Source organism: Roseateles sp., from assembly GCF_965229315.1.
Lineage (GTDB): Bacteria > Pseudomonadota > Gammaproteobacteria > Burkholderiales > Burkholderiaceae_C > Pelomonas.
The window spans coordinates 478,631-926,837 of record NZ_CBDDJA010000002.1; the positions used below are offsets into that span (position 1 = coordinate 478,631).

Genomic DNA, 448,207 nt, shown 5'->3' on the forward strand with positions numbered 1-448,207 from the left:
AGTCCATCAGCGTGCGGATGGCGCGCTCGTGCGCCGGTGCGCTGCGCGCCGTGACCAGCGCCGTGCGCACCCGCATGCCGGGCACCAGCTGCAGCCGGTGCAGCGCCTGCAGCACGGGCTTGAAGGGGCCGGCCTGCAGCGGCAGGTGGGCGCGCGTGCTCTCGTGCTCGCGGAACGCGGCGAGGCCGTCGCGCTGGTAGACCTGCTCGGCCTCGTCGGAGAACAGCACGGCGTCGCCGTCGAAGGCGATGCGCAACTCGTTCGGGTGCTCGGCCGACGCCTGGCGCGACAGCGGCATCACGCGCGCGGCGGCCACGCCGGCCGCCAGCGCCTGGCGCACGTCGTCGTCGTTGGCCGACAGGAACAGCTGCGCCGACAGCGGCTTCAGGTAGCGCCACGGCGCGGCGCCGCGCGTGAACACCCCGCGCTCCACCGGCAGCCCGTAGTGCGCGGCCGAGCGGAACACGCGCATGCCCGAGATGGGGTCGTTGCGCGACAGCACCACCACCTCCACGCGCGGCGTGCCGCCGCTGTTGAAGGCGAGCAGCTTCTTCACGAGCGAGAAGGCCACGCCGGGCGGCGCGGGCTGGTCCAGCAACTGCTGCTGCAAGGCCATGTAGGCGCGGTCGTCGCCGGCCTCGAAGACCTGGTTCTCGGCCTCGAAATCGAAAAGGGCGCGCGACGAGATCGCGACGACGAGTTGACCGCTGAGGCTGGCTGGCATGGCGGCCGATGATAGGGGCGGCGCGCCGGGCCTGGAGTTCCTAGACTGGGCGCCTTCTGCTGCTGAAAGGTCGTCCCATGCGCTCCCACCTCGCTCTGCTGCCGGTCCTCGTTCTTGCGGGTTGCGCCTCGGCGCTCAAGCCCGTGCCCACGCCCACCGAGGTGCCCGCGAGCCTGCAGCCGCCCGCCGGGCAGACGCTGGTGGCGGAGATGCTGGCCAGCGGCGTGCAGATCTACGACTGCGCCGCCAAGGCCGATGGCAGCGGCACGGGCTGGGTGTTCCGCGCACCGGAGGCGGTGCTGGCGGACGCGCGCAGCCACCCGCTGGGCAAGCACTACGCCGGCCCGACCTGGGAGGCGGCGGACGGCAGCCGCGTCGTGGGCGAAGTGAAGGCGCGCGAACCCAGCCCCACGCCGGCCACCGCCATCCCGTGGCTGCTGCTGTCGGCCAAGAGCAGCAGCGACAGCGGCACGCTGGCCGGCGTGCGCAGCATCCAGCGGCTGTACACCGGCGGCGGCGTCGAGCCCGCCGAGGCGTGCACGGCGCAGAAGCTGGGCCAGTCGGCGCGCGTGGCCTACACGGCGACTTACAACTTCTACCGTTAGATAACCGCCAGGCCTGCGGCCAGGTCGCGCCGCAGGTCGTCCACGGCCTCGATGCCCACCGACAGGCGCACCAGTGCGTCCGTGATGCCCAGCCGCGCGCGGGTCTCGGGCGGGATGGAGGCATGCGTCATCAGTGCCGGCAGCGAGATCAGGCTCTCCACGCCGCCCAGGCTCTCGGCCAGCGTGAACAGCTCGACGCGCTCCAGGAAGCGCCGTGCACCGGCCAGGTCCGCCTTCAGCGCGACGCTGATCATGCCGCCGCCGCCGCGCGTCTGGCGCTTCGCCAGCGCATGCTGCGGGTGGCTGTCCAGCCCCGGGTAGAGCACGCGCTCCACCTGCGGCTGCGTGCTCAGCCATGCGGCCAGCTCGGCGGCGCTGGCGTTGTGGCGCTCCATGCGCAGCGCCAGCGTCTTCAGGCCGCGCAGCGCGAGGAAGCTGTCGAACGGCCCGGCGACCGAGCCGATGGCGTTGTGCAGGAATTCGAGCTGCTCGCGCAAGGGCGCCTGGCGTGCCTCGCCGCCCACGACGGCGATGCCGCCGATGACGTCGCTGTGGCCGTTGAGGTACTTGGTGGCCGAGTGCACGACGAGGTCGAAGCCCAGCGACAACGGCTGCTGCGCCCAGGGGCTGGCGAAGGTGTTGTCCGCCACGGCCAGCGCGCCGTGCTCGCGGGCGATGCGGGCCACGGCGGCGAGGTCGGTCAGGCGCAGCAGCGGGTTGCTGGGCGTCTCGATCCAGATCAGCTTCGTGTCCGGCCGCAGCGCGGCGCGCAGGCTGTCAGCGTCGCGGCTGTCCACGTAGGTGACGGCCAGGCCGGCGCTGTGCTTGCGCACGCGCTCGAACAGCCGGTAGCTGCCGCCGTAGAGGTCGTCGCCCGCGACGATGTGCGAGCCGGCGGGCAGCGTGTCCAGCACGGTCGCCATGGCCGCCAGGCCGGACGAGAACGCGAAGGCCTGCGCGCCGCCTTCGAGGTCGGCCACGGCGCGCTCGTAGGCCTGGCGCGTCGGGTTGTGCGTGCGGCCGTACTCGTAGCCGCTGTGCTCGCCCGGGCTCTTCTGGCGGTAGGTGGAGCTGACCGAGATGGCCGGCATGACGGCGCCGGTGATGGGGTCGGGCGACTGGCCGGCGTGGATGACGCGGGTGTCGAAGGCCAGTTCGTGGGCGGGCGTGGCGCTCATCGCGTGATCTCCTTGCGCAGGTGGTTGATGAGGTCGAAGCGCGTGACGAGGCCGTGGAAGCCCGCGTCGTCCGCGATGACGGCGACCAGGCCGCGGCGCAGCTGTTCATGCAGCTCGGCCAGCGGGGCCGTGGGCGCCAGCGTGACGACGTCCTCGCTCATCGCGCGGGCCACCGGCGCGGCGAAGCTGCTGGCATCGGCATGCAGCCGCGCGAGCAGGTCGGACTCGTCCAGCAGCCCGACGAGCCGGCCGTTCGCCAGCACCGGCAGCTGCGACACATCGGCCTGGCGCATGCGCGCGAAGGCGGTCTGCAGCGTGTCCTGCGGCGTGACGGACACGACCGAACCGCTGGCCGCCGGCCGGGAGATCAGGTCGCGCAGGTCGTTGAGACGCGGGCGCGTGAGCAGGCCCTGGTCGAACATCCAATGGTCGTTGTAGACCTTGGACAGGTAGCGGGTGCCGGTGTCGCAGACGAAGGTGACGACGCGCTTCGGCGCGGACTGCTCGCGGCAGTAGCGCAGCGCGGCGGCCAGCAGCGTGCCGGTCGACGAGCCGGCCAGGATGCCCTCGGCGCGGTACAGCTCGCGCGCCGTGGCGAAGCTGTCGGCGTCCGAGATGCTGTACGCCTTGCGCACGGCGGACAGGTCGGCGATGGGTGGCACGAAGTCTTCGCCGATGCCTTCCACCGCCCAGGAGCCGGCGTCGCCGTGGCGGCCGGTGTCCACGTAGTCCTTCAGGATGGAGCCCACGGGGTCGGCCAGCACCATGTCGATGCCGGGCCGCACGCGCTGGAAAAAGCGCCCCAGGCCGGTGAGGGTGCCGCCGGAGCCCACGCCGCAGACGATGGCGTCCACGTCGTGCCCCATCTGCTGCCAGATCTCGGGCGCGGTGGTGGTCTCGTGCGCCAGCGGGTTGGCGGGGTTGTTGAACTGGTCGGCATACCAGGCGCCGGGGATCTCGCGCACCAGGCGCGCGGCGGCGTCCTGGTAGTAGTCGGGGTGGCCCTTGCCGACGTCGGAGCGCGTCAGGTGCACCTGGGCGCCCAGCGCCCGCAGCTGCAGCACCTTCTCGGCAGACATCTTGTCGGGCACCACCAGCGCCACCTGGTAGCCCTTGGCGCGCGCCACCAGCGCCAGGCCCAGCCCGGTGTTGCCGGCCGTGGCCTCGACGACGGTGCCGCCGGGTTTGAGCAGCCCGGCGCGCTCGGCCGTCTCGATCATCGCCAGGCCGATGCGGTCCTTGATGGAGCCGCCGGGGTTCTGGGATTCGAGCTTGAGGAAGAGCTGGCAGGGGCCGGTGTCCAGGCGCTGCACCGGCAGCAGCGGCGTGTTGCCGATGAGGTCCAGCACGGCGGGCCGGGCCTCGAGCGGGAGTCGGGCGGTCATGGCGGAGCGACGCCGCGATCGGGGCGCGGCGCATGGTTCAAGACCTCGCAGGCTACGAAGCGAGGCTTCGCCTGGGAACGAAGCTTTGCGCATGAGCTTGCGCGATTTGCGTGACGCAATCCGCGTGACCGGTGCGTTTACCCTTGCTGTTGGGTGACAAGCCCTGACGCGGGCGACGAACATGCAGGCCGATACAACTGCCCGCATGTCGCGGTCGGTACCCAGGGAGTGTTCCGCATGTCATCCACCGTCATCAGCCGCCACGGCTCCATAGGCCGCCGGCTCGCACGGGTGCTGTCCTGCATCCTGGGCCTGTCGGTGTTCGCCAGCGTCGTGGCCGTGTGGCAGCTGCGCGCGCTGGGCGCCGAAGTGGACGACATGCTGGGCAACAGCCTGAAGGTGGAGCGCGCCGCGACCGACTGGTTGCGCCACACGACGGCAGGCGTGCAACGGGCGGCCGCCATCGCCAAGAGCAGCGACCCGTCGCTCGTCGAGTATTTCGCGCCGGCGTCGGCGTCCTCCATCCAGCAGACCAACGAACTGCAGAAGCAGATCGAGGCGTCGCTCGATTCGCCCGATGAGCGTGCCCTGTTCGCTCGCATCGGCGAGTTGCGCAAGACCTACCTGGCCGCCCGCGACGATGTCAACAAGGCCAAGAAGGCCGGCGACGTCGAGGGTGCAGCCCAGGTGTTCGCGCAGAGGTTCGAACCCACGTCCAAGGACTACCTGGACGCGGTGGCAAACCTGGGCCAGCGCCAGCGCGCGCAGCTGGACGCGTCCGCGCTCAAGGTGGAGGCGCTGCGTGCCCGCACCGTGTGGCTGCTGGTGGGCTGTTCCGCGCTGGCGCTGGTGGTCGGCATCGCGCTGAGCGTGGGGCTCACGCGCAGCATCACCGGCCCGTTGCGCGAGGCCGAACGGTCGGCCCGCGCGATCGCCGACATGGACCTCACCGGCGAGCCCCAGCGCCACTACGGCAACGACGAGACCGGCCAGTTGCTGCGCGCCGTCGATGCGATGCGCGCGGCCTTGCGCGGTGCGCTGCAGGAGGTGCGCAGCGTCGTCGACAACATCTCCACGGCCAGCACGCAGATCGCCAGCGGCAACAGCGACCTGAGCGCCCGCACCGAACAAGCGGCCTCCAACCTGGAAGAGACGGCCAGCGCGATGGAAGAGCTGACGAGCACCGTGCGCCACAGCGCCGACTCGGCCGCGCAGGCCAACCAGTTGACCCACTCCGCGGCCGACGTGGCCCGGCGCGGCGGCAACGTCGTGGGCCAGGTGGTCGCCACGATGACCGATATCCAGCAGTCCAGCAAGAAGATCGGCGACATCATCGGCACCATCGACGGCATCGCCTTCCAGACCAACATCCTCGCGCTGAATGCGGCGGTCGAAGCGGCGCGCGCGGGCGAGCAGGGCCGCGGCTTCGCGGTGGTGGCCGGCGAAGTGCGCACGCTGGCGCAGCGCAGCGCCGAGGCGGCGCGCGAGATCAAGGCGCTGATCGGCGCGAGCGTCGACAAGGTCGAGGCCGGCACGCGCCTGGTGGGGGACGCCGGCAACACGATGACCGAGATCGTCGACAGCGTGCAGCGCGTGACCGACATCGTCGGCGAGATCAGCACGGCCTCCAACGAGCAGAGCCAGGGCATCGGCCAGATCAACGTGGCCGTGGCCGACCTCGACAAGATGACGCAGCAGAACGCGGCGCTGGTGGAGGAGTCCACCGCGGCGGCCGAGAGCCTGAAGGAGCAGGCGAGCCGGCTGGCCAGCGTCGTCGCGACGTTCCGGCTGAACTGACCCGGTCCGCGGTTCGTGCGCAACGGGCGCAATGGCCGCAACTGCCGCGCAAGCACATGCGCTTTGCTTCGTTGTGCGGCGTGGGGCCGGTTCCTAGCATGAGCTCGCTCAGGCACAGGCCTGACGTTCATCAACACAGGGACCGCCACCGACCATGCCTCACACCCGCCGCCGCCTTGCCCAGGCCTTCATCGCCTTCGGCGCCAGCCTGTTCGCGCTGCACGCCGCACACGCCGACCAGCTCGACGACATCAGGAAGAAGGGCGAGCTTGTCGTCGGCGTGCTGGGCACCGACGAGCCCAACAGCTTCATCGATGCGAAGACGCGCGAGATCGTCGGCTACGAGGTAGACCTCGCCCGCGCCATCGCCGCCAAGCTGGGCGTGAAGCTGCAGGTCAAGCAGCTCGCCGTCGCCGCGCGCATCCCCGAGCTGCAGCAAGGCCATGTGGACCTGCTGGCTGCGTCCCTCACGCACAACAAGGAACGCGAAGCCGTCATCGACTTCTCGCTGACCACCTTCGTCACTGGCCAGCGCGTGCTGGTGAAGGCCGACAGTGGCATCCAGAACCTGGCGGCGCTTGCCGGCAGGAAGGTCGTCACCATCAAGGGCGGCACGCAGGAGCCCAACATCCGCAAGGCCGTGCCGGGCGTGGACGTCGTCACCTTCGACACCGGCCCGCAGGCCTTCCAGGCGCTGCAGCAGGGCAAGGGCGTCGCGTTCGTCAACGACGAGGTGTCGCTGCTTGACCAGCACGCCAAGCTCGGCGCGGCCAAGGCGCAGTACCGCATCCTCGACCAGAACATCAGCGTCGAACCGCTGGCCATCGGCCTCAAGAAGGGCGAGAAGCGCCTGAAGGAGCAGGTGGACGGCGCGCTGCGCGAGCTGGAGAAGAGCGGCGAGGCCGACAAGCTGTTCGTCAAGTGGTACGGCCCGGACACGCGGCTGAAGTTCCCCAGGCGCACGTTCAAGATCGACAGCGACCAGGTCGACAGCTGATCCGGGTCGTCGACTGACTTCCGACCCACCGCAGCCGCCCGCCTCACGAAGGCCGGCGGCTGCCTCGTTGCTGCCGGACCCCGCATGCCCGTCCTGTCCTTCGCCCCGCTGCTGCACGGGGACTACCTCGCCTGGCTGCTCGCCGGCCTGCGCCTGTCCCTGCTGCTCACGGGGCTGACGCTGTTCACCGCGCTGCCGCTGGCCGTGCTCCTCGCATTGCTGCGCATCGCGCCCTGGCGGCCGCTGAACCTCGTGGGCGAGTCCTTCGTGGAGGCCGTGCGCTGCGTGCCGCTGCTGGTGCACATGCTGTTCTGGTACTTCGGCATGCCGGAGCTGCTGCCACCGGACCTGAAGGCGCAGATCTACGCCGGCAACATCGAAGTCCTCAGCGCCTGGGCCGCGCTGACGTTGTACACGGCGGCCTACATGTCCGAGGACATCCGCTCCGGTGTGCGCGCCGTGCCGGCCGCGCAGCTCGACGCAGCGCGTGCACTGGGCTTCGGCTACCTGGCCGCGATGCGCCTGGTCGTGCTGCCGCAGGCGCTGCGCATCACGCTGCCACCGCTGCTGTCGCAAACGCTCAACCTCTGGAAGAACACCAGCATCGCCACCGCCATCGGCGCGGCCGAGCTGATGACGCAGGCGCAGCGCGTCGAGTCCGCGAGCTTCCGTGGCTTCGAGACCTTTGCGCTGGTGACGGCGGCCTACCTGTCGGTGTCGCTGGTGCTGACCGGCCTGGCCCAGTGGGCGCAGCAGGTCGTGTCCCCACAGGGGGCAAAACGATGACTGAGCTGGTCGACACCTACTGGCTCTACTTCCTCGTCGGCCAGTACCCGCACGGCCCGCTGGGCGGCCTGGCGCTGACGGTGATCTTGGCCACGCTGGGCCTGCTGCTCGCGCTGCCGCTGGGCATCCTGCTGGGCCTGGCCCGCTTCAGCCCCAACCGCTGGCTGCGCCTGCCAGTCACGGCCTGGGTCTGGGTGGTGCGGGGCACGCCGCTGCTGATGGTGGTGTTCTGGGCCTACTTCTTCCTGCCCACGGTCACCGGCCACAAGACCGACCAGTTCAGCACCATGCTGATCGCGCTGGTCGTCTTCGATGCGGCCTATCTGGCCGAGATCGTGAACGCCGGCCTGCGCGCGCTGCCGCGCGGCCAACTGCAGGCGGCGCTGTCGCTGGGGCTCACACGCGGCCAGGCGCTGCGCGGCGTGCTGCTGCCGCAGGCGCTGCGCCACATGCTGCCGTCGCTGATCAACCAGTTCGTCGCGACCATCAAGGCCACGTCGCTGGGCACCATCATCGGCCTGTCCGAGCTGAGCTTCATCGCCAGCCAGATCAACGCCCAGGTGCTGGTCAAGCCCGTCGAGATCTACACGACGCTGGCGCTCAGCTACTTCGTCATGTGTTTCGGGCTGGCGCGCATCGCCAAGCTCGCCGAACGCCGCCTCTCGACGTAGTGCCTTCTCCAGCGACCGTCGTGGAACCGGCTTTGCCGGGCCACTGACGGTGCCCCTTGAGGGGCCGGCGCAGCCGGTAGGGGTGGTCCTACTTGACCCAGGTGTTGAGCTGGATGATCGGCAGCAACACCGCCAGCACGATGAGCAGCACCACCGCGCCCATCGCGACGATGAGCAGCGGCTCCAGCAGCGTGGCCGCGGCCATGGAGCGGCGTTGCACCTCGACGCTCAACTGGCGCGCGGCGCGGCCCAGCATCTCGGGCAGCTGGCCGGTCTGCTCGCCCAGGCGGGCGAACATCGCGAGGATGCCGGGGAAGCGCTTCTTGCCGGCCAGGGCCGAGCCCAGCGGCGCGCCTTCGCGCACCTGCACCAGCGCGTCCAGCGCATCGGCCTGCATGGCGCGGTTGGACAGCGTCTCGGCCGCAGCCTGCAAGGCCTTCAGGATGGGCACGCCGGCACCGGCCAGCATGGCCAGCGTGCCGGCGAAGCGCGCCGCGTTGTAGCCGCGCGCCAGGCGCCCGACCAGCGGCAGGCCCAGGATGCCGGCATCGAAGCGCAGCCGGAAGGCCGGCGCCTTCAGTGCGAAGCGCAGCGCCACGCCACCGGCCGCCAGCGCGGCCAGCAGGGCCCAGCCCCAGGCGCGCACGAAATCGCTGATGGCCAGCATCGCGACCGTCAGCGCGGGCAGCGCGCGCTTGGAACTGGTGAACACGGTCGCGATCTGCGGCACCACGTAGGTGACGAGGAAGATGACGATGAACACCGAGATCAGCGAGACGATGGCCGGGTAGGCCATGGCACCGACCAGCTTGGCCTTCAGGTCCTGGCGCTCCTCCAGGTCGTCGGCGAGCTTCTCCAGCACCTGGCCCAGCGCACCGCTCTGCTCGCCGGCGGCGACCACACCGCGGTAGACGTCGTCGAACTCGCGCGGCGCGGTGGACAGCGCCTGCGCGAACGGCGAGCCGGCGTTGACCTCGGCCTTGAGCTGGCTGATGAGCTCGCGCTGCTTGGTGTCCTCGCTCTCGTCGGCCAGCGCCGTCAGCGCGCGTTCGATGGGCAGGCCCGAGCCGACGAGGCCGGCCAGCTGGCGCGTCCACACCGCCAGCGCCGTCTGGCCGAAGACGCGGCGCGTGAAGCGGCTGCCTTCCTGCGCGCCGTGCTGCTGCACGGTCTCGATGGACAGCGGCGTGAGGCCCAGCGCGCGCACCGCAGCGCGGGCCGCACGCGGGTTGTCGGCCTCGATCAGGCCACTGTTCTGGCGGCCGGCGTCGGTGAGGGCGTCGTACTTGTAGGCTGGCATGGGGCAGATTGTGCGTGCTGCGCGCCGCGCAAAAACCGGACATCACGTCGGCCCACAGGCACGGGATTGCCGCGGCGCAGCGCCTGTCAAGAATCGGCGCTCATCCACCGGCCGCTCTCAGAAAGGACCCGCCATGAGGACAATGATTGCCGCCCTGCTCGCCGCAGGGGCCAGCCTGGCTGTGGTGACGGCCGAGGCCGGGCCTGTCGTCGTCGCCAACTCGACCTACTCGATCTTCCTCGCCGACGAGGCGCCCGCGCCGATCTACTTAGAGAACACCGTGTCCGCGCAGGGCGTGTTCGACGGCAACGACCAGAGCTTCGTGAGCAACGGCCAGGCCTACACGCTCAGCGAGTCCCAGTCCGATCTGGGTGGGGGGCGCCATCTGATCCACATCGAGCTGAGTTCGGACCGCGACATGAGCCATGCCGTTGCCGGGGGCGCCGGTGGCCTGTACCTGGGACTGGGAATCGGCGGCGATGGTCTCGACCTGATGGGACTGGTCTATCTGGACCAAGCCATCCTGAGCTTCGACACGCCCCAGGATTCCTGGATCAACGACCACCTGGCCAGTGACTATCGCGACCTCTACTTCAGCGGCGCGTGGGGCGGGTCGTTCCCGTCATCGACCGCCGTGTTGGTCTTTCCCGGCGCCGAGAGCCTCGACATCCGCCGCCTGAGGCTGGACTTCTATGTGAGCGAACTCCCCGAGCCCGGCTCGCTGGCACTGGTCACGCTGGCGCTCGTGGGTGCGGGCGGCGCAGCGCGTCGCCGCCGGCAGCACCGATCCGCGCGCGCCTGATCGGTGGCGCTCACTCGCGCGTCACGCGCAGCACTTCTTCCAGTGATGTGACACCGGACGCGATGAGCCGGTCGCCGTCCTCGCGCATCGAGCGCAGGCCGGTGGACACGGCGGCGGCCGTGAGCTGGCTTTCGGGCGCGCGGTTGTGGATGAGGCTGCGCACCGCGTCGTCGGCCACCATCAACTCGTAGACGCCCGTGCGGCCCTTGTAGCCGGTGTGGCCGCAGGCTTCGCAGCCCACCGGGTGCCAGCGGCCGTGGTCGTCCTGGCGCTTGCAGACCGGGCACAGGCGCCGCACCAGCCGCTGTGCCAGCACGCCCAAGAGCGACGAAGACAGCAGGAAGGGCTCCACGCCCATGTCGGTCAGCCGCGTGACGGCGCTGGGCGCGTCGTTGGTGTGCAGCGTGGCAAGCACCAGGTGGCCTGTGAGCGAGGCCTGGATGGCGATCTGCGCGGTCTCGTAGTCGCGGATTTCGCCGATCATGATGACGTCCGGGTCCTGGCGCAGGATGGCGCGCAAGGCCTTGGCGAACGTCAGGTCGATCTTGGCGTTGACCTGGGTCTGGCCGATGCCGGGCAGCTCGTACTCGATCGGGTCCTCGACGGTCAGCACGTTGGTGGTGCTGGTGTCCACGGTCTGCAGCGATGCGTACAGCGACGTCGTCTTGCCCGAGCCGGTCGGGCCGGTCACGAGCACGATGCCGTGCGGTTGCTGCACCAGCTTCTTGAACGCGGACAGCACGTCGCCGTCCATGCCCAGGCCTTCGAGCGTGAACTTGGATTCGCTCTTGTCCAGCAGGCGCAGCACGGCGCGTTCGCCGTGGGCGCTGGGCAGCGTGGACACGCGCACGTCGATGGCGCGGCCGCCGATGCGCAGCGAGATGCGGCCGTCCTGCGGCAGCCGCTTCTCGGCGATGTCCAGCTCGGCCATGATCTTCAGGCGCGAAATCAGCGCGGCGTGCAGGCCGCGGTTGGGCTGCACCACCTCGCGCAGCGTGCCGTCGACGCGAAAGCGCACGGACGACGCGCGCTCATAGGGTTCGATGTGGATGTCGCTCGCGCCGTCCTTGGCCGCCTGCGTCAGCAGCGCGTTGAGCATGCGGATGATGGGCGCGTCGTTGGCGGCTTCCAGCAGGTCTTCCACCGCCGGCAGGTCCTGCATCATGCGCGACAGGTCCACGGCGCTCTCGACCTCGCCGATGACCACGGCCGCGCTGCTCTCGCTGCCGGCATAGGCGGCGTTGATGCGCTCGGCCAGCGACGGCCCGGCCTCGGACTCCAGCTTGTCCACGGCGTACAGGCGCTGCACCTCGGACAGCGTGGCCCAGCCGACCTCGGGCGGCGCCCACAGCGTCAGCGTGCTGCCGTCGTCCTCCAGCAGCACGGAGTTGGCCTTCGCAAAGGCGTAGGGCAGGGGGTGGCGGATCGCGGCCATGGGAGGGCTTACTGGGGCGGCTGCTGTGGTTGCTGCGGGGGCACCGGCGTCTGCAGGGACGGCTGCGGCAGCGCCTTGTCGGCCGGCGCGAACTTGGGCTCGGGCAGCACCGGCGAGCCGGTGTCGGGCAGCATCAGGTTCTTCTGCGGCTGGCTGACCTGCTGCACGGCGCGGATGCTCTCGTAGCGGTCCAGCGTGAGGCGGTTCGCGCCCTCGGCGTTGCGCATGACGACCGGGCGCAGGAACACCATCAGGTTGGTCTTCACGCGCTTGCGGTTCTTGCTGCTGAACAGGTTGCCGATCAGCGGGATCTTGGACAGGCCCGGCACGCCGTCGTCGCCGTCGGTGTACTCGTCCTTGAGCAGGCCGCCCAGCACGATGATGTCGCCGTCGTCCACGACCACGCTGGTCTCGATGGCGCTCTTGTCCAGCGTCGGGCCTGTGGTGCCGTTGCTGCCGGGCACCACGGAGGAGTTCTCCTGGTAGACCACCATGCGCACGGTGCCGCCCTCGCCGATCTGGCTCTTGACCTTCAGCGTCAGGCCCACGTCCTTGCGGTCCACCGTCGTGAAGGGGTTGACGGTGCCGCCGGTGGTGGTGGCGCCGGCGTAGGAGCCGGTCACGAAGGGCACGTTCTGGCCGATGACGATGCGGGCCTCCTCGTTGTCCAGCGCGACGAGGTTGGGCGTGGACAGCACGTTGGCGCCGCTCTGGCTCTCGAAGAAATTGGCCACCGCGCCCAGCGTGTAGATGCTGCCGAACTTCTTCAGCACGCCGATGTTCAGGCCGGTCGGCGCGGAGCCGTTGGTCAGCGCGGTCGTCACGCCCGCGGTGCCGCCGGCGACGGCGCCGGTGGCATTGATGATGTTGGACAGGCCCGTGCCGAAGTTGGTGCCGGCGCCAGTGATGGTGCCGTCGCCCTTGCTGCCGAACAGGTTCTGCCACTGCACGCCGAACTGCGCGGCCTTGGTGTTGTCGATCTTGACGATGAGCGACTCCACGTAGACCTGCGCGCGGCGCGCGTCGAGCTGCTCGATGACGGCCCGCACCTGGCGGTACAGCGGTTCGGGCGCCGTGATGATGAGCGAGTTCGTCGACGGGTCGGCCTGCACGAAGCCGCCGGTGGACGGGCCGGCCGACTGGCTCAGCGGCGACGTGGCGGCGGCCGAGTTCATGCCGCCAGTGCTGTTGCTGCTGGACGTGGCACCCGTGAGCGTCTGGTTGTTGTTGCCGCCGAGCGCGCCCGTGCCGGACAGCGACGAGTTGCTGCCGGACTGGTTGTTGCTGCCCGACGAGGCCGCACCGAACGCCGCGCGCAGCACGGTCGCGAGCTTGGTCGCGTCGGCATTCTTCAGGTAGACGACGCGGATGTTGTTGCCGCCGTCGGTGCCGGGCTGGTCGAGCTTGTCGACCATGGAGCGCACGGCCGCTAGGCGGGCAGGATTGCTGGCGCGCAGGATGAGGCCGTTGGAGCGCGGGTCCACCAGCACGTTGACCGCGCTGCTGCTCTGGCCGGGCACGGCCGCAGCCACCGTCTGGCCGCCGTCGGCCAGGCGTTGCACCAGCGGCGCCAGGTCGGCCGCGACGGCGTACTTCAGCGGCACGATCTCGATGTCGCTGGTGCCGGGCGTGTCCATCGCCGCGATGATCTTGGCGATGCGCTGCAGGTTGTCGGCGTAGTCGGTGATGACCAGGCTGTTGTTGCCCGGGTTGGCGTTGATCGTGTTGTTCGGGCTGATCAGCGGGCGCAGCACGGCCACGAGGTTGTTCGCGTTCTCGTGCTGCACGCGGAAGATCTGCGTCAGGATTTGGTCGCCGCGCGCGCTGCTCGTCTCGACGGCCACGGAGCCGGCCTGCAGCTTGGCGTCCGGCTCCGGCAGCACCTTCAGGAAGCCGGCCGTCTCGACGACGGTGAAGCCCAGGCCGCGCAGCGCGGCGAGGTAGGTGCGGTAGGCCTCGGCCACCGACACGGGTTGCTCGCTGTAGACCGTGATCGAGCCCTTCACGCGCGGGTCGATGATGAACTGCCGGTTGAGCATGACGCCCATGGCGCGTGTCACGGCCTCGATGTCCGCGTTGACGAAGTTCAGCGTGACCGGCGAGCTGGGCCTGACGGCCGGCCCCCGCGACGAGGTCGGTTGGGCGCGCTGCACGGTGGCGCTGTCGGGCTGTGCGAAGGCGCTGTTGCCCGTGGCCGCCAGCAGCGCGGTGAGCGCGGTGGCAGTCGCAACGGCGGTGCGTGGGAGATTCATGATCATCCGATCGTCAAGACGGAGCGCGCCCCTTGGCGGCGCCCGATGATGTTCAGCAGGTTGTTCAGCGCTTCTTCGCGGCCCGGCGCGGCGGTGGCCTCGCCGGTGAAGCGGCTCTTGCCGCCGCTGTTGAGCACGCCGGCGCCGGAGAGCTGCAGCGCGCCCTCCAGTGTGGACAGGCGCAAGGTGCTGAGGCCGGGGTTCGTCGCGTCAGCGGTGACGCTGAAGCGGTAGCTGCCCAGCGGCGCGACGGTGGACACGCGCGAGGACAGGTTGATGAGGTCCAGCTGCAGCTCGCCGAACTGGCGCCAGCGGCCCTGCACCGACTCCAGCCGCAGCTCGCGGGCCGACATGCGCAGCGAGCCGCCGAGCTGCAGCGTGTTCCACGGCGTGCCCAGGCCCGACAGCAGGCCGGCGGGCAGGCGCACCAGCCAGTCGGCGCGGTTGTCCACGCTGATGTCCAGCCGCCCCAGGCCGGGCTTCAGGCCCAGCAGCAGCTCGCCGTTGATGCAGCAGTCCTGCCGCGCCGCGAGCTGCAGCCCCAGGCCCTGGACCGTCATGCGCCAGTGCAGCCGGCCGGGCAGCGCGGAGGCGTCGCGGCTGCCGGCGCCGCCGGTGAGCACCAGCACGCCCGAGCCGTTCCAGACGCTGCCGCGCGTGTCGACGATGAGCAGGTGCTCGCCCGTGGCCGATGCGAGCGCGCGTGCCAGCCAGCTGGCCGGCGCGAAGGCGACGAGCGCGACGAGCACGCCCAGCAGCGCACCGGCGACGGCCCAGCGCCGCGGCGTGCGGTGGCGCACCGCGCGGCCGCCGGCCGTGGCGCCGCCCAGCACCGAGTCCGGCGGCAGTGCGGGGGCCTTCTTCTTGAACAGACGCATCACGGCGCTCCCAGGCTCAGCACCAGCGTGCCGGCATAGCCCTTGGGGCCGCGCGTGAGCTGGGCCTCGACGGGCCGCGCCCGGGCCGCCGAGCGCACTTCGCCCAGCCAGCTCTGCAGCGCCTCGGGCGCGATGCCGTTGAGCGTGACGACGGCGCGGTCGCCCGCGAGGTTGATGCGGGCCACGGGGCCGAGATGCTCGACCGAGGCCGTCAGCGCGGCCTGCGCCTGGGCCGGCGGCACGGCGGGCGCGGCGCGCAGCGTGCGGGCCTCCTGCGCCTGCGCCTGCATCTGCTGCAGTTGCAGCTCCAGCTGTTCCAGTTCGGCCGGTGCGGTCTTCAGCGTGCGCAGCGCGGGCGCGAGCAGCAGGCTCCAGGCCAGCAGCAGGCCCAGCAGCGCGGCGACCGTGGCCAGCACCAGGCGCTCGCGCTCGCCCAGCGCCTGCCATTGCGCCATCGCCTGCGCCTTGGTCTGCCTGAGCCGCACGGCGAGCCCCGCGTCGCCGGTGGCGTGGTTGAAACTGGCCATCAGGTGCGTCCCTGCATGCTGGCGCGGCTGAGGGTCAGCTTGCCTTCGCTGGAATCCAGTTGCCAGCCATCGCTGCGCAACTGGGTGCGGAAGTTGTCGATCTGTGCCTGCGCCCAGCCCTGGGCGGACACGGTGAGGCGCCCGGGCTCGAACGCCAGCGCCTCGGCGGGCGGGCGGTCGGCGGGCCAGGCGGTGGCGGCGGCTGCGAGCAGCGCTTCGAGGTCCTGCTCGCCGACGCTGCCGGCGCTGGCGCGCAGCAGGTCGAGCTGCTTTTGCATCTGCACCGGCGCGTCCAGGATGGCGCGCACCTCGGGGAAGGCGCTGGTCAGCGTCGTGGTGACGGCCTCGCGGCGAGCGGCCACCTCGCGGTGCTGGTGCCAGGCCCACAGGTTCAGGCCCAGCAGCTGCACCAGCAGCAGTGCCGCGATGCCCCAGCGCACCGGCTGCCAGGGCTTGCGCATCAGTGCCCGGTGCACGAGGCGCAGCGCACGCACGCCGCGGGCCCGGGGCGCGAGTTCGAACTGGCGCAGGTTCCAGGCGCTGTCCACCACCGACAGCGCGCGCTGGCCGGGCGTCTGCACGCTGACGGTGGTGCCCAGCCAGCGCTCGGCGGCCGTGGCGACGCCGGGCGTGGCCGTCCATTGCGCCGCATGCACGAGGCCGGGCGGGAAGAACTGGCGCGCCAGACCACCGCCCAGCGGCAGCGTCGCGACGCCTTCGGTGTGGCTCCAGCGCAGCGAGACGCCGCCGTCCTGCGCGTCGCCGTTGGCCTCGAAGAAGTGGCCGCGCGCCAGCGCGTCCGGCCAGGACAGCGGCGCGACGCGCTCGATGAAGACCTGGGCGGCTTCCAACTGGGCCAGGTGGCCTGCCAGCCAACTGCGCGACGTGACGGCCACCCAGGCCGTGTCGCCGCCCAGCGCGTCGGGCTCCAGCGCGAAGTGCAGCGTGTCGGGGTCGTCCAGCAGCGCTTCTTCCAGCTTGCCGGCCAGTGCCGCGCGCATCTGGCGGCCGGCGCGCGGCAGCTCCACGCGGCGCCAGCTGACGTCGGACTCGCCGGCGATGGCGACGACGCTGTCCGCCGCCGGCAGCGAGGCCGCGGTGGCGCGGCCCTCGGCGGTGATCTGGCGGCCGTCGGGGGTCAGCACGTAGTCGTACTCGCGCAGCACGTCGGTGCGCGGCACGTCGGCCGCCGCGGGCGCGGCTCGTCCCAGCGCGCGCAGACGCGACCGGGGGGGCAGGAACAGCAGCAGGGTGCTCATGGGGAGATTGAAGCGCGGCGCATTCTAGGAGCGGGCTGTGAAGTTACAGGCCAGGGGCGGGACATCGCGGTGAAAGTCGGTGCTCAACGCTCCACCAACTGGTTGATACGTTCACGCGCCCGCACGACCATGGTCAGCCCCTGCCGTTCGATCAGCGAGCGCTGCTCCAACTGGCGCTCCTCCAGCCGCAGCCGGCCGGTGACGAAGAAGAAGGACGACATGACAGCCACGCGGCTGGTGTCCAGCGTCACGCCGGTCGGCAGGAAGTTGGCGGCGTCGGTCACGTTCTGCAGCGGGCTGGCCTTGCGGCCCTGCACCAGCCGCTCGGCCGAAGCCAGGTCGACGCCGTCGAACAAGGCCGCGATGACCTCGCGCGGCGCCGTGTTCAGGTTGACCGGCGTGGCCTTGGGCAGCAGCACGACATAGGGCTGCAGGCGCTTGATGGTGGCGTCGTCCAGGCCCAGCCAGGCGAGCTGGTCCAGGCTGGCGGGGCGCAGCGGGCCGCTTTCGCTCTCGCTGGCGCCGGCCTCGACGGCGCTGGCGGCCCCGCTGGCCGCCGCCGGGAAGGCCGCGCGCAGGCCCGCGATGATGAGCGTGGCCGTGCCGGGCGGCGCGTTGACCTGGGTGCACAGCCGCTCCAGCACGCGCTGCTCCAGTTCCGGCACCTTGGTGCCGCTGAGCAGCGCACGCAGGTTGTAGTGGCCCTGCGCGTCCTCGATGCTGCCGGACAGGAAGGCCTCGGGCCCGTCGTCGTCGCTGGCGGCCGTGCGGTCGGCAGCCAGGAAGGTGGACAGGCGCGCCTCCGCCAGCGGCACGGCCCAGGGCTCGCCGAGGTGGTCGACGGGCTTCTGGCGGTTGGCCTGGGCGTCCTCGCGCAGGATGAGGCGGGCCCAGTCCAGCGCGCCCTGCAGGATCCAGGTGCTCTGCGCGCGGGCGCGGTCCGCGGCCTCGATCTGCACGGCGCGGTACTGCTGCCAGACCATGCCGGCGGCCAGGCTGGCGATCAGCGTGACGATGATCATCGCGGTCAGCAGCGCCGCGCCGCGCTGGTGTCGGTGCGGGTTCATTGGGCGGTGACCTCCAGCTCGCGCATCAGCGTGCCGTTGAGCCCGCTGCCGTCGGCGAACTGCATCGCGATGCGCAGCCCCGACGGCACCTGGATGGGCGTGCGGCTGCTGGTGGGGCCGGCGTCCGAATTGCCGGTGGACAGGCAGTTGCTCCAGGCGTTGCCCCAGAAGCAGTAGAACTGCCAGCCAGCGACGCCGTCGAAGGCGCGCAGCGCCGGGTTGCGCTGCGCCAACTGCTGCATGCCGCGCTGGCGCTGCAGCTCCAGGTCTTCCACGGTGCGCAGCGCCGGGCTCTCCCAGCGCCAGATGCTGCCCTCGCGCAGGCTCCAGACGACGACTTGCAGCCCGGCCGGCACCTGGCGTGTCAGCACGAGGCTGCCGCCGTCGAAGTCCAGCGGCGGCACGGGGCTGTGGCTGTCCTGCAGCGCGCGCAGGTCGGCCTCCCACTGCGCCAGCACGGTCTGCAGCCGCGCCGTCTGCGCCAGGCGCGCCTGGGCGATCTCGCGGCTGCGCACCAGCGCGTCGATGCCGCGCCAGGCCATCGCCGCCATGGTCGCCATGACGACCAGCGCCACCAGCACTTCGACGAGGGTGAAGCCGCGTACCTTCATGTGCCCAGCTTGCCCATGATGGTGGACAGGCTCAGCACCGGCTGGCCCTGGTCGTTCTCGATGGCGGCGTCGACGCGGCGGAACAGCGGGTTGGGCGTCGGGCTGACCTTGAGCTTGCCGGTGTAGGCGCGGCCGAGCTGCTCGCAGGCGAACGGGGATTCGCCGATGTCGGGGAACTGCTGGCCCAGGCGCAGCTCGGTCAGCTGGTTCTCGGCGCACCACTGCGCGGCGCTGACCTCGGCCAGGCGTTCGGCGTTGCCGGCCAGCGCACCCGCGGCCTTGATGCCGGCGCCGAGCGCGATGGCGACGATGACGAGGGCGACCAGCACCTCGATCAGCGTGAAGCCGGCGCTGTTTCGCGTCATGGCTCGACGACGTCGAAGGCGGCGAGGCCGTCGGTGCCCAGCACGAGGCGCTGGTTGCCCAGTTGCAGGCGCAGGCGCTGGGCCGGGATGATGGGCTCGGGGCCGAGGGTCAGGCCAGGGTTGGCGGCGGTGGCGTTCTCGATCTGCACGGCCACCGGGTCGCCCAGCCAGCGCGTGGGCAACTGGATGGTGCGCGGCAGGCCCTCGAAGCGGAAGTCGTCGCCGTTGTTCAGACCCTTGGGAATCCAGCGCACGGTGAGGCCCGACGCACGGCTTTCCGCACGTGCCGTCTCCAGCAACGCGGCGAGGCGCTGGGCTTCACGCTGCAATTGCAGCTCGGTGGGGTCGCGCAAGGCCAGGCTGACGGTGGCGCTGGTGATGGCGATCAGCGCCACCACCACCAACAGCTCGATCAGCGTGAAGCCGTGCGGCTTACTGCCAGGAGCCGATGTCCGCGTCACGGCCCTCGCCGCCGGCGCGGCCGTCGGCGCCAAAGCTGTAGACATCGACCTCGCCCTTCACGCCGGGGTTGGCGTACTGGTAGGGGTGGCCCCAGGGGTCGTTCGGCAGCTTCTCGAGATAAGGCTTCCAGTTCGGCGGCGGGGTGCCGGCGGTGGGCTTGTGCACCAGCGCGTCCAGGCCCTGGTCGGCGCTGGGGTAGCGCTGGTTGTCGAGCTTGTAGAGCTTGAGGGCCTGCATCAGGTTGTTGACGTCGGTGCGCGCGGCGGTGACGCGGGCGTCCTCCGCACGGTCCAGCACATTGGGCACGACGAGGGCGGCCAGCACGCCGATGATGACGAGCACGACCAGCAGTTCGATCAGCGTGAAGCCGCGGGCAAGGGGAGAACGACGCATGGCGTGGTGCGGGGGAGCGCAGAGCAGCAGTGAGCGGGCCATCATAATGGGGCGATGCTTGCTCGATTGATGGCGTTTTCGGTGTGGCTGCTGCTCGGCGGTTCGGTGGCTTACTGGAGCCTGCAACTGTTCTCGCGGCCGCTGGCGATGCCGGCATCGGTGCTGCCCGCCGGTGAATCGCGTGCCACCCAGGTCGATCTGAGCCGTCTGCTGGGCGTGACGGCACCCGATGCCGCGCCGCAGGTTGACGTGGCGCCGTCGACGCGGCTGCGCCTGGTGGGCGTGGTGGCCCCCAGGAATGCGAAGGCGGCCGAAGCCGGCGAAGGCGTCGCGCTGATCGAGGTGGACGGCGTGACGCGCACGGTTCGCGTGGGTGCGGTCGTCGACGGCGACTTGCAGTTGCTGCGCGTGGACGCCCGCAGCGCGAGCCTGGGCGTGCCGGGCCGGGTGCCCACGCAGGTGCTGGAGATCAGCCCGCCGGCCACGCCGGCGACGGGCTCGCTGCCGCCTGCCGCGCCATCGCCCATCGTGCTGGGTGGCAACCCGGCCGGCACCGTGGCGCAACAGCCCGCCGCGGCGCCGACGCCGGCACCAGGGCCGGGGACTTCGCCAGGACCGGCGCGGGCGGCTGCCGCCAACGGCGTGCCGCTGGCAGCGCCGCGGCCCATGCCGCCGCAGTACGACCCGCGCCAGGCGCCGCAGGAGCGCTGAAGCTCAGGTCAGGCTCAGGCGCCCAGCGTCGGCAGGTGGGTGCCGGCGTCGGGCCGCAGCGCCAGGCGCGCCTCGGCGACCTCGTGCAAGTCGGTCAGCAGCGCAGCCGCCGCGCGGATCATGGGCCAGGCCAGCGCGGCACCGGTGCCGTCGGCACTGTCCATGCCCAGCTCCAGCAGCGCGGACGCGTGGAACAGCGCCAGCGCTTCGTCCAGGCCGCGGTGCACGTGGCTGCGGCAGAACACGGCGTAGTCGGTGACCGGCGCGCAGATCAGCGATGCGAGCTTGAGCGCCGCGCAGGCGGCAATGCCGTCCACGATGATGAGGCTGCGCTTGCTCGCCGCCACCAGCATGGCGCCCACCATGACGGCGAGCTCGTGGCCGCCGAAGGCCGCCAGCACGTCCATCGGGTCCTTGGCTTCGCGGTGGCGTGCCTGGGCCCCGTGCAGCACGTCCAGCAGGTGGACGAGATCGTCCTGGCGCATCGTGGGGCCGGAGACGACGAAGTCGCGCACCGGCTGGTCGGACAGCCGCGACAGGATCAGCGCCGCGCATTCCGGCGAGCCCTGGCCCATGCCGGCACAGGCCAGCACGTTGCCCGGCAGGTTGTCGGCGATCTCCATGCCGACGCGCACGCCGGCATGGGCCTGTTCGAGGCTCATGGCCAGCGCGGTGCGGGCGTTGCGCGTGCCGTGGGCAACCTTGCGCGCCAGCAGCCGCGCATGCGGCGGCAGGTTCTCGGCGACGCCGCAGTCCACCACGGTCAGGTGCAGGCCCTGCAGGCGGGCGAACACGGACACCGGCAACTGGGCGTGCAGCGCCATCTGCACGAGGTCCTTGGTGGCCCGGCCCCACTGCGCGCCGACACCGTCGACGACGACACCATGGTCGGACGCGAACAGCGACAGCACGGGGTCGCGAAAGCGCGGCGTCAGGCTGTTCTGCACCAGGCCCAGGCGCACGGCCAGCGGTTCCAGTTCGCCGAGGCCGCCGGCGATGGCGGACCGGCGGTCAACGCGGTCGCGCAGCGCGGCTTCCAGCTCGGGATTGGCGGTGGGTGAAATCAGCGACTGTTGGGCAACGGTCATGGCGCAGGCGACAGGCAGACGCGCGGATTTCAACTCAACCCAGGAACAAGCGATAGGCAGGGTTACCCGTTTCGTCCTCAAACGGGTAGTTCAGGCTGGCCAGGAATTCCCGCAGCGCCGCGGCGTCGCCCCGCGGGACCTGGATGCCCACGAGGATGCGGCCGTAGTCGGCGCCCTGGTTGCGGTAGTGGAACAGGCTGATGTTCCAGTCCGGGTGCATGCTGCTCAGGAAGCGCATCAGCGCGCCCGGCCGCTCGGGGAACACGAAGCGGTACAGGCGCTCGTCGCGCGCCAGTTCACTGCGGCCGCCCACCATGTGGCGCACGTGCTGCTTGGCGAGTTCGTCCGTGGTGAGGTCCAGCGTCTCGAAGCCGGCCTTGGTGAAGGTGCGGGCGAGCCGGGCGGCCTCGTCGGACTTGGAGATCGCCACGCCGACGAAGACGTGGGCGACCTGCGCGTCGGCGATGCGGTAATTGAACTCGGTGACGCTGCGCGGGCCCAGCAGCTCGCAGAAGCGTTTGAAGCTGCCGCGTGCCTCGGGGATGGTGACGGCGAACAAGGCCTCACGGTGTTCGCCCACCTCGGCGCGCTCGGCGACGAAGCGCAGGCGGTCGAAGTTCATGTTGGCGCCGCAGGTGATGGCGATCAGCGTCTGGCCCTTGGCGCCGGTCGCCGCGACATACTGCTTGATGGCGGCGACGCCCAGCGCGCCGGCGGGCTCCAGGATGGACCGGGTGTCCTCGAAGACGTCCTTGATGGCGGCGCAGACGGCGTCGGTGTCGACGAGGATGTAGTCGTCCACCAGCTCGCGCGTGATGCGGAAGGTCTCCTCGCCGACGAGCTTGACGGCCGTGCCATCGGAAAAGAGGCCGACATCGTTGAGCGTCACGCGCTTGCCAGCCCGGACGGAGCGCACCATGGCGTCGGAGTCGGTGGTCTGCACGCCGATGATCTTGATGTCGGGGCGCAGGGCCTTGACGTAGGCCGACACGCCCGAGATCAGGCCGCCACCGCCGATGGCCACGAAGATGGCGTCGATCGGGCCGGGGTGCTGGCGCAGCAGCTCCATCGCAATGGTGCCCTGGCCGGCGATGACGTCCGGGTCGTCGAACGGGTGGACGAAGGTCAGGCGCTGGGCCTTCTCGAGTTCCAGCGCGTGGCCGTAGGCGTCGGTGAAGCTCTCGCCGAACAGCACGACCTCGCCGCCGAGCGCCTTCACGGCGTCGATCTTGACTTGCGGCGTGGTGACCGGCATCACGATGACGGCGCGGCAGCCCAGCTTCCTGGCCGACAGTGCAACGCCCTGGGCATGGTTGCCGGCCGAGGCGCAGATGACACCGGCGTCGCGCTGCCCGGGCGCCAGGTGCGCCATCTTGTTGTACGCGCCGCGCAGCTTGAAGCTGAAGACGGGCTGCTCATCCTCGCGCTTGAGAAAGACCTTGTTGCCCAGGCGCTTGGACAGCTTGCCGGCGGCGGTGAGGGCGGTCTCGCGGGCTACTTCGTAGACCCGCGCGTTCAGGATGCGCTGCAGATAGCTGCTGCCGGGCGGCAGCATCGCCGGCACCTGGGACGGCGTCGCCTTGGACGCTGTGGAACGGCGGCGCGGTGGGGCGCTCATCGGCTCTCCGTGGTCTGTGTTGCGGCGCCGCATGATAGGGGGAGACCCTGGCGCGACGGCGCCGACGGCCTTCGGCGAAAAAAAACCCGAGCTCTTGCAAGCTCGGGTTGAATCCACCATGGAGGCGGTGGAGGAGACAATCGGTGCGAAAACGTTTTCGCGTGATCAGAGTTTAGCGCCGAGTTATGCTGCGCTGCAATATATTTTGTGTGAACCCATTGGAGCGGTGACTCTAGATGACCATGGAATGCACTGTCAGTTGGCTGGGCCTGGACGGTCCGAGTGGCATGAGCTTCGTCGCCGAGACCGGCAGTGGCCACGTGCTGTGCATGGACGGCGCCCCGGATGGCGGTGGGCGCAACCTCGCGCCCAGGCCGATGGAAACCGTGCTGGCCGGCACCGGCGCCTGCACGGCCTATGACGTGGTGCTCATCCTGAAGCGTGGCCGCCATGACGTGCGCGGCTGCAAGACGACGCTGAAGGCTGAGCGCGCGACGAGCGACCCCAAGGTCTTCACGGCCATCCACTTCCACTTCGTCGTCAGCGGCAGGGGGCTCAAGCCCGAGATCGTCGAGCGCGCGGTCTCGCTGTCGCACGAGAAGTACTGCTCCGCGACGGCCATGCTGGCCAAGACCTCCGCGATCAGCACCTCCTTCGAGGTCGTCGAGGTCTGATCAGATGCGGTGGGCCACGGTCGTCATGACCTTGGCCGCCAGACGCATCAGGCCTTGCACGGCAGGCGGCAGCAGTCGCGCGCCGGCGGAGAGCGCAGCATCGGCATGCGCAGCCTCTTCCCGCTTCATCTGCTCGACGATGGCACGGGACGGTGCATCGGCGTCAGGCAACAGGTCCAGGTGCGAGCCGAGATGCGCTTCGACCTGACGCTCGGTTTCGACCACGAACCCCAGGCTCCACTTGTCGCCGGCCAGGCCGGCCAGGCTGCCGCAGGCGAACGCGCCTGCCCACCACAGTGGCGCGAGATGGCTGGTGTGCGTGCCCAGTTCGGCGACGCGATCGGCGGTCCAGGCCAGGTGGTCCAGTTCTTCCTGGGCGGCGTGCTCAAAATGATGGCGCGCCTCGTCGCTGCGGCTGAACAGCGCCTGGGACTGGTACAGCGCTTGGGCGCAGATCTCACCGACATGGTTCACGCGCATCAACGCGCCGGCCTCTCGCGCCTGAGCAGGACTCAAGGCGGGCAGCGCCATGCCGGCGGCGGGCGACGCGCGCGAGAAACGTGCGGGCGCGAAAACGGTGCGCAATCCACCATCGAGCGCATGGATGAAGCGATCAGTGCGGCTCAGCGTCGTCATGTCATGCCGATGCCATTGGGCTCATGCGTTGCTGGCATTACCCTAAGTGAAGGTTTCATGAAGCCTGCGAGTCGTTGTCGTATTGCAACGTCAATACACAATTTCATATCCGTAAATTCCCGAGGGCCCCCAAGCTCTGGTGGAATACTCCCGCTTCCTCGCAGGAGGTGGGCGCCGAACCTTCCGGGTCGCGCCTCGGATGAATACTTAGGAGTATCGAATGAAAAAAGCTCTGATTGCCTTGGCTGTTCTCGGCCTGACTGGCGGCGCAGCCGTCGCGCAATCTTCGGTCACCCTGTTCGGCGTCCTGGACGCAGACATGAAGTACACCAAGACCGGCGACGTCAAGAAGAAGGCGCTGGACTCCAGCGGCCTGAACACCAGCCGTTTCGGCGTGCGTGGCACGGAAGACCTCGGTGGTGGCCTGAAGGCTGGCTTCTGGCTGGAATCCGAAGTTGCCGTGGACACCGGTGTCGCCGGCAACGGCGGCGCGTTCTGGGGCCGCCGTGCCACGGTGAGCCTGGCTGGTGACTTCGGTGAAGTGCGCCTGGGCCGCAACAAGACCGCTTCGCGTCTGCACCTCGAAGACTTCGACCCCTTCGCCTTCACCGGCCTGGGCAGCGTCGGCGCCGTCTACAGCAACCTGGGCAGCGGCAATGGCACGTCCTACGGCCGCGCTGACAACCTGGTCTCGTACTCCCTGCCCAACAACCTGAGCGGCTTCTACGGCGGCGTGGATGTCTCGGCTGGCGAAGGCACGAACACCAACAAGGGCCAGTCGGTCCGCCTGGGCTACAAGAACGGTCCCCTGCACGTGTCGGGCACCTACGCCAGCACGTCCAATGCAGCCGACAACAGCAAGTTCAAGCTGACGTCCATCGGCGGCGCTTACGACCTCGGCGTGGCTCGCCCCTCGCTGTCGTACACCGAATCGAAGTACCTGTCGCGCAAGCAGCAGGTCCTGACGGCCGCCGTGACGGTGCCGGTGGGCCAGGGCCAGTTCGTGGCCACGTACACCGACGCCAAGGCCAACGGTGCCGCCGAGACGGCAGCAGCCGGCTACACCGCCATCGGCGATGCCAAGCTGTTCGCCCTGGGTTACGCCTACAACCTGTCGAAGCGCACCGCGCTGTACACCACGTACTCGCAGATCGACAACAAGGGCAATGCCCGCTTCCTGGTTGCCGGCTCTCCTGCCGCGACCGCAGGCGGCCAGAAGTCCAGCGGCGTCGACGTGGGCGTTCGCCACAGCTTCTGATGCTGCGCCGGGCTTCGGCCCGTCACCCGCTCAGCCAAAGCCGCCTTCGGGCGGCTTTTTTACGCCTTGTCGCCTTCGGGACAAGGGGAAATCGATGTTGGTGCCTCACAACAGCCAACGCGTGATGGCGGATGTCCTCGCTCAGAATAGGGTGGTTAACCAATTCTTAGCAGGAGACATGTTGATGAAAAAAACGACCCTGGCCCTCGCCATCCTCGCCGCCAGCAGTTCTGCTGCGTGGGCTCAATCCAGCGTGACCCTGTATGGCATCGTTGATGCCGCCGTGCGTTACACGAGCAACGCCAACGCAGGCACGTCGAAAAAGACGATGACGCCAGGTGGCATGTCGCAAAGCCGGCTGGGCATCAACGTCACCGAAGACATGGGTGGCGGGCTGAAGGCGCTCGCCAACCTGGAGCACCGCCTGAACTCCGACACCGGCACGGTCGTCGCCAACGATTTCTGGCGTCAAGCGTGGGTGGGCCTGCAGTCCAACGAATTCGGCCAAGTCCGTCTGGGTCGTCAGTACAACATCCTGTTCGACGTTTACACGTCGACGTTTGCTTCGTTCCGCTACTCGCCCTATATCGAGGCGTACAAGCCGGAAATCGGCATGTCCATGACGGCTCGCCAGGACAACATGGTCAAGTACCTGGTCCAGGTCGGCAACGTCTACGGTGAAATCCAGGTCAGCGCCGGCGAAGGCGCGACGGGTGCTGCCGCGGCGCTGCCGAACAAGACCATGGGCGGCCTGCTGCGCTACAACGATGGCAAGTTCGGCGCTGGCGCCGCCTACCTGGAGGCCACCGAGCAGACCGGCAAGAAGATCAAGGCCACCGTGCTGGGTGTGTCTTACACGGAAGGTCCTCTGTACGTGCATGCGTCCTGGGGCGAGAACAAGTTCGAGAACCCCTTCACGCTGCTGAACCAGTCCAGCGCTGCCGCTTTTGCAGCGTCGGCTGCAACGGGTGGTCTGGCGAACGTGGCCATCACGACCCGCGGCGCGTACACCAGCGGCCTGCTGGGGGCCAACGTCTTCAATACCAACTCGGCCGACATCAAGACGCGCGACATGATCATGCTCGGTGCCACCTACCAGGTGACGCCGCAACTGAACCTGGGTGCCAACGCCTGGCTGACCAAGCAGAAGCATTACGGCAGCCAGAACAACCTGGCCGCGCCTTTTGCTGCTGCACTGGCAGCTTCCACGGGCCTGAACACCAACGCCAACAGCACCAGCAAGGCCGACTTCTACGCGTTCGTGGCCGACTATGCGTTCTCCAAGCGCACGGATGCTTACTTCGAAGTGGACTTCACCAAGCTGAACGGCCAGGTCAACTTCGCCAACGGGGCAACGAAGCGCTACGGCTCGATGCTGGGCCTGCGTCATCGCTTCTGATGCATGCTGGTCGGGCGGCCTTCGAGGCGCCTGACCTCAGCCGCAAGAACGGGCCGCGAGAGCGGCCCGTTTTGCTTTTCGGGGACTTTCCTGCCACGTTCGCGACTGAGGCTTTCCCGTACACGGGCGGCTGCCGGCTTCACGCATGATCGCGCCTTCGCGCATTGCCGGGACCGGCAGTCAGACTTGAGGCTTCATGCTGGTTTTCATTCTTCGTCGCGTTGTCCAGGCCGTCGTCGTCATGCTCTCGGTGGCCTTCATCGCCTTCATGCTGTTCCAGTATGTGGGCGACCCGGTCACCAACCTGCTGGGCCAGGATGCCACCGACGAACAACGCACGGCGTTGCGCAAGGACCTGGGCCTGGACCAGCCGTTTCCGGCGCAGTTCGCGCGCTTCGTCGTCAATGCCGCGCAGGGCGAGTTCGGCATCAGCCTGCGTCAGGGACGCAAGGTGTCCGCACTCATCGTCGAGCGCTTCCCTGCCACGCTGGAGTTGGCGCTGGTGGCGGGGTTCATTGCGCTCGGGCTGGGCATCCCGCTGGGCGTCTATGCGGCGCTGCGGCGCGGCAAGGCCAGTGCTCAGGTGCTGATGGCGGGCACGCTGTTCGGTGTGAGCCTGCCCAACTTCGTCATCGGCATCGTGTTGATCTGGGTCTTCGCCGTCGAGTTGAAGTGGCTGCCCAGCTTCGGCCGTGGTGAGGTCGTCGCGTTCGGTTCGTGGACGACGGGGTTGCTGACGCGCGATGGCCTGCTCCATCTGATCCTGCCCGCGTTCACGCTGTCGGCCTTCCAGTTGACGCTGATCATGCGGCTGGTGCGCGCGGAGATGCTGGAGGTGCTGCGTGCCGACTACATCCGCTTCGCGCGCGCCCGCGGCCTGACGGACCGCAGCGTCTATTTCGGCCACGCGCTGAAGAACACGCTGGTGCCCGTCATCACCATCACCGGCCTGCAACTCGGTTCGCTGATCGCCTTCGCCATCATCACCGAGCAGGTGTTCCAGTGGCCCGGCATGGGCTTCCTCTTCATCCAGGCCGTGCAGTTCGCCGACATCCCCGTCATGGCGGCCTACCTGTGCCTGATCTCGCTGATCTTCGTCGTCATCAACCTTGGCGTGGATCTGCTCTATTTCGCCGTCGATCCGCGCCTGCGTGTTGAAGGCAAATCGCATTGACCATGGCTGCCGACGCTACCTCCAGCCCCGCCGCCCCGACCTCCGCGTTGCGCCGCTTCTTTGCCGGCGATGTGTGGCATTCCTTCCGCTCCTCGCCGGTGGCGATGCTGGCGGCTGCGATCACGGCGGTCTGCCTGGTCTGCGCGCTGTTCGCCGAGGTCGTGGCGCCGCACAACCCCTTCGACCTCGCGACGCTCGAGCTGATGGACTCGCTCAAGCCCCCGGCCTGGATCGAAGGCGGCGAGTCCAAGTACCTGCTGGGCACCGATGGCCAGGGCCGCGACATCCTGTCCGCGCTGATGTACGGCACGCGCATATCGCTGCTGGTGGGCATCGCCTCGGTGATCCTGTCCATCCTGATCGGCGTGAGCCTGGGCCTGCTGGCCGGCTTCGTCGGTGGGCGCATGGACGCGCTCATCATGCGCATCTGCGACGTGATGCTGTCCTTCCCGTCCATCCTCGTCGCGCTGATGATCAGCGGCGTCGGCCGCAGCCTGTACCCGCACGCGCCGGACATGCTGGCCTTCGTCGTGCTCGTGCTGGCCATCTCGCTGACGGGCTGGGTGCAATACGCGCGCACGGTGCGCGGCTCCACGCTGGTGGAGCGCAACAAGGAGTACGTGCAGGCCGCCCGCGTCATCGGCGTGGGCTCGCTGCGCATCATGCGTCGCCACGTGCTGCCCAACGTGCTGGGGCCGGTGCTGGTGCTGGCCACCATCCAGATCGCCTCGGCCATCATCACGGAGGCCACGCTGTCCTTCCTCGGCGTCGGCGTGCCGCCCACCAGCCCGTCGCTGGGCACGCTGATCCGCAACGGCAACGACACGCTGTTCTCCGGCGAATGGTGGATCACCGCCTGGCCCAGCCTGACGCTGGTGTTGATCACGCTGAGCGTGAACCTGCTCGGCGACTGGCTGCGCGACGCGCTCAACCCCAGGCTGCGTTGATTGCGATGACTGCCTCCCTTCTTGAAGTCAGCCACCTGCGGGTGGAATTCCCGACGCGCCACGGCACGCTGCTGGCGCTGGACGACATCTCCTTCTCCATCGCACCGGGCGAGATCCTGGGTGTCGTCGGCGAATCGGGCGCGGGCAAGTCGCTGACGGGCGCGGCCATCATCGGCCTGCTGGACCCGCCGGGCCGCATCGCCGCCGGCGAGATCCGGCTCGCGGGCCGGCGCATCGACAACCTGCCTTACGAGCAGATGCGCCGCATCCGCGGCCGCGAGATCGGCGCCGTCTTCCAGGACCCGCTGACGTCGCTGAATCCGCTCTACACCGTGGGCCGCCAGCTCGTCGAGACGATCACCACCCATCTGGACCTGACCGCGTCGCAGGCCCGCGCCCGCGCCGTCGAACTGCTGGCCTCCACCGGCATCCCGGCGCCCGAAGCGCGTGTGGATCATTTCCCGCATCAGTTCTCCGGCGGCATGCGCCAGCGCGTCGTCATCGCGCTAGCGCTCGCGGCCAACCCCAAGCTCATCGTCGCCGACGAGCCCACCACGGCGCTGGACGTGTCCATCCAGGCGCAGATCATTGCGCTGCTCAAGAAGGTCTGCAAAGAGCAGGGTGCGGCCGTCATGCTGGTCACGCACGACATGGGCGTCATCGCCGAGACCTGCGACCGCGTGGCGGTCATGTACGCCGGCCGCATCGCCGAGATCGGCCCGGTGGCCGCCGTCATCCACCGCCCGGCGCATCCCTACACCGCGGGCCTGATGGGCTCCATTCCCGCGATGGACGAGGACCGCGAGCGCCTGCTGCAGATCGATGGCGCGATGCCGCGACTGACCGCCATCCCGCCCGGCTGCGCCTTCAACCCGCGTTGCCCACGCGTCGTCGAGCGGTGCCGCAACGAGCGGCCCGAGCTGGCGGCGGTCGGTGCGACCAGCGCGGCTTGCTGGCGGCCCGTCACGCTGGAGGTCGCGCCATGAGCCAGCCCCTGGTCGAGGTGAAAGACCTTGCCAAGGTCTTCGACGTGTCGCCGCCCTGGCTGAACCGCGTCGTCGAGCGCAAGCCCAAGGCTTTCGTGCACGCGGTCGACGGTGTCAACTTCGCCATCGAGCGTGGCAAGACGCTGGCGCTGGTGGGCGAAAGCGGCTGCGGCAAGAGCACCGTCGCGCGCCTGCTGGTGGGCCTGTATGGCCCCACGCGCGGCCACGTGCGGTTCGATGGCGAAGACATCGCCAAGACGCTGGCCGGCGCCGGCGTTTCACCGTTGCGCCGGCGCATGCAGATGATCTTCCAGGACCCGTACGCCTCGCTGAACCCGCGCTGGAAGGTGCTGGACATCGTCGCCGAGCCGCTGCGCGAGCACGGCCTCGTCAAGGGCGATGCCGAAGCGAAGCGCCGTGTCGGCGAATTGCTGAGTTCCGTCGGCCTGAATCCGGCGGATGCGGAGAAGTTCCCGCACCAGTTCTCGGGCGGGCAGCGCCAGCGCATCTCCATCGCGCGTGCGCTCGCCACGGAGCCCGAGTTCCTCGTCTGCGACGAGCCCACGTCGGCACTGGACGTGTCAGTGCAGGCGCAGGTGCTCAACATCATGAAGGACCTGCAGCGCAAGCGGGGGCTGACGTATCTGTTCATCTCGCACAACCTGGCCGTCGTGCGCCACATGGCCGACCAGATCGGCGTCATGTACCTGGGCCGGCTGGTCGAGGTGGCCGACAAGGCCGAGCTGTTCGCCCGGCCGCGCCACCCCTACACGCGCATGCTGCTGGACGCCATTCCCGACATCCACATGACCGGCCGCGCCCGCACGCCGGTGCAGGGCGAGGTGCCCAACCCGCTCAACCCGCCCAGCGGCTGCAGCTTCCACCCGCGCTGCCCGCTGGCCAACGCGCGCTGCAAGGCCGAGCGACCGGCGCTGCTGGAGGCCGAGGGCGTGCGCGTGGCCTGCCACGCGGTTGAAGAGGGCAGGGCGGGCTGAGCGCCCTACGCCCGGCGCGCTACGGTTTAGGGGCGACGATGGGTGCCGAGGCGGGAGCGGACGCCGCAGCCGCAGGTTTGGCGGGCAGCGTCAGCGGCCCCTTCTGCCCGCAGCCCGTGAGCGCGGCAAGGGTGATCAGCAGGGCGGCCGTCGCTGAGACGGTGAGCCCACCTACACTGGCGGCAGTCTTCTTCATCCGCTGAGTTTATGCCGCTGTCCGACGCCGATTACCTCGCCAAGTCCCATGCCGTGCTCGCCCGCATCGAGGCGCAGGTCGATGGCTGGCTGGAGGACGACGTCGTGGACATCGACACCCACCGCACCGGTGGCCTGCTGGAGCTCAGCCTGCCCGGCCCCGGCACAGGCAGCAAGATCGTGATCAACACGCAGCCGCCGCTGCAGGAAATCTGGCTGGCCGCCCGTGCGGGCGGTTACCACTTCAAGTGGGACGGTGCACAGTGGTCGGACCGCGAAGGCCAGGAGTTCTTCGCCCGGCTGTCGCGCTGTGCGAGCGAACAGGCCGGGCAGGCGCTGACCTTCAGCGCCTGATCCGTTACCGCTTGAACAGGTCGAGGATGGACTTCTTCTCGTCGTCGGTCGCCGCACCCGGCACGTTGGGTTCGTTGGACAACTCGCGCACGCCGGTGCCGCCCGAATACTCCTCGTAGAACCATTCGCCGTTGACGTTGACCACGCCCTCCGGCGGGCTCACTTCGTCCACGGGCTTGTTCTTCAGCGCGGACATCATGTATTCGATCCACACCGGCAGGCTCAGGCCGCCGCCGGTTTCGCGGTCGCCCAGCTTGCGCGGCTGGTCGTAGCCGATCCAGACGACGGCGACCAGTTCCTTCTGGTAGCCGGCGAACCAGGCGTCCATGGAGTCGTTGGTCGTGCCGGTCTTGCCGTAGATGTCGGGGCGCTTGAGGGTGGCCTGCGCGCGGGCCGCCGTGCCGCTGCGCGTGACCTCCTGCAGCAGGCTGCTCATCAGGAAGGCGTTGCGTGGCTCGATGGCGCGGGCGCCGTCGGCCAGCGTGACGGGCTGGGCCTCGTAGAGCAGCCGTCCCTTGTTGTCGGTGATCCTGGCGATGAGCTGCGGGCTGACGCGGTAGCCGCCGTTGGCGAACACCGAGTAGCCCTGGGCCATCTGCATGGGGGTCACCGAGCCGGCGCCCAGCGCCATCGTCAGGTAGGCCGGGTGCTTGTCGGCCTCGAAGCCGAAGCGCGTGATCCAGTCCTGCGCATAGCGCACGCCGATGGAGTGCAGCACGCGGATGGACACCATGTTCTTGGACTTGGCCAGCGCCGTGCGAAGCGGCATGGGCCCTTCGAACTTGCCGTCGTAGTTCTTGGGTTCCCATGGCTGGCTGCCCGTCGTGCCGGCGTCGAAGAACAGCGGCGCGTCATTGACGATGGTGGCCGGCGTGAAGCCCTTCTCCAGCGCCGCCGAGTAGATGAAGGGCTTGAAGCTGGAGCCCGGTTGGCGCCACGCCTGCGTGACGTGGTTGAACTTGTTCTTGTTGTAGTCGAAGCCGCCCACCATCGCATGCACCTGGCCGTTGCGCGGGTCGAGGGACACGAAGGCGCCCTCGACCTCGGGCAACTGCGTGATGGTCCATTCGTTGCCGTCCTTCTGCTTCGGGGCCTTGACGACACGGATCACCGCGCCGCGGCGGATGCGGGTCTTGGGGTTGCCCTTGTCGGACAGGCCGGACGTGGCGGGCTTGAGACCGTCGCCCGTGATGGCGATGGCGTCGCCGCTCTGCAGCACGGCCGTGACCTTCTTGGGGTCGGCTTCGAGCACGACGGCGGCCAGCAGTTCGTCGTTGGCCGGGTGGTCGGCCAGGGCCTCGGCGATGCGGGCGTCCAGGGCCTTGGCGTCGGCCGGCAGGTCGGCATAGGCCTCGGGGCCGCGGTAGACCTGGCGCTTCTCATAGTCCAGGATGCCGCGGCGCAGCGCGCGGTAGGCGGTGTTCTGCTCGGCGCTGTTCAGCGTCAGGTAGACGTTCAGGCCACGGGTGTAGGCCTCGTCGCCATACTGGCTGAAGATGAGCTGGCGTGCCGCCTCGGCGACGAACTCGGCGTGCGACACCGACTCGACCACCGGCCGGATGCGCAGCTTCTCGGCCTTCGCCTCGTCGCGCTGCTCCTCGGTGATGTAGCCCGTCTCGTACATCCGCTCGATGATGTACTGCTGGCGGATCGTCGCGCGCTTAGGGTTGTTGATCGGGTTGTAGGCCGACGGCGCCTTGGGCAGGCCGGCCAGCATGGCGGCCTCGGCAACGCTGATCTTGTCCAGCGGCTTGCCGAAGTAGATCTCGCTGGCCGCCGCAAAGCCGTGCGCACGGTGGCCCAGGAAGATCTGGTTCATGTAGATCTCCAGGATCTTCTCCTTGGGCAGCGCCGATTCGATCTTCAGCGCCAGCAGGATCTCGTAGATCTTGCGCGTGAAGGTCTTTTCGGTGGACAGGTAGAAGTTGCGCGCCACCTGCATCGTGATGGTGGACGCGCCCTGGCTGCGCGACTCGCCGACGTTGGCCAGGCCCGCGCGGACGATGCCCAGGTAGTCCACGCCGCCATGCTGGTAGAAGCGGGCGTCCTCGATGGCCAGCACCGCCTCCTGCATCACCTTCGGGATAGCCTGGATGGGCAGGTAGCTGCGACGCTCCTCGCCGAACTCGCCGAGCAGCACCCCGTCGGCGGACAGCACGCGCATGGGCAGCTTGGGGCGGTAGTCGGTCAGCCCGCCGATGTCGGGCAGATTGGGGTAGGCCAGCGCCAGGGCGAGGCCCAGCAGCAGCGCCACCGCGCCGACGCCGCCTGCCAGCAGCCCCACCCCCCACAGTGCCCAGCGGGTGAATCGGGCGGGAAGTCGAGACGGCGGGGAGGTGGCGTGGGAGCCGGCGGCGGGCGAAGGACTGGACGCAGCGGATCGGGGCTTGTCGTTCATGGGCCGGCAAAGCGCGCCCGGGGCGCGTCGGAGGAAGGCAGTGGATTATAGGAAGCGGACCGCGCCGGCCATCTATATGACGCGCGGCCGCAAACAGCGTGTCAAACGACCGCTTCCCCTGCGTTTTTCATGAGCTTGCAATCCTGTTGGTTCGTGTATGTTTAGCAACGTGGCGTTACCAGCTCGGCCCGGTTTTCCGTTCGGTGTCAACGGCTTTGCTGCTAGCATTCAAGTAACTTATTAATAGTCCGATACGTAACTCGCGTGTCGGGACACAAAGGGCATGGGAATACTTGACGCGCTTTCGGGTCGCAGGCACCCGGCCTTGATTGGCCTGGATATCAGTTCCTCCAGCGTCAAGCTTGTGGAACTGAGCCAGACCAAGAGCGGCGAGTTCGTGCTGGAGCGATTCGCCAGTGAGCCGTTCGAGAAGGGCTGGATCGCCGACGGCCAGATCGAGAAGTTCGACGAGGTCGCTGATGCCGTGCGCCGCGTGGTGGCCCGCAGCGGGTCCAGGACGCGCGATGCGGCCCTTGCCATGCCCCAGTCGGCCGTCATCACGAAGAAGATCATGCTGCCCGCCGGGCTGCGCGAGGAAGAACTCGAACTGCAGGTCGAGGCCGAGGCCAACCAGTACATCCCCTTCTCGCTGGACGAGGTCAGCCTCGATTTCTGCGTGATCGGCCCCAGCCCCACGTCCGTTGGCGACGTCGAGGTGCTGATCGCCGCGTCGCGCAAGGACCGCGTGCAGGACCGCCAGGGCCTGGCCGAGGCGGCGGGGCTCAAGCCCGTCATCCTCGACATCGAATCGCATGCCTCCCGCATGGCGATGGGGCGCCTCATCGCCGCGTTGCCCAACGAGGGCAAGGACGCGCTGGTCGCGTTGTTCGAGATCGGCGCGGACACCACCAGCCTCAAGGTGCTGCGCGACGACGAACTGCTCTATGACCGCGACCAGTCCTTTGGCGGTTCGCAGCTGACTAACCTGATCTCGCGCCAGTACGGCTTCTCGTTCGAGGAGGCCGAGCAGAAGAAGCTGGCCGGCGAGCTGCCCGAGGACTACGAGGTCAGCGTGCTGAATCCGTTTGTCGACAGCCTGTCGCAGGAAATCGGCCGCGCGCTGCAGTACTTCTTCACCAGCACGCCGCACCACAAGGTGCACTACGTGATGCTGGCCGGCGGCACGGCGACGCTGCCGGGCCTCAAGGAGCGCGTGACCGACCTGACCGGCTTCGCCTGCATGGTGGTCAACCCCTTCGAGAACATGGCGATGGGCTCGGCAGTGCGTGAGGCCAAGCTGCGCCGCGAGGCACCGTCGTACCTGACCGCCTGCGGCCTGGCGATGCGGAGGTTCTTCCAGTGATCCTGATCAACCTGCTGCCTTACCGCGAAGAGCGGCGCAAGCGGCGCAAGCAGGCCTTCTTCGCCGGCCTCGGCCTGGCTGGGCTGATCGGTGCGGGCCTGGTGGTCGCCGGCTTTCTGCTGCTGCAGTTCCTGACCGGCGAGCAGCGCACGCGCAACCAGTATGTTCAGACCCAGATCACGCTGCTCGAGGCGCAGATCAAGGACATCGCGAACCTCAAGGCCGAGATCGAGTCGCTGAAGTCGCGCCAGCGCGCGGTGGAAGACCTGCAGACCGACCGCAACACGCCGGTTCAGCTGTTGAACGACCTCGCCCGCCTCGCGCCCGAAGGCATCTACCTGACGGCCATCCGCCAGGCCGACAAGGTGGTCACGGTCAGCGGCATCGCTCAGACCAACGAGCGGGTGTCCGAGTTCCTGCGCAACATCTCGCGTGGTTCGGAATGGCTGGACCATCCCGATCTCATCGAAGTCAAGCTGGCGAACGTCACGACGAACACCCGCGACCAACGCCGGCTGCTGGACTTCTCCATGACGGTCTCGATCAAGACCCCGCCGCGCGAAGGCGCGCCGGGTGCCGCCGCGCCGCAGAAGAGCTGAACGCCCATGGCCACGTCCAACCCCAAGCTAGATCTGAATGCCTGGTTCGCCGAGGTGGCCAGCCAGTTCCAGGATCTCAACTTCAAAGAGCCCGGCCAGTGGCCGCTGCTGCCCAAGCTCGCGGCCGGCTTGGCCGTCATGCTGGTCGTTGTCCTCGCGGGCTATTTCTTTTTGCTGTCCGACGAAGAAGCCAACCTGGATGCGGAGCGTGCACGCGAGCCGCAGCTGCGCCAGGACTATCACAACAAGCTGGCCCAGGCCGTCAACCTGCCCGAGCTGCGCAAGCAGAAGAGCCAGGTCGAGGAGTACGTGACCCAGCTTGAAAAGCAGCTGCCCGGCAAGGCCGAGATCGATTCGCTGCTGTCCGACATCAGCAGTGCCGGCGTCGGCCGCGGCCTGCAGTTCGAGCTGTTCCGTCCGGGCCAGGTGCTGATCAAGGACTACTACGCGGAGCTGCCGATCGCGGTCAAGGTATCGGGCCGCTATCACGACATCGGCGCGTTTGCGGCCGATGTGGCCAACCTGTCGCGCATCGTCACGCTGCACAACCTCATCGTCGCTGCGCCCACCGGCGCGCGCGATGCCAACGGGGCGCTCAGCATGGAAGCCACGGCGCGCACCTACCGCTATCTCGATTCGACCGAGGTGGCGGAGCAGCGCAAGGCCGCAGCGAAAGCGGGAGCCAAGAAATGAAGCGTCTCGCCCTGGGCCTCGGCGCCTTGCTGCTGATGCTGGCCGGCTGCACGAGTGACATCGACGAGCTGAAGCAGTGGATGGAGCAGGAGCGCAAGGACGCCAAGCCCACCGTCACGCCGCTGCTGCCGCCCAAGAAGTTCCTGCCCCAGCCTTACGAGGCCGGTGCCGGCGTGGACCCCTACAGCCCGCAGAAGCTCAGCGTGGCGATCAAGCAGGAAGCGGCCCAGCCCAACTCGCTGCTGACGGCCGAGATCAGCCGCCGCAAGGAGCCTCTGGAAGCCTATCCGCTGGACAGCATGGCGATGGTGGGCAGCCTGATGCGCGACGGTCGCCGCCATGCGCTGCTGCGCGTCGACAACCTGCTTTATCCGGTCAAGTCGGGGGACTACCTCGGCCAGAACTTCGGACGCGTCACCAAGATCAGCGAAACCGAAATCACGTTGCGAGAAGTCGTCCAGGACGCTGCGGGCGAGTGGATTGAGCGCACCAGTACCCTCCAGCTACAGGAGAAGGGACGATGAAGAGAACATTGCAGGAGAGCAGGCCGATGGCTCGTGGCTGGTTGCTGGGATTTGCACTTGTACTGCTGGCCGCTGCGCCGGCTGCCTGGTCGCAGACACAGATACGCGCAATCAACACCAGCCAGCAAGCCGGTGTCGAGGTCGTCCGCATCGAGTTGAGCGAACCGCTGGCCGCGTTGCCGACGGGGTTCACGATCCAGACGCCGCCGCGCATCGCGATCGACTTGCCGGGTGTCGTCAACGCCATCGGCCGCAACCAGGTCGACATCAACCAGGGCAACCTGCGCTCGGCCAGCGTGGCGCAGGCCGGCGACCGCTCGCGCGTCGTGTTGAACCTGCGCCAGGCCTCGGGCTACAGCGCCAAGCTGGAGGGCAGTGCGCTCGTCCTCGTGCTGGACGCCGCCCCGGCGCTGGCGCAGCCGGCCGGTGAGCCGGTGCATTTCGCGCAAAGCCTGAACGCGGCGCCGCAGCAACTGCGTGACATCGACTTCCGCCGCGGTGCGGACGGTGCCGGCCGGGTCGTCGTCAGCCTGCCCAGCAACCAGGTCGGCGTGGACATCCAGCAGCAGGGCCCGCGGCTCGTCGTCGAATTCCTGCGCTCAGGCCTGCCCGAGAACCTGCGCCGCAAGATCGACGTGACCGACTTCGGCACGCCGGTGCAGATGATCACGACGACGCAGTCGGGCGACCGCGTGCGCATGGTCGTGGAGCCCAAGGGCAACTGGGAGCACAGCGCCTACCAGAGCGACAACCAGTTCGTGCTGGAAGTCAGGCCGCAGAAGATCGACCCGGACAAGCTCACGCAGGGCCCGGGCTACGCCGGCGACAAGCTGTCGCTGAACTTCCAGAACATCGAAGTGCGCGCGTTGCTGCAGGTCATTGCCGACTTCACCAACTTCAACGTCGTGACCAGCGACACCGTGACGGGCAACGTCACGCTGCGGCTGAAGGACGTGCCCTGGGACCAGGCGCTGGACATCATCATGCAGGCCAAGGGCCTGGGCCTGAAGAAGGCGGGCAACGTGCTGTGGATCGCGCCCAAGGAAGAGCTTGCCGCCAAGGAGAAGCTCGATCTCGAGTCCAAGGCGGCCATCGCCCAGCTCGAGCCGGTGCGCTCCCAGTCCTTCCAGCTCAACTACGTCAAGGCCGAGGACATTGCCAAGGGCCTGACGGGGCAGAACCTTGGCAACAGCAGCGGCGGCGGGGCTGGCGGTGGCGGTGGGAGCGGCGGCGGGTCGGGCAGCGGCACGCGCATCCTGTCGACGCGCGGCAGCGCCATCTTCGAGCCGCGCACCAACCAGCTCTTCGTGTCGGACATCCCGAGCAAGCTCGAGGAGATCCAGGCCATGATCACCAAGATCGACATCCCGGTGCGCCAGGTGCTGATCGAGGCGCGCATCGTCGAGGCCAACGACAAGTTCGGCCGGTCGCTGGGCATCAAGCTCGGCGCCAACGACCTGCGCGGCCAGCAGGGCGGCATCCCCGGCTACAGCGTCGGCGGCGGCAACTACGTGACCATCGGCGGCAATTACAACGGCGTGGGTTCGCAGACCAACCAGGGTGCGACGGCAGACTACAACAACACCCAGTTCGTCAACCTGCCGGCCAACGTGTCGTCCGACAGCTTCGCCGGTGCCACGGCCGCCAACGTCGCGCTGGCCTTGTTCAGCGCCACGGCCAACCGCTTCCTGAACCTGGAACTGTCGGCCCTCGAATCCGACGGCAAGGGCAAGATCGTCTCCAGCCCGCGCGTCGTCACGGCCGACCAGACCAAGGCGGTCATCGAGCAGGGTGAAGAGCTGCCGTACCAGCAGTCGACCTCCAGCGGCGCCACCGCCATCGCCTTCAAGAAGGCCGTGCTGAAGCTGGAAGTGACGCCGCAGATCACGCCGGAAGGCAGCGTCATCATGACGGTGGACGTCAACAAGGACAGCCGCGGCACGCTGACGCCACAAGGCTACGCCATCAACAACAAGCACGTCGCGACGCAGGTGCTGGTCGAGAACGGCGGCACCGTCGTCATCGGCGGCATCTACACGCAGGACGAAGGCGAGACCATCAACAAGGTGCCAGTGCTGGGCGATGTGCCCTTCCTGGGCAACCTGTTCAAGAACAAGAGCCGCACGACCTCGAAGACCGAACTGCTGATCTTCCTGACGCCCAAGGTCGTCAGTGAACGGGCGGCGGTGCGCTGACGACAGTGGCCGTGCGCTCGACGCATGGCCATTCAGGAGCTTTTAGAGATGAGTATTGCAGTGAACCGAGCCGGTCAGAAGTTTGTCATCGGCCTCTCCCTGGCCCTCGCGCTAGCCGCATGCGGCGGGGGCGGCGGCAATGCAGGCACGCCCGTGATCGGGCCGGGCGCCGGATCCAGCTCGCCCACGGCGACGGATTCGGCGACGGTGAGCCTCAAACTGTCCTCGGCGACCGTGACGGCCGGCGCGCCGGCCACCGTCACGGCCACCGTCGTCAACAAGAGCGGGTCCGCAGTGCCGGGCTTGGTGGTCAAGTTCTCGACGGCTGGGGGCCTGGGTGCTTTCAGCGCCAGCTCGGCATTGACGGATGCCACCGGCACCGCCTCGGTGGTGCTGTCGCCTGCGGCATCCACCACGTCCGGTGCCGATACGGTGCGAGCAACGGTGACCTATGCGGGCAGCGACTATTCGGCTTCGGCCGGATTCCAGCTGACGGCGACCAACGTGACCATCGGCTCGTTCACATCGGATCTGCCCACGGGCACCAGCCTGTCGGCCTACGGACAGGCGAACCTGACCGTCACCCTGGCGGGCGCCTCGGCGACCTCGCCGGTCAACGTGGTGCTCACGTCGTCCTGCGTGTCCGCAGGCAAGGGCACGTTGACGCCGACCAGTGTCACCACGAGCACGGGCAGGGCGACGTTCACCTTCCGCGACCAGGGCTGCGGCGCCGTGGCGACGGCAGAGAACCTGCAGGTTTCCGTGACCGGCACCAGCCTCACCCAGTCCCTGAGCATTCCGGTCAGTTCGCCTGCTGCGGCCAGCATCGGTTTCGTGTCCGCGTCACCCAACGTCATCTATCTCAGGGGCTCCAGCCTTGTCGAGAGCTCAAGCGTGACCTTCCAGGTGAAGGACGCCGCGAACAACGGTCTGCCCAACCAGACGGTGGTGCTGCAGCCCAGCGTGCTGACGGGCGGGCTGACGCTGGACGGCCAGTCGGGTTCCGTCACCAAGACGACCGACAGCAACGGCAACGTGATCGTCCGCGTCAACTCCGGCACGGTACCCACGCCGGTGCGCATCAAGGCGACGCTGCAGGGTTCGACCATTTCCACGGTGTCCAGCGCGCTGGCCATCGCCGTGGGCTTGCCGTCGCAGCTGAATTTCTCCTTTGCCCAGCGCACCATCAACATCGAGGGTTACAACCTACAGGGGACGACGAACACGTACACGGTGATTGCTTCCGACCGCCTGGGCAACCCGGTGCCTGATGGCACGGCCATCAATTTCGTCGCCGAAGGCGGCCAGATCCAGGCCACGCAGCAGACGGCCCTGAATGCCAGCGGCATCGCGACAGCCACGGCCAACTTCGTGACCGCGTCGCCGGTGCCGGTCGATGGACGTGTCACCGTGCTGGCCTACGCGCTGGGAGAAAAGTCCTTCCTCGACACCAACGGCAACAACGTCTACGACGCCGGCGAGGTGTTCCAGGACCTGGGCAACGTCTACCTGGACCGCAAGTACGACGGTTATTACAACGCGAGCGAGGACCAGGCCATCCCGCTCGTGCCCGGCGGCGGCGGTACCTCGGCCTGCGCGGTAGCCAGTTCCGCGCTGCTGGCGGGCGACATCACCATCCCCAGCCAGCCCAACACCTGCACGGGCACCTGGGGTACCGCCCATGTCCGTCGTGCGCTGCAAACGATTTTCTCCACCTCCACCGCGCGGCCGCTGTGGGGCACGGCCCGGTCGCCCTTCGCGGGCTCGGCCAGCGGCATTTGCGCAGCGCCGCTGCAGTTGATCGACCAGTACGTGAACGACCAGCCGGCGCGTTATGCGGTGGACGGCAGCGGCCAGCCGATTGCCGGCAAGACGACGTACTACCCGCTGACGGACGGCAATGGCGTGGGCTCCAGCCTCTACGGGCTGGGGGGCAGTGGTGCGTTGACCTTCCTGGTGGCCGACGCGAATCCCGTGGCGTTCAACCCGGTGGCGGCCGGCAGCACGATCGCCGTGACTGCGACCGACGGCCTGACGGTTTCGGTGCTCGGAGGTTCGCCCGTGCCCAGCAGCAGCACGCCCACGGCGGTGACGATCGGCTACAAGTTCGACACCGCGTCGTCCGGCACGATCACGATCAACATCAGCTCGCCTGGTGGGCTCGTGACCTCGATCCCGCTGGTCGTGACGACGGCGACGTCGCCCGGGGCGTGCACCAACTGAAGATCGCGCTCGTCGGCATGCCGGGCGGTGGCAAGTCCACCGTCGGGCGGCAGCTGGGGCGCCAGATCGGCGTGCCCTTCGTTGACAGCGATCACGAGATCGAGGCGCGCATCGGCGGCAGCATCCGCGCGTTCTTCGACAGTGAGGGCGAAGAGGCGTTCCGCGCGCTGGAAAGCGAGGTCATCGCCGAGCTGATGCAGCGCCCCGGCGACTGCATCGTGGCCACCGGCGGCGGCGCGGTGCTGAAGGAGCGCAACCGCGAGTTGCTGCATGCGCAGGCGACCGTGCTGTACCTGCGCTCGACGCCGGAAGACCTGTTCCGCCGCCTGCGCCACGACACGACGCGGCCGCTGCTGCAGGTGCGGGACCCGCTGGCCAAGCTGCGCGAGCTGTATCACCAGCGCGACCCCCTGTACCGTCGCTGTGCGCACTACGTGCTGGAGAGTGCCCGGCCGTCGGTCCATGCACTCGTGAACATGGCGCTGATGCAGCTGGAGCTGGCCGGCCTGCTGGACCCGACGCGTGTCGCGGCCACGGTGGGGGCCGGGCCCGTTTGACGAAGGCTGCAGCGGCAGGCCAGGCGAGGGCGGCTCTTACACTCGGGCCATGCCCGCTACAGACTCCGTCAGCATCCAGCTTCCCGATGGCCGCGCCTACGACATCCGCATCGGCGCCGGCCTGCTGAGCGACGCGGCGAGCTGGCAAGGCCTGCCGAAAGCGGCTGCTGCCGTGATCGTCAGCAACGAGACCGTCGCGCCGCTTTACGCCGAACGGCTGCGGGGCCAGTTGCTGGCCTGCTATGCGCGTGTGGACGTGGTCGTATTGCCCGACGGCGAGCAGCACAAGAACTGGTCCAGCCTGAACCGCATCTGTGACCACCTGCTGGGCGAGGCTTTGGATCGCCGCACCGTGCTGTTCGCGCTGGGTGGCGGCGTCATCGGCGACATGACCGGTTTCGCCGCGGCCATCTACATGCGCGGCGTGCCGTTCGTGCAGGTGCCCACGACGCTGCTGGCCCAGGTGGACTCCTCGGTGGGCGGCAAGACGGCGATCAACCATCCGCTGGGCAAGAACATGCTGGGCGCGTTCTACCAGCCCGAGCGTGTGATCGCCGACCTGGACACGCTGGACAGCCTGCCCGACCGCGAGCTGCGTGCGGGCCTGGCGGAGGTGATCAAGTACGGCCCCATCGCCGATGCCGGGTTCCTGTGCTGGATCGAGGACAACCTTGACGCGCTGCTGGCGCGGGACAAGGCCGTGCTGGCCTATGCCGTGCGGCGCAGTTGCGAGATCAAGGCGGACGTCGTCGGCCAGGACGAACGCGAGCAGGGGTTGCGGGCCATCCTGAACTTCGGCCACACCCTCGGTCACGCCATCGAGGCGGGCCTGGGCTACGGCGAATGGCTGCATGGCGAGGCCGTGGCCTGCGGCATGGTGCTGGCCGCCGACCTGTCGCAGCGCATGGGCCTGATGCCGGCCCCCTTCGTCGAACGCCTTCGCGCGCTGATCGAGCGCGCCGGGCTGCCCGTGCAGCCGCCCAGGCTGGGTGCCGAGCGCTACCTGTCGCTGATGCGCGTCGACAAAAAGGCCGAGGCCGGCGCGATCCGTTTCGTGCTCATCGAGGCGCTGGGGCGGGCCGGGCTGCATGCCGTGCCTGACGAGCTGATCGTCCAGACGCTGGCCGCCCACGGAGCGGCCTGATGCCGGTCGCGACCCGTCCCGCCTATGCGGCCGACCCCGCGCGCAGCCGCGGGCGGCGGCTGCCGGAGCCCGCGGCCCCGACCCGCAGCGAGTTCCAGCGGGACCGGGACCGCATCATCCACAGCACGGCGTTCCGCCGGTTGGTCTACAAGACGCAGGTCTTCCTCAACCACGAGGGCGACCTGTTCCGGACCCGGCTGACGCACTCGCTGGAAGTGGCGCAGCTGGGCCGCTCCATCGCGCGCAGCCTGGGGCTGGACGAGGACCTCGTGGAGGCCGTCGCGCTGGCGCACGACCTGGGCCACACGCCGTTCGGACATGCGGGCCAGGACGTGCTGGACGAGTGCATGCGCGGCCACGGGGGCTTCGAGCACAACCTGCAGTCGCTGCGCGTGGTCGACCACCTGGAGCTGCGCTACCCTGAGTTCGACGGCCTCAACCTGTGCTTCGAGACCCGCGAGGGCATCCTCAAGCATTGCTCCCGGCGCAATGCTGAATTCATCGAGGCGGCCGAGCCCGGCGGGATCGCCACGCGCTTCCTGAACGGCGGCCAGCCCAGCCTGGAGGCCCAGCTCTGCAATCTTGCGGACGAGGTGGCCTACAACGCCCATGATGTGGACGACGGCGTGCGGTCGGGATTGATCGAGCTGGAGCAGTTGCTGGAGGTCGAGCTGGTGCGCGAGCATTGCCAGGCGGCGCTGGCCGCGCACCCGGGTCTGACGGGCAAGCGGCTGCTGTTCGAGACGATCCGCCGCATGCTGTCGGCCCAGGTGTACGACATCATCGATGCGACCGGCGCCGCGCTGGCCGCAGCGGCGCCGGCGGATGCGGACGCTGTGCGCTGCAGCGAGCAGCCGCTGGTGAGTTTCAGCCCCGGTATGCGCACCAGAAGCACGGCGCTCAAGCGCTTCCTGTTCGCCAACCTGTACCGGCATCCGCAGGTGCAGTCCCAGCGCCTGCGCGCCGAGCAGATCCTTCGCGAACTGTTCCAGATCTACTCGACGGATGCGACCCAGATGCCGCAAGACTTCGCCGACCGTGAGGACCGCGAACGTGCCTGCGCCGACTACATCGCCGGCATGACCGACCGCTTCGCCATCCGCGAGCATCAACGCATCACGGGCAAGACGCTATTTTGAAAATGGGGTCGGAGTCGATTATTCTGGACGCTCGCACCCGGTCGACTCCCACAAGGAACCCCTCATGGCCCGCCTCCCCCGGCTGATCCTGCCCGGTCAGCCGCACCACGTCATCCTGCGCGGCAACAACCGCCAGGCGATCTTCTACAGCGACCTGGATCGCCAGCACTTGCTGGACACGCTGGCGCAGGCCGCCACGCAGCACCGCGTCGCCATCCATGCCTATGTGCTGATGGACAACCACCTCCACCTGCTGGTCACGCCGCCGGTCGCCGACGCGCTGAGCCGCATGATGCAGTCGCTGGGACGGCGCTACGTGGGCTGGTTCAACGCCCGGCACCGGCGCACGGGCACATTGTGGGAAGGGCGCTTCCGTGCGGGGCTGATCGAGGGCGAGCGGCACCTGCTGGCCTGCATGCGCTACATCGAACTCAACCCCGTGCGAGCAGGACTTTGCCAGGAAGCCGCGCAATGGCCCTGGTCCAGCGCCGCGCACCACCTGGGCCTGGCCCGCAGCCCGCTGGTCACCGAGCACGAACTGGTTTGGTCGCTCGGCAACACACCCTTCGAACGCGAACATGCCTACCGGGAGTTCATCGCGCAGGGCGTATCGCTGCCAGAGCAACTGCAATTCACCGAAGCGGTGCTGCGGGGGCGCCCGCTGGGCAGCGAGGCCTTCCTGAAGCCGTTGTCAGACGCGCATGGGGCCGTTGTCATCAAGAGGCCGCGTGGCCGGCCCCGCAAGGTATCGGCGCCAATTGGCGCGGACTGAGTGTCAATCTAACTATGGCCCTATTTATTTAATCTACTGCTGTCGGTGTTTATTAAATAGAACCTGACCCCATTTTATTGAAGTTGCCGACATTGCTGCGCTGCAGTACGCTCCCTCCCCGTTGTGTTCCAGGAGGGCGCCATGAGCCATGCCACGCAGATTCAGTCGGAGATTCAGGACTTGGCGGAGCATGGGCTCTATCGGCCGGGCAATGAGAAGGACGCTTGCGGCCTGGGGTTCGTCGCGCACATCAAGGGCCACAGGGCGCACCACATCGTCCAGCAGGGCCTGAAGATCCTGGAGAACCTCGACCACCGCGGCGCGGTCGGCGCGGACAAGCTGATGGGCGATGGCGCCGGCATCCTCATCCAGATTCCGGACGAGTACTACCGCGAGGAGATGGCCAGGCAGGGCATCCACCTGCCGCCGCCCGGCGAGTACGGCGTCGGCATGATCTTCCTGCCCAAGGAAGCCGCCTCCCGCCTGGCCTGCGAACAGGAACTCGCCCGCGCCGTCAAGGCCGAGGGCCAGGTGCTGCTCGGCTGGCGTGACGTGCCGGTGGACCGCGACATGCCCATGTCGCCCACCGTGCGCGAGAAGGAGCCGGTGATCCGCCAGATCTTCATCGGCCGCGGCCCGGACATCATCGTGCCCGACGCGCTGGAGCGAAAGCTCTACGTCATCCGCAAGACCGCCTCCAGCGCCATCCAGGCCTTGAAGCTCACGCACAGCCGCGAGTACTACGTGCCCAGCATGAGCTGCCGCACCGTCATCTACAAGGGCCTGCTGCTGGCCGACCAGGTCGGCAAGTACTACAAGGACCTGGCCGACCCGCGCGTCGTCTCGGCCATCGCCCTCGTCCACCAGCGCTTCTCCACCAACACCTTCCCCGAGTGGCCGCTCGCCCACCCCTACCGCATGGTCTGCCACAACGGCGAGATCAACACGGTCAAGGGCAACTTCAACTGGATGCGTGCCCGCGAAGGCGTCATGAAGTCGCCGGTGCTGGGCGACGACCTGAAGAAGCTCTACCCGATCAGCTTCGAGCACCAGTCCGACACGGCGACCTTCGACAACGCCATCGAGCTGCTGACGATGAGCGGCTACCCGCTCGCCCACGCGGCCATGATGATGATCCCGGAAGCCTGGGAGCAGCACGAAGGCATGGACGAGCGCCGCCGCGCCTTCTACGAGTACCACGCCGCCATGATGGAGCCCTGGGACGGCCCCGCCGCCATGGCCTTCACGGACGGCCGCCAAGTCTGTGCCGCACTCGACAGAAACGGTCTGCGGCCCGCCCGGTATTGCATCACCGACGACGACCTCGTCGTCATGGCCTCGGAGTCCGGCGTGCTGCCCATCCCCGAGAGCAAGATCGTCAAGAAATGGCGCCTGCAGCCGGGCAAGATGTTCCTCATCGACCTGGAGCAGGGCCGCATCGTCGATGACGAGGAACTGAAGAACCAGTTCGCCAACGCGCGCCCCTACCGCCAGTGGATCGAGAACGTCCGCGTCAAGCTGGACGACATCGCTGTGCCCGACACGGCACGCCCCGGCTTCACGACGACGCTGCTGGACCGCCAGCAGGCCTTCGGCACGACGCAGGAAGACATCAAGTTCCTGCTCGCGCCCATGGCTGCCAACGGCGAGGAGGGCATCGGCTCCATGGGCAACGACTCGCCGCTGGCCGTGCTGTCGAGCAAGAACAAGCCGCTCTACAACTACTTCAAGCAGCTGTTCGCCCAGGTCACGAACCCGCCGATCGACCCGATCCGCGAGAACATCGTGATGTCGCTGAACAGCTTCATCGGTCCCAAGCCCAACCTGCTGGACATCAACGCGATCAACCCACCGATGCGGCTGGAGGTGAGCCAGCCCATCCTGGACTTCGACGACATGGCGCGCCTGCGCGGCATCGAGGGCCCCACGAACGGCAAGTTCAAGCCCAGCGAGCTGGACATCACCTACCCGCGCGACTGGGGACGCGCCGGCGTGGAAGCGCAGCTCGCCTCGCTGTGCGCCTCAGCCGTGGATGCGATCAAGACCGGCCACAACATCCTCATCATCACGGACCGCCACCTCAGTGCCGACCGCATCGCGATTCCCGCGCTGCTGGCGCTGTCCGCCGTCCACCACCACCTGGTGCGCGAGGGCCTGCGCACGACGGCCGGGCTGGTCGTGGAGACCGGCACGGCGCGGGAGGTGCATCACTTCGCCGTGCTGGCCGGCTACGGCGCGGAGGCCGTCCACCCCTACCTGGCGCTGGAGACGCTGGAGGCGATGGGCGACGAACTGCCGGCCAAGCTGACGGCCGAGCAAGCCCGCTACAACTACATCAAGGCCGTGGGCAAAGGTCTGTCCAAGATCATGTCCAAGATGGGCATCTCGACCTACATGTCCTACTGCGGCGCGCAGATCTTCGAGGCCATCGGCCTGCAGCGCGACTTCGTCGAGAAGTACTTCCGCGGCACGGCCACGCAGGTCGGCGGCATCGGCGTCTTCGAGGTCGCTGAGGAAGCCATCCGCATGCACGAGGCGGCGTTCAGTGACAACCCGCTGCTGGACGGCATGCTGGAGACCGGCGGCGAATACGCCTGGCGCACCCGCGGCGAAGAGCACATGTGGACGCCCGACGCCATCGCCAAGCTGCAGCACAGCGCGCGCAGCGGCAAGTTCGAGACCTACAAGGAATACGCGCAGCTCATCAACGACCAGAGCAAGCGCCACATGACGCTGCGTGGCCTGTTCGAGTTCAAGTTCGACCCGGCCAAGGCCGTGCCGCTGGAGGAGGTCGAGTCGGCCGCCGAGATCGTCAAGCGTTTCGCCACCGGCGCCATGTCGCTGGGCTCCATCTCCACCGAGGCCCATGCCACGCTGGCCGTCGCGATGAACCGCATCGGCGGCAAGAGCAACACGGGCGAGGGCGGTGAAGACCCGGCCCGCTACCGCAACGAGCTCAAGGGCATCAAGATCACCGATGGCACCAAGATCAGCGACGTGATCGACGGCAAGGTCATCGCCGTCGACTACGAGCTGAAGGCCAACGACAGCCTGCGTTCCAAGATCAAGCAGGTGGCCTCGGGCCGCTTCGGCGTGACGACCGAGTACCTGGTCAGCGCCGACCAGATCCAGATCAAGATGGCCCAGGGTGCCAAGCCCGGCGAGGGCGGCCAGTTGCCGGGCGGCAAGGTGTCCGAGTACATCGGCATGCTGCGCCACTCGGTGCCGGGGGTGGGCCTCATCAGCCCGCCGCCCCACCACGACATCTACTCCATCGAGGACCTGGCGCAGCTCATCCACGACCTGAAGAACGTCAACCCCAAGGCGGACGTGTCGGTCAAGCTGGTGTCCGAGGTGGGCGTGGGCACCGTCGCGACCGGCGTGGCCAAGTGCAAGGCCGACCACATCGTCATCGCCGGCCACGACGGCGGCACGGGCGCCTCGCCCTGGTCGTCCATCAAGCACTGCGGCACGCCGTGGGAGCTGGGGCTGGCCGAGGCGCAGCAGACGCTGGTGGTGAACCGCCTGCGTGGCCGCGTGCGCGTGCAGGCCGACGGCCAGATGAAGACCGGTCGGGACGTCGTCATCGGCGCGCTGCTGGGCGCCGACGAGTTCGGCTTCGCCACCGCGCCGCTGGTGGCCGAGGGCTGCATCATGATGCGCAAGTGCCACCTGAACACCTGCCCGGTGGGCGTGGCCACGCAGGACCCGGTGCTGCGCAAGAAGTTCACCGGCCGCCCCGAGCACGTCGTCAACTACTTCTTCTTCGTCGCCGAGGAAGCGCGCCAGATCATGGCCCAGCTCGGCGTGCGCAAGTTCGACGAACTGATCGGCCGCAGTGACTGGCTGGACACCAAGAAGGCCATCTCGCACTGGAAGGCCAAGGGCCTGGACTTCGCCCGCATCTTCCATCGCCCCAACGTGCCCGCTGACGTGGCCCGCATCCACAACGACGTTCAGGACCACGGCCTGGAGCGCGCGCTGGACGTGAAGCTCATCGAGAAGTGCCTGCCCGCCTTCGAGAAGGGCGAGAAGGTGCAGTTCATGCAGGAGGTGAGCAACGTGCGCCGCTCGGTCGGTGCGCGGCTGTCCGGCGAGCTGATCCGGCGCAAGCCCGAGGGGCTGCCCGACCACACCATCTTCATCCAGATGGAGGGCACGGGCGGCCAGAGCTTCGGTGCCTTCCTGGCCCAGGGCATCACGTTCTACCTGATCGGTGACGCCAACGACTACACCGGCAAGGGCCTGTCGGGTGGCCGTGTCGTCGTGCGCCCCAGCATCGACTTCCGCGGCGACGCGACCAAGAACATCATCGTCGGCAACACCGCGCTGTACGGCGCGACGCGTGGCGAGGCCTTCTTCCGCGGCGTGGCGGGCGAGCGCTTCGCGGTGCGCCTGTCGGGCGCCACCACGGTGGTGGAGGGCACGGGCGACCACGGCTGCGAGTACATGACCGGCGGCACCGTCGCCGTGCTGGGCAAGACCGGCCGCAACTTCGCGGCCGGCATGAGCGGCGGCATCGCCTATGTCTATGACGAGGACGGCCACTTCGCCAAGCGCTGCAACACCGCCATGGTGTCGCTGGACAAGCTGCTGCCCGCGCACGAACAGGAGGCGACGGTCGACAAGGCCATCTGGCACCGCACCAAGGCCGTCGACGGCGCGGACCGCGAGCCGCAGACCGACGAGGCCATCCTCAAGAAGCTGCTGGAAGACCATCACCGCTGGACCGGCAGCCAGCGCGCCCGCGACATCCTGGACCACTGGGCCGAGTCGCGCGCCAGGTTCGTCAAGGTGTTCCCGAACGAGTACCGCCGGGCGCTGGGCGAGATCAACGCCGCCAAGGCCGCCGCACAAACCATCGCTCAGGCCAAGCAGGCCGAGCCCGTGAAAGTCTGAGGAGCGCCAACGTGGGAAAAGTCACCGGCTTCATGGAATACGAGCGCCTGGAAGAGGGCTATGAGCCCGTCCCCGCTCGCGTCAAGAACTACAAGGAATTCGTCATCGGCCTGAACGTCGAGCAGGCCAGGCAGCAGGGTGCCCGCTGCATGGACTGCGGCACGCCGTTCTGCAACAGCGGCTGCCCGGTCAACAACGTCATCCCGGACTTCAACGACCTGGTCTACAAGGGCCGGCCGGAGGACTGGCAGCACGCGATTGCCGTGCTGCACAGCACCAACAACTTCCCCGAGTTCACCGGCCGCATCTGCCCCGCGCCCTGCGAGGCGGCCTGCACGCTGAACGTCAATGACGACGCGGTGGGCATCAAGTCCATCGAGCACGCCATCATCGACCGGGCCTGGGCCGAGGGCTGGGTCAGGCCGCAGCCACCGAGGAACCGCACCGGCAAGAAGATCGCCGTCGTCGGTGCCGGCCCGGCCGGCCTGGCCGCGGCGCAGCAACTGGCGCGTGTGGGCCACGGCGTCACCGTGTTCGAGAAGAATGACCGTGTCGGCGGCCTGCTGCGCTACGGCATTCCGGACTTCAAGATGGAGAAGTCCCACATCGACCGCCGTGTCGAGCAGATGCAGGCCGAGGGCGTCGAGTTCCGCACCGGCGTGCTGATCGGCGCTCTACCGGAGGGGTCCAAGGTCACGAACTGGGCCAAGGAGACGATCAGCGCCGACGAGCTGAAGGCGCAGTTCGACGCCGTAGTGCTGACCGGTGGTGCCGAGCAATCGCGCGACCTGCCGGTGCCTGGACGCGATCTTGCGGGCGTGCATTTCGCCATGGAGTTCCTGCCGCAGCAGAACAAGGTCAACGCGGGCGACAAGCTGAAGAACCAGTTGCGCGCCGACGGCAAGCACGTCATCGTCATCGGCGGCGGCGACACCGGAAGCGACTGCGTGGGCACCAGCAACCGACACGGCGCCAAGAGCGTGACCCAGTTCGAGCTGCTGCCGCAGCCGCCCGAGGTCGAGGACCGCCCGCTGACCTGGCCCTACTGGCCGATCAAGCTGCGCACTTCGAGCAGCCACGAAGAGGGCTGCGAGCGCGAGTTCGCCATCGCCACCAAGGAGTTCCTGGGCGAGAAGGGCAAGCTCACCGGCGTCAAGACCGTGCGACTGCAGTGGCAGGGCGGCAAGATGACCGAGGTCGAGGGCAGCGAGCAGGTCCTCAAGGCCGACCTCGCGCTGCTCGCCATGGGCTTCACCGCACCGGTCGCGACCGTGCTGGAAGCCTTCGGCGTCGACAAGGACGCCCGCGGCAACGGCAAGGCCACGACCGAGGGCGCAAACGCGTACAAGACCAATGTCGACAAGGTCTTCGCCGCCGGTGACATCCGCCGTGGCCAGAGCCTGGTCGTGTGGGCCATCCGCGAGGGCCGCCAGGCCGCACGCGCGGTGGATGAGTACCTGATGGGTGCGACGACGCTGCCGCGCTGACGGTTCAGCGCGAGAGAGGCCTGGGGGGGCCGGCAGGCCCGCCCAGGCAGCGTTCCGGCCGGCCCGCCGCGTATGGCAGCCAGCCCAATTGCGGCGCCGGCAGCGCAGCGTCGAAGCGCAAGCTCAGGCAATAGGCGCGCGCCGCGCCGGCCGGCTGCAGGTGCGCGTCGCCCAGCGCGTGCTCGGCCACCAGCCGGAAGGCATCCGGCGTGGCGTCCGACAGGCTGCGAGCGACCACACGCGCCACATGGCCGCCCTCGTCGGCCACCAGGTAGACGCGCAACGTGACACCGCCCGCGGGCAGTTCGGCGTCCGGCAGCGGCAGCTCCGGCGGACCGGGCGTGAACTCGGGTGGCGGTCCCGCCTCGGGCATCGGCGGTGTGGCCGGCGCGGTGGGTGCGCCTTCGGCCGCGGGGGCGAGTCGCGCTGCAGGTGCCACCGCCGCGGGCGGCAACTCGCGGACCTGCATGGCCCGCGTCGCGGCCGGCAGGCCGGCGGCCGGGGCGGGCCGGTGCAGCCCGGTGAGGAGCGGCAGGTGCAGGCCTGCGGCCAGCAGGGCGCACCCGAGCACGGCACGCCGCGCCCGGGCCGCGGCAGGCCTCACTGCTGCAGCAGGTCCCGCCACGACAGGCGGCGCGTCGTGTTGAGGGCCGGCGAGGTCGGGATGGTCGTGATGGCGGTGCTGACGTCGGACAGCCGCGTGATGCTGATGACCTTGTTGTTGGGCAGCCGCACAAGCGCCGGCCGCGTGGCGATCGCATTGCCAAGCGCCACGCTGCTGACGCCCTTGGACGAGTCCACCGCGCCGCCGGTGGCGTAGTTGAAGACGTTGGACCAGGAACTGCCGCCCACCTTGCAGAGGTCGCCCTGGGCGATGACGTTGGAGTTGACCACCAGCGTGCCCAGCGCCAGCTGCGGATCGGTGTTGACGCGCTCCCGGCTCATGGGCAGGTCGACGAACCAGCCACCGTTCACGGCCAGGTTGACGCTGTTGTTGCTGTTGGTGCGCACCGTGTCGCCCGACTGGCAGGCGCTGGAGCCGGTGGGACAGCCGGAGGTCGACAGCGTCAGCGTCTGCTGCACGAACTGGTTGGCCGTGCTGCGCGGGTTCAGCGAGGTGCCGATGCCGCTGGCGGTCATCGGGTCCTTGATGCCGTAGATGCTCTGCACGTCGGCGTTGGTGAGGTCGCTCTGGCCCAGGTAGCGGCCGGTGCCGACGAACACCATCACATAGCTGCCCACCTGGCCCAGCTCGGGCCGCGACGTGATGGGCTGTGTCACCCCGGTGGGGCCGCTGAGCGTGGCGAGTTGCAGCGCCTCGTAGCCCGGCGCGCCGACGTTGTTGTTGACGTCGAAGCGCCACAGGTTGCCGAGGTTGTCGCCACCGTAGACGCGCTGGATGGTGTTGTCGGTGACGCTGTTGTCCACCCAGGCGCGGATGTGCGCCAGCCCGGAAGGCGTGGCGGCTGAGCCGGCGGTGGTGGCGATGGTGCGGATGACCGCGCCGGTGGCCGCGTTCAGCACGTACAGGCGGCCGAGGCCGTCGGCGGTGTTGTTGTAGCCGGACGCGAAGATGACGACCCAGGTGCCGTCGGTCAGCTTGCCGATCTCGGGGCGGCCCACCGTCAGGCCCAGGTTGGCGTCGGTGAACTCCCACAGCGACTTGGGGTTGGCCGGGTCGGTGATGTCCAGCGCGAAGTAGGCATTGCCGCCGGCGCCCAGGCCGCTGACGAGGATGGTGCGCCACTGCGTGCCGATCTTGATGTCCTGCACCACCGGCGAGCCGTCCACGTAGTACTGGTGGTTGGCGGCGTACTGCTTGTCGGCCAGCCGGTACAGGTTGGGCAGCACGGCCGTCGGCACGTACGCCCAGACCTCGGCGCCGGTGCTGGCGTTGAAGGCATGCAGCATGCCGTCGTTGGCGCCCACGTAGGCCATCGGCGGGTTGTTGGCGGCCTGCTGCAGCGCGAAGCTGCCGTAGCCGTCGTCGGTGTAGGTCACCAGCGACTTGGCCACGTAGGCCACCTCGGAGTTGACGATGTCGCCCAGCAGGTGAACGCGCGGCCGGTAGAACTTGGTGGTGGTGCCCAGGTCGCCCTCGTTGCTGCGGTCGCCGGCCAGGTAGCTCACCAGCGGCTCGCCGACGGCGGCGTTCTGCGCATCGGTCGTCAGGCAGTAGGCCGCACCGGTGCACAACTGGCTCAGCGACGGCCCGCTGTTGCCGCTGCCGCTGGCCGCGGTGATCCAGTTCTTGCCGAAGTAGGCGCGCTCGCCCGTGCTCATCGCGGCCCAGCTGAAGGCTTTCAGGCCGTTGGTGGCGCCGCTGGAGCGCATGTAGAGGGTGCGCGAGGCGTTGGTGTCCAACTGACCCTGGGCGGACCAGGTGGCGGTGTCGCTGACGGCGCCGCTGTTCAGGTCGATGGTGGTGGCCTTGAGCTCGCCGGACCATTCCGCCGACTGGAAGTTGGACTGGAAGATCTGGTTGTCGCCCTGCGAGACGTTGGGGTTGCTGGTTGTCGCCGCCGCAGCAGCCGCCGCCACGCCGCCGATGGAGCGCAGCGCGCTGCTCAGGCCGTTGTAGAGCGTGGAGGGGTCCGAGGCGCTGAAGTAGGTGCCGTGGCCGTTGACCGCCGCGTGCCAGAGGTCGTCCACGGCCGTCAGCGTGTTGCTGACCGGCGTGGGCCAGTTGCAGGTGCCGCTGGTCTGCCAGCTGCAGACGCCCGAGCTGGGGTCGGCCGCCGTGACCTGCGAGATGGCGTTGAAGTCCTTGGAGCCGCCGCTGAGGTAGTCGGACGTGAACTGCATGTAGCCCGAGGCACCCAGGCCCAGCGTGAAGGTGAACATGCGCTGGAAGTTGATGCTGGGCGAGGGGTCGTCGTTGCCGCAGACGTCGGCACCCGTGCCGGGCGTGGTGGTGGACGTGCCGCCGCTCACGCACAGCTTCTGGCCGGTGGTGCCGGTGCGCAGGTCGGTGCCGTAGTAGTACGCGGCGACGTCGGCCAGCGTGTTGGCCGTGCCGTTGCCATCCATCATCGGGCGGTCCAGGCCGCTGTCCTGGTCGCCGATGGCCGTGCTGCCGTTGAGCTGCACCGGGTTGTTGCTCTCGTTCCAGAAGCCGTCGGTGGACAGCACGGTGAAGTTGCGCTGGCAGGAGTACTGCATCGGGTCGGTGACCGTCGACCCGTTGAGCGTCGTGCCGTTGAACCGGCCACCGTAGAGCCGGCCTGCCGTGGCCAGCGCGGCGCGCAACGGCGTGGAGCCGCTGGGCTTGGCGGCCGTGAGCTTGTTGAACCAGCTGCTGCGTTGCGTGGTCTCGAAGGTGTTGAGGTTGAGGAAGTCGCTGCCGGTGGCGTTGTTGATGCTGAGGTAGCCGACGCGGCGGTTGCTGCCCAGGGCACCGAAGGCCGACGCGGCCGAGGACTTCATCGACTGCATGCGCGTGTGGTAGTACGTCCACCAGTTCGCGAAGTTGGTCATCTCCTCGTCGTAGGTGCAGTTGCCGCTGGTGCCGCCCGCGATGCCCGAGCAGTCCGCACGCGAGGACGGGCGTGCGAAGACGTTGGGGTTGGCGGTGGTGCCGGGCGTGATGTCCACGCGCTGGAAGCTGCCGGGGTAGCTGGACGTCGGCGCCGAATAGCCTGAGAACGAGCCCAGCGTGGTGGGCGTGACCGTGCAGGTGGACGAGGTGTTGGCCGCCAGCGAGGCGCTGCTGGTGACGGCGCCCTTGTTGATGGTGGCGTAGAGCGTGACGGTGGCGTTGCTGGCGCTGGCGAAGAAGCCCGTGTCGACCGTGTTGGCATTGATGGCCGACACGACCGCGCTGGCCAGCGTGGAGGCGGTGGCGGTGTTGCCGGTGGGCGAGCCGGCGAAGAGGTCCACGCCTGCGACCTTGACCCACTGGATGCCGGCCACCTTGCCACTGCTGCAGCCGGTGAGCGTGACGGTGAAGCTCAGGCTCGCGTTGGTGCCGGCGCTGCCCGAAGAGAAGTATTTGGTCGGGTAGCGGGGAAAGCTGAAGGTGCCGCTGCGCACGGCCTGGCATGCGGCCACGGCGGGTTGCAGTGCGCGTGCGTTGGTGTCGGAATTGCACCACCGTACCGGTGCCGGGATGGTGTAGTTGCCGGTGCTGCCCATGCGGCAGTCGCGCAGGTCGATGCTGTTGCAGTACTCCGGCGTGTTGATGACGTAGTAGTGGGGGCCGAAGTCGCGGCTGACGGCCACGGCGTTGTCCGGCGAGCCGGTCGTGACCAGGCCGCTGCCCGAGGCGACCGTGGCGCTGTAGCGCGTGTAGGCCTTGCCGTTCACGGTGCCCGGCAGCGCGTAGTTGCCGTTGCGCAGGCAGTCGGTAAGCGCCGAGTCGAAACACCACTGCGTGTCGGGAAACTGCGTGATCAGGTTGATCGAGCTGGTGTTCTGGACGTTGTACGCGTCGTTCTTCACTGCCGTCCAGCCGTTCGTGGCCGTGCGCGTCTGCGAGGGCCAGTAGCTGCCGTCGGCCTTGACGGGCGGCGCGTAGACGACGGCCGGGTTGTAGGCGAGGCCGTTGAAGCCCGCGGCGAGGAAGGGCGGGTGGGCCGAGTAGGAGAAGGGCGGCGTACCGGTCCAGCATGCGTTGTTGACGTTGCCGCGCTGGCAGCATGCATTGCCGAAGCTGCCGCTGCTGGCGCCGGTGGCGCCGGCGCTGCGGCACAGCGCCGGGTTGGCGCCGGTGGCGCCGTCGCTGCCGTTGATGTGGTCCGGCAGGAAGTCGAAGTTCATCGAGCCGGAGTCGTCCAGCACGAACAGCAGGTTGGCCTTGACCGCATCCTGGTTGGAGATGATGAGCGGCGCCTGCGAGATGTCGGTCACGGCGGCGAAACCGTGCGCCGCGCAGAAGGACAGGGCGGCGGCCAGCAGCAGGCGGGGGAGGGGGAAGCGGAGCATCATGGGCACCTCGTCGATGGGGTCGCGCGATCCATCAGATCGCGACGATGGCCTGGATGAAACTGGTGGCGTTGCGCGGGCCCTGGACCCGCACGGTGATCCGGTAATAGACCTGGCTGGACTGGCGCAGCTTCAACGCGCTGGACTTGGAACTGTTGGACACGGCGGCCGGTACGGTGGGCGCGGCTTCGCAACCCGAGGCGTCGGGGGCGCCCGCATTCGCGCACAGGCGGTGCACCATGAACGAGACCTGGTTGCCCTGCGCATCCGCTGCCAGCGTGTTGGCCAGCCCGATGGCCGCCTGCGCGTCCCAGAACGACTGCCAGGTCTGCGTGGCGCTGGGATCGGCTCGCGTGGCGCTGTAGCTGTACAGCGGCGCGGTGTTGGTGGGGCTCTTGATGATCGTCTGGTAGAGGCTGTTGACCAGTACCGCAGGTGCGGTCGATGGGTTGGCCGCGTTGGCGTCGGGCTGGGTGGCGGTGGTCTGCTGCTCCAGCCAAGCCACCGCGCGCTCGACGCCGACGTCAGCGGCTTGCACCACGGCCTGCTGGGCCGCCAGGTTGCCGGCCACGCGGTTGCTGCCGAACACGCCGCGCATCATGCCCACAGCGGCCAGCGACAGCGCGGCCAGCACGATCAGCGCCAGCACCAGCACGAGGCCGCGCTGCGGCGCCCGCAGGCGCAGAGGGGGGTGCGGGCGGGGGGTCAGCATGACGTGAACGCCGGCTCGGTCGCGCCGGGCATGTTGCGCAGCGGGACGGTGGTCTCGAAGGTCTTGTAGCGGTAGTTGCCGGCGTCGCTGCCACTCAGCGTGATGGGGACGCTGGCCTGGCCCGACCAGATCGGCGCGGATGCCGCGACGGCGCTCGTCTCGGGCTGCCGGTTGCGCGCCACCAGCGTGAGGCTGATGCCCACGATGCGGGTGAGGCCGCACCAGGCGGTGGCGCCGCTCATGGCCGGCGTCGTCTGGTTGTAGGTACCGGCCTGGCCTGTGCGCGGCGTCGAGGTGTCCTGGGCATACATGGCGCGCAGGCTGACGACGTTGTCGGCCACCTCCGTCCAGTTCGCGGCAGCGGCGCTGGTGCAGTCCTGCGACATGTAGTCGCAGGACGTCAGCCGGCCACCGCGCACCGCGTAGGCGACGAAGCGCGGCGCGGGGCCGTAGTTGTAGACCACCCCGTTGGCGGCGGCGGCCACCGCGGTCTGCACGGTGATGGTGGTAGGCGTGGGCGACGCGGCCAGGCCGGTGAGCGTCAATGCGCAGGGGGTGGCGCGCGCCGGCGTCGTCACGATGACGCGGTCCGTCACGCGGAAGGACGACGGTGCCGTGACGGCATAGGTGGCCGAGCTGGTCTGCGCACTGATGAGCGCCCCTTCGGGCGAGCTCTGACTGGAGCCGTAGGCGATCAGCAGCACGTCGGTGTTGGCATCGCCCGCGGGTATGCCGGCCGGGTTGATGAGCAGCGGCGCCAGCAGTGCCACGGTATTGCCGTTGCCCAGCGCAAGCTGGCAGCCCAGCAGCTGCGGGCTCATCAGGCCCTGGCCGGCCTGACGCAGGTCGCGCTGCAGCAGGCTCAGCGCGATGGCGCCGGTGGTCTGCGCGTCGTCGCCGCCGGTGGTGGAGCGGCGCATGCCTTCGGACAGGCGGAACATCTGCATGACGACGATGACGGCGACCATCGCGACGACGAGCCCCACCAGCAGCTCGATCAGGCTCAGGCCGCGCAGCGGCGCAGGGGGAAGTGGGCGGCGTCGCATCATCGGATCTCGTTGACCAGCACGATCTTGTGGGCCGGGTCGGCGGCCGGCTCGCCCGGCGCCTTCCAGTAAACGGTGATGGTCACCTGGCTGCTGGAGGTCAGCCCGGTAGCGGGCGCGCTGGCGCCCGCCACGATGGCCGGCAGCGGCTGCACCTGGGCCAGCACGACCGTGGGCGGGTTGGCGACGGCGCCGGGCAGCGCGTTCGCCACGCGGGCGTTCCAGGTGTTGTACCGAGCGCCGCCGGAGCCTGAGCTCGTGAAGGCGGCGTTGAGCGTGGCGTAGTCGCGGCTGGTCAGCCACATCTGGCCCAGCAGGTCGTTGGCCAGCAGCGTCGCGTCGGCGCGGTACTTGGTCTGGCTGGAATCACGCGCGGCGCGTGCCTGCAGTCCCACCAGGCCCAGCACACCCAGCGCGAAGATCAGCAGCGCGATCAGCACTTCCAGCAGCATCACGCCGCGTTGGGGGCGGGAGTTGGGCTTCATCGTCAGCAGGCCTGCGGGTCGCCGCTGGCCATGTTGGGGTTGCACATGCGCACCTGGCCGGCCGGCGAGACGAGCAGGCGCAGGCAGGTGATGGGCCCGCCGCTGGCGGCGCAAGCACCGGCCGGCGAGGTGATGTCGATGCTGACCGTGGCGGCGGAGGTGGCCGGCGCGGCGACCGCCTGGCGGCCCAGGCCGTTGAAGACCACCGCGCTGTCCGAGCCCAGCACGCTCACGTTGCCCACCTCGTTGGCCCGCTTCATGAGGATGCTGGGCGCGGTGGTGTCGCTGGGAGCGAGGTCGCACTGGCCGGCGACCGAGTCGGTGGTCGTGTCGGCGTCCACCGCGTCGACCACCCAGTTCGTGCCGCTCGTGCTGAGCGTGCAGTTGGCATCCAGCGTGGTGGTCAGCTGGAAGCGCACCTGGGTGTTGCGGCTGGTGGCTTCGCTCTTGGCATATTGCAGCCCGGCTTGCAGTGCCTCGGCGGTCGAGCGGATGCGCACGCCGGCGATCCAGTTGCCGAAGGTGGGAATGGCCATCGCAAGCGCAATGCCGGTGATGGTCACCACGACCATCAGCTCGATGAGGCTGACGCCGCGCGACCGTCGCAGGTTCAGCACACGCCGCCCTTGTTGATGATCCAGCAACTGCTGTTGCCGGTCCAGCCCGACACGCCGGTGACCGTGCTGCTCTTGCTGCCAGACTGGTTGACGCTGTAGGCGAAGCCCGTCATGGCGCCGCTGCCGGTCGCGGTCAGCGTGTAGGCGCTGGCGGTGGCCGAGCAAGTGAACGTGAAGTACTTGCTGCTGGTGCTGTCGGTCGCGCAGGCGGTCGCGCCCGCGTAGGTACGGTTGTCCTGGAAATACTGTTCGATCTGCACCTGCCGTGTCGACAGCCCTGAGGTCGCGTCAGGGATGCGGCCGCGGGTGACGTAATCCTTGTACTGCGGCAGGGCCACGGCAGCCAGGATGGCGACGATGGCCACGACGATCATCAGTTCGATCAGCGTGAAGCCGCGTGAGGAGGTCGTGCTGGGCATGTGGGCAGGGGTTCGTGGTGTGACGGTATTTTGGTGTCGCCACCCGGGCGGTGCCTACCGCTCGTCGCAGCGCTTCGAGCCGTTGGTCGCCGCGGTCGCTCCAAGCGTGAACTGGCGCACGCTTGGCCTGCGGGGCCATCGCGCCCTCAGGCCGCTGTCGAGGCGGTGTCCACCGACTGGCGTGGGTCATCCTGGGCGCGTCCGCGAGAGGATCGGTGTTTCCCCTATCATGGCGCCCTTTCTTCCCACGCCACCGCGGTGACCCCTGCACCCCAACCTCTGATCGAACTGCGCAACGTCAGCTGCGGCTACGGTGACCGCGTGATCCTGGATGGCGTCAACCTGAAGCTCGAACGGGGCAAGGTGCTGGCGCTGATCGGCACGTCCGGTGGCGGCAAGACCACCGTGCTGCGGCTGCTGGGCCGCCAGCTGCGCCCGCTGTCGGGCCAGGTGTTGTTCGACGGGCAGGACCTGGCGCCGCTGGATCTGAAGGCGCTGTACGCCGTGCGTCGGCGCATGGGCATGCTGTTCCAGTTCGGCGCGCTGTTCACCGATTTGAGCGTGTTCGAGAACGTCGCCTTTCCCTTGCGCGAGCACACCGACCTGCCCGAGGCCATGGTGCGCGACCTGGTGCTGATGAAGCTCAACGCGGTGGGCCTGCGCGGCGCGCGCGACCTGATGCCCAGCGAAGTGTCCGGCGGCATGGCGCGGCGCGTGGCGCTGGCGCGCGCGATCGCGCTGGACCCGGACCTGGTGCTCTACGACGAGCCCTTCGCCGGCCTCGATCCCATCTCCCTGGGCGTGGCGGCGCGGCTGATCCGCGACCTGAACGACGCACTGGGCCTGACCAGCATCATCGTCTCGCACGACCTGCACGAAACCTTCGGCATCGCCGACGAGGTGGCCATGGTGGCCAATGGCCGCGTGGTGGCCCAGGGCACGCCCGACGAGCTGCGCCGCAGCGACGACCCGCTGGTGCGCCAGTTCGTCGGTGCCCAGCCGGACGGACCGGTGCGCTTTCATCAGCCCGCCAGTCCTGTCGCCGAGGATTTCGGGGTGCCGGCATGATGGCGCTGGCCACCCGCATCGGTGCCGGCGTGCGGCTCAAGCTGGCCGACGTGGGCGCGTCCACGCGCCTGTTCTTCGGGCTGCTGGCCCGTTCGCCCAAGGCGCTCGCGCGCTTCGTACTGGTGCGCGAGCAGGTCTTCTATCTGGGCAACCGGTCGCTGTCCATCATCGGCGTGTCGGGCCTGTTCGTCGGCTTCGTGCTGGCGCTGCAGGGCTACTACACGCTGCAGCGCTACGGTTCGGCCGAGGCGGTGGGCCTGCTTGTCGCGCTCAGCCTGGTGCGTGAGCTGGGGCCGGTGGTCACGGCACTGTTGTTCGCCGGCCGCGCGGGCACGTCGCTGACGGCCGAGATCGGCCTGATGAAGGCCGGCGAGCAGCTCACCGCGATGGAGATGATGGCCGTGGACCCGCTGCAGCGCGTGCTGGCACCGCGCTTCTGGGGCGGCGTCATTGCAATGCCCTTGCTGGCCGCCGTTTTCTCGGCCGTCGGCATCATGGGTGGCTGGTTGGTGGCCGTGCCGCTGATCGGCATCGATGCCGGCGCGTTCTGGTCGCAGATGCAGGGCGGGGTGGATGTGTTCGCGGATGTCGGCAACGGCGTCGTCAAGAGCCTGGTGTTCGGCGTCACGGTCACCTTCGTCGCACTGCTGCAGGGCTACACCTGCAAGCCCACGCCGGAAGGCGTGTCGGCCGCCACCACGCGCACCGTCGTGCTGTCGTCCCTGGCCGTGCTGGCGCTGGACTTCATGCTGACCGCGATGATGTTTTCGATTTAAGAGAGTCAGGGAGACCCAGGATGCAATCCTCTCGACATGACGCGTGGGTGGGGCTGTTCGTGCTGCTGGGCGGCGCGGCGGTGCTCTTCCTCGCGTTGAAGGCAGGCAATCTGCTCAGCCTCAATTTCGACGCGACCTACCAGGTGTCGGCGCGCTTCGACAACATCGGCGGCTTGAAGCCCAACGCGGCGGTCAAGAGCGCCGGCGTCGTCGTGGGCCGCGTGGATTCGATCAGCTTCGACGACAAGACCTTCCAGGCCAAGGTCGTCATCAATCTGCAGAAGGCCACGCTGTTCCCCAAGGACAGCTCGGCCAAGATCCTGACCTCGGGCCTGCTCGGCGAGCAGTACATCGGCCTGGAGCCTGGCGCCGAGGAGAAGAACCTCGCGGGCGGCGACGTCATCATGCAGACGCAGAGCGCCGTGGTGCTGGAGAACCTGATCGGCCAGTTCATCAACAGCAAGGCGTCCGACATGGGCAGTGCCGCGCCGGCCGCCGCATCGGGAGGCAAACCGTGAGCCATGTGATTCGTTGGCTGGCGACGTTGTCGCTGGCGTTGGGCCTGGCGGGTTGCCAGACCGTGCAGGGCGTCGGGACGCGCATCGACCGCGCGCTGGACAAGGTCATGGGCTCCAAGGGCCAGCGGCTGGACCCGTGGGAGTCGTGGAACCGCAAGGTCTTCGCCTTCAACGACAAGGTCGATGAGAACGTGCTCAAGCCCATCGCGACGGCCTACTCCGAGATCGTGCCTTCGCCTGTGCGCACCGGCATCGACAACTTCTTCGGCAACATCGGCGATGCCTGGTCGGCCGTGAACCTGATGCTGCAGGGCCGCTTCAAGGCCGGCGTCGAGCAGGGCATGCGCTTCGCGGTGAACTCCACGCTCGGCCTGGCCGGTGTGCTGGACATCGCGACCGAGGCGGGCCTGGAAAAGAACAGCCAGGACTTCGGCAAGACGCTGGGCAAGTGGGGCATGGGCACGGGCGCGTACATCGTCTGGCCGCTGTTCGGCCCGTCGTCGGTGCGTGACTCGCTGGCGCTGCCGGTGGACTGGCAGGCGTCGCCCGGCGTGCTCTTCGACGACGGCCGCAAGAAGGTCGGCATCACCGCGCTCAGCCTCGTCAACACGCGGGCCAATTTCCTGCGCGCCGGCGAGATGCTCGAAGGCATCGCGCTGGACAAGTACACCTTCTATCGCGACGCCTACCTGCAGCGGCGCGGCAGCTTCGACGACGAGGGTGACGACGAGGTCGAGGTGCTGGTGCCCGGCAACGGTGCGGCCGCCGGCCAGGCCGCGGCTGCACCGGCTTCGGCTGCCAGCGCGACGCCGGCCGCGACGCCTGCGTCCGCCGCGCCCGTGGCCACCGTCAAGAAACCCGCAGAACCCGCCTCCGCCGCCACGCGGTGAACCAAACCCGGGGCTGGCGCGTTGAGTGGCCGTCCCCGTTAGAGAAAGCGACACCATGACTCTGCTGACCTCCCTGCGCCGCCTGCTGGCCGTGGCCACCCTGGGGCTGGGCCTTGTGCATGCGGCCCACGCCGCTGACGCCAGCGCCCCTGACCTGCTGATCCGCCAGCTCTCGCTGGAGACCATCGAGGCCGTCAAGGCCGACAAGGACATCCAGTCCGGCAACATCTCCAAGATCATCGCCCTGGTGGATGCCAAGGTGATGCCGCACATCAACTTCACGCGCATGACCTCCTCCGCAGTGGGCCGCTTCTGGCGCCAGGCCACGCCTGACCAGCAGGCCAAGCTGCAGGCCGAGTTCAAGACGCTGCTGGTGCGCACCTATGCCGGCGCGCTGACGCAGGTGAAGGACCAGACCATCGGCATGAAGCCGCTGCGTGCGCAGCCCACCGACACCGAGGTGGTGGTGCGCACCGAGATCCGCGGCAAGGGCGATGCCATCCAGCTCGACTACCGTCTGGAAAAGGCCGGCGCCGAGTGGAAGATCTACGACGTCAACGTGCTGGGCATCTGGCTGGCGGACCAGTACCGCAACAGCTTCGCCCAGGAGATCGGCGCCAACGGCATCGACGGCCTGATCAAGAGCCTGGCCGACAAGAACGCCAAGGCTGCTGCACCGGCGGCCAAGGGCTGATCTTGAGTGCGCTGAAGCTGCCGGCCCGGCTGCGCATGGACGATGCCCGGGCAGCCTGGGCGCAGATGTCGCCCGCGCTGCGGGCCGAGGCGGCCCAGGTGCTGGTGGCGGCAGGCGGGGAAGTCCGGCTGTCTGCCGGCGCGCTGGCCGATTTCGATTCCTCGGCGCTCAGCCTGCTGCTGAGCGCGGCGCGCCAGTGCGGCGAACAGGGCCTGACGCTCAAGCTTGATGACGCCCCGCCCAAGCTGCAGGAGCTGGCCCGGGTGTACGGAGTGGCCGAGTTGCTGTGGCCTGCCGCAGTCGCACAGGGCGGCGGCGGCTGACGGGCGCGCGCTGCCGGCTTGCTGCTATTTGCCGGGTGCCGACACGCCCGTGGGCGTGGCCCTGTTGCGCAATTCCGCCGCCAGTCGCTGCTTGTCCTCCTCGCTGAGCGAGGGGCCGCAATCCTTCTTGGGCATCAGTGAGCCGATCTGCGTTTCGCGGTCGCAGCGTGCGTTGGGGGTCGCTTCGGCCGCTGCCGGTGCGGTCGCGCGGGTCGTGTCGGCACAACCGGCCAATGCAGCCAGGGCCAGGATCGGGACCAGCGAAGCACGCAGCATGAGGGCGCCGTTGGCAGGACAGAAGGGCCGCCATGTTCCAGGCGGCCCTTTGCTGCGGTGTGAACGCCGTGTCAGGCCGAGTAGCGCTTGGCGCGCAGGTTCTTCTTGATTTCCTGAAGCATGGGCCGCAGCTGCTGGCCCAGCTTCAGCGCAACGCCCGTCGTCAGGATGTCCACCGCAATGAGGTGCAGCAGCCGCGACACCATGGGGCTGTAGCGGTCGAAGTCCTCGGGGTGGTCCACCGCCAGCAGGATCTGGTTGGGCCCGAGCGCCAGTTGCGCCAGCGGCGACGCACTGGCGGTGATGATGATGATGGCGGCGCCCTTTTTGCGCGCGATCTCGGCGGCGTCCAGCAGGTCGCGGCTGCGGCCGGAGTTGCTGATGATGACGGCGCAGTCGCCCGGCTGCAGCATCGTCGCGCTCATCAGCTGCACGTGGCCGTCGCTTGTGGCCACCGTGTTGACGCCCAGCCGGAAGAACTTGTGCTGCGCGTCCTGCGCGACGATGCCGGAGTTGCCGACGCCGTAGAACTCGATGCGCCGGCCGTGGCGGGCCGATTCGGTCAGCGCGTCGATGGCGCGTTCGAACGCGTGGCCAGCGGCGTCGTTGCGGTAGTGCAGCAGCGCCGAGACGGCGTTGTCCACCACCTTGACGATGATGTCCGACGTCTTGTCGTCTTCATCGACCGCGCGGTGCACGAAGGGCACGCCTTCGTTGACGCTGCCGGCCAGCTTGAGCTTGAAGTCGGCCAGGCCGTCATAGCCCACGCTGCGGCAGAAGCGCACGACGGTGGGCTTGGACACATGCGAGCGGTCGGCCAGCTCGCTGACCGGCAGGCTGGCGAACGCGCGGGCATCGGCCAGCAACAGCTTGGCGACGCGCTGCTCAGCCGGCGGCAGCGCGGGGAGGGCGGCTTTGACGCGCTCCAGGATGCTCATGTCAGCGCCCCGCTCAACGGATGCGTTGCGCGACCCTGCGCGGCGGCCCTCATTGCTCTTCCGCCCACGAGAAGCCGTCGCGCGCGACCAGGGCGCTCGCGGCAGCAGGCCCCCAGGAGCCTGAGGTGTAAGGGCGCGGACCGCTCGGATCGGCGGCCCAGGCGTCCAGGATGGGCTCCACCCAGCGCCAGGCCTGCTCCTGCTCGTCGCTGCGCACGAACAGGTTCAGCCGGCCGGCGATGGCGTCCAGCAGCAGCCGCTCGTAGGCACCCACGCGCTGCGCGGCGAAGGCCTTGTCGAAGTCCAGGTCCAGCGACACCGGCGTCAGCTGTTCACCCTGGCCCGTGCCCTTCTGCGCCAGCAGCTGCAGCTCCAGCCCATCCTCCGGCTGCAGCTTGATGACGAGGCGGTTCGGCTGGCTGCCGCCCGGGAAGATCTTGTGCGGCACAGGGCGGAAGTTCACGACGATCTGCGCGTCGCGCGCCGCCAGCCGCTTGCCGGTGCGCAGGTAGAACGGCACGCCGGCCCAGCGCCAGTTGTTGACCTCGGTGCGCAGCGCCACGAAGGTCTCGCAATGGCTCTCGGGCGGCACCTTGACCTCGTCCAGATAGCCCGGCACGACCACGCCCTCGATGTTGCCGGCGCGGTACTGGCCACGCACCACGTCGCGGGCGACGCTGTCGGGCGTGAAGGGCTTCAACGAGCGGAGCACCTTGAGCTTCTCGTCGCGGATGGCGTCGGCGTCATTGGCCGACGGCGGCTCCATCGCGATCATCGTCAGCAGCTGCAGCGCGTGGTTCTGGATCATGTCGCGCAGCGCGCCGGTGCCGTCGTAGAACGCACCGCGCGTGCCCACGCCCAGGCGCTCGGCCAGCGTGATCTGGATGTTGGCGATGCTCTCGCGGCGCCACAGCGGCTCGAACAGCGCATTGCCGAAGCGCAGCGCCATCAGGTTCTGCACCGACGGCTTGCCCAGGTAGTGGTCGATGCGGAAGGCCTGGCTCTCGGCGAACACGCCGCGCACCGCGCGGTTGATCTCCTGGGCGCTCGCCAGGTCGTGTCCCAGCGGCTTCTCCAGCACGACGCGCACCTTGTCGTGGTTCAACCCCACCGCGCCGAGCTGCTGGCAGATCTGCGTGAAGAGGTAGGGGCTGGTGGCGAGGTACAGCACCACCGTGTCGGCGTTGCGCGCGTCCAGCCAGTCCTTCAGGCCCTGGTAGTGCTCGGGCTGCGACAAGTCCATGCGCTTGTAATGCAGCAATGAAGCGAAGCGCTCGAACTCCTCGTCGCTGGGGCGCTTGCCGGCATCGACTTCGCGGAACCGTTCTTTGAGCCATTCGCGGTAGCGCTCGTCGGACTGGTCGTCGCGCGCCACGGCGAGAATGCGACCGCCCTCGGGCAGCTTGCCGTGCCGGAAGGCCTGGAACAACGCAGGCATCAGCTTGCGCCATGTCAGGTCGCCGGTACCGCCAAAGAACACGAGATCGAAGGACATCTGCGGAGGCTCCAGGCTGGCCTCTCCCATGGGACGCCAACCGTTGTGTAACTTAGTTTCGTGAAATACTATGCAGCAGTTTCTTCGCCGGGTCAATCCAGCCAGCCCGAAAGCACGCCAACCATGAACCAGCTCGACCAGCTCAAAGCCGTCACCACCGTCGTTGCCGACACGGGCAACTTCCTGCAACTGGCGCAGTTCGCGCCGCGCGACGCGACGACCAACCCGTCGCTGATCCTGAAGGCCGTGCAGTCGCCCGACTACGCACCGCTGCTGAAGGAAACCGTCGCCGCCCATCGCGGCCGGCCGCTGGACGAGATCGTGGACCACGTGCTGGTGCGCTTCGGCCTGGAGATCCTCAAGGTCGTGCCGGGCCGCGTGTCCACCGAGGTCGACGCGCGCCTGTCCTTCGACAAGGCGGCAAGCCTGGCCCGCGCGCGCCGCATCATCTCGCTCTACGAGGCCGCTGGCATCACGCGCGACCGCGTGCTGATCAAGCTCGCCTCCACGTGGGAAGGCATCCAGGCCGCCGCCGAACTGGAGCGCGAAGGCATCCACTGCAACCTGACGCTGCTGTTCGCGTTCGCACAGGCGGTGGCCTGCGGCGAGGCCGGGGTGCAGCTGATCTCGCCGTTCGTGGGCCGTATCTACGACTGGTACAAGAAGTCCGCGGGCGCGAGCTGGGATGAAGCGTCCAGCGCGGGCGTGAACGACCCCGGCGTGAAATCCGTGACGCAGATCTACGGCTACTACAAGCAGCACGGTATCAAGACCGAGGTCATGGGTGCGAGCTTCCGCAACATCGGCCAGATCCAGGCGCTGGCCGGCTGTGACCTGCTCACCATCAGCCCCGACCTGCTGGCCCAGCTCCAGGCCACCGACGCACCGCTGGCCCGCGCGCTGGATGCAGGCAAGGCCGCGCCCATGCCGGCCCAGCACCTGGACGAAGCGGCCTTCCGCTTCGCGTTGAACGAGGATGCGATGGCCACGGAAAAGCTGGCCGAAGGCATCCGCCTGTTCGCCGTGGACGCCGGCAAGCTGGACAAGCTGATTCAAGCTGCCTGACGGCCATGACGAAGCGCTGCGACCAATCGACCGTCTGGGCTGAACTGCAAGCTCACTACGCCGCGAGCGGTCGCGGCTTCGACATCCGCACGGCGTTCGCTTCGGACGCGGGCCGCTTCGAGGCGCTGTCCTTCGAGGCGCCCGAGGTGTTTGCCGACCTGTCCAAGAACCGCATCGACACGGCCACGCTCGCGCTGCTACTGAAGCTCGCGCGCGACTGCGGGCTGGAAGCCAGGCGCGACGCGCTGCTGCGCGGCGACCCGGTGAACACCACCGAGGGGCGTGCGGTGCTGCACACGGCGCTGCGCGCGCCGGCCGGCAGCGATGCACCGTTCAATGCCGAGGTGCAGGCCTCGCTGGACGCCATGCTGGCGTTCGCCGAGGGTGTGCGCTGCGGCGAGCGAGGCGAGATCACCGATGTCGTGCACATCGGCATCGGCGGCAGCGACCTGGGACCGGCGATGGTCGTGCAGGCGCTGCAGGCTTACGGCCGCCGCGACCTGCAGCTGCATTTCGTCTCCAACGTGGACGGCCACGACATCGCGCCGGTGCTGGCGCGCCTGGATCACCGGCACACGCTGTTCGTCATCGCGTCCAAGACCTTCACGACGCAGGAGACGCTGGCCAATGCGCTGGCCGCCAGGACCTGGTTCCTGGGCGCGGGCGGCACCGACGTGGCCCGCCACTTCGTCGCCACCAGCAGCAACACGGCCGCGGCTGCGGCCTTCGGCATCGACACGGCCTTCGGCTTCTGGGACTGGGTGGGGGGCCGCTACTCGCTGTGGTCCGTCATCGGGCTGCCCATCGCGCTGGCGGTGGGGGCGGCGAGTTTCCGTGAGCTGCTGGCCGGCGCGCACGCGATGGACCTGCACTTCGCGACCACGCCACTGGAACGCAACCTGCCGGTGCTGCTGGGCCTGCTGGACGTCTGGTACCGCAACTTCCACGGCTTCACGAGCCGCAGCGTCGCGCCCTACCACCAGGGCCTGCGCCGCTTGCCGGCCTATCTGCAGCAGCTGGAGATGGAGAGCAACGGCAAGGGCGTGGACCTGGATGGCCAGGCGCTGCCCTTCGGCACCTCGCCGGTCGTCTGGGGCGAAGCCGGCACCAACGGCCAGCATGCCTATTTCCAGATGCTGCACCAGGGCACGGACGTCATCCCGGTCGAGTTCATCGCCGTGAAGCGCGCCCACTACGGCGAGGGCATCGACGAAGGCAGCGAGCTTGCCGGCAAGCTGGCCGACCAGCACCGCAAGCTGCTCGCCAACTGCCTGGCGCAGAGCCAGGCATTGATGCAGGGCAAGACGGCTGCGCAGGCGCTGACCGAGACGGCGCCCACCGCGTCCGCCACGCTGGACCGCGACGTGCTGTCCCGCCACCGCAGCTTTCCCGGCAACCGGCCCAGCACGACGCTGGTGCTGGACGCGCTGACACCGCGGTCCCTCGGCGCACTGATCGCGCTGTACGAGCACCGCGTGTTCGTCACCGGCGCGCTGTGGGGCATCAACAGCTTTGACCAATGGGGTGTGGAGCTGGGCAAGGCCTTGTGCAGCCAGTTGCTGCCGCGCCTGGACAGCGGTGACATGGCGGGGCTGGACGGCTCCACGGCCGGGCTGCTTCAGCGGTTGGTGGCGCCATGAAGATCGTCTTCGACTTCGGCGGCGTGCTGTTCCATTGGCATCCCGCCAGCTTCCTGGCGCGCGTCTGGCCGCATCGCGCCGCGACGGTGGAGGAGGGCGCAAGCGTCGCCAAGGCCTTCTTCCAGAACTACGGCGGTGACTGGGGCCTGTTCGACCAGGGCTTGATCGGTGCGGACGAGGTCATCGGGCGCATCGTGGCGCGCACCGGCTGGCCCATCGAGGATGTCGAGGCCGTGCTGCGCGCGGTGCCCGGCGAGTTGGCGCTGATTCCCGGCACGGCGGCGCTGATCACCGACCTGCGCGCTGCCGGCCACACGCTGCACTACCTGTCCAACATGCCGGAGCCGTTCGCGGACCATCTCGCCAGCGCGCACCCGCTGCACGAGTGGTTCGAGTCGGGCCTGTTCTCGGGCCGGGTCAAGCACATCAAGCCCGGTGCGGAAATCTTCCAGCTGGCCGAGCAGCAGTTCGGCGCCAGGCCCGAGGAACTGCTGTTCCTGGACGATCACCCGGCCAACGTGGATGCGGTGCTGAACCGCGGCTGGCAGGCCATCCTGTTCACGGATGCCGCGGCGGCGCGGCGCCAGCTGGTCGAGCGGGGCTTGCTGGCGGCCTAGTGCAGCGGCTGGCCGTCGGGTCCGAGTTCGTCCGGGTCCTGCGGCGGCGTGGCCGGCACGCGAAAGCTCTCGCTGGCCCAGGCGCCCAGGTCGATCTGCCGGCAGCGCTCGCTGCAGAAGGGCCGCCATTTGTTGCTGGGCGCGAAGATGCTGTCGCCGCCGCACTGCGGGCAGCGCACGATGCGCGGCTTGGGCTCGGCGCTCACAGGCACAGGGCCAGCTCGAAGCTGGTGTCTTGCGCCGCCAGCTTCAGGCGGCCTTCCTCGTCCTGGCGCATCAGGCGGATGGAGATCATCAGCCGGTGGCCCGAGATTTCGGGGATGAGGCCGAGGCTGGGGTCGATGCGCATGCGCAGCAGGTGATAGACCCGGCCCGCCGGCAGGCTCTGCTGGAACTGGCCGGCGGTGGCGGCGACCTTGTGCGGGGCGCCCGAGTCGCGCAGCAGGCCCAGCAGCACCTGCAGCGCCTCGGCCAGCGGCATCAGCGTCTGGGCCCAGGTCATCAGGTCCTTGCGGCGGCGCACCGGCAGCAGTTGCTGCCAGTTGTAGTAGGCCGGCAGGTCGAACTCGCAGGTGCCGCCGGGGATGCTGATGCGGCTGCGTATGCTCATCAGCCAGTCGTTGCTGGTCAGCGCGGCCCCGGCCTTGCCGGCCAGCGCATTCAGCCGCTGGAAGGCACCATCGATGCGGCCGATGACTTCGTCCAGCCGGGCTTCCTCGACGCCAGGGTTGCCGCGGTAGGCCTGGAACTGGGCCTTGTGCTTCTCCAGCTCCTTGAGCAGGTCGCTCTTCAGGTCGGCGCGCGAAGCGACGTCCATGATCTCGAACAGCGTGACCAGCGCGAAGTGGTGATCCAGCGCGGTCTCGCGCTCCATCAGCGCGCCTAGGCGGTCGAACAGATGTTCGAGGCGCAGCATCGTGCGGATGCTCTCGTTGAACGGGTACTCGTACAGGACCAAGGGCGCCTCGGAATGGGTCTGCGATCAGGGCGCCGTGATTGTTTCACAGCCCCAGCGTGTGGCCAGGCTCATGACCTGATTTCTGAGCGCGGTCAGCGAAATGCCATCGTTGACCAGCACGGCGTCGGCGGCGGCCCGGCGGGCCTCGCGCGTGGCCTGCGCGGCAATGGCGCCGGCGACGCGCTCCTGCGTCCAGCCGGGGCGCTGCAGCACGCGGCGGGTCTGGGTCTCGATGGCGCAGTCGACGACGAGGACGCGCGACACGCGCGGCCGCCAGCGGCCGGACTCGACCAGCAGTGGCACGTCGAAGACCACCAGGGCCGACCGCGCGGCGTCCGCCTGCGACAGCGCCTCGGCGGTGATGAGCGGATGCAGGATGGCTTCGAGACGGCGCTTGGCGGCCGCATCGGAAAACGCCAGGGCGCGCATGCGGTCGCGGTCCAGTGCACCATCGGCCGTGACGTAGCCGGGGCCGAACTGCGCCGCGATCGCCGGCATGGCGGCACCGCCCGGCAGCGTCAAGGCCCGCGAGATGGCGTCGGTGTCGACGATGCTGGCGCCGGCCTCGCGGAAAAAGCCGCTGACCGTGCTCTTGCCGCTGCCGATGCCGCCAGTCAGGCCGATGCGCATGGGCCGTGCCGCGTCAGGCCCAGCCCAGCCAGCCCAGCACGGTCTGCTGGCCGGCGAACAGGACGACCAGCCCGCCGCCGGCGAGGAAGGGCCCGAACGGCACGTAGCGGCCTTCACGCAGGCCGGCCGTCATCTTCATGAGCAGGCCCACCACGGCGCCGATGGCCGATGCGCCGAGCACGATGGGCAGGATCATCTGCCAGCCCAGCCACGCGCCCAGGGCGGCGAGCAACTTGAAGTCGCCATAACCCATGCCTTCCTTGCCGGTGGCCAGCTTGAACAGCCAGTAGACCGACCACAACGACAGGTAGCCGGCCAGCGTGCCGATCAAGGCCTGGTCCAGCGGGATGGTCCAGCCCATCAGTGCGGCGATGAGGCCGGCCCACAGCAGGGGCTGGTTGATGGCGTCGGGCAGCAGCGTCGTGTCCCAGTCGATCATCGCCAGCGCGATCAGCGCAGCGACGAACCCGCACCACAGCAGCGTGGTCGGCTGCGCGCCGAAGCGCCAGGACAGCGCCGCGAAGGCCAGGCCGGTGGCGAGCTCGACCAGCGGATAGCGCGCGGAGATGCGTGCCTTGCAGGCCGCGCATTTGCCGCCGAGCCGCAGCCAGCCGATGACGGGCAGGTTCTCGTGCCAGCGCAACACGTGGCCGCAATGCGGGCAGCGCGAGCGCGGCCTGGCGAGGCTGAAGGGCGCCAGGGCTTCGATCTTCGTGCCGTAGGCATCCACCGCCTTGGCCAGCTTGTCGGCCTCGGCCGCCGGCACGCCTGCCACGCGGGCCATGGCAGCTGCGTCGGTCAGTTGCGCGGCGGACTCATGCAGCCACTGCCGCTCCAGCATCAGCGGGATGCGATGGACGACGACATTGAGAAAGCTGCCGATGCACAGCCCGAAGAGACCGAGAACCCAGGGTGAGAGCCAGACGCTGTAGTCCACCGCCATTCAGACCACCTGGCCGAGCTTGAAGATCGGCAGGTACATCGACACGACGATGCCGCCGATGATGGTGCCCAGGATGACGATGATGAAGGGTTCCATCAGGCTGGACAGCGCCTTGACGGCCTCGTCCACCTCGTCCTCGTAGAACTCCGCGGCCTTGGCGAGCATGTGGTCCAGCGAGCCCGACTCTTCACCGATGGAGGCCATCTGCAGCACCATCGTCGGGAAGATGCCGGTGGTCTGCATGGACGTCGTCAGCGCGGCACCGGTGGAGACGTCGCGCTGGATCTGCTCGGTGGCCTCCTGGAAGACCGCGTTGCCCGAGGCGCCGCCCACGGAGTCCAGCGCTTCCACCAGCGGCACGCCGGCGGCGAACATCGTCGACAGCGTGCGCGTCCAGCGCGCGATGGCCGACTTGAACATCAGGTCGCCGAACACGGGCACCTTCAGCAGGATGCGGTCCATGCGCTTTTGCATCTTCTCGGAGCGCTTCCAGCTCTGGATGAAGAAGTAGATGCCGCCGCCGATGCTGCCGAAGATCGCCCACCAGTAGCCGACGAAGAACTTGGACAGCGCGATGATGAACAAGGTGGGTGCCGGCAGGTCGGCGCCGAAGGACTTGAACACGTCCTCGAACGCCGGCACGACGAAGATCATGATGACCGCGACGACGATGAAGGCGACCACCATCACCGCGATCGGGTAGGTCAGCGCCGACTTGATCTTGTTCTTGATCGCCACCGTCTTTTCCTGGTAGACGGCCAGACGATCCAGCAGCGCCTCCAGGATGCCGCCGGCCTCGCCGGCCTCGACGAGGTTGCAGTACAGCGCGTCGAAATACATCGGGTGCTTGCGGAAGGCGGAAGACAGGCTGGTGCCGGTCTCCACGTCCTGGCGGATGTCGTTGAGCAGCTTCGTGAGGCGCGGGTTCGTGGCACCGCGGCCGACGATGTCGAAGGACTGCAGCAGCGGCACGCCGGCCCGCATCATGGTGGCAAGCTGGCGTGTGAAGACCGCGATGTCCTTCTGCTTGATGGACTTGCCGCCGCTGACGCGGCGCTTCTTGACCTTGTTGACGAGGATGCCCTGGCGGCGCAGCGTGGCGCTGACCATGGCTTCGCCGCCCGCGCGGAGTTCACCGCGAACGATCTTGCCGTTGCGGTCCTTGCCCTCCCACTCGAAGACGAATTCCTTGATGCCTTTGGCTGCGGCAGTGGCCATGCACTCTCCTGAGGACTGACTTATTCGTTGGTGGCGGACAGGACTTCTTCGAGCGTCGTGACGCCGACGCGCACCTTGACCAGGCCCGACTGCCGCAGGTCACGCACGCCTTCCCTTTTGGCCTGCTCGGCAATGTCCATCGCCGTGCCTTCCGCCAGGATGATGCGCTGGATGGCCTCGGTGATGGGCAGCACCTGATACAGGCCGACGCGGCCGCGGTAGCCATTCGTGCAGCTGCCGCAGCCGACCGCGCGATAGGGCTTCCAGCTGCCATCGAAGTCCTCTTCGATGAAGCCGGCCTTCAGCAGCGCGTCGCGCGGGTAGTCGGCCGGCTGCTTGCAGTTTTCGCACAGCCGTCGCACGAGGCGCTGGGCGGTGATGAGCAGCACGCTGGACGCGATGTTGAACGGCGCCACGCCCATGTTGAGCAGGCGTGTCAGCGTCTTGGGTGCGTCGTTGGTGTGCAGCGTGGACATGACCATGTGGCCCGTCTGCGCCGCCTTGATCGCGATGTCGGCCGTCTCCAGGTCGCGGATCTCGCCCACCATGATGATGTCCGGATCCTGGCGCAGGAAGGACTTCAGCGCGGCTGAGAAATTCAGGCCGGCCTTGTCGTTGACGTTGACCTGGTTGATGCCGGGCAGGTTGATTTCCGCCGGGTCTTCGACGGTCGAGATGTTCACGCCCGGCTGGTTCAGGATGTTCAGGCAGGTGTAGAGCGACACCGTCTTGCCCGAGCCCGTCGGGCCGGTCACGAGCACCATGCCGTAGGGCCGGTAGATGGCGGCGAGCAGCCTTTCCTTCTCGATCTTCTCGTAGCCCAGCGCCTCGATGCCGAGCTTGGCCGACGACGAGTCCAGGATACGGATGACGATCTTCTCGCCGAACAGCGTGGGCAGCGTGCTGACGCGGAAGTCGATGGACTTGGTCCCGAACTTCAGCTTCATGCGGCCGTCCTGGGGCACGCGTTTCTCGGCGATGTCCAGCCGCGAGATGACCTTGATTCGAGAGGCGAGCTTGTCCTTGATCGCGATGGGCGGCTGCGTGATCTCGCGCAGTTCGCCGTCCACGCGAAAGCGCACCCGGTAGTGGTATTCGTAGGGTTCGAAGTGCAGGTCGGAGGCGCGCAGGTTGATCGCGTCCACGAGCATCTTCTGCAGGAAGCGCACGACGGGCGCGTCCTCGACGTCGCCGAGCTCGGCCGTCTCCTGCTGGGGCGTGGCGTCCTCTTCCGCGATGTCGAAATCGAAGTCACCGCCAGCGATGGACTCCAGCGCCTCCGCCGCGCTGGCACTGGTGCTCGCCAGCATCTTGGCCAGCTTGTCGTGCTCGACGATGACCCATTCGGGTTGCAGCTGGGTCGCGAACTTGATGCGCTCGATGACCTCGAGATCGGTCGGGTCCGCGCCGCCGACGAACAGCCGGCTGCCGCGCCGCGACAACGCGACGACCTGGTACTGCTGCGCCAGCTTCGCGTCGATGACGTTCTGCGGCATGCGCTGCGGGTCGAGGGCCGACAGGTCCAGCAGGGGCAGGGCCAGGGCGCTGGACAGCGTGTGCGCCAGATCGGAAGGCGATACCTGGCCGCTGCCGATGACCGCGTTGACGAAACTGGTCTTCTTCTCGCGCGCCTGCTTGACGAGATCCTCGGCCGCCTTGGCCGGCAGCTTGCCGGCGTGGACCAGCATGCGTGCGACCCCCGACAGGGATGACTGGTGCGGCTCGGCGAGCGGGGTTTCCACGAGCAGTTGCGTCGCTGACGACAGGGAGTGAGGTCGAACGATTGTGCCAGCCGCGATGGCGCCGGGAATCAAATGAAATCCAACGATAGCGGTAGGAACTCACCGAGATACCACGGCCCGCCAGAAATGCAAAAGCCGCGGATTCCGCGGCTTTGACTGGTCCTTGGTGCACAAGGGAATTCCTGGTCGGGGTGAGAGGATTCGAACCTCCGGCCTCTACGTCCCGAACGTAGCGCTCTACCAGGCTAAGCTACACCCCGATCTCGTTGGTTGTCAGGGCATCAGGAATGCCGCTCAACCGACTGAATTGCGAATTCTAGCAGAGATTGCGTCCACTTGTTTTGAGGCAGCAGCTTGAGGCTGTCTGCGGCGTGCCGCGCCTCGGTGCGGGCAGCCTGGCGGGTGGACTCCAGCGCGCCGGTCGCTCGCACGATGTCGACGATGTCGGCAAGCCTCTCCTGCTCACCTTCCTCGATGGCGTGGCGCAGCAGGGCGCGCTGTTCGGGCTTGGCGCGTTCCATCGCGATCAGCAGCGGCAGCGTCGTCTTGCCCTCGCGCAGGTCGTCGCCGATGTTCTTGCCCAGTTCGTGCGTATCGCCCTCGTAGTCGAGCACGTCGTCGATGAGCTGGAAGGAGGTGCCCAGGGACCTGCCATACGCGGCGCAGGCCTCTTCGACCTCGGGAGTGGCTTTGGCGAGCACGGCACCCAGCCGCGCGCTGGCCTCGAACAGCTTGGCGGTCTTGAAGCGGATGACGCGCAGATAGCTCTCGACGGTGATGTCGGGGTCGTGCATGTTCATCAGCTGCAGGACTTCGCCCTCGGCGATGACGTTGGTCGCCTCGGCCAGCACCTCCAGCACGCGCATGCGGTCCACCGACACCATCATCTGGAAGGCGCGGGAATACAGGAAGTCGCCCACCAGCACGCTGGCCGCATTGCCGAACAGCGCATTGGCGGTGGGCTTGCCACGGCGCAGCGACGACTCGTCCACGACATCGTCGTGCAGCAGCGTGGCGGTGTGGATGAACTCGACGACGGCCGCCAGCTCGAAGCGCGCCGGCTGGTCGAATCCCAGCGCATTGGCGAACAGCAGCACGAGCTTGGGGCGCATGCGCTTGCCGCCTGCGTGCACGATGTAGTGGGCAATCTGGTCAATCAGCGCCACGTCCGAGGAGAGCCTGCGGGCGATGACGGCATCGACCTGGGCCATTTCTGCTGACAGCAGGGCCAGTGCCTCGGCGACTTGGGACGGGGGCGAGGCAGTCTCGACGCGCACTCTGGACTCTCAAGCTAGGGATCGGCCCATTATAGAAACGGGCGTCGCCCTGCTTCTGAACGGCGCGGCGCGCGCGGTCGGTAAAGGCAGGCGGCGAGGCCATGGGTGGGTCGCGAGCGGCGCCGGTTGCGGTCGGCAGGCCCCTCCGGGTATACTCGCGGGCTCTTTGCATCTCGTACGTCCCTGGCGTGCGCTGTGTCGAGAGAACAAAACCCACAAAAAGGCCAGGCAAAGCAGTGGCGGCGCGCGAGCGCCACGTCACTGAAGCCCGGTGAATGCACCCCTCAAGGTGCGAAAGGAAGAACATGTACGCGGTCATCAAAACCGGCGGCAAGCAGTACAAGGTTGCTGCTGGCGACAAGCTCAAGGTCGAGTTGCTCGACGCGGAAGTCGGCGCTGAGGTCACCATCGACCAAGTGCTGGCTATTGGCAGCGGTGACGGCCTGACGGTCGGCGCGCCGCTGGTCGCTGGCGCCACGGTCAGTGCCAAGGTTGTCAGCCATGGCAAGCACGACAAGGTCCGCATCTTCAAGATGCGCCGTCGCAAGCACTACAAGAAGAGCCAAGGCCATCGCCAGAACTACACCGAGCTGGAAATCAGCGCGGTCAACGGCTGATCCAGCCGTCTTTCGCTAATTTCTAGGAGCTTTACTCATGGCACAGAAAAAAGGCGGCGGTTCCACACGGAACGGCCGCGACTCCAAGCCCAAGATGCTGGGCGTCAAGGCTTACGGCGGCGAACTGATCTCCGCAGGTTCGATCATCGTGCGTCAGCGCGGCACCAAGTTCCACGCGGGCGTCAACGTCGGCATGGGCAAGGACCACACGCTGTTTGCGCTGGTCGATGGCCACGTCAGCTTCACCGTCAAGGGTGCAAGCAACCGTTCGACGGTCGTCATCACGCCGCTGGCCGCCTAAGGTCAGCCGTCGCAGGCGAGTGCATCGCCGCCCGACGCCCCAAGCCCCGGCTCTCCCGGGGCTTTGTCATTTCTGAAGCCAGGCGCGCCGCATGACGGTGCAGCTGCGCGCAACCAGCCATTACGATGGCCGTCCCCCGCCATGAAATTCGTTGACGAAGCCACCATCGATGTCTCCGCCGGTAACGGCGGGGCCGGCTGCGCGAGCTTTCGCCGCGAGAAATTCATCCCCTTCGGCGGTCCGGACGGCGGCGACGGCGGCAAGGGCGGCAGCGTCTGGGCCGAGGCCGACCGCAACCTCAACACGCTGATCGACTACCGCTACGCGCGCCGCCACGAAGCCCGCAACGGCGAGGCCGGGCGCGGCTCGGACTGCTTCGGTGCCGCCGCGGACGACATCGTGCTGCGCATGCCGGTGGGCACCATCATCACGGACCTGGAAACCGAGTCCGTCGTCGGCGAACTGCTGGAGAACGGCCAGCGCATCCTGATCTGCAAGGGGGGCGATGGCGGCTTCGGCAACCTGCACTTCAAGACCTCCACGAATCGCGCCCCCCGCCAGAAGACGCCCGGCTGGCCCGGCGAGGCCAAGAAGGTGCGGCTGGAGCTGCGCGTGCTGGCCGACGTGGGCCTGCTGGGCCAACCCAACGCGGGCAAGTCCACGCTGATCACGGCAGTCTCCAATGCCAAGCCGAAGATCGCCGACTACCCGTTCACGACGCTGCACCCGAACCTGGGTGTCGTGCGCGTGGCGCCCGAAAAGAGCTTCGTCGTGGCCGACATCCCCGGCCTCATCGAGGGGGCCGCCGAAGGCGCCGGCCTGGGCCACCAGTTCCTGCGTCATCTGCAACGCACGCGTCTGCTGCTGCACGTGGTGGACCTGGCGCCATTCGACCCCGAGGTGGACCCGGTCAAGGAGGCCAAGGCCATCGTCGCGGAGCTGAAGAAGTACGACCCCGAGTTGCATGCCAAGCCCCGCTGGCTGGTGCTCAACAAGCTGGACATGGTGCCCGAGGAAGAGCGCGCCGCCCGCGTGAAGGACTTCGTCAAGCGCTACAAGTGGAAGGGCCCGGTCTTCGAGATTTCCGCACTGACCCGCGAGGGCTGCCAGCCGCTGATCCACGCCATCTACGACCACGTCGCCGCCCAGCAGCGCGTCGTCGTGGAGCAGGACATCCGCTTCGACGAACCCGGCGCTGCCGACCCCAAGCCCGAATGAGCCTGCTCTCCGGCGCGCGCCGCATCGTCGTCAAGGTCGGCTCCAGCCTCGTCACCAACGAGGGTCGGGGCGTTGACGCCGAAGCGATTGCGAACTGGAGCCGCCAGCTCGCTGCGCTGGCCGCCGAAGGGCGCGAGCTGGTCATGGTGTCCAGCGGCGCCATTGCCGAGGGCATGAAGCGCCTGGGCTGGGCCACGCGACCCAAGGAACTGCACGAACTGCAGGCCGCCGCCGCCGTGGGCCAGATGGGCCTGGCGCAGATGTACGAAAGCCAGCTCCGCGCGCACGGCCTGGCCAGCGCCCAGGTGCTGCTCACGCACGCCGACCTGGCCGACCGCGAGCGCTACCTGAACGCCCGCTCCACGCTGCTGACGCTGCTGGCGCACCGCGTGCTGCCGGTCATCAACGAGAACGACACGGTCGTCAACGACGAGATCAAGTTCGGCGACAACGACACGCTGGGCGCGCTGGTCGCCAACCTCGTCGAGGCCGACGCGCTCGTCATCCTGACGGACCAGCGCGGCCTGTACTCGGCCGATCCGCGCAAGGACCCGGCGGCGCGCTTCGTCGATATCGCCACCGCGGGCGACCCGGAGCTGGAGCGCATGGCCGGTGGCGCCGGCTCCAGCCTCGGCCGCGGCGGCATGCTCACCAAGATCCTGGCCGCCAAGCGCGCCGCCGGCAGCGGCGCCGGCACGATCATCGCCTGGGGCCGCGAGCCCGACGTGCTGCTGCGCCTGGCGTGCGGTGAGGCCATCGGTACCGCGCTGCATGCTGCGACGCCCAAGCTCACCGCACGCAAGCAATGGATGGTGGACCACCTGCAGCTGCGCGGCGCCGTCAAGGTCGATGCCGGCGCGGCGGCCAAGCTGCGCGACGAAGGCAAGAGCCTACTGCCCATTGGCGTCGTCGAAGTCCAGGGCGGCTTTCACCGCGGCGACGTCATCGCTGTTCAGACGACGGAGGGCGTGGAGCTGGCGCGTGGCCTGGCGAACTACTCGGCGTCGGAGGCCCGCCTCATCGCGCGCAAGCCATCGTCGGAGTTCGAAGGCGTGCTGGGCTACGCGGCCGAGCCGGAACTCATCCACCGCGACAACTTGGTGCTCCGCTGAGCACCAAGTTGAGCTGTCAGCCGCCCGATTCCCCGTCCGGAGGCGTCGCGGCCGCCTCCAGCGGCATGGCGCCGCCGCTGTCCAGCGGCATCGGCCCGCTGTGGCGCTCGCGGTGCTGTGGCCGCATGCCGGCGCGCAGGTAGCGGTTGTGGTGGTTGATGCGCGGCAGGTAGCGGGCCAGTTCGGTGAGCGCCATCTCGTAGACGCCGCGCTTGAACTCGATCACGGACTCCAGCGGCACCCAGTAGTCGTTCCAGCGCCAGGCGTCGAACTCGGGGTGGTCGGTGGCACGCAGGTTCATGTCGCAGTCGCGCCCGATGAGCTGCAGCAGGAACCAGATCTGCTTCTGGCCCCTGTAGTGGCCGCGCGCGTCTCGCCGGATGAAGTGCTCGGGCACCTCATAGCGCAGCCAGTCGCGCGTCCGGGCCACGATGCGCACATGCTCGGGAATGAGCCCCACTTCCTCGTGGAGCTCTCGAAACATCGCCTGCTCAGGCGTTTCACCGTGTTTGATGCCCCCTTGCGGGAACTGCCACGAGTGCGTCCGGATGCGTTTGCCCCAGAACACCTCGTTGCGCTGGTTGAGCAGGATGATGCCGACGTTGGGGCGGAAGCCTTCACGGTCGAGCATAATCAACCTCGAATCTCTAGTTGGTTCGATTATTGCATCGGGCCGCGATTGCGGCATTGCCCTCGCTAACCCGAAGACATTTCGAGAATTTGTCGTGAATTGGCCGGGTTTTCACCCGGCCTTCGTTTTTGCATCGCCTCCGCCCATGAAAGCCACCCAGTTCTTCGTCTCCACGCTGAAGGAAGCCCCCGCCGATGCCGAGGTCGTCAGCCACCAGCTGATGATGCGCGCCGGCATGATCAAGCGCCTGGGCGCGGGCATCTATAACTACATGCCGATGGGCCTGCGCGTCATCCGCAAGGTCGAGAAGATCATCCGCGAGGAGATGGATGCCGCCGGCGCTGTCGAGTGCCTGATGCCCGTCATCCAGCCCGCCGAGCTGTGGCAGGAGACCGGCCGCTTCGACAAGATGGGCCCCGAGCTGCTGCGCGTGAAGGACCGCCACGGTCGCGACTTCATCGTGCAGCCCACGAGCGAGGAAGTCATCACCGACATCGCCCGCCAGGAGCTGCGCAGCTACCGCCAGCTGCCGAAGAATTTCTATCACATCCAGACCAAGTTCCGCGACGAGCGCCGCCCGCGCTTCGGCCTGATGCGGGGCCGCGAGTTCACGATGAAGGACGCCTACTCCTTTGACCGTGACGTGGAAGCCGCGGGCCGCAGCTACGACAACATGTACGCGGCCTACGGCAAGATCTTCGACCGCTTCGGCCTGCAGTACCGCGCCGTGGCGGCCGACACCGGCGCCATCGGCGGCGACCGCTCGCACGAGTTCCAGGTCATCGCCGAGACTGGCGAGGACGCCATCGTCTACTGCCCCACGAGCGACTACGCGGCCAACATGGAGCTGGCCGAAGGCGTGGCACTGACCGCCACGCGCGGCGAGGCCGCGCAGGCCCTGGTCAAGACACCGACGCCGGGCAAGAGCACCTGCGCCGACGTCGCGGCCCTGCTGGGCCTGCCGTTGACGCAGACGGTCAAGTCGCTGGTGCTGGCCACCGACGAGCTCGACAAGGACGGCCACATCGTCAAGACGCAGGTCTGGCTGCTGCTGGTGCGCGGCGACCATGACCTGAACGAAGTGAAGGCCGGCAAGGTCGAGGGCCTGAAGGGCGGTTTCCGCTTCGCGACCGGTGGTGAGATCGACGCCCACTTCGGTTGCAAGCCGGGCTACCTGGGCCCCATCGGGCTGAAGGCGCCGCTGAAGATCGTCGCCGACCGGACCGTCGCCAACATGGCCGACTTCGTCTGTGGCGCCAACGAAGTGGACTTCCACTTCACCGGCGTGAACTGGGGCCGTGACCTGCCCGAGCCCGACGTCGTCGCCGACATCCGCAATGTCGTCGCGGGCGACCCGTCGCCGGACGGCAAGGGCGTGCTGGCCATCCAGCGCGGCATCGAGGTGGGCCACGTGTTCTATCTCGGCACCAAGTACTCGGCCGCGATGAACGCGACCTTTCTGGACGAGAACGGCAAGCCCAAGCTGATGGAGATGGGCTGCTACGGCATCGGCGTCACGCGCATCCTGGGCGCGGCCATCGAGCAGAACCACGACGCGCGCGGCATCATCTGGCCGGACGCGATGGCACCGTTCACGGTGGTCATCTGCCCCATCGGTGCGGACCGCAGTGCCGACGTGAAGGCTGCTGCCGACACGCTCTACGACGAGCTGAAGGCGCTGGGCGTGGACGTGCTGCTCGACGACCGCGGCGAGCGCCCCGGCGCGATGTTCGCGGACTGGGAACTGATCGGCATCCCGCACCGCGTGGTGCTGTCCGACCGCGGCCTGAAGGAAGGCCAGGTCGAGTACCAGGGCCGCCGCGACGAGGCCGCCACCAAGCTCGCCGTGGGCGATGTGCTGGCCCACCTGAAGCAAAAGCTGGCGTGACCGGCGCGCGGCTGATGCCGCCGCTGCCGTCGCGCGAGGCGGCCGTGGACCTGCTGCGCGTGCTGGCGCTGCTGCCCGTGGTGGCCGTCAACTGGGTGGGTTACAGCGCGCTCGGCGTTGGCGGGCCGATGGCGCCGCCCCAGCCCGCCGGGTCACCTTGGGCGCAGGCGGGCTTCATCGCCGTGGCTGCGCTGCTGGCCGGCAAGGGCCTCACGTTGCTGGCCTTCCTGTTCGGCTACAGCCAGGGCCTGTCGGCCCGCAGGCGGGGGGCCGAGGCGCTCGGGGTTCGCCGCCGCCGCATGGGCCGGCTGCTGCTGATCGGGCTGGTGCACGGCCTGCTCATCTACTCGGGTGACATCCTGACCCTGTACGCCGTCTGCGGCTTCCTCATGCTCGGCGGGTCGCGCCTGCGCCTGCGCCAGTTGCGGCGGCGCTTCGTCGTGCTGGCGGCCGTGCAACTGCTGCTGATGACGGGCTTGTCGGTGTGGCTCGTCGACCTGGGCCCTCAGCCTGTGCCGGAGCATGCAGCCGCCCCTGGCTCCTGGGCTGCCTGGCTGGCCGGCAACGCCTGGGACTACGTCGCCGGGCAACTCAGCGTGCTGCTGCTGGGCCTGTTCCTGCCGCTGGCCCTGATGACGGCGGGCCTCATGGCGGCACGCCTGCGCCTGTTCAGCCATCCGCGCTGGCGGCGTGACCTGAGGCGCTGGGCGCGATGCTGGTGCGTGCCCGGGCTGGTCATCAACATCGCCTGGGCAGTCGCCCTCTGGCAGGCGTTTCGCACGGGCCATGTCGGCCAGGCGCAGGGGCTCAACGCCTTCGCGAGCTTCGTTGCATTGCCGATGCTGCTGGGCATCGTGCCGGCGGTGGTGCTCGCCGTGCAGCGCGGCGCGAGGTGGGCGCGCTTCATCGCGGGCGCCGGGCGCCACACGCTCAGCCTTTACATCGGCAGCTCGCTGGTCAGCCTCGCGTTGTTCAGTTCGGCGGGTCTCGCCTGGCCGCTGGGGACGGTCGCGCTGGCGGTCGCGGCGCTGCTCTACTGGGGCGTCTGGATCGCGCTGGCGACGCGTTTGCAAGGCCGCCTGCCGCTGGAGGCCTGGTTGTCTCGATGAGGACCAAGACAAACACGGTGATGGGTGCCCTGCCGCGCCGCAGTCTGCTGGCGGGTGGGGTGGCCTGGCTGCTGCCTTGGCGTGACGCGCAGGCCGGCGCCCAGGTCGAGGAGCCGCTGGCAGATTCCATTCGCTCGGCGCTGAGCGCGTCCATTTCGCAGAGCGCGCCGCCGCGGCCCAAGTTCGAGGCCAACCAGGTCGACGCGCGCATGGCCTACCTGCGCTGGCTGGGCACGATGAGCGACCGGCTGAAGAACCGCAAGACCGAGACGCAGATCCGCATCGAGTTCCTCGAAACCGTCTGGTACGAGGCCAAGCGTGCGGGCCTGGAGCCCAGCCTGGTGCTGGGCCTCGTGCAGGTGGAGAGCGGCTTTCGCAAGTACGCCATCAGCACGGCCGGCGCGCGCGGCTACATGCAGGTCATGCCGTTCTGGGCCAAGCTGATCGGTGATGGCGATCCGTCACGGCTCTTTCACATGCAGACCAACCTGCGCTTCGGCTGCGTGATCCTGCGCCACTACCTGGACGTGGAAAAGGGCGACCTGTACCTGGCGCTGGGCCGCTACAACGGCAGCCGCGGCAAGCCGGAGTACCCCCGCGCGGTGTTCGGCGCGCGGCGGCAGTGGCTGCTGCCGGGCGAGGCCTGACGCGCCGATCTACGCGCAGAACGCCGCGGGCGCCAGGCCCGTCGAACAGCGCACGACGAGCTGCGGCTGCGGTGCGGTGACCTCGGGCTGGCGGGCGGCCAGCAGGTCCAGCATGGCGAGAGCGGCGCGGCGCCCCAGTTCGGCCACCGACAGGCTCACCGTCGTCCGCGGGGGTGACGCGTGTGCCGTCGCCAGCAGGTCGTCGAAGCCGACGATGGAGACGTCTTCGGGCACGCGCAAGCCGTGGCATTGCAGCACCTGCGTGGCGCCGGCCGCCATCTGGTCGTTGGCCGCGAAGATGGCCGTGAAGCGCGTGCCGCGCTGCAGCCACGTGCCGGCGGCTCGGGCCCCGCTGGTTTCGAGATAGTCGCCGGGCAGGATGAGTGCGGGATCGGCCGCGATGCCGGCGTCACGCAATGCCTGGCGGTAGCCGCGTTCGCGCTCCTGCGCGTCCGGGTGGCCCGCGTCGCCGGTGATGTGGGCGATGCGTGTGTGGCCGCGCTCCAGCAGGTGACGGGTTGCGGCGCGGGCGCCTTCGAAGTCGTCGGAACGCAGCGCATGCAGGCCCGGCGCCTGCAGCTGCCGGCCGGTGACGACGACGGGCAGTTCCGTGGCCAGCGACGTGAGAAAGCTGTCTTCGAGGCGGCCGGTGAGCACGATGATGCCGTCCACCTGCCGCGCGCGCAGCGTCTGCACGCAGCGCGCCTCCTCGTCGCGGTCCCAATGTCCGCTGGACACGACCAGGCCATGGCCGGCCCGGGTCAACGTCTCCTCGATGCCGCGCAGCATCAGCGCGTAGAACGGGCTTTCGAAGTACTGCGCCACCAGCCCGACCAACCGCGTGCGCCCGTCCGCCAGCGCCTGTGCGACGGCGTTGGGCACGAAGCCCAGCCGTGCCACGGCGGCCATGACGGCGGCGCGCTTGGCGGGGCTCACATGCGGCGCGTTGTTGATCGCGCGGGAGGCCGTGGCCAGCGACACGCCGCTGGCCCGCGCCACCTCGCGCAACGTGACATGGGGCGCTTCGGCCGCGGTGCTGCGGGCAGGGTGGACGGCTGCTTTCATGCGGCGATGGTAAGCGTTGTCAGCGGCTGTGCGCCGGCTTCATCGGGCTTTCTCGCCGTGCCTTGTGGCATCGAGGCGCGGCCACGTTAGGCTCGCCGCTTCCGTCCACAAGACAGCCTCTCCGGCACCACCATGTCCGCTGCCCGCCGCTTCCAACCGCTTCTCGTCGCCACGCTGCTCGCCAGCGGCTTCGCCTGGGCCCAGGGCCCCGCCGCATCGTCGCCGGCCGCTGGCAACCCGCTCTTCTCGCCCAGCCCGCTGCCGCTGCAGTACCCGCCGTTCGACCAGGTGCGCGACGAGCACTTCGGCCCGGCGCTGGACAAGGGCATGGCCGAGCAGCTCGCCGAGATCCAGGCCATCGCCGACTCGCCCGAAGCGCCCACCTTCGACAACACCATCGTCGCGTGGGAGCGCAGCGGCCGGCTGCTGGGCCGCACGACGACGCTGCTGTTCAGCCTGCTGGGCGCCGACGCCAACCCCGCCCGCCAGCAGCTGCAGACCGACTACGCCGCCCGGCTCGCCGCGCAGCGCGACGCGGTGCTGCTCAACCCCAGGCTGTTCGCCCGCGTCGAGGCGCTCTACGCGCAGCGCGACACGGCGGCGCCGAATGCCGAGGGCAAGCGCCTCATCGAGCGCTACCGCCGCGACATGGTGCGCGCCGGCGCGCGCCTGAACGACGAGCAGAAGGCGCGCATGAAGGCCATCAATGCGGAGATGGCCACGCTGGGCGCGCGCTTCAACAAGGCCGTGCTGGCCGAGGTGAACGACTCCGCGGTCGTCGTGGACACGGCCGAGGAACTGGCCGGCCTGTCGCCCGCACAGGTCGCCGCCGCTGCCGAGGCCGCGAAGAAGAAAGGCCTCGAAGGCAAGTACCTGCTGACGCTGCTGAACACCACCATCCAGCCGCAGGAGACCGACCTGCAGAACCGCGCCGTGCGCGAGCGCCTGCACAAGGCGTCCGTCGCCCGTGGCAGCCGGGGCAACGAGCAGGACACGCGCGCCATCGTCTCGCGCGTGCTGACGCTGCGCCAGGAGCGCGCCGCGCTGCTGGGCTATGCCACGCCGGCCGACTACACGCTGGAGGAGGAAACGGCCAAGTCCGCCACGGCCGTCAACGCCTTGCTGCGTCAGCTGGCGCCTGCGGCCGTGGCCTCGGCGCGCGCGGAAGCCGGCGAGCTGCAGAAGCTCATCGACGCCGACCAGGCCGCCAAGCAGCAGCCCAGCTTCGCGCTGCAGGCCTGGGACTGGAGCTACTACGCGGAGAAGCTGCGCGCGGCCAAGTACGGCTTCGACGAAAGCCAGCTCAAGCCCTACCTGGAGCTCACCAGCGTGCTGGAGCGCGGCGTGTTCTACGCAGCCCACCAGCTCTACGGCATCAGCTTCAAGCGCCGCACCGACCTGCCGGTCTACCGTGACGACGTGCGCGTCTACGACGTGTTCGACACCGACGGCAAGCCGCTCGCCATCTTCATCGCCGACCTCTATGCCCGCCCCAGCAAGCGCGGCGGTGCCTGGATGAACGCCTACGTGGGCCAGAACGCGCTGGAGGGCACGCAGCCCGTCGTGGCCAACCACCTGAACATCCCGAAGCCGCCGGCCGGCGAGCCGACGCTGCTGACGTGGGACGAGGTCATCACGCTGTTCCACGAGTTCGGCCACGCGCTGCACGGCATGTTCAACAAGGTGCCGTACCCCAGCCTCTCGCGCGTGCCGCGCGACTTCGTCGAGTACCCGTCGCAGGTCAACGAGGTCTGGGCCAACACGCCCGCCGTGCTGGCCAGTTATGCCCGCCACCACAAGACCGGCGAGCCGATGCCGCGCGAGCTGCTGGACAAGGTGTCGCGCGCGAAGCGTTTCAACCAGGGCTACATGACGGTGTCCTACCTGTCCGCCGCCCTCCTCGACCAGCGCCTGCACCAGCTCGGCGCCGGCCAGATCCCGGCCGCGGCCGACGTGATGACGTTCGAAGCCCAGGTGCTGAAGGAAGAGGGCGTGGACTTCGCGCCCGTGCCGCCGCGCTACCGCACGCCGTACTTCAGCCACATCATGGGAGGCTACTCGGCGGGCTATTACGCCTACATCTGGAGCGAGGTGCTGGACGCCGACACGGTGGAATGGCTCAAGGCCAACGGCGGCCTGAAGCGCGCCAATGGCGACCAGCTGCGTGCCAAGCTGCTGTCGCGCGGCGGTGCCGACGACGCGATGGTGCTGTTCCGCCACCTCGTGGGCCACGCGCCCGACATCCAGCCGCTGCTGGAGCGGCGCGGGCTGGTGGTGCAAAAGCCCTGAAGGCTCGCCGCGCTCCGCGTGGATGACGCGGAGCGCCGTGGCCTGTCGTCAGTTGCGGTCGGTCCGCGGCGGGAGCGGTTGCGTGTTGTTGTCGCTGCCGGCCGTGTCCATGCGAGTGGCAGTGTTCATGCTGCCGCTGTTGGTGCTTGCGGAGCCGCTCATGCCGTTGTTGGGCGGGTTGTTGCTGGGCGGGTTGTTGCTGCGGCTGTAGTCCGCCGTTGCAGGCGCCGCGCCCGGGTAGCTGCCGGTGGCGGCCGGCTGCGTGACGGTCGGCGCCGGCGTGGCGCTGGTGTCACCCTGGGTGCGGCCTTGCAGGCCCGTGGCATTCGGGTCCTTCCAGGGCGTCGAGGGCATCGCTTGGGCGGTCTGGACCGTCGTCGCCGGCTGGTTCATCGCCTGCCCGGGCGTTTCGGTCGACTGGCCCGTCATGGCCAGCGGCGTGGTGGACGTGTTCGACGAGTCGGCGCTGGTGCGGTCCGCGTGGGTGCCCATGGCGCAACCGGCGACGGTCACCATCACACCGGCTGTGGCGACAGCGACAGCGGCCGACAGGGGATTGAATCGCTTGTTCATGATGAACTCTCCAGAGTGTTGAAGGGGAAGCCGTTCGCGCCACCGTCGGGGTGGCGCGGCGGCCTTCGCCGCCTCAGGCAACCGGCAAGGGCCGTGCCCGAGACGGGGCTGTCGCCGCCGTGCCGGGCGTTGCGGGTGGCTTCATCGCTGAAGCCGCGTGCTCAGTGGGCCGCCCCGGTTCTGCAAGGCTTACCGAATCGTTCCTGCGCGTCGGCATCGCCATGGCGCCCGGCGCCCGCGATCCCACAGCGCCGTGGCGTGGCCTCCGACAGGCGCTGCCGCCAGTGCCGCATAGGCTGCTCTCACTCAAGGAGTTCGCCATGCTGGATGTTCAGTACCCACCCGCTGCCGGTGCCGCCGCGGCCAGGCAGGCCGGCCAATCCGCCGACGCCGGTCCGTGGCCACAGCCGGTGCGCTACTCGCCCGCGCTGGAGCACGTCGAGCCCGACGAAGCCGAGGCCGTCGCGGAGGTCGAGCGCAGCCTGACGAAGATCGCCGACATCACCTACCGCGACGAGGGCCGCGGCCTGCGGGCCGTGCACGCCAAGAGCCATGCGCTGCTGCACGGCGAGCTGCGCGTGCTGGAGCACCTGCCGCCCATGCTGGCGCAGGGACTGTTCGCCCAGGCCGGTGTGCATCCGGTCGTGCTGCGCATCTCCACATCGCCGGGCGACCTGCTGGACGACCGCGTCTCCACGCCCCGCGGCATCGCGATGAAGGTGCTGGACGTGCAGGGCGAACGTCTGCCGGGCTCCGAGCAGGCCACGACGCAGGACTTCCTGATGGTCAACGCGCCCGCCTTCGGTCAGCCCAACGTGCAGAAGTTCGCCGGCGCGCTCAAGCTGCTGGCGGCCACCACGGACAAGGCGGAAGGCGCGAAGAAGCTGCTGTCGGCGCTGCTGCGCGGCACCGAAAAACTGCTGGAGGCCGTAGGGGCGGAGAGCGGCACCTTGAAGAGCCTGGGCGGCGAGCCGCTGCACCACCCGCTGGGCGAGACCTACTTCAGCGCCGTGCCGTTTCGCTTCGGTGACCACGTCGCGAAGTTCTCGCTCGCGCCGCTGTCGCCGTCATTGCAGGCCTTGCATGGCGCCGACGTCGACCTGAAGGGCGAACCCGATGGCTTGCGCCTGGCCGTGGAAAGCCATTTCGCCGAGCATGGCGCCGAATGGGAGTTGCGCGTGCAGCTCTGCACCGACCTGGCGGCCATGCCCATCGAGGACGCCTCGGTGGTCTGGCCGGAGGACCTCAGCCCATATATCGCCGTGGCCCGGGTCAGCGTGCCGGCACACGCGCCGCGCCCGGCCGACGTGCGCGAGCGCGAGGAAGATGCGCTGTTCTTCAGCCCCTGGCACGGCCTGGCCGCGCACCAGCCGCTGGGTTCGGTGAACCGCGCGCGCCGCTCTGCGTACGCGGTCTCAGGCCGGGCGCGGGCCGAGCGCAACGGCGTGCCGTTCGTGGAGCCCGGCCGCAGCGGCGGCGGCTGTCCGTTCGGCCACGGCTGAGGCGCGGCCGCCACTGGTAAGCTCGCCCGCTCTCACGGGAGGCGGGTTTTGGAAGCAAGCACCACGACGGGCACACGCAGGGCGCTGTCGGATCATCTGCTGGCCTGGATGTGGCCGTTGCTGGCGCTGGCGTCGGTGGGTTTTTCGCTGGTGCTGCTGGAAGGCAAGCTCAGGGCCGAGGTGTCCTCGGACCCGCAGGTTCGCGCACTGCTCGATGGCCCGTTCGCCAGCGACATCCTGGTCATCACCGGCGTCATCGGCGAGAAGCTGGCGCTGATCTCCCTGCGTGACTACCTGCTGGCGGCACTGTCCGCGGTGCTGGCCTACGCCGCGCTGGGCTGGTACGACCGCATCGCGCTGCGGCACATGGGCGCGCAGTCCCGCGTGTCGATCCCGTTCAGCGTCCTGTGCTCCTTCGTGACGTATGCGCTGGGGCACAACATCGGCGCCTCTGTCGTGTCCGGCGGTGCGGTGCGCTTGCGGGCCTACGCGGCCCGCGGGCTGAGCAAGGGCGAGGTCGCGATGCTGATCTCGTTCTGCTCGTTCACGTTCGCGCTGGGCGCGCTGCTGTTGCTCGGCGGCGCGCTGGCCTGGGACCCGAGCCTGGCGTTGCCGCTGACGGACCGGCTGCCGCAGGGCTGGGTGTCGCTGGCGGGCATCCGGGTGCTGGCCTTCGCGATGTTGGCGCTGTGTGCGATGTACGTCGGCGCGGCCTTCCTCGGCCTGAAGCCGTTGCGGCTGGGGCGGTTCGAGCTGCGCTACCCGAAGCCAGGCATCGTGCTGCAGCAGATCGTGGCCGGCCCGTTGGAACTCGTCGCTGCCGCAGCCATCATCTATTTCGCGCTGCCGGCCGAAGGCAACCCCGGCTTCGCCACGGTGCTGGGCGCCTTCCTGATTTCCTTCTGCGTGAGCCTGCTGTCCCAGGTGCCGGGCGGCATGGGCGTCATGGAGGCGGTGTTCGTCGCGCTGATGCCGGACATGCCGGCGATGGGCGTCGTCGCCGCGCTGCTGGTGTGGCGGATCTTCTACCTGCTGGTGCCGCTGCTCGCGTCGGGGCCGATCATCCTGGCGTTCGAAGCGATGCAGTGGCTGCGACCGCGGTCAGCGCCTGCCGAAGCGTCAACGCGATAGGCCGTCGCGCTGCCGTTCAGGCGTTGGCCGTCAGCGAGCCGGGGTAGGTCAGCGAACTCGAGGTGGCCGACACCGAGAACACGACGTTGGTCGCGGCCTGGCGCTGCATCAGCGAGTTGTAGAGCGACATCACGCCGTCGGTGGACTTGGAGAGCTTGGCGGCTTGGGAGATGGCCGCGCTCTGCTGGATCGACGAGGACAGCTTCATCGCGTCCTTCGCCTGGGTGGCGATGCGGCTGGCGAAGCTGGGTTGGCTGGTGTCCGCCTTCAGGAAAGCCTGCACGGCCGCCTTGTCGGCATCCGTGCCCTTGACGGACACGCTGCCGTCGCTTTTCACGGCGAACTCGATGGGCGCGGTCAGCTTGACGCCGGCCTTCTCCATCGCTGCGCGCAGGCCGGTGCCCAGCGCCTTCTGCGAATTCTCCAGAGCCTGTGCCGCGGACGTCGCCCGTGTCGTGCCGGCAGCGCGTTGCAGCGCAGCCTGCGAAATTGTGTTGGTGGTCTTGTCAGGCACGCTCGTGCTGGCGACCTTGGCTGCCAGAGCGGTCGCAAGATCGTTTTTCGTCGCGCTGCTGCCGGACGTTTGCGTTGTCAGATAGCTGACCAGAGAGTTGTTGACGCTGGAGACCACGGCACACCCCACAGAAAATCCGTTCGAGGGTCCATCTTGCAGGGGGAGGCCAGTCGCTCAAGGATGCAGTTGGGGCCGTTTCGCCGCGCTGTTGGCGCGATCACCCGCGGGCGAGCCGCCTGCTACAGCCCCGTCCAGGGCTTGGGCTGCGCCTGGGCGACGCCAGCCAGTTCCAGCACGCGCTCCACCGTCTCGTTGACCATCTCTTCAATGGTCTCGGGGTGGTGATAAAAGGCCGGCAGCGGCGGAAAGCAGATGCCGCCCATCTCGGTCACGGCCACCATGTTGCGCAGGTGGGCGAGGTTCAGCGGCGTCTCGCGCACCATCAGGATGAGGCGGCGGCGCTCCTTGAGCGTCACGTCGGCGGCGCGGGTCAGCAGGTTGTCGCCCAGGCCGTGCGCGATGGCGGCGAGCGATTTCATGGAGCACGGCGCCACAACCATCGCGGCGGTGGCGAAGCTGCCGCTGGCGATGCACGCGCCGATGTCGCCCGGCGAGTAGGCCACGCTCGCTTCGGCCTCGAGCGCCGAGCGGTCCAGGCCCAGCTCGTGGTGGGCGTTGAGGATGCCGGCCGGTGTGGCGACGAGGTGCGTCTGCACCCCCAGTTCCCGGCAGCGGCGCAGCAGGCGCAGCGCGTAGGCCGCACCCGTCGCACCGGTGAGGCCGACCACCAGCCGTTGAATCATCAGGCGGCCAGGGCCTGGTGCAGTTCACCCGACTCGTACATCTCCATCATGATGTCCGAGCCGCCGACGAATTCGCCGTTGATGTAGAGCTGTGGGATGGTGGGCCAGTTGGCGTAGGCCTTGATGCCCTGGCGGACTTCCTCATCCTCCAGCACGTTGAACGTCTTGAGGTCGCCGGCCCCCGCGGCTTTCAGGATCTGGATGGCGCGGCCGGAAAAGCCGCACATCGGGAACTGGGCCGTGCCCTTCATGAAGAGCATGACGCGGTTGGATTTGACCAGGTCGTCGATGCGTTGCTGAACGTCGCTCATTGCAGTTCTCGGAAAAGGCAAAACGCGATTATCCGAGAGACGGCGCGGTTGAAGCTCAGTAGCTGTATGCCAGACCCAGTTGCAGCAGGGGCTTGAAGCGCAGGTCGCGCATCGCGTCCTCGAAGCCTTGCGCGCTGGTGCGGCCCAGGCGCAGGCCGGCGACGCTGCCGGACATCAGTCCGAAATCGGCACTGAAGGCCAGGCCGCTGTGCTGCACGCGGCCGGTGTAGCCGATGCCGACGTAGGACAGGTTGGCGCTGGGCTCCAGCCCGTAGCTGTCCAGCCCGTGCAGCGACAGGCTGCGCCGTCCGGCCGCGACCGCGCCGCTGCCCAGGGCCAGGCCACCGCTGCTCTGGGACAGGGAGAGCGGTCCCATCAGCATGCCGCCTGTGGCGCGCAGGCCGCCGGCAACGCTGGAGAAGCCGGAGCCGGTGAGGTAGTAGTCGCCCAGCAGGTTGGCGCTGAGCACGCGTGAGCCGCCGAGGTGGGGACGCAGGTCGCCGCCGCCGTCTGCGCTGCTCAACTGCACGCGCGCCTGCCATCGCAGGCCTGCGGCGGCGTCATCCGCCAGCGCCGGCAGGGCGAGCAGGGCGCAAAGGCTCAGGACAGCGGCATGGGCGAGGCGGATCATGAGTCGTCTCCTGCCGGTGCAGCAGCTGGCACCGGGATTTGATACTACGCTGCAATACCGGTGACGGGAATGACGAACTGCCGGCAAAACATCACGTAAACCTGGGGTGTCACCCGGTTGCGGGGCCTGGCAGTCGGCCACCGCTGGCGCGGGCGCGGCCGGCGAGGTCCAGGCGCAGCCCCGTGTCGACGAAATCGCGCAGGGCCAGGCGTTGCGCGACGGCGGCGGCCTGGTCCCAGCCGTGCTCCAGCAGCAGCCAGCCACCCGGGTTGAGGTGGCCGGGCGCGGCGTCGATGAGCGCGTGCAGGTCCGCCAGCCCGTCGCCGCCGGGGGTCAGCGCCGCCAGCGGTTCGTGGCGCAGCGCCGGCAGGTGGGGGTCGTCGCCGGCGATGTAGGGCGGGTTGCTGACGATGAGGTCGAAGCGCCGGCCCGCGAGCGGCTGGAACCAGTTGCCCTGCAGCCACTGCACCGCCAGCCCGAGGCGTTGGCCGTTGCCGTGGGCGACGGCCAGCGCGTCGGCGCTGAGGTCTACGGCCGTCACGCGGGCGCGCGGGCAGGCGGCCTTGATGGCCAGCGCGATGGCGCCGCTGCCCGTGCCCAGGTCCGCCACCGTCGGCTCACCGGACCTCGCGGCCAGCAGTTCCAGCGCCCAGTCCACGACGGTCTCGGTGTCCGGCCGCGGGATCAGCGTGGCGGGCGTGACCTGCAGCAGCAGCCCGTGGAAAGGTTGCACGCCGGTCAGGTGGGCCAGCGGCTCGCCGGCCGCCAGGCGGCGCAGCAGGTCTTCGGCTGCGACGGGCGCGTCGCCATGCGTGATGAGCCATGCTCGGTCGTGGCCGGTGAGGTGGGCCAGCAGCGCCTGCGCATCGGCCCGCTCCACGCCGAGCTGGCGGGCCAGCGCGAGCGCGCCATCCACCGTCGTGACGCCCTCTGTCGCGCTGTGCGCCGTCTCCCCCGCGGGCAGCGGTGCGGGGCTCACGCGCGGCCTTCCTCGAGCTGCGCCAGCTGCTCCGCCGCCTGCGCCGCCAGCAGGCCCTGGATCACGTCGCCCAGGTCGCCATCCATGATCTGGGCAAGCTTGTAGAGCGTCAGGTTGATGCGGTGGTCGGTCAGGCGGCCCTGCGGGAAGTTGTAGGTGCGGATGCGGTCACTGCGGTCGCCGCTGCCGATGAGGCCCTTGCGCGTGGCGGCCTCCTTGGCATCGCGCTCGATGCGCTCCTTGTCGCGCAGGCGCGCCTGCAGCACCGCCAGCGCCTTGGCCTTGTTGCGGTGCTGGCTGCGGTCGTCCTGGCATTCGGCGACCAGGCCGGTCGGGAGGTGCGTGACGCGGATGGCCGAGTCGGTCTTGTTGACGTGCTGGCCGCCGGCGCCGCTGGCGCGGAAGGTGTCGATGCGCAGGTCGGCCGGGTTGAGCGTGACTTCCTCGGCCTCGTCGGGCTCGGGCATCACCGCGACGGTGCAGGCGCTGGTGTGGATGCGGCCCTGGCTCTCGGTGGCCGGCACGCGCTGCACGCGGTGGCCGCCGCTCTCGAACTTGAGCCGGCCGTAGGCGTTGTCGCCTTCCACGCGCACCACCAGCTCCTTGTAGCCGCCCAGGTCCGAGACGTTCTCGCTCATCACCTCGGTGCGCCAGCCCTGCTGTTCGGCAAAGCGCAGGTACATGCGGGCCAGGTCGCCGGCGAACAGGGCGGACTCGTCGCCGCCCGTGCCGGCGCGGATTTCCAGGAAGGCGTTGCGCTCGTCGTCCGGGTCCTTGGGGATGAGGGCGAGCTGCAGCTCGGCGTCCAGCGCGGCGAGCGCCGCCTCGTTGGCCGCGATTTCCTCGCGGGCCATCTCGGCCATTTCCGGGTCGTCCAGCATGCTGCGCGCTGCAGCCAGATCGGCCTCGTGCTGCTGGTAGCGGTGGTAGCGCGCCACCAGCCCCGACACCTCGGCCTGCTCCTTGGTCAGCGCGCGATAGCGCTTCATGTCCGACGCGACGGCGCCGTCGGCGAGCGTGGTGTCCAGCTCGGTCAGGCGATAGCCGAGGCGGTCGAACTGCTGGCGCAGGGAATCTTTCATGGGCGTGAACGAAAAGCAGTCAGGGGAGGGCGCCGGTGGGGCGCCAGGACGACGGGCCGAGGTCGTCGCTAAGACTGCTTGTTGCGCAGGAACAGCCGCGACACCGTCTGCGCCAGGTGCAGGCGCTGCTCGCCGTCGCTGGCGTGCAGCTCGGCCAGCGTGCCGTGCAGCAGCTTCTGCGTGAGGCCCCGGGAGAGCGCATCCAACACCTCCTCCACGTCCGCGCCCTTGGCCAGCAGCTTGCGGGCGCGGCTGATCTCGGCGGCTCGCCAGTCGTCGGCCTGCGCGTGCAGGGCCTGGATGAGCGGCACGGTGTGGCGCTGGTCCAGCCAGTGCATGAAGCTCTGCACACCGGTCTCGACGATGGCCTCGGCCTGCGCGACGGCGGCCTGGCGCTTCTCGCCGGCGGTCTGCACCTGGGCGGCGAGCTCGTCCACGGTGTAGAGGTAGACGTCGGCGAGCTCGGCGACCTCGGGCTCGATGTCGCGCGGCACGGCCAGGTCCACCATGAACATCGGGCGGTGCTTGCGCAGCTTGATGGCGCGCTCGACGGCACCCAGGCCGATCAGCGGCAGGCTGGACGCGGTGCAGGAGACGACGATGTCGAACTCGTGCAGGCGGTCGGGCAGGTCGGACAGCCGCACGGCCTCGGCGCCGAAGCGCGTGGCCAGCTTCTCGCCGCGTTCCAGCGTGCGGTTGGCCACCGCCATGTGCCTGGGCGTGCGGGCCGCGAAGTGCGTGGCGGTCAGCTCGATCATCTCGCCGGCGCCGACGAACAGCACCCGGGTCTGGGCCAGGTCCTCGAACAGCTGGCCGGCCAGCCGCACGGCAGCCGCTGCCATGCTGATGGAGTGCGCGCCGATCTCGGTGGAGCTGCGCACTTCCTTGGCGACGGAAAAGCTGCGCTGGAACAGCTGGTGCAGCGTGGTGCCCAGCGCGCCGGCGTTCTCGGCCTCGCGAGCGGCCTGCTTCATCTGGCCCAGGATCTGGGGCTCGCCCAGCACCATCGAATCCAGCCCGCTGGCGACCCGGAAGGCGTGCCGTGCCGCGGCGCTGCCCTGCACCACGTAGGCGTGCTCCCGCAGCGCGCCGGCCGGCACGCCGCCGGCCTCGGCCAGCCAGGCGATGGCCGGCTGCACCTGCGCGGGCGGCGCGGCCACATAGACCTCGGTGCGGTTGCAGGTGGACAGGATGGCAGCCTCGGGCGCGCCGGGCAGTTGTTGCCGCAGCACATTGAGTGAGGGCGCCAACTGCTCCAGCGTGAACGCAAACCGCCCACGCAGATCCAGCGGGGCGGTGTGGTGGTTCAGGCCAAGCGCAAAGACCGACATAGCCGCTGATTGTAGGATTCGCCGCTTTCCCCGGCCCTGACGTTGATCAATCGCCACCGCCCACGATGAGCCCTCTGGACGCTTTCTGGCATGTTGCCAACCTGTTCGCCCCGGCCTGGGGGCTGGCCGCGCTGCTGGCGCTGGCCATCAAGGCGCTGTGGCGCCGGCAGGCCGGCGCGCTGCGCTGGCTGCGTCTGTGGGCCTGGGGCGGCCTGGGCGGTGCCGCGGCCATCGTGCTGGCGCTGGTGCTGCTGGGGCGGGACGGCAGCATGGCCGGCTATGCGTTGCTCGTCCTGGGCGTGGCGCTGCCGCAGTGGTGGCTGTTGAGCCTGAAACGCTGATTCAAGCGCCGATCACGCCGGCAGCACGGCTTCCGTCGTCAGCACCTCGCCGCGCAGCGAGTGTGCGAAGGCGGTGGTGATGCGCACGTCCACCAACTGGTTCATCAGCCGCGGCGAGCCCGCGAAGTTGACGATGCGGTTGCACTCGGTGCGGCCCATCAGCTCGGACGCGTCCTTGCGGGCGTTGCCGGTGACGAGCACCTGCTCCACGCGGCCGACCATGCCCTGCGAGATGATCAGCGCATGGGCTTCGATGGCAGCCTGCAGCGCCTGCAGGCGCTTGACCTTAACCTCGTAAGGCGTGGTGTCCTCCAGCGCGGCGGCCGGTGTGCCGGGGCGCGGGCTGAAGATGAAGCTGAACGACGCGTCGAAGCCGACGTCGTGCACCAGCTTCATCAGCTTGGCATGGTCGTCGTCGGTTTCGCCGGGGAAGCCGACGATGAAGTCGCTGGCCAGGCGCAGGTCCGGGCGGATGGCGCGCAGCTTGCGCACGATGCTCTTGAACTCCAGCGCCGTGTAGCCACGCTTCATCGCCATCAGGATGCGGTCGCTGCCGTGCTGCACGGGCAGGTGCAGGTGGTTCACGAGCTGCGGGATCTTGCCGTAGGCCTCGATGAGGCGCGGACTGAACTCGTTGGGGTGGCTGGTCGTGAAGCGCAGGCGGCGGATACCGGGGATCTCGGCGGCGTACTCCAGCAGCAGCGCCAGGTCGGCGAACTCGGCCGTGTCACCCATCCTGCCGCGGTAGGCATTGACGTTCTGGCCGAGCAGGTTGATCTCCATGACGCCCTGGTCGGCCAGGCCGGCAATCTCGGTCAGCACGTCGTCGAAAGGCCGCGAGACCTCCTCGCCGCGGGTGTAGGGCACCACGCAGTAGCTGCAGTACTTGGAGCAGCCTTCCATGATGGAGACGAACGCCGAGGCGCCCTCCACCTTGGCCGGCGGCAGGTGGTCGAACTTCTCGATCTCGGGGAAGGATATGTCCACCTGCGGGCGGCGCTGCGCGCGGCGGGCGTCCAGCATGGCGGGCAGGCGGTGCAGCGTCTGCGGGCCGAACACCACATCCACATACGGCGCGCGCTCGATGATGGCGGCGCCCTCTTGAGAAGCCACGCAGCCGCCGACACCAATCATCACCCCCTTGGCCTTCAGGTGCTTCACGCGGCCCAGGTCGCTGAACACCTTCTCCTGCGCCTTCTCGCGCACCGAGCAGGTGTTGAACAGGATGAGGTCGGCGGCCTCGGGGTCGTTCGTCGGCTCGTAGCCTTGCGCAGCGCCCAGCACGTCAGCCATCTTGTCCGAGTCGTACTCGTTCATCTGGCAGCCGAAGGTCTTGATGTAGACCTTCTTGGCGGGCTCACCCGTCTCGCGGGCGTGGTCGTCGTTGTGCTCGTTCATTGCTTTTTCCACGTCTGGTCACCGGGGCTGAACTGCCAGCTCGCTGATTCGGCCGGTGTCCTCGGCCAGGGCTTGTTGGCAAGCTCCACGGGGTTGAGCACCCAGACGTCCATCAGCAGCCCGCCGGGCTCGACCGTGTAGTGCACCGTGAGCTTCTGTCCCGTGAGGCCCGCCGGCGGTATCCACAGGTTGGTGTCGCCCTTGATACGGCTGCCGGGCGCCAGCCGCGCGGGCTGGCCGTTGAGCAAGGCGTCGGGGAACTGCGTGATGACCAGTTCACCGCGCAAGGCCTGGGCGGGGAAGATGCGGTGCGTCTGCGCGTGCGCGACAGCGCTGACCAGCGCGCTGGCGGCCAGGGCCAGCGGGAGAACACAGCGGTACATGGTATTTGTCCAGTGGCTGCGGGTTGAAAACGAAAACGACCCGAGGGGTGCTCGGGCCGTGGCGCCGGGCGGGCCGGCATGGTTGCATTCTAGCGGGCGCGTCCGCCGGACGACGAACAGCGCCGCGTCCTTCGAGGCCCCGTCGCACGCGAGATCAGAGGGTAGCCGCGGGTGCGGGTGACCGCTTCAGCGCTGTTCCCCGCTGCTGCGGCGGCGATACATGAAGCCGGCGACAGCCAGCCCACAGAGCAGCATCGCGGCGCTGCTCGGTTCCGGCACCGGCGCAAAGTTCAGCGAGCCGCCGCCCTGGCGGATGAGGAAGCCACCGGCGAACCCCTCGACCTGCGAAGGCGTATTGGAGAAGGCCGTCAGCGCCACCGCGTAGAACGGATCGGGCGAGCCGAAGAAGGCGGGTGCGTCCAGGGCCACCGTCAGCATGGCATTGGCCGACGGGCTGAACGTGCCGCCGCCGGTGGGGATCGTCAGCACGTTGCCGGAGATCAGTGTGCCGCTGGCCAGCGCCACCTCGCCGGCCGCGGTCTCGGTGGGCACGATGCCGGTGATGCCGAACGTTGCGGTGCCGTTGTAGCCGTACAGCGTATAGGTCAGGGACGTGAAGTTGCCGAAGTTGAAGGTCGTCGCCGGGTCGTTCACCGTCGTCGTGCCGGCGCCGGTGTAGGCGATGTACATCCCGAAAGTGGAGTTCAGGCCGGCGGGTGTGAGCGCCGTGCCACCCAACTGGAAGCCGGTGATCGGCAGGTAGCCCGACTGCGTGAACGTGCCGCCCGGGTCGATGCTGGCGGTCGAGTAGTTGGAGATCAAGATGTTGTCAGCCGTGATGGACGCCCCGTTCAGCCCGACCGCGGCAGGGTTGAACGTGAACTGCGGCAATGCAGCGGATGACGCGGCGCATGCCGTCGCCAGTGCCACGGCCACCGCGGTGCCGGGCAAGAACGCAAGTCTTAGCTTGCGGAGGGTGAATTGCATGGGAACTCCTTGATCTTCGCCGGCACGATGTCGACGTGCGGCGAGTACACCGTCGGGTGCGCAGCGAGTCGGTGCGTACGCCCACATAGGGCCACGCAGGGCGGATGAGAGGCGAACCAGTTGATGCGAGGTGTGCCGCAGCGGCAACCGCTGACCGTCAGAGCGCAGTCGCGGCGCTCGTGACGAGCCCAGGCTTGCAGGCAAGCGGCGCGAGTCGATGAACTGCCGGCCGGGATGCCGCTGGACGGCATCGACCCAATGAGAAAAGCCCGCAGGGCGGTGGGGAGTAGCGTTTGGCTGGCGGGATTTTCCGACACTTCAAGTTGATCTGGCTGGACCGTGGCTCGACCTGATTCGCGGATGATGGGTTGTTCCGTCTGCCAGCGGGGCCTGGTCTTGAGCTCGCGGCCATAGGTTCAGCAAAATGGTGTGCGTCTTCGATTGAAGTACGGATCGACGATTAAGTGATCGTTCTGTACTTCAAATTTGTCGACAGCCATTGCGGCTGCTATCATTGAAGCATGAATCGACGCCTATGTCGGCGATATGGACTTCAATTTGACAGGGAGGGGCGCGGTGGCTGTTGAACTGGAACTGGCGTTGGTGCGCGAAGCGCTTCAGACCCGGCTGCTCGTCGAGTTGATGAGCAACGCCATGCACAAGGAGCTTGTGCTGAAGGGCGGCATGGCCATGCGGGCTGTCCATGGCAGTGTGCGCTACACCAAAGACATCGACCTGGATGCCGATGAGCGTGCGTCCAAGGAGCGGATCCAGGGCGTCGTGCGGCGCTCCATCGAGCGAGCTGTGTCATCTGGGCTGATTGCCAATGCGCTGGTCACCGCCCCGAAGCAGACCGACACCACCTTGCGCTGGAAGATCACCGGCACCCAGCCCAACAGCACGGCACCGATGAACCTGACGGTCGAGGTTTCCCGCCGGCCCAAGTTGATCGAAGGCCATGTGGTCGAAGTGCCCCTGGACAAATCATTCAACCAGACCGGGCGCGATGTGCGAGTGCAGGTACTGGACTCGCAACACATTGCCGTGACCAAGGTCCTGGCCCTGACAGATCCGATGCGGATGGCGCCACGCGATCTGTTCGACCTGAACGTCTTGCTCGAGGCCGGTGTCGAGGATCCAGGGCCACTGCTGGCGCAGATGCCTGACGCCAAGCAGCGTCTGCCGCTGATCATGGCTGAGCTGTGGCCGAAGATCGAGGCGATGAGCTACGAGCAGTTCCGCACCGAGGTCGTGCCCTACCTACCCACCGAAGTTGGCCAGGCCATCGACAGCGAGGCATTCGACGCCATGCGTGTGGATGTCGGTGTTGCCGTGGAGCAGTGGCTGCAGACCGCTGCCGCTGCATCGCTGGAGGCCGGGTCATGAGTTCAGGCCTGATGCCCGCCAACCTTGAGCGATCTGACCTCCAGGTGGACAGACCCGTCGGCGATTGGAAGTTCAGATTGCTGGGTGGCCTTGCCACATCTGGGGCGCCGAGGATCTTCACGGCCGCCGTGTTCCACAGCCTTGTGCTTCGGTACCGCCCGGGGGCATCCACGAGCACGGCGCGACTGCTTGCCAGTTCGCTGGTGCAAGCCGGCGCGCTGCGGCGCGTTGCGTCTGGCGTCTATCTGAACCGGCGTTGTCTGCCGCCAGCCGAGCTGACCGAGATGGCCGGCCGCATTCGCGCTGGCGCCGTGATTTCGCTGCAGTCGGTGCTCGGCGAGTGCGGATTCCTGAACAATCCGTCTGCCATCGTGATGGCCGTGGTGCCGACCTCGGCAAGCAAACGGCCGAACCTGGGTGAGGTGAAGACGTCGGGCGGCGATGTCTTCAGGTTCTACGGCCTGGCTGAGCGCTTCTTCCCTAGCGCCGATGAAGATCGATGGGTGCTGTACCAGCCCGGTCGGCCATGCGACATGTTCCGGCCCGAAGCTGCGCTGCTGCAGTGGCTGTATCTGGCCGGCATGAAGCGCAGCACGGTCACGCCGCCGCCCACGGATGTGGATATGGGACAGCTCGACGAAGAGCATCTGAACACGCTCGCGCAGCGATGGCATTTGCAGCCTGAACTCAAGGCCTGGCACGATCACTCGAAGTCCGTCGGCTATGGTGAAGAGCAGCACAGGATCCAGGTTTCCGTCAGCGAAAAATCCCAGGCGGCAGCGGCTGCTGATGGGGCGGCTGCGCGCGAGCGTTTGTTGGCTAGGTTGGGGAAGCAGCGTTGAAATCTGATCCGCTTTCCTACGGGGCCAGCCATGGACTCTTCTGCCCGCGATGCGGTGCCCTGTCAGCTGTCCGACCTTTTGGTGCGTGAGCGCATCCAACTGCGGCCTGCCACGCTTGAGCGGCTGTTCGTCACGACGGAGGCCGTCTATGACTGAGGCCACGCCCAAAGCTGCGCGCAAGGCTTCGCCGTCCTGGCGCGAGGTCAAGACCCGGCTGGTCGATTGCGACCGTGCCGGCCTGCTCGGCTTGCTGCAGGTGTTGGCGCCGATCTAAATTTGACCCACCCTGCCGATTGAACTTTGACCCAGGGCTTGGGGCCGGCATCGGCTGATGCCGGCTGTGGACAACTGTAGCGTCGAGCCTCTTCAGCCCGCTTCGTCGCCCTTGTTGCGTCGCTCCGGCTCTCTGGCCTTGATGCGCTTGCGCGTGGCCGCCGTGGCCTGCGTGACGCGGTAGCTCTCGTTGCCGGTCTCCACGATGTGGCAGTGATGCGTGAGCCGGTCCAGCAGCGCCGTGGTCATCTTGGCGTCGCCGAAGACGGTGCGCCGCTACGAGAAGGACCGCCCCGGCGAGCTGCTGCACTTGGACATGAAGAAGCTGGGCTGCTTCGAGCAGCCCGGGCATCGCGTGACGGGCGACCGCACGCGCAACACGCCCCGTGCGGGCTGGCAGGCGCTGCATGTGGCCATTGATGACCACTCCCGGGTCGGCTTCAGCCAGGTTCTCAGCGACGAGACCAGCCGCAGCGCCTGCGACTTCCTGATCGCGGCGCTGCGCTACTACTGCAAGCTCGGCGTGCCGGTCCAGGCTGTCATGACCGACAACGGCTCGGCCTACAAGTCCAGGCGCTTTGCCAAGCTGTTGCGCAGGCTCGGCATCAAGCACAAACGCACGCGGCCCTATACGCCGCGTACCAACGGCAAGGCCGAGCGCTTCATCCAGACGCTTCTGCGCGAATGGGCTTATGCCTATCGGTATCCCAGCTCAGACGTGCGTGCCGCTGAGTTGCAGCCCTGGATGCAGCACTACAACTTCAGCCGCCCGCACTCCGCCGTCTCCCACAATCCTCCCGCCTCCAGACTCGGCTTCGACGGGAACAACGTCCTGAGAAACTACAGCTAGGGAGTGCAACAGTGCAACTGCGGCGGCGCCCGATCCTGCAACGGCTGAGCGCGCGGCCTACGGTATTGTCACTGCACCCCGCCTGGCGGGAGACCTGGCGTCGGCAATCCGGCAGGCCTGCCGCGCCCGCAACGACACCGAGGCCCATTGCCTGGCGCTTGTCGCCGAGTGCCTGACCGCGTCCCGGGCGCACCAGCTCGACCTGCTGGCGCACTTCCAGTGCGAAGTCCTGCGCGCAAGCGTGGCTAGTGCCGGCGAGCGGTCAGTTCGAACTGCACGAGACAACACCCCACATATTTCTTGACTCGTCTTGTCTCGTTCGCGCGGGCAAAAAAACGTGCAATGGCTGCATGCCAAACGAATCCATCCACGACTGGGCCCGCGCCGCGGTGAAGACCATGCTGCTGCGCTGCGTGCTGGCCGCTGCCGAAGAGATCCGCCTGCTGGCCCGCGGCTTCGGCAAGCGCAAGTGAGTGGGCCGAGCGATGCCCACCACAGAGCCTTTCATCATGGAACTGCAGCAACCCGTCGTGGTCATAGAAATGGCCGTGGACGGCTGCTGGCGGGTCAGGGTCGACGGCCTGGCCGGCGACGAGGACGGGGTTGAAACCGTTGAGTTCGCGGTGCTCGTCAAGGACCAGGGCCAGTCAGTGCCCGCCCTGGTCAGGCAGGCGACGTCACGCGCCATCCTGCTGCTCCAGCAAGCGCTGGTCGCCGGGAAGAAGGGGCACTGACTGCGATGGAGTTGCATTCCCGCACTCGCCCTTCAGCCCGTCGTCAGGGCCTCGGCCTCGGTCGCTGCCTTCGACCGCTCCAGCACGGTGCGGATGATTTGATCGTCGTGCCCCGTGCGATAGCTGCTCTCTGCCCTGATGCGCGCCAATCCGCGCTCGTTGGCATCAGGCGCTATGCCGACCTCTTCGACGCTGCCTTGCTGATAGCCCTGGGCCGTTTCGGCTGCCACACAGATCTCCTCGAAAACGTCGGCAATGAGACCGAGGTGCTGGTAGGCCTTCGGGCTCTCCATGTACTGGAGGGCGAGCTTTGCCATGGACGCGATGCGTGCCAGCGTGCCGTTGGACATCGCGTCGATGTCGATGACGCAGTTTTCAAGTTCCAGAACGCGGTACTTGAGGTCCGTGAGCGTAGGTGCGCGCTTGGCGCGCGGAGTTGCGGTGGTGCTCACTTGGAAGCCTCCGCGCGGGCTTCGCGCTGCAGGTAGTTGTTGAGGTCGTCGGACAGGTCCATCACGCCGGTGGACAGCAGTTGCTGTGCGGCCATCAGCCCATAGAACGTGAAGCCGCCGAGGCCGGAGCCCTCAGACGTGTCGCCATCCTGCGCACGGTCCGTATGGAACTGGCTGGCGCGCAGCACGTCGGCCAGCGCAACAAGCGCCACGCTGTGCTGCATGAGGCTTGCGGTGACGGCCGCCAGGTAAGAACCCTTGGGCAAGTGATCGCCAAGAACTGCCTCGAACCGTCGCGCGGTCTCGGCGTTCTCGGCGCCTTCCGCGCGGTCAGCGGTGAAGTCAGGCGGCGCGGGAGGCTGTGCGGGCGGGCTCGCGGTCGTGACTTTGGCCAGCTTGATCTTGGTGGCGGTGCTCACTTCGACACCCCCGTCAGCTTGATGCTGTTGAGGCGGCGCTTGTCTTCATCGACGTACTCGCAGCCGACCCTTTCTGCCTCTGCGTTGATGTCGTTCTCGAACATCTCGGCATAGAACTGGATCGCGTCGAGAACGCAGATCAGTTCGCGTGCCGAAACCTGCGCGTTCGTCTTGAGTCCGTGGATCGTGAGCTTCGTCAGCGCAAAGATCTGCGCGGCGGCGTCCTGCGCAATCTGGTCGAGATCGCGGACCTTGTCGCGAAGGGCCTGCAGTTCGGACGCCACTGCACGTTCAGTGGAGAAGTCGGGCGCGGCTGGAGCTGCGGCTTGGGTGGCGCCGGCAAGCACCGCGCGAGGCCTCGCCGGCAGGGGCGCGGGCCGGTAGCCGCCGTCGTTCAGCAGCCTTTCAGGCTCCCAACTGTCCATGTATGGCGCGCCATCCAAGAAGAGCGTCAACAGGGTGTTGCTCAGTGCCTGGCGGAAGCCGCTATTGGTCGCGAAGGAATCGAGTGCCGTATTGACTGCCTTGTCGGCATTGGCGTAGTCGCGCCGAACTCCATCATCGTCAGCAATCGCGGGATCTGGAGCGCCTTCAATCAGTGGCAATCGCTCGATGGCGGCCAACATCTTGTGGCAGGCCGCGGCACCGTTCAGGGAAACAAGCCCTGGAGCGACTGTTGCTTGAGCCTTGGCGGCAGTCCGAGTGGCTGCTTGGGCTTCAACAGCGCCCTCGAACACCGAAGAGTTGCGCGCCGTGACGACTGCGGGAGCCAAAGGATTTCGGGCGCTGGAGGTTTCCACTCGCTCGCTTTCCACTCGCTCGCGCTCTGTCTTGAAGTTGGGGGCGGCCGGTGCGTCGCTTGGTACCGTGGCGCCGTTCGGCTTGCTGAAGGCTTCGGCCGTCGTTGCAATCGGGTCCCAGTCGTTCAGGTCCGGCGCGCAGCCATCTCCGATTTGACACAGGAGGTCCGCCATTGCCCGCAGGTAGCCCTGGGCGTGCTCTGCCGTTGCGTTCTGCCAGTTCGACTGGAGCGAGCTTTCGACAGCCTGCGCCATCGGGCGATAGTCACGCGCATCAGTGCAATCAGGTGCGTCCTCCAGGTCAGCTTCACTCATGGCGTTGATCTCGGCGATCAACGTCTTGACGGCCTCTGCCCCGGCGTGCAGCGCGGATGAGGGTTCGGCTGCGGTCAGCGCGGTTGCGGTCGCTGCGCGCTTGGAAGTGGGAACAGATGCGGATGCTGTGGCGACCGCTTCTGCAGCCCGAGTGACTGTCTTGCTCATGGGAATTCCTTGCTGATGTTTGTGGAAGGCGAAGCCCTGTCAGGCGTCGGCGAAGTCCGGGCCATAGAGCCAGTGCTCCATGTCGCCAAAGCATGAAATCTCCTTCGTGGTTTCACATGAAGGCCTCGTACGACTGGTACTCGACGAGGCCTTCGCCTTTCAGGGCACAAGCCCCAACTCTTGAGCCGGCTTGGTGACGTTGCGGTGCCACCAATCGGCATGCTCGAGAGCGCGCTGAACCTCGCAGTTAGGCAGCAACGCGTTCAAGCGGATGATTCGTTCGACGACCTTCGGCGTAGCCTTGCCAGACCGGAGCCCAGCGCTGAGCTTGGTCGACTCGCGGAATCCCTTTTTGCGGGCGAGCTGCACCAGGCCGTAGAACGCCGAACTGGCGCATCGCTGCAACCCGGGCTCGACGCTAGAGGCGTAGGCCATGACGCCCAGGGCCAGCAGGTTCTTCTCGGCGTCGGTCATGCCACTCTCCGCGCGATGCCAAGCTCGACCAGCAGCGAGCCGAACGTCGAGCGGTACCAGTGCGGCTGCGTCTCGCGCGGGTTGCGGTCGCTGACGACGTTCTTGCCGAAGCGCAGGCCGGCCACCGTCACCGACTTGAACTTGCGCATCTCCTCGCACTTGGAGCTCTTGCGCTCCAACGTCTCCAGGATGCCGGCTTCCTCGAGCAGCTTGTTCACGGCCTGGGCCGACCGGCGGATGCCGTGCTCGGCCAGCAGTTCAGTGAGGGCGGCGGTTGCTTCCGAGCTGACCGCAGCGGAGCCGCTGGGCGCATCGATGGCGTAGTTCGGCAGCAGCTCGACGTGCTGCGGCGCGAACTTCTGGACCGCCTTGCGGATGAGGCCCAGGTGGGCAGAACCCTGCAGGTTCAGGGCGCGCGAGATCGTCTCGGCGATGACGATGTTGTCGTTCGCCGCGGCCGCTTGCGGGAGCTGGTACGTGCCACCGCGACGAATGGAGGGCAGCACGTCGTGCGTCACCCAGCGCTTGAAGCGCTTGGCCGACTCCAGCTTGCTGCCGAAGACCAGGGCGTACAGGCCGGACTCGTTGACGTGGTTCGCGGATTGTGAGCCGCCGGGCGAAAGGGTGTCGTGTTTCGCGACATCCTCTTCGTCGACATGGCGGGCAACGGCATCACGGGCATTCGAGTAACCCAGGGCGGCGCACACGTCACCAGCATGGAACCAGGGCTCGCCGTCGTCGACGCTCACCCGGACGGCCTGGCCGTCGAAGTTGAAGGGCAGGATGTGGCTCATTGCATCCTCACGCCGCTGGTGTCGACAACGAAGCGAGCAATGCCGTAGATCTGCTCGGTGGCGCTTTCCAACTGGCTGTTCAGCACGATGGAGAGGACGGCCTCAGTCAGCTCAAGAGCCTTCTCCTGGGCCGTGAGCTTCTCGTCGGCCAGGATGTCCATCGCGATCTGCTGGCCGACGGCGGTGCTGTCGCTATCGAGCGAGATGTGGACGCTTGGCCGGATGGTGGCGCGGCTCATTGCTGGGCCTCCAGCAGCACCTTCTGGCGTGGTTCAGGGTAGGAGTGCCAACTGCCGGTGAGATGACCAGCGGCATTCATCAGGGGCAAATCACGCATCGGTGAGCCGTCTCGGGCCAACTGCGGATGACGCCGATAGCTTCGTGAGCTAGCGTGCGCCGCGTGAGCGAGGCCGACTTCATCCCAAGCGAGTACGTCAGCGTCGGACTGAAGCCTGATCCGGAGGAGTTGTTGACGGCTGACCGAGAGCCTGACCACTTCATCCGTTGGCTGGAAGGGCGCGTGGTGCTGTTCGAGGATGACGAGTCGACTGAGATCGGCCGGTACCGGGCCTTCTACATCGATGCAGAGAGTGCCATGCATGCTCGCATGCCTCTGTTCGACGTCTTCGACAGCATGCAGGAGACCTGCGATTACCTAGAGCTGTACGAGGCAGACAGCTGGGCCTACTCGGCGGCGGCGCTGAAGGCGGCCGGGGCGGGCTATCTGCTCTTCGAGCCGAACCTTCTCATCCTTGACCGCCTGGAGATCCTGCCACCGTACCGCGGGCGGGGCTACGGCCTCCATGCGCTGATCGGGATGATGCATTGGTTCCAGGCCGGCGCCGGCCTGGTGGCCATGAAGCCGTTCCCGTTGCAGTTCGAGAGCGCCGCAGCTCGGCGGGGTCCGGAAGACCCCATGGAGCTGGCCAAGCTCCCGACCAACGAGGTTGCAGCCCGGACCAAGCTCCGCCGCTACTACGCCCAGTTGGGCTTCAAGCTGGTGGCCAAGACGCCGTTCATGGTCCGGCGAGTGGACCAGGCGCCGCCCGCTGTCCCCGTTCGCCTGCGGTAGGGCGTGCCCGTGCCTGCGCCGTAGTTCAATGGATGGAACGGCCGGCCGTACCCGGTTTTGAGGTTGACGGCCGGTGGCTGGCTGGCACGATGCAGAGCTCAAAAAAACCGCAACGAAGGATGGGGATGAGATCTGTCTGCTCACTAGCGCTGAACGCGCCGCGCGCAGTTGCCTGGCTTGCGGCCGCCCGAAGGGGATTCCGGCATGCCTTCTGACCTGGATCTGAAAGCGCTCTTCGACGGGCCGGCCCTGGCCAACCGCAACGACATGGACAAGCTGGGGCAGCGGCTCAAGGCTCTGCATGACGCCGGCCTCACGGCAACCCAGTTCGATGTGTTCCGCGTGAACTACTACTACCGCTCTGTCACCACCGTCTGGACGGTGGCGGCCACCGCGGCCGCCGCGCTGGCGAACGAGCCCGCGCGCATCTCGCTGGCCAAGCGGGCCGTGTATGGCGCACTGTTGGAGGAACTGGGCGCGCCCGAGGAGCCCTCCCGCGCCGTTGCGCCCATGGCTGCGCTGGGCAAGAGCCACCCGGCCTTGCTGCTGGACTGCCTCAACATCTTCGGCGCCGGGGCCTTCGGGCTCCCCAGACTCACGGCACAGGACATCGCTGGGCACACGTTGCTGGACGAATTCTCCCGCGACTACCGGCGCCGCCAGCGGGTGCTGTTCACCCACGAGAGCTTGGCTTGCGTGCTGGGTGCGGCCTACGCCCAGGAGACCGCTGCCGACGGCATGCTGAGGACGATCCGCGACGAGCTCTTCTCCCCGCTGCTCCCGTGCATGGTGGCCAGCCCGCTCCAAACAGCCATGCGCTACTTCGACGTGCACCTGGACGACGCCGGCCCAGGCGGTGTCGAGGCCGAGCACGGCAAGGAAGCGCTTGAGAACCTCATCGCTGAGCTCCGCGAAACGCCTGCGGCCCTGCAGAGCGCCGCCGCCGCCGCCGAGGCCTCCTTCGAGGTGCAGGGGGAGTTCTTCGACGATCTGGCCACGGCGATGGAGCGGCGGGGCTGACGGGCGACGGCACCAACCGCTGACTCGAGAAGCATCGGCGGATTGATCTATCTTGCAGGCCGACCCTTCAACCGCCCGACCGTGCGCCATCCATCGGATACAGGTAACTCGTTGGGGCACTGAAGGGCCGTGAGGGCCCGGCTTGGTCAATTGGCCTCGCAAAATTGCTGAAGCTTCAGGCCGTATGCTGGCTCGTTACGGCGCTGGCGTTCAAGCTCAATCTTGGAGAAGTTCTGGCTGTAAGTGGCGCAGGCATCCACCACAAAGAAGGAAACCGCAACGTCGCCGTCGCACAACTTCTTCTCTACGCAGATTTGCAATGCTTCGTAGAAGTCGAGCATGACGTCAATCGAGCCAGCCAATTTGGCTTCTTTGATTGCGGCGAGCATGAAACCTCGGTATGCAGCGACCGAGAAGTCGGGAGCCTTCAAGAGTTTGATCTGGGCATCTAAATACGGTTCCCAGCCAACATCCAAGGCTAGGCGGGCTTCTAGAGTGGGCGTCTTGTTGTATCGGTCGAGGAATAGGAGAGTTTCTTTGACACGGTCCTCCTTCTGCTTCTCGAGGTACTGATAGACCGCGAAGCCCCCACCAGCGGTGATCGCGACCACGCCGATCCACGCTGTAGCTATATCAGTGATGGCCTTCAGCTTTTCTAGATTCATGGCTTCTTGCACTCTGGCAGATCGAGCTTGATCTTGCAGGGATTGCTTTGTTTTTCGGTCGCCATGCGTAACTTGAGCGTCTCTGAGCTTCTGGCTTTCTGCTCACGCTCGAGCGCCTCCGTGAATGCGCGCTCTGCGCGCGCGCGCTCAAGCGCCTCCACCTGCGACTTCTCGAGCGCGCGCTTCTGCGCTTCCAATTTGGCGGCCGCCGTTTCATCGGCCTGCGCATTCGTTAGCGCGAGCGCGAGCACTAAGCACAGAGCTGTCGTCTTGATGAGCATCTGATTTTCCATGGCCTTTAAATAGGCGCGTGTTAACACCTTGACCCAAGTGACTTTAAGGGTGCGCTATTCCGATGGCTTCATCACCTTGAAGGAGATAGACGCGATCCAGTTCAGCGCGCCACAGCGCAGGGGACTCCCAAGTGCCCTGCTGTGATCCGCGCCAGCCCATGCGCCGTGCGACACCGGCCCGCTGGTGTTCCGCATCCAACGCCTGGCGTTCCGCAAATGCCCTGAGCTGTCATACAGTGGCGCTGGGCTTCGGCCTCCTGCTTTTTCCTCCCTGAGCAGGCGCCAGTGATGGCGTTCAGACCCCGGCCGCGTGCCGGGGTTCCTTTTGTGCATGCGAAACAGGGCGCCGCCGGCCTACTGGTAGTCCCCATCCACAAAACTGTGGCGACCGCGCTCGCGATGCCCGGCGGCCCCGCAGGCTTGTGCAAAATCCCCAGCCTGCCCGCTCGACAGGGCCCACCAAGGAGGAAGACCACATGAAGCATGAAGTGCCGTTCACTGGGGGCGGCTCGACGGAGATTCCCTACCTTGGTGGGTGCTCTGCAGAGATCCCGTACATCGGCGGCTGCTCCCGGGACAATCCGTTCACCGGCGGCGGCGCGCACATCCCCTATGCCGGCGGCTGCAGCCGTCAGGGCATTCCGTGGACTGGCAGTTGAGCAGAGCACGGCGGTGAACATGCAGTGGCTGACCGTCGAGGCGCACAAGGCCAAGACGAAGGCAGAGGCGAAGAGCTGCCGCAACAGGAGAAAAACAGATGCCTAAATCTGGCGTGGTTCCAACGTGTCGCTATGACCATGGACCGCTGTGGAAAGTTGAGGGGCGCGGATATCCGCGGCGGTTCCTGCTTAGCGGCGAAGAGCCGCGAGCTCACAGAGACGGCGACGGTCGGCTTTTTGACCTTGAGTTTCGAGGAATACTGGTTTCGGCCTGGGAGTGCCAATTCTGCGGATATACAGAGCTGTTTGAGGCGGACATGGAGGAAAACGATGGCCCACCTGTATGACCACCCGACCCGCAGCCGTCAGGTTGACCAGCCCAGCGGCGGCGGGGATGATGGTGACATGGACCGAATAACAGCACTCGAAACCAAGTGGGAGACCGTCGTGCCGACGCTCGCCACGAAGGGGGACGTGCAGACCGGGTTCGCCGAGCTGCGCGCCGACATGCAGGAGATGAACGCCGGCATCTCGCGTTGGATGCTTGGCACTGTGCTGACGGTCATAGGCACGATCGTGCTGGGCTTCGGCGGGCTGGCTTGGACCGTTTCGAATAAAACGCCAGCCGCTGTTTCGCCGGCGGTGACCGCGCCCGCCCAGCAGACGGCGCCGATCATCATCAACGTCCCGCCCTACCCGCCAACGGTCGCGCCGCAGGCACCCCAAAAGAAGCCATAGCTCTTCCGCCCCACCGCCACCAAGGCCTGCCCCGAGCGGGCTTTTTTGCAAGTGCGGAAAGGCGGCCCTTGACGGTCCTTTGGGCTTGGCCATAATCGCACCCAGCAACTCGACGATTCCCACCGCCCCCGAAGGGCACGATCTTCTGGCCCCAGGGCCTATGCCAGCGCCGTGCGCTCAAGCAGGTTCAACCTGCAGACAGTCGATGGATTCGTTCGCCCCTACAGCCCGCCACTCGGCGGGCTTTTGCATTTCTGGCCTCTCAGCCTTCGAGTGTTGGCGGAGTTGAACCGTCCGGGCCGCTTGCTGTGTCTCGACGCCCCTTGGCCTTCGCGGCGACCTTGAGCGCACCAAGTTTTGCGAGCAGTTCCATGCCCTTAGGACTCAGCATCGGCCGGGCGCCCGGGTCTTGCTTCTCGAGGAGACCGGACTCGTCGAGGTATTCCAGATCCGCGGGGTCAACCGCTTCCCCTTTGGAGACGGCCCACAGGGCCTGGCAGAGCGCTTCTTGCAACGGCGTCATGGAACCCTCCTTGGTGTAGCGGGATGTTAGGCGCCAAACGAAGCCCGCCCGGCACTCACGGCGGGCTTCTTCGTTTCCGCCTCCGGAACTTCACGCTGCCGGCGCGTGGGACTGGCGAGCACCCAGTCCGGCCATGTACCGCACGCACTCTGCGGAGCCGGCGCGAGTGAAAACGGCATGGCGGAAGCGCCTCCCCCAGCGGGTTGCGCAGGCCGACACGCTGAGCCAGCCCCAGCGGGGGTGAGTCCGATGGCTCGGCACCCGCCCGCACGGGCATTCGGACAACCGCCGAGCGCCAGGCTCGCGAAGCCTCGGAGCGTGAGGCCAAGGCTGCGGAACTCATCACCCAACAACGCCAGGAGGCGATAGATGCTGACCACAAAGACCGCCCTGGCTCTCCAGGCTGCTGCTGATCGCCTGCGCGGCTCTAACGGCCAGCTGCAGCGCTACGTCACCGACTTGTCCACCTCCCTTGCCGATCAAGCGGGAGATCCAGCCCTTGCCGGCAGCTGCGCTCCCGCCACCGCGGCCCTCGATCTGTCAGCCCGCCTGCTCGGACGGGTTGACGACGCTGCGGCAGAGCTTGCGGTCTACGCCGATCAGGTTCGGGCCGCCCACCAGCTCTGCGTCAGCACCTTCAACGCCTTGAGGACCAAGCCATGAGAACCGCAAAGTACGAGTGGTACCAGGCCGCTGCCGGCGGCTTCCGCTGGCGCCTGAAGGCTGCGAACGGAGAGATCGTCGCCGCTGGCGAGGACTACAAGACAAAGGCCGGCGTACTGCGCGGCATCAAGGCGCACCGCCGCGCCTCCCGCACGGCCGTTGTTGTTAAGGGCAAGCTGCCTCGCTGACCATGCGCGGCGCCATCGCCCGCTGGCTGCTACGCATGGCGCTACGGCTGGACCCCTACGACCCGTTCGCCGGGATGCTGTTCGTCGACGTCGACCGAGGCATGCGCGGACGGTGGCTGCTGATCGCCACGTTCGGAGACGGCGAGCAGGCGAGGGCGGCGCAGTCGTACCTGTTGGGGCGGCGCTATGCGGGGATTGGGCTCAACGGAGGTGGCGCTTCGATTGGGCGTTAAACCTCGTCCGCGAACCGCCCTGAATATCAGACAGGCGTCTGATATTCCGTTCGCCTCAATGACAAATGGGTTACGTCTTGCGACGTAACCCATTGATTTGTTTGGTGGCGCTTCAGGGAGCCACCACCAGAATGTTCGAAAGAGACGCCTCAGGTGAGGAGAATCAAGCACTTAGAACAACACTCCAGCGGCCTGGGTATGTCAGAAGTGTCAACCCGAAGTGTATACCCTCGCCCGGATTTCGGCGGCGCAGAGAGGCGCGTTGGAGCGTCATTTTCCAGCGACGTGGCTGCAGTCGTGGCGGACCAATGTGACGCGTTGTGCTGGTCCGGCGACGCGACAGGCTGCGTCTTGTCAAGAGTGTGGCCACACCGGCGGTGGGCCAAACGCCTGAAGATTGCATCAACCGAATTGGTGCGATTGACAACAGTTAAGAAATGGATAAATATGCGTCACTGTGATTGATGCGAAATTCTTTCGTTTGGCTGATGTGGTTGGCGTCCAAGCCGGCTACCCGTTTCGCGGCTCCGTCGAGCCGGCAGACACCGGCGACGCAATTGCGCTGCAGATGAAGGACGTCGACCCAGATAGCGGCGTTGACTGGGCCGGCGCACTCCGTACGCACCTTCCCGGTCGGAAGTCGCCGGCATGGCTGTCGCCGGGTGATCTGCTCTTCGTCGCCAAGGGCGCCCGCTTCTATGCCGTGCAGGTGGACGCGCCGCCCATGCCGGCGGTCTGCGGCCCTGCCTTTTTCCACCTGCGTGTTCACCCGGGCGCCGCTATTGAACCGGCCTTCCTGGCGTGGCAGATCAACCAGCCGCCGATCCAGCGCCTGCTGATGCAGGGTGCTGAGGGTAGCGGCCAGCTCAGCATCCGCCGCCCGGTGCTGGAGGCGTTGCCGCTGGCCGTGCCGTCGCTGGCTCAGCAGCGCCACATCGTCGCGCTCGATGCGGCAGCGCGCTCCGAGCGTGCGGCGCTGCGCCGGCTGATCGAGAACCGCGAACAACAACTACACGCGCTGGCAGAAGCCCTCGCTATGGCTTCTGCGCGCAATTCCACGCCTGCAAATTCATGAACGATCTTGCCCCCAAAGCTCCTGTCAGCCAAGACAGCATCAACGCGGCCGTCTGGGCCGCTTGCGACACCTTCCGCGGCACGGTGGACCCCAGCATCTACAAGGACTACGTCCTGACCATGCTGTTCCTGAAGTACGTTTCCGACGTCTGGCAGGACCACTACGACAGCTACAAGGCCCAGTACGGCGACCATCCCGAACTGATCGCCGAGATGCTCAAGAACGAACGCTTCGTGCTGCCGGCCAGCGCCAGCTTCTATGCCCTGCACGCACTGCGTCACACCCCTGGCAACGGCGAGCGCATCGACAAAGCTCTGCACGCCATCGAAGACGCCAACCTCGCCAAGCTGCGCGACGTGTTCCAGGACATCCACTTCAACAGCAACAAGCTGGGCGATGAGCAGCAGAAGAACGACATCCTGCGCCACTTGCTGGAAGACTTCTCCAAGCCCGAGCTGAACCTGCGCGAGGGCCGCGTCGGCAACCTCGACGTCATTGGCAACGCCTACGAATTCCTCATCAAGAACTTCGCGTCCACCAGCGGCAAGAAGGCCGGCGAGTTCTACACGCCGCCCGAGGTGTCCACGCTGATGGCGCGCCTGATGGCGCCGCAGCCGGGTGACGAAATCTGCGACCCCACCTGCGGCTCGGGCTCGCTGCTGATGAAATGCGGCCGGCTGATCCGTGATGGCGCCTGCAGCCGCAAGTACGCGCTCTATGGGCAGGAGGCCATCGGCAGCACCTGGGCGCTGGCCAAGATGAACATGTTCCTGCACGGCGAGGACAACCACCGCATCGAGTGGGGCGACACTATCCGCAACCCCAAGCTGCTGGACGGTGCCAACAGCCTCAAGCATTTCGACATAGTGGTGGCCAACCCGCCCTTCAGCCTGGAGAAATGGGGCTTCGAAGGTGCCGACGCCGACAAGTTCAGCCGCTTCCGCCGCGGCGTGCCGCCGCGCACCAAGGGCGACTATGCCTTCATCCTCCACATGGTCGAGACCATGAAGCCTGGCATCGGCCGCATGGCCGTGGTGGTGCCGCATGGCGTGCTGTTCCGCGGCGCGGCCGAGGGGCGCATCCGCCAGAAGCTGATCGAGGAGAACCTGCTCGACGTCGTGATCGGCCTGCCGGAGAAGCTGTTCTACGGCACGGGCATCCCCGCTGCCATCCTGCTGTTTGCCAAGCACAAGGCCGACGACCGGGTGCTGTTCATCGACGCCAGCCGCGACTTCGAGGCCGGCAAGAACCAGAACTTGCTGCGCGAGGCCGACCTGCAGCGCATCCAGGCCACTGTGGCCGCACGCCAGCCGGTGCAGCGCTATGCCCACCTGGCCACGCCGGCCGAACTGGCTGAGAACGACTTCAACCTCAACATCCCGCGCTATGTGGACACCTTCGAGGAAGAGGCGCCCATCGACCTGATGGCCGTGCGCCGCGAACGGCTGGAGCTGAAGGCCGAACTGGCGCGGCTGGAGGCGCAGATGGACGTGTACCTGAAGGAGCTTGGTTATGAGTGAGCCCTTGACCAGCGGCGGCGGGATCTCCCCGGGCGAGTTTCTGCTCTACGAAACAGAGGACGGCCGGGCGCGCGTGTCCTGCCGCTTCGTCGACGACTCGCTCTGGCTGACCCAAGCGCTGATGTCTGAGCTATTCCAAGTCACCGTGCCCACCATCAACGAACACCTGAAGACGCTGTACGCCGACGGCGAAATCCACCCTGAGGCAACTATTAGGAAATTCCGAATGGTTCGTCAGGAGGGGGCTCGACAGGTCAGCCGGCAGATCGATCACTACAACCTCGACGCGATCCTTGCCCTGGGCTATCGGGTGCGCTCGACCCGAGGAACACAGTTTCGACGCTGGGCCAGTGATCGCCTGAGCGAATACCTTGTCAAGGGCTTTGCGCTGGACGACGAGCGCCTAAAGAGCCCGCCGGTTGGCGACTCGGCGTTGCCCGATCGCTTCGGTGAGTTGCTCGACCGCATCCGCGACATCCGCGCCAGCGAGCGGCGCATGTACCTGCGTGTGCGCGAGATCTTCGCGATGGCGGCCGACTATGCCCCGTCGATGCCCGAGACCACGCGCTTCTTCAAGGTCATTCAGAACAAGCTGCACTTCGCGGTGCACGGGCAGACCGCGTCCGAGCTCATCGTGCGCCGCGCCGATGCCGCACAGCCCCACATGGGCCTCACCACCTGGAAGGGAGCGCAGGTCACCAAGGCCGACGTGGGCACTGCCAAGAACTACCTGCGCGACGGCGAGATCGGCGAAATGAACCGCATCGTGACCATGTGGCTGGACTTTGCTGAAGACCAGTCGCTACGCCGCAAGGAGGTGTTCCTCAAGGACTGGGCCGAGCGGCTGGACGCCTTCCTCAGCTTCAACGAACGCCAGGTGCTGGCGGGCGCGGGCAGCGTGTCGCACAAGCAAGCAGAGGCGCATGCCGAGGGTCAGTACGAGCGTTTTGCCGCGCAGCGCCGGGCTGCGTTGGAGGCGGAAGGCGAGGCCTATACGGCGCGCGTGCTAGAAGCGCCGACGGCGGACGAGGCCGGTGTGCAGGAACTGGGGCAGGTGGCTAGGCGGCTGGCGAAGAAGAAGGGGAAGAGCGATGCTGCCTGAGGGATGGCGAGCCAGCACGGTCGGTGCGGAAGCGCGTTTCCTTTCCGGCGGGACGCCCAGCAAGCAGGAGGCAGCCTTTTGGGGCGGCTCGTTCCCTTGGGTTTCAGCCCGCGACATGAAGATGTTGGACCTGAAGTCCACGGCGCTGGGGCTCACTCAAACCGGCCGGGCGGTGTCTGCCGTCGCACCCGCCAATTCGGTCCTGGTGCTGACAAGAGGCATGACTCTGCTGAAAGATCTTCCCGTGTGTTTGATCGAACGGGAGATGGGATTCAATCAAGACATCAAGGCACTGGTGCCCAAAGGCGCCGTTGATTCGCGGTTTCTTGCGTACCAGTTGCTCGCGCGCAGGAGAGAGATTCTCGATCTCGTAGACACCGCAGGTCATGGGACGGGCCGTTTGGACACGGAGCTGCTGAAAGATGTGCCCCTCTCCGTCCCGCCGCTCGAAGAACAACGCCGAATCGCCAGCACCCTCGCAGCGTGGGACGACGCGATCAACCTTACGCAATCTCTATTGGCCAACCGCATGACGCAGTGGCAGGCTTTGCTTGCTGCGTTGCTGCACCTGCCGCCTGCCAACCCCGATACGAATGGCCATGGTGACAACGGCGGCTTTCCCGCGTCGGTGCAGCCAGGCATCCCGAAACTTCCGACTACACCAAAACGGTGGCGGCGCATTTCGCTAGGGCGTCATCTGACCGAAGTACGCCGACCTGCTGCACTGAACGCGGGCGACTCCTACCGGTTGGTCACTGTCAAACGTTCGCGCGGCGGCGTTGAGCTGCGTGAGACCTTGAACGGCGATGAGATCAAAACCCCCTCGCAGTTTTATGTGCGTGAAGGTGACTTCTTGATCTCCAAGCGCCAGATCGTCCACGGCGCCTGCGGCATCGTGCCGGCGCATCTGGACGGTGCTGTGGTGTCCAACGAATACGCGGTGCTGAACAGCGACGGCGAGATCACCCTGCAGTTTCTGCGCTATCTATCCGAGTCGCGCTACTTCCAGCAGACCTGCTTCCACTCCAGCATCGGCGTGCATGTCGAGAAGATGATCTTCAAGACGGAACGCTGGTTGAAGTGGCCGTTCAACATCCCACCGCTGCCTGAGCAGCGCCGCATCGTCGATATCCTGGATCTGGCGCGGCGTGAAGTGGAACTGCTTGAGCAGCAGGTGCTGGTGCTACGGCAGGAAAAAACCGCCCTCATGGCCGACCTACTCACCGGCAAGCGCCGCGTTCGCTTGCCCGCCACCGAGGTCCCCGCATGACCCCCGCCGCCCCGCAATCCAAAGAGCAGTACAGCGCCCACATTCCCGCGCTGCACTTGCTGTGCAACCTGGGCTGGAACTTCCTGTCCACCGTGCAGGCACTGGCGATGCGCGGCGGCACGCGCGAGGTGATCCTGAAGCACCGTCTGGTGGAGGTGTTGCAGACCCGTCGCTACGACTACAAGGGGCAAAGCTACCCGCTGTCGGCCAGCGGCATCGAGCAGATCGTGCGCGAGCTGTCGACACCGAGCTTGACGGAGGGCCTGCTGCCGGCCAACGAGCGGCTGTACGCCAAGCTGGCACTGGGCATAACGGTCACCGAGTTCATGCCCGACGGCAAGAAGCACCAGCCCACGATCGCCATCGTGGACTGGGGCAACCCCGCAACCAACCGCTTCGACGTGACGGAAGAGCTGCAGGTGCTGTCGGCGCAAGGCACGCACCACCGCGCGCCCGACATCGTGGGCTACGTGAACGGCCTGCCGTTGGTGGTGATCGAAGCCAAGCGGCCCGAGGGCTCGTACGTGGCCAAGGCGATGGTGGCCGAGGGCGTGAGCCAGCACCTGCGCAACCAGCGGCCCGACGAGATACCGCAGCTGTACGCCCACGCGCAGTTGCTGCTGGCCATCAGCCAAACCGAGGGCCGCTACGGCACGACCGGCACGGCGGCCAAGTTCTGGGCGCGCTGGCGCGAGGAGGAGTTCGACGACCTGCACTGGGGCCGGCTGAAGAACGCCGCGATGCCGCTGGGCGTGCGCGAGGCCCTGTTCGACGGCAAGCCGGCAGCGCTGCGGTCCTACTTCGAGGCGCTGTGGGCCGAGCCCATGGTGGCAACCGAGCAGGACGTGCTGCTGATCGGCCTGCTGACGCCAGCACGGCTGCTGGAGTTCCTGCGCGCCTATGTGCTGTTCGATCGCAAGGTTGGCAAGATCGTGGCCCGCTACCAGCAGTTCTTCGGCATCCGCGCATTGCTGCAGCGGCTGCGCCTGCTGCGCCCCGACGGCAGCCGCGAGGGTGGCGTGATCTGGCACACCACAGGCTCGGGCAAGAGTTTCACGATGGTGTTCCTGACCAAGGCGCTGCTGCTGGTGGACGACCTTGCCGAGTGCCGCGTGGTGGTGGTGACCGACCGCGTGGATCTGGAGAGTCAGCTGGCGCGCAACTTCGTGTCAGGGGGCGCCTTCGGCTCGGCCATTGCGTCGCTGAAGGATGGCGAGAAGAGCCGAGCACTGTCGGGCCGCGACCTGGCGCGGCGCATCGGCACCGGCAACGAGCGCATCTCGTTCACGCTGGTACACAAGTTCAACGCGGCAGCCAAGTTGCCTGAGTGCCGCAACGAATCGGCCAACCTGATCGTGCTCGTGGACGAGGGCCACCGCAGCCATGGTGGCGAGACGCATGAGCGCATGAAGCAGGCGCTGCCGCGGGCGGCCTACGTGGCCTTCACCGGCACGCCGCTGCTGAAGAACGAGAAGACGGCGAGCAAGTTCGGCCCCATCGTGCACGCGTACACGATGCAGCGCGCGGTGGAGGACGAGACCGTGGCGCCGCTGCTCTACGAAGAGCGCGTGCCTGAGCTGACGATCAATGAAGAGGCAGTGAACCGCTGGTTCGACAAATTGACCGCCTCCCTGAGCGACGCGCAGCGCGCCGACCTGAAGAAGAAATTCGCCAAGAAGGGCGCCATCTACGGCGCGGCCGGCCGCATCGAGTTGATTGCCTGGGACATTGCCACGCACTTCAACCAGCACTTCAAGCAGACGGGCCTGGGCCTCAAGGGCCAGCTCGCCACGGACAGCAAGCAGGACGCCATCCGCTACAAGAAGGCGCTGGACGACACGGGGCTGGTGAGCAGTGCCATCGTGATGTCGGCACCCGACACCCGCGAAGGCAATTCGGAGGTGGACGAGGAGACGTTGCCCGAAGTGCAGAAGTGGTGGAAGCAGACCGTGATGGCCAGCGGTCTGGATGCCGAGGACTATGAGCGGCAACTCGTTGCCGACTTCGGCAGTGATGGCGACCCTGATGTGCTGATCGTCGTGGACAAGCTGCTCACCGGCTTCGATGAGCCGCGCAACGCGGTGCTCTACATCGACAAGCCCTTGAAGGGGCACAATCTGATCCAGGCCGTGGCACGCGTGAACCGACTGCACGACGCCAAGCGTTTCGGCCTGCTGGTGGACTACCGAGGCATCCTGAAGGAGCTGGACACCGCCATCCGCGCCTACCAGGATCTGGAAGCGCGCACCCAGGGCGGCTTCGACATCGCCGACCTGGACGGGCTGTACCGGCCCATGGACACCGAGTACAAGCGCCTGCCGGCACTGCACGAGCACATGTGGTCGTTCTTCAAGGCTGTGGTCAACAAGCGCGACCGCGAGCAATACCGCCAGCTGCTGACGCCGAAGTTCGTGACGGCACCGGACGGCGAGGAGTACGACGAGCGCCAGAAGCTGCGCGACGACTTTTATGCCGCCGTCACCGCCTTCGGGCTGTGTCTGCAGACGGCGCTGTCCAGCCGCAGTTTCTTCGAGGACAAGAGTTTCTCGGAGGGGCTGATCGAGCAGTACAAGGCCGACCTGCGCTTCTTCACCGAGCTGCGCCAGACCGCCCGCCGCGACGCGATGGAGGTGGTGGACTACAGCGTGTACGAGGAGCAGATCCGCCGCCTCGTGGACAAGCAGGTCATCGGCACCGAAGTGCGCGAACCCGAGGGCGTGTACCTGGTGCACCAGCTCGGCCAGCCGGAGGATCCCACGCAGTGGTCAGACGAGAAGACCCGCAACGAAACCGACCTGATCCGCACCCGCCTGCGCAAGACCATCGAGCAGGAACTGGCCGAGGATCCATATGCGCAGAAGGTGTTCGGCGAACTGCTGCGGCTGGCCATTGCCGAGGCGGAGGCGATGTTCGACCACCCACTGAAGCAGTACGCGCTGTTCAAGGATTTCGAGAGCAAGCTGGACGCGCGCCAGGCGCCGGGTACACCCGACGCGCTGGCCGACCAGCCGCATGCGCGCGCCTATTTCGGGGTGCTCCGCCTGGTGCTGGGCGAGGCTGCGGTTGCTGTGCTGGAGCCTGCTGCCCGCGATGCGTTGGTGGGCCAGGCACTGGCTATCGAACGCGTGGTGCATGACGCTGTGGCGGAGAACTCGCTGAGCCCGCAAGGCATCGAGGCGGCCATCCGCAAAGGGCTGTTGCCGCTGTTGTTCAAGACGCTGGGGTTGGACGGCGCCAAGCAGGCGGTGGACCAGATCGTGCAGATCACGCGGCTGGGGCTTGGGAAGGCGTGATGGCTGGTTCTGAGGTGAGGGCAGGGCGCTGCAGCGTCCGCTACGGTGACGAAGTGATTTCGTTTTCCGTGCGGCTGCAACGTGACCGAAAGCCATCAAAGGTGGCCATCCACGTCGAGCCCGATGGACAGGTACTTGTAGACGCACCCGAAGGCGTCGGGCGCGAAGTGGTCATCGCTGCCGTGAAAAAGCGGTCGCGATGGATCATCGATCACGTTGAAGCCGCCCGTGCGCGCACTGCGCACGTTCGCCCGCGTGAATACGTCAGCGGTGAGGCGGTGCACTATCTCGGCCGTCGATATCGGCTGCGGGTCATCGTGGACGAAGCGGTCACGCCTGCGTGCAAGCTGCGCGGCGCATGCCTGGAGGTCATCGTGCGCGAAGCGGCGCCGGCGATGGTGCAGCAGGCGCTGGACCGCTGGTTTCGGCAGCGTGCCCGAGAAGTGCTTCGTGAGCGGATGGATTCGGTGGCGATGGGGCTCCGCTGGGTGAAGACCTCGCCTCCGATGCGCCTGCAGGCGATGCGTGTGCAGTGGGGCAGTTGCTCTCCCACCGGCCGCATCACGCTGCACCCTGACCTCGTCAAGGCGCCGCGCGAGTGCATCGACTACGTGGTGCTACATGAACTGTGTCATTTGGCCAGCCACGATCACAGCCCACGGTTCTATCGGCTGCTCGACCGGCACCTGCCGGGCTGGAAGGCCATCAAACAACGTCTGGACGGCATGGCGGAGGATGTGCTTCGCGTCTGAGGGACGAGGGGAGCCGGAGCTGTCGATTCCTACGCCATCCATCCCCACTCCTTCTTGGAAGTGAGTTGAGCTGAGCTGTTCTTGAAGCGGTAGCTGTCGTTGCTGGTTTCAAGCAAAGCCGGCCATTGCCGGGCACAGAATTGCAGGTTGTCGTTACATTCTTTGTGTGCGTGCGGCCGAAGCTGGCAAACGCAGACGTTTCGTAAGCCTTCCGGGTGGGACTACCAAAACGCCCGGGTAACACCGTGCGGGTGCGCAACCCTTCCTCGCACACCATTCAAGACAGGCCGTTTCGCTCGAGCCTTTTTTGCGCCTGCAGGTTTTGCCCAACGAGTGCCAGCCAGCACCACCGCTACCAACCTCGCTTCGTACACGCCGCGCCTATCCTTTTGCCACTACAAGGATTTTTGACCATGCCTGATGTCCACCACTGGAAAACGCTCATCGCTCTTGCGCCGGACCAGGAGCTCAAGTCCGAGGGCAGCCGCATGGCCGGCTTCATGGCGGAGGAGGATGTCGACACCTATGCGGTGGTCGGCTCCGATGGTGTGAAAGCCGGCGAGGTAGTCGTGCGCGACCACACGAACGTGAAGGGCTTCAAGCGCACCATACGCGTGACGCAGTCCGACGCCGCTGGCAAGCAGCTGCTCGACACCGCATACAACGTCAGCAAGTAGGCTCTGGCCATCCTGGCACCGTGAGCGGCGGTCGACAGCTGCAGATCACAAAGGCGCAGCACGTCTTTCTCAGATCCTGCCTGGTTCATTTCCGGGGTGCTGGCGGCAAGCTCGAAATTCGCGACCTGAAGACGGGCAGGGTATCTCGCATCGGCCCCGACCGCCCGCCCTTCGTCACCGAGCGTAGCTGGGACCACCGTACTGAGTCCGGCCTGATGCATGAGGTCGAAACCGCCTTCGGCCAGGTCTCCGCCCCGATCCGAAAGGGCGAGGTCCTCACCCTGAAGCCCGAGCAGCACCAGGCGGTGACTGCGATGTACGCGCTCTGGATGCTGCGAGCGCATCGCGCCCGTGAGCCCTTCGCAGACATCAAGATAAACCGCCAGTTCGAGCAGCGCGCAGAGCACACTGCCGCCGTCGTCGACCAGATGGAGGCGCACGGCATCATCACCGTCACGCCTGATGGCTCTCTGCTGGGTCGCCAGTTGGCCGGCCCACAGCTGCAACTTGACTTCGACAGGGCACTCAACGAGCTCTCCGGCGTGACCTGGGGCGTGGTGCGTGCAGCCGATGGTGCTGGTGAGTTCAGCATTCCTGACTCCCCCGAGCGCGTGCTGTACCTGCCACTGACGCCGCGGATCGCGCTGGCCAGCGGCTGGTCGGATGGCGTGATTGACCGGACTGGCGTCTGGTCGTTCAACACGGCCGCCTTCCAGCATGCGAGGGACTTCATCGCGGCTCGGTGCCTGTCGGCATGCCCTTGCAGATCCTTTCGTGAAGCGACCGTATGACGACGAACCTGGCCATGATGGATGCACTCGAAGCCTGTCAGATGGCGGGTGACACCATCACGGTCAGCTACCCGTTCGAGGACTCTCCCACAACGCGGTTGGCCAACGTCCCAGTCATCGCGCTTGATCGTGAGCGACAGCGGTTTCAGGTCAAGCGTGTGGGGGACGACAGCGGCAAGTGGCTCGCGATCCGGCACATCCTCGACATCACCCTACAGTCAGGCGTGACGCTGAGGAGCCCCGAGGGAGAGGCGTACTGGAAGCGAATTCAAGCAGGGCGTGCCGAGAGGGCGAATTGGCGCGCCGAGCTGGCCCTCTCTGACCGAGCCCCAGACACATCGAAAGCGCCGTTCGGTGTCCATGCCGAAGTCAGAGGAAATGGCCTCAAGCAGCCTGGCCGCGCCGGCTCTGGTCGAGACGTAGAGCTTTGGATGGCTTGGCGCCGGTTCACCATCGTGGGGAGCTTCACCGTCCGTGATGCCATCTCGGCGAAGCGAGTTTGCGGGCTTGTCGGTCAGTCCTATTGGGACATGGCTCAAGCATGGTTGGCCTGCGAATTCGAGTGGCCTGACTGGTTGCGCAAGGATGCACGGGGCGGCCTGGTCAAAGCGAGCACCGTGACAGACGTATTCAGGTGGGCCCAGGCGATGTCAGAACCCAACTTGGTAGGGTTGTTGCTGGCGAAGTCGTGGGAGCGCCATCAGGTGTGCAAGACATCGGAACAGCAGATCACCGAAGCAGAGGCGCACAAGCTCGCGTCGGTAGGGCTCTGCACCGCTGCAAGCAATGCGCCGCTCGTGGTCCTGCTTGATTTCGCGCATTTCCGTGACCTGCGGACGTTGTTGAAGTGGCGTGGTTTGAAGGCCAAGGACCGACACGAAGCACTTGGCAAGGTCCTTGAGCTGGTCAGGGTTGAACCAGAGGGTATCCGAGCCGAACTGGCTGCCACGCCTGGCTTCGTTGGCAAATGGTGCCTGGTGCCGCCGTGCAACCTCACCTGGGACGAATGGCAAAACTTCAGAGACTGGCACTTCGCCATGGTCGATGCTTTCTGCAATCTGTTCGTCGATGGATAGCTGTTGATGCCTGAGGATGTGCTCCGCGCCTGAGTTTGATGGGCAGTGCGTTACTGCGCGCCCAGCTGCTTGATCTCCGCAATCAGCTGGAGCTGCTGTAGGTACTCGGAGTGCGTCTTGGCCAGCCAGCGCACCACGGCTGCGTTCTCCAACAGCGTCTTCCCGACGTAGGTCTTGATGATCTCCAACTGCAGGTTCGCCGGGCCGTAGCCCTCTTCCAGCAGCTTGGTGTCCGCCTGAACGGCAGCCAGCTCGCGCTGCAGACGTTGCAATGCCTCTGTCGGGCCGCCACGCTGGTTCTTGGCCGCTGCGGCTTCAGTGAGCTGCTCGGGAGGGGTGGTCTGAAGCATGGCGAGCGCCAGCTTGATGGAGTAGTTGTTGAGATTGATCATGGCCTGCGCCACGTCGATCTGCCGGAAGGACTTCATCTGCTTCAGCACCTTGAACATGCCGTGGCTCGCAGGCTTGTCCGCCAGCAGCGACACCGCTTCACCGCAGATGCCGTCCAGCAGCTTGAACTGCTCGCGTATCGCGCCGGGCGACACGTCCAGCACGTCGGCCAACTGCTGCACGGACACGCCGCGCTCAGCGGCGCGGACGATCATGCGGTGCTCCTGGATGACCGAAAGCCTGTTGACCCGCTTGTTGTAGGTGTAGGCCTCGTCGTCGGTCGAGATCAGGCACAGCGCCGTCTGCGCACCCTGCTCGCGCAGCGCCTCAAGGCGCATGCGGCCGTCAAGCACGATGAACGTGCCGGCGTTGTCACGGCTGTGGGCAACCACGATGGGTTCGACCAAGCCGATGGCCCGCACCGAAGTGCTGATCTGGCGGTACTTGACGGTCTCCCTGATCCCGGCGGGCAGGGGCGAGCTGTGTTGCAGCACATCGAGCGCAATCTCCTTGCAGTTGCGCTCGAACCCCAGGCGAACGGACTTCGTCGGTTTTGCGCTCATCGCCCCAGTCCTCCACGCTGTGCCATCTCGGCCAACGGCTGTGGCACGCTGAGCAGCTTCTCGGCCTTCAGCAGGGCACAGAATTCCTTGCTCGCAAACAGCTCTTTGAAGATCTGCTGTGCCAGCAGCAGCGACTTCTGCGTGTATTCGGCCTTCTTTTGGATCCGGCGATGCATCTCCACATCACGCTGGTACAGCTTGCCCAAATCTTCCGGGCTCATCTGGCGCCGCGTCTGTCCCTTTGAGAAGGAGGAGGTGCCCTTCTTGCCGCTGCGCTCGCGCTGCTCAAGGATCTTTCGGACAACCGTGATCTTGCGGCCGGTCAGCTCGCCGCTCTCGTAGGCCGCCATAAGTAGTTGCTGCGCTTCGCCACCATTCGCGCGAGAGATGCTGACGGCCAGGTGGAGAGGGATGTGGCCGGCCTCGGTTGCGGCAAGCAGCCGCTTCTCGCCGCGCTCCAGCAGGTTTGCGACGTTGTTGACCCATGAGGCGGTGCAGCCGAGCTTTGCCGCCACCTCGCCGTCGGTGTAGCCGCGCTGCTTGAGCACGCGCACGTGCTCCAACGTCTCCACGGCGCGCGGGGTGCGCCGGGCGACGTTCTCGACGATGCTCATCACGTGCCCGGTTTCTTCGTCCACGTCGACGATTAGCGCGGCGATCTCCGTCTGCCCCAGCATCCGGCACGATTCCAGCCGCCCTTGACCGCAGATCAGCGCGTACGGCGCCTCGCCTTGCCCAGGGGGAACGCGGCGCACTGTGATCGGCCGCTTGAGGCCGACCTGGTCGATGCTCTCGGTGATGGTCTTGTGAATCTTCGCGTTGCGTACACGCGGGTTGGCCACGGCGATGTCGGCAATCGGGATCATCTCGATGCGTGGTGAAGAATGGCTCATGCGGCGTCCTGCAGGGGCACGCGCCCCGCCAGTTGGTAGAAGAAATCGAGCGAGTCCGTGCGGTAGGCATCCAGCGTGAAGCCGTTGTCTTCCAGCGTGGGAAGCGTGTCCGGCGTGAAGTCGATGGCCGGAAAGACGTAGTGGTCGAACACGCGCTGGTTAGTCGGATCCATCCGCGCCACCACGGTGATGTCCGGCAACAGGCTGGCATCGAACCGGATGCGCCAACGCTGCGACCCTGCGGGCGTCGGCTTGCACCGTGCGATCACCAGCGACACGGTGAACTCGCCGTTCACGGTGAGCAGGTCGGTAGCGGGATCGCGCACCGTCCATCCTCCGGCCTGTGTGATGCTGGACGCCATCTGCTCGATCAACTCGGGGTGGTGGCGCCGCAAAGCCCGATTGATCTCCAGGTACGCGTAGTCCCTACGCGGCCGGTAGCCGATGAGGCTGTAAGCGCGTAGCAGGCAGCCGAATCTGCTCCTGTAGATCGAACTGGAGGGCGCTTCCTCGTCCTCGTCGATGACGATGCCGGACAGAGCACCGTGCCTCGCAAGGGTGCGGCGAAGCAGATCGAGCAGTTGGTCATCGTCGAGATGACGTGATCGCGCAGCGATGACGGCCTGCGCCTGGATAAATAGATGTGCCGGGACGATGACCTGGAAGGCGCTGTCGCACCGCACCCATTCGGTCGGTGGGTTGCGCACATGCCGCACCTTGAGCTTGTAAGAGGTGCGGTTGTAGACGTTGTGGCCGATGTACTTTTCATTCGTCAGGATCTGGTGGACCGTGCCCCGCGTCCATGGCACGCCTGCGTCCGACCTGATGCCGTCACGGTTCAGGACTGACGCGATGACGCGTTCCGGCATGCCCTCTTCAAGGAAGAGGCGGTAGATGCGGTGGACGACGGCGATCTCTTCAGGTGGCCCGGGGACCAGCACCACGCGGTCGGTCTGGATGCTCTTCTTCTCGCCGCGCGACAGCAGCCCTTTGACGTTTCGCTGCTCGTCGATCAGCTGGCGCCGCAAGCCAAAGCCGGCGGGTCCGCCCTGGCGGAACCCATGCTGGACGATGTTGCTGGCCCCTGCGAACACCTTGACCGACAGCTCGCGGCTGTACTCGGCCGCCATGCTGCGCTTGATGCCGATAAAAACCGTCGATGGCAGCGAACCGTCGTTGTTGAAGGGCTCGGCGCAGTAGATAACGCGGATACCGCGGCTCTTGCACGCGTGTTCATAGACAGCGGCCTCGTCCGGATCTGGGAAGCGGCCCCAGCGGCTGACGTCGTACACCAACACAGCGGTGAAGCCTGGGTTGGGTTGCTTCACGTCATGAAGCAGCGCCTGCAGCCCGCTGCGCCCCTTCAGATTCAGGCCGCTCTTGCCTGCATCCTCGTAGGTACGAACGATCTGCATGCCGTGACGGGTGGCGTACTCGGCGATCGAGGTGGCCTGGTTCTCGGTGGAGTACCGCTGGTGTTCGGTAGACATGCGAACGTACTGGGCCACCGGTGTCCCGGCGTCCCTGGAGTCGCCCTCATCGCCCAAGCCGCTTTGACCTTGCACCCGATAGCCCCCCTGGCGCGCAACGCGTCCATGTAGCGGCACATCGTCCCGGCGGGTTGTGACTTCTCTGTGACGATGCGAGGGGGAATTGACTGGCTCGATGGAGTTTTGTGCTGCTATCGCAGCCCGAGCAGGCGCTCCAACTGCTCGACCCGATCAAGCGCTCGCTCATGGCGGTCGGCCAGGATGTTCCAGGCTTGGCATAACTCCTCGTACCGCGCATCAGCCGCTGCCTTCGCAGCGAGGGCGCGTTCATACAGATGGCCCTGTTGATGGGCATCCAGCGCCTGCGAAGCGGCGGAGATGCCAGAGCCGAGTCCGCCGAGCATCAGGTCTACGCCATCGGCTGCGCTGATGAAGTTGCGTCGGTCGCCGGTCCACATGTCGAGATCTCCTTGTACCCAGATTTGTACCCGCCGTTGTACCCACCAGCTTGTACCCACAACATCACAGTAACCTCACCAGAAGGCAACAGCGCTGTATCCATAGGCATCAAGCCAGTGGGTGGTACCGCGCCTTGTGCTTCGGTTGCGTTGCAGCCCGCATCGAGCATGTTGGGCACTGCATCGAGATCGCAGCACCCTGTGGCCAAGGGCCTCTGGCGCCGCACAGGGCTATGTGATGGTGCGCATGGACAGTGTGCGCGATGCCTGCGAAATCCCCTACGCTTTCGAAGCGGTCATCGGCATCGCGTTGTCGCCGTTCTACACGGGCGCCGAAGCTGCGGAAGTCGCGCACGAAGGCATCGGCAGCGATGGAGAACGGAAACGTCAGCGTTGCAGCTTCGAGGTCGAAGGCGGTCTTCGTAAGCGGTGCAGTAGCGGGTGCGAAGTCAGCGATGACGAAGCGCCGCGCTTGCCAGCGGCCAATTACGACAAGGCCGGGAACACCCAGTTCGCTGAACTTCTGTGCTGCCGGGCTGGCCAACAGCTTGTTGGCGCGAGTCAGCGTCATGCCGGAGAAGGCTCGCGGGCAGTCCACTTTCATGGTGGGGGCAGCGATGAATCGCCGCGCGAATCGCGCGCCTTCTCCAGGTAGGCATCGATGCGGCGTTGGACAGCCTCGAATCGCTCGCCCATTTGGGCCGGCGGCGTAGGGTCCCAACGCTCGACGAAGCGGGCGAGCCGCGCTTTCACTGCATCGTGCTTCTGACGCATGGCCGGCTCGTTGCGCTCGGCCTCCGAGATCCCCGCCAGCGTGTCCCATTCTGTGCGGGTCAGGCCGAGCAGCAGGATGCGGATGAGCTTCGCCACCTCGACCGCGATCTCATCAGCGGTTCGTGCATTGCGACTGATCAGTTCCCGCCAGTGCGCCGCCTTCGGCACGCGTTCGAAGTTGGACAAGCCGAGACGCTGGAGAAGGTGTTCGGGCGACTCGGGTTCGCGCTTCTCGCGCGGCGGACCGGCCAGCGATCTCCAGAATGGCGAAAGTCCTTCTGGTTGGGCGTTGTCGGATGCATGCTTGGCTGTCATGGATGAACTCCCTTGGTGACGAGGTGAGCATCCGCTAAATTGCTTCGGTACAGACGTGCTGGATACGAGTTGCGATCGGTGAAGTTGGTGTCGCCCCGGGCCGCAGGCGCACCCAGGCCGAAAGAACTATTGGAGCCGTGGCCCCGATCAGGTTTGCAGACCTGCCTGGAAGGCTATGAAGCTGGCCCGAGTGGGGCTGAGGCAGTGAGAGCTCAGAGCTTTGTGTCGCTGGTCTTCGGCCGCTCCCCTTTGATGTTGCCAGCCCCGGAAGACATGTAGCGCATGAAGGCGCGGCCGGCATCAAGGTCCACAAGCTGACCAAAGCCCGATGCCATGATCTTGGTGCCGTTCTTGAGCTGGGGTTGGTAAAGCACGCCGAAGGCCTTCTTGCATGCCGGGTCGAGCCGGATGCTGTCGTTGTCGCCCTTGCGAATGAACGGGAAGTCGAGGCACTGACCTTCGAACAGATGAACGCCGTCGATGGCCGGGTCACCCGGTTGAGATGCGATCGAACCGCCGTTCACGATCATGAAGGCGCTCTTGATCTCCGCGGCCCCCCTGTATTTGGCGAGCATGTCAGACACCATCTTTTGATACTCATACTTTCCGCCGGCGTCGTCGCGCCAGATGCCCCAGACGCGGCCTTCGTGCACGAAGATCTTCACGAAGTTGAGGTTCGACTTCTCCTGCGGATGAAGATCGAACCTGATGCCGGCCTTCACCTTTGCGCGTGTGGTCGGACTGGTGAGTACATAGTCCGACTGCTGCAGGTTGATCGGCCGATCATTGGCGTCCTTGCTGCCGGCCGGAAATCGCTTCTTGATCTGCGCGATGGCTTCGCCTTCGCTCATGCCAATTCGGACCCCGAGAAGTTCGTAGCCGGCGATCACGCCGTTGCTGTCCTCAGGTTTGTAGATACCTGCGGCGGCAGCGGGAAGAGTGATCAATGCGACCAAGCTTGCGACGGTGGCGAGGATACGGTTCATGTTGGATGAGTGGGAACGTACGGGCGAGTTGGTCCGAACCGCAACTGCGGCTGGGAGACAAGAGAAGTAGGGCCGTCAGCGCTTGGCGATGGACGTCGGCTGCGGCGTGGCATCCTTGACGGAACCGTTCAGCAGCGGATCGGCGTCACGACGTGCAGCGGTAGCTGCCGCGGCAAGCGTTCCCGCATCACGCGATGGCTTGGCCGCCACGACGGCCGCTGGTTGTGTTGGCGCCGATGCTTCTGTCGCCGGTGCCGTACTGCCGCTTTGCGCGATCAGTAGGCAGGCAACGGCGGCGAGCTGCCGCGCTCCTCGAATTTTCATTCCTTACCTCCCCAGGATGAATGACGGATGGGTCAAAAAGTGCTCCATCCGGATCGAACGGAGGTCAATGCAACTCTTAATGATCCACAAAGAGCACCTAATGTATAGCGAATGATGTGGAGAGGGAAGTTCTTGAAATTGATGCTGTCCGGTCATGCCCAAGACCAAACCCGTCCTGACCTCGCGCGAGGTGTTCGCTCGCAATTTGCGCCGTGCAAGGCGCTTGAAGGATGTGACGCAGGAGACCTTGGCGCTCGACGCCAGCGTGCCGCGGGCGTACCTGAGCCGCGTCGAGCGAGGGAACATCAACATCTCGCTTGACAACGCGGACGCACTTGCCCGTGCGATCGGCGTCGCGCTGCACGAACTGGTCGACCCGGCAAAGTTCGCCGGTTTCGACGAGACTTGACGGGTGGTCGCTCTTGGCGACCACCTTCAATGCCTTCTGTTGCCATGGCGCTGAGCCTCTCATTCCAGGGCCATGAGGGCCGCACGACGCGCCGCGATCGTGCGTGCTAGGTCACGCGCATATCGGATCCAGGCGAATCCGTCCTCTACGCCGGTGTCTTCGTACTCGGGGATGTCGAGGATGTAGGCCGTAGCTTCCGCACTGGCTGCGAGCACATCGACCAGACGACTGTGCAGGCCGTAAGCGGCGCAGAAGTCGGCCACCATGCATGGGCTGGGGTGTTCTTCCAGCGTATCCAGCGCCACGTCCAACCGCACGCACTCCAGCCGGGCCAGTAGAGTCGCCTCGGCGCTCTCTGCGTCGATCTCGACGATGGCGAGGCAGGGGGATGTGAGCCAGCGCTTCCCATGTGGGGGCTCCTCGCCGCGCCGGAACCGAAGTCGCTCTTCGTCGTTCAGCTTTCGCCACGTCATGACTGGCTGCCCGGTCAGTGAACGAGTTCGATATCGCTGCCACACCAATGCGCGAGCATGAAGTAGGTCTCCAGCGACAGTGCGAGCTCGTCTCCGTCCACGATCCAGCCGAGCGTCCTGTCCCTGATCGTTTTCTGCATCAGGCTTCGAGTCGGTTCCGGAAGGCTCGCGATCACGATGCGGCCTTCGGCATCGAGTTGCGTCAGCGCGCGATTCATCGCTCACCTCGCCCACACGCTCCGCCGCAGCGGCCACGGTGCCGCTTGATGGGATCCAGTTCTTCGGCTTCGAAGAACCCGGACGGGTACTGGTCTCGGATGTAGCGGGTATCGGCGCTTCAAGATCAGCCCTCAGGCGAGCTGACGGAATGTGAAAGCGATCAGTCTAGAAACATGCTTTGTGGCAGCCAAGTTTTGAGGCTGATCACCACTGCCGGAAAAAGTTGTGTTTTGGCGACACGCTCTCATTTGTTGGCTTGTAACAAATTGAACATGGGGCAAGTCGTTGATTGGAAAGATATTTTCTTTAGCTCGATGGTTTATCGTATATCTCCTGTTCCATCGAGATGGTGTGGTGAGTATTAAATACACCATTGCCCCAGATCGCGCTGCCTGAGATTGCTTGGTGATTCGAGTGTGCATTCATACAGTGAAGACTCCTGAAATCAACCGGAGTCATGAATGCCCGTAATCGCTAAAAGCCAAGCCAATTGCACCCAAAGAGCTACTGACACTTTGATGTCAAAACGATTTGCGCTGCCGCATGTTCCGCAAATCTCGCTGAGAAGGCAAATTATCTCAGCGCAGTTCGAAGTGCCTGTCGCGGCACCAGCGGGTGGATACTTTCCACTTCATCAGTCGCCAGGCTGGCCTTCAGTCATCCCCTCCACCGCAGGGCGCTTGGACCCACTGCAGATCGATGCCTTCAATGAGCCCTCCCGTAGTCGACCCATCAGCCATTGCAGGCTCAACCGCACGCGCCTCAGTGAGGCTCTGGAGATTTACCTCGAAGAAATGGGTGCAGAGGACCAGAATAAGCCACGAGTGCTCGTCGACAAGCGCCGGGTGATCGATGATCTACTCGAATATCTGAAGACCCGTCAGCCTGCGGGGGCGGATATCTGGTTGGATGAGATTCAGTCGAGCGATATCTACTGGTACATCAAGAACTTGAGAGGGCGGCCTGGAAAGATTCGCTTCAAGAATGCGGTGCGCGGAAATTCAGCATCTCGTACCTTGGAGAAGAAAGGCCGCATGCTGGACCACTTCTTTGAGTTTGCCTGCCACAAGCTCCACGCTTGTTCAGATAATCCTGTGGCTGCACAGCGGGACATCTTCGAGAAACTCAAGCAGGAGGCGGTGCGTGAGGCGCGGCATTACCTTCCGTTTACCTCTGACCAGCTGCAGATCATCTTTGATCCTCACGCCTACCTGACGTATTCGAACCAGCCGGACTGGTTCTGGGCTCCGTTGCTCGCGGCGCACCTCGGCGTTCGTGCCGGCGAAGTGGTCCAGCTTTCGGTCGACGACTTCCACTTCGACCCAATGCACAAGATCTGGTTCGTGGCGATCCGGCTTCAGTTCGCGAAGAACCGGAACTCGGTCCGCACCCTTCCTTTGCATCAAGGCCTGATCGACCTGGGGCTGATTGACTACATCGAGCGGGTGCGCGCGCTGGGCGGCACGCAACTGTTTCCCCATCGGGACTACACGACCGCCACCTTGAGCCGTGACCCGTCCAAACGCGTCTCGGAGAACTTTGCCAAGCTGCTGGCCAAGTGCGGCCTTGAACACCCTGACCTGGTGTTCCATAGCTTCCGTCACATGGTCGTTTCTGCGCTGCATGACGCCGGCGTTTCCCTGGCCGAAGCCATGCAGATCTGCGGACACGAGGCGATGGAATTTCGGGTCAGAGCAGGTGAGATGACCAGGAAGCAGGCACGGAGCCTGCACCTGCCGACCTACACCCATCCAACGGCGCCGCGGCTGAACATCAGCTATCCAGCCGCAAGGCTCAAGACGGAGATCGAGCGCAGCGTGACGCTGCCGATTGACTACGCGCGGCTGCGCACTGCCGCTGGCATCGTGGCAGAGCACCTCCGGCGAACGCCTGAAGGTTTTGCTGCGGGCTGGCCGCTGCAGAACCGCCGGTACACCGAGCTTCAGCTGAGCCGGTTGGACTCTCCGCCGTACTGAGCATTGCTGCGCCAAGGCGGGGTCCCCTTCCAGAGAGGCGGACCTCGCTCGCGCGCGTGACGACACGCACCTTGACGGCGTATCTCCTGGATCAAACCTGTGTAACCAAGAATGAACCACAAGTGTCCTGCCAGGCAAGGCAAGAGCGATGTGCCACCAGCCCGCAAGCGAACCATCAGCGCGGCGAGATGCCCCCAAGCAACCCGTCCCGTCAACTTCCGAATGACCCCTGCGGAGATCGCGCAGCTGGACAACTGCGCTATTGCTGCGCACCGTAGCCGCTCAGAGTTGATCCTGCAGGGCCTGCGACGCTGCATGCGGGACGGGGTTTGGCATTCGGCGAGCATGCCGGCATCGGTATCTCGGGATTTGGTGTCACCGCCCGCCGAGGTCGTGGCGCTGTCGCAAGTGTTGCTGGGGCTGGCGATGAGCTTGGATAGCCTGTTCTCCGGTGCGCGGCGATCCTCGAAGGTGATGCAGGACGCCACCGCGACCCTCGCCGACGCGAAGGTCATGCTGGCCCGCCTGATTGAGGATCTCGGGTGCTCCTGAAGATCATCAACTTCCGGCGAAAGCAGCCCAGGAGGCGATCTGACCTTCGGCGATTGCTGCGCTATCTGTTCACGCCCCACCAATCCGTGGCGGGTGCTGGCGCCCGTCTGCTCGGTGCGCCGCAGCTTCACAAGCTGGTGCTCTCGGCAATGCCCTGGAGTGCCGCCGGGATTCGCGATGCGGCGTCGCAACTGACGCAGCAGATGGACCGCTATTGCCGCGCTGCGCGGCCAGGGCAACCTTTGCCGGACGTCTGGTACGTCCACATCATTGTTTCGTTCCCTCCTGGCGCCACAGGCGTTCTGCGCGTGCCGGTCGATCCGCACGAGCACATCACGCGCTGGCGATCTCCGGCCCAGAACGCCTATCGGATCACCCGCGATGTCTTGGAATTCTTTGGCTGGACGCAGAACCGGCCGAGCCTGTTCGTCGCCCATGGCGACAGGCGCCACGTGCATGTCCACGTGGTCGCCGTCCTGCCGGTTTTCAATGATGAAGACTGGGCGGTGCTGCGCTTGTCGCGACGGCAACTGGACGAGGTGGCCAAGATCTGCGCGGAAGCGTTCTCGATTCCTTTGGCCTCGCGAGCGGCGCACAAGCACCATCAGAAGTGGGAGGATTTGCTGGACTGGCGCTCGCGCGAAGTCGATGAAGCGGGGTTAGACCCTGGCTGACTGGCCTTGCCATCTGTGGCCGGCGAACGGCGCATTAGGTTGGTGCGACACGTTCGCGCCTTCAGGCCTACGCGTTCGCTGCGACCATCACCGGTCGTTCGGCGGTCTGTGGCCCGTATGTCAACTGCACGTTCGGGACTGGACATTCAACCATGCGCAGGCTCCGACGGATCTCGAACGACCGGTTCCGCCTGCGGCGACCGGCTTTTAAGTGCTGAGGAGGGAACGAGAAGCGCTGTTCGTTTGGTGCTTGAGTTGGCCTAGCGTGTGAATCGGACACGCCGAGGGGCTCCGGCGCCGATCTGCGCTCCGAATCGGTATGACTGGCCTGCAGGACGCAGGCCGGCCCGCTAGGGCGGAGATTCAAGGCAGGCTGACGGTCACAGTGCCTTCGGCGCCATACACCGTGCTGTATTGGTGCTGGGCAATCAGCAGAGCGTCATTCCAAGGGCTCGTGAGGCTGGTCTCGTAGTTGAAGATCAGCTCGGGCGTCTTGCCATGCCGCACGGTTCTTGCGACGGCCTCGGGTGACGGATGCCCATAGATCTTGCCGTTGCTGCTGAACAGGTATCGCGGGCTGTTCAGCGCCTTGATGAACGGAATAGACACGTTCGCCTTGCTCCCGTGGTGCGGTAGCTTGACTAGGGCGAACTTGTAGGGAGGCTGTTCTCCGACCGCGCTTAGCGAGGCTAGTAGACGCGACGGATATGCATCCGCGCCGAACAGGATTCGATGCGTCCCATACTGGAACACAAAGGCAATGCTGCTGCCGTTGGCCTCGGCCACGTCCTCGATGAAAGGGGCATCGGCAAGTGCATCGACGTCCATGGCATTTCCGCCGCCGAAGCCTTCCCGTTCCGACTCGACGATGTGTTCTGCGAGCGGGTCGGCGTAGAGTCCAGCGGCATCGCAGACGTCGATCCACTTTTTTCGAAGGCGTTTAAGCAGGCCGTCGTCAGGCGACAGCAGATGGATTGACGCGCCGCCGGGAATATCCACCGGGGCTCCAACGGAGTCGACTGAGATCGGACCGCCTCCGAAATCTTGATTCCATGGCAGGCCCTTGCCCAGGATGAGTTCGGTGAGCCGTTCGCCTTCCTTCTCGCTGAACGCCTCGCCAGGAAGATGGCGCAGGCCGTTGAACCAGAGGTCTCGCACGGGGACGCCAAAAAAATCCTTCTCAAGGAGTCCAATCATCCCGGCAATGTGGTCTCTGTCGATGTGAGTCACCACGACGAGCTCGAGCTGCCCACCCCTGGCCACGAGCGCTTCCAGTTTCTGTCTCAGGTTCTTTGAAACGCTCAACCCGCAGTCGATCAGGATGACGTGGGGTGCGTGGCTGTCACCGTACTCGATCCAGAGGCAGTCGCCGTAGTTTGCCGGTAGCGCAGTCACCTCAAGCATGCTCCCTCCTCAATCTTTCTTGGCGAAGTCCAGGTACTTCGAGACATCAATGGTGGTGAATACCTCGTCCTTCGAACAAGCCAGCGACGCGCGGGTGACGGCGGCGAGCGCCCTCTTAGCGGGTTGGTCCTTGGCGTCCACGACCGTCAAGTAATTCAATGCATCCGAAAGAACGCGTAGGCCGATGGTGAAGTAAGGAAGGCCCCGCTCTACCGCACCCAGGATGAGTTGTCGGGCTTGGACGAAACCGCTGGAGTTGGTTTCCGCATCTCGTAGCAGCGTCCAGCCAACGGCGATGCCAATGTCCGCCATCCAGTAGTTGTCCGCCAAGCAATTCGCGACCATTTCCGACCACTTCAGGTGCTCATCGCCGGCAAGCGCGTCGATGTACGCGGCGATTGCAGCTGTGAAGGGCTCCTGAATCTTGAAGTCGAAATTCGTTCCGAGTCGATTGACTACCTTGTACACAGCTTTCACCGAAGGCCAGTCACCGCTTGACAGATATTCCATCAGCGCTTCGAGTGACGGATCTTCAAGTTCCAAGCGAATGTTCCACCGCGAACCGGTGTTCAGAGAATCTGGACGTTGCGCACGCAGAACAAAAGGCGCAACTTCATCCTTCTTGGACCAAGTCTCCGGATATGAAATGAGCGTCCATTTCTCTGTGCCCCCACGTGCCAAAAGCCAAGCGCGCCCCCTCGGTGGAGATGCATCTAACGGCGTATTGGTTGGTAACTTGGCAACAAAGTCTGTCGCTGGCGCTTCCGTAAAGCGAGCGATTGGATGGCCGTGCCTCCTGCAGTTGAGCACGCCGGCCACGAACCCGCGAGGGTTCAGTAGGCTGGCGTCCAGCCGGTGTGACGTAGCGAAGGCGAGAACTTCCAACTCTGGGGGCGTTGACCTAGTAGTCGACGACATCACGACGCGAGCAATAGCGCTGTCGTCAATGAACGGTTCAGACGTCACTGAACTTGATTTGGATGTCAGAAACTGCGGAACAGAAAATAGAAGTTCCTGGCCTTCACCAATCTCAATGGTGCGTCTGGTGTGCCGCCCCCTGGGATGGACCAGCTCGACCAGATATTTTCCGGCCTCAGGCATGGGAAGCAAGGACGGTGCTTCAGCGCGACCTGGGCCGACGGATATCGGCTGCTCGCTGTATACAACTTCCCCGATCTCTCCGGCCTTGATCGCCCAGACGTTGCAAACGAGCTGGCGGGTGCGGGCAGCGTCACGCGCGCCCGCTTCGCCTGAAAACTTGATTACTGAGCCCATAGGACCCCCAATTCGACTTCCTGCATCGGACCCATTAGCGTGACGTCCCTGAACGACTGGGGCGCGTCCGCGAGCTGAGGAAAATCTGCAGTGATTCGAGCGTTGCCTATTGGGAGAATCGTGCGCCAGGGATGTTCGTCGCCATCACGTTCCCTCACCACGATGCCGTGCGTTGCGCGCAGCACCGCGCCAACGTGCTTCTCAGGCGGTGCAACGGACACATGCACGACCACGTCCGGAGGTTCATTCAAGATGTGCAGATCGAAGCCCGAACCAGAGATGCCGTCGGTTTGGCAATGGCTATCACCGCTGAAGTCGTCCATGAGGGCTGCGACGGCGAGTTGAAGGTGCTGAGGGCTGATCGCCCAATCCTGCTGCTTGTTGCGCCTGGCGCCGTACTTGGTCAGGCCCGCCAACAGGGCCTTGGTGAAGTCGCTCACCTGATCGGGGTCGCCGAAGGCCTGTTTGCCAATACGTGCGGCAAACAGAACTGGGTTTGAACCGCGGAACATCCTGGTGACGTTGACCGGCCCGAGGCCGCTGTAGCCCAGGTTGTCGGGATCGACGAGCGTGGCCGAATCTACAACCCGGCAGGCGTCGACAAAAAATATCTGGCTTGTTGCCTGACAAGCGTGCATGGCCATCCGAAACCCGTTGAAGTTGATGGCGTGCCTGAGCGGGGTTGAGGACTTGCCGTAGTCGCTCAGCAGCAGCTGGGTTTCGATGCCGTTAGCCAGACCGTGTCCGCAGAAGTAGAAGACGGCGACGTTTCTGGGATCAGAATTGGCACGGTCAAACCAGGCTTTGGCGCAAGCCTCAAACTGGTCGTAGTACGCCTGATCTATCGGCTTGGGTTGGCCCTCTTCAGGGTAAGTGGCGACGTCCACGTCCGATATCAGTGCCTCGATGGACTTGAGCGGCGCGCTGGGGTTGTTCATGGTCTTGTCGAACCATTCGAGAACCGCCTTTGCGGAGCGCTGTGGGGACGTCAGCTGCCCCATGTTCCCGGTGCGCGCTGTGACGGGGCCAGCCCCGTTCAACAGGTGGTCGTACTTCCCCACGCCGACGATGAAGACGTGCGTGCCTGGCCCTTCGCTCGTGTCGAGTCGGAACGTGGTCATCGTGCGCGAGGGCGAGCTGCGGTCCGGACGTTCCTCAGCTGGATACCGCGATTTAGCAAGGACTGGCGCATGCCGGCAAAGATGGGCGCCTTCTTCGGATCAGCGATCGTAAGAACGACGGCGAAGCTGATGCCTTCGTCCGGGTAGGGCGCGCCGGCGCGAGTCAGGGAGTCAACGACCAGTCGCCAATTGCTGGTGCCCTCCAGTCGTTTGAACGAACGGGAGTAGTGCTTGACTGGCCACCACTTGGCACCATGAAGGATCAAGTGTTTCTCGGCGATGCCATGGTGGTTAGCGCTGAGACGGCCCTTGTACTTCACCTCGCCCTCCGCATCGATCGTCTCTTGGCGTAGGTAGGCATCTAGGTTCGCGCGAGCGAATTCGGCGCCAAACTTCCTATCCATGGGCGGGGAGCAGACCACTGTCAGCGCCACCTCGCCGCGACTGAAGTCTTCCGACACCAATGAGGATGGCCACGAGAAGTCGAAGGACAGCTCCATTCCTGGTGGGAGCCTGTCTGCGAAGAGCAACGTGATCGCGTGATCGTCGGTGGCTAGCATTTCGTGATGCTGTGCGGGCAGGCCGAAACCGGCGAAGTCCTTCGCCACTCCATCGAGTTTTGAGTCGCTAAGGACCTTCGGCATCTTGGCAAAGTGGTACATCAGGCCGAGCAGCAATTCGCGAGGTTGGTGGCCCTCGATTGCGCCGCCCAAAAGCGCCAGCGTCTTTGCGACTGAAGGTGCCGCAAAACTGGTGCCATGCCAGGCCCGAGTGCTGATGCCATCGGCATCGAGCGAGATGAGCGGATTTCCACCGGCTAGGCAGCCACCAATGTGTCCGAAATCTGGCTTGACCCCCGCGGACGTGGCGGGACCACGACGTGAATACCTTGCCGGGCGAGTGGTGCCCTTCGCGTCGACCAGTTCGAGGGCTCCCACAGTCAGATTTCGTGCTGTTTCGCCAGGTACGTAAACGCGGTCGGCGCCGAGGTGTGGGTAGGTAGCAATCTGTTGAAGGGCTGGAACCGGCTCAGCCGGCCATCGATCCCGAATGTGGGGGGTGGGGAGATTCCCCGCCGACACTACGAAGATGACGTCGTGCTTGTCCGCGAGCTCGTCGAGGATGGCCGCGGCGTAGCTGTACCCGGACGGATCCGTGAGCTCCAGCGAGTTCAGGCTCATGTTGACGATGCGCAACCCATCGGGCTTGTTCGCCAGTTGGGAATCCAACTGCCGCATCAGATCGACCAAGCCACTCTCGTAGTTCGCCTGAAAAAGCGTGTCGTCGTCGGTGTACAGGTCGAAGTCGAAGAACTTGCAGGCCGCGCCCTCGAGCGGCTGGCCCGGGTTGTAGGCGCCGCCGTTGACCAACAGCCCGGCGATGAAGCTTCCGTGCTCACGCTCTTCATCGGGGTTGTTCATGAAATTCAACCGTCCGACGCACCAGTCGGCAATCGGCCCCTTGCGAGTCACCCCCACGTCCACGACGCCCACGATGGGGTAGTCAACCCCGGGCTGTGGTGCAGGAAACGACGGCGCTTTACCGATTCTCGCGCTTGGGCCCGAGGCCGTACGCGTAACGACGGGACCCAACGAATACCGACGCACCAGCGCGGAGCCGTCCAGGAACTTTAAGACGCGATCAATGGTTGCCCTTAGGACGCCGGACTCGACGATTTGCTTTGGGAATTGAACAACCGTGATGTGCACCGTCTTCCATTCCTTCCCGGTCGCCCAAACTTTGAGACCGTCTGCCGCCTGGCTCAGTTGCTGGCGAAAGCGCCGTAGTGCCGCTAGCGTCCCTCGGCGGAAGTCGTTTCCTTGAACTTCGCTCTCATCGACAAATAGCTCGATGGCCAGATAGCGACCGGTGGGGTGTGCCTTGAAGTAGGCGGCGGCGTCATCGGACGCAAAGGCTCGCTTCTCGTTCGCGGCAGGGATCGTGATGGCCTCGATGGCGCCGACCTCAGATCTTGCCGCCGACGGCGCAAGCTCGTCCTTACTATTGCGCTTGGTGACCGTCTCCTCAGCGCGATTGATAACTCGCTCGGCGTGATTGAGCGAATCCTGGCTTACTTCGAAGTAGAGCTCGCCCAGGTTGCCAGTACCGACGAGCGGGAACTGAGCGGGCTTGAAGATGGCATCCATCGGCCGATGCGACTTGGCCAGTGCCGCAGATTGGAGCTTCACTTTCACGAAACCCACAGCGCCCACTTGCGGCCCGCTGAGCGCTGCGCGCACGGATTCCACTTCCTTCAGTAGCTTCGACTTGTGCTTGCGGAAATCGACATCCCGGCCCTCGAAGAAGTCCTTCGAGCCTCCGCCTCCGCCTGACTCGGGACGCTTCATGTACTGGTCGGTCTGCAGAACCACCTGAACAGGATTGTTTGCCATGGCTGTCGACTAGTCAGTTGACGCTATTGCGGGCGATCAAGCGGCTTACCTTTGACTGAGTTGTACCCATGGCATCGGCGACATCGGCTTGGGTGATCTTCAGGTCTCGGCTTCTCAGGGCCTCTTGCGCCCAAATGCTGCGGCCCTTCTTCAGAGACAGGACGGCCGGCGACTCAGAGGTGCTGGCCGACAGCTCAAGGTATAGCTCGAGCGCGTCGACAACCGAAGTGTGCTCATTGGCGTGCAAGGTCAGATAGCGTTTGATGAAGTCGCACATCGTTTCGACGTCGGAGCCACTCAGGCCATCGGTCATCCATGCCAACACCTTGATCGCGCCGACCGCAACCGGGAACGAATCAAGATACCGTTCGGCAATCTTCTGACGGGTTCCCGCGCTAGGCAGGCCAATCTCCATTCTTGCGTCGAAGCGCCGCCAGACGGCGGGATCAAGAAGGTTCTCATGATTGGTCAGTGCGATGGTCAGCCCAGTGCCCGCCCGAGAGTCCATGGCCTGAAGAACGGCGTTCACGACTCGCTTTACTTCTCCAAGTTCTTGAGGGTCATCGCGCAGCTTCGCAATGCCGTCGAACTCATCAAGCAGCAGGATGCACCGATGGCGATTGGCGAAGTCGAAGAGCGCACGGATGTTTCGCGCCGTGGTGCCCAAGTACGAACTCGTCAGGCCGTCAAGACGAGCGAGTAAGACTGGAAGCCCAAGCTTCTGTGCGGTCCAAAGTGCCAGTCGAGTCTTGCCGGTGCCAGGGGGGCCGAAGAACAGCGTGGTCCGTGGCACCTTAACGCCAGCTTCTTGTAGGCGATCAGCATTGATCCACTGGTCTACAAGGTGTTCGACGGCTTTCGCCGGACGGTCGTCCAGGATAGGAGCCTTCAAGTTCTGAAGCCGGTCGATCGTCCAAAGTTCTGCCAGCGGCGTGCTGGTCTCTTTGTCAACGGGCACCGCAGTGTTCGGCGTAATTGGCTCGCCAGCAACCATGGCCTTTGAAAGCACGACTCGGGCAGGCGCCATCTTTCCGGCAGCGGCGCGGATGCTTTCGAAAACGGTCTCAAGCGCCAGAGCTTCCTCATCGGCGCCACCTTGGGCAAGGGCTTCGCGAAGCCGTTGTGCATGCTGAAGTACGGCTGGGTTGCGTTCGCGCGCAGCGGCGCGAACCAGAGCTAGCACAATCGGAAAATGTTCCATTTTAGGGAGCCCCTTGTCCCTCTGTTTATGCAAATTGCCGCTTTGATAAAGCATCTATTTCTCCCTGGAACTCGATCTGCGCGATGTTTTATGCAATTTTAGGGTTGTCCTATGTTCCTGCGCAACAAATTGTTGAGTTGCCTGTGGCTTCTAGGGAGATGCCCGTGAACGATGGCGAATGCTGTATATTCGTACAGTATTCTCTTTGGCGCAATGCCAAGGGAGTCGCGGGTCTTGGCAGGTCGGATGGGCGTACCGCGCATTCGCCTTTTTCATGAGGGCGGGCTGCCGCGCCTCGTCCGCACGAACTTCTCGATAAGCAGCGTCAAGTCCTTAAAGTCGGCTCTTTTAAGGCGCGCGTTGACCCTGAACGTCATGCGATCAGGGCCAGCCTCCTTGATCTCGACGATGGCACGATCATCAGTGCGCGGGCCAGGAGATATGCAGACATCTGTAGTGATGGAGCCTCCATCACCGACATGGGTGTCATCGCGGAGAAGTCGCACGATGGCCCTCTTTGCCGGGAGCGGTCCGCCAGCGTCAAGCGCCTTCGAAGCCCGATCCTGCACGCCCGCAGAATCGGATCGCCACGCCGATTGCAGCCGCCGGATGTCGTCGCAGCCGATCTCCAGCGGCGACCTGAAGACCTCGAGAACGTCCATGGGCAGCGACGCCAGCCAGATTTTCCGAGTGGCATCAGCTTGGTCGATGCCGAGGGCCTGTGCCATCTGTCGCTGGCTCGCGTACAGCTTGGCTTCCAGCAAGCGCCGGTAGAACAGACCTGCCTCGTAGGCTGATAACTTGGCCCGCTCGCGGTTCTCCGCGTGCATCCGCTCTACCAGACGCCCTTCGGTGAGTTCCTCGACGATGGCGCGCACACGGAGCCCGAGCTCCCGGCAGGCTCGCAGACGGCGATGGCCGTAGGCCAATTCGTAGTTCGGCGCGCCTGCTGCGCGGTTCGAGCCCATGGGGCGGACAAGGATGGGGATTTGGTTTTCGCCGTCATGTTGGATGCTCTCCTTCAGTTCCAAAAACTCGCTGTTGTTGAAGCTCTGCTCCTGCCTGGACGCCCAGCGGGACAGCACGATCTGTGCGGGATCAAGATGAAGTACGGGCTGGCGCTCGATGAGTGGCTGTTTCGGCGCTGATCGGCTCTTGCCGAGCTTGATCGTGGTCCTGACCTGGACGGTCGTGTCGCCCCGCTTGATCGCTGCGCGGGCGGCGCCACGCACGGCTTGTTCCAAACGCGTACCTGAGCGGCGCTGCGCGTGGCCCGCATTGGCGGCCTTGGCCAACGCGCCAACAGGTGGTGGCTCGGCGGTGCTGCAAGGGTCTGTAGCGTCGGTCATGGGTGGCTGGTAGCTTTGAGAGAGGTCAGTCTGGCAAGTCCCGGGAGATTTGTCGCGCCGAGCCAGCAATCGCAGGCAGCGCGCTGCCTGCGCTGCTGAGGTGGAGACATGCCGACGTGGTGGCGTGCCACCGTGGTGAAGTGCTGTCTTGCCGCCATGTCACCGTGTCACCATGTCATCAACTAGAGCGCTAGCTTCAGTCTCCAGTTAGTGGTGGCAGCCCCCGCTGCTTGAGCAGTTCGCTGAGCCCGGCTACCAGCAGTCGCTGCAGCGAGGTTTGTTCCCTCATGGCGAAGTCGGTAGCACGGTGCCAATCAGCTCGACTCAGGCGAACCGCGATGCCGACACGCTGGTTCTTGCCTCGTGTAGGCAGCAGGACTGCGTCTGATTGGGCGGCCGCTTCGGAGGCCGGTTTGACTGCGTACTTGCTCAAGCTGCTGCTTGCTGGATTTCCCATGCTTCTTTCCTCATGTGCTCGGACAACCAAGCCCAGTAGTCAGTGATCTCGTTGGCCGCCTTGGAGTTGCTGGAGGCGAACTCGGTGACGGCGAGCCCATCCGTCAGTGCGCGGGAGAACGCACGTCGATCGCCGATCACGACCGGTGACACGACGCCGCCTGCGCTCAATGCGGCGATGGCCTGGGCAACCTCCGGCGCCCGGGTTGGCGCACGGTTGATGACGAACGAGTGCGGCTTTCCCGTCGCGCGCGCCAGCGCCACGGATCGCGAGGTTGCCGCGAGGTCCGGCATCGTGGGCTGCGACGGGATGACGATGTGGTCGGCGGCGCGAAGCAGCGCTGCCGTTCCTGGTGCTGCATGGGGTGGGCAGTCGATGACAGCGAGATCGAAGCCTTCATCTCGTGCAGCCGCCAACACCTGCTCGATGGAACTCGGCTCCGCGCGCGCGATGAACGGTGCCGGATGCTTGCGGTCGGCCGCCCAGTTGGCCACCGTCGCTTGTTGATCGGCATCGATCAGGATGACGTTCATCGAACGGCCGGCGGCGACTGCTAGGTGAACGGCCAAGGTCGACTTGCCTGCACCGCCTTTCTGCGAGAACACGGCGATGGTCAGCACGGCAGCTCCTTTGGTGACGTGATGACATGACGACACGCCGCCATGTCATCGCCGTTGTTGGTCCAGTGGCGACGGGGCGAGGGGGGCGCGACGCGCTTTCGCGTCCTGGTGTGGATGCGCATTGCAAGAATCCTCATGCAGTGGGGCCGCTCGAGCGGGGCTGGCGAATGGCAGGACGGCAGACATCGCTCCTCGGAATCGCTGCGACCCGATCCAGCATGGCCTTGCCGATCTCGCGGCTGTTGCTGTGCCAGCCGGAGGCGAAGCTGCCATCGGGTCTTTTGACGGTCCGCTCCTGCACGATGCGGGCGGCTTCGCGCAGCCGCACGAAATCCACCGGGTAGTGCAAGCTGTTCTCCTGGTGCGCCTTCAGTCGCGCATGCAGCGACCCCTGTGCGTATGCCCCCGCGTTGACGTAGGTCTTCAGGTGCGTCGACGATTGCCCGCCGAACTGGCCGGAAGCGCTGCTCAGTCGCACATGAGCGTCTTGGGCCGCGTGTCCGACGATCAGTTCCGCGTCGCCGACAGGCGTGCCGTGCACGTGCAGCCGTGTGATGACTGTGTGCCGAAAGCTATGGAAGACTTTGTCCGGTGCAGTGATGCCGATGGCGTCCAGATGCGCGGCGAAGACCCGGCTGACGTGCTTGGACGGGTCGGCCTGCCTCGTGTCGTTGAGCTCTCGGTGCGGGAACAGCATCGTGGCGCCGAGCGCTTTCACATGGTCCACGTACTCGATCAGGCCTAGATCGATCAGCGCCTGCGGAATCGGAACGTGGCGCAGCGAGTTGCTGTTTTTGGCCCGGGCGCGTGGCGCACCGTTCGCGCCTTCGTCGTCGTTCACGCTCAGCAGATACACCCCGTGCTCGGGCGAGAAGCGGATGTCGGAGACCTGCCGCGTCACGATCTCCGCGAGACGTGCGCCAAGGTAGGCGCCGATCAGGGGTGCCCAGAAGTCATCGGCGGCGCGCATGTTTGCCAGATAGCGCATCGGCTCGAAGATCAAGGCCAACTCGGGATCAGTGAAACACTCGTAGCTGTTGGCGCGCTTGGCGCTGGCCGCCCCCTTGCGAAGTCCTTCGGTGGCACCGTGGAAGGCCGCGTCGATGGGGTTGGCAGCAACCCAGGCCTTGCCGACGGCGTAGGCATAGAAGTTCTCCAGATGGCCGATGGCCTTGATCACCGTGCGCGGGGACAAGGTCTCGAAGGCATCGCTGCCGTTGGCATCATGCGCGAAGGGTTTCGTCTTCGAAGCTGCGCCATCGCTGCTGGCCTTGGCCGGCCGGCGAGCGTATTCGGTGACGAAGTCGATCAGCTCGTGGCGAAGGACATCGTGAACGTAGATCGTCTGCGCAGGATGTCGGCGGGCGACGAGATGCGCATCAAGCAAATCCATGGTCCGTCGCTTCTCGCCAGCCGTGCCGCGCCGGTTGCCATTGAGCGTGGCGCGCGACCGCTCAAAGAGCTCGATGGATGTCTTCAGCAGTGCAGGATTTGCGGGATGGGCCGTTGCCACTGTCGGCGCTACAGGCTGCACCAGCGCTGCTGCGGCTTCTACGGGCGCCACGCCGTCCGTGACCGTGTCCAGCAGGGCCTGGCGGAGCTCAGGCCGGTCGTGCAGCAACTGGTCGAACTGGCTGCGACCGCTGTTCTCGTGGATGTTCCATCGCGTCTCGCCGATGGTGACCGTCAGCGGCGTCGGGCCGGCGCGACGTTGCTTGTCCCGTGCCGCCGCACGCACTCGTTCCAGCAGCAGATTGAACTCGAGCGCCAGGATGCGCGCCTCCTGCGGATCGGTCGTGCGCAGCGAGAAGCGGATCTCGCGCGGCGATCCGTCGGGCCGGATGCCAGCAGGAACGATCCATCGCAGGCAGTAGGTGCCGTGGCGATTCTTTGCGAGTCGGGAGGGTTTCGCGGCCAAAGGTGGATACCTGAAGTGGATACCCGGCCAAACGAAAAAGCCTCGTAAGTGCTTGACTCACGAGGCTTTCGGACAACTTGGTGGCGCTTCAGGGACTCGAACCCCGGACCTGTGGATTATGATTCCATCGCTCTAACCAACTGAGCTAAAGCGCCTGAGCCTGCCATTCTAGCGTGTGTTTCAGCGAGAATGCAAGCATGTTCAGTTTCTTCAAGAAGACACCCGCGCCAGCCCCGGTCGAGGCGCCCGCGTTGCTGCCCGAAGGCTGGGTCACGAAGCCGGCGGTGGTACCAGCGCCCACGGTCGTGGGGCCTGCGCCGGCGATCGCGCCTGCAGCCGTGGCGATTCCGTCGGCCGCGCCCGTGGTGGCGCCGGTTGCTGCACCAGCGTCCGTGGTGCAGCCGGTCGTGGTGGCGCCTGTTCGTGCGCCAGCGGCCGCCCCGGTTCCTTTGCCGGTCGTTGCCCCGCCGCCTTCCGTCCTTGAAGGCACGCCGCGCCAGAGCTGGCTGAACCGTCTGCGTGCCGGGCTGCGCAAGACGGGCAGCAGCATCGCGCAGGTCTTCACGGGCACGCAGATCGACGACACGCTCTACGAGGAACTCGAAGAGGCTTTGCTGATGGCGGACGCCGGCGTCAGGGCGACGGAGTTCCTGCTCGGCGACCTGAAGCGCCGCGTGAAGGATGCCAAGGCTGCCGACCCGCAGGCGGTGCGCGGCCTGCTGGTGGACGGGTTGACCGAGCTGTTGTCGCCGCTCGAGAAGGGCCTGGAGGTGGGGCGCCACACGCCGACCGTGATGATGGTGGTGGGCGTCAACGGTGCCGGCAAGACGACCAGCATCGGCAAGCTGACGCGGCATCTGGCGCAGGCCAACCAGCGCGTGCTGCTGGCGGCCGCAGACACGTTCCGCGCCGCGGCCCGCGAGCAATTGGGCGTGTGGGCCGACCGCGCCAAGGTGGAAATCATCAGCCAGGAGGGTGGCGACCCGGCAGCGGTGTCGTTCGATGCCGTGAGTGCGGGCCGTGCGCGGGGCGCTGATGTCGTCATCGCCGACACGGCCGGCCGGCTGCCGACGCAACTGCACCTGATGGAGGAGCTGAAGAAGATCAAGCGCGTCATCACCAAGGCGCAGGAAGGCGCGCCGCACGAGGTGCTGTTGGTGGTGGACGGCAACACCGGCCAGAACGCACTGAACCAGGTGAAGGCGTTCGACGAGGCGCTGGGCCTGACGGGCCTCATCGTCACCAAGCTCGACGGCACCGCCAAGGGCGGCGTGCTCGCAGCCATCGCGCGCGAGCGGCCCATCCCGGTGTACTTCATCGGCGTGGGCGAGAAGCTGGAAGACCTGGAAACCTTCAGCGCACGCGAGTTCGCGCGGGCCTTGCTGGAGTGATGCGCCCGGGTGGCGCATGGTGCCGAACGGGAGCCTGACGCCGTGTTGATCTGGCGCCGCCTGCTGTTCGCCGTCGCCGTGCTCGCGGGCTGCCTGAGCGGCGGTGCGGCGCTCGAATCCGCAGCGTCCACCCAGCCGCCCATGTCGTGGAGCGGGCTGGCCATCCTCGCGATCGGGGCGGCGCTCGGGCTGCCGATGGTGCTGGGCTTGCAGGTGCTGCTGGGCAACATCAGCGCGTTCCGGCTGGGCTGGCGGCTGTTTCTGTACGCGGCGGTCTATTGCGTGGCGGCCGGGCTGGCGGCGCTGGCGATGGCCGCGCCAGGCCCGGTGCTGGCGCCGCACGCCTTCACATTCCTGGTGGCCGGCGCCGGCATGCTGGTCGGGCTGGGCCTGGTGCGCGCCGCCCTCAGAAGCCGGTTTGCCGCACGGTAGTGGCAGACCGAGGGGTCACATCCCCGGCAGCATGCCCTTCATGCCGCCCAGCTTCTTCATCATCTTCATCATGCCGCCGCCGCGCATCTTCTTCATCATCTGCTGCATCTGGTCGAACTGGTTCAGCAGGCGGTTGACCTCCTGGATCTGAACGCCGGCGCCCGTGGCGATGCGGCGCTTGCGGCTGGCCTTGCTCTTGCCGTCCATCAGCAGCGCAGGGTGTGACCGCTCCTTGGCGGTCATCGCGCGCAGGATGCCTTCCATGCGTTTCATGTCGCGCTCGGCGCGGTCCATGTCGGCCTGGCCGGGCTGCTTGTTGCCCATCATGTTCTGCGGCAGCTTGTCCATCAGGCCGCCCAGGCCGCCCATCTTCTTCATCTGCGCGATCTGCTGCAGGAAGTCGTTCAGGTCGAAGCCGCTGCCGCTCTTGAGCTTGTCGGCCATGGCCTGAGCCGAGGCCATGTCGACGTTGGCCGTGACCTGCTCGACGAGAGCGACGATGTCGCCCATGCCCAGCACGCGGCCGGCATGGCGTTCGGCATCGAAGACTTCCAGGCCGTCGATCTTCTCGGACACGCCCGCGAACTTGATGGGCGCGCCGGTGATCTGGCGCACCGACAGCGCCGCGCCGCCGCGCGAGTCGCCGTCGAGCTTGGTGAGGATGACGCCCGTCAGCGGCAGCGCTTCCTTGAAGGCCTTGGCCGTGTTGATCGCGTCCTGGCCCTGCATCGCGTCGACGACGAACAGCGTCTCGACGGGGTTCAGCGTCGCGTGCAGCTCCTTGATCTCGGCCATCAGCACGTCGTCGATGGCCAGGCGCCCGGCCGTATCGACCAGCAGCACGTCGATGTAGTGGCGGCGGGCGTAGTCCAGCGCGGCCAGCGCGATGTCGCGCGGCTTCTGCTCGAGCGTGGACTCGAACCATTCAGCGCCAGCCTGGCGCGTGACGGTCTTCAGTTGTTCGATGGCCGCCGGGCGGTACACGTCGGCGGAGACGGTCAGCACCTTCTTCTTGCGCTTCTCGATCAGGTACTTGGCGAGCTTGGCGGTGGTGGTCGTCTTGCCCGCGCCCTGCAGGCCGGCCATCAGGATGACGGCGGGCGGCTGGGTGGCGAGGTTGAGGTCGGCCACGCCTTCGCCCATCGTCGCGGCCAGTTCCTTGTGCACGACGGAAACCAGCACCTGGCCCGGGTTCAGCGAGCCGACGACCTCCTGGCCCAGTGCCTTCTCCTTCACGCGGGCGATGAAGTCGCGCACCACCGGCAAGGCCACGTCGGCCTCCAGCAGGGCCATGCGCACTTCGCGCAACATGTCCTGCACGTTGCTCTCGGTGATGCGGGCCTGGCCGCGCATCGTCTTGACGAGGCGACTCAGACGGTCGGTGAGGGTGGATGCCATGGGTCGGGAGGGGGCCAGTCCGGCAGAACGGCGGAGGCCAAAAGTACACTGCGGCCATGAGTTTATCGCCCGCTCCCTTTGCAGACGCTGCGGTCGGGCCGGGCATCGCGCTGGCCGTGGCCAGCGGCCTGGCCTTGCTGGGCTACGTCTGGGTCGGGTTGCTGCGGTCGCGCGCAGGCGATGCGGACCCGTCCGTGCGCCACCCCAGGCGCTCCGTGCCGCCCATGGCGCTGGCCTGGACGGCCCAGTTCATCGCCCTGTACATCGACATCAGTGGCTATGGCCTCGCCACGCCCGGTGCGCGCTTCGGCTTCGCGCCGGCGCTGTCGATGACGACCTGGCTGGTGCTGACGGTCTATCTGATCGAAAGCCGCTTCCTGCCGCTGCGCAGCGTGCGGCGCGTGCTCGCGTGGCTGGCCGCCGCCGCCGTGCTGCTGGCCTGGAGCTTTCCCGGTGAGAGCCGTCCGACGGCGGCTTCGCCGTGGGCGCCGCTGCACTGGGTGCTGGGCCTGGCGTCCTATGGTCTTTTTGGCGTGGCCGTGCTGCATGCCGCGCTGTTGAACCGCGCCGAGTCGCAGCTGCGTCGCCGCCAGGCCACGCCGGGCGGACTGCCGCTGCTGCAGCTGGAGCGGCTGACCTTCCAGTTCGTCGCCGCCGGCGTGGGTGTGCTGTCGCTCGCCATCCTGCTGGGCTGGTGGTTCACGCCGCAGTGGCGCTGGGATCACAAGAACCTGCTCGCCGTGCTCGGCTGGCTGGTGCTGGCCGGGCTGCTGGCCGGCCGGCGCATCTACGGCTGGCGCGGGCGCCTGGCCACGCGCTGGCTCTATGCCGGTGCGGCGCTGCTGCTGCTGTCCTATGCCGGCTCGCGCTTCGTGCTGGAAGTCGTGCTGCAGCGCGCGGGCAACGGGGGGGCGGCATGAAGTACCTGTTGCTGCTCGCGCTGCTGGCAGGCCTCTTTTTCTTCCTGGGCGCCAAGCGCGGCCGGCCGCGCGAGCCCGAGGCGCAGCCCCCGCCGCCGCCCTCACCGCCAGCGACGCCCAAGACCATGCTGCGCTGCGCCCAGTGCGGCATGCACCTGCCCGCGGAGGACGCGCTGCCCGGCCGCGGCGGCGTGTTCTGCAGCCCGGAGCACCGGGCCAGCTTCGAGACGCGGCCGGGCGGCCCGGCGTGAGCGCGGCGACCGCCCGTGTCTGAAGGCGGCTGGTTCTTCGAGGCGCCGTCGGCGCCGCAGCCGGCGGAAACCAGCGCGGCCTTCGAGCGCCTGTATCGCGCCTTCCTGTCGGCCCGCGCGGCATTGGGCGTGGCGCTGCTGGCCGCACAACTGATTGCGGCTCTGCTGGCGACGCCGCCGGCGCACTCGACGATGGCGCTGAGCCTGTCCTACGCGGTCGCGGCGATCACGCTGTGGCTGATGCCGCAGTTGCGCGCGGGTGTGTCGGCACGGGGCCTGGCGCGCATCAGCAGCGTGCACTGGTGGAGCGCCATTGGCGTGGACCTGGTGCTGTTCGGCGCGCTGCACGCGCTGGACGCCAGCGGCGTGAACTACGGCGTCCTCTTCGTCATGCCGGTGCTGATGGCTGCCGTGCTGAGCCCGCGGCGGCTGGCGCTGGCCACGGCCGCCATCGCGACGCTGGGCCTGCTGGCCGCGGCCGGCTGGGCGGCGCTGCGTGGCGCCGATGCCGGGCTGAAGATGACGCAGGCCGGGCTCGTGGGCGGCGGTTTGTTCGCCGTCAGCCTGCTGGCGGGCGAGCTGAGCGCCCGGCTGGCACGGGAGGAGAAGGCCGCGCGCGGCAGCCTGGCGCTGGCCCGCCAGCAGGAGCAGTTGAACCGGTTGGTCATCGACGAGATGCAGGGGGGCGTGCTCGTCGTCGACCGGCGCGGCCGCGTGCGCGCGATGAACCCCGCCGCCCGCGCGCTGCTGGGAGCGGCCGACGGCGAGCTGAGCTGGCATCTGCGCGGCCGGCCCGACTGGCAGCCGCTGGTGCTGGCGTTGGAGCAGGCCTACGCGGGCGGCGCCAGCGCTGAAACGGATGTCATGCTGCCGCTGGAGGGGGGCGTCAGCCGCAGCCTGCGCCTGAGGCTGCGCTTCACGCGCCAGCGCGAGGGCAGCGAGGAGCTGTGCGTGCTCTTCATCGAGGACAACCGCGAACTGCTCGCGCGCACGCGCCAGGAAAAGCTGGCGGCGATGGGCCGGGTGTCTGCCGGCATCGCGCACGAGATCCGCAACCCGCTGGCGGCCATCGCACAGGCCAACGCGCTGCTGGCCGAGGACGTCAGCGGCACGCGCGGCGAGCAGTTGACGAAGATGGTCGCGTCCAATGTGCAGCGCCTCAAGCGCCTCGTTGACGACGTGACCGAGGTCGCGCCCGGCATGCAGCCCGACACCCAGGCGTTGGATGCCAGTGCGCTGGTGCAGGAGACCTGCGAGGACTGGGCGCTGGTCAACGGCATCTCGCCCGGCGCGGCCAGCCGCTTCCAGTTGCAGGTCGCAGCACCCGGCCTCACGGCCCTGTTCGACGCCGAGCACTTGCGCCGCGTGCTGGTCAACCTGCTGGACAACGCGCTGCGCCATGCGGACGCAGGCGCGGGCACCATCCGCGTGGGGCTGGCGCGTGAGGGGCAGGCGCTCGACCTCGTCGTGGGCAGTGCCGGCGCGCCGGTGCCGCCGGAGATTGAGCGCCATCTGTTCGAGCCTTTCTTCTCGACGCGCAGCCGCGGTTCGGGCCTGGGCCTCTATATTTGCCGGGAGCTGTGCGAGCGCCATGGTGCCCGCATCGACTACCGCCGCGCCGCCGATGCGGCGGCCAACGAGTTCTGCGTGCGCTTGCGCACCCCTGCCTCCGCATGACCCATCCCACCCCCGCGCGCCTGCTGGTCGTCGACGACGAACCCGACCTGCGCACGCTCTACGAGCTGACCCTGCTGCGCGAAGGCTACGAGATCGACAGCGCCGGGTCGGTGGCCGAGGCGCTGGCGCACCTGCAGGCCGGCAGCTACGGCGCCGTCATCACCGACATGAGGCTGCCCGACGGTTCGGGCCTAGCGCTGCTGCGCTGGCTGGAGCAGGCCGGGCGCACCGAGAAGGCGCTGGTCATCACGGCGTTCGGATCGGCCGAGAACGCGGTGGAGGCGCTCAAGGCCGGTGCGTACGACTACCTCACCAAGCCGGTGGATCTGCGCCAGTTCCGCCTCGTCGTCGGCTCCGCGCTGGGCCGGGTCGCGCCGGCGCCGACCCCGGTGCCTGCGACTGCGGCTGCGAAGGCGGGCACGGCACCGGCCACGGCCTTGCGCCTGGTCGGCGAGTCGCCGGCCATCCGCGCGGTGCGCTCGCTGATCGACAAGGTGGGCCGCAGCATGGCGCCGGTGCTGGTGCAGGGCGAGTCGGGCACCGGCAAGGAACTGGTCGCGCGCGCCATCCACGACCACGGCGCACGCGCCGGGCAGAGCTTCATCGCGGTCAACTGCGGTGCCATTCCCGAGAACCTGCTGGAGGCCGAGTTCTTCGGCTACCGCAAGGGAGCGTTCACCGGTGCCAACGAGGACCGCGAAGGCTTCTTCCAGGCGGCCGACGGCGGCACGCTCTTCCTGGACGAGATCGGCGACCTGCCGTTGGCGATGCAGAGCAAGCTGCTGCGCGTGATCCAGGAGCGCTCGGTGCGGCCCGTGGGCGCGACGGCGGAGACGCCGATCAACGTGCGCATCCTGAGCGCCACCCACAAGGACTTGTCGGCCGAGGTGGCCGCCGGGCGCTTCCGGCAGGACTTGTTCTACCGGCTCAACGTCATCCAGATCCGCGTGCCGCCGCTGCGCGAGCGGCTGGAGGACCTGGGCCTGATCAGCGCGCGCGTGCTGGCGCGCATCGCGCAGGACGCCGGCGTGTCGCCCACGCCGCGGCTGGCGCCAGGTGCGCTGCAGACACTGTCGCGCTACGCCTTCCCCGGCAACGTGCGCGAGCTGGAGAACCTGCTGCACCGCGCGCTGGCGCTGTCCGGCGGCGAGTGGATCGAGGCGGGCGACCTCGGCCTGCCGGACGCGCTGCTGGACGACGGCCGCAGCGAATCGCAGTTCGCCGCGTTCGAAGTCCCGGTCGTGGCGGCCGCCGTGGCCGATGGCGTGTCGCTGCCCGAGGAGCTGCCGGCCGACCTGGCGCGCTACCTCGACGAGGTGGAGCGCGTCATCCTGCTGCGTGCGCTGGAGCTGCACCGCTTCAACCGCACGGCGGCTGCAGCGAGCCTGGGGCTGTCGCTGCGACAGATCCGCTACCGCATGGCGCGGCTGGCGATTTCTGCGGGCGACAGCTGACCGGCAGGCCCCGCGAATCCTGCCCTGGGATTTGCCCTGCTTGAATTCGGCGCCAAGCCCTCAGGCAGGGCTGTCTGCTCCGCGCAAACCCAGCATCGGCGCGGCCTCGCGGGGTGATTCGGGCTGCAAACGCAGGCCTCATGCGGCTTGCGCGCGGAGAAGCCTTTGCTGATCGGGGGGAAGGCCTTCGGGTGCCTGTTTCTTGTGCAGCGGCGCCACGGGGTTTGACACTAGGGGTAGTGCCTTGAGAGGGATATACACCGTAGATATAGTGTCCTCGTGATATCCTGCCAACCCAGTCGCCCCCCAATGATCATCACCTCGGAATCGCTGTTCGCCCTGGCCTGGCCTGGCCGCAGCAGCAACCCGCCCGAGGACCCCGCCGCAACGCCGGCCTGACCATGGACCGGCAGGGACGAAACGACCCCACTGAAGCAACGCACGACATGGCATCCCCGCACGGGGTGGCGTGCCGCGCATTCGCCTGATCTCTCTCGATAAAAGGATTCCCTCATGCTGCATGAAGCCGTCACGGGCCCGTCGCACGCCAGCCCCGCCGCCCCGGTCGCGTTTGAGTCCGGCGCCTCCACTGCCAGTCAAGGCCAGCCCACGCCGTCGACCTACCAGTCCTACCAGATCATTCGCCGCAACGGCGCGGTGGTCTCGTTCGAGCCGAGCAAGATCGCGGTGGCGCTGATGAAGGCCTTCCTGGCCGTGCACGGCACGACGGGCGCGGCGTCGGCCAGTGTGCGCGAGACGGTGGAGCAGCTGACCCAGAACGTCGTGCGTGCGCTGCTGCGCTCGCGCCCGAGCGGCGGCACCTTCCACATCGAAGACGTGCAGGACCAGGTCGAGCTGGGCCTGATGCGCAGCAGCAACCACGAAGTGGCCCGCGCCTACGTGCTGTACCGCGAGCGCCGCGCGCAGGAGCGTGCTGCGCAGGGCGAGGCCACCAAGGCGGCCGAGCCGGCGCTGATGGTGGTAGACCGCGGCGAGCGCCGTCCGCTGGACCTGGGCCAGCTGAAGTCGCTGATCGCCTCGGCCTGCGAGAACCTGGGCGCCGACGTGAAGCCCGACCCGGTGCTGGCCGAGACGCAGCGCAACCTGTACGACGGCGTCGCCATCGACGAGGTCTACAAGGCCGCCATCCTGGCCGCCCGCACGCTCATCGAGAAGGACCCCGGCTACAGCCGCGCCACCGCCCGCCTGCTGCTGCACACCATCCGCCGCGAGATCATCGGCGGCGAGGTGCTGCAGGGTGAGATGCAGACGCGCTACGCCGAGTACTTCCCCGGCTACATCAAGAAGGGCATCAAGGCCGAGCTGCTGGACGAGAAGCTGGGCCAGTACGACCTCGTCAAGCTGGGCGCCGCGCTGAAGGCCGAGCGCGATCTGCAGTTCGACTACCTCGGCCTGCAGACGCTGTACGACCGCTATTTCCTGCACATCGAAGAGCAGCGCATCGAGATGCCGCAGGCCTTCTTCATGCGCGTGGCCATGGGGCTGGCGCTGGGCGAGGTGGACCGCGAAGCCCGCGCCATCGAGTTCTATGAAGTGCTGTCCAGCTTCGACTTCATGTCCAGCACGCCGACGCTGTTCAACGCCGGCACGCGCCGCTCGCAGTTGTCGAGCTGCTACCTGACGACCGTCAGCGACGACCTCGACGGCATCTACGAGGCGCTGAAGGAGAACGCGCTGCTGAGCAAGTTCGCCGGCGGCCTGGGCAACGACTGGACGCCGGTGCGCGCGCTGGGCTCGCACATCAAGGGCACCAACGGCAAGAGCCAGGGCGTCGTGCCGTTCCTGAAGGTCGTCAACGACACGGCCGTGGCCGTGAACCAGGGCGGCAAGCGCAAGGGCGCCGTCTGCGCCTACCTGGAAACCTGGCACCTGGACATCGAAGAGTTCCTGGACCTGCGCAAGAACACCGGCGACGACCGCCGCCGCACGCACGACATGAACACGGCGAACTGGATTCCCGACCTGTTCATGCGCCGCGTGCTCGAAGGCGGCGACTGGACGCTGTTCAGCCCCTCCACCTGCCCGGACTTGCACGACCTGTTCGGCAAGGCCTTCGAAGTGGCCTACACCGGCTACGAGGCCAAGGCCGACCGCGGCGAGATCAAGCTCTTCAAGCGCATGCCCGCCAAGGACCTGTGGCGCAAGATGCTGTCGATGCTGTTCGAGACGGGCCACCCCTGGATCACGTTCAAGGACGCCTGCAACGTGCGCAGCCCGCAGCAGCATGTCGGCGTCGTGCACTCCAGCAACCTGTGCACCGAGATCACGCTGAACACCAACGACAGCGAGATTGCCGTCTGCAACCTCGGCTCCGTCAACCTGGCCCAGCACATCAAGGACGGCGCCATCGACCAGGTCAAGATGAAGAAGACCGTGCGCACGGCCATGCGCATGCTCGACAACGTCATCGACATCAACTACTACGCCGTCAAGAAGGCGCGAGACTCCAACCTGCGCCACCGCCCGGTGGGTCTGGGCATCATGGGCTTCCAGGATGCGCTGTACCAACTGCGCACGCCGTACGCGTCTCAAGCGGCCGTCGACTTCGCCGACCGCTCGATGGAAGCCGTCTGCTACCACGCCTACTGGGCCTCGACCGAACTGGCCGAGGAGCGTGGCCGCTATTCCTCGTACAAGGGCTCGCTGTGGGACCGCGGCATCCTGCCGATCGACTCGCTGGACCTGCTGGCCGAGGCCCGCGGCGGCTACGTCGACGTGGACCGCTCGACCTCGATGGACTGGGACGCGCTGCGCGGCCGCATCGCCACCCACGGCATGCGCAACAGCAACTGCGTCGCCATCGCGCCGACGGCCACCATCTCCAACATCATCGGCGTGGACGCGTCCATCGAGCCCTGCTTCGGCAACCTGTCGGTCAAGTCCAACCTGTCCGGCGAGTTCACCGTCATCAACGAATCGCTGGTGCGTGACCTGAAGGCGCTGGGCCTGTGGGACGACGTGATGGTCATGGACCTCAAGCACTTCGACGGCTCGCTGCGCCGCATCGACCGCGTGCCCGAGGACATCAAGGCGCTGTACGCGACGGCCTTCGAGGTCGACACCGTGTGGCTGATCGAAGCCGGCGCGCGCCGCCAGAAGTGGATCGACCAGGCGCAGAGCCTGAACATCTACATGGCCGGCGCATCGGGCAAGAAGCTGGACGAGACCTACAAGCTGGCGTGGCAGCGCGGCCTGAAGACAACCTACTACCTGCGCACCATCAGCGCGACGCAGGCCGAGAAGAGCACGGTCACGCGCTCGGGGCAGCTGAACTCGGTGTCGTCAGGCGCGGCGCCCGTGATGGCTGCGCAAGCGGCGCCGGTCGCTGTCGTCGAGCCCGAGCTGCCGGCCACGAACGTGCAGTTCTGCGCCATCGACGACCCCGGCTGCGAGGCCTGCCAGTAATTGAAGCAGCAGCGCGAACTTGTATAGACAAGTTCGCGCTGCCTGTTTTCGATGCCCACGCGCAACAAACTTTGCGCGATTGATGCAAATAGCAGTTGCTAGTCCTTGTTGATTTGCACAAGCACTGCCGATAATTGAATGCGATAGGAAGCACACCATGCTGGATTGGGACGAAGACCTGAAGTCCACTGACACCCACGCTGCGAACAAGCTCGCGGCCATGCCTTCGGCGACCACTTCGGCGATTGCTCCGCGCGAAGCGGCCAACGTCTCCATCCCCGCTCCCCAACTGTCTGGCGAAGTCGCGACGGCCCGTCGCGTGAAGGCTGCCGACAAGCGCATCATCAACGGCCAGACCGACGTCAACCAGCTGGTGCCGTTCAAGTACAAGTGGGCGTGGGAGAAGTACCTCGCCACCTGCGCCAACCACTGGATGCCGCAGGAAGTGAACATGAGCCGCGACATCGCGCTCTGGAAGGATCCCAACGGCCTGACCGAAGACGAGCGCCGCATCATCAAGCGCAACCTCGGCTTCTTCGTCACCGCCGACTCGCTGGCCGCCAACAACATCGTGCTGGGCACCTACCGCCACATCACGGCGCCGGAGGCCCGCCAGTTCCTGCTGCGCCAGGCCTTCGAGGAGGCCATCCACACGCACGCCTACCAGTACATCGTCGAGAGCCTGGGCCTGGACGAGAGCGAGATCTTCAACGCCTACAACGAGGTCCAGTCCATCCGTGACAAGGACCAGTTCCTGATCCCCTTCATCGAGGCGATCATGAAGCCGGAGTTCGTCACCGGTACGCCCGAGGCCGACCAGACGCTGCTGAAGTCGCTCATCGTCTTCGCCTGCCTGATGGAAGGCCTGTTCTTCTACGTCGGCTTCACGCAGATCCTCGCGATGGGTCGCCAGAACAAGATGACCGGTGCGGCCGAGCAGTACCAGTACATCCTGCGCGACGAGTCCATGCACTGCAACTTCGGCATCGACCTGATCAACCAGATCAAGCTGGAGAACCCGCACCTGTGGACGGCCGAGTTCAAGGCCGAGATCAAGGCGCTGTTCCTGAAGGCCGTGGAGCTGGAGTACCGCTACGCCGAGGACACCATGCCGCGTGGCGTGCTGGGCCTCAATGCGTCGATGTTCAAGGGCTACCTGCGCTTCATCGCCAACCGCCGTGCGGTGCAGATCGGCCTCGAAGCGCTGTTCCCGAACGAAGAAAACCCCTTCCCGTGGATGAGCGAGATGATTGACTTGAAGAAGGAACGCAACTTCTTCGAGACCCGTGTCATCGAGTACCAATCGGGCGGGGCGCTGAGCTGGGACTGACGTCTCCAGCCGCCACCCGATCAAGCCTCAAGCCAATGCAGTCACCGAGCGAAACCCGCATCAACACGCAAGACGTGGCGGGGCTGCATGGCGATCCCATTCACCGTACCGAGGCGTTCCTCCTGAGCGACTCTCGGACGGTGAATAGCCGTATCCGCACGGACCGGTCCGTGCGGGACGGTGTCTTTTCCACTTGATCAAGGAGAAAACCATGGCAACTGCAAAGAAAGCGCCGGCCAAGAAGGCCGCTGCAACCCCGGCGAAGAAGGCCGCTCCGGCCAAGAAGGCGGCGACGCCTGCGAAGAAGGCGGCCCCGGCCAAGAAGGCGGCGACGCCTGCGAAGAAGGCAGCTCCGGCCAAGAAGGCAGCAACGCCTGCGAAGAAGGCAGCTCCGGCCAAGAAGGCGGCAACGCCTGCGAAGAAGGCAGCCCCGGCCAAGAAGGCGGCAACGCCTGCGAAGAAGGCAGCTCCGGCCAAGAAGGCGGCAACGCCTGCGAAGAAGGCAGCTCCGGCCAAGAAGGCGGCAACGCCTGCAAAGAAGGCAGCTCCGGCCAAGAAGGCCGCAGCACCTGCGAAGAAGGCCGCTGCCCCTAAGAAGGCTGCTGCGCCTGCGAAGAAGGCCGCGACGCCTGCGAAGAAGGCTGCTGCTGCGCCGAAGAAGGCCGCTGCTGCCAAGCCCGCTGCAAAGCCTGCCGCCAAGAAGGCTGCTGCGCCGAAGAAGGCCGCTGCCAAGCCTGCCCCTGCGGCCAAGCCTGCTGCTGCTGCACCGGCTCCCGCGGCCAAGACCGCGTTGAGCCCGCAAGCTGCCTGGCCCTTCCCGACCGGCAACAAGCCCTAATCCGGCGATCCGCTGACTCGCCGCCGGGTGGCTCGTCCACCCGGGTGCCGGCGACACCAGCCAGCCCGGCCCGAGTTCCGCTCGGTGCCGGGTTTTTATTTGTGCCATCGCTCAGGCGTGGCTTGCCTCGCGAGGTGGGTGCCGTGGCGCGTCGGTGGCGATCAGCGGACCACGCGCGGCCCGTTCTCTGACCCCGCAATCGACCCAGGATGCCGGCCTTGCCGCTTCCCGCTCAGGGATAAAAGACGTTGACGCTGTAGCCGCTCACGCGCTGCCCGCCGGTGCTGAACAGCAGGCTGAGCGTCTGTTCGGACTCCGCGTTCACCTGCGTCAAAGCCGGGCTCGTGGTTTCGGGACCGAGCACGCGACGCGCGAAGGGCGCCCCAGTGGTGTCGGTCAGGTTGAGCTCGATCCACGGCGCGGCCACGTCCACACCTGTCTTGTTGCGCAGCGAAAGGGTCAGCCTGTAGCTGCCGCTGCCGACCGGGTTCAGCGAGGTCGAGTCGATGCTGAGTGCATCGATTCGCCGCCAGGGCTGGATCTCGCAGCCTCCCAGCCCGCACAGGGCCTGCAGCGGCCCGCGCAGGCCCGGGTGCAGCGCGGCGATGGCGTCGCGGAAATGCAGCGCGACCTGCAGGGCCAGCAGCGCGGCGAGCAGCAGGGCGCCGATGGCCAGCGCGAGTTGCACGCGGGGTCGGTTCCAGCGCGCGCTGGTCTCGGCGCGCCGCATGAACTCCGGCACCACGGGTTCGGCGGGCGTGATGGCCTGGTCCGGCTTGGCGACCTTGCCTGGCTTGCCCGGCTTCTCGGCCGGCTCGGCGGCCATGGCGGGCATGGGCGATGCATCGGGCGCTGGCTCGTCGTCGGCGAAGACGTCCACGGGCCTGGGCTCCGGCGTGCGCGCCGCGGGCGGCTGCGCCGGCGGGGCGTCATCCACCCAGCGCGGTTCGTGGCGGCCGGGTTCCGCGGGCCAGCCGGTGGGCAGGTCGTCGCTGCGGACCTCGGGCTGCGGTGGCGGCAACCAGTCCGGCGGGCTGTGCGCGGCGGGCGGTTCGGGCGGCGGCGGCAGCGGTTCGGGTGGCGCAGCCACGGGCGCGTACTGCGGCGGCCAGGGCGGTGGGGCATCGCGCTCGATGTCGAAGAGCATCTCGCGCGCATCGAAGATTTCCGCGCAGCGCCCGCAGCGCACCCAGCCATCGGAGACGCGCAACTGGTCCTCGACGACCCTGAAGATCGTGCCGCAGGCCGTGCAGCGCGTCGCGAGGCTCATGCGCTCTCGGGTTTGTGCGCAGTCATCAGGATCCAGCCCTCCTCGCTGTCGCTGACTTCGAGCGCCATCCAGGGCGCGTAGGCCGCCTTCAGCTCGTCAGCCTGGCGCTCCAGGATGCCGGCGAGGATGAGGTGGCCACCGGGCGCGACATGGGCGCACAGCAGCGGCGCGAGCAGCTTCAGCGGCTGGGCCAGGATGTTGGCGATGACCAGCGGGTACTCGTCCTGGGCCAGCTCGGGCAGGCCGGTGTTGAGCGTCACGCCGTTGGCGCGGGCGTTGTCCTTCGAGGACGTGATGGCGGCGGGGTCGATGTCCACGGCGTCGATGCGCTTGGCGCCGTGCAGCGCCGCGCCGATGGCGAGGATGCCGGAGCCGCAGCCGTAGTCCAGCACCCGGGGCCAGGCCTCGTGGCGGGTCGCGATCCAGCGCAGGCACATGCGCGTCGTCGGGTGCGTGCCGGTGCCGAAGGCCAGCCCCGGGTCCAGCCGCATGACACGGGCGGCCTGGGGCGGAGCCTCGTGCCAGCTCGGCACGATCCAGAACTCGGGCGTGATCTCGACCGGCGCGAACTGGCTCTGCGTCAGCCGCACCCAGTCCTGCTCGGGCACGGCCTGGATGGCCTGCACATGCACGTCGGCGGCCCAGTCCTGCGCAAGGAGGAGCGTGGCGACTTCGGTGGCCTCGGCTTCGCTGGGGAACAGCGCCTTGACGACGGAGCGTTCCCAGCCGGCCTTGGGTGCGGGCATGCCGGGCTCGCCGAAAAGGGCGTGTTCGGCCTCGGTGTCGGCGTCGGCGTCCTCGACGGAGACCGCGAGCGCGTCGATCTCCATCAGCGCATCGCTGACGGTCTCGACGTCGGCCTCGCGGCAGACCAGCGCAAGTTCAAACAGATGACTCATGCGCCGTATTGTCCCGCGACTGACCAGGCCAGCGCGGGTCGCGTCATCGTTTGTGCGCGGCCATCCAGCCTTCGAGGTAGTGGATGCTCGTGCCGCCCTCGATGAACTTGGCGTCCGCCATCAGCTCGCGGTGCAGCGGGATGTTGGTCTGGATGCCTTCCACGACCGTCTCGCTGAGCGCGATGCGCATGCGCGCCAGCGCCTGCTCGCGTGTGTCGCCGTGGACGATGATCTTGCCGATCATGGAGTCGTAGTTCGGCGGCACGAAGTAGTTCGTGTAGGCATGCGAGTCCACGCGCACGCCAGGGCCGCCAGGCGCGTGCCACATGGTGATGCGGCCGGGCGACGGCACGAACTTGACCGGGTCTTCGGCGTTGATGCGGCATTCGATGGCGTGGCCGCGCATCTCGATCTGGCGCTGCGTGAAGGGCAGCTTCTCGCCGGCCGCGATCTTGATCTGCTGCTGCACGATGTCGATGCCGGTGACCATCTCCGTCACCGGGTGCTCCACCTGCACGCGCGTGTTCATCTCGATGAAGTAGAACTCGCCGTTCTCGTACAGGAACTCGAACGTGCCGGCACCGCGGTAGCCCATCTTCTTGCAGGCGGCGGCGCAGCGGTCACCGACCTTCTCGATGGCGCGGCGGGGAATGCCGGGGGCGGGCGCTTCCTCGATGATCTTCTGGTGGCGGCGCTGCATGGAGCAGTCGCGCTCGCCCAGCCAGACGGCGTTCTTGTACGTGTCGGCGAGGATCTGGATCTCCACATGGCGCGGGTTCTCCAGGAACTTCTCCATGTAGACCTCGGGGTTGCCGAAGGCGGCACCCGCTTCGGCACGCGTCGTCTGCACCGCGTGCACGAGGGCCGCTTCGGTGTGCACGACGCGCATGCCGCGGCCACCGCCGCCGCCGGCCGCCTTGATGATGACCGGGTAGCCCACCGAGCGGGCGATGCGGATGATCTCCTTCGGATCCTCGGGCAGGGCGCCCTCGGAGCCCGGCACGCAGGGCACGCCGGCGCGGATCATGGCCTGCTTGGCCGAGACCTTGTCGCCCATCAGGCGGATGGACTCGGGCGTCGGGCCGATGAAGGTGAAGCCGCTGCGTTCCACGCGCTCGGCAAAGTCGGCGTTCTCGCTGAGGAAGCCGTAGCCGGGGTGGATGGCCTCGGCGTCGGTCACCTCGGCTGTGGCGATGATGGCCGGCATGCTGAGGTAGCTCTGCGCTGACGGCGCCGGGCCGATGCAGACGGCCTCGTCGGCCAGGCGCACGTACTTGGCGTCGCGGTCGGCCTCGGAGTAGACGACGACGGACTTGATGCCGAGTTCTCGGCACGCACGCTGGATGCGCAACGCGATCTCGCCTCGATTGGCGATCAGAACTTTCTTAAACATCGAGTGGCCTCACTCGATGATGAACAGCGGCTGGCCGAATTCGACCGCCTGGCCGTTCTCGCACATGATCTTCGTGATCGTGCCGCTCTTGTCGGCCTCGATCTCGTTCATGATCTTCATCGCTTCGATGATGCAGATGGGCTCGCCTTCCTTGACCTGCTGGCCCACGTCGGCGAATGCCTTGGCGTTGGGGCTGGAGGCGCGGTAGAAGGTGCCCACCATGGGCGACTTGACGACGTGGCCGGTCTCGACGGGCGCGGCGGCAGGTGCTGCTGCGGCGGCGGGCTGGGCGGGCGCAGCCACCGGGGCGGCCGGCGCCGGCGCATAGACCGGCTGCATGGCCACGGCTGCGGCCGGGTCGGCCTTGACGATGCGGACCTTGCCATCGGCCTCGGTGATTTCCAGTTCGGAGATGTTCGATTCCGAAACCAGGTCGATCAGGGTTTTGAGCTTGCGCAGGTCCATCATGGCTCCAGGCTGTTGTAGTTGTGGAGAAGGGGCAAAGCCGGCGCCTGGATCTCAGGCGCCGGCTTCCAACGATTCGAGGGCGTGGCGCAGCGCGAGGCGGTAGCCGCTGGCGCCGAGACCGCAGATGACGCCGACCGCCAGGTCACTCAGATAACTGTGGTGGCGGAAGGGTTCGCGGCGGTGGATGTTCGACAGGTGGACTTCGATGAAGGGCAGGGCCACGCCGGCCAGTGCGTCGCGGATGGCGACGCTGGTGTGCGTGTACGCGGCCGGATTGATGACGATGAAGCGCGTGCCGTCGCTTCGCGCGGCCTGGATGCGGTCCACCAGGGCGCCTTCGTGGTTGCTCTGGAAGCTCACCACCTTGGCGCCGGCAACTGCCGCGATCGCGCCCAGTTCGGCGTCGATCTGCTCCAGGGTCTGCGCGCCATACACCTCAGGCTCGCGGGTGCCGAGCAGGTTGAGGTTGGGGCCATGCAGGACGAGAACTTGCATCAAACACGCGGCAGCACGCTGGCCCGAAGGTCTAGGGAGCCACCACTAAATTGAGGAAGGGCGCACTTTACGCTTTTTGGCGCCGGTTTCCCGCCGGATAGGGAAATTCTCGGGGTCGGTGCGCCGCGCGGGTGCGCGGCTGCGGTCAGCCGGCGGTCTTGGCCAATTCCCGCAGCTCTTCCAGGCGGCTGACGCCCAGGCGACGCCAGTTGATCTCGCCGCCGGTGTCGAACGCGAGCGAAAACGGCAGCCCGCCCGCGGTGTTGCCCAGTTCGCGCACCAGCGCGAGGCCCTGCGATCCGGCCAGCGCGATGGGGAAGTCCAGCGGCGTCTTGTGCAGGAAGGCCTTCACCGGATCCAACTGGTCCACCGCCAGGCCCACGACCTGCCAGCCCTTGGCCTGCGCTTCCTTGTAGAACTGGTTGATCTCGGGCAGTTCCTTCACGCAGGGCGCGCACCAGGTGGCCCAGAAGTTCACCAGCAACGGCTTGCCGCGCCAGCGCGCCACGTCCAGCGGCTCGCCGTCCAGCCCCGGGAAGCGCTGCGCCCAGAAGGCCTGGGCCTCGGGCGACAGCGGCTGGCCCGCGTTCTTGTGAGAGGGGCCGCCTCGCAGCGCGACGAAGGCGCCCAGCGCTGCAGCGCCCAGCCCGGCACCGATGACGAAGCCGCGGCGTTGGATGGGGGTCATGGTTAGGGGGTATCCAACAGATGTTGCAAAGCGGCCAGGTCGCCGCGCTCGGTGTGGCCGCGCGCATCGGGCTTGAGCGCGCCGCGCAGGTCGTCGAAGTCCAGGATGGTGAGGCACAACGTCACCCGCTCCTGCAGCGCGGGGCAGGGGACGTCCAGGATCAGCATGTCCACCGACCGCGCCCGGCCGCCTCGGGCGCTTTTCGGGCCGGGCGTCTCTGCCACGTCGAAGTCCAGCCCGCGGTTCAGCAACTCGATCTCGGTGGCCTTGCTGTCGTCGCAATAGAGCTGCAGGTGCACGTTGGACAACCGTGTGGCGGTGCCGCGCCAGACGGCGCCGGTCAGGTGCGGGCGGAACTCCGCCAGCCGCGCCATCCACTCGGCGGCCAGCTCACGCAGCGCGCGCAGTTCGCCCGGCTGCGTGTCGGCGTGGAAGATGGCGATGTGCTCGCGCACCGCGTCCTCCACCTCGTCGTTGCCGGGCAGCGCGGCGCGCGGCGCGCCCAGGTCGCGGGCGGCGCGCTGCTTGGCGGGGCCCCAGTCCATGCCCTCGTCGACGATCAGGCGTGCCGCCATCGCGGCGATTTCAGCCGCGGTCCCTTGCTCGCTCATGGCAGCTGCGCGCCGGTCATGCGCCCCACGATGAGGCCCGCCCGGCCGATGACGTAGGGCGACGCCGGCTGGCGCTCGAAGCGCTTGGGTGCCGGCAGCATCACCGCCAGCCGCGCCGCCTCGAAGGTGCCCAGCCGTGCGGCATCGGTGTGGAAGTAGTGCCGCGCCGCCGCCTGTGCGCCGAACAGGCCCTCGCCCCATTCCACGCTGTTCAGGTAGATCTCCAGGATGCGGTCCTTGCTCAGCAGCGCCTCCAGCGTCAGCGTGATGGCGAGCTCCTGGCCCTTGCGCAGCAGCGTGCGCTCGCCGGACAGGAACAGGTTCTTGGCCAGCTGTTGCGTGATGGTGGAGCCGCCGATGACCTTGGCCACGCTCTTGCCGCGCGCCTGCGCACGGGCCTGCGCCTTCTCGTTCTTCTTCCAGGCGCCCTTGAGCGCGTCCCAGTCCACGCCGCCGTGCTGGGCGAAGGTGTCGTCCTCGCTGGCGATGACGGCGCGCTTCAGCGTCCTGGGCAGTTGATCGTCATCCACCCATTGCTGCGCCCAGGCCACCTGCTGCTTCTCCTTCAGCAGGCGCAGCGCCTCGCTGCGCTGGAAGCTGGTGGACTGCGGCGCGACCCAGCGCATCAGCAGGATGCGGCCGGCGAACCAGAGCTGCAGGCACAGCACGGCCAGCACCAGCACGGCGACGAGGCGGATGGCGTGGCGCATCACAGCGTGCTCCTGAGCGCGGCGAGCACCGGTGCCGTGTCCGGCCGCACGCCGCGCCACAAGAAGAAGGCTTCGGCCGCCTGCTCGACCAGCATGCCCAGGCCGTCGCGGGGCTCGGCGCCGTGGGCGGCGGCCCAGTCCAGGAAGCCTTGCGCCTTGGGGCCGTACATCATGTCCAGCGCCAGGCTGCCCGGCTTCAGCACGCGGGGGTTCACCGGCGACGCCAGGCCCGCCAGGCTGGTGCTGGTCGCGTTGACGACGATGTCCTGCGCGGCGGGTGCGTCGGCCAGCGTCGTGGCTGTCAGCGGGACGCCCAGGTCCGCATGGCTGTCGACCAGCGCCTGCGCCTTGTCCAGCGTGCGGTTCACGACGGTGATGCCGGCGGGGCTGGCCGCGATCAGGCTGCCCAGCACGCCGGCCGCCGCGCCGCCGGCGCCGACCAGCAGCACGCGCAGGCCGGCCAGCGGGCGGCGTGCGTTGCGCTGGACGTCGTTGACGAGGCCGGCGCCGTCGGTGTTGTCGCCCACCCAGCCGCCTTTGTCGAAGCGCAGCGTGTTGACGGCGGCCGCGCGCGTCGCGCGCTCGGTGTGCTCGGTGGCCAGCGCGAAGGCGTCGAACTTGAACGGCACGGTGATGTTGCAGCCCTTCGCGCCTGACGCCGCGAACGAGCGCAATGCGACCTCGAAGCCGTCCAGCGGCGCCAGCAGGCGCTCGTAGGTCAGGGCCTGGCCGGTCTGCGCGGCAAACATCGCGTGGATGGCCGGCGAGCGGCTGTGCTCGACCGGATTGCCCACCACGGCATATCGGTCCGTCATGGCTGTCCTGTCAACGTGGTTTCCAGCCCTTCGTCGCGCGTGAACTTGAAGCGCGACGTGATGACCAGCACCTCGGCGCCGCGCAGCATGTCGCGGCTGAAGTTGCCGAACGGCGAGGCCGCCTGCACGATGGCGATGGCGCGGCGGTCCAGCGTGGCGTTGCCGCTGGTGGCGACGATCTCGGTCTCGATGACGCGGCCCTTGTGGTCGATGTGGATGTTCATCGTCAGTTCACCGTACAGCTTCTGGCCGCGCGACTCGGGGAAGTCGCGCGTGCCGCGCTCCTCGATGCGGCGGCGCAGCTGGTCGTAGTACTGCGCGTAGACCACCTCGCGCGTGGCCGGGCTGATGTAGCGCTTGCGCGGCCGCGCGCTCTCGTCGTTGACGCGCTTCTCGATCTCGGCGAGCAGGTCCACCAGCTGGCGGCGCTTCTCGGCCTGGGCGCGCTCGGTGGGGTCGGTCTTCTCGCGGCGAGGGTCGGGCGGCGGCAGCAGTGCCAGTTCGCGGCGCACCTGGGTCAGCAGTTGCTGCTGCTGCTCCTGCAACTGCGCGATCTGCGTGTGCTGCACCTCGGCGGCGTCGCCCACCTCGCTGCGGCGTGCGGGCGGCAGTGGCGACGTGGCACGCCCCGTCTCCTGGTTGCTGCCGCCTGCCAGGTTGGCCTGCGCCAGCGCCTGGGCCTTGGTGGGCGCTTCGCTGGAGCGGGTGTTGACCAGCACCACCTCCAGCGGCGTGTCCTGGAAGATGCGGTTGAACGCCTCGGGCGCGGCCACGCGCAGGCTGAGCAGCGACACATGCACGCCGACGGAGAACGCCAGCGCGATCTGCAGCGTGCTCAGCGCGCGCATGTCAGCCCTGGACCGTCGCCTCGGTCGGCTCGGCTTCGCCGATGCCGTCGTTCAGGTCGATGGCCAGCGTCAGCGGCGCCGCGGCGGCAGCCAGTTCCTCGTCGTCGCCTTCCGGCTCCTCGGCAGACGCCGTCTCGTCCAGCCGCTCGACCAGCGAGGCGTGCACGTCCAGCGTCATCTCGTCCAGCCCGGTGATGCGCACCTTCACGTGGCTGCCGCGCGGCAAGGCGTCGCAGCCCAGCGCCTTGAAGACCAGCGGCAGGTCGTCGGCGCGCACCAGGCCGTCCTTCATGACGGTCGCGGTCAGCTCGCCGTGATCGGCTAGGCCGTTCTGCTGCAGCCAGCGCAGCGTCCAGAAGCGCTCGATGCCGTTCTGGAAACCGTTGTAGGCCATGTAGGCGGACTCGAAGCCCGAGATGATGGAGAACAGCTGCGCGTCCTTGGGCTTGAACGGCGCGACGAGCGCAGCCGTCTTGCCGTGGCGGGCGCAGGCAATGATCTGCCACTGGTTCACCAAATCGACGTAGCGGCGCAAAGGGGACGTCGCCCAGGTGTACTGCGCCACGCCCATGCCGGCGTGCGGCAGCGCCTTCACGCCCATGCGCACCTTGATGCCGGGCGCCAGGCTCGCCTGGCTGCGGTAGATGCCGGGCAGGCCCAGCTCGGCCAGCCAGCCGCCCCAGGCGGAGTTGGCCAGGATCATGGCCTCGGCCACGATCAGGTCCAGTGACGAACCGCGGGCGCGCACGCCGATCTCGACCGATTCGGTGCCGTTGGGCGCTTCCGAGCGCTCGCCGGCGAGGCGGAAGTTGTAGTCGGGCCGGTTGAAGTTCTCCGGCTTGCCGCGCACCACCTCGCGCTGGGCCTTGAGATGCTTGGCCAGCCGCCAGGTGAAGGCGAGTTCGGGCGCGAACGCGTAGTCGGCCGTGGCGCTGCCCGACAGCGTGGCGTCGGTGACGATGCCGTCGAGCTTGTCGTGGCGCAGGTTGGCGGCGATGTGCACGCGCTCCAGCTTCGTCTCCCGCGACTTGATCTCGAACGTCGCCTCGTCCATCGTGAAGTAGATGGAGACGGCCGGGCAGTCGCGGCCCTCGATCAGCGTGTAGGCCTGCACGACATCGTCGGGCAGCATGGTCAGCTTCCAGCCCGGCATGTAGACGGTGGACAGCCGCTCGCGGGCGACCTTGTCGACGGCCGAGTCCGGCGTGATGGCCAGGCCGGGCGCGGCGATGTGCACGCCGAAGGTGACCGTGCCGGTGCCCAGGCCCTGCACCGACAGCGCGTCGTCGATCTCGGTGGTCTGCGAGTCGTCGATGGAGAAGGCCTGCGCGGTGGACAACGCCAGCTCGTCCTTGATCTCCGGCGCCGTCAGCGCGGGGAAGCCCGTGCCCTTGGGGAAGTTCTCGAACAGGAAGCGCTTCCAGTGGAACTGGTAGGCGCTGGTGATCGCGCCGGCCTGCTGCAGCAGGTCCAGCGGCGCCTTGTGCGAGCGCTTGCTGGCCTCCACGACGGCCTTGTATTCCGGGCCGTTCTTGTCGGGCTTGAAGAGGATCTTGTAGATCTGGTCCCGGATGGGCTGCGGGCAGGTGCCTTTCGCCAGGTCTTCGGCCCAGGACTCGATCTGCAACGCCTGCTGGCGCTTGCGCTCGATGCCCAGCAGCGCGGCCTTCACCGTCTCCTCGGGCGCCTTCTTGAACTGGCCCTTGCCGGCGCGGCGGAAGTAGTGCGGCGCGTCGTACAGGCGGAACAGTGCGGCGGCCTGCTGCACGGTGCCGGCCTTGGCGTCGAAATAGTCGCGGGCCAGGTCGGCAAAGCCGAACTCGCCCTCGGGCGCGAACTCCCAGGCCAGGTCCAGGTCGATGTCGTCGGCCAACGTGCGTGCCTGGCTCAGCAGCACGGCGGGCGCCGGTTGCTCGAACTTCAGCAGCACATTGGCAGACTTGACCTTGACTCGCTTGCCGGAGTCCAGCTCCACCTGCAGCGAGGCATCGGCCTCGGACATCACACGGCCGGCGAGGAATTTTCCGGCGTCATCAAACAGCGCAAACATAGGCGGCGATTGTCGCCTTACGCCAGCAGGTGTTTCGCAAGACCGGGCAGGTGGTCCTCGAAGTCGGTCAGGCCGTGGTCGCTGCCGTCGATCACCTCGCCGTCACAGCCCGCATAACGGGCCAGCATCTCGCGCCAGTCCAGCAGCTCGTCGCCCTTGGCGATGAGGGCGTAGTAGCGCAGCGGCCGGCTCAGGCGCGCGGGCGGCGTCAGCGCAGCCAACTCGGCGACGTGCCCGGCAGTGAAGTCGAACTTGAGCCCGGGGTCGTGCCACGCCGTCAGTTCGCCGATGTGGCGCGACAGGTCGCGCGCCGGGTCCACCGCCGGGTTCAGCACGGCCACGCGCCAGCCGCGGTGGGCCGGCTGCTCGGCCAGCGACGTGGCGTAGAAGCCGCCCAGCGAGCTGCCGACGACGGCCGAGCCGCCGGCGGGCCAGTCCGCCACGATGCCTGCAACCAGGGCCATTGCCGCCAGCGGCGAGGGCGGCAATTGCGGGCACGCGAACGTCAGGCCGCGCTGTTCAGCCGCCCAGGCGGCCATGCGCCGGGCCTTGGCCGATGCAGGGGAGGAACGAAAGCCATGCAGGTAAAGCAGATGGGTCAGGGCCATGCCGGAAGTTTTTCCGTGAAGTTGTGTGCCCCCACGACGGGGGAGGGCTCGGATTGACGCCAGTGTCGCCGCCCGCCACAGTGCCGGCTTTTCCTCGTTTCCTCCGGACACCCATGATGATCCCGATGTCCCGTACGGCGCTTGCCACTGCTGCGCTGCTCGCCCTGTCCATGCTGGCGCAGGCCCAGACCGCACCGGCACCGGCAGGCGCCGCGTCAGCCGCAGGCACGGCCGCGTTCGCGCCGGCGCCCGCGCCCACCCGCCCGGGCGCCCCCGACCCCACCGCGCCCAAGCCCTTCGCCGACGTCATCAAGGGCGCCAAGGAGCAGCCGGGGCTGTTCCCGATCTGGCGCAAGGACGAGAAGGTCTGGATCGAGATCCCGAAGGAGGCGTTCAACAAGCCCTTCCTGTTCAGCGTCAACGTCGCCAACGCCGTGGGTGAGCGGGGCCTGTACGCCAGCCAGATGCTGGGCGACGAGCTGGCCGAGTGGCGCCGCATCGGCAACCACGTGCAGCTGATCGCGCTGAACACCAAGTTCCGCTCCAGCAACGCCTCCAGCAAGCTGGCGATCGAGCAGGCGTTCTCGCCCAGCCTGATCGCTTCCAGCGGCGTGGCGAGCGCGGACCACCCCGACCGCAAGTCCGTGCTGGTGGATGCCGGCATGCTGCTGGGCGACATCCCCGGCTACTCCACGCGGCTGGAGGCCGCCTACCGGCTGCCGTTCGCGCCGGACCGGTCCAACTCCTTCATCGAGGCCACACGCGCCGACGCGCAGATCTCCACGCTGACCGCCCGCGTGCACTTCGCGACGCCGCGCATCCCCGCGCCGCCGCTGGTGCCCGCGCCGGTGCCGATGCCGTCGCCGCCTCAGGCGACGCCGGACCCGCGCTCGATGTTCTTCAGCTTCGTCTACAGCCTGCGCGCGCTGCCCGAGCAGCCCGCCGCCGTGCGCCATGCCGACGCGCGCCTGGGCCATTTCTCCGAGACCTACAGCAACCTCGGTGACGACCTGAAGGCCAACCCGCGCGTGCACATGATCGCCCGCTGGCGCCTGGAAAAGAAGGACCCGAGCGCCGCGCTGTCCGAGCCGGTGCAGCCCATCGTCTACTGGATGGACAAGAACATCCCCGAGAAGTACCGCGCGTCGGTGCAGGCCGGCATCCTGGAATGGAACAAGGCCTTCGAGAAGATCGGCTTCAAGGACGCCGTGCAGGCCAAGCAGCAGCCGGACGACGCCGACTGGGACAACATGGACTCCACGCATGCGTCCGTCCGCTGGTTCACCGGTGCCGACGTGGGCTTCGCCATCGGCCCGAGCAACAAGGACCCGCGCACCGGCGAAATCCTGGACGCCGACATCGGCATGAGCGACGTCTTCGGCCGCGGCTCGCGCCGCCTGGCGGCGGACGACGTGCTGCCCGGCGGCCAGCCGGGCCAGAACGCGTTCAGCAGCTGGACCGGCGAGCGCACCCACAACACGGCCATCGAGCAGCAGTGCACCTACATGGCCGACCAGGCCTCCGAGTTCGGCTTCGCGCTGGACCTGCTGGCGCTGCGGGGTGGGGCCGAGGGCATGGACATGAACGGCCCCGAGGCCGAGGCGCTGGCACAGGCCGTCATCAAGGACGTGGTGATGCACGAGGTCGGCCACACGCTGGGCCTGAAGCACAACTTCCGCTCGTCCACGACGGTCACGCAGGCGCAGCTCAGGGACAAGGCGTACACCGAGGCGCACGGCATCTCCAACTCGGTGATGGACTACAACGCCTACAACCTGCCGCTCAAGGGCGAGCCCAAGGCCAGCCTCACCAACACCGCGCTGGGTGCCTACGACTACTGGGCCATCGAGTACGCGTACAAGCCCATCGCTGCAGACCAGGAAGCGGCCGAGCTGGCAAAGATCGCCGCGCGTTCCACCGATCCGCTGCTGGCTTACGGCGACGACTTCGACCAGGGCGTGGGCGGCGTCTACGACGGCTTCGACCCGCGCACCAACCAGCGCGACCTCGGCGACGATCCGCTGGCCTACGCCAAGAAGCGCCTCAAGCTCAGCCAGGAACTGTGGGATCGTGTGCAGGCCCGCACGCCCGAGGTGGGCGAAGACCCGCTGCGCAACCGCCGCTCGGTGTTCGAGTCCTTCCGTCAGCTCAGCATGACGGCCAACAACATCAGCAAGTACGTGGGCGGCATCTATGCCGAGCGCATCGTGCCGGGCGTCACGCCTGGCCAGGCCTTCAAGCCGGTGGACAACGCGCAGCAGCGCGAGGCCCTGCGCTTCATTGCCAGCGGCCTGTTGTCGAGCAACTCGTTCAAGTTCTCGCCCGAGTTCCTGACGCTGCAGACGGTGGACTACAACGAGTGGGACCGTGGCCTGCCCCTGGCCGTGCCTGACTACGTCGCCGCGCTGCAGGGCCGTGTGCTGGATCGTTTGATGTCGCCCAACACGGCGCGCCGCCTGATCGAGCAGAGCAGCTATCTGCCCGAGGCTCAGCGCAAGGGCGCCGTGTCGCTGAGCGAGGTGTACGGCACGCTGCAGGGCGCGATCTTCAGCGAGCTCAAGACCGGCGGGGAGATCGACCGCATGCGCCGCAGCCTGCAGCGCGAGTACCTGCGCCGGCTGCAGGCGCAGCTCAACCGCTCGGCCAACGGCGCGACGGTGTATGCCGACGCCTTCTCGATGGCCCGCTACCACGCCAACCAGCTCGCCAGCGACCTGCGTGTGGCTTCTGCCAAGCCAGGGCTGTCCATCGAAACCAAGGCCCACCTGGCCGAGACGCTGGAGATGCTCAACGGCATGCTGAAGGCGACGATGACGCGCACCTGATCGCGTCAGGCGTTGACGCACAAGGCCGGCTTCATGCCGGCCTTTTTCATGGCCAACTACGATGGTCTGAAAATCCACACGAGGAAATCACCGCCATGCCCGATGCCGCCCAGCTCAACCAGTTCGGTGCCCCCAACCTGCCCGGTTACCTGGGCATCGTCATCACGCATGCCGGCGAGGGAGAGATCCATGCCGAGCTGCCGGTGCGTGCGGAGCTGATGGCGCCGAACGGCTTCCTGCATGCGGGCAGCGTGGTCACGCTCGCGGACACGTGCGCGGGCTACGGCTGCGTGACCAGCCTGCCGGAAGGCGCGGTGGGTTTCACGACCGTCGAGCTGAAGTCCAACCACCTGGGCACGGCGCGCGAGGGCACGATTGCCTGCGTGGCCAAGGCGGTGCACCTGGGCAAGACGACGCAGGTGTGGGATGCGGTGGTCACGAACAAGGACTCGGGGAAGACGGTGGCGCTGTTCCGGTGCACGCAGATGGTGTTGTACGGGAAGGGATGAGGGGCACGTCGCAGGCTTCTTGGGGCGTCTAAGTTCCTCTGGCCCATTGGCGAATGTGGTGCGGGGACTCGCCCCCGCGGGCGAGTTACTTCTTTGGGCGTCCAAAGAAGTAACCAAGAAAGACGCCCCGAAAAAACCGCCCCTGTCGGGGTTCCCTGCGCTGCTCGAACGACGAGGCCCGCACCCAACTCGCTTCGCTCAAACAGTGGTGCGGAGTCAGTTCTTGAAGTGCGCTGCGCGCACGCCTCGCCGTTCTGCGCTGCTCGGCGGTTTTTAAGGGGGAGTTCCCCAACAGCCAAACCCAAAAGCCGTTCGCCGCGAGGTATTTGCACCACCCCCTAGTAACCCGCCGAGCAGCGGAGGGTCTTGAGGCCGCGCGCGGAGCGCGCTTCAAGAACTGACTTCGCGAAGGTGTTTGAGCAGAGCGTAGCGGCGCGAGTTCTTCGCGGGGCCTCAAGACCTGAGCAGCGCAGGGCAGCCCGCTGCGAAGCAAAGGGCCGGGCGGATCGGGGGCGCTTTCTTTGCCTACTTTCTTGTGCGCACAAGAAAGTAGGTCGCCCGCCGGGGCGAACTCCCGGCACCACAGCAGGCGCTGAGCCAGAGTACCGAGCCCGAAAAAGAAACGGGCCCCACAAGGAGCCCGTCATCATCTAAAGCGAACGTGCGATCACTCGCCCGTCTTCGCCTCCGCCTTCCGCTCCAACGCCGTCTTCGACGCCATCACCGGCTGGCCCTTGAGCTTGTTCAGGGCCTGGACCAGCGGGAAGTCTTCCGCTGTGCCGAACTCGGGCAGCGGCTTGGGCGGCTCGGCGCGCTTCGCGAACTCGGCTTCCAGCTTGGTGCGGGCTTCCTCGCGGGCCTTCTGACGGGCGGCGTCGTCCTCGGGGCCGTTGTTCAGATGCTTCTCAAGGTCGGCCTCGCGCATGCGCAGCGCGGCAAAGACGTTGCCCTCGGCGGTTTCGTCCAGCATCACGTCGGGCACGATGCCCTTGGCCTGGATGGAGCGGCCGCTGGGCGTGTAGTAGCGGGCCGTGGTGATCTTCAATGCGCTTTCCGGGCCGAGCTGGCGCACGGTCTGCACTGAGCCCTTGCCGAAGGTCTGGGCGCCCATGACCGTCGCACGGTGGTGGTCCTGCAGCGCGCCGGCGACGATCTCGCTGGCGCTGGCCGAGCCTTCGTTGACCAGCACGACCAGCGGCACGCTCTTCAGCGCGGCGGGCAGGCGCTTCAGCGGGTCGTCACCGCCACGGCGGCGGTAGTCGTCGGGGCTGGCCTTGTAGCTGGCCTTGGACTCGGGAATCTGGCCGTTGGTGGACACGACTTCGACGTCGCGCGGCAGGAAGGCCGCCGACAGCGCCACGGCGCCTTCGAGCAGGCCGCCCGGGTCGTTGCGCAGGTCCAGCACCAGGCCCTTCAGGTTGGGCTCCTGCTTGTAGATCTCTTCGAGCTTCTTGGCGAAGTCGTCGATGGTGCGGTCCTGGAACTGGCTGACGCGGATCCAGGCGTAGCCCGGCTCCATGACCTTGGCACGCACGCTCTGGACCTTGATCTCCTCGCGGGTGATGGTCACCGGGAAGGTGCGGTTCTCGGCCTTGCGGTAGATGCTCAGGCTGACCTTGGTGGCCGGCTCGCCGCGCATCTTCTTGACGGCCTGGTCCAGCGTCAGGCCGCGCACGGCCGTGTCGTCGATGCGGCTGATCAGGTCGCCGCTCTTCAGGCCGGCGCGGAAGGCGGGCGAGCCTTCGATGGGCGAGACGATCTTGACCAGGCCGTCTTCCATGCCGATCTCGATGCCCACGCCGACGAACTTGCCGGTCGTGCCTTCACGGAATTCCTTGAACGTCTTCTTGTCAAAGAACTGCGAGTGCGGGTCCAGGCCAGACACCATGCCGGAGATCGCGTCGTTGATCAGCTTCTTCTCGTCGACGGGTTCGACGTACTCGGCCTTCACCAGCCCGAACACGGCAGCCAGTTGCTGCATCTCGTCCAGCGGCAGCGGCGACAGGCTGCTGCGCGCATTGGCCTGGAGCTGCATCGTGGTGAGGGCGCCAGCCACGGCACCCAGCGCAACCCAACCGGCGACTTTCAACTTGGAGCTCATGAAGGCGAGTCCTCTATCAATGTGGATCCCGTCGAAACAGCTTGACAGGTGGGCCGAGTGTAGCGAAGGGGCCTGCCCTGGCGGGCCGATTTACCCGCCAGTAACCCTTCAAACCGGTGCCGAAGTGATGGAATGCGCGAGCGTTACCTGTCGTCCTACAGGCCTGCCGGGTGCCATAGGTCAGGGTTGCTTCAGCGGTGACGAGGTGTATGTGCTTGTCTGGTTCAGCACCGCAGCGTCTGGCCCGCGAGCGTGCAGGTCGACAGCGGCTGTCCCAGCGCGTTGAAGGCCTGCAGTTGCCAACCCGCGGGCGTGGCCGTCAGCAGCGACAGGCCGAACTCGGTATGGGCCTGCACCGTCTCCAGCCGCGCGCCCGGCACCAGCTCCGCCGTCAGCGCCGCAGCGGCGTCCACGTGGCCCGACGCCGCAGAGCCGCCGTTGCCGATGACCAGTGTGATCGGGTGATTGCTCGAGAAACCCAGCGCCTGGTGCATGTGGATGTGGCCATGCACGGTCGCCTGCACGCCCGCCGGGAACAGGCGCTGCGGCTCGGTGTCCTGCAGCAGCGGCGTCAGGCCGGAGCGGGCGGTGCTGGGCGACCCGTCCGGCGTCGGGCTGAAGGCGAGACTGGGGTGGTGGCTGACGAAGATGCTCTGCGTGCTGCGCGCCGACAGCTCGGCGACGCGGTCCAGCTGCTGGCGCCAGCGCGTCCAGGCGGGTGAATCCCGGCGCGGCGTGCGGCTGCCGATCTCGGCCGAGTCGAAGACGATGAGCTGGCTGCGCGGCGACAGCGGCACGGCGAACGGCGCCGTGAAGTCGCCGTCGCTGACGTCGCCCGGTGCGGCCGGCGTGCAGGCCCGCGCCGGGCCGGTCTCGGCGTCCAGGTAGCGCAGCCAGCCCTGGCCCGCGCGGCTGCAGGCCTCGTGGTTGCCGCGCACGAACACCCAGGGGGCGGCCGCCAGCAGCGCCTTGGCCGGCTGGAAGAAGTCGGCCTGCCAGGTGTCGTCGCCATAGCCCCAGGGGCTGCCGGCGCAGACGGCCATGCCCGCGGGGCAGGGGCTCTCACGGTAGTGGTAGTCGCCGACATGGACGACCAGGTCGGGCTTGAGCGCCAGCGCGCGGGCCAGCACGCGCAGGAAGGGCCAGTCCAGCGCGTCGTTGCAGCCCTGGTAGGCGTGGTCAGACGCCTTCAGGCGGCAGCCGGTGTCGCCGATGACGACGATGCGGCGTGGCTCGGCCGCAGGGGCCTGCAAGGCAAGGTCGCCGACCTGAACGCTGCTCACACCGGCCGGCAGCGTGGGCCATGGCGCCTCGCAGGCGCTCAGCGTGAAGGTGGTGGCCTTGCGCTGCGGTTCCTTGTTGCCGGACGGCGGCGGCTCAAGGCCGGGCGCGCTGCGCTGTTGCATGGAAGCGCTGCCGCCTGCCCAGCGCAGCGTGGGGCAGCTCGCGTCCGCGGTGAGTGTGCGCACGACCCAGCTCGGGCCGGCAGCGGCCTGCACCCAGGCTTGTTGCAAACCGGTGGCTGGCGGCGTGGACGATGGTGTCTGGAGCGCGCAGGCGGCCAGCACCGGCAACACAAGGAGGGTGAGATGTTTCATAGGGCAACGAACGGTGTGCGCAGGGCGCAATCGGGGGGCTTTCGGTGCGCCGATGCCGCAAACACTGCGACGTCGTCGCCAACCCACCGCACATCCCCACCGCGCATCCTGCTACTGCTTGTCGGCCAGGAAGGAGGGGTAGCCCGCGCTGTCGGTGGCGCGCGTCAGCGCGGCCACGTCCGTCTTCGCATCGTCGAACACCACCCGCGCCTCGCGGCGCTCGTAGCTGACCTTGGCCTGGCTGACGCCCGGTACCTTGAGCAGCGCCACGCGGATGGTGACGGGGCAGGTGGCGCAGTCCATCGTGGGCACGGTCAGCGTGACTGTGCGGGTGGCGGCGAGCGCGCCGCCGGCGTTCGACAACAGGGCCAGGCCCAGGAGTGCGGTGAGAGCCTTCATGGCATGCCGCCTTTCTTCAGTAGAACCAGGGTGCCAGCAGCGGCAGCACGATGGGCACGAGCGCCAGCGACGCCACCAGCCAGAACCAGCGCCTGGCCGACGACTGCACCACGCGGCAGGGGGAGCCATCGGCATTGCAGGCGTCGCCGGCTTGTGCGGAAGTGCGAAAGATCTGCCACGCCGCCAGGCCCAGCGACGCGATCGCCACGGCGATCAGCGCGGGCGCGTAGGGCTCCAGCACGTGCATGCGGCTGATCCAGGCGCCGGACAGCCCCAGGATCACCAGCACCAGCGGCAGCACGCAGCAGGTGGAAGCCAGCAGCGTCGCGAACGCAGCCAGCGCGAGCGCCGCGCCGGGGCGAGCCTGGCGCGGCGTGGGCATGCGTGGCGACGTGCTGCTCATCGCGGACCGTCAGGCCTTGATCTCGCGGGCGGTGATCTGGTACGCGAACGAATCCGGGTCATAGGGGTCGCGCGCCGCGCCGCCGGTTTCGGCCTGCGGGTACATGAAGAAGCCCAGCTTGGCCTGCCTGGACCCCGGCAGCTTCACGTCGCTGGCGCTGTTGTAGCCCATCCAGTTGCCCTCCCAACTGCCGAACAAGGCCTTGCGCACCGGCACGACGATGGGATGGCCGGCGTCCTTGATCCACTCCGCCGTTTCCTGGCGCATCACCTTGGTCACGTCGGCCGGGTCCATGGCCACCCAGCCGCTGCCTTTCAGGTAGACCTCCGCGCGGCAGTGCTGCGCGCCCTTCAGGCTGGCCGGGTTGCCGCCCAGCTCCTTGTAGCCGAAGGCGCTGGGCACCAGGCGCACGCCGTAGATGTCGCGCGCCGGAATGCCCGCGGCGCGGCACAGGCCCACGAACAGCGCGTTGATGTCGGCGCACTTGCCGCTGAGGTTGTTCGTCTCCAGCATGGTCTTGATGTCCCCCACGCCGCAGCCGCGCACCTTGGGTTCGCGGTAGGTGCTGACGACGACCCAGTCGTAGATCCGCTGCACCTTCTCGCGGTCGGTGCGCGCGCCCGAGACGATCTGGTTGGCGACCTTCTTGACGATGCCGTCGGTGGTGATCAGCGTGCTGGGCTCGATCCAGCGGTGCAGGTCGGCCGGGTCGGGCGCTGGACCGACCGGCCTGGCGCTCCAGTCGACGGCACGGTTCTGCGTCTGCACGCGGTTGGTCAGCACGATGGTGGGCTGCGATGCATCGGCACCGAAGCGGCCCACCAGCACGCGAGCACCTGTGTCGCCGTCGGCGGCGAGTTGCAGTTCGCCGCCGCTGCTGGCCGACCAGGCCGTGTCCTGCGTGCGCTGCCAGGGCGTGTCCAGCGACGGCACCGGCAGCCAAACGGTGGCGGCGCCCTTGGGGTCCTTGAGCGTCACCGTGGTCGTCACCTCGAACGTGCGCCAGCCTTCGGGCTTGGGCTCGAAGCGGCGCTCCTGCGCAAGCGCCGGGCTGGAGAAGGCCAGCGGCGAAGCCCCGGCCAGCAGGGCGGTCGACTGCAGGAGACGGCGGCGGTTCAGTGAGCTCATGGGCGGGTTCCTTGACGAGAAGATGCAGTTACTTGTGGCGTTGCGCGAGCAGGTCGGCGACCCAACGGTAGGCGGGATCGCCGGTCCAGTCCACCGCACCGACGACGCTGAACGCGGCGCGGCCGTTGCGTGCAATGGCCACGGTCGTCGGGAAGATGTTGACAGCAAACGATTTTGCAACGTCGCCGTCGGGGTCGCGCGCCACTGGCAGGCTCAGCGGCGAGGCTTGCGTGAAGCGCTGGATCGCGGCTTCGGCTTCCTTGAAGTTCACCGCCACGACGCTCAGGCCCTCGGGCGCCAGCCGCTGCGCAAGGGTTTGCAGCGAGGGCATCTCGCTGCGGCACGGCTCGCACCAGGTGGCCCAGAAGTTCAGCAACACCACGCGGCCCGTCAGGTCAGCCAGGCGCAGCCCAGGCACATCCACGCGCGGCGTGGGACGGCGCGCGGGCCAGGGACGGCGCGTGGCGGGGTCCTGGGCGTGAGCCACGCCGGCCAGCGCGGTGCAGGCGCCCAGCGTCCACCGCAGCAGCCGGCGGCGCGCCGCAGCGTCTGCGGGCGCTGCTAACGCTGTGCGTGTGGGTTGTGTCACGATGGCGGCTGGGTCGGATTCGGCCTGGCGGGCTTGCCACGCAGTTTGCCTCATGGTGCTGTTCATCGAATGTCCACGTCACTCGACATCAGCCTGACGCCCTTTTCCGAAGGCGCAGTGGCCGCCGACGCGCTGTTCCGGCTTTATGCCCAACTGCTGCGGCCTTACGTCGAGCCCGTTTTCGGCTGGAACGAGGCATGCCAGCGGGCCCGCGTCGCCCGCAACTACCCTGCGGAATGCCTTCAGCTCGTGCGCCTGGACGATCTCGTGGCCGGCTGCCTGGCACTGAGGCAGCGCCCCGGTTCCCTGCACCTGTCGCTGATCCTGGTCAGCGCGGACTTCCAGGGCCTGGGCATCGGCACCGCCGTCGTTCGCCAGTTGCTCGCCGATGCCGCCAGCAGCGGCTCGGTGCTGACCCTGTCCTGCTTCAGGCGCAATGAAGGCGCCATCCGCCTCTACGAGCGGCTGGGCCTGGCCGTGGTGGGCGGCGACGAGCACTTCGTCGACATGACGAGCGTGGCGCCCCGCTCACCATGAGCCCGGCAAAACGAAAGCCCAGCGGGTGAGGCTGGGCTTTGCGTATGGATTCTTGGTGCCGGCAAGAGGAGTCGAACCCCCGACCTTCGCATTACGAATGCGCTGCTCTACCAACTGAGCTATGCCGGCACTGACGTTTGCGTCAAGCCCACCATTATAGCCACTATTTTTGAGCTTCTTCGGCGTGGTAGCGGGCGATGCGCTCGACCTCGTTTTTAGAGCCCAGCGCGACGGCCACGCGTTCGTGCAGCTTGGTGGGCTTCAGGTCCATGATGCGCTCGGTGCCGTTGGTCGCCGCGCCGCCGGCCTGCTCGACGAGGAAGGCCATCGGGTTGGCCTCGTACAGCAGGCGCAGCTTGCCGGGCTTGTCGGGCTCGCGCTGGTCCCAGGGGTACATGAAGACGCCGCCGCGGGTCATGATGCGGTGCACGTCGGCCACCATGCTGGCCACCCAGCGCATGTTGAAGTCCTTGGCGCGTGGGCCGGTGGTGCCGGCCAGGCAGTCGTCGATGTAGCGCTTCACCGGCGGCGCCCAGTGGCGCATGTTGGACATGTTGATCGCGAATTCCTTCGTGTCCTCGGGAATCCTGACCTGGTCCTGCGTCAGCACCCAGGAGCCGGTCTCCCGGTCCAGCGTGAACACGGCCACGCCGTCGCCCACCGTCAGCACCAGCATGCTCTGCGGGCCGTAGACGCAGTAGCCGGCCGCCGCCTGCTGCTTGCCGGGCTGCAGGAAGTCGTCTTCGCTCACGCCGCGCGAGTGGCCCACCTTGCGCAGCACGCTGAAGATGGTGCCGATGGACACGTTCACGTCGATGTTGCTGGAGCCGTCCAGCGGGTCGAACAGCAGCAGGTACTCGCCCTGCGGGTAGCGGTTGGGCACGACGTAGATGCCGTCCATCTCCTCGCTGGCCATCGCGGCCAAGTGGCCGCCCCATTCGTTGGCCTCGATCAGCACCTCGTTGGCGATGATGTCGAGCTTCTTCTGCACCTCGCCCTGCACGTTCTCGCTGCCGGCAGTGCCCAGCACGTCGCCGAGCGCGCCCTTGTTGACGGCGATGGCGATGCGCTTGCAGGCGCGGGCGACGACCTCGATCAAGAGGCGCAGTTCCTGCGGGATGTGGCCGTGCTCGCGCTGCTGCTCGACGAGGTACTGGGTCAGGCTGGTCTGGCGTGCCATGGTTCAGTTCCCGGAGGCGAGCGCGCGCTCGACGATCTCGCGCACGTCGGGCGAGAGGTCCGCCTTCGCGGCCACGCGGGCGACCGCTTCGCGCGCGGCCGCGCGGTAGGGCTCGGCCAGTTGCGCCCAGCGGTCCATCGCCCGGGCCAGACGGCTGGCGAGCTGCGGGTTGATCGCGTCGATGGCCAGCACCTGGTCGGCCCAGAACACGTAGCCGGCCGCGTCGGCGCGGTGGAAGGCGGCCGGGTTGAACATGCACAGGGACGCCAGCAGGCTGCGCGCCCGGTTGGGGTTCTTCAGCGTGAAGTCGGCATGCTTGGTCAACGCCTTGGCGCGGGCGAACACGCGGCCGTCGGCCTCGGGCGCGCGGGCTTGCAGCGCAAACCACTTGTCGATGACCAGCGGGTCGTCCTTGAACAGCGCGTGGAAGCGCTGCAAGGCCGGCGCGGCCAGCTCGGCGTTGGCGTTGACCAGCGCGGCGAGCGCGCCCAGGCGGTCGGTCATGTTGCCGGCGTCCTTGAAGCGCTGGTAGGCCTTGCCGGGCCACACCGTGTCGCCGCTGGCCTGCGCGTCCAGCACCAGCATGGACAGCGCCAGGTTGGCCAGCGCACGCTTGCCGCAGGAGACCGGGTCGGGCGTGTAGCCGCCCTGCACCTGGTGCGCCTCGAAGGCGGCGGCACAGTCGTCGCGCAGGGCGCTGGCGAGCTGGGTCTGGGCGGCCATCACGGCAGCGTGGATGGCCTGCGGGTCGACCACGTCGAGCTGCTCGGCGATGTAGCTCTCGCCCGGCAGCGTCAGCGCCAGTTCCTTGAATGCGGGGTCCAGCGTCGCATCGTTGAGCAGGCCGCGCATCGCATCGATGAACACCGGGCTCAACACCAGCGGCTGCTCAGCCCGCAGCGCATGCAGGATGCGGTTCAGCGCCAGGCGCTGGCCGGCCTCCCAGCGGTTGAACGGGTCGCTGTCGTGGCGCATCAGCACCAGCAGCGCCGCGTCCGACAGGCCGTCGTCCAGCACCACGGGCGCCGAGAAGCCGCGCAGCAGCGAGGGCACGGGCTCGCTGTCGATGTTCTCGAAGACGACTGTCTGCTCGGCCTGGTCCAGCACCAAAACCTGCTCGGTGTCGCCATTGGCGTTCAGCGCGAGCGGCGCGCCATGGCGGTCCAGCAGGCCCATGACGACGGGGATCACCTGCGGCTGCTTGTCACCCTGGCCCGGCGTGGCGGGCGTCTGCTGCGTGAAGCGCAGCGTGAAGGTGCGGGCGGCGCCGTCGTGCTCGCCGCGTGCGGTCACGCGCGGCGTGCCGGCCTGTGAATACCAGCGCTTGAAGGCGTCCAGCCGCGTGCTGAGGTCCGAGCCGGGGTTGGCATCGGCGATGGCCTGCGCGAAGTCGTCGCAGGTCACCGCCTGGCCGTCGTGGCGCTCGAAGTACAGCGTCATGCCGGCCTCGAAGCCCTGGCGACCGACCAGCGTCTGGTACATGCGGACGACTTCCGAGCCCTTCTCGTAGACCGTGGCGGTGTAGAAGTTGTTGATCTCGCTGTAGCTGTCCGGGCGCACCGGGTGGGCCATCGCACCGCTGTCCTCGGGGAACTGCATGGCGCGCAGCTGGCGCACGTCCTGGATGCGGCACACGGCGCGCGCGCTCGGCGTGCCGGCCATGTCCATTGAGAACTCCTGGTCGCGGAAGACAGTCAGGCCCTCCTTCAGCGACAGCTGGAACCAGTCGCGGCAGGTGACGCGGTTGCCGGTCCAGTTGTGGAAGTACTCGTGCGCGACGATGGACTCGATGCGCGCGAAGTCCGCGTCCGTCGCCGTGGCTGGCGAGGCGAGCAGGGCGGACGTGTTGAAGATGTTCAGGCCCTTGTTTTCCATCGCGCCCATGTTGAAGTCGGACACGCCGACGACCATGAAGCGTTCCAGGTCCAGTGGCAGCTTGAAGCGCGCCTCGTCCCAGACGATGGAGGCGATGAGGCTGTTCATCGCGTGCTCTGTCTTCTCCAGGTCGCCGCGGCGCACGAACACCTGCAGCAGGTGGTCCTTGCCGGCGCGGGTGCGAATGCGCTGCTCGCGCGCGACCAGGTCGCCGGCCACGACGGCGAACAGGTAGCTGGGCTTGGGGAAAGGGTCGTTCCAGACGGCGAAGTGGCGACCGTTCTCCAGGTCGCCGCTGCTCGTCAGGTTGCCGTTGGACAGCAGGATGGGGAAGCGGGCCTTGTCGGCGCGCAGCGTGACCGTGTAGACGGCCATCACGTCCGGGCGGTCCAGGAAATAGGTGATGCGGCGGAAGCCCTCGGCCTCGCACTGCGTGAAGAAGCTGCCGCCCGACGTGTACAGGCCCGACAGGGCGGTGTTCTTCTCGGGGCAGGTGGTGTTGCGGATCTCGAGCGCGAAGTCGGCGTCTGGGGCGCCTTCGATGACCAGCTCGTCGCCCTCCTGGCGGAAGGAGACGCTCGCGCCGTCGATCAGCACGCGCAGCAGGTTCAGCGCTTCGCCGTGCAGGCGCAGCGGGCCGCGCGGCACGGCGCGGTTGCGCTCGACCTGCATCTTGCTGGTCACCAGTGTCTTGGCCGGGTCGAGGTCGAAGCTCAGGTCGACCTTGCGGATCCAGAACGCCGGCTGCTGGTAGTCCAGGCGTTGGATCAGGGTGGCGGTGCCTTCACGCATGAGGGGCTTCCTTGTGGGAGAGATTCGGTGGGAGGCCGCCGGCGGCGGGCCGGTGGCCGGACGGCGCGGCGGTGCGCCGCGCTGTCATCAAACGCCTTGCTTCAGCGACTCGGTGATGAACGGGTCGAGATCGCCGTCCAGCACCTTCTGCGTCGCCGAGGTCTCGTAGTTGGTGCGCAGGTCCTTGATGCGGCTCTGGTCCAGCACGTAGGAGCGGATCTGGTGGCCCCAGCCGACGTCTGTCTTGGTGTCTTCCAGCGCCTGTTGCTCGACCATGCGCTTCTTCATCTCGTGGTCGTACAGGCGCGAGCGCAGGCGCTTCCAGGCCACGTCGCGGTTGCTGTGCTGGCTGCGGCCGTCCTGGCACTGCACGACGATGCCGGTCGGGATGTGTGTCAGGCGCACCGCCGAGTCGGTCTTGTTGATGTGCTGGCCACCGGCGCCGCTGGCGCGGAAGGTGTCGGTGCGCACGTCGGCCGGGTTGATGTCGATCTCGATGCTGTCGTCCACCTCGGGGTAGACGAACAGCGACGCGAACGACGTGTGGCGGCCGCCGGAGCTGTCGAACGGGCTCTTGCGCACCAGGCGGTGCACGCCGGTCTCGGTGCGCAGCAGGCCGAAGGCGTACTCGCCCTCGACCTTGATGGTGGCGCTCTTGATGCCGGCCACGTCGCCCGGCGTCTCGTCTTCCATCGTCGCCTTGAAGCCCTTGCGCTCGCAGTACTTCAGGTACTGGCGCAGCAGCATGCCGGCCCAGTCGCAGGCCTCGGTGCCGCCCGCGCCGGCCTGGATGTCGACGAAGCAGTTGCTCGGGTCGGCCGGGTTGTTGAACATGCGGCGGAACTCAAGCTCCTCGATCTTCTCGCGCAGCTTGGCCGCGTCGGCCTCGATGGCCAGCATGCCGGCCTCGTCGCCTTCCTCGCGGCTCATCTCGAAGAGCTCGGCGTTGTCGGCCAGCGAGCCGGTCAGCATCGTGATCGTCTCGACCACGGCCTCCAGCGTGCGCTTTTCCTTGCCCAGCTCCTGCGCGCGCTTGGGTTCGTCCCAGACCTTGGGATTCTCCAGCGCGGCGTTGACCTCGTTCAGGCGCAGTGCCTTGCGGTCGAAGTCAAAGATACCCCCTTAGCGCGTCGGTGCGCGCTGAGAGGTCGGCAATCGAGTTGCCGATTTGGTTGATGTGTTCGATGTCCATGAGGGGCCGCGTTGTTCTTGGAAAAACGCGGATTTTCTCATGGGCCAGAATCGCGCCGATGACTGCCCCGCCTCCCCGTGACGACTATTGGCGCCGCACGCGGCGGCTGACCGCCTGGCTGCTGCTGGCCTGGGCGGTCGTCGCGTTCGCGCCGGTGTTCTTCGCGCGCGAGCTCAGCCTGGAGGTGTTCGGCTGGCCGCTGGCCTTCTGGTTGGCGTCGCAGGGCGCGCTGCTGGCCTTCTGCGCCATCGTCATCGTCTACGCGCGGTGCATGGCCAAGCTGGAGCGCGAGGCCGGCGAGCCGCGTTGACGCGTCGTCAGGCCAGGAAAGGCTCCAGCAGGGCCGCCAGCGCTTGCGGCTGGTCGTGGTGCAGCATGTGGCCGGCGTCCTGCAGCACGGCCTTCCGTAGATTCGGCACCAGCGCCAGCCGTCCTTCGAAGTCCTCGCGCGGATAGCGCGAGCCCCAGAAGCGGGTCAACTGGTCGTCGCTGCCCTCCACCCACAGCGTGGGCGCGGCGATGCGCTGCCAGCAGGCCATCACCTCGGCCTTGCGGTAGAGCATCGGGTTGGCGAGCTTGTGGGCCGGGTCGGCGTTCAGCACGAAGCCTTCGGCGGTTTCGCGCGACCAGTGCCGCGCCAGCCACGCGGCCTTGTCGGCGGGCAGCCGTGGGTTGGTCTTCCTCAGCCGCTCGGCCACGCCGGCCAGTGACGCGTAGGGGCGCAGCGTGGGCGGGTCCTTCAGCTCGTCCAGCCACTTGGCCAGGCGTTCCGGGGCGGCGGCGGGCCACACGTCGGGCATGCCGAAGCCCTCGAGGTTGACCAGGCGGCGGATGCGCTCGGGGCGTACGCCGGCATAGCTCATCACGACGTTGCCGCCCATGCTGTGGCCGGCCAAGTCCACCGGCGCGCCGGGGCTGACGACGTCCAGCAGCGCGTCCAGGTCGCCCAGGTAGTCGGGGAACCAGTAGCTGTCGGCGCCGGTGCTGGCCGTCAGGCCGAAGCCGCGCCAGTCCAGCGCGATGACCTCGCGGTCGTCCGCCAGCGCATCGACGACGAACTGGAACGACGCGCCCACGTCCATCCAGCCGTGCACCATCACGAGTGGGGGGCGGCCCGTCCGGGGCGTGCCCCAGCGCAGGATGTGGTGGCGCAGGCCGCGCAGCGGCAGGAATTCGTCGCGGTGGACGCGAGATGGGGTGTAGACCTCGGGCATACCTCACTTTAGGGGAGGCGGCTTATCCGCTCACAATGGCCGGATGTCCGCACGCCCCACCTTGCGCGCCGCCGAGCCGCGCGACCTGCACGCCATCGTCCAGCTCATCGGCGAACTTGCCGAGTTCGAGCACCTGAGCCACCTGCTCGAAGTCACGCCGCAGAGCCTGGCGCCTCACCTGTTCGGCGAGTCGCCGGTGGCGGAGTGCGTGCTGGGCGAGGTCGATGGCGAGGTGGTTGCCTTCGCGCTGTTCTACACGAACTTCTCCACCTTCCTCGGCAAGCCGGGGCTGTACCTGGAAGACCTGTACGTGCGCCCCGCCCACCGCCGCAGCGGCCTGGGCCGCACGCTGCTCGTGCACCTGGCGCAGCTCGCCTGCGAACGCGGCTACGGCCGGCTGGACTGGACCGTGCTGGGCTGGAACGAGGACGCCATCCGCTTCTACGAGAAGCTGGGCGCCGAGGTGCTGCCCGACTGGCGCATCTGCCGCCTCACCGGCGACGCACTGGAGCGCTACGCCGACGGCGACCGGCCCAGCATGTGGTCGCCCTCGGCCTGGCTGGGCCTCTGAGCCGACCGGCCATGCGGCTGCGGCACGCGCAGTTCTACGGCCGCTTCGACACCCGCTGCGACGTGGCGGGCTTCAGCCTCGCGCGGCTGAGCGCGCAGACGCCCGCGCACGAGGTGGCGCCGCACGAGCATGACGACGGGCATTTCATCGTCGTGCTGGCGGGCCGCTACCGCAGCAGTGCGCGCGGCGTGAGCGAACTGCTCGGCCCGGGCGACGCGCTGTGGAACCCGCCGGGCACGCGGCACCAGGACCGCTTCGTCGACACGCAGGGCCGTTTTGTCGCGCTGAGCCTGCCGGCGCAGCAGGCGGCCGATCTCGCGCTGCAGGACGGCGGCGCACGCTGCCTCGGGGCGGCGGCACAGCAGATGGCCCAGGGCCTGGCGCTGCAGCCGGTGGCGCTGGACCTGGGCGGTCTGCTGCAGGTCGAGGATCGCTGCCGCCAGCTCTGCGCGCTGAGCCAGCCGCGGCCGCCGCAGGAGGTGCGCGAGACCCGCGAGCCGGCGTGGCTGCGGCGCTGCATGGAGCAGTTGGTCGACGAGTGCGAGCAGCCGCTGCGGCTGGCGGCGCTGGCGGCTGCGGCCGGCGTGCATCCGGTGTCGCTGTCACGCGCCTTCCGGCGCCACTACGGCACCTCGCCGGGCCGGTTGCAGCGCCGTGCGCTGCTGAACCGCGCGGCGCGGCGGCTGCGCGACGGCCAGGCCATCGCGGATGTCGCCGCCCAGCTCGGCTTCGCCGACCAGAGCCATTTCACGCGCCTGTTCCGCGCCGAGTACCGCTGCACGCCGGCCGCCTGGCTGGCCGGGTTCAAAACGTTCTAGACCCGCGCCCCATGGCCGGCGAGCATGCGGCCATGAAGTACCTGCCCGCTCTCGCCCTTGCGCTGATCCCCTTGTGCACCCAGGCTGCCGACGCCCCGGCCGACGACCGAACCGCACTGGAGGCCTTGCCCGGCGGCACCAGCGTGTTGCTGCAGCGCGGCGGCCGCGTGATCGTGGAGTTGTACGCCCGCGGCGCCGACGCCGCCACGCTGCACGACACGCGCTCGGCCGGCAAGTCCGTCACCGCCATGCTCGTGGCCGCTGCCGTGCAGCACGGCCTGCTCCAGCGCGACACCCCGGTGTTCGCGGCCTTCGCCGACCAGCGCCCCATCGCGAACGATGGCCCGGCCAAGCAGGCCATCACGGTGGAGGACCTGCTGACCATGTCCTCCGCGCTGGACTGCGACGACAACCAGGACGCCAGCCCCGGCAACGAGGAGGCCATGTACCCGCAGCCGCGCTGGCTGCGCTGGGCCGTGGACCTGCCCACGCGCGACATCCAGCGCGACGCGCAGGGGCGCGGCCCCTGGGCCTATTGCACCGGCGGCACCGTCCTGCTGGGCCAGCTGCTGCAGCGCCGCGTGCCGGGCGGGCTGGAGGCCTGGGCTCAGAAGCGGCTGTTCACGCCGCTGGGCATCACCCGGCTGCAATGGCATCACTCGCCCACCGGCGAGACCATGACCGGCGGCGGCCTGCGCCTGCGCACGCGCGACTGGGCCACACTGGCGCAGACGCTGCTGAACGGCGGCCCGCCCGTGCTCGCGCCGGCCCAGGTCGCGTCGCTGCTGACCGTGCACCGCCAGACGCCCTACGGCGTGGACTACGGCGAGCTGTTCTGGCGGCGGGACTACGCGCTGCGCTGCGGCCGTTTCAGCGGCTGGATGATGTCCGGTAACGGCGGCAACCACATCGTCATGCTGCCGGCGCTGGACGCGGTGGTGGCGCTCACGCGCACGCACTACAACCAGCGCAACATGCACCAAGAGAGCTGGGCATTCACGGAGGCCTTGCTGGAGCGTCACGTCTGCGACAGCCCGGCCTTGCCGAAAGCCGCCTCTGCGGGCTAGCCCTGAGTCCGCGGCCAGGGCCGCTGGCTAGGATCGGCGCCTTTCCGATGCCGAGGGCGCGCGATGGTCGAAGACCGCTACGAGGAACTGCACGCCGCATTCCGCTGGCACGTGCCCGAGGACTTCAACATCGCCGAGGCCTGCTGCGGCCGCTGGGCGCGCGACACGCCCGATGCGGCGGCCATCCATTTCGACAGCGAGAGCGGCTGCCGCGCGACCTACAGCTATGCGCAGCTGCAGCGCTCGGCCAATCGGCTGTCCAACGCGCTGCTGGCCCAGGGCGTGCGCCGCGGCCACCGCGTCGCCATCGTGCTGCCGCAGCGCTTCGAGACGGCCGTGGCCCACATCGCCATTCAGCAGATCGGCGCGGTGGCGATGCCGCTGTCCCTGCTGTTCGGCGCCGAGGCGCTGGAGTTCCGCCTGCAGGACAGCGGCGCCGTGCTGGCCATCGCCGCCTGCGAGGCACTGCCCGCGCTACGCGAGGTCAAGGCCCGCTGCCCGGCGCTGCGGCGCGTCCTCGTCGTGGGCGAGTGCCCGGTCGATTGCGACGAGCTGCCGTGGATGGCGGCGCTGCAGGCCGAGGAAGCCCGCTTCAAGCCCGTCGCCACGAAGGCGGGCGATGCGGCCATCCTGATCTACACCAGCGGCACCACCGGCAACCCCAAGGGCGCGCTGCTGCCGCAGCGGGCGCTGGTGGGCAACCTCACGGGCTTCGTCGCCAGCCAGGACTGGTTCGGCTTCGACCCGTTCGACGCGACGAAGCCCTCCGACGCCGTCTTCTGGAGCCCCGCCGACTGGGCCTGGACCGGTGGCTTGATGGACGCGCTGCTGCCCACGCTGTATTTCGGCCGGCCCATCGTCGCGTGGCAGGGCCGCTTTTCGGCGGCCAAGGCCTTCGAGCTGATGGCCACCTACGGCGTCACGCACGCGTTCCTGTTCCCCACGGCACTGAAGGCCATGATGAAGGCCGAGCCTCGGCCCCGGCGCCACGACCTCAAGCTGCGCGCGCTGATGAGCGCCGGCGAGGCCGTGGGCGACGCGGTGTTCAGCTGGTGCCGCGACGCACTGGGCGTGCCCGTCAACGAGATGTTCGGCCAGACGGAGATCAACTACGTCGTCGGCAACTGCCAGGCGCTGTGGCCGGCCAAGCCGGGCAGCATGGGCCGCGCCTACCCGGGCCACCGCGTGGCCGTCATCGACGACGAGGGCCGCGAGTGCGCGCCGGGCGACACCGGCGAAGTGGCCGTGCATGCACGCGACCGCCACGGCGAGCCCGACCCGGTGTTCTTCCTGGGCTACTGGGCCAACGACGCGGCCACGCGCGCCAAGTTCACCGGCGACCCCGCCGACAGCTGGTGCCGCACCGGCGACCTCGCCCGCATGGAGGCCGACGGCACGCTCTGGTACGAGGGCCGCGCGGACGACGTCTTCAAGAGCGCCGGCTACCGCATCGGCCCGGGCGAGATCGAGAACTGCCTGCTCAAGCACGCGGCGGTGGCCAATGCCGCCGTGGTGCCCAAGCCCGATGCCGAGCGCGGCGCGCTGGTCAAGGCCTATGTCGTGCTGGCAGACGGCCACGTGGGCGATGCGGCGCTCGTCGCGGCGCTGCAGGCCCACGTCAAGGCGCGGCTGGCGCCTTACGAGTACCCCAAGGAGATCGAGTTCATCGCCGCGCTGCCCATGACCACCACCGGCAAGGTGCAGCGCCGCGTGCTGCGGCTGCGCGAGCAGGCGCGCGTCCGGGCCTGAGCGTCACGCCGTCGCGCAAGCCAGCGGGCCCACGGAGAAGCTGCGTGCGGCGAGCGCCGCGCGGTGAGCGCGGCCGTCAGCCTAGAAGCATTCGTCCAGGTACAGGTGGAAATGGAGCCTGTTCTCATCGGGCCTGGCAAGGCCGCACGCGATGAACAACTCCTGCTGCAAGGCCTCGCCAAACTCCGCCAGGCAGTTCCACAGCACGGCGAGGTCCTGGTAGGGGTCGGCAATGCCGACCCGGCCCAGGTCGATGAGGCCGGTGACCCGGCCCTGCTCATCGAGCAGCAGGTTGTCGAGCGAGAAGTCGCCGTGGGTGACGACGCGCTCGGCCTTGAGGGGCAGCAGGTCTGCCATGGCGTTCCAGACGTCCTGAGGCGTCCAGCCGGCGCGGTCCGCGTCGAAGTCGTCGGCGTCCACCAGGCCCGCGTCCAGGCGCCGTCGCGCCTGCGCCAGGCGCAGGTGGTGGTCGGCGTTGAACGGGCAGGATGGCGCGGGCAGCGCATGCCACGCCCGCAGCGCCGCAGCCAAGGCGCGCACGATGCCGATGCTGCGGTCCGGTGCGTCGGTCAGCCATTGGTAGGCGGTGCGGCCCGGCAGCGCGCGGGTGAGCAGCCAGGCGTCACCGCCGCTGTATTCGAAGTGTTCAACGGCCGGCACGCTCGGCAACCCCTGGGCATCGACCGACGCCAGCCACCGCAGCCGGGCCAGTTCGTCGACCAGGTCCTGCGCGACCGTGCCGCGGCCGTGTTTCAGGTAGAGGTCGGGTGTGCCGGGGCACTGCAGCCGAAAGACGCTCGCCCCCGCTTCGCCGACCAGATTGCGGTGCCAGTCGTGGCCCGTCAGGCGAGCAGCGAGGCCGGCCGGCAGTGCGGGTGCATGCGTCGGCACTTCGCGTTCGTCAAGGGTTTGGGACAGGTCGGGCGTAGGGGGGCGAGTCATCGTGAGGCCGGTGGACGCGGGTGCCCGCTGACGATAGCGCACTGCCGCTGCAGGGGGGCGATGCGCTCTGCGAGCGTTACGGCAAGGACGCCTGCAGGCTGCCAGCCGCCACCCGATTCACCAGCGCCGCGAACTCGCGGCTGCGCACCAGGCTCACGCCATGCCCGCAGTCGAAGCGCTGGCCGCGCACGTGCGGCCCCGCGGCCAGGAAGCGCGGTTCCTGCCGCAGCATCACGCGGTCCTGGTCGCCGTTGAGCAGCCACACGGGCTGGCGGATGGCCTGCAGCCGCGCCAGGTGGTCCACACCCCAGAGCGCACGCACGCAATCCTCGAAGACGCGAAAGCCCATGCCGCCCGCCAGCACCGCATCGGCGTCCTGCGGCGCCACGTTGCCTTCGTCCAGCAGCATGCGGCGGACCTTGGGCTCGCTCTTGCCGACCAGGCGGGCCTCGCTGAACACGCCCAGCATCAGCTTGAACAGAAGCACCTTGGTGCGGAAGTGCAGCGCGGTGGGCCACTGCTCGATGCGGGCCGTGCAGCCGCCGGCGACGATGCCCAGCAGCCGCTGCGCCGGCATGGCGGCCGCGGTGGCCAACGCCGTGTAGCCGCCCAGCGAGTCGCCCACCAGCAGCACCGGCGCCGGCGCGGCGGCGTGCACCGCCTGCAGGACCGCCTGGACCGCGCCGTCCAGCGTGAAGCGCTCGCCGCGCCGCGTGCCGTGGCCGGGCAGGTCGGGCGCGAACACCTGCAGCCGTGGGTCCAGATGCCGGCGCACCGGTGCCCACATCGCGCCGCTGAGCATGGCGCCATGGATGAGCACGAGGACCGGATCGGGGCGATTCGTCATGGGCCTGTCGGGCAGCGTGGGACGTCTGGACCTATCCTACGGGCCTGAATGCGCCTGCAGCAAACTTGTTCATCACGCTGACAGTGCGTCGACAGGGAGAAGGTCATGGGCTCCTCACCACCGACGGCGCACGCTGCCCGCCTGCTGTGCGCGCTGGCGGCCGCCGCGCCACCCGCCTGGGCTGCCGACGAGGCCGGGCCGGCGAGCAACGAGATGCTGGACAAGGTCGTCGTCACCGCGCAGAAACGCGAGCAGGCTGCGCTGGACGTGCCGGGTTCGGTCACGGCATTGGGCGCCGAGCGGCTGTCGCGCGGCGGGCTCACGCGGCTGGAGGACTACGCCGCCCAGGTGCCCGGCCTGTCGTTCAGCACCGCCGGCCAGGGCAACCTGCAGATCGTGCTGCGCGGCCTGTCCACGGGCCTGGCGCAGTCCGCACCCACGACGGCGCTCTACATCGACGAGGCCCCCGTCGGTTCCGTCAACGCCTATGCTGCGGGCAGCCAGCTGGCGCCCGACCTGGACCCCGCCGATCTGTCTCGCATCGAGGTGCTCAAGGGCCCGCAGGGCACGATGTTCGGCGCCGGTGCCGTGGGCGGCCTGGTGCGCTTCGTCACGGCCGCGCCGGACGTGCTAAAGGCCGGCGGACGCCTGACGGTCGGTGCCAGCAGCGTCGCGCATGGCGGCACCGGCAGCCTGCTGCGCGCCTCGGCCAACCTGCCGTTCGCCAGCGAGACCATGGGCCTGCGCGTGTCGGGCTACCGGCGCAAGGACGCCGGCTTCATCGACGTGAAGCCCGGCCAGGCCGACGTCAACGGCGCCACGGTGCGCGGCGCCCGCGTGGCCTATGCATGGCACATCACGCCCGGCTGGACGCTCGGCGCGACGGCGCTGCAGCACCAGGTGCGCGCCGGCGGCCCCAGCACCGTGGACGTGGATGGCAGGACGCTGCAGCCCACCGCCGGCGACGACCACCATGGCGCGCTGATCCAGGAGGCGCGGGACACCGAGCTGGACCTCGCCAATGTGACGGTCAAAGGCCAGGTGGGTGACTTCAACGTCGTGTCGTCCACCACGCAGCAGCGCATGACTTCGCGCGCCTACCAGGACATGTCCATGTCCTACGGCGTGCTGCTGGGCGTGGTGCTGAAGGACCCGGACTTCGGCGTCGGCCTGGCGCAGAACACGCGCACCCACCGGCTGTCGCAGGAGTTGCGCGTGCAGTCCACCGTCGGCCGGCTCGACTGGGAGGCGGGCCTGTACTACACGCAGGAGGACGACACCAACCGCATCCCCGGTTTCGACACCTTCTCGCTGGCCACCGGCGCGGCCAAGCCGGTCAACATCCCCGGCACGGGCGTGCCGTTTCCCGACGGCGCCGCCAAGGCCCGCATCGACACCCGGTACCACGAGACCTCGGTGTTCGCCAACGCCAGCTATGCGCTGACCGAGCACTGGGACCTGCAGGCCGGCGTGCGCCACGCCCGCGACCGCCAGGACTACGACCAGGCCTACAGCGGCCTGCTGTTCACGCCCAACGTCGTGTTCGCGCAATCGGCCACGCACGGCAAGACGACCTACCTGCTCACCGCGCGCTTCAAGCCCACGGCGACCGATTCGATCTACGCCCGCGCCGCCAGCGGCTACCGCCCCGGCGGCCCGAGCGCGGCGCCGCCGACGACCGGCCGGCCGCCCGTCGTCGGCGCCGACTCGCTGACGAGCGCAGAGGCCGGCTGGAAGACCGTCGCCGCCGGCGGCAAGGTGTCGTTCGAGGCCGCCGTGTTCCGCACCCGGTGGCAGGACATCCAGATCCAGACCAGCGCGCAGGGGGCCAACTTCTTCGTCAACGGCGGCCGGGCGCGCAGCCAGGGGCTGGAGGCGACGCTGGGCTGGCACCCGCTCGCGGCCTTGGGCCTGCGCGCGTCGCTGGGCCGCACCGACGCCAGGCTCACCGAGGACACGACGCGGGTGCTGCTGAACGCCGGCACGGTGGCCGAGACGCCACTGGGCCGCCGCGGCGACCGGCTGCCTTTCGTGCCCAGGGCCACCGGCTCGCTGGGGGCCGACTACCGCTGCGCGCTGAGCGGCGGCTGGGCCGCGTCCGTCAACGGCGCCGTCAACCGCATCGGCAGCCGGCTGAGCGACTATGGCGGCAAGGCACCGATCACCGTGCCGGGCTACACCACCGTCCACCTCGGTGCCGCGGTCGAGAACACGACGTGGCGGCTGTCGGCCTACGTGAAGAACCTGGCCGACCGGCGCGGCCTCACCTTCCTGGCCGACCGCGGGCTGGCGCCGTTGACGCCCAACGCGCCCGCGGCGGCCGGCATCGTCACGCCGCGCACGGTGGGCGTGGAAGCCAGCGCCTGGTACTGACGCCGTCCGGTTCGCGCCGGGCTCACTTGCACTTGTAGGGCTGGCCGTACATCGGCACCGTGCGCGGCGCGACGTTGTTGTTGAAGGGGTCGGTGTCGGCGATGCGCGAGCGGAACATCTCCATGCACGTGTCGCCGCGCCGCATCAGCGTGCGGTGGTCGCTGGTGCGCTCCACGACCCACTCGCCGGTGACGCCGGCCGCGTCGGCGATGCGGTCCTCCAGCGTGCGCCGCGCGGTGTTGCTGCGCGGGTCGCCGAGCGCCGGGTTGCGGGCCGCCGCGGACGCCGCGTAGCCGGGGGGCAGCGTCAGCCGCAGCGGCGCGTTCGGCTGCGCGGGCGAGGGCGAGGGTGGCAGCGCGCCGGGTGCGGGCGTGGCGTCGGTGGCCGCGCTGGAGTCGCTGGGGATGTCGAGGGGCGCCGGTGCGATGAGCGCAGGCGGGGCCAGCCGTGGCGGCTCGCTGCGCGCCGCCGCGTCGGCGGGCGGCACGCGGGTCGGTGCTGGCGCGATGAGCCGCATGGTCGTTAGCCGCTGCTCGCCGTGTTCGCCCAGGCGCGCCGGCCGGTGCAGCCAGAACGCCGCCAGCAGGCCGATGTGCAGGCCCGCGACGAGCGCTCGCGCCAGCCAGCGTTGCCTCATTGGCCTTGCAGCTTCACGCTGAGCTTGCTGCCGGGCGGGGCGATGAGGCGGGCGGCGTCGGGCCAGCGCTCCTGGCCGGTCAGCAGCGTGCAGGGGCGGCTTTTCTCGCCCTTCTTCGTCTCCGGGTCGCGTTCGCCCGTGGCCTGCGGCAGCGGCAGGCCGAGGAGCTGGCCGTCCTCGCGCCACTCCAGCTCCCAGGTGGGCGTGGCGCTGCACACGCGCACGGCCTCGATGCGCGGGAACAGCCAGCGCAGGTACCAGGGCAGCAGTTCCTCGCGCAGCGTGCGCGCCACCCGGATGACCTTGCGCACCCGTGCCATGTCCAGCGTCTCGGAAGTGGCGGTCAGCTCGAGGGTGCCGCGGATGGCCATCCGGCCCTTGGGCACGTTGGTGGCGAGGTCGGCGGTCCTGGCCTCGGCCTCGGGCAGCACCGGCAGGTCGAAGCGGCCGGCGGCGTCGAGCTTGAGCGGATAGTCGGCGTCGTCGCTGCGCACGGCCAGGCGGATGTCGGGCAGGGGGACCTTGGCCTTGTCGGCATCGACGCGGAAGTCCATGCGGAACTCGCCCTCGCCGTGCTTGCGGAACTGGGTCAGCAACTCGTTGATGCGGCCATAGGCCAGGGCGCTGCCGTCGCGCTTGAGTTCGGTCGTGACGGTGGGGAGCTTCTGGGGCTCCTCGGCGTTCTGTGCCTGGGCGGTGGTGGCGAGCAGCGGCAGCGCGAGCAGCAGCGTGGTCAGGAGAGGTCGCATGGGGTGGAAGTCGGGTCAGCGGCGTTCGCAGCGGTAGGCGGGCGTGGTGCCCTGGGGGGTGGGCGCCACGCTCTCGTTGAAGGGGTTCTGCACGGCGCCGCGGTTGCGGTGGAGGTTGATGCAGGTGTTGCCACGGCGCAGGCGCACGAAGTCGTCCATGCGCTCTTCCTGCCAGCGGCCGTTGCCGCCGAGGTCGTTCGCGATCCGTTCGCCGATGCGGCTGATGTGCGTGTTGGCGCGCGGGTCGTCCAGTGCGGGCTGGCGCGCGGCAGAGGCAGACAGCGCCGCCGGGGCCGGCAGCGCGAGCTGCAGCGGCGGCAGCGGTTCGATGACCGCCGGCGGCGGCATGTCGATGGCGGCCGGCGCGGGCGCGTCGACGGACGCAGCGGCGGTCCGCGGCAGGTCTGGCACCGCAGGCGGGTGCGGGCGGGGCGCCGCGACGGGCGGCGGCGCGTCAACGGAGGCGGGCCTGGCCGGAATCAGCCGCACCTGGCTCCACGCGCGGGGCAGGTCAAAGCGCGGGCGCCGCGTGTCGAGCAGCGCCAGCGCGCCCGCGTGAAGCGCGAGGATCAGCAGCCAGGTCGGCGCGGACGGTGCGCGGCGCTCAGCCCACATGGGCGGCTCCTTCGCGCTGGCAACCCGCACCGGCTAGCATCGCGGGCGCCGAAGGGGCGGCAATCCACGAGGAGGCGATGTGAGCTTGCGTTCGAAAGAGACCCAGGTGTTCTTCCTGGCGCATCTGGCGCTGCTGGCCATCGTGGGCGTGGGGTTCGCGAGGACGTTCTATCTGCGCGGCCTGTTCATTCCCAGGCCATTGAGCATGACGCTGCAACTGCACGGGGCCGCGCTGACGTTCTGGTTCGCGCTGGCCGCGCTGCAGGGCTGGCTGGCGCTGACGGGCCGCCGCGCCTGGCATGCGCGGCTGGCCTGGCTGGCCGTTGTGGCGGTGGCCGGCGTGGTGGTCACGGGCCTGCAGGTCAACACCGGCGTGGCGCTGCAGATCGAGTCGGCGGGCGACCCCGAGAACATGTTCGTCTGGGCCAACTACATGAGCCTGCTGTCCTTCGTCGGGCTGGTGGCGCTGGCCGTGGCGCAGCGCCGCCGCCTGCCGGCGCACCGGCGGCTGCTGCTGTTCGCGTCGCTGTCCATCATCGGCCCGGCCTTTGCCCGTGTGGCCTTCTGGCCCTGGGTGGGGCAGGGCGTGGTGATGGCGCCCGCGTTCGCCGGGGCCGGCATGCTGCTGCTGATCGCCCTCGCGGTGGGCTACGACCTGGTCGCGCAGCGGCGTGTGCAGCCGGCCACCTGGGTGGGCCTGGGCGGGCTGCTGGTGCCCATCTTCGCGGGCACCGGCGTCGCGCTGTCGGGCGCGGGCTTCGCGCTGCTGCATCACGCCTGAGCGGTCGTCAGCCCGCATCGTCGCGGCCCTCGGGTTCGGGGCCCGGCTCCCAGGCCAGCAGCTCACCGGGCTGGCATTGCAACACTTCGCAGATGCGCGACAGCGTGTCGAAGCGCACGCCGCGCACCTTGCCGCTCTTGAGCAGCGACAGGTTGGCCTCGGTGATGCCCACGCGCTCGGCCAGCTCGCGCGACCGCATCTTGCGGCGCGCAAGCATGACGTCCAGCGTCACGACGATGGGCATCAGCGGCGCTCCGGTGTGAGTGCGTGCGTCATACGAACTCCGCGTTCTCTTTGGCCAGCCGCGCGCCCTCGCTCAGCACCTGGGCCAGCGCCAGCAGCAGCAGCCCGAACAGCAGCGACAGGTAGTGGTCCGATGACAGGCCCACCCACAGCTGGCGTTCGCCCTTGGGGTTGCCCCAGGTCAGCGCCAGGATGGACAGCGTGCGCCCCACCGGCTGCGCGAACGCCAGCGCGCTGAGCGCCACGCCCAGCCGGCGCAGGTGGCCCGCCGGCTGGTGCGCCAGCAGCTCGCCCTGCGCGAAGCAGCCGAACAGCGACCACATCTGGCACAGCGCATACACGCTGACCGACGCCGGCAGCAGCGAGCCCGCCAGGCCGCCCAGCCGGGAGACGAGGTCCAGCTGGATCTTGGGGATGGCCCATTGCTGCAGGACCACATGGGCCACCCAGTCCGGCTGCGCCCAGAACAGGAACGGCATGGTGCCGATGACCAGCAGCCCCAGCAGGCACAGCGCCCGCACGGCGAAGGCGAGGCGGCGGATGCGCTTGAGGCTGTCCGGCGAGAAGGAGTCGGGCATGGGCGGCGGTGAAACAAGAAAAACTTACTGTAAAACAATAATTTGTTGACGTAAAACAAAATCAAACCGTGATCGCGCCCGGGCCGTCCCGGGGGAGCCGACCGGCCTCGCCGCGCGCCGCGGCGCGGGACCGGGCGAGGGGCTGAAAATGTCTGGATGAGCAAGAAGAGCCCTCACGTCAGCGAAACGCCCGCCACGCAGATGCTCAAGCGCGCGGGCGTCGCCTTCACCGAGCATGTCTACGACTACGTGGAGCACGGCGGCACGTCGCAGTCGTCCAAGCAGTTGGGTGTCGACGAGCATGCCGTCGTGAAGACGCTGGTGATGCAGGACGAGAAGGCCGAGCCGCTGATCGTGCTGATGCATGGCGACTGCACCGTCAGCCTGAAGGAGCTGGCACGGCAGATCCCGTGCAAGAAGGTCGAGCCCTGCAAGCCCGAGGTGGCGCAGCGGCACAGCGGCTACCAGGTGGGCGGCACGTCGCCTTTCGGCGTGCGCAAGGCGATGCCGGTGTTCGTCGAGGCGACCATCCTCGAACTGCCGAAGATCTGCATCAATGGCGGCCGGCGCGGCTACCTGGTCGGTATCGTGCCGCAGGTGCTGACCGACCTGCTGTCGGCGCGGCCGGTGAACTGCGCGAACTGACCTGCACGAACTGTCAGCCTGACGGCAGGCAGGCGCGCCGCTTGCTCCGGAGACCGCCCATGTGGACCACCATCACCGAAACCCTGAAGTCGGAGTTCTCCGACGCCACCGACCTGGAGCACGCCACGCGCATCGTGATCCGCCTGCTGCTGGCCGCGCTGCTGGGCGGCCTGCTGGGCTACGAGCGCGAACGCAAGGGCAAGGCCGCGGGCATGCGCACGCACATGCTGGTGTCCATGGGCGCGGCGCTGTTCGTGCTGGTGCCGCAGCTGGGTGGCATGGCGCTGCCCGACCTCAGCCGCGTGCTGCAGGGCATCGTCGCGGGCGTGGGTTTCCTTGGCGCGGGCGCCATCATCAAGCACCGCTCCGAGGAAGACGTGCAAGGCCTGACAACGGCCGCCGGCATCTGGATGACGGCTGCCATCGGCGTGGCCTGCGGCATGGGCCGCGAGACGACGGCGCTGCTCAGCACGCTGATGGCGCTGGCCGTGCTGGCGGTGCTGCCCAGGCTCGTGGGGCGGGACAAGCCCTGAGGCCGAGCGCGCCCACACCGGCACGACAATGCCGGGCATGGATTCTCTGTTTCCTCTTCTTGCCGCCATCGCCGGCTACCTGATCGGCTCGCTGTCCTTCGCCGTCATTGTCAGCCGCGCCATGGGCCTGTCGGACCCGCGCTCCTACGGCTCGGGCAACCCCGGCGCCACCAACGTGCTGCGCTCCGGCAACAAGGCCGCGGCCATCCTGACGCTGGTGTTCGACGCGCTCAAGGGCTACCTGCCGGTGCTGACGGTGCTGGTCTGGGGCCCGCGCTGGGGCCTGGGCGAAGGCACGGCCGCGCTGGTCGGGCTGGCGGCCTTCCTCGGCCACCTGTGGCCGGTCTTCTTCAGGTTCCAGGGCGGCAAGGGCGTGGCCACGGCGGCCGGCGTCATCTTCGCGCTCAATCCCATCCTGGGGGTGGCGACACTGGCGACCTGGGCCATCGTGGCCTGGTTCAGCCGCTACTCGTCGCTGGCGGCCATCGTCGCGGCTGCGTTCGCGCCGATGTATCAGTTGCTCATCTGGGAAGCCGGCCCCACCGCGCTGGCCCTGATCATCATGGCCCTGCTGCTCGTCTGGCGCCACCAGGCCAACATCAAGAAGCTGATGGCCGGCACCGAAAGCAGGCTCGGCCAGAAGGCCGGCGCCGCAGCGCACGTCAAACCCACCCGGAACCGGAAGAAATCATGAGCTCGTCCCTCCCCGTCGAACGCTTCGACATCGGCGCCCGCCTCTCGGAGATGGCCGTCTACAACGGCGTCGCCTACCTCGCCGGCCAGGTGCCCGAGGACGCGAGCCTGGACATCACCGGCCAGACCGCCCAGGTGCTGGCCGCCATCGACCGGCTGCTGGCGCGTGCCGGTACCGACAAGTCGCGCCTCCTGATGGCGCAGATCTTCCTCGCCGACCGCGCCGACTTCCCCGGCATGAATGCCGCCTGGGACGCGTGGGTGTCCAGCGGCCACACGCCGCCGCGCGCGACCGTCATCGCCGGGCTGGCACGGCCGGAGTGGAAGGTCGAGATCGTCGTCACCGCGGCGGTCTGATCCGGCTCAAGCGGCGCCCCGGGCCCGCTGGCGCCAGAACTCGGTGTCGATCAACTGCTCCGCGCCCGTGCGCGCGTTGACCAGCCAGAACTGACGCCCGTCTGGGCTGAGGCGCACCACCTCGCCCACGTGCCGCCCGGCGCTGACTCGCCGCCCCAGCGCGTTGGCCGGAAAGCCCGGCTCGCGCGCCAGCGCCAGCAGCGGCTCGGCCTCGCGCGTGTCACCCGCCAGCCGCAGCCGCTGCACCAGTGGCGCCAGCAGCGCGCCGGCCGCATCGGCGGGCGAGATGAACAGCACCAGCTTGGCCTGCGCCCGGCTCAGCGCGACGTTGAGCAAGCGCTGCGCTTCCTCGCCCTGCAGGAAGGGCTGGGCGCCGTCCGCCGGGTCGAACAGCACCACCGGCGCCTCGCTGCCCTGCGCGCGGTGCACGGTGCTGACGCGCAGCGACTCCGGCAGGCCGCGGGCGCGCAGCCGCTGGCGGATCAGCGCCCGCTGCGCGCGGAACGGCGTCAGCACGATCAGCTCCTCGGGCTGCCAGGCGCCGCTGGCCAGCGCCTGCGCCAGCAGCTCGGCCATCGCCTCGGCCGACTCGCGCCGCACCGGCCCGCGTTCGGCCGCCACCCAGCCGCCATCGGTCTTCAGCCGGTGGACGTGCACATGCACGTCGGCCGCGATGTCGCCCAGCGCGCGTTGCCGCGCGGCCTGCCAGCCAGCTGACTGCGCGGCATCGGCCGCCACGCGCAGTGCGCCGTCGTAGAAGAGCTGGCTGACCAGCTCGCCAATGGGCGGCGCCATGCGCGACTGCTCGTCCAGCAGCGCGACGGCTGCTCCGCCGCGCGGCATCTCCGCAAACGCCGAGCGGCCCAGCCAGCGCCGCGCCAGCCGGTCGTCGCTGCGCAGCACGGGCGACAGCTGCTGCGGGTCGCCCGCGAACAGCCGCGCGCGGCCCAGCGGCATCAGCACCAGCGCGTGGGCCAGGCTGACCTGGCTGGCCTCGTCGAACACCAGCAGGTCGAAGGGCGGCTCGCCGTCGGGTTGAAGCTCGCGCAGGGCTTTCAGCGTGAAGGCCGCGCGCGTGGTGGTCATGCTGGCCAGGCGGCAGCGCTGCAGCACCTGCAGCGAGGCGCGGCGCAGCTCGTCGCGCAAGGCCGCGACGCGGTCGGCCCAGGCCTTCAGCGCGGTGGCGTCGCGCGGTGACGGCCGTGCCGCCTCGGCGCGGGCCAGCCGCGCGATCAGCTCGCGGTCCTGCGTCGGGATCAGGTGCTCCCGGCCCGCATAGGCCGCCGCGTCGAAGCGCGCGCCCAGCCGCTGCACGCTGGCGCGCAGAGGCTCGCGCCGGCCCTTGTGCAAGGCCTTGTCCACTGCCAGCGTGGCCTGGTCCACGGCCTGGTTGGTGGTGGACAGCAGCAGCACGCGCGCCTGCGGGTGGCGGTCCAGGTACTCGGCCAGCAGCACGCCCAGCGTGGTCGTCTTGCCGGTGCCCGGCGGGCCCCACAGGAAGCCGCTGCTGAAGCCCGTCAGCGCCAGCGCCGCGCGCTGGGCCGCGCGCAGCCAGCGGAAGGGCTCGCCTGTCAGCGCCACGCCGCCGTGCAGCGGTCGCGGCTGCGAGAGGTCGGGCAGGCAGGCCAGCGCCCGTTCGGCCCAGGCGGTGTCCCACCAGGCATCGGCGACCGCATTCAGGAAGCGCGTCGGGTACAGCCGGATCAGGTGCCCGGCCGGCGGCGGCGGGGCGCTGGCGTTCTGCAGCACCAGTTGGTCGTCCTCCGTCAGCACGGCCAGCACGCTGGCGCCGCCTTTGGTGGGCGCGCCCCACCAGGCGGCGGCGCCATCGAGGCTGTCGTCCAGCAGCGCCTGCGCGGACGCCGCACCCGGCCGCTGGCCTTCGGCGAACACATAGCCGGCCTCCAGCGTCACCCGCCACAGCGTGCCGTCGCGCTCGGTGTGCTGCACCTTGAAGTCGTGGTACTCGGGCGTGGCCGACAGCTCGGCGTTCAGGGCCGCGCGGAGGTCGGCGAGGCTCATGGGATCAGGGGCGGGCAAATGGAGAAAGGGCGGGACTGTAAAGGTCGCCGTCCGTGCCCGCCCTCCGACCCCTGGTCAGGGGCGCTCGGCCACCTGCGTGCCGACGACGAACACCGACAGGCGGCGCACCCCCTTGGCGTCGATGCTCTCGAACGTCGACGGAAAGCCCCAGTTGGCGACCATGCGCGGGCGGTTCGCCTTGACGTCCTCCGGCAGACCTTCGAAGCTCATCTCGAGCTGCAGGTTCTTCTCGTCGAGTGCCTTGGGCACGATGCTGACGCTGACGGCGGGCGCCGTCGTCTGTGCACCGCCGATGACCATGCGCACGGGTTCGCCGTTCCTGGCCACCACGTTCAGCGTACTGCGGCGAACCTGGTTGCCCTCCTGGAAGATCAACGAGCCCGCCAGGCGGATCAGCGGTCCAGCCGTTGCATCCGGCGCCGGGGCTGTCTGCGCGGCATAGGTCAGGCCGACGGCGCCGCCCATGGTCAGGGCCATCAGGACAGCGCGGCGTCGTGTCAACGGGGTGGGATGGTTCAGCATCGCAATCCTTTCAACGAGGGGGTGGGTCGTGCCCCAGCGGCTGGCGAGTGGCGCGGCATGGGCGGTGAGGCCATGCGCGGCCAGCAGCGCGCGGGTGTAGGCGGCCTGTGCGCCGGGCCGGGTGGCCAGCACGGCGGCGTCACAGGCCAGCTCCTGGTCGGCGCGGAAGCGTCGTTGCGCCCACCAGGCCAGCGGGTTCCACCAGTGCAGCGCGGTCAGTGCGCAGGCCAGCAGGTTCCAGAGGTTGTCGAGGCGGTCGCGGTGCACCTGTTCGTGCGCCAGGATCAGCTGGCGTTCGGCGGGTGTGAAGCGCTGCTCGAAGTCGACGGGCAGCACCACGCGCGGCCGAAGCAGCCCCACGAGCGCCGGGCTGCTGCCGGCTGGTAGCCGTTCGCCCAGCCGCGTGAGCCGCCATTGCCGACGCGCGTGCAACGCCGCGGCGCCGGCTGTGCCGGCCAGCCACAACGCCAGCCATGCCGTCGCCTGGCTGCGCGGTGGCGCGGGCAGTGTGGGCAGTGCAGCGACACGGGCCGTGCCGGTCGTGGCTTGCAGCACCACGAGAAGCGGCTCCTGCGCCGGCCGCGGCAGCTCAGGCGTGAGCAGCAGCGCCGGTACGAGCAGCCAGGCCGCATAGGTGGCGCCCGCGCCCAGCCGCTTCAGCAGCAGCGGTCTCAGTGCGCTGAGCATCACGATGGCAGCGCACAACAGCAGGGATTGGCGCAGCAGCAGCGCAAGGACGGCGTCGCTCATGGCTTGGCGGCGTTGCGGTGCGGTGTGAATGTCACCTCGACGCGCTGGCCGCTGGCGGGGTCCTGCCAGCGGATGGTGGCGGGCTCGTTCCAGCGCGTCACGACCTGCGGTTCGGCGAGCAGACGTTCGGGCTCGCCCAGCAGCAGCCGGCTCTTGACGCGGGCGCGGCCTCCGCCTTCGTCGGTCATGATGAGTTCCATGGCCAGCGGTTCGCCCGGCTCGCCGGTCGGCGGGCGGGCCTGCATGCGCATGCGTTCGCCGAGCGGCCCCATCAGCCAGAGGACGGGAGCCGTCTTGATGTTGAGGTTGTGGTCGAGGTTGACGTCCACCCAGGCCATGGTCGCGGGCAGGGCGAAGCGGCGCCCCGAGATGTCCACCGAGAGAGGCTTGCCGTCCGGCAGGCGTGCGTTGAACGTGTGCGGCATGCCGTCGGCCGGGAAGTTCTGCGGATCGGCGAGGAAGACCTTGCACTGGCCGTCCATCAGCCGTCCGCTGAAGCGCCAGCTGCCGTCCTCGAATCGCGTGCCCACCGTTTCGAAGCACCACAGCGGGCCGTCGGGGCTTTTCTCGACGTAGCGGGACTGCATGCCGCCGGGCGAGCGGCCTGGTCTCAGCAGCAACTTGCCGGTGTGGTTCTGCGGCGCTGCGTCACCCTCGCGCGATTGCAGGCGCCAGTTCAGCATCGTGAGGGCCTCCACGTCGCCCACGTCTGCCGGCAATGCGTCGGCTTCCGAGAAGTCGTCGGGCGACGGCTTGGCGCCGGGTTGGACTGCAGCCGTCGCCGAGACCATGCCGGCCGTCGCGAGCACGAGCATGGCGATGATGGTGCGATCACGTCGCGGCTTGCCGCGCCGCGTGGCGTGCGCCTGCAACTGCGCGACGCGCTCCACCAGGCCGCTGCGCGAACGCCGGGGGCTGGCCAGCGTGGGCAGCAGCGCGCGGTTGGCCTGGTCGTGCGAACGCACGAGTGCCTGCGCGTAGCAGGCCAGGTCGGCGCCCGGGTGGCGCTCGATCAACACCGCGGCGTCGCAGGCCAGTTCCTGGTCGGCGCGCATGCGCCGCCAGGCCCACCAGCACAGCGGGTTGAACCACTGCAGGCAGCAGCACAAGCCGGCGAGCAGGTTCCACAGGTTGTCGCGGCGACGCAGGTGCACGCCCTCGTGCGCGACGATCAGCTGGCGTTCTTCGGCGTTGAAGCGCGCCGAGAAATCGGCCGGCAGCGCCAGGCGTGGCGGCCAGATGCCCACCACGCAGGCGCTCGCGCCGGCCGGCAGTTGCCAGTGCGTCCAGCCGGGCGCGGGGCGCAGCAGCCGGCCGAAGCGGCGCTGCTGCACGAACAGCGCGAGCGCCAGCAGCAACGCGCCGGCCGCCCAGGTGGCGATGACGATCTGTGTCCATGGCAGGGGTTGCGCGGCGCCGGGCTGTCTTGCCGTGCCTGCTGCTGCGGCGTTCGCAGGTGCGGCCCAGTCCTGGAGCACGGTCAGCGGCGTCACGCCGAGTTGCAGCGGCGACGGCATCGGCGCGACGACCAGCGCCACGGGCACGCACAGCCACAGCAGGTAGGCGGCGCGCGCATCGAAGGCGCGGGCCAGCGGCCGGCGCAGCAGCGCCACCAGCAGCACCGCGGCGGTGACGGCCAGTGTCTGCGACATCAGGGTCGACAGGATGGGGTTCATTGGCTGGCCTCCTTGGTGCCTGGCGTCAGGTCTTGTCTTCGTAGCGCGCCAGCATGGCGCGCAGCGCTTCGATGTCTGCGGGCTTGAGTTCGCGCTCCGACGCGAACTGCGCCACCAGCGGCGCGAGCCGACCGCCGAACAGCCGGTCGATCAGCGACAGGCTCTCGCCCGACGCCCAGGCCTCGCGCGGGAACGCCGGGGCGTACAGGAAGCGCCGGCCATCGCGCTCGGCCGTCAGCGCGCCCTTTTGCAGCAGCCGGTTCAGCAGCGTCTTCACGGTGGCGAGCTGCCAGCCCTGCCGGGGGCCGAGCGCCGCGGCGATCTCGTCGGCAGCCTGCGGGGCGCGCTCCCAGAGCTGCTGCATGACCAGGGCCTCGGCTTCGCTGATCGCGGGCGGGGCGGTGTCGGGTCGATTCATGATTACGCCTGTAAACGATACCGAATGATTACGCTCGTAAACGAACTCGTCAACCCAGGGTTTGTCATGTTGCGGCCACATGCGACCGCTAGCGTGGCGGGCACAGCCGCCATTGCGGCCAGGAGCCCCCGTGAACCCGAGCGACGACGAACTGGTGAAGCGCATCCACCGCGACCTGCAGGACGACTTCGACGAAGAGCTGGAACTCGAGCTGGACGACCGCCACCACGGCGACTTGGCCGGCAACGCATCGGCCGGGTCGCCGGACTCGGCCAGCGAGCGCAAGCGCTACTTCCGCGAGCTGTTCCGGCTGCAGAGCGAACTCGTCAAGCTGCAGGACTGGGTGCAGCACACGGGCCACAAGGTCGTCATCCTGTTCGAGGGCCGCGACGCGGCGGGCAAGGGCGGCGTCATCAAGCGCATCACGCAGCGTCTGAACCCGCGCGTGTGCCGCGTGGCCGCGCTGCCGGCGCCCAACGACCGCGAGCGCACGCAGTGGTACTTCCAGCGCTACGTCTCGCACCTGCCTGCGGCCGGCGAGATCGTGCTGTTCGACCGCAGCTGGTACAACCGCGCCGGCGTCGAGCGCGTGATGGGCTTCTGCACCGACGAGCAGTACGAGGAGTTCTTCCGCTCCGCGCCCGAGTTCGAGCGCATGCTGGTGCGCTCGGGCATCCAGCTCATCAAGTACTGGTTCTCCATCAGCGACGACGAGCAGCGCATCCGCTTCCTGGGCCGCATCCACGACCCGCTCAAGCAGTGGAAGCTCAGCCCCATGGACCTGGAGTCGCGCCGCCGCTGGGAGGAGTACACCAAGGCCAAGGAGGTGATGCTGGAGCGCACGCACATTGCCGAGTCGCCCTGGTGGGTCGTCAAGGCCGACGACAAGAAGCGCGCGCGGCTGAACTGCATCAGCCACCTGCTGGGCCAGATGCCCTACCAGGACGTGCCGCACGCCGACATCGAGCTGCCCGCACGCCAGCGCCGCGAGGACTACATCCGCCACCCTGTGCCCGAGAACATCATCGTGCCCGAGGTGTATTGAACAAGCCCTAGCATCGGGCCATGAAACGGCCGCCGTGGTCCCTGCTCGCGCTCGTCGCCGTCGTCTGGCTGGCCTCCACGGCCTGGCGCGGCCATGTGGCCGCCCAGGACGGCGAGCGGCTGGCGCAGCGCGTGCAGCCGGGCGACATCCGCATGATGTCGTCCGAGACCTGCCCCTACTGCCTCGCCGCCCGGCGCTGGATGACCGAGCAGCGCGTGCCGTTCACGGAGTGCGAGATCGAGCGTGACGCGCAGTGCCTGGCGGACTACCAGGCACTCGGCGCGCTGGGCACGCCCACGCTGGTGGTGCGCGGCCAGCGCGTCATCGGCTTTGACCGCGCGCGCATCCTGCAACTGATCGGCAACGCCGGTTGACGCCGCCTGCGTCGCGCAGCGAGGAAGCAGCCTCGGATTGCGCGTTTGGCGCCACACTGCGCAGCGCCTAGCCTCGCGGGTTTCGTTCTCGACCCGGAGCCCGCCTTGTCGCTCAAGTTTCTCGCGCTCACCGTGCTGACCCTGCTGCTGATCCTCGTTGCCGCGGCGCTCGCCGCCTTCCTGTGGCTGCGCGCCCCCGACCTGCCCGCCGCCCGCCTGGAGGCCCGCTGGGCGACGCCCGCGGATCGCTACCTGGACCTGGGCGGCGGCCTGCGCCTGCACTACCGCGACGAAGGCCCGGCCGGCGCGCCCGTGCTGGTCCTGCTGCACGGCTATGGCGACTCGCATGCGACCTGGGAAGGCTGGGCCGGCGCGCTGAAGGCCGGCCACCGCGTCATCAGCCTGGACCTGCCCGGCCACGGCCTCACCGCCGCGCCCGCGGGCACTGTGCTGGACCGCGAGGCGCTGGCGCGGCTGGTGGTGCGCTTTGCCGAGGCCATCAAGCTGCCGCCCTACGTGCTGGCCGGCAACTCCATGGGCGGCGGCGTCGCCTGGCAGCTCGGGCTGCTGGCGCCGCAGACGCTGCGCGGCCTGGTGCTGGTGGACGCGGCCGGCTGGCCCATGCCGGCGGCCACGCCGTCGCTGGCCTTCCGCATCCTGGCCCACCCCTGGGGCCGCGCGCTGCTCGAACGCATCGACAACCGCCCGCTGATCCGCCAGGGCCTCACCGCGCAGGTGGGCGACAAGTCGCTCATCACCGACGAACTGGTGGACCGCTGGGCGCTGTACCAGCGCTATCCCGGCCACCGGCCCATCCTGATGTCCGCCGCGCCGGGCGCGCAGGCGCCGGCCACCGCCGAGCGGCTGGCCGGGCTGCACCTGCCGACGCTGGTGCTGTGGGGCGAACTCGACCCGCTGCTGCCGCTGGAGCACGGGCGCCGCTTCGCCGAGGCGATCGCCGGGTCGCAGCTCATCGTCTACGCTGGCGTCGGCCACCTGCCGCAGCGCGAGATCCCGCAGCGTTCGGCGGCCGATGTCGCCACCTTCGTGGCCCGCCTGCCTGCTTCGCCATGACCCTTGCCCTGCGCCCCGGCCCGCTGAACCTCATCACCGACGTGCCCGGCCTCACGGTCGGCCACGTCACCGACGAGGCGGTGTGCTCCGGTGCCACCGTGCTGCGCACCGACGGCTTCTGGGCCGCGGCGGTGGACGTGCGCGGCGGCGGCCCGGGCACGCGCGAGACCGAGGCGTTGGCGCCCGAGAACCTGGTCGGCAAGGCGCACGCGATTGCGTTCGCCGGTGGCTCGGTGTTCGGCCTCGCGGTGGCGGACGGCGTCGTCGCCGCGTTGTCGGCCCTGGGGCAAGGCCTGACCCTCAAGCCCGGCTCGCCCGCCATTCCGGTCGTGCCGGGTGCCGTGCTGCATGACCTGGGCAACGGCGGCGACAAGGCCTGGGGCCTGGAGCCGCCATACCGCCGCTGGGGGCTGGAGGCAGTGGCCACGGCTTCACGCGAGTTCGCGTTGGGCCGCGTGGGCGCGGGGCGTGGTGCGATGGCGGGCCACCTGCCGGGTGGCATCGGTTCGGCGTCGCTGGACCTGGGCGGCGGGCTGGTCGTCGGCGCGCTGGTGGCGGCCAATCCCATCGGTTCGGTCTACATGCCGGACGGCATCACGTTCTGGGCGTGGCCGTTCGAGATCGATGGTGAATTCGGTGGCGCCCGACCGGTGGGTCATGCGGCTGTTGTCGATCCGCTGCCGGACGCGTCGCGGCTGGCCGGGCTGGGGCGCCTGCAGGCGGGCGCGAACACGACGCTGGCGGTGGTGGCCTGCAATGCCGACCTGACGACGGCGGAGTGCAAGCGGCTGGCCATGATGGCGCAGGACGGCATCGCGCGAGCGGTGCGGCCGGCGCACACGCCGTTTGATGGCGACACGGTGTTTGCCTTGGCTTCCGGGGCGGTCGCGCTTGGGGAGTCGAGGGCGGTTGAGCTGGGGCGGTTGGGGTCGGCGGCGGCGGACTGTCTGGCCAGGGCGATTGCGAGGGCGGTGTTTGAGGCGGCTCGCGGTTGATGACCGGTGACCTGCTTTTTGGCCACGCCCAGCCGGGATTTCGTCCCGGCGGCCGACCTACTTTTTGCGCCGCCAAAAAGTAGGCAAAAAGCTCTCCCCTGCAAAACCGCCCCTGCGGGGTGCCCTGCGATGCTCGAACGGCGAGGCCTGCGCAGAACTCGCGCCGCTACGCTGTGCTCAAACAACTGCGCAGAGTCAGTCGTCGAAGCGCTCTTCGAGCGCGCCTCACCGTTCTGCGCTTCTCGGCGGTTTAGAAGGGGAGGCCCCGAGCAGCCAAAGACCGCAACAGCCAAGCCCGAACGCCGTTCGCGTCGAGGCAAATCCCGGCATGGCATTCGCCATCAAGCTACCGGGGCGACAGGACGGCCTCAAGACTCGGCGTCGCCGCCAGCAGTTCCTTCGTGTACGCCTCCCGCGGCCGCTCGAACACTTCGACCGTCGCGCCGCTCTCCACGATCCGCCCGGCCTGCATCACATACAGCCGGTCCGTCGCCGCCCGCACCACGCCCAGGTCGTGCGTGACGAACAGCAGCGCCGTGCCGCGCTCGCGGCACAGCCCGTCGACCAGCGCCAGCACCTGGGCCCGCACGCCCACGTCCAGCGCCGACACCGCCTCGTCCAGCACCAGCAACGCCGGCTGCAGGATCAGCGCCCGCGCGATCGCCAGCCGCTGCCGCTGCCCGCCGGAGAACTGATGCGCAAACCGCTCCGCAGCTTCAGCGCCCAAACCCACCCGATCCAGCCACTCGCACGCCAGTTGCCGCTGTGCCGCACGATCAGGCACCGCCTCCAGCAGCGCCAGCGGTTCGGCCACCAGCTCCCAGGCCCGCCAGCGCGGGTCCAGGCTGCCGGCCGGGTCCTGGAAGACGATCTGCAGTTGCCGTCGCAGCGCCCGCTCCGCGCCCGTGAAGCGCCGGCCCTGCAGCGTCACCTCGCCCGCCTGCAGCGGCTCCAGCGCCAGCAGCGCGCGCAGCAGCGTGCTCTTGCCGCAGCCGGACTCCCCCACCAGCCCGACGCGCTCGCCCGGCGCCACGTGCAGCGACACGCCGTCGAGCACCCGCTTCACCACCGGCCGGCCCCACCAGCCGCCACCGCTGCGGTACTCGCGCACCAGGCCGTCGGCCGCCAGCAGCGGCGCCTCTGGCGACACCGCGGCCACCGCCGGCCGTGGGGTTAACGCGGAGGCGGCGATCAGCGCTGCCGTCTCCGCCTGCCTGGGCTCGCGCAGCAGCGCCAGTGCCGGCCCCTGCTCGACGAGGCGGCCCTGGCGCAGCACGGCGATGTGGTCGGCCACGCCGGCCACCTGCGGCAGGTCGTGGCTGATGAGCAGCAGGCTGCTGCCCTGCTCGCGCACCAGCTCGCGCAGCAGCGCGAGCACCTGCGCCTGCGTGCGCACGTCCAGCGCCGTCGTCGGCTCGTCGGCGATCAGCAACCGGGGCCGCAAGGCCATCGCGATGGCGATGACGCCACGCTGGCGCTGGCCGCCGGAGAGTTCATGCGGATGCCGTCCCGCCATGCCGCCCAGCCCCACGCGGGCCAGCGCTGATTCTGCCTCGGCCGCCGCGTCGCGGCGCGACAGCGGGCGGTGCGGCCCTGAATGGAGAAAGAAGACCTCGGCGACCTGCTCGCCCAGCGTCATCAGCGGGTTCAGCGCGTTCATCGGCTCCTGGAACACCAGGCCCAGCGCGGCGCCGCGGCGCGCGTCCATCTGCGCCTCGGGCAGTGTGAGCAGGTCCTCGCCGCCCAGCAGCACCTGGCCCCGCGTGCGCGCGCCGGCCGGCAGCAGGCCAGCGATGGCCAGCGCCGTCAGCGACTTGCCCGAACCCGATTCGCCCACCAGGCCCAGCACCTCGCCGGCACGCAGTTCGAGGTTGAGCCCGTGCAGGCGCGGCTGGCCGCCCAGCTCGACGTGCAGGTCCACCAGCGTCAGCATCGGGCTCATCGCGCGGCTCCCTGCGGGTCCAGCCGCTCGCGCAGGCCGTCGGCCAGCAGGTGGAAGGCCAGCACGGCCAGCGCGACGGCCAGGCCCGGGAAGAGGGCCAGCGTGGGCGACAGCGCGGTCAGCGTCTGCGCGTCGGCCAGCATGCGGCCCCAGCTCGGCTGTGGCGGCTGCGTGCCCAGGCCGATGTAGGACAGGCCCGTCTCGGCCAGCAGCGCGAGCGACAGCTGCAGGCTGAGCTGCACGACCAGGCCGCCCGCCAGGTTGGGCAGCACGTGTTCGCGCGAGATGGGGCCATCGCCCTTGCCTGCGGTGCGCGCGGCCAGCACGAACTCGCGCTGCCACAGCGGCAGCGCCAGCCCGCGCGCGACGCGGGCGAACACCGGGATGTTGAACACGCCCACCGCCAGGATGGCGCTGGCCGCACCGGGCCCGAGCGCGGTGGTCAGCAGCACGGCCAGCAGCAGCGGCGGGAAGGCGAAGACGATGTCGTTGCCGCGCATCAGCAGCTCGTCCAGCCAGCCCGCGCGCGCGGCGGCCCACAGGCCCAGCGGCACGCCGACCAGCGCGCCCAGGCCGACGGCCAGCGCGGCCACGCCCAGCGACGTGGCCGCGCCGCGCATCAGCAGCGACAGCACGTCGCGGCCCAGGTGGTCGGTGCCCAGCCAGTGGCCGGCGCCGGGCGGCCGCAGGCGCTCGGCGATGGCAAGGTGGTCCAGTGGATGCGGCGTCCACAGCAGCGACAGCAGCGCCAGCGCGACGAAGGCGCCTGCCAGCAGCGCGCCGAAGAAGAGCCGGCGGTTCATCGGGGCACCCTTCGCGCTTCGCGCTGTCCCGCCAAGCGGGAGCTGAGCCCCTTCGGGCGGCCGTGCGGGGCTCATGCGCCACCCCCGCGCCGCGCCAGCCGCGGGTCGGCCGCGCGCGCGGCCAGCTCGACCAGCGCCGACACGGCCACGCCCAGCGCCACCAGCACCAGCACCAGGCTCTGCACCAGCACCAGGTCGTGCGACGTGACGCCCTGGAACAGCAGCCGCCCCACACCCGGCAGGAAGAACACGTTCTCGACGATGACCGAGCCGGCCAGCAGGTAGGCCGTCTGCAGGCCCAGCAGCGTCAGCACCGGGCCGGCGGCGTTGGGCAGCGCATGCCGCCACAGCACGCGCCAGCGGCCCGCGCCCTTGGCGCGCGCGGTGCGCAGGAACTCGGCGTGCGCCAGTTCGGCCAGTGCGCCGCGCAGCACGCGGGTCAGGATGGCGGCCTGTGGCAGCGCCAGGGCGATGGCCGGCAGGACGAGCGCGCGCAGCCCTTCAGCGAGGCCCGCATCCCAGCCCGGGAAGCCGCCGGCCGGTACCCAGCGCAGCACGACGGCGAACAGCCACGCGCCCATGACGCCCAGCCAGAAGTCCGGCACCGACACGCCCAGTTGCGAGAACGCGCCGACCACGCGGTCCACCGCGCCGCCGGGCCGGCGCGCTGCCACCAGCGCCGCCGGCAGCGCCAGCGCAACGGCCGCCAGCAGCGCCAGTGCCGCCAGCGGCAGCGTCAGCGGCAGGCGCTCGGCCAGCAACTGGCTGACCGGGATCTGGTAGGTCAGGCTGGTGCCGAGGTCGCCGCGCGCCAGGGCCGCAATCCATTGGCCATAGCGGGCCGGCGCGGGCGCATCCAGGCCGAGCTTGTCGCGCAGTTGGGCCACGGCCTGCTCGTCGGCCTGCATGCCGAGCACGTAGCGCGCCGGGTCGCCGGGCGCGACCTGCACGAGGGCGAAGATCAGCACGCTGGCGACAGCCAGCGTCAGCGCCAGCGACGCCAGGCGGCCCAGCAGCCAGCGCGGCGGCGCGCGGCGCGCCAGCAGCGCGATGCCCAGGGCCAGCAGCGCCAGCGCCGCGGTGGCCACGGCATGCGGCAGGCCGCCCCGGCCGTGGGCCTGCGCCACGGCGGCATTGCTCGCATCTGGCAGCGTGGCGCCGGCCAGCTCCAGGCTGCCGACCGCGTTGACCTTCACGCCCTGCAGCCCGGCGCGCTGCACCAGCAGGCGCGGGTACTGGAACAGGAAGCCGTTGACCGCGTCGTCGCTGAGCTGGCGCTGCAAGGCCTGCAGCGTGGCGCGCCGCTCGGTGTCGTCGCTTTGTGCATCCAGCGCGCGCAGCAGCGCCTGCACGCGCTCGCTGCGGTAGCCGAAGTAGTAGTCGTCCCGGCCGTAGATGCCGTAGTCCAGCGGCTCGGCGTGGACGATGACGGTCAAGTCGAAGTCGTGGCGCACGAACACCTGGTCCAGCCACTGCGCCCACTCCAGGTTCTCGACGCGCGTGCGGATGCCCACGGCCGCGAGTTGCGCCGCGAGGATCTCGCCGCCGCGGCGCGCGTAGGCGGTGGGCGGCAGCTTCAGGCTCAGCACGCGGTCGGCCGGCCAGTGCGCCTCGGCCAGCAGCGCACGGGCGCGGGCCGGGTCGTGCGGGCTCTGGCCGGTCAGGTCGATGTAGGCCGCGTGGCGCGGCGAGAAATGGCTGCCGATGGGCTGGCCGTAGCCGAACATCGCACCGTCGATGAGCGCCTGGCGGTCGATGGCGGCGGCGATGGCGCGGCGCACGGCGAGCTGGCCCAGCGGCGCGCGGCGGTGGTTGATGGACAGCAGCGTCTCGCCCTCGCTCAGGCCGACGCTCAGCTCGAAGCGGCGGTCGGCGCGGATCTGCGCCAGGTGCTCGGGCGCGGGGAAGTTGGCGAACAGGTCCACGTCGCCGGCCATGACGGCGGCGTAGGCGGCGGAGGGGTCGGCGATGAAGCGGTAGCGCAGCGTGTCCAGCCGCGCCTTCTCGCCCCAGTAGCCGTCGAAGCGCGCCAGCTCGATGGCGTTGCCGCGCTGCCAGCGCACGAAGCGCCACGGGCCGGTGCCGTTGGGGGCGGTCGGGTTGGTGGCCACGGTGCCCGGCGCGACCATCACGAAGGCGGCGCTGCCCAGGCTTTGCAGCAGGCCGCCCGCGCGGCGCTGCAGGTGCAGCACCAGCGTCTGCGCGTCCGGCGCGTCGATGCGCGCAATGGGTGCCAGCAGGCTGCGCTGCGGGTTGCCGGAGCCTTCGGCACGCGCGCGGTCCAGCGTGAACTTCGCGACGCCGGCATCGAACGGCGTGCCGTCGTGAAAGTGCACGCCGGTGCGCAGGTGCAAGGTGAGGGCGAGGCCGTCGGGCGAGACCTGCCAGCGCTCGGCCAGGCGCGGCTGCGCGCTGCCGTCCTCGGCCAGCGTGACCAGGCCTTCGAAGACGTTGCCGTAGACCACCTCGCCGATGGGGGCGGCGGCGCCGACGGTCGGGTCCAGCAGCGGCGGCTCCAGTTGCAGCGCGACGCGCAGCGTGCCGGCCGCAGCGGGCAGGCACAGCGCGAGCAACAGCAGCGCGGCAAGCAGGCGCCTCATGCGGCGGCTGCCGCGTGGGTGCGAGCGTCGGCCGCCAGCCCCGGCAGGCCCAGCTGCTCGTACAGCGCGGCCAGGCGGGCGTTGACCGGTACGTCGCGCGGGTCCAACAGCCGGCGCAGCTCCAGCGCCTGCTGCGCGTCGCGCCAGGCGCCGGCGCGCGTGGCGGCGTCGATCTGCAGCTGTGCGAACAGATCGCGCTGCGCATGGCTGCCGCCGATGCGCACCAGGCGAGGCAGCCCTTGCGACAGCGCCGCGGCGGCGGCGGCCGCATCGCCGCGAGCCAGCGCGGCCAGGCCTTGCGCGACCGGCAGCGCGGCGTCGCGCCAGGCGATGCGGGCCTCGCCGGTCGCGGCCTCGGCGCGCGCGGCGATGGCGGCCAGCAGCGTGTCCGCCTCGGGGCGGCCGGCGCGGGCCAGGCCGTGCAGGTAGAGCAGGCTGAGGAAGGGCTCGGTCGTGTCCTGGGCGCGCGCGGCCAGGTGCTCGGCGAGCGCGCTCCAGCGCGGGCCGACGTCCACACCCGTCCATTCCAGCCGCGCCAGCAGCTGCACCGCGCCGGCCTGGTCCTGCGAGTAGCCGGGCGACACGCCCCAGACCTGGCGGTCGTACAGCGCCAGCGCGTCGGCCTGGCGGCCGCGTGCCAGGTAGAACAGCGCGAGGTGCCACCACAGGTGCGTGGCCATGAAGGAGTTCAGCCCGGTCCAGGTGCCGCGAACGGCTTCGAGGAAGCGCAGGCCGTCGTCCACGCGGCCACGCGTCAGCAGCACATGGGCCAGCGCATGCTGGGCCCAGGGCTCGCGCGGCTGCAGCGACAGCGCCAGCCGCGCGGCGGCCTCGGCTTCGTCCAGCCGGTGCGCCTGCTCCCAGGCGAACGCGGCCATGCCGTGTGCATGCGCGTTGTGCGCGTTGGCGGGCAGCACGGCCAGGATGATGCGCAGCATGGCCGGCGCGTCGCCGCGGTTGAAGGCCAGGTACTGCGCCAGCTTCACGACGGCCAGGTCGTGCGGCCAGTGCGCGGCGATCTGCGCGGCGCGGCGCTCCACGGCGGCGGTGTCGCCCGCGACCCAGTCGGCCAGCAGCGCGACCTGCTCGTGCTCGCGGTGGTGGGCGGGCGTGGCGCCGGGCCGCAGCGCGGCACGCGCCGCGTCCAGGAAGGGCTGCGCCTTGGCCGGCGCTTCGGGCGCCTCCAGGAACATCCACAGCCAGCCCGCGTACACCTGTGCCATCACCGCGTGCGGGTGCGCGGCGGCGGTGGCGAGGATGGTTTCCGCGCGCGTCTCGTAGGCCAGGAAGCCACCGACGAAGTCGTTGAGGCCGGCGATGAGCGCGGGGTCGCCATCCAGCAGCGGGTTGCCGAGCAGGTCTGTTGCCATGGCGGCAGCATAGCCAGCCATGCGCGGCTCAGTAGGCGTAGCTGACGCTGACCGACCAGGTGCGCGGCTGGCCGGCGGCGGCCACGTTGAGGTCGTCGGCCGTGCTGGGGCGGTTGCCGAAGAAGTTGCGCGTCAGGTCGTAGCCGCGGTCGAACAGGTTGCGCACGCCCACCGTCGCCTGCCAGGGCGAGTTGGCCGGCGCGATCTCGAACCTCGCGTTCGCCAGCCAGTAGGCCGGGATGTCGTAGACCGTGCCGCCGTCCACGTTGAGCCGGTTCAGCCACGAGGCGTAGCGGCTGCGGTCGCTGTAGTCGCCGGCCAGCTTCAGGTCCAGCCCGTTGGCCGTCCACGCATAGGCGACCGAGCCGCCGTAGCTGAGGCGGGGGAAGAACTGGCTGTGGCCGGACAGGTTGCCCAGCAGCGGCGAGCTGAAGTCCTTGAACGAGCCCTGCTTGTAGCCCAGCGACTGGCCGATGGACAGGCCGGCCAGCGGGCGCCACTGCAGCTCGAACTCGCCGCCGTCGATCTTGGAGCGCGGGATGTTGATGATCTTGCCGATCAGCGCGCCGGTGGGCGAGGTGGTCACGTCCTGGAACTGCTGGTCGCGGTAGTCGTAGTGGAAGAGCGCGGCATTGACGCGCAGCTGGCGGCTCAGGTCGGCCTTGGCGCCCAGCTCCAGCGCGACCAGCTTCTCGGGCTGGAAGGGCGCCAGCGCCAGCGTGTTGAAGGTGTTGTGCGCGGTGATGCCGCCGGACTTCAGGCCGCGGCTCAGCGACGCGTACAGCAGCGTGCCCGCCTCGGGCTTGAACTGCAGCGCCAGCTTGCCGGAGGTCTGGTTGCGGGTCAGCGACGCGGCCGCGCCGCTGACGCCCAGGCCGGCGATGACGGGTGTGGTGCCGGTGCTGAAGTCGTGCAGGCTGCGGGTCTCGCGCTCCTGGCGCAGGCCGGCCACCAGCGTCCACTGGGCGGCGAGCGGCACGTCGGCCTGGCCGAACACGGCGGTGGTGCGGCCGTCCTGGCCGTAGCGGGTGCGCGTGATGAGGCCGTAGTCGTGGCGGAAGTCGGTCAGCCAGTCCTCGTTCAGGCTTTCCTTCGCGTAGTAGGCGCCGACGACCCAGGGCAGCGTGGCCTGCGCGTCGGCGGCCAGGCGCAGTTCCTGCGTCGTCACGCGGGCGCGGTCCTGCCAATAGACGTCGGAATGGTTGACGGCCGTGCCGTCCCAGTCGCCCAGTTCGCGGCGCGTGAAGCGCTGGTGGGCGGTGATGCTGGTGAGCCGGGTGGCGCCGAGGTGCCAGTCCAGCGTCAGGGACAGGTGGGTGGCGCTGTTGTCTCGCGAGGGCTTGGCATTGGCGCTGACGCCGGCGAGCTGCGCGAAGTCGCTCTGCAGGCCCCAGCCGGTGGCGCTGCGGTCCGTGTCCGCGGCCTGGCCGGTGTGGCTGCGCGGCGTCGGCACGTACAGGCCTTGCGCATCGGAGCGGTCCTGGTTGTGGCTGAGGCTGACGCGCGCCAGCAGGTCGGGCGTGACGTCCACCTCCAGTTGCCCGCGCACGGCATCGATGCGCTGGTCGCCCAGCTTCTCGCCGGTCACGCGGTTGTGCTGCCAGGCGCCGCCGCGCTCGCTGGCGACGGACAGCCGGCCGCGCACGCCGTCGGCCAGCGGCCCGGACAGGTAGCCCTGCGCCTGCACGGCCGCGTGCGAGCCCGCGCCGACGCTGAAGCCGGCCTCGGCCTGGCGCGTGGGCCGGCGCGACAGCAGGTTGACGGCGCCGGCCGTCGTGTTCTTGCCGTACAGCGTGCCCTGCGGCCCGCGCAGCACCTCCACGCGTTCCAGGTCGAACAGCAGGCCCTGCGTCTGCACCGGGAAGGCGAAGCCCACCTCGTCCACGTACACGCCCACGGGCGAGGCATTGTTGGCGCCGTAGTCCTGGAAGCCGATGCCGCGGATGCGGAACTGCGCCTGGCCGCTGCCGAACGCGGGTTCGATCTCCAGGCTGGGCACCTCGCCCTGCAGCTGGTTGACCTGGCTGACGCCGCGGGCCTTGAGTTCGTCGCCGGACAGCACGCTGATCGCGATGCCGACGTCCTGGGCCGATTCAGTGCGGCGCTGGGCCGTCACCTCGACGCGGTCCAGCGCGGTGACCTCGGCGGCGTGGACCGGTGCGAGGAATGCAGCGACGAGGGCGGCGGCCAGAGGGTGGAGGCGAGTCGGCATGTTCCAGAGTGCGCGAGTGGAAAGCGCTGCACTCTAGGAAGCGCGGCCGGGCGGGGCCACGAAGCATTGGGCGCATCGATATGCGCAAAAAGCTGTCGAGCCGAGTCGGCAACGCTGCTCGGCAGCGCTGGCGACTCGGCTCGGCGACGGTGGAAAAAGGCGTCAATGGCATTGGGGGGCGACGCCTGTGTCAGATGCGCTTGATGCCGGGGGCGGTCTTGGCGGCGGCCAGCGTGGCGTAGCGCAGGCGGGTGGCTTCGCTGTAGCCGGTAACCACGACACGCGGCAGTTGTGCGACTTGCATGGACTTGCCAGTGACGACGACGCGATCCAGCTTGACGGTGGCTTGCGTGGCGGCCTGGGCGGTGACGGCCGTGAAGGCCAGGACAACGGCGGTGAGGGCGGTTTGCAGGGTCATGATGGGCTCCTTTGGGGGGGTAACGAACTGCGTGAATGCTTGTTCGATGGAGCCAGTTTCGGCACTGGCGGCGGCCGTTTCCACCGGCTTGCGATCAAGCGTCGGCTGCGCCGGATGAGCTGCGGAAACCGGGGACGAAATGCGTGCGCAATCGGCGTTAGGCCAGGGGCGCCGCGCCGATGGAAAAGCCGCTTGCGGGCGGCTTGCGAGCGGTGATCGACAGCGCGCGCGGCGTGCGGTTCGCGTGTCGCTCAAAACGGCAGCAGCTCCGCGAAGGGAGCTGCTGGGACGGGGCAGACGGCACAAGGCCGAACCGAGTCGGCAACGCTGCTCAGCAGCGCTGGCGACTCGGCTCGGCGGTGGTGGAAAAAGGCATCAAACGCATGGGTGGTCGATGCCTGCTCAGGCGCGCTTCACGGGGCTCTTGGCGGCGGCCAGGGTCTGGCGGGCCAGCGTCGCTTCGCTGTAGCCGATGACGACGACGCGCGGCAGTTGCGCAATCTGCGTGGACTTGCCGGTGACGACGACGCGTTCCAGCTTCACGGTGGCTTGCGGGGCGGCCTGGGCGGCGAAGGTGGCGACGGTCAGGGCGACGGCGGCGAAGGCGGTTTGCAGGTTCATGGTGGGCTCCGGTGGGTGGGTTCGAACCGCGTGATTGCTTGTTCGATGGCGTCAGTTTCGGCAATGGACCGGGGTGCTGCCAGCCGTCTGCGATCAATCGCGAGCCGCGGTGGATGAACTGCAGGAACGCTGGATGAACTGCGGGGAAACCCGCGATGGGCGGTGGTTGCGGGCGGCGACATGCGTTTGCCGGGGGCCGCCAACGCGGCGGCGCAGCGGCTGGCGGCGCGTGGCGGTCGTGCATGAACCGGGGAACTGACCGGGTGAAGTGGCCACCAACGACGGATGCATGACGCATGCGCCTGGCGGCAGGGGCCGCCTACTTCAGGAGCCCATCGTGAAATACAAGGTCAAGTTCTCGTACGCCTTTGCCGACACGGCCAACCCCAAGCGCTTCAAGAAGACCGTCACCATCGACGCGGACCTGGAGTTCCCGTTTCCCAAGCAGACCGACGACGTGATCCTGGCCTTGAAGGCCAGTGACGCGGAGCGCTACAAGACGCTGAAGCTGGAGCAGTTCGAAACCTACACCGGTGTCACGGCCGCGAAGTTCCAGTCCAGCTTCGACACCAACATCAAGAAGAAGATCGACGCCAACTTCGTGGACTACGTGAAGAAGGTCGCCAAGCCCGACTTCGACGAATCCCAGTGGGACAAGCTGCTGAGCTTCTTCGAGACCAAGCAGGTCGAGTTCCTCAAGGACGCCTTTGCCAAGGGACTGGCGGACATCGTCAAGGTCAACTACGAAAAGCTGGAGAAACTCAAGGCCGCGGCGCCCAAGCCCAACGAATCCCGGCAACTCGACGTGGACCAGGCCTTCCTGCTCTGGTGCGGCAAGAACCCGATCAAGTTCAAGAAGGTCGAGGACAAGTTCTACGGCGACCACATCAAGAAGGAAGTGAGCGCGGCCATCGCGTTCGATTGGGCCGTCGAGCGCTACAAGAAGAACAAGAACGTCAAGACCAGCTCGCTGGTGGAGGCGTCGCCCAGCACGGTGCTCAACAAGGCCAACGGCGGCAAGGCCTATCCGTCGGTCTTCAAGGGCGCGCAGCAGATCGCCGTCAAGGTGACCTGCGACGTGCTGACCGCCGTGCTGGAGGAGAACAAGGTCGTCGGCGACAAGGCTGCCGCGCAGTTCAAGAAGGACAACAAGCACTGGGCGCAGGTGGGCGACGTCTGGCTGTCCGCGACCTTCAAGAAGGGCACACAAAGCTTCTACGTGATGGGCACCTGGGATCCGGATAGCGGTGACGCCGAGCTGTACCACTACCAGAACGAGGATGCGAAGCCGCCGATGGCGCTGCTGCCCGAATACCGGCGCTGGACCTACTCGAACAAGGAAGGCAAGTTCCTTGGGCCGACGCGCGACGGCCATTGAGCCGGCTGCCGCAGGCGGTGGCGGCATGCCAGTTTCACTCCAGCTTCACTCGTGTTGCTCGCCCTGCGGCAGGGTCCTAGTCGATGTGCAGGCCGAGCCGCTGCAACTCGCCGCGGCCCTGGCGCACCAACGTGGGCTCATCGCCCTGGCTCAGGTCCAGCACCGTGGTGGGTTGGGCGGGGCAGGCGCCGGCGTCCAGCACGAACTGCAGCTGCCGGTCCAGCCGCGCGCAGACGTCCGCGGCGTCGTTCATCGGTTCGGTTTCGCCGGGCAGGATCAGCGTGGCCGACAGCAGCGGCTCGCCGAAGATGGCCAGCAGCTCCTGCGTGACCTTGTGGTCGGGCACGCGCAGGCCGATGGTGCGCCGGCTGGGGTGGGACAGCCGCCGCGGCACTTCCTTGGTGGCCGGCAGGATGAAGGTGTAGGCGCCGGGCGTGGCGAGCTTGAGCAGCCGGTATTGGCGGTTGTCCACCATCGCGTAGTTGGCCAGCTCCGACAGGTCGCGGCACAGCAGCGTCAGGTGGTGCTTTTCGTCCACGCCGCGCACGCGGCGCAGCGCCTCGACGGCGGCCTTGTCGTCCAGCCGGCAGACCAGCGCATAGCTGGAGTCGGTCGGGATCGCGCCCAGGCCGCCGGCCTGCAGCATCTGCGCGCACTGGCGCAGGAAGCGGGGCTGCGGGTTGTCGGGGTGGACTTCGAAGCGCTGGGCCATGGCGTCAACGATGGATGCGGTCGGCCAGTTCGGCCCACACGGGCGTCAGCCTGGCGGCCAGCGGCGGCAGCGTGCCCAGGTCGATGCGGCTCTCGTCGGGGCTGTGGAAGTCCGAGCCCCGCGACGCCAGCAGGCCGAACTCCAGCGCCGTGTCGGCGTATTCCACGAATTCGGCCGGTGTGTGGCTGCCGGTGACGACCTCGATGCCGCGCCCGCCGTGCGCGATGAATTCGGTGATGAGGGCGTATTCCTCGGTGGGCGTGAAGTCGTAGCGGCCCGGGTGGGCGATGACGGCGATGCCGCCGGCGCGCGTGATCCAGCCCACGGCGTCCTTCAGCGACGCCCACTTGTGGGGCACGAAGCCGGGCTTGCCCTCGGTCAGGAAGCGGCGGAACACCTCGGGCACGTCGGCGCAGTGGCCCGCATCGACCAGGAAGCGGGCGAAATGGGTGCGCGAGATCAGGTCCGGGTTGCCCACGTAGGTCAGCGCGCCCTCGAACGCGCCAGGGATGCCCACCGCCGCCAGTCCCGCCGCCATCTCGCGGGCCCGCGGCCCGCGGCCGCCGCGCGTGGTTCGCAGGCCCTCGACGATCTCGGTGGCGGTGGGGTCGAAGCCCAGGCCCACGATGTGCACCACGCGCCCGGCAAAGGTCACCGAGATCTCGGTGCCGGTCAGGTAGGGCAGGCCGACCGCCCTGGCCGCGGCGATGGCGCGCTGCTGGCCGCCAATCTCGTCATGGTCGGTCAGCGCCCAGAGCTGCACGCCGGCCGCCTTGGCGCGCTGGGCCAGGGCCTCGGGCGTGAGCGTGCCGTCCGACACGACGGAATGGCAGTGCAGATCGGCGTTGAGCGCAGGGTCGAGGTTCACGCCCCGATTGTGTCAGCCCGCCTGTTTGCCAGCCATGAACATGGCTACGCCGCCTGCAGCGCACGTGCGCCGGGCTGGCGGCGGTCCACGAAGAAGCGGCTGCCGCCCGCTCGACCCTTGGCCACGCGCTTGGGTTCGGCCAGCGCGCTGCTGAGGGCGCGGGAGTTCTCGACGCTGCCCGGCAGGTGCAGCACCGCGCCGGCCGAGATGGTCGGCAGCGGGTGGAAGGTGGGTTGGTTCTGGCGGTTCAGCGTTACATAGCCGCCGGCGGCCAGGTGCTCGGCCGAGAAGAAGCTGCGCACGCCGGCGTCGAAGGCCTCGCACACGCGTGCCAGCCGCACCTCCCAGTCGGCGCTGCTGAGCACCATGACGAAGTCGTCGCCGCCGATGTGGCCGACGAAGTCCAGCTGCGGGTCGGCGGCCTGCGTCAGCACACGGGCGGCCAGGCGAATGATGTCGTCGCCGATGCGGTAGCCGTAGACGTCGTTGAAGGGCTTGAAGTGGTCGATGTCCCAGACCACCGCGGCGAAGGTCTCGCCGGCCGTGATGAGGCGGTCCAGGTGGTTGTCGATGGGCACGTTGCCGGGCAAGAGTGTGAGCGGGTTGGCGTAGCGCGCGGCGTGCACCTGCAGGTCGGACACGGCCTTCAGCAGGTCGGAGCTGCGGCCCGAGCCGAAGTAGGCGCCGTCGCGCGTGACGATGAAGCCGTCGGTCAGCAGCCGCTCGTCCAGGTTGGCCACCGCGTCGCTCATCGCGCGCAGCGGCGTGGAGACGTCGAACACCAGCGGCGTGGGGTCCATCAGCTCCCTGCAACTGCGGCGGGCGAAGATGTCCATGAAGTAACGCTCGGTGCTGCGCTTCATCACGTGCAGCGAGCGCAGCACGCCGATGGGGCGCTGCTGCTCGTCCAGCACCGGCATGGACAGCAACTGGTCGTCCAGGCGGAACAGGTCCACCACGGCCTTGCAGCTCATCTGCGGCGACACGGTGTGGCCGCGGCGGGCCAGTTGCGCGGCGGTGGTGATGGCGCCCTGCGCGACCGGCAGCGCCTCGTCGTTCTGCAGCAAGCGAGGCTGGGCTTCGGCGGCCAGGCGCCCGCTCCACTCGACGCGCAACTGCGCACGCGGCGTGGCGCTGGGGCGGGCGAACAGGTAGCCCTGGCAGATCGTCAGCCCCAGGCGGCGCAGCACGGCCAGGTCCGGCTCCTGCTCCAACCCTTCGGCCACGACCTGGCAGCCGCTGGTGGCGGCCATCTCGACGATGGAGCGCACGAACTGCTGCTTCAGCGGCTCCTGCGCGATGCCGTCGATGAAATGGCGGTCGATCTTGACGAAATCCGGCCGCATCTCCATCCAGCGGCGCAGCGAGGCGAAGCCCTCGCCGAGGTCGTCCAGCGCGATGCGAAAGCCGTGCGCGCGCAGCGCGGCCAGCGCGCCGTCGAGCTGCGCCAGGTCCTCGATGGGACGCGTCTCGGTCAGCTCGATGACGACGCGGGACGTGGGCAGGCCCAGGCCTTCCAGGTCGCCGGCCAGCCGCGACACATGTTCGCGCGCGGCCAGCAGCGTGTCGGCGGTGACGTTCAGGAACAGCTGCCCTGGCAGGCCCAGCGCCTTGAAGCGCTGCGTGGCGCGCCGCAGGATCAGCTTTTCCAGCTCCACCAGCCGGCCCTCGCGCGCGGCGGTCTCGAACAGCACGAGCGGTGAATGCAGCGGGCTGTCGGCCGGTCCTCGGGTCAGCGCCTCGAAGCCGAAGATCTCCGCGCGGTCGATGGCCACCAGCGGCTGGAAGTGGATGTCGAAGGTCTGCTGGGCGATCAGCCGCGCGAGCGCATGGGCCAGGGGGTTGTCGGCGCGTGCGCGCATCGGGAGGCTCCGGGAGTGGGGCGCGCGCCCGACCGCCGGGGCATGCTGCCGACTTGCATTCTTGGAAGCGCCCGTGACAGATCGGTGACGCACCTGGGGCGGTCCGACCGGGCCGCCAACTCCGTCACGCCTGCGCCGCCTCCACCACGTACTGCACGCGCTGCTGGCCCTGCCACTCGTCCAGGCTCAGGCGGTAGGCCAGCGTGACGCGCTCCGGCAGCATGTCCACGTGGTTGAACCAGATCGCGTCGATGAGCCGGCCGTCCTGGCGCAGGCGCAGCTTCAGGTGCTTCTCGCCCACCAGGCGCTGCGAGATCAGCTCGAAGCGGTCGCAGAACACCGGCGGCTCGAAGCCCTGGCCCCAGACCTGCGCGTCCAGCAGCCGCGCCGTCTCGGCGGTTGCCGCACCGGGCGGCAGCGCGCCGTCGTGGCGCAGCGTGCGGGTCAGGTCCTGCTCGCTCAGCCATTCCTCGGCGACACGCGCCAGCGCCAGCGCGAAGCGCTGCAGGTCGTCCACCGCCAGCGTCGCACCGGCCGCCATCGCGTGGCCGCCGAACTTGGCGAGCAGGTCGGGCTCGCGCTTGGCGACCAGGTCCAGCGCGTCGCGCAGGTGAAAGCCCGGGATGGAGCGCCCCGAGCCCTTGAGGTGCCCGTCCGCGCCGCGCGCGAACACGAAGGTGGGGCGGTGCACGCGGTCCTTGATGCGCGAGGCGACGATGCCCACGACGCCTTCGTGGAAGTCCGCGTCGAACAGCGCCACGGCCGGCGGCAGCGCGCCGGCCAGTGCCTCGACCAGCGCATCCAGCCGCGCCTCGGCCATCTCGCGCATGCCGGTCTCGATCTCGCGGCGCTCGCGGTTGATGCCGTCCAGCTGCGTGGCCAGTTCGAGTGCGCGCGCCGGGTCGTCGGTGGTCAGGCACTCGATGCCCAGCGTCATGTCCGCCAGGCGCCCGGCCGCGTTGATGCGCGGGCCCAGCGCAAAGCCGAGGTCGAAGCCCTGCGCCTGGCTCGCGTCGCGCTTGGCGGCGCTGAACAAGGCCATCACGCCGGGCTGCGCGCGGCCGGCGCGCATGCGCCTGAGGCCTTGTGCGACGAGCCGGCGGTTGTTGGCGTCGAGCTTGACGACGTCGGCCACCGTGCCCAGCGCGACCAGGTCGAGCAGGCCGTCCAGCCGCGGCTCGGGCGAGGGCAGGGCGTTGCGCGCGCGCAGCTCGGCGCGCAGGCCCAGCAGCACGTAGAACGCCACGCCCACGCCGGCCAGCGACTTGCTCGCGAACGTGCAGCCGGGCTGGTTGGGGTTGACGATGGCCTCGGCGTCGGGCACGACGAGGGCGCCGTCGACGAGCGCCGGCAGGTGGTGGTCGGTCACCAGCACCTGGATGCCCAGCGCGCGCGCATGCGCGACGCCGGCCAGGCTGGCGATGCCGTTGTCCACGGTCACCAGCAGCCCCGGCTGCTGCGCGCGGGCCAGGTCGACGATGGTCGGCGTGAGGCCGTAGCCGTGCACGGCGCGGTCGGGCACGACGTAGCCGACCTGGGCCGGTTGCGCGCCCAGCAGCCGCAGGCCGCGCAGCATGACGGCGCAGGCGGTGGCGCCGTCGCAGTCGTAGTCGGCGACGACGACGATGCGCTTGCCCGACTGGATGGCGTCGGCCAGCAGGCGGCCGGCGTCGGGCAGGCCTTTCAGGTCGGCCGGCGGCAGCAGGTGTTGCAGGCCTTCGTCCAGTTCGGTCGCCTCGCGCACGCCGCGGGCGGCGAGCAGGCGGGCGAGCAGCGGGGCGATGCCGGCCTGCTCCAGCGCCCAGGCGGTGCGCGGCGGCACGTCGCGTTCGATCAGGCGAGGGCTGTTCACAGCGCCTCCAGCACGGCGGCGACGTCGCTCGTCCTGAAGCGGCGCCTGAGCTTCTCGATGAACGACAGCGGCTGCGCCGTGAAGCGGGTCGCGAAGCGCTCGCCGCCGAGCGTCAGGCTGATGGTTCCGGGGTGAGTGGCGAGTGCCGCCAGCGGGCCGGCATCCAGACGCTGCCAGGCCTCGGCCCAGGCGGCGAGGTCACCATTGAGCAGCGGCTCGGTCAGCCGCGCGTCCACGGTCACGTCCGCCGGCCTGCCATTGGCGCGGCCGATGTCGCCGATCCAGACCGAGTTCACCGCGTGCGCGCCACGCGCTTCACGCTCGTCGTTCAGCGCATGGCCGTGCAGCAGCATCTGCGCCTCGTTCTGCCAGCGGCGCAGCACGCGGCTCTGCGGCAGCCAGGGCTCGATGGGCCGGCCGGCGGCGCGCTCGATGCTGGCGGTGCGGGCGAGCTCGGGGTCGTCCAGCGCGGTCGCGTGGCCCACGGCCCAGCGCGTGACGTCCAGCAGCTGCCACTGCCAGCCCTCGGCAGCGGGCCACAGCGCGTGCAGCGCGGCGGCGAAGCGGGCCGCATCGGACTCGGACAGCTGCAGCGCCGCGGGCGGCAGCACGTCCACGCCGTCCGTGCCTACGGCCAGGTGCACGGGGGTCATCAGCGCCCAGGCCAGCTCGGGGCCGGCGCTCGCGGCCCAGGCGGCGGCGCTGGGCTCGGCCTGGCCGCGCAGCGCCGCGAGGGCCAGGGTGTGCGGGGGCAGGGGCGAGAACTCGTCGCTGCCCCAGGTGTCGGCCGGGCTCAGCCGGGCCAGCAGCGTGGCCAGGTTGGGCAGGGCCAGGCTGGCAAACGCATGCCGCGCGGCCTCGTCGAGGGAGCCGGCATGGGGGATCATCAGGTGCATGGGCCGGATTATCCGAGCCGGGTGGCGGCCGATGCTTCAAGGCACTGTCACACAAGCTTCATACACTTTTGCGCATGACCGACCCGATCCCGTTGAAGCTGTTGAACCGCGAACAAGCCATCCTGGAGTTCAACCGCCGCGTGCTCGCGCAGGCCCAGCGAGAGGACGTGCCGCTGCTGGAGCGGCTGCGCTACGTCTGCATCGTCTCCAGCAACCTGGACGAGTTCTTCGAGGTGCGCTTCGCCGACATGCTGGACGCCGCCCGCGACCCGCTGTCACCGGTCAGCAACCAGGATGTGGACCGCGTGGGCCGCGCGGCGCACCTGCTGATCGACGAGCAGTACCACATCTTCAACGAGCAGCTCACGCCGCTGCTGCGCAAGCAGCGCATCGTGGTGCTCAACCATGCCGACCGCGACGAGCCGCAGCGCGCCTGGGTGAGCAAGTACTTCGAGCGCGAGGTCAGGCCGCTGCTGGTGCCCGTGGGGCTGGACCCGGCCCACCCTTTCCCGCAGGTGGCCAACAAGTCGCTGCACTTCATTGCGCGCCTGTCCGGCAAGGACGCCTTCGGCCGCGACAACCGCATCGCCATCGTCAAGGTGCCGCGCGTGCTGCCGCGCGTCATCAAGCTGCCGGCCAACCTCAGCGACGGCCGCCAGGCCTTTGCGCTGCTGACCAGCATCATCCGCGCGCACCTGGAGGAGCTGTTCCCGGGCCGCAAGGTCGAGGCGTTCTCGCAGTTCCGCGTCACGCGCGACTCCGACCTGGAGGTGGACGAGGAGGAGATCGCCAACCTGCGCCATGCGCTGCGCTCCGGGTTGACGACGCGCCACTTCGGCCGCGCGGTGCGGCTGGAGGTGGTCAACAGCTGCCCGGAGGAGTTGTCGGAGTTCCTGCTGCAGCAGTTCGGCCTGCCCAATGCGGCGCTGTACCGCGTCAACGGCCCGGTCAACCTGGTGCGACTGAACGAGCTCATCGACCAGACCGACGCGCCGGGCCTGCGCTTCAAGCCCTACGAGCCCGCGTGGCCCAGCGGGCGGCTGCCGCGGCACAAGTCCATCTTCGAGAAGCTGAAGAAGGGCGACGTGCTGCTGCACCACCCGTTCGAGAGTTTCGAGCCGGTCGTGCAGATGCTGCGCGAGGCAGTGCTGGACCCCGACGTGCTGGCCATCAAGCAGACCATCTACCGCACGGGGGCCAAGTCCGAGCTGATGGACCTGCTCATCGAGGCGGCGCGGCGTGGCAAGGAGGTCATGTGCGTGGTGGAGCTGAAGGCCCGCTTCGACGAGGAGGCCAACATCAACTGGGCCGAGCGGCTGGAGGCCGTGGGCGCGCAGGTGGTGTACGGCATCGTCGGCTACAAGACGCACGCCAAGCTGCTGCTGATCACGCGCCGCGAGGGCCAGGGGCCCAAGCAACGGCTGCGCCGCTACGGGCACATCTCCACCGGCAACTACAACCCCAAGACCGCGCGCCTGTACACCGACCTGGGCCTGATGACGGCCGACGCGGACCTCACGGCCGATGCCGACATGGTGTTCCGCCAGCTCGCGGCGCTGGGCAGGTTCAAGGCGCCGCGGCGCATGCTGCTGGCACCGTTCAACATGCACAGCCGCATGCTGGAGCTGCTGGCCCAGGTGCAGGCCGCCGCGGCCGCCGGCTATGCGGGCGCGCGCGTGGTCGTGAAGATCAATGCGCTGACCGATGCCGAGCTGATCCAGGCGCTGCTGCTCACGGCGCAGGCCGGCGCGAAGGTGGACCTCATCGTGCGCGGCGCCTGCATGCTGCCGCCGGGCCTGCCGGGCATCAGCGACAACATCGTCGTGCGCTCCATCGTCGGCCGCTTCCTGGAGCATTCGCGTGTCTGCTACTTCCGCTGGAGTGAACCCAGGGAGGGCGACGACGGCGAGGCGCTGTTCCTGTCCAGTGCCGACTGGATGAGCCGCAACATGTTCCGCCGCATCGAGGTGGCCTGGCCGGTGCAGGACGCCCGGCTGCGCCAGCGCGTCATCGACGAGGCGCTCCAGCCCTACCTGCACGACTCGCTGGACGCCTGGCAGCTCGGCCCGGACGGCCGCTCGGTGCGGGTCAGCGACCGCGGCGTCAGCGCACAGCAGGCGCTGATGAGGCGCTTCTCGGAGTGAGGGCAGCGAGCGCATGGACTTGATCCTCTGGCGCCACGCCGAAGCCGAGATCGCGGCACCCGGCCAGGACGACCTGCAGCGCGCGCTGACGCCCAAGGGCGAACGCCAGGCGCGGCGCATGGCCGCCTGGCTGAACCAGCGCCTGGCCGCGACGACGCGCGTGCTCGTCAGCCCCGCGCTGCGCTGCCGCCAGACGGCCGAGGCGCTGGGCCGCGAGATGCGCATCGTGCCGTCGCTGGCGCCTGACGCGGCCCTCACGGCGCTCCTCGAGGCCTCGCGCTGGCCCAAGGCCGCCGAGCCCGTGCTGATCTGCGGCCACCAGCCCACGCTGGGCCTGCTGGCCGCCCACCTGCTGGCCGGCGTGGATCAGGAATGGGCCGTGAAGAAGGGTGCCGTCTGGTGGCTGCGCTGGCGCCAGCGCGATGGCGAGCCGGAGGTCACGTTGCATGCGGTGCAGGGGCCGGACGCGCTCTGACCGGCTGCCTCCGTCGAGATTGGGTGGAAACCCGCTGCTCGGAATCACGGGCCCCCACCCGAGGGGGGTTGTGTCCGCGCCGTGAGGGCGAGGTGTTAGCTTGCCATCCGTCACAGGTCCGTCATTCATCGGGATGACGCGCCGGGCAAATTCAACACTTCGAGGGATTTCCATGAGCCAGATTTTCAGGAGCACCGGCGCGCGCCGGTTCGGACTCACGCTGGCCGCTGCGGCGGCCATGGCCTTCACGCAGGGCGCCAGCGCCGGCGTCGTCCCGGGTGACACCTTCACCTTCTCGATCGCCGGCTTCAACAGCACCAGCGGCACCGGCTACATCCTGGGCAGCGGCAACATCGCCACCTTCGGCCAGACGCAGACCTTCGCCGCGGCGGGCTACAACGGCCAGGACTACACGATCTCGTCGTACGAAGTCGTCGGTGCCACCACCACGACCGACTACTTCAAGATCTCGACGCCGGTCAACTTCCTGACCAGCACGACGGTCAACGGCATCACCATCACGGCGCTGCAGTTCGACATCGGCACCGCCAACTCGGGCGTCGGCGTGGCGACCGGCGCGGACGTCGTGAACTTCACGTCGGCCATCACCAGCTACACGTCGACCGGCAACATCGTCTACGGCACGGCCAACACCGTCTTCGCGCTGACCCCCAACGTCACGCTGACCAACGGCGGCTTGTCGTTCACCGCCGCCGAAGGCGTGAACACCGGCACGAGCGCGATCACCGGCGTTGCGATCCACGAGTTCAACTTCTCGATCACCTACGCCAACCCGGTGCCGGAGCCCGAGACCTGGGCCATGATGCTCGGCGGCCTGGGCGTGATGGGCTTCGTCGCCCGCCGCCGTTCGCCCAAGGGCCGCACGACCCAGGCCTGATCCGCCACCTGGATCGAGCAAGCCGCCGCCCTGCGGGCCGGCGGCTTTTTCATGGGCGACAGGCATGCCGCGAACAGGCCTGCTTTCGCCGATCTGTTCACTGTCTCCAAAAGGCCTTTGTGTCCGCCCCGACACATGCTGCTGACGAACAGGAAACCCGGGCTGCAAAGAATGGGTCGGACCTGGGCGAGCGCCCGGGTGCCTCTTCAACCCTTCCTTCCTTGCCAGGAGTTCCCATGAACATCACCAGCGCAACCAGTGGCGCGTCCGCCTGGGCGGCCCGCACCCCGGGGCCGCCCGATGGTGCCCAGCGCGCCCAGGCCCGCTTCGCCAAGGCAGACACCGACGGCAGCGGCGGCGTGGACGCCACCGAACTGCAGACCGTCCTGGACAAACTGTCCGAGAAGACCGGCACCGACCTCGGCAAGGCCGAGGACCGCTTCGCCGCGATGGACAGCGATGGCGACGGCAGCCTGAGCAGCTCGGAACTGGACGCCGGCATCAAGAGCCTGCTGCCGCAGCCCTCGTCGACGATGGCGTTCGCGCAGCAGCGCATGGGCAGCGGTGGCGGCCCCGGCGGGCCGGGCGGCATGCCGCCATCACCACCCCAGGGCGACGAGTCCAGCACCAGCAGCACCAGCGCCAGCAGCAGTTCGGGCACCGACCCGCTGGACACCAACGGTGACGGCGTCGTCTCCATGCAGGAGCGCATGGCCGGGGAAATGAGCCAGGTGCTGCAGGCGGCGCTCAAGGCCGGCGACAGCGATGGCAATGGTGCGCTCAGCGGCAGCGAGGTGGACACGCTCTCGCAGAAGCTGGGCGCCACGCTGAGCCAGATGTTCAGCGCGGCGGGCACAACCGCGTCGTCGTCCGGTTCGGGCGGCAGTGCGGGCACTGGCCAGCCGTCGCAGCAGGGCGGCACCGACGACGCGGTGAAGCAGCTCGCGCAGATGCTGCTGCGTCAGTACGCGCCGCCGGCTATGGACTGGCAGGCGCAGTCGTCGCTCAGCGTGGCCGCCTGATCGCCAGCCGTCGCACCCGGCGACGGCCATCTCCGGCAGGCCGACGCGTGTCCACGCCTCGGCCGCTTCGTCCAGCAGGAAACGTGTGTGCGGCCTCGCGCTACCAGGCGCTGCTGGCGACCTGACGTTGCCTCTCGTCGAATTCGCGCAGGTGGCGGTCCACCAGGGCCAGGTGCACCAGGGTGTCATGGTCGCCCGTGGCGGGCGCGTGCGGGCTGGTACCGCCAGCCAGCAGCGGTGTCGTGGCCGGCTGCAGCAGCTCGGTCAACGCGGGCAGCGGCTGCGTGCCGGTCTGGGCGAACCAGACGTCGGCCAATTCGTGGCGAGCGCCGTCCTGGGTCGTGTAGCCGGCTTCCAGGCCGATCAGGTTGCCTTGCTGCAGCGTGGTCGAGTGCAGCGCGCTCAGGTCCAGCTCGACGATGCCCAGATCGGCCAGGCTTTTCAGCTGACCAGCGGATTGCGCGCTGCTGCCCACCCACACCTTCAGATGGCTGAACTCCGCATCGGCCGCCGTGAGCTTGCCGTCGTGGTTGCTGTCCAGCTGGGCCAGCGCCTGGAAGCCGTTCTCGGCCAGCTGGCCGTTGGCCAGCCGCGTGGCGGTGCCGAACAGTTCGCTGCCGTCGTCGATCCGGCCATTGCCGTTGCGGTCCAGCACCAGCAGGCCGCTGCCCGCGCCGACCCAGCCGATGTGCTGGGCCTGGCCGGTCGCGTTGATGTCGAAGCTGATGCCGTGGGTCGCGTCCACGGTCTGCACGCCCAGGCCGCTGAGGTCGAGCACCAGCGGCGAGGCGCCGGCCAGCGCGTTGAGCTGGTCGGCCGACATCGCGGAGCGCTGCCCGGCCGTGAAGGCCGCCACGTGGTTCATGTCGATGCCGGCGAGCTCGCTGGTCGTCATCGCGGCGACCTGCTGAGGCGTGAAGGCCTGCAGCGCGTCGGTCGTCATCGCATTGATCTGGTTGCCTTTCAGCGCGCCGACCTCGGCCGCGCCCAGCGACGGGATCTGCTCGGCGCTGAGGTGGCCGAAGCCGCCGGGCGTCAGCGCGGCGACCTGCTCCGTGCCGAGCATGGCCAGCTGCGAGGCCGTCATCGCCGAGATCTGCCAGGGCTCCAGCGCGGCCATGTGGGCGGGCGTCAGCGCGGCGACCTCGATGGGCGTCAGCGCGCCGAACTGCTGCGCGCTCAGCATCGCGATCTGGTCCGGCCGCAGCTGGCCGAACTGGGTCAGCGACATCGCATGCAGCGCGTTGGCGTCCAGCCCCGGCATCGCGGCATCGGCCAGCGCGGCGAGCTGTGACGCATTCAGGGACAGCACCTGGGCCACGCTCAGGCCGCTGACCTGTTCGCCATCCAGCGTCGCGATGACGGCGCTGGACAGCGTGCTGAGCGCATGGGGCGAGATGGCCGCGAGCTGTGTCGGGTCCAGGCTGGCGAACTGGCTTGGGGCCAGGGCCTGCAGCTGGGCGACGCTGAGGCTGGCCATGACCTGCGGGCTGAAGGCCGACAGCTGCAGCGGCTGCAGCGCGCCCAGTTGCAGCGGGCCCAGCGCCTCGGCCTGGTTGACCGTCATGCCCTGCAACTGGCCGGGCTCCAGCGCGGCGATGTGGGCCGGCGTCAGCGTCGCGATCTCGGACTGGGTCAGCGCGCTGAACTGCTGGCCGGTCAGCATCGCGATCTGGTCGGGCCGCAACTGGCTGAACTGGGCCACCGACATCGCGTGCAGCGCGTCGGGTGCCAGGCCCGACATGGCCGTGTCGGCCAGCGCGCCGAACTGCGTCGGCGTCAGCGACAGCACCTGGGCCACGGTCAGGCCGCCGACCTGCTCGCTGTCCAGCGTGGCGATGACGGCCGTGGACAGGCCGCTGAGGTGGTAGGGCGAGATGGCGGCCAGCTGCTGCGGGTTGAGGCTGGCGAACTGCGACGGGCGCAGGGCATCGAGCTGGGTGCCGGTCAGGCTGGCGATGACGTCGCTGCTGAAGGCGGCCAGCTGCTGGGGCTGCAGCACGGCGAGCTGGTCGGTCGACAGGGTCTGCAGCTGGGCGCTGCTCATGTGCGCGATCTGGTCGGCATTCAGCGCCAGCAGGCCTTGCGGCGAGATCGCGGCGATCTGGGTCGGGTCCAGCGTGGCGATCTGCGCATTGGTCAGCGCGCCGATCTGCTGGGGCGACAGCGCGGCGATGCCGGCCAGCGACACGGCGTGCAGGGCCGTGGCCGTCATGCCGGCCAGGCTGTCGGGTGCGATGGCTTGCAGCTGCTGCACGCTGAGCGCCGCTGCCTGGCTGCTGCCCAGCGCCTGGACCTGGCTGGCCGACAGCAGATGCAGCGCGTCGGTGGCGAGCAGGCTCACGTCGGCCACGGGCAGGGCGGCGATCTGCGCACTGGTCATGCCGGTGAACTGGCTGTCGTGCAAGGCCTCGAACTGCGTGGTGCTCAGCGCGTGCAGCGCGGCCGGGCTCAGCGCGGCAAGCTGCGCGGGCGTCAGCGACGCCAGCTCGGCCAGGCCGAGGCCGGGCGCCTGGCTGGCGGTCAGCGCGGCGATCTGGTCGGTGCCCAGGCCCGCCACCGGGACGCTGGTCAGCAGGGCCAGCGCATCGCTGCTCATGGCGGCGAACACGCTGCCGTTGAAGGCCGCGAGGCCGGTCGCGCCCAGCAGCGCGAGCTGGCTGGTGCTGAGCGCGGCGACGGCCGGTCCGGTCAGCGCGTTCAGCTGGGCCGTGCCCAGGCTGTGCAGCTGGTCGTTGCTCATCGCGGCGAGTTGCGTGCCGCTCAGCCCGGTCATCTGCGCGGTGCTGAGCGCGGCGACCTGGGCGGTGCTGAGCACGGCCACGTCGGCGGCGCTGAGCGCCACGAGGGTGGCGGCAGGCAGGGCGGCGATCTGCGCGCCGCTCAGGACCTGGAAGTCGGTGCTGCTGAACTGCTGCAGCTGGCTCGCGGTCAGGCCGGCGAGCTGGGCGCTGCCCAGCAGCGCCAGCGGGCCGCTGAGGGCCGGCCAGTCCGCGGCCGGGATGACCGCGATCTGCTGGCTGCTGAAGCCCTGCCACTGGTCGGTGCCCAGTTGCAGCAGCTGCGTCGAACTGAGCGCCTGCAGCGAGGCCGCGGGCACCGCCTGCAGCTGGGCCGTGTCCAGCGCCTGCAGCTGGGCCGCGCCCAGGCCCGTCAGCGTGCCGGTGCCGAGGCTGGCCAGCTGCGCGGTCGACAGCGCAGCCAGCTGGGTGAGAGACAGGCCATCGAACTGCTGGCTGGCCAGGGCGTGCACGGCCGAGGTGGACAGCGCGCCCGTCTGGTCGGCCGTCAGCCCGTGCAGCTGGGCACTGGTCATGCCGGCCACCTGGGCGCCGTTCAGCGTCGAGATCTGCAGCGTGGACAGCGAGGCCAGCTGGGCGGCCGACATCGCCGTGACCTCGTTGCGGCTCAGCGCGTGCAGGGCCGCCGTGCCCAGGCCCTGCAGCTGGGGCTGGCCCAGGGCCGACCATTGCTGCGTGCTCATGGCACCGATGACGGCAGGGTCGAGGGCGGTGACTTCGCCGGGCGTCAATGCCGCGACCTGCTGGGTGCTCAGGCCCGCCATCTGCGTGCTGTGGATCTGGCTCCATTGCAGATCGCTGAGCAGGTCCAGCCCGGCCGTGCCCAGGCCGCGCATCTCGACCGTGCTCAAGGCGGCCAGCTGCGTGGCGTCCAGGGCCTGCAGGCCGGCCGCGCCCAGGCTGTGGAACTGTGTGGAGCTCAGCGCCGCCAGCGCTGCCGAGCCGAGGGCGGCCACCTGGGCCGGCGCCAGCGCCTGCAGTTGGGCGGGCAGCAGCACATGCGCCGCCTGCGTGCCCATGGCCTGCAGCTGGTCGGTCGTCAGCAAGGCCATCTGCGCGGGTGTCAGCGCGGCCGCATTGGCGGCGCTCAGCGTGTGCAGCACGCCGCTGCCCAGTGCGGCGATCTGTTCGCCGCCGAGCTGCTGGATCTGGTGGGTGCTGAGGTTGTTGACCTGGCCGCCGCTGAGTGCCCCGATCTGCTCCGGCGTCAGCGACCGCAGCGTCGCGTCGCCCAGGGCATGCAGCTGCGTGGCGCCGAGGCCCTGCAGTTGCGGCGCGCTCAGCGCCGTGGCCTGTTCGGGGGTCAGGCTGGCGATCAGCGTGGCGGGCAGGCCGGCCATCGCGGCCGGGCCCAGGGCGGCGAGTTGGATGGCCGACAGCGCCTGGAACTGGGCGCTGCTCATGCTGGCGGTCTGGCGGGCGCTCAGGGCGCCGATCTGTTCCTCGTTCAGCGCCGCCAGGGCTGCGGTGCTCAGCCGCGCGAACTGCCCGGGGCTCAGCGCGGCGATCTCGGCGTCGCTGAAGGCCGCGAGCGTCGCTGCGCCTAGGCCGGCGACCTGGTTCAGCGCCAGCGCCGCGACGTTGCCGGCACCCAGGGCGGCGATCTGGTCCGGCGACATGGCCGCCAGCTGCGTGGCCTGCAGGCTGACGGCGGCCGTGGCGGACAGGGCGTGGAGCTGCTCGGGCTGCAGGCTCTGGATCTGATCGGTCGTCAGCGCCATCACCGCAGCGGCGCCCAGGCCGTGGAGGGCCGCCGTGCTCAGCGCGGTCAGTTGGGCGGGGCTCAGCAGGGCCAGCGTCTGGGCGCTGAAGGCGCCGGCCTGCTGGCCGGTCAGCGCGCCCAGTTGGTCCACGGTCAGCGCGGTGAAGGCGCTGGTGGACAAGGCCTTGAGCTGGGCCTCGCCGAGCGCCGCGACCTGGCTGCCGCTGAGCTGCTGGATGTCGGCGGCACTGAGTGCCGCGAGCTGGCGGTTGCCCAGCGCCGCCAGCGCGGCGGGCGCCAGGAAGTGCAGTTGGTCGGGGTCCAGCGCGGCGATCTGATCCGGCGTCGCGCCGGCCATCTGCTTGGCGCTGAGTGCGCCGATCTGGTCGGGGTTGAGCGTGGCGATCTCGGCCGTGCTCAGCTGGGCGAACTGCGCCGGGCTCAGGCCCGCGACCTGGGCGGTGCCCAGGCTCTGGATGTGCCCGGCATTCAGCGCCTGCCACTGCGCCGGGCTCAGCGCCGCGACCTGGGTGGGGCTGAAGGCGGCGAACATGCCGGGGCTCAAGGCGGCCAGCGCCGCCGTCGCGAGGCCATGCAGCGCCTGCGTGCCCAGGCTGTGCAGCTGCTCGACGTCCAGCGCCGCCAGTTGCACCGGCGTCAGTGCCGCGGCGGTCGTGCTGCCCATGCCGGCCAAGGCGGCCGTGCTCAACGCGCCGAGCTGGTCAGCCTGCAGCAGCTGCAGCTGGTGCGTGCTCAGCGCATTGAGCTGGCTGGCGCTGAGGTAGGCCATCTCGTCGTGCGTCAGGGCCGGTACCGCGGCGTCGCCGAGGCCGCGCAGCTGTGCGCTGGACAGGGCCTGGAACTGGCCCTGGCTGAGCGCCTGCATGTCGGCCGCGCTCAGGCCGGCGGCCTGCGCCGTGCCGAAGGCGTGCAGGGCGGCCGTGGACAGCGCCGCGATCGCGTCCACGCCCAGGCCGGCGATCTGGCCGCTCGACAGGCCGGGTGCCTGACGGGCGCCGAAGGCGGCGATCTGGTCGGGCCCGAAGGCCGCCAGCGTGTCCCTGCCCAGCAGGGCCACCTGGACGCTGGACAGGCCGGCCAACTGCGCGGGCAGCAGCGTGTGCAGCTGATCGGCATCCAGCGCGGCCCACTGCGCCGTCGTCAGCGCGGCGAGCTGGGATGTGCTCAACGCCTGCAGCTGCTCGGCGTCCAGCCCGCTCAGATGGTCCGGCTTCAGCGCATGCAAGGCCTGGGTGCCCAGGGCCTGCCACTGCGTGGGCGACAGTGCCGCGAGCTGGTCGGCGCGCAAGGCCAGCGCCACACTGGCGTCGAGGCCGTGCAGCGCGCTGGTCGACAGTGCGGCCAGCGGGTCGCTGCCCAGCAACTGCAGCTGGTGGGTGTTGAGCCCGTTGAGCTGCGGGGCGCCGAGCGCGGCCCATTGTTCGCTGCCCAGAGCGGACAGGCTGGCGTCGGACAGGCCGCGCACCTGCAGGCTGGTCAGGCCCTGCAGCTGGCTGGGCGTCAGCGCCGCCACCTGCCCGGGGCTCAGCGCGCCCAGCTGCGCGTTGCTGAGGCCGTGCAGGGCCTGGCTGCCCAAGGCCCCGATCTGTGCGTCCGAGAAGCCGGCCAGCGCCTGCGTGGACAGGCCCGGCGCCTGCGTGGAGGTGAGGCTGGCGAGCTGCTGCGGTGTCAGTGCCTCGGATGCGGCCAGGCTCAGGTGCGAGAGCTGGCCGGGCGACAGCGCATGCAGCTGCTGGCTGCTCAGCGCCTGCACCTGGTCGCTGTCGAGCGCGGCCATCTGCGCGTTGCTGAAGGCGGCGACCTGCGGCGCGGTCAGTGCCTGCAGCTGGTCCGCGCTCAAGGCATGCAGCTGGCTGGTGGCCAGGCCGTTGACGGCAGCCGTGCCGAGGGCCGCGAGCTGCTCGCCGGACAACAGGCCGAGCTGGTCGGAACCCAGCCCGGCCAGGGCCCTGGCGGAGAGGCCGGCGAAAGCCTGGCTGTCCAGCGCCTGCAGCTGGTCGTTGCCCAGCGCAGCCAGCTGGCTGCTGTGCAGGCCGGCCGTCTGCGTGCTGCCCAACTGGTTGACCTGGTCGGGCGTCAGCGCATGCAGCTGCGTGCTGGTCATGCTGCCCAACTGGGCTGACGTGAGTGCCTTGACCTGGTCGGATGCCAGGCCGGCGACGCTGTCGGGCGACAGCGCCGCGACCTGGCCGGTCAGCAGCGACTTCAGCTGCGATGCGCTGAACTGGCTCACCTCGGTGCTGCCCAGCGCGGCGATCTGGTCGGTGCCCATCGCGGTCAGCGCCGCCGCGGCGATGGCCTGCACCTGCCGCACGTCCAGCGCATCCAGCACCGCGGCGTTCAGCGCCGGGGCCTGGCGGCTGGTCAGCGCGTGCAGGCCCTGGATGGGCAGGGCAGCCAGCTGGTCGGGCTGCAGGGCCGCGAACTGGTCGCTGGCGAGCTGCGGCAGGCTGCGTTCAGTCAGGCCGCTGGCACCGTCGGTGCTGAGGGCCGAGACCTGGGCCGGCGTGATCGCGTGCCAGCCGGTGGCGGGGATGGCCGCCACCTGGATGCTGGTCAACGCCCCCATCTGCTGGGCAGTGAAGGCCTGCCAGTCGGCGGGCTTCAGCGCGGCGATGGCGGCCGTGCTGAGCTGGGCAATGTCGTCGGGACTCAGGCCGGTGATGCTGGGCATTTGCTACTCCATGCCGAGCGCTCAAGTTCTGTCTCGACTGGCCGAGAAGGCTACGGTCAGCCCCCCCGCGGCAAAGGCGGAAATGCGCCGTCATTGCGCCTGCCGAAGCATTCGGAAGCATTGCTTTACAGGCGCGTCGCGTCCGGACGCGTGGCGTCAGCTCAGCGACAGCGTCAACAGCCCGCTGCGTGCCCAGGCCTCGGCCTCTTCCTTCAGCAGGAAGCGCGTGCGCGCCTGGCCGGCCGACCAGTCCTTGGGCAGCAGCAGCGTCAGCTTCTTGCCGTCGCGCTCCAGCGTCGGGCTGGCCGGCGCCTCGGTGCGCGCGTGGCACAGGATGACGGCCAGCCGCAGCGCGATGACCTGGTCCAGCAGGCCCGGATCGGCCAGCTGCGTCTCCATCTTGCGCAGGCCGCCGCGCTGGCCCAGCGCCAACGTGCCCAGGCGCTGCAGCTGGTTGGTGGAGAAGCCGGGCGCGTCCGCGTGGGCCAGCAGGTAGGCGCTGTGGCGGTGATGGTCGTGGTGCGACACCAGCATGCCGATCTCGTGCAGCGCGGCGGCCCAGCGCAGTTCGCGCAGCGGCTCGCTCGGCCCGCGCGGGTGCAGCTGCCGGTACAGCAGCTCGGCCTGCTGTGCCACGCGGTCGGCCTGCGCAATGTCCACGGCGAAGCGCGTCTGCAGCTCGGCCACCGAGGCGGCGCGCACGTCCACGCCTTCGGCCGGCTGCAAGCGCTCGGCGAGGTCGAAGATGACGCCTTGGCGCAGCGCGCCCTTGGTGGGCAGCAGGGCCTCGATGCCGAACTGCGTCAGCAGCGTGTAGAGGATGCACAGGCCGCCGGCCACGACGGGGCGGCGGTCTTCCTTCAGGCCGGCGAGCTGCAGCTTGTCCTGCGAGCCGGCCTCCACGCACTGGGCGATGCACCAGCGCAGCGCGTCGGGCGTGATGCGGCCGTCGGTCTTGCCGGTGGCCGCGAGGATCTGCGACACCGCACCTACCGTGCCCGACGAGCCCAGCACCTCCTGCCAGCGTTCCGGGCGGAAGTGCGTCAGCGCCTCCTCCAGCTCGGCGCCCGCCGCGACCTGCGCGGCGCGGAAGGCCTCCGCCGTGTAGCGCCCGTCGGCGAAGAAGCGCACCGACAGGCCCACGCTGCCGACGCCGAACGACTCCGCCAGCAGCGGCTTGCGGCCACTGCCCAGGATCATCTCGGTGGAGCGGCCGCCGATGTCGATGACCAGGCGCTGTTTCTCGGAGGGCTGCAGCCGCGCCACGCCGGCATAGATGAGGCGGGCCTCCTCGCGGCCCGGGATGACCTCGATCGGGTGGCCCAGCACGGCCTGCGCGCGTTCCAGGAAGGCGTTGCGGTTGCGTGCCTCGCGCAGTGTCTGCGTCGCGACGGCGCGGATGCGCTCGGGCGGGATGCCCACGAGCTGCTCGCCGAAGCCCTTCAGGCAGTTGAGCCCGCGCTGCATGGCCGCCTCGGTCAGCATGCCCTGCGCGTCGAGCCCGGCGCCCAGTCGCACGGCCTCCTTGACGTAGGTGACGCGCTGGTAGCGCTCGCCGGTGAGGCGGGCCAGCTCCAGGCGGAAGCTGTTGGAGCCGATGTCGATGGCGCCCCAGATCTGCTGCCCCGGTGCTGCCGGGGCCGTCCTGTGCCCGACCTGCCCAGCAAGGGGAGGCAGCCTGCCTGCGGCGGCCCGGCGTGGGCTGTTGTGGTCGGGGCGCGTCGTCATGGCGGGGGATTGTCAGGGCAAAATTTGACGGTTCTTCCCCTCAGGAGCCCCCATGCTGAAAGACGAAATCGACAGCCTCGCCCCCGGCCGCGACTACAGCCGCCGCAGCTTCGTGCAGACCACCGTGGGCAGCGGCTTCGCGGCCGCCGTGCTGCCGGTGACGGCGCAGACCGTCACGACCGACGCCACGGGGCTGGACGCCGGCAGCATCAGCATCAAGTCGGGCGACTTCGCGATGCCCGCCTACCGCGCCGCGCCGGCCGGCAAGAAGAACCTGCCGGTGGTGCTGGTGGTGTGCGAGATCTTCGGCGTGCACGAACACATCGCCGACGTCTGCCGGCGCTTTGCCAAGCAGGGCTACCTGGCCATCGCGCCGGAGCTGTTCGCGCGCCACGGCAATGCCGGTGCCTACACGGACATTCCCAAGCTCATCAGCGAGGTCGTCAGCAAGGCCGGCGACGCGCAGGTCAACGCCGACCTGGACGCTGCCGTCGCCTGGGCCGCGGCCAATGGCGGCGACACGTCGAAGCTGGGCATCACCGGCTTCTGCTGGGGCGGCCGCACGACCTGGCGCTATGCGGCGCACAACCCGGGCGTCAAGGCCGCCGTGGCCTGGTACGGGCCGGTGGCGCGCGCCTACCACCCGGGCGACAAGACCATCATCGAGCTGGCCGGCAGCATCAAGGCGCCGGTGCTGGGCCTGTACGGCGCGGCGGACACGGGCATCCCGGTCGAGACGCTGACGCAGCTGGAGGCCGCGCTGAAGGCCGCCGGCAACGCCCAATGCGAATTCGTCGTCTTCCCCGACACGCCGCACGCCTTCCACGCCGACTACCGCCCCAGCTACCGCCCTGCGGCCGCGGCGGACGGCTGGAAGCGCTGCCTGGAGTGGTTCAAGAAGAATGGCGTGGCCTGATGGCTTGACAGCTCTGCTAGGCTGACAGGGTCGGGGCCGTCGTACAGGGCGGCCCCGTTCTTTTGCCGGTCCGTCTGCTGATCCCATGACCCTTTTCTACATCGTGCTCGCCACCTTCGCGGGCGGGCTGCTGTCGGTGCTCGTCGCCGCGAGCCTGACGGTCGGCGTGCTCGCGCGGCTCGTCAAGAGCCTCGTCAGCCTGTCGGCCGGCATCCTGCTGGGCACGTCGCTGCTGAATGTGCTGCCCGAAGCCTTCGAGAGCCACACGGCGCGGCCGCAGACGCTGTTCGCCGTGCTGCTGGGCGGCCTGCTGTTCTTCTGGCTGCTGGAGAAGGTGGAGCTGTACCGCCACGTGCACCACCACGAGGGCGACGGCCACCATCACCACCATCATTTCGACGCCCAGCAGGCGGGCCGCGGCGGCCTCACCGTGCTGGTGGGCGACAGCATCCACAACTTCTGCGACGGCGCCATCATCGCGGCGGCCTTCCTGGCCGACACGCGGCTCGGGTTCGCGACGGCGCTGGCCATCGTCGCGCACGAGATCCCGCAGGAGGTGGGCGACTACATCGTGCTGCTGAACGCCGGGCTGTCGCGCGCCCGGGCGCTGCTGTTCAACGCCATCTCGGGCATGGCCGCCGTCGTGGGCGGCGTGCTGGGCTACTTCCTGATCGGCCGTTTCGAGGGTGCGCTGCCCTACCTGCTGGTGCTGGCGTCCAGCAGCTTCATCTACATCTCGGTGGCCGACTTGCTGCCGCAGCTGCAGCAGCGACTGGCCTGGCGCGACACGCTGGCCCAGGTGGCCTGGCTGGTGGTGGGCCTGGCGGTCGCGTTCGGGGTGTCGAACCTGCTGCATGGCGCTCATTGATGCGGCGCTGCGCGGCGCGCTGATCGCGCTGCTGCTGCTCGCGGCCATCGCCCTGTGGCCCCGGCGCCGGCATGCGCGCCTCGGGCACCTCGCCATCACCGGCATGGCGCTGGCCCTGTCGCTGGCCGTGCAGGCCGTGTCGGCGTCGCCCTGGGTGGAATACGAACTGAGCTGCTGGGCACAGTCGCCCGGCATCGGTGTCTCGCTGGGTTCGGCCGTGCTGTACTGGCTCTTCGCCCGGGCGGTGTTCGATGACGACTTCCGCCTGCGTGCCTGGCATGGCGCCGTGTGGGCGGGGGTGGCGCTGTACGGCGCCAGCGTGTGCGCATGGGCGGCGCGCTGGCCGCTGCCGGGCTTCGTGCTGATGCGGGCCGTGCCCATCGTCTTCGCGCTGCTGGCCCTCGCGGCCGTCGCCGCGCCGTGGCGCGCCGATCTGATCGAGAAGCGCCGCTGGTGGCGCGGCATCGTCGTGGGCGGGGGCGCCGTCTATGCACTGGTCATGGTGAGCCTGCGCATCTTCGCGTCGCCGGACGGCCGGCTCACGCCCGCCGTCGCACTGCTGGACGCGGCCATGCTGTGCACGCTGACCGCGTTCGTCGCGGCGCGGCTGCTGTCGCCGCGCGCGGCCGGGCTGTGGGACGAGGCACCGCCGACGGCCCCGGCGCCGCGCGTGGAGCCACCGCCCCCCTCGGCCGACCCGCAGGACGACGCGCTCGCCGCCGCGCTGGCGCGTGCGATGGGTGAGGGCCGCGGCTACGCGCAGGAGGGCCTGAGCCTGGCCGGCCTCGCCGCGCAACTGCGCGTGCCCGAGTACCGGCTGCGCCGCGTCATCAACCAGCGGCTGGGCCACCGCAACTTCAACGCCTACGTGAACGGCCTGCGGCTGGCCGAGGCCAGGCGCCGCCTCGCCGACCCGGCCGAGCGCACGCTGCCGGTGCTGAGCCTGGCGCTGGATGTCGGCTTCGGCTCCATCGGGCCGTTCAACCGCGCGTTCAAGGCCGACACGGGCCTGACGCCCACCGAATTCCGCCAACGGGCGCTGGCCGAAACCTGAAATCCCTGGGCGAAAGCTGCAACCGCGAGGTTTCGGCCAGACGCGCCGGGCGGCGCTGCCCATGCTGCAGGCTTCTCCATCCCCGTCGGGAACCCTCATGCGCAACTTCCTTCCCGCCCTCGTGGCGCTGCTGGGCCTGCTGGCCGCCAGCCCGGCCAACGCCACATCCATGGGCATGGCCAGCCTGCCGGCGGACGATGCCGGCGGCCCGGTCACGCTGCTCTTCCCGACCGTCGACACCGCGCGCCCGGTGCAGCGCGGCAGCTTCGAATTGCTGCTGGCGCCCGACGCGCGGCCGGCGCCCGCGCTGTCCAACGGACGGCTGATCGCCATCTCGCATGGCTCGGGCGGCGGCCCCTGGCCGCAGGTGACGCTGGCGCAGGCGCTGGTGGACGCCGGCTTCACCGTCGTGCTGCCCTTTCACCGCGGCGACAGCTGGCTGGACCCGTCCCAGCCCGGCCCGGCGAGCTGGAAGCTGCGCCCGGCCGAGATCAGCCATGCCATCGACCGCGTCGCCGCCGACCCGCGCTTCGCCGGCCTGAAGCTGGACCGGGTCGGCGCCTACGGCATGTCCGCCGGCGGCCACACGATGCTGAGCCTGGCCGGCGGCGCCTGGTCGCCCGAGCGCTTCCGCGCGCACTGCGAACAGCACATCGCGGACGACTTCAATGCCTGCGTGGGCCTGGCGACGCGGTTGACCGGCGGCGCGCTGGACGGTCTGAAGCAGTGGGTGGCGCAGCGCGTGCTGAACTGGAAGTTCGGCGGCGACGCCGCACCGCAGACGCACGACGACCCGCGCATTGCCGCCATCGTCGCCGGCGTGCCGGTGGCGGCCGACTTCGACCTCGCGACGCTGACGCACCCGCGCGTGCCGCTGGGCCTCATCACGGCCGACGCCGACCGCTGGCTGCTGCCGCGCTTGCACAGCGGCCCGCTGCGCGCCGCCTGCCAGGACTGCGAACTGATCGCCGACCTGCACGGCGCCGGCCACGGTGCGCTGCTGGCGCCGCCGCCGCGGCCCGAGGCGCTGGGCGCGCTGGAGCGTGAGCTGATCGGCGACCCGCCCGGCTTCGACCGAGCCGCCGCCACGCTGCAATGGGTGCAGCCGACGGTCGCGTTCTTCCGCCGCCACCTGCTGCCGGCGGACTGAGCCGTCAGGCCGGCGTGGCGAGGCGGGCGCGCAGCCCGGCGTTCTCGGCCTCCAGTGCGTCCAGCCGGTCGCGCAGCGGCTGAACGGCGTCGTCGATCTCGGCTTGCGTGAAGCGCCGCACGATGTGCTGCGGGCAGTTCCAGTCGAAGGCTTGGAGGTGCAGCTTGAAGATGCGTTCCATCCTGGCCGAGTAGCCGGGCACGGTGACCTGTGCCGTCAGCGCCGGGTCGGCGTCCAGCGCGACGACCTCGACGCGCACGAACACCTTCAGCCGCGCGCGCTGCGCGTAGTCCATCAGGAACAGGCAGGCGCGGCCGTCGGCGGCAACGTTGCCGGTGCTCAGGTATTGGCGGTTGCCACGGTAGTCGGCGAAGGCCAGCGTGCGTTCGTCGATGAGCTTCAGGAAGCCTTTGGGGCCGCCGCGGTGCTGTACGTAGGGCCAACCGGTCTCGGAGACGGTCGCCATGTAGAAGCTGTCGCGCTCGCCGATGAAGCCGGCCTCGCCGTCGGTGAAACGGTCGAACTCGCGGTGGCCCTTGAAGCCCTGCCATAGACCGTCGGCGCCCATGCGGGCCTGTACCGCGCGGACGCTGGGCGTGACGGCGATGTCGAGGAATCCATAGGACATGACGGTCTCCTTGAGCGGTGGTGTAGGGGATGGCGTCATGATGGGCTCTTCCAGTTAACTTGATAATCTGCCTGACGCGGGAAGAAGTTTTCCGGAAAATGGAAGGATTGCGTGGGTCGCCTGGAAGCCATGTCGCTGCTGGTCGCCGTTGCCGAGCACGGCAGCCTGTCGGCCGCGGGCCGGGCGCTGCAGGTGCCATTGGCGACGCTGAGCCGCAAGCTGTCGGACCTGGAGGCGCGGCTGGGCACTCGGCTGCTGTTGCGCACGACGCGCAAGCTGACGCTGACCGACGCCGGCGTGGCCTACGTCGCCGCCGCGCGGCGCATCCTGGAGCAGGTGGAAGAGGCCGAGCGCGAGGCGGCCGGCGAGTTCACCGCGCCCAAGGGCGAACTGGTGCTGACTGCCCCGCTGATGTTCGGCCGGCTGCACGTGCTGCCAGTCGTCGCGGACTTCCTGGCCGCGTTCCCCGACATCGACATCCGGCTGCTGCTGTCCGACCGCAACGTGGACCTGATCGACGACCACGTCGATATGGCGGTGCGCATCGGGCCGCTGCCGGACAGTCGCATGGTCGCGACGCAGGTGGGGCGCATGCGCTGGGTGGCGTGCGCCAGCCCAGCTTTCGTCGAACGGCATGGTCAACCGCAGCGGCCCGAGGACCTGCAGCGGCTGCCCTGCGCGGCCGTGGCGTCGGTGCTGGCCGTGCCGTCGTGGCGCTTCCGCGAGCCAGGCTCGGGCGCGGCGCTCGACGTCGCCGTGCGGCCGCGGCTGAGCGTGACGACACCCGAGGCCGCGGCGCGCGCAGCCGTGCTGGGCGTGGGGGTCACGCGGCTGCTGCACTACCAGGCGGTGGACGCCGTCGCACGCGGCGAACTGCAGATCGTGCTGGAGGCCTTCGAGCCCGAGGCCGTGCCGGTGCATCTGGTGCACCCCTCGCGCGGCCAGATGGCGCTGAAGATGCGGCGCTTCCTGGACTTCGCCGCGCCGCGGTTGCGCCAGGCGCTGGGCTGACCCCTCAGTCCGGCGCCAACTGCTCGATGCCGCGGCGCACCAGCCGCAACACGTCGTCGGCCAGCTTCGGATCGGTTTTCACGACACCGCGCGAGATGGACATCGCGCCGATCAGCGCGGCCACGGCCAGCGTGGCGCGGGCCGGGTCGGTGCCGTCGGGGTCCAGCACCGCCTGCAGGCCGTCGCGCAATTCCAGGAAGCCGGCGGTGTAGCTGCGGCTCACCGCCTCGCTCTGCCGGCCGGTGTCGCAGGCGGCCGTGACGACCGGGCAGCCGGCGCCGTGGTCGTCGCGCACGCGGCGGCTCAGGTACGGGTCGAGGTAGGTGGCCAGCGTCGGTGCCGCGCCGCCCTTGGGCCGTGTGGTCTTGTCGAAGCCGCGGCGGAAGCTGTGCGCGAAGGCCTGGGCCGCCAGGTCCTGCTTGTCGGCGAAATGCTTGTACAGCGCGCCATGCGTGAGGCCCGCCGCCTTGCAGATGTCGGCCACGCCCACGCCGTCGATGCCGTGCTGCTTGAACAGCCGCCCGGCCGCGTCCAGCAGCGCCTGGCGGTTCAGTTCGGACTGCTCCTTGGTCACTTTCATCGCCGAGGCTCCAGAACAGGTGAGGGTGGTTGCGGTATTTTGATTATGGTTGATATCATTGCATTATTGAAATCGATCGCAATCAAATTGCGATGCCAAGGTGACCCGATGTTCGCAGCGCCCGCCGCCCGCCTCGCCCCGTTCCTGCAACGCCGCGGCATCCACTACGCCTGGGTCGTCGCGGCGCTGACCTTCCTGGCCATGCTGGTCACGTCCGCCGCGCTGGGCCTGCCCGGGGCGCTGCTGCAGCCGCTGTCCCGGGAGTTCGGCTGGAGCACGACCGCGCTGTCGTCCGTGTTCGCGACCCGCTTTGCGCTCTACGGCCTGCTCGGGCCGTTCGCGGCGGTCGTGCTGATGCGCTATGGCGTGCGCGCGGTCGTCACGCTCGCGTCGGCCGTCATCGGCGTGGCGCTGCTGCTGGGCGTCTTCATGCACAGCCTGGCCGAAGCCTTTGCGCTTTGGGGCCTGGTGCTGGGTGTCGCCACGGGCATGACCGCCATGGTGCTGGGCGCGACCGTCGTGAACCGCTGGTTCGTGCAGCGCAAGGGCCTGGTGATGGGGCTGCTGGCCGGCAGCAGCGCCACCGGGCAGCTCATCTTCCTGCCGCTGGCCACCTGGCTGATCGAGCACCACGGCTGGCGCGCCGCGCTGTTCCCGGTCGTCATCGCGACGGGCGTCGTGGCGCTGCTGGTGCTGGCGCTGCTGCGTGACTCGCCCGCCGACCTGGGTCTGGCACCCTATGGGGCGACGGGTGCCGAGCCCGCTGCCGGGCCGGCGCCCAAACCCACCTGGCGGCTGCCGTTCGAGACCCTGGCGATGGCCTCGCGCGTGCCGGCCTTCTGGGTGCTGGCGGGCAGCTTCTTCATCTGCGGCCTGAGCACCAACGGCCTGGTGCAGACGCACTTCATCTCGCTGTGCGGCGACCGCGGCCTGGGCCCCGTGCCGGCGGCCTCCGTGCTGGCCATGATGGGCGTGTTCGACCTCGTCGGCACGACGTTGTCGGGCTGGCTGTCCGACCGCTTCGACAACCGCAAGCTGCTGTGCTGGTACTACGGCCTGCGCGGCCTGTCGCTGTTCTGGCTGCCGTACTCGGACTTCACCGTCGCAGGCCTGTCCACCTTCGCCGTCTTCTACGGGCTGGACTGGATCGCCACCGTGCCGCCCACCGTCAAGCTGGCGGCCCACCTCTTCGGCCCGGCCCGCGCCGGCCTGGTGTTCGGCTGGGTGTTCGCGTTCCACCAGTTGGGCGCGGCGGCGGCGGCCTTCGGCGCCGGCTTCACGCGGTCGGTGATGCTGTCCTATTCGCCGGCGCTGTTCGTGGCCGGCGGGGCTTGCCTCGTGGCGGCGTTGGCGGTCATGGCGATCCGCAAGCCACCGGCTCGCGCCGCGGCGGCCTGAAGCGGGCCGCGGAGGAGAGGCGCCTGCGGCCCGGCGTCACTTGACGATCAGCACCGGCAGTTCGATGTGCGTCAGCACCTTTTGCGCCTCGCTGCCCAGCAGCAGCGCGGCGAAGCCCTTGCGGCCGTGCGAGGCCATGACGATCAGGTCCACGTGCTCGGCCTTGGCGTGGTCGACGATGGCCTCCCAGGCATGCAGCGCTTCGACGACGTGGGCCCGGCACGGCAGCCCCTGCGCGGTGGCGCGGGCGCGCACGTCCTCCACGCGCTGGCTGGCCACGCGATGCTGGGCATCGATGAACTCCTGCGGCGGCACGGGCTGGATCTCCGAGACCGCGCTGTAGGGGAAGGGCTCCATGACGCTGAGCGTCAGCAACTCGGCGCCATGCACCTTGGCGAGCTCGATCGCAGTGTCCACCGCGTGCAGGGTGATGTCGGAGCCGTCGGTGGGCACGAGGATGCGCTTGAACATTCGGTCCTCCAGTCGTTGTGCGGGATCTCAGTGTGGCGGATCAGCGCGCGCCGGGGTTGTCGGACATCAACCTTTTGCGATGGGCCGGGCGGGATCGGCCGACCATTCGCTCCACGAACCCGGATAGAGCAGCCCGTCGCCCAGCCCCGCGTGGCTCATGGCCAGCAGGTTGTGGCAGGCCGTCACGCCCGAGCCGCACTGGTGCACGACCGTCGCGGCGCCGTGCGGTGCGAGCAGGGCCTGGAACTCGGCACGCAACTGCGCGGCCGGCTTGAAACGGCCGTCTACCTGCAGGTTGTCTTTGAACAGGCGGTTGGACGCCCCCGGGATGTGGCCGGCCTGCAGGTCCAGCGGCTCGACCTCGCCGCGAAAGCGCTCGGGCGCGCGGGCGTCGATGAGGCGCACGCGGCAGAGCTGGCCGAGCAGCGCGGCGGCGTCCACCTGGCCCACGAGCGGCTCACCGGGCTGCCAGTCGGTCGGCGTGGCGGTCGGCACTTCGGGGGTGAGCTCGCCATCCCAGGCGCCGTCCAGCACGGCGACGTCGGCGTGGCCCAGCCAGCGCAGCATCCACCAGGCCCGCGCGGCGTAGGGGCCGCCCTGCAGGTCGCAGGTGACGACCTGGCGGCCGGCGCGCAGCCCCAGCTTGCGCATCAACGCGGCAAAAGTGGCCCGGTCGGGCAGCGGATGGCGCCCGCGGAAGCTGCCGTCGGGGCCGGTCTTCGGCCCGGCGAGATCACGGTCCAGATGCAGGTAGAACGCGCCCGGGATGTGGCCGGCGCCGTAGGCGCGCTCGCCGGCCGACGGGTCGGCCAGATCGAAGCGGCAGTCCAGGATCAGCGGGTCCGCCAGCGTGCGCAGCTCGGACGGCGAAATCAGCGTGGTGTACGGCGTCATGGTCAGGAATCCGCAGGGTTGAATTGGCTGTCCTTGGGCGGCGGCGCCACCCGGGAGCGCAGCAGTGTCGCCGCCAGGCCCGCGGCAATGATGAGCACCATGCCCACCGTGGCGTGCAGCGTCAGCGGGTCCTTGAACAGCAGCATGCCGTAGGCGAAGGAGAACACGATGCCCAGGTATTGCAGGCAGGCGTTCACGAGCGGCCGCCCGATGGCGTAGGCGCGCGTCATCAGCACCTGGGCGGTGGTGGCGAGCAGGCCGACGGCCAGCAGCAGCGCGGCGCCCCGCAGCGTGTGCCCGTGCAGGCTGCCGGTGGCGAGCGCCGTGATGCCGGCGCCCGCGACGGCGCCGCCCAGCGAGAAGTAGAAGACCACGCGCAGTTCGGGCTCGCCGGCCCGGCCTAGCGCGGTGACCTGCAGGTAGGCCATGGCCGAGAGCATGCCGGAGAGCAGGCCGGCCATGCCATGCCAGAGCTGGCGCTGGTCCAGCGTGGGCCGCAGGATCAGCGCAACGCCGACGAAGCCCAGCAGCACGGCGGCCACCAGCCGCCAGTCCAGCCGCTGCGCACCCAGCAGCACCGCGCCGCCGAGCAGGAACAGCGCCATCCACACCGAGGACATGTAGTTCAGCGTCATCGCGGTGGCCAGTGGCAACTGGCTGATGGCGTAGAACCACAGCGACAGCGCCGCCACGCCCGAGATGCTGCGCCACAGGTGCATGCCGGGCACGGCGGTCTTCAGGCTCAGGCCCTGCTGGCGGGTGATCACCGCCATCAGCACCATGCCCACGAGCCCCCGGTACATGACGATCTCGCTGGCGTCGTAGAGCTCGCTGGCGAGCTTCACGCACACCCCCATCGTGGCGAACAGCAGCGTCGCCAGGATCATCAGGCCCGAGGCCGGCATCAGCCGATGGGCCCCACCTGCTGCCTGAACCACTCGTGGAAGTGCTGCATGCCGTCTTCCATCGGGCTCTGGTAGGGGCCGACCTCGTTGTCGCCGCGCATCATCAGCGCCTTGCGGCCGGCGTCCATGCGCTCCGCGATCTCGTCGTCCTCGATGCAGGTCTCCATGTAGGCCGCCTGGTGGGCCTCGACGAAGTCACGCTCGAAGGCGGCGATCTCCTCGGGGTAGTAGAACTCGACGAGGTTGACCGTCTTCTGCGGCGACACCGGGTGCAGCGTGGACACGACCAGCACGTGCGGGTACCACTCCACCATGATGTGCGGGTAGTAGGTCAGCCAGATCGCGCCGGCCTCGGGCGTGCGGCCTTCGCGGAACTTCAGCAGCTGGTCATGCCAGCGCTGGTAGACCGGCGAGCCCGGACGCTCCAGTGCCTTGTGCACGCCCACGGTCTGCACGGAGTAATGCTTGCCGAACTCCCAGGCCAGGTCCTCGCAGCTGACGAAGCCGCCCAGCCCCGGGTGGAACGGGCCGACGTGGTAGTCCTCCAGATAGACCTCGATGAAGGTCTTCCAGTTGTAGTGGCACTCGTGGACCTGCACCTTGTCCAGCACGTACCCGGAAAAGTCGAGCTGGGCACGCGGGCCGAGCTGGCTCAACTGGGCGGCGATGTCATGACCGTTGTTTTCGAACAGCAGACCGTTCCATTCTTGCAATGGGTAACGATTCAGGTTCAGGCAGGGGTCCTGCTCGAAATGCGGTGCGCCGATCAGCTCGCCCTGGTGCGAGTACGTCCAGCGGTGCAGCGGGCAGACGATGTTGGCCTGGGTGTTGCCACGCCCGCGCAGCATGACCGCCTGGCGGTGGCGGCAGACGTTGGAAATCAGCTCTATGCCGGAGGCCGACCTCACCAGGGCCCGGCCTTCCCCTTCCTGCGGCAGCGCGTAGTGGTCGCCGACTTCCGGCACGGCCAGTGCATGGCCGACGTAGCGGGGCCCTCGCTGGAAGATGCTGGCCTGCTCGCGCTGGAACAGATCGGGGTCGAAATAGGCGCTCACCGGGAGCTGGGTCCGGCTGCGTTCAAGCGCCGAGACGGGAAGGCTCAGGTCGGACATGATCCAGGGGGTCTTTCAGGCCAGAACGGCTGATTTGGTGCTGCGTCCCTCCGGCGCATCTCGGGGTTACCGAGTCGGCCAGGTTGCTAGGTTGGGGTGGAGGTGCCTGCGCAGGCGCGCGGGCGGAGAAGGGACGTAAATTCTACCCGGCCAGGGTTGCGGCGCGGCCACGCGTCATCCCTTCCAGGCTCAGGATTCGCGCAACCCGCTGACTACAATCGCCGTTTCGTGTTCTGAAATGACCAAGACCTCCGCCCGCACCCAGGCTGCCGCGATTGTCGGCGACGCCGCCCTCAGCTACGAGCAGGCGCTCGACGAGCTTGAGCGATTGGTGGCGGCGATGGAGGGGCAGCAACTGCCGCTGGATCAATTGCTGAACAGCTACAAGCGGGGTGCCGAACTGCTGGCGCTGTGCCGCGGGCGGCTGCAGGCGGTGGAGCAGCAGGTCAGGCTGCTGGATGGCGCCGAATTGAAGGCCTGGGAGGGCCCCGAATCTTGAATGCACAGGACTTTGACCGTTGGGCGCAGGCGTCCCTGACCGTTTTCGAAACGGTCCTGGACGATCTCGTGCCAGCGGCTGCACCAGCCGGCCTCGGCGAGGCCATGCGCTATGCGGTGCTGGGCGGCGGCAAGCGGCTGCGCCCGCTGCTGGTGCTGGCGAGTTGCGCGGCGGTGGGTGGCGACGGTTTCGCGGCCATGCGGGCGGCCTGCGCCGTGGAACTCATCCACGCGTACTCGCTGGTGCACGACGACATGCCCTGCATGGACGATGACGTCATGCGCCGTGGCAAGCCGACCACGCACGTGGCCTTCGGCGAGGCGCAGGCCATGCTGGCCGGCGACGCGATGCAGGCGCTGGCCTTCGAGGTGCTGACCCCCGACGAGGGCATCGCCCCGGCGCTGCAGGCCCGGCTGTGCGCGCTGCTGGCGCGCTCGGCCGGCTACGACGGCATGGCTGGCGGGCAGGCCATCGACCTGGCCAGCATCGGCAAGCAGCTCGACGAGACCACGTTGCGCGACATGCACCGCCGCAAGACCGGCGTGCTGCTGCAGGCCAGCGTCATGATGGGGGCCGCCTGCGGCCCCGCGTCGGCGCAGGCGACGAAATCGCTGTCCGACTACGGCGCGGCGCTGGGGCTGGCCTTCCAGGTCGTCGACGACATCCTCGACGTCACACAAGACTCCACCGTGCTCGGCAAGACGGCCGGCAAGGACCAGCACGCCAACAAGCCCACCTATGTCAGCGTGCTGGGGCTGGCACCCGCGCGCGCGCTGGCGCAGGCGCTGCGTGCCGAAGCCAAGGCGGCGCTGGCCGCCAGCGGCCTGGCCGACGTGAGCCACCTCAGCCTGCTGGCCGATTCGGTGGTCGAGCGCGACAACTGATCGCGGCCGCTGCGACATTCACCAAGGCCCTCGCCATGGACTACACCCTGCTGAACAGCATCGACAGCCCGGCCGACCTGCGCCGGCTGCCGCGGACCGAGTTGAGGCGCGTCGCCGACGAGGTGCGTGCCTTCGTGCTGGAGAGCGTGGCCAGGACGGGCGGCCACCTCGGCTCCAACCTCGGCACCGTGGAGCTGACCGTCGCGCTGCACTACGTCTACAACACGCCGGAAGACCGGCTGGTGTGGGACGTGGGCCACCAGACCTACCCGCACAAGGTGCTGACCGGCCGGCGCGACCGCATGCCGGGCCTGCGCCAGCTGGGCGGCATCAGCGGCTTCCCGCGCCGCGACGAGAGCGAGTACGACACCTTCGGCACGGGCCACTCGTCCACCAGCATCTCGGCGGCGCATGGCATGGCCATGGCGGCCAAGCTCAAGGGCGAGAACCGCAAGGCCGTGGCCATCATCGGCGACGGCTCGATGACGGCCGGCATGGCCTTCGAGGCGCTGAACAACGCCGGCGTCGCCCATGGCGGCCTGCTGGGCGACGTGCTCGTCATCCTGAACGACAACGACATGTCCATCAGCCCGCCGGTCGGCGCGCTGAACAAGTACCTGGCCCGGTTGATGAGCGGCAGCTTCTACACGGCAGCGCGCGAGAGCGCCAAGAGCGTGCTGAAGAACACGCCGCTGTATGAATTTGCGCGCAAGTTCGAGGAACACACCAAGGGCATGGTCGTGCCCGGCACGATCTTCGAGGAGTTCGGCTTCAACTACGTCGGGCCCATCGACGGTCACGACCTGGACTCGCTGATCCCGACGCTGGAGAACCTGCGCGACAAGAAGGGCCCGCAGTTCCTGCACATCGTCACCAAGAAGGGCGCCGGCTACAAGCTGGCCGAGGCCGACCCGGTCAAGTACCACGCCGCCTCCGGCAAGTTCGACCCGGCCGTGGGCTTCGTCAAGCCGGCCACGCCGCCCAAGCTCACCTTCACGCAGGTGTTCGGCGACTGGCTGTGCGACATGGCCGAGGCCGACCCGCGCCTGGTGGGCATCACGCCGGCGATGCGCGAAGGCTCGGGCATGGTCGACTTCCACAAGCGCTTTCCGCAGCGCTACCACGACGTGGGCATCGCCGAACAGCACTCGGTGACCTTCGCCGCGGGCTTGGCCTGCGAGGGTATCAAGCCGGTCGTCGCGATCTATTCGACCTTCCTGCAGCGCGCCTACGACCAACTGGTCCATGACGTGGCCATCCAGAACCTGCCGGTCCTCTTCGCGCTGGACCGCGCCGGCCTCGTCGGCGCCGATGGCGCCACGCACGCCGGCAACTACGACATCGCCTACACGCGCTGCATTCCCAACATGGCCGTGCTGACGCCGGCCGACGAGGACGAATGCCGCCAGGCGCTGTACACCGGCTTCATGCACGATGGCCCGGTGACCGTGCGCTACCCGCGCGGCGCGGGCGTGGGCGTCGTCCCGGTCAAGGCCATGACCGCCCAGCCCTGGGGCAAGGGCGAAGTGCGCCGCCAGGGCAAGCGCATCGCCATCCTCGCCTTCGGCACGCTGCTGTACCCGGCACTGGAGGTCGCCGAGCGGCTGGACGCGACCGTCGCCAACATGCGCTTCGTGAAGCCGCTGGACGCCGAACTCGTCGCCGAGCTGGCGCGCACGCACGAGGCCCTCGTCACCGTGGAAGACGGCTGCCTCATGGGCGGCGCCGGCAGCGCCGTCACCGAGGCACTGAATGCCGCGGGCCTGAGCGTGCCCATGCTGCAGCTGGGCCTGCCCGACGAGTTCGTCGAGCATGGCGACCCGGCCAAGCTGATGAGCCTGTGCGGCCTGGACGCCGCCGGCATCGAGGCCAGCATCGTCAAGCGCTTCGGCGAGAAGCCGACGGTGGTGGCCCGCGCCGCAACGCGCTGAGCAAGGCCTCGACCAGCGGCTGCGCCGGTCGATGCAGTGGGATCAGTGCGCTGACCCGGTAGGGGATCGACACCGTCAGCGGCCGCACGGCCAGCCCCGAGCCTGCGCAGGCCGCAGCCGTCAGCGGGTTGACGATGGCCAGCCCAAGTCCGGCGCGCACCAGTTCGCACACCGCCACCGCGCTGTGCGTGTGCACCCGCAGCCGGCGCGCGATGCCGGCCGCGGCGAAGCGCGCGTCGATCTCGCGCCGGTAGGGGTCGTCTTCGGCCAGGCTGATGAAGTCCTGGCCGGCGAAGTCCTTCAGCGCCAGCCGCTTGCGGGATGCGAGCGGGTGATCCGTCGGCAGCACGGCCACCTCGTCGGCGGCCAGCACCGGCTCCACGCGCACGCCGGGCAGCGGCGTGGCCTGCTCGGCCAGGCCCAGGTCGAAGCGCTGCTCGCTGACCCAGGCGTCCAGCAGCGGCGGCTCGGCCGGCGTGATCGAGACGCGGGCGGATGGGTGGGTGGCCAGCAACTGCTGCAACGCACCGGGCAGCAACGCATGCGACAGCGCGGGCAGGCTCAGCAGGCTCAGTTCGGCGTCCTCAGACCGGCCCAGCGCCTCGGCGCGCTCGATGACGCGGGCCAGGCCCTGGAAGCTGCGCTCCACCTCGTCGAACAGCGCCCGCGCCCGCGCCGTAGCCTTGAGCCGGCCGCGCTCGCGCTCGAAGAGGGCATAGCCGAGCAACTGCTCCAGCCGCGCGAGGTCGCGCGAGAGCGTGGGCTGCGAGGTGTGCAGCAGCGCGGCGGCGGCCGTGACGCTGCCGGCCGTCATGACGGCGCGGAAGACCTCGATGTGGCGGTGCTGGATATCCATATCAGGATTGAATTGTGCAGCGACGAATTGCAATTTGATTGAATGGCCTGTGGCGCGCATGCTTCGCGCCATGACCCAGCAGCTCCCCGCCTCCCTCACGCCCGCCCGCCTGCAAGCGCTCGCCGCCGAACACGGCACGCCGCTGTGGGTGTATGACGCCGCCACCATCCGCGCCCGCGCGGCGGCGCTGAAGCGCTTCGACGTGGTGCGGTTTGCGCAGAAGGCCTGCTCCAACACGCACATCCTGAAGCTGTTGCACGGCGAGGGCGTCAAGGTGGATGCCGTGTCGCGTGGTGAGATCCTGAGAGCCCTTGCCGCCGGTTATGTTCCCGGTGGGGACGAGGTCGTCTTCACCGCCGACCTGCTGGACGCCGCCACGCTCGCCACCGTCGTCGAGCACCGCATTCCCGTCAACGCCGGCTCCATCGACATGCTCGACCAACTCGGCGCGGCATCGCCCGGCCATCCGGTCTGGCTGCGCATCAACCCCGGCTTCGGCCACGGGCACAGCCACAAGACCAACACCGGCGGCGAGCACAGCAAGCACGGCATCTGGCACGCCGACCTGCCCGAGGCTTTGGCCGCCATCCGCCAGCACGGCTTGAAGCTCGTGGGCCTGCACATGCACATCGGCTCCGGCGTGGACTACGGCCATCTGGCCCAGGTCGGCCAGGCCATGGTGGGCCTCGTGAAGCAGGCCGTCGAGGCAGGCCACGACCTGCACGCGATCTCGGCCGGTGGCGGCCTGTCCATTCCCTATCGCGATGGCGACGCCCGCATCGACGTCGACCACTACTTCGGGCTGTGGGACGCCGCGCGCCGCGAGGCCGAAGCTCTGGTGGGCCATGCGCTGAAGCTGGAGATCGAGCCCGGCCGCTACCTCGTCGCCGAAAGCGCCGTGCTGCTGGCCGAAGTCCGCGCGGTCAAGAACGCGGGCGCCAACCGTTTCGTGCTGGTGGACGCCGGCTTCAACGAGCTGATGCGCCCGGCCATGTACGGTGCCTTCCATGCCATGAGCGTCCTCGGTGCGGGCGGTCCGGTGCAGCCCGCGGTGGTGGCCGGCCCGCTGTGCGAATCGGGCGACGTGTTCACGCAAGGCCCCGGCGGCGAGGTGCTGACGCGCGAGCTGCCGCCGGCCTGCGTGGGCGACCTGCTCGTCATCCACGACGCGGGCGCCTACGGCGCGTCCATGTCCAGCAACTACAACAGCCGGCCGCTGGCGGCCGAGGTGCTGGTGGACGGCGACGCGGCCCGGCTGGTCCGCCGCCGCCAGACCGTCGAGGACCTGCTGGCGCTGGAGGCCGGGCTTTGATCTGACAATCCGGGGACTGAGTTCCCCGAGTTGTCCATGCCCACCTCCCGTTCCCCCGTCCAGGGTCGCCAGGTCCGTTTCGCGCTGATCGGCTGCGGCCGCATCGCGCAGAACCACATCGAAGCCATCAAGCAGCATGCCGAGCGGGCCGCGCTGGTGGCCGTGTGCGACACCGACCCCGCGGCGCTGCAGGCGGCGCAGGCCAAGACCGGCGCGCGTGGGTTCACGACGCTGACGGACCTTCTCGCCGCGAAGGCCGAACTGGGCATCGACTGCGTCGTGCTGACCACCCCCAGCGGCCTGCACCCGCGCCAGACCATCGAATCTGCTGCGGCCGGGCTGGACGTCATGACCGAGAAGCCCATGGCCACGCGTTGGCAGGACGGCCTGGCCATGGTCAAGGCCTGCGACGACGCGGGCGTGCATCTCTTCGTCGTCAAGCAGAACCGCCGCAACCCGACGCTGCAACTGCTCAAGCGCGCGGTGTCCGAAGGCCGTTTCGGCCGGCTCTACAACATCGCCGTCAACGTCTTCTGGACGCGCCCGCAGAGCTATTACGACAGCGCCGAATGGCGGGGCACCTGGGAGTTCGACGGCGGCGCATTCATGAACCAGGCCAGCCACTACATCGACCTGCTGGACTGGATCTGCGGCCCGGTGGAAAGCGTCATGGCCTACACCGGCACGCTGGCCCGCAACATCGAGGTCGAGGACAGCGGCGTGGCCGCGCTGAAGTGGCGCAACGGCGCCATGGGCACGGTCAACGTCAGCATGCTGACCTACCCGAAGAACCTCGAAGGCTCCATCACGCTGCTCGGCGAGAAGGGCTCGGTGCGCATCGGCGGCGTCGCCGTCAACGAGATCCAGCACTGGCAGTTCGACACCCCGCACGAGATGGACGCGCAGATCGCCGACGCGAGCTACGAGACCACGTCGGTCTACGGGTTCGGCCACCCGCGGTACTACGACAACGTCATCCGCACGTTGCGCGGTGAGGCGCACCCAGAGACCGACGGCCGCGAGGGCCTGAAGTCGCTGGAACTGCTGATCGCGATGTACATGAGCGCCCGCGACGGCAAGCGCATCAACCTGCCTTTGCACTACTGATGGCCACGACCATTCATCCCAGCGCCATCGTCGACGACGGCGCCCAGCTCGGCGCGGACTGCCGCGTCTGGCACTTCGTGCACATCAGCGCCGGCGCGCGCATCGGCGCGAGATGCTCCTTCGGCCAGAACGTCTACATCGGCAACGATGTGGTCATCGGCGACAACGTCAAGATCCAGAACAACGTGTCCGTCTACGACGCGGTGACGCTGGAAGACGACGTGTTCTGCGGCCCCAGCATGGTGTTCACCAACGTCTACAACCCGCGCTCGGCCGTCACGCGCAAGGACGAGTACCGCCGCACGCTCGTGAAGCAAGGTGCCACGCTGGGCGCCAACAGCACCATCGTCTGCGGCACGACCATCGGCCGGCACGCGTTCATCGGCGCAGGCGCGGTCATCAACCGCGACGTGCCTGACTTCGCGCTGATGGTGGGCGTGCCCGCGAAGCAGATCGGCTGGATGAGCCGCTTCGGCGAGCGCCTGGTGCTGCCGCTGCGCAGCGCCGAGCCCGTCGAGACCACCTGCCCCCACACCGGCGACCGCTACCGCCTCGCCGGCCAACAGTTGAGCCTGATCTGATGGACTTCATCGACCTCAAGAGCCAGTACGCGGCGCTGCGCGACAACATCAACGCCCGCATCCAGGCCGTGCTGGACCACGGCCAGTACATCCTCGGCCCCGAGGTCAAGGAGATGGAGGCGGCGCTCGTGGCCTATACGGGCGCGCAGCACTGCATCAGCGTCGCCAGCGGCACCGAGGCGCTGCTGATCTGCCTGATGGCGCTGGACCTGCAGCCCGGCGACGAGGTCATCACCAGCCCCTTCACCTTCGCCGCCACGGCCGAGATGATCGTGCTGGCCGGCGGCGTGCCGGTGTTCGTGGACATCGAGCCCGACACGGCCAACCTCGACGCGACGCTGATCGAGGCGGCCATCACGCCCAAGACGAAGGCCATCATGCCGGTCAGCCTGTACGGCCAGGTCGCGGACATGGACGCCATCAACGCCATCGGCCAGAAGCATGGCATCGCCGTCATCGAAGACGCCGCGCAGAGCTTCGGCGCCACGTACAAGGGCCGCAAGAGCTGCAACCTCTCCACCTTCGGCTGCACCAGCTTCTTCCCGAGCAAGCCGCTGGGCTGCTATGGCGACGGCGGTGCCATCTTCACGAACGACGACACGCTGGCCCAGGCCTGCCGCGAGATTCGCACCCACGGCCAGAGCCAGCGCTACCTGCACACGCGGCTGGGCGTGGGAGGGCGCATGGACACGCTGCAATGCGCCGTCATTCTGGGCAAGCTGGACCGCTTCGCGTGGGAAGTGCGCCGCCGGCTCGCGCTGGGCGAGGCCTACCGCGCCAAGCTCAAGGCGGCGATCCCCAGCCTGCAATTGCTGGCTGTGCGAGACGACCGCGACTGCGTCTGGGCGCAGTACACCGTCTTTGTGGACGACCGCGAGGCGGTGCAGGCCCGGCTCAAGGCGGCCGGCGTGCCGACCGCCGTGCACTACCCGCGCCCGCTGCACCACCAGCCGGCCTATGCGCGCTACGCCGGGCCGCACGACTGCCCGCACAGCATCGCAGCGGCCGCGCGGGTGATGAGCCTGCCCATGAGTGCGGACCTCACCGACGAGCAGCAGGAGACGGTCGTCGCCGCCCTGGCGGGCGCGGTCGGCTGAGCCGTTTGACGATGCGGGCAATAGCCTGCATCAATGGTGGCGATTTGATTAACGTTTTCAACCGACTACGGGTTTTCGATATAGTTCTTTCCATCCCATCAACCAGCCCCCACGGAGCTCGCGAATGTCCCTGATCAACTCCCAAGTCCAGCCCTTCAAGACCGAAGCCTTCCTGAACGGCAAGTTCATCACCGTCAGCGACGAAACGCTGAAGGGCAAGTGGTCCGTGCTGATCTTCATGCCGGCCGCCTTCACGTTCAACTGCCCGACCGAAGTGGAAGACGCGGCCGACAACTACGCCGAGTTCCAGAAGCTGGGCGCCGAGGTCTACATCGTCACGACCGACACGCACTTCTCGCACAAGGTGTGGCACGAAACCTCGCCGGCCGTCGGCAAGGCCAAGTTCCCGCTGGTGGGCGACCCGACCCACACGCTGACCAATGCCTTCGGCGTGCACATCCCCGAAGAAGGCCTGGCGCTGCGCGGCACCTTCGTCATCAATCCGGACGGCGTCATCAAGACCGCTGAGATCCACTCCAACGAGATCGCCCGCGACGTCAAGGAAACGCTGCGCAAGCTCAAGGCTGCCCAGTACACCGCCGCTCACCCGGGTGAAGTCTGCCCGGCCAAGTGGAACGAAGGCGCCAAGACCATCGCCCCGTCGCTGGACCTGGTCGGCAAGATCTAACTCGTCCACATGACGAACACCAGGAACCCGGGAGGGTTCCTGCCTTCCGCAGAGCCTCACAGGTTCTGCTGAAAGGGCCTCCACCTGAGGTGACCCTTTCAGCAGTGGCCAGCCCCGCCACGTCTCACTGAAAGGACCTCACCATGTTGGACGCCGCACTGAAGACCCAGCTCCAGGGTTACCTGGACCACGTCAAGCTCCCGTTCGAGATCATCGCGTCGCTGGACAACTCCGCGTCCGCCGACGAGATGCGCGAGCTGCTGGAAGAGATCGCCGGCATGAACGACAAGATCTCGTTCCGTGCCGATGGCGTCGACACGCGCACGCCGTCCTTCCTGTTGCGCCGCACCGGCACCGAGCAATCGCTGCGCTTTGCCGCCATTCCGCTGGGTCATGAGTTCACGTCGCTGGTGCTGGCGCTGCTGTGGACCGGCGGCCATCCGCCCAAAGTCGAGCCCGCGCAGATCGACGCGGTCAAGGCGCTGGACGTGGACCTGGACTTCGAGGTCTACATGAGCCTGACCTGCCACAACTGTCCTGACGTCGTGCAGGCGCTGTCACTGATGGCCATCCTCAACCCGCGCATCCGCACGACCGTCGTGGACGGCGGGCTGTTCCAGGCCGAGGTCGAGGCCCGCGACATCATGGCCGTGCCCAGCGTCTACCTGAACGGCGAGCACTTCGTGTCCGGCCGCGTGAGCCTGGAAGAAATCGTCGCCAAGCTCGACACCGGCGCCGCCGCGCGGGACGCGAAGAAGCTGGATGCCGAGGCGCCCTACGACATGCTCATCGTCGGCGGCGGCCCCGCCGGCGCGGCCGCGGCCGTCTACGCGGCGCGCAAGGGCATCCGCACCGGCGTGGCGGCCGAGCGCTTCGGCGGCCAGGTCAACGACACGCTGGGCATCGAGAACTACATCTCGGTGTCGATGACCGACGGCCCGAAGTTCGCCGCCGCGCTGGAAGGCCATGTGAAGGACTACAAGGTCGACATCCACAACCTGCAGCGCGCCGAGAAGCTGATCCCCGCTGCTCAACCGGGCGGTTTGGTCGAGATCGAACTGGCCAACGGCGCCAAGCTCAAGGGCAAGACCGTCATCCTGTCCACCGGCGCGCGCTGGCGCAACGTGGGCGTGCCCGGCGAAGCCGAGTACAAGAACAAGGGCGTGGCCTACTGCCCGCACTGCGACGGCCCGCTCTTCAAGGGCAAGCCGGTCGCGGTCATCGGCGGCGGCAACTCGGGCGTCGAGGCCGCCATCGACCTGGCCGGCATCGTCAGGCACGTGACGCTGATCGAGTTCGGTGCCGAACTGCGCGCCGACGCGGTGCTGGTCAACAAGGCGAAGAGCCTGCCCAACGTCACCATCATCACCAACGCTCAGACGACGGAGTTCACCGGCGGCAGCAACGGCAAGCTCGATGGCCTGAACTACATCGACCGCGTCACCGGCGAGAGTAAGCGCGTGGAGGTGGACGGCTGCTTCGTGCAGATCGGCCTGGTGCCCAACACCGAGTGGCTGCGCGGCACGGTGGAGCTCAGCAAGCACGGCGAGATCATCGTCGACGCCAAGGGTGCCACCTCCATCCCCGGCGTGTTTGCGGCCGGCGACGCGACGACCGTGCCCTTCAAGCAGATCGTCATTGCGGCCGGTGACGGCGCGAAGGCGGCGCTGGGCGCGTTCGACTACATGATGCGCCAGCCCGCCGCGGCCTGAGCCGTCAGAGTGGCTTGACCGCCAACGCGCGGCGGGTCTGCTGGTTCTGCCAGAGGCCCTCCGCGCTGTAGACGGCCAGCGCGCTCCAGATGAAGCCGAAGGCGACGAGCCGGCTCGCGCTCATCGGCTCGTGGAACAGGAACACGCCGAGCAGGAACTGCAGCGACGGCGACACGTACTGCACCAGCCCCAGCGTCGCCAGCGGGATGCGCCGCGCGCCAGCCGCGAACAGCAGCAGGCTGCCGGCCGTGACCGGCCCCGTGCCGATCAGCCAGGCCCAGTCCACCGCCGTCTGCCCGGCCATGCTGCCGTCCTGAGACCACCAGATCAGCCCGGCCGCGGCCAGCGGCGCGAGGATGAGCGTCTCCAGCGTCAGCCCCTCGATGGCACCCAGCGCCGCGGTCTTGCGCATCAGGCCGTAGAAGCCGAAGCTGACCGCCAGCACCAGCGCCACCCAGGGCAGCCGTCCGGCGGCCACCGTCAGCCAGATCACGCCAAACGCCGCCAGCCCGACGGCGAACCACTGCGCCGGCCGCGGGCGCTCGTGCAGCACGGCAAAGCCCAGCGCCACGTTGACCAGCGGGTTGATGAAATAGCCCAGGCTCGCGTCCAGCACGTGGCCGTGGCCCACGGCCCACACATACGTCAGCCAGTTGATCGCGATCAGCGTGGCCGACACCGCAAAGCGCCGCCATGTCGCCGCACTCACCGTGCGCAGCCAGGCGCCGTGCCGCGTCACGATCAGCACGACGGCCACGAACACCAGCGACCACAACGTGCGGTGCGCAACGATCTGCAGCGCGGGGATGGTCGCGATCTGCCGGAAGTACAGCGGGAACAGCCCCCAGCTGAGGTAGGCGCCGAGGGCGTAGAGGATGCCGGAGTTCATCGCCCGCATTCTCGTTTCGGGTTATCACGGAGGTTTTCGTAGGGGATACGACGTCGAATGCGGGCCTCCTGGTTCGTCGTCCTGGCATGGCCCTGATCGAATTCACGCCGCAACTGCGCCGCTTCGTCGACACGCCCGTCGTCGACACGGGCGCGGCCACGCTGCGCGAGGGGCTGGACGCCGCGTTCGCGATCAACCCCAGGCTGCGCGGCTACATCCTCGACGACCAGGGCCACCTGCGCCCCAACGTCGTCGTCTTCATCGACGGACGGCGCGCGCGCGACCTGCGCGGGCTGACCGACACGCTGGGACCCGGCAGCCGGGTCCATGTCCTGCAAGCACTCTCTGGAGGCTGATGCCATGACCCAAGACCGCGCCTGGGCCGCCACCCGCAAAGGCCTGTTCGAACTGCGCCGCCGCGCCGGCGGCTGGCGGATCGAGAACGTCAGCTTCCTGGCCGACCCGGTCAGCATGCTGCTGCCGCCGGATGGGTCGGGCCGCATGCTGGCGGCACTGAACCTGGGGCACTTCGGCACCAAGCTGCAGGCCTCGGATGACGCGGGCAGGACGTGGCGCGAGGTCGGCGTGCCGACATTCCCACCGCAGCCCGAGGGTGCCGAAGGCCCGGCGTGGAAGCTGCTGCAGATCTGGGCGCTGGAGCGTGCCGGCGACACGGTCTGGGCCGGCACCATCCCCGGCGGCCTGTTCGCCAGCCGCGATGGCGGCGAGAGCTGGCAGATCAACGAGGCGCTGTGGCACGAGCCCAAGCGCCTGGGCTGGTTCGGCGGCGGCAACGACGCGCCCGCGCTGCACTCCATCTGCCCCGACCCGCGCCATCCGGGCGAGCTGCTGCTGGGCATCTCCTGCGGGGGCGCCTGGCGCACGACGGACGGCGGGCAGACCTGGGGCTTGCGCGCCAAGGGCATGCGGGCCGACTTCATGCCGCCCGAGCAGGCCGGCGAGGAGAACGTGCAGGACCCGCACCTCATCGCCCGCTGCCGCGCCGCGCCCGACGTGCTCTGGTGCCAGCACCACAACGGCATCTTCAAGAGTGTGGACAACGGCGCGACCTGGACCGAGTTGAAGGCCGAGCCCTCCAGCTTCGGCTTCGCGGTGGCCGCCCATCCGGGCGACCCGGACACGGCCTGGTTCGCACCCGCCGTGAAGGACGAGCGCCGCATCCCGGTGGACGCCGCGCTGTGCGTGACGCGCACGCGCGACGGCGGCCAGACCTTCGAGGCGTTGCGCACCGGCCTGCCGCAGCAGCATTGCTACGACCTGATCTTCCGCCACGGCCTCGCGGTGGACGACAGCGGCGACCAACTGCTGATGGGCTCCACGACGGGTGGCCTGTGGGCCAGCCCCGATGCCGGCGACCACTGGCAGCCGGTGTCGCAGCACCTGCCGCCCATCTACGCCGTCAAGTTCGGCTGAGCCGCTTGCGGATGTCCGCCAGCTCGGCCGCGTCGCAGCTGGGCTTGGGATACTGCATCTTCAGCGAATCCAGCGTGTCCGCGATAACCTGCGACACGATCAGGCGTGCGTTGAGCTTGTCGTCCGCGGGCACCACATGCCAGGGCGCGCAGGCGGTGCTCGTGGCGCCCAGCATCTCGCCATAGGCCTTCATGTAGTCGGGCCAGTGCTCGCGCTCGGCGATGTCGTCGACCGTGAACTTCCAGTTCTTGGCGGGGTCGTCCAGCCGCGCCAGGAAGCGCTGGCGCTGTTCCTCCCTGGACAGGTGCAGGAAGAACTTCACCACCCGCGTGCCGTTCAGGTGCAGGTGGTGCTCCAGGTTGTTGATGGACGTGTAGCGCTCGGCCCAGATCTTCGGCGTCTTCGCAGCCTCCTTCGGCAGCGACTGCGCCTTCAGGATCTCGGGGTGCACGCGCACGATCAGCACCTCCTCGTAGTACGAGCGGTTGAAGATGCCGATGCGGCCGCGCTCGGGCAGGCACTGCGTCGTGCGCCACAGGAAGTCATGGTCCAGCTCCAGCGCGCTGGGGTGCTTGAAGCTGAACACTTGGCAGCCCTGCGGATTCACGCCCGACATCACATGCTTGATGACGCCGTCCTTGCCCGCCGCGTCCATGGCCTGGAAGATCAGCAGCAGCGCGTAGCGGTTGTGCGCGTACAGCAGGTTCTGCATCTCGCTGAGCCGCGCGACGTGCGCGGCGAGCTGCTGCGCGTAGTCGTCCTTGTCGCGGTACAGCGGCGCCACCTGGGTGGGCCAGCGCTTGAGCTTGACCTTGTCGCCGGGCGCGACACGGTAGGCGTCGGGGGACTTCTTCATCGGGTGACCTCGTTTCGTCGGGAGATGAATGGGCGCTGCGCAGCCTCGCCACCATGACGAGCGTAACGGGGCGGGGGCGCGAGTCGGTGGCAGACTTCGCCGCTTTGGTTTGCCGGACGACGACCGATGCTCCGCCTGCGCGCTTCACTGCTGCTGTTCCCCGCCTTGGCCAGCATGGCCTCCTTTGCCCAGGAGGACGAGGCCAAGGCGCCGCGCTACGAGCCGCGCGAGCACTACACCAAGTACGAGTACCGCATTCCGGTGCGCGACGGCAGCAGGCTCTTCACCGCGGTCTACGTGCCCAAGGACGCGGGGCAGGGCGGCAAGACCTATCCGGTGCTGATGACGCGCACACCCTACAGCTGCGGCCCCTACGGCGTGGACCGTGACGGCGTGCGCCGCCTGGCGCCCAGCGAGGCCTTCCTGAAGGCCGGCTACATCTTCGTCTGCCAGGACGTGCGCGGCCGCTACATGTCCGAAGGCACGTGGCGTGTGATGACGCCGCACCTGGCCGCCAAGCGCGGCCCGAATGATGTCGACGAGAGCAGCGACACGCACGACAGCGTGCAGTGGCTGATGGAGCATGTGTCCGGCCACAACGGGCGTGTCGGCCTGTGGGGTATTTCCTACCCGGGCTTCTACACGGCGGCGTCCATCATCGATTCGCATCCGGCCATCAAGGCCGCGTCGCCGCAGGCGCCCATTGGCGACTACTACCAGCGAGACGACGGCTACCACGGCGGCGCGCTGATGCTGGCCCACAACTACGGTTTCTACACCTGGTACCGGCCGCAGCAGACGCCCACCGTCGATGCGCGGCGCGGCGCATCGTTCGACTACCGCGACCGCGACGCCTACAACTACTTCCTGAAGCTGGGCAACCTCGACGCCATCGCGCAGAGCTTCGCTGGTGCCAACCCGGATGCGCCTGCCAGCAACCCGTTCTTCGACGAACTCGTGCAGCACGACAGCTTCGACGACTACTGGCGCCAGCGCCGCCTGCTGCCGCACCTGAAGAACATCCAGGCGGCCGTGTTGACGGTGGGCGGCTGGTACGACGCCGAGGACCTCGCCGGCCCGCTGACCGTCTACCACGCCATCGAGCAACAGAACCCCGGCGCGAACAACAGCCTCGTCATGGGCCCATGGGTGCATGGCGGCTGGATGCGCGGCGTGGGCCAGCAGCTCGGCGCGATCGGCTTCGACGGCAGGCATAGCGAGTGGTTCCAGAAAAGCGTGCTGCTGCCGTTCTTCGAGCAGCACCTGCGTGGCGGTGCCGACGCGAAGCTGGCCGAAGCCACGGTGTTCGAGACCGGCACCAATGTCTGGCGCCGCTACGACGCCTGGCCGCCCCGGCAGGCCAAGCTGCGCAGCTTCTACCTGCAGGCCGGCGGCAAGCTGGCCGGCGAGGCGCCAGCAGCCGGCGCGACGGCCTTCGACAGCTACGTGAGCGACCCCAACAAGCCCGTGCCCTTCATCGCCTACACGGCCATGGGCATGCCCAAGGACTACATGGTGGGCGACCAGCGCTTCACCGCCACGCGGCCCGACGTGCTGGTCTACGAGACCGAGCCGCTGGAGGACGACCTCACCGTGGCCGGCCCGGTCAGCGTCGAGCTGTTCGTCGCGTCCACCGGCACCGACGCCGACTTCGTCGTCAAGCTCATTGACGTCTGGCCGCAGGACGCCGGCCCCGAGCCCGTGGCGCCCAGCCGCGACAAGCCCAGCGACACGCCGCCGCCCACGCCCGCCTTCGGCGGCTACCAGCAGCTGGTGCGCGGCGATCCGCTGCGCGCCCGCTTTCGCCACGGCTTCGACAAGCCCGAGGCGCTGGTGCCGGGCCAGGTCGAGAAGCTGGCGTTCGACCTCCCCGACCTGAACCACAGCTTCCGCCGTGGCCACCGGCTGATGATCCAGGTGCAGAGCAGCTGGTTCCCGTTGATCGACCGCAACCCGCAGACCTTCGTGCGCATCCGCAGCGCCAGGCCCGAAGACTTCCAGACCGCCACGCAGACCGTCTACCGCGGCGGCGCGCAGGCCTCGCGCGTGCAACTGCGGGTCGTGGACCCGGCCGCCTCGCAAACGCCCAACAAGCCCTGACATGAGAACTCCGATGCGCCTTGCCCTCAGCCTCTGTGCCCTGGCGCTCGCCAGCCTGGCCGCCCCCGCCCCCGCCCCCGCCCGCGCCGAGGACGCGCCCGACGGCAAGCCCAAGTACGAGCCGCGCGAGCACTACACCAAGTACGAGTACCGCATCCCGGTGCGCGACGGCAGCAGGCTCTTCACCGCGGTCTACGTGCCCAAGGACGCGGGCCAGGGCGGCAAGACCTACCCGGTGCTGATGACGCGCACGCCCTACAGCTGCGGCCCCTACGGCGTGGACCGTGACGGCGTGCGCCGCCTGGCGCCCAGCGAGGCCTTCCTGAAGGCGGGCTACATCTTCGTCTGCCAGGACGTGCGCGGCCGCTTCATGTCCGAGGGCAGTTTCATCGAGATGACGCCGCACAAGCCCGTCAAGAAGACGGCGGCCGACGTGGACGAGAGCAGCGACATGCACGACACCGTGCAATGGCTCATCGACCGCGTGCCGGGCAACAACGGCCGCGTGGGCATCTGGGGCGTCTCGTACCCGGGTTTCTACACATCGGCGTCCATCATCGACTCGCACCCGGCCATCAAGGCCGCGTCGCCGCAGGCGCCGGTGACGGACCTGTACATGGGCGACGACAGCTTTCACGGCGGCGCCTTCATGCTGGCCGCCAACTTCGGCTTCTACACCGGCTTCAAGCCGCAGGTCACGCCGGTGCTGCCGCCCAGGCAGTGGCCCGAGTTCGACTACGGCACGCGCGACGGCTACGAGTTCTTCCTGCAGTTCCAGAACCTGGACGCGATGGCCGCGCGGCTGGCGAAGGACGGCAAGCCCAACCCCTATTTCGACGACCAGCTCGAACACGACAGCTACGACGAGTTCTGGCGGTCGCGCGCCATCACGCCGCACCTGAAGAACATCAAGGCCGCGGTGCTGACGGTCGGCGGCTGGTACGACGCCGAAGACCTCGCCGGCCCGCTGGCCACCTTCCGCGCCATCGCCAGGCAGAGCCCCGCCACGCCCAACCACCTCGTCATGGGCCCATGGGTGCATGGCGGTTGGGTCGGCTCGCCGGGCCGCAGCCTGGGCCGCGTGCAATTCCACCAGCCGACGTCCGAGCAGTTCCAGAAGGAGGTGCTGTTCCCGTTCTTCGAGCAGCATCTGCGCGACGCCAAGCCCGGCGCCAAGCTGCCTGCAGTCGCCAAGGCCACGGTGTTCGAGACCGGCACCAACGTCTGGCGCCGCTACGACGCCTGGCCGCCGGCCGGGGCCAGGCCGCGCACGCTGTACTTCGCGCCGGGCGGCAAGCTCAGCTTCACGCCGCCCGACGCGGCACAGCCCGCGTTCGACGCCTGGACCAGCGACCCCAACAAGCCCGTGCCCTTCGTCGGCTACGCCACGCTGGGCGTGCCGCAGGAGTTCATGGTCGGCGACCAGCGCTTCGCGTCCACGCGGCCCGACGTGCTGACCTACCGCAGCGAGGTGCTGGAGGAAGACCTGACCGTGGCCGGCCCGATCACGGCGCGGCTGTTTGCGTCGACCACCGGTACCGATGCCGACTGGGTCGTCAAGCTCATCGACGTCTACCCCGCCGACCTGCAGCAGGAAGGCCAGGAGCCGAAGAAGCGCCGCCCGCGCACGGAAGACGTCGAGGCGCCCGAACCCGAGCTGGGTGGCATGCAGCAACTGGTGCGCGCCGACCCGCTGCGCGGGCGCTTCCGCCACGGCTTCGAGAAGGCCGAGGCCATGGTGCCGGGCCAGGTGGAGGCGCTGGACGTGGCGCTGCAGGACGTGAACCACACCTTCCGCCGCGGCCACCGCATCATGGTGCAGGTGCAGAGCAGCTGGTTCCCGCTGATGGACCGCAACCCGCAGACCTTCGTACCCATTCACAGCGCGAAGGCCGAGGACTTCCAGGTCGCCACGCAGAAGCTCTACCGCTGGCAGGGCCAGGCGTCGGGGCTGGAGCTGCGGGTGCTGGCGCCGCGCTGAGCGGCGCGGTGGCGCTCAGGCGCCCGAGGGCCAGCCCGCGCCCGGCGCCGCCTGCAGCACCAGCGCCGCGCCCGTGACCGGGTGCGTGAAGCGCAGCTCGCGCGCATGCAGCCACAGCCGCTGCGTGCCGAGCAAGGCGGCCACCGCGCGGTTCAGCGGCCCCTTGCCGTGCGTCGCGTCGCCCAGGATGGGATGGGCGATGTGCTTCAGGTGGCGGCGGATTTGGTGCCGGCGGCCCTGCAGCGGCTCGGCCTCCAGCAGCGCCACGCGTGTCGTCGTGAAACGCGGGTCGGTGACCAGCTGCCAGTCCAGCCGCGCCAGCACGCGCCAGCGGGTGCTGGCCGCCAGCATCGGCTGGCCGGCTGAAGGCTGCTCGGGGTCGCGTGCCAGCGGGTGGTCGATGCAGCCTTCATCCATGGCCGGCCAGCCCCGCACGAGTGCCAGGTAGCGCTTGTCCATCTGCCCCTGCTCGAACATCGTGCCCAGCAGCGATGCGACCTGCGGCGTCAGCGCGAACAGCAGCACGCCCGACGTGCCGCGGTCCAGCCGGTGCACGGGCCAGACGGGCTGGCCGAGCTGATCGCGCAGCCGTTGCAGCGCGGCCTCGTCCTCGTGCGCCGCGAGCTGCGTGCGGTGCACCAGCAGGCCGGGCGGCTTGTCGATGGCGACGAGGTGCTCGTCGGCATGCAGGATGGCCAGCGTCAAGAGAGGTCGCCGTCCACGTAGAACCATGCACCGTGCTCGCGCACGAAGCGGCTCACCTCGTGCAGCCGGTGCGCGCGGCCGCCCAGCCTGCTGCGCGCGACGAACTCGACGGTGCCGTGGTCGGCGTCCTGCAGGGCGGCTCGCTTCACGGCCAGGCCCAGCCACTTCAGGCCGGGTTCGGGCGCCTCCAGCGCCGCGGGCCGCGTGCTGACGTGCCAGGTGGCGAGCAGGTAGGGGCGCAGGTCCCGCACGAAGGCGGCGTAGCGCGAGCGCATCAGCGTCTCGGGCGTGCCGGCCGTCAGGCCCTGGCCGGCGGCGAAGGCGGCGTGCAGGGGGCCGCAGCAGCGGTCGTAGGCCTGGCCCGATCCGCAGTCGCAGGGCCTGCTCACAGCCGCATCTCCCAGCGCTCGCTCGACACCGTCTGCCCGAAGTCGCGCACGGTCTCGCTGCCGACGAGCTGGTAGCCCTCCGCCGCATAGATCGCGCGCGCCGCCGTCAGCGCGCTCTGCGTCCAGAGCACGATGCGCCGGTAGCCGGCCGCGCGGGCGAAGTCGCCGCACTGCCGCACCAGCCGCTTGCCGAGGCCCAGTCCGCGGGCATGCGGCTCCAGCAGCAGCAGGCGCAGCTGCGCCACACCGCGGCGCGCGTGGCCGGTGGCGGGGTCGCGGGCCTGCACGAGCATGACGCTGCCCAGCCGCTCCGTGCCGCGCGCGGCGATCCAGCAGGCCTCGCGCTCGGGCTGCAGGCGCTCGACGAAGCCGGCGCAGATGCGCGCCACCAGGGCCTCGAAGCGCGTGTCCAGCCCGTGCTCGGCGGCGTAGACGGCGCCATGGCGTTCGATGATCCAGCCCAAGTCGCCGGGCAGCGGTGGGCGCAGCACCACGTCGCCCGCGGTGTCGGGCTCCAGCATGGCCTGCATGCGCGACATGGCGCCGACCAGCGCGTCGCGCTGCGGGGCCGACAGCGCGCCGAGCAGCGCTTCGCTGTCGGCCTGGCTGGCCCGGTCCAGCGGCGCGAAGGCGCGCTTGCCGGCGGGGCTGAGCCTGAGCAAGGTCTGACGGCCGTCGCTGGGGTGGCCCTGCTCGGCGAGCAGGCCGCGGGCCTTGAGCCCGCGCAGCAGCCGGCTCAGGTAACCTGCGTCGAGCTGCAGGCTCTTGCTCAAACCCGCCGCAGTCACCGGCGCGTGGTGGGCCAGCTCCCACAGCAGGCGGGCCTCGGGCAGCGTGAACTCGCCACCCGCGAGCCTGGGCGCGAGCAGGCCGACGCGGCGCGTGTAGAAGCGGTTGAAGGCGCGGACGGCCTGCGCCTGGGCTGCGGTGCTCATGGCGGCATCATCGCATGATGGTTGCCTTTGGCAACCATCATGCGATCGTCCGGCGGCGCGCTACGCTGCGGCTTCGACGGGCGCGGGAGACGCACTTGGGCATCGTGGTGTATTGGCTTGAAGCGCAAGACGAGGGCGAGGCGCCCCAGCCGGCCTGCCGGTCCTTCGGCAGCAAGGAACTGACGCAGGCATTGGCCTGGGCCGAGGATCGGCGCCGGCAGGGGCACCGGCACGTCAGCATCTCCACGGAGCTGGACGACCACGTCGGCCAGCCGGGCGTCGCGGCGGTGGAGGGCGGCCGCACGCCCGACGGCCACGCCTACGAGTGGTCCAAGTCCGGGCGGGCCGGCAAGGCGCGCCGGCGCTGAGGCCGGCGCAGTCGCGCCACGCTCAGAACTTGTAGCCGAAGCCGACGGTCAGCAGGTTCTCCGTCTTTTTCAGGCCGGCGGGTACTTCGCTGTTGTAGCGGCTGGACAGGCCCGCGTTCAACGTCCAGGAGCCGCTGATCTGCGTGGCCAGGCCGGCGTCGAAGTTCACGCGGGTGCCGAGGTCGCCGCTCTTGGGGTAGTAGGTCAGGCGCTGGTTGAGCGTCGTCGTGTCGCTGAGCTTGTGCTTGGACTCCTCGCCCAACAAGGCCTGCGCACCCTTGTCCGACGTGCCGTCGGTGAAGTGGGTGTCGGTGTAGCCTGCACCGGCGAACAGGTCGACCGTGTGCCGGTCGCTGTGCAGCACGTGGTAGCCGACGCCGCCGTTCAGGCTGTAGCGGTCGCGCACGCCGGCGCCGGCCTTGTCGGTCTCGCCTTCGGCGGCGCCGAACGAGAACCAGTCCTGGCTGAGGTTGAAGTCGTAGCGGCCGCCCAGGCGCAGCAGGTCGGCGGTCGTGGTCTTCACGCCGCTCACCTTGGAGCGGCCATAGTTACCGACGCCGTAGAGGCTGATCTTGTCTTCGGTCGTGGCGCGGCTGGTGCTGGCGTTGAGGGACAGCGTCAGGCTGTCGTTGTTGCCGCTGGACAGCGTGCCGCCCAGGCTGGCATTGCCGTGCCACTGGCCATCCGGCTTGTCCTGCGAGCGGGCCGCCAGCGGGGTGGCGAGGGCGACCGCGGCGGCGGCCACGGTGAGGGCGGTTCGAAACATGTCGGGACTCCTGGGCCAAGAAAAAACCCCGACGGAACGCGTCGGGGATGTGCGACTGGGGCGCCTGGAGGCACACGCGCAGTCAGGTGGTGGATCAGGGTTTTTACCATGTCGATGCCCGCTGCCAGCCTTGGGCCAGGCGGAAAAGGGGGCTCCGTAAAATGCGGCGATGACCCTCGCGCCAGACGCTGCAAGCCTGCACAGCCCCCTCCTCAAGAACCTCAACCCCGAGCAGCTCGCCGCCGTGACGGCGGAACCCGCGCCCGCGCTGATCCTGGCCGGCGCCGGCTCGGGCAAGACCCGGGTGCTGACGACGCGCATCGCCTGGCTGCTGCAGACGGGCCAGGTCAGCCCCAGCGGCATCATGGCCGTCACGTTCACGAACAAGGCGGCCAAGGAGATGCTGACGCGCCTGTCCACCCTGCTGCCGTTCAACGTGCGCGGCATGTGGATAGGCACCTTCCACGGCCTGTGCAACCGCTTCCTGCGCGCGCACTGGAAGCTGGCCAACCTGCCGCAGGCCTTCCAGATCCTGGACGCGAGCGACACCACGTCGGCCGTCAAGCGCGTCATCAAGGCGATGAAGCTGGACGAGGAGCGTTTCGTGCCCAAGCAGGTCGGCTGGTTCATCGCCGGCTGCAAGGAAGAAGCGCAGCGCCCCGGCGACGTGGAGGCGCGCGACGAGCAGACGAGAAAGCTCGTCGAGATCTACGCCAACTACGACGACCAGTGCCAACGCGAGGGCGTGGTGGATTTCGCCGAACTGATGCTGCGCTCCTACGAGCTGCTGCGCGACAACGCGGCCGTGCGCGAGCATTACCAGCAGCGCTTCCGCCACATCCTGGTCGACGAGTTCCAGGACACGAACAAGCTGCAGTACGCGTGGCTGAAGATGTTCGCCCCGCCCGGTGCCGGCACCGGCCAGAGCCTGCTGGCCGTGGGCGACGACGACCAGAGCATCTACGCCTTCCGTGGCGCGCGCGTGGGCAACATGGCCGACTTCGAGCGCGAGTACCGCGTCAAGAAGGTCATCAAGCTGGAGCAGAACTACCGCAGCTTCGGCCACATCCTGGACGCGGCCAACGAACTGATCAGCCGCAACGCGCAGCGCCTGGGCAAGACGCTGCGCACCGACGCCGGCCAGGGCGACCCCATCCGCGTGCACGAGGCCCCCAGCGACTTCGCCGAGGCGCAGTGGCTGATCGAGGAAATCCAGGGCCTGCACCGCAGCGGGCTGGACCGGCAGGAGATCGCCATCCTGTACCGCAGCAATGCGCAGTCGCGCGTCATCGAGTCGGCGCTGTTCAACTCGGGCATCCCGTACCGCGTCTACGGCGGCCTGCGCTTCTTCGAGCGCGCCGAGGTGAAGCACGCGCTGGCCTACCTGCGGCTGCTGGAGAACCCGAGCGACGACACCAGCTTCCTGCGCGTCGTCAACTTCCCGACCCGCGGCATCGGTGCCAAGACGCTGGAGAACCTGCAGGACGCTGCGCGGGCGAGTGGCCGCAGCCTGTACCAGAGCGTGGGCGCCATCACCGGCAAGGGCGGTGCCAACCTGCAGGCGTTCACCAATCTCATCGATTCCACACGCCACCTCACGCAGGGCATGACGCTGCGCGAAATCATCGAGCAGGTGCTGGACAGCTCGGGCCTGGCGGATTTCTACCGCACCGACAAGGACGGCGCCGAACGGCTGGAGAACCTGGACGAACTGGTCAATGCGGCCGAGGCCTTCGTCATGCAGGAGGGCTTTGGCAAGAACGCCGTGGGCCTGCCGGGCGATGAAGCGGCGCCCGACCTGCAGGCTGGCGGCACGCCGGGCGCCGTGCCTGATGCGGAGACTGGCGAGATCATGTCGCCGCTGGTCGCCTTCCTGACGCACGCCTCGCTGGAAGCCGGCGACAACCAGGCCCAGGCCGGGCAGGACGCGGTGCAGCTGATGACCGTGCATTCGGCCAAGGGCCTGGAGTTCGACGCCGTGTTCATCACCGGGCTGGAGGAAGGGCTGTTCCCGCACGAGAACGCCATGTCCGACCACGACGGCCTGGAGGAAGAGCGCCGGCTGATGTACGTGGCCATCACGCGGGCGCGCCAGAAGCTGTCCTTGAGCTTCTGCCAGACGCGCATGCTGCACGGCCAGACGCGGTACCACATCAAGAGCCGCTTCTTCGACGAGCTGCCGGAGGCCTCGCTAAAGTGGCTGACGCCGCGCAACCAGGGCTTCGGCTCCGGCTTCGCCCGTGAGTACCAGCAGGCCTGGCAGCGCGGCTCGGGCCTGAAGGGCATGGTGGGCGCGGGCCGCGTGGAGAAGGCGGCCTGGGTGGAGCCGCCCGTGCCGGCGGCGATGAAGCAGAAGGTCTCCAACGAACACGGCGGCCTGCGCGTGGGCAAGGGCGTGTTCCACAACAAGTTCGGCGAAGGCGTGCTGCTGACGCTGGAAGGCAGCGGCACGGACGCCCGCGCCCAGGTCAACTTCGGCCGCCATGGCACCAAGTGGCTGGCGCTGTCGGTGGCCAAGCTCACGCCCATCGATTGACGCAGAGCCCCGCATGAACACTGTGACGCTTGACGAGATGGCGGCCTTCCTGAAGGCCGAGTTCCCGCAGACGCGGGTGACGGTGCAGGCCATCGCCGCGGACGAGATCGTCGTCGCCCACGAGATCACCGCGGACGAGCTGCGCCCCGGCGGCACCGTGTCCGGCCCGGTGATGATGACCGTGGCCGACGTGGCGCTCTACGTGGCCATCCTGGCCCGCATCGGCCTGGTACCGCTGACGGTGACCACCAGCCTGTCCATCAACTTCCTGCGCAAGCCCCGCGCCGACCGGCGCATCCTGGGCCGCTGCAAGCTGATGAAGCTGGGCCGGAGCCTGGCCGTGGGCGAGGTCTGGATCCACTCCGAAGGGGTGGACGAGCCGGTGGCGCATGCGACCGGCACCTATGCCATCCCGCGCGCCACCCCGCCCGGGCGCTGAACGGCCGGCCCGGCGGGTGCTGCCGCCGCTGGCCAGTGCCGGGGGGGCCAGCTCGTCACGCCCATCGCAACGCGGCTTCCTCGCGTATTCATCCTCGCCCGCTTGCGCTTGGAATCACGTATCGCAGGATTGCCGCAGACGGTGCATGAGCATTTCCTGGAACAGCGTTGCCTGCGGCGAAGGGGGTTTGTGGCGGTTGTAGGCCACGTTGATATTGATACTCTCGCTGGTGACTAGCGGGCGGATTTCCAATTCCGGAATCAGGCCGTCGGAAATTGCGATGGCGTCCACCACCGCGACTTCGCCGGTGGCGCGGCAGAACAGACTGGCGATCAGGCCGGAGCGCACCTCCACGCCTTTGTCCAGGTCTTCCAATACATCGCCGTAGACCTTTTCCTCATTCAGACCATACAACTCCTGGAAAGGAACCGAGATCAGCCGGTGGCCGACGAGGTCGCGAGGATGGATCCGGTCGAGCACCGCCAGCGGATGCCCGGGGGCCATGATGCACACCAGGGGGCAGGTGAAGCGGGCGTGGACTTCGATGCTCGGGTGATTGATCTCGAAGGTGCTGATGCCGATGTCGACGATCTTGTCGGCGACCACGTCGGTCAGCTGGTTGGGCAGTGGCAGGATCACCTTGACCCGCAGGTCCGGCGCCTTCTTGATGGTGTCGGCGACGCTCAGGGGCACGACGGTCATGCCCAGGCTCGGCGAAGCGGCGACGTACAGGTTGCCCTTGCTCGGGTCGGCCAGCTCCTTCGACAGCGCGTGCACCTTCTCGACGCTGCGCCACAGGTGTTCGACTTCCGCGTACAGCTGCTTCGCCGCATTGGTAGGCACCAGCCTTCCCTTGGCCAGCTGGAAGAGCTTCAGCCCCGTGCGCTGCTGGGTGTAGCTGAGCATCTTGCTCACCGCCGACTGGGAGATGTGCAGCAGTTCGGCGGCGCCGGTGATGCTGCCGGTGAGCATGATGGCCCGGAAGACTTCCATCTGGCGCAGGTTCATGAGCGTTGCACCCTCCCTCGATGGCGCTGCAGCGGCATGCCACACGCGCGCCGCTGCCCAAGGATACGGATTCCCTGGCCCGGGTGGCGTGGGGCTGCCCTGCGCACCATGGCAGGCCTGGCGGTCGTGGATCGCCGGGCACCGCGCGGCCGGGCGAGACCGCAGTTCAAACGGGCCTGCGGTGAAGGTACATGGCAACCGCTCGGCGCGCGTCCCCAGCGCGCGGTTTGCGATATGTGTTCAGGGTACATGCAAATGCCGAAATCTACTTACGGAGAAAAGGTGAGGGCTGACCGTCAAAAAGTCAGTTTCCTCCGGTGGAGATTGGAATTACCTTTCTCGTCCCGGGCCGCCTTCATTTTGCAGCAGGCCCGGTAATTCAAGATCGGCTGGCTCCTGCGCGCTCCCGCACTGAATCGACGTCGGTTTCCAATCGGCACTCGCCGGTGAAGGGTTCCAGCCCCAAAACAAGGTATTGAAAATGCAGCCAGGCAATAGATTCGCGATGCAGCGTCTCGCGCTCGCCCTCCTCAGCATCAGTGGCGCCGGTGGCGCCTGGGCCGCCGACGCCCCCGAGACGATCAGCACCGTCGTCGTCACCGGCACCCGGGCCGAGAACCGCACTGCGGCGGAGTCGCTGCAGCCGATCAAGGTGATCTCCGCCAAGGACCTGGAGCAGAGCGGCAGCAGCGAACTGGGCGAGTCGCTGTCGCGCCTCGTGCCCTCGCTGAACTTCCCGCGCCCGGCGAGTTCCGGTTTCACCGGCATCATCCGCCCGGCACAGATGCGCGGCCTCGGGCCGGACCAGGTGCTCGTGCTGGTCAACGGCAAGCGCCGCCACACCAGCGCCTTCCTCAACACCAACGTCACCCAGGGCCGGGGCTCGGCGCCGGTGGACCTGAACACCATCCCCATCTCCGCCATCGACCACGTCGAGGTGCTCAGCGACGGCGCGTCGGCGCGTTACGGGTCGGACGCCATCGCCGGCGTGATCAACATCATCCTGAAGAACGAGGCGGCCGGCGGGCAGCTCACGGCCAGCCTGGGGCAGTCCAACGAGGGAGACGGCATCCGCCGCCACATCGACGGCGACGCCGGCTTCTCCTTCCTCGGCCGCGGCAAGCTGCACGCGAGCTTCGAAGCCAACGCCAACGACTTCACCAACCGCGCGGGCCTGGACCTGCGCAACGTCGGTGCACCGGGCTATGGCACGACCACCTACCGGCTGGGCGACCCCGACGTGAAGAACGTCAAGCTGCAATTGAACGGCGACTATGCGTTCAGCGACAGCCTGAGCGCCTACGGCTTCGTGTCGTACAACCGCGCCGAGGGCGACACCTGGGACGCCTTCCGCAACGGCCGCGCCTCCACCTACGACGCGCAGGCCTATCCCGACGGCTACCGGCCGCGGCTGAACGCGCAGAGCGAGGACCGCGCGTTCGTGCTGGGCCTCAAGGGCAGCCTGGCGGCCGGCTGGAAATGGGACGCCAGCCTCGACTACGGCCAGAACGTGATCGACTTCTCGACGCGTGATTCGCTCAACCGCTACCTGTTCCGCGACACCGGCAGCCGGCAGAAGGACTTCGACGACGGCACGCTCAAGAGCAGCCTGGCGGTGTACCAGTTCGGCCTGAGCAACTCGCTGGCCGTGCCCGGGCTGGCCAACCCGGTCTCGGTGGCGACGGGCGTGGAGGTCCAGCACCAGACCTACCAGGAGAGCGCTGGCGAAGCGGCCTCCTACTACGGCACGGGCGTGGAGGGTTTCTCCGGCTTCAAGCCGGGCGACACCGGCAACTTCCAGCGCGACCTGGTGGGCGTGTACCTGGACCTGGAGACCAACTTCACCAAGGCGTGGCGAGCTTCGCTGGCCGTGCGCCATGACCGCTACAGCGACTTCGGCGGCGCCACCACCGGCTCCGCGTCCACGCGCTACGACTTCACGCCGCAGGTGGCCGTGCGCGGCAGCGTCTCCACGGGCTTTCGCGCGCCGGCGCTGGCGCAGCAGCACTATGCGGCGACGTCCAGTGCGCTCAACACGACCATCAACGCCTTCCAGGACCAGCGCACCGCGCCCGTGAACGACCCGGTCGCACGCCTGTTCGGCGCCGAGGACCTGAAGGCCGAGAAGTCGCAGAACATCAGCGCCGGCCTGGTGCTGCAGCCCACCCAGGCGCTCAGCGCCACCATCGACGCCTACCGCATCACCATCGATGACCGCATCACGCTGTCCAGCACGCTGGACGTGCAGAACACCGCGGCGCAGAACTACCTGGTGGCCAACGGCATCCCCAGGGGCCTGTACCAGTCGATCCGCTACTTCACCAATGCCGTGGACACGACGACGACCGGCGTCGATGCGGTGGTCCAGTACCGCTATCGCTTCGAGCATGGCGGCCGCATGAGCAACTCGCTGGGCTACTCGTATGCCCGCACCCGTGTGACCGATGTGAAGCCCAACCCGGCGGTGCTCAGCCAGAACGGCCTGACGCTGCTGCGCATCGACCGCCGCGACCAGTACGGCGTGCTCACCGACAGCACGCCGCGCAGCAAGCTGTCGCTGGCCACCGACTACGGCCTCGGCCCCTGGGGCGTGCACGGCAACCTCGTGCGCTACGGCAAGTTCGTCGCCATCAGCAACTCCGGGCCCACGCTGGACCAGACCTACCGCGCCAAGTGGGTGCTCGACCTGTCGGCCAGCTACCGCGGCGAGAACTGGGAGTTCACCGTCGGCAGCGACAACATCGCCGACGTCTACCCGGACAAGCGCAACGCGCTGAACAACCCGGGTGACCAGAACGTCAGGTACATCTCCTACTCGCCGTTCGGCATCAATGGCGCCTTCTACTACGCCAAGGCCAGCTACCAATGGTGAAAGGCTGGGCGCTCGGCCTGGCTGGCGCCCTCGCGCTGGCCCTGAGCTTCGGCGCCCAGGCCGGGCCGGTGCTGCAGCGCATCGCCGCCAAGGGCGTGCTCAACGTCTGCACCAACGTCGAGAACCGGCCGTTCGCGTACCTCAGCCCCAGCGGTGAGGCGCGCGGCTTCAACATCGACCTGGCGGAGGACATCCGCCAGCGCCTGTCGCTCGAACTCGGCCAGCCGCTGCGGCGGGACACCATTCCCACCAGTGGCGCCAACCGCGTGGTGTTCCTCGACCAGGGCAAGTGCGACCTGATCATCACCGGCTTCAGCGTGACCGCCGAGCGCCGGCGCCTGGTGGATTTCGTCACGCCCAACTTCTACAGCTCCGGCGCCGTGCTGCTCGCCCGCCGCGACAACCCGCCGGCCAGCTGGGACACCCTGCGCGGGCAGGCGGTGTGCAGCAGCCACGGCTCGACCTACAACCAGGCTGTCGCCGAGCGCTACGGCGTGCGCATCCTGGCCTTCGCCGGCCTCACCGAGAGCGCCCAGGCGATGCGCGACGGCCGCTGCGTGGGCCAGGTGATGGACGAGGCCGTGGCCCGGCTGCGCCTGAATGATTCGGCGCAGTGGTCGGACTTCGCCATCGTGCTGCCGCCCATCTTCGAGGCGCCCTGGAGCATGGCGATCGCCCACGGCGACCCCGAGCTGCGCGCGCTGCTGGACGGCTATGCGCGGCGCTGGCGCAGCGAAGGGCTGCTGGAGCGCCTGGAGTCGCGCTACGGCCTGCCGCACAAGCCGGTGCTGCAGGCGCCGGATGCGCCGCGCGGCGGGCTCGACGACCAGGGCGTGCCGCGCGTGCTGCACCAGGTGACGGACGCCTTCGCGCAGCTCTACCAGCGCAGCGGCTGGAACTTCAGCGTCTTCTACGACGGCTGGTCGGCCGGGCTGTTCTTCGGCGGCGTGCTCACCACGCTGCGCCTGGCGCTGCTGTGCATGGCGGTCTCCTGCGTCATCGGCCTGGCCGGCGCATTGGCCACGCGCGGCCCGCGCCCGCTGCGCTGGCTGGTGCTGGGCTATGTCGAGCTGCTGCGCAACACGCCGACGCTGGCGCAGCTGTACTTCCTGTATTTCGGCGTCGGCTCGCTGCTGCGCCATGCCCAGCCCGGTGCCGTGCCGCCCTGGTATGCCGATGCCTTCCCGCTCGCGGCGCTGTGCATCAGCCTGCACTACGGTGCGTTCGCCGTCGAGGTCTTTCGCGCCGGCTTCCATGCCGTGCCGCAGGCCACCCGCGAGGCCGCGCTGGCGCTGGGCTATGGGCGCTGGGGCCGGCTGCGCCACGTCGAGCTGCCGCTGGCCCTGCGCGCCAGCCTGCCGGCGCTGGGCAACAACCTGGTGCAGCTGATCAAAGGCACGTCCATCGCCTATGCCGTGGCGGTGCCCGAGGTGCTCTACAGCGCGCAGGAGATCTGGAGTGACCGCAACAACGTGCTGGAGATGATGCTGCTGGTGCTGCTGACCTACCTGGGCCTCATGGCGCTGCTGGTCGCGGGCCTGTCGCGCCTGGAGCGCCGCCTCAAGCTGCCGGGGGTGGGTCTGTGAACGTCATCGACACGCTGCTGCCCTGGCTGCCGCTGATGGGCCGCGGGCTGCTCGTCAACCTCGGCATGGGCGCGCTGGCCATGGCGCTGGCCTGCGTGCTCGGTACGCTGCTGGGCGCGGCCCAGCTGGCACCGTCGGCGGCCGTCAGCCGCCCGGCGAGCTGGCTCACGCAACTGCTGCGCAACGCGCCGTGGTTGGTGGTGATGTTCTTCGTCATGCAGTCGCTGCCCTACGAGCTGCCGGTCGGCAACGGCTGGCCGTTTCCGGCCTGGCTCAAGGCGGTGCTGGCCCTGACGCTGCCGGCCACCGGCAACTTCGCCGAGATCGTCCGCGGCGGGCTGCGCGCCGTGCCGCTGGCGCAGTGGGAGGCCGCCACGGCGCTGGGCTACAGCCGCGCCGCGCGCCTGTGGCGGGTGATCCTGCCGCAGGCCACGCGGCTGATGCTGCCGCCGGCGATGGGCCTGTATTGCGTCGTCACCATGTCCACTGCGCTGGGCAGCCTGGTGGGCGTCAGCGAGGGCTTGAGCGTGGCCCGCGAGGTGCTGGCCGCCGAGGCGCGCACCGAGCTGCTGCTGCCGGTGTACGGCGTCGTGCTGCTGGCGTTCTTCCTCTACATCTTTCCCATTTCCATGCTGGCGCGCGCCCTGGAGCGCCGCCACGCAGGCAGGTAGTCGCCCGTGAAAATCCGTGACCTCGAATCCCCGTTCATCGAACTGCGGGACGTGCGCAAGTCCTTCGGCACCACGGCCGTGCTCAACGGCGTGGACCTGGCCGTGGGGCGTTCCGAAGTGGCCTGCATCATCGGCCCGTCCGGCTCCGGCAAGAGCACGGTGCTGCGTTGCATCAACGCGTTGACGCGCATCGACGGCGGCAGCGTGCGGGTCGGCGACACCCGTGTCGATGACCCGCGGCTGGACACGCAGGCCCTGCACCGCCGCGTGGGCATCGTGTTCCAGGGCTACAACCTGTTCCCGCACCGCACGGTGCTGCAGAACGTGATGATGGCGCCCATCCAGGTGCTGGGCCGCGAGCGCGGCGAGGTCCAGGCGCAGGCCCGCGCGCTGCTGGCCCAGGTGCACCTGGCCGGCAAGGAGAACGCCTATCCCGGTGAGCTGTCCGGCGGCCAGCAGCAGCGCGTGGCCATCGCGCGCAGCCTGTGCATGCAGCCGGAGGTGATGCTGTTCGACGAGGTCACCGCGGCACTGGACCCCGAGACGGTCAAGGAAGTGCTCGGCGTGATCCAGGAGATCGCCGCCGACGGCATGACCTGCCTGCTCGTCACCCACGAGATGCGCTTCGCCCGCGAGGTGGCCGACTACCTGTACTTCATGGACCAGGGCCGGGTGGTGGAGCATGGCGTCGCGAAGGACGTCTTCAACGCCCCGGTCGATGCCCGCACGCGCGCCTTCCTGGACAAGGTGCTGTGAGCGCCCGGCGCGATCCGCTGAGGTTCGACCTCGCGGTGGTGGGGGGCGGCGCGGCGGGCGTGGCCGCCGCGTTGGGTGCTGCGGCCTGCGGGGCCAAGGTGGCGCTGATCGAGGCCTATGGCTTTCTCGGCGGCACCGCCACCGTGGCCGGCGTGCAGGCCTATTGCGGCTTCCACACGCGCGGCAGCCGGCCGCAGCAGGTGGTCGCCGGCGTCGGGCAGCAGGCGCTGGACGCCCTGCAGGCGCTGGGCCACGACGTGACGCCCCGGCCCCAGAGCTCGGGCAACTGGATCATCCTGCTCGACCCGGAACGGCTCAAGCGCGCGCTGGACGGCCTGGTGCTGGCCGCCCGCGTCGAGCCGCTGCTGCATTGCCGCGCGGTGGCGGTGCAAGCGCAGGGCGGCCGCATCGACAGCCTGCTCTGCGCCGACCCGCAAGGCTTGTTCGAGGTACGCGCGGCGCAGTGGGTGGACGCCACCGGCAACGCCAACCTCGCGGCGCTGGCCTGGCCCGAGCGCATGCGCCCGCGCCGCCAGGCGGCCACGCTGACGGCGCGGCTGTCCGGGCTGGACACTGCCTGCGCCTACGACAGGGACGACCTGCGCCGTGCCGCGCTGGACTACGAGCAACGCACCGGCACGCCGCTGGCCCGCGCCAATGGCGGCTACTTCGTGCCACTGCCCTGGAGCGATGCCTGCTGGGCCATGATGGTCGATGTCGAGCTGGCGGACGCGTCCACCCAGAGCCTGACGCAGGCCGAGATGCAGGCGCGCGCCATCGCCCACGACTACCTGCTGTCGCTGCGCCGCTGCGTGCCCGGCTTCGCCCATGCCCGGCTGGACGTCACCGGGCCGGCGCTGGGCGTGCGCGCCACCTGGCACATCGGCTCGCAGCAGGATGCCCTGCTCGACGACCTGCTGCACGCGCGCCGCCACCTGGACGGCATCGCCCGCTCGGGCTGGCCCGGTGAGCTGCATCCGCGCGCGGGCGTCACCGAGTACCGCCCGATCGCCGGCGACGACTGGTTCCACGTGCGCTACGGCGCGCTGCAGCCCGACGCGCACGGCAACCTCTGGCTGGCCGGCAGCAGCATCGGCGCGGACGACGCCGCCTTCGGCTCCGTGCGCGTGATGGGCTGCGCCTTCGCCACCGGCCATGCCGCCGGCGTGGCGGCCGCGCTGTCGTCCTTCGCATGCCGCGCGCCGCTGCAGGCGGTGCAACAGGCTTTGATCGAACAGGGAGCTTTGCTGTGAATCCTTCAACGTCCACCACGCCGCTGCGCCGCGTGCTGGTCACCGGCGCTGCCAGCGGTATCGGCCAGGCCGTGGCGCAGGCCTTCCTCGAAGGCGGCGACCAGGTGCTGGGCTGGGACCTGCACGGTGCAGCCGGCGCGGACTTCCCCGTCCACGCCGTCGACATCCGGGACCCCGCCGCCGTGAAGGCCGCCGCCGCGTCGCTGCAGCCGCTGGACGTGCTGGTCAACTGCGCCGGCATCGCCCGCCGCGGCCACGCGGCCAGCCTGACCGTGGAGGACTGGCGCGCGGTGATCGACACCAACCTCAGCGGCACCTTCTATTGCTGCCAGGCCGCTTTCCCCGCGCTCAAGGCGGCGGGCGCCGGGCTCATCATCAACGTCGCCTCCTTCGTTGCCCACCGCTCCGGCCCCGGGCGCGCCAGCTATGTGGCGAGCAAGGCCGGCGTGGTGGCGCTCACCGAAGTGCTGGCGCTGGACTTCGCCGAGCATGGCGTGCGTGCCATCTCCGTCAGCCCGGGCTACACGCGCACCGCGATGGTGGAGCGCGCCCTGGAGGCCGGGCGCCTGGACGAGCAGAAGCTGCTCGCGCGCATCCCGGCACGGCGGCTGGCGGCGCCCGCGGAGATCGGCCACGCCATCCGCACGCTGGCCGAGCCCGCGCTGGCCTACGCCAACGGCTGCGACTTTGTGATCGACGGCGGCTTCATGGCCAACGGAGTGGACTGATGACGATGACCTTGGACCGACAGTGGGTCGGCAACCACCTGGCGCTGCTGCAACGCAGGCCGCCCGCGAACGTGCGCGAGGTGCTCGGCGTGCTGCTTGCCGACACCGTCGCCATCGCCAGCCATGCCCGCCGCGAGCAGGTTGGCGGCACCCGCGTCGACCGCGCGATGGCCACGCCGCAGGCCGATGGCTGCGCGGTCTGGGGCGCCGACTACCGAAGCACGCCGGCCGACGCCGCGTTTCTCAACGGCTGTGCTGCCGAGGCGCTGGACTTCCAGGAAGTGCTGATCAACCCGCGCAACAACGGCCATGCGGCGGTGGTCATCGTGCCGGCGCTGCTGGCGCTGGCCGAGCAGCGCGGCATCGGTGGCGAGCGCCTGCTGCGTGCGCTGTGGGTGGCTTTCGCGGCCAACATCCGCCTGGCCGAAGCGCTGGGCCGCGGGCACCGCACCGGCACGGCGGGATTCCGCACGACGTCGGTGGTGGCGCCCATTGCCGCCGCGCTGGGCGCCGCAGCACTGGTCAGCGACGACGAGGACGTGGCCTTGAACAGCGTGGCGATCTGCGCCAGCTCGCTGAGCGCCGGCCTGCTGTCGTCGCTGTCGCCGCAGGTCGGCAGCTACAGCGCGGACAAGGACTTCGCCGTCGGCTTCGCTGCCCGCCATGCCGTGCAGGCGCTGCAACTCGCCGAGGCGGGCGGCGACGGGCCGCGCCAGCCACTGACCGGCGAGCATGGCTGGCTGGCCAGTTTCGGCTTCGGCACCGAGCAGCCGCAGGCGCTGCTCGGCGACGCGCTCGCGGCCGACCTGGGCGCCTACGAGATCAAGCCCTACCCGGCTTGCTTCGGCTGCCAATCGGCCATCCGCGCCGCGCTGATGCTGACCGAGCGGGTGCCGCTGGCGCGCATCGACAAGGTGCGCATCGAGGTCAACCAGGGCAGCGCCAGCTCGCTGTCCACGCGCAACATCGGCAACTCGCTGGCGGCGCGCTTCAGCCTGCCCTATGCGGTGGGCAGCGCGCTGGTGCGCGCGCGCTCGGGGCTGGCCGATTTCGAGGCCGCGGCGCTGGGCGACCCGGCCGTGCAGGCCCTCATGCAGCGGGTGGAGCTGCACGCCAGCCCCGAGCTGAGCGCGCAGCAGCGGGCCACCGGCGGCTTTCCGGCCGTGGTCAGGCTGTTCCAGGGCGACCAGGAGATCGACGCGCAGGCCTGCGAGGGCCCGCAGCACGGGCTGGATGCCGCCGGCCGCCAGGCGCTGTTCCGCGCCAAGCTCGGCGCGCTGTGCCCGGCGCCGCTGGCCGAACGGTTGCTTGCCGTGGCCCACGAGCCGGAGCGAGCCGCCGCCTTGCTGTTCGCGGCTTCGCCATGAGCATGCGCGCCGCGCTGGCGGCCCTCGGCCTGCTGGCCTGCCTGCCTCTGAGTGCAGCGCCGGTGTCCGAGGCCGCGCTGGCGCTGCACCGGCGCGTGCTGGTGCTGGACAGCCACATCGACACGGCGCGGCTGCTGGAGCGGCCCGGCTGGAACATCCTGGAGCGCCACGATGCGGCCCGCGACCTGTCGCAGGTGGACTGGCCGCGCCTGCGCGAAGGCGGCCTGGACGGCGCCTTCTGGGCCATCTACACACCCCAGGGCAGCCGCGACCCGCAGGGGCAGGTCGCCGCCGTCGAGCATGGCCTGGCGCAGTTGATGCGGCTGAACGACCTGGTGGCGCGCCACCCGCGGCAGTTCGGCCTGGCCCTGGACAGCGAAGACGCCCGGCGCCTGGCCGGCGAGGGGCGCCATGCGGTGTTCATCAGCATGGAGAACGCCGCGCCGCTGGCCGCCGACACGGCCCTGCTGGACACCTACCAGCGCCACGGCCTGCGCATGCTCGGGCTGGTGCACGCCCGCAACAACGACCTGGCCGACTCGGCCACGGACGCCCCCGAGTGGCACGGCCTCAGCCCGGCCGGCCGGGCGCTCGCCCGCCGCGCCCACTGCCTGGGCGTGCTGCTCGACGCCTCGCACGCATCGGACGAGGTGTTCGACCAGTTGCTCGACACGTCGCCCGTGCCCATCGTGCTGTCGCATTCCGCCAGCCGCGCGGTGACCGACCACCGCCGCAACCTCGACGACGCGCGCCTGCTGCGCCTGGCGAAGAAGGGTGGCGTGGTGCAGGTGGCGCTGTACAGCAGCTACCTGTCGCAGCGCAAGGACGACCCGCGCCGTGCCGCGGCGCTTCAGCCGCTGTATGCGCAGCTGCGCCGCATGGCGGCGCTGCAGCCGGCGCAGTACCAGGCGCTGGCCGCGGAGATCGGCGAGGTCGAGCGGCGCTACCCCAAGGCCCAGGCCAGCCTGGACGACTTCATGAAGCACCTGCAGCATGTGCTGGCGCTGGTCGGCCCGGACCACGTCGGCATCGGCGCGGACTGGGACGGCGGCGGTGGCTTGGCGGGGCTGGAGGATGTGGCGCAGCTGCCGCGCATCACCGAGCGGCTCATGCAGGCCGGCTACAGCGAAACGCAGATCGCCGGCATCTGGGGCGGCAACCTGCTGCGCGCGCTGGACCGCGCGCAGGCGTTTGCGAAGGCGGATACCCAGGGCTATTGCGCAGCGCTGCGCTGAGGTAGACCCGGCGCGGGCCTGCGGATGTCATGCCCAGGCGCATGGGCGGGCGTTGGCTGGCTTCGCAGATCGCGGCAGCATCGCTCTTGCCGCTCTTGCCGCTCTTGCCGCGCTTGCCCGTCATCCGGTAGGGCGTGACGAACTGGGGCGCGATCTGCGGGAAGACGTAGGGCTCGTGAGCCTCGACGCGAGGCCTAACTCTTTCTTACAGGGACTTCCCGGTTAATCAATCAATTGGGTTCAGGCTGTTTTCGATAGTTACCTTCGCTTTTTTCCTCAAGACCTGAATTCTGGTTCGATGCAGCGCCACAGAGACCAGACTGCACCTCGACAGGCGGCCTTGTTGCACTCGGGTTTCGGTGCGGGCCCAGATATCAACCGCTCAGCAGGGCTCATTACTCCCCGCGGTCACCATGCATGGCGGGGCGCAGGGTTGGTCGAGTTCCACTGCGGCCTGTCTGACCTGTGAAACGCATCTTCGAACGACCTCACGGCATGCCGCTTGCCCCTCTACCCGGAAGCGCTCGATGTCCGGGCGCCGAAAGGAAATGTGATGCAGGTGCAGGTCGAGACCGACAACCATGTGGAGGGCCGCGAGGCGTTGATCGAGCATGTCGAGGGCGTCATCCGCGGCGCCGTGGGCCATTGCGAGGGGCAGGTGACGCATGTGCAGGCGCACCTGGGCGACACCAACAGCGGCGAGAAATCGGGCCCCGACGACATGCGCTGCCTGCTGGAGGCGCGCGTGCTGGGGTTGAAGAACGTCGCGGTCAGCCACCAGGCCGAGAGCCTGCACCTGGCGATCGCGGGTGCGGCCGACAAGCTGAAGCGGGCGATCGAATCGGCGCTGGGCAAGCAGCAGGACCGCCAGCGCCGCCATGCGGGCACCGGCGAGCTGAGCGCCGACGCGGCCCGCGAGCCCGACGACGAGGCGCCCGCGGCTGCCGAGCCGCGCTGACGCGGCGGCCGTCGAGCCCCGCCGACGCTGCGGGCGGGGCAGGTCACAGCCAACGCAGCGGCCAACGGAAAAGGGCTGCTCGTGCAGCCCTTGCGTGACACGCCGGTGCGGCGCCTGCCGCACCGGCGGCTGTCCCATCAGCCGATCTTGTCCAGCTTGACGCTGGTCGCCGCGCCGGTCAGGTAGCCCACCTGCGCGCCGAAACGGTCCTTGTAGTTGGCGCGCACCAGCGGGTCCAGCGTGGCCTTGACGACGTTGTGCAGCGGCGTGCCCCAGTCGCCGGCATGCTGGAAGTTGCTGGTGATGTAGGTCCAGCCGTTCAGGTCGTCCACCACGCCCAGGCCGGTGGCCTCGGCGCCCGACGGCATGGAGACCAGGCGGGTCAGCGCCTTGGTGTCCACGTGGTAGGCCCAGACGAAGTTGTTGACGTGGTAGCTGCTGTCCTCGCCGATGAAGAGGGTGCGCAGCTTCTCGGAGAACTTCAGGTTGTCCGGTGCACCGATCTTGTCGGGGTTGGCCAGGTTGCCTAAAGCGTCGGCGGTGGCGAGGTCTTCGCCGATCAGCAGCGTCTTGGTCAGCGAGGGCACCCAGTCGCTGGTGATCGCCGCGCCTGCCGTGTCCTTCTGGCCCGTGCTCAGCGTGTGCGCGAGCACGCCGCCGGCGTTCAGGGCCTTGTCGATGCCAATGTTGTAGTCGGCGTTGTAGGCGGCATTGCCTTTGACCATGGAGCTCTGCATGTTCTGCAGCGCGGAGTAGGCGACCTTGTCCTTGATGTTGACGGTCGTGCCTTCCATCTTGGTGAAGGCCATGGAGCCGCCCTTGAGCGCGGCGTAGCGGTGCGTCTCCAGGAAGGCGGCGGCCTTGTCCATGCCGGGCTTCACGCGCACCCACTGCACCTTGCCGCTGAACCAGATCTTGGTGAACGTGGCGTCGGCCGGGTCGGTGTTGGACACGTCCATGATGTCCGTGGCCTTGAGCGTGTCGGCCAGGGCCTTGATCTCGGCGCTGGTGGCCGCGCCGAGCTTGATCCAGCTGATGGGCGCGCCCGCGGCGGCCGGGTCCAGCGAGAAGCCGGCGCCGAACTTGGCCACGTACAGCGTGCCGGCGGAGAGGTCCTTCTCCTTGTCGGCCACGAACATGAAGAAGCCGCCGTTGGTGGCGTCGTCGCCCATGATGGCCGTGCGGTTGTCGGGCATGACCTGGATCAGCTCGTGCGAGATGCGGCCCAGGCAGTAGTGCTTCTTGATGGTGCCGCTGCCGTCGGGGTTGACGGTCACTTCGGGCAGGTGGCCGTAGTGGTAGGGGTTGGCCTTGGCGGCGTCGCCGAACAGGTTCTGGCTGTAGGCCTTGAACATCGTGTTGGACGCGATGGTGAAGGCGTCGGGCTCGTACTCTTCGCTGGACAGGTGCGTGCCCCAGGGCGACAGGCTGGAGCCGCAGGTGATCCACAGGCCCATGGCGGGCGCGGTGTCCACGTTGTGGTACTTCACCAGCGAGAGCTTGCCGGTTGTCTGGTCCTGGTCCAGCGTCAGCACGGCGATGGGGGAGGGCAGCTTGCCGTACATGTCGGTCTTGCCGTCCTGCGCCCAGGTCGTGTACTCGAACTGCATGACGGCGAACACGGCCTTGCCCTTGATGCCCGACACGGTCGGGTTGTCCAGCTTGAGCAGCGAGGTGCCGTCGGGCGAGTCGCTGAAGAACTGGCGCTCCTTGCCGGCCACCGTCGTGTCGACGATGGGCTTGCCGGCGAAGTCGACATAGCCGCCGGCCAGCAGCGTGCCGCCCTTGCCGTCCGGCACGAGGTCGCCGGTCGTGAAGAAGGGCGCATAGGCCAGCGAGAAGCCCTGCGTGCTGCCGTCGCTGAGCTTGACCGTCAACGTGGAGTTCACCAGCGTCTTGGCCATGTCGGCCGGTGTGGCCAGGCTGGGCGCGGCCATGGCGACGAAGCTGGCCGACATGAACGTGGCCCGGGGCTGGGCGTCATCGCCGCCGCCGCCGCAGGCGGTCAGCAGGCTGCCGACGGCGGTGCCGCCCAGGGGGAGCATCAGGGGAGCGCCGAGGAACTTGAGGGCCTGGCGGCGATGGAGGGCGTTGGCTTGGGACATGGGGGCGACAGCGGCTGCGCGTGCAGTGACAAAGCACGGCAATCTAGGTCGCTTGCATGTCGCCCGCGTGAAACCCGGCGGGGCGGTGTCCTGGCGCCGGGGCGTCCCGGCCCGCTTAGGCCTTGTCGTCGTCCAGCAGGCCCGGCGGCGCGCCGAACATGAAGCAGTCGACGAAGCTGAAGTACAGCGACACGTAGAACACGGTCGCCAGCGTCAGCATGCACACCAGCAGCACCACCGGTGCGACCTGCATCAGGCCCAGCAGGCCGAACACCAGGCTGATGCTGCCGCTGATGGCCAGCACCAGCGCGGACCACAGCAGCGCGTTCAGCGCGAACGCGCCCTTGTTGCGCCACAGCGCCAGCGTGCTGGAGAACAGCGCCTGCGGCGCGTTCTGGCCGCCCCAATGCACCAGCGCGGGCGCATGCCAGTAGGGCACGGACAGCAGCGCGAAGCCGCCGACGCGCAACAGCGAGCCCCAGATGATGCGTGGGTCGGTGGCCAGCGGCGCGATGGCCTCGGCGTCGGCGCCGCTCTTCATCAGGTCCATCAACTGGCGCGCCACCTCGCCGTCGATCAGGTCGCCCACCACCAGCAGGCCCACCATCAGCAGCGCGAAGCTGCCGCACAGGATCAGTTGCTGGTTGCGCCGCTGCGGTGTCAGGCGCAGCGGCGCGATGAAGACGCCCACGTTGGGCATCTTGCGCTGCAGCGCGAGATGGGTGGCCAGCATGAAGCCCAGCGAGCACAGCGGAATGGTCATGAGCCCCAGCGTCAGGCCGACGACGGGCAGCGCGCCGAGCAGCGTGGTCACCAGCAGCACCAGGCCGAACAGCCCCGAGAAGGCCAGCGGCTGGCGCTGGAAGATCTTGAAGCCGTGGCGTATCCACAGCCGGCCGTTGCGGGCCGGTACCTTTTGCAGGTGCAGTTGCATGGTCACGACGCCGCCCCCCCGTGCAGTGCGTGCCACGGCTGGGCGATGCGTTCGCGCAGCACGCGCTCGAAATGGCGCGGGTCGTGCGGCTTCAGCAGGCTGGCCTGGCGCGGCAGGTGCAGGTCGAACAGGCGTGACACCCAGAACCGCAGCGCTGCGGCGCGCAGCAGCGCCGGCAGCAGGCGGTGCTCGGCGCCCGACAGCGGCCGCACGGTCTCATAGGCCGCCACGAACACCGCCGCGCGGTCCTCCGCGAGGCGGCCGTCCGCGACGTCGATGCACCAGTCGTTCAGGCAGACGGCCAGGTCGAACAGCCAGGTGTCGACCCCGGCGAAGTAGAAGTCGAAGAAGCCCGTCAGCCGCTCACGGCCCGGGCGCTCGCCGGGTTCGAACATCACGTTGTCGCGGAACAGGTCGGCGTGGATGGGGCCCGAGTGCAGCTTCACGAGCTGGGCGTACTCGGCCGATGCGGCGAGCTGCTCCTGGTAGGCCAGCTCGCTGCGCAGCAACTCGGCCGCCTGGGCATCGAGGAAGGGCAGGATCTGCGGCACCACCTCGCGCCACCAGGGCAGGCCGCGCAGGTTGGGCTGGTGCGGCGTGAAGTCCTGCCCCGCCAGATGCATGCGCGCCAGCGTGGCGCCGACCTGGCCGCAATGGAAGGCGTCCGGCGCGAGCTGGTGGCCGCCGTGCAGGCGGTCCACCAGGGCGGCGGGCTTGCCCGCCACGTGGAAGAGGATCTCGCCTGCGGCGTCGGCATGCGGCTCCGGCACCGGGATGCCGCGGCGCGCGAGGTGCTGCATCAGCCGCAGGTAGAACGGCAGCTGCTCGGCCGTCAGGCGCTCGAACAGCGTCAGCACGTAGCGGCCGCTCTGCCCGGCGTCCTGGCAGTCCAGGAAGTAGTTCGTGTTCTCGATGCCCGCGCCGATGCCGCGCAGCGACGTGAGCTGCCCGAGGGCGAGGTGGTCCAGCAGGGCTTGCGCTTGGCTCGCGCTGACTTCGGTGAAAACGGCCATGGGGGTCCGGTGAAGCGGCCCGGGGGCCGCGCGTCATCAGAAATTGAGCACTCGCCAGACCCGCGTGCCCGAACCGCTCTTGGGCAGGCCCGTGCCGGTGCCGCCGGCCGACTCGCGGCCCGCGTCGTTGACGACGATCTCGTAGTCGGGCGCCTTGGTCAGCTTGTTCTTGACCGTGACCTTCTTGGTCTCGCCGCGCACCTTCAGCTCCTCGATGCGGACCTGGTCGTCCTCGGCCACGGTGCGCTCCACCTTGGGCTCCGGCGGCGGTTCGGCCAGGACGCTCGTGCAGCAGGCGGCGAGCAGGAGGAGGGCGGTGAAGCGGCGCATGCTGTCGATTCTAGGCGGGGCGCTGCGGGACAATCTGTCACCATGAGCAAACCCATCCTGCTGCTGGTCGACGGTTCCAGCTACCTGTACCGCGCTTTCCACGCCATGCCCGACCTGCGCGGGCCCGAGGGGCAGCCCACCGGGGCGGTGCGCGGCATGGTGGCCATGCTGAAGAAGCTGCAGAGCGACATCGGCGCCGAACACGCCGTCTGCGTCTTCGACGCGCCGGGCAAGACCTTCCGCGACGACTGGTACCCCGAGTACAAGGCCCAGCGCTCGCCCATGCCGCCGGAGCTGCGTGCGCAGATCGAGCCCATCCACGAGGTCGTCAAGCTGCTGGGCTGGCCCACGCTGACGGTGCCGGGCGTGGAGGCGGACGACGTCATCGGCACGCTGTGCTGCATCGCCGCGACCCAGGGCCACCGCGTCGTCGTGTCCACCGGCGACAAGGACTTGTCGCAGCTCGTCAACCCGGACGTGGAGCTGATCAACACGATGAGCGGCGAGCGGCTGGACGAGGCCGGCGTGCTGGCCAAGTTCGGCGTGGCGCCCGACCGCATCGTCGACTACCTGACGCTGATGGGCGACACGGTGGACAACGTGCCCGGCGTGCCCGGCGTGGGCCCCAAGACGGCGGCCAAGTGGATCGCCGAGTACGGCTCGCTGGATGGCGTCATCGCCGCGGCGCCGGCGATCAAGGGCAAGGCCGGCGAGAACCTGCGTGCCGCGCTCGGCTGGCTGCCGATGGGCCGCAAGCTGGTCACGGTGAAGGTGGACTGCGAGCTGGCCGAGCACGTGGCCGGCTGGCCCTCGCTGGAGGACTTGGCCTTTCGCGAGCCGGACAAGGCACCGCTCGCCGAGTTCTACACGCGCAACGGCTTCAAGGCCTGGCTGGAAGAGCTGACGGGCGAGGCCGCTGCGCCCAAGGCCAAGGCTGCGCCCGCGGCCAACCCCGGCCTGTTCGACGAGCCTGCGCCCACCCCGGGCGGGGACGGCCTGGCGCGGCAGTACGACACCCTCCTCACCTTCGAGCAGCTCGACGCGTGGATCGCCCGTCTGCGCGTGGCCCCCCTGTGCGCGCTGGACACCGAGACCGATTCGCTGGACCCGATGGCCGCGCAGATCGTGGGCATCTCCTTCGCCGACAAGCCGGGCGAGGCGGCCTACATCCCGCTGCGCCACAGCGGCCCGGACGCGCCCGAGCAACTGCCGTTCGACGAGGTGCTGGCGCGCCTGAAGCCCTGGCTGGAGGACGCCTCCGCCCAGAAGATCGGCCAGAACCTGAAGTACGACCGCCACGTGCTGGCGAATGCCGGCATCCGCCTGGCCGGCGTGCAGCACGACACGCTGCTGCAAAGCTACGTGCTGGAAGCGCACAAGACCCACAACCTCGAAGCGCTGGCCGAGCGCCACCTGGGCCGCAAGGGCCTCTCCTACGAAGACCTGTGCGGCAAGGGCGCGCACCAGATCCCGTTCGCGCAGGTGAGCGTGGACAAGGCCACGACTTACTCGGGCGAGGACTCCGAGATGTGCCTGCAGCTGCACGGCGTGCTGTGGCCGCAGATCGAGGCCGATGCGGGCCTGCTGCACATCTACCGCGACATCGAGATGCCCACGGCCGAGCTGCTCGCGCGCATCGAGCGCCAGGGCGTGCTGATCGACGCCGGGCGCCTGCAGTCCCAGAGCCACGAGATCGGCCAGCGCCTGGTGCTGCTGGAGCAGCAGTGCTACGACATCGCCGGCCAGCCGTTCAACATCGGGTCACCGAAGCAGATCGGCGACATCCTGTTCACCAAGCTGGGCCTGCCGGTCGTGAAGAAGACGGCCACCGGCGCGCCGTCCACCGACGAGGAGGTACTGACCGAGCTGGCCGCGGACTTCCCGCTGCCGGCCAAGATCCTCGAATACCGCGGCCTGTCCAAGCTCAAGAGCACCTACACGGACAAGCTGCCGCTGCAGATCAACGCCCACACCGGCCGCGTGCACACCAACTACGCGCAGGCGGTGGCGGTGACGGGGCGGCTGTCCAGCAACGAGCCCAACCTGCAGAACATCCCCATCCGCACGGCCGAGGGCCGGCGCGTGCGCGAGGCCTTCGTCGCCCCGGACGGCCTCAAGATCGTCAGCGCCGACTACTCGCAGATCGAGCTGCGCATCATGGCGCACATCAGCGAGGACCCGGGGCTGCTGCGTGCCTTCCAGGAAGGCCAGGACGTGCACCGGGCGACCGCCAGCGAGGTGTTCGGCGTGCCGCTGGCGGAGGTGTCCGGCGAGCAGCGCCGCTACGCCAAGACCATCAACTTCGGCCTCATCTACGGCATGGGCGCGTTCGGCCTGGCCTCGGCGCTGGGCATCGAGCAGAAGGCGGCCAAGGACTACATCGACCGCTACTTCACCCGCTTTGCCGGTGTGAAGCGCTACATGGACGAGACCAAGGCCAGCGCCGCTGAAAAGGGCTACGTCGAGACGCTGTTCGGCCGGCGCATCTATCTGCCGGAGATTCGCGGTGGCAACGGCCAGCGCCGCGCCGGTGCCGAGCGCCAGGCCATCAACGCGCCCATGCAGGGCACGGCGGCCGACCTCATCAAGCTCGCCATGCTGGCCGTGCAGGCCGAGCTGGACCGTGCCGGCAAGCAGTCCAAGATCATCATGCAGGTGCACGACGAGCTGGTGTTCGAGGTGCCCGAGGCCGAGTTGGACTGGATGCGCACCGAGGTGCCGCGCCTGATGGCCGGCGTGGCCGAATTCAAGGTGCCGCTGCTGGCCGAAGTGGGCGTAGGGGCCAACTGGGAGGAAGCGCACTGACGCGTACTTTGGCGCATCGAGACCCCGGTTTTCCCCAATTTCCATAAATTAGGCAAAATGGGGGCATACCCAACGGGAGTGCAGCCATGTCCGTCTTCCTTGATCAGCCCGTCACCGGCCAGTTGCCCAGCGTGTCGGCCACGCAGCTGGTGGCCGGCATCCAGAAGGTCGGCCGCGCCGTGGCGGCCCATGGCGCGGTGCTCATCACCAAGCACGACCAGCCGGCCTATGTGCTGATGTCGGTGGAGCGCTACCGCGAACTGCAGCGCGCCGCCGAGCCCGACCTGGGGGCGCTGGGCAGCGAGTTCGACGCGATGCTGGCGCGCATGCAGGGCCAGGGCGACGCGATGGCGGATGCCTTCGCGATGGCGCCCGACGCCGTTGGCGCCGCGGCCGTGAAGGCCGCCAAACCCCGCAAACCGGCGCGCAAGGCCGCCTGAGTGCCGGCCCGGCTCTTCGTGCTGGCCGGCGTCAATGGGGCCGGCAAGAGTTCGCTGGGCGGCGCGGCGTTGCAGGCCAGCGGCGCGGCGTTCTTCAACCCCGACATCGCCGCCGCCCGGCTGCGCGAGCAGCAGCCGGGCCTGTCGATGGAACAGGCCAACGGCCAGGCCTGGACGCTGGGCCGCCAAGGCCTCGAAAAGGCGCTTTCCGAAGGTCTGACCTATGCGTTCGAGACGACGCTGGGCGGCGCCAGCATCGCCAGGCTGCTGACCGAAGGCGCCAGGGCGGGCGCCGAAGTGCACATGTGGTTCGCGGGCCTGGCCACGCCGGAGCTGCACCTGCGCCGCATCGCCGCGCGCGTGGCGGCGGGCGGGCATGACATCCCACCCGCCAAGGTGCGCGAACGCTTCGACGCCAGCCGCAGCAACCTCGTGAAGCTCATGCCGCACCTCGCCAGCCTGCGCGTCTACGACAACAGCTTCGAGGCCGACCCGCGCCTGGGGCGCCGACCGCAGCCGGTGCTGCTGCTGCACCTGCAGGCGGGCCGCGTCATCGAGCATGCGCCGCTGCGCAGCATCCCCGCCTGGGCCAAACCGCTGCTGGCGGCGGCGCTGCGTTGACTATCATCAGCTTCTCAACGAGGGAGGGGTGATGCAGGTCCTGCTGGTCGATGGTTTTCCGATGGTGCGCGCCGCGCTCACCGGCCTGATCGAGCAGCATTTCGCCGGTGCGCAGGTGCTGGGCGTGGACAGCGTCGCCGCGGCGCGCGAGGCGCTGGTGCAGGCCCAGCCGCGCCTGGTGCTGCTGGACCTGCGCATGGACGGCGGCTTCGAGCTGCTGCAGCAAATCCACCGCGAACACCTGCTGCTGCCGGTGGTCGTCATCTCCGGCAGCGACGGCACCGAGGAGGCGCTGCAGGCGCTGGGCGCCGGCGCGATGGGCTATGTGCCCGAGCGCAGCGACCTGAACACGCTGGTGCAGGCGCTGCACCTGGTGCTGGCGGGCGGCACCTATGTGCCGCCTTTGAAGCCCCGCGTCGACGAGCTGACGCCCCCTGCGACCGCGAATGCGCCCACCCCGGGCGACTGGGCTGAACTGCCGCTGACGCCGCGCCAGAAGCACGTGCTGCACCTGCTGACGCAAGGCCTGTCCAACAAGCTCATCGCCCGTGAGCTGGGCGTCAGCGTGGAGACCGTGAAGGACCATGTCGCCGCCGTGCTGAAGGCACTGGGCGTGACCTCGCGCACGCAGGCCGTCGTGGCGGCGCAGAAGCGCTAGAGCTTCCTGGCCACCTCGGCCTTGAACCAGCCCGTCGCCAGGTAGGCGTCGTAGAAATTCCTGCCCGGGCAGACCGTCTGGTGGCTGAAGTCCTTGTGGCTGGCGATCGCGTCCACACCCAGGTGGTGGGTGTGCGCCAGCCACGCGGTCAGCGCCACGGCGGCGTCGAGTTGCGCGGGCGTGGGCTGCTGTTCCTCGAAGTTGCCCAGCAGCATGACGAGGGCGTGGCCGCGCGGGTCGTACTCGGTGTTGGTGTCGCCCGCCTGCGCGAGCGGCCGGGCCGCGTAGATGCGGCCGTCCGGCGCGATGACGTAGTGGTAGGGAATGTCCGACCAGTGCTTGGTCTGGCGCGACCACTGCTGCAGCCGGCGCAGGTAGGCCGGCACGTCCGCGCCGTCGTGCCAGATCTCGCCCTGGTGGTGCAGCGTGATGTGGGTGATGCGCTGCGGTGCGGCGCTCGCCGGGGCCGTCGCGCCGCCCCAGGCCTCGACAGCGACGATGGGCGGCGCGGGCACGGGAGCGGGGGGCGGGCCCGCGCAGCCCGCGAGCGCCAGCAGCAGCGCGAGGGCCAGCGCCTTCATCGCACGGCGTCGATGGCGCTCAGCACCGCCTCGGCCGTGGCCGGCGCGCGCAACGGCGGGTCGCACCTCTCGGGGCCGCAGGCCGCGCAGGCGTCCTTGATGGCCAGCAGGGCCGCAAAGCCCAGCAGCAGTGGTGGTTCGCCCACGGCCTTGCTGCGGTGGATAGTCTCGCTGGCGTTGGCCACGCCGAACAGCTCGGTACGGAACTCCGGCGGGCAGTCGTTGGCGGTCGGGATCTTGTAGGTGCTGGGCGCGTGCGTCGTCAGCAGGCCCGTGACCGGGTGCCACACCAGCTCCTCCATCGTCAGCCAGCCCATGCCCTGGATGAAGCCGCCTTCGATCTGGCCGATGTCCAGCGCGGGGTTCAGGCTGCTGCCCACGTCGTGCAGCAGGTCGGCGCGCGTGATGCGGCTCTCCCCGGTCAGCGTGTCCACCAGCGCCTCGCAGACCGCGCCGCCCCAGGCGTAGTAGTAGAAGGGGTGGCCTTGCAGCTTGGCGCGGTCCCAGTGCAGGCCGGGCGTGGCGTAGAAGCCGTCGCTCCAGAGCTGGATGCGCTTCAGGTAGGCCGCGGCGACCAGGCTGTCGAACGACTCGCTCTGCCCGCCGCCGCTGACCTGGCCGCCCTCGAATGCCACCAGTTCCGGCGCGCAGCCCAGGCGCTCGGCCGCGAAGGCCGTCAGCCGCGCCTTGATCTTGCGCGCCGCGTCCTGGGCGGCCTTGCCGTTCAGGTCGCTGCCGGTGGACGCCGCCGTGGCGGACGTGTTGGCGACCTTGCTGGTGTCGGTCGCCGAGCAGCGCACGCGGCTCAAGGGCAGGCCCAACTCGTGCGCGACGACCTGCGCGACCTTGGTGTTCAGCCCCTGGCCCATCTCCGTGCCGCCGTGGTTCACCAGCACCGAGCCGTCGGTGTAGACGTGCACCAATGCGCCGGCCTGGTTCAGATGGGCGACGTTGAACGAGATGCCGAACTTGACCGGCGTGAAGGCCAGGCCCTTCTTCAGCACCGGGCTCGCCGCATTGAACGCGGCGATCTCGGCACGGCGCTCGGCGTAGCGGCTGCTGGCCAGCAGTTGCGCCGTCAGTGGCTGGGCGTGCAGCTCCTCGACGGGCTGGCCGTAGGGCGTCACGTCGTTGCCGCGCGAATAGAAGTTGCGCTCGCGCACGACGGTGCCATCCACGCCGAGCTGGCGGGCGATGCCGTCCAGGATCATCTCGACGGCGATGGCGCCCTGCGGCCCGCCGAAGCCGCGGAAGGCGGTGTTGCTCTGCGTGTTCGTCTTCGCGCAGTAGCCGTGCATGGCGATGTGCGGCAGCCAGTAGGCGTTGTCGAAGTGGCACAGCGCGCGGGCCATGACCGGCGCGGACAGGTCGGCGCTGTGGCCGGCGTTGGAGACCAGGTCGATGTCGGCGGCGAGGATGCGGCCATCGGCGTCGAAGCCCACGTCCCAGCGGTAGTCGAAGCCGTGACGCCGGCCGGTGACGAGGAAGTCGTCGTCGCGGTCCACGCGCAGCTTGACGGGCTTTTTCAGCTTCAGCGACGCGATGGCGGCCACGCAGGCGAACAGCGCCGACTGGCTTTCCTTGCCGCCAAAGCCGCCGCCCATGCGCCGGCACTGCACGACGACGCGGTGGGCGTGCCAGCCCAGGCAATGCGCCACGAGTTGCTGCATCTCGCTCGGGTGCTGCGTGGAGCAGTGCACGAGCAGGCCCTCGCCGCCTTCCTGCGGCACGGCCAGGCTGATCTGGCCTTCCAGGTAGAACTGTTCCTGGCCGCCCAGGCTCCAGGTACCTTGCAGGCGGTGCGGCGCGGTGGCCAGGTGTTCGGCCGGCTCGCCGCGCGTGAGGTGCATGGGCGGCAACACGTACTGGCCGATGGCGTGGGCCGCGAGCGCCGTCAGCACCGGCGGCAGCGGCTCGGCCTGGATGACCTGTTTCGCCAGCCCCGCCGCGCGCCGCGCCAGCTCGCGGTCCGTCGCGATGACGGCGAACACCGGCTGGCCGACATAGCGCAGCTCGTCGGCCGCCAGGATGGGGTCGTCGTGCAGCAGCGGGCCGCAGTTGTTCTGCGCCGGGATGTCGGCCGCCGTCAGCACGGCGACGACGCCGGGCATGCGCCGGATGCGTGCCACGTCGATGCCGGTCAGCTTGCCATGCGCGAGCGGCGACAGGCCCAGCGCCGCATGCAGCGTGCCGGCTGGCTCGGGCAGGTCATCGGTATAGGGCGCCGCGCCGCTGACGTGCAGGTGGGCGGACTCGTGCGGCGTGGACGTGCCGACCACCGGCTGCAGCCCGGGCAGCAGTTCAGGCTTGTTCATGCCGGCTCCTCCTGCATCGATGGCCAGATGCCGATGGGCACCGTGCGAGCGCCGCCGGTCTCCAGCCACAGCTTGGTGAACAGGTTCTGCGCGACCTTCATCCGGTACGCGCTCGATGCGCGCATGTCGGTCATGGGCTTGAAGTCCTGCGGCAGCGCGGCAGCGGCGGCCTTCGCAGCGGGTTCGCTCCAGGGCTGGCCCACCACGGCGGCTTCGGCAGCAGCCGCGCGCTTGACGATGCCGGCCATGCCGCCGAAGGCGAAGCGCGCCTCGCGCACCACGCCGGCCTCGACGCGCAGCGCCAGCACGGCGCAGACGGCCGAGATGTCGCTGTCGTGCCGCTTGGCGATCTTGTGCGCGCTGAAGCGCCAGTCGCTGGTCGGCAGCGGCACGTGCAGCGCCTCGATGAACTCGCCGGGCTGCAGGTCCTTCTTCATGTAGTCCAGGTAGAAGTCCTGCAGCCTGAGCCGGCGCTGCTGCGTGCCGCGGCGCAGGATCACGTCCGCACCCAGCGCGATCAGCGCCGGGGCGCCGTCGCCGATGGGCGAGCCGTTGGCGATGTTGCCGCCCAGCGTGCCGGCATGGCGCACCGGCGGCGACGCGAAGCGCAGCCACAGCTCGCGCAAGCGCGGCACGGCGGCGGTCAGCGCGGCCCAGCTGTCTTCCAGCGTCGCGGCCGCGCCAATCCAAAGGCCGTCGCTTTCGTTGCGGATCTCGCGCAGCTCGGCCACGCGGCCGGTGTAGATCACATCGCCCAGGTCGCGGAACTGCTTGTTCACCCACAGCCCCACGTCCGTGGAGCCGGCCAGCAGCGTGGCCTGGGGGCAGGTCTCGCGCAGCAGCGCGAGGTCGTGGATGCTGTGCGGTGCATGGAAGCGGGCGCCGGCCTGGCTGTAGTCCAACGGGGTATCGGCGGCCAGTGCGCGCAGCGCGTCGACGATGGGCTCGCGCGGCAGACAGCGGGGGGGCGCCTCGAACATGCGCTCGCTGGCGTCCAGGATGGGTCGGTAGCCGGTGCAGCGGCACAGGTTGCCGGCCAGCGCGTCGGCCAGCTGCTGGCGCGTGGGCGTGGTGCCGGCGGCCTGGTGGCTCTCGTAGCAAGCCGTCATCGTCATGACGAAGCCAGGCGTGCAGAAGCCGCACTGCGAGCCATGGCAGTCCACCAGCGCCTGCTGGGCGGGGTTGAGCTGGCCGGGGCTGCCCACATCTTCCACGGTCAGCAGCGCGCGCCCGTCCAGCGTGGGCAGGAACTGCGTGCAGGCGTTGACGTTGCGCAGCTGCAACTGGCCGTCTGCGCCCAGCTCGCCCTGGATGACGGTGCAGGCGCCGCAGTCGCCCTCGGCGCAGCCTTCCTTGGTGCCGGTGCAGCCGGCATGCTCGCGCAGGTACTGCAGGACGGTGGTCGTCGGCGGCAGGTGGGCCACCTCGACGATCTCGCCGCGGTGGAAAAAGCGCACAGGTCGAGTGTTGTGTCGGGTCTTCATGCTGCTCCGAATTGTCGGGCGTTGCCTCAGAATTGCCACATGAGTTTTACTAACCAGGAAAAATTCGTTCAGAGTCCGCGCCGATGGGCCTTGCGGGGCGATCTGCTGGACTTCACCGCCGCACCGGCCTGGGGCGACACCGCCTCGCCCGCGGTGCGTTTCGACCGCGACCACTGGCTGCTGATCGAGGACGGCCGCATCGTCGGGCGCCAGGCGGCAGCACCGGACGACACCTGGGTCCGCAAGGACCATGCCGGCCACCTGGTGCTGCCCGGCTTCATCGACACCCACGTGCACTGCCCGCAGCTGGAGGTCATCGCCTCGTATGGCACCGAGCTGCTGGACTGGCTCAAGCGCTACACCTTCCCGGCCGAATGCGCGTTCGCCGACCCCGAGCGCAGTCGCGTCGGCGCCGAGGTGTTCCTGGACGCGCTGCTGGCCAGCGGCACGACGTCGGCGGTGGTCTTCCCGACCGTGCACAAGACCTCGGCCGAGGCGCTGTTCGACGGCGCGGCCCGGCGCGGCATGCGCCTCGTCACCGGCAAGGTGCTGATGGATCGCCACGCGCCGGACGGCCTGCGTGACGACGTCGTGCAGGCCGAGCGGGACTGCATCGACCTGATCGACCGCTTCCACGGCCGCGACCGGCTGGCCTACGCCGTCACCGTGCGCTTCGCCCCCACCAGCACGCCGGAGCAGCTCGCCATGGCCGGCGCGCTGTGCCGCGCCGACGCCAGCCTCTACATGCAGACCCACGTGGCCGAGAACCGCGCCGAGGTCGCCTGGGTGGCCGAGCTGTACCCCGATGCGCGCAGCTACCTGGACGTGTATGAGCGCGTGGGCCTGGTGCACGAGCGCGCCGTGCTGGCCCACGGCATCTGGCTGGACGAGGCCGACAAGCGGCTGCTGGCCAGCCGTGGCGCGCAGGTGGCGCATTGCCCGTCCAGCAACCTGTTCCTGGGCAGCGGGCTGTTCGACTGGCCCGGCGCGTCCTTCAACGTCAGCCTGGCCAGCGACGTGGGCGGCGGCACCAGCTTGAGCCTGCAGCGCAACCTGCAGGACGCCTACAAGATCCAGGCCTTGCGCGGCGAACGCCTCACCGCCTGGGCCGGCCTGCACGCCGCCACGCGAGGCGCGGCCGAGGCGTTGCGGCTGGGCCACGAGATCGGCGGCCTGTCGGTGGGCCAGACGGCCGACATCTGCGTCTGGCACTGGTCGCAAGGCCCCGTGGCCCAGTTGCGCGACGGCGTGGCCCGCGAGCTGCACGAGCGCGTGTTCGCGTGGATGACGCTGGCCGACGAGCGCAACCTCGCCGCCTGCTACGTGGCGGGCGAGCCCATGCTCTGAACCGTCTGTCCCTCGGATCCGCCGCTTCGTCACAACCCTGATGGCGTCGGCGACGATGCTGGCTAGAGTCTGCCCACTTCATTGAACGGAGACGCCATGAGCCGACCCTTGCTGACCCTCGTCGCGTCCCTGGCGCTGCTGGCCGCCGCGCCGCAGGCCGTGATGGCCGCAGAAAAGCCTGCGGCCGCAGTCGCAGCGGCGCCGAAGCCGGCCAAGCGCTACACCATCGAGCAGTTCATGGCCACCGTGAACATCGGCGGCGCCAGCTTCTCGGCGGACGAGAGCCGCATCCTGTTCCACAGCAACGAGAGCGGCATCTTCAACGTCTACGCGATGCCGGTGGGCGGCGGCAAGCCGGTGCAGCTGACGAACTCCAAGACCGACAGTCACTACGCCGTCGGCTACTTCCCTAAGGACGACCGCTTCCTCTACACCCGTGACCAGGCCGGCAACGAGCTCAACCACCTGTACGTGCGCGAGCTGGACGGCAGCGAGCGCGACCTGACGCCGGGCGAGAAGCTGAAGGCGCGTTTCGTCGACTGGAACGGCGACGAGACGGCCTTCTACGTCGCCACCAACGAGCGTGACCCGAAGTTCTTCGACCTCTACCGCTACGACGCCAAGACCTATGCCCGCACGCTGGTCTTCAAGAACGAAGGCGGCTGGCAGGGCATGGACATCAGCCGGGACGGCCGCTGGCTGGCGCTGGGCAAGACCAACACGACCGCCGACAGCGACGTGCATCTGGCCGACCTGAAGAGCGGCGAGATCAAGCACATCACCAAGCACCAGGGCGTGGCCCAGTACAGCGCGCAGGAGTTCGACCCGCAAAGCCGCGAGCTGCTGATGACCAGCAACGACGGCGGCGAGTTCACCCGCGTCGTCGCCTACGAGATGGCCACCGGCAAGACGCGCGAGGTCGAGAAGGCCGACTGGGACGTGGTCTACAGCTACTACTCCCGCGACGGCCGCCACCGCGTCACCGGCGTCAATGCCGACGCCAGCATCGCGCTGCGCCTGTACCGCGACGGCCAGCCCATCGCGCTGCCCAAGCTGCCCGGCGGCGAGGTGCGTGGCGTGGCCTTCTCGCGCAGCGGCAAGCGCATGGCCTTCTACGTCAACGGCGACCGCTCGCCCAGCAACCTGTTCGTGGCCGACGTGGGCACCAATGCGGCGCCCAGGCAGCTGACGCAGAGCCTGTCCAAGGACATCGACCCGGCCGAACTGGTGGATGCGTCCATCGTGCGCTTCAAGAGCTTCGACGGCATGGTCATCCCGTCGGTCTACCTGCAGCCCAAGGAAGCGTCGCCCACCCACAAGGTGCCCGCCATCGTCTTCGTGCACGGCGGCCCGGGCGGGCAGACGATGCGCGGCTACTCGGCGCTGATGCAGTACTTCGCCAACAACGGCTACGCGGTTCTGGGTATCAACAACCGCGGCAGCTCGGGCTATGGCAAGACCTTCTTCACGGCGGACGACGGCAAGCACGGCCGCGAGCCGCTGTGGGACTGCATCGAGGCCAAGACCTATCTCGCCAGCACCGGCGTCATCGACCCCGAGCGCATTGGCATCGTCGGCGGCAGCTACGGCGGCTACATGGTGCTGTCGGCCATGGCCTTCCGACCCGAGGCGTTCAAGGTCGGCATCGACATCTTCGGCGTCGCCAACTGGATACGCACGCTGGAGAGCATCCCGCCGTACTGGGAAGCGCAGCGCGCCGCGCTCTACCAGGAGATTGGCGACCCGGTGAAGGACCGCGACTTCCTGATGGCCACGTCGCCGCTGTTCCACGCCAAGGAAATCCGCAAGCCGCTGATGGTCATCCAGGGCGCCAACGACCCGCGCGTCATCAAGGCCGAGAGCGACGACATCGTCGCGGCGGTCAAGAAGAACAACGTGCCGGTGGACTACCTGGTGTTCGACGACGAAGGCCACGGCTTCTCGAAGAAGAAGAACCAGATCGAGGGCAACCGCCGCATGGTGGAGTTCCTCGACAAATATCTCAAGCCCGGCTTGGGTCAGCCGGCGAAGTAAGACCGAAGAAGGAGAACGCGATGTTCAGCTTCCTGCTCTGGTGCCTGTTGTTCGTGATCTGCTGGCCGCTGGCTCTGCTTGCCCTGCTGCTGTGGCCGCTGGTGTGGCTGATCACGCTGCCCTTCAGGCTGCTGGGCATCGCGGTCGAGGGTGTGTTCGGCCTGCTGCGCGCCCTCGTCATGCTGCCGGCGCGCGTGCTGGGCGGGCGGTAGCAGGCATCCGTCGGGTGCGTCCTCAGGTCGCCGTGACGGGGCGGTCCACGCCCCAGCGGCGATACAACTCCGTCGCCGCGCCCGTGCGCAGCCACTGCTCGAAGGCCTGGTCGTAGCGCCGCGACAGCTCCTCGCCGCCGGCGCTGCGCGCAAACGCCATGTGGCCGTGCAGCACGTCCAGCGGCGGCGAGCAGCGCGTCACGGCGTCCGCCAGGTTCAGGCGCTGCAGCACGGGCATGCAGTTGCGGTCGTTGGCCGCGAACAGGTCCACGCGGCGCCGGGTCAGCATCTGCAGCCCGGCGTCCACACCCTGCACCCAGGTGAGCTGGCCCAGGCCCGTCTTCATGCGCTCGAACCGGCTGCCGTAGGCCCAGCCGCGCACGGCGGCCACGGGCGTTTGGGCGAGATCGGCGTACTCGCCCGTCCAGCGCGACTCATCACCGCGGCGCACGTACCAGACCATCGCGTCGGAGTAGAACGAGCGCACGCTGAACAGCATGCGCGTCTCGCGCTCCGGCGTGCGGTAGGGGCCGATCAGGATGTCGGCTTCGCCCTGCTCGACCATCAACTGCGCACGTGACCACGGCACCCATTCGCAGCGCACGTTGTCTCCGAACAGCTGGCCCAGCAGGTCCACCGCGAGGCCCTTGGGCGCCAGGCCCTCGCTGCCTTCGAAGAGGCGCGCGAACTGCGAGCCGACGGCACGCAGCGGCGCCGCATGCGCCGGCCTGGCGAGTGCCAGCGAGCCCATCCAGCCCAGCCCCGTCTTGCACCACATGCGCCGTGTCGACATGGCCCGCCCCGCGTCGTTGGAGACGCTGCCGATGATGCGCGCCGTGCGTTCCTCGATCAAGGAATGTCGATCTCGTGAAGGCTGAACCCGCTGCCGGCGCGGCGGTCGTCGAAGAAGCAGCGCAGCGTCTCGCGCGTCGTCTTGAACGCGATGTCGTCCCAGGGGATCTCGTCCTCCGCGAACAGCCTGGCCTCCAGCGACTCCGGCCCGGGGTCGAATGTCGGCGAGCGCAGCCGCGCGCGGTAGAAGAGGTGGATCTGGCCCACGCGCACGACATTGAGCACGGTGTACAGCGGCAACATCTCCACGTCGGCGCCGGCCTCCTCCTGCGTCTCGCGCAGCGCGCCCTCGGCCGTCGTCTCGCCCAGCTCCATGAAGCCGGCCGGCAGCGTCCACAGCCCGCGGCGCGGCTCGATGGCGCGGCGGCACAGCAGCACACGGCCATCCGCCTCCCACACCGGCAGCGTGCCCACCACATTCAGCGGGTTCTGGTAGTGGATGGTCCCGCACGCCGTGCAGACCGCGCGCTCGCGGTTGTCGTCGGCGGGGATGCGGTATTCCACGGCGGCGCCGCAGGCGGGGCAGTGTTTGAAGCGGGCGGGGAAGGGCATGGTCCCAGTTTAGAGGGCTCAAAATGCCTGCCATGAAGCTCCACAACTACTACCGCTCCTCGGCCTCCTGGCGTGTGCGCATCGGGCTCGCTCTCAAGGGGTTGGACTATGAGTACGCCTGCGTCCACCTGGCGAAGAACGAGCAGCATGCCGGCACGTTTGCCGAGCACCAGGCCTCGCACCTGGTGCCGGCACTGGTGCTGGACGATGGCCGGTGGCTGAGCCAGTCCATGGCCATCCTGGAGTACCTGGAGGAGACCCACCCCGAGCCGCCGCTGCTGCCCCGCGACCCCGTCGCCCGCGCCCAGGTGCGGGCGCTGGCGCAGGACATCGGCTGCGACATCCACCCGATCAACAACCTGCGCGTGCTGCGCCACCTGAAGACCGACATGGGCCATTCGCAAGCCGAGGTGGACGCCTGGTATCGCCACTGGATCGCCACCGGCCTGGCCATCGTCGAGCAGCGCCTGGCGCAGACGGCCGGCACGTTCGCCTTCGGCAACACGCCGGGCCTGGCCGACTGCCTGCTGGTGCCGCAGGTCTACAACGCGCAGCGTTTCGACTGCCCGCTGCAGGCCTACCCGACGGTGATGCGCGTCAACGCCGCCTGCCTGTCGCTGCCCGCCTTCTCGACCACGCACCCGAGCGCCTGCCCCGATGCTGAATGACGCGGACTGGCTGACGCCGGGTTGGCCCGGTGCCACGGCCTTCATGACGACACGCGGCCCCAACTTCGGACGCAAGGCGGGCGACCCGGCGCTGGCGCGTGCCAACCGCGCGGCGCTGGCCGGGCTGCTGCACGCGCGGCCCATCTTTCTGGACCAGGTGCATGGCGCCGATGTCGTGCGCCTGCAGCGCGGCTGGCATGACGACAACGCGCCCCGGGCCGACGCGGCCGTGTCCACGGACCCGGAACTTGCCGTGGCCATCCTCGTGGGCGACTGCCTGCCCGTGCTGTTCTCGGCGCCCGGCGGCGTGGCCGGCGCCCACGCGGGCTGGCGGGGCCTGGCGGCCGGCGTGTTGGAGAACACGGTGGCCGAGCTGTGCGCCGCGGTGAGCTGCGGGCCGCGCGACGTGAAGGCCTGGCTGGGCGCCTGCATCGGCCCCGAGGCCTTCGAGGTGGGCCCCGAGGTCGTGCAGGCCTTCGGCCGCGAGCCTCTGCCGGGCGACCAGGCGGGCTTCCTCTACCGCCCCAGCCCTGACCCGCGCTGGCGGGCCGACCTGCCAATGCTGGCCCGCGAGCGCCTGGCTGTGGCGGGCGTCACCAACATCAGCGGCGGCACCTGGTGCACGCTGACGGACGCGTCACGGTTCTTCTCGTTCCGCGGCGAGGCCGCCGGCCGGCCCCGGGGCCGCATGGCCGCCTGCATCAGCCTGCGCTGAAGCGGCTTCGGCGCGCCGGCGCCGCTTGCGCCCCGGTGTGCCGAGGATGTACATCAGCAGCGACAGCGGCAGCACGCCGTACAGCAGCAGCGTGACCAGCGCGCCGAAGATGCTGCCCTGCGGGCTCAGCGCCTCGGCGGCGGCCATCATCAATGCGACATAGCCCCAGGCGATGGCGACGAGATACATGAGTTGCGTCAATACAGAAATGGCCGTACGGGGATACAAGATGCTGTCAGCCGGGTGTGGCAAGCTTAAGCTGTAACCCGCGCGACAGAGGAGACACGCTTGGCCAGCCAAAACAAGAACGCCACGCCGCCCCACGGCATCGAGGGACAGGGCTTGGCGGAGCTGATGCAGCAGATGGCGCACCTGCCGCAGATCTCGCCCGACGCGCTGGCCGAGCTGCAGTCCGACTACCTGAAGCAGGCCACGGCGCTGTGGAACGCGTCGCTGGGCCACGGCGAGGCTGCGGCGGTCGGCGACCGGCGCTTCGCGGCGGCCGAATGGCGCGCCAATCCGGCGGCCCACTTCATGAGCCAGCTCTACCTGCTCAACGCCCGCACGCTGGGCCAGATGGCGGCAGCGGTGGAGGCCGACGACAAGACCAAGGCGCGCATCCGCTTCGCGGTGCAGCAGTTCGTCGACGCCGTGTCGCCCAGCAACTACCTGGCGCTGAACCCCGAGGCGCTGCAGGCCGCGCTCGACAGCAAGGGCGAGACGCTGACCCGCGGCATGCAGCACCTGTGGGACGACGTGCAGCGCGGCCATGTGTCGCAGACCGACGAGAGCGCTTTCGAGGTCGGCAAGAACGTCGCCACGACGGCGGGCAGCATCGTGTTCGAGAACGCGCTGTTCCAGCTCATCGAGTACGCGCCGCTGACGCCGCAGGTGCACACGCGGCCGTTCCTGCTGGTGCCGCCGTGCATCAACAAGTACTACATCCTGGACCTGCAGCCCGACAACTCGCTGATCCGCTATGCGGTGTCGCAGGGCCATCGCGTCTTCGTCGTCAGCTGGCGCAACCCCGACGACGAGGTCAAGGCGCTGACCTGGGACGACTACATCGAGCAGGGCGGCATCCAGGCCATCCGCGTGGTGCAGGCCATCTCGGGCCAGGACAAGATCAACGCTTTAGGCTTCTGCGTGGGCGGCACCATCCTGGCCACCGCATTGGGTGTGTTGGCCGCGCGCGGCGAGCAGCCGGCCGCCAGCCTCACGCTGCTGACGACGCTGCTGGATTTCGCCGACAACGGCATCCTGGACATCTTCGTCGACGAGGCCAGCGTGCGGCTGCGCGAGGCCACGCTGGGCCCCGATGCCCCCCAGGGCCCGCAGCTGCTGCACGGCCAGGAGCTGGCCACCACGTTCAGCTTCCTGCGCCCCAACGACCTGGTGTGGAACTACGTCGTCGGCAACTACCTGAAGGGCGAATCGCCGCCGGCCTTCGACCTGCTGTACTGGAACGGCGACTCGACCAACCTGCCCGGGCCCATGTACTGCTGGTACCTGCGCCACACCTACCTGCAAAACGAGCTGAAGGAACCGGGCAAGCTGACCGTCTGCGGCGAGCCGCTGGACCTCAGTGCCATCGCGGCGCCCGTCTACATCTACGGCTCCCGCGAGGACCACATCGTGCCCTGGCAGGCGGCCTACCGCAGCACGCAGATCTTCAAGGGCAGGAAGCGCTTCGTGATGGGCGCCTCGGGCCACATCGCCGGCGTCATCAACCCGCCGGCCAAGGGCAAGCGCAGCCACTGGATCGCCAGGGGCGCCGCCCTGCCGGCCGATCCCGAGGCCTGGCTGCAAGGCGCGACCGAGCACCCGGGGAGCTGGTGGACCGACTGGTCCGCCTGGCTGGCCTCGCATGCCGGCCCGCTCAAGCCCGCGCCCAAGACGCCGGGCAACCGCCAATACAAATCCATCGAGCCGGCACCGGGCCGGTACGTCAAGGTCAAGGCCTGAACATTTTTTAAGGAGACATCCCGTGAGCAAAGAAGACATCGTCATCGTCGCCGCCGCGCGCACCGCCATCGGCAAGTTCGGCGGCACGCTCGCCAAGACGCCCGCCAGCGAGCTGGGCGCCGCCGTCATCCAGGACCTGCTGCGCCGCACCGGCCTGGCGGGCGAGCAGATCAACGAAGTCATCCTCGGCCAGGTGCTGACGGCCGGCGTGGGCCAGAACCCGGCGCGCCAGGCCGTCATCAAGTCCGGGCTGCCGAATGCGGTGCCGGCGATGACCATCAACAAGGTCTGCGGCTCGGGCCTGAAGGCCGTGATGCTGGCGGCCCAGGCCATCCGCGACGGCGACAGCGACATCGTCATCGCCGGCGGCCAGGAGAGCATGAGCCTGAGCCCGCATGTGCTGCCGGGCTCGCGCGACGGCCAGCGCATGGGCGACTGGAAGCTGGTCGACACCATGATCGTCGACGGCCTGTGGGACGTGTACAACCAGTACCACATGGGCATCACGGCCGAGAACGTGGCCAAGAAGTACGGCATCACGCGCGAGCAGCAGGACGCGCTGGCGCTGGGCAGCCAGCAGAAGGCGGCTGCCGCGCAGGACGCGGGGCGCTTCAAGGACGAGATCGTGCCGTTCAGCATCGCGCAGAAGAAGGGCGACCCGGTCGTCTTCGCGGCCGACGAGTTCATCAACCGCAAGAGCAATGCCGAAGCGCTGGCCGGCCTGCGCCCCGCGTTCGACAAGGCCGGCAGCGTGACGGCCGGCAACGCCTCGGGCCTGAACGACGGCGCGGCCGGCGTGGTGGTGATGACCGCGGCCAAGGCCGCCGCGCTGGGCCTGACGCCACTGGCGCGCATCGCGTCCTATGCCAGTGCCGGCCTGGACCCGGCCTACATGGGCATGGGCCCGGTGCCTGCCGCGCGCAAGGCGCTGGAGCGCGCCGGCTGGAAGCCGGCCGACCTGGACCTGCTGGAGATCAACGAGGCCTTCGCGGCCCAGGCCTGTGCCGTGCACAACGAGATGGGCTGGGACATGAACAAGGTCAACGTCAATGGCGGCGCCATCGCGCTGGGCCACCCCATCGGCGCGAGCGGCTGCCGCGTGCTCGTCACGCTGCTGCACGAGATGATCAAGCGCGATGCGAAGAAGGGCATCGCCTCGCTGTGCATCGGCGGCGGCATGGGCGTCGCACTGACCGTCGAACGCTGATACCGATACTCAAAACATTCACCACGACAGGAGACAAACCATGAGTCAAAAAGTTGCCTACGTCACCGGCGGCATGGGCGGCATCGGCACCGCCATCTGCCAGCGCCTGCACAAGGAAGGCTTCAAGGTCATCGCCGGCTGCGGCCCCAGCCGCGACTACCAGAAGTGGCTGGATGAACAGAAGGCCGCGGGCTACGCCTTCCATGCGTCCGTCGGCAACGTCGCCGATTGGGACTCCACGGTGCAGGCTTTCCACAAGGCCATCGGCGAGCATGGCGCCATCGACGTGCTCGTCAACAACGCCGGCATCACCAAGGACCGCATGTTCCTGAAGATGACGCCGGACGACTGGCATGCCGTCATCGACACCAACCTGAACAGCATGTTCAACGTCACCAAGCAGGTGGTGCCGGGCATGGTGGAGAAGGGCTGGGGCCGCATCATCCAGATCAGCTCGGTCAACGGCGAGAAGGGCCAGGCGGGCCAGACCAACTACTCCGCGGCCAAGGCCGGCATGCACGGCTTCACGATGGCGCTGGCGCAGGAGCTGGCGGCCAAGGGCGTCACGGTCAACACCGTCAGCCCGGGCTACATCGGCACCGACATGGTCCGTGCCATCAAGCCGGAGGTGCTGGAGAAGATCGTCGCGACCATTCCCGTCAAGCGCCTGGGCACGCCCGAGGAGATCGGCTCCATCGTCGCGTGGCTGGCCAGTGAGGATTCCGGCTTCTCGACCGGTGCCGACTTCTCGTGCAACGGCGGCATGCACATGGGCTGAGGCCCGGCGACGTTGACCGCGGGCCGGCCCTCCTGCAGCGCAGGGGGCCGGCTTTTTCATGGGCGATGCGCGCGCGGGCCGCTCGCTGCGCGCTGTTGCTGCAACTGCCCGCCGATCTCGGCCAGCACCTGATCGAGTTGCTCGAAATCTTCCTTCGGAACTGCGCGCACATGGCTGCCCAGGCTGGCGAGGCTGCCCCGGAATTCATACCCGGACAGCAGGATCACCCAACGTGCCGGCGCGCCTTCGAGCCAGCGCCTGGCCAGCTCGATGCCCGACCAGCCCGGCAGGTTCACATCGGTGACCAGCAGGTCGAACGTCTCACGTTGCAGATGAGCCCAGGCGGATTCAGCGTCGGCGCAGGCCACGACACGGCGGCCCTCGTGCTCGATCAACTCGACGACGAGATGGCGGACGTCGGCGTTGTCTTCGACGTACATGATGCGGATGGTGTGCACAGGACCCCGGGCCGTGTGGTCAAGGCAAGCGCCGGCTGCCGGCCGGTTGGGTCTGCAGTTGTGTCACCAACGCAGGCATGTCGATGGGCTTGACCAGGAAGTCGTCGAAGCCGGCCTGCTCGGCGCGAAGGCGTGTGTCCGGGGCCGAGTAGCCGCTCATCGCGATCAGCGTCATGCCGGGGCCATACAGCCGGCGCAGCTCCGCTGCCACGCCGAAGCCGTCCAGCCCCGGCAGGCCGATATCGATGATGACGATCTCGGGCTGCTGACCGATGGCAGCGGCCAGGCCTTGCGGCCCATCCAGCGCCACCGCGCAGGCGAAGCCGTGCACCTGCAACAGCTCGGCCATCGCCTGCAAGGCGTCGGCGTTGTCGTCCACCAGCAGCAGCCGCCGCTGCGGTGCGACGATCTCCGGTGCCGTGGCGGGCAAGGGCGGCTGCGCAAGCACAGCAGCGGGCGGTGGGACGGTCGGCAAGGTCAGGATGAATTCACTGCCGCAGCCCAGGCCGGCGCTGTGGGCGCTGACCGTCCCGCCGTGGTCAGCGGCCATGCGCTGGACAATGGTCAGGCCGATGCCCAGGCCGACGTCCTCGCGCGCCAGGCTGTTCGGCGCCTGGGTGAACAGCTCGAAAATCTTCGGCAGCATGGACGCATCGATGCCGACGCCGTTGTCCTTGACGCTGATGCGGACCGCGGTGCCGGTGGCATCGATGCCGACTTCGATCAAGCCGCCTTCCGGCGTGTAGCGCGCGGCGTTGTGCACCAGGTTGCTGATGACCTGCTTCATGCGCACCAGGTCGACATCCACCCAGGCCACGTCGTCCAGCGCCGGCACGAGCAGGCGGTGCTTCTTCGCATCGACGAAGGCGCGCGTCATCTCGATGGCCTCGAACACCAGCGACCCCACCCCCACCACGGCACGTTCAAGTTCGACCTTGCCGCGGGACACGCGCGACACGTCCATCAGGTCGTTGACCAGCTTGGTCAGCTGCGTCGCCTGCCGGCCGATGGTCTCCCGGTACTTTTCGACATCGGCCATGCTGAGGTTCTTCTTGCGCCGCATCACCTCGACGCTCATCGAGATGGCCGCCAGCGGGTTGCGCAGCTCATGCGCCAGCATCGCGACGAATTCGTTCTTGCGCTGGTCGGCGAGTTCGAGGTCGCTCTTGCGCTGGCGCAGCTCGTCCAGCGCGTACAGCATGTCGCGGTTCTGCTGCTCCAGTTCCTCCGTCTGGCTCTGCGGCTGGCGGCGGAACAGCTCGCTGGTGCGTTGGCTGATGTCGGCCGCTGCCAGCTTCGGGGCGCCGCGCGGCAGCAGCATTTCCATGGACACGGTGGAACCTTCACCCGGCTCGACCTCGATCAGGAAGGCGTCGACCAGCCGGTAGCTGCCATGAAGGCCGCCTGCCCGGTGCCCGGCGCTGATCTCGCCATCGGCCCAGATCGAGGCGGGCACGCCCGGCCCCTTGTCGGCGACCCGGATCAGCAGCGACTGCGCGCCCGGCTGCGCGGGCGAGTCACCGACCAGGAAGCTCACCTTGGCCGCGCCGGCGTACTGCAGCGCGTTGCGGCCGATCTCGGACACGGCCGTCGTCAGCCGCGTGCGCTGCAGGGCCTCAAGCCCGAACAGCTCGCTGACCTGGCGACAGCGATGCCGCAGCGCCACCAGGCTCGGGTCGCTCTGGATCTTGACGGTCAGCACGACGATCTGCATCAATGCCCCTGGATGACGACCACGGTGGCGTCGTCGGTGTTGCGTGCGAAATCGCGGTGCAGGACCGCGGCCACCAGCACCGGATGGCAGGCCAGCAAGCCCGGGTGCCGGGCCAGGTTCCAGCGCGAGCTCAGGCCATCGCTGTTCATGACCAGGGTCGAGCGGGGCGTCCAGGGCACCGAGGACTCGCGTGCCTTGCGCACGCCGTAGCCGACCGTGCCATCGGTCGAGACCAGGCGCGTGGCCACCCCTTGGGAGTGAACCACCGCGTTGATGTTGCCCAGGCCGGCAAAGCGCAAGATCTGCGCCTGGGTGTCGATGCAGGCCACCGCCATGACCGCGCCCCGCGTCGACAGCAGGGCCTGGTGGGCCAATTCGATCGCGCGTGCCGGCCCGGCTTCGCGCACGCTGCGATGGAAGGACTCGATGGCCGCATGCGCCGCCTCGGCCGCCTTGGGGCCGTGGCCCAGGCCGTCCACCACCGCGACGGCCAGCGAGCGGTCGAAACGCAGGCTGGCCCAGCCGTCGCCCGACACGGTCTCGCCGCGTATCGGCGTCATCCGGCTGGCCACGGCAAAACCGTCGTCCGCCGGCGCCGCGACCCGCTTCTCGTGCAGCCGCACCATCACGGCCGTGCCCAGGCCGGGTGCGGTGTAGACGTCGAACAGCGCGGCAGCGCGGCGCATGGTGCCCAGGCCGATGCCCAGACTGCCGCCCGTCGAGAAGCCGTCCTTGGCCGCCGCGTCGAAATTGGCGATGCCCGGGCCGCGGTCCAGGGCGACGATGTCGAGCCCGTAAGCCATGCCATGGGCCGTCAGTGGGCTCAACCAGAGTTCACCGCGATCCGCGTACTTGAGGATGTTGGTGCACAGCTCGGACGTGACCAGCGAGGCCTGGGCGATCAACTCGGGGGTCAGCCCCACCGTTTGCCCGAGCAGCACCGCGGCGCGGCGTACCTCGGCAATCCGGCTGGGGTCGTCGATGGTTATCGTCGTTTCCACTGCGCGATCCGCACATGCGTGCCCGCGCCGGAGCGCGGGATGATTTCGAAGTGCTGCACCAGGCGCTGCGCGCCGCCCAGGCCCAGGCCCAGGCTGTTCGCCGTGCTGAAACCATCACGTAGCGCCTGCGGCACATCGGCGATGCCAGGCCCGCCGTCCTCGAAATCGAGCTGCAGGCCGGGCTTGCCGTCGCGTTCGACGTCGTGCATCGTCATCGTGCCGCCACCGCCATGCACCAGCACATTGCGCGCGAGTTCGCTGGCCGCGGTCACGAACTTCGTGATTTCCAGGGTGGACATGCCGATGGCCGTCGCGCGCGCCTGCACCGCCCGGCGCGCCGTGCTGACTTGTTCAGCCGAACGGATCTGGACCACGACGGCGCCGGTCACGGTGCGGCGCCAGTCCTTCCGCCTTCATCGAGCGAACGACGCAGCAGGGCCAGGCCCTTGTCGACATTGAGCGCCGTTCGCACACCGGCCATCGTCATGCCGAGTTCGACCAGGGTGATCGCCACCGCCGGCCGCATGCCGACCAGCACCATGGTGGCATCCATGATGCTCACGATGGACGAGATCTGCGACAGCATCCGGCCGATGTAGGAGTCGACGATCTCCAGCGCGGAGATGTCGATCAGCACGCCATGCGAGTTGGTCTTCAACAGCTTCTGGGTCAGGTCATCCTGCAGGCTCATGGCGAGGTCGTCATGCAGCTCCACCTGGATGGTGACCAGCAGGAAGCTGTCGACCTTGAGAATCGGGATGTGATCCACGGGGCGTTGCCTCTAGCTGCCGGCCTTGAGCGGCTCGGCGCGCTGCACGCTCTGCCCCGTCTTGCGCAGGGCCGTCTGCAGCGCACCAGCCAGCGTGGCCTTGGTGATGACGCCGTCGAGGTTCACGCCGAGGTGGACGATGGTCTGCGCGATCTGCGGGCGGATGCCGCTGATGATGCACTCCGCGCCCATCAGCCGGGCGGCCGCCACCGTTTTCATCAGGTGCTGCGCGACCAGCGTGTCGACGGTGGGCACGCCGGTGATGTCCAGGATGGCCACGGTCGCTTCCTTGTCGACGATGGCCTCGAGCAGGCTCTCCATGACGATCTGCGTGCGTTCGCTGTCCAGCGTGCCGATCAGCGGCAGGGCCAGGATGCCTTGCCAGAGTTCGACCACGGGCGTGGACAGGTCCAGCAGCTCCTGGTGCTGCCGCTCGATCACCTCTTCCCGGCCCTTCTGGTAGGCCTCGATGCTGAACAGGCCGAGCTTGTCGAGGATGAGGGACACCGCCCAGAGTTCATCGCTGAGCCGCTTGGGGTCATCTGCGAGCGCTTCGCGCAGCGCCACGAACAGCGGCTGCTTCAGCGAGAACACGAAGGTGGCCGTTTCCGTGGGGCTGAATCCGGCCACGGCGCGGTCGCGGGACAGCTCGGTCAGCAGGGCGCGCACGTCGTCCCAGTCACTGCCGGTCAGGTCGGTGTCCGCGGAGCGACGTATCGCCGTGGCAAACGCGCCCAGAAAGCCGCGCGCCTGGGCGTGCGTGTCACGGTCGCCGCCGCCCGCCGCGCCGTGGCGCCGGACTTCCTGCAACGCGCCGGTCCAGTCTTGCAGCACCTTGCCCTCGTGCTGCCGCAAAACTGCGGCCAGCCCCTTGTCGTTTTGCATGGTCTGCTCCGTAAAGACAATGGGCCGCGATACCGCGGCCACGTTTTGATTATGTACGGCGGGGCCATGCACGCGGTGCGGGAGGGTCGAACGGTGCCCCGGGTGCCCATGTCCGCAGATCGCCATGCCGCGTGAACAGGGGCTGAGCGCCCGGGTGACACGCCACTTCACTATGATCCGCGCCGGATTTTTCTTCCGGGAGCTGAGCATGGCCATGGACGTGGTGGACTACGAGATCAAGGGTGCCGAGATGCAGTTCGTCGAGATCGAACTCGATCCCGGCGAGGCGGCCATCGGCGAGGCAGGCTCGATGTTCTTCATGGACCCGGCCATCAGCATGGAGGCCGTGTTCGGCGACGGCTCGGCCAGCCAGGGCGGCTTCCTGGGCAAGCTGATGGGTGCGGGCAAGCGGCTGCTGACGGGCGAGTCGCTGTTCACCACGATCTACACCAACAACGCAGCGGACAAGCGGCGCGTGGCCTTCGCCGCGCCCTATCCGGGCAAGATCGTCGCGATGGATCTGCGCCAGCTCGGCGGCACGCTGATCTGCCAGAAGGACGCCTTCCTGTGCGCGGCGCGCGGCGTGTCGCTGGGCATCGCGTTCCAGCAGAAGCTGTCCACCGGCTTCTTCGGCGGCGAGGGCTTCATCATGGAGAAGCTGGACGGCGACGGCATGGCCTTCGTGCACGCCGGCGGCACCATCGTGCGCCGCACGCTGCAGCCCGGCCAGACGCTGCTGGTGGACACCGGCTGCGTGGTGGCCTACACGCCCAACGTGAACTTCGAGATCCAGTACGTCGGCAAGATCAAGACGGCGCTGTTCGGCGGCGAGGGCCTGTTCCTGGCCAAGCTGACCGGCCCGGGCGAACTGTGGCTGCAGAGCCTGCCGTTCTCGCGCCTGGCCTCGCGCATCTTTGCGGCGGCGCCGCAGCGCGGTGGCCACAAGGAGGAAGGGTCGCTTCTCGGTGGCTTTGCCGCGGGCGGACTGCTGGGCGGCGTCCTCGGCGGCGATGACGAGTAGGCCGCCCCGGTAAACTGGGCACCGTGAGGGCGGCAACTGCCGCCCTTGTTGTTTTGAGGATTCCGGCATGTTCCGTCGCAGCGCGCTCGCGCTCCTGATGCTGTTGACCGGCCTGGCGCACGCCCAGGCGCAGGCGCGGCCCCCCGTCTTCGTGCTGAATTCCCTGGACGCCGACATCTCGGTGGTCGACCCCGCCAGCTTCACGGTCGTCAAGCGCATCCCGACGGGCAAGGAGCCGCACCACCTCTACCTGTCGCCCGACGAGAAGTCCCTCATCGTCGCCAACGCGCTGGGCGATTCGCTGACCTTCGTCGATCCGCGCACGGCCGAAGTGCAGCGCGTGGTGCGCGGCATCTCCGACCCCTACCACCTGCGTTTCTCGCCGGACATGAAGTGGTTCGTCACGGCGTCCAACCGGTTGGACTACGTCGTCCTTTACCGCTGGCAGGGCACGGTGGCGAGCGAACCGCTGCAACTCGTCAAGCGCATCCCGGCGCCCAAGACGCCCAGCCACCTGAGCATCGACAGCAAGAGCACCACCGTCTACGCCAGCCTGCAGGACAGCGACGAGCTGCTGGCCATCGACCTGGCGACGCAGGCCGTCAGGTGGAAGCAGCCGGTGGGCAAGATGCCGGCCGACATCTTCCTGACGCCGGACGACAAGTTCCTGCTGGTGGCACTCACCGGCGACAAGTTCGTCGAGGTCTGGGACGTCAGCGGGGCGCGCCCGCAACTGGCCAAGCGCATCCCCACTGGCGCCGGCACGCACTCCTTCCGCGCCTGGGGCGACAAGCGCCACGTGCTGGTGTCCAACCGCGCGGCCAACACGATCAGCAAGATCGACTTCACGACGATGACGGTCGTCGACCAGTACCCGGCGCCCGCCGGCCCCGACGACATGGAGCTGCTGACCGACGGCCGCACGCTGCTCGTCACGTCGCGCTGGGCCGGCAAGCTCACGCAGATCGACACGGTCACGCGCAAGGTCGTGCGCCAGGTCAAGGTGGGCAAGTCGCCGCACGGCATCTGGACGCTCGACCACACCCCACGGCTCTAGACATGGCGCCCCTCGTCCAAGGCGTACCTTGGCCGGTCCCCCGAGGGGACGGCGATGCGTGCGGCATTGAGCCGCTCGCACATCGCCTGCGGGCCGGCTTGGGAGCGGCCCGGCGCTCGACCCACATTCCGAATACATGAAAGCCCTTCTCCTGGCGCTGGTGGCCACGGCGGCCACGGCACAGCCGCGCTGCGACAAGCCGGTCTACCTCACCTTCGACACCGGCCACATGGGCGTGGCGCCGCTGATCGCCGAGACGCTGAAGAAGCACAACGCCAAGGCGACGTTCTTCCTGGCCAGCGAGCCCACGCTGACCGGCGGCACCACGCTGGATGCGACCTGGGCGCCGTGGTGGCGCGAGCTGGCGGCCGAGGGCCATGACTTCGGCTCGCACACCTGGGACCACGACATCTTCATGGAAGACGTGCTGGACGCCGACGGCAAGGTGGTGCGCTTCAAGGTGCGCACGCAGGCCGGTGTCAATCCGCCGGTGGTGCGCGAGCTGACGCCCGAGCAGTACTGCGAGAGCCTGAAGAAGGTCGGCGAACGCTTCACGGCGATGACCGGCAAGCCGCTCGACCCCCTCTTCCGGGCGCCGGCCGGGCGGTCGTCGGCCGCGCTGCTGAACGCGGCCAAGGCCTGCGGCTTCACGCACGTCGGCTGGAGCCGCGCCGGGTTCCTGGGCGATGAGTTGCCCAGCCAGAGCGCACCCAACGCGCAGCTGCTGGAGAAGGCGCTGCGCGACATCAAGCCCGGCGACATCCTCATCGCGCACCTGGGCATCTGGCAGCGCCAAGACCCCTGGGCGCCTGCGGTGCTGGAGCCGCTGATGACGGGGCTGGAGCAGCGCGGTCTATGCTTTGCCCCGCTGCGCGAGCATCCGCGCTACGCGCACCTGTTCAAGACACCCGAACCCAAGAAGCCGTGATCGACTGGATTGCCAACGCCTTCGATGCCGCGCAACTGTGGCTGTACGAGAGCTTCGTGCAGCCGCTGGTGTTCGGCCTGGGCTTCGGCAACCTGCTGGAAGACGCGTTCGACGCCACCCGCTGGCTGCTGCTGGGCGTGGTGCAGATCGCCGTCATCGTTTTGGGCATCCGGCTGCTGGAGCGGCGCTGGCCGGTGGAGCCGGTGAGCGACCACGCGGCGGTGCGCACCGACGTGTTCTATACGTTGATCCACCGCCTCGGTCTCGTGCGGCTGGCGCTGTTCTTCAGCGTCGAGCCGCTGTGGGACACCATCGCGGGCCAGCTGCGCCTGGCCGGCATGCCCACCTGGCAGCTCGACGGCCTGTGGCCCGGCGTGACCGACATCGCCTGGGTCAGCCTGCTGCTGTATCTCGTCGTGTTCGACTTCGTCGGCTACTGGCTGCACCGCTGGCAGCACCAGTGGCACTGGTGGTGGGCGCTGCACAGCCTGCATCACAGCCAGCGCCAGATGACGATGTGGAGCGACAACCGCAACCACCTGCTGGACGACGTCCTCATGGGCACAGCCTTCGCGCTGCTGGCCCGCTTCATCGGCGTGGAGCCGGGCCAGTTCGTCGCCATCACCGTCATCACGCAACTGCACGAGAGCCTGCAGCACGCCAACGTGCGCCTGAGCTTCGGCCGTGTCGGCGACCGGCTGTTGGTGAGCCCGCTGTTCCACCGCCGCCACCACAGCATCGGCATCGGCCACGAGAGCGAAGGCCGGGGCACGCTGGGCGGGCACAACTTCGGCGTGCTGCTGCCGCTGTGGGACCAGCTGTTCCGCACGGCCGACTTCGAGCGCCGCTTCGACGCCACCGGCGTGCGCGACCAGCTCCCCGAAGAAGGCGGGCGCGACTACGGCGAGGGCTTCTGGCACCAGCAGTGGCTGGGGCTGAAGCGCCTGGCCACGTCCTACCGAAAGGTCACTTGATGCAGGGTCTCGTCGACTCGTTCTGGCGCGCGGCCGCCTACTGCCTGCACCCGCGCGTCATCGCGCTGTCGCTGCTGCCGCTGGCCATCGGCGGGGTGCTGGTGTTCGGCCTCATGTTCTTCTTCTGGGAAGGCGCCATCGCCAGCGTGCGCGCGACGCTGGAAAGCTGGCGCCTCATCGAGAGCCTGCTGCAGTGGCTGGACACCTTCGGCCTGCAATCCTTCCGCAGCGCGCTGGCCGCTATCGTCGTGCTGGCCGGGGTGCTGCCCGTGGTCATCCTGCTGAGCCTGCTGCTGGTGGCGCTGTGCATGACGCCCGCCATCGTGCAACTCGTCGCGCAACGGCGCTTCCCGCTGCTGGAGAAGAAGCGCGGCGGCACGCTGCTGCAGAGTGTCGGCGCATCGCTGGGCGCCACGCTGGTCGCGCTGGTGCTGCTGCTGCTGTCCATGCCGCTGTGGCTGATCCCGCCGCTGGTGATGGTGTTGCCGCCGCTGATCTGGGGCTGGCTGGCCTACCGCGTGTTCGGCTTCGACGTGCTGGCCGAGCATGCGTCGGCCGACGAGCGGCGGGCGATCCTGAAGGAGCAGCGCCTGCCGCTGCTCATCATCGGCGTCATCTGCGGCTACCTGGGTGCCGCGCCGTCGCTGATCTGGGCCTTCAGCGCGATGGCCATCGTCTTCGCGCCCTTCCTGGTGCTGGTCGCCATCTGGCTGTACACGCTGGTGTTCGCCTTCTCCACGGCCTGGTTCGCGCACTATGCGCTGGCCGCGCTGCAGGCCCGGCGGGCCGCGGAGCCGGTGGCCGAGTCGGCCGTGCTGATTGAAAGCTGAGCGACGAAGATGCAAGTCGGACTGATCATCATTGGCGACGAGATCCTGTCCGGCAAGCGCCAGGACTCGCACCTCGCCAAGTTCATCGCGCTGCTGTCGGAGCGCGGCATGCAGCTGGCCTGGGCGCAGTACCTGGGCGACGACCGCGCGCTGCTGGCAGCGCGGCTGCGCGAGGCCTTCGCCAGCGGCGACCTGGTCGTGAGCTGCGGCGGCATCGGCGCCACGCCGGACGACCACACCCGCCAGGCCGCCGCCGAGGCGCTGGGCCGGCCGCTGGCGCTGCATGCCGAAGCGCGTGAGCTCATCTGGCAGCGCATCCTGAAGATGGCCGAGGAGCAGGGCACCACGGCCGACCCCGAGCACGCGGACAGCCGTCGCCGCTTCGAGATGGGCGTGTTCCCGCAGGGTGCGGGCATCGTCCCCAATCCGTACAACAAGATTCCCGGCTTCTTCGTGGGCGACGTGCATTTCGTGCCCGGCTTCCCGGTGATGGCCCATCCGATGATGGCCTGGGTGCTGGACCGCTACCCGCAACTGCACCGCCAGGTGGGCGTGCTGGAGCGCTCGCTCATCGTGCAGGGCGCGATGGAGGCCAGCCTGACACCGCTGATGGAGGCCGTCGAGGCCGAGTTCGGCGGCATCAAGGTGTTCAGCCTGCCCAGCGTCGACCACCCGCAGTGGGGTCGCTGCATCGAGCTGGGCGTCAAGGGTGATGCCGCGCAGCTTTCGCTGGCCTACGATGCACTGAAGCGAGGCGTGACCGCGTTTGGTGCATCAATCGGCACAGAAATGGTGCGATGACGCGCCGTCAGCCGGACGTGTCAACCCTGCCACCTCATAATGCCCGCACCCTGCCGGCGACAACCCATGTCGGTGCATGTTGGCATGCAAACTGCTTTGAATCCCTCGTGGCCGCAGGCACGCGCTCGCGGCAGCAACCACCCACTCGATCCCGCTAGGAGCTATTGATGGCCAAGACCGTCGCCGATGTGATGCAACTGGTGAAGGACAACGAAATCAAGTTCGTTGACTTCCGCTTCACCGACACCCGTGGCAAGGAGCAGCACGTCTCCGTGCCCGTCTCCCATTTCGATGAAGACAAGTTCACGTCGGGCCACGCCTTCGACGGCTCCTCGATCGCCGGCTGGAAGGGCATCGAAGCGTCGGACATGCTGCTCATGCCCGATCCCAACACGGCCAACATCGACCCCTTCTTCGAAGAGCCGACGCTGATCCTGTCCTGCGACGTCGTCGACCCCGCCGACGGCAAGGCCTACGAGCGCGACCCGCGTTCGCTGGCCAAGCGCGCCGAGGCCTACCTGAAGGCGTCCGGCCTGGGCGACACCGCCTACTTCGGCCCGGAACCCGAGTTCTTCATCTTCGACAGCGTGCGCTGGGGCAACGAAATGTCCGGCTCGTTCTTCAAGATCGAGTCCGAGGAAGGCGCCTGGAACTCGTCCAAGGAATACGAGCACGGCAACTCCGGCTACCGTCCCACCGTCAAGGGCGGCTACTTCCCCGTGCCCCCGGTCGATAGCGGCCAGGACATGCGCTCGGAGATGTGCCTGATCCTGGAGCAGATGGGCATCCCGGTCGAGGTGCACCACCACGAGGTGGCCAACGCCGGCCAGATGGAAATCGGCACCAAGTTCAGCTCGCTGGTGCAGCGTGCCGACTGGCTGCAGCTGCAGAAGTACATCATCGTCAACGTCGCCCATGCCTACGGCAAGACGGCGACCTTCATGCCCAAGCCGCTGGTCGGCGACAACGGCTCCGGCATGCACGTTCACCAGTCCGTCTGGAAGGACGGCAAGAACCTGTTCGCCGGTGATGGCTATGCCGGCCTGAGCGAATTCGCGCTGTACTACATCGGCGGCATCATCAAGCACGCCCGCGCGCTGAACGCCATCACCAACCCCGGCACCAACAGCTACAAGCGCCTGGTGCCCGGCTTCGAAGCCCCGGTGAAGCTGGCCTACTCGGCCAAGAACCGCTCGGCCTCGATCCGCATCCCCTACGTCGGCAATCCCAAGGGCCGCCGCATCGAGGCGCGCTTCCCCGATCCCTCCGCCAACCCCTACCTGGCCTTCAGCGCGCTGCTGATGGCTGGCCTGGACGGCGTGGAGAACAAGATCCACCCGGGCGAAGCCGCCACCAAGGACCTGTACCACCTGCCCCCGGAAGAAGACGCGAAGATCCCGACCGTCTGCCACAGCCTGGACCAGGCGCTGGACTACCTGGACAAGGACCGCGCCTTCCTGACCAAGGGCGGCGTGTTCACGGACAGCTACATCGATGCCTACATCGAGCTGAAGATGCAGGAAGTGACGCGCTTCCGCATGGCCACGCACCCGGTCGAGTTCGACATGTACTACACGCTGTGATCACCATGGGCAGCACCATCGCTGCCTGGTCATCCACGGAAAGGGGCTGCCTGCGCGGCCCCTTTTTCGTTTGCCTGGCTGGGCCACAATCCCGTCATGCTGAATCGACTGCTGGCCCCGCTGCTCGCCGTGGCAAGCCTGGGCGTCCAAGCCCAGGGCACGGTCTACCGCTGCCCCGGCCCGCCGGTGCTGTACACCGACGCGCTGACGGCCAAGGAGGCCAGCGAGAAGGGCTGCCGCACCATCGAAGGCACGCCCATCACCGTCATGCAGACGGTCAAGCCGCGCGCGGGTGCCACGGCTGCGGCGCCCGCCGCTGCCGAAGGACAGCGCGGTGCTGAAAGCCGTGTCGACAACCAGCAGCAGCGTGCCCGCGACGACGAGCGGCGCCGCGTGCTGCAGGCCGAACTTCGCCAGGCCGAGGAGCGGCTGTCGTCCGCGCAGAAGGAATTCAACAACGGCCAGGGCGAGCGCCGCGGTGACGAGCGCAACTACCAGAAGTACCTCGACCGCATGGCCGAGCTCAAGGACAGCATCGGCCGCTACGAGTCGGACGTGCAAGCGCTCAGGCGCGAGATCGCCAAACTTCCCTGAGGCGCATGGCGCCCCGGTGCGCCATGCCTGACATCCTGTCCCTGCCGCCGGAGTTCGCTGGCCTGGACCTGCTGGCGACCATGGTGGTCGTGTCCAGCGCCGAAGGCGAATGCCTGTTTGCCAACACGGCGTTCGAGAACGTCATGCGCCTGTCGCGCCGCACGGCGCAGAAGGCGCAACTGCCCGATTGGTTCGACGATGCCCAGCGCCTGACGGAGACGCTGGCCGGCGTGGCGGCGAACCAGTACTCCAGCAGCCGTTTCGACGCCCAGCTGCGTCGCGGTGCCTGGGCTCAGGAAGATGGCCTTGCCGTGCATGTCATCGTGTCGCAGATGGATGTCGGCATGGAGCGTGCGCCGCGCGTGCTGGTGGAACTGATCGAGATCGGCAGCCAGGCCCGCCAGGACCGCGACGAGCGCAGCCTCGACCAGGTCCAGGCCACGAAGGAGCTCACGCGCAACCTCGCCCACGAGATCAAGAACCCGCTCGGCGGCATCCGCGGCGCGGCGCAACTGCTCGCGCTGGAGTTGCAGGACACGAACGCGGAGCTGACCGAGTACACCCAGGTCATCGTGCATGAGGTCGACCGCCTGCAAAGCCTCGTGGACCGTCTGCTCGCGCCGCACCGCCGCGCCCATGTCGTGGGCGACGTCAACATCCACGAGCTGTGCGAGCGGGTGCGGGCGCTGGTGCTCATCGAGCATCCCAAGGGCCTGGCCATCCTGCGCGACTACGACACCTCGCTGCCGGACTTCCGGGGCGACCGCGAGCAGCTCATCCAGATGGTGCTGAACATCGTGCAGAACGCCGCCCAGGCGCTGGGTTCGCGCATCCACGCGGGCGACGCGCAGATCATGCTGCGCACGCGCGTGGCCCGACAGGTCACCATTGGCAAGCAGCGCTGGCGCTTGGCACTGGAATTGCATATCGAGGACAACGGCCCCGGCGTACCCGCCGAGATCCGGGATCGCATCTTCTTCCCCCTCGTGTCGGGTCGGGAGGGCGGCTCGGGCCTCGGCCTCACGCTCGCGCAGACGATCGCCCAGCAACACCAGGGCATGATCGACTGCGAGAGCGAGCCGGGCCTGACGAATTTCCGAATCACGCTGCCGCTGCCCTGATCCCACGAGGTGATGGGCGCGGTCGAGGAATTGCATGAAATCCATCTGGGTTGTTGACGACGACCACTCGATCCGCTTCGTGCTCGAGAAGGCCCTGGCCCGCGAGGGGCTGCCGGTGCGCAGCTTCAGCAATGCGCGCGACATGCTCGCCGCGCTGGACGATGACTCCCCGCAAGTGCTGGTCTCCGACATCCGCATGCCCGGCGGCTCGGGCCTGGAATTGCTGGCCAAGGTGAAAGCGCGCTTGCCGGCGCTGCCCGTCATCATCATGACGGCCTATTCCGACCTGGACAGCGCCGTGTCGGCCTTCCAGGGCGGTGCCTTCGAGTACCTGCCCAAGCCCTTCGACCTGCCGCGCGCCGTGGAGCTGATCCGCCGCGCGCAGGAGGAAAGCCAGCGCGAGGCCGGCGAGCAGGAAGCCGCCGCACAGGTGCCCGAGATGCTGGGCCAGGCGCCGGCGATGCAGGACGTGTTCCGCGCGATCGGCCGGCTGTCCCAGAGCCATGTCACGGTGATGATCACCGGCGAGAGCGGCTCCGGCAAGGAGCTGGTCGCCCGCGCGCTGCACAAGCACAGCCCGCGCGGCGAAGGCCCCTTCGTCGCCATCAACACCGCGGCGATCCCCAAGGACCTGCTGGAGAGCGAACTCTTCGGCCACGAGCGCGGCGCCTTCACCGGCGCGCAGGCCTCACGGCGCGGCCGCTTCGAGCAGGCGGACGGCGGCACGCTGTTCCTGGACGAGATCGGCGACATGCCGTTCGAGCTGCAGACGCGGCTGCTGCGCGTGCTGTCCGATGGCCAGTTCTACCGTGTGGGCGGCCACAGCCCGCTGCGCAGCAACGTGCGCGTCATCGCGGCCACGCACCAGAACCTCGAAGAGCGCGTGCGCCAGGGCGTGTTCCGCGAGGACCTGTTCCACCGCCTCAACGTCATCCGTCTGCGCCTGCCGCCGCTGCGCGAGCGTCGCGAAGACATCGCCTCGCTGGCCCGCCATTTCCTGCAGCGCAGTGCCACCGAACTGGGTGTGGAGCCCAAGCGCCTGTCCGACGCCGCATTGACGCTGCTGACGGCTTTCGAGTTCCCCGGCAACGTGCGCCAGTTGGAGAACATCTGCCACTGGCTCAGCGTGATGGCGCCCAGCCAGGTCATCGAGCCCAAGGACCTGCCGGACGAGCTGCAGCCCGGGCACGCGGCCGCGATCGCGATCGCGCCAGCCGTCGCCGCGGGCGTTCAGCTCGGCGCCGCGCCTGCATCGGTGGCGGCACCGGCCAACACCAGCGCCGGCGAGGGCTGGCTGGCCGACATGGCCGCCGACGCCCGCGCCCGCCTGCTGGCCGGCGAGCCGGACGTGTGGGACGCGCTGACCAAGCGCTTCGAGGCCCAGCTCATCCTGACCGCGCTGGACATCACCCGCGGCCGCCGCATCGAGGCCGCGCAGAAGCTCGGCATTGGCCGCAACACGATCACGCGCAAGATCCAGGAGTTGGGCCTGGACGTTTGACGCCGTCGCTGGGCGCAAGGGACAAAAAAAGCCGCCCGTCGTGGCGGCTCTTGGACGGGACTGTTCGCAGCGGGGTCAGCGGGCGCCGCGGCGGCGCGACACGAAGCCGATGACTCCCAGGCCGCCCAGCAGCAACGCCGACGTCATCGGTTCCGGCACTGCCGTTGCGAAGTTGATCGAGCCGCCGCCTTGCTGGACCATGAAGCCGCCGGCAAACAACTGGACTTGCGAGCTGGTGTTGCTGAAGGACGTCTGCGCCTGGTCGTAGAAGGCCAGCGGCGACGTGAAGGCCGATGACACGTTGCCGACAGTCACCGTCGCACCAGCGGACGGCGAGAAGGCGCCGCCACCCGGGATGCTGACGACGCTGCCGCCGACCAGCGTCCCGGTGGCAAGCGCCACCGGTGCGATGGCGGTCGTGACCGGTGTCGTGCCGTTGAAGCCGAAGGTGGCCGTGCCGTTGTAGCCGTACAGCGTGTAGGTCAGCGACGTGAAGCTGCCGATCGAGACCTGCGTGAGCGGGTTGTTGCCGTCGGTCGTGCCCTGCCCGGTGAAGGCGATGTACAGGCCATATGTGCTGTTCAGGCCTGGCACCGACAGCGTGCTGCTGTTCAGCTGCGCGCCAGTGATGGCCAGAAAGCCGGTCTCGGTGAAGGTGGTCGCCGAGGTCTGTGTCACCGTCGCGTAATCCGAGATCAGCAGGTTGTCCGCGGAGAACGCCGTGCCTGCCAGCCCGGCAGCGGCCGGATTGAACGTGAACGTGTTCAGCGCGCTGGCGGTGGCGGACATTGCCAGCAACCCGGCCGCGAACAGACCGCGGCGCAGCCAAGCGGCCGAAGTGACGGGGTAGGCGACGCGCATGGTGAACTCCTGGCTGGGGTCAACGCGGGCGAAGCGCCGGCACCCATGCCGGTACTCGCCCGCAGCGGCGATTCTGCACTCGGCACCGCCTGGGCGCTCGACGGCGAGGGTTGCGGCCGCCCTTCAAACGAGGGGGGCGCTGGCGCGCACAGGCCCAAGTGTGAGGACACCGGCCGAAAAAACCTGGGTTGCCAGGCTGGGCCGGGGCAGCATGTCAGCCGGCGGGGCGGTCCAGCCAGACCTGCAGGCCCTGCGCGTTCAGCTCCGCATCCGGCCCCAGCCAGTCTGCCGCGGCGGCCATGTCGCCCGGGTAGCCGTGGGCCTGGATGCGCGCGAGGTAGCCGTGCAACAAACCGCCCTTGAGCCGGTCATGGCGGTCCGGTGCCTCGCGCAGTGATAGCGCCAGCGCCACCATCTCGTCCACCTGCGCCAGCAGCTCCGCGGCCAGGCGTTTCACCTCGGCCACCGAGCCACCGATGCGGCCGTAGTGGGTGAGCTGCATCGCCACCGGTTCGGCGGCCAGCAGCCGCGCGACGGTGGCCTTCAGCGCGTCGGGGTCGAACTGCACCGGCGTCGTGGTGGGCAGGATCCAGGCGCGGCCGTCCGCGTCGAACCCGCGGTAGGACAGGCCGAACGTGTCGCCGGTGAACCAGCTGCGGCTGCGTTCGTCCCAGATCCCATGGTGGTGCCTGGCGTGGCCCGGCGTGTCGATGAGGCGCAGCGGCCGGCCGGCCAGCAGCAGCACCTGCGCGTCAAAGCTGGCCTCGGCGCGCTCGGCCGGCACCGGCACGAGGCGGCCGTAGCTGCGCTCCATCTCCGCCTCGCCGTAGACGGCCAGCGCGCCGAACCACAGCCCCTTGGGATCGACCATGTGGCGCAGGCCGCGGGGATGCACCAGCACGCGGGCGGTGGGCAGCTGCTGCATCAGCAGGCCCACGCCGCCCGCATGATCCAGGTGCACGTGCGTCGGGATGACCCAGTCCACGCAGGCCGGCGTCAGCCCCAGCGCCGTCAGTGCGGCGAGCAGGCGCGGCACCGCGTGGTTGGTGCCGGTGTCGATGAAGGCGGCGCGGCCGTTTTCCACGACCAGGTAGGCCGCATCGAAGCGCGGGCGCTGCTGGAAGCCGGTGTCGATGGCGTAGATGCCGTGGCCGAGGTCTTCGAGAAATTCGGGGCGCATGGGAAGCGGGTTCCTAGAATCGGCGCACGATAGCCGAAGGAGGCCCGCTTGGCCGTTCACGAGATTCTGAAAATGGGTGACCCGCGCCTGCTGCGCGTGGCCCAGCCCGTCGCCGCGTTCGGCACGCCCGAACTCAAGGCGCTCATCGCCGACATGTTCGAGACCATGGCCGCCGCCCACGGCGCGGGCCTGGCGGCGCCGCAGATCGGCGTGGACCTGCGTCTGGTCATCTTCGGCTACGACAGGAACGTGCGCTATCCCGACGCGCCGCCCGTGCCGCCCACGGTGCTCATCAATCCGGTCATCGAGGTGCTGGACGGTGGCCGCACCGAAGGCTGGGAGGGCTGCCTGTCGGTGCCCGGCATGCGTGGCGTCGTCGAGCGCGACGAGCGCATCCGCTACACCGGCTTCGACGCCGACGGCCAGCCCATCGACCGCATCGCCGACGGCTTCCATGCCCGCGTCGTGCAGCACGAATGCGACCACCTGGACGGCATCCTCTACCCCATGCGGGTGCAGGACTTCCGCCGCTTCGGCTTCACATCGGTGCTGTTCCCTGAACTGGACCCGAACGCGGACGACTGACCGCCGGATTGAAACCTTTGTAAGCGTCGTGCACCGCGGCTGTGCCCGGTGCGTTAGCTTCCGGTAAAGGAGCCTTTCCCATGGCCTCAGCCGCCCCAGAACTCGTCCTGAACCGTCGCCATTGGCGCGTCCTCGCGATGACGCTGCTGCTCGCACTCGCGCCCGGCGCGCATGCGCAGGACGCCGATCGTGACCCGCCTGCGCGCGCAGCCCGTGTCGTCGATGTCATCGGCGACGCCTGGCTGTTCGACCACGAAACCCGCGAGTGGATGCGGCTCACGCGCAACCAGACGGTGGGCGAGGGCGACCGCGTGCGCACCGACGACCGCGGCCGCCTCAGCCTGCGCGTGGGCTCCACGACCATCTGGGTGGACGAGCGCAGCGACCTGGAGATGAGCCAGCTCGACGATGGCCAGACATTGCTGCAGATCGACCGCGGCGACGTCGCCGTGCGGCTGCGCAACGCACAGAACGCGGCGGAGACGAGGCTGCGCACCCGCGAGGGCACGACACAGCCCGAGCGCGAAGGCCTGTACCGCGTGGAGCAGCTGGACCGCGGCAGCAAGGTCTACGTCTGGCAGGGCCGCGTGCGCTTCGACTGGGCGCGCGCTGCGGCGCCGGTGACGCTGGCCACCGGGGAACAGGCGGAGTTCTGGTGGCCCGACGGCCCGCGCGCCGAGCGTGGCCCGCTGTTCAGCGACGGCTTCGGCGACTGGGTGCTGGCCGAGAGCCGCGACGAGGGCGACCGCCCCGTCGCGCGCTACGTGTCGCCGGAGATGACCGGCGCCGAAGACCTGGACCGCTATGGCCGCTGGGAAACCGCACCGGACTACGGCGCGGTTTGGATTCCCACCACCGTCGTCGTCGCCGACTGGGCGCCCTACCGCTACGGCCGCTGGGCCTGGTCGCGCCAGTGGGGCTGGACCTGGGTGGACGACGCGCCCTGGGGCTTCGCGCCTTTCCACTATGGCCGCTGGGTGAACTGGGGCGGCCGCTGGTGCTGGGCGCCCGGCCCGTATGTTCAGCGGCCCGCCTATGCGCCGGCGCTGGTGGGCTGGGTGGGCGGCCCGTCCGTGAGCGTGGGCATCTCCATCGGCGGCCGCCCGGCGCCGCCGCGCTACGGCTGGTATCCGCTGGCGCCGCGCGAGGTGTTCGTGCCGGGCTACCGCCACAGCCCGCGCTACGTGAACCGCGTCAACGACCCGCGCGACTTGCGCGATCCCGTCACCGTGCAGCGTCCGAACCGCTACCGCGACGTGCCGACCGCCGTGAGCACGCTGCCCGGCCCGGGCGCGGGCATCCAGCCCCTGCCCGTGCGCGGCTCCGACCGCAAGCCCGAGCCCGGCTGGGGCCGCCCGTTGCCCGGCGCGCCCGGCCGCGGCGACCTGGCCGCTGTGCTGCCCGCGGCGCCCACGCGCCCGGCGGAAGCCGACCTGCCACGCCGCACGCCGCGCACGCCCGAAGGCAACATGGGCTGGCGCAGCGAAGGCCAGGTGCCGGTGCGCCGCGAACCGCAACGCGGCCCCGACATGCAGGCGCAGCCGCTGCCCGCGCGCCCGCTGCCCGCGATGCCGTCGGTCACGCAGCCGGCCATGCCCGTGCAGCAGCAACCGCAGCCACGGCCGAACATCGAGCAGCCGCAGCGCGGCGGCGACAACATGCCGTGGCGCGCTCAGCAGCAGCAGCGCGACGAGATGCGCGAGCGCCGCGAGGAGCCGCGCCGGGACGACGTGCCGCGGCGCGAGGAACGCCGTGACGAGATGCGCCGTATCCAGCCGCAGCCGCAGCCGCAACAACAGCAAGCCGAGCCGCAGCGTGTGATCCAGATGCCCGAGCGGCCCGCCATGGAGCCGCCGCAACCGCAGCGCCGCGCCGAGGAACCGCAACGCCAGCGCCCGCCTGAACCGCCGCGCCTGCAGATGCCGCAACCCCAGCCCCAGCAGGCTCAGCCGCGCAACGAAGGCCCGCAGCGTGCCCGCCCGGAGGGCGTGCCCCTGCGTGAGCGGCGTGGCGGCGAGCCGCGCCAGGTCGAGCCCTGACACGGTGGCCTGAAGGCAAGCTCAGAGCAGCGGCTTGAGCGCCTGCCAGACGTTGTCCAGCATCAGCGGGTGCGCCTTGGCCAGCGGGTGGATGCGGTCGGGCTGGAACCAGTCCATCGCGTCCGCCCGGTCGGCCACGCCCTTCAGCAGGAAAGGCACGACGGCCGCGCGGGCCGGCTTGGCCACCTGCTCGAACAGGTCGGCAAAGTCCTTGCCGTAGGCCGAGCCGTAGTTGGGCGGCACCTGCATGCCGGCCAGCAGCACCTTGGCGCCGGCGGCCTGCGCCACTTTCACCATCGCCTGCAGGTTGTCGCGCGTGCTGGACAGCGGCAGGCCGCGCAGCGCGTCGTTGCCGCCCAGCTCGATGACGACGATGGCCGGCTTGTGCGTGCGCAGCGCCGCCGGCAGCCGGCTGCGGCCACCGGCGGTGGTGTCGCCGCTGATGCTGGCGTTGACGACGCGGTAGGGCTTCTTCTGGTCGTTCAGGCGCTTCTGCAGCAGCGCCACCCAGCCGTCGCCGGCCTTGAGGCCGTACTCGGCGGACAGGCTGTCGCCCACCACCAGCAGCACCGGCGCATCGGCCGCGGCCGCAAGGCCCGACGCCCAGCCGGCCAGCAGCCCCACGCTACAGTGCGCCACCCACGCCCGACGCCGCAGTCCCGACATGCCAGAAGTCCTCGTCCAAGTTGATCAGATCACCAAGCGCGTCGGCGACGCGACCGGGGAGCTGACGATTCTCCATGACATCAGCTTCACGCTGGCGGCGCAGGAGTCGGTGGCCATCGTCGGGGCATCGGGTTCCGGCAAGAGCACGCTGCTGGCCATCCTCGCGGGGCTGGACACGCCCAGCAGCGGCACCGTCAGGTTGCGCGGTCAGGACCTGTTCACGCTGGACGAGGACCAGCGCGCCGCCGTGCGCGCCCGCGAGCTGGGTTTCGTGTTCCAGAGCTTCCAGCTGCTGCCCAACCTGACGGCACTGGAGAACGTCATGCTGCCGCTGGAGCTGCGCGGCGACCGCGATGCGCGCGAGCAGGCCGCCGCCATGCTGGCCCGCGTGGGCCTGGGCGAGCGCCTCTCCCACTACCCGCGCGTGCTGTCGGGTGGCGAGCAGCAGCGTGTCGCGCTGGCGCGTGCCTTCGTGCAGCGCCCGGCGCTGCTGCTGGCCGATGAGCCCACCGGCAGCCTCGACTTCGCGACCGGTGCGTCGGTGATGGCGTTGATGTTCGAACTCAACCGCGAGGCCGGCACGACGCTGGTGCTGGTGACGCATGACCGCGAGATCGCGGCGCGCTGCGAGCGGCAGTTGCGCATCGAGGCCGGCCGGCTCGTGGCATGAACGACAAAGCCCGCCAAAGGCGGGCTTTTGAGTCGGGCAGGAGCCGGATTACTTGGTGAACTTGTAATCCGTCTTGGCCTTTTCGATCAGGCCTTGCTGGAACTCGGCCATCTTCTGCTGTTCGATGCGCTGCTTGATCTGCGCCTTGACGTCGTCGAACGCGGGGAAGGTCGCCGGGCGGATGTCTTCCAGCTTGATGACGTGGTAGCCGAACTGGCTCTTCACCGGTTCCTGCGTCATCTCGCCCTTTTGCAGCGCGGTCATGGCCTTGCTGAACTCGGGCACGAAGTTGTTCGGGTTGGCGAAGTCCAGGTCGCCGCCGTTTTGCGCGGAGCCGGTGTCCTTGGAGTTCTTCTTGGCCAGTTCCTCGAAGCTGGCGCCGCCCTTGATCTGGACGATCAGGGCCTTGGCGTCCTCTTCCTTCTCGACCAGGATGTGGCGGGCGCGGTACTCGTTGCCGGTGTTGGCGGCCTTGAACTTGTCGTACTCGGCTTGCGCCTCGGCGTCGCTGACGGGGTTCTTCGCCTTGAAGTCTTCCATCAGGCCGCGGATCAGCAGCATCTGGCGGGCCAGATCCATCTGGGTCTTGTAGTCGGCGCCTTGCGGGATGCCGCGCTTCTCCGCTTCCTGGATGAAGATCTCGCGGCGGACGACTTCGTCCTTGACCTGGGCTTCCAGCTCCGGCGAGCGCTGCTGCTGGCCACTCTTGGTGACCTGCTGGATCAGCGTCTCGACCCGTGCCTTGGGCACGGGTTTGCCGTTCACGGTGGTGACGTTCTGCGCGACTGCGGCAGCCGGCAGCAGGGCCGAGATGGTGGCCGCGACGATGGCGGCAAGCGCAAACTTCTTCATGGGATTGGCTGGGTGAATCAGGCTAAAAAAACGCGCCCGGATTGGGCGCGCGGTTCGATCACGCTCGACCTTCAGGCTTCACCCGGCGCGCGGGCGTCGATGGCCAGCGCATGAATGCCGCGCTGCATCAGGTCGGACAGACAATGATAAACGAGGCGGTGACGGGCCAATCGTTGCAGACCCGTAAAGCGATCCGACACGACAGCCACATGAAAATGCCCGCCCTCGCGGGCGCCGGCGTGGCCGGCGTGCTGGGCGCTGTCATCGCGGACGTGCAGTTCGGTCGGCGCCAGCGCTTCGCGCAGGCGCGTCTCGATCTCGGTGACCATCATGGCTTGCCGCCTTCCTCGGGTTCAGGCGGCAGGTGCTTGGCCAGGTACACCCCCTGCGCCAGCGTGAACAGCAGGATCAGGCCGGTGGCGCCATAGGCCTTGAAGCTCACCCAGGTGGCTTCATCCGTGTTGTAGGCGACGATGAGGTTCAGCACGCCCATGCCGCCGAAGAACACGATCCAGGCGCGGTTGAGCGTGGCCCACACGGCGGCCGGCAGTGGCAGCTCGTTGCCCAGCATGCTCTGGATCAGGTTCTTGCGGAAGAAGGCCTGCGAGCCCCAGAAGGTCAAGGCCATGGCCCAGTACAGGCCGGTCGGCTTCCACATGATGAAGGTCTTGTTGTGGAACCACACGGTGAGTGCGCCCAGCGTCACGACCAGCACCAGGCTGATCCACAGGATCAGGTCGATCTTGCGGCGCATCAGCTTCAGCACGAGCACCTGGGCGATGGTCGCGACCATGACCACCAGCGTGGCCAGCATCACCGGGCCTTCGTCCGTGCCGACGACGCCGCCGGACACCATGAAGCCGAAGTGCTCGGTGGTGAACGCAGCGGCCCAGGCGGCGTGGCTCTTGGCGTACTGGTAGGAGCCGAAGAAGAGGATCAGCGGCAGAAAGTCGAGCAGTAACTTCATGTGTTGCGGCAGTCGAGGACAGAGCGACTCGCTCCGCTCGGGCGGTCTGTCCCCGAGTTCAAGGATTGTCCCCGACGAAATCGATGGCCGCCGAATTGATGCAGAAGCGCTCGCCGGTGGGCTCGGGGCCGTCGGGGAAGACGTGGCCCAGGTGCGAGCCGCAGGTGTTGCAGCGCACTTCCACGCGCACCATGCCGTGGCTGCGGTCGACGATGCGCTCGACCACCTCGCTGTTCACCGGCGCCCAGTAGCTGGGCCAGCCGCAGCCGGCGTCGAACTTGGTGTCGGCCTCGAACAGCGGCGTGCCGCAGCCGACGCAGTTGTAGTGGCCGTCCTTGAAATGGTCCCAGTACTTGCCGGTGAAGGCGCGCTCCGTCGCCGCCTGGCGGGCGACCTGGTATTGCATCGGGTCCAGTTGCTCACGCCATTCGGCATCGGTCTTCTGGACGGGGTAGGGCTTGTCGGATGCTTGGCTCATGATGAACAGGAGACTTCGAGGGTTTGGGCCCAGTCGGGCGGGAGGGCCGCATCGCTGGGGAGAACCGGTTCGTCGAACGGGCGGCTCAGAACTTTCAGCAGCCGGTCGATCTCGCTGAAGTCGCCGTGCTGTGCTGCACGGATCGCGCCTTCGGCGAGGTGGTTGCGCAGCACCACGGCGGGATTGGTGGCCAGCATGCGGGCTTCGACACCGGTCTCGCGTGCGGCGCGCTCGCGCCAGCGCACCAGCCAGGCGTCCAGCGCGGCGCGGTCGATGAAGAGGTCGCGCAGCGGCTCGGCATCGGTGTGTGCGCGCGACAGGCAGCGAAAGCTCAGCGTGAAGTCGGCGCGGGACGCGGCCATCAGCTTCAGGAAATCGTCGGCCAGTTGCTGGTCGCCATCGTCCGCCGTCGCGAGGCCCAGCTTGGCGCACATGCGGCCGACCATCTGGCTGGCGAAGCGCTCGCGGAAGGCCTCGACGGCGCCGAGCAGCCGTTCGGTCGCCGCCTCAGTCTCGGCCTCGGTGCCGACGGGCAGCAGCGGCAGCAGGGCCTGCGCCAGCGCATGCAGGTTCCAGAACGCCACGGACGGCTGGCGCGCATAGGCGTAGCGGCCGCGGTCGTCGCTGTGGTTGCAGACGTGGCCGGGGTCGAACGCGTCCATGAAGCCGAAGGGACCGTAGTCCAGCGTCAGGCCCAGCATGGACATGTTGTCCGTGTTCATGACGCCGTGGCAGAAGCCGATGGCCTGCCAGTGCGCGACGAGGTCGGCCGTCTGCAGCGCCACCTTGCGCAGCAGCGCGACGGCAGGCTCCGGCGCGTCGGCGCATTCGGGCGCGTGGTGGGCGATGAAGAAGTCGGCCAGGCGCCTCAGCGCCTCGAGCTGATCGTGGTGGGCGAAGTGCTCGAAGTGGCCGAAGCGAATAAAGCTGGGCGCCACACGCGTGACGATGGCGGCCGTCTCCACCGTCTCGCGGCGGACGGGCAGGCGCGAGCCGGTGATGCACAGCGCGCGCGTCGTCGGCACGCCCAAGGCGGCCATCGCCTCGGAGCACAGGAACTCGCGGATGGACGAGCGCAGCACCGCACGGCCGTCGCCGCGGCGCGAGTAGGGCGTCATGCCGCCGCCCTTGAGCTGCAGCTCCTGCGGGCCGTGGGGCGTCTCCGCTTCGCCCAGCCACAGCGCGCGGCCGTCACCCAGCTGGCCGGCCCACACGCCGAACTGGTGGCCGCTGTAGACCGACGCCAGCGGCCGCATGCCGGGCCATGTCGCACCGCCGGAGAAGGCCTGCAGGGCGTCGGGTTCCGAGGCCCAGCCGGCCGGCCAGCCCAGCAGCTCAGCGCAGGCCGCGCTCTGCGCCACCCAGTGTGGGTCGGGCAGGCCTTGCGCGTGCAGTTCGGTGAAGAACTCGGGGCCCAACGTGGCAAAGCGATTGCTCCAGGCGAGGCTGTCCAGCGGTGTCATCGCACCAGTTTAGTGATTGACCTCAAGGCCTGAAGTTCCTGGGTGTTTCCCCGGGGGCAAAGGGTCGCGGGTGTGACGGCCGACGGCGGAAAGCGCGGGCTAGACTGGGTCGATAAAACCGGCAGGAGACAAGCATGGGATTGATGGGCCGGATGATGGCGGAACCGTTGCTGATCTCGTCGTTGCTCAGGCACGCCGAGCGGCATTCGGGCGACACCGAGATCGTCAGCAAGCGGGTCGAAGGCGACCTGCACCGCAGCAATTGGCGCGACGTCGCGCGCCGCTCGCGCCAGGCCGCGCAGGCCTTTGCACGGCTGGGCTGCGAGCCCGGCGACCTCGTCGCGACGCTCGCCTGGAACGGTTATCGCCACCTCGAGATCTACTACGGCACCTCCGGCTCCGAGCTGGTCTGCCACACGATCAACCCTCGACTGTTCCCCGAGCAGATCGTCTGGATCGCCAACGACGCCCGCGACCGGGTGCTGTGCTTCGACGCGACCTTCCTGCCGCTGGTGGAGAAGATCGCGCCGCTGCTGACCACCGTGCAGCACTTCGTGCTGATGACGGGCCGCGCCCACATGCCCGCGAGCACGGCCATTCCCAACCTGCTGTGCTTCGACGAACTGCTGGACGCGGAGGACGGCCACTACACCTGGCCGCAGTTCGACGAGAACACGGCATCGAGCATCTGCTACACGTCCGGCACCACAGGCAACCCCAAGGGCGCCGTGTACAGCCACCGCTCGACGGTGCTGCACGCGTATGCGGCCGCGCTGCCGGATGCGATGGACTGCAGCAGCCGCGACGTCGTGCTGCCGGTCGTGCCGATGTTCCACGTCAATGCCTGGGGCATCCCCTACACGGCGGCCATCGTCGGCTGCAAGCTCGTCATGCCCGGACCGCACCTGGACGGCAAGAGCCTGTACGAACTGTTCGAGGGCGAGAAGGTCTCGTTCAGTGCCGGCGTGCCCACCGTGTGGCTGGGCCTGCTGAACTACGCGAAGGCCAACCACCTCAAGTTCTCGACCTTCAAGCGCACCGTCATCGGCGGCTCGGCCTGCCCGCCGGCGATGATGAAGTCGCTGCAGGAAGACTTCGGCATCGAGGTCATCCACGCCTGGGGCATGACGGAGATGTCGCCGCTGGGTACGCTGTCCAAGCTCACCACCCGCCAGCTCGACCTGCCGCATGAGCAGCAGCAGCGCCTGCTGGAGAAGCAGGGCCGCGTCATCTACGGCGTGGACATGGCCATCATCGACGACGAGGGCCGCTCGCTGCCGTGGGACGGCCAAAGCTCCGGCAACCTGGTCGTGCGCGGCCACTGGGTCATCTCGCAGTACTTCAACCACGACACGTCGCCGCTGGTCAGCGTGGATGGCGAGCCCGGCTGGTTCCCCACCGGCGACGTGGCGACCATCGACGCCGATGGCTTCATGCAGATCACCGACCGCAGCAAGGACGTCATCAAGTCCGGCGGCGAGTGGATCAGCTCCATCGACCTGGAGAACATCGCCATGGCCCACCCCGCCGTGCACGAGGCTGCAGTCATCGCGGCGCGGCACCCGAAGTGGGACGAGCGGCCGCTGCTGGTGGTCGTGAAGAAGCCGGACGCCCAACTCACGCGCGACGAGCTGATCGCGTTTTACGACGGACGCATCGCCAAGTGGCAGGTGCCCGATGACGTCGTCTTCGTGGCCGAGATTCCGCACACGGCCACCGGCAAGATCCAGAAGCTCAAGCTGCGCGAACAGCTGGCCGACCACAAGCTCCCCACTGCGTAAAAGGCGGTTTGTGCCGGGTTAGCCCGGGACCGCCGCCGCTGCGAGCTGGATTAACTTTCGTTCACATTACAACCACCCCTGGAGACAAGCATGTTCGATTTCACCTCGGCCCGTTTCCCCCTGCGAGCACTGACCGCAGCCGCGGCATTGGCGCTGGCCGCTGGCGCCGCACACGCTCAAAAGGGCGAGACGGTCAAGCTGGCCTACATCGACGCGCTGTCCGGCCTGATGGGCCCGGTGGGGCAGAACCAGGTCAAGACCTTCCAGTTCCTGGCCGAGAAGTTCAACAAGAGCAACCCGGCCGGCGTGAAGTTCGAGGTCGTCACCTTCGACAACAAGCTCAGCCCCGCCGAGTCGCTGAACCTGCTGAAGGCCGCGGCCGACCAGGGCATCCGCTACATCATGCAGGGCAACGGTTCCAGCGTCGCGCTGGCGCTGGCCGACGCCGTGCAAAAGCACAACGACCGCAACCCCGGCAAGGAAATCATTTACCTGAACTACTCGGCGGTGGACCCCGACCTGACGAACAGCAAGTGCAGCTACTGGCACTTCCGCTTCGACGCCGACACGTCCATGAAGATGGAAGCGCTGACCACCTTCATGAAGGACCAGCCCGATGTCAAGAAGGTCTACCTGCTGAACCAGAACTATGCGCACGGCCACCAGGTGGCCAAGTACGCCAAGGAGATGCTGGCCCGCAAGCGCCCGGACGTGCAGGTCGTCGGCGAAGACCTGCACCCGCTGGCCCAGGTGCGCGACTTCGCGCCCTACGTCGCCAAGATCAAGGCCAGTGGCGCCGACACGGTCATCACCGGCAACTGGGGTTCCGACCTGGCGCTGCTCGTGAAGGCCGCCAACGAGGCCGGCTACAACGGCAAGTTCTTCACCTACTACACCGGCGTCACCGGCACGCCCACGGCGCTGGGCACCGGCGGCGCGGGTCGTGTCTACCAAGTGGCCTACAGCCACTACAACATGGGCGGCGAGCCGCAGAAGCTGGCCAACGAGTTCAAGGCCAAGTTCAACGACGACATGTACACCATGAGCGTGGACCACATCTACCTGATGCTGAGCCAGGCCATGGCCAATGCCAAGTCCACCGACCCGGTCAAGGTCGCTGCGGCGCTGGAAGGCCTGACCGTCAAGAGCTTCAATGGCGACGTGACGATGCGCAAGTCCGACCACCAGTTGCAGCAGGCGCTGTACATCTCGGTCTGGCAGAAGGCCGATGCGAAGTACCCCTACAGCCCCGAGAACACGGGCATGACGCTGGCGCCGGTGAAGCAGTACGAGAGCTACGTCTCGTCCACGCCCACCTCCTGCCAGATGAAGAGGCCTGGCTGAGCGGTCGGCCCATCTTGCTACTGCGCGGGCCGATCTCGGGCTCGTGGTGCTCGCCGTACGGGAGTACGGCTGCTCGCCTCGAACCCGACCTCGACCCGCTCGCTACGCAATCTGAGCCAACCGCTGCCCCTGTTTTACAACGTTCGCCCTCGGGATCAGCTACTTGGATCAAGTCTTCATCAACCTGCTGAACGGCCTGTCCTCCGGCCTGCTGCTGTTCATGCTCAGCTCCGGCCTCACGCTGATCTTCAGCATGATGGGCGTGCTGAACTTCGCGCACGCCAGCTTCTACATGGTGGGTGCCTACGTCGCCTACTCGCTGGTCGGCATCGTCGGCTTCTGGCTGGCGCTGCTGCTGGCGCCGCTGGCGGTGGGGCTGATGGGCGCGGGCTTCGAGCGCATCGCGCTGCGGCGCGTGCACAAGTTCGGCCACGTGCCGGAGCTGCTCATCACGTTCGGCCTGTCGTACGTGGTGCTGGAGCTGGTGCAACTGGTCTGGGGTCGCACGGCCGTGCCGTTCACGCCGCCCGCACTGCTGGAAGGCTCGGCCTTCACCGTCGTCTCCCACGCGCAGCAAGGCATGTCGCTGATGCTGGGCAAGGCGCCGCCTGACGTCTGCGCCGCGGCGAGCTGTTCGACGTTCCCGGCCACCAAGGCCTTCATGATGCTGGTGGCGCTGCTGATGCTGCTGGCGCTGTGGCTGCTGCTGACGCGCACCCGCGTGGGCTTGGTCATCCAGGCTTCGCTGACGCACCCGGAGATGGTCGAAGCGCTGGGCCACAACGTGCCGCGCGTGCTGATGCTGGTGTTCGGCAGCGGCTGCGCGCTGGCCGGGCTGGCCGGCGTCATCGGCGGCATCACCTTCGTGACCGAGCCCAACATGGCGGCCTTCATCGGCGCCATCATCTTCGTGGTGGTGGTCGTGGGCGGCATCGGCTCGCTGGCCGGCGCCTTCGTCGGTTCCATCGTCGTGGGTCTGCTGCAGACGCTGCCGCTGACCATCAACGGCTCGCTCGCCACCTTCCTGACCCACCTGGGCTTCACCGTCACGCAGGCCACGCCGGGCTACCCGCTGCTGCGCCTGACGATGGCCGAGGTGGCGCCCATCCTGCCTTACTTGCTGATGGTGCTGATCCTGATCTTCCGGCCCAAGGGCCTCCTGGGCACGCGCGAAGACTGAACCGATGAGCAAGTCCAAGGAATTCCATTTCAAGCCGTACAACGTCGGGCGCTGGGTCATCTGGGGCTTGTTCGCCCTGATCCTGCTCGTCGCGCCGCGCATCTGGACCAGCGGCCTCGCGCAGACCATGCTCACGCAGATGGGCATCGGCGTCATCGCCTGCCTGGCCTACAACATCCTGCTGGGGCAGGGCGGCATGCTGAGCTTCGGCCACGCCGTCTACAGCGGCATGGGCGCCTTCCTCGCCATCCACACGCTGAACATGGCGGGTGCGGGCACGCTGGGCATCCCGGTCAGCCTGATCCCGCTCGTGGGCGGCCTGGCCGGCCTCGTCTTCGCGGCATTGCTGGGCTACATCTCCACCAAGAAGTCCGGCACGCCGTTCGCGATGATCACGCTGGGCATCGGCGAACTGGTCTACGCGCTGGCGCTGATGCTGCCCGAGTTCTCGGGCGGCGAGGGCGGTGTGTCCAGCAACCGCGTCATCGGCCAGCCGGTCATGGGCATCACGTTCGGGCCGCAGATCCAGGTCTACTACCTCGCGGCCGTCTACTGCTTCATCTGCACGGCCGCCATGTTCGCGCTGACGCGCACGCCGCTGGGCCGCATGCTCAACGCGGTGCGCGACAACCCCGAGCGTGTCGAGTTCGTGGGCTACGACACGCACTGGGTGCGCTTCATGGCCTTCACGATCTCGGGCTTCTTTGCCGGCATCGCCGGCGGCCTGGGCGCCATCAACACCGAGATCGTCAACGGCAGCGATGCGCTGCACGCGGCGCGCTCCGGCGCCTACCTGCTGTTCACGTTCCTCGGCGGCGCGACCTTCTTCTTCGGTCCCATCATCGGCGCCGTGCTGATGGTGTTCTGCGGCGTGATGCTGGCGGAGCTGACCAAGGCCTGGCTGCTCTACCTGGGCCTGATCTTCCTGTTCATGGTCATGTATGCGCCGGGGGGCTTTGCCAGCCTCATCCTGATGAACCTGCGCGTCGCCGCGTTCGGCCGGCTCAAGGCGATCTGGACGTCCTACCTCGCGCTGGCCGGCACCGCGCTGGTGGCGCTGGTGGGCGCGGCGACCATGATCGAGATGCTGTACCACCGCCAGCTCAACGAGGCGCTGGGGCCGCAGCTGCGCTTCATGGGCGCCACGCTCAACAGCGCGGGGCTGGACGCCTGGTTCGGCGCCGGCCTGCTGGTCGTCGTCGGCGTGGCGCTGTTCGAGCTGGTGCGCCGCCACTACGTGAACGAGTGGGGCGAGATCCAGGAAGACATCGAGAAGGAAATCAAGCGGAGGGAAGCGCTGTGAGCAGCACCCATGCCCTCGAGCTGCGCGACGTGCGCAAGAGTTTCGGCAAGAGCGAAATCATCCGCGGCGCCAAGCTGGCCGTGCAGGCCGGCGAACGTGTCGCCATCATCGGCCCCAACGGCGCGGGAAAAAGCACGCTGTTCAACCTGATCAGCGGCCGCTTCGCGCCCACGTCCGGCGAGATTCACCTGCACGGCAAGCGCATCGACGGCAAGAAGCCCTACGAGATCAACCGCCAGGGCCTGTCGCGCAGCTTCCAGGTGTCCAACCTGTTCACGCGGCTGTCGGTGTTCGAGAACATCCGCTGCGCCGTGCTGTGGAGCCTGGGCCACCGCTATGCATTCTGGAAGTTCCTCGCCGACCTGGATGATGCCAACGAGCGCAGCGAGCAGATCCTGGAGATGATCAAGCTCGACAAGAAGCGCGACGTGCTGGCCATGAACCTCACCTACGCCGAGGCGCGGGCGCTGGAGATCGGCATCACCATCGCGGGCGGCTCCAGCGTCATCCTGCTGGACGAACCCACGGCCGGCATGAGCAAGAGCGAGACCAAGCGCTTCATCCAGCTCATTCGCGACGTGACCGTGGGCAAGACGCTGCTGACCGTGGAGCACGACATGGGCGTCGTGTTCGGCCTGGCCGACAAGATCGCCGTGCTGGTCTACGGCGAGGTCATCGCCTTCGACACGCCGGACGCCGTGCGGGCGAATCCGCGCGTGCAGGAGGCCTACCTCGGCTCGGTCCTGGCCGAAACGCAAGCGGCGGCAGCATGAGCAGCGGACGTGAACTGAAACTGGACAACGTCCACGCCTTCTATGGCAAGAGCCACGTGCTGCACGGCGTCAGCCTGCAGGTGAACCCTGGCGAGATCGTCAGCCTGCTGGGCCGCAACGGCGCGGGCCGCTCGACGATGGTCAAGACCATCATGGGGCAGGTCGACGCCAAGGGCTCGGTCAGGTTCGGCGACGTCGAGCTGGTGGGCCGCAAGGCCTACGAGATCGCGCACCTGGGCCTGGGCTACGTGCCCGAGAACCGCGACATCTTCCCCAAGCTCACGGTGCACCAGAACCTGATGCTGGGCGAGAAGACGAAGAACAAGAAGCCGCGCTGGAGCTTCGAGGACATGTACCGCATGTTCCCGCGCCTGCAGGAACGCCAGCACACCGAGGCGGGCGTGCTGTCTGGCGGCGAGCAGCAGATGCTGACGCTGTGCCGCACGCTGATGGGCGACCCCGACCTCATCATGATCGACGAGCCGACCGAGGGCCTGGCGCCCAAGATCGTCGAGCTGGTGGCCGAGTACCTCAAGGAGCTGAAGAACCGCGGCATCGCGGTGCTGCTGGTGGAGCAGAAGCTGGCCATCGCGCTGGAGATTTCCGAGCGCTGCTACGTGATGGGCCATGGCCGCATCGTCTTTGAGGGCACGCCGGCCGAGCTGCGCGGCAATGCCTACGTCCGCAAGGAATGGCTGGAGGTGTAGGCCGGGGGCGTCGCGTCCTGGACGCCAAAAGAAAACGGCGCCGCAAGGCGCCGTTTGCACGTGAGACGGCTGACGGCCGGTCAGCGCTGGCCGAACTGGCGGCGGCGCACCACAGCCAAGCCTGCGAGGCCCAGGGCCATCAGCAGGTACGTCTGCACTTCGGGTACCGCCGTTGTGATGCTCGGGCCGGCAATGGTCGTGCTGTAGGCGCCGGCATCGGGCAGGTCAAAACCGGTGACCACGTAGATGTAGGTCGTGCCAGCGGTCAAGGCGACTTCAAAGCCGGACGCGTAGAAACTGTTGCCGAAGATCAGGTCGTCATTGGCAATCACGCCGTTGGATGTGGCATCGGCCGGGTTGAAGCTGCCTTGATACAGGAAGACGAACGAATCGAACGCCGCCGTCGTGTTGAAGATGTAGTCGCCGCTGAGCGACACCGTGAAGGTGTAGGCCGTGTACGGGTTGGCCGTGCCAACCCCGCTCAGGGCGGAGAAATCCTCCACGGCGCGATTGAAGGTGGGCGCGCCGGTGGTGCTGCCGGAGATGACCTGGAACGACACAGCGTGGGCCAGCGAGGCCACGGCATAGGACAGGACGATGGCCGCAGCCGATGCGAATGCACGGAGTTTCATGACAATTTCCTCCTCAAGACGCCAACGCTGGCCTGCTTCGGTTGGCTGGAATCGACAAGGCCGGAATCAATGTAATGGAGCGAGGCTTGGCTCGCACCATGGGTTACCGCACCCACCCCCTGAATGAAGGTTGCCAAATCGTCGCCAAGTTAGGGGTCCCGCTGGAGGTGGCACCAGTTTGGACGAAATCTCCAAGGGTATCCCCTGAATTTCCCTGTTCGGGGCGCTTTTTGGTGCGCGTGCCGCGCGCCGTTCACCGCTGCTGAAGACGCCAGATCGCTGTCACCAGGCTGTCGCGCTTCGGCTTCCGGCGCCTGCCCGGGCCTACCGCCCGGCCGCGCGCAGGTAGCGCTTGCGCAGGAAGTCCGCTGCCAGACTGGCGTCGCTGCCCACCCGCTCGCCGATGTAGAGCTCCTGGCGCCGCTCGGCGATCTGTGAGCGCAGCCGCGCGGCCATGATGTCCAGGGGGCGCATGCCCCCCGCTTCTGCGCGTTCGATGGCGATGCGCAGTGCGTGCATCTGCAGGCTTTGCAGCCAGACCATCTGCGCCTGCACGACGCGGATGCGCCCCTGCACGAGGTGCTCGCACAAGCCCAGCCAGGCACGCACTGCGTCAGCGGGGCCGCCGATGACCTTCTCGGGCAGTTCGCCCGCTGCCAACAGCAGCGTTTCGAGCTTTCGCCGGTCGCCGCTGGCGTAGGCGTCGTTGACGGCCATCATGCGTTGCTCGCAGACGTCGCGCTCCGGGCCTTGCGGCGCCAGGTCCGGGTGAAAGCGCATGGCCGCGCGCCGGTACAGCGTCTTCAGGCTGGGTGGCGGCAGGTCGGTCATGGGGCCCGTGGGCTCGGGCGGCAGTGGCACGGCGTCGGGCAGCGCGGCGATGTCGGGCCAGGGTTTCGCGCGGGCAGGTGTCGGCCTGGGGGTGTCCAGGCCCTGGCGCTGGAGGGCGTCGTGCAGCAGCAGGGTGGCCTGATGGAGCTGGGCTTCGAGCTCGTCGAGCTCGCGCATCAACGGCCCCAGCGCTTCAAGATAGCGGTGCCGAAAGCCCAGCAGCTTGGCACGGGCGCCGTCGTGGTCGGCTTCCAGCACGGCGAGGTAGCGCTGCAGGTCGTGCAACTGCTCGCGCCGTCGCGTCAGTTCGTGCTGGGTGATCGCCATGCCTGCCATGGCGTCAGATTCTGCCGTCTGGCCGACAGGGAAACGGCCCGCAAACCGGAGATTTGCGGGCCGTTACACCGGGCTTTCGGGCGACTACTGCGATGCGGCGGAGGCCGGCATCTCGACCAGGCTCGCGGCAGGCGCCGCCGCCGGGGCGGGCTCGCTCGCCACCAGCGCCGGGGCCGCCACGGGCCCGGGTGCCCTGCTGCCCGCTGTCATCGGCAACAGCGGCACGATGAGCAGCGCCACGATGTTGATGATCTTGATCAGCGGGTTCACGGCCGGGCCGGCGGTGTCCTTGTAGGGGTCGCCCACGGTGTCGCCGGTGACGGCGGCCTTGTGCGCCTCCGAGCCCTTCTTGTGCAGCACGCCCTTGTCGTCGGTGAAGCCTTCTTCGATCAGCTTCTTGGCGTTGTCCCAGGCGCCGCCGCCGGTGCACATCGAAATGCCGACGAAGAGACCGGTCACGATGGTGCCCATGAGCAGACCGCCCAGCGCCGCCGGGCCGAGCACCAATCCCACGATGATGGGCGCTGCCACAGGCAGCAGCGACGGCACGATCATTTCCTTGATCGCGGCGGTGGTCAGCATGTCGACCGCGGCGCTGTAGTCCGGCTTGCGTTGGCCCGCCATGATGGCGCCATCGGCGAACTGCTTGCGCACCTCCACGACGACGGCCCCCGCTGCCCGCCCCACGGCCTCCATTGCCATCGCGCCGAACAGGTAGGGGATGAGGCCGCCGAGGAAGAGCCCGAGGATGACCTTGTGGTCCGACAGGTCGAAGCTGACGTGCATGCCGCGTGCTTCCAGTGCATGCGTGTAGTCCGCAAACAGCACCAGCGCGGCCAGGCCGGCGGAGCCAATGGCATAGCCCTTGGTGACGGCCTTGGTGGTGTTGCCCACCGCGTCCAGCGGGTCGGTGACGTCGCGCACGCTGGCGGGCAGTTCCGCCATTTCGGCGATGCCGCCGGCGTTGTCCGTGATGGGGCCGTAGGCGTCCAACGCGACGACGATGCCGGCCATGCTGAGCATGGAGGTCGCCGCCACGGCGATGCCGTACAGGCCGGCCAACTCATAAGCTGCGTAGATGGCCGCGCAAATGAAGAGCACCGGGAACGCGGTGGACTTCATCGACACCCCCAGGCCCGCGATGACGTTGGTGCCGTGGCCGGTCGTGGACGCCTGCGCCACGTGCTGTACGGGGTGGTACTGCGTGCCGGTGTAGTACTCGGTGATCCACACCATCGCGGCCGTCAGCACCAGGCCGACCGTGCAGGCGCCGAACAGCGCCATCGCGGTCGTCGTGCCACCGGCGGTCAGCTCGATGGGCCCCGGGAACATCGCCCTGGTCACGAAGAAGAAGGCGATCAGGCTCAGCACGCCGGCCACGATGAGGCCCTTGTACAGCGCCGGCATCACGTTCTTCATGCCGGGGCTGGCCTTGACGAAGTAGCAGCCGATGATGGAGGCGATGATGGACACGCCGCCCAGCGCCAGCGGGTAGACCACGCCGGCCAGGGCGCTCGTGCCGGTGATCATCAGCGCGCCCAGCGCCATCGCGGCGATCAGCGTGACCGCGTAGGTCTCGAACAGGTCGGCCGCCATGCCGGCGCAGTCGCCCACGTTGTCGCCCACGTTGTCGGCGATCACGGCCGGGTTGCGCGGGTCGTCCTCGGGGATGCCGGCTTCCACCTTGCCGACCAGGTCGGCGCCCACGTCGGCGCCCTTGGTGAAGATGCCGCCGCCCAGGCGCGCAAAGATCGAGATCAGCGACGAGCCGAAGGCCAGGCCCAGCATGGGCTTGAGCGCCGTGCTGTCATGCCCGCCACCGATGGCGAGATAAAAGCCGCCCACGCCCAGCAGGCCCAGGCCCACCACCAGCATGCCGGTGATGGCGCCGCCCTTGAAGGCCACGTCCAGCGCGGGGCCTATGCCTTTCGTGGCCGCCTGCGCGGTGCGGACGTTGGCGCGCACCGAGATGTTCATGCCGATGAAGCCGCAGATGCCCGACAGCACTGCGCCCACGACGAAGCCGATGGCCGTCGTCGTGCCCAGGCCCGACACCGCGATGGCGATGGCCAGCACGACACCGACCACCGCGATGGTGCGGTACTGCCGGCCGAGGTAGGCAGCGGCACCCTGCTGGATCGCCGCGGCGATCTCCTGCATGCGGGCGTTGCCGGGGTCTTGACTCAAGATCCAGCTTCGTTGGATGAAGCCATAGAGAACGGCCGCGAGGCCGCAAGCCAGCGCGAAATACAGCGCCATTTCCGTCGACATGAATGAGTCTCCTGTGTAGCTGTGCTGTCATGTGTCCCGCGCGGGTTGCGCCGGGCGTCGCGCGTCGGAGCTTACGGGCCGGTCAGGGCGGGCGGTTGAGCGTTTACCAGCAAATCTAGAATGCGGGTTTTCCTTAGCTCCTAAAACACGACGACCATGAGCCTGCACAACGTGACCCCCGGCGCCAAGGCGCCCGACGAGTTCAACGTGATCATCGAGATCCCGATGAACGCCGACCCGATCAAGTACGAGGTGGACAAGGACAGTGGCGCGCTGTTCGTGGACCGCTTCCTGACCACACCGATGTACTACCCGTGCAACTACGGCTACATCCCCCGCACGCTGGCGGACGACGGCGACCCGGTCGACGTGCTGGTCATCACCCCGTTCGCGCTGACGCCCGGCGTCGTCGTGACCTGCCGGCCGCTCGGCGTGCTGATGATGGACGACGAGGCCGGCGGCGACGCCAAGCTGCTCGCCGTGCCTACCAGCAAGATCCTGCCGATGTACGACCACTGGCAGAAGATCGAAGACGTGAACCCGGCGCGCCTGGCCGCGATCCAGCATTTCTTCGAGCACTACAAGGACCTGGAGAAGGGCAAGTGGGTCAAGGTCAAGGGCTGGGAAGGCCCGGAGAAGGCCAAGTCCGAGATCACCGAAGGCCTGGCCAACTACAACAAGGCCTGAAGCCGCCGCTGTCCCGGTTCAAGACGCCGCATCCGCGGCGTCTTTTGTTTGTGTTGCCGCATCCGCAGAGTCTTTTGTTTGTGCTGCCGCATCAGCGACGTCTTTTGTTTGCGCTGCCGCATCCGCTGCGACTGGTCGTTTGAACGGCGCATGCTCTTTGAGTTCGTCGATGTAGCCACTCATCGCCTCGCCCTCGCGGGCCAGGAACTCATCGACCGCGTCCGCGAACGACGGGTGGGCCAGCCAGTGGCTGGAGGCCGTCGGCGTGGGCATCAGCCCGCGTGCCATCTTGTGTTCACCCTGCGCACCGCCCTCGAAGCGCCGGTAGCCGTGAGCGATGCACCAGGCCAGCGGCTGGTAGTAGCAAGCGTCGAAGTGCAGGTGGGGGATGTGCTCCACCGCGCCCCAGTAGCGGCCGAAGGCGGCGCGGCGAGAAGGGTCGAGCGCGATCAGCGACATGGCGACGCGCTCACCCCCGCGGCGTGCGGTGAACATCAGCCAATGCGCCGGCATCTCCACTGCCATGCGCGCGAAGAAATCGCGCTTCAGGTAAGGCGTGCTGTGGTGCTCGCGGTAGGTCTGCTGGTAGCAGCGGTAGAAGAAGTCCCAGTCCTCGCCGGTCATCTCTGTCCCTGCACGGGCCTCGAAGACGACGCCTGCCTCGCGCACGCGGCGCTGCTCCTGCTGGATCTTCTTGCGCTTGTCGCGGTGCAGCCGTGCCAGGAAGGCGGCGAAGTCGGCGTCACCCTGGGCCGTCCAGTGGAACTGCAAGCCGTGGCGCGCCGTGCAGCCCGCCTGGGCGAGCGCAGCCTGGTCGGCGTCGTCGCCGAACAGCACATGCAGCGACGACGCGTCGGTCTCCTTCGCCAGCGCCCGCAGCGCCTGCGCGAGCAGCGCGCGTGCGTCGTCGTCCACCGCCAGCAGCCGGCTGCCCGGCACCGGCGTGAACGGCACGGCGACCAGCAGCTTGGGGTAGTAGCTCAAGCCGTGGCGGTGGTAGGCGTCGGCCCAGGCCCAGTCGAACACGTATTCGCCGTAGCTGTGCGCCTTCAGGTAGGCCGGGCAGGCGGCCAGCAGTTCGTCGCCGCGCCACAGCGACACGAATTGCGGCTGCCAGCCCGTCCCGGCCACGGCGCTGCCGCTGGCGTGCAGCGCGCGCAGGTAGGCCAGGCGCATGAAGGGCGTGGGCCGGGCCTGAGCGGCGAGCAGCGCGTCCCACGGGCCATCGGGCAGCGCCGCGGGCGAGTCGTCGACCCGAATGACAATGCTGTTCTCGTTCGCTGAATTGCTGTCGCCCATGTCCTCGCCCTTGAAGATCGCCCTGGCCCAGATCAACGTCATCGTTGGCGACCTGGCGGGCAATGCGGACCGCATCATTGCGCAAGCGCGCACGGCGCACTCGGCTGGGGTTGATCTGCTGGTGACGCCCGAGCTGGCGCTGTGCGGCTACCCCCCGGAAGATTTGCTGCTGCGCCCGGCCTTCCTGGCCGGCTGCGACGAGCAGCTGGAGCGCATCGCCGCCGAGCTGGCCGACCTGCCCGGTCTGCAGGTGGTGGTGGGCCACCCGACGGCGCGTGAGGACGGCGTGATGCGCGAGCGCAGCTGGTCGCTGCCGCCCTGCCTGAATGCTGCCTCGGTACTGGCCGGCGGGCGCGTGCTGCAGACCTACGTCAAGCGCGAGCTGCCCAACTACCAGGTGTTCGACGAGCGCCGCTACTTCTACTCGGGCCGCGACGCCGGCCTGCTGCCCGTCGTCTTCGATGTGCGCGGCCTCAAGGTCGGCCTGCTGATCTGCGAGGACGCCTGGTTCGACGAGCCCGCGGCCGCCGCCAAGGCCGCAGGCGCACAGGCGTTGTGCGTCATCAACGCGTCGCCGTTCCACGTGGGCAAGGTGGCGGAGCGCGAGGCGCGCATGGCCGAGCGCGCACGTGCCACCGGCTTGCCGCTGCTGTACGCCCACGTCGTGGGCGGGCAGGACGAGATGGTGTTCGACGGCGCGTCCTTCGCCATGCAGGCCGACGGCACGCTGGCCGTCCGCGCGGCGATGTTCGAGGAGGCGCTGGTCGTCGTCGAGCTGGACCCGTCGACCCGGCGCCTGGCCGGCCGGATCGTGCCCGAGCCCGAGATGGAGGCGCAGGTCTGGCAGGCCCTGGTCACCGGTGTGCGCGACTACCTGGGCAAGAACGGCTTCCCCGGTGCGATCCTGGGCCTGTCCGGCGGCATCGACTCGGCGTTGGTGCTGGCCATCGCCGTCGATGCGCTGGGCGCCGACAAGGTGCGCGCCGTGATGATGCCGTCGCCTTACACGGCCGACATCTCCTGGATCGACGCGCGCGACATGGCCGAGCGTCTGGGCGTGCGCTACGACGAGAAGTCCATCGTGCCGATGTTCGATGCCTTCAACGCGGCGCTGGCCGACGAGTTCAAGGACCTGCCGCTTGACGCGACCGAGGAGAACATCCAAGCGCGCATCCGCGGCACGCTGCTGATGGCGCTGTCCAACAAGTTCGGCAGCATCGTGCTGACGACGGGCAACAAGAGCGAGATGGCGACCGGCTACTGCACGCTGTACGGGGACATGGCCGGCGGCTTTGCCGTCATCAAGGACGTGGCCAAGACGCTGGTCTTTCGCCTCGCGCGCTGGCGCAACGCGCAAGGGCCCGAGATCATCCCGGACCGCATCATCACGCGCCCGCCCTCGGCGGAACTGCGCCCCGACCAGAAGGACGAGGACAGCCTGCCGCCTTACCCGGTGCTGGACGCCATCCTGGCCCGCTACATGGAGCAGGACGAGTCCATCGCCGACATCGTGGCCGCCGGTTTCAAGCCCGAGGACGTCGAGCGCGTGACCCGGCTGATCAAGGTCAACGAGTACAAGCGCCGCCAGGCGCCGGTGGGCATCCGCATCACCCACCGGGGTTTCGGGCGTGATTGGCGTTACCCGATCACCTCCAGGTTCCGTGCGTAAACTCGGACCCGACAACCGGAGCCCGTCATGAAGCAGATCACCGCCATCATCAAACCCTTCAAGCTCGACGAAGTGCGCGAGGCGCTGGCCGAGGTGGGCGCGTCGGGCCTGACGGTCACCGAGGTCAAGGGCTTCGGCCGCCAGAAGGGCCACACCGAGCTCTATCGCGGCGCGGAGTACGTCGTGGACTTCCTGCCCAAGGTCAAGGTCGAGGTGGTCGTGAAGGACGACGAGGTGGACCGCTGCATCGACGCCATCCTGAAGGCGGCCAAGACCGGCAAGATCGGCGACGGCAAGATCTTCGTCGTGCCCGTGGAGCAGGTCATCCGCATCCGCACCGGCGAGACGGACGAAGCCGCCGTCTGAACGCAGCGCCTCAGCGCAGGTGCTGCCAGGCGGCGGCGCCCCAGATGCCGGCGGCCAGCAGCAGCGACAGCAGCACCGCGGCGCTGGCGATGTCCTTGGAGCGCTTGGACAGGTCGTGCATCTCGAACGACACGCGGTCGATGGCGGCCTCGATGGCGGAGTTCAGCAACTCGACGATGAGGACGATCAGCAGCGAACCCAGCAGCAGCGCGACCTGCACCCAGTCGCGGCCCAGCAAGAAGGCCAGCGGTGTGGCCACGATGACCAGCCAGGTCTCCTGGCGGAAGGCGCTTTCACCGGTGTAGGCGGCTTTCAGGCCTGCCCAGGAGTAGCCGGTGGCGTGAAGGATTCGATCCAGGCCCGTGCGGCCCTTGTGCGGATTGCTCATGAACGCCGAGGAAGCTGGGTGACGATGCGCGAGCCGCTGATCGTATCGTGCAGGAATTGCCGCTGCGGGTGCAGCCGCGCGATCAGCAGATAGGCCAGCATGCCCGCGAGGAGGCTGCCGAAAATGGCGCCGCCGCCGTGAAGTTCCAGCGCCCAGACGCTGACCAGGGCAGGCAGGAACCACAGCCAGCCCAGCAGGTAGCGAACGAGCGCACGGCTGGCGTGCAGCGGCTGGCCGGCGGCATCCACCACGCGCAGATGCCAGGTCTTCATGGCCAGCGTCTGGCCCGAGTGGGTCCAGAAACCGACGAAGTAGACGCCGAGCACGATGAACAGGAACACGCCCAGGCCGGTGCGGCCCTGCATGGCGTGCTGCTGGCGTGTCAGCACCGAGTAGAGGAACCCGGTGAAGAAGATGACGCCGAACAGCAGCACGCCTTCGTACAGGAAGGCCGCAAGGCGCCGCGCCAGGCCCGCGGGCGCGGCGCCCGTGTCCGCCTGCACCGTCATCGTTGCGGTTCGGACGCGGAGGGCGCCTTCAGCGACTTGGGCAGCAGCGTGCGGGCGTCCACCAGCGACGGATCGGCCACGACCTTGGCCTTGCCGGCGGCCTGGTAGCTGGGGCGCAGCGTCGCCCGTGTGATCAGGACGGTGCTGGCGCCGGGCTTGGCCTGCAGCAGGCTGCCCGTCACCGGCGTGGGCGCCACGAGCTTGGGTGCGTCGGGTACCGTGTTGGACTTGGCCTGTGCCGACAGCATCTTGGCGCTGTGCCCCGATGCGGCGGCCTGCGCCTTGCGACGCGCGGCGGCCTTGTCGGCCAGTTCCTGGCGCCGTTCCGCGGGCAATGCCTGGTAGGCCTCCCACTTGGCCTGGCGCTGCTCGGCGTCGACCTGCTTGGCGATCTGGAATGCCACGCGCGCGTCCCGGCGCTCGGCCGGCGACATCTTGGACCAGCCGCGCATGCGTTCATGCAGGCGGGACAGTTCCGGCTCGGGCAATGTCGCGAGCATGGGCGCGGCATTGACCCACTTGCTGCGTTGCGACGGGCTAAGTTCCTTCCAGTCATCTTCCAGCGGTGCCAGCAGCCGGCGTTGGCTGGGCGTCAGCTCTCGCCAGGTCGGCGCGGAAGCCAGCGCGGACGGCAGCGGAGTCGCGGCAGAAGATGTCGCGACCAGCGGCTTTGGTTTGGGCTTGGGCGCAGGAGTGACGCTCGCGGCGGCCTGCGGCGCCGACGCGGCATCGGCAATGGTTTGCCCAAAAGCAGAAAGCCCCACTGCGCTGAGCAGCAGGGCAATCAGCAAACGGTGTGGCGGAGTGAGTGGCGTATTTGCCCAGATCATGCGGTCATTCTTGCCCATCTTGCAGGAACTCCGCGAAACCCGGGTCGCTGAATGCGGCGGGCGGCAGGTTGTCGCTCAGCAGGGCCGTGTCCACTTCGGCGGCGGCCACGAGTTGCTCGTGGATCTGGCTTTGCTGCATCAGCAGCAGACCGGCGATCAGGGCCAGCAACGGCAGCGCGGAGACGAGCTTGGCCCACAGCCCACCCTCCTTGCCACCCATGCCGGGGCCGCCCATCTGGCCGCGCGTGCCGCCGGCCAGCGCCAGCGTCGAACCCACCTGCACCACGGCAGGGCTGGCGGGCGCAGTGGCGGTGCGGGCAGCGCGTGCCTGGGTCGCGCGGGTGAGCGCCTGCTCACGGGCAAAGCGCAGGCGCTCCGTCACGTCGTGCGGCAACGCTGCGCTGCGTTCCGTGAGGCCGGCAGCAATCTGCTGGCCGAATCGCGTCACGCGAGCGTCCAGGTCAGCGGGCAGGGCGGAAAGATTTTGCGGCGACTTCATAGCGTGATCCCCTTGGCCTTAAGAGACTTTGCCAATGCGTGAACGGCTCGGGAGCAATGCGTTTTCACGCTGCCCTCGGAGCAGCCCATCACGGCGGCGGTCTCTGCAACATCCAGTTCCTCCCAGTAACGCAGCAGGAAGGCTTCCCGTTGACGGGCCGGCAGCTGTTCTACTTCCGCTTCGATTCGCTGCAAGATCTGCGCCCGGCTGACCTCGTCGGCGGCGCTCAGCGCACCCAGGGCGCCTTCCTGGGATTCGAGGACTTCCAGCAGGTCGAAATCCTCATCCGACGAGTTCCCCTCGAAGTCGGACATGTTGGTCATGACCGCGTTGCGCGTCTTCTGCCGCCGGAAATAGTCCATCGTCGCGTTGGACAGGATGCGCTGAAACAACAGCGGCAGCTCGGCGGCAGGGCGGTCGAAATAGTTCTCGGCCAGCTTGATCATGGCGTCCTGCACGATGTCCAAGGCGGCATCGTCATCGCGAACGACGTAGGCCGTGCGTTTGAAGGCACGGCGGTCCACGTTGCGCAGGAAATCGTTGAGTTCTTTATCGGTGGCCAAGGCTTGAGGCTATCCGGACAGCAACAGAAATTATCGCATCGGCAACTGCATTCGTCTCATACGAAGGCTTGCGCGATTCTGGCCGGCATAATGCGGTTTCGCTTAACGCGTCATCTGGTCCTTCGGTGGCCGCCCGACTGGGGCCCCATCTGTTGACCGCGCAGGTTCCGAGTTCGCCTCACGAGGGCGCAAGGAGGAGCACCGATGGTTTTTCGTCAGAGAAATTCACTGAGGTTCTGAAAATGGACATGTCTGCCGCGGAAATCAAGCGCGCCGCCCTGGCGCAGCCGACTTCCTCTACTCCCCCCAATTCCACCGCGGAGCTCAACGGCTCCGAGATCCTAGTTCGCTGCCTGCAGGCCGAAGGGGTGTGCCATCTCTGGGGTTACCCCGGCGGCGCGGTGCTCTACATCTACGACGCGCTCTACAAGCAGGACAGCATCCAGCACGTGCTGGTGCGCCATGAGCAGGCCGCCGTGCATGCCGCCGACGGCTTCGCCCGCGCGAGCGGCGAGGTGGGCGTTGCGCTGGTCACGTCCGGCCCGGGTGTGACGAATGCCATCACCGGCATCGCGACCGCGTACATGGACTCCATCCCGATGGTCATCATCACGGGACAGGTCCCCACGCCGGCCATCGGCCTGGACGCGTTCCAGGAGTGCGACACCGTCGGCATCACGCGGCCCATCGTCAAGCACAACTTCCTCGTGAAGGACGTGCGCGACCTGGCCGTGACGCTGAAGAAGGCCTTCCACATCGCCCGTACCGGTCGCCCCGGCCCGGTCGTCGTGGACATTCCCAAGGACGTGTCGCTGGCCAAGACCACGTTCAGCTACCCCGAGCGCATCGAGATGCGCTCGTACAACCCGGTCAAGAAGGGCCACAGCGGCCAGATCCGCAAGGCCGTGCAGTTGCTGCTGCAGGCCAAGCGGCCTTACATCTACACCGGCGGCGGGGTCATCCTCGGCGAGGCCACCGCGGAACTGCGCCAGTTGGTCGACTTGCTCGGCTTCCCCTGCACCAACACGCTGATGGGCCTGGGCGCGATGCCCGGCACCGACCCGCGCTTCCTGGGCATGCTGGGCATGCACGGCACCTACGAGGCCAACATGACCATGCAGAACTGCGATGTTCTGCTGGCCGTGGGGGCACGCTTCGACGACCGCGTCATCGGCAACCCCAAGCACTTCGGCTCTGTCGAGCGCAAGATCATCCACGTGGACATCGACCCGTCGTCGATCTCCAAGCGCGTGCGCGTGGACATCCCCATCGTCGGCGACGTGAAGGACGTGCTGCAGGAACTGATCGTGCAGATCAAGGATGCGCAGGCTCGGCCGGATGCGGGCGCCCTCAACGCGTGGTGGAACCAGATCAACGAATGGCGCAGCCGCGACTGCCTGGCCTACAAGGGCTCGGACGAGGTCATCAAGCCGCAGATGGTGGTAGACACGCTGTGGAAGCTCACGCGCGGCCGCGACACCTACATCACCAGCGACGTCGGCCAGCACCAGATGTGGGCCGCGCAGTACTACAAGTTCGACGAGCCGCGCCGCTGGATCAATTCCGGCGGTCTGGGCACCATGGGCGTGGGCCTGCCCTACGCGATGGGCATCAAGCTCGCCAAGCCGGATTCGGACGTGTTCTGCATCACCGGCGAGGGCAGCATCCAGATGTGCATCCAGGAGCTGTCGACCTGCTTCCAGTACAAGACGCCGGTCAAGATCGTCTCGCTGAACAACCGCTACCTCGGCATGGTGCGCCAGTGGCAGCAGCTGGACTATGGCGGCCGCTACTCGCACAGCTACATGGACGCGCTGCCCGACTTCGTGAAGCTCGCCGAGGCCTATGGTCATGTGGGCATCCTGGTCGAGAAGCCCAGCGACGTGGAACCGGCGCTGAAGGAAGCGATGCGCCTCACCGACCGCACCGTGTTCCTGGACATCCGCACCGATCCGACCGAGAACGTCTGGCCCATGGTCAAGGCGGGCAAGGGCATTTCGGAGATGCTGCTGGGCTCGGAAGACCTGTGAGCGACTGAAGCCGCGGGTCTTGGTGCGCGTTACCGCGTGCACTGAGGCCGGCGGCGCAAGGCGGACACAGCCGACGAAGGCAGCCCTTTTAACGATTCGAACCCGCCGCCAAGGTGCCGTGGTTACCGCCCCGGCCACTGAAGAGCGCGAAGGACGACATCCCATGAAACACATCATTGCTTTGCTCATCGAGAACGAGCCGGGTGCGCTGTCGCGCGTCGTGGCGCTGTTCTCGGCCCGCGGCTACAACATCGAGAGCCTCACCGTCGCCCCGACGGAAGATGCGTCGCTCTCCCGCATGACCATCGTCACCACCGGCAGTGACGAGGTCATCGAGCAGATCACCAAGCACCTGAACCGCCTCATCGAGGTCGTGAAGGTCGTCGACCTCACCGAGGGCAACTACACCGAGCGCGAACTCATGCTCATCAAGGTGCGCGCCGTCGGCAAGGAGCGCGAGGAGATCAAGCGCACTGCCGACATCTTCCGCGGCCGCGTCATCGACGTGACCGAGAAGACCTACACCATCGAATTGACCGGTGACGCTGTGAAGCTCGATGCCTTCATCGATGCCATCGACCGCGCGTCCATCCTCGAAACCGTCCGCACGGGTGCCAGCGGCATCGGCCGCGGCGAGCGCATCCTGCGCGTCTGATCCGTCTTCACACCCCACGCTATTCAAAGTTTTTTCCTGGAGCACGACCCATCATGAACGTCTACTACGACAAGGACGCCGATCTCAGCCTCATCAAGGGCAAGAACGTCACCATCATCGGCTACGGCTCGCAAGGCCACGCCCACGCGCAGAACCTCAACGACAGCGGCTGCAAGGTCACCGTCGCATTGCGCAAGAGCGGCGCGTCGTGGTCCAAGGCCGAAGGCGCGGGCCTGAAGGTCGCCGAGATCGCCGACGCCGTGAAGACCGCCGACGTGGTCATGATCCTGCTGCCCGACGAGCAGATCGCCGACGTCTACAAGAACGAGGTCGAGCCCAACATCAAGGAAGGCGCGTCGCTGGCCTTCGCGCACGGCTTCAACGTCCACTACGGGCAGGTCCAGCCGCGTGCCGACCTGGACGTCTGGATGGTCGCCCCCAAGGCCCCCGGCCACACGGTGCGCAACACCTACCGCCAGGGCGGCGGCGTGCCTCACCTGATCGCCATCTACCAGGACAAGACCGGCAAGGCCCGTGACCTGGCCTTGAGCTACGCCGCAGCCAACGGCGGCGGCAAGGCCGGCATCATCCAGACCTCGTTCCGCGAGGAGACCGAGACCGACCTGTTCGGCGAGCAGGCAGTCCTCTGCGGCGGCGCCGTGGAACTGATCAAGGCGGGTTTCGAGACGCTGACGGAAGCCGGCTATGCGCCCGAGATGGCCTACTTCGAATGCCTGCACGAGCTCAAGCTCATCGTGGACCTGATCTACGAAGGCGGCATTGCGAACATGAACTACTCGATCTCGAACAACGCCGAGTACGGCGAGTACGTCACCGGCCCCAAGGTCGTCACCGAGGCGACCAAGAACGCGATGCGCCAGTGCCTGAAGGACATCCAGACCGGCGAATACGCCAAGAGCTTCATCCTCGAGAACAAGGCCGGCGCCCCGACGCTGATCAGCCGCCGCCGCCTGACGGCCGAGCACCCCATCGAGCAGGTCGGTGAGAAGCTGCGCGAGATGATGCCTTGGATCAAGGCGAACAAACTGGTGGACAAGGCGAAGAACTGATCGCCTGGTCATGAACCGCGAAGGCCGGTGCCGCGAGGTGCCGGCCTTTGTTCTTTCAGAGCGGGCCGCGCGCTGCGGCGTTCAAGCGGATGAACAGCATCCGCCAGTTCGTCTCCCAGGTCTGGCCGCCATCCGGCGAGAACGCCTGCTCCCAGCGTGGATGGCCGTCGTTGCCAATGTGCCAGGTGAATCGCACGCGGATGTGCCGGCCGTCCAGCGTGTCGTCGGCATGGAACACGCCTACGCCGTGCTCGAACGCGCCGCGCACCGGCACGTCCAGCGCATGGGGCGCCCGGCTGTCCAACCACCAGATGGCCCACTGGCCCGTCGCGGCGTCGAACGAGCGCATGGCAGCCGCGCGATACGGCCCGCTCGGCAGATGCAGCAGGTTGTCTTCCAGGTTGCCCCAGCCGCCCAGGATCCTGCGCGTCGACGTGCGGCCTTCGAAGCGCGTCCATTCGGTGCAGCCGGCCAGCCGCGCATTCAGCCGCTCGTGCAGCACGCGCCAGTCGCCGATGATGAAATCGAAGTCCGCCGGGGCGGCGGGGTCCAGGTCTTGGGGCATGGCATTGATCTCACAGTTGGTGGTTGCACCGCAACGCGTCGACGGCCGCTTCGGGCAGCCAGAGCAAGGTGTTGAGGTAGGTGTCCAGGCAGGCCACGAGCTGTTCACGCGGGCCTTCGCGCCATGCGGGCGAGCCGTAGAAGGCGTCCTGCTGAGCGGCCAGTTGCTCACGGCTGCCGAAGGCACGGATCAGGAAGAAGCTGGTCTGCTCGTGGTCCGAGCGGCCGAACGCCACGACGTCCATGCCGCTGGCGCTTACCAGGGGCAAGGCCTCGCGCATGGCCGCGACGAAGCGTTGCGCGCCATCGGGCAAGTCGGGTGAGTCGGCCTTCAGCCGGTAGGTACGGACTTCGATGAGCTTCACGGTGCGGCGGCCTTCTGTCGGTTTCGGCCATGCTAGGAACCTCGTGGGCCGAGATCTGTCAGCTATCCTGCCGCCCTATGAGCCCTGACCCCATCGACGACGACGAGCCCAGCACCGTCGGCCGCCCTCGCCGCAAAGGCATCTACGCGCTGCCCAATGCGATCACGCTGGGCGCGCTGTTCAGCGCGTTCTATGCCATCGTCATGGCCATGAACGGCCGCTTCGAGGTGGCGTGCGTGGCGATCTTCGCCGCCGCCGTCCTCGACAGCCTGGATGGCCGCGTCGCCCGCATGACCAACACGCAGTCGGCCTTCGGCGAGCAGATGGACAGCCTGTCCGACATGGTGGCCTTCGGCGCCGCGCCGGCACTGATCGTCTACATGTGGGCGCTCAAGGACATGGGCAAGCCGGGCTGGATCCCGGCCTTTGTCTACATCGCTGGCGCCGCGCTGCGGCTGGCGCGTTTCAATGTGAACATCGGCGTCGTCGACAAGCGCTATTTCCAGGGCCTGCCCAGCCCCGCGGCGGCGGCCATCGTCATGGGGCTGATCTGGTGCGCGATCGACGCGCCCTGGTACACCGGCGTGAGCAACATGCCCTGGCTGCGTTGGACGGCGTTCGGCGTGACCTTGTTCGCCGGCCTTTCGATGGTCACGAATGCACCCTTCTACAGCTTCAAAGTCTTCGACCGGCGGCGCAGCGTGCCCTTCATCGTGCTGGTGGTCATCATGCTCGGCATCGGCCTGATCGCCCTCGATCCGCCCACGGTGCTGTTCGCGATCTTCTGCCTGTACGGGCTGTCCGGCTATGTGATCTATGGCTGGCGCAAGTCCAAGGGCAAGCAGGTCAGCGTGATCTCCACGAGCACCGACGAGCCCGATGAACGTGGCTTGCACCAGTAGCCTTTCGTGCTAGATTCCCGACCCATGAGCCGCGCCACGCGAATTAGCCTGCTACCAGCCCTAGAGGAACCACGGGTTCGCTAGTCAGCCACGCCTATACGCTCACACCGCACTTAGCGCTCAAACTGATCCCAACGGCCCGTATGCAACCGCAGCGGGCCGTTCGTGTTTTCAAAGGCTGCTGGTTGCGCCCACCCCTTCGGATGGACTCACCATGATGTTGAAGCAACCGCAGCTCAAGTACCGCCAATTCCCTCGCGTCTCCCAAGCCGCCCTGCCGGACCGTACCTGGCCCGACGCCGTGCTGACCCGCGCGCCCATCTGGCTGAGCACGGACCTGCGCGACGGCAACCAGGCGCTCATCGAGCCCATGGACATCGCCCGCAAGCTGCGCATGTTCCAGCAACTCGTGAAGATCGGCTTCAAGGAGATCGAGGTCGGCTTCCCTTCCGCGTCGCAGACCGAGTTCGACTTCGTGCGCCTGCTCATCGACGGCGGGCATATCCCGGACGACGTGACCATCCAGGTGCTGACCCAGGCGCGCTCGCACCTCATCGAGCGCACCTTCGAGGCGCTGGACGGCGCCAGGCAGGTGATCGTGCATGTCTACAACGCCGTGGCGCCCGTCATGCGCCGCGTGGTGCTGCAGCAGGACGAGGACGGCATCGTCGAGCTGGCCACCACGCATGCCCGCCAGATCAAGGCACTGGCCGCCGCGCATCCCGCCACCGACTGGCGCTTCGAGTACTCGCCCGAGATGTTCTCCGGCACGGAGCTGGCCTTCAGCAAGCGCGTGGTGGACGCCGTGACTTCGGTGTGGGAACCGACGCCCGAACGCAAGTGCATCGTCAACCTGCCCTCCACGGTGGAGCACAGCACGCCCAACATCTTTGCCGACATGATCGAGTGGATGCACCGCCATCTGCAGCGCCGCGACAGCATCGTCCTCTCCGTGCACCCCCACAACGACCGCGGCACCGGCACGGCCGCTGGCGAATTCGCGCTGATGGCCGGCGCGGATCGCGTCGAGGGCTGCCTGTTCGGCAACGGCGAGCGCACCGGCAACGTCGACCTCGTCAACATCGCGCTCAACCTCTACACCCAGGGCGTGGACCCTCAGCTCGATTTCTCCGACATCGACGAGGTGCGCCGCTGCGTCGAGCACTGCACGCAGATCGCGGTGCACCCGCGTCACCCCTATGTGGGCGACCTGGTCTACACGTCGTTCTCGGGCTCGCACCAGGACGCCATCAAGAAGGCCTTCGCCGCCCGCAAGGACGGCGAGATCTGGGACATGCCCTACCTGCCCATCGACCCCAAGGACCTGGGCCGCAGCTATGACGCCGTCATCCGCGTGAACAGCCAGTCCGGCAAGGGCGGCATCGCCTACCTGCTGGAGGCCGAGTACGGCCTGGAGCTGCCGCGCCGCCTGCAGATCGAGTTCAGCCAGGTCGTGCAGGCCGTCATGGACGACGCCGGCAAGGAGCTGAGCGCTGCCGACCTCTACGCCATCTTCGAGCGCGAATATGCCATCGGCGATTCGCAGGCCAGCGTGATGCAACCGCAAATGATGGAGCAGCCAGGCGGCGGCATGCGTGTGTCCGCGGAGGTCGTGCTGGGCGACTGGGTGGGCCGCGTGCAGGGGGAGGGCAACGGCCCGATCGAAGCCTTCGTCAACGCACTGGCCGAGCGCGCTGGCATCTCCGTGCGCGTGCTGGACTATCACGAGCACGCCATCGGCAGCGGCGCCGACGCGCGTGCGGTGGCCTACCTGGAGTTGCGCGTGGGTGACGAAACCCGCCACGGCGTGGGCATCGATGGCAGCATCGTGCGTGCGTCCATGCAGGCCATCTTGAGCGGCCTGCGCCGCACGCCGGCCTTCACGATGCCGCACCAGCAGGAACACACACCATCATGAGCGACAAGCTGATCATCTTCGACACGACGCTGCGCGACGGCGAGCAGTCCCCCGGTGCGTCCATGACGCGCGAGGAGAAGCTGCGCATCGCCCGGCAGCTGGAGCGCATGAAGGTGGACATCATCGAGGCCGGTTTTGCCGCCTCCAGCAACGGCGACTTCGAGGCCGTCAAGGCCATCGCCGCGGCGGTGAAGGACAGCACCGTCTGCTCGCTGGCCCGCGCCAACGACCGCGACATCGCCAAGGCTGCCGAAGCGCTGGCGCCGGCGCAGCGCGCGCGCATCCACACCTTCATCGCCACCAGCGAACTCCACATGGAGAAGAAGCTGCGCATGACCCGCGAGCAGGTGCTGGAGCAAGCGACGCTGGCCGTGCGCTTCGCGCGCAACCTGTGCGGCGACATCGAGTTCTCGCCGGAAGACGGCTACCGCTCCGACATGGACTTCCTCGCACGCGTCTGCGAGGCCGTCATCAAGGAGGGCGCTGGCACCATCAACATCCCCGACACGGTCGGCTATGCCATCCCCGAGCTGTACGGCGACTTCATCCGCCGCCTGCGCGAGAAGGTGCCCAACTCGGATCAGGCCATCTGGAGCGTGCACTGCCACAACGACCTGGGCATGGCCGTCGCCAACTCGCTGGCCGGCGTGAAGATCGGCGGCGCCCGCCAGGTGGAATGCACCATCAACGGCCTGGGCGAGCGCGCCGGCAACTGCTCGCTGGAAGAAGTGGTGATGGCCGTGCGCACCCGGCGCGACTACTTCGGGCTGGACGTGGGCCTGGACGCCACGCAGATCGTGCCCGCCTCCAAGCTCGTGTCGCAGACCACCGGTTTCGTCGTGCAGCCCAACAAGGCCGTGGTGGGCGCCAATGCGTTCGCGCACGCCAGTGGCATCCACCAGGACGGCGTGCTCAAGGCGCGTGACACCTACGAGATCATGCGCGCCGAGGACGTGGGCTGGGCCGCCAACAAGATCGTGCTGGGCAAGCTCTCAGGCCGCAACGCCTTCAAGCAGCGGCTGCAGGAGTTGGGCATCCAGCTGGAGAGCGAGACCGAGGTCAACGCCGCATTCCAGCGCTTCAAGGACCTGGCCGACCGCAAGAACGAGATCTTCGACGAGGACATCCTCGCCCTTGTCATGGACGAGTCCGTCATCAACGACGTCGAGCATTACCGGCTGCTGTCGCTGGCCCAGCGCAGCGAGACGGGCGAGCGCCCGCATGCGGCCATCGTCTTCGCCGTGGGCCACCAGGAACACCGCGCCGAGAGCGACGGCAACGGCCCGGTGGATGCCACGCTGCAGGCCATCGAATCGGTGGTGCAGTCCGGCGCCGAGATGCTGCTGTACTCCGTCAACGCGATCACCGGCGGCAGCACCGAGTCGCAAGGCGAGGTGACGGTGCGGTTGCAGCACGCGGGTCGCGTGGTGAATGGCGTGGGCGCCGACCCGGACATCGTCGTGGCCTCGGCGAAGGCCTACCTGAGCGCGCTGAACAAGCTGCAGAGCAAGATGGAGCGGGTGGCGGCGCAAGGCTAGGGCACTTCGCCCTTATTTCTTCCCGGACTGGTTCAGCGTCACTGCGGCGCGCAACAGCGTCTTCAGCGCGACCTTGTCCGGCTTGTCGCCTTCCTTGAAATCGATCGCGCGGCGCACGTTGCCTTCCAGGCTGGCGTTGAAGAGCTTTTTCGGGTCGGGCAGCGACGCGCCCTTGGGGAAGGTCATCTTCACGGCGGCCTTGTAGGCCTCGCCGGTGCAGACGATGCCGTCGTGCGACCAGACCGGGTTGTTCCACTTCCACTCTTCGACGATGTCGGGGTCGGCCTCGTGGATCAGCGCGCGCAGCGCAGCCAGCGTTTCGCCGCGCCAGCCGCCGAGGCTGGCGATGCGTTCGTCGATGAGGGCGGACGCGGGTGTGGTGTCGGTGGATGCGCTCTTGCTCATGGCGGCCTCGTGGATGCGTGGCCGCAAGCCTAGCGCGCCGGCCGCCCTGGGCTTACTGCAACCTCGCCAGCATGGTGGCTTCGGTCGCCTCGTCCCAGGCCAGCGGGTAGAAGGTGCGTGCCGCCGCCTGCATGCCTGGCTGGCCGCCCCACAGTGCGATCTGTTCGCGCACATCGGCGAAGGCGATGCTCATCAGCACGGCCGGCGCTTCGACGCGCGGGTTGTGGCGCGCGGCGGTCAGCGGCCGCAGGCCCAGGCAGCGTCGGTAGAAGGGCACGTGTCGCGGGTTGACCTCGATGACGAGCCGGTCGCAACCCGCCCGACGGTGCGCGTGCAGGTAGCCGAGGTGGAAGATCTGGGCCAGCACACGTTTGGGGTCGTGGGAATGCCGGTCGACCGCCAGGCCGCCGAATTCGCACAGCCGCGTGCCGGCCGCGCGCCATTCGTCCAGTTCGGCACCGAACAGCAGATCGGCATGCAGGCCACCCGCACCGTCGAAGCGCACGGACAGCGTGCCGACGATCTCGTCGCCGTCACGTGCCGTGCAGACGATGTCGCCACCGTCGTCGCGGCTGCTGTAGCGCTCGCGCGTCGTGACGAGGCCGCGGTCGCCGTAGCGGCGCTCCACGAGGTCGAGCGCGTCGCCGTCGAGCCCGCCGAAATCGCTGGTCATCTCCAGCGGCGGTGCACCGCGCAAGGTGGCCAGGGACGAGCGGCGGTTCGCTTCAAGGGTGGGGATCATCAACAAGCATCCTGAGCGCTGAGTGCGCGAGGCGCGAGTCTAGGAACGCAACGGCAGGGGCGGCCGTGATCTCACAGACCGATACACGCGATGGCGGCGGAGCATGAGATTTCTCACGCGGGGCCAGGCCTGAACGCCCTGCGCATTCGGCAATGCGCTATGTGCCTGTGCGCACAGACGCTGATCGGCCGCCCGCCTACCGTGGTATCGCAGGGGTGGTGCGTCGCCGCCCGCTGATGCGTTGTCGCCGGCAAACCGAATGTCTCGGAGCCGTTCCCAGACGCTCCCAGGAGACCACCCATGAACTTCAAATGCACGATGCCCCGCACTGCCGCCTTCGCCCTGCTCGCGCTGGCGTCGGTGGGTGCACAGGCTGTCACCACCTACGGGGACATCGCCACGCCCGGCGTCTACTTCGGCACCGGCGGCGTCACCAACGGCAACTGGACGATCAGCACCGACAGCGGCGTCGAACTGGCGTTGCGCGCCAAGAACCGGGAAACCTTCCTGCTGCTGGATGGGTCGTCGGGCACCTACACCGCCGATCTGGGCCTGTGCGCCACCTGCACGGGCGCGCCCAAGGCGATGTGGAGCTACGAGTTCTCCGTCAACAGCGGCGCGCTCACGGGCCTGACCTACCGGCTCGGCATCGACCACGACCCGAGCGCGGCGACGAGCTACGCCTATGTCGACCCGTCAACATACTGGTCGGACAACGCCATCGCGCCCGCGCCGTTCATCGGCTTCCAGAACTCGCAGAACGTCCGTTTCGGTGACACGCCCGGCGGCATCTTCGACGTCAACCAGGCGGGCCTGTATTCCATCACGCTGGAAGCCTGGAACGGCGCCTCGATGGTCAACAGCGTCACCATCGACGTGCAGGTCGGACCTGTGCCGGAACCTGAAACCTACGCGCTCATGCTGATGGGTCTGGTCGGCGTTGCCGCCATCGTCCGCCGCCGTCGCGCCGGCAGGTAAGGCGTATTCCGGCAGCGCTGGCGCTGGGAAGCGCCAGCGCTGCCATGACCATCCGCTCCGGATGGTCCGCACATCCCGTCCAGCTTCCACCAGACGTGCGCCGGCACGCCGTGGAATCAGGCGCGGATTTGCCCCGCTGCTCGGGTGCCGGGGCGCCACGCGCGGCCGCAGAATCAAGCCTGAAGGCCATCCGCGAGCAGCATGGGCCAGCTGGCCGGCAATCTTTGGCATCCGGGGCGGACCCGATACCGGATTCCTGTCAGCGCGGGCCTACTCGCATGCGTTTGGAGTCAGCTGCAAAGCGAAAGAGCCGGTGGCAAGCCTGTTGTGGCGTGGACCGCATGAGCGGGCCAAGAGTTCACTTGAGGTGTCCCACTTAAGTTCTTATCTTGTCAGTACTTTTGGCGTCACGTACACTGCCGCCCTGCTGTTGGGGATCTCCGTTGAAGACTTTTGCCGCCGCTTTCCTGAGTCTTTCCCTGCTTGCTGCACTGCCTGGCGTGGCCACGGCCGCGGCGTCCGGCACCCCATCCAAAGCCACCCGGACGTCCAAGGCCAGCGCGGTGCCGGTCCGCAAGGTCCGCTCCGTCGTGCTGCGCAAGGCGACCGCGCCAGTCATTCCGGCAGTGGCGACGTTCGGCCAGGTGGCCGGCCTGCATGCCGTGGACGACCCGCTGGCGCTGAAATCCAGCGTGGCCTACGTGCTGGACCAGGACACCAACGAGGTGCTGTTCTCCAAGAACCCGCAGGCCGTGCTGCCCATCGCGTCCATCACCAAGCTGATGACGGCGCTGGTGGTCGTGGAGGCCGGCCTGTCGCTCGACGAGAAGCTGACAGTGACCGACGACGACAAGGACACCGAGAAGAACACCGGTTCGCGCCTGGCCATCGGCACGACGCTGACCCGCGGCGACATGCTGCACCTCGCGCTGATGAGCAGCGAGAACCGTGCCGCCCATGCGCTGGGCCGCAATTACCCCGGCGGCCTGGAGGCCTTCGTCGCCGCCATGAACGCCAAGGCCATGAGCCTGGGCATGGCCGACACGCATTACGTGGAGCCCACCGGCCTGTCCAGCCGCAACCAGAGCAGTGCGGCTGACCTCGCCAAGCTCGTCAACGTCACCAGCCAGGTGCCGTTGCTGCGCGATCTGTCCACCTCGCGCGAAGCCCGTGTGGCGCTGGGCAAGCGCCTGGTGCAGTTCCGCTCCACGAACGGCCTGCTGTCCAACCCGCTGTGGGACATCGGCCTGCAAAAAACCGGCTTCATCAACGAAGCCGGCAAGTGTCTTGTCATGCAGGCCAGCATGGCCGGCCGCAAGCTCATCATGGTGTTCCTGGACTCCAGCGGCAAGGCGTCGCGGATCGCGGACGCCGAGCGCATGCGCAAGTGGCTGGCCACGCAGCCGGGCGAAGGCGCGCTGCCATCGGCCAAGCTCTGACGCACCACCCTTGAATGAAAACGCGGCGCCTCGGCGCCGCGTTTGCTTTGGGCTCAGGCGCCGCGGTGGCCAAGCGCCGACGAGATCTGCGCCGCGGTTTCCTTGAGGCGGACCACCCAGCTCTCCTCCAGCCGGTCGGCCGGCGCGGAGATGGACAGGCCGGCCACGAGCTTGGCCTGGTCGTCGTAGATGCCGGCGGCCATGCAGCGCACGCCCAGCTCCAGTTCCTCGTCGTCGCGGGCGATGCCGCGTTGACGGACGGTTGCCAGTTCGCGCTCCAGCGCGCCGACCTCGGTCAAGCTGTTGCGCGTGTGGCCGGCCAGACCCGTGCGGGCGGCGTAGGCGCGCACGCGGGGGCTGTCGTCGCTGGCGAGGAACAGCTTGCCGACCGACGTGAGGTGCAGCGGTGCCCGGCCACCCACGGCGCGCACGACCTGCATGCCGGAACGTTCGGAATACGTGCGCTCGATGTAGACGATCTCGTCGCCCTGCCGCACGGACAGGTTCACCGGCTGGTGGGTGAACTTGTGCAGCTCCCGCATGGCCGGCAGCGCCGCGTCGCGCACGTCCAGCCGTGCCTTGACGAGGTTGCCCAGCTCCAGCATGCGCATGCCGAGTCGATAACTACCGGCTTCGGGCCGGTCCACGTAGCGACCCAAGGTCAGGTCATTGAGAATGCGGTGCGCCGTCGAGGGGTGCAGGCCGGTGGCTTCGGAGAGGGCCTTCAGGGACACCGGATCCTGGTGCCCGGCCAGCACGTCCAGCAGCGAGAACATGCGCTCCAGGACCTGGATCGCCGGGGTCTGCTGGGCCTCTCTGGGTTTCATGCTGTCATTGTGGGGGAGATTGGGTTTGTTTTGTATGGCGAAAGCTGGATTCAGAAGATGGCAAGCCATGGCGGCCCTGATGCTGGGGGCGATGGCCGTGGCGCAGGCGGCCGAACCCGCCCCCGCCGGCAGCGAGGCACGCTGGGCCCGCATGCCCAAGCTGTACGGCCGCATCACGGCCAACGAACTGGGCCTGGTCATCAACACGGCCGACCCCTACTCGGTCGCGGTGGGTGAGCGCTACGCCAAGCGCCGCGGCATCCCGGCGGCACAGATCCTGCGCGTGGAGCTGCCGGTGCGGTTCTACCTGACGCGCGAGGAGTTCACGGCGCTGGACCAGACCATCCGCGACAAGATGCCGGAGCATGTCAACGGCCTGGCGCTGGCCTGGGTGCAGCCGTACGTGGTGGAGTGCAACTCGCTGACCAGCGCGCTGGGCATGGGCCTGCAGCCCAATGTCTGTGCACAGAGCTGCGCGCCCACACGCCCCAGTCCCTACACGGGCTACTTCGGTTCGCGGCCCTGGCTGGTGGTGGGCTTGCGGCCCACGATGCAGCTGGCCGCGCACTCCGTGCCGGCGGCGTTCGCGATGATCGAGCGCGGCATCGCGTCCGACCACACATTGGCTGGGGGCGCGGCCGATCCGGCGATGGCCTATCTCGCCTCCACGCCCGACGGCGCGCGCAACGTGCGCGAGCGCCTGTTTCCCCCGGCAGGCCCCGTGCCGGGAGCGGCGGGCTTCGCCGTCGCGCGGGTGAAGAGCACCGCACTGCCGCCCCTGCGCCGCACGCTGATCTACGAAACCGGCCTGGAGCGCGTGCCGGCGCCGCTGGCCCACGAGTGGCTGCCCGGCGCGCTGGCCGACCACCTCACGTCGTTCGGCGGCCAGCTCGACCGCACGGGCAGCGACGGCCAGATGAACGTGCTCGACTGGATCGATGCCGGTGCGACGGCGACCTACGGCACCGTCACCGAGCCGTGCAACCACGTGCAGAAGTTCCCCAACCCGCAGGCGCTGATCCTGTCCTACGCCCAGGGCGTCAGCGCGCTGGAGGCCTACTGGCACAGCGTCGCCTGGCCGGCTCAGGGCGTGTTCGTGGGCGAGCCGCTGGCCGCGCCGTTCGCGCCGGTGCCCCAGCCGCCGGCGTCCGCGCCGGCGCCCTGAGCGGCGGCCATGCCCGCGCGCACGGCAGCTTCCAGCGTGGCGGGGTGGGGGCCGGCCACGTAGTCGCCCGCCGCCCACAGCCCCGGCGCGATGCGCGCGGGCGGGCGGGCCAGGCCCGGCGTGCAGGCGAAGGTGGCGCGCTTCTCGGTCAGCACCTTGTCGATGACGGGCGGCGTGGCCCAGGCCAGCTCCCGCTGCGCCTGCGCGAGCACCGCCTCGGCGCAGCCGCCGCTGGCCACCCACGGGGCCGCGCCGCTGACGACGAAGGCGAAGCGCCCCGCCGCGCCGCCGAGCTGCCCGTGGTCGAAGACGAACTGCGCCGGTGCGTCCGGCCCTTCGCGCAGCGCCAGCATCGGCGCGGGCAGGGCGCTGCCGGGGCTGTGCAGGTAGACGGTGACGATGGGCTCGAAGCGCAGCGATTGCGCCGTGGCCGCCCAGTCGGCATCCAGGGGCGCGACCAGGCGCGCGGCCTCGGTGCTGGTGCAGGCCAGCACGACGGCGTCGAACGCCTCGCCGTCCACACGCCAGCCCGGTTCAATGCCGTGCACGCGGGTGCCAAGCCGCAGCCGCTCGCCCAGCCAGGCGGTGGCTGGTGTGGCCAGCAACTCGGACAGCGGCCGGCGCGGCAGCAGCAGGTCGGCGCTGCCCGCGCCGCTGAAGAGCGCGTCCTTGAGCACGCGCAGGAAGACCTGCGCGCTGGCCTGCGAGGCCGGCGTGTTCAGCGCGGCCACGCACAGCGGCTCCACGAGGTCGCGATTCACGTCGCGCGGCAGCCGGGCGCACAGCGCCGCCACGCTCAAGGTGTCAGCACACTGGAAGCCCCGCGCCAGCCAGCCGGCCGCCGCCATCAGCAGGCCCAGCCGCGCCGAAAGGGGCCAGCCGCGATGCGCCAGCACGCCGCGTGCGAATGCGACGAGCGGCGGGCCGGGCGGCAGCCGCAGGCCCGCCTCGTCCGGGTAGGGCAGGGCGAGCGGCAGGCGCTGGAGCACCTGTTCCGGCGCCACGCCCAGGCGCCGCATCAGCGCCAGGCTGTCGCGGTAGGCGCCGATGAGGATGTGCTGGCCGTTGTCGTACGGGGGCTCACCCGCCACGCTGCGTGCCCGGCCGCCGAGCTGCGGCGCCATCTCGAAGACCGTGATGTGGTGGCCCGCGTCGGCCAGCGTCACCGCGGCAGCGATGCCCGCCCAGCCGCCGCCGATGACGGCGACGCGGCTCACCGCCCGCGCCAGTTGGTCTTCATCGCGATCCAGAGCTTGCGCAGCGGCGTCAGCGCGATGCGCTGGTGCAGCACCTGGAAGGCCTCGCGTTCGATCTCGACGAGCAGCGCGCGGTAGATGTTGGCCATCATGAGTCCCGGCTTCTGCGTGGCGCGGTCGGCTTCGGGCAGCAGCGCCAGCGCCTCGTCGTAGAGCCGGTGCGCGCGCTCGGCCTGGAAGGTCATCAGCGCCGTGAAGCGCTCGCTGTAGCCCCAGGGCTTGGTGCGCAACAGGATGTCGCTGGCTTTCACGCCGAACTGCTGCAGCTCGTTCACGGGCAGGTAGATGCGCCCGCGCCGCGCGTCGTCGCCCACGTCGCGGATGATGTTGGTGAGCTGCATCGCCAGGCCCAGCTTGTGGGCGTAGGCGATGGTCTGCGGCTGCGTGCGGCCGAAGATGCTGCTGGCCACCTCGCCCACCACGCCGGCCACCAGGTGGCAGTAGCGCTGCAGGCCGGGGAAGTCCAGGTAGCGCGTCTGCTGCAGGTCCATCTCGCAGCCTTCGATGACGGCGTTCAGGTGCTCCAGCCGGATGTCGTAGGCGGCGGTGTGTGGCATCAGCGCCTTCATGACGGGGTGGCTGGGCTGGCCGGCGAAGGCGCTGGCCGCCTCCTTGCGCCACCAGGCCAGCTTGGTCGCGGCCACGCCGGCGTCCTGCGTCTCGTCGACGACGTCGTCCACCTCGCGGCAGAAGGCGTAGAAGGCCGTGATCGCCGCGCGCCGGGGCGGCGGCAGGAACAGGAAGGCGTAATAGAAGCTGGAGCCGCTCGCGGCGGCCTTTTGCTGGACGTACTGTTCGGGAGTCACGGCGCTGGCGTCATGGTGCGGCCCGCATTGTCAATGCGCGCCAGGCCAGGCGAGGGGCGTCCCAAACCCTGAGGGCGGGGCGGTGCAGCAGGCTGTCGTGCCCGCGCGCCTCGATCTTGTCGAGGATGGCCAGGCCGCCCTGCACGACGAAGCGCAGCTCCCAGCCGGCGCGGCCGGGCAGCGCCAGGGCCAGCGGTGCGCCTTCGCGCATCAGCGTGCGCGCCCAGCCGCACAGGTCGGCGATCAGCGCGCGGGCCGCGGGGCTGTCGCGGCAGGCCAGCACGTCGCCCGCGCTGACGCCGTGGCGGTCGAGGTCCGCCTGCGGCACGTACAGGCGGCCGTTGGGGCCGTCGCGGCTGAAGTCCTGCCAGAAGTTGATGAGCTGCAGCGCGGAGCAGATGGCGTCCGATCGCCGCAGGGCGTCGCCGTCGTTCACGCCGTACAGGCCCAGCAGCAGGCGTCCCACCGGGTTGGCCGAGCGGCGGCAGTAGTCCAGCAGCTGGGCGCGGTCGCTGTAGCGCGGCGGGGTCAGGTCCTGCTCGAAGGCGTCCAGCAGGTCGTGCAGCAGCGCAGGCTGCAGCCGGTGCATCTCGCGCTTCAGGGGCTGGAAGACGTGAATCCAGCGCGGTGAAGCCGCCTGGCCGGCCACGATGGCGGCCAGATCGGCGCGATAGTCGTGCAAGGCCTGCGCGCGCTCGGCCGTGGGAGCGTCGCCCTCGTCGGCCAGGTCGTCCGCCGTGCGGGCGAAGTAGTAAATCGCGGCCACCGCCGGCCTCAGGGCGGGCGGGCACAGTACCGAAGCGACGGGGAAGTTCTCGTAGTGGTCGACGCTCAAGCTGTTTCTCAAGTTCCGCTTGCAAAGCCCCGATGTTTCAGCGAAGTTCAGCGAGGTTTGACAGTTGTCACAGGGCCTGAATACATTACTGACCCGCTGGTCATTAAATTTTATGGCCGGTCGTTACATCCTGCCGAGGTCTGAATGCCCCATCTTCTGCGTCTAGCACCGCCCCTGCTGTTGGCGGTGCTGCTGTCCGCCCTGCTGTCCGGGTGTGGCAAGCAGTCCGCCGCCCCGGAACCGGAGCGCTCGGTGCGCACGCAACTCGTCAGTGCTGGTTCGGCCAGCGCCAGCCACGAGTATGCCGGCGAGGTGAAGCCACGCATCGAGTCGCGGCTGTCGTTCCGTGTCGGCGGCAAGCTGCTGAGCCGTTCGGTCAATCTCGGCGACGCCGTGAAGCCGGGCCAGGCGCTGGCCCGCATCGACGCGCAGGACCTGAAGCTGGCCCAGGCCGCTGCGGCCGCCGGGGTGGCCGCCGCGCGTACCAACCGCGACCAGGCGGGTGCGGACTACAAGCGTTTCGTGGACTTGCAGCGCCAGGGCTTCATCAGTGCCGCAGAACTGGAGCGGCGCGACTCCGCCTTCAAGGCCGCGCAGGCCCAGCTCGAGCAGGCCAAGGCGCAGGCGGACGTGCAGGGCAACCAGGCCGGCTACGCGCAACTGGTGGCCGACGTGGCCGGCGTGGTGACTGGCATCGACGCCGAACCCGGCCAGGTGCTGGCCGCCGGCACGCCGGTCGTGCGCGTGGCGCTGGACGGTCCGCGCGACATCGTCTTCTCGGTGCCCGAGGACCAGATCGCCCGCGTGCGCGCCGCCGCCAGCCAGCCGGGCGCGCTGCAGGTGCGCCTGTGGGGCAGCGACAAGACCTACCCGCTGACCTTGCGCGAGGTGTCCGCCGCGGCTGATCCGGCCACCCGCACCTTCCTCATCAAGGCCGATGCCGGCAAGCTGGACGCCCGGCTGGGCCAGTCCGCCACCGTCGTGCTGGCGCTGCCGCAGAGGGGCAACGTCATCAAGCTGCCGCTGGCGGCCGTGCTGCAGCAGAGCGGCAAGACGTCCGTCTGGGTGCTGGACGGCGGCTCCATGACCGTCAAGGCGGTGCCCGTGCAGGTGGGCGGCGCCGAGGGCAACGATGTCGTCATCGCCGGCGGCCTGACCGAAGGCCAGGAGGTCGTCGTGGCGGGCGTGCACGTGCTCAACCCGGGGCAGAAGGTCAAACGCTACGTGCCGCCGCGCACGACCGGGGCCACCGCCGCCACGCCCGCGCCCGCTGCGGCTTCACGCTGAACCGGGCCCGCGCATGAACAGCTCCCCCGTGACCAAGCAGCCCCGCGTCGGCGGCTTCAACGCCTCCCGCTGGGCGCTCGAACACCCGGCGCTGACGCGCTACCTGATGGTGGTGCTGATGCTGGCCGGCCTGGTCGGCTACTTCCAGCTCGGCCAGGACGAAGACCCGCCGTTCACCTTCCGCGCCATGGTCATCCAGGCCTTCTGGCCGGGCGCCACGGCGCAGCAGATGGCCGACCAGGTCACCGACAAGATCGAGAAGACGCTGCAGGAGGTGAACTACGCGGACAAGATCCGTTCGTACACCAAGCCGGGCGAGTCGCTGACCATCTTCCAGGTCAAGGACAGCACGCCGCCCAAGGAGGTGGCCGACCTCTGGTACCAGACGCGCAAGAAGATCGGCGACATGCGCAGCACGCTGCCGCAGGGCGTGCTGGGCCCGGTGTTCAACGACGAGTTCGGCGACGTCTACGGCTCCATCTACGCACTGTCCGCCGACGGCTTCAGCCGCGAGGAGCTGCGCGAGCATGCCGACCGTGTGCGCCAGGCGCTGCTGCAGGTCAAGGACGTGGCCAAGGTCGAGATTTTCGGCATCCAGCCCGAGAAGCTCTTCATCGAGGTCTCGCAGAAGCGGCTCGCGCAACTGGGCCTGGATTTCAACCAGGTCATCAGCCAGATCGGCGCGCAGAACGCCGTGGAGGGCGCGGGCCTGCTGAACGCCGGCAGCGCCAACTTCCAGGTGCGCGTGCAAGGCCAGTTCGCGGCGGCCAAGGACCTGGCCGAGGTGCCGATTCGCGCCGTGAACCCGCAGACCGGCGTGGCCAGCCAGATGCGGCTGGGTGACATCGCCGAGATCAAGCGCGACTACGTGGACCCACCCACCACCCTGGTGCGCCACCAGGGCAAGGAGGTGCTGGCGCTGGGCATCTCGATGGCCAAGGGCGGCGACATCATCGCGATGGGCAAGGCGCTGAACGTGACGCTGAAGGCCGTCGAGCGCGACCTGCCGGCAGGCATCCGCCTGGAGCAGGTGCAGGACCAGCCCAAGGCCGTGTCCAAGTCGGTGGGCGAGTTCGTGCACGTGCTCATCGAGGCCGTCGTCATCGTGCTGGCCGTGAGCTTCATCTCGCTGGGCCTGCACGTGCGGCCCGGCTGGAAGTTCAGCATCGACGTCTGGCCGGGCCTGGTCGTGGGCATCACCATCCCGCTGGTGCTCGCGATCACGTTCGTGACGATGTTCTATTGGGGCGTCGGGCTGCACAAGATCTCGCTGGGTTCGCTGATCATCGCGCTGGGCCTGCTGGTGGATGACGCCATCATTGCCGTCGAGATGATGGTGCGCAAGCTCGAAGAGGGCTACGACAAGATGCACGCCGCCACCTACGCCTACGACGTGACGGCCATGCCCATGCTGACCGGCACGCTGATCACGGCGGTGGGCTTCCTGCCCATCGGCCTGGCCAAGTCCACCGTGGGCGAATACACGTTCGCCATCTTCGCCGTCACGGCGGCGGCGCTGGTCATCTCGTGGTTCGTGTCCATCTACTTCGTGCCCTACCTGGGCGCGCTGCTGCTCAAGAGCAAGCAGGCGGCCGGCGGCGAGGTGCACGAGCTGTTCGACACGCCGTTCTACAACCGCTTCCGCGCCATGGTGCTGTGGTGCGTGGAGAACCGCTGGAAGACCATCGGCCTGACGCTGCTCGTCTTCGCGCTGGGCATCGTGGGCATGGGGCGCGTGCAGCAGCAGTTCTTTCCCGATTCCAGCCGTCCCGAGGTGCTGGTGGATCTGTGGCTGCCCGAGGGCTCCACCATCCAGGAGACCGAGGCGCTGGCCAGGCGCTTCGAGGTGCGCATGATGAAGGAGCCGGGGATCGCGACCGTGACGTCCTGGATCGGCTCCGGCGTGCCGCGCTTTTACCTGCCGCTGGACCAGATCTTCCCGCAGGCCAATGTGACGCAGTCCATCCTGGTCCCGAAGAGCCTGGCGGAACGCGAGGAGTTGCGCAAGCGCCTGCCCACGGTGCTGGCCGACGAGTTCCCGGAGGCGCGCGGCCGTGTGAAGCTGCTGCCCAACGGGCCGCCCGTGCCTTACCCGGTGCAGTTCCGCGTGGCGGGGGCGGACCCCAGGATCGTTCGCGACTGGGCCGACAAGGCCAAGGACATCCTGCGCGCCAACCCCAACATGCGTGGCGTGAACGACAACTGGAACGAGAACGTCAAGACGCTGCGCCTGAACATCGACCAGGACAAGGCGCGGGCGCTGGGCGTCACGAGCCAGGGCCTGGCGCAGTCGGCGCGCACGCTGCTGTCGGGCACGGTCATCGGCCAGTACCGCGAGGCCGACAAGCTGGTCGACATCGTGCTGCGCCAGCCGGCCGACGAACGGGCCGTCATCACCGACATCGCCAACGCCTACGTACCCACCAGCACCGGCCGCGCCATCCCGCTGACGCAGATCGCCAAGGTCGAATTCGACTGGGAGCCCGGCGTCATGTGGCGCGAGGGCCGCAACTACGCCGTGACGGTGCAGGGTGATGTGGCCGAGGGTCTGCAGGGCGCCACCGTCACGAAGGAAGTCTGGCCCCAACTGGATGAGCTGCAGAAGCAGATGCCGACCGGCTATCGCATCGACATCGCCGGTGCGGTGGAAGAAAGCAGCAAGGGCCAGGGCTCCATCGTTGCCGGCGTGCCGCTGATGCTGTTCATCACGTTCACGCTGCTGATGCTGCAACTGCAGAGCTTCAGTCGCGCGATGCTGGTGTTCCTGACCGGGCCGCTGGGCATCGCGGGTGTCGCGATGGCGCTGCTGCTGCTGGGCCGGCCGTTCGGCTTCGTCGCGCAACTGGGTGTCATCGCGCTGATGGGCATGATCATGCGCAACTCGGTGATCCTCATCGACCAGATCGAGCAGGACCGCGCCCGCGGTGTGCCGGACTGGTCCGCCATCGTCGAGTCCGCGGTACGGCGCTTCCGCCCCATCGTGCTGACGGCGGCGGCCGCCGTGCTGGCGATGATCCCGCTGTCGCGCAGCGTGTTCTGGGGGCCGATGGCTGTGGCCATCATGGGTGGCCTGATCGTCGCCACCGCGCTGACGCTGCTGGCGCTGCCGGCGATGTACGCGGCCTGGTTCCGCGTGCAGCGGCCCCACGAGCACAGCCGCCTGCACACCGAACCCGGCGCGCCGCTTTGATGCGCGCGGCCAGCGTTTCCTCAAGGTCGGTTTTCAGGGTTTGTGCCGCCCCCGACCAAGGGGCGGCGGGCTGACCGCGCGAGGTCGCTACAATCGCCGGTTTGCCGAATCGCCTACGGGGTTGCCACGGCATGAACATGAGCGCGAGAGTGGTCATGCGAGTACGGGCAGCCCAACCCAGACCGCGCGGGTGGCGAAATTGGTAGACGCACCAGGTTTAGGTCCTGACGCCTTCACGGGCGTGCCGGTTCGAGTCCGGCCCCGCGCACCACTGTCAACAACGTTTCCGAGTCCATCATGGCCGTCACCGTCGAAACCCTCGAAAAGCTGGAACGCCGCATCACCTTGAACGTGGCGGCGGCTGACATCAACAGCGAAGTCGAATCCCGCCTGAAGAAGCTGGCCCGCACCGTCAAGGCCGATGGCTTCCGCCCCGGCAAGGTGCCGATGAATGTCGTGGCCCAGCGCTACGGCTACTCGGTGCAGTACGAGGTCGTCAACGACAAGCTCGGCCAGGCCTTCAATGCCGCCGCCAACGAGGCGCAGCTGCGCGTCGCCGGCATGCCACGCATTGAGCAGAAGGACCAGGCGCCTGAAGGCCAGATGGCGTTCGACGCCACCTTCGAGGTCTATCCCGAAGTCAAGATCGGCGACCTGGCCGGTGCGCAAGTTGAACGCGTCACCAGCGACGTGACCGACGAAGCCATCGACAAGACCGTCGAGATCCTGCGCAAGCAGCGCCGCAGCTTTGCCCAGCGCGCCGCCGCCGATGTGGCCCAGGTGGGTGACCGTGTCACCATCGATTTCGAAGGCAAGATCGACGGCGAGCCCTTCCAGGGCGGCAAGGCCGAGGCCTTCCAGTTCCTGATCGGCGAAGGCCAGATGCTGGAACAGTTCGACGCGGCCGTGCGCGGCATGAAGTCGGGCGAGAGCAAGACCTTCCCGCTGCAGTTCCCCGAGGACTACCACGGCAAGGACGTGGCCGGCAAGGAAGCCGACTTCCTGGTCACGGTCAAGAAGATCGAAGCCCAGCACCTGCCCGAAGTGAATGAGGCGTTCGCCAAGTCGCTGGGCATCAAGGACGCTTCGGTCGAGGCGCTGCGCGCCGACATCAAGAAGAACCTCGAGCGCGAAGTGAAGTTCCGCGTGCTGGCCCGCAACAAGGGTGCCGTCATGGATGCGCTGGTGGCCGTGTCCGAGCTGGACGTGCCGAACGCCTTGGTGCTGAGCGAAGCCGAGCGCATGGTCGGCCAGGCCCGCGAGGACCTCAAGAAGCGCGGCGTCAAGGATGCCGACAAGGCCGAGATCCCCACCGACATCTTCAAGCCGCAAGCCGAGCGCCGCGTGCGCCTGGGCCTGGTGGTGGCCGAGCTGGTGCGCGCCAACAACCTGCAGGCCAAGCCCGCGCAGATGCAGGCGCACATCGAAGAGCTGTCGCAGAGCTACGAGAAGCCCGCTGAAGTCATGCGCTGGTACCTGAGCGACCGTGATCGCATGGCCGAAGTCGAAGCCGTCGTGGTCGAGAACAATGTCACGGACTTCGTGCTGGCCACGGCCAAGGTCGTCGACAAGTCGCTGCCCTTCGACGAGCTGATGGCCACGGCCAACGCCTGATAGCCCCTGGCCTCATCAAGGGCGCCGTGCCGCGAGGCCGGCGCCCTTGTTACTTGCGTGGCCATAATCTGCCCCCATATCGGCAGTCACTGACTTGTTTCCAAGGAACTGAATTGAGCGCTCTCGAAACCAGCAATCTGGGCCTGGTGCCCATGGTCATCGAACAGTCGGGTCGCGGCGAGCGCGCCTACGACATCTACTCGCGCCTGCTGCGCGAGCGCATCATCTTCCTGGTCGGCCCCGTCAACGACGGCGTTGCCAACCTGGTCGTCGCGCAGATGCTGTTCCTGGAGAGCGAGAACCCCGACAAGGAGATCTCGCTGTACATCAACAGCCCCGGCGGCAGCGTGTCGGCCGGCATGTCGATCTTCGACACCATGCAGTTCATCAAGCCCGAGGTGTCGACGCTGTGCATGGGCATGGCGGCCAGCATGGGTGCCTTCCTGCTGGCGGCCGGCGCCAAGGGCAAGCGCTTCGCGCTGCCCAATTCCAAGATCATGATCCACCAGCCGCTGGGCGGCGCGCAGGGGCAGGCGACCGACATCGAAATCCATGCGCGTGAAATCCTGAAGACGCGCGACGCGCTCAATCGCATCCTGGCCGAGCGCACAGGCCAGAGCCTGGAGAAAATCCAGTCCGACACCGAGCGGGACTATTTCATGTCCGCTCCCGAGGCGCAGGGCTACGGCCTCATCGACCAGGTGCTGGAACACCGCCCCTGAAGGTCGTGAGAGGCCGTCACCGGCCTCCCAATTCGCAGCGGAATCAGGGCCCTTATCCCCACGAGGGCCCTGGTATCGTTTGGACTATCATCATTCAGGTACCCGCCTGATTACTGGCATCTCCCGAGCAGCCCATGGCCGACAAAAAAGGCACCTCCAGCGAAAAAGTTCTGTACTGCTCGTTCTGCGGCAAGAGCCAGCACGAGGTCAAGAAGCTGATCGCAGGCCCCTCGGTGTTCATCTGCGATGAGTGCATCGAGCTGTGCAACGACATCGTCCGCGACGAGATTCCGGCGCCTGCGCCCGCAGCGCGCTCGGCCAAGTCCGACCTGCCGGTGCCCAGCGAGATCAAGGCGAGCTTGGACCAGTACGTGATCGGCCAGGACGTCGCCAAGCGCACGCTGGCGGTGGCCGTCTACAACCACTACAAGCGCCTGCGCCACATGGCGGCGACCAAGGACTCGGTCGAGCTGTCCAAGAGCAACATCCTGCTGATCGGCCCCACGGGCTCGGGCAAGACGCTGCTGGCACAGACGCTGGCGCGCCTCTTGAACGTGCCGTTCGTGATCGCCGACGCCACCACGCTGACCGAAGCCGGCTACGTGGGCGAGGATGTCGAGAACATCATCCAGAAGCTGCTGCAGAACTGCAATTACGACGTCGAACGTGCGCAGCGCGGCATCGTCTACATCGACGAGATCGACAAGATATCGCGCAAGGCCGACAACCCCTCCATCACGCGCGACGTGTCGGGCGAGGGCGTGCAGCAGGCGCTGCTCAAGCTCGTCGAAGGCACGATGGCCTCGGTGCCGCCGCAGGGCGGCCGCAAGCACCCGAACCAGGACTTCCTGCAGATCGACACGACCAACATCCTGTTCATCTGCGGCGGTGCGTTCGACGGCCTGGAGAAGGTCATCCAGAACCGCAGCGAGAAGTCCGGCATCGGCTTCGGCGCGACCGTGAAGAGCAAGAGCGACAAGCGCGTCGGCGAGGTCTTCCGCGAGTGCGAGCCTGAGGACATCATCAAGTTCGGCCTCATCCCCGAACTGGTCGGTCGCCTGCCCGTTGTCGCGACGCTGGGCGAGCTGACCGAAGACGCGCTGGTGCAGATCCTGACCGAGCCCAAGAACGCGCTGGTCAAGCAGTACCAGCAGCTGTTCGAGATGGACGGCGTCGAGCTCGAGATCCGCAAGCCGGCCCTGGCCGCCATCGCCCGCAAGGCGCTGGCCCGCAAGACCGGCGCACGCGGCCTGCGTTCCATCATGGAACAGTCCCTGATCGACACCATGTTCGAGCTGCCCGCGCTCGATGGTGTCGAGAAGGTCGTGCTGGACGAGCACAACATCGAGGACACATCGGCACGTCCCTTGCTGGTCTATCGCGAACAAAAGGCCAGCGCCTGAGCCTGCACCAAGCCCTCAACTTGCAATAGCCCCCTCAGGCCGCACATCGGCCTGAGAAAGAGAGGTCTTCATGTCCGGACATCCCATCCTCCCCGCCGACCCGATCACGTTGCCGCTGCTGCCGCTGCGTGACGTCGTCGTCTTCCCGCACATGGTCATCCCGCTGTTCGTCGGGCGCCCCAAGTCCATCAAGGCCCTGGAAGCCGCGATGGAAGCCGGCCGCCAGATCATGCTGGTCGCGCAAAAGGCCGCCGGCAAGGACGAGCCCAAGCCCGAAGACATGTTCGAAGTCGGTTGCGTCTCCAGCATCCTGCAGATGCTGAAGCTGCCTGACGGCACCGTGAAGGTGCTTGTCGAAGGCCTGCAGCGCGCCACCACCAGCGCCATCAGCGAGCCCGGCGAGCACTTCGTCGCTGAAGTCACGCCCATCCCGCCCGAGACCGAGCACAAGCCCGAGGTCGAGGCGCTGCGCCGCGCCGTGACGCAGCAGTTCGACCAGTACGTCAAGCTCAACAAGAAGATCCCGCCCGAGATCCTCACGTCCATTGGCGGCATCGACGACCCGGGCCGGCTGGCCGACACGATCGCTGCGCACCTGCCGCTCAAGCTGGATGCCAAGCAAGCCGTGCTGGACCTCTCCGACGTGGCCAAGCGGCTGGAGAAGCTGCTCGACCTGCTCGAGCACGAGGTCGACATCCTGCAGGTCGAGAAGCGCATCCGTGGCCGCGTCAAGCGGCAGATGGAGAAGAGCCAGCGCGAGTACTACCTGAACGAGCAGGTGAAGGCCATCCAGAAGGAGCTGGGCGACGGCGAAGACGGCGCCGACATGGAGGAGCTCGAGAAGAAGATCCTCGCGGCCCGCATGCCCAAGGAAGCGCGCAAGAAGGCCGACGCCGAGCTGAAGAAGCTCAAGCTCATGTCGCCCATGTCCGCCGAAGCCACGGTGGTGCGCAACTACATCGACACGCTGGTCAACCTGCCGTGGAGCAAGAAGACCAAGATCAAGTACGACCTGGGCAATGCCGAGGCGGTGCTGAACGAGGACCATTACGGCCTCGACAAGGTCAAGGACCGCATCCTGGAATATCTCGCGGTGCAGCAGCGCGTCGAGAAGGTCAAGGCACCCATCCTGTGCCTGGTCGGCCCTCCGGGTGTCGGCAAGACCTCGCTCGGCCAGAGCGTGGCGCGCGCCACCGGCCGCAAGTTCATCCGCATGGCGCTGGGCGGCGTGCGCGATGAAGCCGAGATCCGCGGCCACCGCCGCACCTACATCGGCTCCATGCCGGGCAAGGTGCTGCAGAGCTTGTCCAAGATCGGCACGCGCAACCCGCTGTTCCTGCTCGACGAGATCGACAAGCTGGGCATGGACTTCCGCGGCGACCCGTCCTCGGCGCTGCTGGAAGTCCTCGACCCCGAGCAGAACCACACCTTCGGCGACCACTACGTCGAGGTCGATTTCGACCTGTCCGACGTGATGTTCGTCGCCACGTCCAACTCGATGAACATCCCGCCGGCCCTGCTGGACCGGATGGAAGTCATCCGCCTGTCGGGCTACACCGAGGACGAGAAGGTCAACATCGCTCAGACCTACCTGCTGCCCAAGCAACGCAAGAACAATGGCGTGCAGGACGAGGAGCTTGACGTCACCGAGTCCGCGGTGCGCGGCGTGATCCGCTACTACACGCGTGAAGCCGGCGTTCGCTCGCTGGAGCGCGAGATGTCCAAGATCTGCCGCAAGGTGGTCAAGGGCATCCAGCTCAAGACCTACGAAGGCAAGGTGACGGTCACCGAGGACAACCTGAACGACTTCCTGGGCGTGCGCAAGTACGACTTCGGCCGCGCCGAGAAGAAGAACCAGGTGGGTCAGGTCGTGGGTCTGGCGTGGACCGAGGTGGGCGGCGATCTGCTGACCATCGAGGCCACCGCCATGCCGGGCAAGGGCAACATCATCCGCACGGGTTCGCTCGGCGACGTGATGAAGGAGTCGGTCGAGGCCGCGCGCACCGTGGTGCGTTCACGTGCCCGTCGTCTGGGCATCAAGGACGAGGTCTTCGAGAAGCGTGACGTGCACGTGCACGTGCCCGATGGCGCCACGCCCAAGGACGGCCCGAGCGCCGGTGCTGCAATGACGACGGCCTTCGTGTCGGCGCTGACCGGCATCCCCGTGCGGGCCGACGTCGCGATGACCGGCGAGATCACGCTGCGTGGCGAAGTGACCGCCATCGGTGGCCTGAAGGAAAAGCTGCTCGCCGCTCACCGCGGCGGCATCAAGACCGTGATGATCCCGGAAGAGAACGTCAAGGACCTGCAGGACATTCCGGAGAACGTCAAGAACCAGCTCGAGATCGTGCCGGTGCGCTGGATCGAACGCGTGCTGGAAGTGGCGCTTGAAACCATGCCCACGCCGTTGCCCGACGAGGAAGTCGCCGTGGCTGCAGCCAAGCCGGACGAGGGCGCCGCCAAGAGCACGGCAGTGCCTCACTGACAGTGTGCAACTGGCTTGTCATCCGACTAAAAATTGGATTACAATGCCAGCTTCGCTAGGCAGGCAGCTGCATGGTTGTCTGAGTAGAGAAGCAAAGCGGGATTAGCTCAGTTGGTAGAGCGATACCTTGCCAAGGTATAGGTCGAGAGTTCGAGCCTCTTATCCCGCTCCAGTTTTTTCCGAAAGGGAAGCCCAGGCTTCCCTTTTCCGTCAGGGTCGCGCCAAACGGCTCTGGCTTGGGTTTTACGGCGGCGCGATAGCAAAGCGGTTATGCCCCGGATTGCAAATCCGGTTAGTCCGGTTCGACTCCGGATCGCGCCTCCAGAAATAAGCACTCACGCGGGTGTAGCTCAGTTGGTAGAGCGCAACCTTGCCAAGGTTGAGGTCACGAGTTCGAGCCTCGTTACCCGCTCCATAAAATCGGTTCGCACCGATGTCTGGTTGAAAGACCGGACGAAATGCGGGATTAGCTCAGTTGGTAGAGCGATACCTTGCCAAGGTATAGGTCGAGAGTTCGAGCCTCTTATCCCGCTCCAAACTTCACGGGAGATTCGTTGATCGAATCTCCCGTTTTCTTTGGTGCGGCCCGGATAATCCGCCCGCTGCCCGGGTGGCGAAATCGGTAAACGCAGCGGACTTAAAATCCGCCGCCTCGAAAGGGGCGTACGGGTTCAAGTCCCGTCCCGGGCACCAGCTCCTTGGTGCCGAGCGCGCGGCAAGAGCCGCGATGCGCGCCGCGGCTCAGATCAAGCAGGCTGATGCGGCGTCGACACCTCAGGCTGCTGCGCCTGGGGATCAAGCGGCAACCACCCGAGCTGGGCCTCGAAGGCAGCGCGGAAGGCCGTGCGCATGTCCACCGGCGCGCGCATCACGTATTCGCGTGCCTTGTCCAGCGTCTGCCCGTCGAGCTGGCGCAGGTAGCTGACCGCGGCGTCGGCGCTTTGTGGCGGCTGCCCGAACACGCCATCGAACTTGGGCTTGAGCGCAGTCCACACGACCGCATCGATGCCCTGGGCTTGTGCCCAATCGGCGATACGCTCCGCGCCGACGGCGTTCTTGGGCGCGGGTCCGGGCCAAAGCCCGATGGAATCGATGCCGCTGCCTTCGCGGCCCGCCAGCGCCTCCTGCGCCTGCTCAGGCTTGGCATAGCCCAGTTCCACCCATTGGGTGGGCATCGCCGCGGTGCCTTCGGTCAACACGAGGGTGAGGCGTCCGTCCTGCGACGTCCGTGCGAATTCGATGGGCAGGTCGGGGCCACCAGCCTGCCAGGGGCCAAGGCAATGGAGCACGCCGGGTTTCCAGATGAGCGATCCCCAGCCGATACAGACAATTTTCATGAGGGGGCGAAGCTTACCCGGCCGCCGGGGCCGGGTGCCTGACCCTGTTGAAGCGCCGTGTCCTGCGCCGCGCCTCAGGCCGGCTCGCCCGACAGCAGCTGCTTGAGGGGCGCGCCGCTGAGGGTCTCTTCGCCCAGCAGCATCTCGGTCAGTGCATCGAGCCGTTCTCGCTTGTCTTGCAGCACGCGGCGGCATTCGGCCTGGGCGCTTTCCAGCAGCGCGCGGGCTTCGTCCAGCAGCGACTTCTGCACGTCCGGGCCGATCAGCTCGCGTGGCACGCCGGCCATGCTGAGCAGCCCGAAAGTCTTGCCAAAGCCATAGGAGCCGATCATGGACGTGGCCAGTTCCGAAGCCCGCTTGAGGTCGTCCGCGGCGCCGGACGATGCATTGCCGAAGGCGATCAGCTCGGCCTCGCGGCCGGCAAGCATCATGGCCAGGCGGGCGCGCAGCTCGCGCTCGCCGTACAGCGGCTCCTCGTTGGGGCGGCTCACATAGGTCACGCCCAGCGCCGGGCCGCGCGGCTCGATGCTGATGCGCTCCACGCGGCCGGCGTCCAGCAGGTGGGCGACGAGCGCATGGCCGGACTCGTGGACGGCCACGCGGCGCAGCGTCTCGGGCGTGATGAGATCCTTGGTGTTGGACACCTCGCCGCCCAGTTGGTGCGTTTCCAGTGACTGGTACACGCGTGCCTGGCTGACGACCGCTTCGCCTGCCTCGGCCGCATAGGCGGCGGCGCGATTCACGCAGTTGGCGATGTCCGCCGGCGACATGCCCGACGCCGTGCGGGCGATGGCGGCCGTGTCGATGCCGTCTGCCGCCTTCACCTTGCCGAGGTACAGACCGAAGAGCTGTTGGCGCTCGGGGGCCGTGGGCAGCGTGGTGCGCACGATCATGTCGAAGCGACCAGGGCGGCGCATGGCCTCGTCGACGTTGTCGACGTGGTTGGTCGCGCCGATGACGACGACGTTCTCCAGCGACGAGAAGCCGTCCATCTCCACCAGCAGCCGGTTGATGATGCGGTTCTGCTCCTGCTCGCCGCCACCGGCGCTCTCCTTGCCGCTGCTGCGCCGGCCGATGCCGTCGATCTCGTCGATGAAGATGATGCAGGGGGCCGCCTCGCGGGCGCGCTTGAACAGCTCCTTCACCTTGCCGATGCCGGCCCCGTAGAACATGGAGCTGAAGCAGGAGCCGTCCACGGCAATGAAGCTGGCGCCGCACTCGCCGGCCAGCGCCTGGGCCAGCAGCGTCTTGCCGGTGCCGGGCGGGCCGTCCAGCAGCACGCCGCGCGGCGCCTTCGCGCCCACCGCGGCGTATTGCTTCGGGTCCTTCATGAAGGCCGCCACACGGCGCAGCGCCTTCTTGGCCTCGTCGGCGCCGATGACGCCGTCGAATCGCATGCTGGGCTTCTCGGCCAGGCGCGTGCGCCCGCCGAGCGTGCCGCGCATCTGGAAGTAGACGAGCCCGCCGAGCAACAGCACGAGGAGCAGCAAGGGGCCAGCCGTCTCCACCGCGCGGTCGAGCGACTGGCTGACCCGCTGCCCGGCCGTGCGCGCGTCGACATTGATGTCGGTGAGCGCGAAGCGCTGGGCCACGCTCAGCTCTCCGAGCCGCGAGCCCAGTTCGTTCTTGCAGGTGAAGCCGCAGTCGATGAGACGCGTGCTGAAGTGCTGGCCGGCGCGGTCGGTGTAGAGCACCAGGCGACCATCGACGCCCAGGGCCGCCACCTCGCCCGCCTGCAGCGCGCGCTCGAACTCCGACGCCTCGCGCGGATGCAGCAGCCACTGCTGCGGCGCGCTCTCGAAGGCAAGCGCCGTGGCGTTCTTGCGCGCCTGGACCTCGACGGCCGTGCGCTCCCGCAGCAGCGACAGACCGAAGAGCGCCAGCAGCAGCGCCGCGGCGATGCCGCCGATGATGAGTTTCTGGCGTAGGCCCGGCCTGGGCGAGTTGCGCGCGCTGTCCATGGTGTGCGGTGTCGGCGGTGGTGGTGTGGCCGGCAGTGACCACGACGGGCCGGCAGCGTCGTGCCGGGCAAGGCCCAGCGCAGCGCAAGACTAGCGGGCCATGGGCTCGGCGCAGCGTGCGTTATCGAGGACTGCTGGCGCGATGCCGCGCCCAAATGGCAACACTTGGCGCAAGTGCGACAAATTGCCGGACGACTTGGGGCCGGCTTGACGCGTCCTCAGCGGTGAACATGAGCGCCGGATCGCGGGCCAATCCATCGCCCATGTCGCCTGTTCAAGGGGCTACCTGTCGCACCGTGTTGTCAGATAGCGTCTGGATTGAGATGCACAAGAACATGCTCAGCCGGTTCGCGCTGTCCGCGCTTTTGTTGGCCGGTTCGCCCTACGGCGCAGATTCGGCGTTGGCGCAATCGGGTGCCGAGCCCCGGGTGATGGTGCGGGAGTTCCGCGTCACCGGGAACACCCTGTTGCCAGCGTCCCGTATCGACGACGTCCTTGCGCCGTTCAAAGGCGAGAGAAGCCTTGCGGAACTGCAGGCCGCTGCCGCCGCGCTGCAAGACCTCTATCGCGAGGCGGGATACGGGGCGGTGATTGCCTACGTACCGCAGCAGAGCGGCCCCAGCGGCATGGCCACGCTGGCGGTGCTGGAGGGGCGCATCCGCCGGGTGGTCGTCGTCGGCAACCAGGTGGCGAGCGAGGCGGTGGTGCGGCGCAGCCTGCCGGGGCTGGCCGAGGGCCAGACGCCGCAACTGCGACGTGTCGACGCGCAGGTACAGCTGGCCAACGAGAACCCGTCACGGCAGGTCGCGGTCTCACTGGAGGCCGGGACGGCTCCGGGCGATGTGGATGCCAACGTCAGCGTCACCGAATCTCCGCAGGGCACCTGGATCCTGGGCCTGGACAACACCGGCAATGCCGGTTCCGGCCGTCTGCGTGCCAACGTCGCTTACCAGCGCGCCGGGCTCTGGGACCGGGATCACGTGCTGTCGTTGCAGTTCCAGACGTCGCCCGAGAAACTGGATTCCGTGCGTGTGTTCAGTGCCAGCTACCGGGCGCCGCTGTATGACGCCGGCCTCGTGCTGGACGCCTTCGCCGCCTATTCGGATGTCGACGGCGGCACGACCTCGACGGTCGCAGGGCCGCTGCAGTTCAGCGGCAAGGGCGAAGTGCTGGGCGTGCGTCTGGGCGGCCAGCTTGTGCGCAACGGCGAACTGGTGCAGCGTCTGGCCTTGGGCCTGGATCACCGCGCGTACATCAACAACTGCGCCATCAGCGGCTTGCCCGCCGGCGCCTGCGGAACGGCCGGCGAAAGCGTGGCCGTGCACCCGCTGTCGGTGGACTACCTGCTGCAGTGGTCCGGCGACGTGCCCATGGCGTTGCAGTTGAACCTGGCGCAAGGGCTGGACATGGGTGGTCGCCATGCCGGCGCTGGCAATTTCGCGGCCGTGCGCCCGGGTGCCACGCCCGGCTACACCAGCCTGCGCGCCAATGCTTCGACCCAGCTCAAGTTGCTGGAGCAATGGCAGCTGGCGTTGCGCGTGCAAGGGCAGTTGAGCCCCGATGCGCTGGTGCCTGGGGAGCAGTTCGGCGTGGGTGGCAGCACGGCGGTGCGCGGCTATGAAGAGCGCGAGGTGATCGGTGACAGCGGTCTGGCGGGATCGCTGGAGCTGTATGGACCCAATCTCGCCGGCGGCGCCTTCCGCGCGGTCGACCAGTTTCGGCTGCTGGGCTTCGTCGATGCCGGGCGAGCCATGAACCACCTGGGAACGCCGTGCCGTGATCTGCAAAGTCGCTGCAACCTGAGTTCGCTGGGTCTGGGCGCGCGGCTGGGTGGCAGCGGCTTGCAAGTCTCGCTGGACTGGGCCCTCGCGCTCGACAAGGGCGTGCGCACGGCCCGCCATGACCAACGCGTGCACTTGCGTGTTGCCTATAGCTTCCACTGAGGCTTGACGTCCATGAAGCATTTTTCCTCTCTCAGCCCGCGCCACCTCAAGGTTCGCCCGCTGGCGTTCCTGCTGGCTGCCGCGCTGCTGCCCCAGGCCCAGGGCCAGACACTGCCCGGCGGGTTGAACGTGGCAGCGGGCCAGGCCACCGTCCAGGTCAACGGCGGCCAGATGACCGTCACCAACTCGGCCAACGCCATCCTGAACTGGCAGAGCTTTTCCATCGGTGCCGGCAACGGCGTGCATTTCGTGCAGCCCAGCGCGGCCAGCCAGGTGCTCAACCGGGTCACGGGCAACGATCCGTCGGCCATCCTGGGCAGCCTGTCCAGCAATGGCCGCGTCTGGCTGTTGAATCCGAACGGCGTGCTCTTCGGCCAGGGCGCCCGCGTCGACGTGGCGGGCCTGGTGGTGTCCACCCTCAACCTGAGCAACCAGGATTGGCTGGCCGGCCGCTACGCCTTCAGCAGCAGCGGGCCGGCGGCGGGCGTGGTCAACGAGGGGCAACTGCGCACCAGCCTGGGCGGTCGCGTGGCACTGCTGGGTGGCACGGTGGAGAACCGCGGGCTGATCGAAACCCCGGGTGGGCAGGTGGTGCTGGCGGCGGGCCAGAGCGTCGAACTGCTGGACACGGGGGCGCCCCACCTGAGCGTGAAAGTCACGGCACCGCAAGGCGAGGCACTCAACCTCGGCACGCTGGCGGCCGCCGGAGGCCGGATCGACATCCATGCGGCCGCAGTCAACCAGCAAGGCATCGTGCGTGCAGACAGCCTGGAGCGTGGCCCGGCAGGCGAGATCGTGCTCAAGGCCAGTGAGCGCCTCAGCCTGCTCGCCGGCAGCGTCACCGCGGCCGATGGAGAAACGGGTGGTCGCGTCACGCTGCTGGGGCGCGAAGTGGGGCTGTTCGACGATGCGAGCGTCAGCGCCAGCGGCCGTCTGGGCGGCGGCGAGGTGTTCGTGGGCGGTGGTCAGCAGGGGCGCGACACCAGCCTGCCCAATGCGCAAGCCGTGTTTTTCGGGCCCGACGCCAGCATCAGTGCGGATGCGACGGAGCGCGGCGACGGCGGGCGCATCATCCTGTGGAGCGACGTGGCCACCCGTGCCTTCGGTTCGCTCAGCGCCCGTGGCGGGTCGCTGGGGGGCAACGGCGGCTTCATCGAAACCTCGGGTCGCTGGCTGGATGCGCGGCCGCGTCGCCTGGATGTGACGGCGCCGCATGGCCAGGCGGGCAACTGGCTGCTGGACCCCTACGACATCACGATTTCGGATGAAGTCTCCGACGCCGGCTTCAACGCGAGTTTCACCGCGACCGGCAATGACGCCACGATCTCCACATCGACGCTCAACGCGGCGCTGGCGACCGGTGCGCAGGTCACGGTGTCCACCAGCGGCGGCGGGTCTCAGTCCGGCAGCATCTACCTCGACGGCGCCAACATCGGCGGATCGTCCTGCCTCACGAACCAGTGCCGGCTCACGCTGCTGGCCGACCAGGACATCCGCGCGACCAGCTATTCGTCCATCAACGGCAACTTCTCCGAGGTGTTCCTGCGCGCGGGTGACTCCGGCTCGATCACGCTCGAGAACGCCTCCATCGACGTGACCGGGCGGGTGCGTTTGCAGGCCAGCAGCGTCACGCTGGAGTCCGACGCCTGGGTCCGGTCCAGTGCCAGCGGCGATGCCATCGTCATCAGCAACGGCAGCCGCCCTGTGTCCTCGTTCTACGCGTTCATCACCGAAGGGCTGCCCCTGCTGGTGAACGGCGGCGGGCGCTGGATCATCTGGGCGAGCGGCATCAACAGCGAAGGCTTCTATGCCGGCGATCTGGCTCGCGACTTCACGCGCTATGGCGCCACCAGCGCCTCGGCCTGGGCCGGGGATGTGGGCAACGGGCTTGTCACCGATGACACATTGACCGCGAACGTCTCTGGTTCGGCCGCCACGCGTGCCTACGACGGCACCCGCAATGCGACCGTCCGCGGGCTGACCTACTCCCTGGACGAAGGCTTCAATGCCTCACTGAACAGCACGGCCTATGCCCTGTTCGACTCGAAGAACGTCGTGCGCGGCAGTGGCGGGGCACCCGCAGCGCAGTCGGTGTCCTACTACGACGACAGCCATGCGTCGCCCTTCCAGTTCACCGACAGCGACAACAAGCCCGTCTACGGCCTGACGGTCAACACGTCGATCTCGGGCGTGATCCAGCCCAAGCAAGTGACGGCCAGCATGGCAGGCGTCAGCAAGGTCTACGACGGCAACACGGCCGCCTCGATCACCCTTGGCGCCGTGAGCGGCCTGGTCGGCAACGAGACGCTCAACATCGCTGCGCAGGGGCAGTTCAGCGACAAGAACGTCGGCACGAACAAGTCGGTGACGCTGAACGGCTATCAGGTGAGTGATGGCAGCAATGGCGGCCTGGCGCAGAACTACACGGTGGTCGTGCCGCTGTCGCTGACCGGCGACATCACGCCGCTGGCGTTGGCTCTGAACGGTGTGGCCGTCAACAACAAGGTCTACGACGCGACGACGCTGGCCACGCTGCGCGGCTCGGCAAGCGTGGCGGGGCTGGCGGGCGATGCCCTGGGCCTGAACCAGGGGCAGGCGCGTTTCTCGGACAAGAACGTCGGCCAGGGCAAGGTGGTCACGCTCAGCGGCTTCTCGCTCACCGGCGCGGATGCGGGCAACTACAGCCTGCAGTTGCCTGCGAGCCTGACGGCCGACATCACGCCGCTGACATTGGCTCTGAACGGTGTCGTCGTCAACAACAAGGTCTACGACGCGACGGCGCTGGCCACGTTGCGAGGCTCGGCAAGCGTGGCGGGGCTGGCGGGCGATGCCCTGGGCCTGAACCAGGGGCAGGCGCGCTTCTCGGACAAGAACGTCGGCCAGGGCAAGGCCGTCACGCTCAGCGGTTTCTCGCTCACCGGCGCGGATGCGGGCAACTACAGCCTGCAGTTGCCTGCGAGCCTGACGGCCGACATCACGCCGCTGTCGCTGTCGCTCAACGGCGTCGTCGTCAACAACAAGGTCTACGACGCGACGACGCTGGCCACGCTGCGCGGCTCGGCAAGCGTGGCGGGGCTGGCGGGCGATGCCCTGGGCCTGAACCAGGGGCAGGCGCGTTTCTCGGACAAGAACGTCGGCCAGGGCAAGGTGGTCACGCTCAGCGGCTTCTCGCTCACCGGCGCGGATGCGGGCAACTACAGCCTGCAGTTGCCTGCGAGCCTGACGGCCGACATCACGCCGCTGACATTGGCTCTGAACGGTGTCGTCGTCAACAACAAGGTCTACGACGCGACGACGCTGGCCACGCTGGGCGGCTCGGCAAGCGTGGCGGGGCTGGCGGGCGATGCCCTGGGCCTGAACCAGGGGCAGGCGCGTTTCTCGGACAAGAACGTCGGCCAGGGCAAGGTGGTCACGCTCAGCGGCTTCTCGCTCACCGGCGCGGATGCGGGCAACTACAGCCTGCAGTTGCCTGCGAGCCTGACGGCCGACATCACGCCGCTGACATTGGCTCTGAACGGTGTCGTCGTCAACAACAAGGTCTACGACGCGACGGCGCTGGCCACGTTGCGAGGCTCGGCAAGCGTGGCGGGGCTGGCGGGCGATGCCCTGGGCCTGAACCAGGGGCAGGCGCGCTTCTCGGACAAGAACGTCGGCCAGGGCAAGGCCGTCACGCTCAGCGGTTTCTCGCTCACCGGCGCGGATGCGGGCAACTACAGCCTGCAGTTGCCTGCAAGCTTGACGGCCGACATCACCGCTGCGACGCTGACGGTCGGCGGGCTCACGGCCAACGACAAGGTCTACGACGGCACGCGGCAGGCCAGCCTGGGCGGCACTGCGGCCATCAACCCGCTGGGCACCGACCAGGTGAGCCTGGGTGGCAGCGTGCAATCGCTGTTCAACGATGGCAACGTCGGCACCGCGAAGCCCGTTGCGGTCAGCGGGTTCACGATCAGCGGGGCGGACGCCGGCAACTATGTGCTGCAGCAGCCCGCCGGCTTCACCGCCAACATCACGCCCGCGACCTTGCGCTACGTTGCGCAACCGCTGTTCGTGTTCACTGGCGATCCGTTGCCGGCGCCGAGCGGGCATGTCGAAGGCTTCGTGCCGGGGGACAGCCAAGCCAACGCCACCACCGGCGCGCTGAGCTTCAGCCTGTCGCTGCCCAGCAGCCTGGCACCGGCGGGCGGCTACGGCATCTTCGGCAGTGGCTTGCAAGCAGCCAACTATGTCCTGGTGCAGGCCCCAGGCAACGCGCAAGCCCTGGTGATCGCCGGGCCGAACCCGGCCGCCGCCCAGGGCCAGGGCGGGAATGCCACGCTGGTCCAGGCGCTGCAGGCGGTCCTGCCGCCGCCGCCGGTCCCGAACCGGCAAGGCGCCGGGCTGCTCGACCTGACGCGGCCCATCCCGCCTGGCGTGGCCGGTCAGGCGACGGGCCCCGCGGGTGACCTCTTCGGTGGCATTGACGTGGGCGGTGCCTCGTCGGCGCAGTTGCGCGGCATTCTGGCCGCGCGCGACGGCTACAAGCGCGCGCTGTTCGCCGACGCGCTGCAGCGCCTGGCGCAGGACCCGGGTCTGGCCGACCTGCCGCCCTGTACCAACCGCGAGGACTTGGCGACCGGCAAGTGCCTGATCACCGCCGAACTCAAGCGCGATGAGCAGGCGAGGTTGCAGCGCGAGGCGACCATGCCTGCTGCCGCCCCCGCCCCCGCTCCCGCCGCTGCCGCCGCGTCCCTGGCTGCCCCGGCCCCGGTGCCAGGGCCGGGGCCAGGTCCCGCGCCGTCCACCGCTGCAGCGACCCCCGCGACCGCCCCAGCCGTCGCATCGCCACCGATGGCGTCCTTGTTCAGCAAGCGCCGTGTCAAGACGGCGGCCTTGCCGCAGATCGAGCGCAAGCTGGCCTTGCTGATCGGTGTAGACCGCTATGCCGATGCCGAGATCCCGCAGCTCGGCAACGCGGTGGGCGACGCACGCGCCGTCGCCGGTCTGTTCGAGAGCCGGCTGGGTTATGAAACCGTGGTGCTGCCCAATGCCAGCAAGCAGGCGGTCGTCAGTGCGCTGAATCGGCTGGCACTGGAACTGGGCCCGAAAGACTCCGTGACCATCTATTACGCGGGGCACGGTGCGGTGGTCGATGCCACGGGGCTGGGCTACTGGCAGCTGGCCGACAGCGGCGCCAAGCGGCCTGAAAGCTGGTTGTCCAATGCCGACATCGGCCGCCTGATGAGCCAGATCGGCGCGTCGCAGGTGGCGCTCATCTCCGACAGCTGCTACTCCGGCACCCTCGTCAGCGGCGAACGCATCCGCGTCACGCCCGGCACGGTGGATCCCGGCCAGGTGCTGTCGCGCCGCAGCATGGTGGTCATGTCTTCGGGGGGCAACGAGCCGGTGTTCGATGACGGCAAGGACGGCCATTCCCCCTTCGCCTGGAATCTCATGAAACAGTTGGGCGGCGTCGGCAACTGGCAGATGGGCGGCAACGTGTTCGAGCGCGTGCGCTTCGCGGTGGCGCGCGAGCTGCCGCAGCGGCCGCAGTACGGTGCCGTCGTGGGCCATCAAAGCGGTGGCGACTACCTTTTCGAGCAGCGCCAGCTCGACGTTCGCCAATGAGCCGGGCAGTGCCCAGGCCATGCCCCATCCAACAAAGGAAGACCATGCAGATCACACGCACGAACCCCCTGACGATGCGCTTCGCCGCAGCCTGGTTCCTGGGGCTGGCCGTTGCCGCGCAGGCCCAGGTCGAGGCGCCAGCCAACGCGGCCTCCGCCAACCCGGTGCTCAAGGGGGCCCAGGTGACCGAGGCGGCCCTGGTGGATGCCCTGGCCATTGCGCCGCCCGAGGGTGCTGCCAGTGGCGCCACCCGGGGCTTCCGTCCGGCCAGCAAGCCGGGCGGCGCACCCGTGAAGGCCGGGCCGGGCCGGGCCAGCCTGCTGATCACGTTCGCGACCAACTCCACCGAACTGGCCGCCGACACGCAGGGCCAGATCGACACGCTGGCGCGTGCGCTGCAATCCGACACGCTGGCGGGCTTTTCCTTCCGCGTCGAAGGGCACGCCGACGCGCGCGGCGAAGCCGCGGGCAACCAGCGCCTGTCGCAGTTGCGCGCCGAGGCCGTGATGGCCTACCTGACCGGCAAGCATGGCATCCTGCCTGAGCGGCTGACCGCGGTGGGCAAGGGCTCCAGCGAGCCGTTGAATGCCGCGCGCGTCGATGCGCCGGAGAACCGCCGCGTGACCATCGTCACCGTGCGCAACTGAAGGCGGCCCGAGCGACGCCGGGCCAGGGTTCGCGCCTCGTGTCGCCGCTGCAGCGCTCGTGGCTGGGCTGGCTGTGCCTTGCGCTGCTGCTGGCCGGGGCCGCTGTGCTGGCCTGGCGCCTCATGTGGGCGCAGGGCGCGCCCGCCGCTGCCGTCCCGGCGTCCACGTTGCCGGTGCCCGTGGCCACGCGGTTGGGCATCCCTGTGGCGGGCGTGGACGGCTTGCTGGCCGAGGTCGCCCGGCAGGACTGGATCGTGCGCCGCTGGCGCGACTATCCCGCCGTGCTGGTCGTGCAGTTCCCGGGATTGCCGGTGCAGGGGCAGGCGCTGAACCGCATCGCGGCCCTGCTCGAAAAGGGCCAGGGCAGCCGTGACCGGGTGCTGGATGACGAGCAGTTGCAGGCGTTGGTCGCATCGAGCGGCGACAGTGCGGCCAGCTTCTTCCTCGGCCATGACTATCCGGCCGAAGGCCTGGCCCGCTTCTTCACCTTGGCACAGGCCCAGGGCATCGCGCTGAATGTCGAGGAGCAGCGCCTGCTCACGCTGCTGCTGCAGGCGGAGCTGATCGCCCTTGCGCCGGACGCCACTGCAGGCTACGTCAGCACCGGCGTCGGCGCCCTGGTGAGCTTCAGCGCGCCGCAGCTTGACGATCCGGGCACGTTCGCCGATGAAGGCATGGACGCCACGCGGCGAGTCTCCGTGCTGCGTCACGAACTCAGCCACGGCCGCTTCTTCACCGACGAGGCCTATCGCGAGCACTGCCTGCGCTTCTGGCACGAGGTCCTGACCGAACCCGAGCGCCGCGCCTGGCGCCGCTACCTGGACGGGCTGGGCTACGACCGCCGCAATGAAGAGTTGATGGCCAACGAGACCCAGGCCCTGCTGATGCACACGTCCGACACGCGCGATTTCAGCGCAGCGAGTCTGGGCGTTGCGCAGCAGGAACTGCAGGTGCAACAGGCGCGATTCCGCCAGGGTCTTGGCGGCTAAGGCGCGGCGTTTTCGGGTTGCCAGGCGTGGACGTCCGGGCCCCGCCAGCCGAGCACCCGCTCCACCCAGTCGCCCAGTGCACGCGGGTCGCCGCTGGTTTCGATCTGCAGCGCCGGCTGGCTGCCGGGGGCCGGTACCCACAGGTCGACCGCGCGTCGCGCCACGGCGGTCTCGATGCGCAGCAGCTTCACGTGCGGCCCCAACGCCGCCTGCCACAGCCGCTCGATGAGCGGGTAGTGCGTGCAGCCCAGCAGCGCGGTGTCCACACCGACCGCGCGCAGCGGTGTGCAGTGGCGCTCGACGAGTTCGCGCAGCGCCTGGCTGTCGAGGTCGCCCGCCTCGATGTGGTCCACGATGCCCGGGCAACCCTGCACGACGACCTCGCGCCCCTGCGCGTGGCGCTCGATCAGCGCGCGCAGCCGGGGGCTGGCGGCCGTGGCCGGCGTGGCCAGCAGGCCGATGCGGCCGTTGCGCGTCGCCGCGACGGCCGGCTTGATGCCCGGCTCCGTGCCGACGAACGGCACGCCCGGCCAGTGGGCCCGCAGCGCCTCGATGGCATGGGCCGTGGCCGTGTTGCAGGCGATGACGACGAGGCCGGCCCCGCGGGCCAGCAGGTGTGCCGTGATCGCGAAACTGCGTGCGCGGATCGCCTCGGGGCTGAGGTTGCCGTAAGGGGCGTAGGCGGTGTCGGCCAGATAGCGCAGGCGGGCCTGGGGCAACAGCTCGCGCAGTTCGCGCAGTACGGTGAAACCGCCGACGCCGGAGTCGAAAACGCCGATCTCTCGGCCAGGAATAGCGGCGCTCTGCATGGGGGCGAGGAGTCTAGCTTCGCGATTCGAGAGACCTCTCCAAACTGAGGCCATCCGCAGGGGCTGGCGGCCTCGCTAGAATCGAACGATCGTGCTTTTTTGTGCGCGGCTCCGGCGGGGAGCCACCGTAGAATCTGGTTAACGTTTACGTCAATTCGAGCTGGAGTTTTCGATGAAGGTCTTGGTTCCTGTCAAACGCGTCGTCGACTACAACGTCAAGGTGCGCGTGAAGAGCGACGGCACGGGCGTCGACATTGCCAACGTGAAGATGTCGATGAACCCCTTCGACGAGATCGCCGTCGAAGAGGCCGTGCGGCTGAAGGAGAAGGGCGTCGTCACCGAGGTCATCGCCGTGTCCTGCGGCGTCACGCAGTGCCAGGAGACGCTGCGCACCGCGATGGCCATCGGCGCCGACCGCGCCATCCTGGTGGAAACGCCCGCCGACCTCGAACTGCAGCCGCTGGCCGTCGCCAAGCTGCTGAAGGCACTGATCGACAAGGAGCAGCCGCAGCTCGTCATCCTCGGCAAGCAGGCCATCGACGACGATTGCAACCAGACCGGCCAGATGCTGGCGGCCCTCACCGGCATGGCGCAAGGCACCTTCGCCAGCAAGGTGGAAGTGGCCGGCGACAAGGTCAACGTGACGCGCGAGGTGGACGGCGGTCTGGAGACCGTGTCCCTGAGCCTGCCGGCCGTCATCACGACCGACCTGCGCCTGAACGAGCCGCGTTACGTGACGCTGCCCAACATCATGAAGGCCAAGAAGAAGCCGCTCGACATCGTCAAGCCCGCCGACCTGGGCGTGGACGTGACGCCGCGCATCAAGACGCTGAAGGTCAGCGAGCCGCCCAAGCGCGGTGCCGGTGTGAAGGTGCCCGATGTGGCGACCCTGGTGAACAAGTTGAAGACTGAAGCGAAGGTGATCTGATGACTGCCCTTGTAATTGCCGAACACGACAACGCCTCGATCAAGGGCGCCACGCTGAACACCGTCACCGCCGCCATCGCCACCGGTGGCGACGTGCACGTGCTGGTGGCTGGCCACAACGCCGCTGCCGCTGCCGCCGCCGCCGCGCAGATCGCCGGCGTCGCCAAGGTGCTGCATGCCGACTCGGCCGCGCTGGCCGAAGGCCTGGCCGAGAACGTCGCCGCGCAGGTCGTGGCACTCGCCTCGGGCTACAGCCACATCCTCTTCCCCGCCACCGCCGCCGGCAAGAATGTCGCCCCGCGCGTCGCCGCGCTGCTGGACGTGGCCCAGGTCAGCGACATCACCAAGGTCATCAGCGCCGACACGTTCGAGCGCCCGATCTACGCCGGCAACGCCATCGCCACCGTGCAGAGCAGCGACGCCACCAAGGTCGTCACCGTGCGCACGACCGGCTTCGACCCGGCCGCCGCCAGTGGTGGCTCGGCCGCCGTGGACACCGTGGCGGCTTCCGCGGACAGCGGCAAGAGCAGCTTCGTCGGCCGCGAGGTGACCAAGAGCGACCGTCCCGAGCTGACCGCCGCCAAGATCATCGTGTCGGGTGGCCGCGCGCTGGGTTCGAACGACAAGTTCATGGAAGTGCTGACGCCGCTGGCCGACAAGCTCGGCGCGGCGCTGGGCGCCTCGCGCGCCGCCGTCGACGCGGGCTATGCGCCCAACGACTGGCAGGTCGGCCAGACCGGCAAGATCGTCGCGCCGCAGCTCTACATCGCGGCGGGCATCTCCGGCGCCATCCAGCATCTGGCCGGCATGAAGGACTCCAAGGTCATCGTGGCCATCAACAAGGACCCGGAAGCGCCGATCTTCTCGGTGGCCGACTACGGCCTGGAAGCCGACCTGTTCACGGCCGTGCCGGAACTCGTCGCCGCGCTGTAAATCCCCCACGCCGACATCACACCGGGCGCCCCGACCTTCGTCGTCGCGGCGCCCTTTTTGTTTCCGCCAGGAGGAACAAATGAGTTACCAAGCGCCCGTCAAGGACATGCTCTTCAACATCCAGCACCTGGCTGGCCTGCAGACGCTGACCGAACAGATCCCCGCCTTCGCCGACTTCGGCCTGGACACGGCCGCTGCCGTGCTGGAGGAGTGCGCCAAGCTGACTCAGGACGTCATCGCGCCGCTGAACTTCGAAGGCGACAAGAACCCGTCCAGTTGGAAGGACGGCGTCGTCACGACGACGCCCGGCTTCAAGCAGGCCTTTCGCGCGTATGCGGAGGGCGGCTGGCAGGGGCTGGTGCACCCGACCGAGTTCGGCGGCCAGGGCGCGCCCAAGACCATCGCGGCGGCCTGCAACGAGATGCTGCAGGCCGCCAACATGAGCTTTGCCCTCTGCCCGCTGCTGACCGACGGCGCCGTCGAGGCGCTGCTGACCGCCGGCACCGACGAGCAGAAGTCCGTCTACATCCCCAAGCTGCTGGACGGCTCGTGGACCGGCACGATGAACCTCACCGAGCCGCAGGCCGGCTCGGACCTGGCGCTGGTGCGCACGCGCGCCGAGCCTCAAGGCGACGGCACCTACAAGGTGTTCGGCACCAAGATCTTCATCACCTACGGCGAGCACGACATGGCCGAGAACATCGTCCACCTCGTGCTGGCCCGCGTGGTCGGTGCGCCGGAGGGCGTGAAGGGCATCAGCCTGTTCCTGGTGCCCAAGTTTCTCGTCAATGCGGACGGCTCGCTGGGCGCGCGCAATGACGCGCACTGCGTGTCCATCGAGCACAAGATGGGCATCAAGGCCAGCCCCACGGCGGTGCTGCAGTTCGGCGACCACGGCGGCGCCGTCGGTACCTTGATCGGCCAGGAGAACCGCGGCCTGGAGTACATGTTCATCATGATGAACGCGGCCCGCTACGGTGTCGGCATCCAGGGCATTGGCATCGCCGACCGGGCCTACCAGAAGGCTGCGGCCTATGCGAAGGACCGCGTGCAGTCGCGCCCCGTGGACGGCTCGGTGGCCGGCCCCGCATCCATCATCCATCACCCCGACGTGCGCCGCATGCTGATGACGATGCGCGCGCTGACCGAGGGTTGCCGCGCGATGGCCAGCACGGCCGCGGCGGCGTTCGACGCCGCGCATCACCACCCTGACGCCGACGCGCGCCAGCAGAACCAGGCCTTCTACGACTTCATGGTGCCGCTGGTGAAGGGCTACAGCACCGAGATGAGCCTGGAGGTCACGTCGCTGGGCGTGCAGGTGCACGGCGGCATGGGCTTCATCGAGGAGACCGGCGCGGCGCAGTACTACCGCGACGCCAAGATCCTGACCATCTACGAAGGCACGACCGCCATCCAGGCCAACGACCTGGTGGGCCGCAAGACCTCGCGAGACGGCGGTGCTGTGGCGCGCGGCATCGCCGGCCGGGTCGAGGCTACGGAAGGCGAACTGGCGAAGCGCGACAGCGCCGCCGCCAAGTCCGTGCTGAAGGCGTTGCGCGCCTCGCGCGAGGACTTCCTCGCCGCCGTGGACTTCATCGCCGGCTCGGCCAAGGGCAACCCCAATGCGGCCTACGCCGGCTCTGTGCCCTACCTGATGCTGGCGGGCAACCTCGTCGCCGGCTGGCAACTGGCACGCGCGCTGATCGCGGCGGAAGACGCGTTGGCGACTGACAAGGATTTCATGACCGCCAAGATCGTGACCGCGCGTTTCTACGCCGAGCACATCCTGCCGCGCACCGCGTCGCTGCGTGCCGCCATCGTCGATGGCGCCGACAGCGTCACCGAGCTGTCGCTCGAAGCCTTCTGAGGAGACTGAACTTGGCCTTGCCCCCGATCCTGAAGAACCTGCCGCTGCCGGTCATCGGTTCGCCGCTGTTCATCATCAGCAACCCCAGGCTCGTCATCGAGCAGTGCAAGGCCGGCATCGTCGGCTCCATGCCGGCGCTCAATGCCCGGCCTGCCGAGCTGCTGGACGAATGGCTGGCCGAGATCACGACAGAGCTGGCGGCCCACAACCGCGCCAACCCCGACAAGCCCGCCGCGCCGTTCGCCATCAACCAGATCGTGCACAAGAGCAACGAGCGCCTGCAGCACGACATGGCGGTCTGCGCCAAGTACAAGGTGCCGATCATCATCACCAGCCTGGGCGCGCGTGAAGACGTGAACCAGGCCGTGCACGCCTGGGGCGGCATCGTGCTGCACGACATCATCAACAACAAGTTCGCGAAGAAGGCCATCGAGAAGGGCGCCGACGGCCTCATCGCCGTGGCGGCCGGCGCGGGCGGCCATGCGGGCGTGAAGAGCCCGTTCGCGCTGATCCAGGAAATCCGCGAGTGGTTCGACGGCCCCGTGGCGCTGTCGGGCGCCATCGCCTCGGGCGGCGCCGTGCTGGCCGCGCAGGCCATGGGCGCCGACCTGGGCTACATCGGCTCGGCCTTCATCGCGACGACCGAGGCCCGCGCCAGCGACGCCTACAAGCAGATGATCGTGGCCAGCAACAGCGACGACATCGTCTACAGCAACCTGTTCACCGGCGTGCACGGCAACTACCTGCGCGGCTCCGTGGTGGCTGCCGGCCTGGACCCCGACAACCTGCCCGACAGCGATCCCAGCGCGATGAACTTCGGCGGCGGCGCGGCCAAGGCCTGGAAGGACATCTGGGGCAGCGGCCAGGGCGTGGGCGCCATCCACGAGGTGGTGCCCGCAGGCGAACTGGTGGCGCGGCTCAAGCGCGAGTACGCCGCCGCGCGGGCGCGCCTGGCATTGAACTGAGAAGACGCCGCGCTGTGCAACGGCCGCCTTCGGGCGGTCGTTTCGTTGGCTCAGACTGAAGCAGGGCTCAGTTGATCTGTCGCAGCCCGAAGCTGCCGGTGACCTTGGCCATGGTCTTGCGCAATCCGGTGTCGTCGATGGCCTTGGCCTTGGTGTCGTGAGCCGTCTTGGCCTTGTCGTAGTCCTTGCGCGCATCCTTGAGCTTGGCGTCGAGGCCGTCGAAGGTCTTCTTCGCGGCCTTGATGTCCGTGCCGAGCTTGACGGTCTTGGGGGCGGCCAGGAAGGCCTTCGCGTCCAGGGTCGTTGCGGCCTTCGCATCCTTGAACTGCTTGAGCAGGTCGTTGTACTTGTCGTTGGCGTCGTTGCGCGGCTCCAGCAGCTTGTTGTAGGCCTTCGCGCAGTCCGACACCTTGTCGGCCAGCTTCTTCTCCTCGGCCTCCAGCTTGGCCAGCTTGCGCGCGTTCTCCGCGGTGTTCTGGTTGACCAGCACGTGCTTGTCGCCACGCTTCATGGACGTGCCGTCGCCGGCCTTCTCGCCGTCCTCCCGTGCGGTGATCGAGGGGCCGGGCATGCCGACGACCACGGCCTTGGCGTAGCCCTTCTTGCGCAGCAGCGACAGCACCTTGCCGGCGAACACGTCGTCCTGCTTGCTGCCCTCGGGGCCGCCGGAGGCCGTGAAACAGCCGCTCAGCACGATCTTGCCGCTGAAGTCCTTGCCGATGCGTTCGCTGGCCTTCTTGTGCCCGGTCAGCAGCTTGACGATGTCCTCGGGCTTGCGGTGGCCGAACTCGTCGCCAATGATGCGGCCCGAAGGCAGCGCTTTCGGCCGGCCGTGCGCGCACAGGATGACGGTGCCCGTGATGCCGCCGAAGTCCGGGTTGTCGTCGTTCGAGACGGTGGTCTTGAACTTGTCGGCCTGCGCCGCGGAGGCGCCCTTGATGATGGACTCTTCCTTGTCCTTGGAGATGTTCACCACCTTGGCGCTGGCGTTGGCCAACTTGGCCTTGATCGCCTCGTAGCCCTTCACGGCGACCTCCATCGCCTCGAACTTGTCATTCTTCTTGTCGCGCAGCACCAGGATCAGGCTGCCGTTGCTGTGCACGCCGAGCACGTAGTACGGATCGGCCGCCCGCTTGGCTGCCTTCTCGTAGTTCAGGAAGTTGCCAAGGTTGCTGCCCAGCTTGACGCCCTGCACGCCCTTTTCGCCGAACTCCTCCAGGTCCTCGCTGACGGCCTTGGCCAGCGCACCCACGGAGATCTTGCTGTAGTTGATGGACTTGTCCTTGCCCCAGATGATGGGGTCGAGTTTGGTGGCCATGGTGCGTCTCCTGTCTGAACGTGTGCACGCGAGATTAGGGCTGCGCCCAGGCCACTTCAACTGAGGAAATCCGTACGGCGCTGGCGGGAACCAGCGGCGCCGTACCGTCACGCGTCAGCGCTTGTTGATACGCCAGGCCGGCAGCGTCCAGCCCGTCCGCAGCGCCAGCCCGCGCAGCAGCACGGCGGTGGCGGCCGTGGCGCTGATGGCGGCCCACTGCGGCGCGTCCAGTGCCACCGCCGCGACCATGACCCAGCCGCCCACGAAGCTGCACAGCGCGTAGGGCCGGTGGTCGTGGAAGGCGGCGGGGATCTCGTTGCAGACGATGTCGCGCAGCACGCCGCCGAAGGTGGCCGTGATGACGCCCATCAGCACGGCCACGATGGCCGGCATGCCCGCGTCCAGCGCCACCAGCGTGCCGTTGGCCGTGAACAGGCCCAGCCCCAGTGCGTCGGGCCACTGGATGGCGCGCTCGGTCAGCGCCAGGTGGCGCCGGCGCATCAGCAGCATGGCCGCGAGGCACAGCGCCATCAGCGCCCACAGCCAGTCGGCGTGGTCGACCCAGAAGAACGGCCGGCGGTCCAGCAGCACGTCGCGCAGCGTGCCGCCGCCGAAGGCCGACAGGCCCGCGACGACGCACAGGCCGACGACGTCGAGCTGCTTGCGCGCGCCAGCCAGCAGGCCCGACAGCGCGAAGGCGAGGGTGGCGGTGATCTCGACCGCCGCCTGCAGCGTGGAGAAGTTGATGACGGGGGGCTTCATGAGGGCGGCATCATCGCCGCTCAGTCCACCAGCGCCGCGTCCTTCAGGAAGCGGGACGGGCGCTGCGGGTCGAAGACCAGCGTGAGGCGCCGCCTTGCGCGCGTCATCGCGACGTACAGCAGGTTGCGGTGCTCCGCCGACGCGGCGCTGAACTGGCCGTGCGACAGGTGCGGGATGACGACGTGGTCGAACTCCAGGCCCTTGGCCGCCTCGATGCTGGACAGCACGACGCGGTCGCTGGCGCGCAGGCGCCGCCGCGCGGCGTCCATGGCCGAGAACATGCGGAACGCGCCATCCACGCCGGCGCCTGCCTCCACGGCCTCCGCCACGGCCAGGTCATGAAGCTGCGCGACGTTGTCGGCCACCTGCGCGGCATCGTCCTGGCGCACGAACACGCGGGAGGCCAGCTTCAGCGGGTCCAGCGCCTTCATGAACGACGCCTCGAAGGCCTCGGCATCGCCGGTGCGAAGGAGGGCCAGGGCGGCCTCCAGGGGCCGCCGCGCCGCGGGGTTGGCACTGCGCAGCACGTGGGCGTCGACAAAGCGCTGCGTCGAGTCCGCGTGCGCGGCGGCCTCGGCGACGGCGGCGCGCTGCGCCGCGGCGCTGTCGAGGTGGCGCAGTTCGATGCTGTCGATGCGGGCGCCGGAAAACAGCAGCAGCGCGTCCAGCAGACGCGCGCGCTGCGCCGGCTCCGCGAAACCGCTGTAGTCGTTGCGGGCGTGGGCGTGCAGGCCCCGCACCAGCAACGTCTCCGGTCGTTCCAGGTAGGGCGCAAAGCCCACCGAGCCGTAGGCCATGCCATGGCGCAGCAGCGCATGCTCGATCAGCACCGACTGCGCCGCGTGGCGCAGCAGCACGCGCAGGCTGGCCAGCGCCTGCTGCTGGTGATGCGCCTGCGCCTGGCGGGCGATGAACTCGGCGGCGAGGCGGGGCGACTCGCAGCGCTCCAGGTGGATGTCCGTGTGCAGCGCGTCGTCTGCGGCATAGGGCTTGCGCGCCAGCGCGCCGACGTGCAGGGCAAGCTGCGGGCTGAAGCGGTGGCTGCGCGTGAGGAGCAGGACTTCTGGCGTGCCGATCTCCGCCCGGAAGTGCTCGCGCATGAACGCGGCGTCTGCGCCGGTCTGCGCGTGGATGACCTGGTCGCGGTCGCCCACGCCCACGAACGCCGCGCGCGGGTTGGCGGCCAGCACGGCCTTCAGCACGGTGAAGGCGGCGCGGTTCACGTCATGCATCTCATCGACGCAGACCAGCGCGAGACCCAGCTTCAGCACGTCGTCCTGGGTGTCGATCTCGCCGGACATCAGCAGCCGGGCCAGGTCGTAGACGCCGTCGCCGTCGAACCGGAACTCGGGGCGGTCCGGATGCCCGCCCTTGCGGATGAACTCGTAGCAGGTCCACACACGCATCGTCAGGTAGCCGAAACCCAGCGCCTCGGCCCGCTCCGGCGTCAAGCGCTCCTCGGCGTCCAGGTGCTCGACGACCATGCGGCCCTTCAGCACGTCGAAGGACTTGAGCAGGCCTTCGACCAGGTCGGCCGGCATCGCGTCGTTCGCCAGGTCCTCGGGATAGCGCTCATCCGGGAACGACTGTGCGCGCTCGATGGCACGCACGACATGGGGCTGCACCTGCTCGCGCGACGTGACGATGCGCGCCTTCTCGCCTTCGGCTGCCGCGAGCACCGCCAGGCTGAACGCCTCGAAGGTGTCGATGCGCAGCTTCTGGACCGTGGCCTTGGGCACACCGATGTGCGCCAGCCGCGCCTTCAGCGCCGCGACGGCGGGCGCCGTCGTCGTCAGCGCGAGCAGGGTCTCGGCTTGGGCACCGCGCTGCAGCGCCTGCGCGATGCGCAACGCCAGCGTCGTCGTCTTCGCCGCGCCGGCATTGGCCTCCACGAGCAGCAGCCGGGTCTTGAGCAACTGGATGGCGACTTGCTCGTCGCTGGGGGTGATGTGGGTGGGCTGGAAGGGCGCGTCGTGCATGGCGTGGATTGGAACTCACGCCGCGTACGAGTCAGCCAAACTCAGCGTTCAGTAAATCATCTGCTCTGGCATGACCAGTTTGGAGATGCCAAGCATGCCCTGCGCGTCGGCTTCGCTCATCTCCTGCCAGACGCGCGCGCCCGCGGGCACCGGTGTGCCGCCATAGGAAGGGAGGAACAACACCAGCTTGGGCACGACGACGAGCGCGCCGCCCAGGTTCGGCCTCACGTCGGTGGGCTGGACCAGGTAGTAGAAGTGGCGCTCCCCGGGCTTGGCCTCCAGCAGCGAGTCCACTTGGCCGTCTTTGCCCGAGCCTTTGGCCGTGGCGGTCAGCCGTCGCTGGCCCGGTCGCACCTGGACCGTCGTGTAGCCGTTGGCGGGCAGCCTGGCCACGGGTTGGCCGTCCAGCATCAGCTCGATGACGCCACCGTCGTGCGGAGCCCGCACGAGGTAGATGGCCGTGTGCTCGGGCAGTGCGTCTTGGAGCGCCACGGGCTGCGCGAATTCCAGCGGGCGATTGCCGGCGCAACCGGCCAGCATCGCGGCCAGCAGGGCCGCGCAGAGCGCGTGTCGGAGGTGGTTCATTTCACCGTCGCCCACTTCGCCTGCGGCGCGTCATTCGCCGAGTGCGGGATGGTCACGCCGGCCTTCATCGCCCACGGGCGGACCTGGTGGTGGATGGGGATGAAGAGGTATTCGTCCCGCGTGCGTTTCAAGGCTTCCTGCATCAGCGCCAGGCGCTTGGGCGCGTCGGTCTCGACCTTCATCTGCTGCACCAGCGCGTCCACCCGGGCGTCGCTGACGCGTGAGTAATTGCCCTTGCCGTCGGCGCCGCCGGTCTTGGTGTGGACGATATCCTGCAGCGTGTACTGCGCGTCGAAGGTGGTCACGCCCCAGCCGTACAGGTACAGCGGCAGCTCGTAGCGCTGCAGCGCGGCGGAGTGCTGCGTCATCGGCTGCGTCGTCAGCCGCGCCTTGATGCCGATGCGCGCCCACATCGAGACGACCGCCTGGCAGATTTCCTCGTCGTTGACGTAGCGGTCGTTGGGGCAGGCCAGCGGCACCTCGAAGCCGTCGGCGTAGCCCGCATCGGCCATCAGCAGTCTGGCGCGGGCGATGTCGGCCTTCGGCGCCGCGTCCAGCTCCTGCGACCAGCCGTAGGCCACCGGGGCCACCATGACGGCCGCGGGGATGGCCAGGCCGCGCATCAGGCTGCGCTTGATGGCCTCGCGGTCGATGGCGACCGACATGGCCTCGCGCACGCGCCTGTCCTTGAACGGGTTCCTGCCCTTCACGCTGGCGCCCTTGATCTCGTCGCTGCCCAGGTCCAGCGCGAAGAAGATGGTGCGGTTCTCGGGCCCTTCGATGACCTTCAGCCGCGGGTCGGCCTTGAGCTTGGCGACGTCCTGCGGCGGCAGGTCGGTCAGCAGGTCCAGGTCGCCCGACAGCAGCGCCGCCACGCGCGTCGCGTCGGACTTGATGGGCAGGTAGGTGACGGCGCTGATGTTGCCCTTGGGCTTGTCCCACCAGTCCTTGTTGGCGACCATGTTGAGGCGCTGGTCCGGCTGCCAGGCCACGACCTTGAATGGTCCCGTGCCCATCGCGTTGCGCGCGGCGAAGGTGTCCTCCTTGGCCTTGAAGTCCTGCGGGTTCTCGACCTTGTTCTTCTGCGCCCAGGCCTTGCTGACGACGCGCACGAAGGTCAGGTTGCGCAGCAGCACCGGGTTCGGGCCGTCCAGCAGCAGGTCGACGGTGAAGTCGTCGATCTTCTTCGCCTCCTTCACGCCCGACGCGTAGATGACCATGTTGCTTGCCGGATGGCGGATGCGCTGGAAGCTGAACACCACGTCGTCCGCCGTGAACGGCGTGCCGTCGTGGAACTTCACGCCGCGGCGCAGCTCGAAGCGCACCTGCGTGGGCGTCACGAAGGTCCACTTGGCCGCCAGCGCGGGTTCCACGTCGAAGGTCTCGGTGTAGCGCGTCAGCCCCTCGTAGACGTAGCCGGTGATCGTCGTCGTGGCCGAGTGGTTCTGCGAATGAGGGTCCAGCGTCTGGATGTCGTTCTGCGCGGCCCAGCGCAGGGTGTTGGCCGCAGCTGGCTGGGACGCCAGGCCGGCGGCCAGCAGCAGTGCGGCGGCGAGTGCGGTCGATGGCTTCATTTGAGGGTGGTGTAGCGGGCTTCGAAGTAGTCGTTGGAGCGGTGGATGGTGTCCACGTTCGGCTTCATCGCCCAGGGCCGGATCTGGTGGTGGATGGGGATGAACAGCGACTCGTCGCGGATGCGCAGCAGCGCCTCCCTGATGAGCGCATTGCGCTTGGGCACGTCGGGCTCGAACTTGATCTGCTGGATCAGCCCGTCCAGCGTCGCGTCGCTGACCTTGCCGAAGTTGAAGTTGCCGTCGGCGCCCGTCGTGCGCGTGTGGCCCCAGGCCTGCATGGCGTACAGCGCGTCGTAGGTGGAGACGCCCCAGCCCAGCATGTAGAACGGCGACTCGCCGCGCTGGAAGGTCTGGCTGTGCGTGGAGAAGGGCGCAGCGATGAGGCGTGCCTTCACGCCGATCTTGGCGAACATCGACACCGCCGCCTGGCAGACCTGCTCGTCGTTCACGTAGCGGTTGTTGGGGCAATGCAGCGGCACCTCGAAGCCCTGCGGGTAGCCGGCCTCGGCGAGCAGCTTGCGGGCCTTGTCGAGGTCGGGCTTGACGGGCTTGTCGAGCGCGGCGTCATAGCCGTTCACGCCCGGCGGCACCATCAGCGCGGCGGGCACGGACAGGCCGCGCATGATGCTGCGCTTGATGGCCTCGCGGTCCAGCGCCAGGTTCATGGCCTCGCGCACTTTTCTGTCCTTGAACGGGTTCCTGCCCTTCACGCTGGACTCGCGCAGCTCGTCGCTGCCCTCGTCCATGACGAGGAAGATGGTGCGGATCTCGGCGCCCTCCAGCAGCTTGACCTTGCCGTCCTCCTTGAGCTTGAAGAAGTCCTGCGGCGGCAGGTCGGTGACGATGTCCACGTCGCCCGACAGCAGCGCGGCCACGCGCGTGGGGGCGCTCTTGATCGGTAGGTAGGTCAGCTCCGTGACGTTGCTGGTCGTCTTGTCCCACCAGTCCTTGTTGATGGTCATCTTGACGGCCTGGTCGGGCGTCCAGCTCACCAGCTTGTACGGGCCGGTGCCATTGGCGTTGCGCGACGCGTAGTTCTCTTCCTTGGCCTTGTAGTCCTGCGTGCTGGTGGTCTTGTTCTTCTCCGACCACGACTTGCTCATGATGGGGAAGCTGATGATGTTCTGCAGCAGCATGGGCGTCGGGGCTTCCAGGATCAGGTCGACCGTGTGGTCGTCGATCTTCTTCACCTCTTTGATGCCCGACACATAGGTCTGCTTGGTGCCCTGCGGCTGCGTGATGCGGCCGAAGCTGAAGACCACGTCGTCGGCCGTGAAAGGCGTGCCGTCGTGGAACTTGACGCCCTTGCGCAGGTCGAAGCGCACCTGCGTCTGCGACACATACGTCCACTTGGTGGCCAGCGACGGCTCGGGCCGGTAGTCGCGGCTCAGCCGCGTGAGGCCTTCGTAGATGTGCGTGCCGATGGTGTTGGACGTGTTGTGGTCCTGCGCATGCGGGTCCAGCGTCAGGATGTCGTTCTGCGCGGCCCAGCGCAGCGGCGCGGCGGTGGCGGCGCCCAGTGCCAAGGCCGCCAGCAGCGGCAGCAGACGGAGAACGGATTTCATGCGGCTTCCTCGGGACTGCAGAAGCCAAAAATCCTAGCCGCGCATCCCCGCATCTGCGCTAGGGCTTGCCCTCGGCTTCGAGTGAGCAATCGCAACCGGCGCCGGACGCGATCCAGCGCCGCACCAGCCAGCCGCGCAGTCCACGCGGTTGTGCCGTCAGCGCGCCGCACACGTAGCGCGCACCCTGCCAGCGCACCGCGACGCAGGCGCCCGTCGTGCGCCGGCTCAACAGCACGCCCAGCGGGCAGGGCTCCGCCAGGCAGCACACGCCGCAGCCGTTGCAGGCTTGCCCGACGGCCGGCTTGGGCGGCGCGTCAGGATGGATCTCGATCACTCGCGGTGGATTCACGGCGTGATCGTCGCAGGGCGGCCGCGCCCTCAGGTCTTGACGCCCAGCTCCCGCAGCCGCTCGTTCAGATACGCGTCCGCCGTGTAGCGGTCGCTCAGCACCACGTTGTCGCGCGGGTGCAGGAACAGCGGCAGCGACACACGGCTCTTCTTCGCGCCTTCGCCGGTCGGGTTGACGACGCGGTGCTGCGTGGACGGGTAGTAGCCCTCGGAGGCTTCCTGCAGCATGTCGCCGATGTTGATGGTCAGCGTGCCGAAGTCGCAGGGCACGTCGTGCCAGGCGCCATCGGTGCCCAGCACCTGCAGGCCCGGCTCGTTGGCGGCGGGCAGGATGGTCAGCAGGTTGATGTCGCCATGCGCCGCAGCGCGCAGCGAGCCTTCGGGCTCGTGGCCGGTCAGCGGCGGGTAGCGCAGCACGCGCAGCAGCGTCTTGCTGCTGCCCTGGATCATGTGGGACAGCGGCTCGCGGTACTTCGCGGCGATCTCGGGCGGCGTGTAGCGCTCGACCCAGCCCAGCAGTTCTTCGGCCAGCGCATTGGCCTCACGGTAGTAGGTGAGGGCGTCCTGCTTCAGCGGCTCGGGGATGCGGCCCCAGGGGTAGACGTGGAAGTATTCCTTGATGTCCTTCTGCGTGGAGCCCTTGGCGGTCTCCGAGATGGCCGTCGAGAAATAGCCGTCCTGCGTCTCCTTCGAGAACGCGAAGTCGTGCTTGGCCTCGCTGTTGAAGAAGGCCAGCCAGTCGGCGTAGATCTTCTCGACCAGCGCCTGGCGCACGGGATGGTTGGTCAGCACGCCGAAGCCGGTCTCGTGCAGGGAGCGGGTGAACTTTTCGGCCGCGTCTGCAGCGCGGTAGTCAACGACCTGGACTTGCATGTGGGATCTCCTGAATGTCCCTGGGGTGCAGCCATTCAATGTCGGGGCTGGCACGCGCGCAAGTTTACGGGGGTGTCAACTTTGTCGCGGCCCCGCCGCCTTGTCGGGCAAACCCGGAGTGCTAGAGTTCGCCCCCTGAGATTCAACCAATCCTTCCCGTCCCTTTCGCTGTTGTCACTGGCAACAGTGGAGGTGGGTCGCAATCCGCCAATCGGTCGAGCCGTGTCGCGGAAGGTTCTTCAACCAGCCAACTCCCTGGAAGCCGGGGCATGAGGTGAGCGAAAGATGATGCAGCAATACCAGGGCAACTCCTACCTGTTCGGCGGAAACGCGCCGTATGTGGAGGAAATGTACGAGGCCTACCTCGACAACCCCGGCTCCGTCCCCGACAACTGGCGCACCTACTTCGACGCGTTGCAGCATGTCCCGGCGGTCGATGGCAGCGAGGCCCGCGACGTGGCCCATGCCCCGGTAGTCGAATCCTTCGCCCAGCGCGCCAAGGCCAATGCCTTCGCCGCCAAGGCCTCCAGCGCCGACCTGGCCGTGGCCCGCAAGCAGGTGCACGTGCAGTCGCTGATCGCGGCCTATCGCTTCCTGGGCAACCGCTGGGCGGAGCTGGACCCCCTCAAGCGCGCCGAGCGCCCCAAGATTCCCGAGCTCGACCCGGCGTTCTATGACCTGACCGAGTCCGACATGGACATCTCGTTCAGCGCCGTGAACAGCTACTTCGGTGGCGAGACGATGACGCTGCGCCAGATCGTGCAGGCGCTGCGCGAGACCTACTGCGGCAGCATCGGCTCCGAGTTCATGCACGGCTCCGACCCCGGCGAAAAGCGCTGGTGGCAGGAGCGCCTGGAGAAGGCGCGCGGCAAGCCGACCTTCACGCCCGACGAGAAGAAGCACATCCTCGACCGCTTGACCGCGGCCGAAGGCCTGGAGCGCTACCTCCACACCAAGTACGTCGGCCAGAAGCGCTTCTCGCTGGAAGGCGGCGAGAGCTTCATCGCGGCGATGGACGAACTGATCCAGCGCGGCGGCGAGCGCGGCGTGCAGGAGATCGTCATCGGCATGGCCCACCGGGGTCGCCTGAACGTGCTGGTCAACACGCTGGGCAAGATGCCCGCCGACCTGTTCGCCGAGTTCGAGCACAAGGCCGCCGAAGACCTGCCGGCCGGCGACGTGAAGTACCACCAGGGCTTCAGCTCCGACGTGTCCACGCAGGGCGGTCCGGTCCACCTGAGCCTGGCGTTCAACCCGTCCCACCTGGAAATCGTCAACCCGGTCGTGGAAGGCAGCGTGCGCGCCCGCCAGGACCGCCGTGGCGACACCGTCGGCAGCCAGGTGCTGCCGGTGCTGGTGCACGGCGACGCGGCCTTCGGTGGCCAGGGCGTCGTGCAGGAAACGCTGGCCATGGCGCAGACGCGCGGCTACCGCACGGGTGGCACGGTGCACATCGTCATCAACAACCAGATCGGCTTCACTACCAGCGACCCGCGCGACCTGCGCTCCACCTGGTACTGCTCCGACGTCGTCAAGATGATCGAGGCCCCGGTGCTGCACGTGAACGGCGACGACGCCGAAGCCGTCGTGTGGGCCACGCAGCTGTGCATGGACTACCGCGCGGAGTTCAAGAAAGACGTCGTGCTGGACATCGTCTGCTTCCGCAAGCTGGGCCACAACGAGCAGGACACGCCGGCGCTGACGCAGCCGATGATGTACAAGAAGATCGCCGCCCACCCCGGCACGCGCAAGGTCTATGCCGACAAGCTGGTCGCGCAGAACGTGCTGCCGGCCGAAGGCCCGGACGACATGGTCAAGGCCTACCGCGCCGCGATGGACGAAGGCCGCCACACGGTCGACCCGGTGCTGACCAACTTCAAGAGCAAGTTCGCGACCGACTGGTCGCCCTTCCTCGGCAAGAAGTGGACGGACAGCTGCGACACGGCCATCCCGGTGGCCGAGTGGAAGCGCCTGGCCGAGAAGCTGACCACCATCCCCAAGGACTTTGCCGCGCACAACCTGGTGCAGAAGCTCTACGGCGACCGCGCCGCAATGGGCCGGGGCGAGGTCAACGTCGACTGGGGCATGGGCGAGAGCATGGCCTTTGCGTCGCTGGTGGCCAGCGGCTATCCGGTGCGCCTGTCCGGCGAGGACAGCGGCCGCGGCACGTTCACGCACCGCCACGCGGTGCTGCACGACCAGAACCGCAGCAGCTGGAATGACGGAATCTACATCCCGCTGCAGAACGTGGCCGAGGGCCAGGCGCCGTTCACGGTCATCGACTCCATCCTGTCGGAAGAGGCGGTGCTGGGCTTCGAGTACGGCTACGCTGCCGCCGAACCCAACACGCTGACCATCTGGGAAGCGCAGTTCGGCGATTTCGTCAATGGCGCCCAGGTCGTCATCGACCAGTTCATCGCCTCCGGCGAAGTGAAGTGGGGCCGGTCCAACGGCCTGACGATGATGCTGCCGCACGGCTACGAAGGCCAGGGCCCGGAGCACAGCTCCGCTCGCCTGGAGCGCTTCATGCAGCTGGCCGCGGACAACAACATGCAGATCGTGCAGCCCACCAACGCCGCGCAGATCTTCCACGTGCTGCGCCGCCAGATGCTGCGCATGTTCCGCAAGCCCTTGGTCATCATGACGCCCAAGAGCCTGCTGCGTGCCAAGGACGCGACGTCGCCGCTGGTCGAGTTCACCAAGGGCGAGTTCAAGACCGTCATCGGCGAGCAGGACGCCACGGTCCATGCCGAGAAGGTCAAGCGCGTCATCGTCTGCTCGGGCAAGGTGTATTACGACCTGGTCCGCACCCGTGCCGAGAAGAAGTCCGCCGACGTGGCCATCGTGCGCGTCGAGCAGCTCTACCCCTTCCCGCACAAGGCCTTCGCGGCCGAGCTGAAGAAGTACCCGCACGCGACCGACATCGTCTGGTGCCAGGACGAACCGCAGAACCAGGGCGCCTGGTTCTTCGTGCAGCACTATGTGCACGAGAACATGGTCGAAGGCCAGAAGCTCGGCTACGCAGGCCGCCCGGCCAGCGCCAGCCCGGCCTGCGGCTACGCCCACCTGCACCAGGAGCAGCAGAAAGCCTTGCTCGACCAGGCCTTCGCCAAGCTCAAGGGCTTCATCCTCACCAAATAAGACGGTTCAGCGCAGCGCCGGTTTCCTGGCGCTGCGCCTGTTCGCGCCTGCGCACCCCACACCCAAATAGAAGACACGGAGCCTCCCACCATGGCCATCGTTGACGTCCAGACCCCCCAGTTCTCCGAATCCGTTTCCGAAGGCACGCTGCTGACCTGGAAGAAGAAGCCCGGTGAAGCCGTTGCCATCGACGAGACCCTCGTCGAGATCGAGACCGACAAGGTCGTGCTCGAAGTGCCGGCACCCGCCGCCGGCGTGCTCGCCGAGATCCTGAAGGCCGACGGCAGCACCGTCGTCAGCCAGGAACTGCTTGCCAGGATCGACACCGAAGGCAAGGCCGGCGTCGCCGCGCCCGCCACGACCGCGTCCGTCGCCGCCCCGGCTGCGGCTGCGGCTGCCGCTCCTGCTGCTGCTCCCGCAGCCGGCGGCAGCAAGGGCGACGTGGCCATGCCGGCCGCCGCCAAGATCCTGGCCGAGAAGGGCTTGGCCGCCACTGACGTCGCCGGCTCCGGCAAGGACGGCCGCGTGACCAAGGGCGACGCCCTCGGCGCCGCCGCCAAGCCCGCTGCCGTGACTGCACCGCTGGTCGTGCCCGCCGCGCCTGCCGTCGCCAAGCCGCTGCCGGCCGTGGCCGCGCCGGCTCAGCAAAACCTCGGCGACCGCCCCGAACAGCGCGTGCCCATGACCCGCCTGCGCGCCCGCATCGCCGAGCGCCTGCTGCAGTCGCAGTCCACCAACGCCATCCTGACCACCTTCAACGAAGTCAACATGGCCCCGGTCATGGAGATGCGCAAGAAGTTCCAGGAGAAGTTCGAGAAGGAGCATGGCGTCAAGCTGGGCTTCATGAGCTTCTTCGTCAAGGCGGCCGTGGCGGCGCTGAAGAAGTACCCCATCATCAACGCGTCGGTCGACGGCAACGACATCGTCTACCACGGCTACTTCGACATCGGCATCGCGGTGGGTTCGCCGCGCGGCCTGGTTGTGCCGGTGCTGCGCAACGTCGACCAGATGAGCTTCGCCGACATCGAGAAGAAGATCGCCGAGTTCGGCGCCAAGGCCAAGGAAGGCAAGCTGTCCATCGATGACCTGACCGGTGGCACCTTCTCCATCTCCAACGGCGGCACCTTCGGCTCCATGCTGTCCACGCCCATCATCAACCCGCCGCAGTCGGCCATCCTGGGCGTGCACGCCACCAAGGACCGCGCGGTGGTGGAGAACGGCCAGATCGTCATCCGCCCCATCAACTACCTCGCCATGTCGTACGACCACCGCATCATCGACGGCCGCGAAGCCGTGCTGGGCCTGGTGACGATGAAGGAAGCCCTGGAAGACCCCGCCCGCCTGCTCTTCGACATTTGATGAGGGCTACTGCGCGGCTTCATGGCGGCGTTGCGGGGCCCGTCCTTGGCATCCTCACGTAGCGCTGCTACGTTCCGGTGCCGCGGCACCCGCGCCTTGCCCTGAAGCCGCTCGCTACGCCCCGATCCGTCGGGGTTTCGCGTAGACAAGGAATACACATGAGCACCAAGCAATTCGACGTCGTCGTCATCGGCGGTGGCCCGGGCGGCTACATCGCCGCCATCCGCGCGGCCCAGCTGGGCATGAACGTGGCCTGCATCGACGAGTGGAAGAACGACAAGGGCGGCCCCGCCCTGGGCGGCACCTGCACCAACGTCGGCTGCATCCCGTCCAAGGCGCTGCTGCAGTCCAGCGAGCACTACGAGCAGCTGAACCACCACTTCGCCGACCACGGCATCACGGCCGACAACGTCAAGATGGACGTCGCCAAGATGCTGGCCCGCAAGGACCAGGTCGTGAAGCAGAACAACGACGGCATCGTCTACCTGTTCAAGAAGAACAAGGTCGCGTTCTTCCACGGCCGCGGCTCGTTCGTCGCCGCCAAGGACGGCGGCTATGAGCTCAAGGCCGGCGAGGAAACCATCGCCGCCAAGCAGGTCATCATCGCCACCGGCTCCAATGCCCGCGCGCTGCCCGGCGTGCCGTTCGACGAAGAGCACATCCTGTCCAACGACGGCGCGCTGCGCGTCGGCGCGACGCCCAATAAGCTGGGCCTGATCGGTGCCGGCGTCATCGGCCTGGAGATGGGCTCCGTCTGGCGCCGCCTGGGCGCCGAAGTGACCGTGCTGGAAGGCCTGCCGGCCTTCCTCGGCGCGGTGGACGAGAGCGTCGCCAAGGAGGCCGCCAAGGTCTTCAAGAAGCAGGGCCTGGACATCCAGCTCGGCGTGAAGGTCGGCGAGGTCAAGTCGGGCAAGAAGGGTGTCAGCGTCGCCTACACCGACGCCAAGGGCGAGGCCAGGACGCTGGAGGTCGACAAGCTGATCGTCTCCATCGGCCGCGTGCCGAACACCATCGGCCTGGGCGCCGACGCGGTGGGCCTGAAGCTGGACGAGCGCGGCGCCATCGTCGTGGATGACGACTGCAAGACCAGCCTGCCCGGCGTCTGGGCCATCGGCGACGTCGTGCGCGGCCCCATGCTCGCGCACAAGGCCGAGGAGGAGGGCGTGGCGGTGGCCGAGCGCATCGCCGGCCAGCACGGGCACGTCAACTTCAACACCGTGCCCTGGGTCATCTACACCAGCCCCGAGATCGCCTGGGTCGGCAAGACCGAGCAGCAGTTGAAGGCCGAAGGCGTGGCCTACAAGGCCGGCCAGTTCCCCTTCCTGGCCAACGGCCGCGCCCGCGCGCTGGGCGACACGACCGGCTTCGTCAAGTTCCTGGCCGATGCCACCACCGATGAGATCCTGGGCGTGCACATCATCGGCCCGTTCGCATCGGAGCTGATCTCGGAAGCCGTCGTCGCGATGGAGTTCAAGGCCTCGGCCGAGGACATCGCGCGCATCTGCCACGCGCACCCGTCGCTGTCCGAGGCGACCAAGGAGGCGGCCCTGGCCGTGGACAAGCGCACGCTGAACTTCTGAATCAGCAGCGCGAACGAGAAGGGGCGGCCAGACAGTCGCCCCTTTTTTCTTCGATGACTTCAGTCACTGAGCTTTACCAGCAGACGCTCGCCGAGCGCGGTTACCAGGCCGACGAGGCGCAGCTGCGCGCGGTCGCCTCGTTGCAGCGCTGCCAGGACGAATGGGCCGCATACAAGGCCCGGCGCAGCAATGCGCTGACCAAGCTGCTGTCGCGCCCACCCATCCCGCGCGGCGTCTACATGTACGGCGGCGTGGGCCGCGGCAAGAGCTTCCTGATGGACTGTTTCTTCCAGGCCGTGCCGCTGACGCGCAAGACGCGGCTGCACTTCCACGAATTCATGCGCGAGGTGCACCGCGAGCTGCAGGAGTTGAAGGGCATCGCCGACCCGCTGGAAGAGCTGGGCAAGCGCATCGCGCGGCGCTTCCGGTTGATCTGCTTCGACGAGTTCCACGTCGCCGACGTGACCGACGCGATGATCCTGCACCGGTTGCTGGATGCGCTGTTCCGCAACCGCGTGTCCATCGTCACGACGTCCAATTTCCACCCCGACGAGCTGTATCCCAACGGCCTGCACCGCGACCGCATCCTGCCGGCCATCGCGCTGCTGAAGGCCAACCTGGAAGTCATCAACGTCGACGCCGGCACGGACTACCGCCAGCGCACGCTGGAGGACATGAACCTCTACCTGACGCCGTTGAACGACGCGAACGAGGCGGCGCTCACGAAGGCCTTCGAGTCGCTGGCCGAGGCGCAGGACGAGGACCGCAAGCTGATGATCGAGCACCGCGCGATCCTGGCGCGGCGGCGCGCGGGCGGCGTCGTCTGGTTCGACTTCCAGACGCTGTGCGGCGGCCCGCGCTCGCAGAACGACTACCTGGAGCTGGCCAGCCAGTTCCACACCGTCATCCTGTCCGACGTGCCGGAGATGCCGGTGCGCCTGGCCAGCGAGGCGCGTCGCTTCACGTGGCTGGTGGACGTGCTCTACGACCGCCGCGTCAAGCTCATCATCTCCGCAGCCGTGCCGGCCGAGCAGCTCTACACCGATGGGCCGCTCGCGCACGAGTTCCCGCGCACGGTGTCGCGCTTGCAGGAGATGCGTTCCGCCGAATACCTCGCGCTGGCCCGCCGCGAGGTCGATACTTCGCTGACATGAGCTTCTATCCGCTGATCCTGCTCGCCGCCGCAGCATCTGCGGCATCTGGTGCACCTCAGCCGGCCACGCGCGCCGAGGTGGCGGCCCAGCGTGCCGCCATCGAGCAACGCTTCGCCGTGGAGAAGGCGGCTTGCGAGCAGCGCTTCTCGGTGTCGGCCTGCATGGACGAGGTGCGACAGCGCCGCCACGGCGCGCTGGTACCGCTGGTCAGGCGCGAGCATGAGCTGGCCGAGCAGGAGCGCCATGAGCGAGCCGCCGAGCAGATCCGGCGCGTGAGCGAACGCGAGCAGGCCGCGGCGCAAGAGGGCGGGCAGCACCGCGAGCGGCTGCTCGCGGCGCCGCATGTCCCGGCGCCCGCGGCCTCGCCCGCCCGCCGCACGCCCCATCCGGAGGAGGCGGCGCGAGCGCGCCAACAGGCCGAGAAGCAGGCCGAGGCCGAAGCGGTCAGGCGCCGTGATCAGGCGCAGCAGCGCCAGCAGCGCATGCAGGCACGCATCGCCCAGCGCGAGGCCCACGAGAAGGCCAGGACCAAGCCGCTGGCGGCGCCGCTGCCCATGCCGGCCCTGCCCGCATCGTCCGCGTCGAAGCCGAACTGATCAGTCGAGGTTTTCAAGCTTGACGATGGCCAGCGACAGGTTGTCGCCGCCGCTGCGGGCCCGCTGGCGCGCCTTGCTCACCAGCAGTTCGGCGGCCTCGCGTGGCGGCAGGCTGTGCAGCACGCTGCCGAGTTCCTGCGCGGTGAAGTAGTGCCACAGCCCGTCGCTGCAGCACATCAGCGAGTCGCCCACCTCCAGGCCGTCGAAACGCTCCGAACTGGACGACGGCTCCTGCACCGTGCCCAGGCAGGCCGTCAGCAGGTTGCTCTGCGGGTGCGAGCTGGCCTCGGCCTCGGTGAGCTGGCCTTCGTCGACGAGGCGCTGCACGTAGGAATGGTCCATGGAGCGCTTCACCAGCCGCGCGCCGCGGAACCAGTAGATGCGCGAGTCACCGGAATGGATCCAGTGCGCGCAGCGGTCGCTGGTCACGACGAAGCCCGCCAAGGTGCTGTGCGGCTCCTCCTCGGCGGAGATGGCCGTCAGCTTGATCATCAGATGCGCCTCGGACACGATCTGGCTCAGCAGCTCGGCGGGCGATTCGTCCTCGGGCGAGTAGCGCTCGAACAGCTGCCGCGCCGTCAGGATGACCTGGTCGGCGGCCTTGCGCCCGCCGCTCTTGCCGCCCATGCCGTCGGCGACGATGCCCATCACGCAGCCCGCGATACGCGGGTGGCCGATGACGGCCACCTGGTCCTGCTGGTAGGCCCGGTCCCCGCGGTGAGTGCCTGTGGCAGCGGTGAGGCGAAATCCTGCGGCGGTGGGTGAGGGCATGTCGAAAACTATACTGGTCAGTGAGCTTTGGCCTTGCCGCGACCCGCCCTCGTAAACCCCGGATGGATGAAGAACTTCACTCGTTGCCGCGGCGGCTCATCGAGTTGCGCATGGCGCATGCGGACCTGGACGCGCTGATCGACGGGCTGGCCGGGCAGCCGCAGCCGGACGAACTGGCGCTGCGCCGGCTGAAGAAGCGCCGCCTGGCGCTGCGCGACCTGATCTCCCGGCTGCAAGCTGAAACCGAACCCGATGAACCTGCCTGACACGGCCCCGTTCCCCCAAGCCGTGGCCCCGGAACTCGACGACTGGCTGGACGCGCTGGACGGCGTGGAGCCGCCCGCTGGCGGCCTCGTCGCCGGCGAGCTGGAGCAGTCCGTCGCTGCGGCGTTCGACATGGACGGCCCCCTGGCGCGGCTGGACCCCGGCTACAAACCCCGCGAGCCGCAGTTGCAGATGAGCCGCGCCGTGGCGCAGGCCCTGTCACGCCGGCATGCCCTGGTCGTGGAGGCCGGCACGGGCGTGGGCAAGACGTTCGCCTACCTCGTGCCCACGTTGCTGGCCGGCAGCCGCGCGCTGATCAGCACCGCCACCAAGAGCCTGCAGGACCAGCTGTTCCTGCGCGACCTGCCGCGGCTCACGCAGGCGCTGAACATGCCCGTGCGCCTGGCGCTGCTCAAGGGCCGCGGCAGCTACCTGTGTCTGCACCGCATGAAGGAGGCGCGCGTGTCCGGCGAGTTCCCGGACCGGCGCACCGCCTTGTCGCTGGCGCGCATCGAGCGCTGGGCGCAGACGACCAAGAGCGGCGACTTCGCCGAGATGGATGGCCTGGACGAGCGTTCGCCCATCATCCCCATCGTCAGCTCCAGCCGCGAGAACTGCCTGGGCCAGGAGTGCCCGGACTGGCGCGCCTGCTTCGTCGTGAAGGCGCGGCGCGAGGCCATGGAGGCCGACGTGGTGGTCGTCAACCATCACCTCTTCTTTGCCGACCTGACGCTGCGCGACACCGGCGTGGCCGAGTTGCTGCCCAGCGTGGAGATCGCCATCTTCGACGAGGCCCACCAGCTCGCCGAGGCCGGTGTGCAGTTCCTCGGCACCGTGCTGGGCACGGCCTCCTTGATCGACTTCGCCCGTGACGCGCTGGCCCAGGGCCTGGCCCATGCGCGTGGCGTGCACGACTGGCAGGCGCTGCACGGTGGTGTCGAGAAGGCCGCCCGCGAACTGCGCCTGGCATCGGCCGGCGCGCTGGCCACGGCCGGGCGCGAACTGCGCGGCACGCTGAAGCTGGGCTGGCATGAGCGTGCGAGCCAGCCCGGCTTCGCTGCGGCGCTGGCCGGCGTGGAGCAGGCCGTCGCCCAGGCGCTCGAAGCGTTGACCGCCGTGCGCGACGCGGCGCCGGACTTCGCCCGCCTGTGCGAGCGCGCCACGGAGCTGCGCGAGCTGGCCCGGCAGTTCGCCGCCGAGCCTGACCCGGGCGACGTGCGCTGGATCGACATCAGCCCGCATTCGGCCCGGCTGGTCGAGTCGCCGCTGGACATCCGCGAGGCGATGCAGGCGCAGCTCCAGGGGCCGCCCAAGGCCTGGGTGTTCACGTCCGCGACGCTGGGCGATGACGAGCGCCTGACCTGGTTCACCGAGCCTGCGGGCCTGAACGACGCCGAGGTGCTGCGCGTGGGCAGCCCGTTCGACTACCCGGCCAACGCGCGGCTGTACGTGCCGCGCGGCTTCCCCAAGCCCAGCGAGCCGACGCACCCGGCCAGCGTCGCGCTGCTGGCCTCCCGGCTGGCGCGCGCCCTGGGCGGCCGCACCTTCGTGCTGACGACGACGCTGCGCAACCTGCAGACCGTGGCCGATGCGCTGCGCGAGCGCTTCGAGGAAGGCGGCGACGCGATTGCCGTGCTGCAGCAGGGCGCCGCGCCCAAGCGCGTGCTGCTGCAGCGCTTCATCGACAACCCGGCGTCCGTGCTCGTGGGGTCCGCGAGCTTCTGGGAAGGCATCGACGTGCCGGGCGACGCGCTGCAATGCGTGGTCATCGACAAGCTGCCGTTCCCGCCGCCCAACGACCCGCTCGTGGCGGCGCGCGTGCAGCGGCTGGAGGCGCAGGGGCGCAACGCGTTCTCGGACTATTTCATCGCCGAGGCGGCCATCGCGTTGAAGCAGGGCGCCGGGCGCCTGATCCGCACTGAGACCGACCGCGGGCTGCTGGTCGTGTGCGACCCCCGCATGGCGGGCATGAACTACGGCCGGCGACTGCGTGCGGCGCTGCCGCCGATGACGCCGGTGGCCAACGAGGCCGAGGCGCTGGCCTGGCTGGAAGAGCTCAGCGCCGCGCGGACCTGATCACCAGATCTTCCACCAGCGCTTCTGGCGCTGGCCGCCACCGCTGGCGTATTCGCTGTTCGGGAAGTTCTTGTCCAGCACGCGGCGCGCGTCGTCGCGCAGTTGCACCAGGCCGAGCTTGTCGTAGCTCTCGCCCATGATGAACAGCGCTTCCTCGATGCCCGGCGCGTTCTGGAACTCGGCCACGGCGGTCTGCGCGCGGTTGGCCGCGGCCACGTAGGCCTTGCGGTTGTAGTAGTAACGCGCCACGTGGATCTCGTACGCGGCCAGCGTGTTGGTGATGAAGTTGACGCGCATCTGCGCCTCGGCCGCGTACTTCGATTCGGGGTACTGCTCGACGAGCTGGCGGAACGACAGCAGCGCCTCGCGCGAGGCCTGCTGGTCGCGCTCGGCCACGTCCTGGTTGGCCAGGCGGCCGAACAGACCGAGGTCCTCGTTGAAGTTGACGATGCCCTTCATGTAGAGGGCGTAGTCCATCGCCGGGCTGGACGGGTTGAGCTTGATGAAGCGGTCCAGCGTCGTGATCGCCTGCGCGCGCTCGGCCGTCTTGTAGTAGGCCCACGCCAGGTCCAGCGTCGCCTGCTGGCCCATCGTCGTGCCCGCGGCGCGGCCCTCGATCTTCTCCAGGGACTTGATCGCGCGGTCGTAGCTGCCCGAGTTCAGGTCGTCCTTGGCGTCTGCATACAATTTGTCCAGTGCCTGCTGCGAGTTCGGATCCTCCTTGATCGAGGAGCCGCAGCCGCTCAAGCCAAGCGCGAGGGCCACCGTGAAGGCACCGAGAAGGGCGCTGAACGTCGCGCGGCCGGCTTGGGATTTCTCAACAAACATGTCTGAAGCTGGGGGCGGCTGCGCCGGCCCGGTCACACTGAACAATGGGCGCGAAGTATAGGGCGGGGGGTCTGGATGACCCGGAAGACGAATCTGGCGACGTCGCGGCGGACGATTCGCCGGAGCGGCGCATGGCCGATGTCGAGGAGCGCGAGCGTGGCGAGCGGCTGGACCGGTGGCTGACGCGGCTGGCGCCGGAGTTCTCGCGCAACCACCTGCAGTCGCTCATCGAGCGCGGCTGCGTGACGGTGGACGGCAGGCCGCAGGCCAAGGCCGCGCACAAGCTGCGCGCCGGCCAGCGGGTCGAGGTGGAGCTGCAGCCGACCGAGGAGAGCCAGGCCTTCAAGGCCGAGGCGATCGCGCTGGACATGGCCTTCGAGGACGAGCACCTGCTGGTCGTCAACAAGCCGGCCGGCCTGGTCGTGCACCCGGCTGCGGGCAACTGGTCCGGCACGCTGATGAACGGCCTGCTGGCCCACCACCCGGGCGCCGGGGCACTGCCGCGCGCCGGCATCGTGCATCGGCTGGACAAGGACACCAGCGGGCTGATGGTCGTCGGCAAGACGCTCGCGGCGGTGACGGCACTGGCGCGCCAGATCGCGGCGCGCGAGGTGCACCGCGAATACCTGGCGCTGGCCTGGGGCCGCGTGGAGTCCGCGTTCGTCGTCGAGCAGCCGCTGCGCCGCGACCCGGTGTCGCGCGTGAAGATGGCCATCGCGCCCGCCGGGCTGGGCAAGCCGGCGCGCACCGACGTCTTCCCACTGGGCGGCGGCGAGGTCCAGGGCCGGGCGGTCTGCGCGGTGCACTGCGTGCTGCACACGGGCCGCACGCACCAGATCCGCGTGCACCTCACCCACTCGGGCCACCCGCTGCTGGCCGACGCGCTGTACGGCGGTGCGCCGGCCCTCGGCCTGGCGCGCCAGGCCCTGCACGCGGCGCGGCTGAGCTTCACGCATCCCATCACCGGCGCCGCGTTGGCGCTGACCGCGCCGCTGCCGCAGGACCTGGCCCCTGCGTGGGCTGAAATCGGTGCCGCGGGACTGCCGCGCTGAGCGGGCTACAATGTGCCCTGGTTGTCGCGCCGAGCGTCCGGCCCCCACGAGCCGGGCAGTCATCACGGGATCGCAGTCCACTCCCGCAAGCCGCCAACCATCCTGCTGATGCAGCCAGCCTTTGAAGGCCAGGCGTTGCATCCGGTGCAAGACCCGCCCCAGCCGCCTGACGGATGCGCCATGAGCGCCCAGGCCGGGGCCCATGCCAGAGCTCTGCCCATTGAGGGTGCGAAGTTGAGTTCATGAACACACAGGATGCCAAGCGCGTCCTCGAAACCGCGCTGATCTGTGCCTCGCAGCCGCTGACGCTTCGCGAGATGCGCAGCCTGTTCGCCGACGAACTGGGCGCCGATTCGATGCGCAGTCTGCTCGACGAGCTCAGCCGTGACTGGGAAGGCAAGGGCGTGGAACTCGTCGCGCTGGCGTCCGGCTGGCGCTTCCAGAGCCGCCCCGAACTGCGCGAGTACCTGGACCGGCTGCATCCCGAGAAGCCGCCGCGCTACTCGCGCGCCGTGCTGGAGACGCTGGCCATCATTGCCTACCGCCAGCCGGTCACGCGCGGCGACATCGAGGACATCCGCGGCGTGGTGGTCGCGAGCCAGATCGTCAAGCAGCTCGAAGACCGCGGCTGGATCGAGGCCATCGGCCACCGCGAGACCCCGGGCCGTCCCGCGCTGTACGCGACGACCAAGGCCTTTCTCGACGACCTGGGCCTGGCCAGCCTGGCGCAGTTGCCGGCGCTGGACGTCGGCACCGCAGCGCCGGCTTTCGAGGCGCTGCAGGGCCAATTGCTCGACGCACCGGAAGAAGTCCCCGACCCCGTTGCGGCCGAGGCGCCTGCCGAATCCGCGGCTGAAACCGTGGTCGAGGCTGCCGCCGAAGTCGTTGCAGAGCTGCCCGCTGCGGCGCCTGCCGAGGCACCCGCGATGACGTCGAGCCTGTTCGGCGCCGACGGCACACCCGCACTCCCCGAATCCGATTTCCCGGACTCCTCCGATCCCTCCCATCCGCCCCCGCAACCCCAGCATTGACCCGCATGAACGACGCTGCCGATCAAGACAAGCCCCTGCCTTCCGCCGCTGACGCCGAGGCGCCTGCTGCGCCCAAGCGCCGCCGCACGACCGCCAAGGCGGCGGTCGACGCCGCGCCCGAAGCCGCGGAGCCCGCCGACGCCGCCGTGCCCGTGAAACGCCCCCGCCGCAAGGCCGAGGTGGTGTCGCAGGAGCGCGCCACGGCATCCGAGGCGGCAGCACCCGAGGCCGCTGCGGCCGAGGAGCCGCCTGCACCGGCCCGCAAACGCGCGCCGCGCAAGGCGGTGGCCGACGAGGCGGTGCAGGCCGTTGCCGCAGAGGCGCCGGTTCCGACCCCGGCCCAGGCGCCGCTCTTCACGCTCGGTGAAGAGGCGCCCGCCGCGGCGGGCGCGACGGGTGGCGATGGCGATGGGGACGGTGGTGATGACGCGCAGGGAGAGGGCGAGGAAGGGGGCGGCCGCAATCGCAACCGCCGCCGCAACCGCAAGGAGCGCGCCGAGCGCCAGGGCGGTGTGCAGCCGGCGGGCCGCGTCGAAGGTGAACTGGCAGCGCCGGCGCTGACGCCCGCGTTGGTGGAGGCCGCGGGGGCGCGCTTCGCCGACGTGCTGTCGGGCACGCTGGATGCCGAGTCCGAAGGGCCGGCCGGCGAGCCGCCGCAGCTGCGCCCCGAGCCGTCCGACGCCGAGGCCCCGGAGGGCGACGCGACCGAGGGCGAGGCCAAGCGCGTGCTGGCGCCGGACACCGATGCGCCCAAGCTGCAGAAGGTGCTGGCGCAGGCCGGCATCGGCTCGCGCCGCGACATCGAGGACTGGATCGCCGAAGGCAAGATCGAGGTCAATGGCGAGGTGGCCCACGTGGGCCAGCGCATCTCGTTCGGCGACCGCGTGCGCGTCAATGGCAAGGAGGTGCGCGTGCGCATCTCGCCACCCACCCCGCGCATCCTGGCCTATCACAAGCCCACCGGCGAGGTGTCCACGTTCAACGACCCCGAGGGCCGTCCGACCGTGTTCCGCTCGCTGCCGCGCGTGCAGGGCCAGAAATGGCAGTCCGTGGGTCGCCTGGACATCAACACCGAAGGCCTGCTGCTGTTCACGAACTCCGGCGAACTTGCCAACCAGCTCATGCACCCGCGCTTCGGCGTGGAGCGCGAGTACGCGGCGCGCGTGCTGGGCTCGCTCAGCGACGAACAGCGCGCCCGGCTGCTCGAAGGCGTCAACGTGGAAGGCCAGACGGCCTCCTTCAAGAGCATCGAGGAAGGCGGTGGCGAGGGCGCCAACCGCTGGTATCGCGTGGTCATCACCGAAGGCCGCAACCGCGAGGTGCGCAAGCTCTTCGAGGCGGTGGGCCTGGTGGTCAGCCGGCTGATCCGCATCCGTTATGGCACCGTGGTGCTGCCGCACGGCCTCAAGCGTGGCGTCTGGGTGGAGCTGGGTGACGACGATGTGCGCGTCATCCGCCGCCTGGCGGGCCACACGACGCACAGCGGCCAGGGTCAGCAAGGCCAGGGCCAGAGCCAGGATCAGGGCCCGCGCCAGAACCGCGACCAGAACCGGGGCGATCAGGGCCTGCAGCCCGGTCGCAAGGATCGCAACAAGCGCCGTGCCGATGAGCGCGGCCCGAACGCCGGTCCGCGCCCCAGCCGCCCGCCCGAGGCGCCCCAGCAGCGTCCGCCGCGCGAGGAGCGGGCGCCGCGCCGTGACGACGACGAGGAAGACGATGGCTTCATTCCGCATCACGTCAATCCGCTGGAGCAGACCTTCGACCGCCGTCATGCCACCAGCGGCAAGCGGGGGATTCCGCAGGGCTTTGGTGCCGGCGGCAGCCAGCAGGACCGGCAAGGCAAGGGCGCGGGCGGCAACAAGGGCAATGGCCCGCGCGAACCTGACCCGTTGCAGACCTCGGTGGGTTACATCGGCGGCGACGCCTTCCTGCGCCGGGGCGGCGGCGGCGGTGGTGGCCGCGGCGGCAAGGGCGGCGGCGGGGGCGGCGGTGGCCGTTCGGGTGGCGGCTACGGGGGACGTCGTTGAGCTTGTGGCTGGCGCGGCTGACAACCTGGGGTCATCCCTGACCGCTACAATCACAGGCTTTGTCCAATACAGCCCTTCAGGAGAATTCCATGGCGATCGAAACCACCCTGTCCATCATCAAGCCCGATGCCGTGGCGAAGAACGTCATCGGCCAGATCTACGCCCGCTTCGAAGGCGCCGGCCTGAAGATCGTCGCTGCCAAGCTGGTTCAGCTGTCGCGCGCCGATGCTGAAGCCTTCTACGCCGTGCACAAGGCTCGCCCGTTCTTCAACGACCTGGTGAACTTCATGATCTCCGGCCCGGTGATGATCCAGGCGCTGCAAGGCGAGGGCGCGATCCTGAAGAACCGTGACCTGATGGGCGCGACGGACCCGAAGAAGGCCGAGAAGGGCACCATCCGTGCCGACTTCGCCGACAGCATCGACGCCAACGCCGTGCACGGCTCCGACGCCGCCGAGACCGCCGCCGTCGAAGTGGCGTTCTTCTTCCCCGGCATGAACGTCTACGCTGCCAAGTAAACCCCAACGGGGTCGGTGACCCCGGCCCAGGAAGTTCGTATGGACGCGGTCAACCTGCTCGGTTTAACGAACCTGTTAGGTTTCGATCTGCCAGGCTTGGCCGCCTACTGCGAGCAACTGGGCGAAAAGAAATTCCGTGCGACCCAGCTGTTCCGCTGGATCCACCAGAAGGGCGCGGCGGACTTCGACCAGATGTCCGACCTCGCCAAGTCCCTGCGCGACAAGCTCAAGGGCCGTGCCCACATCACCGCGTTGCCGGTGATCTCGGAGCACGTGTCGACCGACGGCACGATCAAGTGGCTGTTCGACGTTGGTGCGGGCAATGCCGTCGAGGCCGTGTTCATTCCCGAATTCGGCGATGCCGGGCCGTCCCCAATCGGCGGAGCGCCCCCCCGGGGGGCCGCCGCCGCAGGCGGCCAGGGGCCGACAGTGCTCGACCGTGGCACGCTGTGCATCTCCAGCCAGGCCGGCTGCGCCGTCGGCTGCCGCTTCTGCTCCACCGGCCACCAGGGCTTCAGCCGCAACCTGACGACGGCCGAGATCACGGCCCAGCTCTGGTTCGCCGAGCACGCCCTGCGCAAGCGCCTGGGCACCACGGAGCGCGTCATCTCCAACGTCGTCATGATGGGCATGGGAGAGCCGCTGCAGAACTACGACCAGCTCGTGCCGTCGCTCAAGACCATGCTGGACGACCATGGCTACGGCCTCAGCCGCCGCCGCGTGACGGTGTCGACATCCGGCGTCGTGCCGATGATCGACCGGCTGCGCGAGGACTGCCCGGTCGCGCTTGCCGTCAGCCTGCACGCACCGACCGACCCGCTGCGCGACCAGCTCGTGCCGCTGAACAAGAAGTACCCCATCGCCGAGTTGCTGGCCGCCTGCAACCGCTACCTGGACAAGGCGCCGCGCGACTTCATCACCTTCGAGTACTGCATGCTGCAGGAGGTGAACGACGCGCCGGAGCAGGCGCATGAGCTTGTCCGCCTGCTGAAGAACAAGATCGGCTGCAAGATCAACCTGATCCCGTTCAACCCGTTCCCGGCGTCGGGCCTCATCCGCAGCACCCACCCGCGCGTGCAGGCGTTCGCCGAGGTGCTGATCCAGGCCGGCATCGTGACGACCGTGCGCAAGACGCGCGGCGACGACATTGACGCCGCCTGCGGGCAGTTGGCCGGCGAGGTGCAGGACCGCACCCGCGCGCATATCCGCATGGTCAGGGCCCCGGTTACCGTGGCCAAATCCGCGTGAATGACACGACCCCCATGCTCGCCATGCCCGCTCCCCCTGAGGGGCGGTCCATGGCGTCGCGCGGCCGGGCGCCGCTGATGTGCCTAACGCCGAGGATCCGATGAAGCGAACGCTGATCGTTCTGACCACCGCCTTGCTGGCCGCCTGCGCCGGCACGGCGCCTTCGGGTGATCGCGAGGTCAAGACCGACTCCGACCAGACCGACACCGACCGCCGCGCCGGCATCCGCCTCGAACTGGCGCAGGGCTACTTCTCGCGCGGCCAGTTCAACACCGCGCTGGACGAACTCAAGCTCGCGCTGCAGGCCAAGCCCGACATGCGCGAGGCCATGAACCTGCGCGGCCTCATCTACGGCGCCATGGGCGAGAACCAGCTCGCGGAAGAGGCCTTCCGCCGCGCGCTGACGGTCTATCCGAGCGACGCCGACACCATGCACAACTACGGCTGGCTCATGTGCCAGCAGCAGCGCTGGGCCACGGCCGATGCGATGTTCGACCAGGCGCTGGCCCAGTCCACCTACCGCGCGCCGGCCCGCACGCTGCTGGCCAAGGGCGTCTGCGAGGCGCGCTCGGGCCGCCTGCTGGTGGCCGAGAAGACGCTGGCGCGCGCCTTCGAGCTCGACCCGGCCAACCCGGCCATCTCGATCAACCTGTCGGAGGTGCTGTTCCGCAACGGCGAGCTGCAGCGCGCGCGCTTCTACGCCAAGCGCGTGAACGACCAGCCCGAGCAGGTCAACGGCCAGAGCCTGTGGCTGCAGCTTCGCATCGAGCGCAAGCTGGGCAACACGGGCCAAGTGGACGACCTGGCGCTGCAGATGCGCCGCAAGTACCCGCAGGCGCGTGAGACCCAGTCTCTGGACGCCGGCCGCTACGACGAATGAGCCGCAGCACGGCGCACGATCACAAGAACCAGACGATGGAACGCATGACCGAGGGATCTGCCAACACAGCGACCACCGCAGGCGCCTGGCTCAGGAATGCGCGCCAGCAGCGCGGCCTGCACATCGCCGCGCTGGCCGTGATGCTCAAGGTGCCGCAGGCCAAGCTGGAGGCGCTGGAATCCGACCGCATCGGCGATCTGCCCGATGCCACCTTCGCCCGCGCGCTGGCCACGGCCATGTGCCGCGCGCTGAAGGTGGACCCTGCGCCCGTGCTCGCGATGCTGCCGCGCACGAACGACCGCGAGTTCGACGTGCATCAGGGCCTGAACCAGCCGTTCCGCGAGCGCGGCCTGGGTGGCGGCATCGATGGCGGCGTGCTGGCGCTGGCCGTGCGGCCGGTGGTCTGGGCACCCGTCGTGCTGCTGTTGATCGCCGCGGCGATCTACTGGGTTCCGGCGGGCTGGCTGCCCGAGCGGGAGGCAGCGGCACCGGCGCCGGCCTTCCCGGCGTCTGCCGTGTCTGCTGCGGCGAGCGCGCCCGTGGACTTCGTGTCGGCGCCGGCCGCGTCGGAGCCGGTGTCGGTGCAGGCGGCCCTGCCGACGCCCGAGCCGGTGGCCTCGGCGCCGCTGCAGGTGCGTGACGTCGCGCCGCCGCCCGCGCTGGGCGCAGCGTCCGCGCCGCTGAAGGCCGCGGTGGCGGCGACGCCCGGGGGCGGCACGCTGCGGGTGACGGCCACGGCCGAGACCTGGGTCGAGGTGGCCGATGCGCAGGGCCAGGTGCTGCTGTCGCGCGTGCTGCGTGCGGGCGAGCAGCAGGAATACGGCGGTGCCGCCCCCTACAAGGTGCGCATCGGCAACGTGAGCGGCACCAAGGTCGAATGGCGGGGCGCCGCCGTGGACCTGGGTGCCCGCAGCAAGGACAACATCGCTCGCCTGGAGTTCAATTGATGAGCGAACACATCATTCCCTCGGCGTCGCCCGCAGCGCGCCGCAGCCGCCAGGCCCGGGTGGTCTGGGGCAACCGCATCGTCACCGTGGGCGGCGACGCCCCGGTGCGCGTGCAGTCCATGACCAACACCGACACGGTGGACGCCATCGGCACGGCCATCCAGGTCAAGGAACTGGCCATCGCCGGTTCGGAGATGGTGCGCATCACCGTCAACACGCCCGAGGCTGCTGAAGCAGTGCCCTACATCCGCGAGCAGCTGGACCGCATGGGCATCGACGTGCCGCTGGTGGGAGACTTCCACTACAACGGCCACCGCCTGCTCACCGAGCACCCGGCGATGGCGCAGGCGCTGTCCAAGTACCGCATCAACCCCGGCAACGTCGGCAAGGGCGACAAGAAGGACCGCCAGTTCGCGATGATGGTCGAGGCCGCCGCGAAGTACGACAAGGTCGTGCGCATCGGCGTCAACTGGGGCAGCCTGGACCAGGAGCTGCTGGCGCAGTTCATGGACGAGAACGCCCGCCGTGCCCAGCCCTGGGACGCCAAGCCGGTCATGTACCAGGCGCTGGTCGAGTCCGCGCTGACCTCCGCCGCCTACGCGGCCGAGCTGGGCCTGAACCCCGACAACATCATCATCAGCTGCAAGGTCAGCGGCGTGCAGGACCTGATCTCGGTCTACCGCGAACTGGCCCGCCGCTGCGACTACGCGCTGCACCTGGGCCTGACCGAGGCCGGCATGGGGACCAAGGGCACCGTGGCGTCCAGCGTCGCGCTCGGCATCCTGGCGCAGGAAGGCATCGGCGACACCATCCGCGTCAGCCTCACGCCGCAGCCGGGCGAGGCGCGCACGCAGGAAGTCGTCGTGGCGCTGGAGATCCTGCAGGCGCTGGGCCTGCGCCACTTCAACCCGAGCGTCACGGCCTGCCCGGGCTGCGGCCGCACCACCAGCACCACCTTCCAGGAGCTGGCCAAGCAGATCGACGATTTCCTGCGCCTGCAGATGCCGGTCTGGCGCAACAAATACCCGGGTGTGGAGGAGATGAAGGTGGCCGTCATGGGTTGCATCGTCAACGGCCCGGGCGAGAGCAAGCATGCCGACATCGGCATCAGCCTGCCCGGCACGGGTGAGGCACCGGCGGCGCCCGTCTTCATCGACGGCGTCAAGGCGTTGACACTGCGCGGCGACAACATCGCCAACGAGTTCCACGCGCTGGTCGAGAACTACATCGAGAAGCGCTTCGGCGCGACAGCTACTGCATGACTGAGAACAGGAAGCTCCAGCCGCTGCAGGCGGTGAAGGGCATGAACGACATCCTGCCGCCCGACTCGGCGCGCTGGGAGTGGCTGGAAGCGAAGATGCGCAGCGTGCTGCAGCGCTACGGCTACGCGAACGTGCGCACGCCCATCGTCGAGCCGACCGCCCTGTTCGTGCGCGGCATCGGCGAGGTGACCGACATCGTCGAGAAGGAGATGTACGCCTTCGAGGACAAGATGAACGGCGACCACCTGGCGCTGCGCCCCGAAGGCACGGCCGGCGTCGTGCGGGCCATGATCGAGCACAGCTACCTGCGCGACAGCCCGCGTCGGCTGTACTACTTCGGCTCCATGTTCCGCCACGAGCGCCCGCAGAAGGGCCGCTACCGCCAGTTCCACCAGATGGGCATCGAGGCGCTGGGCTTTGCCGGCCCGGATGTGGATGCCGAGGTCATCCTGCTGGCGCGCACGCTGTGGCGCGAGCTGGGTCTGGTCGAGGGCCAGGACGTGGTGCTGGAGCTGAACTGCCTGGGCCAGCCCGACGAGCGTGCTGCGCACCGCGCGGCGCTGATCCAGTACCTCGAAGGGCATCTCGACGTGCTCGACGAAGAAGCGAAGCGCCGGATGTACGCCAACCCGCTGCGCGTGCTGGACACCAAGAACCCGGCGATGCAGGCGATGGCCGAGCAGGCGCCCAAGCTGCTGGACTTCCTCGGCCCCGAGTCGCAGGCGCACTTCGACGGCGTGCGTGCACTGCTGGACTCGGTGGGCCTGGCCTACCGCATCAACCCGCGCCTGGTGCGCGGGCTGGATTACTACAACCTCACCGTCTTCGAGTGGGTGACCGACAAGCTGGGTGCCCAGGGCACGGTCTGCGCCGGTGGCCGCTATGACGGCCTGGTCGAGCAACTGGGCGGCAAGGCGACGCCGGCCGTGGGCTTCGGGATGGGCCTGGAGCGCGTGCTGCTGCTGCTGGACACGCTGGGCCTGGCCGCGCCCGTCAGCGCGCCGGATGTCTACGCCGTCGTGCCCGACCCGGCCGAGCTGCCGCGCGTGCTGCCCACGCTGGAGGCGCTGCGCGCCGCCGGCGTCGCCGTGCAGATGCATGCGGGCGGTGGCTCGTTCAAGTCGCAGTTCAAGAAGGCCGACGCCTGCGGCGCGCGCTTCGCGCTGGTGTTCGGCACCGATGAGCTGGCCCGCGGCGAGGTGGGCCTGAAGCCTTTGCGCGACGGTGGCGAACAGGTGGCCCGCGCGCTCGCCGACGTGGCCGCCTGGTCGGCCGAACTCCTCCCCGCATAATCCCGGGCTCGCCCAGAGCCCCTTTCTCGATTCCTTTTTGCCATGGCCGCCCATCTCGACCTCGAAGAACAAGAACAACTGGACCAGCTCAAAGCGTTCTGGAAGCGCTGGGGCAACCTCATCACCTGGCTGTTGACCGCCGTGCTCGCCGCCTTTGCCGCCTGGCAGGGCTGGAACTGGTACCAGCGCGACCAGGCCGCCAAGGCCGGTGCGATGTACGACGAGTTCGACCGCGCCGTCACGGCCCAGGACCTGGGCAAGGCCACGGCCGCTGCGGCCGACCTGAAGACCAATTTCCCGTCCACGGGCTACGCCGCGCAGTCCGCGCTGCAGATCGCCAAGCTGCAGGCCGACAAGGGCAAGGCCGACGACGCCAAGCAAAGCCTGGCCTGGGTCGCCGACAAGGGGTCCGAGCCGCCGTACCGCGACCTGGCCCGCCTGCGCCTGGCCGGCCTGCAGCTGGACGCCAAGGCCTACGACGAGGCCATCAAGACGCTGGACGCGATCAAGCTGCCCGAGTTCGCTGCGCTGGTGGCCGACCGCCGCGGTGACGTGCTGTTGCAGCAGGACAAGCGCGATGCGGCCAAGGCCGAATACCAGAAGGCGCTGGCCGGCATGGAAAAGACGCAGGACTACCGCCGCATCATCGAAGCCAAGCTCGCGACCCTGGGCGTGCCCACGGTCGTCGACGCCACGGGAGCTGCGCAGTGAAGCGCGCCGTCCTGATCTCGCTGCTGGCGGCGTCGCTGTCCGGCTGCTCCACCATCAGCTCGACGTGGAACTCCTGGTTCGGCGACGCCAAGAGCAAGCCCGCCGTGCTGGAGACGCTGTCGGGCCCCGCGACCGGCCGCGTCGTCTGGAGCGCCAAGGGCGACAACATCAACTTCCCGCTCAGCATCGCCACACCGGGTGACCGCTTCGTCGTCGCCAGCAGCGACGGCAGCGTCCGGGCGCTGTCGGCCGCCGACGGCCGCGAGCTGTGGCGCGGCGATGCCGGCGCCAAGCTGTCGGCTGGCATTGGCAGTGATGGCCGCTTCGCCGCCGTGGTGAACCGCGACAACGAGCTGATCGTGCTGGACAACGGCAAGGTCGCCTGGAAGAAGGCGCTGCCCACGCCCGTGGTGGCCGCGCCCTACGTGGCCGGCGAGCGCGTCTTCACGCTGACGCTGGACCGCCAGGTGCTGGCCTACGACGCGCTGGACGGCCGCAAGATCTGGGAGCTGAAGCGCCCCGGCGAGCCGTTGACGCTGGCCAAGGCCGGCGTGCTGGCCGCGTACAAGGACACGCTGATCGTGGGCCAGGGCCCGCGGCTGGCGGGGGTCGACCCCGTCAAGGGCCAGTTGCGCTGGGAAGCCAGCGTGGCGACGCCGCGCGGCACCAACGAGGTCGAGCGCCTGGCGGACCTGGTCGGCCCGGCCGTGCGCCAGGGCGAGCTGATCTGTGCCCGCGCCTTCCAGTCCTCCGTGGGCTGCGTGAACGCCGAACGCGGCAGCGCGGTGTGGAGCCGCCTGGTGGGCGGCGCCAACGGCATCGGTGGTGACGCGCAGCTCATCGTGGCGGGCGACGCATCGGACCGACTGTCGGCCTGGCGGCTGGCCAATGGCGACCTGGCCTGGTCGGCCGACCAGTTCCAGCTGCGCAAGCTGTCCGAACCGGTGGTGCTGGGCCAGCAGGTGCTGATCGGCGACTTCGAGGGTCAGGTGCATCTGCTGGACCGTGAGACGGGCAAGACGCGCTCGCGCATCGCGACCGACGGTTCGCCCATCGTGGCCACCGCGCTGCTGGGTGACACGGCGCTGTTCGCCACCAAGAGCGGCGGCCTGTTCGCGATCAAGGCCGAATGAAACCAGTCATCGCCCTGGTCGGCCGCCCCAACGTGGGCAAGTCGACGCTGTTCAACCGCCTGACCAAGTCGCGCGATGCCATCGTGGCCGACTTCGCCGGCCTGACGCGTGACCGCCACTACGGTGATGGCCGCCTGGGCGACCGCGAGTTCATCTGCATCGACACCGGCGGCTTCGAGCCCGACAGCAGCACCGGCATCGTCAAGGAGATGGCCAAGCAGACCAAGCAGGCCGTCGCCGAGGCCGACGCGGTCATCTTCGTCGTCGACATCCGTTTAGGCCTGTCGGCCCACGACAGCGACATCGCCCGCTACCTGCGCAGCGTCAACAAGCGCGTGCACCTGGCCGTCAACAAGGCCGAGGGCATGAGCGACTCGCCGCTGATGAACGAGTTTCACGAACTCGGCATGGGCGAGCCGCACCCGATCTCGTCGGCGCACGGCCAGGGCATCCGCAGCCTGCTGGACGCGGTGCTCGAGCCCTTCGAGGACGCCACCGAGGAGTTCGGCGCCGGGCCGCAGCAGGACGGCGTCATCCGACTGGCCGTTGCCGGCCGCCCCAACGTGGGCAAGAGCACGCTGATCAACACCTGGCTGGGCGAGGAGCGCCTCGTCGCGTTCGACATGCCAGGCACCACGCGCGACGCCATCGCGGTGGACTTCGAGCGCAACGGCCAGAAGTTCAAGCTCATCGACACCGCTGGCCTGCGCCGCAAGGGCAAGGTCTTCGAGGCCATCGAGAAGTTCTCGGTCGTCAAGACGCTGCAGGCCATTGCCGACGCGCACGTCGTGCTGCTGCTGCTGGACGCCACGCAGGGCGTGACCGACCAGGACGCGCACATCGCCGGCTACATCCTCGACAGCGGCCGCGCCGTCGTGCTGGCCTGCAACAAGTGGGACTCGGTGGACAGCTACCAGCGCGAGACGCTGCAGCGCCAGATCGAGACGCGCCTGGCGTTCCTGAAGTTCGCGCCCATGCACCACATCTCGGCACTCAAGCGCCAGGGCCTGTCGGCACTGTGGAACGCGATGGCCGATGCCTACGCCTCGGCCTACCGCAAGATGACGACGCCGGTCCTCACCCGCCTCGTCCAGGAGGCGGTGGAGCACCAGCAGCCCAAGCGCTCCGGCGTGTCGCGGCCCAAGCTGCGCTACGCCCACCAGGGCGGCCAGAACCCGCCCATCGTCGTCATCCACGGCAATGCGCTGGACGGCGTGACGGAGGTCTACAAGCGCTACCTGGAGGGCCGCATCCGTACCCACTACAAACTGGTGGGCACGCCGCTGAAGATTGAGCTACGTTCATCGAAGAATCCCTTCGATGAAAAGACCTAGGTAACAGCCGGGTGCGGCAAAACCCTGTGTTAAGGTCCAACCCGTAGTCCCAACCCCGATAACTCGGAGCATACCGATGAGCAACAAAGGCCAACTTTTGCAGGACCCCTTTTTGAACCTGCTTCGCAAAGAGCATGTGCCCGTCTCGATCTATCTGGTCAACGGCATCAAGCTCCAGGGCCACATTGAATCCTTCGACCAATACGTCGTGCTGCTGCGCAACACGGTGACGCAGATGGTCTACAAGCACGCGATCTCGACCGTCGTGCCGGGCCGTGCGGTCAACTTCCACGCCGGCGACACGCCCGCGGACGCCTGATCCCCGACCCTTGTCCTCGACTTCTGCCAACGCCGGTCTTCCAACTGCAGCGCCGCCCTCCGAGGCGGCGCGCGCCATTCTTGTGGGTGTCGATTTCGGTCGGCACTCTGCCAAGCAGGGCTTCGACGAAAGCCTGGACGAGCTGGCGCTGCTGGCCGAATCGGCCGGCGACACGCCCGTCGCCAAGGTCATCGCCCGGCGCCCGGCGCCTGACGCCGCGCTGTTCGTCGGCTCCGGCAAGGCCGACGAGATCAAGCTGCTCGTGCAGGCCCACCAGGCCCACACGGTGCTGTTTGACCAGGCCATCTCGCCCGCCCAGCAGCGCAACCTGGAGCGCGTCCTCGGCGTTCCGGTTGCGGACCGCACGGCGCTGATCCTCGAGATCTTCGCCGCCCGCGCGCAGAGCCACGAGGGCAAGCTGCAGGTCGAGCTGGCGCGGCTGCAATACCTGGCCACGCGCCTCGTGCGCCGCTGGAGCCACCTGGAACGCCAGAGCGGCGGCATCGGCATGCGCGGTGGCCCCGGCGAAGCGCAGATCGAGCTGGACCGTCGCATGATCGACGACCGCATCAAGAAGACCAAGGAGCGCCTGAAGCAGGTGCAGAAGCAGCGCAGCACGCAGCGCCGCTCCAGGGCGCGCAACGGCGTCTTCAAGGTCTCGCTGGTGGGCTACACGAACGCGGGCAAGAGCACGCTGTTCAACGCCCTCGTGAAGGCGCGTGCCTACGCGGCCAACCAGCTCTTCGCGACGCTGGACACCACCACCCGCTCGCTGTACCTGGAGCAGGCCGGCGCCAGTGTGTCGCTGTCCGACACCGTGGGGTTCATCCGCGACCTGCCGCACAAGCTCGTCGAGGCCTTCCGCGCCACGCTGCAGGAGGCGGCCGATGCCGACCTGCTGCTGCACGTCGTGGACGCCGCCAGCCCCGTGCTGGACGAGCAGATGGCCGGGGTGGACCGCGTGCTGCAGGAGATCGGCGCGGGCGACGTGCCGCAGCTGCTGGTCTACAACAAGCAGGACCTGCTGCCCGAGGACCGGCGCCCACGCGTGGCTGTGGACGCCATCCTGCGCGGCGGCGCGGCACGTCCGACGCCGCGCGTGTTCGTCAGCGCGGTGGACGGCACGGGCCTGGCCGAGCTGCGCGACCTCATCGCGCAGGCCGTGCAGGCCGCCCAGCTCGCCCAGCCGGTGGACGAACCCTTCGACGAGCGCTTCGACGAGCGCGACGGCGATCACTTGAATGACGGGCCTGTCCCCTCATCTGCGGACGACGATGCCGCACCCACTCACTGACTATGACTCAGGCATGAGCAGCACCCTCCACACCCCGCGCCGTGAGCCCTGGCACCGCCGTCTGCTGACGCCGGTGGCACGCGCTGCCGGCCGCTTGCTGAACAACGGCCGCAACGACGGCCCGCCGGACCTCGACGAGCTCTGGCGCGACTTCAACCGCAAGCTGTCCGGCATGTTCGGCGGCCGCCCGAACGGACCGACAGGCCCCGCCGGGTCGGGTGGTGGTTCCCCGGACATGAAGGGTGCGGGCATCGGTGCCGGCCTCATCGCCGGCGTCGTCGTGCTGGGTTGGCTGGGCAGCGGCTTCTTCATCGTGCAGGAAGGCCAGCAGGCCGTCGTCACCTTCTTCGGCAAGTACGACAAGACCGTGGAGGCCGGCTTCCAGTGGCGACTGCCCTATCCCTTCCAGGGCCACGAGACCGTCGCCGTGTCCAAGCTGCAGCAGGTGGACGTCGGCCGCAGCTCCGTCGTCGCGGCCACCGGCCTGCGCGATTCGTCGATGCTCACGCAGGACGAGAACATCGTCGACATCCGCTTCACCGTGCAATACGTGGTCAAGAACGCACGCGACTTCCTGTACGAGAACCGTGACCCCGAGCAGGCCGTGCTGCTGGCCGCGGAATCGGCCGTGCGCGAGATCGTCGGGAAAAGCAAGATGGACTCGGTGCTGTACGAGCAGCGCGACATGATCGCCGTGGACCTGGCCAAGTCGGTGCAGGCGCAGCTCGACCGGCTCAAGGCCGGCATCCAGGTCAAGAACGTCAACGTGCAGAGTGTGCAGCCGCCCGAGCAGGTGCAGGCGGCGTTCGAGGACGCGTTCAAGGCCAATGCCAACCGCGAGCAGCTGAAGAACGAGGCCCAGGCCTACGCCAACGACGTGATCCCGCGCGCCCAGGGCGATGCGGCCAAGTTGCGCGAGCAGTCCGAGGGCTACAAGGCCCGCGTCGTCGCGACCGCCGAAGGCGATGCGCAGCGCTTCAAGAGCGTGCTGGCCGAGTACCAGAAGGCGCCTCAGGTCACGCGCGACCGGCTCTACATCGATGCGATGCAGCAGATCTACAGCAGCGTCAGCAAGGTCATGGTGGACAGCCGCACCGGCTCCAACATGCTCTACCTGCCGCTGGACAAGCTGCTGCAGCAGGGCGGTGGCAGCGTGACCGTGTCGCCGCCGCAGCCCACCACGGTGCCCGAGCCGACGGCACTGCCCGGCAGCGACCTGCGCAGCCGTGACAACCAGCGCAGCCGCGACGGCCGCTGATCGAGGACCCATCGAATGAACCGTATTGCCGCCATCCTCGCCGGCGCACTCATCGTCCTGATGCTGCTGTCGTCGATGCTCTTCATCGTCGACCAGCGCCAGTTCGCCGTCGTCTATGCACTGGGCGAGATCAAGGAAGTCATCACCGAGCCGGGCCTGAAGTTCAAGGCACCGCCGCCGCTGCAGAACGTCGTCATGCTCGACCGCCGCGTGCAGACGTTGGACAGCCCGGAGTCGCGCCCCGTCTTCACGGCCGAGAAGAAGAGCATCGTCATCGACTGGCTCATCAAGTGGCGCATCTCGGACGCGCGCCAGTTCATCCGCAACAGCGGTGGCACCAACCTCGCCGACATGCGCAACGTCGACAGCCGCCTGTCGCCGGTCGTGCAGGCCGCGTTCAACGAGGAAGTGACCAAGCGCACCGTCATCGCGGTGCTGGCTACCGAGCGCGAGAAGGTCATGCAGGACGTGCGCAGGCGCCTGTCCGACGAGGCCAAGCAGTTCGGCATCGAGGTGGTGGACGTGCGCATCAAGCGCGTGGACTTCGCATCCGGCATCACGGATTCGGTCTACCGCCGCATGGAGTCCGAGCGCAAGCGCGTGGCCAACGAGGCGCGCGCCACCGGCGCGGCCGAGGGCGACAAGATCCGCGCCGATGCCGATCGCCAGCGCGAAATCATCGTCGCCGAGGCCTACCGTGACGCGCAGCTCGTGATGGGCGAGGGCGATGCCAAGGCATCGGCGATCTACGCCGAATCGTTCGGGCGCGATCCGTCGTTCGCGCAGTTCTACCGCTCGCTGAGCGCCTACCGTTCGAGCTTCAAGAGCAAGAGCGACGTGATGGTTGTCGACCCGAACAGCGACTTCTTCAAGGCCATGCGCGGCGCTGGTGCCGCACCCGCCGCCGCGCCCGCGCGCAAGTGAATGAGCTGCTGCTGGCGCTGGCGCTGATGATGGTGGTCGAGGGGGTGATGCCCCTCGTCAGCCCGCGTCGCTGGCGCGACGTCTTCAGCCGGCTGCTGGCGATGAGCGACGGCCAGATCCGCTTCATCGGCCTGGCCAGCATGGTGATGGGGTTGCTGGCCGTCCTCTTCTTGTTGCGCTGATCGAGTCATCGCGCACGCTGGCGCGGCAATGGGCACCGGTAGAATGCCGTTTTTAACCGCCCCCCGTGCGCCTCATGTCCTCTGCTTGGCTGCTGCCCGAGCACATCGCCGATGTGCTGCCTTCGCAGGCACGCCGCATCGAAGAGCTGCGTAGAGAGCTGCTCGACATGGCCCGCAGCTATGGCTGCGAGCTGGTCATCCCGCCGTTGCTGGAGCACCTGGAGTCGCTGTTGTCCGGCACCGGCATGGGCTCCGACATCAAGCTGTTCAAGCTGGTGGATCAACTCTCCGGCCGCTCGCTCGGCCTGCGCGCCGACACGACGCCGCAGGTGGCCCGCATCGATGCTCATCTGCTCAATCGCCGCGGCGTGACGCGCCTGTGCTACTGCGGCCCGGTGGCGCACACGCGGCCGGACGGGCTCAACACCAGCCGAGAGCCGCTGCAGTTCGGCGTCGAGATCTACGGTCATGCGGGCCTGGAAGCCGATCTTGAAGTGCATGACCTGGCGCTGGACGCGTTGCGCCGCGCCGGCCTGCGCAAGGTCATGCTCGACCTGGGCGACGCCCGGCTGCTGCAGGGCGTGCTTGAAGGCCACGGCGACGGCGTGAAGCTTGCGCCCGAAGCGCTGGTCGCGCTGACGGCAGCGCTCGCCGCGAAGGACATGGCCGTGCTCGCCGAATTGACGGCCGGCATGCCGGTCGTCACCCGCGACGCGCTGCTGGCACTGCCCAGCCTCTTCGGCGGGCGCGAGGTGCTGGACGAAGCCGCGCGCCGCCTGCCCGGCCATCCGCTGGTGAAAGCCGCGTTGGCCGACCTGGCCTGGCTGGCCGGGCACCTGGCTGCCGTGCACCCGGAGGTGAGCCTGGGCTTCGACCTGGCCGACCTTCAGGGCTATGCGTACTACACCGGCATCCGCTTCGCGGCGTATGCCGAAGGCTGTTCCGACGCGGTGCTGCGCGGCGGCCGCTACGACGAGGTGGGGGCGGTCTTCGGCCGCCGCCGCCCGGCCGTGGGCTTCAGCCTGGACCTGAAGACGCTGGTGGGCCTGGCGCCCGCCACACCGCTGCGCGCGGCCATCCGCGCCCCGTGGGGTGAGGACGCCTCGTTGCGCCAGGCCGTGCGCGAGTGGCGCGAGAAGGGCGAGACGGTGGTGTGCGTGCTGCCGGGCCATGAGGCCGAGGCCGATGAATTCGACTGTGACCGCGAACTGGTTCGCGGCCACACGGGATGGGCAGTCCGCTCGCTCTGAGCGGCGCCCGCAAACTCTTCTCCAAAATCAGGCAAACCAAATGCAAAGCCAAACCGCGCGTGGACGCAATGTGGTCGTCGTGGGCACCCAGTGGGGCGACGAGGGCAAGGGCAAGGTCGTGGACTGGATGACGGACCATGCCCATGGCGTGGCGCGCTTCCAGGGCGGCCACAACGCCGGCCACACGCTGGTCATCAAGGGCGTGAAGACGGCGCTGCAGCTCATCCCCAGCGGCATCATGCGCGACGGCGTGCCCTGCTACATCGGCAACGGCGTGGTGGTGGACCCGACCCACCTGCTCGCCGAGATCGAGCGCCTGGAGGCGGCCGGCGTCGAAGTGCGCTCGCGCCTGTTCATCAGCGAGAGCTGCCCGCTGATCCTGCCCTTCCACGTGGCCGTGGACAAGGCGCGCGAGCAGCTGCGCGAGAGCAGCGGCAGCGGCAAGATCGGCACCACCGGCAAGGGCATCGGCCCGGCCTATGAAGACAAGGTGGCCCGTCGCGCTCTGCGCGCCCAGGACCTGAAGCACCCCGAACGCTTCGCCAAGAAGCTGCGCGAGTTGCTGGAGTTGCACAACTTCGTGCTCAAGGGCTACCTGAAGGCCGAGGAACTGGCGTTCGAGCCCATCTTCGAGCAGGCCATGAAGATGGCCGAGGCCATCAAGCCCATGCTGGCGGATGTGGGCTACCTGATCCACAAGGCCCACCAGGCCGGCCAGAACATCCTGTTCGAAGGCGCCCAGGGCACGCTGCTGGACATCGATCACGGCACCTATCCCTACGTCACCTCCAGCAACTGCGTGGCTGGCAACGCCGCTGCCGGTGCCGGTGTGGGCCCGCAGCTGCTGCACTACATGCTGGGCATCACCAAGGCCTACACGACGCGCGTGGGCTCGGGCCCGTTCCCGACCGAACTCGACTGGGAAGTGCCCGGCACCGTCGGCTACCACCTCTCCACGGTCGGCCAGGAGCGCGGCACCGTGACCGGGCGCGCGCGCCGCTGCGGTTGGCTGGACGCCGCAGCGCTCAAGCGCTCCATCATCATCAACGGCATCACCGGCCTGTGCCTGACCAAGCTCGATGTGCTGGACGGTCTGGCAGAGATCAAGATGTGCGTGGGCTACGAGCTGAACGGCAAGACGCTGGACATCCTGCCGCTGGACGCCGACGAGATCGAGGCCTGCACGCCCATCTACGAGACGTTCCCGGGCTGGACCGAAACCACGTTCGGCGCGACGAGCCTTGACGCATTGCCGGCCGCGGCACGCAGCTACCTCAAGCGTGTCGAGGAAGTCATCGGTGCGCCCATCGACATGGTTTCGACCGGCCCCGACCGCGAGCACACCATCGTGCTGCGCCATCCCTATTCCGCCTAAAAATCCAACTTCTCACCTCACGGAGACGCCCCCACCATGCTGACCGACGACGGCAAACACCTCTACGTGTCCTGGGACGAGTACCACCTGCTGACCGAGCGTCTGGCGCTGAAGGTGCACGCCTCGGGCTGGCAGTTCGATCAGATCCTGTGCCTGGCCCGCGGCGGCATGCGCCCCGGCGACGTGCTGTCGCGCGTGTTCGACAAGCCGCTGGGCATCATGTCCACCAGCTCGTACCGCGCCGAGGCCGGCACCATCCAGGGCCGCCTGGACATGGCCAAGTACATCACCATGCCCAAGGGCGAACTGGCCGGCCGCGTGCTGCTGGTGGACGACCTGGCCGACTCGGGCGTCACGCTGAAGGCCGTGGTGGAGCGCCTGCGCGGCATGCCGGCCATCAGCGAGCTGCGCTCGGCGGTCATCTGGTCCAAGAAGGTGTCGGCTTACACGCCGGACTACTACTGCGAAATGCTGGAGACGTCGCCCTGGATCCATCAGCCGTTCGAGGAGTACGACGGCATGGGGCCGGAGGCGCTGGCGAAGAAATTCGTCGTTTGAGGGTGGGGCCTGTGGCGCGGATCGAAGAAGAAGCTCGGTTTGTGCCACCACTCGACGAAGGGCCCATCGAGGGCCCATCGCCGGGGACTCGGTCACGTCCCGCGACCCCGGCGGCCGGCTCCGCGCCACAGGCGCGAAGCCTTCGTCGAGGCGTCGGACAAGCCACTGGATTGGCTTCGGTCCTCGACGACACGCCTTTTCGAGTCCTCTCCTCTCTCCTGGGCGCCAAAGCAAAAAGGCCGATGCTTCCGCATCGGCCTTTTTGCTTTGTTTGGTGCCCAGGAGAGGACTCGAACCTCCACGGAGTTACCCGCTAGTACCTGAAACTAGTGCGTCTACCAATTCCGCCACCTGGGCAAGTTGCTCAAAACTTCTGACGAAGTCCCGGGCCGTTTCAGGAAAGCTAGGATCATATCATCAAAAACTTGAAGAACACAACCAACGCCCCGGCGAGTGACGGCGCCGGGCTCCTCGGCGAAGTCGAGGGCACGCTGCAAGGCCATCGTGACGGGCATGGATTCCTGATCCCCGACGACGGCTCGACGGACATCTACCTGTCGTCGCAGGAAACGCGTGCCGTCATGCATGGCGACCGCCTGCGCGTGCGCGTCGTGCGTTTCGACAAACGCGGCCGCCCCGAGGGGCGCGTGCTGGAGATCCTGGAACGCCGCAAGCGCCCCATCATCGGCCGGCTGCTGCTGGAGTCCGGCGTCTGGCTCGTGGCACCGGAGGACCGGCGCATGGGGCAGGACATCCTCATCCCCAAGAACGGCATCGCGAATGCGACCGCGGGGCAGGTGGTGGCCATCGAGCTGACCGAGCCGCCGTCGCTGTACTCGCAGCCGGTGGGCCGCGTCGTGGAGGTGCTGGGCGAGATCGACGACCCCGGCATGGAGATCGAGATCGCGGTGCGCAAGTACGACGTGCCGCACCGCTTCAGCCCCGAGACGCTGGCGCAGAGCGCCAAGCTGCCCGAGAGATTGCGCGCGGCCGACCTGAAGCAACGTGTCGACCTGCGCGACGTGCCGCTCGTCACCATCGACGGCGAGGATGCGCGCGACTTCGACGACGCCGTCTATTGCGAACCGTACAAGGCGGGCCGCGGCAAGAAGGCCGTCGAGGGCTGGCGCCTGCTCGTGGCCATCGCGGACGTGTCGCACTACGTGAAGCCCGGCGAGCCGCTGGACGCCGATGCGTACGAGCGCGCCACGTCCGTCTACTTCCCGCGCAGAGTCATCCCGATGCTGCCCGAGAAGCTGTCCAACGGCCTGTGCTCGCTGAACCCGTACGAGGACCGGCTCAGCATGGTCTGCGACATGCTCGTGTCCAGCGATGGCACGGTCAGCGCCTACCAGTTCTACCCGGCCGTCATCAGCTCGCACGCGCGCTTCACCTACACCGAGGTGGCGGCCATCCTCGGCAACACGCACGGCCCCGAGGCCGCCAAGCGGCGTGAGCTGGTGCCGCACCTCTTGCACCTGCACGAGGTCTATCGCGCGCTGCTGGCGGAGCGCAACCGACGCGGTGCCATCGACTTCGAGACGACCGAGACGCAGATCGTCTGCGACGACAACGGCCGCATCGAGAAAATCATCCCGCGTACGCGCAACGATGCGCACCGGCTCATCGAGGAGGCCATGCTGGCGGCCAACACCTGCTCGGCGGACTTCATCCAGTCGAACAAGCACCATTCGCTGTTCCGGGTGCACGAAGGCCCGACACCCGAGAAGCGCCAGACGCTGCAAGGCTACCTGCGCTCGCTGGGCATCGGCATCGGGCTTTCCGACGATCCGACGCCGCGCGAGTTCCAGCAGCTCGCCGCCGCCACCAAGGATCGCGCCGACGCGCAGCAGATCCACACCATGCTGCTGCGCTCCATGCAGCAGGCCATCTACACCGGCATCAACGCCGGCCACTTCGGCCTGGCCTACCCGGCGTACACGCACTTCACCAGCCCGATCCGCCGTTACCCGGATCTGCTGGTGCACCGCGTCATCAAGGCGTTGCTCGCCGGCAAGCGTTACGCGCTGGACGCGGCCAAGATGAACGTGCCGCAGGCGCCCAAGCGCCCCGGCCGCCCGCCGCCGCCCAACCCGGCCGACGCACGCAACGAGGCCGAACGCTGGGAGGTCGTCGGCGCGCACTGCAGCGCCAACGAACGCCGCGCCGACGAAGCCAGTCGCGACGTCGAGGCCTGGCTGAAGTGCCGCTACATGCGCGACCGCCTCGGCGAGGTGTTCGCGGGCACGGTGTCCGCCGTCACGAGCTTCGGATTGTTCGTGCAACTCGACGAGCTCTATGTGGAAGGCCTGGTGCACATCACCGAGCTGGGCGGCGAGTACTTCAAGTTCGACGACGTGCGGCAGGAACTGCGTGGCGAACGCACCGGCATGCGCTACGCCACTGGCGCGCGCGTGCAGGTGCAGGTCAGCCGCGTCGACCTGGACGGCCGCCGCATCGATTTCCGTCTCGTGCGCGACGACGACGAAGCCCGCTCGCTGCATCGCAGCGCCACGGGTCGCGCCGCCGGCAAACCGACCGCCAAGACCGCCGCCAAGGCGCCGGCCAGGAAGCGAGCGCCGAAGACGGCGGTGGAAACGCTGGACGACGTGCGCCAGGCCGACCGCGACGTGAAGAAGAGCCGCAAGGAAGTGATTGCCGGCCTGCACCCCGTCAAGGCGGCCCAGCAGGCGGCCAAGCGCGCGGCGAGCAAGGCATCCAAGAAGACCGCGGCGAAAGCGGCGACGCGCAAGCGTCGATAGCGGCGGCGCGCGCTGAACGCCGGTCAGCGCCGGTCAGCGCCTGTCAGCGCCGCGCTGCCAGCCGTTCGACGAGATCGGCCGCCCGCAGCACGCCCGCCACTTCGCCTGCGCGGCCATGGGCGTCAACGCCGGCGCAGGCGATGGTGTGCGCGCTGGCGTCGGGCTCTTGAGCCCACAGCCAGCCGGCCAGCACGTCGCCACTGCCGGCCGTCGCCAGCGCCGGGCCGCCACTCGCGCACAGGGCCGGCCGTTCGGCCGGGGAGGCGATGACGCTGCCCGAGCCTTTGAGCACGACGGTGCTGCCCAGTTGCCGTGCGAGGTCGCGCGCCGAGGCTAGCCGGTCGGCCTGCACGCTCGTGGTATCGCGGCCCAGCAATCGCGCGGCTTCGAGAGGATGTGGCGTCAGCAGCGTGCTGCCGGCCGGGCGGGTGCGCACAAGGGCTTGCAAAGCCGGGTCCGCGGCGATGGCGTTCAGCGCGTCGGCGTCCAGCACGACGCGCGGCAGGCTTTGCAGCAGCGCAGGCAGGGTGGCGGCAATGGCGCCTCCCGCGCCGCAGCCGATGACGCCCACCGCCTGCGGCACGTCGTCCAGGCGGCCGCGCATCAGCTCGGGCCGGCCTGGATCGGCGACCTCCGCGTCGGCGAGGCCCGGCAGGTCGACGTAGACCCGACCCGCGCCGCAGGCCAGCGCCGCGCGCGCCGCCAGCCGTGCGGCCCCCTGCATGCCCGGAGCGCCACCCACCACCAGCACCTGACCGTGGCTGCCCTTGTGGCTGGTGGGCCTGCGTTGCGGCGCGGCGGCGGGGCCGAGCAGGTCGGCCGTGGGCGCCTCGTCGGGTGCCACACCCAGGTCGTCGAACCAGAGGCGTCCCGCATGCGCGCGGCCTTCGCCGGTGAACAGGCCGGGCTTGAGCGTCAGCAGCGTCAGCGTGTGGTCCGCGCGCACGGCCCGCTCGCCGGCGGGCTGGCCGGTGTCGGCCAGCAGGCCGCTGGGCAGGTCCACGGCCAGGATGGGCGCGCCACAGGTGGCCATCGCGACGATGGGCGCCAGCAGCTCGGCCGACGGCGCCCGGTTCAGGCCCAGGCCGAGCAGCGCGTCGATGACAAGGGATGGGTGCTCGGGTGCGACATGCCCCACATGCACCGGCACGGCCGCTTCAAGAAGCCGCTGCGCGGCGACATGGCCGTCGCCGCCGTTGTTGCCCGGCCCGCACACGATCCAGACAGGTCCGGGCCCGCGGCGCAGCGCGAGTGCCAGCTTGGCGATGGCCAGGCCGGCCCGCGCCATCAGGTCCGGCGAATGCAGCAGTGCGCGGGCCTCGATGCGTCGGCTGGCGGCGACGTCGAAGAGGGGCAGGGTCGTGGTGGTCGGCAGCAGCGGGCGCATGCCCTCGAGCTTAGGCCAGGCGTTGCGGGCCGAGTGGGCCGATGTCCAGCGCAGGCGCCTGTGCCGCGATCTGCTGCGCCAGCACGTGGGCGGCACCGCAGGCGAGCCCCCAGCCGCCGTCGCCGGTCGAGAGATTCAGCCACAGGCCCGGGCGGCCGCTGGCGCCCATGATGGGCAGGCCATCGGCGGGCATCGCGCGGCGGCTCTGGCCTTGCTGGACCTGCTGGTGCAGCACGGAGCCCGGAAACCAGTGCTGCAACCCGCGGTGCAGCGCTTCGAAGTCCGGCGTGACCCTGGTGCGTGCCTGCGTCACCGTGGTGCCGCCGCTCACGCGCACGCGATGGCCGATGCGGGCGATGGACAGGCCGCGCGACGGGTCCACCCAGGCGGCGCCGGGGCCGAGGTCGGGATGGGCCTCCAGCATGCGCAGCGGCGCGGTGACCGACGCCTCGTGCAGCGCGGCCAGGGGCAGCCGCGGGTCGAGCAGCGTGGCGGCATCCAGACCGTTGCACAGCACGATGGCGTCGAAGCGCTCGTCCTGCGGGCCCGGGACCTGCGGATGGGTGTCGCCGGCGTCGCGGTCTGCGCCTGCCGTGCGCGTGGGTGCTTCCGCGGGCGGCGTGTACTCGTGGCGCAGCGTCAGGCCGGCGCCATCGGCGGCGATGGCGCGCACGGTGCTGTGGAAGCGGAACCCGGCGCCCAGGCGCTGGGCCTGCTGCCGCAGTTGCTGGGCGAACAGGCGGGCATTGCCGGCACCGCCGCCGGCGAAAACCAGCGCGCCCACCAGCGGTGCCTCGGTGTTCAGGCCGGGCTCCCGGAGCCGGGCGGCTTCGGCGTCGATCAGTTCGGCCTGCAGGCCCAGCGCCTTCCAGCCGTCCAGCCGCGCTTGGGCGGCCGCCATCCGGCGCGCGTCCACCAGCGCCACGAGCAGGCCTTCGGCGGACTCGTCTTCCAGGCCCAGCACGCGCCGCAACTCGGCCGTGCGGGCGAGGCTGAACTGGCTCAGCGCCGCCAGTGCCGAAGCCGCATCACCGCCGCGCCGGCCGG

The 448,207-nt window shown here is 68.5% G+C and carries 415 protein-coding genes, 10 tRNA genes and 3 pseudogenes (2 of these 428 cut by a window edge); 228 read left to right on the forward strand and 200 right to left on the reverse strand.

Annotated elements, in window-relative coordinates; genetic code table 11:
• Positions 1–724: the 5' portion of a 5'-nucleotidase gene (locus ACO07H_RS06915; protein ID WP_422012489.1), read on the reverse strand. Its footprint begins 167 nt before the window's first position; only the first 724 of its 891 coding nucleotides appear in the window; it begins with the start codon at positions 722–724; the stop codon falls past the left edge of the window.
• A gap of 77 nt (positions 725–801) precedes the next feature.
• Here ACO07H_RS06915 and ACO07H_RS06920 point away from each other — a divergent pair, with 77 nt between their 5' ends.
• On the forward strand, positions 802–1,329 hold the full coding sequence (locus ACO07H_RS06920; RefSeq protein WP_422012491.1) for a DUF3455 domain-containing protein: 528 nt from the start codon (positions 802–804) through the stop codon (positions 1,327–1,329).
• Here the strand turns inward: ACO07H_RS06920 and ACO07H_RS06925 are convergent.
• Entirely contained in the window at positions 1,326–2,507 is a 1,182-nt protein-coding gene (locus ACO07H_RS06925; RefSeq protein WP_422012493.1) for a trans-sulfuration enzyme family protein, read from the reverse strand. The genes ACO07H_RS06920 and ACO07H_RS06925 overlap by 4 nt on opposite strands.
• Entirely contained in the window at positions 2,504–3,892 is a 1,389-nt protein-coding gene (locus tag ACO07H_RS06930) for a pyridoxal-phosphate dependent enzyme (protein ID WP_422012495.1), read from the reverse strand. The genes ACO07H_RS06925 and ACO07H_RS06930 overlap by 4 nt, the downstream gene beginning before the upstream one ends.
• A 237-nt stretch (positions 3,893–4,129) precedes the next feature.
• Here ACO07H_RS06930 and ACO07H_RS06935 point away from each other — a divergent pair, with 237 nt between their 5' ends.
• The 4 genes from ACO07H_RS06935 to ACO07H_RS06950 all read left to right on the forward strand — a co-directional run bounded on the left by ACO07H_RS06935 (position 4,130) and on the right by ACO07H_RS06950 (position 8,143).
• A complete protein-coding gene (locus ACO07H_RS06935) occupies positions 4,130–5,689 on the forward strand; it encodes a methyl-accepting chemotaxis protein (RefSeq protein ID WP_422012497.1) in 1,560 nt (519 codons plus the stop codon).
• Between the two features lie 154 nt (positions 5,690–5,843).
• The gene (locus tag ACO07H_RS06940) at positions 5,844–6,686 is read left to right on the forward strand and encodes an ABC transporter substrate-binding protein (protein ID WP_422012499.1); all 843 of its coding nucleotides are present in this window, start codon (positions 5,844–5,846) and stop codon (positions 6,684–6,686) included.
• Between the two features lie 84 nt (positions 6,687–6,770).
• Positions 6,771–7,472 carry an amino acid ABC transporter permease gene (locus ACO07H_RS06945; RefSeq protein ID WP_422012501.1) on the forward strand — a complete coding sequence of 234 codons (702 nt, stop codon included), beginning with the start codon at positions 6,771–6,773 and terminating at the stop codon, positions 7,470–7,472.
• On the forward strand, positions 7,469–8,143 hold the full coding sequence (locus ACO07H_RS06950) for an amino acid ABC transporter permease (RefSeq protein ID WP_422012503.1): 675 nt from the start codon (positions 7,469–7,471) through the stop codon (positions 8,141–8,143). The genes ACO07H_RS06945 and ACO07H_RS06950 overlap by 4 nt, the downstream gene beginning before the upstream one ends.
• An 88-nt stretch (positions 8,144–8,231) precedes the next feature.
• Here ACO07H_RS06950 and gspF read toward each other — a convergent pair whose 3' ends face one another.
• Entirely contained in the window at positions 8,232–9,443 is a 1,212-nt protein-coding gene (gene gspF / locus ACO07H_RS06955; RefSeq protein WP_422012505.1) for a type II secretion system inner membrane protein GspF, read from the reverse strand.
• Positions 9,444–9,576: 133 nt separating this feature from the next.
• On the opposite strand from gspF, the gene ACO07H_RS06960 reads away from it, so the two are divergent.
• Positions 9,577–10,245: a PEP-CTERM sorting domain-containing protein gene (locus ACO07H_RS06960; RefSeq protein WP_422012507.1), complete on the forward strand. Its 669-nt coding sequence runs from the start codon at positions 9,577–9,579 to the stop codon at positions 10,243–10,245.
• 10 nt (positions 10,246–10,255) lie between these two features.
• Here the strand turns inward: ACO07H_RS06960 and gspE are convergent, their stop codons facing one another.
• The 10 genes from gspE to gspG form a co-directional block, all read right to left on the reverse strand.
• Positions 10,256–11,671, reverse strand: coding sequence for a type II secretion system ATPase GspE (gene gspE / locus ACO07H_RS06965; protein WP_422018601.1), 1,416 nt, complete (start codon positions 11,669–11,671; stop codon positions 10,256–10,258).
• Between the two features lie 17 nt (positions 11,672–11,688).
• Positions 11,689–13,932 carry a type II secretion system secretin GspD gene (gene gspD / locus ACO07H_RS06970; protein ID WP_422012509.1) on the reverse strand — a complete coding sequence of 748 codons (2,244 nt, stop codon included), beginning with the start codon at positions 13,930–13,932 and terminating at the stop codon, positions 11,689–11,691.
• A gap of 2 nt (positions 13,933–13,934) precedes the next feature.
• Positions 13,935–14,810, reverse strand: a complete 876-nt coding sequence (gene gspN / locus ACO07H_RS06975; protein WP_422012511.1) for a type II secretion system protein N — start codon at positions 14,808–14,810, stop codon at positions 13,935–13,937.
• Complete coding sequence (gene gspM, locus ACO07H_RS06980; RefSeq protein ID WP_422012513.1) at positions 14,810–15,337, reverse strand: type II secretion system protein GspM; 528 nt, start codon at positions 15,335–15,337, stop codon at positions 14,810–14,812. The genes gspN and gspM overlap by 1 nt, the downstream gene beginning before the upstream one ends.
• Positions 15,337–16,596, reverse strand: a complete 1,260-nt coding sequence (gspL, locus tag ACO07H_RS06985; RefSeq protein ID WP_422012515.1) for a type II secretion system protein GspL — start codon at positions 16,594–16,596, stop codon at positions 15,337–15,339. Before gspL ends, gspM begins: the two co-directional genes overlap by 1 nt.
• Positions 16,597–16,679: 83 nt before the next feature.
• Positions 16,680–17,663 carry a type II secretion system minor pseudopilin GspK gene (gene gspK / locus ACO07H_RS06990; RefSeq protein WP_422012517.1) on the reverse strand — a complete coding sequence of 328 codons (984 nt, stop codon included), beginning with the start codon at positions 17,661–17,663 and terminating at the stop codon, positions 16,680–16,682.
• Entirely contained in the window at positions 17,660–18,274 is a 615-nt protein-coding gene (locus tag ACO07H_RS06995) for a PulJ/GspJ family protein (RefSeq protein WP_422012519.1), read from the reverse strand. Before ACO07H_RS06995 ends, gspK begins: the two co-directional genes overlap by 4 nt.
• Complete coding sequence (gspI, locus tag ACO07H_RS07000) at positions 18,271–18,639, reverse strand: type II secretion system minor pseudopilin GspI (RefSeq protein WP_422012521.1); 369 nt, start codon at positions 18,637–18,639, stop codon at positions 18,271–18,273. The genes ACO07H_RS06995 and gspI overlap by 4 nt, the downstream gene beginning before the upstream one ends.
• Positions 18,636–19,100 carry a GspH/FimT family pseudopilin gene (locus tag ACO07H_RS07005; RefSeq protein WP_422012523.1) on the reverse strand — a complete coding sequence of 155 codons (465 nt, stop codon included), beginning with the start codon at positions 19,098–19,100 and terminating at the stop codon, positions 18,636–18,638. Before ACO07H_RS07005 ends, gspI begins: the two co-directional genes overlap by 4 nt.
• Positions 19,072–19,494, reverse strand: coding sequence for a type II secretion system major pseudopilin GspG (gspG, locus tag ACO07H_RS07010; protein WP_422012525.1), 423 nt, complete (start codon positions 19,492–19,494; stop codon positions 19,072–19,074). Before gspG ends, ACO07H_RS07005 begins: the two co-directional genes overlap by 29 nt.
• Before the next feature lie 54 nt (positions 19,495–19,548).
• On the opposite strand from gspG, the gene ACO07H_RS07015 reads away from it, so the two are divergent.
• On the forward strand, positions 19,549–20,205 hold the full coding sequence (locus ACO07H_RS07015) for a hypothetical protein (protein WP_422012527.1): 657 nt from the start codon (positions 19,549–19,551) through the stop codon (positions 20,203–20,205).
• Positions 20,206–20,219: 14 nt separating this feature from the next.
• Here ACO07H_RS07015 and ACO07H_RS07020 read toward each other — a convergent pair whose 3' ends face one another.
• Positions 20,220–21,293 carry a nicotinate-nucleotide--dimethylbenzimidazole phosphoribosyltransferase gene (locus tag ACO07H_RS07020; protein WP_422012529.1) on the reverse strand — a complete coding sequence of 358 codons (1,074 nt, stop codon included), beginning with the start codon at positions 21,291–21,293 and terminating at the stop codon, positions 20,220–20,222.
• A gap of 34 nt (positions 21,294–21,327) precedes the next feature.
• A complete protein-coding gene (gene ilvA, locus ACO07H_RS07025) occupies positions 21,328–22,848 on the reverse strand; it encodes a threonine ammonia-lyase, biosynthetic (protein ID WP_422018602.1) in 1,521 nt (506 codons plus the stop codon).
• Between the two features lie 305 nt (positions 22,849–23,153).
• Between ilvA and ACO07H_RS07030 the strand changes: the two genes are divergently transcribed.
• Entirely contained in the window at positions 23,154–23,585 is a 432-nt protein-coding gene (locus tag ACO07H_RS07030) for an OsmC family protein (RefSeq protein WP_422012531.1), read from the forward strand.
• On the opposite strand, the gene coq7 is transcribed toward ACO07H_RS07030, so the two are convergent.
• Positions 23,586–24,221, reverse strand: a complete 636-nt coding sequence (coq7, locus tag ACO07H_RS07035) for a 2-polyprenyl-3-methyl-6-methoxy-1,4-benzoquinone monooxygenase (RefSeq protein WP_422012533.1) — start codon at positions 24,219–24,221, stop codon at positions 23,586–23,588.
• Positions 24,222–24,441: 220 nt separating this feature from the next.
• On the opposite strand from coq7, the gene ACO07H_RS07040 reads away from it, so the two are divergent.
• The 6 genes from ACO07H_RS07040 to ACO07H_RS07065 all read left to right on the forward strand — a co-directional run bounded on the left by ACO07H_RS07040 (position 24,442) and on the right by ACO07H_RS07065 (position 30,980).
• Entirely contained in the window at positions 24,442–25,479 is a 1,038-nt protein-coding gene (locus ACO07H_RS07040) for a porin (RefSeq protein WP_422012535.1), read from the forward strand.
• 184 nt (positions 25,480–25,663) lie between these two features.
• On the forward strand, positions 25,664–26,878 hold the full coding sequence (locus ACO07H_RS07045) for a porin (protein ID WP_422012537.1): 1,215 nt from the start codon (positions 25,664–25,666) through the stop codon (positions 26,876–26,878).
• A gap of 196 nt (positions 26,879–27,074) precedes the next feature.
• The gene (locus ACO07H_RS07050; RefSeq protein ID WP_422012539.1) at positions 27,075–28,052 is read left to right on the forward strand and encodes an ABC transporter permease; all 978 of its coding nucleotides are present in this window, start codon (positions 27,075–27,077) and stop codon (positions 28,050–28,052) included.
• 2 nt (positions 28,053–28,054) lie between these two features.
• Positions 28,055–28,999, forward strand: a complete 945-nt coding sequence (locus tag ACO07H_RS07055; RefSeq protein ID WP_422012541.1) for an ABC transporter permease — start codon at positions 28,055–28,057, stop codon at positions 28,997–28,999.
• Between the two features lie 5 nt (positions 29,000–29,004).
• A complete protein-coding gene (locus ACO07H_RS07060; RefSeq protein WP_422012543.1) occupies positions 29,005–29,985 on the forward strand; it encodes an ABC transporter ATP-binding protein in 981 nt (326 codons plus the stop codon).
• A complete protein-coding gene (locus tag ACO07H_RS07065) occupies positions 29,982–30,980 on the forward strand; it encodes an ABC transporter ATP-binding protein (protein ID WP_422012545.1) in 999 nt (332 codons plus the stop codon). The genes ACO07H_RS07060 and ACO07H_RS07065 overlap by 4 nt, the downstream gene beginning before the upstream one ends.
• 19 nt (positions 30,981–30,999) lie before the next feature.
• On the opposite strand, the gene lptM is transcribed toward ACO07H_RS07065, so the two are convergent.
• A complete protein-coding gene (lptM, locus tag ACO07H_RS07070) occupies positions 31,000–31,176 on the reverse strand; it encodes an LPS translocon maturation chaperone LptM (protein ID WP_422012547.1) in 177 nt (58 codons plus the stop codon).
• 11 nt (positions 31,177–31,187) lie between these two features.
• On the opposite strand from lptM, the gene cyaY reads away from it, so the two are divergent.
• Positions 31,188–31,529 carry an iron donor protein CyaY gene (cyaY, locus tag ACO07H_RS07075; RefSeq protein WP_422012549.1) on the forward strand — a complete coding sequence of 114 codons (342 nt, stop codon included), beginning with the start codon at positions 31,188–31,190 and terminating at the stop codon, positions 31,527–31,529.
• 4 nt (positions 31,530–31,533) lie between these two features.
• Here the strand turns inward: cyaY and ACO07H_RS07080 are convergent, their stop codons facing one another.
• Complete coding sequence (locus ACO07H_RS07080) at positions 31,534–33,927, reverse strand: penicillin-binding protein 1A (protein ID WP_422012551.1); 2,394 nt, start codon at positions 33,925–33,927, stop codon at positions 31,534–31,536.
• Between the two features lie 283 nt (positions 33,928–34,210).
• Between ACO07H_RS07080 and ACO07H_RS07085 the strand changes: the two genes are divergently transcribed.
• The 12 genes from ACO07H_RS07085 to ACO07H_RS07140 all read left to right on the forward strand — a co-directional run bounded on the left by ACO07H_RS07085 (position 34,211) and on the right by ACO07H_RS07140 (position 51,522).
• On the forward strand, positions 34,211–35,290 hold the full coding sequence (locus ACO07H_RS07085) for a pilus assembly protein PilM (RefSeq protein WP_422012553.1): 1,080 nt from the start codon (positions 34,211–34,213) through the stop codon (positions 35,288–35,290).
• Positions 35,287–35,889: a PilN domain-containing protein gene (locus tag ACO07H_RS07090; protein ID WP_422012555.1), complete on the forward strand. Its 603-nt coding sequence runs from the start codon at positions 35,287–35,289 to the stop codon at positions 35,887–35,889. The genes ACO07H_RS07085 and ACO07H_RS07090 overlap by 4 nt, the downstream gene beginning before the upstream one ends.
• A gap of 6 nt (positions 35,890–35,895) precedes the next feature.
• Entirely contained in the window at positions 35,896–36,582 is a 687-nt protein-coding gene (locus ACO07H_RS07095) for a type 4a pilus biogenesis protein PilO (RefSeq protein WP_422012556.1), read from the forward strand.
• On the forward strand, positions 36,579–37,106 hold the full coding sequence (locus ACO07H_RS07100; protein ID WP_422012558.1) for a pilus assembly protein PilP: 528 nt from the start codon (positions 36,579–36,581) through the stop codon (positions 37,104–37,106). Before ACO07H_RS07095 ends, ACO07H_RS07100 begins: the two co-directional genes overlap by 4 nt.
• A complete protein-coding gene (pilQ, locus tag ACO07H_RS07105) occupies positions 37,103–39,301 on the forward strand; it encodes a type IV pilus secretin PilQ (RefSeq protein ID WP_422012560.1) in 2,199 nt (732 codons plus the stop codon). Before ACO07H_RS07100 ends, pilQ begins: the two co-directional genes overlap by 4 nt.
• A gap of 24 nt (positions 39,302–39,325) precedes the next feature.
• Positions 39,326–41,524 (forward strand): beta strand repeat-containing protein, encoded by a 2,199-nt coding sequence (locus ACO07H_RS07110; protein ID WP_422012562.1) that lies wholly within the window; start codon positions 39,326–39,328, stop codon positions 41,522–41,524.
• Positions 41,521–42,081 (forward strand): shikimate kinase, encoded by a 561-nt coding sequence (locus tag ACO07H_RS07115; protein WP_422018603.1) that lies wholly within the window; start codon positions 41,521–41,523, stop codon positions 42,079–42,081. The genes ACO07H_RS07110 and ACO07H_RS07115 overlap by 4 nt, the downstream gene beginning before the upstream one ends.
• A 49-nt stretch (positions 42,082–42,130) precedes the next feature.
• Positions 42,131–43,225, forward strand: a complete 1,095-nt coding sequence (gene aroB / locus ACO07H_RS07120; protein ID WP_422012564.1) for a 3-dehydroquinate synthase — start codon at positions 42,131–42,133, stop codon at positions 43,223–43,225.
• Entirely contained in the window at positions 43,225–44,364 is a 1,140-nt protein-coding gene (locus ACO07H_RS07125) for a deoxyguanosinetriphosphate triphosphohydrolase (protein ID WP_422012566.1), read from the forward strand. Before aroB ends, ACO07H_RS07125 begins: the two co-directional genes overlap by 1 nt.
• Positions 44,365–44,428: 64 nt before the next feature.
• Positions 44,429–45,136 (forward strand): REP-associated tyrosine transposase, encoded by a 708-nt coding sequence (locus ACO07H_RS07130; RefSeq protein ID WP_422012568.1) that lies wholly within the window; start codon positions 44,429–44,431, stop codon positions 45,134–45,136.
• Positions 45,137–45,277: 141 nt separating this feature from the next.
• Positions 45,278–50,035, forward strand: a complete 4,758-nt coding sequence (locus ACO07H_RS07135) for a glutamate synthase-related protein (RefSeq protein WP_422012570.1) — start codon at positions 45,278–45,280, stop codon at positions 50,033–50,035.
• 11 nt (positions 50,036–50,046) lie between these two features.
• The gene (locus ACO07H_RS07140; RefSeq protein ID WP_422012572.1) at positions 50,047–51,522 is read left to right on the forward strand and encodes a glutamate synthase subunit beta; all 1,476 of its coding nucleotides are present in this window, start codon (positions 50,047–50,049) and stop codon (positions 51,520–51,522) included.
• A 4-nt stretch (positions 51,523–51,526) separates the two neighbouring features.
• Here the strand turns inward: ACO07H_RS07140 and ACO07H_RS07145 are convergent, their stop codons facing one another.
• Genes ACO07H_RS07145 through ACO07H_RS07175 form a run of 7 tightly spaced genes read right to left on the reverse strand, consistent with a single transcriptional unit; the run spans position 51,527 to position 59,724 of the window.
• Positions 51,527–52,126: a hypothetical protein gene (locus ACO07H_RS07145; RefSeq protein WP_422012574.1), complete on the reverse strand. Its 600-nt coding sequence runs from the start codon at positions 52,124–52,126 to the stop codon at positions 51,527–51,529.
• On the reverse strand, positions 52,123–56,448 hold the full coding sequence (locus tag ACO07H_RS07150; protein ID WP_422012576.1) for a pilus assembly protein: 4,326 nt from the start codon (positions 56,446–56,448) through the stop codon (positions 52,123–52,125). Before ACO07H_RS07150 ends, ACO07H_RS07145 begins: the two co-directional genes overlap by 4 nt.
• 31 nt (positions 56,449–56,479) lie before the next feature.
• Positions 56,480–57,157 carry a PilX N-terminal domain-containing pilus assembly protein gene (locus ACO07H_RS07155; protein ID WP_422012578.1) on the reverse strand — a complete coding sequence of 226 codons (678 nt, stop codon included), beginning with the start codon at positions 57,155–57,157 and terminating at the stop codon, positions 56,480–56,482.
• Complete coding sequence (locus ACO07H_RS07160; protein WP_422012580.1) at positions 57,151–58,203, reverse strand: PilW family protein; 1,053 nt, start codon at positions 58,201–58,203, stop codon at positions 57,151–57,153. The genes ACO07H_RS07155 and ACO07H_RS07160 overlap by 7 nt, the downstream gene beginning before the upstream one ends.
• On the reverse strand, positions 58,203–58,688 hold the full coding sequence (gene pilV / locus ACO07H_RS07165; RefSeq protein ID WP_422012582.1) for a type IV pilus modification protein PilV: 486 nt from the start codon (positions 58,686–58,688) through the stop codon (positions 58,203–58,205). The genes ACO07H_RS07160 and pilV overlap by 1 nt, the downstream gene beginning before the upstream one ends.
• Positions 58,689–58,690: 2 nt before the next feature.
• Positions 58,691–59,305, reverse strand: coding sequence for a pilus assembly FimT family protein (locus ACO07H_RS07170; protein WP_422012584.1), 615 nt, complete (start codon positions 59,303–59,305; stop codon positions 58,691–58,693).
• Complete coding sequence (locus ACO07H_RS07175) at positions 59,299–59,724, reverse strand: type IV pilin protein (RefSeq protein ID WP_422012586.1); 426 nt, start codon at positions 59,722–59,724, stop codon at positions 59,299–59,301. Before ACO07H_RS07175 ends, ACO07H_RS07170 begins: the two co-directional genes overlap by 7 nt.
• A gap of 258 nt (positions 59,725–59,982) precedes the next feature.
• On the opposite strand from ACO07H_RS07175, the gene ACO07H_RS07180 reads away from it, so the two are divergent.
• The 6 genes from ACO07H_RS07180 to ACO07H_RS07205 are packed head-to-tail and all read left to right on the forward strand — an operon-like array spanning position 59,983 to position 63,993.
• A complete protein-coding gene (locus ACO07H_RS07180; protein ID WP_422012588.1) occupies positions 59,983–60,792 on the forward strand; it encodes an ABC transporter ATP-binding protein in 810 nt (269 codons plus the stop codon).
• The gene (mlaE, locus tag ACO07H_RS07185; protein WP_422012590.1) at positions 60,789–61,568 is read left to right on the forward strand and encodes a lipid asymmetry maintenance ABC transporter permease subunit MlaE; all 780 of its coding nucleotides are present in this window, start codon (positions 60,789–60,791) and stop codon (positions 61,566–61,568) included. The genes ACO07H_RS07180 and mlaE overlap by 4 nt, the downstream gene beginning before the upstream one ends.
• A 20-nt stretch (positions 61,569–61,588) precedes the next feature.
• Positions 61,589–62,086, forward strand: a complete 498-nt coding sequence (gene mlaD, locus ACO07H_RS07190; protein ID WP_422012592.1) for an outer membrane lipid asymmetry maintenance protein MlaD — start codon at positions 61,589–61,591, stop codon at positions 62,084–62,086.
• Entirely contained in the window at positions 62,083–62,976 is an 894-nt protein-coding gene (locus tag ACO07H_RS07195) for an MlaA family lipoprotein (protein ID WP_422012594.1), read from the forward strand. Before mlaD ends, ACO07H_RS07195 begins: the two co-directional genes overlap by 4 nt.
• Before the next feature lie 55 nt (positions 62,977–63,031).
• Positions 63,032–63,670: an MlaC/ttg2D family ABC transporter substrate-binding protein gene (locus ACO07H_RS07200; protein WP_422012596.1), complete on the forward strand. Its 639-nt coding sequence runs from the start codon at positions 63,032–63,034 to the stop codon at positions 63,668–63,670.
• A 2-nt stretch (positions 63,671–63,672) separates the two neighbouring features.
• Entirely contained in the window at positions 63,673–63,993 is a 321-nt protein-coding gene (locus ACO07H_RS07205) for an STAS domain-containing protein (RefSeq protein WP_422012598.1), read from the forward strand.
• A gap of 24 nt (positions 63,994–64,017) precedes the next feature.
• Here the strand turns inward: ACO07H_RS07205 and ACO07H_RS07210 are convergent, their stop codons facing one another.
• The 3 genes from ACO07H_RS07210 to zwf all read right to left on the reverse strand — a co-directional run bounded on the left by ACO07H_RS07210 (position 64,018) and on the right by zwf (position 66,702).
• Positions 64,018–64,269 (reverse strand): hypothetical protein, encoded by a 252-nt coding sequence (locus tag ACO07H_RS07210; RefSeq protein WP_422012600.1) that lies wholly within the window; start codon positions 64,267–64,269, stop codon positions 64,018–64,020.
• Between the two features lie 71 nt (positions 64,270–64,340).
• Entirely contained in the window at positions 64,341–65,201 is an 861-nt protein-coding gene (locus tag ACO07H_RS07215; RefSeq protein WP_422018604.1) for a MurR/RpiR family transcriptional regulator, read from the reverse strand.
• Positions 65,202–65,256: 55 nt separating this feature from the next.
• Positions 65,257–66,702 carry a glucose-6-phosphate dehydrogenase gene (gene zwf / locus ACO07H_RS07220; RefSeq protein WP_422012602.1) on the reverse strand — a complete coding sequence of 482 codons (1,446 nt, stop codon included), beginning with the start codon at positions 66,700–66,702 and terminating at the stop codon, positions 65,257–65,259.
• Between the two features lie 123 nt (positions 66,703–66,825).
• Between zwf and tal the strand changes: the two genes are divergently transcribed.
• Genes tal through ACO07H_RS07235 form a run of 3 tightly spaced genes read left to right on the forward strand, consistent with a single transcriptional unit; the run spans position 66,826 to position 70,024 of the window.
• Positions 66,826–67,767 carry a transaldolase gene (gene tal / locus ACO07H_RS07225; RefSeq protein ID WP_422012604.1) on the forward strand — a complete coding sequence of 314 codons (942 nt, stop codon included), beginning with the start codon at positions 66,826–66,828 and terminating at the stop codon, positions 67,765–67,767.
• 5 nt (positions 67,768–67,772) lie between these two features.
• Complete coding sequence (pgi, locus tag ACO07H_RS07230; RefSeq protein WP_422012606.1) at positions 67,773–69,407, forward strand: glucose-6-phosphate isomerase; 1,635 nt, start codon at positions 67,773–67,775, stop codon at positions 69,405–69,407.
• A complete protein-coding gene (locus ACO07H_RS07235) occupies positions 69,404–70,024 on the forward strand; it encodes an HAD family hydrolase (protein WP_422012608.1) in 621 nt (206 codons plus the stop codon). Before pgi ends, ACO07H_RS07235 begins: the two co-directional genes overlap by 4 nt.
• Here ACO07H_RS07235 and ACO07H_RS07240 read toward each other — a convergent pair.
• The 8 genes from ACO07H_RS07240 to ACO07H_RS07275 form a co-directional block, all read right to left on the reverse strand.
• On the reverse strand, positions 70,021–70,236 hold the full coding sequence (locus ACO07H_RS07240) for a DNA gyrase inhibitor YacG (protein WP_422012610.1): 216 nt from the start codon (positions 70,234–70,236) through the stop codon (positions 70,021–70,023). The genes ACO07H_RS07235 and ACO07H_RS07240 overlap by 4 nt on opposite strands.
• Complete coding sequence (gene zapD, locus ACO07H_RS07245) at positions 70,227–70,982, reverse strand: cell division protein ZapD (protein WP_422012612.1); 756 nt, start codon at positions 70,980–70,982, stop codon at positions 70,227–70,229. Before zapD ends, ACO07H_RS07240 begins: the two co-directional genes overlap by 10 nt.
• 24 nt (positions 70,983–71,006) lie before the next feature.
• Positions 71,007–71,612, reverse strand: a complete 606-nt coding sequence (gene coaE / locus ACO07H_RS07250) for a dephospho-CoA kinase (RefSeq protein WP_422012614.1) — start codon at positions 71,610–71,612, stop codon at positions 71,007–71,009.
• A 13-nt stretch (positions 71,613–71,625) separates the two neighbouring features.
• Positions 71,626–72,555 (reverse strand): prepilin peptidase, encoded by a 930-nt coding sequence (locus ACO07H_RS07255; RefSeq protein ID WP_422012616.1) that lies wholly within the window; start codon positions 72,553–72,555, stop codon positions 71,626–71,628.
• The gene (locus tag ACO07H_RS07260) at positions 72,556–73,773 is read right to left on the reverse strand and encodes a type II secretion system F family protein (RefSeq protein WP_422012618.1); all 1,218 of its coding nucleotides are present in this window, start codon (positions 73,771–73,773) and stop codon (positions 72,556–72,558) included.
• Positions 73,774–73,793: 20 nt separating this feature from the next.
• Positions 73,794–75,461, reverse strand: a complete 1,668-nt coding sequence (pilB, locus tag ACO07H_RS07265) for a type IV-A pilus assembly ATPase PilB (protein WP_422012620.1) — start codon at positions 75,459–75,461, stop codon at positions 73,794–73,796.
• A gap of 237 nt (positions 75,462–75,698) precedes the next feature.
• Positions 75,699–75,775 (reverse strand) — tRNA-Pro (locus ACO07H_RS07270).
• Positions 75,776–75,796: 21 nt separating this feature from the next.
• Positions 75,797–76,726 (reverse strand): polyprenyl synthetase family protein, encoded by a 930-nt coding sequence (locus ACO07H_RS07275; RefSeq protein WP_422018605.1) that lies wholly within the window; start codon positions 76,724–76,726, stop codon positions 75,797–75,799.
• Positions 76,727–77,097: 371 nt separating this feature from the next.
• On the opposite strand from ACO07H_RS07275, the gene rplU reads away from it, so the two are divergent.
• The 4 genes from rplU to proB all read left to right on the forward strand — a co-directional run bounded on the left by rplU (position 77,098) and on the right by proB (position 80,040).
• On the forward strand, positions 77,098–77,409 hold the full coding sequence (rplU, locus tag ACO07H_RS07280; protein WP_422012622.1) for a 50S ribosomal protein L21: 312 nt from the start codon (positions 77,098–77,100) through the stop codon (positions 77,407–77,409).
• A gap of 37 nt (positions 77,410–77,446) precedes the next feature.
• Complete coding sequence (gene rpmA / locus ACO07H_RS07285; protein ID WP_056874219.1) at positions 77,447–77,710, forward strand: 50S ribosomal protein L27; 264 nt, start codon at positions 77,447–77,449, stop codon at positions 77,708–77,710.
• Positions 77,711–77,851: 141 nt separating this feature from the next.
• Positions 77,852–78,928: a GTPase ObgE gene (gene obgE, locus ACO07H_RS07290; RefSeq protein ID WP_422012624.1), complete on the forward strand. Its 1,077-nt coding sequence runs from the start codon at positions 77,852–77,854 to the stop codon at positions 78,926–78,928.
• A complete protein-coding gene (proB, locus tag ACO07H_RS07295) occupies positions 78,925–80,040 on the forward strand; it encodes a glutamate 5-kinase (RefSeq protein WP_422012626.1) in 1,116 nt (371 codons plus the stop codon). Before obgE ends, proB begins: the two co-directional genes overlap by 4 nt.
• A gap of 16 nt (positions 80,041–80,056) precedes the next feature.
• On the opposite strand, the gene ACO07H_RS07300 is transcribed toward proB, so the two are convergent.
• The gene (locus ACO07H_RS07300; RefSeq protein WP_422012628.1) at positions 80,057–80,671 is read right to left on the reverse strand and encodes an RNA pyrophosphohydrolase; all 615 of its coding nucleotides are present in this window, start codon (positions 80,669–80,671) and stop codon (positions 80,057–80,059) included.
• A gap of 145 nt (positions 80,672–80,816) precedes the next feature.
• On the opposite strand from ACO07H_RS07300, the gene ACO07H_RS07305 reads away from it, so the two are divergent.
• From ACO07H_RS07305 to ACO07H_RS07315, 3 genes are read left to right on the forward strand one after another with little or no spacing between them, the layout of a single operon-like run.
• Complete coding sequence (locus ACO07H_RS07305) at positions 80,817–82,559, forward strand: proline--tRNA ligase (RefSeq protein WP_422012630.1); 1,743 nt, start codon at positions 80,817–80,819, stop codon at positions 82,557–82,559.
• Positions 82,556–83,668: a DUF418 domain-containing protein gene (locus tag ACO07H_RS07310; protein ID WP_422012632.1), complete on the forward strand. Its 1,113-nt coding sequence runs from the start codon at positions 82,556–82,558 to the stop codon at positions 83,666–83,668. The genes ACO07H_RS07305 and ACO07H_RS07310 overlap by 4 nt, the downstream gene beginning before the upstream one ends.
• A complete protein-coding gene (locus tag ACO07H_RS07315; RefSeq protein WP_422012634.1) occupies positions 83,665–84,315 on the forward strand; it encodes a lytic transglycosylase domain-containing protein in 651 nt (216 codons plus the stop codon). The genes ACO07H_RS07310 and ACO07H_RS07315 overlap by 4 nt, the downstream gene beginning before the upstream one ends.
• A gap of 9 nt (positions 84,316–84,324) precedes the next feature.
• On the opposite strand, the gene ACO07H_RS07320 is transcribed toward ACO07H_RS07315, so the two are convergent.
• A complete protein-coding gene (locus ACO07H_RS07320) occupies positions 84,325–85,380 on the reverse strand; it encodes a LacI family DNA-binding transcriptional regulator (RefSeq protein WP_422012636.1) in 1,056 nt (351 codons plus the stop codon).
• 132 nt (positions 85,381–85,512) lie between these two features.
• Here ACO07H_RS07320 and ACO07H_RS07325 point away from each other — a divergent pair, with 132 nt between their 5' ends.
• A complete protein-coding gene (locus tag ACO07H_RS07325) occupies positions 85,513–87,669 on the forward strand; it encodes a M3 family metallopeptidase (RefSeq protein ID WP_422012638.1) in 2,157 nt (718 codons plus the stop codon).
• A 48-nt stretch (positions 87,670–87,717) separates the two neighbouring features.
• Here the strand turns inward: ACO07H_RS07325 and ACO07H_RS07330 are convergent, their stop codons facing one another.
• Complete coding sequence (locus ACO07H_RS07330) at positions 87,718–88,242, reverse strand: hypothetical protein (protein WP_422012640.1); 525 nt, start codon at positions 88,240–88,242, stop codon at positions 87,718–87,720.
• Positions 88,243–88,562: 320 nt separating this feature from the next.
• Between ACO07H_RS07330 and ACO07H_RS07335 the strand changes: the two genes are divergently transcribed.
• Both ACO07H_RS07335 and ACO07H_RS07340 read left to right on the forward strand, forming a co-directional pair.
• Positions 88,563–89,744, forward strand: a complete 1,182-nt coding sequence (locus ACO07H_RS07335) for a catalase family protein (RefSeq protein WP_422012642.1) — start codon at positions 88,563–88,565, stop codon at positions 89,742–89,744.
• 48 nt (positions 89,745–89,792) lie between these two features.
• Complete coding sequence (locus tag ACO07H_RS07340) at positions 89,793–90,875, forward strand: lysylphosphatidylglycerol synthase transmembrane domain-containing protein (RefSeq protein WP_422012644.1); 1,083 nt, start codon at positions 89,793–89,795, stop codon at positions 90,873–90,875.
• A gap of 16 nt (positions 90,876–90,891) precedes the next feature.
• On the opposite strand, the gene ACO07H_RS07345 is transcribed toward ACO07H_RS07340, so the two are convergent.
• The 7 genes from ACO07H_RS07345 to hemA all read right to left on the reverse strand — a co-directional run bounded on the left by ACO07H_RS07345 (position 90,892) and on the right by hemA (position 96,526).
• On the reverse strand, positions 90,892–91,389 hold the full coding sequence (locus ACO07H_RS07345) for a hypothetical protein (RefSeq protein ID WP_422012646.1): 498 nt from the start codon (positions 91,387–91,389) through the stop codon (positions 90,892–90,894).
• A gap of 239 nt (positions 91,390–91,628) precedes the next feature.
• The gene (locus ACO07H_RS07350) at positions 91,629–92,192 is read right to left on the reverse strand and encodes a UbiX family flavin prenyltransferase (RefSeq protein WP_422012648.1); all 564 of its coding nucleotides are present in this window, start codon (positions 92,190–92,192) and stop codon (positions 91,629–91,631) included.
• Positions 92,192–92,503: a Grx4 family monothiol glutaredoxin gene (grxD, locus tag ACO07H_RS07355; protein ID WP_422012650.1), complete on the reverse strand. Its 312-nt coding sequence runs from the start codon at positions 92,501–92,503 to the stop codon at positions 92,192–92,194. The genes ACO07H_RS07350 and grxD overlap by 1 nt, the downstream gene beginning before the upstream one ends.
• A 55-nt stretch (positions 92,504–92,558) precedes the next feature.
• Positions 92,559–93,134, reverse strand: a complete 576-nt coding sequence (locus tag ACO07H_RS07360; protein WP_422012652.1) for a hypothetical protein — start codon at positions 93,132–93,134, stop codon at positions 92,559–92,561.
• Positions 93,135–93,243: 109 nt separating this feature from the next.
• On the reverse strand, positions 93,244–94,113 hold the full coding sequence (gene prmC / locus ACO07H_RS07365) for a peptide chain release factor N(5)-glutamine methyltransferase (protein WP_422012654.1): 870 nt from the start codon (positions 94,111–94,113) through the stop codon (positions 93,244–93,246).
• The gene (gene prfA, locus ACO07H_RS07370; protein WP_422012656.1) at positions 94,110–95,195 is read right to left on the reverse strand and encodes a peptide chain release factor 1; all 1,086 of its coding nucleotides are present in this window, start codon (positions 95,193–95,195) and stop codon (positions 94,110–94,112) included. Before prfA ends, prmC begins: the two co-directional genes overlap by 4 nt.
• Before the next feature lie 68 nt (positions 95,196–95,263).
• Positions 95,264–96,526 carry a glutamyl-tRNA reductase gene (gene hemA, locus ACO07H_RS07375; protein WP_422012658.1) on the reverse strand — a complete coding sequence of 421 codons (1,263 nt, stop codon included), beginning with the start codon at positions 96,524–96,526 and terminating at the stop codon, positions 95,264–95,266.
• Positions 96,527–96,591: 65 nt separating this feature from the next.
• On the opposite strand from hemA, the gene ACO07H_RS07380 reads away from it, so the two are divergent.
• A complete protein-coding gene (locus ACO07H_RS07380; RefSeq protein WP_422012660.1) occupies positions 96,592–96,867 on the forward strand; it encodes a hypothetical protein in 276 nt (91 codons plus the stop codon).
• A 12-nt stretch (positions 96,868–96,879) separates the two neighbouring features.
• Here ACO07H_RS07380 and miaB read toward each other — a convergent pair whose 3' ends face one another.
• The 3 genes from miaB to pepA (ACO07H_RS07395) form a co-directional block, all read right to left on the reverse strand.
• Entirely contained in the window at positions 96,880–98,265 is a 1,386-nt protein-coding gene (gene miaB, locus ACO07H_RS07385) for a tRNA (N6-isopentenyl adenosine(37)-C2)-methylthiotransferase MiaB (RefSeq protein ID WP_422012662.1), read from the reverse strand.
• Positions 98,262–98,648, reverse strand: coding sequence for a hypothetical protein (locus tag ACO07H_RS07390; protein ID WP_422012664.1), 387 nt, complete (start codon positions 98,646–98,648; stop codon positions 98,262–98,264). Before ACO07H_RS07390 ends, miaB begins: the two co-directional genes overlap by 4 nt.
• Positions 98,649–98,834: 186 nt before the next feature.
• A complete protein-coding gene (gene pepA, locus ACO07H_RS07395; RefSeq protein ID WP_422012666.1) occupies positions 98,835–99,635 on the reverse strand; it encodes a flocculation-associated PEP-CTERM protein PepA in 801 nt (266 codons plus the stop codon).
• A 576-nt stretch (positions 99,636–100,211) separates the two neighbouring features.
• On the opposite strand from pepA (ACO07H_RS07395), the gene ACO07H_RS07400 reads away from it, so the two are divergent.
• The 4 genes from ACO07H_RS07400 to ACO07H_RS07415 are packed head-to-tail and all read left to right on the forward strand — an operon-like array spanning position 100,212 to position 102,137.
• Positions 100,212–101,021: a nucleotidyl transferase AbiEii/AbiGii toxin family protein gene (locus tag ACO07H_RS07400; protein ID WP_422012668.1), complete on the forward strand. Its 810-nt coding sequence runs from the start codon at positions 100,212–100,214 to the stop codon at positions 101,019–101,021.
• Complete coding sequence (locus ACO07H_RS07405) at positions 101,018–101,863, forward strand: hypothetical protein (RefSeq protein ID WP_422012670.1); 846 nt, start codon at positions 101,018–101,020, stop codon at positions 101,861–101,863. Before ACO07H_RS07400 ends, ACO07H_RS07405 begins: the two co-directional genes overlap by 4 nt.
• 30 nt (positions 101,864–101,893) lie before the next feature.
• Positions 101,894–102,019 carry a hypothetical protein gene (locus ACO07H_RS07410; RefSeq protein WP_422012672.1) on the forward strand — a complete coding sequence of 42 codons (126 nt, stop codon included), beginning with the start codon at positions 101,894–101,896 and terminating at the stop codon, positions 102,017–102,019.
• Complete coding sequence (locus tag ACO07H_RS07415; protein ID WP_422012674.1) at positions 102,012–102,137, forward strand: hypothetical protein; 126 nt, start codon at positions 102,012–102,014, stop codon at positions 102,135–102,137. The genes ACO07H_RS07410 and ACO07H_RS07415 overlap by 8 nt, the downstream gene beginning before the upstream one ends.
• A 92-nt stretch (positions 102,138–102,229) precedes the next feature.
• On the opposite strand, the pseudogene ACO07H_RS07420 reads toward ACO07H_RS07415, so the two are convergent.
• Positions 102,230–102,406, reverse strand: a pseudogene (locus ACO07H_RS07420) (ATP-binding protein); the annotation flags it as partial.
• Between ACO07H_RS07420 and ACO07H_RS07425 the strand changes: the two are divergent.
• The 3 genes and pseudogenes from ACO07H_RS07425 to ACO07H_RS07435 all read left to right on the forward strand — a co-directional run.
• A pseudogene (locus ACO07H_RS07425) lies at positions 102,405–102,986 on the forward strand (integrase core domain-containing protein); the annotation flags it as partial. The pseudogenes ACO07H_RS07420 and ACO07H_RS07425 sit on opposite strands and share 2 nt — an antisense overlap.
• A gap of 350 nt (positions 102,987–103,336) precedes the next feature.
• On the forward strand, positions 103,337–103,459 hold the full coding sequence (locus ACO07H_RS07430; RefSeq protein ID WP_422012676.1) for a hypothetical protein: 123 nt from the start codon (positions 103,337–103,339) through the stop codon (positions 103,457–103,459).
• A 36-nt stretch (positions 103,460–103,495) separates the two neighbouring features.
• A complete protein-coding gene (locus tag ACO07H_RS07435; RefSeq protein WP_422012678.1) occupies positions 103,496–103,720 on the forward strand; it encodes a hypothetical protein in 225 nt (74 codons plus the stop codon).
• 32 nt (positions 103,721–103,752) lie between these two features.
• Here the strand turns inward: ACO07H_RS07435 and ACO07H_RS07440 are convergent, their stop codons facing one another.
• From ACO07H_RS07440 to ACO07H_RS07465, 6 genes are all read right to left on the reverse strand, one after another.
• Entirely contained in the window at positions 103,753–104,172 is a 420-nt protein-coding gene (locus tag ACO07H_RS07440; RefSeq protein ID WP_422012680.1) for a hypothetical protein, read from the reverse strand.
• Entirely contained in the window at positions 104,169–104,591 is a 423-nt protein-coding gene (locus ACO07H_RS07445; RefSeq protein ID WP_422012682.1) for a hypothetical protein, read from the reverse strand. The genes ACO07H_RS07440 and ACO07H_RS07445 overlap by 4 nt, the downstream gene beginning before the upstream one ends.
• The gene (locus tag ACO07H_RS07450) at positions 104,588–105,874 is read right to left on the reverse strand and encodes a hypothetical protein (protein WP_422012684.1); all 1,287 of its coding nucleotides are present in this window, start codon (positions 105,872–105,874) and stop codon (positions 104,588–104,590) included. Before ACO07H_RS07450 ends, ACO07H_RS07445 begins: the two co-directional genes overlap by 4 nt.
• A 159-nt stretch (positions 105,875–106,033) precedes the next feature.
• Positions 106,034–106,348 carry a hypothetical protein gene (locus tag ACO07H_RS07455; RefSeq protein WP_422012686.1) on the reverse strand — a complete coding sequence of 105 codons (315 nt, stop codon included), beginning with the start codon at positions 106,346–106,348 and terminating at the stop codon, positions 106,034–106,036.
• The gene (locus tag ACO07H_RS07460) at positions 106,345–107,142 is read right to left on the reverse strand and encodes a Bro-N domain-containing protein (protein WP_422012688.1); all 798 of its coding nucleotides are present in this window, start codon (positions 107,140–107,142) and stop codon (positions 106,345–106,347) included. Before ACO07H_RS07460 ends, ACO07H_RS07455 begins: the two co-directional genes overlap by 4 nt.
• Positions 107,139–107,381 carry a hypothetical protein gene (locus tag ACO07H_RS07465; protein WP_422012690.1) on the reverse strand — a complete coding sequence of 81 codons (243 nt, stop codon included), beginning with the start codon at positions 107,379–107,381 and terminating at the stop codon, positions 107,139–107,141. Before ACO07H_RS07465 ends, ACO07H_RS07460 begins: the two co-directional genes overlap by 4 nt.
• Positions 107,382–107,542: 161 nt before the next feature.
• Here ACO07H_RS07465 and ACO07H_RS07470 point away from each other — a divergent pair, with 161 nt between their 5' ends.
• A complete protein-coding gene (locus ACO07H_RS07470) occupies positions 107,543–108,214 on the forward strand; it encodes a hypothetical protein (RefSeq protein WP_422012692.1) in 672 nt (223 codons plus the stop codon).
• 204 nt (positions 108,215–108,418) lie between these two features.
• Complete coding sequence (locus tag ACO07H_RS07475; protein WP_422012694.1) at positions 108,419–109,234, forward strand: hypothetical protein; 816 nt, start codon at positions 108,419–108,421, stop codon at positions 109,232–109,234.
• 146 nt (positions 109,235–109,380) lie between these two features.
• On the opposite strand, the gene ACO07H_RS07480 is transcribed toward ACO07H_RS07475, so the two are convergent.
• Together ACO07H_RS07480 and ACO07H_RS07485 are read right to left on the reverse strand one after the other, a co-directional pair.
• The gene (locus tag ACO07H_RS07480; protein WP_422012696.1) at positions 109,381–109,899 is read right to left on the reverse strand and encodes a hypothetical protein; all 519 of its coding nucleotides are present in this window, start codon (positions 109,897–109,899) and stop codon (positions 109,381–109,383) included.
• Positions 109,896–110,180 carry a hypothetical protein gene (locus ACO07H_RS07485; RefSeq protein WP_422012698.1) on the reverse strand — a complete coding sequence of 95 codons (285 nt, stop codon included), beginning with the start codon at positions 110,178–110,180 and terminating at the stop codon, positions 109,896–109,898. The genes ACO07H_RS07480 and ACO07H_RS07485 overlap by 4 nt, the downstream gene beginning before the upstream one ends.
• A gap of 488 nt (positions 110,181–110,668) precedes the next feature.
• On the opposite strand from ACO07H_RS07485, the gene ACO07H_RS07490 reads away from it, so the two are divergent.
• Positions 110,669–110,851: a hypothetical protein gene (locus tag ACO07H_RS07490; RefSeq protein WP_422012700.1), complete on the forward strand. Its 183-nt coding sequence runs from the start codon at positions 110,669–110,671 to the stop codon at positions 110,849–110,851.
• A 330-nt stretch (positions 110,852–111,181) separates the two neighbouring features.
• A complete protein-coding gene (locus tag ACO07H_RS07495) occupies positions 111,182–111,589 on the forward strand; it encodes a hypothetical protein (protein ID WP_422012702.1) in 408 nt (135 codons plus the stop codon).
• Positions 111,590–111,851: 262 nt separating this feature from the next.
• Here ACO07H_RS07495 and ACO07H_RS07500 read toward each other — a convergent pair whose 3' ends face one another.
• The gene (locus ACO07H_RS07500; RefSeq protein ID WP_422012704.1) at positions 111,852–112,112 is read right to left on the reverse strand and encodes a hypothetical protein; all 261 of its coding nucleotides are present in this window, start codon (positions 112,110–112,112) and stop codon (positions 111,852–111,854) included.
• A 369-nt stretch (positions 112,113–112,481) separates the two neighbouring features.
• Here ACO07H_RS07500 and ACO07H_RS07505 point away from each other — a divergent pair, with 369 nt between their 5' ends.
• The 12 genes from ACO07H_RS07505 to ACO07H_RS07560 all read left to right on the forward strand — a co-directional run bounded on the left by ACO07H_RS07505 (position 112,482) and on the right by ACO07H_RS07560 (position 124,752).
• On the forward strand, positions 112,482–112,775 hold the full coding sequence (locus ACO07H_RS07505) for a DUF2514 family protein (RefSeq protein WP_422012706.1): 294 nt from the start codon (positions 112,482–112,484) through the stop codon (positions 112,773–112,775).
• Complete coding sequence (locus ACO07H_RS07510; protein ID WP_422012708.1) at positions 112,772–112,963, forward strand: YegP family protein; 192 nt, start codon at positions 112,772–112,774, stop codon at positions 112,961–112,963. Before ACO07H_RS07505 ends, ACO07H_RS07510 begins: the two co-directional genes overlap by 4 nt.
• A gap of 2 nt (positions 112,964–112,965) precedes the next feature.
• A complete protein-coding gene (locus ACO07H_RS07515; protein ID WP_422012710.1) occupies positions 112,966–113,196 on the forward strand; it encodes a hypothetical protein in 231 nt (76 codons plus the stop codon).
• Between the two features lie 457 nt (positions 113,197–113,653).
• A complete protein-coding gene (locus ACO07H_RS07520) occupies positions 113,654–114,271 on the forward strand; it encodes a restriction endonuclease subunit S (protein ID WP_422012712.1) in 618 nt (205 codons plus the stop codon).
• Entirely contained in the window at positions 114,268–115,791 is a 1,524-nt protein-coding gene (locus ACO07H_RS07525) for a type I restriction-modification system subunit M (RefSeq protein ID WP_422012714.1), read from the forward strand. The genes ACO07H_RS07520 and ACO07H_RS07525 overlap by 4 nt, the downstream gene beginning before the upstream one ends.
• A complete protein-coding gene (locus ACO07H_RS07530) occupies positions 115,784–116,893 on the forward strand; it encodes a virulence RhuM family protein (RefSeq protein ID WP_422012716.1) in 1,110 nt (369 codons plus the stop codon). The genes ACO07H_RS07525 and ACO07H_RS07530 overlap by 8 nt, the downstream gene beginning before the upstream one ends.
• Positions 116,883–118,163, forward strand: a complete 1,281-nt coding sequence (locus ACO07H_RS07535) for a restriction endonuclease subunit S (protein ID WP_422012718.1) — start codon at positions 116,883–116,885, stop codon at positions 118,161–118,163. The genes ACO07H_RS07530 and ACO07H_RS07535 overlap by 11 nt, the downstream gene beginning before the upstream one ends.
• A complete protein-coding gene (locus ACO07H_RS07540; RefSeq protein ID WP_422012720.1) occupies positions 118,160–121,456 on the forward strand; it encodes a type I restriction endonuclease subunit R in 3,297 nt (1,098 codons plus the stop codon). Before ACO07H_RS07535 ends, ACO07H_RS07540 begins: the two co-directional genes overlap by 4 nt.
• Positions 121,457–121,557: 101 nt before the next feature.
• Positions 121,558–122,208: a M48 family metallopeptidase gene (locus tag ACO07H_RS07545; protein WP_422012722.1), complete on the forward strand. Its 651-nt coding sequence runs from the start codon at positions 121,558–121,560 to the stop codon at positions 122,206–122,208.
• Positions 122,209–122,621: 413 nt separating this feature from the next.
• Complete coding sequence (locus ACO07H_RS07550; RefSeq protein WP_422012724.1) at positions 122,622–122,885, forward strand: hypothetical protein; 264 nt, start codon at positions 122,622–122,624, stop codon at positions 122,883–122,885.
• Between the two features lie 20 nt (positions 122,886–122,905).
• Complete coding sequence (locus ACO07H_RS07555; protein WP_422012726.1) at positions 122,906–123,676, forward strand: hypothetical protein; 771 nt, start codon at positions 122,906–122,908, stop codon at positions 123,674–123,676.
• Positions 123,673–124,752, forward strand: a complete 1,080-nt coding sequence (locus ACO07H_RS07560; RefSeq protein WP_422012728.1) for a hypothetical protein — start codon at positions 123,673–123,675, stop codon at positions 124,750–124,752. The genes ACO07H_RS07555 and ACO07H_RS07560 overlap by 4 nt, the downstream gene beginning before the upstream one ends.
• A gap of 50 nt (positions 124,753–124,802) precedes the next feature.
• Here the strand turns inward: ACO07H_RS07560 and ACO07H_RS07565 are convergent, their stop codons facing one another.
• From ACO07H_RS07565 to ACO07H_RS07600, 8 genes are all read right to left on the reverse strand, one after another.
• Entirely contained in the window at positions 124,803–125,705 is a 903-nt protein-coding gene (locus tag ACO07H_RS07565; protein WP_422012729.1) for a plasmid partitioning protein RepB C-terminal domain-containing protein, read from the reverse strand.
• Positions 125,702–126,598: a plasmid partitioning protein RepB C-terminal domain-containing protein gene (locus ACO07H_RS07570; RefSeq protein WP_422012731.1), complete on the reverse strand. Its 897-nt coding sequence runs from the start codon at positions 126,596–126,598 to the stop codon at positions 125,702–125,704. The genes ACO07H_RS07565 and ACO07H_RS07570 overlap by 4 nt, the downstream gene beginning before the upstream one ends.
• A complete protein-coding gene (locus ACO07H_RS07575; protein WP_422012733.1) occupies positions 126,595–128,163 on the reverse strand; it encodes a recombinase family protein in 1,569 nt (522 codons plus the stop codon). The genes ACO07H_RS07570 and ACO07H_RS07575 overlap by 4 nt, the downstream gene beginning before the upstream one ends.
• Before the next feature lie 116 nt (positions 128,164–128,279).
• Entirely contained in the window at positions 128,280–128,546 is a 267-nt protein-coding gene (locus ACO07H_RS07580) for a hypothetical protein (RefSeq protein WP_422012735.1), read from the reverse strand.
• 109 nt (positions 128,547–128,655) lie between these two features.
• Entirely contained in the window at positions 128,656–129,117 is a 462-nt protein-coding gene (locus ACO07H_RS07585; RefSeq protein ID WP_422012737.1) for a hypothetical protein, read from the reverse strand.
• A gap of 29 nt (positions 129,118–129,146) precedes the next feature.
• The gene (locus tag ACO07H_RS07590) at positions 129,147–129,635 is read right to left on the reverse strand and encodes a hypothetical protein (protein ID WP_422012739.1); all 489 of its coding nucleotides are present in this window, start codon (positions 129,633–129,635) and stop codon (positions 129,147–129,149) included.
• Between the two features lie 212 nt (positions 129,636–129,847).
• Positions 129,848–130,621 (reverse strand): hypothetical protein, encoded by a 774-nt coding sequence (locus ACO07H_RS07595; RefSeq protein WP_422012741.1) that lies wholly within the window; start codon positions 130,619–130,621, stop codon positions 129,848–129,850.
• Between the two features lie 75 nt (positions 130,622–130,696).
• Positions 130,697–130,945 carry a hypothetical protein gene (locus tag ACO07H_RS07600; protein ID WP_422012743.1) on the reverse strand — a complete coding sequence of 83 codons (249 nt, stop codon included), beginning with the start codon at positions 130,943–130,945 and terminating at the stop codon, positions 130,697–130,699.
• A 154-nt stretch (positions 130,946–131,099) separates the two neighbouring features.
• Between ACO07H_RS07600 and ACO07H_RS07605 the strand changes: the two genes are divergently transcribed.
• Complete coding sequence (locus ACO07H_RS07605) at positions 131,100–131,354, forward strand: helix-turn-helix domain-containing protein (protein WP_422012745.1); 255 nt, start codon at positions 131,100–131,102, stop codon at positions 131,352–131,354.
• 59 nt (positions 131,355–131,413) lie between these two features.
• On the opposite strand, the gene ACO07H_RS07610 is transcribed toward ACO07H_RS07605, so the two are convergent.
• Positions 131,414–131,827, reverse strand: coding sequence for a hypothetical protein (locus ACO07H_RS07610; protein WP_422012747.1), 414 nt, complete (start codon positions 131,825–131,827; stop codon positions 131,414–131,416).
• 14 nt (positions 131,828–131,841) lie between these two features.
• Positions 131,842–132,045 (reverse strand): hypothetical protein, encoded by a 204-nt coding sequence (locus tag ACO07H_RS07615; RefSeq protein WP_422012749.1) that lies wholly within the window; start codon positions 132,043–132,045, stop codon positions 131,842–131,844.
• Between the two features lie 681 nt (positions 132,046–132,726).
• Between ACO07H_RS07615 and ACO07H_RS07620 the strand changes: the two genes are divergently transcribed.
• From ACO07H_RS07620 to ACO07H_RS07630, 3 genes are all read left to right on the forward strand, one after another.
• A complete protein-coding gene (locus ACO07H_RS07620; protein ID WP_422012751.1) occupies positions 132,727–134,022 on the forward strand; it encodes a site-specific integrase in 1,296 nt (431 codons plus the stop codon).
• A gap of 222 nt (positions 134,023–134,244) precedes the next feature.
• Positions 134,245–134,574 carry a hypothetical protein gene (locus ACO07H_RS07625; RefSeq protein ID WP_422012753.1) on the forward strand — a complete coding sequence of 110 codons (330 nt, stop codon included), beginning with the start codon at positions 134,245–134,247 and terminating at the stop codon, positions 134,572–134,574.
• Positions 134,565–135,248, forward strand: a complete 684-nt coding sequence (locus ACO07H_RS07630; protein ID WP_422012755.1) for a relaxase/mobilization nuclease domain-containing protein — start codon at positions 134,565–134,567, stop codon at positions 135,246–135,248. Before ACO07H_RS07625 ends, ACO07H_RS07630 begins: the two co-directional genes overlap by 10 nt.
• Before the next feature lie 363 nt (positions 135,249–135,611).
• Here ACO07H_RS07630 and ACO07H_RS07635 read toward each other — a convergent pair whose 3' ends face one another.
• The 9 genes from ACO07H_RS07635 to ACO07H_RS07675 form a co-directional block, all read right to left on the reverse strand.
• Complete coding sequence (locus ACO07H_RS07635; RefSeq protein ID WP_422012757.1) at positions 135,612–136,652, reverse strand: ComEC/Rec2 family competence protein; 1,041 nt, start codon at positions 136,650–136,652, stop codon at positions 135,612–135,614.
• Positions 136,653–136,661: 9 nt separating this feature from the next.
• A complete protein-coding gene (locus ACO07H_RS07640) occupies positions 136,662–137,927 on the reverse strand; it encodes a hypothetical protein (RefSeq protein WP_422012759.1) in 1,266 nt (421 codons plus the stop codon).
• The gene (locus ACO07H_RS07645) at positions 137,915–139,048 is read right to left on the reverse strand and encodes a caspase family protein (protein ID WP_422012761.1); all 1,134 of its coding nucleotides are present in this window, start codon (positions 139,046–139,048) and stop codon (positions 137,915–137,917) included. Before ACO07H_RS07645 ends, ACO07H_RS07640 begins: the two co-directional genes overlap by 13 nt.
• Entirely contained in the window at positions 139,045–141,441 is a 2,397-nt protein-coding gene (locus ACO07H_RS07650) for a S8 family serine peptidase (protein WP_422012763.1), read from the reverse strand. The genes ACO07H_RS07645 and ACO07H_RS07650 overlap by 4 nt, the downstream gene beginning before the upstream one ends.
• 13 nt (positions 141,442–141,454) lie before the next feature.
• Positions 141,455–142,696 carry an AAA family ATPase gene (locus tag ACO07H_RS07655; RefSeq protein ID WP_422012765.1) on the reverse strand — a complete coding sequence of 414 codons (1,242 nt, stop codon included), beginning with the start codon at positions 142,694–142,696 and terminating at the stop codon, positions 141,455–141,457.
• A 218-nt stretch (positions 142,697–142,914) separates the two neighbouring features.
• Complete coding sequence (locus ACO07H_RS07660) at positions 142,915–143,991, reverse strand: ParB/RepB/Spo0J family partition protein (protein ID WP_422012767.1); 1,077 nt, start codon at positions 143,989–143,991, stop codon at positions 142,915–142,917.
• 429 nt (positions 143,992–144,420) lie between these two features.
• On the reverse strand, positions 144,421–145,068 hold the full coding sequence (locus ACO07H_RS07665; RefSeq protein WP_422012769.1) for an AAA family ATPase: 648 nt from the start codon (positions 145,066–145,068) through the stop codon (positions 144,421–144,423).
• Positions 145,069–145,201: 133 nt separating this feature from the next.
• Positions 145,202–146,986 carry a DUF6538 domain-containing protein gene (locus ACO07H_RS07670; protein WP_422012771.1) on the reverse strand — a complete coding sequence of 595 codons (1,785 nt, stop codon included), beginning with the start codon at positions 146,984–146,986 and terminating at the stop codon, positions 145,202–145,204.
• 78 nt (positions 146,987–147,064) lie between these two features.
• Positions 147,065–147,141: transfer RNA gene (locus ACO07H_RS07675), tRNA-Met, on the reverse strand.
• A 42-nt stretch (positions 147,142–147,183) separates the two neighbouring features.
• Here ACO07H_RS07675 and ftsY point away from each other — a divergent pair.
• Positions 147,184–148,377 carry a signal recognition particle-docking protein FtsY gene (ftsY, locus tag ACO07H_RS07680; RefSeq protein WP_422012773.1) on the forward strand — a complete coding sequence of 398 codons (1,194 nt, stop codon included), beginning with the start codon at positions 147,184–147,186 and terminating at the stop codon, positions 148,375–148,377.
• Between the two features lie 42 nt (positions 148,378–148,419).
• The gene (locus ACO07H_RS07685; protein WP_422012775.1) at positions 148,420–148,809 is read left to right on the forward strand and encodes a hypothetical protein; all 390 of its coding nucleotides are present in this window, start codon (positions 148,420–148,422) and stop codon (positions 148,807–148,809) included.
• Between the two features lie 15 nt (positions 148,810–148,824).
• Here ACO07H_RS07685 and ffh read toward each other — a convergent pair whose 3' ends face one another.
• The gene (gene ffh, locus ACO07H_RS07690) at positions 148,825–150,207 is read right to left on the reverse strand and encodes a signal recognition particle protein (protein ID WP_422012777.1); all 1,383 of its coding nucleotides are present in this window, start codon (positions 150,205–150,207) and stop codon (positions 148,825–148,827) included.
• Positions 150,208–150,263: 56 nt separating this feature from the next.
• On the opposite strand from ffh, the gene ACO07H_RS07695 reads away from it, so the two are divergent.
• From ACO07H_RS07695 to ACO07H_RS07725, 7 genes are all read left to right on the forward strand, one after another.
• Complete coding sequence (locus ACO07H_RS07695; RefSeq protein WP_422012779.1) at positions 150,264–151,127, forward strand: cytochrome C assembly family protein; 864 nt, start codon at positions 150,264–150,266, stop codon at positions 151,125–151,127.
• Positions 151,124–151,378, forward strand: coding sequence for a PP0621 family protein (locus ACO07H_RS07700; RefSeq protein WP_422012781.1), 255 nt, complete (start codon positions 151,124–151,126; stop codon positions 151,376–151,378). Before ACO07H_RS07695 ends, ACO07H_RS07700 begins: the two co-directional genes overlap by 4 nt.
• 15 nt (positions 151,379–151,393) lie before the next feature.
• Entirely contained in the window at positions 151,394–153,055 is a 1,662-nt protein-coding gene (locus ACO07H_RS07705) for a sensor histidine kinase (protein WP_422012783.1), read from the forward strand.
• Positions 153,052–154,509, forward strand: coding sequence for a sigma-54-dependent transcriptional regulator (locus ACO07H_RS07710; RefSeq protein ID WP_422012785.1), 1,458 nt, complete (start codon positions 153,052–153,054; stop codon positions 154,507–154,509). The genes ACO07H_RS07705 and ACO07H_RS07710 overlap by 4 nt, the downstream gene beginning before the upstream one ends.
• A gap of 513 nt (positions 154,510–155,022) precedes the next feature.
• On the forward strand, positions 155,023–157,935 hold the full coding sequence (locus tag ACO07H_RS07715) for a ribonucleoside-diphosphate reductase subunit alpha (protein WP_422012787.1): 2,913 nt from the start codon (positions 155,023–155,025) through the stop codon (positions 157,933–157,935).
• Between the two features lie 157 nt (positions 157,936–158,092).
• Complete coding sequence (locus ACO07H_RS07720; RefSeq protein WP_422012789.1) at positions 158,093–159,265, forward strand: ribonucleotide-diphosphate reductase subunit beta; 1,173 nt, start codon at positions 158,093–158,095, stop codon at positions 159,263–159,265.
• 211 nt (positions 159,266–159,476) lie between these two features.
• Complete coding sequence (locus ACO07H_RS07725; protein ID WP_422012791.1) at positions 159,477–160,103, forward strand: histone; 627 nt, start codon at positions 159,477–159,479, stop codon at positions 160,101–160,103.
• Positions 160,104–160,335: 232 nt separating this feature from the next.
• On the opposite strand, the gene ACO07H_RS07730 is transcribed toward ACO07H_RS07725, so the two are convergent.
• The 12 genes from ACO07H_RS07730 to ACO07H_RS07785 all read right to left on the reverse strand — a co-directional run bounded on the left by ACO07H_RS07730 (position 160,336) and on the right by ACO07H_RS07785 (position 170,958).
• Positions 160,336–161,373 (reverse strand): zinc-ribbon and DUF3426 domain-containing protein, encoded by a 1,038-nt coding sequence (locus ACO07H_RS07730; RefSeq protein ID WP_422012793.1) that lies wholly within the window; start codon positions 161,371–161,373, stop codon positions 160,336–160,338.
• On the reverse strand, positions 161,370–162,263 hold the full coding sequence (prmA, locus tag ACO07H_RS07735; RefSeq protein WP_422018606.1) for a 50S ribosomal protein L11 methyltransferase: 894 nt from the start codon (positions 162,261–162,263) through the stop codon (positions 161,370–161,372). Before prmA ends, ACO07H_RS07730 begins: the two co-directional genes overlap by 4 nt.
• Positions 162,264–162,315: 52 nt before the next feature.
• A complete protein-coding gene (accC, locus tag ACO07H_RS07740) occupies positions 162,316–163,665 on the reverse strand; it encodes an acetyl-CoA carboxylase biotin carboxylase subunit (RefSeq protein WP_422012795.1) in 1,350 nt (449 codons plus the stop codon).
• A gap of 9 nt (positions 163,666–163,674) precedes the next feature.
• The gene (gene accB / locus ACO07H_RS07745) at positions 163,675–164,130 is read right to left on the reverse strand and encodes an acetyl-CoA carboxylase biotin carboxyl carrier protein (RefSeq protein ID WP_422012796.1); all 456 of its coding nucleotides are present in this window, start codon (positions 164,128–164,130) and stop codon (positions 163,675–163,677) included.
• A 54-nt stretch (positions 164,131–164,184) separates the two neighbouring features.
• Complete coding sequence (aroQ, locus tag ACO07H_RS07750; RefSeq protein ID WP_422012798.1) at positions 164,185–164,631, reverse strand: type II 3-dehydroquinate dehydratase; 447 nt, start codon at positions 164,629–164,631, stop codon at positions 164,185–164,187.
• Positions 164,632–164,773: 142 nt separating this feature from the next.
• Complete coding sequence (locus tag ACO07H_RS07755; RefSeq protein ID WP_422012800.1) at positions 164,774–165,316, reverse strand: TlpA disulfide reductase family protein; 543 nt, start codon at positions 165,314–165,316, stop codon at positions 164,774–164,776.
• A gap of 2 nt (positions 165,317–165,318) precedes the next feature.
• On the reverse strand, positions 165,319–165,927 hold the full coding sequence (locus ACO07H_RS07760; RefSeq protein ID WP_422012802.1) for a hypothetical protein: 609 nt from the start codon (positions 165,925–165,927) through the stop codon (positions 165,319–165,321).
• The gene (gene mtgA / locus ACO07H_RS07765) at positions 165,924–166,637 is read right to left on the reverse strand and encodes a monofunctional biosynthetic peptidoglycan transglycosylase (protein ID WP_422012803.1); all 714 of its coding nucleotides are present in this window, start codon (positions 166,635–166,637) and stop codon (positions 165,924–165,926) included. Before mtgA ends, ACO07H_RS07760 begins: the two co-directional genes overlap by 4 nt.
• Positions 166,637–167,452 carry a shikimate dehydrogenase gene (gene aroE / locus ACO07H_RS07770; protein WP_422012804.1) on the reverse strand — a complete coding sequence of 272 codons (816 nt, stop codon included), beginning with the start codon at positions 167,450–167,452 and terminating at the stop codon, positions 166,637–166,639. Before aroE ends, mtgA begins: the two co-directional genes overlap by 1 nt.
• Positions 167,449–168,300, reverse strand: a complete 852-nt coding sequence (locus ACO07H_RS07775; protein ID WP_422012805.1) for an energy transducer TonB — start codon at positions 168,298–168,300, stop codon at positions 167,449–167,451. Before ACO07H_RS07775 ends, aroE begins: the two co-directional genes overlap by 4 nt.
• A gap of 1 nt (position 168,301) precedes the next feature.
• Positions 168,302–170,350: a ribonuclease catalytic domain-containing protein gene (locus tag ACO07H_RS07780; protein ID WP_422012807.1), complete on the reverse strand. Its 2,049-nt coding sequence runs from the start codon at positions 170,348–170,350 to the stop codon at positions 168,302–168,304.
• A 17-nt stretch (positions 170,351–170,367) separates the two neighbouring features.
• A complete protein-coding gene (locus tag ACO07H_RS07785; protein ID WP_422012809.1) occupies positions 170,368–170,958 on the reverse strand; it encodes a YqiA/YcfP family alpha/beta fold hydrolase in 591 nt (196 codons plus the stop codon).
• A 125-nt stretch (positions 170,959–171,083) separates the two neighbouring features.
• On the opposite strand from ACO07H_RS07785, the gene ACO07H_RS07790 reads away from it, so the two are divergent.
• Positions 171,084–173,783 carry a zinc-dependent metalloprotease gene (locus ACO07H_RS07790; RefSeq protein ID WP_422012810.1) on the forward strand — a complete coding sequence of 900 codons (2,700 nt, stop codon included), beginning with the start codon at positions 171,084–171,086 and terminating at the stop codon, positions 173,781–173,783.
• A gap of 95 nt (positions 173,784–173,878) precedes the next feature.
• Positions 173,879–174,292: a PaaI family thioesterase gene (locus ACO07H_RS07795; protein WP_422012812.1), complete on the forward strand. Its 414-nt coding sequence runs from the start codon at positions 173,879–173,881 to the stop codon at positions 174,290–174,292.
• Positions 174,293–174,959: 667 nt separating this feature from the next.
• On the opposite strand, the gene ACO07H_RS07800 is transcribed toward ACO07H_RS07795, so the two are convergent.
• The 6 genes from ACO07H_RS07800 to ACO07H_RS07825 all read right to left on the reverse strand — a co-directional run bounded on the left by ACO07H_RS07800 (position 174,960) and on the right by ACO07H_RS07825 (position 180,564).
• Entirely contained in the window at positions 174,960–176,393 is a 1,434-nt protein-coding gene (locus ACO07H_RS07800) for a S41 family peptidase (RefSeq protein WP_422012813.1), read from the reverse strand.
• Between the two features lie 224 nt (positions 176,394–176,617).
• Entirely contained in the window at positions 176,618–177,991 is a 1,374-nt protein-coding gene (locus ACO07H_RS07805) for a metallophosphoesterase family protein (protein WP_422012815.1), read from the reverse strand.
• Positions 177,992–178,102: 111 nt separating this feature from the next.
• The gene (gene merP, locus ACO07H_RS07810; RefSeq protein WP_422012817.1) at positions 178,103–178,390 is read right to left on the reverse strand and encodes a mercury resistance system periplasmic binding protein MerP; all 288 of its coding nucleotides are present in this window, start codon (positions 178,388–178,390) and stop codon (positions 178,103–178,105) included.
• Positions 178,391–178,406: 16 nt separating this feature from the next.
• Positions 178,407–178,793, reverse strand: coding sequence for a mercuric transporter MerT family protein (locus ACO07H_RS07815; RefSeq protein ID WP_422012819.1), 387 nt, complete (start codon positions 178,791–178,793; stop codon positions 178,407–178,409).
• Between the two features lie 9 nt (positions 178,794–178,802).
• A complete protein-coding gene (locus ACO07H_RS07820; RefSeq protein WP_422012821.1) occupies positions 178,803–179,921 on the reverse strand; it encodes a transglutaminase-like domain-containing protein in 1,119 nt (372 codons plus the stop codon).
• 28 nt (positions 179,922–179,949) lie between these two features.
• Positions 179,950–180,564, reverse strand: coding sequence for a TlpA family protein disulfide reductase (locus tag ACO07H_RS07825; protein WP_422012823.1), 615 nt, complete (start codon positions 180,562–180,564; stop codon positions 179,950–179,952).
• A 15-nt stretch (positions 180,565–180,579) separates the two neighbouring features.
• Between ACO07H_RS07825 and ACO07H_RS07830 the strand changes: the two genes are divergently transcribed.
• A complete protein-coding gene (locus ACO07H_RS07830) occupies positions 180,580–181,047 on the forward strand; it encodes a GNAT family N-acetyltransferase (protein WP_422012825.1) in 468 nt (155 codons plus the stop codon).
• Between the two features lie 53 nt (positions 181,048–181,100).
• On the opposite strand, the gene ACO07H_RS07835 is transcribed toward ACO07H_RS07830, so the two are convergent.
• The 4 genes from ACO07H_RS07835 to prfB form a co-directional block, all read right to left on the reverse strand.
• Positions 181,101–181,176: transfer RNA gene (locus ACO07H_RS07835), tRNA-Thr, on the reverse strand.
• Between the two features lie 34 nt (positions 181,177–181,210).
• Positions 181,211–182,227 (reverse strand): class 1 fructose-bisphosphatase, encoded by a 1,017-nt coding sequence (locus ACO07H_RS07840; protein ID WP_422012826.1) that lies wholly within the window; start codon positions 182,225–182,227, stop codon positions 181,211–181,213.
• A gap of 3 nt (positions 182,228–182,230) precedes the next feature.
• Positions 182,231–184,894, reverse strand: coding sequence for an aminopeptidase N (pepN, locus tag ACO07H_RS07845; RefSeq protein ID WP_422012828.1), 2,664 nt, complete (start codon positions 184,892–184,894; stop codon positions 182,231–182,233).
• 87 nt (positions 184,895–184,981) lie between these two features.
• A protein-coding gene (gene prfB / locus ACO07H_RS07850; protein ID WP_422012830.1) for a peptide chain release factor 2 occupies positions 184,982–186,086 on the reverse strand; the annotation gives its coding sequence in 2 pieces (ribosomal slippage) (positions 184,982–186,004 and positions 186,006–186,086; 1,104 coding nt in all).
• Positions 186,087–186,144: 58 nt separating this feature from the next.
• Between prfB and ACO07H_RS07855 the strand changes: the two genes are divergently transcribed.
• The gene (locus ACO07H_RS07855; RefSeq protein WP_422012832.1) at positions 186,145–186,396 is read left to right on the forward strand and encodes a DUF4212 domain-containing protein; all 252 of its coding nucleotides are present in this window, start codon (positions 186,145–186,147) and stop codon (positions 186,394–186,396) included.
• Between the two features lie 7 nt (positions 186,397–186,403).
• On the opposite strand, the gene ACO07H_RS07860 is transcribed toward ACO07H_RS07855, so the two are convergent.
• The gene (locus ACO07H_RS07860; RefSeq protein ID WP_422012834.1) at positions 186,404–187,300 is read right to left on the reverse strand and encodes an alpha/beta fold hydrolase; all 897 of its coding nucleotides are present in this window, start codon (positions 187,298–187,300) and stop codon (positions 186,404–186,406) included.
• Between the two features lie 43 nt (positions 187,301–187,343).
• Between ACO07H_RS07860 and ACO07H_RS07865 the strand changes: the two genes are divergently transcribed.
• From ACO07H_RS07865 to ACO07H_RS07880, 4 genes are all read left to right on the forward strand, one after another.
• Positions 187,344–187,871, forward strand: coding sequence for a GNAT family N-acetyltransferase (locus ACO07H_RS07865; protein WP_422012836.1), 528 nt, complete (start codon positions 187,344–187,346; stop codon positions 187,869–187,871).
• Positions 187,872–187,882: 11 nt separating this feature from the next.
• Positions 187,883–188,689 (forward strand): AraC family transcriptional regulator, encoded by an 807-nt coding sequence (locus tag ACO07H_RS07870; RefSeq protein ID WP_422012838.1) that lies wholly within the window; start codon positions 187,883–187,885, stop codon positions 188,687–188,689.
• A 32-nt stretch (positions 188,690–188,721) separates the two neighbouring features.
• Positions 188,722–189,756 carry a serine hydrolase domain-containing protein gene (locus ACO07H_RS07875; protein ID WP_422012840.1) on the forward strand — a complete coding sequence of 345 codons (1,035 nt, stop codon included), beginning with the start codon at positions 188,722–188,724 and terminating at the stop codon, positions 189,754–189,756.
• 63 nt (positions 189,757–189,819) lie between these two features.
• Positions 189,820–191,505, forward strand: coding sequence for an acyl-CoA synthetase (locus ACO07H_RS07880; protein WP_422012842.1), 1,686 nt, complete (start codon positions 189,820–189,822; stop codon positions 191,503–191,505).
• An 81-nt stretch (positions 191,506–191,586) separates the two neighbouring features.
• On the opposite strand, the gene ACO07H_RS07885 is transcribed toward ACO07H_RS07880, so the two are convergent.
• Both ACO07H_RS07885 and ACO07H_RS07890 read right to left on the reverse strand, forming a co-directional pair.
• Entirely contained in the window at positions 191,587–192,447 is an 861-nt protein-coding gene (locus ACO07H_RS07885; protein ID WP_422012844.1) for an APH(3') family aminoglycoside O-phosphotransferase, read from the reverse strand.
• Between the two features lie 76 nt (positions 192,448–192,523).
• Positions 192,524–193,294 carry an alpha/beta fold hydrolase gene (locus tag ACO07H_RS07890; protein WP_422012846.1) on the reverse strand — a complete coding sequence of 257 codons (771 nt, stop codon included), beginning with the start codon at positions 193,292–193,294 and terminating at the stop codon, positions 192,524–192,526.
• A gap of 105 nt (positions 193,295–193,399) precedes the next feature.
• Between ACO07H_RS07890 and ACO07H_RS07895 the strand changes: the two genes are divergently transcribed.
• Complete coding sequence (locus ACO07H_RS07895) at positions 193,400–195,667, forward strand: TonB-dependent receptor (protein ID WP_422012848.1); 2,268 nt, start codon at positions 193,400–193,402, stop codon at positions 195,665–195,667.
• A 22-nt stretch (positions 195,668–195,689) separates the two neighbouring features.
• Here the strand turns inward: ACO07H_RS07895 and ACO07H_RS07900 are convergent, their stop codons facing one another.
• The 3 genes from ACO07H_RS07900 to ACO07H_RS07910 are packed head-to-tail and all read right to left on the reverse strand — an operon-like array spanning position 195,690 to position 197,668.
• Positions 195,690–196,304 carry a hypothetical protein gene (locus ACO07H_RS07900; protein ID WP_422012850.1) on the reverse strand — a complete coding sequence of 205 codons (615 nt, stop codon included), beginning with the start codon at positions 196,302–196,304 and terminating at the stop codon, positions 195,690–195,692.
• Positions 196,301–197,053 (reverse strand): hypothetical protein, encoded by a 753-nt coding sequence (locus ACO07H_RS07905; RefSeq protein WP_422012852.1) that lies wholly within the window; start codon positions 197,051–197,053, stop codon positions 196,301–196,303. The genes ACO07H_RS07900 and ACO07H_RS07905 overlap by 4 nt, the downstream gene beginning before the upstream one ends.
• 15 nt (positions 197,054–197,068) lie before the next feature.
• Complete coding sequence (locus ACO07H_RS07910; RefSeq protein ID WP_422012854.1) at positions 197,069–197,668, reverse strand: hypothetical protein; 600 nt, start codon at positions 197,666–197,668, stop codon at positions 197,069–197,071.
• Positions 197,669–197,753: 85 nt separating this feature from the next.
• Between ACO07H_RS07910 and ACO07H_RS07915 the strand changes: the two genes are divergently transcribed.
• Positions 197,754–198,449, forward strand: a complete 696-nt coding sequence (locus ACO07H_RS07915) for a hypothetical protein (RefSeq protein ID WP_422012856.1) — start codon at positions 197,754–197,756, stop codon at positions 198,447–198,449.
• A 7-nt stretch (positions 198,450–198,456) separates the two neighbouring features.
• On the opposite strand, the gene ACO07H_RS07920 is transcribed toward ACO07H_RS07915, so the two are convergent.
• Together ACO07H_RS07920 and ACO07H_RS07925 are read right to left on the reverse strand one after the other, a co-directional pair.
• Positions 198,457–198,693 (reverse strand): helix-turn-helix domain-containing protein, encoded by a 237-nt coding sequence (locus ACO07H_RS07920; protein WP_422012858.1) that lies wholly within the window; start codon positions 198,691–198,693, stop codon positions 198,457–198,459.
• Between the two features lie 28 nt (positions 198,694–198,721).
• Complete coding sequence (locus ACO07H_RS07925) at positions 198,722–199,270, reverse strand: DUF2975 domain-containing protein (protein WP_422012860.1); 549 nt, start codon at positions 199,268–199,270, stop codon at positions 198,722–198,724.
• Between the two features lie 156 nt (positions 199,271–199,426).
• Here ACO07H_RS07925 and ybaK point away from each other — a divergent pair, with 156 nt between their 5' ends.
• Genes ybaK through ACO07H_RS07945 form a run of 4 tightly spaced genes read left to right on the forward strand, consistent with a single transcriptional unit; the run spans position 199,427 to position 201,498 of the window.
• Positions 199,427–199,915, forward strand: coding sequence for a Cys-tRNA(Pro) deacylase (gene ybaK, locus ACO07H_RS07930; protein WP_422012862.1), 489 nt, complete (start codon positions 199,427–199,429; stop codon positions 199,913–199,915).
• A gap of 59 nt (positions 199,916–199,974) precedes the next feature.
• Positions 199,975–200,448 (forward strand): MgtC/SapB family protein, encoded by a 474-nt coding sequence (locus tag ACO07H_RS07935; RefSeq protein WP_422012864.1) that lies wholly within the window; start codon positions 199,975–199,977, stop codon positions 200,446–200,448.
• Positions 200,449–200,485: 37 nt separating this feature from the next.
• On the forward strand, positions 200,486–201,142 hold the full coding sequence (gene plsY / locus ACO07H_RS07940) for a glycerol-3-phosphate 1-O-acyltransferase PlsY (protein ID WP_422012866.1): 657 nt from the start codon (positions 200,486–200,488) through the stop codon (positions 201,140–201,142).
• Positions 201,139–201,498, forward strand: a complete 360-nt coding sequence (locus ACO07H_RS07945) for a RidA family protein (RefSeq protein ID WP_422012868.1) — start codon at positions 201,139–201,141, stop codon at positions 201,496–201,498. The genes plsY and ACO07H_RS07945 overlap by 4 nt, the downstream gene beginning before the upstream one ends.
• Positions 201,499–201,504: 6 nt before the next feature.
• On the opposite strand, the gene ACO07H_RS07950 is transcribed toward ACO07H_RS07945, so the two are convergent.
• The 4 genes from ACO07H_RS07950 to ACO07H_RS07965 form a co-directional block, all read right to left on the reverse strand.
• Positions 201,505–203,520 (reverse strand): DEAD/DEAH box helicase, encoded by a 2,016-nt coding sequence (locus tag ACO07H_RS07950; RefSeq protein WP_422012870.1) that lies wholly within the window; start codon positions 203,518–203,520, stop codon positions 201,505–201,507.
• 75 nt (positions 203,521–203,595) lie between these two features.
• Positions 203,596–204,813 (reverse strand): M56 family metallopeptidase, encoded by a 1,218-nt coding sequence (locus ACO07H_RS07955; RefSeq protein ID WP_422012872.1) that lies wholly within the window; start codon positions 204,811–204,813, stop codon positions 203,596–203,598.
• A complete protein-coding gene (locus ACO07H_RS07960) occupies positions 204,810–206,489 on the reverse strand; it encodes a M56 family metallopeptidase (RefSeq protein ID WP_422012874.1) in 1,680 nt (559 codons plus the stop codon). Before ACO07H_RS07960 ends, ACO07H_RS07955 begins: the two co-directional genes overlap by 4 nt.
• A gap of 25 nt (positions 206,490–206,514) precedes the next feature.
• A complete protein-coding gene (locus ACO07H_RS07965) occupies positions 206,515–206,907 on the reverse strand; it encodes a BlaI/MecI/CopY family transcriptional regulator (protein ID WP_422012876.1) in 393 nt (130 codons plus the stop codon).
• A 79-nt stretch (positions 206,908–206,986) separates the two neighbouring features.
• On the opposite strand from ACO07H_RS07965, the gene ppk2 reads away from it, so the two are divergent.
• The 4 genes from ppk2 (at position 206,987) to ACO07H_RS07985 (ending at position 210,395) form a co-directional block, all read left to right on the forward strand.
• Positions 206,987–207,952, forward strand: a complete 966-nt coding sequence (ppk2, locus tag ACO07H_RS07970; RefSeq protein WP_422012878.1) for a polyphosphate kinase 2 — start codon at positions 206,987–206,989, stop codon at positions 207,950–207,952.
• A gap of 20 nt (positions 207,953–207,972) precedes the next feature.
• Positions 207,973–208,326, forward strand: a complete 354-nt coding sequence (locus ACO07H_RS07975) for a glutaredoxin family protein (RefSeq protein ID WP_422012880.1) — start codon at positions 207,973–207,975, stop codon at positions 208,324–208,326.
• A 105-nt stretch (positions 208,327–208,431) separates the two neighbouring features.
• A complete protein-coding gene (locus tag ACO07H_RS07980; RefSeq protein ID WP_422012882.1) occupies positions 208,432–209,400 on the forward strand; it encodes an alpha/beta fold hydrolase in 969 nt (322 codons plus the stop codon).
• Positions 209,397–210,395: a P1 family peptidase gene (locus tag ACO07H_RS07985; RefSeq protein ID WP_422012884.1), complete on the forward strand. Its 999-nt coding sequence runs from the start codon at positions 209,397–209,399 to the stop codon at positions 210,393–210,395. The genes ACO07H_RS07980 and ACO07H_RS07985 overlap by 4 nt, the downstream gene beginning before the upstream one ends.
• A 346-nt stretch (positions 210,396–210,741) precedes the next feature.
• Here the strand turns inward: ACO07H_RS07985 and ACO07H_RS07990 are convergent, their stop codons facing one another.
• The 7 genes from ACO07H_RS07990 to ACO07H_RS08020 form a co-directional block, all read right to left on the reverse strand.
• Positions 210,742–212,337 carry a dipeptide ABC transporter ATP-binding protein gene (locus ACO07H_RS07990; protein WP_422012886.1) on the reverse strand — a complete coding sequence of 532 codons (1,596 nt, stop codon included), beginning with the start codon at positions 212,335–212,337 and terminating at the stop codon, positions 210,742–210,744.
• Positions 212,334–213,140 carry an ABC transporter permease gene (locus ACO07H_RS07995; RefSeq protein ID WP_422012888.1) on the reverse strand — a complete coding sequence of 269 codons (807 nt, stop codon included), beginning with the start codon at positions 213,138–213,140 and terminating at the stop codon, positions 212,334–212,336. Before ACO07H_RS07995 ends, ACO07H_RS07990 begins: the two co-directional genes overlap by 4 nt.
• A 71-nt stretch (positions 213,141–213,211) precedes the next feature.
• Complete coding sequence (locus ACO07H_RS08000) at positions 213,212–215,740, reverse strand: ABC transporter substrate-binding protein (protein ID WP_422012890.1); 2,529 nt, start codon at positions 215,738–215,740, stop codon at positions 213,212–213,214.
• Positions 215,737–217,110 (reverse strand): tetratricopeptide repeat protein, encoded by a 1,374-nt coding sequence (locus ACO07H_RS08005; RefSeq protein ID WP_422012892.1) that lies wholly within the window; start codon positions 217,108–217,110, stop codon positions 215,737–215,739. The genes ACO07H_RS08000 and ACO07H_RS08005 overlap by 4 nt, the downstream gene beginning before the upstream one ends.
• A 28-nt stretch (positions 217,111–217,138) precedes the next feature.
• Positions 217,139–219,322, reverse strand: a complete 2,184-nt coding sequence (locus tag ACO07H_RS08010; RefSeq protein ID WP_422012894.1) for a TonB-dependent receptor — start codon at positions 219,320–219,322, stop codon at positions 217,139–217,141.
• Between the two features lie 190 nt (positions 219,323–219,512).
• Positions 219,513–219,740 carry a hypothetical protein gene (locus ACO07H_RS08015; RefSeq protein WP_422012896.1) on the reverse strand — a complete coding sequence of 76 codons (228 nt, stop codon included), beginning with the start codon at positions 219,738–219,740 and terminating at the stop codon, positions 219,513–219,515.
• A 402-nt stretch (positions 219,741–220,142) separates the two neighbouring features.
• Entirely contained in the window at positions 220,143–220,361 is a 219-nt protein-coding gene (locus ACO07H_RS08020; protein WP_422012898.1) for a hypothetical protein, read from the reverse strand.
• Positions 220,362–220,698: 337 nt separating this feature from the next.
• Between ACO07H_RS08020 and ACO07H_RS08025 the strand changes: the two genes are divergently transcribed.
• Positions 220,699–221,739: a hypothetical protein gene (locus ACO07H_RS08025; RefSeq protein ID WP_422012900.1), complete on the forward strand. Its 1,041-nt coding sequence runs from the start codon at positions 220,699–220,701 to the stop codon at positions 221,737–221,739.
• Positions 221,740–221,815: 76 nt separating this feature from the next.
• Here ACO07H_RS08025 and ACO07H_RS08030 read toward each other — a convergent pair whose 3' ends face one another.
• From ACO07H_RS08030 to ACO07H_RS08050, 5 genes are all read right to left on the reverse strand, one after another.
• Positions 221,816–222,451 carry an L-threonylcarbamoyladenylate synthase gene (locus ACO07H_RS08030; protein WP_422012902.1) on the reverse strand — a complete coding sequence of 212 codons (636 nt, stop codon included), beginning with the start codon at positions 222,449–222,451 and terminating at the stop codon, positions 221,816–221,818.
• 4 nt (positions 222,452–222,455) lie between these two features.
• Positions 222,456–223,319: a 3',5'-nucleoside bisphosphate phosphatase gene (locus ACO07H_RS08035; RefSeq protein WP_422012904.1), complete on the reverse strand. Its 864-nt coding sequence runs from the start codon at positions 223,317–223,319 to the stop codon at positions 222,456–222,458.
• A 44-nt stretch (positions 223,320–223,363) separates the two neighbouring features.
• On the reverse strand, positions 223,364–225,181 hold the full coding sequence (locus tag ACO07H_RS08040; RefSeq protein ID WP_422012906.1) for a bifunctional diguanylate cyclase/phosphodiesterase: 1,818 nt from the start codon (positions 225,179–225,181) through the stop codon (positions 223,364–223,366).
• A gap of 124 nt (positions 225,182–225,305) precedes the next feature.
• On the reverse strand, positions 225,306–227,033 hold the full coding sequence (recJ, locus tag ACO07H_RS08045; protein WP_422012908.1) for a single-stranded-DNA-specific exonuclease RecJ: 1,728 nt from the start codon (positions 227,031–227,033) through the stop codon (positions 225,306–225,308).
• Entirely contained in the window at positions 227,030–227,929 is a 900-nt protein-coding gene (locus tag ACO07H_RS08050; RefSeq protein ID WP_422012910.1) for a hypothetical protein, read from the reverse strand. Before ACO07H_RS08050 ends, recJ begins: the two co-directional genes overlap by 4 nt.
• A 74-nt stretch (positions 227,930–228,003) precedes the next feature.
• Between ACO07H_RS08050 and ppk1 the strand changes: the two genes are divergently transcribed.
• The 4 genes from ppk1 (at position 228,004) to ACO07H_RS08070 (ending at position 232,468) form a co-directional block, all read left to right on the forward strand.
• The gene (gene ppk1 / locus ACO07H_RS08055; RefSeq protein WP_422012912.1) at positions 228,004–230,073 is read left to right on the forward strand and encodes a polyphosphate kinase 1; all 2,070 of its coding nucleotides are present in this window, start codon (positions 228,004–228,006) and stop codon (positions 230,071–230,073) included.
• Between the two features lie 13 nt (positions 230,074–230,086).
• A complete protein-coding gene (gene sixA, locus ACO07H_RS08060) occupies positions 230,087–230,548 on the forward strand; it encodes a phosphohistidine phosphatase SixA (protein ID WP_422012914.1) in 462 nt (153 codons plus the stop codon).
• Between the two features lie 172 nt (positions 230,549–230,720).
• Positions 230,721–231,446 (forward strand): PEPxxWA-CTERM sorting domain-containing protein, encoded by a 726-nt coding sequence (locus tag ACO07H_RS08065; RefSeq protein ID WP_422012916.1) that lies wholly within the window; start codon positions 230,721–230,723, stop codon positions 231,444–231,446.
• Between the two features lie 236 nt (positions 231,447–231,682).
• Positions 231,683–232,468 (forward strand): hypothetical protein, encoded by a 786-nt coding sequence (locus ACO07H_RS08070; protein WP_422012918.1) that lies wholly within the window; start codon positions 231,683–231,685, stop codon positions 232,466–232,468.
• A 100-nt stretch (positions 232,469–232,568) separates the two neighbouring features.
• Here ACO07H_RS08070 and ACO07H_RS08075 read toward each other — a convergent pair whose 3' ends face one another.
• Positions 232,569–239,666, reverse strand: a complete 7,098-nt coding sequence (locus ACO07H_RS08075) for a hypothetical protein (protein ID WP_422012920.1) — start codon at positions 239,664–239,666, stop codon at positions 232,569–232,571.
• A 156-nt stretch (positions 239,667–239,822) separates the two neighbouring features.
• Entirely contained in the window at positions 239,823–241,394 is a 1,572-nt protein-coding gene (locus ACO07H_RS08080; RefSeq protein ID WP_422012922.1) for an exopolyphosphatase, read from the reverse strand.
• Between the two features lie 52 nt (positions 241,395–241,446).
• Here ACO07H_RS08080 and ACO07H_RS08085 point away from each other — a divergent pair, with 52 nt between their 5' ends.
• From ACO07H_RS08085 to ACO07H_RS08100, 4 genes are all read left to right on the forward strand, one after another.
• Positions 241,447–242,310: a dienelactone hydrolase family protein gene (locus ACO07H_RS08085; RefSeq protein ID WP_422012924.1), complete on the forward strand. Its 864-nt coding sequence runs from the start codon at positions 241,447–241,449 to the stop codon at positions 242,308–242,310.
• An 85-nt stretch (positions 242,311–242,395) separates the two neighbouring features.
• Complete coding sequence (locus tag ACO07H_RS08090) at positions 242,396–243,178, forward strand: ZIP family metal transporter (RefSeq protein WP_422012926.1); 783 nt, start codon at positions 242,396–242,398, stop codon at positions 243,176–243,178.
• The gene (locus tag ACO07H_RS08095; RefSeq protein ID WP_422012928.1) at positions 243,165–244,232 is read left to right on the forward strand and encodes a helix-turn-helix domain-containing protein; all 1,068 of its coding nucleotides are present in this window, start codon (positions 243,165–243,167) and stop codon (positions 244,230–244,232) included. Before ACO07H_RS08090 ends, ACO07H_RS08095 begins: the two co-directional genes overlap by 14 nt.
• Before the next feature lie 97 nt (positions 244,233–244,329).
• Complete coding sequence (locus tag ACO07H_RS08100; RefSeq protein ID WP_422012930.1) at positions 244,330–245,382, forward strand: alpha/beta hydrolase family protein; 1,053 nt, start codon at positions 244,330–244,332, stop codon at positions 245,380–245,382.
• Between the two features lie 4 nt (positions 245,383–245,386).
• On the opposite strand, the gene ACO07H_RS08105 is transcribed toward ACO07H_RS08100, so the two are convergent.
• Positions 245,387–246,010: a pyridoxamine 5'-phosphate oxidase family protein gene (locus ACO07H_RS08105; RefSeq protein WP_422012932.1), complete on the reverse strand. Its 624-nt coding sequence runs from the start codon at positions 246,008–246,010 to the stop codon at positions 245,387–245,389.
• 111 nt (positions 246,011–246,121) lie between these two features.
• Here ACO07H_RS08105 and ACO07H_RS08110 point away from each other — a divergent pair, with 111 nt between their 5' ends.
• Positions 246,122–247,021 carry a LysR family transcriptional regulator gene (locus ACO07H_RS08110; RefSeq protein WP_422012934.1) on the forward strand — a complete coding sequence of 300 codons (900 nt, stop codon included), beginning with the start codon at positions 246,122–246,124 and terminating at the stop codon, positions 247,019–247,021.
• A 4-nt stretch (positions 247,022–247,025) separates the two neighbouring features.
• Here ACO07H_RS08110 and ACO07H_RS08115 read toward each other — a convergent pair whose 3' ends face one another.
• Positions 247,026–247,601 carry a TetR/AcrR family transcriptional regulator gene (locus tag ACO07H_RS08115; protein WP_422012936.1) on the reverse strand — a complete coding sequence of 192 codons (576 nt, stop codon included), beginning with the start codon at positions 247,599–247,601 and terminating at the stop codon, positions 247,026–247,028.
• 108 nt (positions 247,602–247,709) lie between these two features.
• On the opposite strand from ACO07H_RS08115, the gene ACO07H_RS08120 reads away from it, so the two are divergent.
• Complete coding sequence (locus ACO07H_RS08120; protein WP_422012938.1) at positions 247,710–248,999, forward strand: MFS transporter; 1,290 nt, start codon at positions 247,710–247,712, stop codon at positions 248,997–248,999.
• 36 nt (positions 249,000–249,035) lie between these two features.
• Here ACO07H_RS08120 and ACO07H_RS08125 read toward each other — a convergent pair whose 3' ends face one another.
• From ACO07H_RS08125 to ACO07H_RS08140, 4 genes are all read right to left on the reverse strand, one after another.
• Entirely contained in the window at positions 249,036–249,470 is a 435-nt protein-coding gene (locus ACO07H_RS08125) for a universal stress protein (protein WP_422012940.1), read from the reverse strand.
• Positions 249,471–249,536: 66 nt separating this feature from the next.
• On the reverse strand, positions 249,537–250,370 hold the full coding sequence (locus ACO07H_RS08130) for a sulfurtransferase (RefSeq protein WP_422018607.1): 834 nt from the start codon (positions 250,368–250,370) through the stop codon (positions 249,537–249,539).
• Positions 250,367–251,269, reverse strand: coding sequence for a DMT family transporter (locus ACO07H_RS08135; protein WP_422012942.1), 903 nt, complete (start codon positions 251,267–251,269; stop codon positions 250,367–250,369). The genes ACO07H_RS08130 and ACO07H_RS08135 overlap by 4 nt, the downstream gene beginning before the upstream one ends.
• Positions 251,269–252,381: an aromatic ring-hydroxylating oxygenase subunit alpha gene (locus tag ACO07H_RS08140; protein ID WP_422012944.1), complete on the reverse strand. Its 1,113-nt coding sequence runs from the start codon at positions 252,379–252,381 to the stop codon at positions 251,269–251,271. The genes ACO07H_RS08135 and ACO07H_RS08140 overlap by 1 nt, the downstream gene beginning before the upstream one ends.
• A gap of 238 nt (positions 252,382–252,619) precedes the next feature.
• Here ACO07H_RS08140 and xseB point away from each other — a divergent pair, with 238 nt between their 5' ends.
• From xseB to dxs, 3 genes are read left to right on the forward strand one after another with little or no spacing between them, the layout of a single operon-like run.
• Entirely contained in the window at positions 252,620–252,880 is a 261-nt protein-coding gene (gene xseB / locus ACO07H_RS08145) for an exodeoxyribonuclease VII small subunit (RefSeq protein WP_422012946.1), read from the forward strand.
• A 35-nt stretch (positions 252,881–252,915) separates the two neighbouring features.
• Complete coding sequence (locus ACO07H_RS08150; RefSeq protein WP_422018608.1) at positions 252,916–253,764, forward strand: polyprenyl synthetase family protein; 849 nt, start codon at positions 252,916–252,918, stop codon at positions 253,762–253,764.
• A gap of 35 nt (positions 253,765–253,799) precedes the next feature.
• Positions 253,800–255,695, forward strand: coding sequence for a 1-deoxy-D-xylulose-5-phosphate synthase (gene dxs, locus ACO07H_RS08155; protein ID WP_422012948.1), 1,896 nt, complete (start codon positions 253,800–253,802; stop codon positions 255,693–255,695).
• Here the strand turns inward: dxs and ACO07H_RS08160 are convergent.
• Positions 255,643–256,551 carry a LysR family transcriptional regulator gene (locus tag ACO07H_RS08160; protein ID WP_422012950.1) on the reverse strand — a complete coding sequence of 303 codons (909 nt, stop codon included), beginning with the start codon at positions 256,549–256,551 and terminating at the stop codon, positions 255,643–255,645. The genes dxs and ACO07H_RS08160 overlap by 53 nt on opposite strands.
• A gap of 70 nt (positions 256,552–256,621) precedes the next feature.
• Here ACO07H_RS08160 and lysA point away from each other — a divergent pair, with 70 nt between their 5' ends.
• From lysA to ahpF, 6 genes are all read left to right on the forward strand, one after another.
• On the forward strand, positions 256,622–257,863 hold the full coding sequence (lysA, locus tag ACO07H_RS08165; RefSeq protein WP_422012952.1) for a diaminopimelate decarboxylase: 1,242 nt from the start codon (positions 256,622–256,624) through the stop codon (positions 257,861–257,863).
• Between the two features lie 36 nt (positions 257,864–257,899).
• Complete coding sequence (locus ACO07H_RS08170) at positions 257,900–258,970, forward strand: Gfo/Idh/MocA family protein (protein WP_422012954.1); 1,071 nt, start codon at positions 257,900–257,902, stop codon at positions 258,968–258,970.
• Positions 258,970–259,551: an acyltransferase gene (locus ACO07H_RS08175; protein ID WP_422012956.1), complete on the forward strand. Its 582-nt coding sequence runs from the start codon at positions 258,970–258,972 to the stop codon at positions 259,549–259,551. The genes ACO07H_RS08170 and ACO07H_RS08175 overlap by 1 nt, the downstream gene beginning before the upstream one ends.
• The gene (locus tag ACO07H_RS08180) at positions 259,551–260,648 is read left to right on the forward strand and encodes a DegT/DnrJ/EryC1/StrS family aminotransferase (protein WP_422012958.1); all 1,098 of its coding nucleotides are present in this window, start codon (positions 259,551–259,553) and stop codon (positions 260,646–260,648) included. Before ACO07H_RS08175 ends, ACO07H_RS08180 begins: the two co-directional genes overlap by 1 nt.
• A gap of 124 nt (positions 260,649–260,772) precedes the next feature.
• Entirely contained in the window at positions 260,773–261,336 is a 564-nt protein-coding gene (gene ahpC, locus ACO07H_RS08185; RefSeq protein ID WP_422012960.1) for an alkyl hydroperoxide reductase subunit C, read from the forward strand.
• A gap of 143 nt (positions 261,337–261,479) precedes the next feature.
• Positions 261,480–263,048 (forward strand): alkyl hydroperoxide reductase subunit F, encoded by a 1,569-nt coding sequence (gene ahpF, locus ACO07H_RS08190; RefSeq protein WP_422012962.1) that lies wholly within the window; start codon positions 261,480–261,482, stop codon positions 263,046–263,048.
• 4 nt (positions 263,049–263,052) lie between these two features.
• Here the strand turns inward: ahpF and rarD are convergent, their stop codons facing one another.
• Positions 263,053–263,937, reverse strand: a complete 885-nt coding sequence (rarD, locus tag ACO07H_RS08195) for an EamA family transporter RarD (RefSeq protein WP_422012964.1) — start codon at positions 263,935–263,937, stop codon at positions 263,053–263,055.
• An 86-nt stretch (positions 263,938–264,023) separates the two neighbouring features.
• Between rarD and ACO07H_RS08200 the strand changes: the two genes are divergently transcribed.
• Together ACO07H_RS08200 and ACO07H_RS08205 are read left to right on the forward strand one after the other, a co-directional pair.
• Positions 264,024–264,293 (forward strand): MoaD/ThiS family protein, encoded by a 270-nt coding sequence (locus ACO07H_RS08200; RefSeq protein WP_422012966.1) that lies wholly within the window; start codon positions 264,024–264,026, stop codon positions 264,291–264,293.
• Between the two features lie 4 nt (positions 264,294–264,297).
• Positions 264,298–265,371 (forward strand): WD40/YVTN/BNR-like repeat-containing protein, encoded by a 1,074-nt coding sequence (locus ACO07H_RS08205; protein ID WP_422012968.1) that lies wholly within the window; start codon positions 264,298–264,300, stop codon positions 265,369–265,371.
• On the opposite strand, the gene ACO07H_RS08210 is transcribed toward ACO07H_RS08205, so the two are convergent.
• Positions 265,358–266,227, reverse strand: coding sequence for an ADP-polyphosphate phosphotransferase (locus ACO07H_RS08210; RefSeq protein ID WP_422012970.1), 870 nt, complete (start codon positions 266,225–266,227; stop codon positions 265,358–265,360). The two genes, ACO07H_RS08205 and ACO07H_RS08210, sit on opposite strands and share 14 nt — an antisense overlap.
• 126 nt (positions 266,228–266,353) lie before the next feature.
• Here ACO07H_RS08210 and ACO07H_RS08215 point away from each other — a divergent pair, with 126 nt between their 5' ends.
• Together ACO07H_RS08215 and ACO07H_RS08220 are read left to right on the forward strand one after the other, a co-directional pair.
• A complete protein-coding gene (locus ACO07H_RS08215; RefSeq protein ID WP_422012972.1) occupies positions 266,354–268,327 on the forward strand; it encodes a CocE/NonD family hydrolase in 1,974 nt (657 codons plus the stop codon).
• A gap of 13 nt (positions 268,328–268,340) precedes the next feature.
• On the forward strand, positions 268,341–270,308 hold the full coding sequence (locus ACO07H_RS08220) for a CocE/NonD family hydrolase (RefSeq protein WP_422012974.1): 1,968 nt from the start codon (positions 268,341–268,343) through the stop codon (positions 270,306–270,308).
• A 15-nt stretch (positions 270,309–270,323) separates the two neighbouring features.
• On the opposite strand, the gene ACO07H_RS08225 is transcribed toward ACO07H_RS08220, so the two are convergent.
• Genes ACO07H_RS08225 through ACO07H_RS08235 form a run of 3 tightly spaced genes read right to left on the reverse strand, consistent with a single transcriptional unit; the run spans position 270,324 to position 272,337 of the window.
• The gene (locus ACO07H_RS08225; RefSeq protein WP_422012976.1) at positions 270,324–271,013 is read right to left on the reverse strand and encodes a pseudouridine synthase; all 690 of its coding nucleotides are present in this window, start codon (positions 271,011–271,013) and stop codon (positions 270,324–270,326) included.
• A complete protein-coding gene (locus ACO07H_RS08230; RefSeq protein ID WP_422012978.1) occupies positions 271,010–271,402 on the reverse strand; it encodes a YchJ family protein in 393 nt (130 codons plus the stop codon). The genes ACO07H_RS08225 and ACO07H_RS08230 overlap by 4 nt, the downstream gene beginning before the upstream one ends.
• The gene (locus ACO07H_RS08235) at positions 271,399–272,337 is read right to left on the reverse strand and encodes a bifunctional helix-turn-helix transcriptional regulator/GNAT family N-acetyltransferase (RefSeq protein WP_422012980.1); all 939 of its coding nucleotides are present in this window, start codon (positions 272,335–272,337) and stop codon (positions 271,399–271,401) included. Before ACO07H_RS08235 ends, ACO07H_RS08230 begins: the two co-directional genes overlap by 4 nt.
• A gap of 104 nt (positions 272,338–272,441) precedes the next feature.
• Here ACO07H_RS08235 and ACO07H_RS08240 point away from each other — a divergent pair, with 104 nt between their 5' ends.
• Positions 272,442–272,705, forward strand: a complete 264-nt coding sequence (locus tag ACO07H_RS08240; protein ID WP_422018609.1) for a hypothetical protein — start codon at positions 272,442–272,444, stop codon at positions 272,703–272,705.
• A 22-nt stretch (positions 272,706–272,727) separates the two neighbouring features.
• Here the strand turns inward: ACO07H_RS08240 and ACO07H_RS08245 are convergent, their stop codons facing one another.
• Positions 272,728–273,471: a DUF481 domain-containing protein gene (locus ACO07H_RS08245; protein WP_422012982.1), complete on the reverse strand. Its 744-nt coding sequence runs from the start codon at positions 273,469–273,471 to the stop codon at positions 272,728–272,730.
• A gap of 169 nt (positions 273,472–273,640) precedes the next feature.
• Between ACO07H_RS08245 and ACO07H_RS08250 the strand changes: the two genes are divergently transcribed.
• Both ACO07H_RS08250 and ACO07H_RS08255 read left to right on the forward strand, forming a co-directional pair.
• Complete coding sequence (locus tag ACO07H_RS08250; RefSeq protein WP_422012984.1) at positions 273,641–276,007, forward strand: UvrD-helicase domain-containing protein; 2,367 nt, start codon at positions 273,641–273,643, stop codon at positions 276,005–276,007.
• 13 nt (positions 276,008–276,020) lie between these two features.
• Complete coding sequence (locus tag ACO07H_RS08255; RefSeq protein ID WP_422012986.1) at positions 276,021–276,446, forward strand: PaaI family thioesterase; 426 nt, start codon at positions 276,021–276,023, stop codon at positions 276,444–276,446.
• 114 nt (positions 276,447–276,560) lie between these two features.
• Here the strand turns inward: ACO07H_RS08255 and ACO07H_RS08260 are convergent, their stop codons facing one another.
• Positions 276,561–277,454 carry a LysR family transcriptional regulator gene (locus ACO07H_RS08260; protein ID WP_422012988.1) on the reverse strand — a complete coding sequence of 298 codons (894 nt, stop codon included), beginning with the start codon at positions 277,452–277,454 and terminating at the stop codon, positions 276,561–276,563.
• 505 nt (positions 277,455–277,959) lie between these two features.
• Between ACO07H_RS08260 and ACO07H_RS08265 the strand changes: the two genes are divergently transcribed.
• The 8 genes from ACO07H_RS08265 to ACO07H_RS08300 are packed head-to-tail and all read left to right on the forward strand — an operon-like array spanning position 277,960 to position 287,922.
• Positions 277,960–280,326, forward strand: a complete 2,367-nt coding sequence (locus tag ACO07H_RS08265; RefSeq protein ID WP_422012990.1) for a TonB-dependent receptor plug domain-containing protein — start codon at positions 277,960–277,962, stop codon at positions 280,324–280,326.
• A complete protein-coding gene (locus ACO07H_RS08270) occupies positions 280,320–281,912 on the forward strand; it encodes an ABC transporter substrate-binding protein/permease (protein WP_422012992.1) in 1,593 nt (530 codons plus the stop codon). Before ACO07H_RS08265 ends, ACO07H_RS08270 begins: the two co-directional genes overlap by 7 nt.
• Positions 281,909–282,583, forward strand: a complete 675-nt coding sequence (locus ACO07H_RS08275) for an amino acid ABC transporter permease (RefSeq protein ID WP_422012994.1) — start codon at positions 281,909–281,911, stop codon at positions 282,581–282,583. The genes ACO07H_RS08270 and ACO07H_RS08275 overlap by 4 nt, the downstream gene beginning before the upstream one ends.
• Before the next feature lie 6 nt (positions 282,584–282,589).
• A complete protein-coding gene (locus ACO07H_RS08280; RefSeq protein ID WP_422012996.1) occupies positions 282,590–283,339 on the forward strand; it encodes an amino acid ABC transporter ATP-binding protein in 750 nt (249 codons plus the stop codon).
• Entirely contained in the window at positions 283,336–284,592 is a 1,257-nt protein-coding gene (locus ACO07H_RS08285; RefSeq protein WP_422012998.1) for an FAD-dependent oxidoreductase, read from the forward strand. Before ACO07H_RS08280 ends, ACO07H_RS08285 begins: the two co-directional genes overlap by 4 nt.
• Entirely contained in the window at positions 284,589–285,320 is a 732-nt protein-coding gene (locus ACO07H_RS08290) for an SDR family NAD(P)-dependent oxidoreductase (protein WP_422013000.1), read from the forward strand. The genes ACO07H_RS08285 and ACO07H_RS08290 overlap by 4 nt, the downstream gene beginning before the upstream one ends.
• Positions 285,320–286,687 (forward strand): MmgE/PrpD family protein, encoded by a 1,368-nt coding sequence (locus ACO07H_RS08295; protein WP_422013002.1) that lies wholly within the window; start codon positions 285,320–285,322, stop codon positions 286,685–286,687. The genes ACO07H_RS08290 and ACO07H_RS08295 overlap by 1 nt, the downstream gene beginning before the upstream one ends.
• Positions 286,684–287,922, forward strand: a complete 1,239-nt coding sequence (locus tag ACO07H_RS08300) for a dipeptidase (RefSeq protein ID WP_422013004.1) — start codon at positions 286,684–286,686, stop codon at positions 287,920–287,922. The genes ACO07H_RS08295 and ACO07H_RS08300 overlap by 4 nt, the downstream gene beginning before the upstream one ends.
• Before the next feature lie 37 nt (positions 287,923–287,959).
• On the opposite strand, the pseudogene ACO07H_RS08305 reads toward ACO07H_RS08300, so the two are convergent.
• Positions 287,960–288,076 (reverse strand): annotated as a pseudogene (locus tag ACO07H_RS08305) (IS110 family transposase); the annotation flags it as partial.
• A gap of 399 nt (positions 288,077–288,475) precedes the next feature.
• On the opposite strand from ACO07H_RS08305, the gene ACO07H_RS08310 reads away from it, so the two are divergent.
• Positions 288,476–288,880, forward strand: a complete 405-nt coding sequence (locus tag ACO07H_RS08310) for an HPF/RaiA family ribosome-associated protein (RefSeq protein ID WP_422013006.1) — start codon at positions 288,476–288,478, stop codon at positions 288,878–288,880.
• Between the two features lie 137 nt (positions 288,881–289,017).
• Here the strand turns inward: ACO07H_RS08310 and ACO07H_RS08315 are convergent, their stop codons facing one another.
• The 4 genes from ACO07H_RS08315 to ACO07H_RS08330 all read right to left on the reverse strand — a co-directional run bounded on the left by ACO07H_RS08315 (position 289,018) and on the right by ACO07H_RS08330 (position 293,262).
• Positions 289,018–290,985 carry a PhoX family protein gene (locus ACO07H_RS08315; protein WP_422013008.1) on the reverse strand — a complete coding sequence of 656 codons (1,968 nt, stop codon included), beginning with the start codon at positions 290,983–290,985 and terminating at the stop codon, positions 289,018–289,020.
• A 115-nt stretch (positions 290,986–291,100) separates the two neighbouring features.
• Positions 291,101–291,919, reverse strand: coding sequence for a BPSS1780 family membrane protein (locus tag ACO07H_RS08320; RefSeq protein ID WP_422013010.1), 819 nt, complete (start codon positions 291,917–291,919; stop codon positions 291,101–291,103).
• A gap of 2 nt (positions 291,920–291,921) precedes the next feature.
• Positions 291,922–292,932: a homoserine kinase gene (locus ACO07H_RS08325; RefSeq protein WP_422013012.1), complete on the reverse strand. Its 1,011-nt coding sequence runs from the start codon at positions 292,930–292,932 to the stop codon at positions 291,922–291,924.
• A 36-nt stretch (positions 292,933–292,968) separates the two neighbouring features.
• A complete protein-coding gene (locus ACO07H_RS08330) occupies positions 292,969–293,262 on the reverse strand; it encodes a hypothetical protein (protein ID WP_422013014.1) in 294 nt (97 codons plus the stop codon).
• A 42-nt stretch (positions 293,263–293,304) separates the two neighbouring features.
• On the opposite strand from ACO07H_RS08330, the gene polA reads away from it, so the two are divergent.
• The 4 genes from polA to ACO07H_RS08350 all read left to right on the forward strand — a co-directional run bounded on the left by polA (position 293,305) and on the right by ACO07H_RS08350 (position 297,786).
• Entirely contained in the window at positions 293,305–296,067 is a 2,763-nt protein-coding gene (gene polA / locus ACO07H_RS08335) for a DNA polymerase I (RefSeq protein ID WP_422013016.1), read from the forward strand.
• Positions 296,068–296,153: 86 nt separating this feature from the next.
• Positions 296,154–296,507, forward strand: coding sequence for a type II toxin-antitoxin system prevent-host-death family antitoxin (locus ACO07H_RS08340; protein WP_422013018.1), 354 nt, complete (start codon positions 296,154–296,156; stop codon positions 296,505–296,507).
• Positions 296,508–297,128, forward strand: coding sequence for an AAA family ATPase (locus ACO07H_RS08345; protein WP_422013019.1), 621 nt, complete (start codon positions 296,508–296,510; stop codon positions 297,126–297,128).
• A gap of 31 nt (positions 297,129–297,159) precedes the next feature.
• Entirely contained in the window at positions 297,160–297,786 is a 627-nt protein-coding gene (locus ACO07H_RS08350; protein ID WP_422013021.1) for a response regulator transcription factor, read from the forward strand.
• Here the strand turns inward: ACO07H_RS08350 and ACO07H_RS08355 are convergent.
• The 3 genes from ACO07H_RS08355 to xdhA are packed head-to-tail and all read right to left on the reverse strand — an operon-like array spanning position 297,783 to position 302,166.
• Positions 297,783–298,367 carry a peptidoglycan recognition family protein gene (locus ACO07H_RS08355; protein WP_422013023.1) on the reverse strand — a complete coding sequence of 195 codons (585 nt, stop codon included), beginning with the start codon at positions 298,365–298,367 and terminating at the stop codon, positions 297,783–297,785. The two genes, ACO07H_RS08350 and ACO07H_RS08355, sit on opposite strands and share 4 nt — an antisense overlap.
• Positions 298,364–300,682 carry a xanthine dehydrogenase molybdopterin binding subunit gene (xdhB, locus tag ACO07H_RS08360; protein WP_422013025.1) on the reverse strand — a complete coding sequence of 773 codons (2,319 nt, stop codon included), beginning with the start codon at positions 300,680–300,682 and terminating at the stop codon, positions 298,364–298,366. The genes ACO07H_RS08355 and xdhB overlap by 4 nt, the downstream gene beginning before the upstream one ends.
• Positions 300,679–302,166 (reverse strand): xanthine dehydrogenase small subunit, encoded by a 1,488-nt coding sequence (gene xdhA / locus ACO07H_RS08365; protein WP_422013027.1) that lies wholly within the window; start codon positions 302,164–302,166, stop codon positions 300,679–300,681. Before xdhA ends, xdhB begins: the two co-directional genes overlap by 4 nt.
• A gap of 39 nt (positions 302,167–302,205) precedes the next feature.
• On the opposite strand from xdhA, the gene guaD reads away from it, so the two are divergent.
• From guaD to ACO07H_RS08380, 3 genes are all read left to right on the forward strand, one after another.
• Positions 302,206–303,513, forward strand: coding sequence for a guanine deaminase (gene guaD / locus ACO07H_RS08370; protein ID WP_422013029.1), 1,308 nt, complete (start codon positions 302,206–302,208; stop codon positions 303,511–303,513).
• A gap of 96 nt (positions 303,514–303,609) precedes the next feature.
• Positions 303,610–305,547: a prolyl oligopeptidase family serine peptidase gene (locus ACO07H_RS08375; RefSeq protein WP_422013031.1), complete on the forward strand. Its 1,938-nt coding sequence runs from the start codon at positions 303,610–303,612 to the stop codon at positions 305,545–305,547.
• Between the two features lie 20 nt (positions 305,548–305,567).
• Positions 305,568–305,759, forward strand: a complete 192-nt coding sequence (locus ACO07H_RS08380) for a hypothetical protein (RefSeq protein WP_422013033.1) — start codon at positions 305,568–305,570, stop codon at positions 305,757–305,759.
• Between the two features lie 22 nt (positions 305,760–305,781).
• Here ACO07H_RS08380 and ACO07H_RS08385 read toward each other — a convergent pair whose 3' ends face one another.
• Complete coding sequence (locus ACO07H_RS08385) at positions 305,782–306,612, reverse strand: substrate-binding periplasmic protein (RefSeq protein ID WP_422013034.1); 831 nt, start codon at positions 306,610–306,612, stop codon at positions 305,782–305,784.
• Positions 306,609–307,163: an NUDIX hydrolase gene (locus tag ACO07H_RS08390; protein ID WP_422013036.1), complete on the reverse strand. Its 555-nt coding sequence runs from the start codon at positions 307,161–307,163 to the stop codon at positions 306,609–306,611. The genes ACO07H_RS08385 and ACO07H_RS08390 overlap by 4 nt, the downstream gene beginning before the upstream one ends.
• A 32-nt stretch (positions 307,164–307,195) precedes the next feature.
• Here ACO07H_RS08390 and maiA point away from each other — a divergent pair, with 32 nt between their 5' ends.
• Together maiA and ACO07H_RS08400 are read left to right on the forward strand one after the other, a co-directional pair.
• Positions 307,196–307,831 carry a maleylacetoacetate isomerase gene (maiA, locus tag ACO07H_RS08395; RefSeq protein ID WP_422013038.1) on the forward strand — a complete coding sequence of 212 codons (636 nt, stop codon included), beginning with the start codon at positions 307,196–307,198 and terminating at the stop codon, positions 307,829–307,831.
• Positions 307,821–308,546, forward strand: a complete 726-nt coding sequence (locus ACO07H_RS08400) for a polyphenol oxidase family protein (protein ID WP_422013040.1) — start codon at positions 307,821–307,823, stop codon at positions 308,544–308,546. The genes maiA and ACO07H_RS08400 overlap by 11 nt, the downstream gene beginning before the upstream one ends.
• Here the strand turns inward: ACO07H_RS08400 and ACO07H_RS08405 are convergent.
• Positions 308,469–308,735, reverse strand: a complete 267-nt coding sequence (locus tag ACO07H_RS08405) for a hypothetical protein (RefSeq protein WP_422013042.1) — start codon at positions 308,733–308,735, stop codon at positions 308,469–308,471. The two genes, ACO07H_RS08400 and ACO07H_RS08405, sit on opposite strands and share 78 nt — an antisense overlap.
• Positions 308,736–308,900: 165 nt before the next feature.
• Between ACO07H_RS08405 and phaC the strand changes: the two genes are divergently transcribed.
• Genes phaC through phbB form a run of 3 tightly spaced genes read left to right on the forward strand, consistent with a single transcriptional unit; the run spans position 308,901 to position 312,496 of the window.
• Complete coding sequence (phaC, locus tag ACO07H_RS08410) at positions 308,901–310,511, forward strand: class I poly(R)-hydroxyalkanoic acid synthase (RefSeq protein ID WP_422018610.1); 1,611 nt, start codon at positions 308,901–308,903, stop codon at positions 310,509–310,511.
• 22 nt (positions 310,512–310,533) lie between these two features.
• Entirely contained in the window at positions 310,534–311,718 is a 1,185-nt protein-coding gene (locus ACO07H_RS08415) for an acetyl-CoA C-acetyltransferase (protein WP_422013044.1), read from the forward strand.
• Between the two features lie 40 nt (positions 311,719–311,758).
• Positions 311,759–312,496: an acetoacetyl-CoA reductase gene (gene phbB, locus ACO07H_RS08420; RefSeq protein ID WP_422013046.1), complete on the forward strand. Its 738-nt coding sequence runs from the start codon at positions 311,759–311,761 to the stop codon at positions 312,494–312,496.
• Positions 312,497–312,552: 56 nt separating this feature from the next.
• Here phbB and ACO07H_RS08425 read toward each other — a convergent pair whose 3' ends face one another.
• From ACO07H_RS08425 to ACO07H_RS08450, 6 genes are read right to left on the reverse strand one after another with little or no spacing between them, the layout of a single operon-like run.
• On the reverse strand, positions 312,553–312,936 hold the full coding sequence (locus tag ACO07H_RS08425; RefSeq protein WP_422013048.1) for a response regulator: 384 nt from the start codon (positions 312,934–312,936) through the stop codon (positions 312,553–312,555).
• Between the two features lie 37 nt (positions 312,937–312,973).
• Positions 312,974–314,668, reverse strand: coding sequence for an ATP-binding protein (locus tag ACO07H_RS08430; RefSeq protein ID WP_422013050.1), 1,695 nt, complete (start codon positions 314,666–314,668; stop codon positions 312,974–312,976).
• Complete coding sequence (locus ACO07H_RS08435) at positions 314,668–315,669, reverse strand: SpoIIE family protein phosphatase (protein ID WP_422013052.1); 1,002 nt, start codon at positions 315,667–315,669, stop codon at positions 314,668–314,670. The genes ACO07H_RS08430 and ACO07H_RS08435 overlap by 1 nt, the downstream gene beginning before the upstream one ends.
• Positions 315,654–316,058, reverse strand: coding sequence for an ATP-binding protein (locus ACO07H_RS08440; protein ID WP_422013054.1), 405 nt, complete (start codon positions 316,056–316,058; stop codon positions 315,654–315,656). Before ACO07H_RS08440 ends, ACO07H_RS08435 begins: the two co-directional genes overlap by 16 nt.
• On the reverse strand, positions 316,055–316,438 hold the full coding sequence (locus ACO07H_RS08445) for an STAS domain-containing protein (RefSeq protein ID WP_422013056.1): 384 nt from the start codon (positions 316,436–316,438) through the stop codon (positions 316,055–316,057). The genes ACO07H_RS08440 and ACO07H_RS08445 overlap by 4 nt, the downstream gene beginning before the upstream one ends.
• A 12-nt stretch (positions 316,439–316,450) precedes the next feature.
• Complete coding sequence (locus tag ACO07H_RS08450; RefSeq protein WP_422013058.1) at positions 316,451–317,323, reverse strand: STAS domain-containing protein; 873 nt, start codon at positions 317,321–317,323, stop codon at positions 316,451–316,453.
• A gap of 208 nt (positions 317,324–317,531) precedes the next feature.
• Here ACO07H_RS08450 and ACO07H_RS08455 point away from each other — a divergent pair, with 208 nt between their 5' ends.
• The 10 genes from ACO07H_RS08455 (at position 317,532) to ntrC (ending at position 327,733) form a co-directional block, all read left to right on the forward strand.
• Positions 317,532–318,344 carry a TIGR00266 family protein gene (locus tag ACO07H_RS08455; RefSeq protein WP_422013060.1) on the forward strand — a complete coding sequence of 271 codons (813 nt, stop codon included), beginning with the start codon at positions 317,532–317,534 and terminating at the stop codon, positions 318,342–318,344.
• Positions 318,345–318,411: 67 nt separating this feature from the next.
• Positions 318,412–319,401, forward strand: coding sequence for a YncE family protein (locus ACO07H_RS08460; protein ID WP_422013062.1), 990 nt, complete (start codon positions 318,412–318,414; stop codon positions 319,399–319,401).
• Between the two features lie 136 nt (positions 319,402–319,537).
• Complete coding sequence (locus ACO07H_RS08465; RefSeq protein ID WP_422013064.1) at positions 319,538–320,329, forward strand: polysaccharide deacetylase family protein; 792 nt, start codon at positions 319,538–319,540, stop codon at positions 320,327–320,329.
• A complete protein-coding gene (locus ACO07H_RS08470; protein WP_422018611.1) occupies positions 320,329–321,303 on the forward strand; it encodes a sterol desaturase family protein in 975 nt (324 codons plus the stop codon). Before ACO07H_RS08465 ends, ACO07H_RS08470 begins: the two co-directional genes overlap by 1 nt.
• Complete coding sequence (locus tag ACO07H_RS08475; protein WP_422013066.1) at positions 321,303–322,133, forward strand: EI24 domain-containing protein; 831 nt, start codon at positions 321,303–321,305, stop codon at positions 322,131–322,133. Before ACO07H_RS08470 ends, ACO07H_RS08475 begins: the two co-directional genes overlap by 1 nt.
• A gap of 9 nt (positions 322,134–322,142) precedes the next feature.
• The gene (locus ACO07H_RS08480) at positions 322,143–322,934 is read left to right on the forward strand and encodes a competence/damage-inducible protein A (protein WP_422013068.1); all 792 of its coding nucleotides are present in this window, start codon (positions 322,143–322,145) and stop codon (positions 322,932–322,934) included.
• A gap of 167 nt (positions 322,935–323,101) precedes the next feature.
• Positions 323,102–324,517, forward strand: a complete 1,416-nt coding sequence (glnA, locus tag ACO07H_RS08485; RefSeq protein WP_422013070.1) for a type I glutamate--ammonia ligase — start codon at positions 323,102–323,104, stop codon at positions 324,515–324,517.
• A 96-nt stretch (positions 324,518–324,613) separates the two neighbouring features.
• Positions 324,614–325,111: a hypothetical protein gene (locus ACO07H_RS08490; protein WP_422013072.1), complete on the forward strand. Its 498-nt coding sequence runs from the start codon at positions 324,614–324,616 to the stop codon at positions 325,109–325,111.
• Positions 325,112–325,134: 23 nt separating this feature from the next.
• Positions 325,135–326,232, forward strand: a complete 1,098-nt coding sequence (glnL, locus tag ACO07H_RS08495; protein ID WP_422013074.1) for a nitrogen regulation protein NR(II) — start codon at positions 325,135–325,137, stop codon at positions 326,230–326,232.
• Positions 326,233–326,266: 34 nt separating this feature from the next.
• Positions 326,267–327,733, forward strand: coding sequence for a nitrogen regulation protein NR(I) (ntrC, locus tag ACO07H_RS08500; protein WP_422013076.1), 1,467 nt, complete (start codon positions 326,267–326,269; stop codon positions 327,731–327,733).
• Positions 327,734–327,808: 75 nt separating this feature from the next.
• On the opposite strand, the gene pepA (ACO07H_RS08505) is transcribed toward ntrC, so the two are convergent.
• Both pepA (ACO07H_RS08505) and ACO07H_RS08510 read right to left on the reverse strand, forming a co-directional pair.
• A complete protein-coding gene (pepA, locus tag ACO07H_RS08505) occupies positions 327,809–328,594 on the reverse strand; it encodes a flocculation-associated PEP-CTERM protein PepA (RefSeq protein WP_422013078.1) in 786 nt (261 codons plus the stop codon).
• A 214-nt stretch (positions 328,595–328,808) separates the two neighbouring features.
• The gene (locus ACO07H_RS08510) at positions 328,809–329,774 is read right to left on the reverse strand and encodes an MBL fold metallo-hydrolase (RefSeq protein WP_422013080.1); all 966 of its coding nucleotides are present in this window, start codon (positions 329,772–329,774) and stop codon (positions 328,809–328,811) included.
• A gap of 48 nt (positions 329,775–329,822) precedes the next feature.
• On the opposite strand from ACO07H_RS08510, the gene def reads away from it, so the two are divergent.
• On the forward strand, positions 329,823–330,359 hold the full coding sequence (gene def, locus ACO07H_RS08515; protein ID WP_422013082.1) for a peptide deformylase: 537 nt from the start codon (positions 329,823–329,825) through the stop codon (positions 330,357–330,359).
• A gap of 80 nt (positions 330,360–330,439) precedes the next feature.
• Positions 330,440–332,398, forward strand: a complete 1,959-nt coding sequence (locus ACO07H_RS08520; RefSeq protein WP_422013084.1) for a DUF6600 domain-containing protein — start codon at positions 330,440–330,442, stop codon at positions 332,396–332,398.
• Between the two features lie 21 nt (positions 332,399–332,419).
• Here the strand turns inward: ACO07H_RS08520 and ACO07H_RS08525 are convergent, their stop codons facing one another.
• Positions 332,420–333,064 (reverse strand): arylesterase, encoded by a 645-nt coding sequence (locus ACO07H_RS08525; RefSeq protein ID WP_422013086.1) that lies wholly within the window; start codon positions 333,062–333,064, stop codon positions 332,420–332,422.
• On the opposite strand from ACO07H_RS08525, the gene ACO07H_RS08530 reads away from it, so the two are divergent.
• Positions 333,063–333,734 (forward strand): ABC transporter ATP-binding protein, encoded by a 672-nt coding sequence (locus ACO07H_RS08530; RefSeq protein ID WP_422013088.1) that lies wholly within the window; start codon positions 333,063–333,065, stop codon positions 333,732–333,734. The genes ACO07H_RS08525 and ACO07H_RS08530 overlap by 2 nt on opposite strands.
• Positions 333,735–333,782: 48 nt before the next feature.
• On the opposite strand, the gene ACO07H_RS08535 is transcribed toward ACO07H_RS08530, so the two are convergent.
• The 5 genes from ACO07H_RS08535 to ACO07H_RS08555 all read right to left on the reverse strand — a co-directional run bounded on the left by ACO07H_RS08535 (position 333,783) and on the right by ACO07H_RS08555 (position 337,494).
• Positions 333,783–334,586, reverse strand: a complete 804-nt coding sequence (locus tag ACO07H_RS08535) for a foldase protein PrsA (RefSeq protein WP_422013090.1) — start codon at positions 334,584–334,586, stop codon at positions 333,783–333,785.
• A gap of 71 nt (positions 334,587–334,657) precedes the next feature.
• Positions 334,658–334,918, reverse strand: a complete 261-nt coding sequence (locus ACO07H_RS08540; RefSeq protein WP_422013092.1) for a BolA family protein — start codon at positions 334,916–334,918, stop codon at positions 334,658–334,660.
• Positions 334,915–335,553 (reverse strand): septation protein A, encoded by a 639-nt coding sequence (locus tag ACO07H_RS08545; RefSeq protein WP_422013094.1) that lies wholly within the window; start codon positions 335,551–335,553, stop codon positions 334,915–334,917. The genes ACO07H_RS08540 and ACO07H_RS08545 overlap by 4 nt, the downstream gene beginning before the upstream one ends.
• 58 nt (positions 335,554–335,611) lie before the next feature.
• Entirely contained in the window at positions 335,612–336,031 is a 420-nt protein-coding gene (gene msrB, locus ACO07H_RS08550) for a peptide-methionine (R)-S-oxide reductase MsrB (protein ID WP_422013096.1), read from the reverse strand.
• Positions 336,028–337,494 (reverse strand): protein adenylyltransferase SelO, encoded by a 1,467-nt coding sequence (locus ACO07H_RS08555; RefSeq protein ID WP_422013098.1) that lies wholly within the window; start codon positions 337,492–337,494, stop codon positions 336,028–336,030. Before ACO07H_RS08555 ends, msrB begins: the two co-directional genes overlap by 4 nt.
• A 134-nt stretch (positions 337,495–337,628) precedes the next feature.
• Here ACO07H_RS08555 and ACO07H_RS08560 point away from each other — a divergent pair, with 134 nt between their 5' ends.
• From ACO07H_RS08560 to ACO07H_RS08585, 6 genes are all read left to right on the forward strand, one after another.
• On the forward strand, positions 337,629–339,275 hold the full coding sequence (locus ACO07H_RS08560; protein ID WP_422013100.1) for a 3-(methylthio)propionyl-CoA ligase: 1,647 nt from the start codon (positions 337,629–337,631) through the stop codon (positions 339,273–339,275).
• Between the two features lie 90 nt (positions 339,276–339,365).
• Positions 339,366–340,619 (forward strand): branched-chain amino acid ABC transporter substrate-binding protein, encoded by a 1,254-nt coding sequence (locus tag ACO07H_RS08565; RefSeq protein ID WP_422013102.1) that lies wholly within the window; start codon positions 339,366–339,368, stop codon positions 340,617–340,619.
• Positions 340,620–340,839: 220 nt separating this feature from the next.
• Positions 340,840–341,799 (forward strand): branched-chain amino acid ABC transporter permease, encoded by a 960-nt coding sequence (locus ACO07H_RS08570; protein ID WP_422018612.1) that lies wholly within the window; start codon positions 340,840–340,842, stop codon positions 341,797–341,799.
• Positions 341,800–341,803: 4 nt separating this feature from the next.
• Entirely contained in the window at positions 341,804–343,102 is a 1,299-nt protein-coding gene (locus tag ACO07H_RS08575; RefSeq protein WP_422013104.1) for a branched-chain amino acid ABC transporter permease, read from the forward strand.
• Positions 343,099–343,875, forward strand: a complete 777-nt coding sequence (locus ACO07H_RS08580; RefSeq protein ID WP_422013106.1) for an ABC transporter ATP-binding protein — start codon at positions 343,099–343,101, stop codon at positions 343,873–343,875. The genes ACO07H_RS08575 and ACO07H_RS08580 overlap by 4 nt, the downstream gene beginning before the upstream one ends.
• Positions 343,872–344,582, forward strand: coding sequence for an ABC transporter ATP-binding protein (locus ACO07H_RS08585; RefSeq protein WP_422013108.1), 711 nt, complete (start codon positions 343,872–343,874; stop codon positions 344,580–344,582). Before ACO07H_RS08580 ends, ACO07H_RS08585 begins: the two co-directional genes overlap by 4 nt.
• Before the next feature lie 80 nt (positions 344,583–344,662).
• On the opposite strand, the gene ACO07H_RS08590 is transcribed toward ACO07H_RS08585, so the two are convergent.
• The 3 genes from ACO07H_RS08590 to ACO07H_RS08600 form a co-directional block, all read right to left on the reverse strand.
• Positions 344,663–345,214, reverse strand: coding sequence for a hypothetical protein (locus ACO07H_RS08590; RefSeq protein WP_422013110.1), 552 nt, complete (start codon positions 345,212–345,214; stop codon positions 344,663–344,665).
• A 324-nt stretch (positions 345,215–345,538) separates the two neighbouring features.
• Entirely contained in the window at positions 345,539–346,372 is an 834-nt protein-coding gene (locus tag ACO07H_RS08595) for a J domain-containing protein (protein ID WP_422013112.1), read from the reverse strand.
• 93 nt (positions 346,373–346,465) lie between these two features.
• Positions 346,466–348,652 carry a sodium-translocating pyrophosphatase gene (locus ACO07H_RS08600; protein WP_422013114.1) on the reverse strand — a complete coding sequence of 729 codons (2,187 nt, stop codon included), beginning with the start codon at positions 348,650–348,652 and terminating at the stop codon, positions 346,466–346,468.
• A 156-nt stretch (positions 348,653–348,808) separates the two neighbouring features.
• On the opposite strand from ACO07H_RS08600, the gene ppa reads away from it, so the two are divergent.
• Entirely contained in the window at positions 348,809–349,339 is a 531-nt protein-coding gene (ppa, locus tag ACO07H_RS08605; RefSeq protein WP_422013116.1) for an inorganic diphosphatase, read from the forward strand.
• Positions 349,340–349,357: 18 nt separating this feature from the next.
• On the opposite strand, the gene ACO07H_RS08610 is transcribed toward ppa, so the two are convergent.
• Positions 349,358–350,638 (reverse strand): GNAT family N-acetyltransferase, encoded by a 1,281-nt coding sequence (locus ACO07H_RS08610; RefSeq protein WP_422018613.1) that lies wholly within the window; start codon positions 350,636–350,638, stop codon positions 349,358–349,360.
• On the opposite strand from ACO07H_RS08610, the gene ACO07H_RS08615 reads away from it, so the two are divergent.
• A complete protein-coding gene (locus ACO07H_RS08615; RefSeq protein ID WP_422013118.1) occupies positions 350,637–352,307 on the forward strand; it encodes an NAD+ synthase in 1,671 nt (556 codons plus the stop codon). The two genes, ACO07H_RS08610 and ACO07H_RS08615, sit on opposite strands and share 2 nt — an antisense overlap.
• 27 nt (positions 352,308–352,334) lie before the next feature.
• On the forward strand, positions 352,335–352,673 hold the full coding sequence (locus ACO07H_RS08620; protein ID WP_268151514.1) for a P-II family nitrogen regulator: 339 nt from the start codon (positions 352,335–352,337) through the stop codon (positions 352,671–352,673).
• Positions 352,674–352,683: 10 nt separating this feature from the next.
• Here ACO07H_RS08620 and ACO07H_RS08625 read toward each other — a convergent pair whose 3' ends face one another.
• The 5 genes from ACO07H_RS08625 to ACO07H_RS08645 are packed head-to-tail and all read right to left on the reverse strand — an operon-like array spanning position 352,684 to position 355,462.
• Positions 352,684–353,061 (reverse strand): diacylglycerol kinase, encoded by a 378-nt coding sequence (locus ACO07H_RS08625; RefSeq protein WP_422013121.1) that lies wholly within the window; start codon positions 353,059–353,061, stop codon positions 352,684–352,686.
• Complete coding sequence (locus ACO07H_RS08630; protein ID WP_422013123.1) at positions 353,058–353,570, reverse strand: RDD family protein; 513 nt, start codon at positions 353,568–353,570, stop codon at positions 353,058–353,060. The genes ACO07H_RS08625 and ACO07H_RS08630 overlap by 4 nt, the downstream gene beginning before the upstream one ends.
• Positions 353,567–354,418: a DUF3106 domain-containing protein gene (locus ACO07H_RS08635; RefSeq protein ID WP_422013125.1), complete on the reverse strand. Its 852-nt coding sequence runs from the start codon at positions 354,416–354,418 to the stop codon at positions 353,567–353,569. The genes ACO07H_RS08630 and ACO07H_RS08635 overlap by 4 nt, the downstream gene beginning before the upstream one ends.
• Positions 354,405–354,899, reverse strand: coding sequence for a DUF3619 family protein (locus ACO07H_RS08640; RefSeq protein WP_422013127.1), 495 nt, complete (start codon positions 354,897–354,899; stop codon positions 354,405–354,407). The genes ACO07H_RS08635 and ACO07H_RS08640 overlap by 14 nt, the downstream gene beginning before the upstream one ends.
• Positions 354,896–355,462, reverse strand: a complete 567-nt coding sequence (locus ACO07H_RS08645) for an RNA polymerase sigma factor (RefSeq protein ID WP_422013129.1) — start codon at positions 355,460–355,462, stop codon at positions 354,896–354,898. Before ACO07H_RS08645 ends, ACO07H_RS08640 begins: the two co-directional genes overlap by 4 nt.
• Positions 355,463–355,704: 242 nt before the next feature.
• On the opposite strand from ACO07H_RS08645, the gene ACO07H_RS08650 reads away from it, so the two are divergent.
• The 3 genes from ACO07H_RS08650 to ilvC all read left to right on the forward strand — a co-directional run bounded on the left by ACO07H_RS08650 (position 355,705) and on the right by ilvC (position 359,217).
• Positions 355,705–357,492: an acetolactate synthase 3 catalytic subunit gene (locus ACO07H_RS08650; protein WP_422013131.1), complete on the forward strand. Its 1,788-nt coding sequence runs from the start codon at positions 355,705–355,707 to the stop codon at positions 357,490–357,492.
• A 163-nt stretch (positions 357,493–357,655) separates the two neighbouring features.
• The gene (gene ilvN / locus ACO07H_RS08655; protein ID WP_422013133.1) at positions 357,656–358,147 is read left to right on the forward strand and encodes an acetolactate synthase small subunit; all 492 of its coding nucleotides are present in this window, start codon (positions 357,656–357,658) and stop codon (positions 358,145–358,147) included.
• 53 nt (positions 358,148–358,200) lie between these two features.
• Positions 358,201–359,217: a ketol-acid reductoisomerase gene (ilvC, locus tag ACO07H_RS08660; RefSeq protein WP_422013135.1), complete on the forward strand. Its 1,017-nt coding sequence runs from the start codon at positions 358,201–358,203 to the stop codon at positions 359,215–359,217.
• 55 nt (positions 359,218–359,272) lie between these two features.
• On the opposite strand, the gene ACO07H_RS08665 is transcribed toward ilvC, so the two are convergent.
• Positions 359,273–359,782 (reverse strand): DUF1579 domain-containing protein, encoded by a 510-nt coding sequence (locus ACO07H_RS08665; protein ID WP_422013137.1) that lies wholly within the window; start codon positions 359,780–359,782, stop codon positions 359,273–359,275.
• A gap of 10 nt (positions 359,783–359,792) precedes the next feature.
• Positions 359,793–360,146, reverse strand: a complete 354-nt coding sequence (locus ACO07H_RS08670) for an NIPSNAP family protein (protein ID WP_422013139.1) — start codon at positions 360,144–360,146, stop codon at positions 359,793–359,795.
• Positions 360,147–360,223: 77 nt separating this feature from the next.
• Here ACO07H_RS08670 and pssA point away from each other — a divergent pair, with 77 nt between their 5' ends.
• From pssA to ACO07H_RS08685, 3 genes are all read left to right on the forward strand, one after another.
• The gene (gene pssA / locus ACO07H_RS08675) at positions 360,224–361,048 is read left to right on the forward strand and encodes a CDP-diacylglycerol--serine O-phosphatidyltransferase (RefSeq protein WP_422013141.1); all 825 of its coding nucleotides are present in this window, start codon (positions 360,224–360,226) and stop codon (positions 361,046–361,048) included.
• A gap of 217 nt (positions 361,049–361,265) precedes the next feature.
• Positions 361,266–362,966, forward strand: coding sequence for a 2-isopropylmalate synthase (leuA, locus tag ACO07H_RS08680; protein ID WP_422018614.1), 1,701 nt, complete (start codon positions 361,266–361,268; stop codon positions 362,964–362,966).
• Positions 362,963–364,504, forward strand: coding sequence for a 2-isopropylmalate synthase (locus ACO07H_RS08685; protein ID WP_422013143.1), 1,542 nt, complete (start codon positions 362,963–362,965; stop codon positions 364,502–364,504). The genes leuA and ACO07H_RS08685 overlap by 4 nt, the downstream gene beginning before the upstream one ends.
• Positions 364,505–364,516: 12 nt before the next feature.
• Here ACO07H_RS08685 and ACO07H_RS08690 read toward each other — a convergent pair whose 3' ends face one another.
• Positions 364,517–364,909, reverse strand: a complete 393-nt coding sequence (locus ACO07H_RS08690) for a DUF1801 domain-containing protein (RefSeq protein WP_422013145.1) — start codon at positions 364,907–364,909, stop codon at positions 364,517–364,519.
• Positions 364,910–364,961: 52 nt separating this feature from the next.
• Entirely contained in the window at positions 364,962–365,651 is a 690-nt protein-coding gene (locus ACO07H_RS08695) for an N-acyl amino acid synthase FeeM domain-containing protein (RefSeq protein ID WP_422013147.1), read from the reverse strand.
• 300 nt (positions 365,652–365,951) lie between these two features.
• On the opposite strand from ACO07H_RS08695, the gene ACO07H_RS08700 reads away from it, so the two are divergent.
• Both ACO07H_RS08700 and pbpG read left to right on the forward strand, forming a co-directional pair.
• Positions 365,952–366,629: a PEP-CTERM sorting domain-containing protein gene (locus tag ACO07H_RS08700; protein WP_422013149.1), complete on the forward strand. Its 678-nt coding sequence runs from the start codon at positions 365,952–365,954 to the stop codon at positions 366,627–366,629.
• 443 nt (positions 366,630–367,072) lie between these two features.
• A complete protein-coding gene (gene pbpG, locus ACO07H_RS08705) occupies positions 367,073–368,068 on the forward strand; it encodes a D-alanyl-D-alanine endopeptidase (RefSeq protein ID WP_422013150.1) in 996 nt (331 codons plus the stop codon).
• 53 nt (positions 368,069–368,121) lie between these two features.
• On the opposite strand, the gene ACO07H_RS08710 is transcribed toward pbpG, so the two are convergent.
• Positions 368,122–368,895 (reverse strand): IclR family transcriptional regulator, encoded by a 774-nt coding sequence (locus ACO07H_RS08710; RefSeq protein ID WP_422013152.1) that lies wholly within the window; start codon positions 368,893–368,895, stop codon positions 368,122–368,124.
• A 67-nt stretch (positions 368,896–368,962) separates the two neighbouring features.
• On the opposite strand from ACO07H_RS08710, the gene ACO07H_RS08715 reads away from it, so the two are divergent.
• Positions 368,963–370,060: a TIGR03790 family protein gene (locus ACO07H_RS08715; RefSeq protein WP_422013154.1), complete on the forward strand. Its 1,098-nt coding sequence runs from the start codon at positions 368,963–368,965 to the stop codon at positions 370,058–370,060.
• On the opposite strand, the gene hpnE is transcribed toward ACO07H_RS08715, so the two are convergent.
• From hpnE to hpnC, 3 genes are read right to left on the reverse strand one after another with little or no spacing between them, the layout of a single operon-like run.
• A complete protein-coding gene (hpnE, locus tag ACO07H_RS08720) occupies positions 369,979–371,277 on the reverse strand; it encodes a hydroxysqualene dehydroxylase HpnE (protein ID WP_422013156.1) in 1,299 nt (432 codons plus the stop codon). The genes ACO07H_RS08715 and hpnE overlap by 82 nt on opposite strands.
• Positions 371,274–372,122, reverse strand: coding sequence for a presqualene diphosphate synthase HpnD (gene hpnD, locus ACO07H_RS08725; protein ID WP_422013158.1), 849 nt, complete (start codon positions 372,120–372,122; stop codon positions 371,274–371,276). Before hpnD ends, hpnE begins: the two co-directional genes overlap by 4 nt.
• Positions 372,123–372,132: 10 nt before the next feature.
• Positions 372,133–372,957: a squalene synthase HpnC gene (gene hpnC / locus ACO07H_RS08730; protein ID WP_422013160.1), complete on the reverse strand. Its 825-nt coding sequence runs from the start codon at positions 372,955–372,957 to the stop codon at positions 372,133–372,135.
• 144 nt (positions 372,958–373,101) lie between these two features.
• Here hpnC and ACO07H_RS08735 point away from each other — a divergent pair, with 144 nt between their 5' ends.
• From ACO07H_RS08735 to ACO07H_RS08790, 12 genes are all read left to right on the forward strand, one after another.
• Positions 373,102–374,244, forward strand: coding sequence for an efflux RND transporter periplasmic adaptor subunit (locus tag ACO07H_RS08735; RefSeq protein WP_422013161.1), 1,143 nt, complete (start codon positions 373,102–373,104; stop codon positions 374,242–374,244).
• Positions 374,245–374,257: 13 nt separating this feature from the next.
• Positions 374,258–377,434, forward strand: a complete 3,177-nt coding sequence (locus tag ACO07H_RS08740; protein WP_422013163.1) for an efflux RND transporter permease subunit — start codon at positions 374,258–374,260, stop codon at positions 377,432–377,434.
• 184 nt (positions 377,435–377,618) lie between these two features.
• Positions 377,619–377,705: transfer RNA gene (locus ACO07H_RS08745), tRNA-Leu, on the forward strand.
• A gap of 26 nt (positions 377,706–377,731) precedes the next feature.
• Entirely contained in the window at positions 377,732–379,048 is a 1,317-nt protein-coding gene (gene tig, locus ACO07H_RS08750) for a trigger factor (RefSeq protein WP_422013165.1), read from the forward strand.
• Between the two features lie 113 nt (positions 379,049–379,161).
• Positions 379,162–379,770 (forward strand): ATP-dependent Clp endopeptidase proteolytic subunit ClpP, encoded by a 609-nt coding sequence (gene clpP, locus ACO07H_RS08755; RefSeq protein WP_422013167.1) that lies wholly within the window; start codon positions 379,162–379,164, stop codon positions 379,768–379,770.
• 134 nt (positions 379,771–379,904) lie between these two features.
• The gene (clpX, locus tag ACO07H_RS08760) at positions 379,905–381,173 is read left to right on the forward strand and encodes an ATP-dependent Clp protease ATP-binding subunit ClpX (protein ID WP_422013169.1); all 1,269 of its coding nucleotides are present in this window, start codon (positions 379,905–379,907) and stop codon (positions 381,171–381,173) included.
• 70 nt (positions 381,174–381,243) lie between these two features.
• The gene (gene lon / locus ACO07H_RS08765; protein WP_422013171.1) at positions 381,244–383,658 is read left to right on the forward strand and encodes an endopeptidase La; all 2,415 of its coding nucleotides are present in this window, start codon (positions 381,244–381,246) and stop codon (positions 383,656–383,658) included.
• A 96-nt stretch (positions 383,659–383,754) separates the two neighbouring features.
• Positions 383,755–383,830: transfer RNA gene (locus ACO07H_RS08770), tRNA-Gly, on the forward strand.
• Positions 383,831–383,908: 78 nt separating this feature from the next.
• Positions 383,909–383,982, forward strand: a tRNA-Cys gene (locus ACO07H_RS08775).
• Between the two features lie 15 nt (positions 383,983–383,997).
• Positions 383,998–384,073, forward strand: a tRNA-Gly gene (locus ACO07H_RS08780).
• Positions 384,074–384,118: 45 nt separating this feature from the next.
• Positions 384,119–384,194: transfer RNA gene (locus ACO07H_RS08785), tRNA-Gly, on the forward strand.
• A gap of 68 nt (positions 384,195–384,262) precedes the next feature.
• A tRNA-Leu gene (locus ACO07H_RS08790) sits at positions 384,263–384,351 on the forward strand.
• Between the two features lie 53 nt (positions 384,352–384,404).
• Here the strand turns inward: ACO07H_RS08790 and ACO07H_RS08795 are convergent.
• A complete protein-coding gene (locus ACO07H_RS08795) occupies positions 384,405–384,947 on the reverse strand; it encodes a hypothetical protein (RefSeq protein WP_422013173.1) in 543 nt (180 codons plus the stop codon).
• Between the two features lie 122 nt (positions 384,948–385,069).
• The gene (locus ACO07H_RS08800) at positions 385,070–386,956 is read right to left on the reverse strand and encodes an AAA family ATPase (RefSeq protein WP_422013175.1); all 1,887 of its coding nucleotides are present in this window, start codon (positions 386,954–386,956) and stop codon (positions 385,070–385,072) included.
• 323 nt (positions 386,957–387,279) lie between these two features.
• Between ACO07H_RS08800 and ACO07H_RS08805 the strand changes: the two genes are divergently transcribed.
• Genes ACO07H_RS08805 through ACO07H_RS08820 form a run of 4 tightly spaced genes read left to right on the forward strand, consistent with a single transcriptional unit; the run spans position 387,280 to position 396,142 of the window.
• Positions 387,280–388,899, forward strand: coding sequence for a ShlB/FhaC/HecB family hemolysin secretion/activation protein (locus ACO07H_RS08805; RefSeq protein ID WP_422013177.1), 1,620 nt, complete (start codon positions 387,280–387,282; stop codon positions 388,897–388,899).
• Positions 388,900–388,911: 12 nt separating this feature from the next.
• The gene (locus ACO07H_RS08810) at positions 388,912–394,506 is read left to right on the forward strand and encodes a YDG domain-containing protein (protein ID WP_422013179.1); all 5,595 of its coding nucleotides are present in this window, start codon (positions 388,912–388,914) and stop codon (positions 394,504–394,506) included.
• Between the two features lie 44 nt (positions 394,507–394,550).
• Entirely contained in the window at positions 394,551–395,153 is a 603-nt protein-coding gene (locus tag ACO07H_RS08815; RefSeq protein WP_422013181.1) for an OmpA family protein, read from the forward strand.
• Positions 395,154–395,191: 38 nt separating this feature from the next.
• A complete protein-coding gene (locus ACO07H_RS08820; RefSeq protein WP_422013183.1) occupies positions 395,192–396,142 on the forward strand; it encodes a hypothetical protein in 951 nt (316 codons plus the stop codon).
• Here ACO07H_RS08820 and murI read toward each other — a convergent pair.
• The gene (murI, locus tag ACO07H_RS08825; RefSeq protein WP_422013185.1) at positions 396,139–396,951 is read right to left on the reverse strand and encodes a glutamate racemase; all 813 of its coding nucleotides are present in this window, start codon (positions 396,949–396,951) and stop codon (positions 396,139–396,141) included. The two genes, ACO07H_RS08820 and murI, sit on opposite strands and share 4 nt — an antisense overlap.
• A 172-nt stretch (positions 396,952–397,123) precedes the next feature.
• Here murI and ACO07H_RS08830 point away from each other — a divergent pair, with 172 nt between their 5' ends.
• The 4 genes from ACO07H_RS08830 to ACO07H_RS08845 all read left to right on the forward strand — a co-directional run bounded on the left by ACO07H_RS08830 (position 397,124) and on the right by ACO07H_RS08845 (position 401,643).
• Positions 397,124–397,879: an electron transfer flavoprotein subunit beta/FixA family protein gene (locus ACO07H_RS08830; RefSeq protein WP_422013187.1), complete on the forward strand. Its 756-nt coding sequence runs from the start codon at positions 397,124–397,126 to the stop codon at positions 397,877–397,879.
• Positions 397,879–398,811: an electron transfer flavoprotein subunit alpha/FixB family protein gene (locus ACO07H_RS08835; protein ID WP_422013189.1), complete on the forward strand. Its 933-nt coding sequence runs from the start codon at positions 397,879–397,881 to the stop codon at positions 398,809–398,811. Before ACO07H_RS08830 ends, ACO07H_RS08835 begins: the two co-directional genes overlap by 1 nt.
• 79 nt (positions 398,812–398,890) lie before the next feature.
• Positions 398,891–400,678, forward strand: coding sequence for an acyl-CoA dehydrogenase (locus ACO07H_RS08840; RefSeq protein ID WP_422013191.1), 1,788 nt, complete (start codon positions 398,891–398,893; stop codon positions 400,676–400,678).
• 5 nt (positions 400,679–400,683) lie between these two features.
• A complete protein-coding gene (locus ACO07H_RS08845) occupies positions 400,684–401,643 on the forward strand; it encodes an NAD(P)H-dependent flavin oxidoreductase (RefSeq protein ID WP_422018615.1) in 960 nt (319 codons plus the stop codon).
• A gap of 67 nt (positions 401,644–401,710) precedes the next feature.
• On the opposite strand, the gene ACO07H_RS08850 is transcribed toward ACO07H_RS08845, so the two are convergent.
• The 8 genes from ACO07H_RS08850 to ACO07H_RS08885 all read right to left on the reverse strand — a co-directional run bounded on the left by ACO07H_RS08850 (position 401,711) and on the right by ACO07H_RS08885 (position 410,647).
• Positions 401,711–402,961 carry a hypothetical protein gene (locus ACO07H_RS08850; RefSeq protein WP_422013193.1) on the reverse strand — a complete coding sequence of 417 codons (1,251 nt, stop codon included), beginning with the start codon at positions 402,959–402,961 and terminating at the stop codon, positions 401,711–401,713.
• A 114-nt stretch (positions 402,962–403,075) separates the two neighbouring features.
• Positions 403,076–403,723 carry a trimeric intracellular cation channel family protein gene (locus ACO07H_RS08855; protein ID WP_422013195.1) on the reverse strand — a complete coding sequence of 216 codons (648 nt, stop codon included), beginning with the start codon at positions 403,721–403,723 and terminating at the stop codon, positions 403,076–403,078.
• Positions 403,724–403,743: 20 nt separating this feature from the next.
• The gene (locus ACO07H_RS08860; RefSeq protein ID WP_422013197.1) at positions 403,744–405,702 is read right to left on the reverse strand and encodes a 3'-5' exonuclease; all 1,959 of its coding nucleotides are present in this window, start codon (positions 405,700–405,702) and stop codon (positions 403,744–403,746) included.
• A 48-nt stretch (positions 405,703–405,750) separates the two neighbouring features.
• On the reverse strand, positions 405,751–406,287 hold the full coding sequence (locus ACO07H_RS08865) for a hypothetical protein (RefSeq protein ID WP_422013199.1): 537 nt from the start codon (positions 406,285–406,287) through the stop codon (positions 405,751–405,753).
• Entirely contained in the window at positions 406,284–407,861 is a 1,578-nt protein-coding gene (locus tag ACO07H_RS08870; protein WP_422013201.1) for an ABC transporter substrate-binding protein, read from the reverse strand. The genes ACO07H_RS08865 and ACO07H_RS08870 overlap by 4 nt, the downstream gene beginning before the upstream one ends.
• A complete protein-coding gene (locus tag ACO07H_RS08875; protein ID WP_422013203.1) occupies positions 407,858–409,426 on the reverse strand; it encodes an ABC transporter substrate-binding protein in 1,569 nt (522 codons plus the stop codon). Before ACO07H_RS08875 ends, ACO07H_RS08870 begins: the two co-directional genes overlap by 4 nt.
• Before the next feature lie 58 nt (positions 409,427–409,484).
• Positions 409,485–409,775: a hypothetical protein gene (locus ACO07H_RS08880; protein ID WP_422013205.1), complete on the reverse strand. Its 291-nt coding sequence runs from the start codon at positions 409,773–409,775 to the stop codon at positions 409,485–409,487.
• 29 nt (positions 409,776–409,804) lie between these two features.
• Complete coding sequence (locus ACO07H_RS08885; RefSeq protein WP_422013207.1) at positions 409,805–410,647, reverse strand: 2OG-Fe(II) oxygenase family protein; 843 nt, start codon at positions 410,645–410,647, stop codon at positions 409,805–409,807.
• A 285-nt stretch (positions 410,648–410,932) separates the two neighbouring features.
• On the opposite strand from ACO07H_RS08885, the gene ACO07H_RS08890 reads away from it, so the two are divergent.
• The 5 genes from ACO07H_RS08890 to ACO07H_RS08910 all read left to right on the forward strand — a co-directional run bounded on the left by ACO07H_RS08890 (position 410,933) and on the right by ACO07H_RS08910 (position 418,477).
• A complete protein-coding gene (locus tag ACO07H_RS08890; RefSeq protein WP_422013209.1) occupies positions 410,933–413,788 on the forward strand; it encodes a 2-oxoglutarate dehydrogenase E1 component in 2,856 nt (951 codons plus the stop codon).
• A 90-nt stretch (positions 413,789–413,878) separates the two neighbouring features.
• Complete coding sequence (gene odhB / locus ACO07H_RS08895; RefSeq protein ID WP_422013211.1) at positions 413,879–415,147, forward strand: 2-oxoglutarate dehydrogenase complex dihydrolipoyllysine-residue succinyltransferase; 1,269 nt, start codon at positions 413,879–413,881, stop codon at positions 415,145–415,147.
• Positions 415,148–415,305: 158 nt separating this feature from the next.
• Positions 415,306–416,727 carry a dihydrolipoyl dehydrogenase gene (lpdA, locus tag ACO07H_RS08900; protein ID WP_422013213.1) on the forward strand — a complete coding sequence of 474 codons (1,422 nt, stop codon included), beginning with the start codon at positions 415,306–415,308 and terminating at the stop codon, positions 416,725–416,727.
• 53 nt (positions 416,728–416,780) lie between these two features.
• Positions 416,781–417,881 (forward strand): cell division protein ZapE, encoded by a 1,101-nt coding sequence (zapE, locus tag ACO07H_RS08905; RefSeq protein WP_422013215.1) that lies wholly within the window; start codon positions 416,781–416,783, stop codon positions 417,879–417,881.
• On the forward strand, positions 417,878–418,477 hold the full coding sequence (locus ACO07H_RS08910) for a hypothetical protein (RefSeq protein WP_422013217.1): 600 nt from the start codon (positions 417,878–417,880) through the stop codon (positions 418,475–418,477). Before zapE ends, ACO07H_RS08910 begins: the two co-directional genes overlap by 4 nt.
• On the opposite strand, the gene ACO07H_RS08915 is transcribed toward ACO07H_RS08910, so the two are convergent.
• Entirely contained in the window at positions 418,478–419,248 is a 771-nt protein-coding gene (locus tag ACO07H_RS08915; RefSeq protein WP_422013219.1) for a PP2C family protein-serine/threonine phosphatase, read from the reverse strand.
• A 62-nt stretch (positions 419,249–419,310) separates the two neighbouring features.
• Here ACO07H_RS08915 and ACO07H_RS08920 point away from each other — a divergent pair, with 62 nt between their 5' ends.
• On the forward strand, positions 419,311–419,514 hold the full coding sequence (locus ACO07H_RS08920; protein ID WP_422013221.1) for a YdcH family protein: 204 nt from the start codon (positions 419,311–419,313) through the stop codon (positions 419,512–419,514).
• A 130-nt stretch (positions 419,515–419,644) separates the two neighbouring features.
• Positions 419,645–421,588, forward strand: a complete 1,944-nt coding sequence (locus ACO07H_RS08925) for an ATP-dependent DNA helicase (RefSeq protein WP_422018616.1) — start codon at positions 419,645–419,647, stop codon at positions 421,586–421,588.
• Here the strand turns inward: ACO07H_RS08925 and ACO07H_RS08930 are convergent, their stop codons facing one another.
• On the reverse strand, positions 421,589–422,416 hold the full coding sequence (locus tag ACO07H_RS08930; RefSeq protein WP_422013223.1) for an outer membrane protein assembly factor BamD: 828 nt from the start codon (positions 422,414–422,416) through the stop codon (positions 421,589–421,591).
• A 131-nt stretch (positions 422,417–422,547) separates the two neighbouring features.
• Between ACO07H_RS08930 and ACO07H_RS08935 the strand changes: the two genes are divergently transcribed.
• The 20 genes from ACO07H_RS08935 (at position 422,548) to ACO07H_RS09030 (ending at position 443,011) form a co-directional block, all read left to right on the forward strand.
• Complete coding sequence (locus ACO07H_RS08935; protein WP_422013225.1) at positions 422,548–423,468, forward strand: RluA family pseudouridine synthase; 921 nt, start codon at positions 422,548–422,550, stop codon at positions 423,466–423,468.
• Between the two features lie 242 nt (positions 423,469–423,710).
• A complete protein-coding gene (scpB, locus tag ACO07H_RS08940; RefSeq protein WP_422013227.1) occupies positions 423,711–424,499 on the forward strand; it encodes an SMC-Scp complex subunit ScpB in 789 nt (262 codons plus the stop codon).
• Between the two features lie 5 nt (positions 424,500–424,504).
• On the forward strand, positions 424,505–426,526 hold the full coding sequence (locus ACO07H_RS08945) for a pseudouridine synthase (RefSeq protein WP_422013229.1): 2,022 nt from the start codon (positions 424,505–424,507) through the stop codon (positions 426,524–426,526).
• Positions 426,527–426,615: 89 nt separating this feature from the next.
• Entirely contained in the window at positions 426,616–427,044 is a 429-nt protein-coding gene (ndk, locus tag ACO07H_RS08950; RefSeq protein WP_394483748.1) for a nucleoside-diphosphate kinase, read from the forward strand.
• 39 nt (positions 427,045–427,083) lie between these two features.
• Complete coding sequence (rlmN, locus tag ACO07H_RS08955; protein ID WP_422013231.1) at positions 427,084–428,292, forward strand: 23S rRNA (adenine(2503)-C(2))-methyltransferase RlmN; 1,209 nt, start codon at positions 427,084–427,086, stop codon at positions 428,290–428,292.
• 100 nt (positions 428,293–428,392) lie between these two features.
• Positions 428,393–429,172 (forward strand): type IV pilus biogenesis/stability protein PilW, encoded by a 780-nt coding sequence (gene pilW / locus ACO07H_RS08960; protein WP_422013233.1) that lies wholly within the window; start codon positions 428,393–428,395, stop codon positions 429,170–429,172.
• Positions 429,173–429,216: 44 nt separating this feature from the next.
• Positions 429,217–430,119 carry a helix-turn-helix domain-containing protein gene (locus ACO07H_RS08965; protein ID WP_422013235.1) on the forward strand — a complete coding sequence of 301 codons (903 nt, stop codon included), beginning with the start codon at positions 429,217–429,219 and terminating at the stop codon, positions 430,117–430,119.
• Positions 430,119–431,381: a flavodoxin-dependent (E)-4-hydroxy-3-methylbut-2-enyl-diphosphate synthase gene (gene ispG / locus ACO07H_RS08970; RefSeq protein ID WP_422013237.1), complete on the forward strand. Its 1,263-nt coding sequence runs from the start codon at positions 430,119–430,121 to the stop codon at positions 431,379–431,381. The genes ACO07H_RS08965 and ispG overlap by 1 nt, the downstream gene beginning before the upstream one ends.
• Entirely contained in the window at positions 431,378–432,673 is a 1,296-nt protein-coding gene (gene hisS / locus ACO07H_RS08975) for a histidine--tRNA ligase (RefSeq protein WP_422013239.1), read from the forward strand. The genes ispG and hisS overlap by 4 nt, the downstream gene beginning before the upstream one ends.
• A gap of 42 nt (positions 432,674–432,715) precedes the next feature.
• On the forward strand, positions 432,716–433,384 hold the full coding sequence (locus ACO07H_RS08980) for a YfgM family protein (protein WP_422013241.1): 669 nt from the start codon (positions 432,716–432,718) through the stop codon (positions 433,382–433,384).
• The gene (gene bamB, locus ACO07H_RS08985) at positions 433,381–434,517 is read left to right on the forward strand and encodes an outer membrane protein assembly factor BamB (protein ID WP_422013243.1); all 1,137 of its coding nucleotides are present in this window, start codon (positions 433,381–433,383) and stop codon (positions 434,515–434,517) included. Before ACO07H_RS08980 ends, bamB begins: the two co-directional genes overlap by 4 nt.
• Positions 434,514–435,851, forward strand: coding sequence for a ribosome biogenesis GTPase Der (gene der, locus ACO07H_RS08990; RefSeq protein ID WP_422013245.1), 1,338 nt, complete (start codon positions 434,514–434,516; stop codon positions 435,849–435,851). The genes bamB and der overlap by 4 nt, the downstream gene beginning before the upstream one ends.
• Before the next feature lie 76 nt (positions 435,852–435,927).
• On the forward strand, positions 435,928–436,170 hold the full coding sequence (gene hfq, locus ACO07H_RS08995) for an RNA chaperone Hfq (protein WP_422013247.1): 243 nt from the start codon (positions 435,928–435,930) through the stop codon (positions 436,168–436,170).
• A gap of 10 nt (positions 436,171–436,180) precedes the next feature.
• Positions 436,181–437,464 carry a GTPase HflX gene (gene hflX, locus ACO07H_RS09000; RefSeq protein ID WP_422013249.1) on the forward strand — a complete coding sequence of 428 codons (1,284 nt, stop codon included), beginning with the start codon at positions 436,181–436,183 and terminating at the stop codon, positions 437,462–437,464.
• A 13-nt stretch (positions 437,465–437,477) separates the two neighbouring features.
• The gene (gene hflK / locus ACO07H_RS09005; protein WP_422013251.1) at positions 437,478–438,722 is read left to right on the forward strand and encodes an FtsH protease activity modulator HflK; all 1,245 of its coding nucleotides are present in this window, start codon (positions 437,478–437,480) and stop codon (positions 438,720–438,722) included.
• A 15-nt stretch (positions 438,723–438,737) separates the two neighbouring features.
• Positions 438,738–439,646 (forward strand): protease modulator HflC, encoded by a 909-nt coding sequence (gene hflC / locus ACO07H_RS09010; protein ID WP_422013253.1) that lies wholly within the window; start codon positions 438,738–438,740, stop codon positions 439,644–439,646.
• A complete protein-coding gene (locus tag ACO07H_RS09015; RefSeq protein ID WP_422013255.1) occupies positions 439,643–439,828 on the forward strand; it encodes a DUF2065 domain-containing protein in 186 nt (61 codons plus the stop codon). The genes hflC and ACO07H_RS09015 overlap by 4 nt, the downstream gene beginning before the upstream one ends.
• A 74-nt stretch (positions 439,829–439,902) precedes the next feature.
• Positions 439,903–441,078 (forward strand): ATP phosphoribosyltransferase regulatory subunit, encoded by a 1,176-nt coding sequence (locus ACO07H_RS09020; RefSeq protein ID WP_422013257.1) that lies wholly within the window; start codon positions 439,903–439,905, stop codon positions 441,076–441,078.
• Positions 441,079–441,118: 40 nt separating this feature from the next.
• On the forward strand, positions 441,119–442,453 hold the full coding sequence (locus ACO07H_RS09025) for an adenylosuccinate synthase (protein ID WP_422013259.1): 1,335 nt from the start codon (positions 441,119–441,121) through the stop codon (positions 442,451–442,453).
• A gap of 36 nt (positions 442,454–442,489) precedes the next feature.
• On the forward strand, positions 442,490–443,011 hold the full coding sequence (locus ACO07H_RS09030) for a phosphoribosyltransferase (protein ID WP_422013261.1): 522 nt from the start codon (positions 442,490–442,492) through the stop codon (positions 443,009–443,011).
• 272 nt (positions 443,012–443,283) lie between these two features.
• Here the strand turns inward: ACO07H_RS09030 and ACO07H_RS09035 are convergent.
• Positions 443,284–443,368, reverse strand: a tRNA-Leu gene (locus ACO07H_RS09035).
• A gap of 68 nt (positions 443,369–443,436) precedes the next feature.
• On the opposite strand from ACO07H_RS09035, the gene rnr reads away from it, so the two are divergent.
• Positions 443,437–445,773 carry a ribonuclease R gene (gene rnr / locus ACO07H_RS09040; RefSeq protein WP_422013263.1) on the forward strand — a complete coding sequence of 779 codons (2,337 nt, stop codon included), beginning with the start codon at positions 443,437–443,439 and terminating at the stop codon, positions 445,771–445,773.
• Between the two features lie 43 nt (positions 445,774–445,816).
• On the opposite strand, the gene ACO07H_RS09045 is transcribed toward rnr, so the two are convergent.
• Entirely contained in the window at positions 445,817–447,160 is a 1,344-nt protein-coding gene (locus ACO07H_RS09045; protein WP_422013265.1) for an NAD(P)H-hydrate dehydratase, read from the reverse strand.
• 10 nt (positions 447,161–447,170) lie between these two features.
• Positions 447,171–448,207, reverse strand: partial view of an NAD(P)/FAD-dependent oxidoreductase gene (locus ACO07H_RS09050; RefSeq protein ID WP_422013267.1) — the 3' portion only. The gene runs 220 nt beyond the window's last position; only the last 1,037 of its 1,257 coding nucleotides appear in the window; the start codon falls outside the window, past its right edge; the stop codon is at positions 447,171–447,173.

Excerpts from the sequence above, each read along its gene's own strand:
- gspI (WP_422012521.1), bottom strand. The coding sequence starts at position 18,639 with ATGACGCGAAACAGCGCCGGCTTCACGCTGATCGAGGTGCTGGTCGCC.
- ACO07H_RS07875 (WP_422012840.1), top strand. The coding sequence starts at position 188,722 with ATGAAGTACCTGCCCGCTCTCGCCCTTGCGCTGATCCCCTTGTGCACC.
- scpB (WP_422013227.1), top strand. The coding sequence starts at position 423,711 with ATGAACACACAGGATGCCAAGCGCGTCCTCGAAACCGCGCTGATCTGT.
- hfq (WP_422013247.1), top strand. The coding sequence starts at position 435,928 with ATGAGCAACAAAGGCCAACTTTTGCAGGACCCCTTTTTGAACCTGCTT.
- ACO07H_RS07490 (WP_422012700.1), top strand. The coding sequence starts at position 110,669 with ATGAAGCATGAAGTGCCGTTCACTGGGGGCGGCTCGACGGAGATTCCC.
- ACO07H_RS07755 (WP_422012800.1), bottom strand. The coding sequence starts at position 165,316 with ATGACCCCCATCCAACGCCGCGGCTTCGTCATCGGTGCCGGGCTGGGC.
- pilV (WP_422012582.1), bottom strand. The coding sequence starts at position 58,688 with ATGAAGCCCAACTCCCGCCCCCAACGCGGCGTGATGCTGCTGGAAGTG.
- ACO07H_RS07920 (WP_422012858.1), bottom strand. The coding sequence starts at position 198,693 with ATGCCCATCGTCGTGACGCTGGACGTCATGCTTGCGCGCCGCAAGATG.
- ACO07H_RS08480 (WP_422013068.1), top strand. The coding sequence starts at position 322,143 with ATGCAAGTCGGACTGATCATCATTGGCGACGAGATCCTGTCCGGCAAG.
- ACO07H_RS07805 (WP_422012815.1), bottom strand. The coding sequence starts at position 177,991 with ATGAAACATCTCACCCTCCTTGTGTTGCCGGTGCTGGCCGCCTGCGCG.
- ACO07H_RS07505 (WP_422012706.1), top strand. The coding sequence starts at position 112,482 with ATGCTGACCACAAAGACCGCCCTGGCTCTCCAGGCTGCTGCTGATCGC.
- ACO07H_RS07055 (WP_422012541.1), top strand. The coding sequence starts at position 28,055 with ATGGCTGCCGACGCTACCTCCAGCCCCGCCGCCCCGACCTCCGCGTTG.
- ACO07H_RS07905 (WP_422012852.1), bottom strand. The coding sequence starts at position 197,053 with ATGCGACCTCTCCTGACCACGCTGCTGCTCGCGCTGCCGCTGCTCGCC.
- ACO07H_RS07415 (WP_422012674.1), top strand. The coding sequence starts at position 102,012 with ATGACTGAGGCCACGCCCAAAGCTGCGCGCAAGGCTTCGCCGTCCTGG.
- ACO07H_RS08455 (WP_422013060.1), top strand. The coding sequence starts at position 317,532 with ATGGCCATGGACGTGGTGGACTACGAGATCAAGGGTGCCGAGATGCAG.
- tal (WP_422012604.1), top strand. The coding sequence starts at position 66,826 with ATGAACCAGCTCGACCAGCTCAAAGCCGTCACCACCGTCGTTGCCGAC.
- ACO07H_RS07380 (WP_422012660.1), top strand. The coding sequence starts at position 96,592 with ATGAGCCCTCTGGACGCTTTCTGGCATGTTGCCAACCTGTTCGCCCCG.
- ACO07H_RS07155 (WP_422012578.1), bottom strand. The coding sequence starts at position 57,157 with ATGCTGACCCCCCGCCCGCACCCCCCTCTGCGCCTGCGGGCGCCGCAG.
- odhB (WP_422013211.1), top strand. The coding sequence starts at position 413,879 with ATGGCCATCGTTGACGTCCAGACCCCCCAGTTCTCCGAATCCGTTTCC.
- ACO07H_RS08930 (WP_422013223.1), bottom strand. The coding sequence starts at position 422,416 with ATGTTTGTTGAGAAATCCCAAGCCGGCCGCGCGACGTTCAGCGCCCTT.
- gspN (WP_422012511.1), bottom strand. The coding sequence starts at position 14,810 with ATGCGTCTGTTCAAGAAGAAGGCCCCCGCACTGCCGCCGGACTCGGTG.
- ilvC (WP_422013135.1), top strand. The coding sequence starts at position 358,201 with ATGAACGTCTACTACGACAAGGACGCCGATCTCAGCCTCATCAAGGGC.
- ACO07H_RS08115 (WP_422012936.1), bottom strand. The coding sequence starts at position 247,601 with ATGAAAGTGACCAAGGAGCAGTCCGAACTGAACCGCCAGGCGCTGCTG.
- zapE (WP_422013215.1), top strand. The coding sequence starts at position 416,781 with ATGACTTCAGTCACTGAGCTTTACCAGCAGACGCTCGCCGAGCGCGGT.
- ACO07H_RS07790 (WP_422012810.1), top strand. The coding sequence starts at position 171,084 with ATGTCCCGTACGGCGCTTGCCACTGCTGCGCTGCTCGCCCTGTCCATG.
- ACO07H_RS08865 (WP_422013199.1), bottom strand. The coding sequence starts at position 406,287 with ATGAACCACCTCCGACACGCGCTCTGCGCGGCCCTGCTGGCCGCGATG.
- ACO07H_RS08105 (WP_422012932.1), bottom strand. The coding sequence starts at position 246,010 with ATGTCCTATGGATTCCTCGACATCGCCGTCACGCCCAGCGTCCGCGCG.
- ACO07H_RS07495 (WP_422012702.1), top strand. The coding sequence starts at position 111,182 with ATGGCCCACCTGTATGACCACCCGACCCGCAGCCGTCAGGTTGACCAG.
- lptM (WP_422012547.1), bottom strand. The coding sequence starts at position 31,176 with ATGAAGAAGACTGCCGCCAGTGTAGGTGGGCTCACCGTCTCAGCGACG.
- ACO07H_RS08310 (WP_422013006.1), top strand. The coding sequence starts at position 288,476 with ATGCAGGTGCAGGTCGAGACCGACAACCATGTGGAGGGCCGCGAGGCG.
- ACO07H_RS08475 (WP_422013066.1), top strand. The coding sequence starts at position 321,303 with ATGCAGGGTCTCGTCGACTCGTTCTGGCGCGCGGCCGCCTACTGCCTG.
- ACO07H_RS08585 (WP_422013108.1), top strand. The coding sequence starts at position 343,872 with ATGAGCAGCGGACGTGAACTGAAACTGGACAACGTCCACGCCTTCTAT.
- ACO07H_RS08070 (WP_422012918.1), top strand. The coding sequence starts at position 231,683 with ATGAACATCACCAGCGCAACCAGTGGCGCGTCCGCCTGGGCGGCCCGC.
- ACO07H_RS08315 (WP_422013008.1), bottom strand. The coding sequence starts at position 290,985 with ATGTCCCAAGCCAACGCCCTCCATCGCCGCCAGGCCCTCAAGTTCCTC.
- miaB (WP_422012662.1), bottom strand. The coding sequence starts at position 98,265 with ATGAACGAGCACAACGACGACCACGCCCGCGAGACGGGTGAGCCCGCC.
- ACO07H_RS07475 (WP_422012694.1), top strand. The coding sequence starts at position 108,419 with ATGCCTTCTGACCTGGATCTGAAAGCGCTCTTCGACGGGCCGGCCCTG.
- ACO07H_RS08050 (WP_422012910.1), bottom strand. The coding sequence starts at position 227,929 with ATGCACCTGATGATCCCCCATGCCGGCTCCCTCGACGAGGCCGCGCGG.
- pilW (WP_422013233.1), top strand. The coding sequence starts at position 428,393 with ATGAAGCGAACGCTGATCGTTCTGACCACCGCCTTGCTGGCCGCCTGC.
- msrB (WP_422013096.1), bottom strand. The coding sequence starts at position 336,031 with ATGAGCCAAGCATCCGACAAGCCCTACCCCGTCCAGAAGACCGATGCC.
- ACO07H_RS08530 (WP_422013088.1), top strand. The coding sequence starts at position 333,063 with ATGCCAGAAGTCCTCGTCCAAGTTGATCAGATCACCAAGCGCGTCGGC.
- ACO07H_RS07480 (WP_422012696.1), bottom strand. The coding sequence starts at position 109,899 with ATGAATCTAGAAAAGCTGAAGGCCATCACTGATATAGCTACAGCGTGG.
- xdhA (WP_422013027.1), bottom strand. The coding sequence starts at position 302,166 with ATGAAGACCCGACACAACACTCGACCTGTGCGCTTTTTCCACCGCGGC.
- ACO07H_RS07045 (WP_422012537.1), top strand. The coding sequence starts at position 25,664 with ATGAAAAAAACGACCCTGGCCCTCGCCATCCTCGCCGCCAGCAGTTCT.
- pepA (WP_422013078.1), bottom strand. The coding sequence starts at position 328,594 with ATGCGCGTCGCCTACCCCGTCACTTCGGCCGCTTGGCTGCGCCGCGGT.
- ACO07H_RS08695 (WP_422013147.1), bottom strand. The coding sequence starts at position 365,651 with ATGATCCCCACCCTTGAAGCGAACCGCCGCTCGTCCCTGGCCACCTTG.
- ACO07H_RS07410 (WP_422012672.1), top strand. The coding sequence starts at position 101,894 with ATGGACTCTTCTGCCCGCGATGCGGTGCCCTGTCAGCTGTCCGACCTT.
- ACO07H_RS07435 (WP_422012678.1), top strand. The coding sequence starts at position 103,496 with ATGGAACTGCAGCAACCCGTCGTGGTCATAGAAATGGCCGTGGACGGC.
- ACO07H_RS08590 (WP_422013110.1), bottom strand. The coding sequence starts at position 345,214 with ATGAAACTCCGTGCATTCGCATCGGCTGCGGCCATCGTCCTGTCCTAT.
- dxs (WP_422012948.1), top strand. The coding sequence starts at position 253,800 with ATGGACTACACCCTGCTGAACAGCATCGACAGCCCGGCCGACCTGCGC.
- ACO07H_RS07605 (WP_422012745.1), top strand. The coding sequence starts at position 131,100 with ATGCCCAAGACCAAACCCGTCCTGACCTCGCGCGAGGTGTTCGCTCGC.
- ACO07H_RS07565 (WP_422012729.1), bottom strand. The coding sequence starts at position 125,705 with ATGAGCGCAAAACCGACGAAGTCCGTTCGCCTGGGGTTCGAGCGCAAC.
- ACO07H_RS07855 (WP_422012832.1), top strand. The coding sequence starts at position 186,145 with ATGACTGCCCCGCCTCCCCGTGACGACTATTGGCGCCGCACGCGGCGG.
- ACO07H_RS08010 (WP_422012894.1), bottom strand. The coding sequence starts at position 219,322 with ATGCCGACTCGCCTCCACCCTCTGGCCGCCGCCCTCGTCGCTGCATTC.
- ACO07H_RS08220 (WP_422012974.1), top strand. The coding sequence starts at position 268,341 with ATGCGCCTTGCCCTCAGCCTCTGTGCCCTGGCGCTCGCCAGCCTGGCC.
- ACO07H_RS08835 (WP_422013189.1), top strand. The coding sequence starts at position 397,879 with ATGACTGCCCTTGTAATTGCCGAACACGACAACGCCTCGATCAAGGGC.
- ACO07H_RS07990 (WP_422012886.1), bottom strand. The coding sequence starts at position 212,337 with ATGAGCCCGATGCTGACGCTGGTGGACCTGCACGTCGAGCTGGGCGGC.
- ACO07H_RS08735 (WP_422013161.1), top strand. The coding sequence starts at position 373,102 with ATGCCCCATCTTCTGCGTCTAGCACCGCCCCTGCTGTTGGCGGTGCTG.
- rarD (WP_422012964.1), bottom strand. The coding sequence starts at position 263,937 with ATGAACTCCGGCATCCTCTACGCCCTCGGCGCCTACCTCAGCTGGGGG.
- ACO07H_RS07730 (WP_422012793.1), bottom strand. The coding sequence starts at position 161,373 with ATGAGCCTCGCGACGCGCTGCACGGCCTGCGGCACGATCTTCAGGGTC.
- prfA (WP_422012656.1), bottom strand. The coding sequence starts at position 95,195 with ATGAAAGATTCCCTGCGCCAGCAGTTCGACCGCCTCGGCTATCGCCTG.
- xseB (WP_422012946.1), top strand. The coding sequence starts at position 252,620 with ATGACCAAGACCTCCGCCCGCACCCAGGCTGCCGCGATTGTCGGCGAC.
- ACO07H_RS07560 (WP_422012728.1), top strand. The coding sequence starts at position 123,673 with ATGACGACGAACCTGGCCATGATGGATGCACTCGAAGCCTGTCAGATG.
- ACO07H_RS07625 (WP_422012753.1), top strand. The coding sequence starts at position 134,245 with ATGACCCCTGCGGAGATCGCGCAGCTGGACAACTGCGCTATTGCTGCG.
- ACO07H_RS08690 (WP_422013145.1), bottom strand. The coding sequence starts at position 364,909 with ATGAGCAAGAGCGCATCCACCGACACCACACCCGCGTCCGCCCTCATC.
- obgE (WP_422012624.1), top strand. The coding sequence starts at position 77,852 with ATGAAATTCGTTGACGAAGCCACCATCGATGTCTCCGCCGGTAACGGC.
- ACO07H_RS08120 (WP_422012938.1), top strand. The coding sequence starts at position 247,710 with ATGTTCGCAGCGCCCGCCGCCCGCCTCGCCCCGTTCCTGCAACGCCGC.
- ppk1 (WP_422012912.1), top strand. The coding sequence starts at position 228,004 with ATGACCGACCCGATCCCGTTGAAGCTGTTGAACCGCGAACAAGCCATC.
- ACO07H_RS08215 (WP_422012972.1), top strand. The coding sequence starts at position 266,354 with ATGCTCCGCCTGCGCGCTTCACTGCTGCTGTTCCCCGCCTTGGCCAGC.
- ACO07H_RS07900 (WP_422012850.1), bottom strand. The coding sequence starts at position 196,304 with ATGAGGCAACGCTGGCTGGCGCGAGCGCTCGTCGCGGGCCTGCACATC.
- ACO07H_RS07695 (WP_422012779.1), top strand. The coding sequence starts at position 150,264 with ATGAGTTTATCGCCCGCTCCCTTTGCAGACGCTGCGGTCGGGCCGGGC.
- ACO07H_RS07030 (WP_422012531.1), top strand. The coding sequence starts at position 23,154 with ATGGAATGCACTGTCAGTTGGCTGGGCCTGGACGGTCCGAGTGGCATG.
- ACO07H_RS07585 (WP_422012737.1), bottom strand. The coding sequence starts at position 129,117 with ATGACGCTGACTCGCGCCAACAAGCTGTTGGCCAGCCCGGCAGCACAG.
- ACO07H_RS08320 (WP_422013010.1), bottom strand. The coding sequence starts at position 291,919 with ATGCAACTGCACCTGCAAAAGGTACCGGCCCGCAACGGCCGGCTGTGG.
- ACO07H_RS08510 (WP_422013080.1), bottom strand. The coding sequence starts at position 329,774 with ATGCGCCCCGAATTTCTCGAAGACCTCGGCCACGGCATCTACGCCATC.
- sixA (WP_422012914.1), top strand. The coding sequence starts at position 230,087 with ATGGACTTGATCCTCTGGCGCCACGCCGAAGCCGAGATCGCGGCACCC.
- gspL (WP_422012515.1), bottom strand. The coding sequence starts at position 16,596 with ATGAGCACCCTGCTGCTGTTCCTGCCCCCCCGGTCGCGTCTGCGCGCG.
- tig (WP_422013165.1), top strand. The coding sequence starts at position 377,732 with ATGGCCGTCACCGTCGAAACCCTCGAAAAGCTGGAACGCCGCATCACC.
- ACO07H_RS08635 (WP_422013125.1), bottom strand. The coding sequence starts at position 354,418 with ATGGGCAAGAATGACCGCATGATCTGGGCAAATACGCCACTCACTCCG.
- maiA (WP_422013038.1), top strand. The coding sequence starts at position 307,196 with ATGAAGCTCCACAACTACTACCGCTCCTCGGCCTCCTGGCGTGTGCGC.
- ACO07H_RS08380 (WP_422013033.1), top strand. The coding sequence starts at position 305,568 with ATGTTCAGCTTCCTGCTCTGGTGCCTGTTGTTCGTGATCTGCTGGCCG.
- mlaE (WP_422012590.1), top strand. The coding sequence starts at position 60,789 with ATGATGGCGCTGGCCACCCGCATCGGTGCCGGCGTGCGGCTCAAGCTG.
- gspM (WP_422012513.1), bottom strand. The coding sequence starts at position 15,337 with ATGGCCAGTTTCAACCACGCCACCGGCGACGCGGGGCTCGCCGTGCGG.
- ACO07H_RS07840 (WP_422012826.1), bottom strand. The coding sequence starts at position 182,227 with ATGGCACGCCAGACCAGCCTGACCCAGTACCTCGTCGAGCAGCAGCGC.
- ACO07H_RS08545 (WP_422013094.1), bottom strand. The coding sequence starts at position 335,553 with ATGAAGTTACTGCTCGACTTTCTGCCGCTGATCCTCTTCTTCGGCTCC.
- ACO07H_RS08390 (WP_422013036.1), bottom strand. The coding sequence starts at position 307,163 with ATGCCCTTCCCCGCCCGCTTCAAACACTGCCCCGCCTGCGGCGCCGCC.
- ACO07H_RS08340 (WP_422013018.1), top strand. The coding sequence starts at position 296,154 with ATGTCCGTCTTCCTTGATCAGCCCGTCACCGGCCAGTTGCCCAGCGTG.
- ACO07H_RS08685 (WP_422013143.1), top strand. The coding sequence starts at position 362,963 with ATGAGCGACAAGCTGATCATCTTCGACACGACGCTGCGCGACGGCGAG.
- ACO07H_RS07450 (WP_422012684.1), bottom strand. The coding sequence starts at position 105,874 with ATGAGCAAGACAGTCACTCGGGCTGCAGAAGCGGTCGCCACAGCATCC.
- plsY (WP_422012866.1), top strand. The coding sequence starts at position 200,486 with ATGGATTCTCTGTTTCCTCTTCTTGCCGCCATCGCCGGCTACCTGATC.
- xdhB (WP_422013025.1), bottom strand. The coding sequence starts at position 300,682 with ATGAACAAGCCTGAACTGCTGCCCGGGCTGCAGCCGGTGGTCGGCACG.
- ACO07H_RS08925 (WP_422018616.1), top strand. The coding sequence starts at position 419,645 with ATGGACGGCCCCCTGGCGCGGCTGGACCCCGGCTACAAACCCCGCGAG.
- ACO07H_RS06940 (WP_422012499.1), top strand. The coding sequence starts at position 5,844 with ATGCCTCACACCCGCCGCCGCCTTGCCCAGGCCTTCATCGCCTTCGGC.
- ACO07H_RS08595 (WP_422013112.1), bottom strand. The coding sequence starts at position 346,372 with ATGGCGATCACCCAGCACGAACTGACGCGACGGCGCGAGCAGTTGCAC.
- ACO07H_RS08870 (WP_422013201.1), bottom strand. The coding sequence starts at position 407,861 with ATGAAGCCATCGACCGCACTCGCCGCCGCACTGCTGCTGGCCGCCGGC.
- ACO07H_RS08980 (WP_422013241.1), top strand. The coding sequence starts at position 432,716 with ATGGCCGCCCATCTCGACCTCGAAGAACAAGAACAACTGGACCAGCTC.
- ACO07H_RS07525 (WP_422012714.1), top strand. The coding sequence starts at position 114,268 with ATGAACGATCTTGCCCCCAAAGCTCCTGTCAGCCAAGACAGCATCAAC.
- ACO07H_RS08850 (WP_422013193.1), bottom strand. The coding sequence starts at position 402,961 with ATGGCCACCAAACTCGACCCCATCATCTGGGGCAAGGACAAGTCCATC.
- glnL (WP_422013074.1), top strand. The coding sequence starts at position 325,135 with ATGCCTGACATCCTGTCCCTGCCGCCGGAGTTCGCTGGCCTGGACCTG.
- ACO07H_RS08300 (WP_422013004.1), top strand. The coding sequence starts at position 286,684 with ATGAGCATGCGCGCCGCGCTGGCGGCCCTCGGCCTGCTGGCCTGCCTG.
- ACO07H_RS07715 (WP_422012787.1), top strand. The coding sequence starts at position 155,023 with ATGCTGCATGAAGCCGTCACGGGCCCGTCGCACGCCAGCCCCGCCGCC.
- rplU (WP_422012622.1), top strand. The coding sequence starts at position 77,098 with ATGTACGCGGTCATCAAAACCGGCGGCAAGCAGTACAAGGTTGCTGCT.
- ACO07H_RS08405 (WP_422013042.1), bottom strand. The coding sequence starts at position 308,735 with ATGTATCTCGTCGCCATCGCCTGGGGCTATGTCGCATTGATGATGGCC.
- ACO07H_RS06925 (WP_422012493.1), bottom strand. The coding sequence starts at position 2,507 with ATGAGCGCCACGCCCGCCCACGAACTGGCCTTCGACACCCGCGTCATC.
- ACO07H_RS08355 (WP_422013023.1), bottom strand. The coding sequence starts at position 298,367 with ATGAAGGCGCTGGCCCTCGCGCTGCTGCTGGCGCTCGCGGGCTGCGCG.
- ACO07H_RS07800 (WP_422012813.1), bottom strand. The coding sequence starts at position 176,393 with ATGAGCTCCAAGTTGAAAGTCGCCGGTTGGGTTGCGCTGGGTGCCGTG.
- ACO07H_RS08030 (WP_422012902.1), bottom strand. The coding sequence starts at position 222,451 with ATGGCCCAGCGCTTCGAAGTCCACCCCGACAACCCGCAGCCCCGCTTC.
- ACO07H_RS07570 (WP_422012731.1), bottom strand. The coding sequence starts at position 126,598 with ATGAGCCATTCTTCACCACGCATCGAGATGATCCCGATTGCCGACATC.
- hemA (WP_422012658.1), bottom strand. The coding sequence starts at position 96,526 with ATGTCGGTCTTTGCGCTTGGCCTGAACCACCACACCGCCCCGCTGGAT.
- ACO07H_RS07870 (WP_422012838.1), top strand. The coding sequence starts at position 187,883 with ATGCGGCTGCGGCACGCGCAGTTCTACGGCCGCTTCGACACCCGCTGC.
- ACO07H_RS07335 (WP_422012642.1), top strand. The coding sequence starts at position 88,563 with ATGCTGGATGTTCAGTACCCACCCGCTGCCGGTGCCGCCGCGGCCAGG.
- ACO07H_RS08910 (WP_422013217.1), top strand. The coding sequence starts at position 417,878 with ATGAGCTTCTATCCGCTGATCCTGCTCGCCGCCGCAGCATCTGCGGCA.
- ACO07H_RS08920 (WP_422013221.1), top strand. The coding sequence starts at position 419,311 with ATGGATGAAGAACTTCACTCGTTGCCGCGGCGGCTCATCGAGTTGCGC.
- ACO07H_RS08265 (WP_422012990.1), top strand. The coding sequence starts at position 277,960 with ATGCAGCGTCTCGCGCTCGCCCTCCTCAGCATCAGTGGCGCCGGTGGC.
- zwf (WP_422012602.1), bottom strand. The coding sequence starts at position 66,702 with ATGTCCTTCGATCTCGTGTTCTTTGGCGGTACCGGCGACCTGACATGG.
- ACO07H_RS07550 (WP_422012724.1), top strand. The coding sequence starts at position 122,622 with ATGCCTGATGTCCACCACTGGAAAACGCTCATCGCTCTTGCGCCGGAC.
- ACO07H_RS08875 (WP_422013203.1), bottom strand. The coding sequence starts at position 409,426 with ATGAAATCCGTTCTCCGTCTGCTGCCGCTGCTGGCGGCCTTGGCACTG.
- ACO07H_RS08015 (WP_422012896.1), bottom strand. The coding sequence starts at position 219,740 with ATGACCCTGCAAACCGCCCTCACCGCCGTTGTCCTGGCCTTCACGGCC.
- ACO07H_RS07065 (WP_422012545.1), top strand. The coding sequence starts at position 29,982 with ATGAGCCAGCCCCTGGTCGAGGTGAAAGACCTTGCCAAGGTCTTCGAC.
- ACO07H_RS07985 (WP_422012884.1), top strand. The coding sequence starts at position 209,397 with ATGACCCTTGCCCTGCGCCCCGGCCCGCTGAACCTCATCACCGACGTG.
- ACO07H_RS08375 (WP_422013031.1), top strand. The coding sequence starts at position 303,610 with ATGAGCCGACCCTTGCTGACCCTCGTCGCGTCCCTGGCGCTGCTGGCC.
- ACO07H_RS07615 (WP_422012749.1), bottom strand. The coding sequence starts at position 132,045 with ATGAATCGCGCGCTGACGCAACTCGATGCCGAAGGCCGCATCGTGATC.
- ACO07H_RS08575 (WP_422013104.1), top strand. The coding sequence starts at position 341,804 with ATGAGCAAGTCCAAGGAATTCCATTTCAAGCCGTACAACGTCGGGCGC.
- ACO07H_RS08630 (WP_422013123.1), bottom strand. The coding sequence starts at position 353,570 with ATGACGGTGCAGGCGGACACGGGCGCCGCGCCCGCGGGCCTGGCGCGG.
- ACO07H_RS08810 (WP_422013179.1), top strand. The coding sequence starts at position 388,912 with ATGAAGCATTTTTCCTCTCTCAGCCCGCGCCACCTCAAGGTTCGCCCG.
- ACO07H_RS07135 (WP_422012570.1), top strand. The coding sequence starts at position 45,278 with ATGAGCCATGCCACGCAGATTCAGTCGGAGATTCAGGACTTGGCGGAG.
- ACO07H_RS08915 (WP_422013219.1), bottom strand. The coding sequence starts at position 419,248 with ATGCCCTCACCCACCGCCGCAGGATTTCGCCTCACCGCTGCCACAGGC.
- ACO07H_RS07890 (WP_422012846.1), bottom strand. The coding sequence starts at position 193,294 with ATGACGAATCGCCCCGATCCGGTCCTCGTGCTCATCCATGGCGCCATG.
- gspF (WP_422012505.1), bottom strand. The coding sequence starts at position 9,443 with ATGCCAGCCTACAAGTACGACGCCCTCACCGACGCCGGCCGCCAGAAC.
- ahpC (WP_422012960.1), top strand. The coding sequence starts at position 260,773 with ATGTCCCTGATCAACTCCCAAGTCCAGCCCTTCAAGACCGAAGCCTTC.
- ACO07H_RS07500 (WP_422012704.1), bottom strand. The coding sequence starts at position 112,112 with ATGACGCCGTTGCAAGAAGCGCTCTGCCAGGCCCTGTGGGCCGTCTCC.
- ACO07H_RS07210 (WP_422012600.1), bottom strand. The coding sequence starts at position 64,269 with ATGCTGCGTGCTTCGCTGGTCCCGATCCTGGCCCTGGCTGCATTGGCC.
- ACO07H_RS08855 (WP_422013195.1), bottom strand. The coding sequence starts at position 403,723 with ATGAAGCCCCCCGTCATCAACTTCTCCACGCTGCAGGCGGCGGTCGAG.
- pilB (WP_422012620.1), bottom strand. The coding sequence starts at position 75,461 with ATGCTGGTCCACGCCGGCAAGCTGCCGGCCAAGGCGGCCGAGGATCTC.
- ACO07H_RS07830 (WP_422012825.1), top strand. The coding sequence starts at position 180,580 with ATGTCCACGTCACTCGACATCAGCCTGACGCCCTTTTCCGAAGGCGCA.
- ACO07H_RS07460 (WP_422012688.1), bottom strand. The coding sequence starts at position 107,142 with ATGAGCCACATCCTGCCCTTCAACTTCGACGGCCAGGCCGTCCGGGTG.
- ACO07H_RS07150 (WP_422012576.1), bottom strand. The coding sequence starts at position 56,448 with ATGATGCTCCGCTTCCCCCTCCCCCGCCTGCTGCTGGCCGCCGCCCTG.
- ndk (WP_394483748.1), top strand. The coding sequence starts at position 426,616 with ATGGCGATCGAAACCACCCTGTCCATCATCAAGCCCGATGCCGTGGCG.
- ACO07H_RS08205 (WP_422012968.1), top strand. The coding sequence starts at position 264,298 with ATGACCCAAGACCGCGCCTGGGCCGCCACCCGCAAAGGCCTGTTCGAA.
- ACO07H_RS06960 (WP_422012507.1), top strand. The coding sequence starts at position 9,577 with ATGAGGACAATGATTGCCGCCCTGCTCGCCGCAGGGGCCAGCCTGGCT.
- ACO07H_RS08815 (WP_422013181.1), top strand. The coding sequence starts at position 394,551 with ATGCAGATCACACGCACGAACCCCCTGACGATGCGCTTCGCCGCAGCC.
- grxD (WP_422012650.1), bottom strand. The coding sequence starts at position 92,503 with ATGAGCGACGTTCAGCAACGCATCGACGACCTGGTCAAATCCAACCGC.
- coq7 (WP_422012533.1), bottom strand. The coding sequence starts at position 24,221 with ATGACGACGCTGAGCCGCACTGATCGCTTCATCCATGCGCTCGATGGT.
- ACO07H_RS07430 (WP_422012676.1), top strand. The coding sequence starts at position 103,337 with ATGCCAAACGAATCCATCCACGACTGGGCCCGCGCCGCGGTGAAGACC.
- ACO07H_RS07175 (WP_422012586.1), bottom strand. The coding sequence starts at position 59,724 with ATGCCCAGCACGACCTCCTCACGCGGCTTCACGCTGATCGAACTGATG.
- mtgA (WP_422012803.1), bottom strand. The coding sequence starts at position 166,637 with ATGCGCCACGCCATCCGCCTCGTCGCCGTGCTGGTGCTGGCCGTGCTG.
- ACO07H_RS07540 (WP_422012720.1), top strand. The coding sequence starts at position 118,160 with ATGACCCCCGCCGCCCCGCAATCCAAAGAGCAGTACAGCGCCCACATT.
- ACO07H_RS07080 (WP_422012551.1), bottom strand. The coding sequence starts at position 33,927 with ATGAACGACAAGCCCCGATCCGCTGCGTCCAGTCCTTCGCCCGCCGCC.
- ACO07H_RS08600 (WP_422013114.1), bottom strand. The coding sequence starts at position 348,652 with ATGTCGACGGAAATGGCGCTGTATTTCGCGCTGGCTTGCGGCCTCGCG.
- ACO07H_RS08005 (WP_422012892.1), bottom strand. The coding sequence starts at position 217,110 with ATGGCAACAGACCTGCTCGGCAACCCGCTGCTGGATGGCGACCCCGCG.
- ACO07H_RS07360 (WP_422012652.1), bottom strand. The coding sequence starts at position 93,134 with ATGATCCGCCTCGCCCATGCCGCTGTCCTGAGCCTTTGCGCCCTGCTC.
- ACO07H_RS07350 (WP_422012648.1), bottom strand. The coding sequence starts at position 92,192 with ATGATTCAACGGCTGGTGGTCGGCCTCACCGGTGCGACGGGTGCGGCC.
- ACO07H_RS07975 (WP_422012880.1), top strand. The coding sequence starts at position 207,973 with ATGAAACGGCCGCCGTGGTCCCTGCTCGCGCTCGTCGCCGTCGTCTGG.
- ACO07H_RS07160 (WP_422012580.1), bottom strand. The coding sequence starts at position 58,203 with ATGCGACGCCGCCCACTTCCCCCTGCGCCGCTGCGCGGCCTGAGCCTG.
- ACO07H_RS07640 (WP_422012759.1), bottom strand. The coding sequence starts at position 137,927 with ATGGGCTCAGTAATCAAGTTTTCAGGCGAAGCGGGCGCGCGTGACGCT.
- ACO07H_RS08570 (WP_422018612.1), top strand. The coding sequence starts at position 340,840 with ATGCTCAGCTCCGGCCTCACGCTGATCTTCAGCATGATGGGCGTGCTG.
- ACO07H_RS08040 (WP_422012906.1), bottom strand. The coding sequence starts at position 225,181 with ATGCGCGCACGCGCCGACAACCCCCTGGCCCATGCGCTCGCGCGGCTG.
- ACO07H_RS08350 (WP_422013021.1), top strand. The coding sequence starts at position 297,160 with ATGCAGGTCCTGCTGGTCGATGGTTTTCCGATGGTGCGCGCCGCGCTC.
- ACO07H_RS08520 (WP_422013084.1), top strand. The coding sequence starts at position 330,440 with ATGGCCTCAGCCGCCCCAGAACTCGTCCTGAACCGTCGCCATTGGCGC.
- ACO07H_RS08160 (WP_422012950.1), bottom strand. The coding sequence starts at position 256,551 with ATGGATATCCAGCACCGCCACATCGAGGTCTTCCGCGCCGTCATGACG.
- gspG (WP_422012525.1), bottom strand. The coding sequence starts at position 19,494 with ATGCGTCGTTCTCCCCTTGCCCGCGGCTTCACGCTGATCGAACTGCTG.
- ACO07H_RS08715 (WP_422013154.1), top strand. The coding sequence starts at position 368,963 with ATGGCGGCCCTGATGCTGGGGGCGATGGCCGTGGCGCAGGCGGCCGAA.
- ACO07H_RS07020 (WP_422012529.1), bottom strand. The coding sequence starts at position 21,293 with ATGACCGTTGCCCAACAGTCGCTGATTTCACCCACCGCCAATCCCGAG.
- ACO07H_RS08090 (WP_422012926.1), top strand. The coding sequence starts at position 242,396 with ATGACCCTTTTCTACATCGTGCTCGCCACCTTCGCGGGCGGGCTGCTG.
- gspK (WP_422012517.1), bottom strand. The coding sequence starts at position 17,663 with ATGAACCCGCACCGACACCAGCGCGGCGCGGCGCTGCTGACCGCGATG.
- ACO07H_RS07775 (WP_422012805.1), bottom strand. The coding sequence starts at position 168,300 with ATGCGCGCGCTGAGCACGCTGCAGATCGCGCTGGCGTTCTCCGTCGGC.
- ACO07H_RS07455 (WP_422012686.1), bottom strand. The coding sequence starts at position 106,348 with ATGACCGACGCCGAGAAGAACCTGCTGGCCCTGGGCGTCATGGCCTAC.
- ACO07H_RS07645 (WP_422012761.1), bottom strand. The coding sequence starts at position 139,048 with ATGACCACGTTCCGACTCGACACGAGCGAAGGGCCAGGCACGCACGTC.
- hflK (WP_422013251.1), top strand. The coding sequence starts at position 437,478 with ATGAGCAGCACCCTCCACACCCCGCGCCGTGAGCCCTGGCACCGCCGT.
- ACO07H_RS07655 (WP_422012765.1), bottom strand. The coding sequence starts at position 142,696 with ATGCTTTATCAAAGCGGCAATTTGCATAAACAGAGGGACAAGGGGCTC.
- ACO07H_RS08425 (WP_422013048.1), bottom strand. The coding sequence starts at position 312,936 with ATGTACGTCGAAGACAACGCCGACGTCCGCCATCTCGTCGTCGAGTTG.
- ACO07H_RS07610 (WP_422012747.1), bottom strand. The coding sequence starts at position 131,827 with ATGACGTGGCGAAAGCTGAACGACGAAGAGCGACTTCGGTTCCGGCGC.
- ACO07H_RS08965 (WP_422013235.1), top strand. The coding sequence starts at position 429,217 with ATGACCGAGGGATCTGCCAACACAGCGACCACCGCAGGCGCCTGGCTC.
- ACO07H_RS08640 (WP_422013127.1), bottom strand. The coding sequence starts at position 354,899 with ATGAAGTCGCCGCAAAATCTTTCCGCCCTGCCCGCTGACCTGGACGCT.
- clpX (WP_422013169.1), top strand. The coding sequence starts at position 379,905 with ATGGCCGACAAAAAAGGCACCTCCAGCGAAAAAGTTCTGTACTGCTCG.
- ACO07H_RS07780 (WP_422012807.1), bottom strand. The coding sequence starts at position 170,350 with ATGTTTGCGCTGTTTGATGACGCCGGAAAATTCCTCGCCGGCCGTGTG.
- ACO07H_RS08180 (WP_422012958.1), top strand. The coding sequence starts at position 259,551 with ATGGACTTCATCGACCTCAAGAGCCAGTACGCGGCGCTGCGCGACAAC.
- ftsY (WP_422012773.1), top strand. The coding sequence starts at position 147,184 with ATGTTCAGTTTCTTCAAGAAGACACCCGCGCCAGCCCCGGTCGAGGCG.
- ACO07H_RS08080 (WP_422012922.1), bottom strand. The coding sequence starts at position 241,394 with ATGACGACGCGCCCCGACCACAACAGCCCACGCCGGGCCGCCGCAGGC.
- phaC (WP_422018610.1), top strand. The coding sequence starts at position 308,901 with ATGCAGCAGATGGCGCACCTGCCGCAGATCTCGCCCGACGCGCTGGCC.
- ACO07H_RS08235 (WP_422012980.1), bottom strand. The coding sequence starts at position 272,337 with ATGAGCACCGCAGCCCAGGCGCAGGCCGTCCGCGCCTTCAACCGCTTC.
- ACO07H_RS08460 (WP_422013062.1), top strand. The coding sequence starts at position 318,412 with ATGTTCCGTCGCAGCGCGCTCGCGCTCCTGATGCTGTTGACCGGCCTG.
- ACO07H_RS07820 (WP_422012821.1), bottom strand. The coding sequence starts at position 179,921 with ATGAGCTCACTGAACCGCCGCCGTCTCCTGCAGTCGACCGCCCTGCTG.
- ACO07H_RS07125 (WP_422012566.1), top strand. The coding sequence starts at position 43,225 with ATGCCGGTCGCGACCCGTCCCGCCTATGCGGCCGACCCCGCGCGCAGC.
- polA (WP_422013016.1), top strand. The coding sequence starts at position 293,305 with ATGAGCAAACCCATCCTGCTGCTGGTCGACGGTTCCAGCTACCTGTAC.
- ACO07H_RS07710 (WP_422012785.1), top strand. The coding sequence starts at position 153,052 with ATGACCCATCCCACCCCCGCGCGCCTGCTGGTCGTCGACGACGAACCC.
- accC (WP_422012795.1), bottom strand. The coding sequence starts at position 163,665 with ATGTTTAAGAAAGTTCTGATCGCCAATCGAGGCGAGATCGCGTTGCGC.
- rlmN (WP_422013231.1), top strand. The coding sequence starts at position 427,084 with ATGGACGCGGTCAACCTGCTCGGTTTAACGAACCTGTTAGGTTTCGAT.
- ACO07H_RS07865 (WP_422012836.1), top strand. The coding sequence starts at position 187,344 with ATGTCCGCACGCCCCACCTTGCGCGCCGCCGAGCCGCGCGACCTGCAC.
- ACO07H_RS09045 (WP_422013265.1), bottom strand. The coding sequence starts at position 447,160 with ATGCGCCCGCTGCTGCCGACCACCACGACCCTGCCCCTCTTCGACGTC.
- ACO07H_RS08270 (WP_422012992.1), top strand. The coding sequence starts at position 280,320 with ATGGTGAAAGGCTGGGCGCTCGGCCTGGCTGGCGCCCTCGCGCTGGCC.
- ACO07H_RS07650 (WP_422012763.1), bottom strand. The coding sequence starts at position 141,441 with ATGGCAAACAATCCTGTTCAGGTGGTTCTGCAGACCGACCAGTACATG.
- ACO07H_RS07275 (WP_422018605.1), bottom strand. The coding sequence starts at position 76,726 with ATGGCCCAGGTCGATGCCGTCATCGCCCGCAGGCTCTCCTCGGACGTG.
- hisS (WP_422013239.1), top strand. The coding sequence starts at position 431,378 with ATGACTGAGAACAGGAAGCTCCAGCCGCTGCAGGCGGTGAAGGGCATG.
- ACO07H_RS08650 (WP_422013131.1), top strand. The coding sequence starts at position 355,705 with ATGGACATGTCTGCCGCGGAAATCAAGCGCGCCGCCCTGGCGCAGCCG.
- ACO07H_RS06920 (WP_422012491.1), top strand. The coding sequence starts at position 802 with ATGCGCTCCCACCTCGCTCTGCTGCCGGTCCTCGTTCTTGCGGGTTGC.
- ACO07H_RS08170 (WP_422012954.1), top strand. The coding sequence starts at position 257,900 with ATGCCCACCTCCCGTTCCCCCGTCCAGGGTCGCCAGGTCCGTTTCGCG.
- lpdA (WP_422013213.1), top strand. The coding sequence starts at position 415,306 with ATGAGCACCAAGCAATTCGACGTCGTCGTCATCGGCGGTGGCCCGGGC.
- ACO07H_RS08250 (WP_422012984.1), top strand. The coding sequence starts at position 273,641 with ATGACCCTCGCGCCAGACGCTGCAAGCCTGCACAGCCCCCTCCTCAAG.
- ACO07H_RS07965 (WP_422012876.1), bottom strand. The coding sequence starts at position 206,907 with ATGAATCGACCCGACACCGCCCCGCCCGCGATCAGCGAAGCCGAGGCC.
- ACO07H_RS07530 (WP_422012716.1), top strand. The coding sequence starts at position 115,784 with ATGAGTGAGCCCTTGACCAGCGGCGGCGGGATCTCCCCGGGCGAGTTT.
- leuA (WP_422018614.1), top strand. The coding sequence starts at position 361,266 with ATGTTGAAGCAACCGCAGCTCAAGTACCGCCAATTCCCTCGCGTCTCC.
- merP (WP_422012817.1), bottom strand. The coding sequence starts at position 178,390 with ATGAAGGCTCTCACCGCACTCCTGGGCCTGGCCCTGTTGTCGAACGCC.
- ACO07H_RS07760 (WP_422012802.1), bottom strand. The coding sequence starts at position 165,927 with ATGAGCGAGCAAGGGACCGCGGCTGAAATCGCCGCGATGGCGGCACGC.
- ACO07H_RS08100 (WP_422012930.1), top strand. The coding sequence starts at position 244,330 with ATGCGCAACTTCCTTCCCGCCCTCGTGGCGCTGCTGGGCCTGCTGGCC.
- lon (WP_422013171.1), top strand. The coding sequence starts at position 381,244 with ATGTCCGGACATCCCATCCTCCCCGCCGACCCGATCACGTTGCCGCTG.
- ACO07H_RS08245 (WP_422012982.1), bottom strand. The coding sequence starts at position 273,471 with ATGTTTCGAACCGCCCTCACCGTGGCCGCCGCCGCGGTCGCCCTCGCC.
- ACO07H_RS07925 (WP_422012860.1), bottom strand. The coding sequence starts at position 199,270 with ATGCCCGACTCCTTCTCGCCGGACAGCCTCAAGCGCATCCGCCGCCTC.
- ACO07H_RS08210 (WP_422012970.1), bottom strand. The coding sequence starts at position 266,227 with ATGAAGAAGTCCCCCGACGCCTACCGTGTCGCGCCCGGCGACAAGGTC.
- ACO07H_RS07945 (WP_422012868.1), top strand. The coding sequence starts at position 201,139 with ATGAGCTCGTCCCTCCCCGTCGAACGCTTCGACATCGGCGCCCGCCTC.
- ppk2 (WP_422012878.1), top strand. The coding sequence starts at position 206,987 with ATGCGACCGCTAGCGTGGCGGGCACAGCCGCCATTGCGGCCAGGAGCC.
- ACO07H_RS08430 (WP_422013050.1), bottom strand. The coding sequence starts at position 314,668 with ATGCAGATCGTCGTGCTGACCGTCAAGATCCAGAGCGACCCGAGCCTG.
- ACO07H_RS07255 (WP_422012616.1), bottom strand. The coding sequence starts at position 72,555 with ATGGCGGTGGACTACAGCGTCTGGCTCTCACCCTGGGTTCTCGGTCTC.
- ffh (WP_422012777.1), bottom strand. The coding sequence starts at position 150,207 with ATGGCATCCACCCTCACCGACCGTCTGAGTCGCCTCGTCAAGACGATG.
- ACO07H_RS07590 (WP_422012739.1), bottom strand. The coding sequence starts at position 129,635 with ATGACAGCCAAGCATGCATCCGACAACGCCCAACCAGAAGGACTTTCG.
- ispG (WP_422013237.1), top strand. The coding sequence starts at position 430,119 with ATGAGCGAACACATCATTCCCTCGGCGTCGCCCGCAGCGCGCCGCAGC.
- ACO07H_RS07510 (WP_422012708.1), top strand. The coding sequence starts at position 112,772 with ATGAGAACCGCAAAGTACGAGTGGTACCAGGCCGCTGCCGGCGGCTTC.
- ACO07H_RS07305 (WP_422012630.1), top strand. The coding sequence starts at position 80,817 with ATGAAAGCCACCCAGTTCTTCGTCTCCACGCTGAAGGAAGCCCCCGCC.
- ACO07H_RS08140 (WP_422012944.1), bottom strand. The coding sequence starts at position 252,381 with ATGTCCGACCTGAGCCTTCCCGTCTCGGCGCTTGAACGCAGCCGGACC.
- ACO07H_RS07235 (WP_422012608.1), top strand. The coding sequence starts at position 69,404 with ATGAAGATCGTCTTCGACTTCGGCGGCGTGCTGTTCCATTGGCATCCC.
- ppa (WP_422013116.1), top strand. The coding sequence starts at position 348,809 with ATGAGCCTGCACAACGTGACCCCCGGCGCCAAGGCGCCCGACGAGTTC.
- ACO07H_RS07785 (WP_422012809.1), bottom strand. The coding sequence starts at position 170,958 with ATGGCCCTGACCCATCTGCTTTACCTGCATGGCTTTCGTTCCTCCCCT.
- ACO07H_RS07960 (WP_422012874.1), bottom strand. The coding sequence starts at position 206,489 with ATGAACCCCATCCTGTCGACCCTGATGTCGCAGACACTGGCCGTCACC.
- ACO07H_RS08625 (WP_422013121.1), bottom strand. The coding sequence starts at position 353,061 with ATGAGCAATCCGCACAAGGGCCGCACGGGCCTGGATCGAATCCTTCAC.
- ACO07H_RS08260 (WP_422012988.1), bottom strand. The coding sequence starts at position 277,454 with ATGAACCTGCGCCAGATGGAAGTCTTCCGGGCCATCATGCTCACCGGC.
- ACO07H_RS07955 (WP_422012872.1), bottom strand. The coding sequence starts at position 204,813 with ATGAGCGACGCCGTCCTTGCGCTGCTGCTGCGCCAATCCCTGCTGTTG.
- ACO07H_RS07060 (WP_422012543.1), top strand. The coding sequence starts at position 29,005 with ATGACTGCCTCCCTTCTTGAAGTCAGCCACCTGCGGGTGGAATTCCCG.
- ACO07H_RS08325 (WP_422013012.1), bottom strand. The coding sequence starts at position 292,932 with ATGGCCGTTTTCACCGAAGTCAGCGCGAGCCAAGCGCAAGCCCTGCTG.
- ACO07H_RS07895 (WP_422012848.1), top strand. The coding sequence starts at position 193,400 with ATGGGCTCCTCACCACCGACGGCGCACGCTGCCCGCCTGCTGTGCGCG.
- ACO07H_RS07880 (WP_422012842.1), top strand. The coding sequence starts at position 189,820 with ATGGTCGAAGACCGCTACGAGGAACTGCACGCCGCATTCCGCTGGCAC.
- ACO07H_RS08125 (WP_422012940.1), bottom strand. The coding sequence starts at position 249,470 with ATGTTCAAGCGCATCCTCGTGCCCACCGACGGCTCCGACATCACCCTG.
- ACO07H_RS07390 (WP_422012664.1), bottom strand. The coding sequence starts at position 98,648 with ATGTACCGCTGTGTTCTCCCGCTGGCCCTGGCCGCCAGCGCGCTGGTC.
- ACO07H_RS08945 (WP_422013229.1), top strand. The coding sequence starts at position 424,505 with ATGAACGACGCTGCCGATCAAGACAAGCCCCTGCCTTCCGCCGCTGAC.
- ACO07H_RS07725 (WP_422012791.1), top strand. The coding sequence starts at position 159,477 with ATGGCAACTGCAAAGAAAGCGCCGGCCAAGAAGGCCGCTGCAACCCCG.
- ACO07H_RS08700 (WP_422013149.1), top strand. The coding sequence starts at position 365,952 with ATGAACTTCAAATGCACGATGCCCCGCACTGCCGCCTTCGCCCTGCTC.
- ahpF (WP_422012962.1), top strand. The coding sequence starts at position 261,480 with ATGTTGGACGCCGCACTGAAGACCCAGCTCCAGGGTTACCTGGACCAC.
- ilvA (WP_422018602.1), bottom strand. The coding sequence starts at position 22,848 with ATGCTGCCGCCCGGCAGCAGCTATCTGCAGCGCATCCTGAACGCGCGG.
- ACO07H_RS07110 (WP_422012562.1), top strand. The coding sequence starts at position 39,326 with ATGGCCATTCAGGAGCTTTTAGAGATGAGTATTGCAGTGAACCGAGCC.
- ACO07H_RS08490 (WP_422013072.1), top strand. The coding sequence starts at position 324,614 with ATGCTGAATCGACTGCTGGCCCCGCTGCTCGCCGTGGCAAGCCTGGGC.
- ACO07H_RS08565 (WP_422013102.1), top strand. The coding sequence starts at position 339,366 with ATGTTCGATTTCACCTCGGCCCGTTTCCCCCTGCGAGCACTGACCGCA.
- ACO07H_RS06935 (WP_422012497.1), top strand. The coding sequence starts at position 4,130 with ATGTCATCCACCGTCATCAGCCGCCACGGCTCCATAGGCCGCCGGCTC.
- ACO07H_RS08830 (WP_422013187.1), top strand. The coding sequence starts at position 397,124 with ATGAAGGTCTTGGTTCCTGTCAAACGCGTCGTCGACTACAACGTCAAG.
- ACO07H_RS06995 (WP_422012519.1), bottom strand. The coding sequence starts at position 18,274 with ATGAAGGTACGCGGCTTCACCCTCGTCGAAGTGCTGGTGGCGCTGGTC.
- ACO07H_RS07700 (WP_422012781.1), top strand. The coding sequence starts at position 151,124 with ATGAAGTACCTGTTGCTGCTCGCGCTGCTGGCAGGCCTCTTTTTCTTC.
- ACO07H_RS08075 (WP_422012920.1), bottom strand. The coding sequence starts at position 239,666 with ATGCCCAGCATCACCGGCCTGAGTCCCGACGACATTGCCCAGCTCAGC.
- ACO07H_RS07935 (WP_422012864.1), top strand. The coding sequence starts at position 199,975 with ATGTGGACCACCATCACCGAAACCCTGAAGTCGGAGTTCTCCGACGCC.
- ACO07H_RS07130 (WP_422012568.1), top strand. The coding sequence starts at position 44,429 with ATGGCCCGCCTCCCCCGGCTGATCCTGCCCGGTCAGCCGCACCACGTC.
- ACO07H_RS08805 (WP_422013177.1), top strand. The coding sequence starts at position 387,280 with ATGCACAAGAACATGCTCAGCCGGTTCGCGCTGTCCGCGCTTTTGTTG.
- ACO07H_RS07825 (WP_422012823.1), bottom strand. The coding sequence starts at position 180,564 with ATGAGGCAAACTGCGTGGCAAGCCCGCCAGGCCGAATCCGACCCAGCC.
- ACO07H_RS07300 (WP_422012628.1), bottom strand. The coding sequence starts at position 80,671 with ATGCTCGACCGTGAAGGCTTCCGCCCCAACGTCGGCATCATCCTGCTC.
- ACO07H_RS07015 (WP_422012527.1), top strand. The coding sequence starts at position 19,549 with ATGCTTGCTCGATTGATGGCGTTTTCGGTGTGGCTGCTGCTCGGCGGT.
- ntrC (WP_422013076.1), top strand. The coding sequence starts at position 326,267 with ATGAAATCCATCTGGGTTGTTGACGACGACCACTCGATCCGCTTCGTG.
- ACO07H_RS09020 (WP_422013257.1), top strand. The coding sequence starts at position 439,903 with ATGTCCTCTGCTTGGCTGCTGCCCGAGCACATCGCCGATGTGCTGCCT.
- der (WP_422013245.1), top strand. The coding sequence starts at position 434,514 with ATGAAACCAGTCATCGCCCTGGTCGGCCGCCCCAACGTGGGCAAGTCG.
- pilQ (WP_422012560.1), top strand. The coding sequence starts at position 37,103 with ATGAAGAGAACATTGCAGGAGAGCAGGCCGATGGCTCGTGGCTGGTTG.
- ACO07H_RS08710 (WP_422013152.1), bottom strand. The coding sequence starts at position 368,895 with ATGAAACCCAGAGAGGCCCAGCAGACCCCGGCGATCCAGGTCCTGGAG.
- ACO07H_RS08540 (WP_422013092.1), bottom strand. The coding sequence starts at position 334,918 with ATGATGGTCACCGAGATCGAGACGCGCCTGCGCGAAGCGCTGGCGCCG.
- ACO07H_RS07950 (WP_422012870.1), bottom strand. The coding sequence starts at position 203,520 with ATGAGCCTCGCCGACCTCCGCGCGGCCCTGAACGCCGAGCTGTCGGCC.
- ACO07H_RS07995 (WP_422012888.1), bottom strand. The coding sequence starts at position 213,140 with ATGAACCGCCGGCTCTTCTTCGGCGCGCTGCTGGCAGGCGCCTTCGTC.
- mlaD (WP_422012592.1), top strand. The coding sequence starts at position 61,589 with ATGCAATCCTCTCGACATGACGCGTGGGTGGGGCTGTTCGTGCTGCTG.
- ACO07H_RS07580 (WP_422012735.1), bottom strand. The coding sequence starts at position 128,546 with ATGTGGACCGGCGACCGACGCAACTTCATCAGCGCAGCCGATGGCGTA.
- ACO07H_RS08400 (WP_422013040.1), top strand. The coding sequence starts at position 307,821 with ATGCTGAATGACGCGGACTGGCTGACGCCGGGTTGGCCCGGTGCCACG.
- ACO07H_RS08535 (WP_422013090.1), bottom strand. The coding sequence starts at position 334,586 with ATGAAGAAGTTTGCGCTTGCCGCCATCGTCGCGGCCACCATCTCGGCC.
- phbB (WP_422013046.1), top strand. The coding sequence starts at position 311,759 with ATGAGTCAAAAAGTTGCCTACGTCACCGGCGGCATGGGCGGCATCGGC.
- ACO07H_RS08740 (WP_422013163.1), top strand. The coding sequence starts at position 374,258 with ATGAACAGCTCCCCCGTGACCAAGCAGCCCCGCGTCGGCGGCTTCAAC.
- ACO07H_RS07885 (WP_422012844.1), bottom strand. The coding sequence starts at position 192,447 with ATGACTCGCCCCCCTACGCCCGACCTGTCCCAAACCCTTGACGAACGC.
- ACO07H_RS07595 (WP_422012741.1), bottom strand. The coding sequence starts at position 130,621 with ATGAACCGTATCCTCGCCACCGTCGCAAGCTTGGTCGCATTGATCACT.
- ACO07H_RS07200 (WP_422012596.1), top strand. The coding sequence starts at position 63,032 with ATGACTCTGCTGACCTCCCTGCGCCGCCTGCTGGCCGTGGCCACCCTG.
- ACO07H_RS06930 (WP_422012495.1), bottom strand. The coding sequence starts at position 3,892 with ATGACCGCCCGACTCCCGCTCGAGGCCCGGCCCGCCGTGCTGGACCTC.
- ACO07H_RS07660 (WP_422012767.1), bottom strand. The coding sequence starts at position 143,991 with ATGACCGACGCTACAGACCCTTGCAGCACCGCCGAGCCACCACCTGTT.
- ACO07H_RS08000 (WP_422012890.1), bottom strand. The coding sequence starts at position 215,740 with ATGAGGCGCCTGCTTGCCGCGCTGCTGTTGCTCGCGCTGTGCCTGCCC.
- ACO07H_RS08615 (WP_422013118.1), top strand. The coding sequence starts at position 350,637 with ATGTCCTCGCCCTTGAAGATCGCCCTGGCCCAGATCAACGTCATCGTT.
- ACO07H_RS08020 (WP_422012898.1), bottom strand. The coding sequence starts at position 220,361 with ATGAACCTGCAAACCGCCTTCGCCGCCGTCGCCCTGACCGTCGCCACC.
- gspD (WP_422012509.1), bottom strand. The coding sequence starts at position 13,932 with ATGAATCTCCCACGCACCGCCGTTGCGACTGCCACCGCGCTCACCGCG.
- ACO07H_RS08200 (WP_422012966.1), top strand. The coding sequence starts at position 264,024 with ATGGCCCTGATCGAATTCACGCCGCAACTGCGCCGCTTCGTCGACACG.
- glnA (WP_422013070.1), top strand. The coding sequence starts at position 323,102 with ATGGCCAAGACCGTCGCCGATGTGATGCAACTGGTGAAGGACAACGAA.
- ACO07H_RS08295 (WP_422013002.1), top strand. The coding sequence starts at position 285,320 with ATGACGATGACCTTGGACCGACAGTGGGTCGGCAACCACCTGGCGCTG.
- hflC (WP_422013253.1), top strand. The coding sequence starts at position 438,738 with ATGAACCGTATTGCCGCCATCCTCGCCGGCGCACTCATCGTCCTGATG.
- ACO07H_RS07330 (WP_422012640.1), bottom strand. The coding sequence starts at position 88,242 with ATGAACAAGCGATTCAATCCCCTGTCGGCCGCTGTCGCTGTCGCCACA.
- ACO07H_RS07815 (WP_422012819.1), bottom strand. The coding sequence starts at position 178,793 with ATGAGCAGCACGTCGCCACGCATGCCCACGCCGCGCCAGGCTCGCCCC.
- ACO07H_RS07535 (WP_422012718.1), top strand. The coding sequence starts at position 116,883 with ATGCTGCCTGAGGGATGGCGAGCCAGCACGGTCGGTGCGGAAGCGCGT.
- ACO07H_RS09025 (WP_422013259.1), top strand. The coding sequence starts at position 441,119 with ATGCAAAGCCAAACCGCGCGTGGACGCAATGTGGTCGTCGTGGGCACC.
- ACO07H_RS08095 (WP_422012928.1), top strand. The coding sequence starts at position 243,165 with ATGGCGCTCATTGATGCGGCGCTGCGCGGCGCGCTGATCGCGCTGCTG.
- ACO07H_RS08890 (WP_422013209.1), top strand. The coding sequence starts at position 410,933 with ATGATGCAGCAATACCAGGGCAACTCCTACCTGTTCGGCGGAAACGCG.
- ACO07H_RS08085 (WP_422012924.1), top strand. The coding sequence starts at position 241,447 with ATGCTGAAAGACGAAATCGACAGCCTCGCCCCCGGCCGCGACTACAGC.
- ACO07H_RS07100 (WP_422012558.1), top strand. The coding sequence starts at position 36,579 with ATGAAGCGTCTCGCCCTGGGCCTCGGCGCCTTGCTGCTGATGCTGGCC.
- ACO07H_RS07095 (WP_422012556.1), top strand. The coding sequence starts at position 35,896 with ATGGCCACGTCCAACCCCAAGCTAGATCTGAATGCCTGGTTCGCCGAG.
- ACO07H_RS08885 (WP_422013207.1), bottom strand. The coding sequence starts at position 410,647 with ATGCAAGTCCAGGTCGTTGACTACCGCGCTGCAGACGCGGCCGAAAAG.
- ACO07H_RS07515 (WP_422012710.1), top strand. The coding sequence starts at position 112,966 with ATGCGCGGCGCCATCGCCCGCTGGCTGCTACGCATGGCGCTACGGCTG.
- ACO07H_RS08620 (WP_268151514.1), top strand. The coding sequence starts at position 352,335 with ATGAAGCAGATCACCGCCATCATCAAACCCTTCAAGCTCGACGAAGTG.
- ACO07H_RS07320 (WP_422012636.1), bottom strand. The coding sequence starts at position 85,380 with ATGAAAGCAGCCGTCCACCCTGCCCGCAGCACCGCGGCCGAAGCGCCC.
- ACO07H_RS08840 (WP_422013191.1), top strand. The coding sequence starts at position 398,891 with ATGAGTTACCAAGCGCCCGTCAAGGACATGCTCTTCAACATCCAGCAC.
- aroB (WP_422012564.1), top strand. The coding sequence starts at position 42,131 with ATGCCCGCTACAGACTCCGTCAGCATCCAGCTTCCCGATGGCCGCGCC.
- pepA (WP_422012666.1), bottom strand. The coding sequence starts at position 99,635 with ATGCAATTCACCCTCCGCAAGCTAAGACTTGCGTTCTTGCCCGGCACC.
- aroE (WP_422012804.1), bottom strand. The coding sequence starts at position 167,452 with ATGACGGACCGATATGCCGTGGTGGGCAATCCGGTCGAGCACAGCCGC.
- proB (WP_422012626.1), top strand. The coding sequence starts at position 78,925 with ATGAGCCTGCTCTCCGGCGCGCGCCGCATCGTCGTCAAGGTCGGCTCC.
- ACO07H_RS07910 (WP_422012854.1), bottom strand. The coding sequence starts at position 197,668 with ATGTGGGCTGAGCGCCGCGCACCGTCCGCGCCGACCTGGCTGCTGATC.
- ACO07H_RS07795 (WP_422012812.1), top strand. The coding sequence starts at position 173,879 with ATGCCCGATGCCGCCCAGCTCAACCAGTTCGGTGCCCCCAACCTGCCC.
- ACO07H_RS07050 (WP_422012539.1), top strand. The coding sequence starts at position 27,075 with ATGCTGGTTTTCATTCTTCGTCGCGTTGTCCAGGCCGTCGTCGTCATG.
- ACO07H_RS07720 (WP_422012789.1), top strand. The coding sequence starts at position 158,093 with ATGCTGGATTGGGACGAAGACCTGAAGTCCACTGACACCCACGCTGCG.
- ACO07H_RS06945 (WP_422012501.1), top strand. The coding sequence starts at position 6,771 with ATGCCCGTCCTGTCCTTCGCCCCGCTGCTGCACGGGGACTACCTCGCC.
- pssA (WP_422013141.1), top strand. The coding sequence starts at position 360,224 with ATGAGCCCTGACCCCATCGACGACGACGAGCCCAGCACCGTCGGCCGC.
- ACO07H_RS06950 (WP_422012503.1), top strand. The coding sequence starts at position 7,469 with ATGACTGAGCTGGTCGACACCTACTGGCTCTACTTCCTCGTCGGCCAG.
- ACO07H_RS08330 (WP_422013014.1), bottom strand. The coding sequence starts at position 293,262 with ATGCGCCGCTTCACCGCCCTCCTCCTGCTCGCCGCCTGCTGCACGAGC.
- ACO07H_RS07315 (WP_422012634.1), top strand. The coding sequence starts at position 83,665 with ATGAGGACCAAGACAAACACGGTGATGGGTGCCCTGCCGCGCCGCAGT.
- ACO07H_RS07405 (WP_422012670.1), top strand. The coding sequence starts at position 101,018 with ATGAGTTCAGGCCTGATGCCCGCCAACCTTGAGCGATCTGACCTCCAG.
- ACO07H_RS07860 (WP_422012834.1), bottom strand. The coding sequence starts at position 187,300 with ATGCCCGAGGTCTACACCCCATCTCGCGTCCACCGCGACGAATTCCTG.
- ACO07H_RS07325 (WP_422012638.1), top strand. The coding sequence starts at position 85,513 with ATGTCCGCTGCCCGCCGCTTCCAACCGCTTCTCGTCGCCACGCTGCTC.
- pgi (WP_422012606.1), top strand. The coding sequence starts at position 67,773 with ATGACGAAGCGCTGCGACCAATCGACCGTCTGGGCTGAACTGCAAGCT.
- pepN (WP_422012828.1), bottom strand. The coding sequence starts at position 184,894 with ATGCGTGAAGGCACCGCCACCCTGATCCAACGCCTGGACTACCAGCAG.
- rpmA (WP_056874219.1), top strand. The coding sequence starts at position 77,447 with ATGGCACAGAAAAAAGGCGGCGGTTCCACACGGAACGGCCGCGACTCC.
- ACO07H_RS08555 (WP_422013098.1), bottom strand. The coding sequence starts at position 337,494 with ATGACACCGCTGGACAGCCTCGCCTGGAGCAATCGCTTTGCCACGTTG.
- ACO07H_RS09030 (WP_422013261.1), top strand. The coding sequence starts at position 442,490 with ATGCTGACCGACGACGGCAAACACCTCTACGTGTCCTGGGACGAGTAC.
- ACO07H_RS08135 (WP_422012942.1), bottom strand. The coding sequence starts at position 251,269 with ATGCCGGCCTCGGGCCTGATGATCCTGGCGACGCTGCTGTTCGCCACG.
- ACO07H_RS08450 (WP_422013058.1), bottom strand. The coding sequence starts at position 317,323 with ATGCAAAACGACAAGGGGCTGGCCGCAGTTTTGCGGCAGCACGAGGGC.
- ACO07H_RS08800 (WP_422013175.1), bottom strand. The coding sequence starts at position 386,956 with ATGGACAGCGCGCGCAACTCGCCCAGGCCGGGCCTACGCCAGAAACTC.
- ilvN (WP_422013133.1), top strand. The coding sequence starts at position 357,656 with ATGAAACACATCATTGCTTTGCTCATCGAGAACGAGCCGGGTGCGCTG.
- coaE (WP_422012614.1), bottom strand. The coding sequence starts at position 71,612 with ATGCGCATCGGCCTGACTGGCGGCATCGGCAGCGGCAAGAGCACGGTC.
- ACO07H_RS07635 (WP_422012757.1), bottom strand. The coding sequence starts at position 136,652 with ATGCTTGAGGTGACTGCGCTACCGGCAAACTACGGCGACTGCCTCTGG.
- ACO07H_RS07260 (WP_422012618.1), bottom strand. The coding sequence starts at position 73,773 with ATGGCCACTGCCGCAGCCAAAGGCATCAAGGAATTCGTCTTCGAGTGG.
- ACO07H_RS08665 (WP_422013137.1), bottom strand. The coding sequence starts at position 359,782 with ATGCCCCAAGACCTGGACCCCGCCGCCCCGGCGGACTTCGATTTCATC.
- murI (WP_422013185.1), bottom strand. The coding sequence starts at position 396,951 with ATGCAGAGCGCCGCTATTCCTGGCCGAGAGATCGGCGTTTTCGACTCC.
- guaD (WP_422013029.1), top strand. The coding sequence starts at position 302,206 with ATGAGTTTTACTAACCAGGAAAAATTCGTTCAGAGTCCGCGCCGATGG.
- ACO07H_RS08560 (WP_422013100.1), top strand. The coding sequence starts at position 337,629 with ATGGGATTGATGGGCCGGATGATGGCGGAACCGTTGCTGATCTCGTCG.
- cyaY (WP_422012549.1), top strand. The coding sequence starts at position 31,188 with ATGCCGCTGTCCGACGCCGATTACCTCGCCAAGTCCCATGCCGTGCTC.
- ACO07H_RS08935 (WP_422013225.1), top strand. The coding sequence starts at position 422,548 with ATGGCCGATGTCGAGGAGCGCGAGCGTGGCGAGCGGCTGGACCGGTGG.
- ACO07H_RS08255 (WP_422012986.1), top strand. The coding sequence starts at position 276,021 with ATGAACACTGTGACGCTTGACGAGATGGCGGCCTTCCTGAAGGCCGAG.
- ACO07H_RS08465 (WP_422013064.1), top strand. The coding sequence starts at position 319,538 with ATGAAAGCCCTTCTCCTGGCGCTGGTGGCCACGGCGGCCACGGCACAG.
- ACO07H_RS08610 (WP_422018613.1), bottom strand. The coding sequence starts at position 350,638 with ATGGGCGACAGCAATTCAGCGAACGAGAACAGCATTGTCATTCGGGTC.
- ACO07H_RS07085 (WP_422012553.1), top strand. The coding sequence starts at position 34,211 with ATGGGAATACTTGACGCGCTTTCGGGTCGCAGGCACCCGGCCTTGATT.
- ACO07H_RS07600 (WP_422012743.1), bottom strand. The coding sequence starts at position 130,945 with ATGAAAATTCGAGGAGCGCGGCAGCTCGCCGCCGTTGCCTGCCTACTG.
- ACO07H_RS08065 (WP_422012916.1), top strand. The coding sequence starts at position 230,721 with ATGAGCCAGATTTTCAGGAGCACCGGCGCGCGCCGGTTCGGACTCACG.
- ACO07H_RS07485 (WP_422012698.1), bottom strand. The coding sequence starts at position 110,180 with ATGCTCATCAAGACGACAGCTCTGTGCTTAGTGCTCGCGCTCGCGCTA.
- ACO07H_RS08860 (WP_422013197.1), bottom strand. The coding sequence starts at position 405,702 with ATGCACGACGCGCCCTTCCAGCCCACCCACATCACCCCCAGCGACGAG.
- ACO07H_RS08175 (WP_422012956.1), top strand. The coding sequence starts at position 258,970 with ATGGCCACGACCATTCATCCCAGCGCCATCGTCGACGACGGCGCCCAG.
- ACO07H_RS07040 (WP_422012535.1), top strand. The coding sequence starts at position 24,442 with ATGAAAAAAGCTCTGATTGCCTTGGCTGTTCTCGGCCTGACTGGCGGC.
- ACO07H_RS07465 (WP_422012690.1), bottom strand. The coding sequence starts at position 107,381 with ATGAGCCGCGCCACCATCCGGCCAAGCGTCCACATCTCGCTCGATAGC.
- ybaK (WP_422012862.1), top strand. The coding sequence starts at position 199,427 with ATGAGCAAGAAGAGCCCTCACGTCAGCGAAACGCCCGCCACGCAGATG.
- accB (WP_422012796.1), bottom strand. The coding sequence starts at position 164,130 with ATGGACCTGCGCAAGCTCAAAACCCTGATCGACCTGGTTTCGGAATCG.
- lysA (WP_422012952.1), top strand. The coding sequence starts at position 256,622 with ATGACCCAGCAGCTCCCCGCCTCCCTCACGCCCGCCCGCCTGCAAGCG.
- ACO07H_RS08525 (WP_422013086.1), bottom strand. The coding sequence starts at position 333,064 with ATGTCGGGACTGCGGCGTCGGGCGTGGGTGGCGCACTGTAGCGTGGGG.